General features: G+C 39.9%; 452 protein-coding genes, 12 tRNA genes, 2 pseudogenes, 1 riboswitch and 1 other annotated feature (1 of these 468 only partly in view). Of the genes and pseudogenes, 206 read left to right on the forward strand and 260 right to left on the reverse strand.

What is annotated here, in order from left to right; translation table 11 throughout:
• Nucleotides 1–167: 167 nt before the first annotated feature.
• Nucleotides 168–1,373 carry a multidrug efflux MFS transporter MdtH gene (gene mdtH, locus PSE60_RS07270; RefSeq protein ID WP_272665001.1) on the forward strand — a complete coding sequence of 402 codons (1,206 nt, stop codon included), beginning with the start codon at nt 168–170 and terminating at the stop codon, nt 1,371–1,373.
• A 38-nt stretch (nt 1,374–1,411) separates the two neighbouring features.
• Nucleotides 1,412–1,972 carry a lipoprotein gene (locus PSE60_RS07275; protein WP_115167312.1) on the forward strand — a complete coding sequence of 187 codons (561 nt, stop codon included), beginning with the start codon at nt 1,412–1,414 and terminating at the stop codon, nt 1,970–1,972.
• 143 nt (nt 1,973–2,115) lie between these two features.
• On the opposite strand, the gene PSE60_RS07280 is transcribed toward PSE60_RS07275, so the two are convergent.
• Together PSE60_RS07280 and ghrA are read right to left on the reverse strand one after the other, a co-directional pair.
• The gene (locus PSE60_RS07280) at nt 2,116–2,667 is read right to left on the reverse strand and encodes a TorD/DmsD family molecular chaperone (RefSeq protein ID WP_115167313.1); all 552 of its coding nucleotides are present in this window, start codon (nt 2,665–2,667) and stop codon (nt 2,116–2,118) included.
• A 138-nt stretch (nt 2,668–2,805) separates the two neighbouring features.
• Nucleotides 2,806–3,747, reverse strand: a complete 942-nt coding sequence (ghrA, locus tag PSE60_RS07285; RefSeq protein WP_210835583.1) for a glyoxylate/hydroxypyruvate reductase GhrA — start codon at nt 3,745–3,747, stop codon at nt 2,806–2,808.
• 337 nt (nt 3,748–4,084) lie between these two features.
• Here ghrA and PSE60_RS07290 point away from each other — a divergent pair.
• Nucleotides 4,085–4,172: transfer RNA gene (locus PSE60_RS07290), tRNA-Ser, on the forward strand.
• 8 nt (nt 4,173–4,180) lie between these two features.
• Here the strand turns inward: PSE60_RS07290 and PSE60_RS07295 are convergent.
• The 5 genes from PSE60_RS07295 to PSE60_RS07315 all read right to left on the reverse strand — a co-directional run bounded on the left by PSE60_RS07295 (nt 4,181) and on the right by PSE60_RS07315 (nt 10,372).
• Entirely contained in the window at nt 4,181–5,701 is a 1,521-nt protein-coding gene (locus PSE60_RS07295; RefSeq protein ID WP_272665002.1) for an alanine/glycine:cation symporter family protein, read from the reverse strand.
• An 86-nt stretch (nt 5,702–5,787) separates the two neighbouring features.
• On the reverse strand, nt 5,788–7,272 hold the full coding sequence (locus PSE60_RS07300; protein WP_272665003.1) for an aldehyde dehydrogenase: 1,485 nt from the start codon (nt 7,270–7,272) through the stop codon (nt 5,788–5,790).
• A gap of 8 nt (nt 7,273–7,280) precedes the next feature.
• Entirely contained in the window at nt 7,281–8,147 is an 867-nt protein-coding gene (gene dapA / locus PSE60_RS07305; protein WP_272665004.1) for a 4-hydroxy-tetrahydrodipicolinate synthase, read from the reverse strand.
• Nucleotides 8,148–8,164: 17 nt separating this feature from the next.
• Nucleotides 8,165–9,412, reverse strand: a complete 1,248-nt coding sequence (locus tag PSE60_RS07310; RefSeq protein WP_272665005.1) for an NAD(P)/FAD-dependent oxidoreductase — start codon at nt 9,410–9,412, stop codon at nt 8,165–8,167.
• Nucleotides 9,413–9,421: 9 nt separating this feature from the next.
• On the reverse strand, nt 9,422–10,372 hold the full coding sequence (locus PSE60_RS07315) for a 4-hydroxyproline epimerase (RefSeq protein ID WP_272665006.1): 951 nt from the start codon (nt 10,370–10,372) through the stop codon (nt 9,422–9,424).
• 153 nt (nt 10,373–10,525) lie between these two features.
• Here PSE60_RS07315 and PSE60_RS07320 point away from each other — a divergent pair, with 153 nt between their 5' ends.
• From PSE60_RS07320 to dauA, 5 genes are all read left to right on the forward strand, one after another.
• The gene (locus PSE60_RS07320) at nt 10,526–11,329 is read left to right on the forward strand and encodes a helix-turn-helix domain-containing protein (RefSeq protein ID WP_272665007.1); all 804 of its coding nucleotides are present in this window, start codon (nt 10,526–10,528) and stop codon (nt 11,327–11,329) included.
• Nucleotides 11,330–11,572: 243 nt separating this feature from the next.
• Nucleotides 11,573–12,196 carry a CDP-alcohol phosphatidyltransferase family protein gene (locus tag PSE60_RS07325; protein ID WP_272665008.1) on the forward strand — a complete coding sequence of 208 codons (624 nt, stop codon included), beginning with the start codon at nt 11,573–11,575 and terminating at the stop codon, nt 12,194–12,196.
• Nucleotides 12,197–12,205: 9 nt separating this feature from the next.
• Nucleotides 12,206–13,972: a bifunctional alpha/beta hydrolase/class I SAM-dependent methyltransferase gene (locus PSE60_RS07330; RefSeq protein ID WP_272665009.1), complete on the forward strand. Its 1,767-nt coding sequence runs from the start codon at nt 12,206–12,208 to the stop codon at nt 13,970–13,972.
• Between the two features lie 181 nt (nt 13,973–14,153).
• Nucleotides 14,154–15,512: a phosphatase PAP2/dual specificity phosphatase family protein gene (locus PSE60_RS07335; RefSeq protein ID WP_272665010.1), complete on the forward strand. Its 1,359-nt coding sequence runs from the start codon at nt 14,154–14,156 to the stop codon at nt 15,510–15,512.
• 655 nt (nt 15,513–16,167) lie between these two features.
• Nucleotides 16,168–17,901: a C4-dicarboxylic acid transporter DauA gene (gene dauA, locus PSE60_RS07340; RefSeq protein ID WP_115167319.1), complete on the forward strand. Its 1,734-nt coding sequence runs from the start codon at nt 16,168–16,170 to the stop codon at nt 17,899–17,901.
• Between the two features lie 50 nt (nt 17,902–17,951).
• Here the strand turns inward: dauA and PSE60_RS07345 are convergent, their stop codons facing one another.
• Genes PSE60_RS07345 through hemA form a run of 7 tightly spaced genes read right to left on the reverse strand, consistent with a single transcriptional unit; the run spans nt 17,952 to nt 24,564 of the window.
• Nucleotides 17,952–18,686 (reverse strand): tetratricopeptide repeat protein, encoded by a 735-nt coding sequence (locus PSE60_RS07345; RefSeq protein WP_217007728.1) that lies wholly within the window; start codon nt 18,684–18,686, stop codon nt 17,952–17,954.
• 20 nt (nt 18,687–18,706) lie between these two features.
• Nucleotides 18,707–19,609, reverse strand: a complete 903-nt coding sequence (locus PSE60_RS07350; protein ID WP_272665011.1) for a TIGR01212 family radical SAM protein — start codon at nt 19,607–19,609, stop codon at nt 18,707–18,709.
• A 12-nt stretch (nt 19,610–19,621) separates the two neighbouring features.
• Nucleotides 19,622–20,476 (reverse strand): 3-deoxy-8-phosphooctulonate synthase, encoded by an 855-nt coding sequence (gene kdsA, locus PSE60_RS07355; RefSeq protein ID WP_004255137.1) that lies wholly within the window; start codon nt 20,474–20,476, stop codon nt 19,622–19,624.
• Nucleotides 20,477–20,522: 46 nt separating this feature from the next.
• Nucleotides 20,523–21,332: an invasion regulator SirB1 gene (gene sirB1, locus PSE60_RS07360; protein WP_272665012.1), complete on the reverse strand. Its 810-nt coding sequence runs from the start codon at nt 21,330–21,332 to the stop codon at nt 20,523–20,525.
• 22 nt (nt 21,333–21,354) lie between these two features.
• Nucleotides 21,355–22,188, reverse strand: coding sequence for a peptide chain release factor N(5)-glutamine methyltransferase (prmC, locus tag PSE60_RS07365; RefSeq protein ID WP_272665013.1), 834 nt, complete (start codon nt 22,186–22,188; stop codon nt 21,355–21,357).
• Nucleotides 22,188–23,270: a peptide chain release factor 1 gene (gene prfA / locus PSE60_RS07370; RefSeq protein WP_004264135.1), complete on the reverse strand. Its 1,083-nt coding sequence runs from the start codon at nt 23,268–23,270 to the stop codon at nt 22,188–22,190. Before prfA ends, prmC begins: the two co-directional genes overlap by 1 nt.
• Nucleotides 23,271–23,301: 31 nt before the next feature.
• Nucleotides 23,302–24,564, reverse strand: a complete 1,263-nt coding sequence (gene hemA / locus PSE60_RS07375) for a glutamyl-tRNA reductase (protein ID WP_272665014.1) — start codon at nt 24,562–24,564, stop codon at nt 23,302–23,304.
• Between the two features lie 581 nt (nt 24,565–25,145).
• Here hemA and lolB point away from each other — a divergent pair.
• Genes lolB through prs form a run of 3 tightly spaced genes read left to right on the forward strand, consistent with a single transcriptional unit; the run spans nt 25,146 to nt 27,678 of the window.
• Nucleotides 25,146–25,802, forward strand: a complete 657-nt coding sequence (lolB, locus tag PSE60_RS07380; RefSeq protein ID WP_004910605.1) for a lipoprotein insertase outer membrane protein LolB — start codon at nt 25,146–25,148, stop codon at nt 25,800–25,802.
• Entirely contained in the window at nt 25,799–26,674 is an 876-nt protein-coding gene (ispE, locus tag PSE60_RS07385; protein WP_210835556.1) for a 4-(cytidine 5'-diphospho)-2-C-methyl-D-erythritol kinase, read from the forward strand. Before lolB ends, ispE begins: the two co-directional genes overlap by 4 nt.
• A gap of 56 nt (nt 26,675–26,730) precedes the next feature.
• Entirely contained in the window at nt 26,731–27,678 is a 948-nt protein-coding gene (gene prs, locus PSE60_RS07390; protein ID WP_004910604.1) for a ribose-phosphate diphosphokinase, read from the forward strand.
• A gap of 303 nt (nt 27,679–27,981) precedes the next feature.
• Here prs and ychH read toward each other — a convergent pair whose 3' ends face one another.
• On the reverse strand, nt 27,982–28,254 hold the full coding sequence (ychH, locus tag PSE60_RS07395; protein WP_115167325.1) for a stress-induced protein YchH: 273 nt from the start codon (nt 28,252–28,254) through the stop codon (nt 27,982–27,984).
• Between the two features lie 300 nt (nt 28,255–28,554).
• On the opposite strand from ychH, the gene pth reads away from it, so the two are divergent.
• Together pth and ychF are read left to right on the forward strand one after the other, a co-directional pair.
• On the forward strand, nt 28,555–29,145 hold the full coding sequence (pth, locus tag PSE60_RS07400) for an aminoacyl-tRNA hydrolase (protein WP_272665015.1): 591 nt from the start codon (nt 28,555–28,557) through the stop codon (nt 29,143–29,145).
• Between the two features lie 102 nt (nt 29,146–29,247).
• Nucleotides 29,248–30,339 carry a redox-regulated ATPase YchF gene (gene ychF / locus PSE60_RS07405; protein WP_004910600.1) on the forward strand — a complete coding sequence of 364 codons (1,092 nt, stop codon included), beginning with the start codon at nt 29,248–29,250 and terminating at the stop codon, nt 30,337–30,339.
• A gap of 109 nt (nt 30,340–30,448) precedes the next feature.
• Here the strand turns inward: ychF and PSE60_RS07410 are convergent, their stop codons facing one another.
• The gene (locus PSE60_RS07410) at nt 30,449–32,062 is read right to left on the reverse strand and encodes a GMC family oxidoreductase (RefSeq protein ID WP_272665017.1); all 1,614 of its coding nucleotides are present in this window, start codon (nt 32,060–32,062) and stop codon (nt 30,449–30,451) included.
• A 454-nt stretch (nt 32,063–32,516) separates the two neighbouring features.
• Here PSE60_RS07410 and PSE60_RS07415 point away from each other — a divergent pair, with 454 nt between their 5' ends.
• Nucleotides 32,517–33,695, forward strand: coding sequence for a calcium:proton antiporter (locus PSE60_RS07415; protein ID WP_272665018.1), 1,179 nt, complete (start codon nt 32,517–32,519; stop codon nt 33,693–33,695).
• A gap of 69 nt (nt 33,696–33,764) precedes the next feature.
• Here the strand turns inward: PSE60_RS07415 and PSE60_RS07420 are convergent, their stop codons facing one another.
• Nucleotides 33,765–34,658 carry a LysR family transcriptional regulator gene (locus tag PSE60_RS07420; RefSeq protein ID WP_272665019.1) on the reverse strand — a complete coding sequence of 298 codons (894 nt, stop codon included), beginning with the start codon at nt 34,656–34,658 and terminating at the stop codon, nt 33,765–33,767.
• A gap of 124 nt (nt 34,659–34,782) precedes the next feature.
• Here PSE60_RS07420 and PSE60_RS07425 point away from each other — a divergent pair, with 124 nt between their 5' ends.
• Nucleotides 34,783–36,432, forward strand: a complete 1,650-nt coding sequence (locus tag PSE60_RS07425) for an alpha-keto acid decarboxylase family protein (RefSeq protein WP_272665331.1) — start codon at nt 34,783–34,785, stop codon at nt 36,430–36,432.
• 38 nt (nt 36,433–36,470) lie between these two features.
• Here PSE60_RS07425 and PSE60_RS07430 read toward each other — a convergent pair whose 3' ends face one another.
• Nucleotides 36,471–37,451: a Gfo/Idh/MocA family protein gene (locus PSE60_RS07430; RefSeq protein ID WP_272665020.1), complete on the reverse strand. Its 981-nt coding sequence runs from the start codon at nt 37,449–37,451 to the stop codon at nt 36,471–36,473.
• A 467-nt stretch (nt 37,452–37,918) separates the two neighbouring features.
• Here PSE60_RS07430 and PSE60_RS07435 point away from each other — a divergent pair, with 467 nt between their 5' ends.
• Genes PSE60_RS07435 through PSE60_RS07445 form a run of 3 tightly spaced genes read left to right on the forward strand, consistent with a single transcriptional unit; the run spans nt 37,919 to nt 41,907 of the window.
• Complete coding sequence (locus tag PSE60_RS07435; RefSeq protein ID WP_272665021.1) at nt 37,919–38,641, forward strand: IclR family transcriptional regulator; 723 nt, start codon at nt 37,919–37,921, stop codon at nt 38,639–38,641.
• 25 nt (nt 38,642–38,666) lie between these two features.
• Complete coding sequence (locus tag PSE60_RS07440; protein WP_272665022.1) at nt 38,667–40,082, forward strand: YfcC family protein; 1,416 nt, start codon at nt 38,667–38,669, stop codon at nt 40,080–40,082.
• A gap of 4 nt (nt 40,083–40,086) precedes the next feature.
• Complete coding sequence (locus PSE60_RS07445; RefSeq protein ID WP_272665023.1) at nt 40,087–41,907, forward strand: CocE/NonD family hydrolase; 1,821 nt, start codon at nt 40,087–40,089, stop codon at nt 41,905–41,907.
• A gap of 74 nt (nt 41,908–41,981) precedes the next feature.
• On the opposite strand, the gene PSE60_RS07450 is transcribed toward PSE60_RS07445, so the two are convergent.
• From PSE60_RS07450 to PSE60_RS07485, 8 genes are all read right to left on the reverse strand, one after another.
• A complete protein-coding gene (locus PSE60_RS07450; protein WP_272665024.1) occupies nt 41,982–43,127 on the reverse strand; it encodes an ABC transporter substrate-binding protein in 1,146 nt (381 codons plus the stop codon).
• 18 nt (nt 43,128–43,145) lie between these two features.
• Complete coding sequence (locus tag PSE60_RS07455) at nt 43,146–45,269, reverse strand: TonB-dependent receptor family protein (RefSeq protein WP_272665025.1); 2,124 nt, start codon at nt 45,267–45,269, stop codon at nt 43,146–43,148.
• 257 nt (nt 45,270–45,526) lie between these two features.
• Nucleotides 45,527–46,381 carry a dimethyl sulfoxide reductase anchor subunit family protein gene (locus tag PSE60_RS07460; RefSeq protein WP_272665026.1) on the reverse strand — a complete coding sequence of 285 codons (855 nt, stop codon included), beginning with the start codon at nt 46,379–46,381 and terminating at the stop codon, nt 45,527–45,529.
• Between the two features lie 11 nt (nt 46,382–46,392).
• The gene (locus PSE60_RS07465; RefSeq protein WP_210835542.1) at nt 46,393–46,935 is read right to left on the reverse strand and encodes a DMSO/selenate family reductase complex B subunit; all 543 of its coding nucleotides are present in this window, start codon (nt 46,933–46,935) and stop codon (nt 46,393–46,395) included.
• 13 nt (nt 46,936–46,948) lie between these two features.
• Nucleotides 46,949–49,531 carry a molybdopterin-dependent oxidoreductase gene (locus PSE60_RS07470; protein ID WP_272665027.1) on the reverse strand — a complete coding sequence of 861 codons (2,583 nt, stop codon included), beginning with the start codon at nt 49,529–49,531 and terminating at the stop codon, nt 46,949–46,951.
• Between the two features lie 28 nt (nt 49,532–49,559).
• Complete coding sequence (locus PSE60_RS07475; RefSeq protein ID WP_272665028.1) at nt 49,560–50,249, reverse strand: TorD/DmsD family molecular chaperone; 690 nt, start codon at nt 50,247–50,249, stop codon at nt 49,560–49,562.
• Nucleotides 50,250–50,259: 10 nt separating this feature from the next.
• Nucleotides 50,260–51,603, reverse strand: a complete 1,344-nt coding sequence (locus PSE60_RS07480; RefSeq protein ID WP_272665029.1) for a radical SAM protein — start codon at nt 51,601–51,603, stop codon at nt 50,260–50,262.
• Between the two features lie 641 nt (nt 51,604–52,244).
• Nucleotides 52,245–52,718 carry an Lrp/AsnC family transcriptional regulator gene (locus tag PSE60_RS07485; RefSeq protein ID WP_210838918.1) on the reverse strand — a complete coding sequence of 158 codons (474 nt, stop codon included), beginning with the start codon at nt 52,716–52,718 and terminating at the stop codon, nt 52,245–52,247.
• A 160-nt stretch (nt 52,719–52,878) separates the two neighbouring features.
• Between PSE60_RS07485 and PSE60_RS07490 the strand changes: the two genes are divergently transcribed.
• The gene (locus tag PSE60_RS07490; protein ID WP_272665030.1) at nt 52,879–53,490 is read left to right on the forward strand and encodes a LysE family translocator; all 612 of its coding nucleotides are present in this window, start codon (nt 52,879–52,881) and stop codon (nt 53,488–53,490) included.
• On the opposite strand, the gene PSE60_RS07495 is transcribed toward PSE60_RS07490, so the two are convergent.
• Complete coding sequence (locus PSE60_RS07495; protein WP_210838941.1) at nt 53,487–54,029, reverse strand: HutD family protein; 543 nt, start codon at nt 54,027–54,029, stop codon at nt 53,487–53,489. The genes PSE60_RS07490 and PSE60_RS07495 overlap by 4 nt on opposite strands.
• A gap of 119 nt (nt 54,030–54,148) precedes the next feature.
• A complete protein-coding gene (locus PSE60_RS07500) occupies nt 54,149–55,573 on the reverse strand; it encodes an aminotransferase-like domain-containing protein (RefSeq protein WP_004910542.1) in 1,425 nt (474 codons plus the stop codon).
• A gap of 247 nt (nt 55,574–55,820) precedes the next feature.
• Between PSE60_RS07500 and PSE60_RS07505 the strand changes: the two genes are divergently transcribed.
• The 5 genes from PSE60_RS07505 to zinT all read left to right on the forward strand — a co-directional run bounded on the left by PSE60_RS07505 (nt 55,821) and on the right by zinT (nt 60,208).
• Nucleotides 55,821–57,158, forward strand: coding sequence for a cytochrome ubiquinol oxidase subunit I (locus PSE60_RS07505; protein ID WP_004910539.1), 1,338 nt, complete (start codon nt 55,821–55,823; stop codon nt 57,156–57,158).
• Nucleotides 57,148–58,158 carry a cytochrome d ubiquinol oxidase subunit II gene (gene cydB / locus PSE60_RS07510; protein ID WP_272665031.1) on the forward strand — a complete coding sequence of 337 codons (1,011 nt, stop codon included), beginning with the start codon at nt 57,148–57,150 and terminating at the stop codon, nt 58,156–58,158. Before PSE60_RS07505 ends, cydB begins: the two co-directional genes overlap by 11 nt.
• Nucleotides 58,115–58,294, forward strand: a complete 180-nt coding sequence (locus tag PSE60_RS07515; RefSeq protein WP_051128883.1) for a DUF2474 domain-containing protein — start codon at nt 58,115–58,117, stop codon at nt 58,292–58,294. The genes cydB and PSE60_RS07515 overlap by 44 nt, the downstream gene beginning before the upstream one ends.
• A gap of 213 nt (nt 58,295–58,507) precedes the next feature.
• Complete coding sequence (locus PSE60_RS07520; protein ID WP_210838925.1) at nt 58,508–59,347, forward strand: siderophore-interacting protein; 840 nt, start codon at nt 58,508–58,510, stop codon at nt 59,345–59,347.
• 216 nt (nt 59,348–59,563) lie between these two features.
• Complete coding sequence (gene zinT / locus PSE60_RS07525; RefSeq protein WP_210838943.1) at nt 59,564–60,208, forward strand: metal-binding protein ZinT; 645 nt, start codon at nt 59,564–59,566, stop codon at nt 60,206–60,208.
• 74 nt (nt 60,209–60,282) lie between these two features.
• Here zinT and phoH read toward each other — a convergent pair whose 3' ends face one another.
• The 4 genes from phoH to PSE60_RS07545 form a co-directional block, all read right to left on the reverse strand.
• A complete protein-coding gene (gene phoH, locus PSE60_RS07530) occupies nt 60,283–61,068 on the reverse strand; it encodes a phosphate starvation-inducible protein PhoH (RefSeq protein ID WP_210838926.1) in 786 nt (261 codons plus the stop codon).
• A gap of 497 nt (nt 61,069–61,565) precedes the next feature.
• A complete protein-coding gene (locus tag PSE60_RS07535) occupies nt 61,566–62,540 on the reverse strand; it encodes an endonuclease (RefSeq protein WP_371031847.1) in 975 nt (324 codons plus the stop codon).
• Nucleotides 62,541–62,816: 276 nt separating this feature from the next.
• Nucleotides 62,817–63,287, reverse strand: a complete 471-nt coding sequence (locus PSE60_RS07540) for a threonine/serine exporter (protein ID WP_004910523.1) — start codon at nt 63,285–63,287, stop codon at nt 62,817–62,819.
• Nucleotides 63,278–64,090, reverse strand: coding sequence for a threonine/serine ThrE exporter family protein (locus PSE60_RS07545; RefSeq protein WP_004910522.1), 813 nt, complete (start codon nt 64,088–64,090; stop codon nt 63,278–63,280). The genes PSE60_RS07540 and PSE60_RS07545 overlap by 10 nt, the downstream gene beginning before the upstream one ends.
• Nucleotides 64,091–64,289: 199 nt before the next feature.
• On the opposite strand from PSE60_RS07545, the gene PSE60_RS07550 reads away from it, so the two are divergent.
• Entirely contained in the window at nt 64,290–64,931 is a 642-nt protein-coding gene (locus PSE60_RS07550) for a TetR/AcrR family transcriptional regulator (RefSeq protein WP_210838930.1), read from the forward strand.
• Here the strand turns inward: PSE60_RS07550 and PSE60_RS07555 are convergent.
• Nucleotides 64,928–65,326, reverse strand: coding sequence for a hypothetical protein (locus tag PSE60_RS07555; protein ID WP_336298608.1), 399 nt, complete (start codon nt 65,324–65,326; stop codon nt 64,928–64,930). The genes PSE60_RS07550 and PSE60_RS07555 overlap by 4 nt on opposite strands.
• A 246-nt stretch (nt 65,327–65,572) precedes the next feature.
• On the opposite strand from PSE60_RS07555, the gene PSE60_RS07560 reads away from it, so the two are divergent.
• Nucleotides 65,573–65,866, forward strand: a complete 294-nt coding sequence (locus PSE60_RS07560; RefSeq protein WP_210838948.1) for a DUF5339 family protein — start codon at nt 65,573–65,575, stop codon at nt 65,864–65,866.
• 53 nt (nt 65,867–65,919) lie between these two features.
• Here the strand turns inward: PSE60_RS07560 and PSE60_RS07565 are convergent, their stop codons facing one another.
• From PSE60_RS07565 to PSE60_RS07585, 5 genes are all read right to left on the reverse strand, one after another.
• Nucleotides 65,920–66,357 (reverse strand): universal stress protein, encoded by a 438-nt coding sequence (locus tag PSE60_RS07565; protein WP_004910514.1) that lies wholly within the window; start codon nt 66,355–66,357, stop codon nt 65,920–65,922.
• Nucleotides 66,358–66,527: 170 nt separating this feature from the next.
• The gene (locus PSE60_RS07570) at nt 66,528–66,863 is read right to left on the reverse strand and encodes a hypothetical protein (protein ID WP_004910512.1); all 336 of its coding nucleotides are present in this window, start codon (nt 66,861–66,863) and stop codon (nt 66,528–66,530) included.
• Between the two features lie 125 nt (nt 66,864–66,988).
• Nucleotides 66,989–67,417 (reverse strand): universal stress protein, encoded by a 429-nt coding sequence (locus tag PSE60_RS07575; RefSeq protein ID WP_004910510.1) that lies wholly within the window; start codon nt 67,415–67,417, stop codon nt 66,989–66,991.
• Between the two features lie 114 nt (nt 67,418–67,531).
• Nucleotides 67,532–67,969 (reverse strand): glyoxalase, encoded by a 438-nt coding sequence (locus PSE60_RS07580; RefSeq protein ID WP_210838932.1) that lies wholly within the window; start codon nt 67,967–67,969, stop codon nt 67,532–67,534.
• Nucleotides 67,970–68,049: 80 nt separating this feature from the next.
• Nucleotides 68,050–68,979, reverse strand: coding sequence for a Gfo/Idh/MocA family protein (locus PSE60_RS07585; protein ID WP_272665034.1), 930 nt, complete (start codon nt 68,977–68,979; stop codon nt 68,050–68,052).
• A gap of 157 nt (nt 68,980–69,136) precedes the next feature.
• Between PSE60_RS07585 and PSE60_RS07590 the strand changes: the two genes are divergently transcribed.
• Nucleotides 69,137–69,277 carry a hypothetical protein gene (locus tag PSE60_RS07590; RefSeq protein WP_210838936.1) on the forward strand — a complete coding sequence of 47 codons (141 nt, stop codon included), beginning with the start codon at nt 69,137–69,139 and terminating at the stop codon, nt 69,275–69,277.
• Nucleotides 69,278–69,309: 32 nt separating this feature from the next.
• Here the strand turns inward: PSE60_RS07590 and PSE60_RS07595 are convergent, their stop codons facing one another.
• The 3 genes from PSE60_RS07595 to PSE60_RS07605 all read right to left on the reverse strand — a co-directional run bounded on the left by PSE60_RS07595 (nt 69,310) and on the right by PSE60_RS07605 (nt 71,392).
• Nucleotides 69,310–70,089: a YaeF family permuted papain-like enzyme gene (locus PSE60_RS07595; protein ID WP_272665035.1), complete on the reverse strand. Its 780-nt coding sequence runs from the start codon at nt 70,087–70,089 to the stop codon at nt 69,310–69,312.
• Nucleotides 70,090–70,314: 225 nt separating this feature from the next.
• Nucleotides 70,315–70,503, reverse strand: a complete 189-nt coding sequence (sra, locus tag PSE60_RS07600) for a stationary-phase-induced ribosome-associated protein (RefSeq protein WP_210838940.1) — start codon at nt 70,501–70,503, stop codon at nt 70,315–70,317.
• Nucleotides 70,504–71,050: 547 nt separating this feature from the next.
• On the reverse strand, nt 71,051–71,392 hold the full coding sequence (locus tag PSE60_RS07605; RefSeq protein ID WP_181937006.1) for a hypothetical protein: 342 nt from the start codon (nt 71,390–71,392) through the stop codon (nt 71,051–71,053).
• A gap of 363 nt (nt 71,393–71,755) precedes the next feature.
• Between PSE60_RS07605 and PSE60_RS07610 the strand changes: the two genes are divergently transcribed.
• The 3 genes from PSE60_RS07610 (at nt 71,756) to catA (ending at nt 73,860) form a co-directional block, all read left to right on the forward strand.
• Nucleotides 71,756–72,451 (forward strand): aspartate/glutamate racemase family protein, encoded by a 696-nt coding sequence (locus PSE60_RS07610; RefSeq protein ID WP_210840511.1) that lies wholly within the window; start codon nt 71,756–71,758, stop codon nt 72,449–72,451.
• A gap of 333 nt (nt 72,452–72,784) precedes the next feature.
• Nucleotides 72,785–73,027: a helix-turn-helix domain-containing protein gene (locus PSE60_RS07615; RefSeq protein ID WP_210839464.1), complete on the forward strand. Its 243-nt coding sequence runs from the start codon at nt 72,785–72,787 to the stop codon at nt 73,025–73,027.
• A gap of 191 nt (nt 73,028–73,218) precedes the next feature.
• Nucleotides 73,219–73,860: a type A chloramphenicol O-acetyltransferase gene (gene catA, locus PSE60_RS07620; RefSeq protein ID WP_272665036.1), complete on the forward strand. Its 642-nt coding sequence runs from the start codon at nt 73,219–73,221 to the stop codon at nt 73,858–73,860.
• A 77-nt stretch (nt 73,861–73,937) separates the two neighbouring features.
• Here the strand turns inward: catA and PSE60_RS07625 are convergent, their stop codons facing one another.
• Nucleotides 73,938–74,078 (reverse strand): hypothetical protein, encoded by a 141-nt coding sequence (locus PSE60_RS07625; RefSeq protein WP_272665037.1) that lies wholly within the window; start codon nt 74,076–74,078, stop codon nt 73,938–73,940.
• 261 nt (nt 74,079–74,339) lie between these two features.
• Between PSE60_RS07625 and ttcA the strand changes: the two genes are divergently transcribed.
• Complete coding sequence (ttcA, locus tag PSE60_RS07630; RefSeq protein WP_272665038.1) at nt 74,340–75,254, forward strand: tRNA 2-thiocytidine(32) synthetase TtcA; 915 nt, start codon at nt 74,340–74,342, stop codon at nt 75,252–75,254.
• Between the two features lie 259 nt (nt 75,255–75,513).
• Here ttcA and zntB read toward each other — a convergent pair whose 3' ends face one another.
• The gene (zntB, locus tag PSE60_RS07635) at nt 75,514–76,497 is read right to left on the reverse strand and encodes a zinc transporter ZntB (protein ID WP_210839456.1); all 984 of its coding nucleotides are present in this window, start codon (nt 76,495–76,497) and stop codon (nt 75,514–75,516) included.
• A 351-nt stretch (nt 76,498–76,848) separates the two neighbouring features.
• Entirely contained in the window at nt 76,849–78,471 is a 1,623-nt protein-coding gene (locus PSE60_RS07640; RefSeq protein ID WP_272665039.1) for a peptide ABC transporter substrate-binding protein, read from the reverse strand.
• 703 nt (nt 78,472–79,174) lie between these two features.
• On the opposite strand from PSE60_RS07640, the gene tpx reads away from it, so the two are divergent.
• A complete protein-coding gene (gene tpx / locus PSE60_RS07645; RefSeq protein ID WP_004910486.1) occupies nt 79,175–79,678 on the forward strand; it encodes a thiol peroxidase in 504 nt (167 codons plus the stop codon).
• A 78-nt stretch (nt 79,679–79,756) separates the two neighbouring features.
• Here tpx and PSE60_RS07650 read toward each other — a convergent pair whose 3' ends face one another.
• From PSE60_RS07650 to pspA, 9 genes are all read right to left on the reverse strand, one after another.
• Entirely contained in the window at nt 79,757–80,131 is a 375-nt protein-coding gene (locus PSE60_RS07650) for an ATP-binding protein (protein WP_102139676.1), read from the reverse strand.
• Between the two features lie 226 nt (nt 80,132–80,357).
• Nucleotides 80,358–80,711 carry a hypothetical protein gene (locus tag PSE60_RS07655; protein ID WP_272665040.1) on the reverse strand — a complete coding sequence of 118 codons (354 nt, stop codon included), beginning with the start codon at nt 80,709–80,711 and terminating at the stop codon, nt 80,358–80,360.
• Nucleotides 80,712–80,788: 77 nt separating this feature from the next.
• On the reverse strand, nt 80,789–82,348 hold the full coding sequence (tyrR, locus tag PSE60_RS07660) for a transcriptional regulator TyrR (RefSeq protein WP_272665041.1): 1,560 nt from the start codon (nt 82,346–82,348) through the stop codon (nt 80,789–80,791).
• Nucleotides 82,349–82,586: 238 nt separating this feature from the next.
• Nucleotides 82,587–83,642 carry a YcjF family protein gene (locus PSE60_RS07665; RefSeq protein ID WP_272665042.1) on the reverse strand — a complete coding sequence of 352 codons (1,056 nt, stop codon included), beginning with the start codon at nt 83,640–83,642 and terminating at the stop codon, nt 82,587–82,589.
• Nucleotides 83,639–85,036 carry a YcjX family protein gene (locus tag PSE60_RS07670; RefSeq protein WP_004910478.1) on the reverse strand — a complete coding sequence of 466 codons (1,398 nt, stop codon included), beginning with the start codon at nt 85,034–85,036 and terminating at the stop codon, nt 83,639–83,641. Before PSE60_RS07670 ends, PSE60_RS07665 begins: the two co-directional genes overlap by 4 nt.
• A gap of 82 nt (nt 85,037–85,118) precedes the next feature.
• Complete coding sequence (locus PSE60_RS07675) at nt 85,119–85,298, reverse strand: hypothetical protein (protein ID WP_115167360.1); 180 nt, start codon at nt 85,296–85,298, stop codon at nt 85,119–85,121.
• A gap of 82 nt (nt 85,299–85,380) precedes the next feature.
• Nucleotides 85,381–85,737: an envelope stress response membrane protein PspC gene (pspC, locus tag PSE60_RS07680; RefSeq protein WP_210839442.1), complete on the reverse strand. Its 357-nt coding sequence runs from the start codon at nt 85,735–85,737 to the stop codon at nt 85,381–85,383.
• The gene (gene pspB, locus PSE60_RS07685) at nt 85,737–85,967 is read right to left on the reverse strand and encodes an envelope stress response membrane protein PspB (protein ID WP_004910474.1); all 231 of its coding nucleotides are present in this window, start codon (nt 85,965–85,967) and stop codon (nt 85,737–85,739) included. The genes pspC and pspB overlap by 1 nt, the downstream gene beginning before the upstream one ends.
• A gap of 80 nt (nt 85,968–86,047) precedes the next feature.
• A complete protein-coding gene (pspA, locus tag PSE60_RS07690; protein ID WP_272665043.1) occupies nt 86,048–86,713 on the reverse strand; it encodes a phage shock protein PspA in 666 nt (221 codons plus the stop codon).
• Between the two features lie 269 nt (nt 86,714–86,982).
• Here pspA and pspF point away from each other — a divergent pair, with 269 nt between their 5' ends.
• From pspF to sapF, 7 genes are all read left to right on the forward strand, one after another.
• Nucleotides 86,983–87,999: a phage shock protein operon transcriptional activator gene (gene pspF, locus PSE60_RS07695; RefSeq protein WP_272665044.1), complete on the forward strand. Its 1,017-nt coding sequence runs from the start codon at nt 86,983–86,985 to the stop codon at nt 87,997–87,999.
• 492 nt (nt 88,000–88,491) lie between these two features.
• Nucleotides 88,492–89,097, forward strand: coding sequence for a hypothetical protein (locus PSE60_RS07700; protein WP_272665045.1), 606 nt, complete (start codon nt 88,492–88,494; stop codon nt 89,095–89,097).
• A 359-nt stretch (nt 89,098–89,456) separates the two neighbouring features.
• Complete coding sequence (gene sapA / locus PSE60_RS07705; protein ID WP_210839672.1) at nt 89,457–91,142, forward strand: ABC transporter substrate-binding protein SapA; 1,686 nt, start codon at nt 89,457–89,459, stop codon at nt 91,140–91,142.
• On the forward strand, nt 91,139–92,104 hold the full coding sequence (sapB, locus tag PSE60_RS07710) for a putrescine export ABC transporter permease SapB (protein ID WP_210839670.1): 966 nt from the start codon (nt 91,139–91,141) through the stop codon (nt 92,102–92,104). The genes sapA and sapB overlap by 4 nt, the downstream gene beginning before the upstream one ends.
• The gene (gene sapC / locus PSE60_RS07715; protein WP_115167366.1) at nt 92,091–92,981 is read left to right on the forward strand and encodes a putrescine export ABC transporter permease SapC; all 891 of its coding nucleotides are present in this window, start codon (nt 92,091–92,093) and stop codon (nt 92,979–92,981) included. The genes sapB and sapC overlap by 14 nt, the downstream gene beginning before the upstream one ends.
• Nucleotides 92,981–93,976, forward strand: coding sequence for a putrescine export ABC transporter ATP-binding protein SapD (sapD, locus tag PSE60_RS07720; protein ID WP_004910464.1), 996 nt, complete (start codon nt 92,981–92,983; stop codon nt 93,974–93,976). Before sapC ends, sapD begins: the two co-directional genes overlap by 1 nt.
• Nucleotides 93,977–94,780 carry a putrescine export ABC transporter ATP-binding protein SapF gene (gene sapF / locus PSE60_RS07725; protein ID WP_004910462.1) on the forward strand — a complete coding sequence of 268 codons (804 nt, stop codon included), beginning with the start codon at nt 93,977–93,979 and terminating at the stop codon, nt 94,778–94,780.
• Between the two features lie 58 nt (nt 94,781–94,838).
• On the opposite strand, the gene PSE60_RS07730 is transcribed toward sapF, so the two are convergent.
• Complete coding sequence (locus PSE60_RS07730; protein WP_042851575.1) at nt 94,839–95,705, reverse strand: DUF817 domain-containing protein; 867 nt, start codon at nt 95,703–95,705, stop codon at nt 94,839–94,841.
• 306 nt (nt 95,706–96,011) lie between these two features.
• Here PSE60_RS07730 and gstA point away from each other — a divergent pair, with 306 nt between their 5' ends.
• A complete protein-coding gene (gene gstA / locus PSE60_RS07735; RefSeq protein ID WP_272665332.1) occupies nt 96,012–96,617 on the forward strand; it encodes a glutathione transferase GstA in 606 nt (201 codons plus the stop codon).
• A 54-nt stretch (nt 96,618–96,671) separates the two neighbouring features.
• On the opposite strand, the gene pdxY is transcribed toward gstA, so the two are convergent.
• From pdxY to anmK, 4 genes are all read right to left on the reverse strand, one after another.
• Entirely contained in the window at nt 96,672–97,535 is an 864-nt protein-coding gene (gene pdxY, locus PSE60_RS07740; protein ID WP_272665046.1) for a pyridoxal kinase PdxY, read from the reverse strand.
• A 233-nt stretch (nt 97,536–97,768) separates the two neighbouring features.
• Entirely contained in the window at nt 97,769–99,043 is a 1,275-nt protein-coding gene (gene tyrS / locus PSE60_RS07745; protein WP_210839665.1) for a tyrosine--tRNA ligase, read from the reverse strand.
• A gap of 160 nt (nt 99,044–99,203) precedes the next feature.
• Entirely contained in the window at nt 99,204–99,857 is a 654-nt protein-coding gene (gene pdxH / locus PSE60_RS07750; RefSeq protein ID WP_004910451.1) for a pyridoxamine 5'-phosphate oxidase, read from the reverse strand.
• A gap of 20 nt (nt 99,858–99,877) precedes the next feature.
• The gene (gene anmK / locus PSE60_RS07755; RefSeq protein WP_210839664.1) at nt 99,878–100,999 is read right to left on the reverse strand and encodes an anhydro-N-acetylmuramic acid kinase; all 1,122 of its coding nucleotides are present in this window, start codon (nt 100,997–100,999) and stop codon (nt 99,878–99,880) included.
• A 534-nt stretch (nt 101,000–101,533) separates the two neighbouring features.
• Between anmK and PSE60_RS07760 the strand changes: the two genes are divergently transcribed.
• Entirely contained in the window at nt 101,534–102,001 is a 468-nt protein-coding gene (locus tag PSE60_RS07760) for a glycine zipper 2TM domain-containing protein (RefSeq protein ID WP_004910448.1), read from the forward strand.
• A gap of 454 nt (nt 102,002–102,455) precedes the next feature.
• On the opposite strand, the gene slyA is transcribed toward PSE60_RS07760, so the two are convergent.
• Both slyA and PSE60_RS07770 read right to left on the reverse strand, forming a co-directional pair.
• Nucleotides 102,456–102,890 (reverse strand): transcriptional regulator SlyA, encoded by a 435-nt coding sequence (slyA, locus tag PSE60_RS07765; RefSeq protein WP_210840421.1) that lies wholly within the window; start codon nt 102,888–102,890, stop codon nt 102,456–102,458.
• 532 nt (nt 102,891–103,422) lie between these two features.
• Nucleotides 103,423–103,662 carry a DUF1289 domain-containing protein gene (locus tag PSE60_RS07770; RefSeq protein WP_210840422.1) on the reverse strand — a complete coding sequence of 80 codons (240 nt, stop codon included), beginning with the start codon at nt 103,660–103,662 and terminating at the stop codon, nt 103,423–103,425.
• A gap of 167 nt (nt 103,663–103,829) precedes the next feature.
• Here PSE60_RS07770 and gloA point away from each other — a divergent pair, with 167 nt between their 5' ends.
• Entirely contained in the window at nt 103,830–104,237 is a 408-nt protein-coding gene (gene gloA / locus PSE60_RS07775; protein WP_210840423.1) for a lactoylglutathione lyase, read from the forward strand.
• A gap of 127 nt (nt 104,238–104,364) precedes the next feature.
• Nucleotides 104,365–105,009: a ribonuclease T gene (gene rnt, locus PSE60_RS07780; RefSeq protein ID WP_004910441.1), complete on the forward strand. Its 645-nt coding sequence runs from the start codon at nt 104,365–104,367 to the stop codon at nt 105,007–105,009.
• 99 nt (nt 105,010–105,108) lie between these two features.
• Here the strand turns inward: rnt and PSE60_RS07785 are convergent, their stop codons facing one another.
• On the reverse strand, nt 105,109–105,456 hold the full coding sequence (locus PSE60_RS07785; protein WP_210840424.1) for a Grx4 family monothiol glutaredoxin: 348 nt from the start codon (nt 105,454–105,456) through the stop codon (nt 105,109–105,111).
• 479 nt (nt 105,457–105,935) lie between these two features.
• Here PSE60_RS07785 and sodB point away from each other — a divergent pair, with 479 nt between their 5' ends.
• Both sodB and purR read left to right on the forward strand, forming a co-directional pair.
• Nucleotides 105,936–106,514 carry a superoxide dismutase [Fe] gene (gene sodB, locus PSE60_RS07790; protein ID WP_272665048.1) on the forward strand — a complete coding sequence of 193 codons (579 nt, stop codon included), beginning with the start codon at nt 105,936–105,938 and terminating at the stop codon, nt 106,512–106,514.
• A gap of 440 nt (nt 106,515–106,954) precedes the next feature.
• Nucleotides 106,955–107,980: an HTH-type transcriptional repressor PurR gene (gene purR / locus PSE60_RS07795; protein ID WP_004910435.1), complete on the forward strand. Its 1,026-nt coding sequence runs from the start codon at nt 106,955–106,957 to the stop codon at nt 107,978–107,980.
• A 9-nt stretch (nt 107,981–107,989) separates the two neighbouring features.
• On the opposite strand, the gene punR is transcribed toward purR, so the two are convergent.
• Nucleotides 107,990–108,895, reverse strand: coding sequence for a DNA-binding transcriptional activator PunR (gene punR / locus PSE60_RS07800; protein ID WP_210838299.1), 906 nt, complete (start codon nt 108,893–108,895; stop codon nt 107,990–107,992).
• Nucleotides 108,896–109,017: 122 nt separating this feature from the next.
• Here punR and punC point away from each other — a divergent pair, with 122 nt between their 5' ends.
• The 3 genes from punC (at nt 109,018) to PSE60_RS07815 (ending at nt 111,610) form a co-directional block, all read left to right on the forward strand.
• Entirely contained in the window at nt 109,018–110,244 is a 1,227-nt protein-coding gene (gene punC, locus PSE60_RS07805) for a purine nucleoside transporter PunC (RefSeq protein ID WP_210838297.1), read from the forward strand.
• Nucleotides 110,245–110,554: 310 nt separating this feature from the next.
• Nucleotides 110,555–111,313, forward strand: coding sequence for a helix-turn-helix transcriptional regulator (locus PSE60_RS07810; RefSeq protein ID WP_247605386.1), 759 nt, complete (start codon nt 110,555–110,557; stop codon nt 111,311–111,313).
• Nucleotides 111,314–111,337: 24 nt separating this feature from the next.
• The gene (locus PSE60_RS07815; RefSeq protein ID WP_004263806.1) at nt 111,338–111,610 is read left to right on the forward strand and encodes a putative quinol monooxygenase; all 273 of its coding nucleotides are present in this window, start codon (nt 111,338–111,340) and stop codon (nt 111,608–111,610) included.
• A gap of 213 nt (nt 111,611–111,823) precedes the next feature.
• On the opposite strand, the gene PSE60_RS07820 is transcribed toward PSE60_RS07815, so the two are convergent.
• The gene (locus PSE60_RS07820; protein WP_272665049.1) at nt 111,824–112,489 is read right to left on the reverse strand and encodes a riboflavin synthase subunit alpha; all 666 of its coding nucleotides are present in this window, start codon (nt 112,487–112,489) and stop codon (nt 111,824–111,826) included.
• Between the two features lie 276 nt (nt 112,490–112,765).
• Here PSE60_RS07820 and PSE60_RS07825 point away from each other — a divergent pair, with 276 nt between their 5' ends.
• The 6 genes from PSE60_RS07825 to PSE60_RS07850 all read left to right on the forward strand — a co-directional run bounded on the left by PSE60_RS07825 (nt 112,766) and on the right by PSE60_RS07850 (nt 117,073).
• Complete coding sequence (locus PSE60_RS07825) at nt 112,766–114,139, forward strand: MATE family efflux transporter (protein WP_272665050.1); 1,374 nt, start codon at nt 112,766–112,768, stop codon at nt 114,137–114,139.
• 158 nt (nt 114,140–114,297) lie between these two features.
• A tRNA-Val gene (locus PSE60_RS07830) sits at nt 114,298–114,374 on the forward strand.
• Nucleotides 114,375–114,404: 30 nt separating this feature from the next.
• Nucleotides 114,405–114,481: transfer RNA gene (locus PSE60_RS07835), tRNA-Val, on the forward strand.
• A gap of 31 nt (nt 114,482–114,512) precedes the next feature.
• Nucleotides 114,513–114,589, forward strand: a tRNA-Val gene (locus PSE60_RS07840).
• Nucleotides 114,590–115,007: 418 nt separating this feature from the next.
• Nucleotides 115,008–116,420 (forward strand): pyruvate kinase PykF, encoded by a 1,413-nt coding sequence (pykF, locus tag PSE60_RS07845; protein ID WP_272665051.1) that lies wholly within the window; start codon nt 115,008–115,010, stop codon nt 116,418–116,420.
• Between the two features lie 416 nt (nt 116,421–116,836).
• Nucleotides 116,837–117,073, forward strand: a complete 237-nt coding sequence (locus PSE60_RS07850; RefSeq protein WP_004263789.1) for a major outer membrane lipoprotein — start codon at nt 116,837–116,839, stop codon at nt 117,071–117,073.
• Between the two features lie 97 nt (nt 117,074–117,170).
• On the opposite strand, the gene PSE60_RS07855 is transcribed toward PSE60_RS07850, so the two are convergent.
• The 9 genes from PSE60_RS07855 to ydiJ all read right to left on the reverse strand — a co-directional run bounded on the left by PSE60_RS07855 (nt 117,171) and on the right by ydiJ (nt 128,160).
• Nucleotides 117,171–118,235 carry a L,D-transpeptidase family protein gene (locus tag PSE60_RS07855; protein ID WP_272665052.1) on the reverse strand — a complete coding sequence of 355 codons (1,065 nt, stop codon included), beginning with the start codon at nt 118,233–118,235 and terminating at the stop codon, nt 117,171–117,173.
• A gap of 391 nt (nt 118,236–118,626) precedes the next feature.
• Nucleotides 118,627–119,043 (reverse strand): cysteine desulfuration protein SufE, encoded by a 417-nt coding sequence (gene sufE / locus PSE60_RS07860; protein ID WP_210838289.1) that lies wholly within the window; start codon nt 119,041–119,043, stop codon nt 118,627–118,629.
• A gap of 33 nt (nt 119,044–119,076) precedes the next feature.
• Nucleotides 119,077–120,315, reverse strand: a complete 1,239-nt coding sequence (gene sufS, locus PSE60_RS07865; protein WP_210838287.1) for a cysteine desulfurase SufS — start codon at nt 120,313–120,315, stop codon at nt 119,077–119,079.
• 5 nt (nt 120,316–120,320) lie between these two features.
• Nucleotides 120,321–121,628: a Fe-S cluster assembly protein SufD gene (gene sufD / locus PSE60_RS07870; RefSeq protein ID WP_272665053.1), complete on the reverse strand. Its 1,308-nt coding sequence runs from the start codon at nt 121,626–121,628 to the stop codon at nt 120,321–120,323.
• A complete protein-coding gene (gene sufC, locus PSE60_RS07875) occupies nt 121,603–122,349 on the reverse strand; it encodes a Fe-S cluster assembly ATPase SufC (RefSeq protein WP_004263776.1) in 747 nt (248 codons plus the stop codon). Before sufC ends, sufD begins: the two co-directional genes overlap by 26 nt.
• A 45-nt stretch (nt 122,350–122,394) precedes the next feature.
• Nucleotides 122,395–123,894: a Fe-S cluster assembly protein SufB gene (gene sufB / locus PSE60_RS07880; protein ID WP_004910407.1), complete on the reverse strand. Its 1,500-nt coding sequence runs from the start codon at nt 123,892–123,894 to the stop codon at nt 122,395–122,397.
• Between the two features lie 16 nt (nt 123,895–123,910).
• Nucleotides 123,911–124,279 carry a Fe-S cluster assembly scaffold SufA gene (gene sufA / locus PSE60_RS07885; RefSeq protein ID WP_004910405.1) on the reverse strand — a complete coding sequence of 123 codons (369 nt, stop codon included), beginning with the start codon at nt 124,277–124,279 and terminating at the stop codon, nt 123,911–123,913.
• A gap of 411 nt (nt 124,280–124,690) precedes the next feature.
• Nucleotides 124,691–125,107: a 1,4-dihydroxy-2-naphthoyl-CoA hydrolase gene (gene menI / locus PSE60_RS07890; RefSeq protein ID WP_210838283.1), complete on the reverse strand. Its 417-nt coding sequence runs from the start codon at nt 125,105–125,107 to the stop codon at nt 124,691–124,693.
• Nucleotides 125,107–128,160, reverse strand: coding sequence for a D-2-hydroxyglutarate dehydrogenase YdiJ (gene ydiJ / locus PSE60_RS07895; protein WP_272665054.1), 3,054 nt, complete (start codon nt 128,158–128,160; stop codon nt 125,107–125,109). The genes menI and ydiJ overlap by 1 nt, the downstream gene beginning before the upstream one ends.
• Nucleotides 128,161–128,416: 256 nt before the next feature.
• Here ydiJ and ydiK point away from each other — a divergent pair, with 256 nt between their 5' ends.
• On the forward strand, nt 128,417–129,532 hold the full coding sequence (ydiK, locus tag PSE60_RS07900) for an AI-2E family transporter YdiK (RefSeq protein ID WP_109911261.1): 1,116 nt from the start codon (nt 128,417–128,419) through the stop codon (nt 129,530–129,532).
• Between the two features lie 713 nt (nt 129,533–130,245).
• Here the strand turns inward: ydiK and ppsA are convergent.
• Nucleotides 130,246–132,624 carry a phosphoenolpyruvate synthase gene (ppsA, locus tag PSE60_RS07905; RefSeq protein ID WP_210840152.1) on the reverse strand — a complete coding sequence of 793 codons (2,379 nt, stop codon included), beginning with the start codon at nt 132,622–132,624 and terminating at the stop codon, nt 130,246–130,248.
• Between the two features lie 262 nt (nt 132,625–132,886).
• Between ppsA and ppsR the strand changes: the two genes are divergently transcribed.
• The 5 genes and pseudogenes from ppsR to PSE60_RS07935 all read left to right on the forward strand — a co-directional run bounded on the left by ppsR (nt 132,887) and on the right by PSE60_RS07935 (nt 139,601).
• Nucleotides 132,887–133,750 carry a posphoenolpyruvate synthetase regulatory kinase/phosphorylase PpsR gene (gene ppsR, locus PSE60_RS07910; protein WP_272665055.1) on the forward strand — a complete coding sequence of 288 codons (864 nt, stop codon included), beginning with the start codon at nt 132,887–132,889 and terminating at the stop codon, nt 133,748–133,750.
• A 123-nt stretch (nt 133,751–133,873) separates the two neighbouring features.
• Nucleotides 133,874–134,923 carry a 3-deoxy-7-phosphoheptulonate synthase gene (locus PSE60_RS07915; protein ID WP_110731879.1) on the forward strand — a complete coding sequence of 350 codons (1,050 nt, stop codon included), beginning with the start codon at nt 133,874–133,876 and terminating at the stop codon, nt 134,921–134,923.
• A gap of 369 nt (nt 134,924–135,292) precedes the next feature.
• Complete coding sequence (locus PSE60_RS07920; protein WP_272665056.1) at nt 135,293–137,467, forward strand: TonB-dependent receptor domain-containing protein; 2,175 nt, start codon at nt 135,293–135,295, stop codon at nt 137,465–137,467.
• A 105-nt stretch (nt 137,468–137,572) separates the two neighbouring features.
• A pseudogene (locus tag PSE60_RS20615) lies at nt 137,573–138,601 on the forward strand (hemin-degrading factor).
• Between the two features lie 628 nt (nt 138,602–139,229).
• The gene (locus PSE60_RS07935) at nt 139,230–139,601 is read left to right on the forward strand and encodes a helix-turn-helix domain-containing protein (protein ID WP_004910390.1); all 372 of its coding nucleotides are present in this window, start codon (nt 139,230–139,232) and stop codon (nt 139,599–139,601) included.
• Nucleotides 139,602–139,837: 236 nt separating this feature from the next.
• Here PSE60_RS07935 and PSE60_RS07940 read toward each other — a convergent pair whose 3' ends face one another.
• The 11 genes from PSE60_RS07940 to btuC all read right to left on the reverse strand — a co-directional run bounded on the left by PSE60_RS07940 (nt 139,838) and on the right by btuC (nt 150,818).
• Nucleotides 139,838–140,854 (reverse strand): lipoate--protein ligase A, encoded by a 1,017-nt coding sequence (locus PSE60_RS07940; RefSeq protein ID WP_272665057.1) that lies wholly within the window; start codon nt 140,852–140,854, stop codon nt 139,838–139,840.
• A 63-nt stretch (nt 140,855–140,917) separates the two neighbouring features.
• Nucleotides 140,918–141,406, reverse strand: coding sequence for a C40 family peptidase (locus PSE60_RS07945; protein ID WP_004910384.1), 489 nt, complete (start codon nt 141,404–141,406; stop codon nt 140,918–140,920).
• A gap of 82 nt (nt 141,407–141,488) precedes the next feature.
• Nucleotides 141,489–141,896, reverse strand: a complete 408-nt coding sequence (gene arnF / locus PSE60_RS07950) for a 4-amino-4-deoxy-L-arabinose-phosphoundecaprenol flippase subunit ArnF (RefSeq protein ID WP_272665058.1) — start codon at nt 141,894–141,896, stop codon at nt 141,489–141,491.
• A complete protein-coding gene (gene arnE / locus PSE60_RS07955) occupies nt 141,893–142,240 on the reverse strand; it encodes a 4-amino-4-deoxy-L-arabinose-phosphoundecaprenol flippase subunit ArnE (RefSeq protein WP_004910381.1) in 348 nt (115 codons plus the stop codon). The genes arnF and arnE overlap by 4 nt, the downstream gene beginning before the upstream one ends.
• Complete coding sequence (gene arnT, locus PSE60_RS07960; RefSeq protein ID WP_272665059.1) at nt 142,237–143,895, reverse strand: lipid IV(A) 4-amino-4-deoxy-L-arabinosyltransferase; 1,659 nt, start codon at nt 143,893–143,895, stop codon at nt 142,237–142,239. The genes arnE and arnT overlap by 4 nt, the downstream gene beginning before the upstream one ends.
• Before the next feature lie 7 nt (nt 143,896–143,902).
• Nucleotides 143,903–144,796 carry a 4-deoxy-4-formamido-L-arabinose-phosphoundecaprenol deformylase gene (gene arnD, locus PSE60_RS07965; protein WP_272665060.1) on the reverse strand — a complete coding sequence of 298 codons (894 nt, stop codon included), beginning with the start codon at nt 144,794–144,796 and terminating at the stop codon, nt 143,903–143,905.
• Nucleotides 144,796–146,781, reverse strand: coding sequence for a bifunctional UDP-4-amino-4-deoxy-L-arabinose formyltransferase/UDP-glucuronic acid oxidase ArnA (gene arnA, locus PSE60_RS07970; RefSeq protein WP_115167381.1), 1,986 nt, complete (start codon nt 146,779–146,781; stop codon nt 144,796–144,798). Before arnA ends, arnD begins: the two co-directional genes overlap by 1 nt.
• A complete protein-coding gene (gene arnC, locus PSE60_RS07975; protein WP_004910377.1) occupies nt 146,781–147,773 on the reverse strand; it encodes an undecaprenyl-phosphate 4-deoxy-4-formamido-L-arabinose transferase in 993 nt (330 codons plus the stop codon). Before arnC ends, arnA begins: the two co-directional genes overlap by 1 nt.
• Complete coding sequence (arnB, locus tag PSE60_RS07980) at nt 147,773–148,918, reverse strand: UDP-4-amino-4-deoxy-L-arabinose aminotransferase (RefSeq protein WP_272665061.1); 1,146 nt, start codon at nt 148,916–148,918, stop codon at nt 147,773–147,775. The genes arnC and arnB overlap by 1 nt, the downstream gene beginning before the upstream one ends.
• 119 nt (nt 148,919–149,037) lie before the next feature.
• Nucleotides 149,038–149,811: a vitamin B12 ABC transporter ATP-binding protein BtuD gene (locus tag PSE60_RS07985; RefSeq protein WP_272665062.1), complete on the reverse strand. Its 774-nt coding sequence runs from the start codon at nt 149,809–149,811 to the stop codon at nt 149,038–149,040.
• Between the two features lie 5 nt (nt 149,812–149,816).
• Nucleotides 149,817–150,818: a vitamin B12 ABC transporter permease BtuC gene (btuC, locus tag PSE60_RS07990; RefSeq protein WP_272665063.1), complete on the reverse strand. Its 1,002-nt coding sequence runs from the start codon at nt 150,816–150,818 to the stop codon at nt 149,817–149,819.
• Nucleotides 150,819–150,935: 117 nt separating this feature from the next.
• Here btuC and PSE60_RS07995 point away from each other — a divergent pair, with 117 nt between their 5' ends.
• From PSE60_RS07995 to PSE60_RS08010, 4 genes are all read left to right on the forward strand, one after another.
• Nucleotides 150,936–152,105 carry a RhoGAP domain-containing protein gene (locus tag PSE60_RS07995; protein ID WP_272665064.1) on the forward strand — a complete coding sequence of 390 codons (1,170 nt, stop codon included), beginning with the start codon at nt 150,936–150,938 and terminating at the stop codon, nt 152,103–152,105.
• A gap of 206 nt (nt 152,106–152,311) precedes the next feature.
• Nucleotides 152,312–152,947: a hypothetical protein gene (locus PSE60_RS08000; RefSeq protein ID WP_272665066.1), complete on the forward strand. Its 636-nt coding sequence runs from the start codon at nt 152,312–152,314 to the stop codon at nt 152,945–152,947.
• Nucleotides 152,948–153,293: 346 nt separating this feature from the next.
• A complete protein-coding gene (locus PSE60_RS08005; RefSeq protein ID WP_272665067.1) occupies nt 153,294–154,712 on the forward strand; it encodes an AAA family ATPase in 1,419 nt (472 codons plus the stop codon).
• Entirely contained in the window at nt 154,709–155,617 is a 909-nt protein-coding gene (locus PSE60_RS08010; protein ID WP_272665068.1) for a DUF4435 domain-containing protein, read from the forward strand. Before PSE60_RS08005 ends, PSE60_RS08010 begins: the two co-directional genes overlap by 4 nt.
• Nucleotides 155,618–155,740: 123 nt before the next feature.
• On the opposite strand, the gene PSE60_RS08015 is transcribed toward PSE60_RS08010, so the two are convergent.
• The 26 genes from PSE60_RS08015 to PSE60_RS08140 all read right to left on the reverse strand — a co-directional run bounded on the left by PSE60_RS08015 (nt 155,741) and on the right by PSE60_RS08140 (nt 173,802).
• Nucleotides 155,741–155,959, reverse strand: coding sequence for an ogr/Delta-like zinc finger family protein (locus tag PSE60_RS08015; RefSeq protein WP_272665069.1), 219 nt, complete (start codon nt 155,957–155,959; stop codon nt 155,741–155,743).
• A gap of 71 nt (nt 155,960–156,030) precedes the next feature.
• On the reverse strand, nt 156,031–157,128 hold the full coding sequence (locus PSE60_RS08020; RefSeq protein WP_272665070.1) for a phage late control D family protein: 1,098 nt from the start codon (nt 157,126–157,128) through the stop codon (nt 156,031–156,033).
• Entirely contained in the window at nt 157,125–157,571 is a 447-nt protein-coding gene (locus tag PSE60_RS08025; protein ID WP_272665071.1) for a phage tail protein, read from the reverse strand. Before PSE60_RS08025 ends, PSE60_RS08020 begins: the two co-directional genes overlap by 4 nt.
• A gap of 2 nt (nt 157,572–157,573) precedes the next feature.
• Nucleotides 157,574–160,273 (reverse strand): phage tail tape measure protein, encoded by a 2,700-nt coding sequence (locus PSE60_RS08030; RefSeq protein ID WP_272665072.1) that lies wholly within the window; start codon nt 160,271–160,273, stop codon nt 157,574–157,576.
• Nucleotides 160,266–160,385: a GpE family phage tail protein gene (locus PSE60_RS08035; RefSeq protein ID WP_036962273.1), complete on the reverse strand. Its 120-nt coding sequence runs from the start codon at nt 160,383–160,385 to the stop codon at nt 160,266–160,268. Before PSE60_RS08035 ends, PSE60_RS08030 begins: the two co-directional genes overlap by 8 nt.
• 14 nt (nt 160,386–160,399) lie before the next feature.
• Nucleotides 160,400–160,708: a phage tail assembly protein gene (locus tag PSE60_RS08040; RefSeq protein WP_272665073.1), complete on the reverse strand. Its 309-nt coding sequence runs from the start codon at nt 160,706–160,708 to the stop codon at nt 160,400–160,402.
• Nucleotides 160,709–160,717: 9 nt separating this feature from the next.
• On the reverse strand, nt 160,718–161,233 hold the full coding sequence (locus PSE60_RS08045; RefSeq protein ID WP_036962042.1) for a phage major tail tube protein: 516 nt from the start codon (nt 161,231–161,233) through the stop codon (nt 160,718–160,720).
• A 2-nt stretch (nt 161,234–161,235) separates the two neighbouring features.
• Nucleotides 161,236–162,408: a phage tail sheath protein gene (locus tag PSE60_RS08050; RefSeq protein WP_272665074.1), complete on the reverse strand. Its 1,173-nt coding sequence runs from the start codon at nt 162,406–162,408 to the stop codon at nt 161,236–161,238.
• Nucleotides 162,409–162,551: 143 nt separating this feature from the next.
• Nucleotides 162,552–163,055 (reverse strand): hypothetical protein, encoded by a 504-nt coding sequence (locus PSE60_RS08055; protein WP_272665075.1) that lies wholly within the window; start codon nt 163,053–163,055, stop codon nt 162,552–162,554.
• Between the two features lie 72 nt (nt 163,056–163,127).
• On the reverse strand, nt 163,128–163,556 hold the full coding sequence (locus PSE60_RS08060) for a tail fiber assembly protein (protein ID WP_272665076.1): 429 nt from the start codon (nt 163,554–163,556) through the stop codon (nt 163,128–163,130).
• Between the two features lies 1 nt (nt 163,557).
• A complete protein-coding gene (locus PSE60_RS08065; protein ID WP_272665077.1) occupies nt 163,558–165,126 on the reverse strand; it encodes a phage tail protein in 1,569 nt (522 codons plus the stop codon).
• Entirely contained in the window at nt 165,123–165,734 is a 612-nt protein-coding gene (locus PSE60_RS08070) for a phage tail protein I (RefSeq protein WP_272665078.1), read from the reverse strand. Before PSE60_RS08070 ends, PSE60_RS08065 begins: the two co-directional genes overlap by 4 nt.
• Nucleotides 165,727–166,638, reverse strand: a complete 912-nt coding sequence (locus PSE60_RS08075; RefSeq protein ID WP_272665079.1) for a baseplate assembly protein — start codon at nt 166,636–166,638, stop codon at nt 165,727–165,729. Before PSE60_RS08075 ends, PSE60_RS08070 begins: the two co-directional genes overlap by 8 nt.
• Before the next feature lie 2 nt (nt 166,639–166,640).
• Nucleotides 166,641–166,982 (reverse strand): GPW/gp25 family protein, encoded by a 342-nt coding sequence (locus PSE60_RS08080; RefSeq protein ID WP_272665080.1) that lies wholly within the window; start codon nt 166,980–166,982, stop codon nt 166,641–166,643.
• Nucleotides 166,979–167,602 (reverse strand): phage baseplate assembly protein V, encoded by a 624-nt coding sequence (locus PSE60_RS08085; protein ID WP_272665081.1) that lies wholly within the window; start codon nt 167,600–167,602, stop codon nt 166,979–166,981. The genes PSE60_RS08080 and PSE60_RS08085 overlap by 4 nt, the downstream gene beginning before the upstream one ends.
• 3 nt (nt 167,603–167,605) lie before the next feature.
• The gene (locus PSE60_RS08090; protein ID WP_180312220.1) at nt 167,606–167,989 is read right to left on the reverse strand and encodes a hypothetical protein; all 384 of its coding nucleotides are present in this window, start codon (nt 167,987–167,989) and stop codon (nt 167,606–167,608) included.
• Nucleotides 167,990–168,077: 88 nt separating this feature from the next.
• Nucleotides 168,078–168,695 carry a phage virion morphogenesis protein gene (locus PSE60_RS08095; protein WP_102140826.1) on the reverse strand — a complete coding sequence of 206 codons (618 nt, stop codon included), beginning with the start codon at nt 168,693–168,695 and terminating at the stop codon, nt 168,078–168,080.
• Nucleotides 168,692–169,120: a phage tail protein gene (locus tag PSE60_RS08100; RefSeq protein ID WP_102140827.1), complete on the reverse strand. Its 429-nt coding sequence runs from the start codon at nt 169,118–169,120 to the stop codon at nt 168,692–168,694. Before PSE60_RS08100 ends, PSE60_RS08095 begins: the two co-directional genes overlap by 4 nt.
• A complete protein-coding gene (locus PSE60_RS08105) occupies nt 169,104–169,664 on the reverse strand; it encodes a DUF2570 domain-containing protein (protein ID WP_272665082.1) in 561 nt (186 codons plus the stop codon). Before PSE60_RS08105 ends, PSE60_RS08100 begins: the two co-directional genes overlap by 17 nt.
• Before the next feature lie 33 nt (nt 169,665–169,697).
• A complete protein-coding gene (locus PSE60_RS08110) occupies nt 169,698–170,141 on the reverse strand; it encodes a structural protein (protein ID WP_116068821.1) in 444 nt (147 codons plus the stop codon).
• Entirely contained in the window at nt 170,134–170,439 is a 306-nt protein-coding gene (locus PSE60_RS08115) for a phage holin family protein (protein WP_036962068.1), read from the reverse strand. The genes PSE60_RS08110 and PSE60_RS08115 overlap by 8 nt, the downstream gene beginning before the upstream one ends.
• Nucleotides 170,440–170,442: 3 nt before the next feature.
• Nucleotides 170,443–170,646, reverse strand: a complete 204-nt coding sequence (locus tag PSE60_RS08120; RefSeq protein ID WP_129467193.1) for a tail protein X — start codon at nt 170,644–170,646, stop codon at nt 170,443–170,445.
• Nucleotides 170,643–171,119, reverse strand: coding sequence for a head completion/stabilization protein (locus PSE60_RS08125; protein ID WP_116068819.1), 477 nt, complete (start codon nt 171,117–171,119; stop codon nt 170,643–170,645). The genes PSE60_RS08120 and PSE60_RS08125 overlap by 4 nt, the downstream gene beginning before the upstream one ends.
• Before the next feature lie 88 nt (nt 171,120–171,207).
• Nucleotides 171,208–171,864: a phage terminase small subunit gene (gene gpM / locus PSE60_RS08130; protein ID WP_238706812.1), complete on the reverse strand. Its 657-nt coding sequence runs from the start codon at nt 171,862–171,864 to the stop codon at nt 171,208–171,210.
• 3 nt (nt 171,865–171,867) lie between these two features.
• A complete protein-coding gene (locus PSE60_RS08135; protein WP_272665083.1) occupies nt 171,868–172,962 on the reverse strand; it encodes a phage major capsid protein, P2 family in 1,095 nt (364 codons plus the stop codon).
• A gap of 12 nt (nt 172,963–172,974) precedes the next feature.
• Nucleotides 172,975–173,802, reverse strand: coding sequence for a GPO family capsid scaffolding protein (locus tag PSE60_RS08140; RefSeq protein ID WP_272665084.1), 828 nt, complete (start codon nt 173,800–173,802; stop codon nt 172,975–172,977).
• A 158-nt stretch (nt 173,803–173,960) separates the two neighbouring features.
• On the opposite strand from PSE60_RS08140, the gene PSE60_RS08145 reads away from it, so the two are divergent.
• Both PSE60_RS08145 and PSE60_RS08150 read left to right on the forward strand, forming a co-directional pair.
• Nucleotides 173,961–175,718, forward strand: a complete 1,758-nt coding sequence (locus PSE60_RS08145; protein WP_272665085.1) for a terminase ATPase subunit family protein — start codon at nt 173,961–173,963, stop codon at nt 175,716–175,718.
• Nucleotides 175,718–176,755: a phage portal protein gene (locus PSE60_RS08150; RefSeq protein WP_272665086.1), complete on the forward strand. Its 1,038-nt coding sequence runs from the start codon at nt 175,718–175,720 to the stop codon at nt 176,753–176,755. Before PSE60_RS08145 ends, PSE60_RS08150 begins: the two co-directional genes overlap by 1 nt.
• 103 nt (nt 176,756–176,858) lie before the next feature.
• Here the strand turns inward: PSE60_RS08150 and PSE60_RS08155 are convergent, their stop codons facing one another.
• On the reverse strand, nt 176,859–177,809 hold the full coding sequence (locus PSE60_RS08155; protein WP_272665087.1) for a hypothetical protein: 951 nt from the start codon (nt 177,807–177,809) through the stop codon (nt 176,859–176,861).
• Nucleotides 177,810–178,336: 527 nt separating this feature from the next.
• Here PSE60_RS08155 and PSE60_RS08160 point away from each other — a divergent pair.
• Together PSE60_RS08160 and PSE60_RS08165 are read left to right on the forward strand one after the other, a co-directional pair.
• Nucleotides 178,337–178,471: a hypothetical protein gene (locus tag PSE60_RS08160; protein WP_272665088.1), complete on the forward strand. Its 135-nt coding sequence runs from the start codon at nt 178,337–178,339 to the stop codon at nt 178,469–178,471.
• 40 nt (nt 178,472–178,511) lie between these two features.
• Nucleotides 178,512–180,272, forward strand: a complete 1,761-nt coding sequence (locus PSE60_RS08165) for a hypothetical protein (RefSeq protein ID WP_272665089.1) — start codon at nt 178,512–178,514, stop codon at nt 180,270–180,272.
• A 53-nt stretch (nt 180,273–180,325) separates the two neighbouring features.
• Here PSE60_RS08165 and PSE60_RS08170 read toward each other — a convergent pair whose 3' ends face one another.
• The 8 genes from PSE60_RS08170 to PSE60_RS08205 all read right to left on the reverse strand — a co-directional run bounded on the left by PSE60_RS08170 (nt 180,326) and on the right by PSE60_RS08205 (nt 185,326).
• The gene (locus PSE60_RS08170) at nt 180,326–182,518 is read right to left on the reverse strand and encodes a replication endonuclease (RefSeq protein ID WP_272665090.1); all 2,193 of its coding nucleotides are present in this window, start codon (nt 182,516–182,518) and stop codon (nt 180,326–180,328) included.
• Nucleotides 182,511–182,834: a hypothetical protein gene (locus PSE60_RS08175; RefSeq protein WP_272665091.1), complete on the reverse strand. Its 324-nt coding sequence runs from the start codon at nt 182,832–182,834 to the stop codon at nt 182,511–182,513. Before PSE60_RS08175 ends, PSE60_RS08170 begins: the two co-directional genes overlap by 8 nt.
• Nucleotides 182,834–183,634, reverse strand: a complete 801-nt coding sequence (locus PSE60_RS08180; RefSeq protein ID WP_272665092.1) for a DNA adenine methylase — start codon at nt 183,632–183,634, stop codon at nt 182,834–182,836. The genes PSE60_RS08175 and PSE60_RS08180 overlap by 1 nt, the downstream gene beginning before the upstream one ends.
• A 1-nt stretch (nt 183,635) precedes the next feature.
• A complete protein-coding gene (locus PSE60_RS08185) occupies nt 183,636–183,857 on the reverse strand; it encodes a TraR/DksA family transcriptional regulator (protein ID WP_071548753.1) in 222 nt (73 codons plus the stop codon).
• Nucleotides 183,850–184,110: a DUF2732 family protein gene (locus PSE60_RS08190; RefSeq protein ID WP_272665093.1), complete on the reverse strand. Its 261-nt coding sequence runs from the start codon at nt 184,108–184,110 to the stop codon at nt 183,850–183,852. Before PSE60_RS08190 ends, PSE60_RS08185 begins: the two co-directional genes overlap by 8 nt.
• Nucleotides 184,111–184,178: 68 nt before the next feature.
• On the reverse strand, nt 184,179–184,610 hold the full coding sequence (locus PSE60_RS08195) for a DUF5347 family protein (protein WP_272656290.1): 432 nt from the start codon (nt 184,608–184,610) through the stop codon (nt 184,179–184,181).
• 138 nt (nt 184,611–184,748) lie between these two features.
• The gene (locus PSE60_RS08200) at nt 184,749–184,967 is read right to left on the reverse strand and encodes a hypothetical protein (protein ID WP_272656289.1); all 219 of its coding nucleotides are present in this window, start codon (nt 184,965–184,967) and stop codon (nt 184,749–184,751) included.
• A gap of 8 nt (nt 184,968–184,975) precedes the next feature.
• Nucleotides 184,976–185,326, reverse strand: coding sequence for a hypothetical protein (locus PSE60_RS08205; protein ID WP_272665094.1), 351 nt, complete (start codon nt 185,324–185,326; stop codon nt 184,976–184,978).
• Nucleotides 185,327–185,420: 94 nt separating this feature from the next.
• On the opposite strand from PSE60_RS08205, the gene PSE60_RS08210 reads away from it, so the two are divergent.
• From PSE60_RS08210 to PSE60_RS08220, 3 genes are all read left to right on the forward strand, one after another.
• Nucleotides 185,421–185,711: a helix-turn-helix domain-containing protein gene (locus PSE60_RS08210; RefSeq protein ID WP_272665095.1), complete on the forward strand. Its 291-nt coding sequence runs from the start codon at nt 185,421–185,423 to the stop codon at nt 185,709–185,711.
• The gene (locus PSE60_RS08215) at nt 185,708–185,920 is read left to right on the forward strand and encodes a hypothetical protein (protein ID WP_272665096.1); all 213 of its coding nucleotides are present in this window, start codon (nt 185,708–185,710) and stop codon (nt 185,918–185,920) included. The genes PSE60_RS08210 and PSE60_RS08215 overlap by 4 nt, the downstream gene beginning before the upstream one ends.
• A gap of 93 nt (nt 185,921–186,013) precedes the next feature.
• Complete coding sequence (locus PSE60_RS08220; protein ID WP_272665097.1) at nt 186,014–187,027, forward strand: phage integrase; 1,014 nt, start codon at nt 186,014–186,016, stop codon at nt 187,025–187,027.
• A gap of 103 nt (nt 187,028–187,130) precedes the next feature.
• Here the strand turns inward: PSE60_RS08220 and ihfA are convergent, their stop codons facing one another.
• The 13 genes from ihfA to fos all read right to left on the reverse strand — a co-directional run bounded on the left by ihfA (nt 187,131) and on the right by fos (nt 197,676).
• Entirely contained in the window at nt 187,131–187,427 is a 297-nt protein-coding gene (ihfA, locus tag PSE60_RS08225; RefSeq protein WP_004263721.1) for an integration host factor subunit alpha, read from the reverse strand.
• Nucleotides 187,428–187,431: 4 nt separating this feature from the next.
• Nucleotides 187,432–189,819: a phenylalanine--tRNA ligase subunit beta gene (pheT, locus tag PSE60_RS08230; protein ID WP_272665098.1), complete on the reverse strand. Its 2,388-nt coding sequence runs from the start codon at nt 189,817–189,819 to the stop codon at nt 187,432–187,434.
• Between the two features lie 14 nt (nt 189,820–189,833).
• Nucleotides 189,834–190,817 carry a phenylalanine--tRNA ligase subunit alpha gene (pheS, locus tag PSE60_RS08235; RefSeq protein ID WP_210839245.1) on the reverse strand — a complete coding sequence of 328 codons (984 nt, stop codon included), beginning with the start codon at nt 190,815–190,817 and terminating at the stop codon, nt 189,834–189,836.
• Nucleotides 190,818–190,938: 121 nt separating this feature from the next.
• Nucleotides 190,939–191,068 (reverse strand) — a sequence feature (Phe leader region).
• Nucleotides 191,018–191,062, reverse strand: a complete 45-nt coding sequence (gene pheM / locus PSE60_RS20620) for a pheST operon leader peptide PheM (RefSeq protein ID WP_136134757.1) — start codon at nt 191,060–191,062, stop codon at nt 191,018–191,020. Its footprint overlaps the feature before it by 45 nt.
• Before the next feature lie 89 nt (nt 191,069–191,157).
• The gene (rplT, locus tag PSE60_RS08240) at nt 191,158–191,514 is read right to left on the reverse strand and encodes a 50S ribosomal protein L20 (protein WP_004263714.1); all 357 of its coding nucleotides are present in this window, start codon (nt 191,512–191,514) and stop codon (nt 191,158–191,160) included.
• 45 nt (nt 191,515–191,559) lie between these two features.
• Nucleotides 191,560–191,757 (reverse strand): 50S ribosomal protein L35, encoded by a 198-nt coding sequence (rpmI, locus tag PSE60_RS08245; RefSeq protein ID WP_004263702.1) that lies wholly within the window; start codon nt 191,755–191,757, stop codon nt 191,560–191,562.
• Nucleotides 191,758–191,852: 95 nt separating this feature from the next.
• The gene (gene infC / locus PSE60_RS08250) at nt 191,853–192,392 is read right to left on the reverse strand and encodes a translation initiation factor IF-3 (protein WP_071524539.1); all 540 of its coding nucleotides are present in this window, start codon (nt 192,390–192,392) and stop codon (nt 191,853–191,855) included.
• Between the two features lie 421 nt (nt 192,393–192,813).
• Nucleotides 192,814–193,353, reverse strand: a complete 540-nt coding sequence (gene infC, locus PSE60_RS08255; protein WP_071524538.1) for a translation initiation factor IF-3 — start codon at nt 193,351–193,353, stop codon at nt 192,814–192,816.
• Nucleotides 193,354–193,356: 3 nt separating this feature from the next.
• On the reverse strand, nt 193,357–195,285 hold the full coding sequence (gene thrS / locus PSE60_RS08260; protein WP_115167385.1) for a threonine--tRNA ligase: 1,929 nt from the start codon (nt 195,283–195,285) through the stop codon (nt 193,357–193,359).
• A 256-nt stretch (nt 195,286–195,541) separates the two neighbouring features.
• Nucleotides 195,542–196,030: a hypothetical protein gene (locus PSE60_RS08265; protein ID WP_272665099.1), complete on the reverse strand. Its 489-nt coding sequence runs from the start codon at nt 196,028–196,030 to the stop codon at nt 195,542–195,544.
• Nucleotides 196,031–196,207: 177 nt separating this feature from the next.
• Nucleotides 196,208–196,657 carry a methyltransferase family protein gene (locus PSE60_RS08270; protein WP_198641230.1) on the reverse strand — a complete coding sequence of 150 codons (450 nt, stop codon included), beginning with the start codon at nt 196,655–196,657 and terminating at the stop codon, nt 196,208–196,210.
• Nucleotides 196,658–196,760: 103 nt separating this feature from the next.
• A complete protein-coding gene (locus PSE60_RS08275) occupies nt 196,761–197,159 on the reverse strand; it encodes a hypothetical protein (RefSeq protein WP_210840155.1) in 399 nt (132 codons plus the stop codon).
• A gap of 103 nt (nt 197,160–197,262) precedes the next feature.
• Nucleotides 197,263–197,676 (reverse strand): fosfomycin resistance glutathione transferase, encoded by a 414-nt coding sequence (gene fos / locus PSE60_RS08280; protein ID WP_272665100.1) that lies wholly within the window; start codon nt 197,674–197,676, stop codon nt 197,263–197,265.
• A 467-nt stretch (nt 197,677–198,143) separates the two neighbouring features.
• On the opposite strand from fos, the gene PSE60_RS08285 reads away from it, so the two are divergent.
• Entirely contained in the window at nt 198,144–198,848 is a 705-nt protein-coding gene (locus PSE60_RS08285; RefSeq protein WP_115167387.1) for a MarC family NAAT transporter, read from the forward strand.
• On the opposite strand, the gene PSE60_RS08290 is transcribed toward PSE60_RS08285, so the two are convergent.
• Nucleotides 198,842–199,495, reverse strand: a complete 654-nt coding sequence (locus PSE60_RS08290) for a transglycosylase SLT domain-containing protein (RefSeq protein ID WP_272665101.1) — start codon at nt 199,493–199,495, stop codon at nt 198,842–198,844. The two genes, PSE60_RS08285 and PSE60_RS08290, sit on opposite strands and share 7 nt — an antisense overlap.
• Before the next feature lie 283 nt (nt 199,496–199,778).
• On the opposite strand from PSE60_RS08290, the gene PSE60_RS08295 reads away from it, so the two are divergent.
• The 4 genes from PSE60_RS08295 to PSE60_RS08310 are packed head-to-tail and all read left to right on the forward strand — an operon-like array spanning nt 199,779 to nt 203,328.
• Complete coding sequence (locus PSE60_RS08295) at nt 199,779–200,690, forward strand: metal ABC transporter substrate-binding protein (protein WP_210837712.1); 912 nt, start codon at nt 199,779–199,781, stop codon at nt 200,688–200,690.
• Nucleotide 200,691: 1 nt separating this feature from the next.
• Nucleotides 200,692–201,582, forward strand: a complete 891-nt coding sequence (locus PSE60_RS08300; RefSeq protein WP_109911242.1) for a manganese/iron ABC transporter ATP-binding protein — start codon at nt 200,692–200,694, stop codon at nt 201,580–201,582.
• Nucleotides 201,579–202,469 carry a metal ABC transporter permease gene (locus PSE60_RS08305; RefSeq protein WP_272665102.1) on the forward strand — a complete coding sequence of 297 codons (891 nt, stop codon included), beginning with the start codon at nt 201,579–201,581 and terminating at the stop codon, nt 202,467–202,469. The genes PSE60_RS08300 and PSE60_RS08305 overlap by 4 nt, the downstream gene beginning before the upstream one ends.
• Complete coding sequence (locus PSE60_RS08310; protein ID WP_272665103.1) at nt 202,462–203,328, forward strand: metal ABC transporter permease; 867 nt, start codon at nt 202,462–202,464, stop codon at nt 203,326–203,328. Before PSE60_RS08305 ends, PSE60_RS08310 begins: the two co-directional genes overlap by 8 nt.
• A gap of 84 nt (nt 203,329–203,412) precedes the next feature.
• Here the strand turns inward: PSE60_RS08310 and PSE60_RS08315 are convergent, their stop codons facing one another.
• The 4 genes from PSE60_RS08315 to PSE60_RS08330 are packed head-to-tail and all read right to left on the reverse strand — an operon-like array spanning nt 203,413 to nt 213,559.
• Nucleotides 203,413–204,765, reverse strand: a complete 1,353-nt coding sequence (locus PSE60_RS08315; protein ID WP_272665105.1) for a hypothetical protein — start codon at nt 204,763–204,765, stop codon at nt 203,413–203,415.
• Nucleotides 204,762–211,070, reverse strand: a complete 6,309-nt coding sequence (locus tag PSE60_RS08320) for an AAA domain-containing protein (protein ID WP_272665106.1) — start codon at nt 211,068–211,070, stop codon at nt 204,762–204,764. The genes PSE60_RS08315 and PSE60_RS08320 overlap by 4 nt, the downstream gene beginning before the upstream one ends.
• Before the next feature lie 16 nt (nt 211,071–211,086).
• Nucleotides 211,087–211,719 (reverse strand): 4Fe-4S single cluster domain-containing protein, encoded by a 633-nt coding sequence (locus tag PSE60_RS08325; RefSeq protein ID WP_272665107.1) that lies wholly within the window; start codon nt 211,717–211,719, stop codon nt 211,087–211,089.
• Nucleotide 211,720: 1 nt separating this feature from the next.
• Nucleotides 211,721–213,559: an AAA family ATPase gene (locus PSE60_RS08330; RefSeq protein WP_272665108.1), complete on the reverse strand. Its 1,839-nt coding sequence runs from the start codon at nt 213,557–213,559 to the stop codon at nt 211,721–211,723.
• 271 nt (nt 213,560–213,830) lie between these two features.
• Between PSE60_RS08330 and PSE60_RS08335 the strand changes: the two genes are divergently transcribed.
• Nucleotides 213,831–214,700 carry a fructosamine kinase family protein gene (locus tag PSE60_RS08335; RefSeq protein ID WP_272665109.1) on the forward strand — a complete coding sequence of 290 codons (870 nt, stop codon included), beginning with the start codon at nt 213,831–213,833 and terminating at the stop codon, nt 214,698–214,700.
• Nucleotides 214,701–214,989: 289 nt separating this feature from the next.
• Here the strand turns inward: PSE60_RS08335 and PSE60_RS08340 are convergent, their stop codons facing one another.
• Nucleotides 214,990–215,529, reverse strand: a complete 540-nt coding sequence (locus tag PSE60_RS08340; RefSeq protein WP_272665110.1) for a YniB family protein — start codon at nt 215,527–215,529, stop codon at nt 214,990–214,992.
• A 295-nt stretch (nt 215,530–215,824) separates the two neighbouring features.
• Between PSE60_RS08340 and hxpB the strand changes: the two genes are divergently transcribed.
• The 4 genes from hxpB to PSE60_RS08360 all read left to right on the forward strand — a co-directional run bounded on the left by hxpB (nt 215,825) and on the right by PSE60_RS08360 (nt 219,629).
• Nucleotides 215,825–216,490 (forward strand): hexitol phosphatase HxpB, encoded by a 666-nt coding sequence (gene hxpB, locus PSE60_RS08345; RefSeq protein WP_272665111.1) that lies wholly within the window; start codon nt 215,825–215,827, stop codon nt 216,488–216,490.
• A 192-nt stretch (nt 216,491–216,682) separates the two neighbouring features.
• The gene (locus PSE60_RS08350) at nt 216,683–217,258 is read left to right on the forward strand and encodes a metal-dependent hydrolase (protein ID WP_272665112.1); all 576 of its coding nucleotides are present in this window, start codon (nt 216,683–216,685) and stop codon (nt 217,256–217,258) included.
• 181 nt (nt 217,259–217,439) lie between these two features.
• Nucleotides 217,440–218,831, forward strand: coding sequence for an L-cystine transporter (locus PSE60_RS08355; protein ID WP_272665113.1), 1,392 nt, complete (start codon nt 217,440–217,442; stop codon nt 218,829–218,831).
• A 408-nt stretch (nt 218,832–219,239) separates the two neighbouring features.
• Nucleotides 219,240–219,629 carry a YkgJ family cysteine cluster protein gene (locus PSE60_RS08360; RefSeq protein ID WP_004910319.1) on the forward strand — a complete coding sequence of 130 codons (390 nt, stop codon included), beginning with the start codon at nt 219,240–219,242 and terminating at the stop codon, nt 219,627–219,629.
• A 95-nt stretch (nt 219,630–219,724) separates the two neighbouring features.
• Here the strand turns inward: PSE60_RS08360 and PSE60_RS08365 are convergent, their stop codons facing one another.
• Nucleotides 219,725–220,729, reverse strand: a complete 1,005-nt coding sequence (locus tag PSE60_RS08365) for a luciferase-like monooxygenase (protein ID WP_210837732.1) — start codon at nt 220,727–220,729, stop codon at nt 219,725–219,727.
• Between the two features lie 179 nt (nt 220,730–220,908).
• Here PSE60_RS08365 and PSE60_RS08370 point away from each other — a divergent pair, with 179 nt between their 5' ends.
• On the forward strand, nt 220,909–221,304 hold the full coding sequence (locus PSE60_RS08370) for a hypothetical protein (RefSeq protein ID WP_272665114.1): 396 nt from the start codon (nt 220,909–220,911) through the stop codon (nt 221,302–221,304).
• 302 nt (nt 221,305–221,606) lie between these two features.
• Entirely contained in the window at nt 221,607–221,795 is a 189-nt protein-coding gene (locus PSE60_RS08375; protein ID WP_004263611.1) for a YegP family protein, read from the forward strand.
• Between the two features lie 113 nt (nt 221,796–221,908).
• On the opposite strand, the gene PSE60_RS08380 is transcribed toward PSE60_RS08375, so the two are convergent.
• Together PSE60_RS08380 and PSE60_RS08385 are read right to left on the reverse strand one after the other, a co-directional pair.
• Nucleotides 221,909–222,226 carry an AzlD domain-containing protein gene (locus PSE60_RS08380; protein WP_210837736.1) on the reverse strand — a complete coding sequence of 106 codons (318 nt, stop codon included), beginning with the start codon at nt 222,224–222,226 and terminating at the stop codon, nt 221,909–221,911.
• 2 nt (nt 222,227–222,228) lie between these two features.
• The gene (locus tag PSE60_RS08385; protein ID WP_272665115.1) at nt 222,229–222,894 is read right to left on the reverse strand and encodes an AzlC family ABC transporter permease; all 666 of its coding nucleotides are present in this window, start codon (nt 222,892–222,894) and stop codon (nt 222,229–222,231) included.
• 82 nt (nt 222,895–222,976) lie between these two features.
• On the opposite strand from PSE60_RS08385, the gene PSE60_RS08390 reads away from it, so the two are divergent.
• Complete coding sequence (locus PSE60_RS08390) at nt 222,977–223,537, forward strand: helix-turn-helix domain-containing protein (protein WP_272665116.1); 561 nt, start codon at nt 222,977–222,979, stop codon at nt 223,535–223,537.
• Between the two features lie 67 nt (nt 223,538–223,604).
• Nucleotides 223,605–223,781 carry a DUF2526 family protein gene (locus tag PSE60_RS08395; RefSeq protein WP_210837742.1) on the forward strand — a complete coding sequence of 59 codons (177 nt, stop codon included), beginning with the start codon at nt 223,605–223,607 and terminating at the stop codon, nt 223,779–223,781.
• Between the two features lie 127 nt (nt 223,782–223,908).
• On the opposite strand, the gene PSE60_RS08400 is transcribed toward PSE60_RS08395, so the two are convergent.
• The 6 genes from PSE60_RS08400 to dalD all read right to left on the reverse strand — a co-directional run bounded on the left by PSE60_RS08400 (nt 223,909) and on the right by dalD (nt 232,504).
• Nucleotides 223,909–225,093, reverse strand: coding sequence for an amidohydrolase (locus PSE60_RS08400; RefSeq protein WP_272665117.1), 1,185 nt, complete (start codon nt 225,091–225,093; stop codon nt 223,909–223,911).
• 57 nt (nt 225,094–225,150) lie between these two features.
• On the reverse strand, nt 225,151–226,386 hold the full coding sequence (locus PSE60_RS08405; protein ID WP_272665118.1) for a Zn-dependent hydrolase: 1,236 nt from the start codon (nt 226,384–226,386) through the stop codon (nt 225,151–225,153).
• Nucleotides 226,387–226,391: 5 nt separating this feature from the next.
• A complete protein-coding gene (locus tag PSE60_RS08410; RefSeq protein WP_272665119.1) occupies nt 226,392–227,615 on the reverse strand; it encodes a hypothetical protein in 1,224 nt (407 codons plus the stop codon).
• A gap of 639 nt (nt 227,616–228,254) precedes the next feature.
• A complete protein-coding gene (locus PSE60_RS08415; protein WP_210839414.1) occupies nt 228,255–229,544 on the reverse strand; it encodes an MFS transporter in 1,290 nt (429 codons plus the stop codon).
• Between the two features lie 90 nt (nt 229,545–229,634).
• The gene (gene xylB / locus PSE60_RS08420) at nt 229,635–231,104 is read right to left on the reverse strand and encodes a xylulokinase (protein WP_210839416.1); all 1,470 of its coding nucleotides are present in this window, start codon (nt 231,102–231,104) and stop codon (nt 229,635–229,637) included.
• 11 nt (nt 231,105–231,115) lie between these two features.
• The gene (gene dalD, locus PSE60_RS08425; RefSeq protein WP_272665120.1) at nt 231,116–232,504 is read right to left on the reverse strand and encodes a D-arabinitol 4-dehydrogenase; all 1,389 of its coding nucleotides are present in this window, start codon (nt 232,502–232,504) and stop codon (nt 231,116–231,118) included.
• A 177-nt stretch (nt 232,505–232,681) separates the two neighbouring features.
• On the opposite strand from dalD, the gene PSE60_RS08430 reads away from it, so the two are divergent.
• A complete protein-coding gene (locus PSE60_RS08430; RefSeq protein ID WP_272665122.1) occupies nt 232,682–233,632 on the forward strand; it encodes a sugar-binding transcriptional regulator in 951 nt (316 codons plus the stop codon).
• A gap of 1 nt (nt 233,633) precedes the next feature.
• Here PSE60_RS08430 and crcB read toward each other — a convergent pair whose 3' ends face one another.
• From crcB to PSE60_RS08460, 6 genes are all read right to left on the reverse strand, one after another.
• Nucleotides 233,634–234,014 carry a fluoride efflux transporter CrcB gene (crcB, locus tag PSE60_RS08435; RefSeq protein WP_272665123.1) on the reverse strand — a complete coding sequence of 127 codons (381 nt, stop codon included), beginning with the start codon at nt 234,012–234,014 and terminating at the stop codon, nt 233,634–233,636.
• A gap of 111 nt (nt 234,015–234,125) precedes the next feature.
• A riboswitch (Fluoride riboswitch) is annotated at nt 234,126–234,196 on the reverse strand.
• A gap of 257 nt (nt 234,197–234,453) precedes the next feature.
• On the reverse strand, nt 234,454–235,416 hold the full coding sequence (locus PSE60_RS08440) for a sugar-binding transcriptional regulator (RefSeq protein ID WP_210839424.1): 963 nt from the start codon (nt 235,414–235,416) through the stop codon (nt 234,454–234,456).
• 159 nt (nt 235,417–235,575) lie between these two features.
• Entirely contained in the window at nt 235,576–236,229 is a 654-nt protein-coding gene (gene dhaL, locus PSE60_RS08445; RefSeq protein WP_210839427.1) for a dihydroxyacetone kinase subunit DhaL, read from the reverse strand.
• A 10-nt stretch (nt 236,230–236,239) separates the two neighbouring features.
• The gene (locus PSE60_RS08450) at nt 236,240–237,241 is read right to left on the reverse strand and encodes a dihydroxyacetone kinase subunit DhaK (protein WP_004910269.1); all 1,002 of its coding nucleotides are present in this window, start codon (nt 237,239–237,241) and stop codon (nt 236,240–236,242) included.
• 11 nt (nt 237,242–237,252) lie between these two features.
• On the reverse strand, nt 237,253–238,524 hold the full coding sequence (locus PSE60_RS08455) for an MFS transporter (RefSeq protein WP_210839428.1): 1,272 nt from the start codon (nt 238,522–238,524) through the stop codon (nt 237,253–237,255).
• 129 nt (nt 238,525–238,653) lie between these two features.
• Nucleotides 238,654–239,766, reverse strand: a complete 1,113-nt coding sequence (locus tag PSE60_RS08460) for an MDR/zinc-dependent alcohol dehydrogenase-like family protein (protein ID WP_004910265.1) — start codon at nt 239,764–239,766, stop codon at nt 238,654–238,656.
• A 323-nt stretch (nt 239,767–240,089) separates the two neighbouring features.
• On the opposite strand from PSE60_RS08460, the gene rpiB reads away from it, so the two are divergent.
• On the forward strand, nt 240,090–240,542 hold the full coding sequence (gene rpiB / locus PSE60_RS08465; RefSeq protein WP_109911228.1) for a ribose 5-phosphate isomerase B: 453 nt from the start codon (nt 240,090–240,092) through the stop codon (nt 240,540–240,542).
• Between the two features lie 36 nt (nt 240,543–240,578).
• Nucleotides 240,579–242,588: a transketolase gene (gene tkt, locus PSE60_RS08470; protein ID WP_272665124.1), complete on the forward strand. Its 2,010-nt coding sequence runs from the start codon at nt 240,579–240,581 to the stop codon at nt 242,586–242,588.
• 167 nt (nt 242,589–242,755) lie between these two features.
• Here tkt and PSE60_RS08475 read toward each other — a convergent pair whose 3' ends face one another.
• Nucleotides 242,756–243,517, reverse strand: coding sequence for an SDR family oxidoreductase (locus PSE60_RS08475; protein ID WP_272665125.1), 762 nt, complete (start codon nt 243,515–243,517; stop codon nt 242,756–242,758).
• 467 nt (nt 243,518–243,984) lie between these two features.
• Between PSE60_RS08475 and fetA the strand changes: the two genes are divergently transcribed.
• Entirely contained in the window at nt 243,985–244,638 is a 654-nt protein-coding gene (gene fetA, locus PSE60_RS08480) for an iron efflux ABC transporter ATP-binding subunit FetA (protein WP_272665126.1), read from the forward strand.
• 9 nt (nt 244,639–244,647) lie between these two features.
• Nucleotides 244,648–245,424: an iron efflux ABC transporter permease subunit FetB gene (gene fetB, locus PSE60_RS08485; RefSeq protein ID WP_004910254.1), complete on the forward strand. Its 777-nt coding sequence runs from the start codon at nt 244,648–244,650 to the stop codon at nt 245,422–245,424.
• 51 nt (nt 245,425–245,475) lie between these two features.
• Here the strand turns inward: fetB and PSE60_RS08490 are convergent, their stop codons facing one another.
• A complete protein-coding gene (locus PSE60_RS08490) occupies nt 245,476–246,510 on the reverse strand; it encodes a LacI family DNA-binding transcriptional regulator (RefSeq protein WP_210840296.1) in 1,035 nt (344 codons plus the stop codon).
• Nucleotides 246,511–246,744: 234 nt separating this feature from the next.
• Here PSE60_RS08490 and PSE60_RS08495 point away from each other — a divergent pair, with 234 nt between their 5' ends.
• Together PSE60_RS08495 and PSE60_RS08500 are read left to right on the forward strand one after the other, a co-directional pair.
• The gene (locus PSE60_RS08495; protein ID WP_004910250.1) at nt 246,745–247,473 is read left to right on the forward strand and encodes an SDR family oxidoreductase; all 729 of its coding nucleotides are present in this window, start codon (nt 246,745–246,747) and stop codon (nt 247,471–247,473) included.
• Between the two features lie 43 nt (nt 247,474–247,516).
• Nucleotides 247,517–249,145, forward strand: coding sequence for an FGGY-family carbohydrate kinase (locus PSE60_RS08500; protein ID WP_272665127.1), 1,629 nt, complete (start codon nt 247,517–247,519; stop codon nt 249,143–249,145).
• Nucleotides 249,146–249,259: 114 nt separating this feature from the next.
• Here PSE60_RS08500 and PSE60_RS08505 read toward each other — a convergent pair whose 3' ends face one another.
• Entirely contained in the window at nt 249,260–249,649 is a 390-nt protein-coding gene (locus tag PSE60_RS08505) for a hypothetical protein (RefSeq protein ID WP_210840294.1), read from the reverse strand.
• Nucleotides 249,650–250,705: 1,056 nt separating this feature from the next.
• Between PSE60_RS08505 and PSE60_RS08510 the strand changes: the two genes are divergently transcribed.
• The gene (locus PSE60_RS08510) at nt 250,706–250,993 is read left to right on the forward strand and encodes a hypothetical protein (RefSeq protein WP_272665128.1); all 288 of its coding nucleotides are present in this window, start codon (nt 250,706–250,708) and stop codon (nt 250,991–250,993) included.
• Between the two features lie 71 nt (nt 250,994–251,064).
• Here PSE60_RS08510 and PSE60_RS08515 read toward each other — a convergent pair whose 3' ends face one another.
• Together PSE60_RS08515 and PSE60_RS08520 are read right to left on the reverse strand one after the other, a co-directional pair.
• A complete protein-coding gene (locus PSE60_RS08515) occupies nt 251,065–251,958 on the reverse strand; it encodes an endonuclease/exonuclease/phosphatase family protein (RefSeq protein ID WP_272665129.1) in 894 nt (297 codons plus the stop codon).
• Nucleotides 251,959–252,215: 257 nt separating this feature from the next.
• Nucleotides 252,216–253,250, reverse strand: coding sequence for a LacI family DNA-binding transcriptional regulator (locus tag PSE60_RS08520; RefSeq protein ID WP_272665130.1), 1,035 nt, complete (start codon nt 253,248–253,250; stop codon nt 252,216–252,218).
• Nucleotides 253,251–253,620: 370 nt separating this feature from the next.
• Between PSE60_RS08520 and PSE60_RS08525 the strand changes: the two genes are divergently transcribed.
• The 3 genes from PSE60_RS08525 to PSE60_RS08535 are packed head-to-tail and all read left to right on the forward strand — an operon-like array spanning nt 253,621 to nt 255,644.
• Nucleotides 253,621–254,067 carry a PTS sugar transporter subunit IIA gene (locus PSE60_RS08525; RefSeq protein WP_210840031.1) on the forward strand — a complete coding sequence of 149 codons (447 nt, stop codon included), beginning with the start codon at nt 253,621–253,623 and terminating at the stop codon, nt 254,065–254,067.
• Between the two features lie 21 nt (nt 254,068–254,088).
• A complete protein-coding gene (locus tag PSE60_RS08530) occupies nt 254,089–254,376 on the forward strand; it encodes a PTS sugar transporter subunit IIB (protein WP_004910231.1) in 288 nt (95 codons plus the stop codon).
• An 11-nt stretch (nt 254,377–254,387) separates the two neighbouring features.
• Complete coding sequence (locus PSE60_RS08535) at nt 254,388–255,644, forward strand: PTS ascorbate transporter subunit IIC (protein ID WP_036958647.1); 1,257 nt, start codon at nt 254,388–254,390, stop codon at nt 255,642–255,644.
• A 52-nt stretch (nt 255,645–255,696) separates the two neighbouring features.
• On the opposite strand, the gene PSE60_RS08540 is transcribed toward PSE60_RS08535, so the two are convergent.
• Together PSE60_RS08540 and PSE60_RS08545 are read right to left on the reverse strand one after the other, a co-directional pair.
• Nucleotides 255,697–256,503 (reverse strand): bestrophin-like domain, encoded by an 807-nt coding sequence (locus tag PSE60_RS08540; protein ID WP_272665131.1) that lies wholly within the window; start codon nt 256,501–256,503, stop codon nt 255,697–255,699.
• Nucleotides 256,504–256,716: 213 nt separating this feature from the next.
• Nucleotides 256,717–257,199, reverse strand: a complete 483-nt coding sequence (locus PSE60_RS08545) for a DUF523 domain-containing protein (RefSeq protein ID WP_210840033.1) — start codon at nt 257,197–257,199, stop codon at nt 256,717–256,719.
• A 248-nt stretch (nt 257,200–257,447) separates the two neighbouring features.
• On the opposite strand from PSE60_RS08545, the gene PSE60_RS08550 reads away from it, so the two are divergent.
• The 3 genes from PSE60_RS08550 to PSE60_RS08560 all read left to right on the forward strand — a co-directional run bounded on the left by PSE60_RS08550 (nt 257,448) and on the right by PSE60_RS08560 (nt 260,213).
• Complete coding sequence (locus PSE60_RS08550) at nt 257,448–257,990, forward strand: RrF2 family transcriptional regulator (protein WP_004910219.1); 543 nt, start codon at nt 257,448–257,450, stop codon at nt 257,988–257,990.
• Nucleotides 257,991–258,122: 132 nt separating this feature from the next.
• Nucleotides 258,123–259,331, forward strand: coding sequence for an NAD(P)/FAD-dependent oxidoreductase (locus PSE60_RS08555; protein WP_272665132.1), 1,209 nt, complete (start codon nt 258,123–258,125; stop codon nt 259,329–259,331).
• Between the two features lie 261 nt (nt 259,332–259,592).
• Complete coding sequence (locus tag PSE60_RS08560) at nt 259,593–260,213, forward strand: ankyrin repeat domain-containing protein (RefSeq protein ID WP_272665133.1); 621 nt, start codon at nt 259,593–259,595, stop codon at nt 260,211–260,213.
• A gap of 229 nt (nt 260,214–260,442) precedes the next feature.
• Here PSE60_RS08560 and PSE60_RS08565 read toward each other — a convergent pair whose 3' ends face one another.
• Both PSE60_RS08565 and PSE60_RS08570 read right to left on the reverse strand, forming a co-directional pair.
• Nucleotides 260,443–261,387 carry an SPFH domain-containing protein gene (locus PSE60_RS08565; protein WP_004910213.1) on the reverse strand — a complete coding sequence of 315 codons (945 nt, stop codon included), beginning with the start codon at nt 261,385–261,387 and terminating at the stop codon, nt 260,443–260,445.
• A 254-nt stretch (nt 261,388–261,641) separates the two neighbouring features.
• Complete coding sequence (locus PSE60_RS08570) at nt 261,642–262,370, reverse strand: aspartate/glutamate racemase family protein (RefSeq protein WP_272665134.1); 729 nt, start codon at nt 262,368–262,370, stop codon at nt 261,642–261,644.
• A 120-nt stretch (nt 262,371–262,490) separates the two neighbouring features.
• On the opposite strand from PSE60_RS08570, the gene PSE60_RS08575 reads away from it, so the two are divergent.
• Complete coding sequence (locus PSE60_RS08575) at nt 262,491–263,375, forward strand: LysR substrate-binding domain-containing protein (protein WP_272665135.1); 885 nt, start codon at nt 262,491–262,493, stop codon at nt 263,373–263,375.
• A gap of 77 nt (nt 263,376–263,452) precedes the next feature.
• Here PSE60_RS08575 and PSE60_RS08580 read toward each other — a convergent pair whose 3' ends face one another.
• On the reverse strand, nt 263,453–264,739 hold the full coding sequence (locus PSE60_RS08580; RefSeq protein WP_272665136.1) for a dicarboxylate/amino acid:cation symporter: 1,287 nt from the start codon (nt 264,737–264,739) through the stop codon (nt 263,453–263,455).
• 324 nt (nt 264,740–265,063) lie between these two features.
• Nucleotides 265,064–266,551, reverse strand: coding sequence for a MocR-like pyridoxine biosynthesis transcription factor PdxR (gene pdxR / locus PSE60_RS08585; RefSeq protein WP_272665137.1), 1,488 nt, complete (start codon nt 266,549–266,551; stop codon nt 265,064–265,066).
• A 163-nt stretch (nt 266,552–266,714) separates the two neighbouring features.
• On the opposite strand from pdxR, the gene PSE60_RS08590 reads away from it, so the two are divergent.
• Complete coding sequence (locus tag PSE60_RS08590) at nt 266,715–267,146, forward strand: carboxymuconolactone decarboxylase family protein (RefSeq protein ID WP_272665138.1); 432 nt, start codon at nt 266,715–266,717, stop codon at nt 267,144–267,146.
• 66 nt (nt 267,147–267,212) lie between these two features.
• Here the strand turns inward: PSE60_RS08590 and map are convergent, their stop codons facing one another.
• Nucleotides 267,213–267,983: a type I methionyl aminopeptidase gene (map, locus tag PSE60_RS08595; RefSeq protein WP_004263445.1), complete on the reverse strand. Its 771-nt coding sequence runs from the start codon at nt 267,981–267,983 to the stop codon at nt 267,213–267,215.
• Complete coding sequence (locus PSE60_RS08600; protein WP_004910200.1) at nt 267,976–268,182, reverse strand: ParD-like family protein; 207 nt, start codon at nt 268,180–268,182, stop codon at nt 267,976–267,978. Before PSE60_RS08600 ends, map begins: the two co-directional genes overlap by 8 nt.
• A gap of 325 nt (nt 268,183–268,507) precedes the next feature.
• Between PSE60_RS08600 and PSE60_RS08605 the strand changes: the two genes are divergently transcribed.
• Complete coding sequence (locus PSE60_RS08605) at nt 268,508–268,933, forward strand: universal stress protein (RefSeq protein ID WP_272665139.1); 426 nt, start codon at nt 268,508–268,510, stop codon at nt 268,931–268,933.
• Nucleotides 268,934–269,065: 132 nt separating this feature from the next.
• Nucleotides 269,066–269,497, forward strand: coding sequence for a DUF5339 family protein (locus tag PSE60_RS08610; protein WP_210839602.1), 432 nt, complete (start codon nt 269,066–269,068; stop codon nt 269,495–269,497).
• 5 nt (nt 269,498–269,502) lie between these two features.
• Here PSE60_RS08610 and PSE60_RS08615 read toward each other — a convergent pair whose 3' ends face one another.
• Together PSE60_RS08615 and PSE60_RS08620 are read right to left on the reverse strand one after the other, a co-directional pair.
• On the reverse strand, nt 269,503–270,276 hold the full coding sequence (locus PSE60_RS08615) for a nucleotidyltransferase domain-containing protein (protein ID WP_210839609.1): 774 nt from the start codon (nt 270,274–270,276) through the stop codon (nt 269,503–269,505).
• Between the two features lie 6 nt (nt 270,277–270,282).
• On the reverse strand, nt 270,283–271,488 hold the full coding sequence (locus PSE60_RS08620; RefSeq protein ID WP_272665140.1) for a nicotinamide mononucleotide deamidase-related protein YfaY: 1,206 nt from the start codon (nt 271,486–271,488) through the stop codon (nt 270,283–270,285).
• Nucleotides 271,489–271,710: 222 nt separating this feature from the next.
• Between PSE60_RS08620 and PSE60_RS08625 the strand changes: the two genes are divergently transcribed.
• Nucleotides 271,711–272,268, forward strand: a complete 558-nt coding sequence (locus tag PSE60_RS08625) for a toxin-antitoxin system YwqK family antitoxin (protein WP_272665141.1) — start codon at nt 271,711–271,713, stop codon at nt 272,266–272,268.
• 106 nt (nt 272,269–272,374) lie between these two features.
• Here the strand turns inward: PSE60_RS08625 and fabV are convergent, their stop codons facing one another.
• The 18 genes from fabV to PSE60_RS08715 form a co-directional block, all read right to left on the reverse strand.
• Nucleotides 272,375–273,574 (reverse strand): enoyl-ACP reductase FabV, encoded by a 1,200-nt coding sequence (gene fabV / locus PSE60_RS08630; protein ID WP_109911334.1) that lies wholly within the window; start codon nt 273,572–273,574, stop codon nt 272,375–272,377.
• Between the two features lie 125 nt (nt 273,575–273,699).
• Nucleotides 273,700–274,014, reverse strand: a complete 315-nt coding sequence (locus tag PSE60_RS08635; RefSeq protein ID WP_272665142.1) for a DUF1090 family protein — start codon at nt 274,012–274,014, stop codon at nt 273,700–273,702.
• A gap of 349 nt (nt 274,015–274,363) precedes the next feature.
• Entirely contained in the window at nt 274,364–274,927 is a 564-nt protein-coding gene (locus PSE60_RS08640; RefSeq protein WP_272665143.1) for a hypothetical protein, read from the reverse strand.
• Between the two features lie 121 nt (nt 274,928–275,048).
• On the reverse strand, nt 275,049–275,201 hold the full coding sequence (locus tag PSE60_RS08645; RefSeq protein ID WP_210839618.1) for an MbeCy: 153 nt from the start codon (nt 275,199–275,201) through the stop codon (nt 275,049–275,051).
• 272 nt (nt 275,202–275,473) lie between these two features.
• Nucleotides 275,474–275,560 (reverse strand) — tRNA-Leu (locus tag PSE60_RS08650).
• A gap of 127 nt (nt 275,561–275,687) precedes the next feature.
• Nucleotides 275,688–275,774 (reverse strand) — tRNA-Leu (locus PSE60_RS08655).
• 7 nt (nt 275,775–275,781) lie between these two features.
• A tRNA-Cys gene (locus tag PSE60_RS08660) sits at nt 275,782–275,855 on the reverse strand.
• A 23-nt stretch (nt 275,856–275,878) separates the two neighbouring features.
• Nucleotides 275,879–275,954, reverse strand: a tRNA-Gly gene (locus PSE60_RS08665).
• Between the two features lie 166 nt (nt 275,955–276,120).
• The gene (pgsA, locus tag PSE60_RS08670; protein ID WP_004263394.1) at nt 276,121–276,669 is read right to left on the reverse strand and encodes a CDP-diacylglycerol--glycerol-3-phosphate 3-phosphatidyltransferase; all 549 of its coding nucleotides are present in this window, start codon (nt 276,667–276,669) and stop codon (nt 276,121–276,123) included.
• A gap of 57 nt (nt 276,670–276,726) precedes the next feature.
• A complete protein-coding gene (uvrC, locus tag PSE60_RS08675) occupies nt 276,727–278,559 on the reverse strand; it encodes an excinuclease ABC subunit UvrC (protein ID WP_272665144.1) in 1,833 nt (610 codons plus the stop codon).
• On the reverse strand, nt 278,526–279,212 hold the full coding sequence (locus PSE60_RS08680; protein ID WP_272665145.1) for a LuxR C-terminal-related transcriptional regulator: 687 nt from the start codon (nt 279,210–279,212) through the stop codon (nt 278,526–278,528). The genes uvrC and PSE60_RS08680 overlap by 34 nt, the downstream gene beginning before the upstream one ends.
• A gap of 196 nt (nt 279,213–279,408) precedes the next feature.
• A complete protein-coding gene (gene pepT, locus PSE60_RS08685; RefSeq protein ID WP_272665146.1) occupies nt 279,409–280,641 on the reverse strand; it encodes a peptidase T in 1,233 nt (410 codons plus the stop codon).
• Between the two features lie 67 nt (nt 280,642–280,708).
• Nucleotides 280,709–282,262, reverse strand: coding sequence for an AbgT family transporter (locus PSE60_RS08690; RefSeq protein ID WP_210840125.1), 1,554 nt, complete (start codon nt 282,260–282,262; stop codon nt 280,709–280,711).
• 294 nt (nt 282,263–282,556) lie between these two features.
• The gene (psiE, locus tag PSE60_RS08695) at nt 282,557–282,964 is read right to left on the reverse strand and encodes a phosphate-starvation-inducible protein PsiE (protein ID WP_371021253.1); all 408 of its coding nucleotides are present in this window, start codon (nt 282,962–282,964) and stop codon (nt 282,557–282,559) included.
• A gap of 183 nt (nt 282,965–283,147) precedes the next feature.
• Nucleotides 283,148–283,561: a GFA family protein gene (locus tag PSE60_RS08700; RefSeq protein WP_210840123.1), complete on the reverse strand. Its 414-nt coding sequence runs from the start codon at nt 283,559–283,561 to the stop codon at nt 283,148–283,150.
• Nucleotides 283,562–283,635: 74 nt separating this feature from the next.
• Nucleotides 283,636–283,905, reverse strand: a complete 270-nt coding sequence (locus PSE60_RS08705) for a hypothetical protein (protein WP_272665147.1) — start codon at nt 283,903–283,905, stop codon at nt 283,636–283,638.
• Nucleotides 283,906–284,070: 165 nt separating this feature from the next.
• Entirely contained in the window at nt 284,071–285,558 is a 1,488-nt protein-coding gene (locus tag PSE60_RS08710; RefSeq protein WP_272665148.1) for a DUF3999 family protein, read from the reverse strand.
• Nucleotides 285,555–288,419, reverse strand: coding sequence for a DUF2339 domain-containing protein (locus tag PSE60_RS08715; RefSeq protein WP_272665149.1), 2,865 nt, complete (start codon nt 288,417–288,419; stop codon nt 285,555–285,557). Before PSE60_RS08715 ends, PSE60_RS08710 begins: the two co-directional genes overlap by 4 nt.
• Before the next feature lie 588 nt (nt 288,420–289,007).
• On the opposite strand from PSE60_RS08715, the gene PSE60_RS08720 reads away from it, so the two are divergent.
• Nucleotides 289,008–289,931, forward strand: coding sequence for an AEC family transporter (locus PSE60_RS08720; protein ID WP_272665150.1), 924 nt, complete (start codon nt 289,008–289,010; stop codon nt 289,929–289,931).
• A gap of 162 nt (nt 289,932–290,093) precedes the next feature.
• A complete protein-coding gene (gene glpX, locus PSE60_RS08725) occupies nt 290,094–291,071 on the forward strand; it encodes a class II fructose-bisphosphatase (protein ID WP_210840409.1) in 978 nt (325 codons plus the stop codon).
• A gap of 74 nt (nt 291,072–291,145) precedes the next feature.
• Here glpX and dtpA read toward each other — a convergent pair whose 3' ends face one another.
• A complete protein-coding gene (gene dtpA, locus PSE60_RS08730; RefSeq protein WP_109911202.1) occupies nt 291,146–292,612 on the reverse strand; it encodes a dipeptide/tripeptide permease DtpA in 1,467 nt (488 codons plus the stop codon).
• A 947-nt stretch (nt 292,613–293,559) separates the two neighbouring features.
• On the opposite strand from dtpA, the gene PSE60_RS08735 reads away from it, so the two are divergent.
• The gene (locus tag PSE60_RS08735) at nt 293,560–294,588 is read left to right on the forward strand and encodes an SEL1-like repeat protein (protein ID WP_272665151.1); all 1,029 of its coding nucleotides are present in this window, start codon (nt 293,560–293,562) and stop codon (nt 294,586–294,588) included.
• A gap of 113 nt (nt 294,589–294,701) precedes the next feature.
• Here PSE60_RS08735 and dpiA read toward each other — a convergent pair whose 3' ends face one another.
• Both dpiA and dpiB read right to left on the reverse strand, forming a co-directional pair.
• Nucleotides 294,702–295,382 (reverse strand): two-component response regulator DpiA, encoded by a 681-nt coding sequence (gene dpiA / locus PSE60_RS08740; RefSeq protein ID WP_272665153.1) that lies wholly within the window; start codon nt 295,380–295,382, stop codon nt 294,702–294,704.
• Between the two features lies 1 nt (nt 295,383).
• Entirely contained in the window at nt 295,384–297,012 is a 1,629-nt protein-coding gene (gene dpiB, locus PSE60_RS08745) for a sensor histidine kinase DpiB (RefSeq protein ID WP_272665154.1), read from the reverse strand.
• A 367-nt stretch (nt 297,013–297,379) separates the two neighbouring features.
• On the opposite strand from dpiB, the gene citC reads away from it, so the two are divergent.
• The 8 genes from citC (at nt 297,380) to PSE60_RS08785 (ending at nt 305,649) form a co-directional block, all read left to right on the forward strand.
• Entirely contained in the window at nt 297,380–298,456 is a 1,077-nt protein-coding gene (gene citC / locus PSE60_RS08750; protein WP_247605424.1) for a [citrate (pro-3S)-lyase] ligase, read from the forward strand.
• The gene (gene citD, locus PSE60_RS08755) at nt 298,453–298,749 is read left to right on the forward strand and encodes a citrate lyase acyl carrier protein (protein ID WP_272665155.1); all 297 of its coding nucleotides are present in this window, start codon (nt 298,453–298,455) and stop codon (nt 298,747–298,749) included. Before citC ends, citD begins: the two co-directional genes overlap by 4 nt.
• On the forward strand, nt 298,749–299,645 hold the full coding sequence (gene citE, locus PSE60_RS08760) for a citrate (pro-3S)-lyase subunit beta (protein ID WP_004910068.1): 897 nt from the start codon (nt 298,749–298,751) through the stop codon (nt 299,643–299,645). Before citD ends, citE begins: the two co-directional genes overlap by 1 nt.
• A gap of 10 nt (nt 299,646–299,655) precedes the next feature.
• The gene (gene citF / locus PSE60_RS08765; RefSeq protein WP_198641247.1) at nt 299,656–301,182 is read left to right on the forward strand and encodes a citrate lyase subunit alpha; all 1,527 of its coding nucleotides are present in this window, start codon (nt 299,656–299,658) and stop codon (nt 301,180–301,182) included.
• A gap of 2 nt (nt 301,183–301,184) precedes the next feature.
• A complete protein-coding gene (gene citX, locus PSE60_RS08770) occupies nt 301,185–301,724 on the forward strand; it encodes a citrate lyase holo-[acyl-carrier protein] synthase (RefSeq protein WP_272665156.1) in 540 nt (179 codons plus the stop codon).
• Nucleotides 301,711–302,592 (forward strand): triphosphoribosyl-dephospho-CoA synthase CitG, encoded by an 882-nt coding sequence (gene citG / locus PSE60_RS08775; RefSeq protein WP_272665157.1) that lies wholly within the window; start codon nt 301,711–301,713, stop codon nt 302,590–302,592. Before citX ends, citG begins: the two co-directional genes overlap by 14 nt.
• 236 nt (nt 302,593–302,828) lie before the next feature.
• Nucleotides 302,829–304,262 (forward strand): anion permease, encoded by a 1,434-nt coding sequence (locus tag PSE60_RS08780; protein ID WP_272665158.1) that lies wholly within the window; start codon nt 302,829–302,831, stop codon nt 304,260–304,262.
• Between the two features lie 334 nt (nt 304,263–304,596).
• On the forward strand, nt 304,597–305,649 hold the full coding sequence (locus PSE60_RS08785; protein WP_272665159.1) for a 4-oxalomesaconate tautomerase: 1,053 nt from the start codon (nt 304,597–304,599) through the stop codon (nt 305,647–305,649).
• 46 nt (nt 305,650–305,695) lie between these two features.
• On the opposite strand, the gene PSE60_RS08790 is transcribed toward PSE60_RS08785, so the two are convergent.
• The 4 genes from PSE60_RS08790 to PSE60_RS08805 form a co-directional block, all read right to left on the reverse strand.
• Nucleotides 305,696–306,835, reverse strand: a complete 1,140-nt coding sequence (locus PSE60_RS08790; RefSeq protein WP_272665160.1) for an AAA family ATPase — start codon at nt 306,833–306,835, stop codon at nt 305,696–305,698.
• Entirely contained in the window at nt 306,832–307,542 is a 711-nt protein-coding gene (locus tag PSE60_RS08795; RefSeq protein ID WP_272665334.1) for an RNA ligase family protein, read from the reverse strand. The genes PSE60_RS08790 and PSE60_RS08795 overlap by 4 nt, the downstream gene beginning before the upstream one ends.
• A 227-nt stretch (nt 307,543–307,769) precedes the next feature.
• On the reverse strand, nt 307,770–308,588 hold the full coding sequence (locus tag PSE60_RS08800; RefSeq protein WP_272665161.1) for a VanW family protein: 819 nt from the start codon (nt 308,586–308,588) through the stop codon (nt 307,770–307,772).
• Between the two features lie 348 nt (nt 308,589–308,936).
• Entirely contained in the window at nt 308,937–310,253 is a 1,317-nt protein-coding gene (locus PSE60_RS08805) for a CitMHS family transporter (RefSeq protein ID WP_272665162.1), read from the reverse strand.
• 541 nt (nt 310,254–310,794) lie between these two features.
• On the opposite strand from PSE60_RS08805, the gene PSE60_RS08810 reads away from it, so the two are divergent.
• On the forward strand, nt 310,795–311,886 hold the full coding sequence (locus tag PSE60_RS08810) for an NADH:flavin oxidoreductase/NADH oxidase (RefSeq protein WP_210837385.1): 1,092 nt from the start codon (nt 310,795–310,797) through the stop codon (nt 311,884–311,886).
• A 58-nt stretch (nt 311,887–311,944) separates the two neighbouring features.
• Here the strand turns inward: PSE60_RS08810 and PSE60_RS08815 are convergent, their stop codons facing one another.
• Both PSE60_RS08815 and PSE60_RS08820 read right to left on the reverse strand, forming a co-directional pair.
• Complete coding sequence (locus PSE60_RS08815; RefSeq protein ID WP_004910043.1) at nt 311,945–312,265, reverse strand: hypothetical protein; 321 nt, start codon at nt 312,263–312,265, stop codon at nt 311,945–311,947.
• Nucleotides 312,266–312,496: 231 nt separating this feature from the next.
• Nucleotides 312,497–313,369, reverse strand: coding sequence for a DMT family transporter (locus PSE60_RS08820; protein WP_210837384.1), 873 nt, complete (start codon nt 313,367–313,369; stop codon nt 312,497–312,499).
• A 357-nt stretch (nt 313,370–313,726) separates the two neighbouring features.
• Here PSE60_RS08820 and PSE60_RS08825 point away from each other — a divergent pair, with 357 nt between their 5' ends.
• A complete protein-coding gene (locus PSE60_RS08825) occupies nt 313,727–313,933 on the forward strand; it encodes a 3-oxoacyl-ACP synthase (protein ID WP_272665163.1) in 207 nt (68 codons plus the stop codon).
• A gap of 76 nt (nt 313,934–314,009) precedes the next feature.
• Here PSE60_RS08825 and PSE60_RS08830 read toward each other — a convergent pair whose 3' ends face one another.
• Nucleotides 314,010–315,482 (reverse strand): anion permease, encoded by a 1,473-nt coding sequence (locus PSE60_RS08830; RefSeq protein ID WP_004910038.1) that lies wholly within the window; start codon nt 315,480–315,482, stop codon nt 314,010–314,012.
• A gap of 639 nt (nt 315,483–316,121) precedes the next feature.
• Here PSE60_RS08830 and cutA point away from each other — a divergent pair.
• Nucleotides 316,122–316,469 carry a divalent-cation tolerance protein CutA gene (gene cutA / locus PSE60_RS08835; RefSeq protein ID WP_272665165.1) on the forward strand — a complete coding sequence of 116 codons (348 nt, stop codon included), beginning with the start codon at nt 316,122–316,124 and terminating at the stop codon, nt 316,467–316,469.
• Nucleotides 316,470–316,821: 352 nt separating this feature from the next.
• Here the strand turns inward: cutA and PSE60_RS08840 are convergent, their stop codons facing one another.
• The 4 genes from PSE60_RS08840 to betI all read right to left on the reverse strand — a co-directional run bounded on the left by PSE60_RS08840 (nt 316,822) and on the right by betI (nt 323,269).
• Complete coding sequence (locus PSE60_RS08840; RefSeq protein WP_272665166.1) at nt 316,822–319,077, reverse strand: TonB-dependent receptor domain-containing protein; 2,256 nt, start codon at nt 319,075–319,077, stop codon at nt 316,822–316,824.
• A 369-nt stretch (nt 319,078–319,446) separates the two neighbouring features.
• Nucleotides 319,447–321,126, reverse strand: a complete 1,680-nt coding sequence (betA, locus tag PSE60_RS08845; RefSeq protein WP_272665167.1) for a choline dehydrogenase — start codon at nt 321,124–321,126, stop codon at nt 319,447–319,449.
• 39 nt (nt 321,127–321,165) lie between these two features.
• Nucleotides 321,166–322,644 (reverse strand): betaine-aldehyde dehydrogenase, encoded by a 1,479-nt coding sequence (gene betB / locus PSE60_RS08850; RefSeq protein WP_272665168.1) that lies wholly within the window; start codon nt 322,642–322,644, stop codon nt 321,166–321,168.
• A gap of 22 nt (nt 322,645–322,666) precedes the next feature.
• Complete coding sequence (gene betI, locus PSE60_RS08855; RefSeq protein WP_272665169.1) at nt 322,667–323,269, reverse strand: transcriptional regulator BetI; 603 nt, start codon at nt 323,267–323,269, stop codon at nt 322,667–322,669.
• A 209-nt stretch (nt 323,270–323,478) separates the two neighbouring features.
• On the opposite strand from betI, the gene PSE60_RS08860 reads away from it, so the two are divergent.
• The gene (locus tag PSE60_RS08860; protein ID WP_272665170.1) at nt 323,479–325,521 is read left to right on the forward strand and encodes a choline transporter; all 2,043 of its coding nucleotides are present in this window, start codon (nt 323,479–323,481) and stop codon (nt 325,519–325,521) included.
• Between the two features lie 50 nt (nt 325,522–325,571).
• Here the strand turns inward: PSE60_RS08860 and PSE60_RS08865 are convergent, their stop codons facing one another.
• The gene (locus tag PSE60_RS08865) at nt 325,572–325,931 is read right to left on the reverse strand and encodes a hypothetical protein (RefSeq protein WP_247605338.1); all 360 of its coding nucleotides are present in this window, start codon (nt 325,929–325,931) and stop codon (nt 325,572–325,574) included.
• A gap of 714 nt (nt 325,932–326,645) precedes the next feature.
• Here PSE60_RS08865 and PSE60_RS08870 point away from each other — a divergent pair.
• The gene (locus PSE60_RS08870; RefSeq protein ID WP_272665171.1) at nt 326,646–327,566 is read left to right on the forward strand and encodes a chitinase; all 921 of its coding nucleotides are present in this window, start codon (nt 326,646–326,648) and stop codon (nt 327,564–327,566) included.
• Nucleotides 327,567–327,585: 19 nt separating this feature from the next.
• On the opposite strand, the gene kdgR is transcribed toward PSE60_RS08870, so the two are convergent.
• Nucleotides 327,586–328,365: a DNA-binding transcriptional regulator KdgR gene (kdgR, locus tag PSE60_RS08875; RefSeq protein WP_210837367.1), complete on the reverse strand. Its 780-nt coding sequence runs from the start codon at nt 328,363–328,365 to the stop codon at nt 327,586–327,588.
• A gap of 237 nt (nt 328,366–328,602) precedes the next feature.
• Between kdgR and PSE60_RS08880 the strand changes: the two genes are divergently transcribed.
• Nucleotides 328,603–329,562, forward strand: a complete 960-nt coding sequence (locus PSE60_RS08880) for a sugar kinase (RefSeq protein WP_272665173.1) — start codon at nt 328,603–328,605, stop codon at nt 329,560–329,562.
• Nucleotides 329,563–329,574: 12 nt separating this feature from the next.
• The gene (locus PSE60_RS08885; RefSeq protein WP_210837363.1) at nt 329,575–330,192 is read left to right on the forward strand and encodes a bifunctional 4-hydroxy-2-oxoglutarate aldolase/2-dehydro-3-deoxy-phosphogluconate aldolase; all 618 of its coding nucleotides are present in this window, start codon (nt 329,575–329,577) and stop codon (nt 330,190–330,192) included.
• A gap of 68 nt (nt 330,193–330,260) precedes the next feature.
• On the opposite strand, the gene PSE60_RS08890 is transcribed toward PSE60_RS08885, so the two are convergent.
• The 3 genes from PSE60_RS08890 to cbpA all read right to left on the reverse strand — a co-directional run bounded on the left by PSE60_RS08890 (nt 330,261) and on the right by cbpA (nt 332,231).
• Complete coding sequence (locus PSE60_RS08890) at nt 330,261–330,854, reverse strand: hypothetical protein (protein WP_272665175.1); 594 nt, start codon at nt 330,852–330,854, stop codon at nt 330,261–330,263.
• A gap of 142 nt (nt 330,855–330,996) precedes the next feature.
• Entirely contained in the window at nt 330,997–331,290 is a 294-nt protein-coding gene (locus PSE60_RS08895) for a chaperone modulator CbpM (protein ID WP_272665176.1), read from the reverse strand.
• Nucleotides 331,290–332,231, reverse strand: a complete 942-nt coding sequence (gene cbpA, locus PSE60_RS08900) for a curved DNA-binding protein (protein ID WP_210837386.1) — start codon at nt 332,229–332,231, stop codon at nt 331,290–331,292. Before cbpA ends, PSE60_RS08895 begins: the two co-directional genes overlap by 1 nt.
• Before the next feature lie 209 nt (nt 332,232–332,440).
• On the opposite strand from cbpA, the gene PSE60_RS08905 reads away from it, so the two are divergent.
• Nucleotides 332,441–332,890, forward strand: coding sequence for a GNAT family N-acetyltransferase (locus PSE60_RS08905; RefSeq protein ID WP_272665177.1), 450 nt, complete (start codon nt 332,441–332,443; stop codon nt 332,888–332,890).
• A gap of 368 nt (nt 332,891–333,258) precedes the next feature.
• Here the strand turns inward: PSE60_RS08905 and PSE60_RS08910 are convergent, their stop codons facing one another.
• Nucleotides 333,259–333,972, reverse strand: coding sequence for an RNA polymerase sigma factor FliA (locus PSE60_RS08910; protein ID WP_272665178.1), 714 nt, complete (start codon nt 333,970–333,972; stop codon nt 333,259–333,261).
• A 449-nt stretch (nt 333,973–334,421) separates the two neighbouring features.
• Nucleotides 334,422–335,579 carry a FliC/FljB family flagellin gene (locus tag PSE60_RS08915; protein WP_272665179.1) on the reverse strand — a complete coding sequence of 386 codons (1,158 nt, stop codon included), beginning with the start codon at nt 335,577–335,579 and terminating at the stop codon, nt 334,422–334,424.
• Between the two features lie 492 nt (nt 335,580–336,071).
• Here PSE60_RS08915 and fliD point away from each other — a divergent pair, with 492 nt between their 5' ends.
• From fliD to fliT, 3 genes are read left to right on the forward strand one after another with little or no spacing between them, the layout of a single operon-like run.
• Complete coding sequence (fliD, locus tag PSE60_RS08920; RefSeq protein WP_272665180.1) at nt 336,072–337,508, forward strand: flagellar filament capping protein FliD; 1,437 nt, start codon at nt 336,072–336,074, stop codon at nt 337,506–337,508.
• An 18-nt stretch (nt 337,509–337,526) separates the two neighbouring features.
• Nucleotides 337,527–337,925, forward strand: a complete 399-nt coding sequence (gene fliS / locus PSE60_RS08925; RefSeq protein ID WP_004909969.1) for a flagellar export chaperone FliS — start codon at nt 337,527–337,529, stop codon at nt 337,923–337,925.
• Complete coding sequence (fliT, locus tag PSE60_RS08930; RefSeq protein WP_272665181.1) at nt 337,915–338,304, forward strand: flagellar protein FliT; 390 nt, start codon at nt 337,915–337,917, stop codon at nt 338,302–338,304. The genes fliS and fliT overlap by 11 nt, the downstream gene beginning before the upstream one ends.
• 52 nt (nt 338,305–338,356) lie before the next feature.
• Here fliT and def read toward each other — a convergent pair whose 3' ends face one another.
• Nucleotides 338,357–338,866: a peptide deformylase gene (gene def, locus PSE60_RS08935; RefSeq protein WP_004909962.1), complete on the reverse strand. Its 510-nt coding sequence runs from the start codon at nt 338,864–338,866 to the stop codon at nt 338,357–338,359.
• A gap of 706 nt (nt 338,867–339,572) precedes the next feature.
• Between def and PSE60_RS08940 the strand changes: the two genes are divergently transcribed.
• Entirely contained in the window at nt 339,573–340,475 is a 903-nt protein-coding gene (locus PSE60_RS08940) for a YadA-like family protein (protein ID WP_272665182.1), read from the forward strand.
• Between the two features lie 134 nt (nt 340,476–340,609).
• Here PSE60_RS08940 and PSE60_RS08945 read toward each other — a convergent pair whose 3' ends face one another.
• The gene (locus PSE60_RS08945) at nt 340,610–341,110 is read right to left on the reverse strand and encodes a hypothetical protein (protein WP_272665183.1); all 501 of its coding nucleotides are present in this window, start codon (nt 341,108–341,110) and stop codon (nt 340,610–340,612) included.
• Nucleotides 341,111–341,577: 467 nt separating this feature from the next.
• Here PSE60_RS08945 and PSE60_RS08950 point away from each other — a divergent pair, with 467 nt between their 5' ends.
• From PSE60_RS08950 to aes, 3 genes are all read left to right on the forward strand, one after another.
• Nucleotides 341,578–342,045, forward strand: a complete 468-nt coding sequence (locus PSE60_RS08950; RefSeq protein ID WP_272665184.1) for a DUF1097 domain-containing protein — start codon at nt 341,578–341,580, stop codon at nt 342,043–342,045.
• Nucleotides 342,046–342,598: 553 nt separating this feature from the next.
• Complete coding sequence (locus tag PSE60_RS08955; protein ID WP_210838231.1) at nt 342,599–342,730, forward strand: entericidin A/B family lipoprotein; 132 nt, start codon at nt 342,599–342,601, stop codon at nt 342,728–342,730.
• 219 nt (nt 342,731–342,949) lie between these two features.
• Nucleotides 342,950–343,915, forward strand: coding sequence for an acetyl esterase (aes, locus tag PSE60_RS08960; RefSeq protein WP_272665186.1), 966 nt, complete (start codon nt 342,950–342,952; stop codon nt 343,913–343,915).
• Between the two features lie 93 nt (nt 343,916–344,008).
• Here aes and cspE (PSE60_RS08965) read toward each other — a convergent pair whose 3' ends face one another.
• Together cspE (PSE60_RS08965) and PSE60_RS08970 are read right to left on the reverse strand one after the other, a co-directional pair.
• A complete protein-coding gene (gene cspE / locus PSE60_RS08965) occupies nt 344,009–344,221 on the reverse strand; it encodes a transcription antiterminator/RNA stability regulator CspE (protein ID WP_036957846.1) in 213 nt (70 codons plus the stop codon).
• Between the two features lie 340 nt (nt 344,222–344,561).
• Nucleotides 344,562–344,774 (reverse strand): AAA family ATPase, encoded by a 213-nt coding sequence (locus tag PSE60_RS08970; protein WP_210838235.1) that lies wholly within the window; start codon nt 344,772–344,774, stop codon nt 344,562–344,564.
• A 632-nt stretch (nt 344,775–345,406) separates the two neighbouring features.
• On the opposite strand from PSE60_RS08970, the gene PSE60_RS08975 reads away from it, so the two are divergent.
• Nucleotides 345,407–346,063, forward strand: a complete 657-nt coding sequence (locus PSE60_RS08975; RefSeq protein WP_272665187.1) for a CatA-like O-acetyltransferase, family 1 — start codon at nt 345,407–345,409, stop codon at nt 346,061–346,063.
• A 236-nt stretch (nt 346,064–346,299) separates the two neighbouring features.
• Here PSE60_RS08975 and fliE read toward each other — a convergent pair whose 3' ends face one another.
• On the reverse strand, nt 346,300–346,611 hold the full coding sequence (fliE, locus tag PSE60_RS08980; protein WP_004909916.1) for a flagellar hook-basal body complex protein FliE: 312 nt from the start codon (nt 346,609–346,611) through the stop codon (nt 346,300–346,302).
• Between the two features lie 246 nt (nt 346,612–346,857).
• Here fliE and fliF point away from each other — a divergent pair, with 246 nt between their 5' ends.
• From fliF to PSE60_RS09055, 15 genes are all read left to right on the forward strand, one after another.
• Nucleotides 346,858–348,543 carry a flagellar basal-body MS-ring/collar protein FliF gene (fliF, locus tag PSE60_RS08985; RefSeq protein ID WP_272665188.1) on the forward strand — a complete coding sequence of 562 codons (1,686 nt, stop codon included), beginning with the start codon at nt 346,858–346,860 and terminating at the stop codon, nt 348,541–348,543.
• The gene (fliG, locus tag PSE60_RS08990) at nt 348,540–349,532 is read left to right on the forward strand and encodes a flagellar motor switch protein FliG (protein WP_004909913.1); all 993 of its coding nucleotides are present in this window, start codon (nt 348,540–348,542) and stop codon (nt 349,530–349,532) included. The genes fliF and fliG overlap by 4 nt, the downstream gene beginning before the upstream one ends.
• Nucleotides 349,525–350,253, forward strand: a complete 729-nt coding sequence (gene fliH / locus PSE60_RS08995) for a flagellar assembly protein FliH (RefSeq protein ID WP_109911169.1) — start codon at nt 349,525–349,527, stop codon at nt 350,251–350,253. Before fliG ends, fliH begins: the two co-directional genes overlap by 8 nt.
• Nucleotides 350,250–351,614 (forward strand): flagellar protein export ATPase FliI, encoded by a 1,365-nt coding sequence (fliI, locus tag PSE60_RS09000; protein WP_272665189.1) that lies wholly within the window; start codon nt 350,250–350,252, stop codon nt 351,612–351,614. The genes fliH and fliI overlap by 4 nt, the downstream gene beginning before the upstream one ends.
• Before the next feature lie 11 nt (nt 351,615–351,625).
• Nucleotides 351,626–352,069 (forward strand): flagellar export protein FliJ, encoded by a 444-nt coding sequence (gene fliJ, locus PSE60_RS09005; RefSeq protein ID WP_210838241.1) that lies wholly within the window; start codon nt 351,626–351,628, stop codon nt 352,067–352,069.
• Nucleotides 352,070–353,437: a flagellar hook-length control protein FliK gene (locus tag PSE60_RS09010; protein WP_272665190.1), complete on the forward strand. Its 1,368-nt coding sequence runs from the start codon at nt 352,070–352,072 to the stop codon at nt 353,435–353,437. It abuts the gene before it with no gap.
• Nucleotides 353,438–353,599: 162 nt separating this feature from the next.
• Nucleotides 353,600–354,079, forward strand: a complete 480-nt coding sequence (gene fliL, locus PSE60_RS09015; protein WP_109911167.1) for a flagellar basal body-associated protein FliL — start codon at nt 353,600–353,602, stop codon at nt 354,077–354,079.
• Nucleotides 354,080–354,084: 5 nt separating this feature from the next.
• Nucleotides 354,085–355,092, forward strand: a complete 1,008-nt coding sequence (gene fliM, locus PSE60_RS09020) for a flagellar motor switch protein FliM (protein WP_210838245.1) — start codon at nt 354,085–354,087, stop codon at nt 355,090–355,092.
• Nucleotides 355,085–355,501, forward strand: coding sequence for a flagellar motor switch protein FliN (gene fliN, locus PSE60_RS09025; RefSeq protein ID WP_004255621.1), 417 nt, complete (start codon nt 355,085–355,087; stop codon nt 355,499–355,501). The genes fliM and fliN overlap by 8 nt, the downstream gene beginning before the upstream one ends.
• A 22-nt stretch (nt 355,502–355,523) precedes the next feature.
• Nucleotides 355,524–355,982, forward strand: a complete 459-nt coding sequence (gene fliO, locus PSE60_RS09030) for a flagellar biosynthetic protein FliO (RefSeq protein WP_272665191.1) — start codon at nt 355,524–355,526, stop codon at nt 355,980–355,982.
• A gap of 12 nt (nt 355,983–355,994) precedes the next feature.
• Complete coding sequence (gene fliP / locus PSE60_RS09035; protein WP_004909893.1) at nt 355,995–356,738, forward strand: flagellar type III secretion system pore protein FliP; 744 nt, start codon at nt 355,995–355,997, stop codon at nt 356,736–356,738.
• Nucleotides 356,739–356,760: 22 nt separating this feature from the next.
• Nucleotides 356,761–357,030, forward strand: coding sequence for a flagellar biosynthesis protein FliQ (gene fliQ / locus PSE60_RS09040; protein WP_004255630.1), 270 nt, complete (start codon nt 356,761–356,763; stop codon nt 357,028–357,030).
• 2 nt (nt 357,031–357,032) lie between these two features.
• The gene (gene fliR, locus PSE60_RS09045; RefSeq protein ID WP_272665192.1) at nt 357,033–357,812 is read left to right on the forward strand and encodes a flagellar biosynthetic protein FliR; all 780 of its coding nucleotides are present in this window, start codon (nt 357,033–357,035) and stop codon (nt 357,810–357,812) included.
• Between the two features lie 423 nt (nt 357,813–358,235).
• A complete protein-coding gene (locus PSE60_RS09050; RefSeq protein ID WP_272665193.1) occupies nt 358,236–359,003 on the forward strand; it encodes a hypothetical protein in 768 nt (255 codons plus the stop codon).
• Nucleotides 359,003–359,560 carry a colicin-like pore-forming protein gene (locus tag PSE60_RS09055; protein ID WP_272665194.1) on the forward strand — a complete coding sequence of 186 codons (558 nt, stop codon included), beginning with the start codon at nt 359,003–359,005 and terminating at the stop codon, nt 359,558–359,560. Before PSE60_RS09050 ends, PSE60_RS09055 begins: the two co-directional genes overlap by 1 nt.
• Before the next feature lie 26 nt (nt 359,561–359,586).
• On the opposite strand, the gene cui is transcribed toward PSE60_RS09055, so the two are convergent.
• From cui to flgB, 12 genes are all read right to left on the reverse strand, one after another.
• Entirely contained in the window at nt 359,587–360,120 is a 534-nt protein-coding gene (gene cui, locus PSE60_RS09060; RefSeq protein WP_004255638.1) for a colicin immunity protein Cui, read from the reverse strand.
• Between the two features lie 201 nt (nt 360,121–360,321).
• Entirely contained in the window at nt 360,322–361,257 is a 936-nt protein-coding gene (gene flgL, locus PSE60_RS09065; protein WP_272665195.1) for a flagellar hook-associated protein FlgL, read from the reverse strand.
• Nucleotides 361,258–361,285: 28 nt separating this feature from the next.
• Nucleotides 361,286–362,929 carry a flagellar hook-associated protein FlgK gene (gene flgK / locus PSE60_RS09070; protein ID WP_272665196.1) on the reverse strand — a complete coding sequence of 548 codons (1,644 nt, stop codon included), beginning with the start codon at nt 362,927–362,929 and terminating at the stop codon, nt 361,286–361,288.
• Nucleotides 362,930–363,070: 141 nt separating this feature from the next.
• On the reverse strand, nt 363,071–364,051 hold the full coding sequence (flgJ, locus tag PSE60_RS09075) for a flagellar assembly peptidoglycan hydrolase FlgJ (RefSeq protein WP_272665197.1): 981 nt from the start codon (nt 364,049–364,051) through the stop codon (nt 363,071–363,073).
• Entirely contained in the window at nt 364,051–365,154 is a 1,104-nt protein-coding gene (locus PSE60_RS09080; RefSeq protein ID WP_272665198.1) for a flagellar basal body P-ring protein FlgI, read from the reverse strand. Before PSE60_RS09080 ends, flgJ begins: the two co-directional genes overlap by 1 nt.
• A 35-nt stretch (nt 365,155–365,189) precedes the next feature.
• Nucleotides 365,190–365,972, reverse strand: a complete 783-nt coding sequence (locus tag PSE60_RS09085; RefSeq protein ID WP_371031807.1) for a flagellar basal body L-ring protein FlgH — start codon at nt 365,970–365,972, stop codon at nt 365,190–365,192.
• Nucleotides 365,973–366,042: 70 nt separating this feature from the next.
• Complete coding sequence (gene flgG / locus PSE60_RS09090; protein ID WP_004909875.1) at nt 366,043–366,825, reverse strand: flagellar basal-body rod protein FlgG; 783 nt, start codon at nt 366,823–366,825, stop codon at nt 366,043–366,045.
• An 18-nt stretch (nt 366,826–366,843) separates the two neighbouring features.
• Nucleotides 366,844–367,599, reverse strand: a complete 756-nt coding sequence (locus PSE60_RS09095; protein WP_109911160.1) for a flagellar basal body rod protein FlgF — start codon at nt 367,597–367,599, stop codon at nt 366,844–366,846.
• Nucleotides 367,600–367,614: 15 nt separating this feature from the next.
• Complete coding sequence (gene flgE, locus PSE60_RS09100) at nt 367,615–368,883, reverse strand: flagellar hook protein FlgE (RefSeq protein WP_004909872.1); 1,269 nt, start codon at nt 368,881–368,883, stop codon at nt 367,615–367,617.
• 27 nt (nt 368,884–368,910) lie between these two features.
• A complete protein-coding gene (locus PSE60_RS09105; RefSeq protein WP_272665199.1) occupies nt 368,911–369,768 on the reverse strand; it encodes a flagellar hook assembly protein FlgD in 858 nt (285 codons plus the stop codon).
• Between the two features lie 12 nt (nt 369,769–369,780).
• Nucleotides 369,781–370,185 carry a flagellar basal body rod protein FlgC gene (flgC, locus tag PSE60_RS09110; RefSeq protein WP_004909868.1) on the reverse strand — a complete coding sequence of 135 codons (405 nt, stop codon included), beginning with the start codon at nt 370,183–370,185 and terminating at the stop codon, nt 369,781–369,783.
• Between the two features lie 5 nt (nt 370,186–370,190).
• Nucleotides 370,191–370,604 carry a flagellar basal body rod protein FlgB gene (gene flgB, locus PSE60_RS09115; protein ID WP_004255669.1) on the reverse strand — a complete coding sequence of 138 codons (414 nt, stop codon included), beginning with the start codon at nt 370,602–370,604 and terminating at the stop codon, nt 370,191–370,193.
• Nucleotides 370,605–370,810: 206 nt separating this feature from the next.
• Between flgB and flgA the strand changes: the two genes are divergently transcribed.
• The 3 genes from flgA (at nt 370,811) to PSE60_RS09130 (ending at nt 372,603) form a co-directional block, all read left to right on the forward strand.
• Complete coding sequence (gene flgA / locus PSE60_RS09120; protein ID WP_272665200.1) at nt 370,811–371,479, forward strand: flagellar basal body P-ring formation chaperone FlgA; 669 nt, start codon at nt 370,811–370,813, stop codon at nt 371,477–371,479.
• A 369-nt stretch (nt 371,480–371,848) separates the two neighbouring features.
• On the forward strand, nt 371,849–372,151 hold the full coding sequence (flgM, locus tag PSE60_RS09125; protein ID WP_272665201.1) for a flagellar biosynthesis anti-sigma factor FlgM: 303 nt from the start codon (nt 371,849–371,851) through the stop codon (nt 372,149–372,151).
• An 11-nt stretch (nt 372,152–372,162) separates the two neighbouring features.
• The gene (locus PSE60_RS09130; protein WP_272665202.1) at nt 372,163–372,603 is read left to right on the forward strand and encodes a flagella synthesis protein FlgN; all 441 of its coding nucleotides are present in this window, start codon (nt 372,163–372,165) and stop codon (nt 372,601–372,603) included.
• Between the two features lie 46 nt (nt 372,604–372,649).
• Here PSE60_RS09130 and PSE60_RS09135 read toward each other — a convergent pair whose 3' ends face one another.
• The 3 genes from PSE60_RS09135 to flhB all read right to left on the reverse strand — a co-directional run bounded on the left by PSE60_RS09135 (nt 372,650) and on the right by flhB (nt 376,406).
• Complete coding sequence (locus PSE60_RS09135; RefSeq protein WP_272665203.1) at nt 372,650–372,970, reverse strand: helix-turn-helix domain-containing protein; 321 nt, start codon at nt 372,968–372,970, stop codon at nt 372,650–372,652.
• Between the two features lie 192 nt (nt 372,971–373,162).
• The gene (gene flhA, locus PSE60_RS09140; RefSeq protein WP_272665204.1) at nt 373,163–375,262 is read right to left on the reverse strand and encodes a flagellar biosynthesis protein FlhA; all 2,100 of its coding nucleotides are present in this window, start codon (nt 375,260–375,262) and stop codon (nt 373,163–373,165) included.
• The gene (gene flhB / locus PSE60_RS09145) at nt 375,255–376,406 is read right to left on the reverse strand and encodes a flagellar biosynthesis protein FlhB (RefSeq protein ID WP_272665205.1); all 1,152 of its coding nucleotides are present in this window, start codon (nt 376,404–376,406) and stop codon (nt 375,255–375,257) included. Before flhB ends, flhA begins: the two co-directional genes overlap by 8 nt.
• Before the next feature lie 263 nt (nt 376,407–376,669).
• Between flhB and PSE60_RS09150 the strand changes: the two genes are divergently transcribed.
• From PSE60_RS09150 to PSE60_RS09160, 3 genes are read left to right on the forward strand one after another with little or no spacing between them, the layout of a single operon-like run.
• Nucleotides 376,670–376,909: a type II toxin-antitoxin system CcdA family antitoxin gene (locus PSE60_RS09150; protein WP_272665206.1), complete on the forward strand. Its 240-nt coding sequence runs from the start codon at nt 376,670–376,672 to the stop codon at nt 376,907–376,909.
• Entirely contained in the window at nt 376,909–377,217 is a 309-nt protein-coding gene (locus PSE60_RS09155; RefSeq protein ID WP_272665207.1) for a CcdB family protein, read from the forward strand. Before PSE60_RS09150 ends, PSE60_RS09155 begins: the two co-directional genes overlap by 1 nt.
• A 15-nt stretch (nt 377,218–377,232) precedes the next feature.
• Nucleotides 377,233–377,790 carry a hypothetical protein gene (locus tag PSE60_RS09160; RefSeq protein ID WP_272665208.1) on the forward strand — a complete coding sequence of 186 codons (558 nt, stop codon included), beginning with the start codon at nt 377,233–377,235 and terminating at the stop codon, nt 377,788–377,790.
• Between the two features lie 51 nt (nt 377,791–377,841).
• On the opposite strand, the gene PSE60_RS09165 is transcribed toward PSE60_RS09160, so the two are convergent.
• The 13 genes from PSE60_RS09165 to flhD all read right to left on the reverse strand — a co-directional run bounded on the left by PSE60_RS09165 (nt 377,842) and on the right by flhD (nt 390,390).
• A complete protein-coding gene (locus PSE60_RS09165; RefSeq protein WP_272665209.1) occupies nt 377,842–378,159 on the reverse strand; it encodes a helix-turn-helix transcriptional regulator in 318 nt (105 codons plus the stop codon).
• Between the two features lie 87 nt (nt 378,160–378,246).
• Entirely contained in the window at nt 378,247–378,885 is a 639-nt protein-coding gene (locus PSE60_RS09170; protein WP_272665210.1) for a protein phosphatase CheZ, read from the reverse strand.
• Nucleotides 378,886–378,909: 24 nt separating this feature from the next.
• Nucleotides 378,910–379,302 carry a chemotaxis response regulator CheY gene (gene cheY, locus PSE60_RS09175; protein ID WP_004255705.1) on the reverse strand — a complete coding sequence of 131 codons (393 nt, stop codon included), beginning with the start codon at nt 379,300–379,302 and terminating at the stop codon, nt 378,910–378,912.
• A gap of 41 nt (nt 379,303–379,343) precedes the next feature.
• On the reverse strand, nt 379,344–380,411 hold the full coding sequence (locus PSE60_RS09180; RefSeq protein WP_272665211.1) for a protein-glutamate methylesterase/protein-glutamine glutaminase: 1,068 nt from the start codon (nt 380,409–380,411) through the stop codon (nt 379,344–379,346).
• The gene (locus tag PSE60_RS09185) at nt 380,411–381,247 is read right to left on the reverse strand and encodes a CheR family methyltransferase (RefSeq protein ID WP_210837457.1); all 837 of its coding nucleotides are present in this window, start codon (nt 381,245–381,247) and stop codon (nt 380,411–380,413) included. Before PSE60_RS09185 ends, PSE60_RS09180 begins: the two co-directional genes overlap by 1 nt.
• Before the next feature lie 133 nt (nt 381,248–381,380).
• Entirely contained in the window at nt 381,381–382,949 is a 1,569-nt protein-coding gene (locus tag PSE60_RS09190) for a methyl-accepting chemotaxis protein (protein ID WP_210837445.1), read from the reverse strand.
• 116 nt (nt 382,950–383,065) lie between these two features.
• Nucleotides 383,066–384,751, reverse strand: a complete 1,686-nt coding sequence (locus PSE60_RS09195) for a methyl-accepting chemotaxis protein (protein ID WP_210837447.1) — start codon at nt 384,749–384,751, stop codon at nt 383,066–383,068.
• A 104-nt stretch (nt 384,752–384,855) separates the two neighbouring features.
• Complete coding sequence (gene cheW, locus PSE60_RS09200) at nt 384,856–385,353, reverse strand: chemotaxis protein CheW (RefSeq protein ID WP_004909833.1); 498 nt, start codon at nt 385,351–385,353, stop codon at nt 384,856–384,858.
• A gap of 16 nt (nt 385,354–385,369) precedes the next feature.
• Nucleotides 385,370–387,439, reverse strand: coding sequence for a chemotaxis protein CheA (gene cheA / locus PSE60_RS09205; protein ID WP_272665212.1), 2,070 nt, complete (start codon nt 387,437–387,439; stop codon nt 385,370–385,372).
• A 103-nt stretch (nt 387,440–387,542) separates the two neighbouring features.
• A complete protein-coding gene (gene motB / locus PSE60_RS09210; RefSeq protein WP_210837451.1) occupies nt 387,543–388,460 on the reverse strand; it encodes a flagellar motor protein MotB in 918 nt (305 codons plus the stop codon).
• Between the two features lie 7 nt (nt 388,461–388,467).
• On the reverse strand, nt 388,468–389,355 hold the full coding sequence (gene motA / locus PSE60_RS09215; RefSeq protein WP_004909829.1) for a flagellar motor stator protein MotA: 888 nt from the start codon (nt 389,353–389,355) through the stop codon (nt 388,468–388,470).
• A 97-nt stretch (nt 389,356–389,452) separates the two neighbouring features.
• Entirely contained in the window at nt 389,453–390,043 is a 591-nt protein-coding gene (gene flhC, locus PSE60_RS09220) for a flagellar transcriptional regulator FlhC (RefSeq protein ID WP_004909826.1), read from the reverse strand.
• On the reverse strand, nt 390,040–390,390 hold the full coding sequence (gene flhD / locus PSE60_RS09225) for a flagellar transcriptional regulator FlhD (RefSeq protein ID WP_004909823.1): 351 nt from the start codon (nt 390,388–390,390) through the stop codon (nt 390,040–390,042). Before flhD ends, flhC begins: the two co-directional genes overlap by 4 nt.
• Nucleotides 390,391–392,038: 1,648 nt before the next feature.
• Between flhD and PSE60_RS09230 the strand changes: the two genes are divergently transcribed.
• From PSE60_RS09230 to PSE60_RS09240, 3 genes and pseudogenes are all read left to right on the forward strand, one after another.
• Nucleotides 392,039–392,491, forward strand: coding sequence for a hypothetical protein (locus tag PSE60_RS09230; RefSeq protein ID WP_272665214.1), 453 nt, complete (start codon nt 392,039–392,041; stop codon nt 392,489–392,491).
• A gap of 484 nt (nt 392,492–392,975) precedes the next feature.
• Nucleotides 392,976–393,971: an acetyltransferase gene (locus tag PSE60_RS09235; RefSeq protein WP_272665215.1), complete on the forward strand. Its 996-nt coding sequence runs from the start codon at nt 392,976–392,978 to the stop codon at nt 393,969–393,971.
• Between the two features lie 116 nt (nt 393,972–394,087).
• Nucleotides 394,088–394,282 (forward strand): annotated as a pseudogene (locus PSE60_RS09240) (integrase); the annotation flags it as partial.
• Between the two features lie 185 nt (nt 394,283–394,467).
• On the opposite strand, the gene PSE60_RS09245 reads toward PSE60_RS09240, so the two are convergent.
• The 3 genes from PSE60_RS09245 to PSE60_RS09255 are packed head-to-tail and all read right to left on the reverse strand — an operon-like array spanning nt 394,468 to nt 397,005.
• On the reverse strand, nt 394,468–395,490 hold the full coding sequence (locus PSE60_RS09245; RefSeq protein ID WP_272665216.1) for a phage integrase: 1,023 nt from the start codon (nt 395,488–395,490) through the stop codon (nt 394,468–394,470).
• Nucleotides 395,490–396,413, reverse strand: a complete 924-nt coding sequence (locus tag PSE60_RS09250) for a hypothetical protein (RefSeq protein WP_272665217.1) — start codon at nt 396,411–396,413, stop codon at nt 395,490–395,492. Before PSE60_RS09250 ends, PSE60_RS09245 begins: the two co-directional genes overlap by 1 nt.
• Before the next feature lies 1 nt (nt 396,414).
• Nucleotides 396,415–397,005: a phage repressor protein CI gene (locus tag PSE60_RS09255; RefSeq protein WP_272665218.1), complete on the reverse strand. Its 591-nt coding sequence runs from the start codon at nt 397,003–397,005 to the stop codon at nt 396,415–396,417.
• Between the two features lie 146 nt (nt 397,006–397,151).
• Here PSE60_RS09255 and PSE60_RS09260 point away from each other — a divergent pair, with 146 nt between their 5' ends.
• The 6 genes from PSE60_RS09260 to PSE60_RS09285 all read left to right on the forward strand — a co-directional run bounded on the left by PSE60_RS09260 (nt 397,152) and on the right by PSE60_RS09285 (nt 399,063).
• Nucleotides 397,152–397,376: a helix-turn-helix transcriptional regulator gene (locus tag PSE60_RS09260; protein ID WP_272661892.1), complete on the forward strand. Its 225-nt coding sequence runs from the start codon at nt 397,152–397,154 to the stop codon at nt 397,374–397,376.
• A gap of 29 nt (nt 397,377–397,405) precedes the next feature.
• Nucleotides 397,406–397,915 carry a phage regulatory CII family protein gene (locus tag PSE60_RS09265; protein WP_272665219.1) on the forward strand — a complete coding sequence of 170 codons (510 nt, stop codon included), beginning with the start codon at nt 397,406–397,408 and terminating at the stop codon, nt 397,913–397,915.
• A gap of 47 nt (nt 397,916–397,962) precedes the next feature.
• Nucleotides 397,963–398,184 carry a hypothetical protein gene (locus tag PSE60_RS09270; protein ID WP_272665220.1) on the forward strand — a complete coding sequence of 74 codons (222 nt, stop codon included), beginning with the start codon at nt 397,963–397,965 and terminating at the stop codon, nt 398,182–398,184.
• 10 nt (nt 398,185–398,194) lie between these two features.
• Nucleotides 398,195–398,350, forward strand: coding sequence for a hypothetical protein (locus PSE60_RS09275; RefSeq protein WP_272665221.1), 156 nt, complete (start codon nt 398,195–398,197; stop codon nt 398,348–398,350).
• Nucleotides 398,351–398,359: 9 nt separating this feature from the next.
• Nucleotides 398,360–398,710 carry a DUF5347 family protein gene (locus tag PSE60_RS09280; protein WP_272665222.1) on the forward strand — a complete coding sequence of 117 codons (351 nt, stop codon included), beginning with the start codon at nt 398,360–398,362 and terminating at the stop codon, nt 398,708–398,710.
• A gap of 71 nt (nt 398,711–398,781) precedes the next feature.
• Nucleotides 398,782–399,063: a hypothetical protein gene (locus PSE60_RS09285; RefSeq protein WP_096864695.1), complete on the forward strand. Its 282-nt coding sequence runs from the start codon at nt 398,782–398,784 to the stop codon at nt 399,061–399,063.
• Between the two features lie 15 nt (nt 399,064–399,078).
• Here the strand turns inward: PSE60_RS09285 and PSE60_RS09290 are convergent, their stop codons facing one another.
• Nucleotides 399,079–399,351 (reverse strand): hypothetical protein, encoded by a 273-nt coding sequence (locus PSE60_RS09290; protein WP_272665223.1) that lies wholly within the window; start codon nt 399,349–399,351, stop codon nt 399,079–399,081.
• Nucleotides 399,352–399,452: 101 nt separating this feature from the next.
• Here PSE60_RS09290 and PSE60_RS09295 point away from each other — a divergent pair, with 101 nt between their 5' ends.
• From PSE60_RS09295 to PSE60_RS09310, 4 genes are all read left to right on the forward strand, one after another.
• Complete coding sequence (locus PSE60_RS09295; RefSeq protein ID WP_272665224.1) at nt 399,453–401,582, forward strand: replication endonuclease; 2,130 nt, start codon at nt 399,453–399,455, stop codon at nt 401,580–401,582.
• Nucleotide 401,583: 1 nt separating this feature from the next.
• Nucleotides 401,584–402,282: a hypothetical protein gene (locus PSE60_RS09300; RefSeq protein ID WP_272665225.1), complete on the forward strand. Its 699-nt coding sequence runs from the start codon at nt 401,584–401,586 to the stop codon at nt 402,280–402,282.
• 13 nt (nt 402,283–402,295) lie between these two features.
• Complete coding sequence (locus PSE60_RS09305) at nt 402,296–402,667, forward strand: hypothetical protein (RefSeq protein WP_272665226.1); 372 nt, start codon at nt 402,296–402,298, stop codon at nt 402,665–402,667.
• 120 nt (nt 402,668–402,787) lie between these two features.
• A complete protein-coding gene (locus PSE60_RS09310) occupies nt 402,788–403,009 on the forward strand; it encodes a hypothetical protein (RefSeq protein ID WP_248467026.1) in 222 nt (73 codons plus the stop codon).
• Here PSE60_RS09310 and PSE60_RS09315 read toward each other — a convergent pair.
• From PSE60_RS09315 to PSE60_RS09325, 3 genes are read right to left on the reverse strand one after another with little or no spacing between them, the layout of a single operon-like run.
• Nucleotides 402,995–403,312, reverse strand: coding sequence for an ogr/Delta-like zinc finger family protein (locus PSE60_RS09315; protein ID WP_272665227.1), 318 nt, complete (start codon nt 403,310–403,312; stop codon nt 402,995–402,997). The two genes, PSE60_RS09310 and PSE60_RS09315, sit on opposite strands and share 15 nt — an antisense overlap.
• Nucleotides 403,312–404,343 (reverse strand): phage portal protein, encoded by a 1,032-nt coding sequence (locus PSE60_RS09320; protein WP_272665228.1) that lies wholly within the window; start codon nt 404,341–404,343, stop codon nt 403,312–403,314. Before PSE60_RS09320 ends, PSE60_RS09315 begins: the two co-directional genes overlap by 1 nt.
• Nucleotides 404,343–406,130, reverse strand: coding sequence for a terminase large subunit domain-containing protein (locus PSE60_RS09325; protein WP_272665229.1), 1,788 nt, complete (start codon nt 406,128–406,130; stop codon nt 404,343–404,345). The genes PSE60_RS09320 and PSE60_RS09325 overlap by 1 nt, the downstream gene beginning before the upstream one ends.
• A 163-nt stretch (nt 406,131–406,293) precedes the next feature.
• Here PSE60_RS09325 and PSE60_RS09330 point away from each other — a divergent pair, with 163 nt between their 5' ends.
• The 22 genes from PSE60_RS09330 (at nt 406,294) to PSE60_RS09435 (ending at nt 423,678) form a co-directional block, all read left to right on the forward strand.
• Nucleotides 406,294–407,139: a GPO family capsid scaffolding protein gene (locus PSE60_RS09330; protein WP_272665230.1), complete on the forward strand. Its 846-nt coding sequence runs from the start codon at nt 406,294–406,296 to the stop codon at nt 407,137–407,139.
• A gap of 56 nt (nt 407,140–407,195) precedes the next feature.
• Nucleotides 407,196–408,221 carry a phage major capsid protein, P2 family gene (locus tag PSE60_RS09335; RefSeq protein WP_272665232.1) on the forward strand — a complete coding sequence of 342 codons (1,026 nt, stop codon included), beginning with the start codon at nt 407,196–407,198 and terminating at the stop codon, nt 408,219–408,221.
• Nucleotides 408,221–408,928: a phage terminase small subunit gene (gpM, locus tag PSE60_RS09340; RefSeq protein ID WP_272665233.1), complete on the forward strand. Its 708-nt coding sequence runs from the start codon at nt 408,221–408,223 to the stop codon at nt 408,926–408,928. The genes PSE60_RS09335 and gpM (PSE60_RS09340) overlap by 1 nt, the downstream gene beginning before the upstream one ends.
• 336 nt (nt 408,929–409,264) lie before the next feature.
• Nucleotides 409,265–409,717 (forward strand): head completion/stabilization protein, encoded by a 453-nt coding sequence (locus PSE60_RS09345; protein ID WP_272665234.1) that lies wholly within the window; start codon nt 409,265–409,267, stop codon nt 409,715–409,717.
• Complete coding sequence (locus PSE60_RS09350; RefSeq protein WP_272665235.1) at nt 409,714–410,193, forward strand: phage tail protein; 480 nt, start codon at nt 409,714–409,716, stop codon at nt 410,191–410,193. The genes PSE60_RS09345 and PSE60_RS09350 overlap by 4 nt, the downstream gene beginning before the upstream one ends.
• Nucleotides 410,183–410,887 (forward strand): phage protein, encoded by a 705-nt coding sequence (locus PSE60_RS09355; RefSeq protein WP_048608864.1) that lies wholly within the window; start codon nt 410,183–410,185, stop codon nt 410,885–410,887. The genes PSE60_RS09350 and PSE60_RS09355 overlap by 11 nt, the downstream gene beginning before the upstream one ends.
• Before the next feature lie 12 nt (nt 410,888–410,899).
• Complete coding sequence (locus PSE60_RS09360) at nt 410,900–412,018, forward strand: DUF2586 domain-containing protein (RefSeq protein ID WP_272665236.1); 1,119 nt, start codon at nt 410,900–410,902, stop codon at nt 412,016–412,018.
• A complete protein-coding gene (locus PSE60_RS09365; protein ID WP_048608860.1) occupies nt 412,018–412,473 on the forward strand; it encodes a phage protein in 456 nt (151 codons plus the stop codon). Before PSE60_RS09360 ends, PSE60_RS09365 begins: the two co-directional genes overlap by 1 nt.
• A gap of 13 nt (nt 412,474–412,486) precedes the next feature.
• Nucleotides 412,487–412,780, forward strand: coding sequence for a phage holin family protein (locus PSE60_RS09370; protein WP_239354600.1), 294 nt, complete (start codon nt 412,487–412,489; stop codon nt 412,778–412,780).
• Complete coding sequence (locus tag PSE60_RS09375; protein WP_272665237.1) at nt 412,777–413,109, forward strand: M15 family metallopeptidase; 333 nt, start codon at nt 412,777–412,779, stop codon at nt 413,107–413,109. Before PSE60_RS09370 ends, PSE60_RS09375 begins: the two co-directional genes overlap by 4 nt.
• On the forward strand, nt 413,109–413,486 hold the full coding sequence (locus tag PSE60_RS09380) for a hypothetical protein (RefSeq protein WP_272665238.1): 378 nt from the start codon (nt 413,109–413,111) through the stop codon (nt 413,484–413,486). Before PSE60_RS09375 ends, PSE60_RS09380 begins: the two co-directional genes overlap by 1 nt.
• Nucleotides 413,487–413,587: 101 nt before the next feature.
• Nucleotides 413,588–413,851 carry a putative phage tail assembly chaperone gene (locus tag PSE60_RS09390; RefSeq protein ID WP_096864679.1) on the forward strand — a complete coding sequence of 88 codons (264 nt, stop codon included), beginning with the start codon at nt 413,588–413,590 and terminating at the stop codon, nt 413,849–413,851.
• A 44-nt stretch (nt 413,852–413,895) separates the two neighbouring features.
• Entirely contained in the window at nt 413,896–414,042 is a 147-nt protein-coding gene (locus PSE60_RS20625) for a DUF6890 family protein (protein WP_409373456.1), read from the forward strand.
• Entirely contained in the window at nt 414,039–416,138 is a 2,100-nt protein-coding gene (locus tag PSE60_RS09395; protein WP_272665239.1) for a phage tail tape measure protein, read from the forward strand. Before PSE60_RS20625 ends, PSE60_RS09395 begins: the two co-directional genes overlap by 4 nt.
• Nucleotides 416,131–416,466, forward strand: a complete 336-nt coding sequence (locus tag PSE60_RS09400) for a DUF2590 family protein (protein WP_048608849.1) — start codon at nt 416,131–416,133, stop codon at nt 416,464–416,466. The genes PSE60_RS09395 and PSE60_RS09400 overlap by 8 nt, the downstream gene beginning before the upstream one ends.
• Nucleotides 416,456–417,646, forward strand: a complete 1,191-nt coding sequence (locus PSE60_RS09405) for a baseplate J/gp47 family protein (protein WP_272665240.1) — start codon at nt 416,456–416,458, stop codon at nt 417,644–417,646. The genes PSE60_RS09400 and PSE60_RS09405 overlap by 11 nt, the downstream gene beginning before the upstream one ends.
• A complete protein-coding gene (locus PSE60_RS09410) occupies nt 417,633–418,250 on the forward strand; it encodes a phage tail protein (RefSeq protein ID WP_272665242.1) in 618 nt (205 codons plus the stop codon). The genes PSE60_RS09405 and PSE60_RS09410 overlap by 14 nt, the downstream gene beginning before the upstream one ends.
• Before the next feature lie 12 nt (nt 418,251–418,262).
• Nucleotides 418,263–420,116 (forward strand): phage tail-collar fiber domain-containing protein, encoded by a 1,854-nt coding sequence (locus PSE60_RS09415; protein WP_272665243.1) that lies wholly within the window; start codon nt 418,263–418,265, stop codon nt 420,114–420,116.
• Nucleotides 420,116–420,730 (forward strand): tail fiber assembly protein, encoded by a 615-nt coding sequence (locus tag PSE60_RS09420; protein WP_336298609.1) that lies wholly within the window; start codon nt 420,116–420,118, stop codon nt 420,728–420,730. The genes PSE60_RS09415 and PSE60_RS09420 overlap by 1 nt, the downstream gene beginning before the upstream one ends.
• A complete protein-coding gene (locus PSE60_RS09425; protein WP_272665244.1) occupies nt 420,712–421,488 on the forward strand; it encodes a hypothetical protein in 777 nt (258 codons plus the stop codon). The genes PSE60_RS09420 and PSE60_RS09425 overlap by 19 nt, the downstream gene beginning before the upstream one ends.
• The gene (locus PSE60_RS09430) at nt 421,433–421,999 is read left to right on the forward strand and encodes a baseplate complex protein (protein ID WP_272665245.1); all 567 of its coding nucleotides are present in this window, start codon (nt 421,433–421,435) and stop codon (nt 421,997–421,999) included. The genes PSE60_RS09425 and PSE60_RS09430 overlap by 56 nt, the downstream gene beginning before the upstream one ends.
• Nucleotides 422,000–422,001: 2 nt before the next feature.
• A complete protein-coding gene (locus PSE60_RS09435; protein WP_272665247.1) occupies nt 422,002–423,678 on the forward strand; it encodes a hypothetical protein in 1,677 nt (558 codons plus the stop codon).
• Nucleotides 423,679–424,359: 681 nt separating this feature from the next.
• On the opposite strand, the gene PSE60_RS09440 is transcribed toward PSE60_RS09435, so the two are convergent.
• Nucleotides 424,360–424,435, reverse strand: a tRNA-Lys gene (locus tag PSE60_RS09440).
• Nucleotides 424,436–424,690: 255 nt separating this feature from the next.
• Between PSE60_RS09440 and cycA the strand changes: the two genes are divergently transcribed.
• On the forward strand, nt 424,691–426,091 hold the full coding sequence (cycA, locus tag PSE60_RS09445) for a D-serine/D-alanine/glycine transporter (RefSeq protein WP_210838623.1): 1,401 nt from the start codon (nt 424,691–424,693) through the stop codon (nt 426,089–426,091).
• Between the two features lie 69 nt (nt 426,092–426,160).
• Here cycA and putP read toward each other — a convergent pair whose 3' ends face one another.
• Nucleotides 426,161–427,645, reverse strand: a complete 1,485-nt coding sequence (putP, locus tag PSE60_RS09450) for a sodium/proline symporter PutP (RefSeq protein ID WP_210838621.1) — start codon at nt 427,643–427,645, stop codon at nt 426,161–426,163.
• A 498-nt stretch (nt 427,646–428,143) separates the two neighbouring features.
• On the opposite strand from putP, the gene putA reads away from it, so the two are divergent.
• A complete protein-coding gene (gene putA / locus PSE60_RS09455; RefSeq protein WP_272665248.1) occupies nt 428,144–432,127 on the forward strand; it encodes a trifunctional transcriptional regulator/proline dehydrogenase/L-glutamate gamma-semialdehyde dehydrogenase in 3,984 nt (1,327 codons plus the stop codon).
• A gap of 219 nt (nt 432,128–432,346) precedes the next feature.
• Here putA and fliZ read toward each other — a convergent pair whose 3' ends face one another.
• On the reverse strand, nt 432,347–432,865 hold the full coding sequence (gene fliZ / locus PSE60_RS09460; RefSeq protein ID WP_004255757.1) for a flagella biosynthesis regulatory protein FliZ: 519 nt from the start codon (nt 432,863–432,865) through the stop codon (nt 432,347–432,349).
• Nucleotides 432,866–433,904: 1,039 nt separating this feature from the next.
• Here fliZ and PSE60_RS09465 point away from each other — a divergent pair.
• Nucleotides 433,905–434,216, forward strand: coding sequence for a DUF5339 domain-containing protein (locus tag PSE60_RS09465; RefSeq protein WP_004909809.1), 312 nt, complete (start codon nt 433,905–433,907; stop codon nt 434,214–434,216).
• Between the two features lie 114 nt (nt 434,217–434,330).
• Here the strand turns inward: PSE60_RS09465 and mgtA are convergent, their stop codons facing one another.
• The 4 genes from mgtA to cspE (PSE60_RS09485) all read right to left on the reverse strand — a co-directional run bounded on the left by mgtA (nt 434,331) and on the right by cspE (PSE60_RS09485) (nt 438,785).
• Nucleotides 434,331–437,033, reverse strand: a complete 2,703-nt coding sequence (gene mgtA, locus PSE60_RS09470; RefSeq protein ID WP_272665249.1) for a magnesium-translocating P-type ATPase — start codon at nt 437,031–437,033, stop codon at nt 434,331–434,333.
• Nucleotides 437,034–437,182: 149 nt separating this feature from the next.
• Entirely contained in the window at nt 437,183–437,881 is a 699-nt protein-coding gene (locus PSE60_RS09475) for an MgtC family protein (protein ID WP_004255789.1), read from the reverse strand.
• 397 nt (nt 437,882–438,278) lie between these two features.
• Nucleotides 438,279–438,470 (reverse strand): protein DsrB, encoded by a 192-nt coding sequence (gene dsrB / locus PSE60_RS09480; RefSeq protein WP_210840052.1) that lies wholly within the window; start codon nt 438,468–438,470, stop codon nt 438,279–438,281.
• Between the two features lie 102 nt (nt 438,471–438,572).
• Nucleotides 438,573–438,785: a transcription antiterminator/RNA stability regulator CspE gene (gene cspE, locus PSE60_RS09485; protein WP_004909801.1), complete on the reverse strand. Its 213-nt coding sequence runs from the start codon at nt 438,783–438,785 to the stop codon at nt 438,573–438,575.
• Between the two features lie 479 nt (nt 438,786–439,264).
• On the opposite strand from cspE (PSE60_RS09485), the gene PSE60_RS09490 reads away from it, so the two are divergent.
• From PSE60_RS09490 to PSE60_RS09500, 3 genes are all read left to right on the forward strand, one after another.
• Nucleotides 439,265–439,768, forward strand: a complete 504-nt coding sequence (locus PSE60_RS09490; protein ID WP_272665250.1) for a YlaC family protein — start codon at nt 439,265–439,267, stop codon at nt 439,766–439,768.
• A 135-nt stretch (nt 439,769–439,903) separates the two neighbouring features.
• Nucleotides 439,904–439,979, forward strand: a tRNA-Asn gene (locus PSE60_RS09495).
• 263 nt (nt 439,980–440,242) lie between these two features.
• A tRNA-Asn gene (locus tag PSE60_RS09500) sits at nt 440,243–440,318 on the forward strand.
• Between the two features lie 113 nt (nt 440,319–440,431).
• On the opposite strand, the gene PSE60_RS09505 is transcribed toward PSE60_RS09500, so the two are convergent.
• Complete coding sequence (locus PSE60_RS09505) at nt 440,432–441,334, reverse strand: LysR family transcriptional regulator (RefSeq protein WP_210840050.1); 903 nt, start codon at nt 441,332–441,334, stop codon at nt 440,432–440,434.
• A 153-nt stretch (nt 441,335–441,487) separates the two neighbouring features.
• Between PSE60_RS09505 and PSE60_RS09510 the strand changes: the two genes are divergently transcribed.
• From PSE60_RS09510 to PSE60_RS09550, 9 genes are all read left to right on the forward strand, one after another.
• The gene (locus PSE60_RS09510; protein ID WP_272665251.1) at nt 441,488–443,029 is read left to right on the forward strand and encodes an MFS transporter; all 1,542 of its coding nucleotides are present in this window, start codon (nt 441,488–441,490) and stop codon (nt 443,027–443,029) included.
• A gap of 23 nt (nt 443,030–443,052) precedes the next feature.
• Nucleotides 443,053–444,111, forward strand: a complete 1,059-nt coding sequence (locus PSE60_RS09515) for an HlyD family secretion protein (RefSeq protein ID WP_272665252.1) — start codon at nt 443,053–443,055, stop codon at nt 444,109–444,111.
• Nucleotides 444,111–445,535 carry an efflux transporter outer membrane subunit gene (locus PSE60_RS09520; protein WP_272665253.1) on the forward strand — a complete coding sequence of 475 codons (1,425 nt, stop codon included), beginning with the start codon at nt 444,111–444,113 and terminating at the stop codon, nt 445,533–445,535. The genes PSE60_RS09515 and PSE60_RS09520 overlap by 1 nt, the downstream gene beginning before the upstream one ends.
• Nucleotides 445,516–446,289, forward strand: coding sequence for a siderophore-interacting protein (locus PSE60_RS09525; RefSeq protein WP_272665254.1), 774 nt, complete (start codon nt 445,516–445,518; stop codon nt 446,287–446,289). The genes PSE60_RS09520 and PSE60_RS09525 overlap by 20 nt, the downstream gene beginning before the upstream one ends.
• A gap of 21 nt (nt 446,290–446,310) precedes the next feature.
• Nucleotides 446,311–446,754, forward strand: a complete 444-nt coding sequence (locus PSE60_RS09530; RefSeq protein ID WP_210840045.1) for a universal stress protein — start codon at nt 446,311–446,313, stop codon at nt 446,752–446,754.
• Between the two features lie 259 nt (nt 446,755–447,013).
• Nucleotides 447,014–447,089: transfer RNA gene (locus PSE60_RS09535), tRNA-Asn, on the forward strand.
• A gap of 212 nt (nt 447,090–447,301) precedes the next feature.
• Nucleotides 447,302–448,351 carry a dihydroorotase gene (pyrC, locus tag PSE60_RS09540; protein ID WP_272665255.1) on the forward strand — a complete coding sequence of 350 codons (1,050 nt, stop codon included), beginning with the start codon at nt 447,302–447,304 and terminating at the stop codon, nt 448,349–448,351.
• A gap of 219 nt (nt 448,352–448,570) precedes the next feature.
• On the forward strand, nt 448,571–448,825 hold the full coding sequence (gene bssS, locus PSE60_RS09545) for a biofilm formation regulator BssS (protein WP_004909784.1): 255 nt from the start codon (nt 448,571–448,573) through the stop codon (nt 448,823–448,825).
• Between the two features lie 209 nt (nt 448,826–449,034).
• Nucleotides 449,035–449,628 carry a LuxR C-terminal-related transcriptional regulator gene (locus PSE60_RS09550; protein WP_272665257.1) on the forward strand — a complete coding sequence of 198 codons (594 nt, stop codon included), beginning with the start codon at nt 449,035–449,037 and terminating at the stop codon, nt 449,626–449,628.
• 48 nt (nt 449,629–449,676) lie between these two features.
• Here PSE60_RS09550 and trhO read toward each other — a convergent pair whose 3' ends face one another.
• Together trhO and bla are read right to left on the reverse strand one after the other, a co-directional pair.
• The gene (gene trhO / locus PSE60_RS09555; RefSeq protein WP_272665258.1) at nt 449,677–450,723 is read right to left on the reverse strand and encodes an oxygen-dependent tRNA uridine(34) hydroxylase TrhO; all 1,047 of its coding nucleotides are present in this window, start codon (nt 450,721–450,723) and stop codon (nt 449,677–449,679) included.
• Nucleotides 450,724–450,939: 216 nt separating this feature from the next.
• Complete coding sequence (gene bla / locus PSE60_RS09560; protein WP_272665259.1) at nt 450,940–451,797, reverse strand: class A beta-lactamase; 858 nt, start codon at nt 451,795–451,797, stop codon at nt 450,940–450,942.
• A gap of 413 nt (nt 451,798–452,210) precedes the next feature.
• On the opposite strand from bla, the gene PSE60_RS09565 reads away from it, so the two are divergent.
• Nucleotides 452,211–452,762 (forward strand): DUF1007 family protein, encoded by a 552-nt coding sequence (locus PSE60_RS09565; RefSeq protein WP_272665260.1) that lies wholly within the window; start codon nt 452,211–452,213, stop codon nt 452,760–452,762.
• The gene (locus PSE60_RS09570) at nt 452,753–453,760 is read left to right on the forward strand and encodes a nickel/cobalt transporter (protein WP_272665261.1); all 1,008 of its coding nucleotides are present in this window, start codon (nt 452,753–452,755) and stop codon (nt 453,758–453,760) included. The genes PSE60_RS09565 and PSE60_RS09570 overlap by 10 nt, the downstream gene beginning before the upstream one ends.
• A 168-nt stretch (nt 453,761–453,928) precedes the next feature.
• Here PSE60_RS09570 and ttrA read toward each other — a convergent pair whose 3' ends face one another.
• From ttrA to ttrB, 3 genes are read right to left on the reverse strand one after another with little or no spacing between them, the layout of a single operon-like run.
• The gene (gene ttrA, locus PSE60_RS09575; RefSeq protein ID WP_272665262.1) at nt 453,929–457,003 is read right to left on the reverse strand and encodes a tetrathionate reductase subunit TtrA; all 3,075 of its coding nucleotides are present in this window, start codon (nt 457,001–457,003) and stop codon (nt 453,929–453,931) included.
• Complete coding sequence (gene ttrC / locus PSE60_RS09580; protein ID WP_442959769.1) at nt 456,996–458,042, reverse strand: tetrathionate reductase subunit TtrC; 1,047 nt, start codon at nt 458,040–458,042, stop codon at nt 456,996–456,998. Before ttrC ends, ttrA begins: the two co-directional genes overlap by 8 nt.
• Nucleotides 458,024–458,761, reverse strand: a complete 738-nt coding sequence (ttrB, locus tag PSE60_RS09585; RefSeq protein WP_272665264.1) for a tetrathionate reductase subunit TtrB — start codon at nt 458,759–458,761, stop codon at nt 458,024–458,026. Before ttrB ends, ttrC begins: the two co-directional genes overlap by 19 nt.
• A gap of 254 nt (nt 458,762–459,015) precedes the next feature.
• Between ttrB and ttrS the strand changes: the two genes are divergently transcribed.
• Nucleotides 459,016–460,773 carry a tetrathionate respiration histidine kinase TtrS gene (ttrS, locus tag PSE60_RS09590; RefSeq protein WP_272665265.1) on the forward strand — a complete coding sequence of 586 codons (1,758 nt, stop codon included), beginning with the start codon at nt 459,016–459,018 and terminating at the stop codon, nt 460,771–460,773.
• Nucleotides 460,774–460,899: 126 nt separating this feature from the next.
• Nucleotides 460,900–461,373: the 5' portion of a tetrathionate respiration response regulator TtrR gene (gene ttrR, locus PSE60_RS09595; protein ID WP_109911086.1), read on the forward strand. Its footprint extends 123 nt past the window's final position; 474 of the gene's 597 nt are visible here — the first part of the coding sequence; it begins with the start codon at nt 460,900–460,902; its stop codon lies beyond the right edge, outside the window.

A 461,373-nucleotide genomic window follows, 5' to 3' on the forward strand; every position in this document is an offset into this window, starting at 1 on the left:
CGCCACAGAGCGAAGTATGACGAATATTTATTGATAAAAATAAATCATCGATACCCCACGTTACTATGATAAAAAAATATCATCTATTGAACCCTATTATACTGATATTATTACTATCTGATTTTAAGAAACATTTCCCCTTTGCTATTTTTCTAATGGTGTCTCTCATGGCGCAAGTGTCACGGGCAAGAAGCCTTGGCAAGTATTTTCTTTTGCTTGACAACATGTTGGTTGTTCTAGGCTTTTTTGTCGTTTTTCCGCTTATTTCTATTCGTTTTGTTGATCAACTGGGTTGGGCCGCTGTGGTGGTTGGTTTTGCCTTAGGACTTCGTCAATTTGTTCAACAGGGTTTAGGTATCTTTGGCGGTGCTATCGCTGACCGATTTGGTGCGAAGCCCATGATTGTCATTGGAATGCTATTACGTGCCAGTGGTTTTGCGGTGATGGCGGTGGCCCATGACCCTTGGGTTTTATGGCTATCTTGCGTACTTTCGGCACTGGGTGGAACCTTGTTTGATCCTCCACGAACCGCATTAGTTATTAAATTAACTCGCCCGTATGAACGTGGTCGTTTTTATTCTTTGCTGTTAATGCAGGACAGTGCTGGTGCAGTTATCGGTGCTTTGATTGGTAGTTGGCTACTACAATATGACTTCCATTATGTCTGCTGGGTTGGCGCTGCGGTGTTTATTATTGCTGCTATCTGCAATGCTTGGTTATTACCTGCTTATCGAATCTCAACCGTCAGAACCCCCATTAAAGAAGGCATGGGACGCGTACTGAAAGACAAACGTTTTGTAACTTATGTGGTCACATTGGCAGGCTATTTTATGTTGTCAGTACAAGTGATGCTTATGTTTCCTATTGTTGTCAATGAATTAGCAGGCACACCCACTGCCGTCAAATGGATGTATGCGATTGAAGCAGCGATATCTTTAACATTGCTTTATCCCATTGCGCGTTGGAGCGAAAAACACTTTCGCCTTGAACAACGGCTTATGGCCGGGCTATTTTTAATGAGTCTCAGCATGTTTCCGATTGGCATGACAACCTCTCTCAATACGCTATTCGCCCTTATGTGCCTATTTTATTTAGGTACGGTAACTGCAGACCCAGCGAGAGAAACATTGAGTGCCTCTCTTGCTGACCCTCGAGCCCGAGGCAGCTATATGGGTTTTAGCCGCTTAGGCCTTGCTTTAGGTGGAGCTGTCGGTTATACCGGCGGCGGCTGGATGTACGATATTGGTCACCAATGGAACTTACCTCAACTTCCATGGTTCTTATTAGGAATCATCGGTTTTATTACTTTATGGGCGCTACATAAGCAATTTAACCGCAAAAAAATTGAAACAGTCATGTTGAGTGGGCAGTAATGCGCTAAACTAGCGGTATTACTGTAAAAGGAGTCTCTATGAAGAAGTTTTTAATCGCCGCTATGGTAGGCTTTCTCACTCTCTTATCGGGTTGTAGTCAATTATCTGAGTTTAGTATTAGTGAGTCACAAATTAATAATTACCTTGCTAATAAAGTAAAATATGACCATAAGGTCGGTATTACGGGCTTTGCTGATGCGGATATTCAACTCGCTAATTTAAAATCAGAAATTGGCCGCAGTGAACCAGGAAAAGTTGCTTTAACGGGGGATGCAACCGTTAAATTAGACTCGCTGATTGGTAAAGCAGAAGCACAAATTAACCTGACACTCACTGCTCGCCCTTATTTTGACGCCAAAACAGGTTCAATTTACTTAAAAGAGTTGAATATTAGCAGTTACAAAGTGATGCCAGAAAATATGGATACAGCGATGTCAGCGGTTATTCCTTACTTGAATAGTTCCCTTGAAACTTTCTTTGAAACTCAACCTGTTTATGTGTTAAATCCTGATAATGGCGCGGCTGAAGCAACCGCGAAAAAACTCGCTAAAGGGCTTGAAATCAAACCAGGTAAACTGGTCATTCCATTAGTTGATTAATTTTAACCATAAATAATTTCGATTGATAAAAGCATTAAAGGCAACAGGAAAATCTGTTGCCTTTTATATTCAATCAAAATTATTAATCAATAGCGCTAACTAAAACATCAGTAACATCACCATAAAAAGTGACAGTGTCACGATTATTCAGTTTCTGAGTCAAGCTCATCACGCAGAGCAATGACTGCATCACGCGTAATTTGAGCTAAAGTACGGTAAAAGGTAGTAGTTGCATGCGCTTCAACTTTACCTAAAAAGCTGCCATACCAACTAAGAATATAGCTATCAAATAATTCTTCTTGAGCGGCGGTTTCATCTTCTGCCGCTTGGTCTTCTAACCAAGAAGCCGCGAGTAGCAACGCACCAAAAGCGTCAGCAGGCGCATTCGTCAGGGACATTCCTCTAACGGTTAAAAATTCGCGAACTTCTGCTTCTGTAATTTCAGAATCGTAATCATTCGCTAACATTGAAACTGCAGGAGATTCCCCCGCAAATAGGGCTTGGTAATCCGCATTAACTGCATTGACATCGAGGTCTTTTGCCATGCGTGACCACAACTCATCTTGTTCCAATGGCCATGATGCTTTTAATTTATCTTGAGCAATCATATCAATAAGCGGTTTTACGAGGCTATCAGAGGGACTACGTTGAAATAGTGTCCCCAAAATACGGCAGACGATTGAAAATTCGTTCATATATTATCCTATTTTACAGATTCAGTAGTCACACCTCGTGACCAAAGCAGTTACTTTCAGTATATCGAAAAAATAGGAAAGATATTAGGGGGAGGTAATTGCAAGTGGTCATAAAGACCACTTGCAGCAAAGAAGTGACTAATAACCGCGTTGCATATCAACGACACCAACAGGCGCTTGCCCTGCTTCGATACGTTGGATGTTGCTGACAATCATATCCATAGCTTCTTTCGGTTTTGTAAAAGCAGCAACATGAGGGGTGATAGCGATGCGGGGATGTGTCCAGAACGGGTGCATTTGCGACAACGGCTCACTGGCAAAAACATCAAGTGCAGCACCTGCAATTTGTCCTGATTCGAGGGCTAAAAGCAAATCCTGTTCAATCAGATGGGCGCCTCGTGCAAGGTTGATAACATATGCCCCTTGCTCTAACTGGCTAAATAGTTGCTGGTTTAAAATTCCCACCGTTTCTGGAGTACTTGGTAACAGATTAATAATTACACGGGTACCAGAAAGGAAATTAGCTAGCTGGTCATGACCAAAATAACTTTTTACGTTATCAAGTTGTTTTTCAGAGCGGCTCCATGTTCTTACATGAAAACCAAAGCTGACTAAGCGCTTTGCAACTGCTTGCCCTAATGCCCCTGCGCCCATCACTCCAATAACAAAATCTTCATGTTGGTAGGCTGGTAACTGCTTCCATTGGCGCTGTGATTGTAATTGGCGATATTCATCCATACGACGAAAGTAACTTAACACTTTTGCACAAGCGTATTCTTCCATTTGAATCGCCATACCCGTGTCTTCCAGACGCATTACGGGAACCCCAGCTGGCAGGGTCCCTGGTTTATCTTGTTCTTGTTTTAAGATAGCATCCACACCCGCGCCTAAAGCGAAAATTCCTTTTAAATCACTGCGACCAGCGAGACATTCATAAGGCGGTAACCAAACCATGGCGTAATCCGCACTTTGGTTATCCCCTTTTTCCCATTGGCGAATATTCACTTGTGGTAAGCGTGCTTTCATGCCGTCAATCCACTGTTTTGAATCAAAAAATGGATGGTAAAATAAAATATTCATGGCAACTCCTCTTTGGTTTCTAACAGAGTGTGCCGAATGGGATTTCTTTTCAAGTTAATCAAGCCGATACACTGTACACAATCAGAATTTTGTTAACTAGCTAACGGTTTTTACTTCTGTGACTTGCCGTTTTAAATTAACATTAAAAGTATTATTAACCTTAGCCGATAACATTTGAGATTAGATAATAATCAAATTGTTTTTTATTTAGCTAAACAGCAACAAAAGTCGGAAAAAGGATAAATAGGGAGTTGACGTAAGACGCTATTTTCCCTATAGTAGCGCCCCGTTGCAGAGCAGGTTTTTATTCCCTACTCCACAACAGATTTAGAAAAACGGTGAGGTGTCCGAGAGGCTGAAGGAGCACGCCTGGAAAGTGTGTATACGGCAACGTATCGAGGGTTCGAATCCCTCCCTCACCGCCATTTTTCTTCTAGTTTTTACCCTCTTCTTCTTGATATGCCATCCCTTTATTTTGTTTCTCTTTCGGTTCTATACCTATTCCTTGCGCATGGTATTCACGGCTAATATCTTCCCAGAGTTCTGCATTTTCTATTCCGGCCACTTTCGGGTCAAACACTGGATCAACACCTAATTTTTCCTGCCGTTCAAAGTCACGCAGTGCCCGTAGCGCCGGTTTTGACAAGAAGACAATGGCGATAAGATTAAGATAACTCATACTACCGAACCCAATATCGCCAAGGCTCCACATTAAACTGACTGACTGAACACTTCCCATAAAAACAATAATCAAAAATACAAACTTCAGTATCAGTTTTAGAATGGGGTAACGTAATTTTCTATCAAGGTAAACAATTGTGGTTTCTGCAATATAGTAATAGGCCATCAATGTTGTGAATGCGAATAAAAATACGGCGATTGAGACGAATCCCGACCCTGCGGAAGTAAAGACTGTTGATACCGCCATTTGTGTCCATGCGGTTCCCGCAGCAACCCCAGGAACGTATTCGACTAAGGCCGTTGCCGAACCGTCTGGAAAAACGTTATACATATTCGTGACAAGGATCATTAGACCCGATGCTGTACACACAACAACAGTATCAATGTAAATTGAAAATGCTTGAATTAACCCTTGTTTTACAGGATGGCTTACTTCGGCTGCCGCAGAACTAAATGTAGCTTCACCCGCACCTGCTACGTTGGAAAAAACCGCGCGGCGCACCCCCCATGAAACAGCCGTACCAATAATACCGCCGAATACGGCATCCATTCCCATCGCGCTACGGAAGATTAAACTGAACATTCCTGGCACTTGTTCGTAATGGCTACCCAAGATGATCACCATCATGACGATATAAGCTAACGCCATAATTGGTACGATTTTATCCGCAGCACTCGCAATACGTTTTACACCGCCAAAGATTAGCCATGCCATCAGCACTGTCACAATGCCGCCTGTCGCAATTGGAGGTAAGTTGAATGAAGTTTGAAAGGAGTCAGCTATAGTATTGGCTTGAATACCCGGAACTAGTACGCCATAAGATAGGCAAATAACAGCAGCTACCATAATGGCAAATGGCTTCAATTTTAACCCTTTCTCGATATAGTAAGGCGAACCGCCACGGTATTGACCATCAGAGCGCTGCTTGTATATTTGAGCGAGTGTTGATTCGATAAACGCACTTGCTCCACCTAATAACCCCATGACAACCATCCAGAAAATCGCGCCAGGACCACCCGCAGCAATAGCTGTCGCTACACCGGCGATATTCCCCACCCCAACTCGTCCTGATAATGCTAAACAGAATGCTTGGAAGGAGGAAATTCCTTCTTTTGACGCTTTATTTTCCTTTAACAAACAGACCATTTTAATGAGATAGCGAAACTGTACACCGCGAGTTGCTAATGTAAAATAGAGCCCAACACCTAGCGATAATACCACTAATGCATTACCCCAGATGTAACCAACGATTGTATTAACGATGGCTTCCATTTTGTACTCCTTCGTTATTGTAATTGTTTATTTGTATTTGCAGGGTAAAAAAAACCGGAGTCCACTAGGGGACTCCGGCCAACGTTTTACTGATGGATAAACCAGATAACCTTCGTTTGAGTATATTGTTCAAATGCCTCTAAGCCGTTGTCTTTACCGCCAAAACCTGATTGACGAAAACCACCAAACGGCGTTGTAATATTGCCCTCACTAAAGCCATTGACTGAAACGGTACCCGCGTTAATACGCTGTGCATTTTGCATGGCTCGGTGAATATTTTGGCTATAAAATGAGGCGGCTAAGCCATATTGAGTATCATTGGCTAAAGCGACCGCTTCATCATCAGTTTTAAACGATGTGACGGCTAAAATAGGGCCAAAAACTTCATACTTAAATAGCGACATTTCAGGCGTGACTTCATCAAAAATTGTCGGTTCGATATACCATCCAGCCCCCAATTCATGATGAATTTTTCCACCCGCAACTAATTTTCCTCCCTCTTTTAACGTGATATCTAAAAAGGATTTTACTTTCTCAAAATGAGCCTGTTCGACCATTGGCCCAATTGAAATATCTGCTTGCCTTGGGTCTCCGACTTTCCATTCTTTAATGGCGACGGCAAGCTTCTCTAATAGTATTTTTTTGATGCTTTCGTGCACAATTAAGCGAGAACCACAGCTACAATTTTCACTCATATTCCAGAAAGCCGCCGCCATAATATGTGGAATTGCCGCCTCAATATTCGCATCTTCAAACACTACTTGAGGACTTTTACCGCCACATTCGAGTACAATTTCTTTTAAGTTACTTTCGGCGGAATATTTTAAAAATAAGCGTCCCACATCTGTTGAACCAGTAAATGACACCATATCAACATCATGATGGCGGCCAAGCGCTTCCCCGACTTTTTCACCTAATCCACAAACGAGACTTAAAGCGCCTTTAGGAATACCGGCCTCATAGGCCAGCTCTACCATGCGATGCGCACTTAATGAGGTCAATTCGGCCGGTTTCACTATCACCGAGTTGCCTACAGCAAGAGCCGGAGCCACTTTCCACGCAAACATTTGAGCAGGGAAATTCCACGGTAATACCGCGCCCACCACACCAATAGGCTCATGCACTATTAACCCCAATTCTTGATGACTTGTTGGTGCAATTTTGCCAAACAGTTTATCAATCGCTTCGGCATACCAATAAAAGGTGTCAATCGTTGCAGGTAAATCAGTATTTAAGCATTCAGTGATAGGCTTACCTGCATCAATACAGTCTAGCGCTGCAAGTTCTTCACTGTGTTTTTCAATCAGATTAGCCCATTTAAGCATGATAGCTTTACGTTCTTGCGGCGATAACCCGCGCCATTCACCTTGATTAAACGTGCTACGCGCCACCTGTACCGCGACATTAATATCGTTAGCATCGCCATCTGCAATAAAACCAATAATGCTGTTGTCGATTGGGGTACGGTTTTCTAATCTATTTTGCTGTTCTGGGTGCCCTGCAATTAAATTGCCTGCCCACAGTTTTCCTTGTTTTGCACGTTCAAATACCTGCTGCTGGGTAAGAGTCATATTTCCCCCTAGCGCTTAATTAATTTAATAAAGTCATCGCGTTCTTTAGACGCTATATTTGACAGAGGCAAACGAACCGGACCTACATTGAATGTGCCATTCAAGCAACCCGCCTTGGCTTTTTGGTTATAATCCCCTGATTCCATTGAGTAAATTGCAGGGTAAATTTCATTCATAATCTGCTTGGCTTGTTGCCAGTCACCCGCTTGTGCAGCATTAAAAATAGCAACTTGCTCTGCTGGAAATACATTACCCGCTCCCGCAATCCAACTTTTGGAACCCCAAAAGAAGAAATCCACTGGTTGATCATCGCAACCACAAATGACCTCAAAATTTTTGAATGGTGTTTGTAATAAATGCAGTGCTCGACTAAAGTTCCCACTGCTTTCTTTGATAGCGACAATATTGTCAATTTCGGCTAGCTTAATGACCGTTTCAATGTCAATTTCAATACCAATCCGAGCTGGGAAATTGTACATAATAATGGGTAATGGTGTTGATTTTGCGACTTTTTCATAGTGGGCATATACCCCTTGCTGGTCCGGCAAACTATATGGCGGTGGCGACAGCATTAACCCTTCATAACCGAGTTCTTGAGCTTGTTTCGCACGTGCAATTGCCCCCTCGGTTGATAAATCATTAATACCCGCAATTAATGTCACTCGTCCTTTGGCAATTTTGCAAACGGTTGACAGCACGGTCTTACGTTCATCTTCGTTTAATGCGTAATACTCCCCTGTTGTCCCACAAACCACTAACCCCGTCACACCCCGCTCAATAAGTTTTTCAGTTAATTCAGCAAGTGCACTGATATTTAATGTTAAATCATCATGAAATGGAGTCACTAACGGAACAAGAATGCCATGGAAATTCATTTGAATTCTCCTCAAAATTAAAGAAATCGTTCAATGGAAAAAGCAGTACAGTCGATACTTGTCGGCTGATGATGGATAAAACTATTCACAATATCTGCGGTGATCGCCGCTTGGGTTAATCCCAAGTGTTGGTGACCAAATGCAAAAATATAAGGACCTTTATGGTCTAAAACAGGCAATGAATCAGACGTAGATGGGCGAAATCCCATCCATGATGTAGATTGTTGGCTATTTAATGTTTTCTTTAGCATGGGTTGCGCTAATGGGAGAAAATGTTGAGCTCGCTGCATATTTGCAGGACGTTTTAACCCTGCGTATTCTACGGTTCCTGCGAGGCGTAACCCTTGAGACATTGGCGTCATAATAAAACGCCTATCCATACTTGATACTGGTATCGATAATCGACCTAACTCATGGGGCAACATCAAATGATAACCACGCTCAGTTTCAAGTGGCACTTTGATACGACTCACCATTTTGACTAGCGATTTAGAGAATGCGCCCCCTGCAATCACTATTTTTTGTCCTGTAAACAGCCCTTGAGTGGTTGTCAATATCGCTTGTTGATTCGACGTTGATGTAATTTCTGTTACTTCACAGTGGGTTAATACTTGCCCACCCGCATCGATAAAAGCTTCTGTCAGTTTTTTGTGTAACACACATAAATCCACAACATGGCCTGTATCGGGGTAAAAAATGCCACCAATTTGGCTTTCAGATAAAGCAGGTTCGCGCGTTAATAGCGCATCTTGATCAATCAATTGATTAGTCACACCAATACTTTGTAGATACTCACTGTGCTGGCTTAGCTTATCGAGCGTCTCTTTTTTCTCTGCCACCAATAGTGACCCCTTCATTTTGACAAGGTCATTTAATTGCCATTTCTGAATAAATGCTTGCCATGAATCGAAAGCGGCACTATTTAGTGTCATCAATGTGTGATGAATATGGGTAAAAGGCTTATGGCGCATGTTACCCAACAATTTTATTAACCAAGGTGTTAGCGGTAATAAATAACGCCAATCCAGGCGCAGAGGGCCCAGTGGGTCAAGTAACATTTTCGGAATTGATTTTAAAACGCTCGGATCCGCAATCGGAAAAACCTGTTCTGTCGCAATATGCCCTGCATTGCCAAATGAGGCTCCTTGGCCAATTTCATGTTTATCAAGCAACAGCACTTGTGAGCCATTAGCTTGCACTGTCAGTGCAATACTCAAGCCAATAATGCCGCCACCCACTACAATCACTGGATATTTGCGTTCCATTTCATTCCCCTATGCCACTGAAATTCCAAAACGAAATGGATCTTGTTCATCTATCAATAAGGTATTTTTCCCACTGATATAGGCATGACCACGAATAGTTGGAATAATGCCGTTTTCATCAGCCTGTTGATAACTGGCCTGAAATTGGCTGCCAATCACACTGGCTTGATGCCAGATGTCACCAGCCGCCAGCTTTTTATCCGCGGCTAAACAGGCAAGTTTGGCACTTGTTCCTGTTCCACAAGGGGAGCGGTCATAGGCGCCTCCGGGGCATAACACAAAACTTTGGCTATTGGCTTCGGGGTGTGTACCGAATAATTCGATATGGTCAATTTCTTGGCCATCTTTACCGCAAATACCTTGATCAGATAAGGCTTGCTTAATCTTTAAACTGACTTCTGTCAGTAATTTAATATTTTGGTAATCAATAGCGACTGGTGACTGTTCAACAAGAAAGAACCAATTTCCGCCCCAAGCAATATCCCCGGTAATGGTGCCGAGTTCTGGAACATTAACTTGTACCGCTTTGCGATAACGATATGAATAAACATTCTGAATACTCACACTGCCATCTTGATGCAAATGAGCCGTGACATCCCCTACCGGGGTTTCGATAAGATGTTTACCGAAAGTGATATGGCCGAGAAAATGCAATGAAGCCACTAAACCGATAGTGCCGTGGCCACACATTCCCAAGTAACCTTGATTGTTAAAAAAAATCACACCGGCTGTTGCTGCTGGGTTTTGTGGTTTACACAATAGAGCACCCACTAAAATGTCATTACCTCGTGGCTCTAAAATGGTGGTTTTACGCCATACATCATGTTGATGGCGTAATATCTCCAGTCTTGATGCGATGCTTTGCTGCCCTAAATCAGGGAATCCGTCGATAACGAGCCGAGTTGGCTCGCCTGCAGTATGGGAATCGATAACTTCAATTTTGTTATATTGATATTGCATTGGTTAGCATCCTATCCATTATTATTGTTAATAGAATGCTTGATTTTTGTTAACAACTCTTGATATCTTTCCAACAAACTTATGCGCTTTTCTGCACAATCTAAAAATATTTAACAGAATTAGTAAAATTAATTTAATATTTCGGAGCGCAGCATGATCAATCTAAATAAATTGTTATTGATTAGTCAGGAAAATATGCTGTTTCCTGTTGATAATATTGATGTTCTATTAAATCATTTAGGCTTAGTGATGCCCCTCATTAATACCTTGCCGAATGTGACTTTCTTTGTGAAAGACCATAATGCAAAGTATGTGTTGGCCAATGATAATTTAGCCACCCGTTGTAAAATCGATAGCGTTAATCATCTAGTTGGTAAATGTGCTGAGGATATATTTCATTCAGAACTAGGCCAAAGCTATAGTTCTCAAGATTATTTAGTGATGGAGAAGAAAATTAGCGTCATTAATAAACTTGAACTTCACCTGTATAAAGCGGGTTTGTTGGGATGGTGTTTAACGACTAAGGTTCCTATTTTTAATACACGTAACCAAGTTATTGGAGTTGCAGGTATTTCAGTGGATTTACAAGATGTGAAATCGGTCAGCCCTAAGCTAAACAACCAACTTAGCCGTGTTGAACGTTATATTAGTGAGCATTTCGATACCGCAATAAAAATGACAACTCTGGCTGACATATCTGGCCTCTCGCTTTCTCAATTGAATCGCCAGTTTAAAGCTATTTTTTTGATAACCCCTCAACAATATATTCAAAAAATGCGCCTTGAACATGCAATTGAACTACTCGACGATGATTTTTCAATTACTGAAATTTCCAGTAAGTGTGCTTATGCCGATCACAGCGCTTTCTGTCGAAAATTCAAAGAAATGACCACCATGACACCTAGCCAATTTAAACGAATGCGTTCAAAAATCGATAAACAGAGGATATTGGCCTGATCGAGTATCATATTGGTTAATCAGTTTTTCCTTAATACCAATAAATCCATTCTCTTTAGCTTTTATGACGTATTTTTTGCTTTTATATTCAAATAGTTACCGTGGCATCGTCGATGAAATTACTAGATAACGTCCCTTGGTTATTTCCTAACTTAAGATAGCTCTTATTGCAGACATCCATCAATCGGGTATTGATATATCCCAATGCTGCATCTAAGTGCAGTGATGAGAAAGGAATACTCAATGACCATTTACGATCTGAAACCTAAATTTCAAGATCTTCTTCGTCCAATTGTTCGTAAGCTATTTAGTGCGGGTGTTACGGCTAATCAAGTCACTTTGGCAGCTTTACTTTTGTCTGTGATCTGCGGAATGCTATTACTGTTCATTCCAAACCCACACCTGTTTATTTTATTACCTTTCGTACTGTTTATTCGTATGGCACTCAATGCGATAGATGGCATGTTAGCAAGGGAGCACAACCAAAAAAGCCACCTTGGTGCAATCTTGAATGAGCTTGGTGATGTTATTTCAGATATCGCACTATACCTACCATTTGCGGTTATTTTCCCTCAAGCATTTTGGCTTATTTTATTCATTCTATTTCTTACGCTACTAACTGAATTTATTGGTGTTATCACTCAAACAATTGGTGCGTCTCGTCGCTATGACGGCCCTATTGGTAAAAGTGATCGAGCCTTTATTTTCGGTGCGTTAGGGCTGCTTGTGAGTATTTTTCCACAAATCATATTTTCTAGTTGGGTAAGTTATCTGTTTATCCTTTTAACTTTGTTGCTGTTTTATACTTGCTATAACCGTATTCGTCGTGCACTTTGTGAATTATCTGCATCGGCGAATAATAATTAAGGAAGAATTATGAACGCTCAGACAGATTATCTGACGCAACGTCCCGTTATTGAGTCCCAATTTACCACCAGTGACCATACTTCTCTTTTTTATCGACATTGGCCAACAGAGACTTCGACCAACAAAGCGATTATTTTATTTCATCGTGGCCATGAACATTCTGGCCGTGTCGCCCATTTAGTCGATGAACTCAATTTACCTGACTATGCGATGTTTGCATGGGATGCCCGTGGCCATGGTAGAAATGATGGCCCTCGAGGTTATAGCCCTTCACTAAGCACGTCTGTCAATGATGTCGATGAATTCGTACATCACATTTCCTCCCAATATAATATTCCCTTAGAAAATATCGTTGTTATCGGGCAAAGTGTTGGGGCCGTCCTTGTCTCCGCTTGGGTTCATGATTACGCCCCCAAAATTCGTGGAATGGTACTCGCCTCTCCTGCATTTAAGGTTAAATTGTATGTTCCATTTGCCCGAGCAGGGCTTGCTTTAATGCAAAAAGCTCGCGGTTTGTTCTATGTGAATTCCTATGTCAAAGCTAAATTTCTGACTCATGATGAACAACGAATTGATTCGTTTAATCGCGACCCATTGATCACTCGCCCTATTGCCGTCAATATTTTACTTGAATTATATAAAACAGCTGAACGTATAGTGGCCGATGCAGGTGCAATTACCTTACCAACTCAATTATTTATTTCAGGTAGTGACCACGTTGTCCACCATCGACCTCAACATCAGTTTTTTGAAAAATTAAATACCCCAATAAAAGAAAAGCATATATTGCCCGGTTTTTATCACGACACGCTAGGTGAAAAAGAACGCCATATCCCAATTGAAAAAATCCGTGATTTTATTGGAAAATTATTCGCCTTACCGCGCTACCAACATAATTATCAATATGAGGATATCTGGAGTGTCAGTGCTGAAAAATATCGTTCGCTCATGACTCCTTTGCCTAAATGGTGCCCTAAAAATCTTGCTTATAAAATTATGGGCAAATCAATGAGCACACTAGGCAAAGCTTCTGAAGGTATTCGCATTGGTTATGATAAAGGGTTTGATTCAGGTTCAACTCTCGATTACGTATACCGCGACGAAGCCCAAGGTAAAGGCTTATTTGGCCGTGTGATTGATAGGCAATATCTCAACAGTATAGGCTGGCAAGGAATACGCCAACGCAAAGTGAATATTGAAAATATTATTCGGCAAGCGATTCGTGACCTCACGGAGACAGGTACCCCTGTTCGAATTATGGATATTGCCGCAGGCCAAGGTCGTTATATCTTTGATGCAATTAATGATTATAGCAAAGTTGAGTCTGTCCTATTAAGAGACTATAGCCCTATCAATGTTGAACAAGGACAGTTACATATTAAGGAACGTTACCTTGAAGATAAAATTCAATTTACTGAAGGTAATGCTTTTGACGCCGATGATTTAGCCGCGGTTTCACCATCTCCAACAATTGGCATTGTCAGTGGTTTGTATGAACTGTTCCCCAGTAATGAAATGATAAAAGCTTCATTAAATGGACTTTCTCGAGCTATCCCATCTGGCGGGCTATTAATTTATACTTGCCAGCCATGGCACCCTCAAGTTGAAATGATTGCTCGGGTACTACCAAGCCACCAAGGTGGCCAAGCATGGGTTATGCGTTGTCGTAGCCAAGGCGAAATGGATACTTTAGTTGAAGACGCGGGCTTTGAAAAACTAAACCAATCAATTGATAACTGGGGCATATTCAGCGTATCCATAGCTAGACGACGTTAGTCTATTTATCTCGCATTGTGATTGATGCCACATTGTTGACATCAATCACTAACTTCAACTTTAGGTGATAGCCATTGTTTATTGCCCGCAAAGCACCTATGCTGCTTAGCGTTATTTATTTCCCTAATCATTTACTGATATCACCGCCAGTTCGTTGCCATTTAAAGGAATAGGATAAAGGATGATAACTGCAACCCGCAAACCTCAACAGGCTGTATCTCGACGCCAAATAATACGCTCTGGTTTGCTATGGCTAGTTTTTCTAGCACCTTTTTTCTTCCTAACTTATGGCCAAGTCAATACGTATACCGCAACGTTAAATCAGGTTCCTTCTATCGTTTTTTCTTGGGAAACCCATATTCCATTTCTCCCTTGGTCTATCATTCCCTATTGGAGCATTGATCTTTTTTATGGGTTATCTTTATTTATTTGCACAACCCGTAAAGAACAAATGATCCATGGCTTACGGCTCATCACGGCTTCGATTGTCGCTTGTATTGGTTTTTTGCTATTTCCACTTAAGTTTAGTTTCCCTCGACCAAGTACTGATGGCCTATTTGGCTGGATGTTTGACAGCCTAGAGCTATTTGACCTCCCCTTTAACCAAGCTCCTTCATTACATATTATTTTATTGTGGATCTTATGGTTACGTTTTCGAGCACATACACCAACAAAATGGCGCTGGTTGCTTCATAGTTGGTCGATACTCATTCTCCTGTCCGTATTGACGACTTGGCAGCACCACTTTATTGATGTCGTCACCGGCTTTGCCGTTGGCTTATTAATTAGTTATTTACTTCCTATACAAACTCACTGGCAATGGCATTACACGGGGTCACCTCGCAGTTTTAAAATGAGCAAAAATTATGGCATAGGTTCTCTTGTTTGCTTTATTCTTGCGTTTATCTTCCAAGGATTCGCTTGGTTACTGTTATGGCCCGCTATCGCTCTCTTTTTTATTACCCTTGGTTATTTAGGCGCTGGTGCTAGCATTTTCCAAAAAACACCGGAAGGGAATATTTCCCCTTCTGCCGCTATTTTATTACTACCATACCGGCTGATTGCTTGGGGAACCTATCATTACTTTGCTAAGCACTGCGCACAACCCAGTATTGTGAATAAACACATTGTTTTGGGAGGGCGCCCACTTTACGCTTTGCAAACTCAAGCTGTGTTAGATATGACTTGCGAATGGCCTCGCAATTCTTACAGCAAAGGGCTTAAATATTGTAGCCAACCGCAAATTGATTTGTTACCACTAAGCGCGGAAGATATCGAAAAGTCAGTCCATACTATGGATGCACTGGTAAAACATGGGGCGGTATACATTCATTGCAAATTAGGTTATTCACGAAGTGCGACTGTTGCTGTTGCATGGTTGGTACATCATGGCGATGCTAAAAACACAGAAGAAGCCGTAGCATTAGTTGAACAAGCTCGCCCACAAGTGATTTTAAATGCAGCAACGATACAACAACTGAATAATTGGTATGCCGATTACCATCTAAGTCGAGTGAATAATGAATACATTGATGAATAAACAACAAGGTGAAGTTATCACTATTTTAACTCATAGTTGGCGTTATTTTGCGACTGGGTCTGTATTGGCATTATTTTGTCAATTCGCTTTGTATTTCCATTCTAATTACCCTAAATATATTTTATTCGCCAATATAATTATATTTATAACTTGCCAGTATTATATATATCGCCTATGGCTCGATAACCATTTTTTTAAAATTATCTACACACATAATGAAACAGAACATTTTGATAATGCATTAAATTTTTTATTTCCAAACAAAATCAAACATCACACAATGCAGCAAAGGTGGTCAGGGACTAAACGTCTTTTCACTCATGCTCTTGGGTTAATACTCGTGCAATGGATAGGGTTATTGGTAGCAATAATAGCAAGTTGATTGATTAAGTATTAGTCAATACTATTATTTATATTTACCGTTCAAAAAATAAAATTGCTATTACATATATGTAGCCTAAAACTAAAAAGCAGCTATATAAAATGTATTCTAATTGTTTTTCTTTATAATATAACGGTTTTTTACTTTTGTTACTGAAAACGTTATGATAATTGCAGATTCATTGATACATAACAGATTTTTTTCAGATTGCTAAGCGTATCCTTATAGGTACATCTTTCGTTTATTTTTCACCCTGTTATTTGGTAGGGTATAATGAGTACAAAAAAAATTAATAGGTTGCGCCCTTTTAGTGCGCTAATAGATTCTTGTTGGAAAGAAAAATATACAGCTACTCGCTTTATTAAAGATTTAATTGCGGGTATTACCGTGGGTATTATCGCTATTCCGCTCGCAATGGCTTTGGCTATTGCAAGTGGTGTTCCGCCGCAATATGGGCTATATACCGCGGCTATTGCAGGGATCGTCATTGCGATAACAGGTGGGTCTCGCTATAGCGTTTCTGGCCCCACAGCTGCATTTGTAGTGATCCTCTACCCTGTTTCACAGCAATTTGGGCTCAGCGGGTTGCTGGTTGCGACAATGATGTCAGGGGTTATCCTGCTTGCGATGGGCTTTGCTCGGTTCGGTAAATTCATCGAATATATCCCTGTATCTGTTACATTAGGCTTCACTTCCGGTATTGCCATCACCATTGCCACAATGCAAATTAAAGATTTCTTTGGTTTGCAAATGGTGCATGTCCCAGAAAACTATGTTGATAAGCTAATTGCTATTGGTAATACATTCCCCACGTTTCAATACAGCGACACACTAATTGGGCTTTCAACTCTTTTGGTGCTTATCTTCTGGCCTAAATTAAAATTAAGATTTCCCGGCCATTTACCTGCCCTGATTGTCGGGACTTTCGTCATGTGGGTGCTTTCATTATTTGGCATGGAAGTCGCGACTATTGGTTCTGAATTTAGCTATTTATTGCCTGATGGCTCTGAAGGTAATGGCATTCCCCCTATCCTACCGCAGTTTATTTTGCCATGGGAGCTCCCCGGAAGTGCGCCAATTAACTGGGCGATGATCACCGCATTAATGCCTGCTGCATTTTCTATGGCAGTGCTTGGTGCGATTGAATCACTACTATGTGCCGTAGTATTGGACAACATGACGGGAACCAAACACCATTCCAATAGCGAACTTATTGGCCAAGGAGTGGGGAACATTGCAGCACCTTTTTTTGGTGGTATCACCGCAACTGCCGCAATAGCTCGTTCTGCGGCTAACGTCCGCGCAGGCGCAACATCGCCCATTTCTGCCATTATTCACTCAATATTGGTGATACTCACATTATTGGTTCTGGCTCCAATGCTCTCTTATTTGCCATTAGCCGCCATGTCTGCATTATTATTGATTGTAGCTTGGAACATGAGTGCGGCGGGTAAAGTCGTTTATTTGATTAAACGCGCGCCAAAAGATGACATTATTGTATTAGTACTATGTATGTCTCTAACCGTTCTATTCGATATGGTTATTGCTATCACTGTCGGGATTGTTCTCGCGTCATTATTGTTTATGCGACGAATTGCCAATATGACCCGTTCAACACAACTAGCGGAAACAGATGAAGAGCGAAGCCGTTTAGTCGTAAGAATAAATGGCCCATTATTTTTCGCTGCTGCTGAGCGTATTTTTGATGAATTACGTGTCAAAAGCGCAGGTTATGAAACCATCATTATGCAATGGGACGCAGTACCGGTCTTAGATGCGGGTGGCTTAGAAGCTTTCGAAAAATTCATCGATGCCGTACGCAAAGATACCCATGTCTTAGTTTGTGACATTCCGTTCCAGCCATTAAAAACGTTGGCAAGAGCAAAAGTTACACCGATTGAAGGCGTGTTAAGTTTTTATAATTCAATGGATCATGCACTTGAAGCTGTTAAGGCTATCGAACAGGCGGGTTCTATCGACACAGAAAAGGCAACAACAGCGTCTTAATTAAGTCCCTTAACTAAACCGCCATGTTATTTTACATGGCGGTTTAACTGTTACTCATTGAAGCAAAACATCTCATTCCCCGCTTCTTTCCCTTTTTCGCAGGCTATTGCCCTTAATTTTTTTGCTTTTACTGGGTCGATAGCCACCGTTCCTGTGTTATCTTCAGAAAATCTAAATGCTGCCATCCATTCTGCATACCCTGGATAAGTCATCTCATTTGCCTTATCAAACCATTGTTGTGCTTGCTTTTCATCTTTTGCGACACCTTGGCCATCTAGGTAGATAACGCCAAGCAAAACTGGAGCAATAAAAAAGTCTGGGTTATTTAGCGCGTTAACTTCCTTTAGAAGTTCTATAGACTGTTGATAATCCGTTTTACCTGCAATTGGGTTTATCAATGACTCTGCTAAACTGATTTTTCCCCGTGTACTGCCCATTTCAACCGCTTTAATCGCGTATTTACGTGCATCAACCAATTCCTGTGAAAAGTAACTATCACTTAATAGATTGATATCCGCCAATAACGCATAACCATCTGCATTACCATTTTTTGCGGATTCGTTTGCCCATAAACGCGCACTATTAAGATTTTGTAGAACACCTAAACCGGAAAAATACATTTGGGCCAGCTGATACTGAGCAAGGGCATCTTTCTTCGTTGCTTTTTGGTGAGTTTGTACAAATTTTTGTTTATCTTCAGGGGTAATATCAAGTTGAGCAATAGCTTGAAAAGAAAACGTAATTAGGGATGAAACGATAATAGCTTTAAAAAAGTTTGGTTTCATAATTGTTCTCATTAAAGAAGTCAAAGCGCAGAGCCTTGGCCTCCCCATTTTAAGAAGTATTGATATAAGTTATTCATTCCTACCCAATGGTTTTCACACCAGCTCGGGGCGAGTAACGTCGGTTTTCTGGCACTGGCACTAATACGGTGGTAGACAATGTCAGTTGGAGTATGACGCACCATTTCACCGGCAATTTGGGTATATTCATCAAGAGAAAGTGTTGCCAAGCGCCCTGCTCGCCAACTTTTTGCCATTACACTACCTTCAACAATATGTAGCGGGTGAAGTTTGATGCCATCCGTTCCACACTCAAGTACTTTATCCAATGTTTGCATATTCATTTGGGCATTTTCACCGGGTAGCCCACAAATCAAATGCGTACAAACTTTTAATCCAAGGCTACGAGCTTTTTGCGTTGTTTGTTGGTATGCATCAAAACCATGGCCGCGATTAATACGATGTAGCGTTTTATCATGAGCACTTTGTAAACCTAGCTCAAGCCATATTTCATAACCTTGTTGTTGGTAACAACTCAATAAAGATAATACCGCATCAGGAACACAATCAGGGCGCGTTCCAACACACAAGCCAATAATATCAGCCTGTTGTAAAGCGTCTTCATAGAGCTGCTTTAGCAGACTCACTTCTGCGTAGGTACTGGTATAGGCTTGGAAATAAGCTAAATAACGTTTTGCGCGGGAAATTCGGGTAATCTGTTGGTGAATTTGTTCACTGATGGTTTGAGATGATTGTCTTTCATCGGCAAAAGAAGCCACATTACAGAAGGTGCAGCCGCCTCGCCCAAGGGTGCCATCACGGTTTGGGCAATTAAAACCACCATGTAAGGTAATTTTATAAATTTTTTCACCATATCGGCGCTGTAAATCAGCGCCGAACATAGAAACGACTTCAGTGAGTTGCATAAACCGCCTAACTTAGCGACTTGTATCTAACTCAGGGAAGCTTTTTACAACTTCGTCGATTGCTTTCATTTGTTTTAAGAATGGCTCTAGCTTATCTAATGGTAATGCTGATGGACCATCACAACGCGCGTTGTCTGGGTCTGGATGGGCTTCAAGAAATAACCCTGCGATCCCAACCGCCATTCCCGCTCTTGCCAGCTCAGCAACTTGACCACGACGGCCACCAGATGCTGCACCAAATGGGTCGCGGCATTGCAATGCGTGGGTTACGTCGAAAATGACAGGACAGCCTTTTGATGCTTGAACCATGACATTAAAGCCAAGCATATCAACAACTAGGTTGTCATAACCAAAGTTTGCACCGCGGTCGCAAAGAATAATTTTATCGTTACCACCTTCGATAAATTTCTCAACGATATTTCCCATTTGTCCTGGGCTGATAAACTGAGGTTTTTTGATATTAATTACCGCATCTGTTTTAGCCATTGCTGCAACTAAGTCCGTTTGACGGGCTAAGAACGCTGGTAATTGAATGACATCAACAACTTCGGCAACAGGGGCAGCTTGTGCTGGCTCATGAACATCCGTAATGATTTTTACGCCAAATGTTTGTTTCAGCTCTTGGAATATTTTCATTCCTTCTTCAAGACCTGGACCACGGTAAGAGTGAATTGATGAGCGGTTAGCTTTATCAAATGACGCTTTAAATACGTAAGGGATCCCCAACTTTTGTGTCACTGTGACATAATGCTCACACACTTTCATCGCCATATCGCGGGATTCTAATACATTCATCCCACCAAATAACACAAACGGCAAGTCGTTCGCGACATTGATATCACCAATATTGACTACTTTCTGTTGCATACTCTTACCTTTAATATTGAAACAGGAAAATTGGCCTGTATGTTAATTAATGTAATACGACTGGATGGTTATCCAGCGAATAAATTTGTATTTTAATCATTTCAGAGACTGGGTCTTCTGGGCAATGTTCAATAAAATAATTGAGATCGCTCAATGCCACATGATTACAATCTAAATGCGCAAGAATTAACCCTCTGTCACGAATTTCGTAAGGGTCTTCAGGATCAAGAGTCAAAAGCGTTTCACAAACCCGTAACGCTAACTCCATCTTTTTTTCTTCCATTAATGCAGCTTTGAGCGTGTCAAAAATTTTACGAATAACAATGCTGTTTTCTGCTGCCTCAAGTTGGTCGTAGTAAAACTCAGAAAAAGGATCAACGGTTCCTTTGAGCCACAAATTTAACGTGTGTAATGATAAAGACTCACCATTAACAGGGTTAATTACCCATTGGCTGCCATCATTTCTTTCACTAACAAATAATAATTGAGTAGGGAAAATAGCGGGATAAATCGCAATATCAAGGCGTTCGGCAATATATAAAAAAATAGCACCGAGTGTCACAGGCGTACCTTGTTTAGATGACAATACTTTGTCTAGCCACAGCATATCCGATAACAAATAGATCCCTTCAGCTGCGCCAAACGACCACTCTTGGTAAAAAAGTGAGGCCAATTGCTGAATTTTTGTTTCGTTATCAGCGGTTAAATCGATACGAGACTTGGCTGATGAGACTAAGCTATCTAACTGAGCTTGCACTTTCATCAGCGGGAAATCATGACGGATACATTGTGAAACAGTCATGATCCCTTCACTTAAAGGGAGTTGATTAAATTCTATATTCGCTATGGTTTTCATTACATTCCCACTGCTATGCCACTTAACCATTCCATTGACCGAGTGAAATTCGCTCTCTTCCACCATAATCAAGACAGGTCTCAATTTTGGTGTACCCATGTACTTCAAATAAATCACGCACCGCAAGACCTTGTGTCCAGCCATGCTCAAGAAGCAACCACCCTTGATTTTTAAGATATTTTTTAGATTCTTGAATGATATGCATTAAATCAGCTAAGCCTTCATCCTTAGCCACTAGAGCGGTTAACGGCTCAAATCGCACGTCACCTTCGCTGAGATGCGTATCATTTTCATCAATATAGGGTGGATTACTGATAATCATATCAAATTGTTGAATTGATAGTGAAGCAAACCAATTACTTTGTATAAAATTGACATTTGAAATATTCAAACGCTGCTGATTTCGTTGTGCTAAAGCAACTGCATCAGGGTTAAAATCAACACCGATAACCTGACTTTGCGGCATTTCAGATGCCAAGGCTAGTGCAATTGCTCCTGTCCCAGTACCTAAATCTAAAATTTGATTTTTTTGCTCTGTTAACCTAGATAAGGCTTGTTCAACAATGCATTCGGTATCAGGCCTAGGTATTAATGTCGCAGGAGAGACGTAAAGAGGAAGGGACCAGAACTCACGTTCACCGATAATATAGGCAATAGGCTCACCTTTCTCACGGCGTTGCAAAAGACATTCAGCTTGTTGGCATTCTTCGGCATTGAGTTCTGTCTCACCAAATGCAAAAAGATAGGTACGGCTGCGACCTGTGACATGTTCCAGTAAAATTTCAGCATCTCGCTTCGCGCTGTCACTTGCAGACAGTCTGTTGACTGCCTGCTTGACCCATTCGATATACTGCATTATTCCTGCTCAGACAACGCAGAAAGTTGGTCTGCCTGGTATTCATTGATGATAGGTTGGATAAGTGAATCCAATTTCCCTTCCATCACTTCATCCAAACGATATAACGTTAAGTTAATACGGTGGTCAGTCACTCGGCCTTGTGGAAAATTATAGGTACGAATACGGTCAGAACGGTCACCGGAACCTAGCAGATTACGACGCTCAGATGCTTCTGCGGCTTGGCGCTTATCCATTTCGGCTTGGCGAATACGCGCACCTAATACAGACATCGCTTTTGCTTTATTTTTATGCTGCGAACGTTCATCTTGGCACTCAACAACAATGCCCGTCGGAATATGGGTAATACGTATTGCTGAATCTGTGGTGTTAACGTGCTGCCCACCCGCACCCGATGAGCGGAAAGTATCAATACGTAAATCCGCAGGGCTGATCTCAGGTAATTCAGCTTCTGGCAGTTCAGGTAAAATCGCTACAGTACAAGCGGATGTATGAATACGGCCTTGAGATTCCGTTTCGGGAACACGTTGAACACGGTGACCACCTGACTCAAATTTTAAGCGACCATAAACGCTATCACCGGAAATTTTCGCGATGACTTCTTTAAAACCGCCATGTTCGCCATCGCTCGTGCTCATTAATTCAACGCGCCAGCGGTTGTTTTCTGCATAACGGCTATACATACGGAATAGATCACCCGCAAAAATTGCCGCTTCGTCTCCCCCGGCACCCGCACGGATTTCAACGAAACAGTTATATTCATCATCAGGATCTTTCGGAAGCAGCAACAATTGTAATTGCTGTTCGAGCTCTTCATTGCGCGCTTTGGCTTCTTTAAGCTCTTCTTGAGCCATTTCTTTCATTTCAGGATCGTCTAACAACATTTCAGCTGTTTCGATGTCATCCTGTACTGTGCGCCATGCGCTAAAGCATTTAGCGACATCAGACAATTGTGCATATTCTTTTGATAAAGCACGAAAACGGTCTTGATCGGCAATTACACCTGCATCAGCAAGGTGCGCTTCAATTTCTTCGTAGCGTTCTTGTAATGCTTCTAATTTTGCGACAATAGAAGGCTTCATTCGTTATATAAGACCTATGATTAAAATGTGGTTATTGATGGTCCAGCCCTAGGCTGTCCCTAAGTAGATTTAGACGCTCGACATCCCCATTACCTGCAGCTTGCTGCAAAGATTTGGTTGGAGCGTGAATAAGGCGGTTGGTTAATTGTTGCGATAATTGCATGATCACTTGCTCAGGGTCTGCGCCTTGACGGATAGCGGTCAACGCTTTTTCAGTCATGTTTGCCCGAATGGCCTCAGCTTGTTCTCTATAATCGCGAATTGTAGACACTGCCGCTTGTGAGCGCAACCAATCCATAAAGTGGCTACTTTCTTGCTCAACAATATATTCAGCTTCAACGGCTGCGGCTTTTCGCTGAGCAAGGTTCTGTGCAATGATAGATTGCAAATCATCCACAGTATAGAGATAAACATCTCTTAATTTTTCAACATCTTGTTCGATATCTCGAGGAACGGCAATATCAATTAATAACATCGGCTTACTACGACGTATTTTCATTGCACGTTCGACCATCCCTTTCCCTATGATGGGTAAAGGACTCGCCGTTGAGCTAATGACAATATCTGCTTCCGCTAAGCGGTTATCAATATCCGATAACGAAATGACTTGTGCATTGACCTCATTGGCCAATAATTCCGCCCGTTCACGTGTTCGGTTAGCTATCATCATTTTTTGTACGCCATGTTCACGTAAATGACGCGCCACAAGCTCAATTGTTTCCCCTGCACCCACTAACAAGATGTTTAAATGTTTGAGTGATTCAAATATTTGGCGAGCAAGTGTACAAGCTGCAAATGCGACAGAAACTGCATTCGCACCAATATCGGTTTCTGTGCGCACACGTTTTGCAACAGAAAACGATTTCTGGAAAAGACGCTCAAGTTCGCTCGATAACGAGTGGTTACCTTGTGAAAGCGCAAACGCCTTTTTGACTTGCCCTAATATTTGTGGTTCACCCAAAACAAGTGAATCCAAGCCACTAGCGACACGCATTAGGTGACTAACCGCGCGGTCGTCTTGGTGCCAATAGAGACTCGGCTGTAAATCTTTTTGGGTTATACCATGAAAATCACACAGCCATTTTACTAGCTGTTCTTGAGCTCGTTCTTGCGATTCAAGGCTCAAATAAAGCTCAGTTCTATTACAGGTAGACAGCACAACGCCACCATTCACTTGAGGCTGTTTGAGAAGTTCCTCAAGTGCATGGTCAATTTTTTCAGGACCAAAAGTCACCCGCTCACGCAGGGCTACTGGTGCTGTTTTATGGTTGATGCCTAAGGCTAATAAGGTCATTGTGCTTTACGACTTGCTCACATTGCTTACAGTGCTAATTATTTTCAGTTATGCTCGATGGGTATTTCCTACCAATTAGCATGACTGTTATTTATATTGTTCTATTGTAGATGATCCGCGTCTCTCTTTCTACGGTTTGCATAAGCCTATCCTTCAGAAAGATGACCCACGCCAAAAAATAAACCGAAATAACAGACGTAATGGCGATTTTATCAGTCAAAACTGATCGTAATTTTATCGTTTATTTATACTATATAAAACTGATTATCAGCCATATCATTATTAACAATGATAAATTAACTGCAATAAGATGCATAGAGGATGCAATTATTTCGCACAGAAAGCAAATGGTGACAAGCTTAGGTTGGTCTAATAATCACTTTAGAAAACCATTCCTGCTGTCAATGCACTATGTTATTTGTATACAAACAGTAAATCACTTACAGATTTTTATCGGTTAGGTATATCATCGAGTGCAATAGATGACTCAGATAGCCATATCGCGCTAAACTAAACCTCTTTAAATGCAAGTAACTCAATAGAGACTGCTATCAGCGCCCAATACAACTTTGAGATTTGATATGCAATTAACTCAAGCTTTACCGTTTATGCACATAAATAAGCACTTTTTTCGCCTATTGCCACTTTCATGCGTCTTGCTAACTGCTTGCGTGACAACGTCACAAACAACCACGAAAGGAACTAGTTCCGCATCGGATGCTAAGTGGAAAGCACATCAACAAGAATTAAGTCAGCTACGTGATTACCAAACACGAGGCTCCTTTGCCTATAACGGAGGAGAAACAAAAACGTACGCTAAGTTTTTCTGGCAACAATATACACCGGAAAAATACCGTTTATTGTTAACCAACCCATTAGGTAGCCGTGAGCTTGAACTTACCGTTGAACCTGATTTAGCTCGATTAACTACCAAAGATGGTCAAACCCATATGAGTGACGTACCGAGCGAGTTGATTTATCAGCTCACTGGTATGGAAATCCCAATTGATGACCTAACCGCTTGGTTAACAGGTTCGCCCGGACGTGCAACAGACTTCACCTTAGATGAAAACCACCTGCTAAAAAGTGTTACGTTTAAAAGTAATGGTGAAACATGGCAGCTCAACTATATTTCCTATGACAGCAAAACAACACCAATGCTGCCAAACTATCTCGAGTTACGCCAAGGGGATAGACTTATCAAATTGAAAATGGATAGTTGGACACTGAAGAAATGACGTTAACATGGCCTTCTCCGGCAAAATTAAATCTTTTTTTGTACATCACAGGCCAACGCCCTGATGGCTATCACGAGTTACAAACTCTATTTCAATTTGTCGATTATGGCGATGAAATCACTATCACAACACGTGATGACGATCAGTTGAATTTATTGACGGATATGCAAGGGGTTCCCCCCGAAAAAAACCTAATTTTACGGGCTGCTAGATTATTACAATCCTATTGCCGTGATACGTTGCAACACAGTGGCCCACTAGGTGCCGATGTCGGTATTCATAAAATATTACCGATGGGCGGAGGTATTGGTGGAGGCTCATCAAACGCAGCAACCACCTTAATTGCGCTTAACGAACACTGGAAAACACAGGTTTCTGATGAAGTCCTTGCGCAATTAGGCGCATCATTAGGAGCAGATGTTCCTGTGTTTGTTCGCGGGCATGCTGCTTTCGCCGAAGGGGTTGGTGACATTTTAACCAAAGCTTCCCCTAAAGAGAAATGGTATCTGGTGGCTCATCCCGGAATTGAAATATCAACCCCGATGATCTTCACAGATCCACAATTAAATCGAAATTCTCCAAAACGTTCCCTAGCCGCATTATTACTGGCTCCGTACGCAAATGACTGCGAACCAATCGCAAGAAAACGTTTTCGTGAGGTTGAACAGCTTGTTTCTTGGCTGTTAGAATATGCTCCGTCTCGCCTTACAGGAACAGGCGCATGTGTTTTTTCTGAATTTGAAACACAAGCGGATGCCCTGCAGGTGTTAAATAAAGCCCCATCGTGGGTGCAAGGGTTCGTCGCTCAAGGCGTTAACGTTTCCCCACTGCACAAGTTCCGCGCTGGGATAACCCGTGTATTGCACCAATAAGCCTTGTCGCTGTTGGTCAACAATATCTCTCTGGACGCAAGCCTGAGGTTTTTCTCGTGCCCGATATGAAGCTTTTTGCTGGTAACGCTACACCGGAACTAGCACAACGTGTTGCTAACCGCCTTTACACTAATCTTGGAGACGCGGCTGTTGGTCGTTTTAGCGACGGCGAAGTCAGTGTTCAAATTAATGAAAATGTTCGCGGTGGTGATATTTTTATCATCCAGTCAACTTGTGCACCAACCAACGATAACCTGATGGAACTGGTTGTTATGGTCGATGCCCTACGCCGTGCATCTGCTGGTCGTATTACCGCTGTTATCCCTTACTTCGGTTATGCAAGACAGGATCGTCGCGTACGTTCTGCCCGTGTACCAATCACCGCTAAAGTTGTTGCCGATTTTCTGTCAAGTGTAGGTGTAGACCGTGTGCTCACTGTCGATTTACACGCAGAGCAGATCCAGGGCTTCTTTGATGTTCCTGTGGATAATGTATTTGGTAGCCCTATTCTTCTGGAAGATATGTTACAGAAGAATTTGGAAAACCCAATCGTTGTATCTCCAGACATCGGCGGCGTGGTACGTGCTAGAGCTATCGCAAAACTCCTGAATGACACTGATATGGCCATTATTGACAAACGCCGCCCACGTGCGAACGTTTCTCAAGTCATGCATATCATTGGTGATGTTTCAGGTCGTGATTGCATCTTAGTGGACGATATGATTGATACCGGTGGTACTCTGTGTAAAGCAGCTGAAGCACTGAAAGAACGTGGTGCGAAACGTGTATTTGCATACGCAACACACCCGATTTTCTCAGGTAATGCTGTAGACAACATCAAAAATTCAGTCATTGATGAAGTCATTGTTTGTGACACTATTCCTCTTTCTCCTGAAATCAAAGCGCTGAGCAATGTTCGCACTTTAACGCTTTCAGGTATGTTAGCTGAAGCTATCCGTCGTATTAGCAACGAAGAGTCAATTTCAGCAATGTTTGAGCACTAATTCTCCAATATTGGGTTTTAGCGTTCAACCGTGATGAAAAAGTCACAATAAAAAATATAAGCCCCTGCAATATCATTTGCAGGGGCTTTATGATTTTGGCAGGGAAAAAACCACTGGTGCTTATTTTTTTATTTTATCGCCGATCATAGTGGTGACTTCACGTTATGAAACGACAAAAATAGCCATCTAAAATAACGAACAATATTCACGACAAAAGAGCAAAATTCTTTGGAATTTCACTCTTATTAATGCCTAATTATCAAACTAGTTCACCATTATCAGCAATTAATTGCTCTAGACTATTTATGGATAGCGGTGATTGTCTCTGCGTGAATGATATTGTTGTTTCAATTGCCAGTAACGGTCTGCAACTTTTTCACGGCCGCCGATCCTAGCACCGACTAACCATACCATCGCACCGATAAAAATGCCGAATAAGGAACCGTTCGTGATGAGTTCTGAAAGGCCTAAGTTAACGATATGAGAGAATAAGTTGACACCGATACTTCCGATCATCAACACCATTCCGATTCCCATGAAGATATTACCTAGAAGATGAGCGCTTTTCCGTTTCATATATACCTCCAGTACCAGTAAACTGATAAGCAAGCATGTGTAAATAAATTCGGTCATACTTTATATTTATGTAATGATTATAGTGCATTAAGTAAAATTTTTTGCGATAGACATCACAAGGAAGGAAGTTAGCAAGAATATCTGTACAAAAAATGCTTTTTATCAAGAAATCAGAAAATCCGAATAGTTTATTCAGCAATTATAAACATAGTTACTTTATCCATCACAATTTTGTACATCCTGCATTTCACAAGGTAAACTAGGGCATTATTTTTCATAACTGATAGTGAAATCACCACCGTGAGCAAAATTAAGTTAATTGTTGGACTTGCCAATCCGGGTGCTGAATATGCACAAACGCGCCATAATGCAGGTGCATGGTATGTTGATTTACTGGCTGAGCGCCATAATCAGCCATTGAAAGAAGAAGCGAAGTTTTTTGGTTATACCGCACGTATTAATATGGGTGGTAATGACATCCGCCTGCTGGTTCCAACCACATTTATGAACCTAAGTGGTAAATCAGTTGCCGCTATAGCCAATTTTTATCGCATCAATCTCGATGAAATTTTAGTCGCCCATGATGAACTCGATTTACCTCCCGGTGTAGCTAAAATGAAATTAGGGGGCAGTAATGGCGGTCACAATGGGTTGAAAGATATTCAAAGTAAATTCGCCAATAACCCGAATTTTTATCGTTTACGCATTGGTATTGGCCACCCAGGTGATAAAAACAAAGTCGTTGGCTTTGTTTTGGGTAAACCGCCGTTATCTGAGCAAAAACTCATTGATGATGCGATTGATGAAGCGGTCAGGTGTACTGACATTCTACTAGCTGATGGTATGGACAAAGCAATAAACCGCTTGCATGGCTTTAAAGCAACTGCATAAGAGTTCATTTCATCCAAATCGACTTTTTGTGTATAATCAGCGCCAATTTCTAAACATTGGGTGCAGCGCATGTCTGCCCCTCGCTATTAAGGTGAGAAACATATGGGTTTTAAATGCGGTATCGTTGGTCTGCCTAACGTGGGTAAATCCACTCTGTTTAATGCATTGACCAAAGCCGGCATCGAAGCAGCCAACTTCCCTTTCTGTACAATTGAACCAAACACGGGTGTTGTGCCAATGCCAGACCCACGTCTTGATCAATTAGCTGAAATTGTGAAGCCACAGCGTATTTTACCAACTACGATGGAGTTCGTGGATATCGCGGGCTTAGTAAAAGGTGCATCTAAAGGTGAAGGCCTAGGTAACCAATTTTTAACGAATATCCGTGAAACCGAAGCCATTGGTCACGTTGTTCGTTGTTTTGAAAATGACAATATCATTCACGTTGCAGGCCAAGTTGACCCTGCCGCAGATATTGAAGTCATTAATACTGAATTAGCACTTGCTGACCTTGATACCTGTGAGCGCGCTATCCATCGTGTCCAAAAACGCGCAAAAGGTGGCGATAAAGACGCAAAAGCAGAATTAGAAGCATTAGAAAAATGTTTGCCGCACCTAGAGCAAGCAGGTATGTTACGCACATTAGAGTTATCTAATGAAGATAAAGCCGCTATCCGCTACTTGAGCTTCTTAACATTAAAGCCAACGATGTACATTGCTAACGTTAATGAAGATGGTTTTGAAAATAACCCATTCTTAGATGTGGTGTATAAAATTGCAGAAGCCGAAGGCTCTGTAGTTGTTCCCGTCTGTGCAGCGATTGAGTCCGATATTGCAGAACTTGAAGACGAAGAGCGCGATGAGTTTATGGCTGATTTAGGTATTGAAGAACCGGGTCTTAACCGTGTTATTCGTGCTGGTTATCAGTTATTAAACCTGCAAACTTATTTTACTGCAGGGGTTAAAGAAGTGCGTGCATGGACTATCCCTGTCGGTGCAACGGCACCACAAGCCGCAGGTAAAATCCACACTGACTTCGAAAAAGGCTTTATTCGCGCACAAACCATCGCATTTGATGATTTTATCCAATACCGTGGCGAACAAGGCGCAAAAGAAGCCGGTAAAATGCGCGCAGAAGGTAAAGACTATATCGTTAAAGACGGCGATGTGCTGAACTTCTTGTTTAATGTGTAGTACTTAACATCAGCTTGGTCTATAACGTACCATAAGTGTATTGAAACAGCATAAAGCTCAGGTGTTACCTTGGTTTTATGCTGTTTTTTTATATTAGCCTATCACAAGGTTAATTTGTGTTTCTATCTTCCATAATCATCGCTGCGGCGCGTTCTGCAATCATTATCGTTGGTGCGTTGGTATTGCCACTTGGAATTTCAGGCATTACAGAACAGTCCACGACACGTAAGTTTTCAATACCATGTACACGTAACCGCAAATCAGTCACTGATGTTGTGGTATCCGTTCCCATACGGCAAGTTCCCACAGGATGGTAAACTGTTTTACAAAAATTTCGGACAAACTCTTCAAGTTGAGCGTCATCATGACGTACAGAAGCGGGTGGCATTAAAACTTCTTTGCTTAGCGCTTGTAATGAAGGGGAATCCAATACTTCTAAGCCAAACTTAACTGCGCGCTTGCAACCTTCCATATCTTCAGGTGAGGCAAGATAATTAGCGTGAATTTTTAGTGGGGCTTGTGGGTCTGTGCTGCGCAATAAAATTTCACCTCGAGACTTAGGTTGTAAGTAGCCGACCTTTAATGAAAAGCCGTGTGCGGCGGGCAGAGGCTCACCAGGAACGTCATCCCAACTATCTAAAATAGGTAAAAAGTGAATTTGTACATCAGGGCGACCTTGGTTGCAGCTGTCTTTAAATGCAGCGCCTTCTAAAACGTTAGAGGTGAGCAGTCCACTGCGAAATGCCATCCACTCAACCCCGTGTTTAATCGCATTTAAACCTTGGTCCGCGCCGAATAAACTTATTGGCTGCTTAGTTGTGACGTTAATTGACATATGTAGGTGGTCATGAAAATTTTTGCCAACAGGTAGATTCACATGCGTATGGATCCCCAACGAAGACAAATGCTCCTCTGGCCCGATCCCTGATAGCATCAATAATTTTGCAGAGCCCATCGCACCCGAGCAGACCAATACTTCGCAACTGGCAAATGCTTCAACTTCATGGCCATTTTTTCCTTGATAGGCAACACCAATCGCGTGGTTATCGCGGATGATAATACGGTTCACTTGAGTGCTAAGCTTTAATGTCAAATTATCACTCTTTTCCACTGATTTTAAATAGGTTCTTGATGTACTGGCTCTTTCTCCATTATGTGTTGTCGTCTGGTAAAAGCTTGTTCCTTGTTGGCTTTCTCCGTTAAGGTCATTGACATAAGGAAGACCATGCTCTTGCGCTGCACGAATAAATGCCATTGATAATGGGTGCCGGTATCTATTTTCACTGACAGGAAGTGGGCCTTCTGTTCCATGGTATTCTCCTGTCAGGCTTTCATTACTCTCAGCTTTTTTAAACCATGGCAATACATCTGAGTATCCCCAGCCTTCACATCCGTAATTTAGCGCCCAATTATCATAATCTTGTTTCTGGCCTCGGATATAAATCATTCCATTGACAGAACTACTTCCCCCCAACACTTTCCCTTGGGCAATTTGCATTTTACGGTTATTCGTGTGAGGCTCTGGCTCAGTTTCATAAGGCCAACTTTTTTGGGCAATAATTTTCGCCACGCCAGCTGGCATACGAATAAACAAGTGGTTATCGCTACCACCCGCTTCAATAAGTAATACTTTGGATTGCGTCTCTTGGATCAACCGAGCAGCAAGAACACAACCGGCAGAACCTGCACCTACAATAATATAATCATAATTTACTGCGCTCATTTGTCACCCCGCCAAATAAAATAAACAATTTGTTTTCATTTTTTTAACAATAGCGCTTTTGATTCATTAATGTATGAACAATATTCTGCATATGTGATTTAAATCAAAAATAATTTCTCATGTAATTATTATTAGTTCTTAATAAACATTGTTTATTCAAGAAAAATTTCAAGCCAAGTCAATACTCAAACCTCACTCAATCTTTATTAATAAATGAATGTTTATAGCTAGTTAATAAGTAATCTGTTATATAGAAATATCCTATTTTATTGTGTTTAAGCGAGTCAAAATCCCCTTCGATGTTATCAGCGACTATAACGCTTATTTCCAAGCAGGAGTTGCAAGATAATCGATGAATGCTATAGTAATGACCGATTAATATTCTTTCGGCTTGAGGACGACCTCAAGTGCGTATCAGCAACAGGGACGGCCCTTTCTTCTAAAGGAAAACAATATGGGGCGCTTCTGTTTCAATAGTTCACTCATCCCGTTAACAACTTGGTGTCGGTTAATTGGCTCTTGGTTAGTCGTCATTTTCTTTATCTTAAGTGGTGAAACATTACTTAATGACAGCCTTTCTGCATTTAGTGCAACTTGGATTTTTTTACTGCTATTCATTACGATTCTAACCGCTTCCTTCGGCGTCGTTAAAGAGGCTGACCATCTTGCTCAACAATTGGGTGAGCCATACGGAACGCTGATCCTGACTTTATCTATTGTCTTAATTGAAGTCATTCTTATTGCCTCGGTTCTACTAGGTCCCGGTGATTTTCCAACCATTGGCCGTGATTCAATATTCGCCGTGATGATGATTATCATGAACCTCGTCGTAGGTATCTGCTTACTCGCAGGTTCAGCTAGAAATGGTGAACAAGAATATAATACGCAAGGGGCAAACAGTTATCTTTCAATGATCGTATTACTGACTGGTTTAGCGTTAGTCCTACCAAATTATACCTCTAGCCAAGGGGAGTATTCCTATACGCAAGCCATTGGTATTTCGGGTATTACTATACTTATCTATGGTGCTTTCTTGTGGATGCAGATGCGAGGCCATCGTCGGTTTTTTATCCAACCGCCTAAAGGGCTGATGAGTGTCCCAGAACAATACATTTCAGCTAACAATGTTTTGACAGACAATAATATCGAAAAGAAAGATAACCACTCTGAGTCAAACAAAAAAGCCATTATCATTCGTTCTTGTGTGTTAATTGGGCTGATACTCCCTATTGTGTTACTTGCGCATTACTTAGCCATCGTGACTGATTACGGAATTGAAGCTTTAGGAGCACCAGTAGCAGTCGGTGGTGTCCTGATCGCCATTATCGTATTTACGCCTGAATCAATCACAGCGGTAAAAGCGGCAATGAATAATGAAATGCAACGAGCGATAAACCTTTGCCAAGGTGCATTTGTCTCAACCGTAGGTTTAACTGTGCCTGCAGTATTAATTATCGGCATTATTACCGGTAAACAAGTCATTATGGGGATTTCAAACGCGGAAATTGTTTTATTCGCAATCACCATGTTACTGACTATGCTTTCATTTAATGGCCAGAAAACATCCCCTATTCAAGGCTGGATGCACCTTGCCATCTTTGCTGTATTTGGGCTTATTCTATTTTATCCGTAATGACTGATAAAACGTGAAGGCTGCATAAGAAAATACCCGATTGGGTATCAAATTTTATGTAAGCCTCGCTTACTCTTTTCTTATTCTTAACATATCCAAAGCCAAATCATGCCATGCTTGTGCACGACGGCTTTGGTGGTGACTTTTTACTGTCGCTAAAGCAATGTCATAAGCCAATGTTGGCTCAATAACTGGAATAACGGATAATCCCACTGAACTGGTGTTCTGCCACATACTGTCCGGAAGTAGCGTTATCCCTACCCCGGCTCTTACCATAGCAGTCACCAAATCTAAATGACTACTGCGCCCAGAAATAGTGGGTTTTTTACCATAAACACCGCAAGCACTAACAACAAGTTCATTAATTAGAAAATCATCAGAAAAGAAAATAAAAGGCTCATCGGCTATTTCACTAAATTTAACAAATTCACGTATTGCGAGTGGATGCTGATTGCTGACCAATAGTATTAATCGGTCGGTTGAAAAAGGGTGTACTTCAAAGTGGTCATCTGCAAATGGTAACATCACAGCTGCAGTTTCAACTTCGCCATTTAACATTGCCTCACGCATTTTGCGCGTACCCAACTCAAGAATTTTCAGTTCCACCTGTGGATAACGTTGGCTAAAAGCCATAATAATATCAGCAAAATAGGTCGATGCTATCACGGGTGGTAGCCCCACGGGTAGTACTCCAGATATAGGGCCTGACCTTTCCAGTAACGCTTTTTTCATACTGCCAAACTGTGAAAGGATTTGCTTCGCATGAGCCAATAAAATATAGCCTTCCTCTGTTAATTTAACGCCATCGACTTCCCTAATCAGCAAAGTATAACCAAGTTCATCTTCTAATTTTTTAATACTGCGGCTAATCGCTGGTTGCGTGACAAATAAACTTTCTGCCGCGCGGCTAAAACCATTGAGCTGCACAACTTCAACAAAATAACGTAATGAACGAATGTCCATTTCGCCCCCTATGATTTTTAGTTATAGATAGAATGAGTTTAAGTGATTTCCTTTAAAGCATAATAAACGATAAAAATAATTCAACTTAGAATTATTAGCTAGGCAATTAATGGAGATCAGCATGATGAATAAGACGGTTATCGAGTACGTATTAGATCAACTTTACCAAATCGGTATTCACGATATTTTTGGTGTTGCTGGTGACTACGCATTTCCTATTGAAGATGCAGTATGTGAAAGTGAAAATATGCGCTGGATTGGTAACTGCAATGAACTCAATGCCTCATATGCTGCGGATGGTTATGCTCGTGTGAAAGGTGCTGCGGCGTTATCAACCACTTTTGGTGTCGGCGAACTCAGTGCTTTAAATGGTATTGCCGGCGCTTATGCTGAACATCTTCCCATTTTTCATCTTGTTGGTATGCCAGCAAGTGGGGTTCAGAAAAACCACCGTTTAGTTCACCACACCCTAGGAAATGGTGATTTCGATGTGTTTTATCAAATGAGCCAACATTTAAGCTGTGCTCACGCTATTTTAACGCCTGAAAACTGTATTGCCGAAACAGAACGTTTAATTACAACCGCTTTACAAGAATCTCGACCCGTTTATTTAGGTTTCCCTTCTGACTACGCTGTTATGCCAATTAAAGCAGATGAAACACCTGAAACTATCACTATAAATAAAAGTCATAGCAAGTCATTATCAGCTGCGGTTACCGCTATTGTCGAAAAGCTCACATCGAGTACAAAAGCCTGCATTATTCCTGGGATTTTAACGGCTCGTTTCGGCTTAACGACTGATGTTGAGGCTATTATCCAGAAAACTGGCCTGCCTTATGCCACCATGTTTATGGATAAAGGGGTATTAAGCGAATCTAATGCTCAATATATGGGGATTTATAATGGAAAACTAATGAACCCTGATGTGCGAGAATTTGTCGAGAGTTGTGACTGTATTATGGGGATCGGTGCAGTATTAACGGACTTCAACTCCGGTAGCTTCACCGCAACGATTGCCCCTGAAAGCTGTATTAACATCCTTTCTGACCATGTGAAAGTGGGTTCCGCTATCTACCCAAATGTATTGATGAAAGATGTGTTAGATAAATTAAAAGAACTTGCGCCCTCACTTAACCATGTTGGGCTCAAAGCTCAAGGATTAGGATCACCACAGCAAGGTGAAAATGGCCAAATTACCGCCTCATATTTGTACCCTCGCCTAGAAAAAATGTTCCGTAAGGACGACATTATTATTGCAGAAACGGGGACAGCATCTATGGGGTTAGGTTTTGCTTTATTACCTGAAAATGCACAATTTCACAATCAAACATTATGGGGATCTATCGGCTGGGCTACTCCTGCAGCCTTTGGTGCAGCAATTGCGGAGCCACAGAAGCGAGTTATTTTAGTGACTGGGGAAGGTTCTCACCAACTCACGGCCCAAGAAATTAGCCAGTTTGCCCGCTTTGGTTTAAAACCGATTGTTTTCGTCCTAAATAATGATGGCTATTTAATTGAACGACTTCTGTGTAAAAACCCTGAAGCCTATTACAACGACTTACCCCAATGGAATTATACACAGCTTCCCGCCGCATTAGGTTGTAATGATTGGTATTGTCAGCGTGTTACCAACTGCAATGAATTAGACAATGCGATTAAGCAGGCCGAACTATCGAACCATGCGGCCTATATTGAGGTAGTTATGGACAGATATGCAGCATCTGAGCTTGCTGAAAAACTGGGGAAATCAGTCGCGTCCTTATATTCATATTAGATTGACAAATTATGGCAGCCATTGCGCTGCCAATGTCTTTATGATTCAAATACCAGCCCTACATCGTCTCGTGACTGATGCAATATTTTTGAGACAATTAATGCTAATTCAAGCAATTCATCGCATTTAGCACGGTTTTTACTGGCGACTTGCTCACGAAAGAATGCAAACTCATAGACCATATGATTGATTGTTGCATTCCGAGATACGTTGGATATTTCCCCATCAATACAAACCTCAACTGACTGGCACAGGCTTGGGGCTCCCGTGATACAAATATGCCCTTTAGTACCTTGAATAATAAAGTAACCGGGGCTCGCCGAATCTTTCGCTCCCACACACGATGCAACTGAATGCTCAAAATGGGCCGTTAGTACCCCTGATGTATCAATTCCATTAAACCCTTTATTACAAATATAGTGGCTACTATCGGGTGCTCCCATCAAGGCCGATAACAAATAAATGTTATATAGATTAATATCATAGAGAGCGCCACCTGCTTGCTGTGGGTCAAAAGCGGCATGAATACGGCCTTGCAAATAGTCATTGTATCGACTTGAATATTGGGAATAATTACCGTGAATCACTTTGATTTCACCTATTTTATCAATATGTTGCTTGATAAAATGAAATTCAGGGGTATGAATAGACGTAATGGCTTCAAACAAAAAAAGCCCCCTAGTCTGTGAAATGGAAATTAACGCCTGCAACTGTTGCCAATTTGGTGTAAACGGTTTTTCGCATACCACATGTTTGTCAGCCATCAATGCATCAAAGGTATACTGATAATGCAAATGATTTGGCAAACCTATGTATATCACCTCAACATCCGGGTCTTGTAACAACTTTTGATAATCAGTATATAACTTTGCTATACCAAATTGTTGGCAAATATCCTGCCCCTTTTCAATACTTTCCGCCCGAACACACAGTGCGACTAGCTCTATCCCCTGCACCTGTATTAAAGCATCAAGGGCCGACATGATTATTTTTCCAGAACCGACCAGCGCTAGTTTCATCTCTGTTATCCATTAAGAAAAGTGAATTTCATTCTGCCATAAGGCTCATTATTTAAGAAATGCCTTCGATGCTTTTTTGATAACCTCTACCATTTCCGAATTTTTCCTCTTAAAAATTCAATAAAAACGACGTATTTTTTCGCTGGAGGTTCTTTTATTTATTACTGGTGTACGAATCAATTTCACTAGGTGAACCAAATAACCGCCATAAATGACGACTAGCTTTCCATTTACAATAATTTCTATTCATGTTGCCATCAAAACTTTCTCATTTTACGTTTTATATAACCAATTGTTTTATCTTATAAATATTTCATTTTTCTTTTTTTTCACTGGCAGAAACCTTTTTAAAACCCTAACTCACCTCACAATTTATTAACAACTCTCTTGAATCATTTTTTATTATTCTCCATGCTAATTTTATTAAATAAACCAATGGTTTACTGTATAAACCAGTCGAGGTTGAGATGAAAGAGAATATTGTCACTGCCGTTGATGATGCTTTATTGCTATTGATGCTATTAGGTGAAAAAAACAATCTTGGATTAAGTGAACTTGCACGCTTATCTGGCATGAATAAATCCAAGGTATACCGCTTATTATGCACATTAGAAAACCGTCATTTCGTGCAAAAAAATGAAAATCCAGTGACCTATAATTTAGGCCATCAATTATTAAGCTTGGGGAATTGCGCTCGCCAGCAAATAAACTATATCCAAGTCGCGGAAGTTGAAGCAGAGCAACTCCGTCAACGTTTTGATGAAAACATTCAAATGCGTATACGTGACAACGGTGAAATTTTACAAGTTCTTCATAAGCCATCAGGGCAATCACTTCAAGTACGCAGTGAAGCTGGCAATCGCCGACCGTTAGGATCTGGAGCGTCAGGCAGAGTACTATTGGCTTACTCACCTAAAGATGTTCAAGCACATTTTATTGAAAAGAACCCCTCAATTGAAAAATCAATTGCCACCATACGCTCACAAGGTTTTGCCATTACCCGAGGCGAATTAACCGCAGGTATCGGTGCTATTGCCGCACCTATCTTTTCACAACACGGGGAATGCATTGCTTCACTGAGCATTAGCTTACCACTAAGCCGTTTTTCTGATGAAAAAGAACAAGATATGACTGAACAACTGCTTCTGTCTGCTTTACGCATATCAAGGCAGCTCGGTTACGACTCATAATTAATACAATAAAAGAGACAACACCATGCAACCAACAAACAACACCATACAAACTCCATCGTCACCGCCAGGCTGGCAAATGAACCCAGTTTTAGTAATGTTAACTATTGTTATCATTGCCTTTTTAATGACTTATTTTGTTAATTCAGGCCAATATGAACGCGATGGCAAAAAAGTCATTCCTGACTCTTACCAAACTATTACTAAAGACATCACGTTAGAGCAATTATTAGGCACTGAAAAATCAGCAGAAGGTACTGCCGCGCCCGTCAGTTTACCTCAACTGTTTAAAGCGATCCCCGAAGGAATTGTTAAACAATCACCGCTTATTTATATGGTGCTATTCATCGGAGGAATGTTTGGAATTCTCAATAAAACAGGGGCAATAGAATCAGGGTTAGAACGATTGCTTCACGTCACCCGAGGCAATATCTATTTGTTGATCCCTTTCTTAATGATTGTATTTTCCATGGGAAGTACCTTTATGGGGTTAGCCAAAGAGTATCTTTTAGTTATTCCCATGGTTATTGCCTTAGTGAAACGCGTTGGCTTGAATGAACTTATTGGGCTTGCCATTGTAGCGATTGCAGTTAAGGTAGGATACCTCGCCTCCATCACCAACCCATATGCGCTTTCTATAGCACAACCGCTTGTTGGTTTACCCGTTTTTAGTGGTTTAAGTATGCGAATTGCGGCGTACCTTATTTTTATTACACTCGGAATTTTATTTGTTTTCTATAGCATTCGTAAAACGACACTCACAAGCTATGTGGCTGAAGAACATAATCAAGCCACACGATTAACCCATCGCCATAAACTTATGTTAATTGTCTTAGCTATCGGTGTTGCATTTTTAGTCTATGCCTCTAATCGCTGGCATTGGAAAAATAATGATTTATCTGCTTACTATTTATTCTTAAGTGTCATTTTAACTTTTTGTAGTGGTTTAACCGCAAGTGCCGCTGCTAACGCATTTGTCAGTGGAATGAAAAAAGTCCTTATCGCAGGGGTGTTAATTGGGTTAGCGACTGCGGTCGAAATTATTCTTTCTCAAGGTAAAATTCTCGATACCATTATTCATCAATTAGTTGGATTAGTCGGTAATCACGGTCCTTATGTTTCATCATATAGCATGTTTATTTCTCAACTATTATTAGACATTGCCATTCCATCTACTTCTGGGCAAGCCGCTGTCACAATGCCAATTTTAGGCCCCGTTGGTGAAATTTCTGGTGTCTCCCCTCAAACAACTGTTTTTGCATTTTTAATAGGTAATGGGCTGACTAACATGATCACACCAACATCCAGTGGGTTATTAATCTTCTTAGCTACGGCAGGCGTAAGTTGGACTACTTGGGCGAAGTATATTTTACCGCTATTTTTAATTTTTATGGCAATCAGTATCGGCTTACTGACCATCGCCGTGACCATAGGGTATTAATAAGATGGATATGAAGAATTACCGGATAAAAATGCGTGATGGAATAATGCTATCTACCGATGTTTACTTTCCACAAACTCAATCAACTGCATCTTTTCCCGTTATTATAGAGCGAACCCCCTATGATAAGAGCGCACCTTCTCGTTCGGAAAAAACAGTATCAGGCCAGCAAATAACACGCCAAGAAATGGCGAAATACTTCAATGAGTATGGTTTTATTGTTGTGTATCAAGATTGCCGTGGACGCTATGAGTCCGAAGGAAAGTTCACAAAATATATTAATGAAGCCGAAGATGGTTTTGATACATTACAATGGATTATGGAACAACCCTGGTGTAATGGCAAAATAGGTTCAATGGGCCTCTCTTATGCCGCGCATACACAATTAGCAATGGCGTGTCTAAACCCACCAGGCTTACACACGATGGTGCTGGATTCCGGTGGATTTGCCAACGCCTATCAATGTGGGATCCGTCAAGGAGGCGCTTTTGAACTCAAACAAGCTACTTGGGCATTTAAACAAGCTAAATTAAGCCCACTCGCCCAGCAATCTCCCGATATTTTAGCTGCACTCGAACAAGAAAATATCCATGAATGGTTCACAACAATGCCATGGTATCAAGGACAAACATTGCTTAAACACGTCCCTGAATATGAATCGTATTTATTTGAACAATGGGAAGAAGAGTGTTTTTCCGATTATTGGCAGAAAATAGGCATCTATGCTGAAGGCTACTATGACCAAATACCTGATATCCCAGTATTATTCATGTCCAGTTGGTATGATGCCTATGTCAGTTCAACATTAGATAACTATCATGCATTTGTTACTAAAAAACAATCACCTCAAAAATTAATCATGGGCCCTTGGCTCCATGGTGACCGCAATATCACTCATAGTGGTGACGCAGAGTTCGGTGATATCGCCGCATTTGATAATAATGTCAGTGAAAATTGGCTTTCTTGCCGGTTAAACTGGTTTGAAGCTCACTTAAAAGATGAAGACTCCAAAAACAATCATGAAGATGTAACGATATTTATGATGGGTGGTGGAAGCGGTAAACGTGACCGACAAGGGCGTATAGAGCATGGTGGAAAATGGCTTAACTGCCATCAATGGCCTTTAGCAAATACTGAAAAAACTGCATATTATCTGTGGCCAGATAACAAATTATATCTTCACCCCTACACTAAAACAGCCTCAATATCCTATTGTTATGACCCTAAGCACCCTGTCCCTACCATTGGCGGTGCCTTAACTTCAGGCCAACCGATATTTTGGGGAGGAGCTTTTAACCAACGTGAATTACCGCAATTTTTTGGTAGCAAACAAAATAACCTACCTCTTTCTGCACGTAGTGATGTCTTAGTTTTCGAAACCGAAGAATTGCAAACAGATGTCTGTTTAGCCGGTGAAATAGAGGTGTCGCTTTGGATCAGTAGTGATGCTTTAGATACGGATTTTACTGCAAAGCTTATTGATGTTTACCCACCTAGTGTCGATTACCCACAAGGATATGCCATGAATATTACAGATGGCATTATTCGCTGCCGTTTTCGGCATGGATATGAGAAAAAGGAATTATTAACACCGAATGAAATTGTCGAAGTGAGAATTAAGCCCTTTGCCTGTGCAAATCGTTTCGCAAAAGGACACCGTATCCGATTAGATATTTCCAGTAGCAACTTCCCTAAGTATGACTTCAATACAAATACGGGTAAAACTATCGCAGGTGACAGAACGTGGAAAATAGCCTGTAATAGCCTACATTTTTCTAGTGAGCACCCGTCAAAAATTATTTTGCCAGTGATCAACGAAGCTTAAACTCTTATTAGCTAATAAACTATTTGCCCGCTTTAGCTGCCAACAGCACTAAAGCGGGCTACATGAGAAGATAATTATTGCGCTTGAACCCAAAACACACCATCACCGTCTAAGGCAGTGAACGTTTTATGTAAGTAATCGCTATCCGCTTGCGGATCAAGGTCTGCAAACAGCTCCGGATGGATGAATTTTGCAATTGCTTCCACTGCAATAATATTGAATGGCGTATCATAATATTGCTGATAGAGCGCCAATACTTGCTTGTTTTTGAAAGCAGATAATGAACGAAATTTAGGGCGATCCATTAGCTTATTCAGTCTAGCCAAAGAAGTTTGTTTATTTCCGGTATAACCTAGTGGTACAGAAGCACTACCTTTACGAGTGTTATCCCAATCTGCTGCCGTCATTAAATAGTAGTCTGGGTTGCTGTGAATCAGTTGTTCTTCACTGATTTCCCCCCCCATTCCAATACTGAACCATTGGGAACCGAGGTTATTTCCACCAGCGGTTTCAACAAATTCACCAAAATTGCCATTACCAAACGTTTTACAGCAATAATCTTCCCCTTGGATACCAGCGGCTCGTTCAATAAATACGCTTGGGCGTTGCTCTTGACTAAGTTTAGCCACTCTTGAACGGATTAAGTCTAACTTTTGCTGGTAAAACTGATTAAATGCTTGCGCTTGTTGTTCCTCACCAAATACTTGGCCCAATAACGTCATACTCGGCAAAGTGTTTTTCAGTGGATATTGTCTAAAATCGATAAAAATGACAGGTAAGCCACTTTTTTCCAATAATGATAGAGTGCCACTTTCTGTGAGCTTACTCTTTAAGCCAATATCAAAAATGAGTAAATCTGGCTGTGCAACCAACGCTTTCTCAACGCTAAAGTCCGTTGTATACGGGTTTGGGAAAACAGGGATCTTGCTTAATTCTGGGAATTTTTTGCTATAAGCCACACTCAGGTCAGGCGCTTTTTTTATTAACGCATCATCCCAAGCAATAATCCCTTTTAGTGGTTCTTGTGGATGTAATATATTCAGCGCAACTAAGACACGGCTATCTGCCAGCATCACTCGAGATACTGGCGCATTGACGGTTACGTCCCTACCCGCAATATCCTTCACCGTGATAGGTGCAGATAAGCTACTAGCCGAAAATAGTAGGCTAACCGTACCAAGAACCAGCACGAATATATTGATAAGTTTTCTCATTATCATTGTTCTGCCTTGTATTTATTAAAATTTTACAGATGCTTGAACATAGTAAGTTCTTGGCTGCCCCACATAGATACCATAATTATTATCCGTAGAACGCGTAAAATAGGTTTGATCAAAAAGATTTTTAATACCCGCTGATAGCGTTAAATCAGACAAACTTTTACCAAAATGGTACTCACCTCGTGCATCCCATACCATATAACCGGGGATTGTTCCGTATCGACCATCCGCACTGGGCTTTGTTACATAATGGCTTGATGTCCCTGGCGATTCTTGAGTAGATTGCGCATAGGTATTTAAGTTCCATACCCAATCCCCCGTTTCATAACGGCTACCTGCGGTAAAGACCTGCCGTGAATAAAACGGTAAATCTTTATGGGCAAAGTCACCTTTTTTACTGACCGCTTTCGTGTAGGTATAGGTGCTGTATACGCTGATACCCTCCAATTTATCGCTCAGGTCAGACAGGTTATACCTTGCAGCCAATTCCACACCTTGGTGAGTCGTGGCGCCCAGATTTGTCCAACCCGTTGTATTTTCAACATAAAGTAGTTGGTCATCAAAGTCGATATAGAATAAGGTCGCCTCAAGGGATAGCGCTGTATTATCGTATTTAGTCCCCACTTCATAGTTATGTGCTTTTTCTGCACTTAACCCATTCGCAGGGGAATTCCCTACCCCTTTAGTATTCAACTGGAAATACTGTAAACTGCCGAATGACGTACTCGCATTAGCAAATAGTTTCCATTCATCATCAATATGATAGATCACGGCTAACGCAGGAAGTGGTTCGCTATATCGCTTACTTCTATTTTGGTTTTTAAAGCTATCATTTAAATGAATATTAATGTTTTCATAGCGAATACCCGGAATGATAGTCCAGTTACCGACATCAATCGTGTCATCAAGATAAATCGCATGGGCTTCTGTTCCACCCGATGTGTGTTGATAATAATCATTGGTACTCGGCCGCGAACTTTGAGTGCCCGCTTGGTACCAATTTGAACGGTAAGCTTTTTCGTCTGCGGTCTCATTTAAATAACGATACCCCACTGTCACTTCGTGTGAAATATCATTAAAACGGAATAATTGTGAGTAGCTAGGCTCAATGGCATAAGCGGTATAGTGGCGAGGGTAAGAAACTAAGCGTCTTTCATTGGCTTTATCTTTGTGGTCACTTTCTATGTAACTACCCCGATAACTTTTACTAAACCATGTCATTAACTCAAATTGCTTGTCATCTTCTTCATGTTTGTATTTCAATGACATATCTTGTCGATTGCCTTCAAAACGGTCATAAGGCCGTGTTGATTGGAAGGGGTCAGTATTATATTGCGCTTGAGTCAACCCTCCAGGCATACCTGACATCGCATGATAGTAATGAAAATTAGCCAGTAGCTCGTCGTTATCTGTTATGGCATAACGGGTTTTTAAAATCAGGTCATCAATATCAGTATTATCATTGCTTTTACGGTAGCCTTGCCCGTGTAACCCTGAATACAGCAATAGCGCTCCCGCTGAATCATCCGCTTTTGAACCCCCTACGGACGCATCCACCAATGTCTTTAACCCACCCGTTTTAGCTCCTTGAGTTTGTAACGAAACACCCCCAGAAAAGTTTTTCGGAATAGGCTTAGTCACAAAGTTAATTACACCACCCACATTTTGTGGTCCATAACGCACAGAAGCCCCTCCACGGATCACATCAATAGATTCAATACTACCTAGTGATAATGGTGACATCGACAATTGAGGTTGACCATAAGGCGCAGCGGCTAGTGGCATACCATCGAGTAAAATCGTTGAACGCGGTGAAAGACGTGAGGTTAACCCTCGTACCCCTACATTTAAGGAAACATCGCTTCCCCCTGTCCCATTACTTTCGCGTACCTGCACCCCTGGGATCCCTTTTAAAGCATCCCCAATGGTTTCACTGCCTAATTCTTTAATTTGCTGTTGAGATCTTACTGTCCGAGCACCTGGGTGATTAAATACCACCTCACCATCTTCAGTATTTTCAAGCCAATTACCTGTAACTGTAATCTGATCATTTTTTGAATTTTCAACAGCGAAAACATGATAAGGCGCTAATGCAGCTGAAATTGCTAATGGTATTAGTAACTTGCTAGTTTTTAAATTCATAAGGGATACGTAACAAAGGAGATTAAGAGCAATAATGATAATTAGAATCATTACAGATAATCAACTTAATTTACTATTTATTTTGAAATTACTCTAGCTTAATTCCTTATTATATAAAGGGTTATTGTTTTTGATTTAGAATGAAAAGCACTGAAGAAAACTAAAAAATCCGAGGGAAAATTTCCCCTCGGAGCATATTACTTAACGACATCATATGGTTAAAAGCAAAACAAATAATATTTTGCTTCTAATAAGAACTAACCGCCTAGTGAGAAAAACACTACCCGACCAACTCCCTCGCCAACAAAAATACAGAGTGTTGCCAGTGACATCACGAATGTTGCATTCACATTGTGCCCATTTTTTTGACACAGTAAACGACCAACAAACAATACCCCTAATGCAATAAGTATGATTCTAACAATACTTAAGTTCACTAAACCATCAGGGAGTTCACGTGGCGTCATTCCCATATAAATCGGCTCTCCCATATTCCCTAGTAGAGATAATGCGCCCAGTAACATGAGTAAAATTCCTATAACACCAATACCTAGCGCAATTTTGACCACACGTTTTAATTGCTCTTCTTTGCCATGGCGACGTAAAGAACCTACCAGTAATAATGCCGCAACTACACCACCAAGCAATAACACCGCGCCAAAGAAACTGGCGTAGGTAAATAAGCCATTCCAGAGGTTAAACAAGGTATTAGCGTATAACGCTGACATTGCATACATATAGATAATACCGGCTAACGCACTCAGCGACAGTAACAGCGCATTCGCATTTTGTTTAAGTAATAGCAGTGCAATACTGAAAAACAAGAGCGCCATATAAATTGCCGTCGCCCACACTTCACGGCTCATCCATGAGGTCGACACATGCAACATGGTGTAAAACATGTGTAGCGGGTTCCCCATATGAAATAGTGAGCCTAACAACCCAACACAGCCCAGAATAAAACTTGCTAAAATAGGCAGTTTAATAAACTGGACACTTTGTCGGTTATTTCCGCCTTCAAGTACACGAAAATAGCACACCAATGAAACTAGCAAACACCCTACAGAAGCTTGCATAAATAAGGTGAAAACCACCAATGGAAATTCATGCATGATAATTCTCCTTATCCTTTTGTACCGACAACCAGGTTCGGTTTGGTAATACTTGAGCTAGGTAACCCTGCAATATCTGCATTCGAGCCATATTTTTTACGTAACTCACTAATTAGACCGAATTCAATCGCACGCATAGGACAAGAATCAACACACATTGGATTCCCGCCTTTTTCACGGAGATCAAGACAAGTGTCGCACTTAGTCATCATTCCAATACTGGCATCGAATTGAGGTGCCTCGTATGGACAAGCCCATGTACAATAGCGGCACCCCACACATTTATCATGGTCGACTAATACAACCCCATCTTCTTCTCGTTTATGCATTGCGGTGGTAGGGCAATGGCTGACACATTGCGGATCGTCACAATGGTTACAGGCAATAGACAAATGCCAAGTCCGAGGACGTGGAAATTCACCAACTTCAATATCATACACACGACGAAAGTTGCGCCCGACCTCGAGATCATTTTTGTCTTTACATGCAACAACACAGGTTTTGCAACCAATGCAAGTGGCAACATTAATATAAAATCCAACTTGTTTATCCATTTCTTATTGCCCCCTAAAAAATAATACGCTGTGGAATTGCAGCATCTGGAACTAGCTGGTCACCATGCCATTTTTCAATATTACATAGCATCGTGTTCCACCCTGACGTCCCAAGCCCTGTAGGGACTTGAATGGTTAGCGTATTATCAGCTCCCGCCATATCTATTCCTGTTTTTTCATCAACATCTGTCCAACTTCCATGTGGTAATGCCACAACACCCGGTTTCATAGTTTGTGTGACTAAAGCAGGACGCACAATTTTCCCCTGTGGGCTCGTTATCAACACAGTTTCACCGTGTTTAATACCCAAGCGTTTCGCATCAGACGCATTGATATAAATTGGGCTTGGCCACTGCTCACGCAGCCAAGGCACGTTATCAAGCGTACTGTGAGATCGACGTAAATAGTGTGGGTTATAGATTTGGAATGGATAATCCCCTTTTTCCTTCTTCGAGAAGTCGCTAAAACTTGCCTCATAACCGCTTGCGGACGGGATATATTCAGGAATTGGCGGTAATTTCGTCCAGCCACATTCATCGGCTTTTTCGACTAATTTTTGGCAGTAAATTTCGAATTTACCACTCGGAGTTGGTCGTGGATTGGCTTGAGGGTCGCGAATAAAATCTTCATAGGCAATATAACCATAGTTATCACCAGCAGTACGCTTGACTTGGTATTTCCCAACAGTAAGAAATTCATTGAGGGTAATTCGGCCTTGCTGTGGCTTACCTGTTATTTGCCATTCATCAATATCTGCTTGGGTAATGGTGATTAATGGCTCTGTCGTCTTACCATCTTCACCAATAATTGTTGCGCCATTGAGTTTATTAAAAAATTGTTGTTTTTCCGAAACAGGGAAAACTTCATCGACATTAATACCCAAACGTTTACCTATTTCTTTGGCAATCCACTGGTCACTTCTCGCCTCATAAAGTGGCGGAGTTACATTCACCGCAGCTATAATAACTTCGCGGTTACTTGGATTTAATATGGTTCCTTCGCGTTCCCACTCTGTCGTAACGGGTAAGACGATATCCGAATATTTAGCACAAGTATGTGGAACATATGCTGCAGTTACAACCAACTCTACATCTTTACGATAAGCTTCAACACTTTGCGAAATATTAGCTCGCGTTTGCAGTGTCGCATTAAACGGGTGAATGATCATTTGGATATTTGCATCGACATTCCCAACACCACGTTGGCGGAATTTTTTCTCTAATAATGCACGGTTAAGCTCATTGTGATTAATTTTCAAGCTAACTGGATTTGGTATTGAAGGTAACCCACTGGCTCCTGCCATTACGAGCCGTGTGCCATTATTTCCAGCAGCGAAGTGGCAACTAACCCCAGTCATGCGACCAGGCCTTCCCATATGGCCAGTCATAAAGCCTAATGTTGAGAATGCTTGTACCCATCCTTCACCATTATGGATCCGAGCAGGCGCCCAACCGGTAAGCAATGCGACTCGGTTAGTACCGCCGATTTCACGCGCTAACTTGCGAATATCACTGGCTGACAGACCACAAATATGAGAGGCCCACTCTGGTGTTTTCGGCTCCCCCGTGTAGGTGCCTAACAGATAATCTTTGAAGTTACCTTTTGGATCAGCGCCAGCTGGCATATTATTTTCATCAAAACCAACCGTGCAACGACGTAAGAAATCCCAATCAATCAATGGGTTGTCAGGGCTATCCATTTCTAATAACGCAGACATGATACCCAGAGCTAAAGCATGGTCAGTACCGGGGTTGATAGGGTACCAGTCTGCATCCATTAACTCTGCCGTGGTCGTATAACTTGGGTCAATACTAATAAAGCGCGCTCCCGCTTTTTTCGCTTGATAGTAATTATAGGTTGGGCTACCAGGGCTGCTCCACGCTGGGTTTGCTCCCCACATTACAATTAACTGGGAGTTACGCATATCAAAGCGATCATTGGTACCAAACGTATAAAACCCTTCAAGCAATCCTAAATGAGCTGGTGTTTCAAACCATGCCCCCCATGAGGTTGTTCCCCAATCGCCAACAAATCCCCCAGCTTTCGCATAAACGTTTTGGATATCAACACCATTACCGCCAGTGATCCAAATCGATTCATTCCCATATTTTTCTTTAATACGTTTCGATTCTGATGCCACAATATCTAATGCTTCATCCCAACTGATGCGTACCCATTGGTCTCGGCCTCGCAAGCTTTTATCTCCACCACCGGGAGCCCAGCCTTTACGTTTCATTGGATATTTTAAGCGATCTGCGCCAAAGACTTGTTTACGTTGTGAACGGCCACGTAAACAACCTCGTTGTTGTGGGAAATCAGGTGAGTCCGCAACCACATCATCGGTTTTTTGCCTAACAACCACGCCATCAACCACCAGTGCTTTATTAACACAGCGGCCACCACAGTTATGCCAGCAGGCCACGGGCTTCCATTTCCCTTGAGTGACCGCATCTGTTGCTTGCTCAACCGCTTTTTCTTCCTCTGGTGTTGCCGCATATAATTGCTTACTCAGCGGTAACGTAGCCATCACTGATGCCGCTGATGTCCAAGCTATAAATGAACGGCGACTCAAGGCTATTTTCTGTCTTTCTGACATTGCTCTTACCTCTTCATTTTGTTTATTATTATAAATTAACTAACTCATTGATTTTTTTAATATCATTACGTAAGAAAAGCTCAACTAATGAACTTAATTGGCGATAGAATAATGTGTCTGCATGGTTATGCATTGAGCGGCAAAATGGCGTAATAAACGCCAATAAATGGGTATTTAAAAATGTGGCAGACCCGAGCAACAACGCGTTTACTTTAACCCAATCAACGGTTTCATTTTCGCTATCAATAAGTTCAGTAATACGCAGGCTTAAATGCCACATAAAATCTAACTCATAACCAATATGGTCAGCGGCTTCCCTATCCCCTTCCGGTAAATGAACGCCATACTGTTCATAAAAGGATTTCACTGCTGAGGTACTTTCTTGAAATAACAGTTTGTCACGGGAAACATAAGTTGACTCCCATGGCGCTGCTGGCGGGGCTTCTGGGCCAATAAATAAGCGAGTAAAATCCCAATGCAAGTTTTCAAAATCCTCAGTATTGGCTTTTAGCTGCCTATTGTTTAAGTCTTTATGCATGTCATTTATTGCATTACTCATCGCGGGTAATGCTTCATCACAGGGAAACAACAACAACCCTGAGTCTCTCAAATAACTTAATAACTCTGGCGTTGGTTCTTCCATAAACAAACGCCGCAATACGTCATAAGCAAATTGACGCGCATACAGAAAATCTAAAATTTGGTCGTCATTGGTCATAAATGTATCCCTACAGGTCAGTCAGTAAAAATTCAGCGGGTGTAGTGAGTTCAATTCGCACTTCTTTAATTAAAGGATTGCCCTGTTCATCGGGCTCAACAATGTGAGAGGTCAACGCAATAGGTAGTTTGGCTAGTGGGGTTAATAAGTAAATTGCTTCAGGGTTAAATTGCAAAAACCCATGTAACAAATCTTGATAATAAGAAACGCCTGTGTGTTTCAGTAAAGCCGCCACTTTTTCACAATCATCACCAAAAACCTTGGCGCTTTTAAAAAAATAATCTTGAGAAGAGAAGAAGTAATGTTTTCCTAATACTTTTTCATTGTGTTCGAAAAAAGCATTACTTTGGTACACTTGCCCCGTATGTTTATTTTCTAAAGAGCAATAATGCACCCCAAGCGATAATTTATTTTCTAGTGCAAAATTAAGCACTCGAAGGCAAGCTAATTCACTCTGTGCAACCGCCAATCCACCAGCATACCAATAGTTGTAATACACCTCATAAGGTGGATTTTTAAGTTCGAAGCCTCGGGCTTGATACGCTTCACTATTTGTTAGTGGGAAACAAAACTCTAATAAATTGATACCATCAATACCAATATCATCAAGCTGAGTTAATAACTGATACATTTGCTGTTCTGTACCGGGGATCACCGGCATTTCCACCATAACCGCTGGAAAAATTTCACGCGCTAATGCGATGCGGTGCAAAACTTTGGTGATGCGTTCTTTTGAATCATCAATTTTGATACTAAAACGGATTTCTTGTAGACCTGCCTTCGCTAAAGCTAATGCAGTGTTACGGTCTAATGGGTCACCAGCGGTATATAAACGGCTATGAACCTGAGGTAGTTTTTGTTGGACGGTTTGGAAAAATTCGATACTTTCTTGGCGAAAAAGTAGAGGCTCCCCGCCTGTTAGCGCAATATGAGTTAGTGGGTAACTTTGCTCGGCAATTGCATCAACTTCCCCAATCGCATCACGCATTTCCTGTTGATAACCCTGATAATTTTCTTGGTTTGGATTAAAACAAAAGTAACAATCGCGGTGACATTTTAATGACAAAAATGTTGTGTGGCTCCCTTCCCCTGTACGACATTGCACGCAAGCACTCGAGAGCCAATTACAATGTATACTCTTCCCATTATTGGCAAAAGTTGCGCCATGATTCTTTATACTTAGTTTGAGTTTCTCAATTTCATGTTGCTGTGCAAAAGGGGCTTCAAAATTAAGGCCATATTCTATGATTGCCTGCTGTGTTTGCTGTTCGATATCCAAATAGCGAATAGCGTAGCGCTTAAATTTTTGATTATTTACTGTCGATATTGTTCTATCAGTAATAGGATAGATCATAAATTTCCCTTCAATTTATGAGCAAACAGTTCCTATTATTCAGTGAGTCTTCAATTAGGTTTAGAACGTAAACAATCAATTAATAAACTGTCATTAAAATACTAATAACATTTTAAAATATGCTTATAAACACTCACATCATTACCGATTAAATTGAAAAATTTTAAATAAGAAATATTCGCATTATATTGTTTTGATTTTTAATTAATATCAGTATAGGTAAGTGACGTAATATGGTGTTGCGCAGGATCAAAAAAACTTTCCTTTCATTATTTATATATCAAATAATTAGCTATCGCTGTCGTTATGGCTAGGTTATTACTTAATCGTGTTCTCATTATATGAGAATTATCTCTTTAAAAATCGCCATATAAAATTCAAATACCTCATTTAATAGCATTCTAAAATAATATTAAACTAACCGTTCAACATTAAAAGAGAGGAAATAATATTTCAATTTGTAAAATTAAAATTCAAAAAATGTTCAGCTATTCATATTTATCATATTTAATTTCTTTTATAAACCTCTCTAATAAATACAGCATAGTTATTATTTATCTTTTTATCATAGTTAAAGATATAATTATAATTCATCGTTAGGCACTCCCAACTCGTCACTATCACTCGATTGGTCATTATCGTCAAAGTGGTAAAGCATAAGTCACCTTAACCGTTTCCATTGGCACCTCCGTCTTAATACTCTGAATGCTGCTAATTTGCGTTAAATGGTCTGCATGAAATCGACGATAAGAGGCTAAGTCTTGCGTTACAATACGGATCAAAGCATCACATTCACCTGCCATTAGATGACATTCAACGACTTCAGGCATTAGTTTAATGTCCTCAACAAATTGGTTGATGGTCTTGGCATCTTGTGTTTTAAACCAAATACGTGCAAATAAAGAAAGACCAGCTCCAATTTTACTGCCATCCAACACGGCCACATAACGTTTGATAACCCCTGCTTCTTCAAGCAATTTCACACGACGCAGGCAAGGTGACGGGGAAAGCCCCACTTCTTTAGCTAATTCAATATTCTGAATTTTTCCATCTCTTTGTAAAACCTGTAAGATGCGCCTATCAATAGCATCCAATTTTAGTCTATTTTCCTTCATTGAAACTGAACTCCAATCTAATATTAATTAATGATATTAAATACTAATTATTGTTTATTTTAAAGCAATAAAAAAATCCAATATCACTGGATTATCGCTATAATTTTATCGCTACTGGCCAGTTGCGTGAAATAACAATAAACAATAATGAGGAATTGAAATGGAGTTACAGACCTTACTCTTATTTAGCGCAACTGTAGTCCCTTTAGTCTGCACACCAGGCCCAGATATTCTTTTTATTTCCGCACAAGGATTATCAGGAGGCACCTCTGCTGCCTTAAAAGCTAATTTCGGTATTATACTGGGCTATGTGGCGCATGCGATTCTGGCTGCACTTGGTTTAGCTGCGATTGTTGCAGCTTCCCCCATGATTTTTCATACCATTAAATGGGTTGGCGTGGCTTATGTCACTTATCTTGCTATCCGCATGGTGTTATCTGCGATGAAAGCGGGAGACTTAAAGATTCAAACTGTATCAACAAAGGCAGTAATCGCTAAAGCATTTCTAACTAGCTTTCTTAACCCTAAAGGGTTACTTGTGTATTTCGCTATTTTACCGAATTTTATTAAACTGACAGAAAGTGTAGCCGTTCAGTCCTTGATACTCTCAGCCTCTTTTATACTTTCGTGTGTCGTGATTTACGGTGTAATAGGTGCATTATTTGCATCCATGCATAATAAGCGAGCTTATAATGATAAAAAACGCCGTATAACCGAGGGTGTTGCCGGCGGTATGCTAACACTGGCTGCTATTGGTTTAGCTACTAGTTAGCGAGGCAATAATTCAATCCAAATTAACTTGCTATCGGTGCTAAGTGGTTTTATCACCCCTTCACCGATATCAGGTAGCCACCAGCCTCCTTGTCCTTGCGCCATAAGATGGCAATTTGCGCCTGAAATTTCCCATTTGCCATTGAGCACATAGACTAACCCTGCTTGGTTAACTGGTAATTTACACTCTTCAGTGATGAAATAGTTTTTAGCCGCCCACCTGTCATCTCGAAAAATGAAATTCATTAACTTAACTGATGGCTTTGGGACTTTTACCGCACAAAATTGCTGAGCTGAAAATTGGACATGATCACCTGCGTGCTCTAGTCGACACTCAAATACTTTGGTATCGGTTAACAGAAGCGGCTGGTCATTCAACAATACTGCCAACCTTTCTCCTTCCGCATAGCGTTTTAAATAGCTCTCTTGTCCAATGGTCGCAATGCTTGCGCGTAGTGAATAGTCCGATGCAACAGGCCAGCAAAATACTTCTTGGCTGGCCCCCGCACCATCATGCCAATCCAGGATAGGTAACTCCATTATGTCAAAACATTTTATTTTCACATTACCTCCCATCTATTGCTGCTAACACATTTAGATTTATACTTAGATTGGCAAAGTTAATCTTTCAAGGCAATGAATTAACAATGATAATGTGACTAATCACGCCTCTCATTGATTAAAAAGTGACATAAACGGCCTAAAGTTTTCATTGCTTCTTCCACCCTCTCACTCCATGTAAACGATGCATTAAGACGAAATGCATGATTAAACTGATCACTGGTGGAAAACATACTTCCCGGTGCAATGCTGATCCCCTCTTTTAATGCGAGTTGATACAAACGAATAGCATTAAATGGCGGTTCAAATTCTAGCCATAAAAAATACCCACCTTTTGGTGTATTAACTTTTACTGACTGAGGCATGTATTTTGCTATTGCACTCAACATTTGGTGCTGACGTTGTTCCATCGTTAAACGCAGTTTACGAAGGTGGTTGTCATATCCCCCTAATGATAAGTATTCAGCAATAGCTAATTGTGTGGGAACGCTGGCAGAAACGGTGCTCATCATTTGTAAATGTTGAATTTTTGTCGCGTGTTGACCCGCGGCAACCCACCCCACACGATACCCCGGCGCTAAACATTTCGAAAACGAAGAACAATGAAAGAAATTTCCTTTAGTATCTAGTGCCTTTGCGGGTATTGGCTGTTTGTTACCAAAATAAAGTTCCCCATAGACATCATCCTCAATTAATGCAATTTGCTGCTTATTCAGGATATCGACCAGTCGTTTTTTGTTCGTTTGCGGCATCGTACCGCCTAATGGATTTTGATAATGTGTCATCAGCCAACAGGCTTTAATTGGATATTTGCTTGCAATATCCTCTAACGCGTCAAGATCAATACCAAATAGTGGGTCTGTTTTAATAGCAATTGCCTTGAGTTTTAACCGCTCAATTGCCTGAAGTGAACCATAGAATGCAGGTGATTCGATAACGACCCAGTCCCCAGGCTGAGTGACTGATTGTAAACTCAGAACTAAAGATTCCATTGCTCCGGCTGTAATCACGATTTCATCGGGAGCAACATGGATCCCTTGAGTTGCATAACGCTGAGCAATGTTTCGACGCAGCTGTTCATTACCAGGAGGCAAATTAGCTGGTGTATTAAATTTAGATAAGCGCCTAGCGACAGACGCGAGTGATTTCGCGAGTTTTGGGTCATCTAATAAAGCAGGCTCTGGAAATGCGGAGCCAAATGGGATAATATTCGGGTCCTTACAAGCTTGTAAGACCCCAAAAATAGAGGCGTTAATCTCTACATTTTCATTCAAATGTAGCCCTTTACCTCCTTTTGCGGCAGCAAATGCGTTATTGCGATTTGCCACGTAATATCCTGATTGCGGGCGAGCAACGACCCATCCTTGGCTTTCAAGCAACTGATATGCTTGCACAACAGTCATTAAACTTAAACCCGACTGTTTAACACTTTCCCTCAAAGAAGGTAATCTGTCACCCACTTGCCAGATATTGTCTTCAATTTGCTGACGAATTTGTGCTGCTAATTGTTCATATCTCGTCATAGCCGCCTCGACTGTTATAGTTAATATCTCAATAATTGTTACTATTATAGTTTATCGTCTCATGTTCTACTTATCCACACATTCACCTGACTTTTTTTTAACTATAAGCACAAAACATTTTTCGTTGGATGGCGATTATTTTGCACTCAGGTGTGAGCAACTCCTTTTGCTAGGGATTAGCGCCTCAATTGCTCTCATCAAAACGTTGAATGTTGCGTGTCATTAACATATCCACTCAGGGGTCAATATGTTTGGACTAACTGCGCTGGAACTTGCCCGTATACAATTTGCGTTTACGGTCTCGTTTCATATTATTTTTCCTGCCATTACTATTGGACTCGCAAGTTACCTTGCGGTGCTACAAGGTTTATGGCTTAAAACTCGTGATGAAGACTATATAAAACTGTTCCATTTTTGGTCGAAAGTTTTTGCGGTTAATTTCGGAATGGGTGTTGTTTCTGGCTTGGTTATGGCATACCAATTCGGCACTAACTGGAGCTTTTTCTCAGATTTTGCGGGGGGTATTACAGGGCCATTACTCACTTATGAGGTTCTTACAGCCTTCTTCTTAGAAGCTGGTTTCCTCGGTGTTATGTTGTTTGGGATGAACCGTGTAGGTGAAAAATTGCATTTCTTCGCCACTTGTATGGTTGCGCTAGGAACGATTATTTCCACATTCTGGATTTTGGCCTCCAACAGCTTTATGCAAACACCACAAGGCTTTGAAATTATTGATGGGCGCATTGTTCCCGTTGATTGGTTTGCCGTTATTTTCAATCCCTCTTTCCCTTATCGGTTACTGCATATGACTACAGCAGCTTTCCTTGCTGCAGCATTTTTTATTGGGGCTTCCGCCGCTTGGCACTTGCTCAAAGGCAACAAGTCCAGTGCCATGAAAAAAATGTTTTCCATGTCCCTGTGGTTGATTTTAGTCTTAGCCCCTGTTCAAGCTTTAATCGGGGATGCTCACGGCCTAAACACGCTTAAACATCAACCGGTTAAAGTGGCAGCAATGGAAGGTCACTGGGAAAACAAACCCGGAGAAGCCACCCCGCTAATCTTGTTTGGTATTCCAAACCAAGAAAAGGAAAAAACAGAATTCGCTATCGAAATTCCTTATTTAGCAAGCCTGATTTTAACACACAGTATTGATAAACAAGTCCCCGCGCTAAAAGAATATGCCCCAGAAGATAGGCCTAACGTGTTTATGGTGTTTTGGTCATTCCGCGTAATGGTCGGGCTCGGCTTATTAATGATAGCGGCTGGAGTCTGGGGTTTATGGCTTCGCTACCGTAAAAACCTTTATGAGTCGAAAACATTCTTACGTTTTATGTTTTTAATGGCACCTTCTGGGCTGATAGCCATCCTTGCTGGTTGGTTTACAACAGAAATTGGTCGCCAGCCATGGGTCGTTTATGGGCTACAACGAACCTCTGATGCGGTCAGTGCACATGGTGAAATGCACATGAGCATCAGTTTAATCGCCTTTTTTGTCGTTTATGGCGGTGTTTTCGGGATTGGCTATATGTACATGATGAAATTAATTCGTAAAGGTATCGCGGAGGACGCAGCTCATGGGCATTGATTTACCTCTCATTTGGTTTGTCATCATCGTATTTAGTATGTTGATGTATATCGTTATGGATGGGTTCGATTTAGGCATTGGGATCCTTTACCCTGCGCTAAAAGACAGCCAAGACCGTGATCTGATGATGAACAGCGTTGCCCCTGTCTGGGATGGCAATGAAACTTGGTTGGTTTTAGGTGGAGCCGCTCTATTCGGCGCATTTCCTCTCGCTTATGCAATTGTCCTTGATGCACTGTCAATTCCATTAACTTTCATGTTACTGGCCTTGATTTTCCGTGGTGTTGCCTTTGAGTTTCGTTTTAGAGCGGATGAATCACACCGCCGCCATTGGGATCACGCCTTTATTTGGGGTTCAATTTTTGCCACCTTTGTTCAAGGTGTGGTCGTTGGCGCCTTTATCCAAGGCTTCCACGTGGAAAACCGTGTTTACATGGGGGGTTATTTCGATTGGTTCGCGCCTTTCCCTCTATTTTGTGGATTTGGCCTCGTTGTTGCTTACGCGCTATTAGCTTGTGGGTGGTTGATCATGAAAACTGAGGGCCATTTACGTAGCACGATGTATCGTATTCTGCGGCCATTAACATTACTGATGTTAGCAGTAATTGCGGTGATCAGTCTCTGGACCCCAATGTTAAATGAGGCAGTCTTTGAGCGTTGGTTCTCCCTGCCAAACCTGTTTTTCTTTTTACCTGTTCCGTTACTGGTATTAGCCTGTACTTGGTTGATCCTAAAAAGTGCTAAGCGCCAACGATTCGATAGCGTGCCATTCTTAGCTGCTTTAATGTTGATTTTCCTTGGGTTTACTGGCCTAGGTATCAGTATCTGGCCAACGCTCATTCCACCCGCAGTCAGTTTCCGTGATGCCGCTGGCCCAGCCGAAAGTTTAGGCTTTATGTTAGTCGGTGCGTTATTCATTATTCCTGTTATTTTGGTTTATACCTATTGGAGTTACTATGTCTTCAGAGGAAAAATTACCCCAGAACAAGGTTACCACTGATAACGTGGCAGCCTCCCCTTGGTGGAAAAAACTCGGTTGGATGGCCATTATCTGGTTCGGAAGTGTATTGGCACTATTTGCCTTCTCTTCCGTGTTTAAATTGATGATGACCGCCGCCGGAATGAAAGTGAAGTAATTTACCTTTCGATATGCCGTATGCTAAAAATCATACGGCATTTTTATTAAAATCAACAATTCATCACTGTAAATTGCCTCCCTACTGTTGAAAACCTCGCTTTATAAATATCCTCTTCCAATCACTCACTAGCGGTTGCAACTTACAAAGTTATTCATGATAATGATAATAATTACCATATAATAAAATTATCATTAATAAAGGAGATCGTCCGTGGCCACAGAACAACCCGTTGAAAAAAACATCTACCGCCCGGCTCCACCACAGCTCATTCAAGTCAAATCTATTACCGATATCAGCCCATCTATTCGCAGCATTACTTTCACCGGTGAAAGACTCGATACATACCCAACAGATTGTGAAGGTGGGCACCTGAAAATATTTTTAGCCCCTGATTTAATCAGCCAGCCGGCACTCCCTATCCTAAGTAAAGAAGGCCGTAGCTGGCCAGAAAACAAACCTCGTCCATTTGTTCGTACCTATACCGTCAGAGCCATCCGCCCTGAAGTTAGCGAGATAGATATTGAATTTGCTATGCATGATGGCGCAACTGGCCCTGCATACCTATTTGCGCGTGATGCAAAACCGGGAAATTGGATGGGAATTACCAATCCTGGTGGCCCAGATCCATTATTGCCTGCCAGACAACATTACTTCATGGCCGGTGATTCAAGTTCTCTACCCGCTATTGCCGCATTATTGGAAAAAATGCCAGCAAATGCCCAAGGTAAAGTCGTACTACGGTTAGATAACCCAAAAGACGTGCGAGAGCTGAAAAAACCTGAACATGTTGACGTAATTTGGATCTGTGGTGATATCACCAAAACAGCTGAATTAATTAGCACGTTTAAGTCTTGGGACATTCCAAGCAATGATTGCGCTTTTTGGATTGCGGGTGAAGACCAAATTATTCGTGATTTGCGTCGCTATATTCGTCGTGAAAAAGGTTTTGGTCGTGATGATATCTATGCAATTCCTTACTGGCGATATGGCTATGATGAGGAAGGTTATCACCATGAACGCCATGCTGTGATGGACAACCCTGACGATTAATTTCAGTTCAAATAGTTAGCTCGCTTATTGGTTATAAACTCTACTAAGCGAGCTCATATCCTACTCCTATCTGCCTTCATCAAGTTTTTAGTCATTACGTTCCTCATCAATAAACTTGCTAAAATACTTTTCATGCTTACAAATGTTATGTTATAACATAATGGTTTTTATGGTCGTTATATTCACTTCAAAAATAGGAAAACCACTGTGTACAAAATGGCAATTTTAAAAACCAGTCTTTATGTCGCATTAGCTCTCACTAGCTATACAGCTGCTGCTCATGGCTCACATAGTCACTCTCATCCACAATCAGAGAAGGCACTCCAAGCTTCAAAAGGGATTTTTGAAGATACTGACGTCAAAGATAGGTCTCTTAGCGATTGGCAAGGCATCTGGGAATCTGTTAATCCATTACTATTAAATGGAAAGCTCGATGAAGTTTTAGAAAGTAAAGCGAAGAAAAATAAAGACAAAACAGTTGAAGAGTATCGTGAGTATTATAAAAAAGGCTATGCCACCGATGTTGACAGCATTGGAATTGAAAATGATGTCATTGAATTTACCCAAAACGGTGCCGTAAGCAGCTGTAAATATGACTACGCCGGTTACAAAATTCTTCATTACACTTCAGGGAAAAAAGGCGTCCGTTACTTGTTTGAATGCAAAGATGCTAATTCAAAAGCGCCCAAATTTATCCAATTTAGTGACCATATTATTGAGCCACAGGCCTCGGGGCACTTCCACCTATATATGGGAAACGAATCTCAGGAAAAATTATTAAGCCAACTAGAAAATTGGCCAACCTATTACCCATATACCCTCACAGATGAGCAAATCGTACATGAAATGCTCTACCACTAATCAATGGCCTCTATAAAGATTTAACCTATGCCCCGCGAACAAATCGTGGGGCATATCATTAATAACAAGACTAATTAACGGTTATAAGCCAATAAGGCTTTATGGCACAATTGTGATCTCACACAGTCCTCAATAGTAAAATTCACCATCGAAACCGTTTCATCAGTGCTAAAACGTTGTAATGCATCGGCTAACCCAGAGGACACACCTTCTGGCAAATCACATTGGGTCACATCACCATTGACAATCACCGTCACATTTTCGCCAAGCCGAGTTAAAAACATTTTCATTTGCGTGACAGTGACATTTTGAGCTTCATCTAATATCACAACAGCATTTTCAAATGTTCGACCTCGCATATAAGCAAATGGCGCTATTTCCACTTTAGCAATTTCGGGACGCAAACAATATTGTAAAAAGGATGCGCCGAGCCTTTTCACCAATACGTCATAAACAGGACGAAAGTAAGGCGCAAATTTTTCTGACATATCACCCGGTAAAAAACCGAGATCTTCCTCCGCTTGAAGAACGGGCCTTGTCACAATAATCTTATTGATATCTTTATGAATTAACGCATCAGCTGCAAGTGCAGTGCTGATATAGGTTTTACCACATCCCGCTTCGCCATTAGCAAAAATTAATTGCTTATGTTTAATGGAATTAATATAGAGTTTTTGAGCTTCATTTCTGGGCAATATAGGGGATTCATCACGACGTTCTTTTGCCATACCGATAGCTTCAATGCCAGTAAATTCAGCAAATGATGCGACGTTATTGATATCAAAACGACCTGAGCGATCTTTTCGTGATGAACGTTTCATTTCACGACGTGCCTTTGTTGCAGCTTTCTGTCTACTCATAGTATTAACCCTTCCAGGTATCAGTGATGTCAATTCAAATGACGGACTATTCAAAACAGAGGTGAGCTCCCTTCAAGCTCAAAGTTAATATCAAATATCTATTATGTGGCTGTAACTCCATGCAATAATAACTCAGCTAATAAAAAAACCGGTTACCAATCTCACCATGGAAATTTCATGATGGAGTGGTAACCGGCTTTGTACTCGCGTGTATAGACACTTATTTCCCATTAGTTTCTCCTGTAACAGCGATACTTTTAAACTAATGAATCTATATGACAGTAATATGACAAGCAGCAATATTTTTAGTGACTCAATGAGTCCATGTTTTTATTGCAGTTTTCATCTGCTTTAAATATAGCGTCATTTTTTTTGATAAAGCAACATTTTTCTAACAAAATTTTGGGCGTTTATTAAAATCTTTCGTTATCACACGTAAAAACAAAAAATAAAACCACAATAATCAGTTAGTTAACTATTGCGGTTTTAACGTATAATTAGCGTATTTTACAATTTCCAGCTAACTCAAAACCTGCGGCTTTAGCCGATTGTTCGTCAGTGAAGATGACGGCATTTTTATCCGCGATGGTATTGAAGCTAGCACAATATGAAAAGTGATATTTTTTAGAATTACGATTACCTTTAATTTCAACCGTATTTGGTACAATAGGTTTATTTTTTATTACTTGAGGCTGATTTAAAGGTGAGACTGGTGAAATATTAACACCCTCTGCGCTATTTTTATGATTTAAACTCCATTTTTTCTCCCCTGTCACAAATGGGTTATGATGGCCCATCACCTTAGCGACTCGATTATCACGCTGGATTTCCCAAGGGGTTGGAGGATATTTATTATCCCAAGCCATCAATAACTGTTGTTGTTGACGTGACATAGATAAGTTATAGCGGTCATGCATATAGAAATATACTCGGGCTACTTGCCCTTTAGCCTCATTTCTTGGTTCAAAGACTTTTTGTTTAAAATCTACTCGACTACGACACATTCCGTATGGATATGGCGTATTAGCGGGTAATTGCCCAAAACTAAAATTACTTCTATCACCATTCACCTCTCCAATAGAAGGCGCTAAATTATGCAGATCGGCTTCCATTTGACCAAAAATAGGGTCACTAGACACACAGTTTTTTCGCCCACCTTGTTGCCAACATTGTCTTTGATGACCAAATACCCACGCCGGAACAATATGCTCCCATTCAATACGTTCGGCCCGGTTTTGTTGTTTACGTACTTGATAGCCGCAAGAGGCTAAATCGACTTTTCCTCCGCTTTTTCCTACCCATTCCCACTGGCACCCACAGTATATTGTTCCCTCACCTTGGTGATTTTGATCTGCATAAACCTGAGTTTTACTCAGTGCTTTGGCTTCAGTAAATGAACTCGGTGCAGAAAATGAAAAAGCAGAAAAAACAAATAATAGAATCGAAAAAACGAATTGATAATATTTGGACAAGCTAAATTGTTTCAAAATAACACCACTAATAAGAATATATGCGAAGAATTGAAATGAATGCGTTAGTTTTTCCTCTAACACATTAATGCATAAGAAGAAATATCACATATTCTAATCAAATAGTAGCATTAATGATATCAGCGATGACTCAATTTCATGGTTAACACCCACATCAGAATTTATGCAGCTTTAATAGAATATCTAACTCTTATTAGTAAAAGAGCAAAGTATGGCTTGCAGATATAGCAAGAATACCAGTAAGCCATCCCTTAAAAATTACACACTTGGTCTTTTGCGATATAACCATAAACCAGGTAAAGAAATACCAATAGACAAGGCTCCAACAATGAAAGAGGCTTTTAAGAAATTAGTCACTAGGACCTCAACTAATTCAGGGTCATAGCCAAATTGCGATATTTTAACGACTGAAATCATTGCAATATAAGCACTAATACCTGGAAACATTGGGATCACGGCAGCAACAGTAAACACTTTAGGATGAGCTAACCACCAGCGCGACCACTGAATACCGATAATACCGATTAAAATTGCCGCGAGAAAACTTGCCCACTCAATTTGCAGCCCTAATGTCATCAATATCATTCTAAAACCATAGCCAATAGCACCTAATAAAGCACAATATTTCAATGCTCTAACAGGCACATTAAACACCATAGCAAACCCAACTGCTGGTATAGCTGCTAGTAGCATTTTCTCACATAAGGAGAACAGAAATTCTATGCCCATTCTTTTAAACCCCAGATTGTCATTGCTAATACAACCCCAATACAGGTAGCCAAAGTAAGGAGACTCGCCATTGTCCAACGCGCTAAACCTGTATTAACATGCCCTTTAAACATATCAGCGACTGCATTAATTAATGGGAAGCCCGGAACTAAAAGCAATACGCTGGCAGCCATAGAAATCGTTTCAGTGACGGCCAAATACGGTATTTTCAGTAATAATCCAGAGACCGTTGTCGCAACAAACGCAGTGATACAAAAATTAATCAATGGGTTCATTTGATGAGAAGTTAACACTTGTCGCACATACATTGCACAGCCACTGGCTAAAAATGTAATTAACGCACTTTCCCATCCCCCTCCATTCAACTTGCTGAAACAAGCACAAGATAAAGCCACCATCAAAACCATTAACCATCGAGGATATCGTAACGGTTTAATCGATGATAATTTCTTGTGTAATTGTTTTCGGTCTAGTAAATGATGTTCGACGAGAATGACCGCATGCTGAACTTCGGTGACAACATGCATATTAATACCACGGTCAATAATACGCCGTGTTGACGTTAGGCAGCGGCCATCAATTATGGTGGTTAAAACTAATGAGTTAGATGAAATTGCACTATCAACTTGATTTGCTCCAAGTGCAATGCCCAAACGAGTTGTCAATTGTTCAACGAGCATACTTTCAGCGCCATGTTGCAATAACAATAAGCCACACTCAATACATAGCCGAGTTACCTCACGTTGCTGATCAACAGGATCATTTTGGTCTATTTTTTGTTCATTCAATGCATGCTCTGCCATCTTGCCCCCAATATTGTGACAACCATTCAGATATCACCCTAAACATGTTAATCTTTATAAATATCATAAAGACAAATATCAGCTTAAATGATGATCTCTTTCAGGTAAATCTGTGATTGAGGTAACGTGATTTAAACTATTTGGTAAAATTTGTTATGTTATTTTCTTATTTGAAGACAAATAGTAGGATTAGCCATTCATGAATAGCACGCTTACAGCTAAAACCCCAAAAGGCCGACGTCGTCATCAGGCTTTGATCACTGCCGCAACTGAAATTTTTTTGCAATATGGGTTTGAAGGTGCAACTCTGGATATGATTATTGAACGTGCAGGAGGCTCTCGAACGACTTTATATAAAAATTTTGGTGATAAGGAAGGGTTATTTGCCGCTGTTATTGCATCTATGATTGATGATATTTTTCAAGAACCTGACGAAAAAACACCCCCACTAAATACGATTGAGTCCATACTTTCTTTTTATGGTTCTCGATTTTTATTGAATGTTCTTAAACCTGAATCCATCGGGTTATACCGGTTAATTTTAGGCGAATACAACCGTTTCCCTGAAATAACCCATGCATTTTTTGAGCAAGGCCCTGTAAAAAGCTATCGCTTGTTAACACAGAAGTTGGCTTTACTTCCTGATGTTAAAGTGAATGAAACAACATTATTAAGCATTTCTTCACGCTACCTAGAAATGCTAAAAGCGGATGTGTTTATCACCACTTTTTGTGTTGCCGATTTCAAGCCCAGCGATGAATTTATTCAACAGCAAATTGCTATGTCCGTCGATATCATCGCCAGTTATATCCGTAAAATCAGTAAAACCACAATCGACTAAGCTAAAACTGATTGGGCTTGTTCTTTTGCAGCCATTGCATCCGTTGCGATTAAAACTTGGGGACCATACAACGCAGACAACATGGGAGCCATGCGTTCCATCTCCTCTTTATCTCGGCCATCAGGTTGTAGCGTAACAACTAAAGCGCGACAATGCTGTTCCATTGCTTTTTTTGCATCTTTCAACCAACGACGCACATATTTCATACTTTGCATATCTTCTGATGATGGTTTTTCTTTTTTAACCACTGGAGGATATATCAATACAAATTCATTTCTTCTCGCCAATAACATATCCATTTCCTCTAACCATAAACGCGTTTCATCCATAGTTGATGGAAATGCATTCATCTCACAGATTGGCCAATTTTCTGTTTTTATCATATTTTTACTCATCACAGTCATCTCTGTTGTCATTATTAATTAAAGTGTACTTGAATGTACACTTTTATATCATTCATAGTCAAGAATGATTATCATTTGTATTTTGCAAATTATGCTATTTCTGACAGTGACTAACAGGAATATTCTCAATATGCAGAAAAAGTTTATCAGTTAAAAACATTCACGTGTTCGAGTGGTGCGTTTTTGAATATGGAATGTTATTCTGATGATATTATGAATTTTAAAAGCGAAAATACGATGAAAAAAACTATTCCAATTGCGTTTAGCCTTTTAATGGCTTTCACTGCATTTAATGCAAATGCAGGTGCAACCTGTGATACTTACTTCAAAGAAATGAATGATCTTGTTAAGCAAGCTGAAGAACAATATAAAGATGAAGCCAATGCAGGTGAACAAATTGCATTAATGAAGTCACAATTAGAGGAAGCGAAAAAAGCTCTTGCTAGCTACCCTGATGATGCACAAGAGCAAGCTTGTAGCCAAGCACTTAAAGCAATTGAGCAAGCCAAAGAAGCGGTAAAAACACCCTAGAATTGTTCGCTTTTAATAGACAAAAAAATAGCCTGCTGAGCAGGCTATTTTATTTACCGAACTACGAGAACCGAGATCTTCGCATAGGAAACAATCCCTGAAGCATTTGAACCTAATAAATGGGTTGAAATACTTGGATTGCGTGAGCCGATAACAATAAGGTCAGCATCAATAGCCTCAGCTTCTGATAAAACTTTATCTCTTGGTGAACCAAATTCCACCTTATAAGAGATTTTATCTGATGGATAATCAATCTTTTCAATAATTTCTTTTAGCTGCTCTTCAGAGCGCTCAAGTGCTTTTTTAGCAAATGAAGACAGTAAATCATAATGATAACTGTAACTCATTGAAAATCTTGAAACATCTGGAACTGAGTGAAATAAGTGAATTTTCGCATCTGAAATTTTTGCTAAATAAATAGCATGTTTTAATGCGTTATCTGTTAGTACATCTTCAGATATATCCACGGGAACCAAAATTGTTTGATACATATGATGCCCCTTATTAATTATGTTGACGTTTTTATTCAAGTTGTATTGTTGCGTATTTTTACAACTTGATTATTAGGCGTAGCGGGTGAATATTTTCCTTTTTAGTCTTTAGAAGTATAGTCTTACTACACTAAAAAAGCTGTGAAGCCCCTTACTATTACAACAAAAAATCATTCTTCTAAATGCCATTTATGCAAAATACGATGAATAAAAGGAGTTACAATTAATCCAATACTGATAATAAAAACACTTTGTAAAAATAAACCATAAATAGCAATAAAGAAACGGCCTCCCCTTGTAATAGGAGCTGGCTCAATAGCTTGCCCACTCAACATAGACAATGCATTAAGCATTGACTCAACAGCTGAATGGCCTTCAATAAAATAAAAACCGATTATACCGGGTAATAACCCAAGAAAAAAAATCAAAAGCCCGAGTAAATAAAAACGCAAAACTCTCAGAACAAAGTGTTCAACACGCAGTAATTCTTGTGAAAACTTTTCCATACTGACTCAAATTCACCTTGTTATAAGTAAGATCAATTAACTTGAGTGCTAAAACTGATTGAATTGGCAATACAAATAATGAAATAAAAAAGAACCTACCCAATGAGCAGGCTCTTCTCTAATTATTAACGTACAACCAGCACTGATGTTTCAGCGTAACGTACTATACCCGCCGCTGTTGACCCTAAAAGATGAGTTGTAATATTTGGGCGACGAGAGCCAATGACAATAATATCGGCATTAATGTCTTTTGCTGTATTAATCACTTCATCTCGTGGAGAACCAAACGTTATAGTATAACTAACGTCATCATGAGGTAAATCAATTGAATCCATTAACATTTTCATGTCTTCTTCCGCTTTCACCGTCGCACGGTCTTTTATTTCCATGTAACCTAAAGCATACGCATTAATAATTGCCGAAGAAATTGGCAAAACATGAATAAGATGAATTTTAGCACTAGATTGCTTTGCAAGATTAACAGCATGACGAACGGCTTTACTGGTTAATTCATCTTCTGTTAAATCAATAGGGACCAGAATCGTTTTATACATAACCCCTCCTAAAATAGTTAAAATGAAGTTCTACAACAAAATTATAAACAATTACTAATAAATGTCTCTTATCCACAAAGATAAATGAGATCTCTAACTACAAATAAAGGCAGGTTATTCTCTTAGCCATGGCGTCACAGTTAAACCAATTAACATGCCTTCTGGGCTTAATAACCTTGTTACGGTTTGCCCCCAAGGCTCCATGCGGTTATTAACTAATAAGACATAGCCTTCCTTCAGGCAAATATCCGTAATCTTTTCGATGTCTGAAACCTCAAACTCCATCCAACTTTGCGGAGTGAGTATATTTTCAGGCCACTCATTTTGACTAAAACATGATTGGGCTGCTTGCTCTATAGGCCAAAGTGCAAAATGTTTAACGCCTTCTAACCTTTCTTGCTCACAAGTTAAATATTGGCTTCCTTCTTCTATTGGTTTCAAAGGTAACTTTAACAACTCAAGATAAAAAGAATGACTTTTTTTGTAATCTGTCACTATCGGCCCAAACCCTGCAACAAATAATACATCAGAGCTATCTTGGAAAGGTATCATCCCGTGTTCCTATAAAGTAATGAGATACTAAAATTTTACCGTTTAATAAAATCGATAATTACTTTTACAAAATAAGATAATTAACCGCTGACTTTATCCACTGTAGAGATCATTTTTTCAACCATTCTTTGAGCCTTCAAGCCCTCTTCTCCACCGACCAAAGGTTGAGTTTGATTTGAAACAGAATCAATAAAATGTCGAATTGCACCATCAAAACCGCGTTGAACCAAAATGGAGTCCCAATTAGCCGGCTTTTTCTCGCTGATCCCAACAGCATTTTCACTCCACCAATGGTTCATATTGGTTATTTGATGAATACTGTCCTCAGCAATGACAATAAGTTGCTCTTGTTGGCTTCCGGCTTTGCGATGCATCGATGTTGTTAGCCAACATTGGCCCGCTTGCATATGGTGCTCGGCATAAAACAATTCATCAGTATTTGTTTTGTGAATGCTACCACTGATTAATTTTGTGTTACTTTGTGCAATCCACATTACAGTATCAATGACATGCAAATAATCATCTAATAACGTAAACCTGAAGTCATTCGGCCCTACGCTATCCATACGGTGTTTATCCATACGAATAGACGCTATATTTTTAATATTTTGTTTAATTGCCAAATAAAACGGCGAGAAACGGCGGTTAAATCCAACCATTAACATTTTTTGACGTCGCGCGGCTAACTGAATTAATTGCTCCGATTGTTCAATTAACTCAGTCAATGGCTTATCAACATAGATATGAACGTCAGCCTCTAATAGCAGCTTGATTACCTCAAAATGGCTTTTGGTCGCACTGTGAACAAAAATAGCATCACATTGCTGTGCTAGTGCGTTAATACTGCTAAACAGGGGTATTCGATAACTATCACACACCAATTTTGCCTTTGATTGATTCGGAGAAAAAGCACCAACCAGCTCCCAGTTTTCCTCTTTAGTTAAAATAGGTAAATACGCTTTTTGTGCAATAGAACCTAAACCAACTACACCCACCTTTAATTTTCGCATCGTAAACACGCCTGTTAATGGTTAATCTCAGCAAGAATAATCTCATTAATATCAATTAAAAAAATTTTTTTTTGTTAAAAACGCAATTTTGATTAGAAATAAATACACAATAGATTGTTTTATATAAACAAAAAATGAAAACAAACAGGGAAGGTGAATGAGTAACTGCATAAAAAAAGGGGTTGATTTCTTAAATGAGAATGGTTATCTTTTACCTCGTGAATACTTGAGTAAATCACTCAGGTTTATCACAAACGACATTGCTCACATTGCTTCCAGTTTAGCAGGCCAACTTTAAATGTTGGCCTTTTTTTTATTTAAAATTACCTATTATTTCCCGCGTATTGCACTACTAAAGCTCCATGATTTCAAATGGCCAACATACGCTAGACGTTGAGTTGGTACAAAAGTCGGTACATCACCTGTACGCATATGCAATATATCCGCAGGTGTTATCCATGATGAGTTACCTTCAAATAAGGGAATACCCGCATACTTATAAGCATCTAGGACAAACTGCGAACAAAAGAAGCCATTAGCTTGGTCTATATCATCGCCTAATTGAACTTTAGCTAAGGTTTTTAAGCAAAAATTACGTATCGTTTCACCAATTAACGGAAGTTCACATACTCTTTTTGTGATCATCCAGGGAGCAATCATCACAATACCTTTATAGTTATACTTATTTCCATTATTTTGAACTGAAAATTCGCGCAATTTTTCTGCATGTAATGATGTTAAACCTGCTTGTCTCAATACCACCATGTTATTAGAATCTCTCACTGCTTGGTCTAAGGTAATGATCCTAACGCCACTTCCAACAGATTCAGCAACTTCGCCCAAGCCTAGATAAATAGATGCATGGCTTACCCCGCTAATACTAAATAATCGAATTCCCCATGAATTTAACCCTGTAGCAGACGATAAAAGAATATCACCTGGTAACATATCGGAAACCGCCAACGGCTCAACGGAATCCTCAATAGGAACCGTATTTGCGTGTTGAATATTAAATTTTAAGCGATTAGTTTCTTCATCTGATTTAAATTGAGTAGAACACCCTGAAAGAGAAAAACAAAATAAAAATAGTAAGCAACAATAAAATTTCATTCTACAACACCCAATAGTGATCTTTCTTTTAGCTTTTAATTAATATAGATAATATCGCTTAATCTATTTTATGACTACCGTTTATTTTTATAATAAGAGGGGCTGAATGTTACTCGTAGGAATGGTGTATATTGAAATGAGTTAACGTAAGTTAATAAGAAAAGTCTAATTTTAATTAAATAGCATCAACCCCCTAGTGAAGACTAGAGGGTTACATTCATTCAATTAACTAATAACATATTCTGGGTAAAAAACAGTTACTGAATGATATGTTTTCTTTTCTGTCGCTTTATTCTTTTGCACCGCAACTGTAGCATTATCTTTAGAACTTAGCGAAACACGTATGTTTTTCTTAGAACGACTTAATTTATAAGGCATACCTAACAAACGACGCGCATTATTATTACTAACCATTATCGACTCCTTAAACTACTAAATTAAAAATTCATTAAAAAATGAACATCAAAAATATAGTCATCGTTGACCACAAAGGCTTTTTTGTTTCATAATAATAACAAAACAAAGTGTAACCTATTCAGTATAACACTAAGCCAGTAATATATAATCCAGTTTTGCTTATTAGTTTTAAATGGTTACTATATGCTTTACGCTAAAATTATATTAGGGTAAGACAGGATTCTTTTTTTCTACGACAACCTCAAAAAGTATCCATTTATGGAATGAAAAAATGTAAATAATTGAATCTGTGTTATCACAAAATAAGCCCAAAAAAAATCATCAGAACTATCTCTATGAAAACCATTTTCTCTAGCAAATATCGTTATCACATTATCAATCCAACGTTGGTTATTAACCCCGACAGAAAGTCCTAATACATCATTTTTACTTGACTATTATAAAAAATAATAACCGCCCTGCAGCATTAAAATGTATAAACCAACAGACTACATAACAAATAACCTAAAAGCGTGTGCTACAAAATTTTAGCACACGTAGTTCCTTACTCTAGCGGTGAAGCAGGACTTGAGCACTTATCTTTCCAAATTTGGTTAACCTGTTCAGGCAATAATATTTCATGTCCTCCGTCAATAAACGGAATAGAAATATCCATGCGGCCTTCATCATTGGTATAGGATTTAACAATAAAACGCTTAAATCCGTCAGGTTTATCATTTTTATATCGATACACCTCTCCACAAACATAACCAACCTTACCATTATCCGCAGTGTAGCGAGAAAAGTGATATTCAATATTTCTAAACTTTGCTGCTTGTGGGTACGCTAGAACATCATAAACATTCTTTTTCACTTGCTCAACTAAACTCAGTTGAGTTGGTTTCATATATAGTGCCCCTAACAGAAATGCAGCACCAAAAATAAGTATCGCAATGATTACTTTAAAAAAATTCATTTTTATTCTCGCCATATATGACCAAATTTATAGAAATAATGTTCATTATGATGATAACCAGATATCAATTAAAATCCATCTTTAAAACGTAAATATTCTTATATTTATCATTTTGTTATTTAAATAAGTCCAACATTAAAACCTTATTATTTGTAATGTTAAATTGAGTTTAATATTACAACTATTTTTTACTCTTAATCCCCTAGAAAATTTCTCATTTCTATTGTGATCCTCTGTAAACAATCAGTATAGTAAGAAAAATAATAACACTGCATGATAATAGGAACTTGAGAAATGAAAACAATAGGCCTCATTGGCGGTATGAGCTGGGAATCTACATTACTATACTACCAACAACTTAATGAAGGAGTGAAACAACAGTTAGGTGGCCTACATTCTGCTAAAATTGTTTTATATAGCGTCGATTTCGCTGAGATAGAACAGTATCAGTCCAATGGGCAATGGGATTTGGCAGCACAATGTTTAGCAGATGCAGGAGAGCGTTTAAAGCTTGCAGGCGCTGATTTTCTGGTTCTTTGCACCAATACTATGCATAAAGTAGCTCCACTCATTGAATCTCAAACCAGTCTTCCATTATTACATATAGCTGATGCAACAGGTGAACGCATTACACAGTCAAGTATAAAAACAATTGGGCTCTTAGGAACTTCGTTTACGATGGAGCAGCCCTTCTATAAGCAAAGGTTGATTGATAAGTTTAATTTGGATGTATTAGTACCTAGCGACCAAGATAGAAAAATAGTTCATGATATTATTTATAATGAATTATGCTTAGGGAAAATAAACAAAGAATCTAAAAAGGAATATCAACGTATAATGGCATCTCTGGTAGAAAAAGGTGCTGAAGGTATCATTTTAGGATGCACTGAAATAACATTACTTGTTAATCAATATGATACTACAGTAAACATATTTGATACCACCGCCATTCATGCTCAAAAAGCAATTGAAGTTGCGCTATCTGCTTAATCAATATTATCTATTAACAGACACTGTCTTCAATAGTTATTGTTAAGATAGTTTCTGTTAAATAATGGTAGCAAAATTGACATGTTATCTAGTTAAAAATCACATTTTGTGCAATTAAATAGAATTTAATATTAATCAACTCTCGACTTTTGATTATAAAATACAATAATGTTATTTATTATCGTTTATTACACTAACTCTAGTTTTATAATAATCACTTTAACTTCACTGCCTAAAATTTATTCTTTATTAAATTTACAGATTATTACCCATTGAACATTAACTCTCATCTAAGATAATAAAAAAACAAAAACAAATTTATAACAGGTTACTATGAATAAAAATAATGTTGGCAATGTTGTATTAGGTGAATTTATTAAACAAAAGCGTGTTGAACATCAAATTACGACAAAAAAAATGGCTGAATTAATATCTATTTCTGAAAAATCATATATAAAATATGAAGATGGAACTCTTTCCATATTTATTGACCACCTTGTAATACTCTCTAAAATACTCAACGTAGATGTCAAAACATTATTTGACACCTACGTCAACGCACAGTCATGCCCATAGGTATATTTTACTATCACGCAAATTGTGCCTTATATTAAAGAGATTAAACTATACATATCGACAAGCATAAGCCGTCTAGTTAAAATGTAGACATAACTTCAATATGATATAAAGAATCACTATGAGCCAATCAAAATCAGAGAAGTCTCCCTTCTAATAACAATAACATTAACTTATTAGAAGGAAAAATTATGAATTATACTAAATTTAATATAGATACATGGTTACGTAAAGAACATTACAATACCTACGAAAAAACCATGAATTGTGGGTTTAGTTTAACAACTAAAATAGATATCACCAATTTAAAAAAATACATAAATTCAAAAGGTTATAGCTTTTACCCTTCAGTGATTTATTTATTAGCGCGGGTAGCTAACACTTGCAAAGAATTTAGATTTGCAAAAAAAAATGATGAGCTTATTTTATGGGATAAAGTACACCCTAGTTTTACTATTTTCCATAAAGATACTGAAACCTTTTCTTCATTATGGTGCGAATACTCATCAGAAATGGCGATATTTATGGAGAATTATCACCACCAATTAATGTTGCATAAAGATAATCTCAATTTGCACCCTCAATCACAGCAAATTGAAAATGTATTCTATGTGTCATCTTTACCCTGGGTTTCATTTGATAGTTTTAATCTAAATATTGCAGATATTACTAATATCTTTACCCCTATATTCACTATGGGAAAATACTATGGTGACAATAATAAAATATGGCTTCCTCTAGCAGTACAAGTACATCATGCTGTTTGCGATGGCTTCCATGTAGGTAAATTTTTAACTGAGTTACAAAAATTATGTGATGAACTAGCTTATTAGTACCGCAGATACCCACCGTTATGAAGGAAGCCAGCCTTCCTTCATTTGTCTTGGGTTAATCTCGTTATGATAAATCTTTAACTCAAAAATAATACGCTTATATAAATGGCATCCCCAATAGTGCCACTTTGAAAAAAATATTCCATTGGCGTAATTACCATTTTAATGGTGCTGGCGAGTAAAGAAGAAACCAATTCAATTGGGTCAGTTGCAGGCATATTTCCTCCGTATTTTGTTATAGACTAAGTTCTCAGTAGTGCTTATACAATAAGATAAAGGCTATAAAGAAGACGCCATACCTCAACAGATTTTCACCTCTTTTAACTAACTGGTATCACTCTCCCCCCAGCTTCTGCTATTATGAGCCTCTTTTTATAGATCTCGCTGATTACGCTTTAAGCACAGAACAATAATAACTTAACGGCTGAAAGTACAATTAACCATCAGCAACATAAACCCCAGTAGCAGAACAATATAGAATGACGACCAATAAAGAACAGTACAACTTAAATAAGTTGCAAAAAAGAATTCGCCGTGATGTTGGCCAAGCAATCGCTGACTTTAACATGATAGAAGACGGTGACCGAATAATGGTTTGCTTGTCAGGAGGTAAAGATAGTTACACACTGCTTTCCATCCTGCAAAGTTTGCAAAAAAGTGCCCCTATCCAGTTTTCATTAGTTGCGGTTAATTTGGACCAAAAACAACCTGGCTTCCCTGAGCATATTTTACCTGCATACCTTGAAAATCTTGGTGTGGAGTACAAAATTGTTGAAGAAAATACCTATGGGATCGTAAAGGAAAAAATTCCTGAAGGGAAAACAACTTGTTCATTGTGCTCTCGTTTACGACGTGGAATTCTGTATCGTACAGCAACTGAATTAGGCGCAACTAAAATTGCACTTGGTCACCACCGTGATGATATTTTACAGACCATGTTCCTAAATATGTTTTATGGCGGTAAGTTAAAAGGCATGCCTCCTAAATTAATGAGCGATGACGGAAAACACATTGTTATCCGCCCACTAGCTTACTGCCGAGAAAAAGATATTGAGCGCTTTGCGCAGGCTAAAGAATTTCCAATTATTCCTTGTAATCTATGTGGTTCTCAACCAAACCTGCAACGTCAAGTTATTAAAGAGATGCTACGTGATTGGGATAAGCGTTATCCTGGCCGTATCGAAACAATGTTCCGCGCTACTCAAAACATTGTTCCATCTCATTTATGTGATACAGAATTATTTGATTTCAAGAATATTTCTCATGGAGATGAAGTTATCAATGGCGGTGATCTTGCCTTTGACAAAGAGGAGCTGCCTCTCCAGTCTTTTATAGATGAAGATGATAAGCCCGATTTTTCAGCTGAACGCCTTGATATTATTGAAGTTAAATAATATTAATTGATAACCTCCTATTGGGAGGTTATTTTTTACTCAGATTTAATGCAAAAAAAAGCCGATGTAAATTACATCGGCATTACAGTGGTCAATTATTCTGTATAAGAACTCAATATGAGAAAAACTACAATTATGGAGCACAACGTTCATCGCTCAACGTTGCATTCACCTGCAGGACTAATACTGCACTAAAACCTCAGTAGTTTTATTGATTTATCTCAAACTAGGTCCGGTTATAGGAAATAAGTCATCAATATTAGAGCCATCGGCTTTTTCTTAGCCACCACAAGACGGTTGCAATTAAAACGGCTAATAAAACGCAAAAGACACTAAAGGCAAAGCGGAATTCATTACCGGGGATCCCCCCTAAATTCACACCAAACAAACCCGTTAAAAACGTTGTTGGTAAGAATATCATGGCCATTAATGACATTGTATAAATACGCCGGTTCATCATTTCAGTCATCATGTTCGTTATCTCATCAGAAATAATCGCTGTGCGTGCTATAAATCCATCGAGATCTTCAATGCAACGCCCTAACCGGTCAGAAATTTCTTGAATTCGACGACGATTAGTTTCATCTAACCAAAGTAATTTTTCCGTTGTTAAGCGAGAAAACATATCTCGTTGTGGAGCCATATAACGACGGATTACAATAATTTGCTTACGGAGTAATGCAAATTCCCCTCTATCAGGAATTTGGCCATTTAATATGGCGTCTTCCATATCAATTAAACGCTCATGCAAAGAATCTGTAAAATCACTTATTTCATCTGTAATAGAATCAGCAACCTCAACTAACCAATCACCCGTGCTTTGCGCACCTACTCCCTGTTTTAAGTCATCAATAACAGAGTCTAAAGAGTTTACTTTTCGGTGACGGCTAGAAATAATTACCCGGTTATTAATAAATACTCGAAATGCAACTAATTGCTCAGGCCGCTGGCCAGTATTGGTATTTAAAGTTTGCAATGTTAATAAAATGCCATCACCAACACGTATCAAACGCCAACGCCCTGAATGCCCTGATAACGCAGACTTAACTTGTTCATTAAAGAGGTCTGATTGCTGAATCCAATTAAAACTTTGAGGATCTTTATAATCATAATGAAGCCAGAACGGAGACTGCTGGCTCGCACTCGCATTCACATCAATGGGAAGTAACCCACCGTCTCCATTTAACTGAAATGCATGTACAGGATTTGAATTTTGGAATAAAGAACCATAAATCAGCCCCATGCAATATCTCCCTTTTATAATCAATACGGTATTTGTAGTCGAATAAATAATTCTTTGCAATTATTTCAAGAATCGCTCCCACAATACATGAATAAAACAACAAAGAAAAAGATTGAGATTAACATCTTATAAAAACAGACAATTCCCCATAAATCACAAAATATCGCCATTTTTGCTAAATAAAACCACATAATTGACACAAATGAGCAATAAAATTTACGATGAGTTTTTTATTATAAAAAGGTAGTGTTTATTCCTTTTTTTGGTCCTCCTTCCCATTCTCCAGAGGAAGGAGCTTTTTTCTTTCCGTCAGAAAAAACAGCCCACAACATGTGCAGGCTGAGATCTTCGTTAATGTTTAATAATATAAAAACTATGGCTATAAGCGACATCTTCAGGGTTGTTAATCGGGTAACCCTTTAGCCAAGGCTTAATTAGGCGTGCATTGGTATATTGGTAAATAGGTGCGATTGGTGCTTCTTTTGCAATGATAGCCTCCGCATTATTATAATAACGGTTGCGTAATTGCGCATTTGTTTCAATACTCGCCGATGCAATAACCTCATCATATGCATGGTTATTGAATTTTGGTATATTGCCACTATGCTGAGAAGTGAGTAGAGACAAAAAGGTTGAAGGCTCATTAAAATCACCTATCCATGATGCGCGTATAACATCAAAATTTCCCGTATTACGGCTATCTATATAGGTTTTCCATTCTTGATTAACTAATTTGACCTCAGCGCCTAGCTTTTTCTTCCACATAGAAGCAATTGCTATCGCAATTTTCTGATGATTTTCTGAGCTATTGTATAATAACGTTAATTCTAATGGGAGATTTGGCCCAAAGCCTGCTTGTTGCAATAACACTTTTGCTTGCTGGTCTAACTCTTTTTGTGAATAGCTATTATAAAGCCCTTTTTCGGGCTTAAAGCCATCAGTGACATCAGGAGTAAAATAATTTGCGGGCTTCTCCCCTGTACCTAATACCTTATTCGCAATTAATTGGCGGTCAATCGCCATGGATAACGCTTTTCTAACACGAACGTCATCCGTTGGTGCACGTTGGGTATTAAAAGCATAGTAATAGGTCCCTAATTGATCCGGTGTAAAGACTTCATTAGGAATATCTTTTAATAATTTTTGATAGCGCTGTTTTGGAAATGATTCGGTAATATCTAGGTCACCCGCTAAATAACGATTCGTTGCATGGGACTCTTGGTTAATCGGGACAAAAGTGACTTTAGTGATGACTGTATTTTGATGATCCCAATAATTCTTATTTGGTACCAAAACAATTTTTTCATTAACCACTCTGTCAGATAAAATAAAAGCACCATTTCCAACTAAATTTCCGGCTTTTATCCAGTCATTACCAAACTTTTCAACAGTTTCTTGGTGAACAGGAAATAAGCTAAAGTTAGCCGTTAATGAAGGAAAATAAGGTACCGGCTTATTTAGAGTAATCTTTAGTGTGCGCGTATCAACCGCTTCAACACCTAGTTGCTCAACTGGCAATTTACCATCAATAATATCTTGCGCATTGTTAATGCCTGCTAGTGCGGCAAACCAAGCAAATGGCGATGTTGTTCCAGGTGAAACAAGTCGCTGCCAACTATAAACAAAATCTTGAGCCGTGACAGGGTCACCATTTGACCAATGTGCGTCAGGTCTCAGTGTAAATGTCCAAATACGATTATCAGCCGTATCCCAATGTTGAGCGACTCCAGGGATCGGCTTTCCATGATCATCTTGATTAACCAGCCCTTCAAATAAGTCACGCATGACTTGCGCCTCTGTTAACCCCACTGATTTTACTGGATCCAAAGATGCAGGCTCATCTTTTAAATGTCGTGTAACTTCTTGGTTTTCAGCTAAAACTGTGCCTGTAGGTATCACGGCACTAATAGCTGGTGTAGTAACAAAAACTGAAGAAATCAAAATCGCTAAAGATGTAAATGAATGTTTATGCATTATATTTTCTATCTTGTTAATATAAATAAAGTTAACTAAAAGCCTAGTTAAATGATTTCAAATGAAGATGCTATTATTAACAACGTTACTGCATTTACTGATTAAGTTTCATTTAGGTAATTTGAATGTTGGAAAAATCCACTATAACAATAAAAACATAAAGTTATGATGTAAAAACCATATCTAACATGCGTAATATCAAGTCGCAATTACTCTGTTGTTTATCTTAATTTATCATATGCCTTCATATTTTAAATATCCACATTTCCCGTGTAATCAATTGATTCCCTAACTCAAATATAGATAAATTAATACTCGTCTTATCGAACCATAACTCTATCTCTATCATTTCTCTGATAATTAAATAATGACTCAAGAAACCAATACAGACCGGTTTCCTTTTGTTACACTTCATAGGTCAGTATAAAAAGCACATAACAAAAAACGCAAGCATTGATAAAGCTTAGTAGTTATATAATGATGATGCACCATACTGTAATAAAAAGTAGGTAAAATTACCTTGTTTTACCCTATATTGGGCTCAAGGTAAGTGATAAGGTTTCCGTATAAAATTTGGTCATTAGTAAAATGTAAAACTCAGCACTGCGTAACTGCCCATTAAAAAACCTTTAATCGCAAAGATTTTTTATTAGAAGATAGATTAAGTTATCAGTGACTCACTTTATGAATGGGAGAAAAATTCATGTCGCAGACAGTTAAGTTAAAAGGTAATGACATCACGGTTAATGGTGTCTTTTTACAAGCGGGCTCAAAAGCTAAACCTTTTACCCTTGTCACCAAAGATCTCAGCGAAGCAACGCTGGAAACCTATGAAGGTAAACGAAAAGTTTTAAATATCTTCCCAAGTGTCGACACTGGCGTATGTGCAGCGTCAGTTCGCAAGTTTAATAAGCTCGCAAACGATTTGGATAACACTGTTGTATTATGTATTTCTGCTGATCTACCTTTCGCACAAGCGCGTTTTTGTGGCGCAGAAGGTTTAGATAATGTCGTTACGCTATCTTCTTTCCGTAGCGGCTCGTTTGCGAATGACTATGGTGTTGATATTGCTAGTGGTCCATTAAAAGGCCTGAACGCTCGTTCCGTTGTTGTCCTAGATGAAAACAATAACGTTATTTATAGCCAATTAGTTCCTGAAATAACTGAAGAACCTGATTACGACAGCGCATTAAATAGTTTGAAATAAGCTTTTGTCATATTTAGTTCACTGTAGTTAACAATAAAGCGGGAATTTCCCGCTTTATTGAATAATATAAACGCCACTCTAGTCTACGTGAGCCCAATACAACGGTTGGTGGTTCTTTGCATTAACAACATTCGCAAATAACTTGTTGTCACTCATTATAGAAATCAAAGTATGAGAGAGCGTACTCAATACTTTTAAGGCTTGGTCCTGGGTAACAGGGCAACAAGATGTCAAAATATCAATAATGAGGTCTCGAGGCTTATGGCCATTTTTCACCAGCGCCTCCCACGTAAAACGATTTTTCTTCGTTAAATATTTTACTGCAGCTTTATTCATCAGATAAAGTTCGGCGGCAGAGGCTGCAGACTCAAACATATCATTTTTATAATGGCTCTGGCTCATGTATTCGCGTAGCTTACGATTTACAACGAAATTAATAGTGAATTGATCCATGGCAACTCCTTGTAGGTTGAAACCCATCAGATGAGATTACGATACCCTAAAACAGCAGTTGTCTTTGTTATATAGCAGTAAAATTCACCAATTAGCAATAGTATTAGTAAGGTTTTGCCATATTAAGCGCGAGATAAAAAAGATAATTAATAAAAAATAGGCAACAATACCTTTGCTCAAAGCGTTTTTTCTCGTCTGTTGCCTACTCTATAGCCAGCACATAGTACTAATCAGGATATTGAATAATTTCGAGAGTTGTCCCTTTATTGTCTTGAACAAACTGTAGATGGGTTTCTCCTCCAGCAAATTCTTGTTCAATTTTTAAGTTTTTATCATCATTCCAATGATAACGAATAGCAATACAACCGTCCGATGGACAAGGCATTTCAATATTTTGTTTAATCTCTAGGTTTTCAGTAAGAAATTGCTTTCCATCCATTAATGCCGTTCTATATTGTATGTATGCTTCTAATAACGATAAGTCTTTAAAATAACACTGAGTCAATGCCCCATTTTCATAGACTTCATCCATTGTTCGCACTACATCTTGGCAATACTTATTCAAACCGTCTTCCGGCATTGTTGTTGCTGTACCAGAACCACTTAAAACCAGCCCTATTATTGCGAATACGTAAGTTATTCTTTTATACATTTAATTTAGTTTTGCTCTTTTTTCGTATTAAGGCCATATTCTCTCAATTTATTGGCGATTGCCGTATGAGAAATATCCAAACGTTTAGCTAATTTACGGGTACTCGGATAATCGCGATATAAACGAGCTAATACCGATGCTTCATAACGTTTAGTGATTTCATCTAGCGAGCCATTGAGTGAATCTAAAGCGAGTGCGGGGGTATTAACGACATCAGGTAATTGGATATTATCTGCATCTAATATATTGCCATTAAGTTGCGTTAACCCTTGATAAAGAACATTTCTCAGTTGCCTTACATTACCCGGCCAATAATAACTACTTAAATATTCTATCAACGAAGGTGCCAATTTAGGTTCAGCAATATGAAGCTCTTTGGAAAAACTGGCGACAAATGTTTTGGTTAACGGTTGAATATCTTCTTTACGTTCACGCAATGGAGGAATGGTTAATGTCAGTACATTCAAACGATAATAAAGGTCCTCTCTGAATTTCTTTTCGGCAACCAATTCAGGTAAATTTTTCTGTGTTGCACAAATCACACGAACGTTCACCTTAACTTCTCTTTCTTCCCCAACACGCCTAAATGTCCCATCATTTAAAAAACGTAATAACTTAATTTGCATTTGTGGCGACATTTCAGCAATTTCATCAAGCAACACCGTTCCGCCGTTGGCTTGTTCAAAAAAACCCTTTTTGCCTTCAACTGCATTTGGATAAGCTCCCGCTGCATAACCAAATAATTCACTTTCTACAACATCATCCGGCATCGAAGCACAATTTAAGCCTAAAAACGGTTCTTTTCCTCTCGCACTATGCAAATGACAAGCTTTCGCTAAGATATCTTTCCCAGTCCCCGTTTCACCAACAAGTAATAATGGCTCATCCAGCATAGCAATACGTTTGGCTCGTTCAACCACATTTGCCATGACAGGGCTAACAGCAATAATTTGTTCAAAACCGCTGCCATCCACCTCAATAACTTGTTGGCGTTGCTTATCTAAAATTGCAGCCGATTTCAACAGTAATACCGCACCAGTACAATGGGATTTACCATTTTCATCAGCCAAAATAATAGGTGTTACTTGCATCAAATAGTCTTGGCCTTTAATGACAACTTTCTCGGTGTACGCCTCTGGTGACTCCCGTTCAAACCAACGTACTAGCCCTTGACTACCAACTAATTGTGAAAAGGTTTTTTCTCGAATTTTAGCCTCATCATAACCAAATAACTGCAATGTCATTGGGTTAATCAATTCAATATTTAGCTTGTTGTCGATGGATAAAACAGGTTCTGGAAATGAGTTTAAGAGCGCCCAAACGGCTTTATGTTCTCTTTCTGAAGGCATAAAATAAATTCGGCGAACATCAATAACACCATTAATACGCCGTATTTCTGCCATCAATGTGCTGAATACCTGAAAATCTACAGGTGTAAAATTGAGGTAAATCCTACGTTGAGGAGAGATTTCAATACCTTTTAAATCAATATTTTGTAGAACTAAAAGATCAAGTAATTCACGCGTTAAACCGATACGGTCTTGGCAGGTCACTTCGAGGCGCATGGGTAAGAACCTTCATCAAAAAAGCCGAGAGAATAAAGGTATTTTAGCCTTAAACATTAAGGGAATACAGTGTTTGTGTCACAAATTGTTGACAGCTGTAAGCTTTATAGTCATCAACAAATAAAATCACGGTTTTCCTTTATTTTTTGAGGCTTGAAATAAGAATAAACACATTAATCAATAAATGATGCTGCAGAGTGAGCAAAAACTGTCAACTCACCCTGCCAATGATATTGTTTTACGCTTTTTCTTTTTTACTGGGGATGACATTTTTTAACTGGCCAATTAACTGATGGCGAAAATCAGCTAAACGTGGCTTGTTTTCTATCCAAGGTAGTGGTCGACATAATTCCATCGCCTTAATACCTAAACGCGCAGTTAACAAGCCTGCTCCAATACCTTGTGCTGCTCGTGTTGATAACCGTGCAGTAATGTCTTGAGATAGCCAATCCATCCCCACTTCACGAATTAATTCAGACGCTCCCGCAAAGGCAATATTAATGAGCACCATGCGAAATAGTCGAATTCGGCTGTAATAACCGAGTTCAATACCATAGATTGCCGCGATCCGATTAATTAAACGAATATTTCGCCAAGCAATAAATGCCATATCCACCAGTGCTAGCGGGCTCACCGCAATCATGATGGCCGATTCCGCAGAACAACGACTAATTTCTTTGCGAGCTTGTTCATCAAGGATAGGCTGAACCATTCGACTATACAATTCAACAACTTCCCTATCATTATGCGAGTCATGAAGAGTGGCTTGCCAATTAACAATCGCAGGATGTTGCATTGATAACGCAGATTGTTTAGCCAATTTTTCACAAAAAGCCTTTCCTTGCCCCATACCATGACTGTGCAATAATTCGCGTGCAAAGTCCCGTTCCTCCGCACGTTCTCTCAGGCGATACAACCGCCGCCATTCGCCAACAACCGACCCAACACCCGCCACAACGATTAAACCGCCCGCAGCAGCGACACCTAACGCAGTCCAATCTTGTGTTACCCATGATTGGTGAATCCAAACGCCGAGTTGAGCAACGACGCTGACTCCAAAAATTCCCGCCGCCGCGCCAACTAATTTTCGCCAAAAGCTCCGTTTTGGTTTTAACGCTTCGTTAATCAGGCTTTCAACTTCACCCTCTTGGCTATCTTGCTCAGTTTCCAAGGAAATTGGAGTGAATTTTTCGAGTTCTCGCTCATCAAAAACTTGCGCTTTTTTTAGTGATTCTTTCGTCTTATTTTCACTATTTTCAGCAAAATCTAAACGCTGTTTTAAGGGTTCATTCATTTCAGTTTATCTCCCAACAAAAATTCAAGCGCACTGTCCATACGAATGTGTGGCAATGGTTGATCCATTGGCGTTGGCCTTGGTCTGAAATCTTCAAATTGAAAACCTTGAGTTTGCCAGAATTGTTCATTCGGTAAGCGTTTTGGTACTTCTCCTGGATAAAACATTAACGGTTGACCATCACTTAGCCGATTCCCTTTTAACGCAGGTAATTTTTCACCTTTATAATCTACCAAACCACTTTCGGTGGCTTGTATTGATGCTAGCCCCACACAATCCATGCTGATCCCCTCAAACGCAGCATGCTGCCATGCCTCTTGCACTAACTGTTGCAATAAAGCCACTAAATTTGCATGTTGGTCTGGTGTTACGTGATCTGACTTGCTTGCGGCAAAGAGTAATTTATCAATACAAGGTGAAAATAAACGCCTCAGTAATGTGCGCTTTCCATAATGAAAACTACGCATTAATTGCGTTAATGCCATTCTCATATCATTAAAAGCATCAACACCACTATTTAGCGGTTGTAAGCAATCAACTAACACAATTTGTCGGTCGAAACGTTGGAAATAATCACGATAAAAGCCCTTTACAACATGCTCACAATAATATTGATAACGTTGCTGTAATGCGCCAATATTGGTGTTCTTACCTGCCTGTGCGAGCTTTTTGTCGCCATATTTGGCCACATTCGGCCATGGGAAAAATTGCAGAGCGGGCGCTCCTGCTAATTCAGCGGGTAAAACGAAACGTCCCGGTTGAATAAAGTGCTGCCCTTGGGCCTTGCATTCCACTAAATACTGAGTATAAGCAGCTGCAATTTCAGCAAGCAAATTTTCATCAACTGGCGCTAAAGGGTCACATTTTTCACACAATGCCAGCCACGGTTGGGCTAAATGTGCACGTTCCCCCTTGATTAAGGTGTTCATTTGTTCAGACCACGCTAAATAATTTAAATCTAGCATGGGTAAATCCAACAACCATTCGCCGGGGTAATCGACAATCTCTAAATATAATGATGAGTTATCAACAAAATGACGCAAAAAAGAGTCTTCTGAACGGTAATGTAATTTAAGGCGTATTTCACTGACTCCCCTTGTTGGGGTTGGCCATTGCGGGGGCTCCCCATAAAGAGAGGCTATACCTTCATCATACGCAAAACGCGGTACTGACAAATCACGGTGAGGTATCCGTTTAACACCTAATAATCGCTTATCTCGCGCAGCAGAAAATAAAGGCAGCCGCGCTCCGGCATTCACATTCAATAGTTGGTTCACCAGTGAAGTAATAAATGCGGTTTTTCCACTACGGCTAAGCCCTGTTACTGCGAGCCTAACATGACGATCAACACTTCTATTCATCAAATCCGTTAATTCACTGTGCAGTCGTTTCATGCTCCTCCCAAGACTTATCCTTTCAATTTAAACCCATTTTACGTTATATTGCGTACTATAATTTAGCATAAAACAAATTGTATTAGGTTAACCGTTTAATTAGTACATTGAGCAACCACTTACTCGTCAATAATTTAATGATTTTACCTACGACTCCCGCTGGACCATATGTCATAAGTAATACCGCAGCGATTCGAATACCTTTTTGTAGAATAAGTTTCTTTGCAAATTTTTTGATTCGATAACGAACGTTATTTGCCATATGTCACTCACTTATTGATAAAAAATAAAAGGGATTTGGTTTTGAAACCTAATCCCTTATCATGTGATGGCGATACGATTTGCTATAGATTTCGAAATTTACTGTTCACTGTATAAGTATCTGAAGTAACGTATCTTTCAATCTGGCGTAACTTCATTTCACCGGATTTTAATTGTGTATCAATTTGGTTAATAAGACTACTCACTTCTGGGCCAATATCTTGCTGTGAACGGTAGCCACTTGGTGCCGCTTCGACAACAAAGCACATCACGATGTACAAAATCAAAGTAATACCAAAGCTTACAAATAAGGCTAATACGGCTAATGCTCTGACCAAAGCAACCGGAAGTTCTAAGTACTCAGCAATACCCGAACACACACCACCGAACACACGTCTATCCGTTAAACGATAAAGTTTGCGGTTGCGAAATTGAGTCATTATTTTTGCCTCCAATTTGGGTGTTCTGCATCCAAAATATCTTCAAGCGTTTTAATGCGTTGCTGCATCTGTGATGCTTGTTCTGCTAATTGCATCAAACGTTGTACTTCATTTTCAGTTAGCTGACTCCCCTGCCCATTATTTTTTTTGCTGTAATGTAGCCACAGCCAAATAGGCAGAATAAAAATGAGAAAAATAATTAATACGAGAGACAGAAAAACGTAGCCCATCACATATCCTTATACATATGGTTAACCTATCTATGGCACTGATACGATATTGCTGACGTACCAGTGCATCAAAATAACTGTTACTGATCTTTATTGATTTTAGCTTTAAGCGCCGCTAATTGCGCGCTTATTTCATCGTCTGCTTTTAACTCTGCAAACTGTTGATCCAGTGATTTTTGTTTACCAATACCATAACTTTGAGCTTCACCTTCCATATGGTCTATACGGCGCTCAAACTGTTCAAAGCGAGCCATTGCTTCATCCAGTTTGCCACTATCCAGTTGGCGACGTACATTACGGCTAGATTGTGCTGCTTCCATACGAACAACCATTGATTGCTGTTTCGCACGCGTTTCTTGCAGTTTGTTTTCTAATTCAGAGATTTCACCTTTTAAACGAGTCAAGGTTTCATCAACAATAATCAGCTCGTGTTTTAAGGTGTCGACCATTGCACTCACTTTTTGCTTTTCAATCAGTGCTGCACGCGCTAAATCTTCTTTATCTTTCACCAGTGCTAATTCTGCTTTTTCTTGCCAATCAGCAACTTGTTTTTCGCCCATCTCAATACGGCGCTCTAAACCTTTCTTTTCAGCTAAGGTACGTGCTGATGTCGAACGAATTTCAACTAGCATGTCTTCCATTTCTTGAATCATCAGACGGATCATTTTTTGCGGATCTTCTGCTTTGTCTAACAAAGAAGCGATGTTTGCATTAATGATATCGGCAAAACGTGAAAAAATACCCATTATTTATATCCCCTTGATGGATTTAATCATTCTGTAGCGCCTCGACCTGATTTGGCTTCCAACCCATACCTGACGCTCCGTTAGTCAAACAACAAATAGCATGTTGTATTTAGCTATTGCAATTCACATATTGCAACTCGCGTGCCAATTTTAAAAAAAGATCGTATCACAATGATTTTAAATAAAATAATTATAAACTTTCTCTAAAAGTCATTTTAGTCTATAGTTAAAGAATCGGTATTTCCAACCAACTATTGGTAAAAAAAACCATGAAAGAAACCAACGAACCTATTCTTGGCGTTTCAAGTAATTTTCTCGATGTACTCGAACAAGCTTCTGAACTCGCTCAGCTCAATAAGCCTGTTTTGGTTATCGGCGAACGCGGTACGGGTAAAGAACTTATTGCAGATAGACTCCATTACCTCTCCCCGCGCTGGCAAGAAGCTTTTATCTCTCTCAATTGCAGCGGACTCAATGAGAATTTACTGGATTCTGAATTATTTGGACATGAAGCAGGTTCTTTTACAGGCGCCCAAAAACGCCATCAAGGGCGCTTTGAACGAGCAGACAAAGGTTCCCTTTTTCTTGATGAGCTCGCCACTGCACCAATGTCAGTTCAAGAAAAACTGCTGCGAGTCATTGAATATGGTGAACTTGAACGAGTCGGTGGAAGCCAAGCATTACACGTGGATGTGCGTTTAATCTGTGCTACAAATGCCAATTTACCTGAACTTGCCAAACAGGGCCGTTTTCGAGCTGACCTCTTAGATAGGCTGGCTTTTGATGTTATTCGCCTCCCCCCACTGCGTGAACGACAGCCGGATATCTTATTGTTAGCAGAACATTTTGCCATTTTAATGTGTGGCGAATTAAAACGTTCACACTTTACAGGTTTTACATTACATGCCCAACAGGCTCTGCAACACTACCCATGGCCAGGTAATGTACGCGAATTAAAAAATGTTATTGAGCGCTCGATATACCGCCATGGAAACTGTGCTGACCCCGTTGATAATATTATTTTTGACCCATTTGGCGAAAAACTTGCTGAGCTACATGAATCACTAAGTTCACTCCCCATGCCACATACCCAACAACAGAATACAATTTTGCCTTCATTACCATGTGATTTACGTCAGTGGCAACAACAATCCGAAAAAGCGCTATTGGAACAAGCACTAACGGATAGTCATTTTAATCAACGTAAAGCTGCACAACGGTTATCATTAAGTTATGACCAACTACGAGGCTTAATGAAAAAACATCAAATAAATATTGAGAGTTAATAACACGTAGTTCAAATAATCCGAATTTATTGTTTGAACTACTGCATTATACTTAAATATTAAAAATTCAGGTTTAAAAAATTCGGTTTGTATTTATTGCTAAATATTTCCAATCTTATATTTTGGTTTCAAAAATCATTTACTCCCTTCACTGTCAAAATATATTATCGACAGAGTAAAATTAAAATAAAATTATTTAACTCAAATAAATAACTAAATAAAAACAATTGGTAACGGAGATTTTACTTTCTAAATTCAAAATTTGAAAATAATAAAAAAATTATAGCTAGTTACTTGTACTAATTATCACACATAAATAATGATTTATTTTAGCACATTTAGTTAATTATATAATCATAACTACGTCTATTTTAATCATATTAATGTTAACTAATTAAATTATTTTTACACCTTGTCATATTTAACTACTGTGCGAAATATATTTATATGATATCTCTATTAATATGATATTTATTATATGAGGAGCCTATTATGAAGAATATAAATATACTTGCTATAACCTTTTTTCTTCTCGGTTTATCTCCTACAGTCAACGCGGAATCATTAATGAGAACATTCTCTTACTGTGATGCGACTTTTTTCGAGAAAATAAAAGAGTATCCCGTTTTAAATGATGCATCTAATGCATTGAAAAATATGAAATTAGGTGATGGTGAACAAGTTTCTGTTAATCTCAATTTTTCACCTACGGGAATTGTGACTTTTAATCGTTTTTTTGTTAGTCATAGTAATTTCGATAAATATGATGACTTCGCCTATTTAGGCTTACGTGGCCAATACTATTTTTGGGGATTTGAAACCACTCAAAGCTTTGAAGAGGTTATCCGTTATACTTCATCAAGAATTGCTATTCTAAAGGTGGGAAATACTTATATCTACTCCCCCATGATCCGCCACAATTTGCAGGGCCAATGGGTGTTTAACGAATACGCAACGCAAAACTATAACTTGGACCCAAATGCGGCTGAAAAAATGCTGATTATTGAAAAAGATGAACAAAGAGGAGTGGTTCGTTTCTTATGTACACTCCAAGGTAAAGTGACCGATGAAGACCTACACTATGTGGGTTTAGAGTAATAGCGAGAAATGAAGCTAAAAGAGTTTGATTATACAAAAAAAAGCCAGCACCCAAGCTGGCTATTAAATAAAACACTGGAAGCAATGTGAGCAATGTCATGCCTTGTCTACATAAGCACTTGGCTTAATTGACAAAACGAATGATAATCGTTATCAGTGCCATTTGTAAAGCTTTTTAATGAGATATTTTCTCATTAAGACATACTTCAATGATTAATTTAATAATTTAAGTTAAGCATTATATTAATAACTTCCTTTTTAGCTTAATTTTCATGCTTTTGTAGGCTAAATTTTGCTTATACCCTGTCCCCCCATTTTTAGGCTACAATAGGTCAATTCTAGTTAACGATGTCAGTGGTATGCGCCTATTAACTCTTTGGTTTTTATTTATCATTTCTGTGTCTGCACAAGCGCTTAATAACCAAGAGCGCTTTACCGATATTGTGGCTAACGAGGTTCCTGCAGATATACGCCAAAAAGGTTTTATTTACTGTGTAAATGGGATCGTTACGACATTTAATCCACAACTAGTCAGTAGCGGGCTAATTGTCGACCCTCTCGGTGCTCAAATTTATGATCGCCTATTAGATGTTGATCCATTTACCTATCGTTTGGTTCCAGAACTGGCTGCTAACTGGGAAGTCCTCGATAACGGCGCAACCTACCGCTTATACCTGCGCAAAGATGTAAAGTTTCAAAACACAGCTTGGTACACACCAACGCGCAATATGAATGCTGATGATGTTGTGTTCAGTTTTTCTCGCATGTTTGAAGTCAACCATCCTTATCATTATATCAATGGGGGACGTTACCCTTATTTCGATAGTTTACAATTTGCCAATAGTGTCCAAAGCATACGTAAAATTAATAACCATACGGTGGAGTTCCGTTTGAATTCACCTGATGCGTCTTTTTTATGGCACCTAGCAACACACTATGCTCCTGTCCTTTCATCCGAGTACGCTGATTACCTTTCAAGTATCAATCGCCAAGAGCTGATTGATTGGCGACCTGTGGGTACGGGACCATTTCATTTAGATGACTACCAAGCTGGGCAATTCGTTAGACTTCTCAGAAATGACAATTACTGGAAGGGTTTGCCGCGTATGGAAGAAGTGGTTGTTGATATGGGGGCCGGAGGAACTGGTCGCATTTCGAAATTACTCACAGGGGAATGTGATGTTTTAGCCTACCCTGCAGCAAGCCAATTAAAAGTATTACGAGATGACCCACGTTTGCGAATTTCTATGCGTTCTGGGATGAATATTGCCTACCTCGCATTTAATACCAGTAAACCACCATTAGATAAACTAAAAGTACGTCAAGCCATTGCTTATGCAATTAATAATGAACGTCTAATGCAATCAATTTATTACGGTACAGCAGAAACAGCTGCATCTATTTTACCAAGAGCTTCATGGGCTTATGATAATCAAGCAAAGATCACTGACTATAACCCCGAACTTTCCAAACAAATGCTCAAAGAGATGGGGTTAGAAAATCTAAAACTGGATTTATGGGTGCCTATCGCTTCGCAATCATATAACCCTAGTCCACTAAAAATGGCTGAGCTTATCCAAGCAGACTTGGCACAGGTTGGTATTGTTATGAATATCCGTTCTGTTGAGGGCCGCTTCCAAGAAAACCAATTAATGGATAGAACCCATGATATGACATTAGCAGGTTGGACAACTGACAGTAATGACCCAGATAGTTTTTTCCGCCCGCTACTAAGTTGTGCGGCAATTGGTTCCCAAACCAATTTAAGCCATTGGTGTAACCCCGCTTTTGATGAAATCTTACATAAGGCACTATTGACACAGCAATTAGCCGCACGTATAGATTATTACCATCAGGCACAGCAAATTTTAGGGGAAGATTTACCTGTCTTACCCCTCGCCTACTCTTTACGTTTACAGGCCTATCGCTATGATATAAAAGGGCTAATGATCAGTGCGTTTGGTAATACCTCATTTGCCGGTGTGTATCGGGAAATGGAACAGGCTGAAAAAGTTTCTCCGAAAAAACAGAGGCAGCAACCATGATAATTTATTCACTGCGTCGTTTTTTACTTTTATTAGTCACAGTATTCTTCTTATCACTAGTCAGCTTTAGCTTAAGCTATTTTACGCCTAATGCACCACTGGGTGGCGCATCACTTATCGATGCCTATATTTTTTATTTTGAAGGCTTACTCCATTTTGATTTTGGCGTTTCAAGTATCAACGGGGAACCCATCACTGAACAATTAAGAGACACATTCCCTGCCACCATGGAGTTATGCATTTTAGCGTTTATTTTTGCTTTAACGACAGGTATTCCACTCGGGATTATTGCTGCTTTTTGGCGTAATAAACCAGCGGATATTGCTATCAGTGTTTTTGCTTTATTAGGATTTTCTGTCCCTGTATTTGTACTCGCACTCGTTTTAACCCTCTTTTTCTCATTACATTTAGGGTGGCTGCCTGTATCGGGTCGAATTGACCTATTATACAATTTAAAAACAGTAACTGGCTTTGCCTTGGTAGATGCATGGCTTTCGGATTCACCCTATCGTAAAGATATGATTATTAATGTGCTTGAACACATGGTATTACCTGTTCTGACTTTGGCGCTCGCACCAACAACCGAGGTTATTCGGTTGGTACGTAATAGCACCGAAGAAGTCGCCAGTGAAAATTATATAAAAGCAGCCGCTATTCGAGGGTTGTCACGAATAAAAATCATCCGTCGTCATATTTTTCATAATGCTATTCCCCCCATTATTCCTAAGCTTGGGCTACAGTTTTCTACTATGCTGACACTGACCATGGTAACTGAACTCGTTTTTAACTGGCCAGGGCTTGGCCGTTGGTTAGTTACAGCTATCCGCCAAGAAGATTACTCCGCAATATCCGCTGGCGTGATGCTAATTGGCGCACTAGTGATTACTGTAAATGTGTTGTCTGATATTCTAGGCGCCATGATGGACCCACTAAAACATAAGGATTGGTATGTCCTCAGATAATTTTTATCGTGAACAAAAAATGCCATCCCCAACACGAGTGGTATGGAATATCTTCTCATCAGATGTGGTTTCTATGGTGGGTTTTTTTGGTGTATTAGTTTTATTAATTTTATGCTTTGTTGGCTCTTATTTAGCACCTTATGCACTAGATCAACAATTTTTAGGTTACCAACTAACACCACCGTCTTGGTCACATTATGGTGATGTTGCATTCTTCTTTGGGACTGACGACCTTGGCCGCGATATTCTGAGCCGGCTATTAATTGGCACTAAATCAACATTTGGTGCGGCTATTTTAGTCACACTGATTGCAACACTAATTGGATTAGTTCTCGGCTGCCTAGCAGGAATGACTCGCGGGTTAAAATCTGCAATTTTTAACCACATACTCGATACACTGCTTTCAATCCCATCCTTATTACTCGCTATTATTGTCGTCGCTTTTATGGGCGCTAGTTTAGAAAATGCGATGCTCGCTATTTGCCTTGCATTAATTCCGCGAATGGTTAGAACCATCTATGTTGCTGTACATGATGAGTTAGATAAAGAATACATCGTTGCCGCACGCCTAGATGGCGCTTCAAACATTTTTATTTTATGGTATACCGTACTGCCAAACATCACCCCTATTCTCGTCACTGAACTAACTCGGGCACTTTCAATTGCCATTTTAGATATTGCCGCTTTAGGTTTTCTTGATTTAGGTGCACAACTTCCATCTTCTGAATGGGGTGCCATGCTAGGAGATACTTTAGAGCTTATCTACGTTGCTCCCTGGACGGTTATCTTACCCGGTGTTGCTATCATGATAAGCGTGCTTTTCGTTAACCTTTTAGGTGATGGGCTACACCGTGCCATCAATGCGGGAGTTGAATAATGCCACTGCTAGACATCCGCAATTTAACTATCGAATTTATGACTGCCAATGGCCCAGTCAAAGCTGTTGATCGCGTATCAATGACATTATCTGAAGGGGAAATCCGAGGTTTAGTCGGCGAATCAGGTTCTGGAAAAAGCCTTATTGCAAAAGCTATCTGTGGCGTAACGAAAGACAACATTCGTGTGAAAGCCGACCGTTTTCGCTTTCAAGACATTGACTTACTAAAACTCAGCCCACGTAAACGTCGCAAGTTAATTGGCCATAACATCTCCATGATATTTCAAGAGCCACAATCTTGCCTCGACCCAGCCGCTGATATAGGCAAACAGCTTATCCAATCGATTCCTGGATGGACATATAAAGGCCGCTGGTGGCAACGTTTTAATTGGCGTAAACGCCGTGCAATAGAACTGTTACACCGTGTGGGGATAAAAGATCATAAAGATATCATGCGCAGTTACCCTTATGAACTCACCGATGGTGAATGTCAAAAAGTCATGATTGCAATTGCGATAGCTAACCAACCACGGTTATTAATCGCCGACGAACCCACCAATGCGATGGAGTCTACCACTCAAGCGCAAATTTTCCGTCTACTAGATAAATTAAACCAAAACAATAATATGGGAATTTTGCTCATTAGCCATGATATGGAAATGATGTCAAAACTTGTTGACCGCATCAACGTACTCTATTGTGGGCAAACGGTTGAGAGCGCAACACCAGAAGATATCCTACAGCGGCCACGCCACCCTTATACCCAAGCATTAATCCGTTCAATCCCAGATTTTGAAAGCCCTCTTCCCCACAAAGGGCGGTTAAATACGTTACCCGGTGCAATTCCGTCTCTTGAACATTTGCCTATTGGTTGCCGCCTTGGCCCCCGTTGCCCTTATGCACAACGTACTTGCATCAACGCGCCTCAACTACGTAATATTAAAGGCCACCTCGTTGCTTGCCATTACCCGCTAAACACCGAGGAACAATCTTAAATGGAAACTTTACTTGAAGTCCGTAATCTCACCAAAACTTTCCGTTTTCGTGAGGGTCTATTTCATCGGCACGAATTACAAGCTGTTAAGCCTGTTAGCTTTAACTTACAGGCAGGCCAAACATTAGCCATTATTGGTGCCAATGGCTCAGGAAAATCAACGCTTGCGCGAATGTTATCCGGCGTTGTAGAACCCACCAGCGGCGATATTTTTATACACGGACAACCCCTTAATTTTGGCGATTATAGCTACCGTTGCCAGCGTATTCGCATGATTTTCCAAGACCCAAGTACGTCCCTAAATCCAAGGCAGCGTATTGGTCAAACGCTTGAACTCCCTTTGAAATTAAACACTGACTTAACTGGCATAGAACGTGAAAGGCGCATTATTCAAACACTTCGCCAAGTCGGGTTACTTGCTGACCACGCTGAATATTACCCACATATGTTAGCATCGGGGCAAAAACAGCGTATTGCACTGGCAAGAGCGCTTATTCTACAACCCGAAATTATCATTGCGGATGAAGCGCTAGCTTCGTTAGACATGTCCATGCGGTCACAGATCATCAACTTAATGCTAGATTTGCAAGCAAAACAAGATATTGCATTTATCTATGTTACCCAGCACTTAGGGATGATGAAACACGTCAGTGATAAAATGCTTGTGATGGATAAAGGTGAAGTTGTCGAACGTGGTAATACAGCAGAAGTTTTAGCTGCCCCTCTTCATGACGTTACCCGACGACTAATTGAAAGCCACTTTGGTGAGCCCCTGTCGATTGATGCTTGGCGGCAAGACTTATAATGGCTTCTCCATTGTCTGTGGGTAAAATTCCTCACAGACAATGAATTAAACTCGTTATTTAACGTGATATCGTGACATTAGCCTTAATATGTTTAAGGTGAACGACTATCGTAAATGTAACAATCACCAACAGTGACCATGCCCCCCACTTACCTGCATGTACCATTGACCAAGCTCCAATCTGGTTTGGATATTGCCAAACACCAAAAAATGTCCCAAAATTCTCAGCCAACCAAATAAAAAAGCCAATTAGCATAAATGCGAGCAATAATGGCATTTTTCGCTCTTTATCTAGCGGAGTATAAAAAACCACACTACGGGCATACAACCCCATAATAAATGCAGCTAAATACCAGCGATAATCATCAATATAATGATGACTAAAAAAATTAATATAAATAGCTAATGCAACTAATGTTGCCATCCAATAGGGTGGATAGTGTTCAATTCTTACTTTAAAAAATCGCCAAGATTGAATGATATAGCTCCCTACAGCGGCATACATAAATCCAGTAAATAAAGGAACCCCCCAAAGCTTAGTGTAAGCTTCATCTGGATATTGCCATGATCCAATCGTTGCTGACGTTTTAAACAACTCCATCATAAAACCAACTAAATGGAAAACACAAATAGCCTTTAACTCATCCCAGGTTTCCAGTTTTGACCACACTAACAAGGCTTGAAAGGCAACTGCAAAAATCAATAACAAGTCATAGCGAGGGATACCAATTAGCCCTTTAGCTGGTACCAAAAATAGCGCTAGAAAGAAAAAACCTGCGAATAAACAAGAACGAGCATTAATTAAACCGAAAAACCAAAACTCTAATAGAAACCGTTTAATGCCATGGCTATTATTCGGCTGATGAGCCATTAAAATTTGGTCTAATTTCCCTAACACATTCAATTTTTGACACAAACTGGTCATTTATTCGCTCACCTAATTTTTTATTATTTGGTTTGTTTTCTTTCATAAGACAAGGCGATGAGTTTAACAAAATAGTTATCCCCTACATAAGGTAACTATCTTAGACTTATGCATTTTTATTTTTTATAGTTTTAAGCGCTGGGTTTACACTACCTATTAATATTAACGATATTTTCCATCCGATTTTAAGTTTTATTTTTTAACTCGCACCTGATGGCAATTCGTTAACAAAAAGTAATGATATACTTAAATGATATGTGTTTATTTGCTATATGAATGCCAATCCAACAATTTAGGAGTTTTATGATGAAATTATATTACGCTCCCGGTGCTTGCTCACTTTCTCCCCATATCATTCTGCGTGAAACTGGTTTAGATTTCAGTATTGAGCGAGTGAATATAAAAGAAAAAAAGACTGAGAAAGGTGAAGACTTTTTAGCAATAAACCCAAAAGGACAGGTACCAACCTTAGTGCTAGATAATGGCGAACAACTCACTGAAGGTGCTGTTATTGTTCAATATATTGCGGATCAAAAGCCGGATCGTAACCTGATAGCACTTCCAGGCTCAATGAAGCGTTATCACCAATTAGAAGCTTTAAATTTTATTTCAACAGAACTACATAAAACTTTCTCACCTTTATTCACTCCAGGAACACCAGAAGAGTATAAAGATACTGTCCGTAACGTATTGTTTAATAAGTTTAAGTATGTTGATAGCGTGCTCGCCAAACAAGCTTTCTTTGCTGGGGATACTTTTAGTGTCGCTGATGCCTATTTATTTACGGTTAGTAATTGGGCAAAACACGTTGGGCTTGATTTGACTAGCTTAACCCACCTGCAAGATTACAGTGCTAAAATCGCCAAACGCCCTAATGTTCAGGACGCATTAAAAGCGGAAGGCCTAATCTAATCTGTAAAATAGCGCTCTTTCAGTAGAGCGCTATCTTTGATAATACAAATCAATTTAATCTAATTGTGTTGCACAGAAATTATGTTCTGGATTAACCATTTTGTCTTGAGCAGCAACGAGTTGTAATTCGTATTCTCCCATTTCTTTGGTTTTTATCATCACTTCATATACTGCAGCTGCAACGTGTTCTAATCCCTTATCTAAAGGCTCACCTTTCAATAAGTTAACCAACATTAAACCACTGGTCAAATCACCAACACCAACAGGTTGTTTTTCACCAAAATCAACAAGTGGACGGCTAACATGCCAACTATGCTCTGTTGTTACAAGGATCATTTCAAAACGATCTGCGCGATACCCAGCCCGACTTAAATGTTTAACAAGAACTATTTTAGGCCCTTTGTGGCACAATTCACGTGCAGCTTGCGTAGCCTCTTCGACATTTTTAATGGTTCTACCCGTTAAGGTTTCTAGTTCTAATAAATTTGGTGCAATAACATCACTAGCAGCCAGTGCGCGCTCACAAAGGAATTCAGCAACTCCAGGAGCAACAATACAACCTTTTTCAGGATGTCCCATTACTGGGTCACAAAAATACAGGGCTTGAGGGTTTACTGCTTTTACTCTTTGCACGATAGCAAGAATATCATTTCCTTGCTCTGCAGACCCAATATAGCCACTTAATACAGCATCACAAATTTCTAATTTATAGATTTTAGCTAAACCATCAACGATGTCGGTTAAGTGCTGCGTTGGAAAGACACTTCCAGTCCATTGTGAGTATTGTGTATGATTCGAAAATTGTACGGTATTGAGTGGCCACACATCTACGCCCATTCGGCACATAGGAAATGCAGCAGCACTGTTTCCTGCATGGCCGAAAACAACATGGGATTGAATTGATAATACGCTTTTCATTGAGAACCCAAAAAATTGTTATGTCGAATGAAGAGAAATCAGTGATTACCCATTGCAAATATGAATACACTCCAAATAATTCAAGTCATATATAAGTGACATAGGAAAATGAATCGAGGGCATACACCCGCATGCAATTCGGAGAACCTAGCGCAGTCAACACCGATACAATTTGAATTATGGCGAGTATAGCCCGGAAGGTTCCGGGCTGGTATTACAAAGGTTAGTCAGAGCTATTTCCAATTAATTAAACAGTCGTTTTTCTTACCACGACGGATCAATGTATAACGCCCAAACAGGCGGTCTGCATCAGAGAAGACATACATTGGCTCTGTTTGTTTCTGGCCATTAATAGATACCGCGTTAGAACTAATTGCCGTTCTTGCTTGCCCACGAGAAGGCGTTAACTCTGAATCCACTAAAGCTTGTTGTAAATCAGCGCCTGCTTCTAAGGTAATACAAGGAATACCATCTTGAGCTAATTGTTCAAAATCAGCTTCAGTTAAATCAGATACGGCACCAGAGAATAAGCTTTCAGTAATACGTTTTGCAGCAGCTAGCCCTTCTTCGCCATGTACCAGTTTAGTGACTAATTCTGCCAATACATATTGAGCCCGAGGCGCTTTACCGCTGTTTTTATCTTCTTCTTCCAGTGCATTAATTTCATCAATTTCCATGAATGTGAAGAATTTTAAGAAGCGATAAACATCAGCATCTGCCGTGTTGATCCAGAACTGGTAGAATTTATATTGGCTAGTTTTCTTGGAGTCTAACCAAACTGCACCACCCTCAGTTTTACCGAATTTTGTGCCGTCAGCTTTAGTAATCAGAGGTACCGTCATGCCAAATACTTGGTTTTGGTGTAGGCGACGAGTTAAATCGATACCAGAAGTGATGTTACCCCATTGGTCAGAACCACCAATTTGCAGTTCCACGCCCATCTCTTTGTTCATATTTGCAAAGTCATAACCTTGTAAAAGATTATAAGCAAACTCAGTAAAAGAGATACCAACGTCATCACGATTTAAGCGTTGTTTAACTGACTCACGGTTAATCATTTGGTTAACAGAAAAATGTTTACCAATATCACGTAAGAAAGTCAGTACATCCATTTTGCCAAACCAATCATAGTTGTTAGCTAGGCGTGCACTGTTATCACCGCAATCAAAACTTAAAAATGGTGAAACTTGGTTACGAATTTTCTCTACCCACTCTTGAACGGTTTCTGTGGTGTTTAATTTACGCTCAGTAGCTTTAAAACTTGGGTCTCCAATAAGACCCGTTGCACCACCGACCAACGCCACAGGCTTGTGCCCGGCTAGTTGGAATCGTTTTAAACACAGCAAAGGAACCAGATGTCCCAAATGCAAGCTATCAGCGGTAGGATCGAAGCCACAATAGAGAGAGATAGGGCCCTGCGCCAGTCTCTCTGCTAACGCATCCTCATCCGTTACCTGGGCAACGAGGCCCCGCTCTTGCAATTGTTTAATCAGGTTATTGCTAGACATCAATGACTCCATCTGTTGTATTTTGTCTATCTATTTTGGTTTAAATGACCAGTAAGTTTGAGAGGTTTGTCAAAACTCACCAGTGTAATTTGTCAGTTTTCTTAAATGAGGCTATAGCATAAAGCGCATATCAATTAAGTGCCAGCTAAAAAACATGATCCTAAGGGGCTAATCTGTCAATTTTCCAGCCACTCTCTTCTCGCTGGTATAAAAAACGGTCATGCAAACGGTGTGCACCACCTTGCCAAAATTCAACACTATCAAATACCACTCGATATCCCCCCCAAAAACTAGGCAGTGGGACGTCACCATTCTTAAACTTTTGTTTTAGTTCTAAAAATTTCCCTTCTAAAATACCACGTGCAGAAATTTTAGAAGATTGCGCTGATGCCCATGCTGCAATTTGGCTATCTTTTGGCCGACTATGAAAATATTTAATTACTTCAATAGGGTTTAAACGTTCGGCAACGCCTATGAAATTGACTTGGCGCTCTAATGGATACCATGGAAAATGCAGGCTAATTTTATTATTTTTTTCTAAATGCTGCGCTTTTCGGCTACCTAAATTGGTATAAAATACAAGGCCTTTATCATCAAAATGCTTTAATAGTACGATACGCTGGTAGGGTTGCCCGGTTTCATCCACTGTAGCAACACACATGGCTGTTGGGTCACTCAAACGAGCTTCACATGCCTGCTTCATCCATAGTTCGAAAAGGGTTAATGGGTTTGGTGTTAAATCATGGCGCCTTAACCCACCTTTTGTGTATTCTCGACGTACTGCTGCGAGATCAATCTCACCTAGTTCGTTCATTTTTATATCCTTAACCACAATTATTTTTTATTGCTATTTTTAGGGTATATCGCCCCAAGCACAGTTTCTTGGCTTGCTCCAGTTACAGAAGCCAAATTTCCTGAAAGCCCAGAAATGGTTCGAGCAGCTAACCATGCAAATGCCAAGGCTTCCATGTCATCCCCACTTAGTCCAAATTTATCACTTGGCGCCACTTCAATCCCAGGCAGTAAGGCAGCCATCCGTTGCATTAGAAAGGTATTCTTTGCTCCACCACCGCAGACTATCAAACGCTCACAACCGCCACATAGTAACACTTGCTCCGCAATAGAGGCTGCTGTCAATTCGCACAGCGTTGCTTGCACATCATCAACTGAAATTGAAGGAAAGTCAGCCAAATGCTGTTCTAACCATTGTGTGTTGAAATACTCTCGCCCCGTACTTTTCGGTGATGAACGCCTAAAGTATGGGTCACTTAGCATCGCTTTTAGTAATGCATGGTCAACTTGACCACGACTGGCCCATTCACCATCTTTATCAAATGCCTTTTGCTTAATACGCCAGCTCCAGGTATCCATTAACATATTGCCAGGTCCAGTGTCATAACCTTTGACATAAGCACCAGGTAACAAAGCTGTCACATTAGCTATTCCACCAATATTCAGTACAATTCGTTTTTCTGTAGAATGCCCTAAAACAGCTAAGTGAAATGCAGGAACTAAAGGTGCTCCCTGCCCCCCATAAGCCATATCTCTTCGTCGAAAATCACCTACTGTCGTGATCCCCGTTAAAGCCGCAATACGGTTGTTATCACCTAATTGCATAGTAAAAGGCTGCTCACCATCAGGCTCATGCCAAACAGTTTGACCATGGCAACCAATGGCAATGATATCTTCGGATGTTAGCCCTGTTTGAATAAGAAGCTGGTTTATTGCATTTGCATATAAAGAGCCTAGCTCTCTATCAATTTTACCAACCTCTGATAACGTTGTTACTTGTCCTTGGCATATATCTAAAATTCTTTTTTTTAATTCAATAGGAAATGCAACACTCAAACTGGATTGCTCTGCGACAAATTTGTCACTAATTGCAGCAAGAACGACATCAACACCATCTAGGCTAGTTCCTGACATAACCCCTATGTAACGACCTGATTTCATCATTATTCTTGTTCCTTCAGAGTGCACATTAACTTTACAACGCTCGACTACAAAAGATTGTGCTTTGATGACAAATTTTGTCAACAATTCGATGCAATTTCTCGGCGCGCTTCGCAGGAATAATAAATAAATGCTTTAAAACTCAAAATTGCTAGACAACCCAAGTAAAAAAGACGTTTTGTAATACCTGAAATTTTCATTTCCAATATAATGGTACATAATACATTTATCAGCTCGGCATTACGGTTCTGTACCTCAGCTAAAGTTTTAACACCTTATTTCTGTTTGGCAACTGGTGCGAAAAGATGCTCATAAGCTGACTACCCTATATGAATATTTAACAAAGAGTGCCTTATTGAATGAAATAATCGCGAATTTGAGATATTTTACCTAGTGTTTACACTCTATTTAAATCAATATCGGTAATCTAACCATCGCTTTTTAATACCATTATTTTGATACTTGTTGTGTTTATGGTGAAAACAAATATACGATGCTATGTTAGTGCCACAGACAGCAAATCTCATAGGAGTTCTTATGCTTAAGAAAGTTTTTGTAGGTGTTGTAGCAGTTGCAGCTTTATCAGGCTGTGTCAATACCAGTACGCTTTCTGGTGATACTATTTCAGCCAAGGATGCGAAACAGGTACAGACTGTGACTTATGGTACTGTTCTGAATGCTCGCCCTGTGACTATTCAAGCTGGTGAAGACGGCAACGTAATTGGTGCCATTGGTGGTGCAGTACTTGGTGGGTTATTAGGTAACACTATCGGTGGTGGGACAGGTAACACATTAGCAACTGCTGCGGGTGCTATCGCTGGTGGCTTAGCAGGCCAAGAAGCCCAAGGCGCATTAAATAGAAGCCAAGGTGTTCAATTAGAAATCCGCCTCGATAGCGGCAAAAACATTGTTGTAGTTCAAAAACAAGACCCAAACACTTTCCGTAATGGTCAACGCGTTATGATTGCGAATAGCGGAAATACCGTTACTGTATCTCCTCGATAATCTTACGGTTACTAAATTAGGTATGCTCACCGGCTATTGCCGGTGAGCATTTCTTATAAAAATATTACTGAATAATATAATAACTTTATGTTTTATAATCATATTTTATATTTATCATGCATGGCTTTTAAATAATGTAATTCCTTGTTTACACATAAATGCCTTGCTTTCAAACCAATAAACTTATTTTAGCTTATCCCCTCTAATCAATTGTTTGTTATTAATTAATACACACCAATGAATTAGCTAACTAAAAATTAAAAAGACAAAAGCAACGTCGAGACATACAATTTACAAATTTAATTATATTTCACAGCAATCATTCAACAAGAACAATAACCGAGTATAATTATTCATTCTATTATCACCCTATAAAAATTGCATAATCCAATTATTTTAATTGCGAATTTAATAATTAGCATATCATTTATTAGCTAGTCATATTATTTTTACATCAAGAATCATTTTGTAGTCTTAAAATATTCTTTTCAAGCTTCAGAAGTAATTGTGACAACTGATAAAGCTCATCTTGGCTAATGTTGTTCAATATTTCTAGCCGCGTATTATTTATAACTTGATCTACAGTTTTAATAAAAGGTTCAGATTCTTCAGTTAATTTTATTCTTTTAGCTCTCCTATCATTTGTGCAAATATGCCTAGAAATAAGCTTTTTTTCCTCTAACTGATCAAGAGTTCTTACTAATGAAGGCTGTTCAATACCAATCGCTTTCGCTAACTGTATTTGAGATTGTTCAGGTGGTAGTTGACTTATATTATGCAATGTAACCCAATGTGTCTGTGTAAGTTTAAGAGGCTTCAAACGATAGTCGATTAATGCTCTCCACATGCGAACAACACGTGATAATTCTGTCCCAATTTGTGATTCCAATTTACCCTCCTTTATATAATTATAATGTCTAAAAAACATACCGTCTTCATATTATTTTTGAATTATATATTAATTTCCTTTTATATTTACAACTTTTTATTTATACATTAGCTATTAAATACCTATTTCTAGTTATAATGGCTGATTTATTATGCGGTATAACTCCCATTAATACTTCGTAAACTCATCCATTATCTCAATCTAGGATTAATAAGATAACCTATCAATTATCTTATTAATAAGAATAGCCGCACTCTCCTTTTTGATCTATCTATTTTACCTCTTATAGTAGTCATGAATAACAATAAAAAAACAATGACAAATAAATCTTTAAAAAACAAGTGAATATAGTTAATCTTAAAATCATGTTAATTACAGTCATTTTGATTTAACCTATACCAATTTTTAATAAATAAAATTTCATTGAAATATAAACCAAGAAATAAATAGCTTATCATTAATTTCAATTGAATTAATTCACATTAACATTAAAACATTTTTTTATTTCTAATGAAATTTAAGAAACTGAGGATTAAAAGAGTTGTTGTTGCGTATCGATGACTTTTTCTTGATCTGGTTTTTTATTTAATATTCTTAAATAGCGTTGGCGACATAAACGAAGTACATTTCGTTTTTCAGTATCAGAAAATTTTAGCCAATTAAAGCGTTCATCACGAGTGCGGTAACAACCTCGACAATAACCTTGTTCATTACTTTGACAAATACCACGGCAAGGGCTGGGGATCTCAAAAAATTCAAGTTGTTCGGCCATAAGTTTCCCCTTCAAAAGAAAAAATCACCATAAATCTGTGATATACTCCTAAAAATGAGTATTACCATTATTTGTTCAAAAAACAAACTGTAATCATTGTATTTATTAATTTAAGCACGTTATATTAATAGGTAAATCGATTCAGGCTGATTCTAAGAGGTTTAAAAATGCGCTTACTCCATACTATGTTACGTGTTACTGATATGCAGCGTTCTATTGATTTTTACACTAAAGTGTTAGGCATGCGCTTATTAAGAACGAGTGAAAACACAGAGTATAAATACTCTCTCGCATTTGTTGGTTACAGCGATGAAAGTGAAGGCGCCGTAATAGAGTTGACCTATAACTGGGGTGTTGACCAATACGATATGGGCAATGCATATGGTCATATCGCCTTAGGCGTCGATGATGTTGCAAAAACGTGCGATGATATCCGTAACGCTGGTGGAAACGTCACACGTGAAGCGGGCCCTGTTAAGGGTGGAAGCACTGTGATTGCATTTGTGGAAGATCCAGATGGCTATAAAATTGAACTTATCGAAAACAAAAGCGCAAGTAAAGGCTTAGGCCATTAATTCGCGATATAATTTAGAGGTTTAGGTGCCTAACTTAGCATCTAAACTTTTATCACCGTTTACCTGCAAATTTTTACTGGTTTTGGCATAATGTAACCCAACCAGAAAACTAAAATCGAAAGTCCTAATGTCTGAAAAAAACAATCCAAATGCCCTAGTGAACCGCTTCAGGGGATACTATCCTGTCGTTATTGATGTTGAAACAGGTGGGTTTAATGCAAAAACTGACGGCCTGTTAGAAATTGCTGCCATCACCTTAAAAATGGATAAAGACGGCTGGCTCTCCATGGATGAAACATTACATTTTCATGTAGAACCTTTTGAAGGGGCGAACCTTGAACCGTCCGCTCTTGCCTTCACAGGAATTGATCCAACAAACCCTCTACGCGGTGCTGTTAGCGAATATGACGCCCTTCATGCGATATTTAAAGTCATTCGCAAAGGCATGAAAAACACAGATTGTAATCGCGCAATTATTGTCGCCCATAATGCTAATTTTGATCACAGCTTTGTGATGAATGCGGCCGAACGAGCAGGTTTAAAACGTAATCCTTTCCATCCATTTGCAACCTTCGATACTGCGGCACTCAGTGGCCTTGTATTTGGTCAAACAATTCTGGCAAAAGCTTGTGTTTCTGCGGGTATCCCATTCGATGGCAAACAAGCTCATGGTGCACTGTATGATACGAATCGCACGGCTTTGCTATTTTGTGAAATCGTTAATAAGTGGAAAAAATTGGGTGGGTGGCCAATTATTGAAGACAGTCAATAATTTTTTAGTCAATCACCATGACAGAAAAAACCGTATTTGATGTAAAGCAAAAATGCTTTCGTCAAATACGGTTTTTATATCTTTAATTTATGGCTTAATTTAGTCTGTGCTAGCTTCATCTGCAGAACGATATTTATCCGCAGTTTCTTTGATTAGAGACTGGAGCTCACCACGCTGGAACATTTCCATGATGATATCACAGCCACCAACTAGCTCACCATCCACCCATAATTGTGGAAAAGTCGGCCAGTTTGCGTATTTTGGCAATTCAGCGCGAATATCTGGGTTTTGTAAGATATCAACATAGGCAAAACGCTCACCACAAGAAGACAGAGCTTGTACTGCTTGAGCAGAAAAACCACAGCTCGGAAGTTTAGGAGAGCCTTTCATATATAATAAAATTGGGTTTTCTTTAATTTGGCGCTCAATTCTTTCAATAGTTGTCATTTTTAACTTCCTTAAAACAAAGATGCAGGTTTGCAGTCAGCCAGTAACTGAGAGTCTACCGCAACTTAACAGAATACATTGACTGGTATAATAAGAAACTGAATTGTTTCATACAATATGCCAGTTTTATAGGGGCATTACTATAGCATTCCAAAAAGCAAAAAGGCATCTTTTCTATCTTCTCTTTACCTAAGTCAAACAAGCAGCTATTTCTAGTTAAAAATGAATATTTTATAAATTTTGGTTATCCATTCGCAATATCCACATGATTTATATGTGTAATTCCCCAATTTATTTGTTAACATCTGTGTAACGCTATTACCTTTACCTTTGTAAGGTTTAACGTGTTATCATTAATATATTAAATATCATATCGCCAATAGGCGAAACTCTAATGATAAGCAGTAACCGACTATTTCGCTCATTTTAAGAGCAAACACCCTAAGTATTTTGATATAAAAGCAATCAAGGAGTACGAAATGTCATTTGAACTACCCGCTTTACCGTATGCAAAAGATGCTTTAGAACCTTATATCTCTACTGAAACCTTAGAATATCACTATGGTAAGCACCATAACACGTACGTTGTTAACTTAAATAACCTAATCAAAGGCACTGACTTTGAAGGAAAATCTTTAGAAGAAATTATCAAAACTTCTGAAGCCGGAGTTTTTAACAACGCAGCACAAGTTTGGAACCACACTTTCTATTGGAATTGCTTAGCGCCAAATGCAGGTGGTGAACCAACAGGTAAAGTTGCTGATGCAATCAATAAATCATTCGGTTCTTTCGCTGAATTTAAAGCTCAATTTACTGATGCAGCAACCAAAAACTTTGGTGCAGGTTGGACCTGGCTGGTGAAAAAAGCGGATGGTAGCCTTGCTATAGTAAATACATCTAACGCAGCAACACCTATTTCTGGTAATGATAAGCCCGTGTTAACTGTTGATATTTGGGAGCACGCTTACTATATCGATTACCGTAACGCTCGCCCTAAATATTTAGAAAACTTCTGGGCACTGGTTAACTGGAAATTTGTGGAAGAAAATTTAGCATAACAATTTCTGCATGTTGCTAAGTTCAGATACAGCAAGGGCGAGATATACTCGCCCTTTTAAATTCACCCTACTCAAGGCTGAAATAAAATCAGAAAATATGCGCAGCGAGAAATATAATTAATGCTAATGAGCCCAGCGCAGCAAGCAATCCATATTTAACATCTGTATCCATGAGTTCCTCTCATTCTAATGTAATTGAATTAATAAATAACCATGAAATAATAAAGGTTATTAAGTATACATATCCAAAAAAGTAAAACTAGTGTCTATATCACATGTTATAACATCAATTATTTCTTTCGTTTTTGCGCTAGATCAGACAAAATCGACAACAAATCGCTAAATTATTGCCAGCAAAGGCTCAATGCATCAATATGCAGGTAATTTTTTAACAAGAATTCTTATAGAGACCGGTTATTGGTCAGGAGTTTTTTTTCCCCATGGCAACGATTAAAGATGTGGCGAAGCGCGCTGGCGTATCCACCACAACCGTATCCCATGTAATTAATAAAACGCGCTTTGTAGCTGATGACACTAAGGCTGCGGTTTGGGCTGCAATTAAAGAGCTCAATTATTCGCCAAGTGCGGTTGCCCGTAGTTTAAAAGTTAACCATACAAAGTCGATTGGGTTGTTAGCAACTTCCAGTGAAGCGCCTTACTTCGCTGAGGTGATCGAATCTGTTGAAAATAGCTGTTATGAAAAAGGCTATACGCTGATTCTATGTAATTCTCATAACAATTTGGGAAAACAAAAAGCGTATTTACAGATGCTAGCACAAAAGCGTGTTGATGGCTTACTTGTGATGTGTTCCGAGTACCCTGACACCTTAATTGGTATGCTAGAAGATTACCGCAATATCCCAATGGTAGTGATGGACTGGGGAACTTCCCGTGGCGATTTTACCGATAGTATTATTGATAACTCGTTCCATGGTGGATACCTAGCAGGCCGCTATTTAATTGACCGTGGGCACCGCGATATTGGTGTGATCCCCGGTTCACTTGAAAGAAATACAGGTATTGGGCGTTTAACTGGCTTCAAAAAAGCAATGGAAGAGGCCAAGATTACACTAAAAGAAGAATGGATAGTTCAGGGGGATTTCGAACCTGAGTCTGGCTATAAAGCAATGACGCAAATTTTAAGCCATAAGCAGCGCCCTACCGCTGTATTTTGTGGTGGTGATATCATGGCAATGGGAGCAATTTGTGCCGCTGATGAAATGGGATTACGTGTTCCACAAGACATTTCAATCATTGGCTATGATAATGTGCGAAATGCACGCTATTTTACACCGGCATTGACCACAATCCACCAACCCAAAGAGCGTTTAGGCCAAATGGCCTTCACAATGCTGCTCGATCGTATCGTCAATAAGCGCGAAGATGCTCAAACAATCGAAGTCCACCCTCGCCTTGTAGAACGTCGTTCTGTTGCGGATGGTCCATTTATCGATTACCGTCGGTAGTACGAATAACTAGGTTGAAAGCCACTCTGCGTTAAGCGTTTCGTTATCGCCAAGGTAATCTAACAACCAGCTGAGCGCTGGTGATGTATTATTTTCCACCCAAGTTAAACAGCAAGGACTGGGTGGAAAAGGCTGCGCTAATGATAGTTCAACTAATTGGCCTTTTTCGCAAAGCGGAGCCGCTCGATGCTCAGGTACCATCCCAACACATAACCCGTTAACTAAACAAGCTAAGCCATTTTCCCAGTACGGTACAACAAGCCGGCGCTGGTTATCAAGAGCCCAAGTATCACGTTTGGGTAGGTTACGTGAGGTATCTTCAAGGCACAAACTAGGGTACTCTCTCATTTGATCATCGGTCAGTTTTTCACCTATTCTGGTTAATGGGTGCTCCGGGCTTGCAACACACATCCACGACATAAAACCCATATCACGGAAACTATACCTTTCTCCAATTGGAGATGCTCGAGTCGCACCAATCGCAACATCTACGCGCCCATCAGCAAGTGCATCCCACACCCCATTAAACACTTCTGGATGAATAAAGAGTTCGATATCAGGAAAATGACGATAAAAATCAAGAATTAGCTGTTCTGTTCGTTGTGGTTTGACAATACAATCAACAGCAATACTAAATTGACCACGCCAGCCATTCGCAACCTGCTGACACTGGTGACGAGTATCTGTCATTTTTTTGATAACAGAACGGCTCTCCTTAATAAATATTGCCCCAGCTTCTGTTAGCACAACATCACGATGTCGGCGCTCAAATAGAGGAACCGCAAGCCATTCTTCAACTTGCTTAACGGTATAGCTGATTGCAGAAGGTACACGGTGCAATTCTTCAGCAGCACCACTAAAACTTCCAGTTCGAGCAACTGCATCAATCACTTCGAGTGCATGCGCAGACCACATAACCTCTCCTTTCAAAAATTTTGATAGCAAGATCCAAATATTACCGTTTCACAACCTAAAAAAATAGCCTATACAATGGCGTTATCATTAACATTTTTTTAAATATCAGATAAGTAATAATTATGTCGAATACTGTGAAAAAAAATTCCCCTGGATTTATGGTGTACCTTGCAGGACTTAGCATGCTGGGGTTTTTAGCCATTGATATGTATTTACCTGCATTTGGTGCTATGCAAGACACCCTGCATACATCCGAAGGCGCGATCAGTGCTTCTCTCAGTATCTTTTTAGCTGGTTTTGCCTTTGCTCAGCTATTATGGGGGCCATTATCAGACAAACTTGGCCGTAAGCCTGTTCTCATTGTGGGCTTAACTATTTTCATTTTAAGTAGCTTAGCTATTTATTGGGTAGAAACCGCAACACAGCTATTAACACTTCGTTTTTTACAGGCGGTTGGAGTCTGCTCTGCGGCTGTTTTATGGCAAGCACTAGTTATCGACCGCTATGATGAAGCAAATACTCAAAAAGTTTTTGCTTCTATTATGCCGCTAGTCGCGCTATCCCCTGCTTTAGCACCATTATTAGGTGCATGGGTTCTTGAGCACCAAACATGGGAAGCAATTTTCCTGATCCTAATGGCGGTGGGCATATTACTTTTATTGCCAACGCTCTTTTTGAAAAATGTTTCAGTTAAAACAATAACTGATGACAGCCAACCACAAGCTAAGATTTCTTTCTCAAACTTACTCAGTTCCCCTGTTTTCAGCGGCAACGTACTAGTTTATGCATCCTGTAGTGCGGGCTTCTTCGCTTGGCTAACAGGTTCTCCCTTTATTTTACGCAATATGGGCTTCAATCCTGCTGATATTGGCTTGAGTTATATTCCACAAACGTTAGCCTTCATTATTGGTGGATATGGCTGCCGTATTTTATTAGCAAAAATCCGAGCAGAAACAATATTTCCATTGTTACTTCTTGGTTACGCGGTAAGCATGTCCATTTTATTCATCATGGCTATCTATACCACACCATCATTAACCATGATCTTGATCCCATTCTGCTTTATGGCAGCAATGAATGGAGCCTCTTACCCAATTGCAGTATCTAAAGCACTAAATACATTTCCTAGTGCGAGCGGTAAAGCAGCTGCCTTACAAAATGCCTTACAATTAGGGTTATGTTTTTTAGCAAGCCTACTTGTTTCTACCTTGACCTTCGACCCATTGTTGGCAACAACCGGAGTTATGGCAGTCACAATTATCCCAATGGCCATTGGCTATTTTATGCAACGTTGTGCCAGCAAAAATAATCAAGCTGTTAAGCAAGTCGATTGCCAAGCGAATTCATAAAGTGTAGTTTACTGAATCAATCATGCCGAGTCTTATCGGCATGGTTTTTATTCTAGTGAATTCAAGAAAACCTTTCTTCAGTGTATAGCACTTGTGAGGATACGGTAATACTTATTAAGTATTTTGCTATATAACCCATTATTCTTAACGCGCAAACCCTAATATTTCTCATCAATTTTCTTTATTCAAAGCGGATTTCACTAAAAAATAAGGCTTTTATTTTGTCATCTACTAAGATATAGATATTTCTTGGTTATTTTTCTTGTTAAAAAACGTTATCATTGTGACATTAAATAATGAGTGCTCAAGAATGATGTTAAAACAGTATTATCCACCAGATGAATTAAAATCCTTTGTTAGTTCTATTTTGATAATCAAAGAGTTTACAGAGGCAATCAAAATTTTCCCTGGAACTGGTGCTGAAATCTGGGTTTCATCAGATGCTTTTTGCATGACAACTGAGAGCGACTCAGTCGCAGACTCATACCAACTTATTATTCCTAGGGTCAATACATTTACGGCTAGCCCCAATCATTCTAAAGTCATGGTATTACGTATTCGTCATGATGCCTTACGTTTTTTACTACCTGAAAGTACACTCAATTATACGGATAAACCCATCGCACTAAGTGGCATATGGGAAGACCGCTGGTTTGAAGCTTTAGCTAATTCTTCATTTAGAGAGCTGTTAGAGTGTTTTAATAAGACAAAAGCCAAGAAAAAACCTCATTTCATAGATGAAATCTTAGAGTTGCTATATCGTAACCCAACTAAAAAAATTACAGAAATTGCCGAAGAGACAGGTTTACATGTCCGTGTCATTCAAAAAGAGTTTCTAAAAGAATACGGTATTACGCCAAAAAGGTACCAGATCAATTGTCGCTTAGAACATGTTTTAAAAAGTATGGTCGTAGAACAAGATACCTACCGTTGGTTTGAAACAGGCTATTATGATCAATCCCACTTTTACCGTGATTTTAAAAGATACTTTACTATGACGCCGTCGGCATTTTTAAAATCGAGTTATTCGCTTTTTTACAATACAAAAACTAAGTACCCATTAAGATAGTTCTTAATACATAAGGAGAACGGAATGAGTATTGTTGTGTATGCCCAAATTACTACAGAAAGGACGGATGGGTATTTAACGAAAGAAATCGTTCGTGACTTAGCAAAACTAAGCCGCCGAGAGAAAGGATGCATTCAATATGATCTTATGGCTAAAGAGAATGGTTACATTGTTTTCGAGGAATGGGAAGACACTCAGGCATTAGAGATGCATAAAAATAGCCCTCATTTCAGGCGATTAGTTGAAGCAATTGAACGTGATAACGCCAGCTTTTCTGTCAATTTCAGTGAAAAATGATCTATTAATAATGAAAGCTAGAGCGAGTTGTCATTTTTGAGAATTTTAATCATCTTTATTTAATAGAACTCCATAACCTACATTCAATAAACAAAGTCTAAGCATGTTTCATTCAGGCTATAGCATAAACCACTATTGCTATAGCCTACCTGACTATCTATGCCGCTATTGATCTTTAAAGCACATAACACCGTTATTACTTCGGATGCCTATTTACTCTGTTTTCGCTACATCAGCCAACTCTTCTGCTTGTTGTAATAATTTTTCTTGTTCTTTTTGATTTAAAACACGCTCGACAGTATCAACAATTGCCTGAGTTTGTGGGTCTATCTCAATATTTATTTTATCACCCAAACGTTTTTTACCTAATGTCGTTCTCTCTAATGTTTCAGGAATGAGATGTACACAAAACCGATTATTGATCACGTCACCGACCGTTAAGCTAATACCATCAATCGCTACAAAGCCTTTATGCAAAATATATTTCATTAATGGTTTATTATGAATTGACAACCAAATTTGGTGGTTATCTTCAGATGTGAAAATTTTGCTAATTTCAGCGGTTGTCATAATATGACCAGAAACAACATGCCCACCAATTTCGTCACCGTATTTTGCGGCACGTTCGATATTAACAACATCACCTTCTTGCAATTCCCCCAAATTAGTTAATCTCAGGGTTTCTTTAATTAGATCAAAACTGACTCTTTCGCCATCAATTTTTGTTACCGTCAAACAACAACCATTATGCGCAACGGAAGCCCCTGTTTCTAAGCCTTTCAGCAATTCTGGGGTAAACTTCATTACATGAGTTCGAAAGTTGGCTCTTTCTGTAATTTCAATGATAGGAGCGGTCGCTTGAACAATGCCTGTAAACATAATGATTCTCAGTGTAGTGGATTAATAGACTCAGTTTACATCAGAATTTTTAGAGATCTATCCTATTCGAGTGGTAAACAACACGATAATAAACCTTATATTCAGTAATATATTAGGTTTGAAAATGCTCTTTTATAGTTTGTTACCATATCATTATTGGAATCTATTTAGAAACGGGATAGAATGAGCGGTTTTTAGTAATCAAGGGGTTTTTAGTAACCCATTTATTTTTCTAATTTTTTTCCTCTTACTTGCTTTTATTACAAAGGTGTATGCGTGCAGAAATATTTTACAGAAGCGCGTAGCTTGTTGGCACTTGGTATTCCTATCGTTTTAGCTCAATTTTCACAAACTGCGATGGGGTTTGTGGATACGGTTATGGCTGGAAGCGTTAGTGAAATTGAGATGTCCGCAGTTGCAGTTGGTTTTTCCATCTGGCTGCCAGCTATTCTTTTTGGCCAAGGAATTTTAATGGCATTAACCCCAATCGTTGCACAAATGAATGGGTCAGGTCGTCGTAACTTAATTGGTGACCAAATTCAACAAGGCCTGTGGTTAGCACTACTTTTAGCCTTAGCTATTATGTGCCTTCTTTATAATAGTCAGCTGATTATTAGCAATATGCCCCATATTGATAAAGAATTGGCGGATAAATCTGTCCGTTTTTTACATGCTATTATGTGGGGTGCGCCAGGCTATTTATTTTATCAAGTATATCGTAGCCAATGTGAAGGTCTTTCAAAAACCAAACCGGGGATGGTGATTGGTTTTCTTGGCTTAATGATCAATATTCCTATTAACTATATCTTTATTTATGGTCACTTTGGTGCCCCTGCTTTAGGTGGTGTTGGTTGCGGTGTCGCCACTGCATCAGTGTATTGGGCTATGTGTCTGATGATGAGATGGTATGTGAAACGCGCTACTGCGCAGCGTGATATTCGCCCTACACTCTCTTTCACATCGCCAAATCCATTAATCTTAAAGCGAATTATTGTGTTAGGTACGCCAATTGGTCTGGCACTTTTCTTTGAAGTCACTTTATTTGCTGTCGTTGCACTGCTAGTTGCTCCATTAGGTGTTGTCGCAGTAGCAGGTCACCAAGTTGCGTTGAATTTCAGCTCCGTCATGTTTATGTTCCCATTATCATTAGGAATAGCTGCAACCATTCGTGTTGGTTACAACTTAGGACTGAAATCAACTGAGGCTGCTAAAGTTTCATCTTATACTGGCATTGCTGTTGGCTTAATGGTCGCTTGTTTTACGGCTATACTCACTGCCGCCTTCCGTGAGCCGATTGCGATGATGTATAACAAAAACCCTGAGGTGGTTGTTTTAGCCAGTAGTTTAATGTTGTATGCCGCTATTTATCAGCTATCAGACTCTGTGCAAGTTATTGGTGCGGGAATTTTACGTGGTTATAAAGATACACGTTCTATTTTCTTTATTACCTTCACTGCATATTGGCTACTTGGCTTACCTTCCGGTTATATCTTAGCGTTAACGGATATCATCGCACCGGCGATGGGGCCTAAAGGCTTCTGGATTGGCTTTATTATTGGGTTGAGTGCGGCTGCAATAGGAATGGCAACACGAATTATGTGGATCCATAAGCAAACAGAGGATGTTGTTTTACTTCGCTCAGCTCGCTAATCGACGGTTTTTTAAGCTTTTTATTATGGGAGAAGATGTATTTCGCACCAGATAGTTTTAAATACGACCAAACTATCACGAAAATACATTTTCCCCTTGCCAGATGAACTTCATAACGTTAATATTCATCCCCGTTGTCACCTAGATAACTTTTAGATGCGTCCGTAGCTCAGTTGGTTAGAGCACCACCTTGACATGGTGGGGGTCGGTAGTTCGAGTCTACTCGGACGCACCATTTCTAGTGAACACAATGTTAATTTTCAGCGCGTCCGTAGCTCAGTTGGTTAGAGCACCACCTTGACATGGTGGGGGTCGGTAGTTCGAGTCTACTCGGACGCACCATTTCAAATTAACACAAATCAAGTCTTTCAGTGCGTCCGTAGCTCAGTTGGTTAGAGCACCACCTTGACATGGTGGGGGTCGGTAGTTCGAGTCTACTCGGACGCACCATTTAATTTACCCACCTACTCGTTAAAATTTCTCTTGATTGTCTATTATTATTCCCTTATTTTGTTGCGCAACAAATTAAGAGACCTAATATCAACTGAATTTTTGATCTGAACGCTTTCTTCTTTTAATTTAGTAAAATTTGATTTGTCTCACAGTTTTTTGTTGTCTATAATACTCACACTGGCTGAAAGGTTTCAACAGTAGTAAATCAATACGTTAGCTTTAATTGAATTTGTCATCTACACTATAATAAGAATCAAAATGTGACAAATTTAAGTGTAAAAATGCATTAAACACCAGACTGTCGCCTATTCTTATAAATGAGTTGCGCAACAAAGTTCACCATGCGCACGACTTATTAAATGTACTAAGCATCGGCGGCAATACCGATTTCCTTTATAACATTAGATAGACTGCCATGAAAAAAACCAAAATTGTTTGTACTATCGGTCCAAAAACCGAATCAGAAGAAAAACTGACCCAACTCCTTGATGCTGGCATGAACGTCATGCGCCTCAATTTCTCTCACGGTGACTACGAAGAACACGGTCAACGTATCAAAAACCTTCGCGCTGTTTGTGCAAAAACAGGTAAGCAAGCCGCTATTTTGCTAGATACTAAAGGCCCTGAAATCCGCACCATGAAATTGGAAGGTGGTAACGACGTTTCTCTCGTTGCTGGCCAAACTTTTACATTTACTACTGATACCTCTGTGGTAGGTAATAAAGATAAAGTTGCGGTGACCTATGCAGGTTTAACTTCAGATTTAAAAGTTGGCAATACCGTATTAGTTGATGATGGCTTAATTGGCATGAAAGTGACTAATGTCACTGCAACTGAAGTTGTTTGTGAAGTTTTAAATAACGGTGACCTCGGTGAGAAAAAAGGGGTTAACCTGCCAGGCGTTTCAATTGGCCTTCCAGCATTAGCTGAAAAAGATAAAGAAGACTTAGTATTTGGTTGCCAACAACGTGTTGATTTTGTTGCTGCTTCATTCATTCGTAAGCGCTCAGATGTTGAAGAAATTCGAGCTCACCTGAAAAAACACGGTGGCGAAAACATCCAAATTATTTCTAAAATTGAAAACCAAGAAGGTTTAAATAACTTTGATGAGATTTTGGAAGCCTCTGACGGAATCATGGTCGCTCGTGGTGATTTAGGCGTTGAAATCCCAGTTGAAGAAGTTATTTTTGCACAAAAAATGATGATTGAAAAATGTGTTGCAGCACGTAAAGTCGTGATAACAGCAACCCAGATGCTTGATTCAATGATCAAAAACCCACGCCCTACTCGCGCAGAAGCGGGTGACGTTGCCAATGCTATTTTAGATGGCACTGATGCGGTTATGTTGTCTGGTGAAAGTGCTAAAGGTAAATACCCAGTAGAAGCTGTTACCATTATGGCAACTATCTGTGAGCGTACAGATCGTGTAATGCAAACTCGCATCGATAACCAAAAACCAAGCCAACGCTTACGTGTCACAGAGGCTGTATGTCGTGGTGCGGTGGAAATGTCTGAAAAATTAGATGTTCCATTAATCGTTGTTGCAACTTATGGCGGTAAATCGGCTAAGTCTGTACGTAAATATTTCCCTACTGCACCAATCTTAGCGTTAACTACCAATGAAGAGACTGCTCGTCAGTTACTGTTAGTTAAAGGTGTGATCCCAATGATAGTTGGTGGTTTTACATCTACAGATGACTTTTATCGTGAAGGTAAACGCGCAGCTCTAGAAAGTGGCTTAGCCGTTTCTGGTGATGCAGTTGTCATGGTTTCTGGCGCATTAGTACAAAGCGGAACAACCAATACATCTTCAGTTCACGTACTTTAATTAGTCTTTAATTGTCTTCTAAAAGGCCGATAGTGATTATTTTAGCTATCGGCCTTTTTATTTAGATTTAACATTTAGTGCTGCCTTGATGTAACTATCCCTTTATTTACTTTTCTCTAGTAAATATCTTATTGCATTTTAAGTGTAATATCATAAAACCCACTTAAATTGGTCAAATAACAACCTTCATTGATCTTAATTTAAATTTTTCTTCTTTTTCCTAGTACTAAATATAAAGTATTTCTAGCAAAACTTCATATTTAGTACTAGCATAAGACATAGTAAGTGCCATACCCTAATTTTCATTAGGTTGTTTTAAAGGGATATAGCAAGCTTTAAGATAACAAGCTTAGCTCTATTGTTTGGTGACTTGCTTTTTTATATTTTCAAGATAAATCAATCTAGAGGGTAAAATAATGATTCGTACTAAAATTGTACTGGGCTCTATCGTATTAGCTTCAGCATTACTAGCGGGTTGTTCTAACAGCACTGAAGTGCAAAAACTCTCTTCAGACGTGCAAACTCTGAATGGTAAAGTTGATCAACTGAGCAACGACGTTCAGTCTCTGCGTTCTGACGTACAGACAGCTCAAGAAGAAGCAGCACGCGCTAATCAACGTCTGGATAACCAAGTTCGTACTTACAAAAAATAAGTTCGATTTGGCGATAATCTAGTCTTAAAGATTCTTCTTTGAAGCTAGTAGCATTTATGAGGGCCTATGAAAATAGGCCCTTATTATTTTGTCAGGATTATTGAGTTACAACAGAAGAGCGGTATTTTGCAGGTAGCAAGGCCCCAACTTTACCGTCATAGATAGGTTCTGGCTGTGAAATCGAGAATGGTTCAATAGGTACTAAACCTTGGTGTTGTGTTTCATCTTCTGGGATACCATTGCTCTGATCATTATTTACACGCACAGGCATACCAGAACGTCTTGCTAGCTCTTTTTCCACTAAAGCCTTATCAATCCCTTCATTTTCTAGAAAACGCTTGAAATCGTCAGACAGTTTGATTGGCATGGTTTGTGGATCATCGTTACTTGTCCGTGACAATGGCTGATGTACCTCAATGTAATAGCTACCATCCGCTTCTTTAGAGTATTTCACTGGTTGTTCAATAACTTGGACACGAGTCCCCTTTGGTACTGTCTTAAATAATGCTTCAATATCATCAGGACGTAAACGAATACAACCGGAGCTCACTCGCATACCAATACCAAAATCTGCATTAGTACCATGAATGAGATATTCACCACGCCCATATGCGAGTCGCAATGCATACAAGCCCATTGGATTTTCAGGCCCTGCCGGGACTACCGCAGGAAGCGTTATACCTTCTTTCGCGTAATTTTTGCGGATATTCGCCGTTGGTGTCCATGTAGGATCTTTAATTGACTGACTTACTGAAGTCACCATTTCAGGTGTGTCGCGACCTAACTGGCCGATACCAATAGGATAAACAATCACTTCTTCACTGTTCGCAGGGTAATAATATAAACGCAACTCCGCCAGATTAATCACAATTCCCGTTCTTGGTGTTGATGGTAACAACATTTGCGCTGGAATGATGAGTTCTTTACCCGCTTCAGGAAGGTACGGGTCTGTTCCTGGGTTTGCTTCAAGCATACCGAGTAGGCCGATTTGGTGCTCACTTGCAATGGCCTCCAATGGTCTCCCATCATTGGGGACGATATACGTGTAATTTTCCCCGATAAGACGAGTGTTACTGTCAGGTAATGGATATTCTTTTGCTTGAGCTGGAGCCAATAAGGCGCTCATGACAAATAAACTTGCCACCGTCAAAACTCTTTTCATACCTACTCCAAGGAAAATAGTGTTCTTACAATAATTCAATGATTATTGTTCATAATAGCAACTATCCTTCATATCTTTAATACTAATTAAATATTTTTATTAAGTATTAATAAGGAGGTAGTCTTTTTATGATAGTCAAATGCAATGACCTGAATGGATTGGTCGGATAAAAAATAATAACCAAGAAGTAAAATATAAGTAAGGGAGTATAAAACTCCCTCCAGACTTGCTGCCAAACCTATTATGTTTGGCAGCAAGTCTGATAGGTTTTGAAAATAAATTAGGAAAATCAATTTATTGATTTTCGGCTGATAACACAAAGCGGGAAAAACCACGCTTTTATCCCGCTTTGTCAACAACCTCAAGGGAGCATAACGCTCCCTCGGTAGGATTATACTAATTGTGCCGCACGCGATAAAATTGTGCGGATCATCGCGTTTAAACCTTGAGTTCGCGAAGGTGTTAAATGTTGCTCCAATGCGAGTTGTTCAAAAAATGACTTCACATCGAGTGCGAGTATTTGTTGCGCCGTTTTGCCTTGAAAAAGGATAATCACAATAGCAACTAACCCTTTAACGATTGCTGCATCGCTGTCACCAGCAAACGTAATTGTACCGTCTGCTTGTTTTTGCATATCAATCCACACTTGGCTTTGGCACCCTGCGATTAAATTATTATCGCCTCGTTGTACCTCAGAGAGTTCAGGTAAACGTCCCCCTAGCTCTATCATATAGAGATAGCGTTCCTCCCAGTCTTGACAGCGGGAGAAATTACGTAATAACTTATTTTCATCGGGTAATGCGGGCATGCTCAGTTCCTTTACCATATATTTCTTATGTGCTTAGCCTAACAATTTTTTAATGCGCTGTAACGCATTGTATAAAGAATCGATTTCTTCTTTCGTGGTGTATATCCCCACAGAAGCACGGCACATAGCAGGAACGTGATAATGTTCCATTAATGGTAAAGCACAGTGATGACCAGTACGGATAGCAATACCATATCTATCGAGAAAAGAACCCACATCATAGGCGTGGTGCTGGCCTAGATTAAACGCCAAAACGCCTTCCCGTTGGTCATTGCCATATAAAATAACTGATGGTATCTCTTGCAATTTCTTAGAGGCATATGCCATTACTTCAGCTTCATGAGCAAATGCATCAGGTAAATTAAGTGCATTTAAATAATCGAATGCCGCCCCTAACCCAATAATTGCGCTAACGTTCGGTGTTCCCGCTTCAAAGCGCCATGGCGCATCGGCAAAAGTGATCCCTTTGGTCAGGCTGACTTGGCGGATCATTGCCCCACCGCCCTCCCATGGTGGCATCATATCCAAAATAGCTTTTTTGCCATAAAGGATACCAATACCTGTCGGGCCATATAGCTTATGCCCTGAAAACACATAGAAATCACAGTCTAAGGCTTGCACATCAACCTGCTGATGCATTGCACCTTGCGCACCATCGACCAATACTGCGATCTCTCCGCCTTTTGATGCCGCAATTGCTCGCGCTTGTTTAATGATATCTTGTACTGGATTAACTGTTCCCAATACATTAGAAATATGTGTAAAGCTCAATAATCGCGTACGTGAATCAATGACATCATTTAATACATCTAATTGCAGTCTACCATCGTCAGAAATTGGGATAACTCGAATTTCAAAACCAATTTCTTCCGCTAACATATACCAAGGTACAATATTCGCATGGTGCTCCATTTCAGTGATGACAATATTGTCCCCTTCATGGAAATACTTTCGACCAAAACTATTTGCAACAAGGTTAATACCTTCCGTTGTGCCTTTAACAAACACGATTTCTTCATTTGAAGCTGCGTGAATGAAAGCGGCGGCTTTTTGGCGAGCCTCCTCCATCATTGTCGTCGCATTTGCACTGAGAGTATGTATGCCGCGGTGAACTGCAGCATACTGATGTAACGTAAACTCACTTTCTTTTTCAATAACTTGCAAAGGCTTTTGTGCACTTGCGGCGCTATCTAAATAAACCAACGGATGATTATTGACTGACTGTGATAAGGCAGGAAAATCCTGCCTTACTGAAGCGACATTGAATAGCATGGATATTAAACCTCCGCTAAGCGCTGGCGGATGTTTGCCATCACAGCGTGTTTTAACTCTTCCGATTCAATAGATTCTGTAAGTTCCGCAGCAAATGCGATAATAATCATATGTTTTGCTGCTTTACCTTCAATTCCTCTTGAGCGTAGATAAAACAGTTGTTCGTCATCAATACGACCGACCGTTGCACCGTGACCACACTTTACGTCATCTGCATAAATTTCAAGCTGAGGTTTAGTATCAATTTCTGCTTTTTCACCTAACAACAACGTGTTGTTAGTCATTTGGCCATCTGTTTTTAATGCGTTAGGTGCGACTTTGATCATGCCATTAAAGACAGCTTTACTGCTATCCATCGCAATCACTTTGTGTAATTGACGACTATTGCAGTAGCCTTTATTGTGCTCTAAATACGTGCGAGTATCTGCAATTTCATTGCCTTTAGGGAGCAGTATACTGTTGAGTTCAAACTCAGTATTTTCACCGTCAAGGCGAGCACTGGTATGGTTTCGTGTTAATAATGCGCCAAGTAAAAAACTGGTACTTTTCACACGGCTATCGCGCCCAATAACAATATCATTGTGAGCAAAATGCTGAGCCTGGCCATTTTCAACATTTAACTTAAAGTGACTAAAGTCTGCGTTATCACCGACTTCAACTGTTAAACGGCTGCCAGTCATGTGTGTTTGCTCATTCAAACTGACATAATGCTCAATAACTTGGGCTTTACTATTTGCATCTAACGTTAAATGATACCGATACTGGCTAATATTAGTGGCCTGTTTATCGCCACCACCTGTTGAAATATTAAGCAAATACAGTGGCTTTTCTGCTATTTTATTTGCTGCAAGGTGGACGACTAACGGTTGTACCGCCAAGCTTTCTGTTAAATGCAAGAAAATCTCGCTATTTACAGGTGAAGGAAGCAAGTCTTGATTATCAAGCAAAGCCACTTGGAATGGCCCCATATCAATAGAGCTTAATGTGGAACTATAACGCCCATCGATTAAAACAAGGCGATATGCGTCAATCGACAAAGCCAAAGCTTCACATTCGTTTAGTGCAACATCATCATCACTAAAACGATACTGTGTCTCAAGTACGGTATTTAGTGGAGTATAGTGCCAATCTTCATGACGGAACACAGGTAAACCAACTTGTTTTGCTATTTCCCAATGGGTTTTAGCATGTTGAGAATTTGCACCATGTCGTTGTTCAAATAATTCAGAAAAACGTGACATTGCTTGCTCGTTAAGCTTCGCAACTTCCGCACGTTTTTGTGCTCTTTCACTGTTGGTCAATAAGCCAGCCATAACCCTGCTCCTCCAGTTTTTTCGCTAAACTGAAATCACCTGATTTGATGATTTTCCCTTGATATAACACATGGACAAAGTCAGGCTTCACATAATCTAAAATACGCTGATAGTGGGTTACGATGATAAAAGAACGCTCAGGCGAACGTAATGAATTCACACCATTTGCCACAATTTTCAGCGCGTCGATATCTAAACCAGAGTCAGTTTCATCGAGAATACACAATTGCGGTTCTAAAGCCGCCATTTGCAAGATATCATTACGTTTTTTCTCGCCACCGGAGAAACCTACGTTGACAGAACGCGCAAGTAAATCTTCTGGCATTTCTAATAATTTGATTTTGTCTTCAATAAAATCTTGGAAATCGAAACGATCTAATGCTTCTTGCTGGCGATATTCTCTAACTGCATTCACTGCCGTTTGTAAGAAAAATTGGTTGCTGACGCCTGGAATTTCAACAGGGTATTGGAATGCAAGGAAAACGCCTTCCCCTGCACGCTCTTCTGGATCTAGTTCAAATAGGTCTTTTCCTTTAAACGTCACTTCACCGCTATCAATTTCATACTCTTCGCGGCCAGCAAGTGTGGCGGATAATGTACTTTTACCAGAGCCATTTGGCCCCATGATAGCGTGAACTTCCCCTGGTTTTACCTCCAGAGATAACCCTTTTAAAATCTCATTACCTTCTACACTCACGTGTAAATCTTTAACACTTAACATATTTACATGCCTTTAGCGCTTTAGCGCAAATAAACTCGGTTAGGATCAGCCAACGCTGTGCTCTAAGCTGATCGCCAGTAATTTTTGTGCTTCTACAGCAAACTCCAATGGAAGCTCCGAGAACACATCTTTGCAGAAACCATTTACAATCATTGAAATTGCATCGTCTTCGCTGATACCACGTTGTAAACAGTAAAATAACTGGTCTTCCCCAATACGTGAGGTTGTCGCTTCATGTTCGAGTTGTGCCGTATTATTCTTAACTTCCACATATGGGAATGTATGTGCACCACATTGGGTACCAATTAACATAGAGTCACATTGGGTAAAGTTACGAGCGTTATGTGCACTCGGTAGAATTTTCACTAAACCGCGATAACTGTTTTGGCTTTTACCTGCAGAAATCCCCTTAGAAATGATCGTTGAACGAGTGTTTTTCCCGATATGGATCATTTTCGTTCCGGTATCCGCTTGTTGATTACCGTTCGTTAATGCAACGGAGTAAAATTCACCGACAGAGTTGTCCCCTTTAAGGATAACGCTTGGGTATTTCCATGTGATGGCAGAGCCAGTTTCTGACTGTGTCCATGACATTTTTGAATTTTCACCTTCACACAATGCGCGTTTAGTAACAAAGTTTAGGATCCCACCGGCTTCGCTATCTCCACCGGAGAACCAGTTTTGGACAGTCGAATATTTAACTTCGGCATCTTTATGAATAATAACTTCAACAACCGCTGCATGGAGCTGATAACTATCACGAACAGGTGCGGAACACCCTTCGATATAGCTCACATAACTACCTTCATCAGCAATTAAAATCGTGCGCTCAAACTGGCCGGTTTTGGCTGCGTTGATCCTAAAATACGTTGATAGCTCCATTGGGCAGTGTACGCCTTTTGGTACATACACAAAGGTACCATCTGAAGCCACTGCCGCATTTAATGCAGCAAAAAAGTTATCATGGCTCGAAACGACTGACCCGAGGTATTTCTGTACCAGTTCAGGGTACTCTTGAATAGCCTCACTGAACGAACAAAAAATAACACCATGTTTCGCTAAGTCATCACGGTAAGTTGTAGATACTGAGACCGAGTCAAAAATGGCGTCAACCGCAACGGCCTTCCCTTCACGTACAGGAACACCTAATTGGTTAAAGGCTTCTTCAACTTCAGCCGTTAAATAATTATTGGTTTCCGCCACACCAGTGCCTTGTGTAGCACCAGATTGCGAACCACAGGTATCATCACATGAGCCACAAGATGGCGCAGAATAATAGCTGTAGTCTTGGTAATCGAGATTTGGGTAATTTGCTTTAAGCCAATGAGGTTCTTCCATGCCTTTCCAGTGATTAAAGGCATCAAGACGGAATTGGAGCATCCACTCAGGCTCATTACGTTTAGCTGAAATTGCGCGAATAACATCTTCGTTGATGCCTTTCGCCATTTCATCCGTTGCGACTTCGGTAAAGAAGCCTTCTTTATAACGCTGGTCATCAAGCCAGCTTTGAACATCATCGCCAACTTCTACATTGCTCTGTGACATAATCTGACTTCACATGTTAAACGCCGAAGCTTTCACCACACCCACAGGCATGTTGGGCTTTCGGGTTATTAAATTTGAAAATTTGATTCAGCCCTTCTTGGACAAAATCAACGACTGTACCATCAATAAATGGCATTGCTTCTTTTGGCACATAAAGGTGTGCACCATCGAGTTCAAATAACAGGTGTTGGTCTGTTGGGTTTTCGATCATTTCAAACACATAACCGAAACCTGCGCAGCCAGACTGTTTTACGCCGAGTGAAAGCCCTTTTGTATTTGGGTTTTGCACCATCAATTTTTTGATTTGTTTTGCAGCGCTTTGTGTCAGGCTAACTCCCTGCCAATTGTTTTCATCAAATGAAAATGTCTCTACACCGTCAGTCATATTGACCCCACATTTCTTATGGCTTTTCAGCCTGTTATCAGGAGATTAACTCTGCCTACCCTATGGTAATGATTAGCTAATTGACTTCAACCATTTGTTTTAAGAGGTTATAGCTATTTTAGCACTTTTTTTGCTCGCACTCAGGTCAAAAAGCAAACAAAACGACAAGAAAACAAGCCTAACCAATTGATAAACAACAAATAAGTAGAGTTGTGTTTTTTATTTAAATTTGTACTAAATAATACACTTAAATGACACAAATTAATAAAGGTGCATTTATTATACAACTTAATTAACTTGATAAAAAATGAATTTATAGAAAGAATGGGCATAAAGCCATACAAAGTAAAGGGTTTTATCGGGTTTTCTGGCCTATCTCCAGCCAAAAAACCCATACAGTTAAAGTGGTTATCATTCAAATAATACAGCGGTTGTCAGGCGAGAAGTACAACACAATTTGCCTTGCTCATTGAAAATCTCAATATTCCATACTTGCTGACGACGCCCTAAGTGAATAGGTTTACATATGCCTTTAACAACCCCTGAGCGAGCCGCCCGAACATGATTGGCATTGATTTCCAACCCGACCACCTTTTGTTCTCCTTCCGAGCACATATAACCCGCAATTGAACCTAAGGATTCAGCTAATACAACAGAAGCACCGCCATGCAATAACCCAAAAGGCTGTTTGGTGCGATGATCAACAGGCATTATCCCTTCTAAATAATCATCGCCAATTACTGTAATTTCAATACCGAGATGCCCTAACATGCAGGTTTTTGACATTTCAGCGAGTTGCTGCAAATTAAATTGACGTTTCCAAATCATTAAACTATCTCCAGCAGCGCTTGAATCGGATGTTTTATCGATACATTTTCCATGCGTTTAACTTGGCTACGACAGGAATAACCTGAACTTAAACAACGTTCTTTTGGCAAAGAAGACATCGCCTCCTTCCACGATAAGTTATATATTCCTTTTGAATTTTCAAGATTGGCCACTTCGTGCCCATAAGTCCCAGCCATGCCACAACAGCCAACACTAACATTATTTAATGTTTGCCCAAAGCGTGCAAATAACACCGCCCATTGATTCGCACTATTAGGTAAAGCCGTAGATTCAGTACAATGACCGAAAAAATACCACGGCTGGGTCGATGTGGTTTGCACATTGTGTGGTTCAGGCAATGTCATTAACCATTCATGCGCTAACATCACCGTAAATTGGCAGTGATCTTTGCCTAAAATTTCATGATATTCATCGCGATAACAAAGTACTAGTGCGGGGTCAACACCGACCATTGGCAACTGCAATCTTGCCACTCGATTTAAAAAATCTGCCGTCTTACGAGCCGTTTTAGCAAACTTCGCTAAAAAGCCTTTGATGTGTTGTGCTTTTCCATTCGGCGAGAACGGTAGCAACACAGGCTTAAGACCTAATTTCTCAATTAAATGGACAAAATCTGCCACCACTTTGGCATCGTAATAACTAGTGAAAGGGTCTTGAACCACCAGCACATAGTTTTCACGCTGTGAAGCAGTCATACTTTCAAGTTGTTCAAGCGTGAGAGAAACCGCAGCATGGCCTGAAAGTTCTTGTTTTAACGTTGGTTGAGAAAATAACGGTAAATCGACCATACCAATGGTGTGCTGGCTCAATTTTTGCACCACTGGTTGACGCAAGAAGAAATTAAATACGCCAGGTAGTTTGGAAAATAATGGCGCACTTGCTTCAACGTTTGCAACAATATGGTCCCGAATAGGACGCAAATAACGCCCATGATACAACGCTAAAAATTTTGCTCTAAATGATGGGACATCAATTTTAATTGGGCATTGCGTTGAGCAAGCTTTACAGGCAAGACAACCAGCCATTGAGGCCTTCACTTCATGAGAAAAGTCATAATCACCTTGTTTAGCACGCCAAGTGTTACGTGTTTTTTCTATCAGCCCACGCAATGACGGTTGGTCTTGCGTAATGCCTTTTTCAAGGTGTTCTGGTGTAACGCCTTGTTCAGCTAATAGCCTTAGCCACTCACGGACAAGTGTCGCCCGGCCTTTTGGAGAATGAATTCGTTGGCCACTCACCTTCATCGACGGGCACATCGGGCTCTTCACATCAAAATTGAAACACAGCCCATTACCATTACATTCCATTGCACCACGGAATTCTTGGCGCATTTGGACGGGTATTTGTCGGTCATACGTTCCTCGTTTGATGCCATCAACCTGCTTCATCGGTGCATCCAGCCCCGCAGGTGGGCAAATTTTGCCCGGATTCAAGCGGTTATCAGGGTCAAATGCCGCTTTGATATTACGCAACTCACCGTATAGCACATCACCAAAAAATTCAGGGCTATATTGCGCACGGAAACCTTTCCCGTGCTCTCCCCACAACAACCCACCGTACTTAGCAGTTAACGCAACAATTTCATCAGAAATTTGTTTCATCAATACTTCTTGCTGTGGATCGCACATATCAAGCGCTGGACGAACATGTAATACCCCGGCATCCACATGACCAAACATACCATAATTCAATTTATGACTGTCTAATAACGCACGGAATTCCACTATATAATCAGCAAGATGCTCAGGAGGAACGCAGGTATCCTCAACAAATGGAATTGGCTTCGCCGCACCTTTACTGTTGCCCAACAGCCCCACGGCTTTTTTACGCATGTTATAAATACGCGTAATATCTTCAAGATCATGGCAAGTTTGATAGCCAATCACCCCAGCTTGATTATCCGCCATTAATTCATCTAAGCGTTGGCACAAGCTTTCAGTCAATTGATTGATTTCATTTTCATCATCGCCACTAAATTCAACGATGTTTAACCCTAACATCTCTTTGTTTGGCACATCCGTAATTAAGGCTTTGACGGAATGCCAAACGATGTCTTCTTTTGCCAGGTTAAGCACTTTTGAATCCACAGTTTCAACTGATAGCGCTTTAGCTTGCACCATAAAGGGAGCATTACGCAGTGCAGACTCAAATGAGTCATATTTCACATTCACTAAACGACGGACTTTAGGGAGTGGTGTAATATCCAATGTTGCTTCAGTGATAAAGGCAAGGGAGCCCTCTGAACCAGTGAGAATACGAGTAAGGTCAAATTCTGTTAACTCATCATTAAACACATGACGTAAATCATAGCCTGTCAGAAAACGATTTAATTTGGGAAATTTTTCTTCAATTAAAGAGCGTTGCTTTAAACAGCGTTCTAGCACCGTTTTATAAATGCGCCCTACTGTAGAATCTTCTGACGCAATCGTTTGGGCGAGTTCAATAGGCATAGCACGCGTATCTAAGCATTCTCCCCCTAAGACCATAGCTTTGACGCCTAACACGTGATCAGAGGTTTTACCATATACTAATGAGCCTTGGCCTGATGCGTCAGTGTTGATCATTCCACCTAGCGTTGCTCGGTTACTGGTAGATAGCTCTGGTGAAAAGAAATAGCCATAAGGTTTGAGGTATTGATTTAATTGGTCTTTGATGACCCCCGCCTCAACCTTAACCCAACCTTGCTCTGGGTTTATTTCTAAAATTCGATTCATATAACGGGACATATCCACAACAATCCCTTCGGTTAAGGATTGCCCATTAGTTCCCGTTCCCCCTCCCCGTGGGGTAAAGCTAAGCTCACGAAATTTCGCTTGCCCCGCAAGCCGAGTGATTATTTGTACATCTGCACTCGAACGCGGAAACACAACCGCTTGGGGTAATAGTTGGTAAATACTATTGTCTGTCGCCATGGATAAACGCTCAGCATAGCTGGTGCCGTTATCCCCAGTAAAACCGTGTTCTTGTAGCTCATGCAAGAACTCAATAACTAAATGACTAAGATGAGGAGCTTCTGATATACGCGGGATCATTATTAACGATGACTCTTGTTGTTTAGTGTTCGCATTACTCGTTATGTACTATCTTTATTTTAAGTTGCACAATAGTGTTTGAGGTCTATGATGAGTTACCTTCACAGCCTGTAAAGACAGCACAGCCGCTGATGACATTGTCATCATGAACCATATCACAATATTGTTTTTTTTAACCGTGAAAAATAATTACGTTATTTTCACCTAAAAATTTGCTACACACGCAGAATTTTCATTTGTAAAGGATCAATCATTAATGGAAAAATCGCAAAAGCGCTTGGATCTTCCCAAACTTATTTTCGGCCTATTATCCATCGTTTTAATGATAGCAGCCTGTTTTTGGGTACTTAATCCATTTATTCTTGGCTTTGTATGGGCGGGAATGATGGTAATTGCAACTTGGCCACTATTATTAAGACTAGAAGCTCGCTTATGGCGCAAGCGCTGGTTAGCTGCATTAGTGATGGTTCTTCTTATATTACTATTATTCGTTATCCCATTAGGTATCCTAATTGGCAGTATTATTGAAAACAGTACTCCACTTATTGATTTAGCTAAATCACCATCAAGCCTAACACTGCCTGATTTAGAATGGCTAAATACTATCCCGATGGTAGGTGAAAAAATTTACTACGCATGGCATAGCTTAGTTGCCAGTGGGGGTAATGCTTTACTGGCCAAAATTCAACCCTACTTTGGCCAAGCCGCAGGGTGGTTTGCCACTCAAGCCATTAGCGCAGGAAGATTTGTTTTTCACTTAATGTTAATGCTGCTGTTTAGTGGTTTACTCTATCTTAAAGGCGAATCAGTCATGGTTGGTATCCGCCATTTTGCTGTGCGTCTGGCAGGGATCCGTGGAGATGCAGCTGTCGTATTAGCAGCGCAATCTATTCGAGCCGTTGCGTTAGGTGTTGTCGTGACTGCACTAATTCAAGCCATCGTCGGTGGTATTGGCCTCGCCCTTTCTGGCATCGGTTATGCAGCAATCTTGACTGTTCTATTGTTTATTTGTTGTGTGGCTCAATTAGGGCCTTTGTTAATCATGATCCCTTCCGTGTTATGGCTGTTTTGGACAGGAGATACGACCTGGGGGATCATCTTGGCCATTTGGGCTGCAGTTGTCGCTACTATGGATGGCGTTCTTCGCCCATGGCTAATTAAAATGGGCGCAGACTTACCCATGGTTCTAATCCTTGTTGGTGTTATTGGGGGAATTTTATCATTTGGTATGATTGGTTTGTTTATCGGCCCGGTTGTATTAGCCGTTTCTTACAGCTTATTAAAAGCTTGGATGAACGAAGTCGCTGTTCCGAATGAAGACTTAACAGAAACTGAAAAGTTTCTAGAGGAAGAGTTTTCGATTAAAAAGTAGTATACCGCCAATTAGTCGCAGGTATGTTTAAGCTATACATGCCTGCGAACTTAATAAATCCAGCTCCATTAATATTTAGAAACAATATTTAACATTCTAACGTTAGTATTTAGTCTAATTTATGTTAACATAAATCTATTGAATTAATTCTCTTTAAGTAACAATGAGTAATATTAATATTGAGAGTGTTCTTAATGATTGTATAATATGAATAGTTTAATATTCAATTATTGAATCATATGAATCTAAGAAGCCGCGCCCTTCCCCCTTTAGGCGTTGCTTTATTAAAACTGAATTGCTGTGTGTAGTCTTTGCCTGTCAGCCCATGATAGGCTTTTTTTTTATCTTTATTTAATATGAATACTATTCATGTCATAATCAGAACATCACTTTATAATTATTGATTAACATCAATTTTTGTCATTATTATTCGTTATGATACTCCTTTAGCGTTATATAATTAATTAACTTGCGTTACTCTTATTTAGCATATATTTGCCTATTAAATTTAATACACATAATAAGGGTAATTATATAAGACTTATTGGTTGTTTATGCCTAAAAAGCATTACACAACCACTTATTCAAAACTATTTAATATCAAACTACCTATTATAGAATTTATCAATTTCTATAATAGGTAGTTTTGATTAAGTAAACACAAAGGCTGAATGTTATTCACATTCAGCCTTGATAATTAAAAAACTAAATAGTTATTGATTTTCAGCTATCGTTAGCCATGTTTGCACGACGGTGTCAGGGTTTAAAGATAAACTATCAATACCTTCATCAACCAACCATTGAGCAAAATCTTGATGATCGGATGGCCCTTGCCCACAAATGCCTACATATTTATTTTGGCGTTTCGCAGCCTGTATTGCCATGGATAGCATCGCTTTCACGGCATCGTTTCGTTCATCGAATAATTCAGAAACAACCCCCGAGTCCCTATCAAGACCTAACGTTAACTGAGTCATATCATTCGAACCGATAGAGAAACCGTCAAAATGTTCGAGGAATTGATCAGCCAGTAAAGCATTTGATGGGATTTCGCACATCATAATAACTTTTAAGCCATTTTCACCACGTTTCAAATCATGTTTAGCCAATTCTGCAACTACGGCTTCCGCCTGTGCAACCGTTCGAACGAATGGGATCATGATTTCAACATTTGTTAGGCCCATGGTATTACGAACACGTTTAACCGCTTCACATTCCAATGCAAAACAGGCACGGAAGCTATCAGACACATAGCGCCCTGCACCACGGAAACCTAACATTGGGTTTTCTTCTTCAGGTTCATAAATATCCCCACCGACTAAGTTGGCATATTCGTTTGACTTGAAGTCAGATAAACGGACAATAACGCGTTTTGGCCAGAAGGCTGCTGCTAACGTCGAAATTCCTTCGGTTAATTTACCGACATAAAATTCAATCGGGTCATCATAACCTGCCATCATTTGGCGAATTTCTGCTTGTAGCTCAGGAGATTGCTTATCAAATTCCAGCAACGCTCTTGGGTGAACACCAATCATACGATTGATGATAAATTCAAGCCTAGCTAAGCCCACGCCTTCATTAGGTAAACAAGCAAAATCAAATGCACGGTCAGGGTTACCCACGTTCATCATAATTTTGACATCTAGGCTTGGCATATCACTCACTTCAGAGCTATGAATCTCAAACGCTAGTTTACCTTCATATACAAAGCCTGTATCACCTTCAGAACAAGAAATAGTCACCTCTTGGCCTTCTTGCAAGCGGTCAGTCGCATCACCGCAACCGACAACGGCTGGAATCCCTAACTCACGAGCGATAATCGCAGCATGGCAGGTGCGCCCACCACGATTGGTAACAATCGCAGCCGCTTTTTTCATTATAGGCTCCCAATCAGGGTCGGTCATATCGGTAACAAGTACATCTCCCACCTGAATTCTATCCATTTCACTCAAGTTATGAATAACTTTAACAGCCCCTGAGCCAATTCGATGACCAATTGCACGTCCTTCAACTAAAACTTGTCCTTGTTGTTTTAATTGATAACGCTCCATCACTTGTTGATTAGAACGAACAGTTTCTGGTCTGGCTTGAACTATATACAAACGTCCATTATGACCGTCTTTTGCCCATTCAATATCCATTGGGCGACCGTAGTGTTTTTCAATCTGTAAAGCTTGGCGTGCAAGCTCTTCAACTTCGTGATCAGCCAAAGAGAAACGATTGCGTAGAGCCTCTGGCACATCTTCGATTTGTACTTGTTTTCCGTGCTCTTTACTGTTGGCATACACCATTTGTAATTTTTTTGAGCCCAGTGTACGACGTACAATCGCAGGACGGTTATTGGTTAACGTTGGTTTATGGACATAAAACTCGTCAGGGTTCACAGCGCCTTGTACCACCATTTCACCTAAACCATACGCAGAAGTGATAAATACAACTTGGTCGAAACCTGATTCAGTATCAATCGTAAACATGACACCCGACGAGGCTAAATCTGAACGTACCATGCGTTGAACACCCGCAGAAAGTGCTACGCCGCGGTGATCATAGCCTTGGTGAACGCGATATGAAATCGCACGGTCATTAAATAATGAAGCAAAAACGTGTTTAATCGCAACTAAGACTGCGTCTATCCCTTGAACGTTAAGGAATGTTTCCTGTTGCCCTGCAAACGAAGCGTCAGGCATATCCTCAGCAGTTGCCGATGAACGGACAGCAAATGAAGCTTCCGCTTCACCTTCTGACAGTTGCGCGAATGCATCACGAATATCTTGTTCCAACTCCTTCGTCAGTGGTGTATCAATCACCCATTGACGGATCTGAGCACCTGCTACAGCCAGTTGGTTCACATCATCAATATCCGTTTCATCTAGCAGGTTATAAATGCGCTGATTTACACCGCTCTGCTCCAGAAAATCATTAAACGCCTGTGCGGTTGTCGCGAAACCGTTAGGTACGGATACTCCCAGATCAGATAAGTTAGTGATCATTTCACCGAGAGAAGCATTTTTGCCCCCAACACGGTCAACATCATTCATCCCTAATTGGTTATACCAAAGTACATTACACGGAGTGAGGCCATTTGTGGACATTGAAAGCGATCCTTTTATAGCAATTTAGTGACAGAGTACAAATCGTAAAAAATCTCGTTGGCGAAAATTCGCCTCGTGAAATAGACTAGCACAGACGCTAAGAGAAGATGGACAGGTGAATCGTTCCATCACTGAAGAAAACTTTTTTGTTCTATAAATCGTTCAAAAAATGGCTATAGTTCCCCCTATAAACTAATTTTTAAACTTTAAACAAAGATAATATCTCCCAATATCCAGTGATAAATACAATAAGAGACAAATAATGATGACCGAATTAGGAGCAATGAATAATATGGCAAGCCAAGTTCAACGCACTGTTTTTTTTATTTCTGATGGAACAGCGATCACCGCTGAAACTTTAGGACACGCCGTACTTTCTCAATTTCCTCTGTCATTTATTTCTTATACTCTGCCGTTTGTCACAAGCGAAGCTCGCGCGCAGGAAATTAAACAAAAAATTGATATTATCTTCCATGAAACGCAGTTGCGCCCTTTGGTTTTCTATTCGATTATCTCCCCCGAAGTAAAGCAAATCATTACTCAAAGTGCCGGGTTCTGCCAAGATATCGTCCAGAGCTTAGTCGCCCCGATTCAAAAAGAAGTCGGCCTAGAACCTGAGCCCAAACTTAACCGAACCCATGGTTTATCTATGCAGAATATGAATCAATATGATGCACGTATCGCTGCCATTGAATACACACTGGCTCACGACGATGGGATTTCGTTACGAAACCTAGACCAAGCCCAAGTGATACTGATAGGGGTTTCACGTTGTGGTAAAACACCAACAAGCCTCTATTTAGCGATGCAATTTGGTATCCAAGCAGCAAACTACCCATTTACGGCTGACGATATGGATAACTTACAGTTACCTGCAGCATTACGCCCATATACGCATAAATTGTTCGGTTTAACCATTAGCCCTGAACGGTTAGCAGCCATCCGTGAAGAGCGCCGTGAAAATAGCCGCTATGCCTCCATAAGGCAATGCCGTATTGAGATAGCTGAAGTTGAAGCTTTATTTAGACAAAATAAAATCAACTACTTAAATACAACTAACTACTCTGTTGAAGAAATTTCCGCAAAAGTGATTGATACCATGGGCTTACAAAGACGAATCTTTTGATGAATACAAATAAAAAAAATATTCATTCCTGCTAAGTTGAAGGTTGAAATTACGCCACATTCGTTTATTGTGATCTTAATCACTTATAGGGCATACGCCTATTAAAGTTCTTTGAGAAAGAAAATGCACAAAACTGATGAATTACGTACTGCGAGAGTGGATAGCTTAATTACCCCGCAAACTCTCGCTGATGAGTTTCCTATTTCCCAAAAAGTCGCCGAAAACGTGACAGCGTCACGTAAACGCATAGAGCAAATTTTATCCGGTCAAGATCCGCGTTTACTGGTTATTGTTGGCCCTTGTTCGATTCATGACATCGATGCTGCTATTGAATACGCTAAAAAATTAAACGCATTAAGAGAGCATCATCAAGACCGTTTAGAAATCGTCATGCGAACTTACTTTGAGAAACCACGTACTGTCGTGGGTTGGAAAGGGTTAATTTCTGACCCAAACCTTGATAATTCTTGCCAAGTTAATACCGGTATCCGGTTAGCTCGTAAATTATTAATTGAAGTTAACCAATTAGGGTTAGCCACGGCAACCGAATTTCTTGATATGGTCACCGGGCAATATATTGCAGATCTGATTAGTTGGGGTGCAATAGGCGCTCGCACAACAGAAAGCCAAATTCACCGTGAAATGGCATCTGCATTGTCTTGCCCTGTTGGCTTCAAAAATGGTACAGATGGTAATATTAATATTGCCATTGATGCAATAAGAGCTGCAAAGGCACAGCACATGTTTTTATCACCAGATAAAAACGGGCAAATGACCATTTACCAAACTAGTGGTAACCCACATGGTCATATCATTATGCGTGGGGGTAAACAACCTAATTACACTGCCGGTGACTTAGCCGCAGCTTGTGACAAACTACGTAAATTTGAATTACCAGAGCATTTAGTCGTCGATTTCAGCCATGGTAATTGCCAAAAAATTCACCGTCGTCAACTCGAAGTTGCTCGAGATATCGCTGAACAAATAAAAGATGGTTCTACTGCTATCAGTGGTGTAATGGCAGAAAGCTTCTTGGTTGAAGGCACGCAAAAAGTGGTTTCTGACCAACCTTTGGTTTATGGCCAATCAATTACCGACCCATGCCTTGGCTGGGAAGATACCGAGCAACTTATTGAAATTCTTGCTCAAGCTGTTGAATCACGCTTTAAATAAACCCAATAACTCCAAAATTCTTCTATTACAAGCCCTTTAGTTTCGTTCACTAAAGGGCTTTTTTATATTTATAGCAGAAATAATTATTATTTAAATATAATTAAATCGATATAATAATCTAATTAATCAAAATAAAATAGAATTTTAATCCAAAAAAATCTTGACCCACCCCACACTAACGATAATAATTCTCACTACGAACTAATTTATGCGTTAGGTTTCCTGTAGCCCAGCCCGACTATCCACTACAACATTACAGTGATAAATAGTTCTAACAAATAAATACACTACGCGAACACTCATTGCATGCCACCCAGAGATTTTATCCAGGCAGCCAGCAAATTTTGAAAACAAAGGAAAGGATTTCCTATGCTGTTTAAATCAATGCCTACATCACCTCATCAAGAACATAAAATATCACTCTCCGCGATTGCAGCCACCGTTGTAATGACAGGGTTTAGCAACACAGCCTTAGCTGAAAATTTATCACCCGCAAAAGCAGTGTCAAAAACGGATTCTCGGGACATTATTCATGTTTCTACCACGCCTTATGACTTAGAAAAAATTGCTGTTGCAGAGAATGTTGAGGTTATTGATGCACAATCACCCGAGCAGCAAGCTGCCACATCCGCCCTTGACTTACTAAAAGGACAATCTGGGGTGTTTGTCTCTGGTTCCAATAGTACTTATGGGCGGGGTATTCAAATGCGGGGCTATGATTCCCGAGGTGTAAAAGTCACCGTTGATAATATCACTCAGGACTTTAATTCCGGCCTATATGATGCAACATTTATTGACCCAACTTTAGTAAAAAAGGTGTACATCCATAAAGGATCCTCTTCGATACACCATGGCGGTGGCGCTTTGGCAGGGGTAATCTCTTTCAAAACATTAAATGCTACTGATATTTTGAAGCCCAACCAAAATCTAGGTGGGCGTGTTTTTAGCGGTATTGATCACAATGACCATAGCTACTATATGGGAAGTACGCTATTCAGTCGTCTTAACTCCATTGATACCCTAATCAGTTACAGCCAGCGCAAGAAAAATTTGATTAGCTCACCTGATTTTACACATATTGATAATCATGAAAATATTCAGAATTGGATACTAAAAACCACATGGGCAGCGACGCCTTCTTACCTTTTTGCAATTCAGTTAAAAGATTATCGCAATGAAAGTTTAGGAGTAAAACAACCCGCTAAACCGACAATCAAAGAGCGTTACCCAAATACACCACATGAAAGAAACAGCCACCAATTTGATGTCGCGATAAACCAATACTTTACCCCTAAAAATAGCGTTAACTGGCAGGCTGAGTGGGATATTTACTATACTGATTTATATCTAGACCAAACTGACAAGGTCAAGGTCACCACAAAACCAAAAGAGTACGGCACAGAAAAGCGAAATCAATACACCTATGGAACTAAATTCTCCAATAGCTTCACCATTCCAATGTATCGCTGGGCAAATCATCATATCCAAAGTGGGGTTGAGTATTACGCACAACAACAAAAATCAAACCAATATGCGATTAGCTACCCGACAGCGTCATTGACTAATACCTCAGGTTGGCTAGTCAATGACATGACATTACAACACTTACCTATTACTTTCTCAGCAGGTACTCGTTTTACACAATATCAAACAGATAGCGCGCACATTGCTAAAAATGCTCATACTAATTGGTCGTCACGTTTTGCTGTCAGTGCTACTCCCCAACACTGGGTAAATATTTTTTCTTCTTATTCGGAAAGTTACCGCACCCCACGCATGAGCGAGCTGTATAACAATTCAAATCATTTCACGATCCCCTTCATCGGGATGAAATCAGACTTCCGCCCTTCCCCGGAATTACTACCGGAAGTCAATAACACTGTAGAGGTTGGGTTAAAACTTAGTTTCGATGATCTGCTAATAGCGAGGGACTCTCTACATTTTGGTTCAACTTATTTCTATACAAAAGCCAAAAACCACATTGCTCTTGAAGGAGAATACCCAAAAGAATTTAACATAAGAAAATTTAGAACCGAGCATTTTCCGAAAGAACTTTATTTTGTAAATATACCTTCTGCCACTATTCGCGGATTTGATAGCTTTATCCATTACAAAACACAATGGTTTGAGCTTAACCTCAGTCACAACCTAACCCAAGGTAACGAAGATGGCTCACATTACTCTCTTTCATCAATACGTCCTGAAACCCTAGTTGCTCGCTTCAATGCTCCCGTACTTGAAACAGGAGTCAATATCGGCTGGATCGGTGAATTTACGGGAAAAACTGCATTTGAAGGTAATGTAAAATACCAATTATCACACCATAAATCGGATAAAGGCTTAGACCGCTACCACAAAGAGGTTATTCAACACGCGGGTTATAGCCTGCATGATTTTTACCTCAACTATCAAGCCGACCAATTTATTAAAGGCCTCAGCTCAACACTAACAATGAAGAACGCATTCGATAAACAATATGTTTCTTCAATGGGTGTTCCTCAGGAAGGTCGAAATTTCCACCTTAACGTAAATTACTCATGGTAACGCATTAAAAATCGCATGTTATCAACTGGTTTGACTAGCATTTAAAATAAAACAAATCAGTTGATGACTTTCCCCCGTCAATCTTAATTTTTCAAGGAAAAATTTGTGAACTCAAACCTCTACAATGATTACCAACAAATTCAAAAATCACATTCTAACTTATGCCCTCACAAAATCGCTGCCTTACTTCAGGTTTCAGAAGCACAACTAGTTCATTGCCGTGTAGGAAATGAGAAAGTTCTTCGATTATCAGGAAAAGCAGCAGATATCTTGCAAAATTTAGTCTCTATCGGCCAAGCGAAGGGAATAACACGTAATAACTATGCCACCAGTATTCAAACCGGTGAGTATAGTAACCCGCGGTTTAGTCACCATGGCGGGCTATTTTTAAATCCTAACGCACTCGATTTACGCATGTTTTTTGCATAATGGGATTCCACTTTTGCCCTGGTTGAAGAAACCTCAACAGGGCTACGCCATAGTATGCAATTTTTTGATAAGCATGGGGACGCATTGCATCAGGTTTATGCTACAAATAAAACCGATATGGCTGAGTGGCAGGCTATTGTTGAACGCTATGCTACGCTTGATAACATGACCATTGTACCAAAAGAAACTCTCCCATTCTCAACACTAGAAATTAGTCGAGAATTAGCCACTGAGCTAGAACAACAATGGCGAGATATGACTAATGTGCACCAGTTTTTTGGAATTTTACAAAAACATAATTTAAGTCGCCAGCAAGTTTTTCGCGCAGTTAGCCAAGAATTAGCATGGCAAGTTCCTACCACCGCCTTATCTGATCTGCTTTCTCTTGCATACCAAGCACAAAATGAGGTGATGCTTTTTGTCGGAAATCGTGGCTGTGTTCAGATTTTTACTGGCAAAATAAAAGAGTTAACAAAAAATAATTCGCTCAATATTTCTGGTCATAACTTTCAATTGCATTTCATTGAAAATGGTATATCCGAATGCTGGGTGACTCGAAAACCGACTAAGGATGGGTTTGTAACTAGTTTAGAGGTCTTTGATAATCAAGGTAATCAACTTATTCAAATGTATGGGCAACGTATAGAAGGTACACCAGAACAAATAGAATGGAGTAAACAAATTCTTTCTATGTCTCGCTTATAATAAAAAGTATTAAAAAATTGTTGGGCTTCTAATGGTAAATTTCCGAATACTTTTTAAGCAAATATTGTGATTAAGTTAGAGATGAAATTTACCATAGAACCCTTGCTTCATTAATTCACGACAGCGACATAAGCCACTTTTTGATATGGAAAGAGAATAATCCTCCATTATCCGCATAAAGCGTTTTACTTGTAGTTTATATTAGTTATTAACCCTGCAAATATTGTCATTACAGACATTTCCCACCATGACAATTACCTCGGAATTTCCTGTTTATTGTTATATAAAAACGATTACAAATGGAACAATAATTTTTCAATTATTTACTTGGTTAATAATTTCGAATAGATTGAACAATTTTTTTGAATATAACAAAAAAATGCCTTCAACTCACCTAACAAAACAACACAAATGACATAACCACTTGAATTAAAACATTTTTAAACATACAATAATGAATGTTTAAAATGTTAATTTTATCAACATCTATTGTATTAATAGCTATTCTCATTTAAAAACCGCACGTTTGGCCTATCGATATATCGGAAAAACAGGAAGAATAGACCCTAATTTCGTGAGTTATTATTAGTTATTAATGAACAATAGCCTACTTGAGTAGGAGGTAAATATGTCAGAAAGTGTAGTCAACGATATTGTTAAATGGCTTGAAAGTCAGTTGCAACGCAATGAAGGCATCAAAATCGACACAATTGCCGATAAAAGCGGTTATTCAAAATGGCATTTACAGCGTGTTTTCAAAGAAATGAAAGGTTGCACGCTTGGCGAATACGTCCGTAAACGTCGTTTATTAGAAGCAGCTAAATCATTACGTGAAGGTAACTTACCTATTCTTGACATTGCATTGCAATATGGTTTTAGTTCACAGGCGACATTTACCCGTATCTTTAAAAAGCACTTTGATACCACGCCTGCAAAATTTCGCCAATCAGGTGAATTACCTGAATGCAAAAATTTTATGACCTGTAGTTGTCATAACTAATTATTTTAGAACATCCCTTCCTATTAGTTATTTGTAATTTTGAAGTCTATGTCTGAGCCGACTATGTCGGCTCAAGGTTGTTGGCAAAGCAAGATAAAAGTGTGATTTTTCTCGCTTTGTGTTATCAGTCGAAAATCAAAAATTTGATTTTCCTCTTTTATTTTCAATAACCTATTAGACCGCAGCTAAACATAAATGTTTATCCGCAGTCTGAGCCGACTATGTCGGCTCTTTTTTTAACTTAATTCATGGACTAACCAGTTTTCCAAATCAGCCAACTGTTCCTGCAGCTGCGGCCATTTCACAACCATCTCTTTGCTCAATGCACGTACTGTTTCTACCTGATACGCTTTACCTGTCAATTGCTCACTCAACCACTCTAAAGGGGATGGGTCTAGACTATCCGTAAAAAACTGACAGCGGTTTATCACACCCTTTTCGATATCAAAATGAAACTCAATTCCTCCCCAAGGAAAGCGGATATCTGAATAGTGAGAAAAAGCTGGGGCTTGCCCAAAATTCCATTCCCAACTACTTTGTTTTGCAAAGGTTTCTGCGAAATTTGGCAAATCAGGTAGTTTTTCAGGGGAAATATATTCGGCAGCGACCGTTTCACCGAAGTAATTAAAAAAGCTTTTAATTATTCCTTCGCAAACAATTTCATGAGAAATATTGGGAACAAGCTCAGATAAATTAGCCACACGAGAACGCACTGACGTAATCCCTTTTGCCTGTAATTTTTTCGGATCTGGATTCAGATAATTTGCTAAGCGACTTAAATCTGCATTAATTAGCAAAGTTCCGTGGTGAAAACCTCTATCCTTCGTTTCTCGATATGCAGAACCCGATATTTTTCGCGGACCACTTTCAGTCTCTAAGACTAAATCATTACGACCAGAGATTTGTGCGTTAATACCGACAAGTGCCAATCCATCGACAATAATATGTGTTGAAACTGTTTTGTCATATTCCGGCTTTCCTGCCATAAACGTAAAACAGGTGTTACCTAAATCATGAAAAACAGCCCCACCACCACTACTACGCCGTGCTAAACGAACATTATCTTCTTCCATTCTCCGAGTATTACATTCTTTCCACGGGTTTTGTGCACGCCCTATAACCACCGTATCAGCATTTCGCCAGAGAAACATAACACGTTGGTCAGTTGGCATTTGTCGGAAAATAGTTTCTTCAACCGCAAGGTTAAACCAAGGGTCGTAGGATTCAGAGATGAGTAAACGTACTGTTGACATTAGGCTATCCTTAAAACAAAACTTGCCCTTAAGATAGCATAATCACTGAGGAAAATAGCGAATTTAGATGCGTCTTGCCTGCCAAAACACTTTTCGCCAATAGACGTTATCCATTGATGAACGGATCACCCCTTTACTCGTTGATGCATGAATGAATGTATTATCGGTATCGTAAATACCCACATGCAACCCATTCTCTCCAGAACCTGTTTTAAAGAACACCAAATCCCCTGGCATCAAATCTGATTTATCAATCCGTGTGCCTAATTGAGTTTGATCCACCGTTGTACGAGGCAACTGAATGGCAAAGCGATCATTAAATGTGCGATAGACAAAACCGGAACAATCGACACCATTTTGATTCATGCCGCCATAATGATAAGGCGTACCATACCACTGCTCGAGTTGATCTTTTAATTGCGCTATCGTCATAATTGGATCAGATAACTGTGTTTTTAGCGGCGGTGGTGGCGTTCTTTTAACGGATGTCGATGAACAACCAATTAAAACTAAACACAGTAATAGTGGTAGGTGTTGTATTTTGATAACCATAAAGCACCTTATTTATCTATCCCATTACGATAACTTGCTTATATCATAGTGCGTGAAGACTATAATATAAGCAACTAAGAAATTATTCTGTTCTATCACTTGATGATTTATTAGGTCGGCTAATTAGCCATACACCTAATAAAATAAAACCGATACCAATGGCCTTTAACCCTGTAGCAGGCTCATTAAACCAAGGTAAGAAAATTGCTAATAAATAAACAAAAACATAGCTTAAGCTAATAAGCGGATAAGCTTTATTCAATGCTATGTATTTTAATGCTAATAGCCAACATAACATCGATAACGCATAACAAACTAACCCTAAAAAAATAATTCCTAAACTAGTAATATTAGCGAGTAACCAATCAAATTGCAGCCAATGCCAGCCAAGCGTGAATGAGGGTAGCTCAACCACCCCAGCTTTTAAGCTCAGTTGAGCGACTGTGACTAATAACGCACTGCCAATCACCCATAAATAACCCTTGTTCATACGCTGATACTCATTAGCAAAATACCAAACATAATGGCAGCAACCCCTAACCAGTGGTTGAGCCCAGTTTGTTCTTTATAAACAAACTGGCCAATTAGCGTAATTAACACAAAATTAATGCTTAGCATTGGATACGCAATACTCAGCGGCATGGTTTCCAATAATTTCAACCAAAACAACATGCCAAGCCCGAGCATGAAAACCGCCAGCACCAGCCATCGAAGGGCTGATGCTGTTTTATTGGTTTTATTACTCTGCCAATTGACGACGGCTTGCTTTTGAGCCACTTGCCCAATACAGGTTAAAACGCTAACCAGCAATAATAGTAATAGTTGTGCAATCATTGTTGATGATAAACCACAATCGCCATACGTGAATTTTTAATAACTTCATCCGGCTTAGGAATATCTGGTAAACCTTCTTTACGGCCTAATAAAAAGACAACTGTTACCTGCCCTTCTTTACGTGCTTTTGTCAGCCATTGTGCAAACTGGTCAGGTTTTATTAAGCGATGTTGGCTATCTGGGTATTCCAACCCATAACTTAACTCTCCACTACTATTGTATAAATAGATATTGGAATTTTTAGTTTCCCAAGCAAGGCCAGCTGCGACCCCAACATTACTTGCCATCAAATATTTGCTATTCATCAGTAAATCATGATTTTGATGAATAAAATTTTGAGGCAATTTAGAATCGATGGTGTTATTCGGCAGAGCACTACCAATACACAAACTCACCGCTAAAGAACATGATGCTGCCCATAACCAGTACTTTGCATTTAATACCGTGCATAGATAACCGATAATCGCCCAAATAGAAAAGGCAACGACACCTAACACCATTTTTGACCATTCATCAGGTTCGTATAATGGCTTTTTGATCACCGTGCTAACAACAATTACCGCTATAACCGCTGCGATCCCTAATACAACATTAATAATCCCATTGGCTTTCAATGCCTTCATTTTACCACTACGAACGCAATCAACCCCATACTTCGCCATAAGCAATGCCAGTGGTGCCATAAATGGCAACATATACGTTGGTAGCTTACCGCGAGAAATACTGAAAAAGATGACGGGAACAACAAACCAGCACAGTAAGAAAAACATATCAGGACTAGATTTACGCTCTTTCCAGCCTTTCATGATAGCACCGGGTAACAGCCCTGCCCATGGAATAGCGCCAAGAATGATAATCGGAATATAATACCAAAACGGTGCGATATGCTGAGCATCATCTGCCGTGAAGCGCTTAATGTGTTCAATCCAAAAGAAATAATGCCAATAATCAGGCTCTTGTTTTGCAACTGCCAAAGCCCATGGCAAACTAATAATAACCGCAGAAATTATTGCAAGCGGCCCATACTTGAGTAACTCAAGAAACCGCTTTTGGTAGATTGTGATAGGCAGCATGACAATCACTGGAATAGCAAGGGCTAAAAAGCCTTTGGTCATAAATGCCATGCCACAAGCTAGCCCAAGACAAAGCCACGCCGCTAATTTGGACTTTACTTCCCTCGATTTCATTGCCCACAAGCAACAAAACATACTTGCCGCTATCCATAAAGACAACATTGGGTCGAGTACACTGTAGGTCCCGATAGAAAACACTAAGAACATCGAGATATAAATGAGGCTTGCAACATAGGCAACGTGGTTATTACGCCACATCATCTTTGCCATACGATAGACAAGTAGTGCACTGAGAAGAATACAAAAAACCGAACCAAAACGAACAGCAAAATTCGTTTCACCAAAGATCATTTGGCTAATATTATTTATCCAGTAACCTGCCACTGGTTTTTCAAAATAGCGTACATCCAGCATGTAAGGAACAATCCAATCTCCACGCTGTAACATCTCACGGCTAATTTCCGCGTATCGCGTTTCATCTGGTTGCCAAAGTAAACGACTATTCAACGGCAACAAATAGGTTAGGATAAAAAAAAGAGCCAGCAGAGAGGCTCCTACTTTGCTCGCTCGGTTATTCAACATAGGTTGCTTATTCCTCTTCTTGGCAGCCTAGCCAGCCTTCACGTCCGGGGAATGGTGCCCTCACCACACGCCCTTTTGGCAATGAATTCAAATCGTCTGGCAGTAATTCACTCAATGTACAGAATTGGATTTCTTCTTGTGTAATTCGTTCCAATAATTGTGAAAATTGTTCCGATTTGGACATTCCTTCCACTTCTGTATGGATAGTATAAACTGGAACGCCTTGATCTTCTTTAATTGCTTGAAGAATAAAATCATTAAATGCATCATCACTCACGACTGTCCCTACGACTTCATCGTAAGTCGGCAATGTGACAGGGATTTGAACCGTCCCGAGTGAGCCATCGGCTAAAATTGGCCTAAATGGGTATTTACCACGACAATCGCTGTTGTAGTCAAAGTTAAACATTTGTTTAACTTCCAACACACGCTCATCGCCTCGCCAACCAGCAACGGCAGAACACGTCACTCGATGCCCAATGGCTTGCTCCAGCGCATCCACCCCTAACTTAACTTGTTCGGTCAATTGTGGTTTGCTCCATTTAGCAACTTTAGCCTGCCAACCTTGATGATCCCATGCATGCAAACCTACTTCATGACCAGCATCCAAAGTTTGTTTCATCAAATAACCTAAATCTTTAGCAATTTTTTTACCCGGCCATGCTGTGCCCGCTAATAAGATGTCTAACCCATAAAGGGATGCTGCGTTCGACCTAAGCATTTTCCACAGAAATTTAGGACGCAAAAGGCGCCATAAATGGCGCCCCATGTTATCGGGTCCTACACTGAAGAAAAAGCTGGCCTGAATATTATGCTCTTTGAGCACTTTGAGTAGCTGTGGAACCCCTTTCAAGGTACCTTGGTAGGTGTCCACATCAATTCTCAAGCCAACTTTTTTCATTAGTCTTTATTACCTAACTCTTCAACTGCACCTTGTAAGAAGAAATCTAATGTTTCTTCGATGGTATCTTTCATATCGATAGTTGGAACCCAATCCAGTAAACGACGTGCATTTTCAACACTTGGTTTACGGTGTTCAACATCTTGATACCCTTGGCCATAATAGCTGCTGCTTTCGATTTCACGGAAGCCTGCAAATGGAGGGAATTTCCCACGTTGAGGGTGTTTTTCGAAGCTTTCCAACAACATTTCTGCTAATTCACGAATACTCGCTTCGTTAGTTGGGTTACCGATATTGATGATCTGACCATCACATTTGCCATCTTTGTTTTCGATAATACGGAATAACGCTTCGATACCGTCTTTAATATCTGTAAAGCAACGTTTTTGTGCACCACCGTCAACCAGTTTAATTGGCGAACCTTCAACTAAGTTTAGAATTAACTGAGTAATCGCACGCGAACTACCAATACGTGCAGAATTCAAGCTATCTAAGCGAGGTCCCATCCAGTTGAATGGACGGAATAAGGTGAATTTTAAACCTTCTTTCGCACCGTATGCCCAAATCACTCGGTCAAGTAATTGTTTAGAAACTGAGTAAATCCAACGTTGTTTATTGATTGGGCCGACGATTAAGCGTGACTCGTCTTCATCAAACTCTTTATCATCACACATACCATAAACTTCAGACGTCGATGGGAAGATGATACGTTTGTTATATTTCACGCAGTAACGTACAACTTTCAAGTTTTCTTCAAAGTCTAATTCGAAAACGCGTAATGGATTACGGGTATATTCGATTGGCGTTGCAATCGCAACCAGAGGCAGAATAACGTCACATTTTTTGATGTGGTATTCAATCCATTCTGTATGGATGCTAACGTCACCTTCAATGAAGTGGAAGCGTGGGTTACCAATAAAACGCTCAATCGCAGAAGAACCGATATCCATGCCATAAATATCGTAGTTACCGTCTTTTAATAGGCGCTCTGTTAAATGGTTACCAATAAACCCATTCACACCTAAAATAAGAACACGTGTGCGACGCTTAACTTGTGCTGTTGGTTTTGCCCCAACACGGACATCAGTTACGATACCCATTTCGTTAGCAAGGCGGCTACCTTGCATATATAAACCAGTCTCGCTTTGGCCGCTAATCACTTCGATAGCCCCTTGGCCGCAAGCAATACGCAGTGGATCACTCGAAAGTACCGTACCAGCTGCTTTACCTTGGTTATCATCTAAAACGCGTGCGCGCCAGATAACCATTTTACGTGCGCCTAAATAAGTGAACGCACCTGGATAAGGTTCAGTTACTGCACGAATTAAGCAGTTAACTTCTTTTGCGCTATTATTCCAATTAATCAAACCATCTTCAGCGGTACGACGACCAAAGTACGTTGCTTGGCTTTCATCTTGTGCAACAGATTTGTAGCTACCAGCTTCAATTAATGGCAGTGTTTTATTCAATAAAACTTCCGCCGCTTCACGTACTTTCGCATGCAGAGTCAAGCTAGTGTCTGTATCGGTAATCGCCACTTTTTCTTGAGCAATGATATCGCCAGCGTCAGCCTTAGCTACCATTTTATGCAAGGTCACACCTGTTTCGCTTTCTCCTTTTAATAATGCCCAATTAATAGGAGCACGACCGCGATATTTTGGTAGCAATGAGCCGTGTAGATTAAACGCACCTTTAGGCGCGATAGCTAACAGCTCTTCACTTAACATATCGCGATAGTAGAAAGAGAAAATCACATCAGGTTTCATTTCGCGAATACGTTCAATCCATAATGGATGATTAACGTTTTCAGGCGCAAAAACAGGAAGTTCCATGTCAGCACTTAAACGCGCAACTGAGGAGTAAAAGTGGTTTTCATTTGGGTCATCAGTGTGTGTAAACACTGCTTGGATATCAAAACCTGCTTTTTCAAGCGCTTTTAGCCCTACGCAGCCAATATCATGATAGGCAAAAACAATAGCTTTCATTAGTCTTCTTCCTGATTTTTGTCGGATTTCGCATCTGCTCCAACGACTTTTTGAATAAAATAACGAGGTCTTGCGCGCACATCATTGTAGATCCTACCGATGTATTCGCCCAGTAGCCCCATGGCAACAAATTGTGCACCAATAAACATAAAGAGTACTGCAAACAGAGTGAATACGCCATCTGCTGCCCACTCTGCGCCAAAAATTAAACGCAATGCAATTAACAATACCGCTAATAAAAAACCGCCAGCAGCTATAATACTTCCTACAACACTCAATAAACGTAGTGGCGCTGTAGTCAGGCATGTTAATAAGTCATACATTAAATTAATCAGCTTCATAAAGCTGTATTTAGAATCACCAAACTCGCGTTCTGCATGCGCTACATCAATTTCAATGGTTCTACGTGCAAATGTATTTGCCAAAATAGGAATAAATGTACTTCTTTCATGACATTGCAACATAGCTTGAATGATATGACGGCGGTATGCACGTAACATACAGCCGTAATCTCCCATTGAACGCCCTGTCGCTTTGGTGATCATCGCATTGATCATTTTAGAGGCTGTTTTGCGAAACCAAGAGTCTTGGCGATTCGCACGGCGCGTACCAACTACATCATAACCTTGCATAGCTGTTTGCACTAAACGTGGGATTTCCTCTGGTGGATTTTGTAAATCCGCATCCAAAGTAATCACTAAGTCGCCATCAGCTTGGTTAAAACCCGCCATAATAGCAGAATGCTGCCCATAGTTACGGTTTAAAATAATTGCAATAACGTGGTTATCTGGATTTTCTGCGGCTTCTGTAAGCATTTGTGCAGAACGATCGCTACTACCATCATCAACTAGAATTAATTCATAGGATTGAGTTAATTGTTTACATGACTTGATAGTACGTTCTAGCAATTGCGGTAAACTCTGCTCTTCATTATAGACAGGGATAACCACTGAGACTTTTTTAATCTCATCAAATTCATCTGCGTGTGACACTATTTTGACTCCAAAAGAACTGCTTCTACAGCTTTAACGACCCGTTCAACATCTGCATCAGTCATATCGGGAAATAAAGGTAACGAACACAATGTGGCGCTATTCCATGTTGATTCAGGTAAAACTAACTCAGGATATTTTTCGCGATAATATTTTTGTGTATGCGCGGCACGAAAGTGCAACCCTGTTCCAATATCATGCTCTTTCAATTTTTCCATGAAAGTATCGCGATCAATGCCGCATGCTGCTTTATCGACACGTACCATAAATAAATGATTTGCATGTAAATGTGAGTAACTAGGGACACTCAACATTTGTAAAGGAGAATTTTTCAGCAACTCACGATAACGAGCTGTAAGTTCCGCACGACGCTGATTTAATTGCTCAACTCGTGATAACTGCACCACAGCAATCGCGGCGTGAATGTCCGATAAATTATATTTAAAACCGGGCTCAACAACCTCGGCTTGCGGCTTACGGCCTTGCATTTGTCTATCAAACGCGTCAACCCCTAGACCGTGAAACTTGAGTGTACGTACACGCTGAGCAAGTTCATCGTCATCGGTTGCGACTAATCCCCCTTCCGCACAGGTGACATTTTTGATGGCATGAAAAGAAAAAATAGACGTTCCCTTTTCGCCAATCCACTCATCTTTATAACGAGTACCCACGGCATGTGCCGCATCTTCGATTAATGCTACACCGGCTTTTTGAGCAATCAAACGCAATGCGTCAAGATCACAAGGAGCTCCCGCATAGTGTACTGGGATAATGGCCTTTGTTTTTTCTGTTAACGCTTTTTCTACGGCATCATGTTGGATCATTAATGTGTCACGATCAACATCAATCATGACCGGTGTTGCCCCGAGCAACTCAATCATATTGATTGTTGATACCCATGTTTGAGAAGGCGTGATGACTTCATCACCAGGACCAATACCCAATGCCATTAATACAACATGCATGCCTGCAGTAGCTGATGACAATGCAATTGCATGTTTACAGCCATAGCGCTTACAAAAATCGTCTTCTAGCTGATGATTCTGTGGGCCTGTTGTTATCCAGCCTGAACGCAGAACGTTTTCTACTGCCTTGACCTCTTCATCACCAATTGCTGGTTTTGAAAATGGTAAGAAATTGCTCATATTGTTAATAGCCTAGTTTTCATTGTGAATAGAATATTCTAGTTAATTATACTTTAACCGAACCTCAACACCTGCAAACATTGCGGGATTATCATGTAAAAATGTGTGATAAAAACAACTTATTGCTTACCCGCTAAATTTATAACCTGCCACACTTGATGAGATGTACTGTGACTTAACTTAATTTCAGACATAAATATGTCAGATAAATTATTTTCTGTCATTATGCACTCTGGTTTCCCTATTGCGACTAACTGTCCTTGTTTCATCATCCAAATACAAGATGCATTTTTATATGAATGACTAAGGTCATGACCACTCATTATAACGGTTCCTAAGCAATCACAAAAATATTTAATCCATTTATCAAGCATCGCTTGCTGAATAATATCTAAATTATTGGTCGGCTCATCCAATAATATGAATTTTCCCTTACATTGCTGTTTATCCCAAACCTGCAAAAATGCGGCTGTAATTCGAACCCTCTGCCATTCTCCACCCGAGAGTTGGCTAATAGGCTTACTTAATAATGACGTCAGTTGAAAATCTGAACATAAGCAATCAAAAATATCATTGGAAAACAAGGTATCAGGCGAAAAAAGACCAAAATATTGAAAAACTTTGAGTATAGGAACATCACTAACTAATTGTGAAAGATAAGCACGCTGTTGGCTCAATTGTGCGATACGATATTGCTGTATACTTCGGCTATCAATTAAAATATCGCCACCTACAGGTAAATAACCGCTTATCGCAGCTAATAATGTACTTTTTCCCGCCCCATTCGCACCCAATAGATGAATTTGTTCTCCAGCCCGCACTTGAGCTGAAACATTAATCAATCGTGTATCGATAGTTATATTTTTAATATCAATAATTAATTTGTCATCCATCACTTCTACCGCCATTGTTGGTGACGAATTAACAAGAAAATAAATATCGGTGCCCCTAAGGTGGCAGTAATAACGCCAATAGGGACTTCAGCATTGGCGATTAATAACCGAGACAGTATATCTGCAATTAATAACCCTAATGCTCCTGCTACAGCAGAACCAACTAATAATACTCGGTTATCTGTTAAACCACTTAACCGCAATATATGAGGAATAACCAAACCAATAAAGCTAATCGCCCCCGCAATAGCGACGCTGAGGCCAATTAATACACCACTAATAATAATTAATATAACGCGCCATTTATGGACTGAGATTCCTAATTGATAAGCTTGTACTGTTCCCAATGAAAGATAATTCAGTATATTACCTTGGAAGAGCACCCAGACTAAAAAAGGTAAACAACCAATAACAAGGCCAATTTGACGCCAATCAACCCCACTAAAACTCCCCATCATCCAATACAGTAACTGCCGCAAATCAAGGTTACTGCTCATATACACCATCCATGTCATACAGGCCCCACTAATCACACCAAGTGCAACCCCAACAAGCAATAAACTGGAATTATTCAGATTCTTACGACGAGCAAAATAAAGCAATATGGTGGTAAACAATAAAGCCCCCATAATCGCGCTAACACTTAATAGCCAATAATGTGTCACGCCTGACGATAATAATACAGTCAGCACCACAGCAACACCCGCACCATTACTTACCCCTAATAAACCTGGTTCTGCTAAAGGGTTTTCAAATAAGGCTTGCATTATAGCCCCTGTGACTGCAAGAGCTGCGCCAATAATAATGACCGCTAGTGTGCGAGGAAAGCGAATTTGCCAGACAAACAACTGCGCGGAATCATCCATCCATTGGCTAGGCCAATACCAAATCTCCCCTGCACTGAGCGACAATATTGCAATGATAAAAAGGGCGAAAAACAAAAATACGATTAAACGTATGTCTGATTTATTTTGTTGTTTTTGTAGCTGTTTCAATGAAAAATTCATTCTATTTATTTAATTTATCTGTCAGTTAAAAAAACAATCTCGTTTTATATAAGAGAGATCATAAGGAAAAAATTAAACTACTGCCAATTTTAATTCTAACCACACGAAGGTTTTGACATGGCACAAAGTACAGTTAAGAATCGACCCAAACCACAACTCTCCGCATACAGCCCAAATGAAACTAACCTCGCAGGGAATAAAGCTAATAGCAATTTTAAATCATTTCTAAAAAGAGTAACTCCATCATTTATTAGTTTTTTTTCTCTACTATTTAATTGCCATAATAAGTCTATGGCAAGCCCCAAAAAAGTATATTCCGATGAAAATTTTGTTATTATTTCTCCAATATGCAAGAAAATACCCGTAGGCAAGATTTCCTCTGCAGATGATGGTTCTACCAAAGTCCCATCAACTCAAAATGAAATCATCCCGAAAGAGGGCTTGACAGGAAACCCTCGAGTTGATGCAGCCCGAAAGGTAGCATTACAAGTAATAGCCCGACATAAAGCTCAACGTGCAGAAAAAACAAGAAAAAATGAAGTGAATATACTGCAAGACAATAATAAATTACTTATTGATAATTATGATGGACTTTCTGATATTGACCGAGAAAAAAAACATATGATTAATCAATTAGGCCATATAATTTTAAGTCATAAAGAATACTCCAATAGTCAAGGTATACTTCGCGTTGAAGGCGCTAAGAGTGATGTCGATAATATCATCAAAAAAATTAATGGTCCTGACTATGACCGCTATTATTTATCCCAACTGCATGACTACTCACTACCGGCTCTAGCAAGTGTCTTTAAAAGAATGGCTGGCGAACTACTGAAAAAAAACAGCAATATTGACTTTAGCTCGCCCATTTCATTTAAAGATTTGCAAGCCTGTGATGATGCAATAAAAAATAAAGAAAATATTACTCAACAAATTAAAAGTAGCGAGCAATTAAAAAATAAAGCCCCTACTATTTTAAAAAATACCGACTTTAGGATCTGTAAAACGTTAGATAGGCTGGCCCCACCGCCGTTAACCTTACAACTCGTTACCCGTTTTTGTGCTCTTATTGCCAATAATGAAAATTCTCACAAAATGTCAGTCAAAAGTTTAGCCACAATTTTTGCAGCACATTTAACAGATATCCCATCACTTGATCTTTCAACAATAAAAGACGCTAAAAAAATTCAGTTAGAAATCATGAAAGCGAAAGAAGCAAACCAACTAGCTGAAAGTTATATTGCTGCATTAATCCATCGAGAAAGAAGCTTATTTCACCACACTTAAAAAATTTTTCGCCCCAAAAACAAAAGACCGCCTAGGCGGTCTTTTGTTTATCTATAATTGCATGTTTTATAAAAGGATTTATAAAATATCATCCACATTACATCCACATGTAACCCACCTTTAGCATTAGCCCCTTGAGATGAGGGGCTTTACTTATTGGTTAAAGCTGACTTTAATTTATTCTCAATTCAATAAGGGGAAATATAATGCTTAGAACATTTTTTAGTGATGTAAAACACATTACGAGCACCAATTTTTTGACCCAAGTAAAAAAACTTTTTATTTGCTCTGCGTTTTCCGTATTTGCCTTGGTTGTTGGTATCAGTTCGGCTTCTGCTACACCGTACCTCAAATCAAGTGAAGATTGCACAAAGCAAAATGAAGTTTACGCAACAATGAATGATGCAATGGAATATTTCAGTGATTATTACCCTGAAAATAATTCACTCGAAATTATTAGCGAATCACCATTAAAAGTTAGGCTTTCAGCAGTAGCTTTTGAGCAAGACGGGCAAGATGTAAAGGAGCTTTTAACAAAACGAGCCATTGTCTATGGTGTTTATCGCTCATTAATTAATACGCCCAATGATAAAGTTACTGTCACTTCTTATTTAGTTGACACGAATGGAAAAAAACTGAAAGGCTCACCTGAATACACAGCAACAATCACTAAGCTGCAGGCATTAGAGGTCACTAAAAAATATGTTCCGATTAATAATTTGAGTGAGCTAACCGACGATAGCTGCTCTTTCACTGTGCAGTTCAACGAATTGCGATTTGATGATAGTGGCAAAAAAGGCTTTGATAAGTTCTTTGATGAATTAATTAGTGTATCTAAATAGCAAAAGGATTTATTTCAGTCTATGCCCACATATCGACTTTATGTATTACTATCTCTAGCCTTGAATGCGATATAACTAACTGTTTTTATTTAAATAAATTAGATGGTGTTATGTTATGTTTACGATGAGACCTACCTAAGTATCAAATTTCTTATCATTAATGGGCCTTTATATAGGGTAGTTAAAAGATACAGACTAGGCAGTACTTGAGGTTATATACATTTGATTTGATTGCTTAAGATGGAAATTTAGAGGTTAACTTGAATAGCTATGTTTACTATCAGTAGTGTAAGTGAAATAATGGAACAATAACTGTATTGGCTTGCTTTTTAAAACAAGGGCTTATATGACAAATAACGTGATTATAAAAAGTTTTAGTATAAAAAAACTTCATGGCTATAAAGATATAAGTATAGAAATGAATAGCCGAACTGGAATATTTGTATCGGAAAATGGTGTTGGCAAAACAATTATATTAAATAATTTATACAATATATTGAAATTAAATTTTTTCCATATACACGAACTTGACTTTGAGTTCATGGAGCTGGAGATTAATAATGACAAATTTAAATTCACAAAAAACGATTTTGAAAAGTTCATTAGCTTTCGACCAGATACAACTCTATCGGTATTAAGGTACTATAGTTATTATGAGAATCCTCAGCTTTTATTTGATGTTTTAAACTATAAGAAAGGTAATATGTTAGAAGATAAAACATTTAATATGATTTATGCTAACAGTGATGAGTATCGTAAGAAATTTATTGATTTTGAATACGCTTATTTAGACACAATAAAAAAAATAAAGGAATCGTTAAATTTTGACTTAGCTAGGTATGCTGTAAAGTACAAAGATTATCTTGATTCTTTTGATATTCTATACTTGCCTACATATAGAAGGATTGAGAAATTACCAAGCAGAATATCTGAAAAAGTTAATTTGGCGCTTTTAGATCAAGGTAGTAATACTAATCAGTATGAGCATTTTGCCTATGGTTTGAAAGATGTTGAGGAGTCACTAAAAAATATAACTATTGAGATAGAAAGAGAATCTAGCTCAGCATATAGGGCACTAAGCGCTGATATGTTAACAGATCTTTTAAATACTAGGTTGATAATTGCTAAGGATATAAGAATACCTAAAATAGAAGATTTGACTATATTTTTAAATCGAGTAAATAAAAATGATAGAAATAAAAATAAGTTAATTAGAGATTTAGGCCGATTCTATACAGCATATTATAATAAAAAAATTGATGATCGCTATGCCTCAGAAAGCACGCTTGACAAAGATGATACATATTTACTTTATTTCCTATCTAAACTGAATGAAATAATTAACAAGACGAAGGTGCGAGAGTCAAAAGTAGATAAATTTGTAAGTATCTGTAACAAGTACTTAGAAAGCGCAGGTGATTCTAAAGTGCTTAAAATAGATGAAGTTAATTATGGCGTCTGTGTTTATGATAATTTTTTAGAGAAGGAAATTTCTTTTGATTGTTTATCATCAGGTGAAAAGCAAATAATTGCATTAATATCTATGGTATATTTAAACGATAAAAAAAGAAAAATAATTTTGATAGATGAACCAGAATTATCATTATCAATAAAATGGCAACGAATGATTTTAATTGATATAAGCTCTGAGCTAACAACAGAACAACTTATAGCGATTACTCATTCACCATTTGTTTTTGATAATGAATTAGAAAGTCACGCTAATTCTGTTAATGTCAAAAGAGTTAGGAAAGAAAAAAAATGATGGATGGAAATGCCTTACTCACAGATATGAAGGTCTCTAGAGATAAGACATCGAGTTTACGTTATGATATCTTAGCTGCTAAATCATTTTGTGATGTTGTTATAGTAATAGAAGGCGTAGAGGATTTTTCTGTTTATGGTGTATGGCTTGAAAGACTAAGTTATACAAAAAATTATGGACACATTACTGCTAAAGGAAAAAAGAATATAATAGATTTATATAACAAATGCTTAGCAGATGGCGATGAAATTATTTTATCTCATGTTAAATTTATTGTTGATAAAGATTATGATTTGGCTTCAATTAATAATGATGTTTTTCTTACATTAAATAGTTATTCGATAGAAAACACTATAGTAGATGAATTGTCAGTTAAGAGCTTTTTAAAACGAGAGTTTAATATTACTGCTGGCCATTTTCCTTTGCTCGAAAAAATAATGAATGACTTTATTGTTGATTTTTCTCTATATAACAAATTCGCTCGAATTATATCTAAAAAATATTTTTTGAAGCATAATTTGGAAGGGAAAGGAACATATAAATTTGAAGTAATTAAAAAAACAATAAGTATTAAATATCAAAGTATTGAATTCACAGGGGAGTGTAATGATTTTAATTTCTCTCTTTTTGATAAGAAAAAACTTGATTATCTATCGGAGTGCTTTGATAGATTGACTGATAAAGAAGCGATTAGAGGAAAGTATTGCTTTGAGTTTATAAAAGAATGGCTAAACTCACTAAGAAATTATTTAAAAACTATTGATACTAGCAGCCAATTTAGATTGAACTTTGACCCTAGAAGTAGTTTAAGTAATGATATGAGTAAATTTGCAATTGCATGTGAAATACCTAGAGAGTTCATCGCCTTTTTTGAAGGGAATAATACAACAGCAAATTCTTATTAGCTGGTTTTATATTTTTTTATGTTTAAAAAAATACCACCATGTAAATATATTCATATGGTGGTATTTAAGTATATTGCTAATATAATGGTAAATATCATTATCTGTAGTTTGTTCTCACTTCCATCATAACCCCAATGAAGACTGCTGAAACTTATTCGGATGCGGCTCAACAACATTAATATGTGCGGGTTTAACAACAATTTTGGTCACTGATTCGTGACTGACAAATGTGCAACCACAATTAATATTTTGGCACTGGTTATAGCGTTCTTTGGTTTCGGATGAGACTTGATAAGAACTACGTGTATGTGCAGCATGACCGCATTCAGGACAATTCATCATGATTATGTATCCTTTGTCATGATGTTGATGTTATGTAAATTATATCATGTATATCCATACAGTCTAAAAAATTATTCATCAGCGATATCCAAATCTGAGATTTTCACCTCTAACTCCAAAGCTGAAGTAAAGCCACTATCATTCAATGAATGCACCACGCGGGTTAACGTCCAATCTGCATTATCAATTTCGGGCTTGAATCCGCTGACAGTGACAGGCATTTCAGGGTAGAGATCTGCACGGCCAACGGCGAGTTGAATCGAAAATGACGCAACACCACGTTGGATTTTTTCCCAGTTGGCTTTTGCGGCTCGAGCGGCATTTTCTTTCGTGGCGTAGGTATGAGAAAGCGTGAGAACGTTCCCTTGTTCGCCGGCTAAATATTCCCCTTGTTTTTCTTTCGGTTCAGCGGGTTTTGTAGGTTGTTTGCTTTTTCGCTTACGCTTTACCGTCACTACTTTTTTCTTTTTCGGCTCACGTGTATCAAGCCAGTTAGCAATAACACCGGTGTATGCACCACGATCGGCCAGTGAAAAACGGTGTCCATCACCCACTGAGCGGGTGATATGCATCGTTTGAATCGGTTGTCCAGTTGCGGTGAGTCCTTGGCCTTGTTTCATAAACAGTAAGTTTCCGTTTTTAACCGCGACGATTGCCCCCTCGGATTTCGCCACTCGTGTGAGAAATGAGCCGTCCGATTCGTTGGTTTGGTCGATATGAGCGAGTTTAATTTTATCTAATTTTTCATCAATAACCGCCTTTAACTTATTGCGTTCCGCCAAGGTGCGTACAATATCGCCCAACGATTTTTGATGGTAAGACTGCTCACGCTTGACGTTTAAAGTGTCGCGAAAGTCCGCACTACGACCACGGATCGTGAGCTTATCTGGCACGCCGCTATGTTCAACCTCATCAACCGTAAACGTCCCCTTGTAGATCAGCGGTTCGTTTTTCCAACCAAGATGCAATGACAGGGTTTCACCTCGCTTTGGTAAGGCGAGTTGTCCGTCGCTATCATCCAACTCAATATCTAATTGGTCAGCTTCAAAGCCGCGATTGTCCGTCATGGTTAATGACATTAAACGCCCCTGAATCAGGCTATTAATATTTTCACCGCCGGCCGCAAGCACAAAAGCAGGAGTTAACTCATCTTTGGTTAAAAAACTCATAGCGGTAAGGCTCCGCGAATATCATTGAGCTGCTGACCTAGGTCGCCAAACATTTGAGACAGTGATTCATCAGTGCGTTTTAATTTCAGCGTAAAATCAATTTTTCTGGCCGAGCCATCATCAAAAAAAATACTTTTCGATTGGGTGATTTCTTCAATCACAAACATACCGTAAATGGTGCCTGAGCCATTAATCAACGACCATGCTTTTCCCGTTTCTGCCATTTGCTCCAATACCAGCAATGACAGTCTGCCGCCAGTCAGTGACGGGAATAATGAGCCACTTAATGTGATATCGTCATTATCAAGGCCGATAAATTGAACTGAGGGGCGCTTGCCGACACGATTATTCACCCCATAACGGTATTTTTGGTTAATTTGCATCATCTGGTAAGGCGTTGTATTTAATTGAAAGACAAACAAGCCTAGTGCTGCCATTGCCATAATTAATCGTCCTCGCTGTCTTGATACCGACTCAGTCGTCTTGCCTGTTCACGCCGTTGGTTTTGCTCTAATTGTCTAGCAACTTCTCTTGCAATATCGTTTGCTGACTGATTCGGTAATGGGTAAACATTGATAGTGACCGGTGCAGTATTTGCCGCATGATTGCTTTGGTTTATGGTTGTTGGCGCGGACTGATAGCTATTTGCGGGTAAAGCATAAGGATGGATGGGTTTTGCTGTCGCGGTCATAGAGCCGATGGTTAATGCCGCCGCAGCCAGTGCAGCAGTTTTTCTCCGGCTAGTGATATGAGCTGGCCCATCAACAAGCTCGGGTCCATATTCCCCCACAATGCCAAATTGTCCACGGGGGATAAATCCGCCATTGTCGAACATGCCCGCACTCTTCATGCCAGCTTGAATAACGGTCACTTGTGACATGGCGCGCACAGCTTTGGTTTCATCCGAAAGCATCCAATCGGGCAATATGTTTGTAGCCATTTGCTTAAGTTCGGCAAATTGGGCTTTCAGTGATTCCCACTTTTCCAGAATGCCGTTTTTCAGGCTATCAATGATCTCACCGCCAATTTGTTTAAAGCGTTCCGGTAAACCTTTAACATCCGCGACAATCTGCTCCCACTTATCAGAAATGGTTTTCTTCACCAATGCCCACATACGAGAAGTGATAGCGACAATCTCATCCCAGTGCTGATAAACCAGCCCGACAAGCCCCCAATTCAGCACATAGGATTTAACCCTCTCCCAGAATTGGGAAAATATCTCTGTGACTCTGTTCCATAATTTTTTAGCGTACGGAACGATATCATCCCAATATTTATAAATCAGGTAAGCTGCGCCAGCGATAGCCGTGATAATTAAGATAATCGGGTTAGCTAATAGCGCACGGCCTAGCATCATAAATGCCGTTCCAATTAACTTAATAGGCTTAATCAGTAATGATAGAAAGCCGCTGCCTTTGATGCCTAAAACAGATAGGCTTAATTTCGCCATGGCGAGTGGTCCAATTAATGCAGCAATCATCAATGTGATACTGCCACCAACGGCCAGCACAGCACCTAATCCCAACGTGATCATGGTGATTTGTTTGACCAGTTCAGGGTTTTTCTTTGCCCATTGGCCAAACTTCGAAATGAGGTCTGTGACTCGTTTAGTGATATCCCGCAAAGGGCTATCCGCACCGCCAAAAATTTGTATTCCTACATCTTCATAAGCCGAGGTTAAGTTTTTTAAGTCGCCATCAAGGTTATCTGTCATGGTTTTGGCGACTTTTTCCGCTTCCCCTTTAGCGGCTTTGATTTCAGCAATCATGGCTTGCAATTGACCGGAGCCAGCTTGGTCAACCAATACTGAGAGGGCAGAAAATGCCTCTTCACCGGCAATGTGTTTAAACAGTCCGGCACGCTCTGCCGTACCCATTTTTTTTGTTTTTTTGTCTAGCTCGGCGAGTATGTCGGTAAATTGGCGCAAATTACCTTTGGCATCACGGGTTTTAATTTTCAATTTATCAAGAGCTTCACCGGCCATTTTCGGTGGCTCTGCCAAGCGCCCTAAAATAGAGCGTAACCCTGTACCGGCCATACTGCCTTGAATACCCGCATCACCGAGTTTACCGGCGGCAACGGCGGCGGTTTCTAAATCGACACCGAGCCCCGAAGCAACCGGCGCAACATATTTCATCGTATCACCAAGCATAGTGAGATTGGTGTTAGACCGCGTAAACGTGGCGACAAGGGCATCACTGACACGGTTCATTTCATTAGAATTCAGCTTAAAGCCCGTCAAAATATTTGAGCCGATATCTGCAGTGGTTGCCAAGTCGATATCACCGGCCAATGACATGGATAAAGTACCGGACATGGCATTTTTAATTTGTTCTGGCTTAAAACCAGCCATGGCATAAAACGCTTGACCTTGTGCAACTTCATTAGCGGTGAATGCGGTTGTTGCCCCAAGGTCTCGCGCTTGCTCCCTTAACATCTTGTAGTCGTCGGAATTTTTATCAAGGCGGGTTAAGGCTTGCACTTTCGACATGCCGATTTCAAAATCATAGCCTGGTACTAAGACTTTTTTAGCCGCATAACCTAACCCCACACCGGATGCAAGCATACCCGCGCCGCTACCGGCCATTTTATTACGCACGCCCATGGCATTTTGATAGCTATTTTTTGCCGCTGACATGCGTTTTTCTTGATTAGCAACCCGTTTTAGTTGCTGCTCTTGTTGCTGTAATCGCCGGCTCGTGCTGGCAATGTCGCTATTTAATTTGACTTGGGCTTGGCTCAATTGGTGCGTTGAAATCCCACTCCCTTTTAACGCTTCCCGTTGGCGTTGTAATGAGGCACTCAGTGTGCCCGTTTCGGCTTTGAGTTTAGCCGCGGCGGCTTTGGCGCGGTCAAGCTCTCGTGATTGGGCTTTTGTTGGGTTTTGAATGGTGGATAATTCACGCGCAAGCCGGCTTACCTTTGCAGTCGCTTGCTGGTACGCACTACTGGCGGCATCAAGGGATTGTTTTGTTTTCTTAAACCCGTCAATTTGTTTGGCTTGGTTATTCAGCTCTTTGAGTTGCTGGCGAGACTGACGGAGGGTTTCCGCCAGTTTTTTATTCGAGGCTTGGGCGCTCTTAAACGGTTTCGTAAACTTATCAACGGCGCTTAAAATTACCTGTAAGCGTAAATCTTTACTCATCTTCTACACCGCTACGTTTAAGGGCGTGATAACGCCATTCTAATAATTCAGTCAGGGAAAATTCATCAGTGACAGCCGGTGACCAGTGAAAAATAGTGGCAATATCTGCCACTAAGTCATTCACGGTTAATCGTTCTGGAAATCCATAGTCACCGACTTCGGCAACAAAAAAAGCACTAACTCTTTGGTTAAGTTGACCATATCAGCGGGTGCCATCATCAGTAGCTCAGCTTTGGTAAGCGCTGGCGCTGTGACGCGTGGTAACACTAAGATTGCAGAGTCAACATCCATTTCCATCAGTGCGGCTAAGCGAACACCACGCAATGCGCCAGAATTGGGTTTACGTACCACAATCTCTGTTACTGTGGTTGTTCCACGCGTGATGGGTTCATCTAGCGTGACGGTGATTTGATTTTTTTCTACTGGTTCAGTCATTTACTTTTCCTATAAACCTAATGCGGCGCGTTGTTCTTCTAAACGGTCAACACCATCAACTTTTTCAATCATATTGAGTAAATCAATCTCAATGAGTGTTTCACCATCCCAAATGAGTTTGTAATACGTGGCATTAAAAGGTGCTTTGACTTGGGTATTTTCACCGGCCTTGCCATTACCGGAGTCAATTTCACTGAATCGACCCCGTAACACGACCTCAACGGCGGTGTATTCTTTGGTATCTTGGCGTTGATAAGCACAATTGAGGCGCAACATCACGCCATCAATTTGAGTGATCCCCCATTGCTTATAAAGCTGGGCTTCTAAGCCTCCAAATGTTAATTCGGCAGAGAGTGCATCATCTTCTAACCCCATATCAATTTTGACGCCGCCATTCATGCCGCCGCCACGATAGGTTTCAAATTTACGGGTGATTTTTGGTAGCGTGATTTCTTCAATACGCCCCATATAGCTTTCACCCTCATTGAATAAATTTAAATCTTTAAGTTTGCGTGGTAAGGCCATGATTACCCCTTAATTTTTGAGCCAAAATCTAATAAATAGCGGTCAGTGATACGCTGACGTAACAGTAAGTTTTCCAGTGGGGGTACTGCTGTATAGTCATAATCAATGTATAACTTGCCGCTTTTCAGCTCTTCTTTGGTGTTAACGTCTGGATCGAACCAACATTCACCGCCTAACAAATAGCCTTGTGTTGTCATGCTGCGCAGTTTTGCATTGATACTTTCGATAATATCGCGAGCCAGTGAGGGATTGAGCGTGCCGTCAATTGACCAGTCCAGCCCCTCGGCGATGGTGTCGGATAACACCTGCGCGGTGCGGGTGTAGGATTCAAAGGCAAATAACGGATCATCAGAACAAGTCCGTGAGCCCCAAAACTTGAAGCCGTTATTGCGAATTAGCGTGGTGATATCGTTTTCGTTAAGTAAGCCGGCATCGGTGGCAGGGTCTTGTAAATCCCATGACACATCGGCAGAAATGCCCGTTACACCATTAACGCCAACGTTAGACAAGGTTTTATGCCAGCCGATTTCATTATCAATTTTGGCACGTAAACCCAAGGCACACGCGGTGGCGTAGATATTACTCTCTGCATTCGCGACGGTATCCCAACTTTGGAATTCAGGCCAAATCAACATTAATTCACGTTGATTAAAGTTTTTACGGTAATCAATGGCATCTGAAATAGTTTTACTGCCATAGGCGCTAATATAAGCCATGGCTCGCATTTTTTGCGCGATACCGGCGAGCGTTGATGAAACCGCCTGTGTATCATGAGCCGGTACGGCTAGAATGCGAGGTTTAACACCTAAGCGGCCTTGCGCCACGGTTAATGCCTGCAAGCCGGTTTTGCGTCCATCAGGTGTGGTGCCACCGATGATATTCGACGTGGTTTCTGCTTCGCTTTCCCCTTGTTCAACACGCACAACCACGGTAACCGGTTTTGATTGGTTGCCGATAGCGTCCAATGAGCGTGCAAGCGTGCCAGTTTCGCCGGCTTTACCTGCCGCATATTTCACATCTGTAATTAAAACAGGGGTATTGAGTGGAAAGGCTTTTGTGTCTGCATCATCGGCAGTACACACCATTCCGACAATGGCGGTGTTGATGGTGCGAATAGGTCGCGTGCCTTCGTTGAGTTCAATCACTCGCACGCCGTGGTGATAATCTTGAGCCATTACTAGCGTCCTCTATTTTGCAATAGCTCAATTTTGGGTTGGGGTTAAGGCAAATGCACGAAATGGGCGTTGTGTGGGGGATGAAACAAAGCCCCGTGAGAGAAGGGGCTTACATTGAGCAATGTCGAAATGAATGTAATAAATTATTTTTTAGCGTTTATTTTTAAAAATGAATTGTAGAGCTCAAGTATTTTTTTAAAAATATCTTCAGCGGACTCTTCCCACTTAGATTCCATTTTTTCTTCAGGCTCTACATATTTTATAAAAGGAGCTATAACATATTGCGGTTTACATGCTTCAACGTATTTAGTCGTTTGCCCACTGGTTCTTGATGTACAAATAATGATATGACATTTTTCGTCAACAAAAAATGGAAGGCTGTCTCGAAGACGGTGATGCTTTTTGGTTGGTGCAACAGGGTCACCTTGACTTTCGAAAGCTATTTTAAAATCACCTATTTCAATCAAAAGTTTTATATCGGAGGTCGCTTTTTTGCTTAAATAATTGGTGACTTTAATTTCGCCTTTAAAATCGGATAATAGTTTATGATAAACATTTGTTACTATTTTATGGTAAACCAATTTTATAGTTGTGGTTTTACCTGAGTTACTCGGGCCTTTTAAAACTAAAACATGTGGTTGAAACATTGGGCTTCCTAAAATTAAAATATAACAGCTTAATACTACTACAGTTAATTAACAATTAAGCTATCTCATATCTCATTCTGGCTTTTCAGGCCAATTAATATTTGGTGCTATCGAAGTATCAACACGATTTATCAAAACACGGTAATTTTTCCATTTTTTTAACTGCTCCCGCTCTTCATCTGTCGCAATACCAAGATCAACGGCATCTTGCAAAGGTGCTATTGCTGCGGTAGCCTCAGTTAATAGCGCCTGTTTTTGATATTCGGCTTCGGCGATTAATTCCGTTTGCGTGGGTTCAGGTGCTTCAATCCAAACAGGCAAACCTTTCTCATTTGTTGCTCTTACTTTGCCTGAATTGACTCTGGTAAACTCTTCAAAAACAGCATTCTCAACAAGCATAGCATCGGATGGAAATGTACTGGCATCAATATAATCTTGCTCCAGCGAAACGGGATAAAATGCGTTTGTTGATGCACTGTAGTAATAATTTTTTTCTGTCATTTTAATACCCCACAGCAAAGTAAAAACCAGTGTTATTTCCGTATTCAAAAGTAGCTTCAAACCTCGTTTTGTCCCAAAATCCGATTCTTTGTGATGACAACGTGCCTGATGTTGGTGACATAACTAGCGAAGTAATTGCATTTGGAAATGCAATTGGAAATGTATTTTTAACTGCAGTGATCCGTCCCCATTGAAAAATAAGCCCCGTATCTGCACACTTCCACCATCCGTTAGCAGCTTTACTGGCTGTATCTTTCCCGCCTTTAGCATTCACTTTTGCGTCAGTTTCCGCTTTGGTATACGCCCCCACATCCCCTGCATTCAGCGAGATATCTGCACTTAATGGTTTATTGTTTACCTTGCGCCCGCTTGGTACTCGGCCATTGGCATTGTTATTCGCATTGGTTGCTGCAGTATTCGCTGCGTTAGCGGTAGCTTGTGCATCTGTACCCGCTTTTTTCGCATCGGCGATTTTAGTGTCGGTTTCTGCTTTAGTATAAGCGCCAACATCACCAGCACTTAAAGTGATATCAGTGCTCAACGGCTTATTGTTTACTTTACGCGTGCTAGGTACTCGCCCATTGGCATTCATATTTGCATCCGTACCGGCTTTTTTCGCATCCGCGACTTTAATGTCCGTTTCTGCTTTGGTATACGCCCCCACATCACCAGCACTTAAAGTGATATCAGCGCTCAACGGCTTATTATTTACTTTTCGAGTGTTAGGCACACGCCCATTGGCATTCGTATTTGCATCGGTACCGGCCTTTTTAGCGTCGGCGACTTTGGTGTCTGTTTCGGTTTTAGTGTATGCATTAACTTCACCCGCACTTAGCGTAATATCGGTACTCAACGGCTTATTATTGACCTTGCGAGTGCTTGGTACTCGACCATTAGCATTGTTATTTGCATTAGTTGCTGCTGTATTGGCCGCATTCGCTGAATTTTGTGCATTAACAGCCCGTTGGTTAATTTCTGTGGCCAACTTGGGTGTGACCGCTTTAGTATTATCCTCGCTGAGTGTATCAGCCAGTAGCACAAAACCTTTGGCGCTCGTCGTCGCATCGGGGTGATTACGGCTTTTAACGTGAGCCTCAATCGCTGTTTTTACTGAGTCATCCACATAGCCGCGCGTGGCAAGCACAATTGCGGGGTCAACTTTCAAAGTAACCGCTTCGGTATGGCTAACAATCAAAATCATTCTAATGGTTTGTGTGCGACCTGAGCCCTCGGCTAGCAGGGGCTTATAGGTTTCAGGGCAATTCGCCACGGCCACCAATAACCCCGATTTATCAAACAAACCGATTTCCCGTATCCACCAACCGCCCTCATTTTCGGGGATCACCTGTTCCGCAATAACTTGATTGGTATTCACTGAGTCAATAAATAACGTATTAATTGCTGCTCGGCGCTTTTCATTGACTAATTTAGTCTGTTTGGTATCGGGTGCGGGCAAGGTGCCGCCGCCGTCACCAACCGCCATGTGTGTTAATTCAATTTTCGTGCCGAGGGCAGTCGCCTCTGCGAGCACTTTCTCACCGTAAGTGGTAAGCAATGCAAAATATTTCATTGGAGAGTCACCCTCATTTCATCAATAACGTGTACCGCTGCCCCTGTGGAAAGCGTGCCGCCTGAGCTGATCACATCTGGCGTGTATGGGTAAACAGTTAATTCATCACCGCTATAACTGGTTGCAGCGCAATAGATTTGGCCTTTGGTTTCTAGTTGAATTGTGAGCCCAACTAAATGACGGCTTGCCGGCTTCGCATCAAAAATCAATGCTTCTAACTCTTGATACATTTCCTCGGTTATACCGGTTTCAAGCACACCAATATCAAGGCGAAACGTGCCGGCGGTTTCGTTGGTTTTCCACCACTCAATCACGCGAATTAAATAGCCCAATGGCTCAACTACGCGGCGCAAGGCACCTATCGTGCCCTTGTGCTTATGAATAAACATCGCGGCTTTCACGGCATCCCGTTTGGCTTTTTCCGTCCAGTTTTTATCCCATCGGTCAACACTGAACGCCCACGCCAAATACGGCAGCAAATGCAGGGGGCATTTATCAGGGTTCCAAAGTTCACGAATAGGAATAGGTACGCGCTCAATCTGGGCTAATGATTCAGCCGCTGCGAGCTCTAACGGTGATGAGCCGACAGGCAATAACCGGCTATTCATCCGAGCCCCCTAGTGCCACGTTAATTTGTGTGCAGAAGCTGGCCTGTGTTTTATCCAATTTGATATCTGCAACCGGCTTTTTCAGCTCCACACGTTGCACGCCTTGCACATGCAACGCGGCATAAATAGCACTGAGCACAATGTCACGTCCTAAGCGATGTTGCTGTGTCGCATAACGTTTCACTTGTTCTTCTGCCGCCGCCATAATCGGTTCGTATTCAGGTGATGGATAACAGTAAATCACCGCGTCGATTTCATAGTTAACGATGGTTGCCGATTGCACTGTCACACGATCAGCAACCGGCCTAACATCTTCATCGTTTAACGCCATATCGACTTTCTCAATTAAATCAGCCGGTGCGCTCCCGTTCCCCTCACGAGATAAAACAGTGACCGTGACATGAGCCGGTAGCGGACTAATTACCGAGGCATCAGAAACCCGACCATCGGCAGAGCGTGCATGATATTCATAACTGCCAATAGGGCCAGCTACGCTTAACGCTTCGAAAGCAGCCGGTATACGCATACGTAAATTGGAATCCGACTCATACACCGGCGCAATGGGTGGAATGGCGCTTTCATCACCCTCCGAAAGTATCAAGCGTTTCACGTTGTTATTGGCCGCGAGTTGGTCAAGGTCGGCACCAGTGGCAAAGGCCACCATACTTGCGCGAGCCGCTTCATTGATGCGCTGACGTAAAATTAATTCTCTATAGCAGCTTTCTTGCAATAATTTGGTGAGCGGTTCGGATTCTAATTCCAAAGTACGGGCGATAGCTTCCCGCTGTTCCGATGGCATAGCATTAATTAGCGTGGTTTTTCGCTCAGCAAATAGCACCTCAACATCTAATAGCTCGACCACATCCGGTGCTGGCAATAAACTTAAATCAATACTGGCTGCCATGGTTACCTCACATTAACCGAAAAATTAAGGGGCTGGTTGGTGTCTTGGTTTGTGGCTTCAATATCAATCACCATCTGCGCGGTCTCGGTGCTGCTTAAATTAATACGCGTTAACAAAATGCGCGGCTCCCACTTTATGAGCGCGGTATAACAGGCTGACATCAGTTGTAATTTCAGGGCTGGATTTTGGGGTTGGTCAATAAGTTCTGATAATAGCGAGCCATAATTTCGCCGTGCGATGCGCGAGCCGATAGGGGTGATCAGAATATCGCGTACGGATTGGCGTATATGCTCAATATCGGAAATGATTTTTCCATCCATTCGATTCATGCCGCAATATCTCATTGAGGACCATCCGTGCGACTTCCGCCACGCTCAACACCACCATGATCGTGATCATCCAGAACAACCCCATTTGATGAAAACGTCCCATTTTTATGAACAATATCTCCCGTCATTTCGCCGCCCTTGGTGACATTGAGTGTGGCGCAGGTCAGGTTTTGTGAGCAAATCACCGTTGGAGTGGTGAGGTTAATTTGCTTGCTCGCATTGACGATAACCACTTTTGTGGTGGCGTTGATTTGCTCACTGGCCTCAATCGTAGCCGTTTTAATCCCTGTTGCGATTAATGCACCAGTGGCGGGTTCATATTCAATGATTGCCCCATCTGAATAGGTTCGGTGGTCTGCTGTGAGTGAACTGGTCGGCTCGGCATGTTCATTGGAAAAGATACCGGTTAGCACAAATGCCGTGGTAAGTTCGCCGCCTAAAGCAAGGATAAGAACTTGCTCACCCACGCTAGGTGCATTCATGGTGCGAGTATTACCAGCACGCAAGGTGATCCAATTTAGCCAGTCGGTTTCTAGCTCACCAGTTTTAACACGACATCCTTTTTGTGCATCAACATTAGTCACAGTGCCTGTGCGGATCAGGTTTTTGATTAGGCGACGAATCTCGGCAGACATAGTTTATTTACTCGCTGCCTTGACTGCCGACAAAAGCACACCGCGAGCCAACCCCTGCCAAAAACACCAAAATACAAAGAATGGCACGACAACCCACTGACTTGTTATGAATAGGATAATCACACCGATCGCTGTCAATAAAATCACCGTTCGATAAATCCATTCATCAAGCGGTATGAGAAGCTTTTCGAAGCCCTCAAAGGTATATTCATAATCTTTATTGGATAAAAAAGGCGTGAGAGTAAAAAATAATTTAAAGCCGTGAAGTGAAATGTACGTATTGATGATCACCACAGAAATATAGTTACCTACGCCCGTATCAAAAAAGATAACCAGTGAGTAAATAATGATAAATAGAGTAGGAATTAGCGGAATGTATTTGCGCATGGCAACCTCAAAAAAATGATTTTCTTAAGCGTGCCATTGATAGTGTATTGATTGCAGCTACTGCCTTTTGTGCAGTCGGTGATACACATTATCGAGAGAGGAAATCAATAATCTGACTTTCAATATGCCTGATTTCTTGCGGAGTGAGCCCTAACAACTGGCGTGATGGATAGGTTATTTTTGCATTACCAATACGCTCTGTTAAACCGAATTGGTGTACACCGGCGATGTTTGCTGCTGAAGGCAAAAAGTAAATGACGGCTTCTTTATCGCCACTGTATGCACGTAAAAAACGGGCAGTGGCGAGCTTTTTAAACATGCGGGTTTGCTTGGTTTTACGCGCTGTACTGATTTTATCTTTCTTGATGCTGATATAGCGCTGAATATCTGATTTACGAAATGAGCGCTGCGCTTTTTTATTCGCGTCTTGGCCAGTGATTGTTTTGCTATTACCACGCCAATTCCGTAAGGTACGTTTTTGGCCATGCCACATAAATTGGATTTCACGTTGTACCGTGATGAAATTCGCTTTACGTTTGGTATATGGGCTGCCATCCGGATTTTTTTGTTGTGAAATGCGCTTAATTTGAGAACGGCGTAAATCGCGAGTGATTTCTTTGGCGAGCTGCCGGCGCTGGCCTTGCGACATGCGATTTAATAAATGCGTTAATTCACTGTCAAGTTGACGCAAAGTATCATCATTCATTGTGTGGTGCGCCATTCATCAAAAGGGTTTGCAGGCTCAGGGGTGGCCTCAATCACATATTTTCCGTCTTTATCAATCGCTAATACGCGCTCAGTGAGATTTAAATCAATACTAATGTGGGCGGTTTTATTATCTAAAATCACCGCTTCAAATCTAAAATCTTGTTGCCGCTTAGCAGGGTTCGCCGAAATATCAGACTGATTTTTTCTTAGCCAGTCATTGACTACGGCAATTAAGACATTCTGATCACCTGAATAACGTTCAATAATGATATTGGCGGTGTATTCATATTCAAAACTGGGCGTTTCTTCCAAGGTGGAAATAATCCGCCCATTTTCAACAAATAAATACAGGTTTTCAGGGTTATCTTTGAGAAACGGAATTTTACTGTCTAAGTACGCCCGTAAGCTAGTGAGTTTTTTCACCGTTCCGCTCCTCATCAAATAATTCGATCGCACCCAATTGAATATTGGTGGTTTCTAAGGCCGCGAGTAAAGGGTCAACCATCAAAGCCAAATCGCAATAAGTTAGAACCCGTCCGGTAGCGGTGGGGGTACTTGCTGGGTTAGTGTTTTCGGAATGGGAACGCATTGCGTTTGCACGGATACGGTAGGCGTTGTCGAGCACCCGATCAGCAAGATACTTAGGCACAGGTAAATCACACGTTGGCTCGTTTTTAAGAAGGGTTTTATATTCAATTTTTCTTTCCTCGGCGGCGGCACGTTGAATAATACCGCGACGATAGGCATCACCCGCGATTTGATTTGCACGGTGAAAACTTAATGATTGCTCAGAGATCAGCGCGGATTTTTTATCAACGTCTAACGAAAGTTGTTGGTTTTCTGCCGTGAGTATGCCGACTCGTTCATTAAGCCGATCTATTTTTTTGAGACCTTGCCAGCCGGCGAATATGACACCGGCGACAAGGAATAATGCGAAAGCGATTACCCACTTTTTCATATTAAACATAAGCTTTTCGTCTCGCATTATTGGGTTCAAACATCACAACATCGCCCACCCTTTTTCAAACTGCTCATCACTGTATGGCTGCTGACCGTTTTCAACATGAACTATCGCTTTAGCGATTTTGAATGCCGTTTCTTTGTCATAAACATCAAGGCAATCATGACGACCAAAGCCCGTTTCTTTACAGACACGATTAATATAACCCTCTGTATTATTACGGTCTTTTGCCGGCGCCCAACGTTCAATAATTTCTTCCACCGTATCAATTTTGCCGCAACCAACCCCTTGTTTTCCTGCATAGGTTGAATAGGTTCGCAAAAGCTTGAATAATGCGCGAATACCGTATTCAGGTTTCTCAAAACGGCTATGACGGGGCTCAATGCTAGGGTCAAAGGCCAGCTCCCCTCGCCATGGGTTTCTCGGGTTATAATCAATATTGCCCGGATTATTGTTGCGTATGCCGCGTGGTACGTTAGACATGTTTTCCTCCAGTAAAGCGTGACCATAAATAGGAAAGTCCGATACTTCCCATCGCACCAAATACACCGGTGGTGAATAGGGTGATATAAATGCTCTGATTTCCCTCAATACAGAGCAATCCGCCTAACAACCCGACAAAGCCGGAAACGACCATTTGCATAAAAGCCGCAAACCAGCTCCACGGGGCATTATTCGTTTTAACGTCAATGATGTATCTCACAACACCTCCCCACATTGAAATGAAGAGCATTAATAACCACTGTGCGATACCGAAACTGTTCGGATCTTTATCAAACATGTATCAATCCCATAGCTGTATAAGTGGCTGTACCGGCTCTTCGGTAATTTCAGGTAAATCAATCAATAGCCCCGCAGGTAGCACGGCACCATGTTCGGCAAGATTGGGATTCGCTAACAAAACAGCCTCGGTCATGCCTGTCGTTCTGCCGTAAAATCGCCAACATATCCCGTCTATGGTGTCACCTTTTATCGTTCTGATTTTCATATCAATTCAACAATATTGTGTGTCGTTCCCTTGATGCGCTGAATTGCCCAGATAGCATCACGCTGTAAATCATCAATATTCGGCTCTAAGGCATCGGCTTTTTTGCTGCCGTTTGGTGTGGTATCTATATCGCGGTAACGCTCGATTAAGTTTGCTTTTGCCGCGCTGAATACGGCACGGCGATAAAGGACCACTAATTCCGATACGTCAATCTCCCCATGCGTAATTTTGCTGGCCGGAACTGCGCCTAACGTTGTATAGCCCAAGTGGATTTCTTGCTGTTGAAAGCGGGATAATTCACGGTTGGTTTCGATGATGGCGTTTTTTAAGGCTTCAATTAATCGACTTTGGGTGACCGTACCGTCAACTCGCATTGATTCCCGAAATGCACGGGTATTAATCGCAGGCCAAAAATCACCACTGGTGATCGTTTCGTCTTTTTCGTTAGCGGGTTCGGGTGAAACAAAATCCATAAGGTCACCTTAAAAATAGGTAGGCGGTGGGCGAGAGTCCGAAAAATAGATTTCTTATCTCGCGCCGCCTTGCGCGTTGGCACGTTCTTTATTCATCAGCCCTGTTTTTTGCTGACAAAAACTTTTCAATATTCTTAATGTCTTGCTTAACCCCACTGCGCTCATTGAGCTCAAGGGCACGCATTAATTCACATAAGGCTGGCTGTGGAAAATCGTTGTCTCGCAAGCTGTAACCGAGCCATTTATGCAGTTCACCACGCACTTTATCGGGCATATCTTCATGCTCAATCAATGACATGGTGCGCTGCAATATATCCAATGGAATGGGATTTTTTGCGGTATAGGCTTCTTTGGCTCTATCTCCCATTTCTTCGGCAATAGCACAACCGGTTGTGCGGGATTGGCCTGATGGCATGGCGAGCTTGTGTTTTAATGCATACTCTGCAATATCGAGCCCTTGCACATAGACACCCGCGTCAAAACTCCACAACATGAGGTACATCAACACATCATCTTGAACGCCTGAATTGCCTTTTAATGTTTCAGTGATCCACGTTTCGTATAGCGGTAAGGCTTTACGTTTGTACGCAGCTTTGCGTTCAAATGATTGGGTTTTACCTAGATCCCGCATATGTTGGCGCAACATCAATTTGACTTGTGTTGCTGCCGAGGGGTCAGCAAGAACGCCATAGGCGCTGACGTTCTTGGCTTCAACCTGCATGCGTTTTCGTTCCCACGGATTCACAGCTTATTCTCCGGTTGGCGCGTCTTTTACTTCGTCCGGCTCAGTAGGCTCCGCCGGTTTTCCAGACGTCAGCTCAATGTTTTCAATCAACGCCACACAGTCGTAATCTTCAACAATGTAATCTTCATTCACTGATTCGTAGTTTTCGATACGGTCACGTTTGGCATTGTCCACCACTTGACGGCGGCGTGATTCGATTTGCCAGTAGATAGATAAATTATCTAATCGTGTGATAAGCATTCCATTTTTCGGGAAATAGGGAACACGTACCGCCGGCAACCCACCGAGGCGTTTTTGGCTGATAATCACATCCGCAGCTAACGCCTCGGTATTGGCTTGATCACGATTGACGATTGGGAAATATTTATCGGCTAAAAGTGAGCGGCCACAGATAACGACTAAATCGGTATCGTCGGCGTACACTTCTGAAATCGCGTGGTCAACGGCTTGCATAACCAGTGCATCAAGGTTTTCATACTCTTCACCTTTACCCACTTTGATAGGCTCAGGGGTGATTTGGTTGGTGTCTTTATCGGTTGAAGAACCTAAAACATGTTCAGGGGCTTCAAGGCGAATTTTATGTAACCAACCGATGTTGACGTCCTGTAGCATTTTGTTGACTGTACGGTTTGAAGTTGCCGCGCGGCTCGTACCATTAAAACCAATCATGATGCGATCAAGGGCTTGGCGCTGAATAATGGCATCGCGGATACGGCGCTGGAAATCTTCAAACATCGCCCACATGTCCAGTTTTTCGTAACGGATAGCGGTATCGAAATTCGTTTGGCGGCAGTGATACCCTTGTTTGGCCAATTGAGTTGGGTCAGTCGGTTCGCGGTCTTGTTTGGTGGTGTCCGTCGTGCCGGCAACCGTTGAGCCAATGCCGAGGCCGATTTTTTCGCCCACTTGATCTTTGACAGGCACAATATTAATTTTGGTCAGAAAGACGGCACTTAACTGAATTTTGCTTTCCAGTTTTTGGGCTGCCGAAGGCTCAATTTCCACTTTTGAATCTGTGAATTCGTGTGGCCGAACACCGTAAATTTCACCTAGACGAGTCATGTAACCGTTAAATTTAACTTTTGTTTCTTTTCTCATTGTTTTTCCCGTTTAGCAATCAGTCAGGTTTTCAGTGTTGGTTGTATTGCCGCCAAAAGACGTGGGGCGGTGTTGCTGATTATCTTGCTGGCTCAAATCTTTTTTGAGTTGGTCCAGCTCACTGCGCAGGGTTTCATTTTCTTGCTTGATACCCGATAACGCTTTAACTTGTGTTTCAAGCTGAGTCAGCTTTTGTGCAGTTTCGGTTTGCTCTTCCGCGCAAAGCTCTACTGCTTGGTGAATGTCATTCAGTTCGGAGTTGTTGCGCTGACGTTCACGACTGAATTTCGCCATGATGCGATCTTTCAAGCTGGGTTTTTCTGGTTTGTTTTCTTCTTCGGTAAATTCAATTACCGTTTCTTCCGCCGCCGTAAAGACGTTATCTTTATCTTGCTTGCGTTCTGAGAAAGTGGCGGTTTTATCTGCACCCGCGCTAAATTCCAACATGCTCGTGCCAAGGCTGGCAGGGTTATCCGTGACGGCTACGCCCACCAAGTAAGCACCGTTCATATCAGAGAAATTTGGATTGATTTCAACAGACGTGTAAACTTTCTGACGTTTTTTATTCATTTCGACCAACTCAGGTGTTGGTGTTAACACGCCATATAGTGCTAGCTTTCCTGCTAATGCTCCCTCGCTGATTTCCTCGGTATAGACCGACTCAACATCACCGAAGCGCGGCATAAAAGAATAATTCCAATGCTCCATATTGATGCGGGCACCATAAACATTTTTATCGTAATTTTTGGCGATTTCCGTCAACCATTGGCGTTGTACTTTGCGCCCGTCGGTTGTGGCTCCCTCAACACAAAGGCGCACCGGTTTAGATTTTTTTGTCATTGCTCAGGCTCCGGCAATTAAATTTAATGCGTAGATAAAAAATTAATGAGCCTATGTTTTCAGGGATGGGGGCTAAGAAACAATGCTTTGCCATTGTGTGGGAAATGGCACAACGGCAGCTCGGGGCGATTGGTCGTCTGAGCCAGTAATCTGGCGACATGAAAACATTACAAGATTTTGACCCAAGAAAACGCGCCATGCACATGTACTTTAGTGGGTATCGCATTGCGCGTATTGCCGAGGCTCTCAAGGAAAAGGCCGCGACAATTCACAGTTGGAAACGCCGCGATAAGTGGGATGAAATCACCCCCATTGATCGCGTGGAAATGACGCTGGAGATGCGACTTTGTACGCTATTGAGTAAAGAAAATAAAGAGGGTAAAGATTTTAAAGAAATTGACTTGCTTTACCGGCAGGTCGAACGACACGCCAAAATTCACAAGTATCAAAACGGTGGTAATGAGGTTGATTTGAACCCGAAACTGGCCAATCGCAATAAAGGTGAACGCCGCGCCCCTGAGAAGAATTTATTTAGCGAAGAGCAGATTGAAAAGCTGGAAGAAATCTTTCGTGAAAATATGTTTGAGTACCAGAAAGCATGGTACGGCGCTGGCCATAAGCACCGAATTCGCAACATCTTAAAATCACGCCAAATTGGGGCAACTTACTTTTTCGCTCGTGAAGCCTTTATGGATGCACTCATTACCGGTCGAAACCAAATATTTTTATCGGCGAGTAAAGCCCAAGCGCACGTATTCAAAGGCTACATTATTGATATGGCGCGAGAGGTTGATGTTGACTTAAAAGGTGATCCGATAGTTTTGCCTAATGGCGCAACACTGTATTTTCTTGGCACCAATGCCCGCACCGCACAGAGCTACCACGGTAATTTGTATCTTGATGAATATTTCTGGATACCCAAATTCCAAGAGTTACGGAAAGTGGCATCCGGTATGGCCATGCACAAAAAATGGCGTCAAACCTACTTTTCAACCCCATCGGCCTTGACCCACAGCGCGTATCCTTTCTGGTCAGGCAAATTATTTAATCGTGGTCGCCGTAAAGGGGATTACGTTGAGGTGGATATCAGCCACCAAGCGTTAGTAAATGGCATGATGTGCGGTGATGGTCAGTGGCGGCAAATTATCACCATCGAAGATGCCATGCGGGGCGGGTGTAATTTATTTGATATCGACCAGCTCTATTTGGAATATAGCCCTGATGAATTTGAAAACTTGTTGATGTGTGAGTTTGTCGATGATATTGCGTCCATCTTCAACTTGCAGTTAATGCAAAAATGCATGGTGGACAGTTGGGAAATATGGGACGACGTTCAACCGTTAATGATACGCCCCTATGCTTTCCATCCTGTTTGGATTGGTTACGACCCCGCGAAAGGCACGCAAAATGGCGACAGCGCAGGCTGTGTGGTTATCGCGCCACCGCTACATAAAGGCGGTAAGTTTCGCATACTTGAACATCACCAATGGCGCGGTATGGATTTTCGCGCACAATCGGATGCGATAAAAGAACTCACCGAGCGTTACAACGTGCAATACATCGGGATTGATTCCACAGGTATTGGCCATGGTGTCCTACAAAACGTGCGGGAATTTTTCCCTGCTGCAAAAGAATTTGTCTATAACCCTGCCTTAAAAAATGCATTGGTGCTTAAAGCTTATGACGTGATTAGCCATGACCGGTTGGAATATGACGCGGGTAGTAATGATATCACGCAATCTTTTATGGCCATTCGCCGTGCCACTACCGCCAGTGGTAACCGCCCAACTTATGAAGCTGACCGCAGCGAAGAAGCCAGCCACGCAGATTTAGCATGGGCAACCATGCATGCCCTTTATAACGAACCGATCACCGGTGAAAATCACAATCAGCACAATATTGTCGAGGTATTTTAATGAGCCGTAGAAATAAAAAACGCCAATCACAAACATTGGCACAAGCCGCAGACCATGCACCCGCAGAGGCGTTTACTTTTGGCAGCCCAATACCGGTGTTAGACAAGCGTGAAATTTTTGATTACCTCGAATGCGTGCAAATTGACAATTATTATGAGCCACCTATCAGTTTTAATGGCCTTGCACGTACATTCCGTGCAGCACCACACCATAGCAGCGCGATTTATGTAAAGCGCAATATTCTTACCAGCACATTTATTCCCAATAAATACTTAAGCCGTCAGGCGTTTGATAGTTGGGCGTTAGACTTTTTGCTGTTTGGTAATGGTTATTTAGAACTGCGCGATAACCGACTGGGGCAAGCATTGAACTTTAAACACACACCGGCTAAATTCACGCGACGTGGTGTTGATTTAGAAACTTACTGGTTTGTGCAATATGGGTACGATATTAAACCGTACGAATTCCAAACCGGTAAAGTATTTCATTTAATTGAGCCGGATATTAACCAAGAGTTATATGGCCTGCCTGAATATATCGCCGCTATTCCGTCGGTGCTTTTGAATGAGGCCGCAACACTATTTCGCCGCAAGTATTATCTGAATGGTTCGCACGCGGGTTATATCCTGTATATCAGTGATGCGGCACAGAAAACGGATGATGTGGATAAAATCCGCGAAGCCCTGAAAAGCAGCAAAGGGCTGGGAAATTTCCGTAATTTATTTTTGTATGCACCAGGGGGAAAGAAAGACGGCATCCAAACAATCCCACTTTCTGAAGCGGCAGCAAAAGATGAATTTCTCAATATCAAGAATGTGAGCCGCGACGATATGTTAGCGGCACACCGTGTGCCACCACAAATTATGGGTATTATTCCTGAAAATGTGGGCGGTTTTGGTGATGTTGAGAAAGCGGCAAAAGTATTTGTGCGTAATGAGTTGATGCCGTTACAAAGTAAGATGATGCAATTGAATGATTGGTTTGGCGGGGAGATTATAAAGTTTGATAAGTACTCACTAGATTTAGACGATGAATAATATCACTCGTTAATTCAATGATACCGCCCACTGAGGCGGTATTTTTTGCCTGTAGGTAGGTGATTTGGATGCCCAAATGATGAAATTGCTACAGTTAAGATGGTTATTTATTAATATCATCGGTATAGCTGATGTTGCCTCCAAATTCTGGATAAAGCCAAGTAAAGAATAGAACTAACCCAATGGCGATAACAATAGTTGAAATTATTAACAAAACTAAAGCCCATGAAGGAGGTAAAATTGTGGCCCAAAATGGCCATAGCATAAATAAAATTCCTAAAACGATGATTGTTAAAATAGTGTTATATGTATTTTCTGACCTTCTCTTTGATGGTGCAAATTCAAATGTTTTTGGATCTATATCGAGTTTAGTAAATACACATTGATTGATTTTTATATCAGGAATTCTCGCAAGTCCTTTAAGAATTGCTTTGAGCATTAATTTTCTTTTTTCTACAGGAGAGAATGGAGAATAGTTAAGCCAGTTCTCGATGGGTAATTTATACTCTTCACTTTCATTTAAGGCGTTTTTATATTGAAAAACAAGATAGTCTGGCCTATATCTACCGCCTGTTTCGATATGAACAACATACCCAGAACAAATATTTTCCCAGCATATTTCAATGTTCATTTTTAGACATGTGGCACAAGAAAAGCGAAATCCGTCATTATCGACAGATAAATAACCAACAGTTTTATTAAATCGTTTTAGTAGAGTAAAAAATGAAACTAATAGTATGATCTCAATAGTGACAAAAAGAAACTTTCCAGAGATAACATTCCATAGAACAAGAGAAGTAAATGCACATATCAAAGTACAAAATAACCATATAAAATAGGTAGGTGTTTGATTACCATGTCCAATGATTGATTCTATAGGAAGTTTTAATTCATCAGGTAATGGATAAGTAATTGTTTCGAAATGGATATAAGGACGGCTATTGTTGCTAATACTATTGTCATTTAGGCTATCAGTACTAAAAATAGTCTTATCGTAGTTATAGTGGTTTCTATTTCTAGGTTTGTTTTTGTTTTTGTTTTTGTTTTTTTTCATTTTCTAAATGGTAAGTTGTTGTAATTAATTCTTTTCAGTGCTTTTAAACGTTAACATAAGTTAAATTTTTTGTCTATAAAGACTAAAGGTGCTCAGGGTTTTGGCTTGATATCTGCAAAAATCGAAAGACATAAATCGTTTAATTAAAATCATTTTTATCGACAAAAATTTATACAACTCCTGCAATTCTTCAGGTGAAATTTCGCCCATTGTTTAAAACAATAAAAGAAGTGAGTAATGTCGCAAAATACTAATCCGGTGCCCAAAATTGGCTTCGTTTTACTCGACTGCCCTAACTTGTATTAGTTCGCCAAGACGAATCCGCAATAAATTATCCTCATCAAATACCGATTTAAACAGCACCACGCGCCACCTCAACGCACGCAAAAATAATTACTATCTACTTATAGAAAATTGAATTTAACGCCGTGACGGCTCGGAAATTTTGCGGACGGATATTTAACAATAAACACCTCGCCGCGCAATCGTAGCCCCGCCACGCCTGCCCACTAAATAGGTCGGTTTTCATGCACCTGCAAGAGATCGTCAGAACCGCGCCAGTGGCATGGCTTAGTACGGGTAACGATCCTTTTTTGATTTTGCGGATTTCGGCAGAAAATTGCGAATGCATTCGTGATGACTATGAAATATTATTAAGTTAAGATATTAAAGTTAAATTTAATAACATAGGGAATGGTAATTATGTATTTGTTGTCTTGGCAAAATAAATCAAAAGGATTTTTAAATGATTTTTTTATAATTATATTGTTTTCAGTAATTTTATCTGCAGTGTTGAACACTGGAGATCAGCTTCAATATAGTATTTTTTATTTTTTGGGTGATACTGAATACAATGAATACAACTATTCTTATAATGATTTCCCTAACTTTTTTGAGTTTGTTAATTCAACATTTACTGCTAACTTAATATTATGCTTTTTTATAATTATTCCATGCTTTTTGGTTAGGAAAATAAAAAATATTTTCTTGATTTCTGCAATGGCCTCATTTGTTTTTACTACACTTAAAGATGTTTTTATTATTATTTTTTTTACGGAAGGGGGAGGGAAAGAAATACTAGAGTGTGTTTTTTCAAACGCAATAGGATCCCCCATAATAGGCCTTTTGGTCATTCTTCTATTTTATATCCATAAGGTTTTTTCTGAAATTAATTTAAATTTCATTCTTAATAGATTTGTTTTTTTTCTCTTTTCTGTTTTTATTTATTTTTTATTGATGTTTTTTTGTTATCTTTTCATTTTGTTCTTTTATAAACCTATACCAGTCAATTTTAGTTTTGAATCTAAAAATAGCTACAAAAGTGTTTTTTATGACATAACTAACGGTGAAAATAAAATATCAGTTGATATTGATTCTGATAAAGGAAAACAAATTGGTTTTATTGGAAAGTTTAATAAATTAAACTTAACTAAAGATGACAATGAAAATTTAACTGTTCAGGTGGCATTTTTTGCTAATTGCATTAGAAATGAACCTCACAGTTTTCCTAAAGAAAATGCTTATAAATTCGAAAAGGTTAATAGTTTTAGTTATAGTAATGAAGATAAAGAAGCTATTTCATTTGTTTATATTTCAAATGAAACTTCACCCAATAAAATCAATATAAGAGATGCTAGTGAATTAGTTGTTTTTTCTGATAAAGAAGGTATATCTATGATTACTAAAGGGGATGAATCTAAAATTAATCATCCCATTAGTGGCTTGGGTACTAAGTTAGCCATAGTATCACCTTCATTTATTAGTGACAAAGAAAATAAAAGTAATTTTATAAATAAAAAATTCATTATTAATATCAATGGTATTTTATATGAATATGCATTTAATTTGACAAGAATGAAGTTAGCGGATGCAAAAAAACAAGTGGAATGTACATGGATAGAAAAAGAAGATATAGAAAAAGGGGTTGTAGATTTAAATCCTAATATATCATTAGGAATGGCTATAAATATAGGAAAAGATAGTAATGATTATTACTATTACCTTTCCGAGGAAAAATCATATATTGAAATACATGGAGCAAATGGTGAATTAAGCGAGTATGAAATTAATGACAGCAATGACAGCAATGACAGCAATGACAGCAATGACAGCAATGGTGGAACAATAAAATATAAGCCTATAAATAATAAAATTGACACCATTGATATTTTCGGTATAAGTAATTTAATGGTTGATGGTGGTGTTTTAGATTTAAATGGTGACTCGTATATTCGAGTTTTTGGGCGTGACATTAATTGGCATGTTAAAGAAAATAATATTATAGCTGTATATGGCAAAACTAGTAATATATATTTAAATAATAAGAGGGTTACTAAAACACTATGGGAAAAATTAGATATTTTATCTATAACTATAATATCAGCTATTAGTATGTTGTTCCCTTTATTCATATATATGGCAAAGTATGCGTATTCACTAATTAGGAAAAATGAAGAGTTATAATCATAAGGAAGCGGCATAAGTGTCGCTTTTTTGTGGGATTTAAGAGACTAATGTTAATCTTTTAGATTAACATTAGTCTCATTGGCAAAAGTAACTATTTCCGACTGAATTTCTTTATCACTCTCGTTTAATTCAATTTTTGATATCTGTCTTTGCTGCTTCTCTTGCAAAATTTCTCTGCCAAGCACATTCTCAGCCTCTTTTTCCACAAACGCAAAACCATATTCCTTAATGTTGCATACTTCACCTGAGCCGTGCTCAGGCTCGTAAAATTGCACATCTGATAGATTGGATGTGATCCGCGATCTACAGTTATTGACAGGACTCCGAGTCGCTCCTCTGTCGCTCTTTAAAAGATTAAAATCAACGTCAACGGCACTTTTCTTGACGATTTGATATTTTCTTTCACGAGTTTTAAGTACTGGGGCATCGGCTTTGAGTTGATGGTAAACACCCACAACCTTTTGAACTTCCTCGCCGTAAACATTGACGTCACCGATTTCACGGGCAACACGTATTGTCTCTTCACTTCTGCGTATACATGGGCCACCTTGTGACATGACGTAATTAAAAAAATCCCCCTCATCGGCGGCAGCTCTAACACGCTCGGCAATATCACCAAGTTTATCAGCAATTGAAATACCACGAGGTAAACGGCGACATTCACGGTAAGCGCCTTTAGAGGGAAGCTTATAGAATTGAAATTGTGGAATTCGCCACGTTGACGCCCATGCGGTAACCGCTGCCGCCATGCTTTTTAAATCTTTGCCGGTTTCGTGGTCTATCTCACCATCAAGAGCATACCCATCGATATTTTTGGCAATATACTTGGCGATGTAACCCACGGCACCACCGCGATTCATATGTTTACACTCAAATCGGTATTTTTGTGCACCAGCTTCGTTACCATCCTCTTTCAGGGCACGTTTACGCATAATATCAATGGCTTTTGCACGGCTGGCTTTATCAACAAAAAGCAGCATATGCCAGTGGGGAGTGCCGTCATGGTGCGGCTCAACAACGCGAACACCGTAAATATTGATATTGTTATCATTGAAAGCGGTTCGAATGCGTGACCACACTTTGACTAAATAACGCTGCCCGTCTTTTGGTGTGTAAGCCTCATCTTTCCACTTATGGTTGAGTACCGCGTGTAAATCGCCGTTATTTTTACCTTTTCTTTGCTTTGTCGGATGATACTTTGACGGGCACGTCAGCGTGATAAACATCCCGATATCACCGCGTTCTTTTGCCACGCGCTCAATCCCTGCCATTTGCGCCATTAATTCCATGCGGCGAATTTCAGGGTTTGACACACTGGCCATCACTTTATCGAACAGATCAAAACGCTCACCTGTTTCAACATCTTGAATGTCCATACCCTGTAAATATTGCATGTTGGATAAACGCTGTGCTTGAACGGCGCGGATCGCTTGCTTGCTGGCGTATGGGTGGCGATTAATGCACACGTCCATATTGGCAATCATGATTGCTTCAATCCATTGTGTTCTATGAGCTTTTAGCTTGCGGTGCCAAAAGTCAGCATCTACTAAGCGTTGTACAGCTGCAATTACTTGGCGCGTGGTTAAGTTTTGTTTCCCTTTGCGCCGCTTTCGATTCTTTATGACTTTACGATAACTTTGATAATGAAGCGGGATAACATGTAAGCCACAAGACAACTCAGACAGCGCGCCAAAAATTTGAGTCTGTATTGAATCTTCATAGATAACTTCGCGGTCACCGCCGTTTTGCTTTGTTAACTGGTCGCAATAGGTTTCATACAATGTGAAAAAGCCACTAGAAATGTGTTCAGCAAGCTTTTTGATTGGTTTGTCATAAAGATCAAACAGGCGGTTAAATTGGCTGATTTCAGGGGAAAAACGAGTTGAAAGCGTCAATAGTACTTTTGTATCTAATTCATATCGTGCATTAACTGCTGTAATTCGCGGAAATATTCGTTTATAAAAATCAGAGCGCAAAAATTCATAGGCTTTATATTCGCCAGACTCTTGAATGATGTACTCATAATGTTTTTGAATACGATAACGTAAAATGCGGGGTAAAGATTCAACCTCACCTAAAATCGCTTGCGCATGAATTTGTTGTTCATGGGTAAGGGATTTTTCAAGCGCATCAATATCGGCTTTGTAATAGTTATTTTCTTTGGGTTTATTCCACGGATACGGGAAAGTCATATCCGCGGTATAAGTCATCGGAAAAATAGAAAAATTCATCGCCTTAGACATTAAGAGCACCGCCTAATGTTTCTGGCCTTAATAAATTAATTGCCGTTTCACAACGGCGTGAAATGATATCGACTGTTTCGCGATAGACATCAAGTGTCTTGATGCCTTTACCTCTAACACGATTAACGTGATAAGAGGTTAATTCAATTGCGAGTAGCCACGGGTCAGAATGGCAACAAACCAATTCATAACAACGAGCGAGTTTATTGATTTGCAATAGTCGCCACTGAACCGCTTTTGAATCTTCATCAACATGGCGCTGAATAGCAAAGGCCGTCCCGCTGATGTATGCGCCGTCTTTAGGGTCGAGAATCATTAATTAACCCCCGCTAAAACAGCAATAATTTCTTTAGCTGGTGTACGCTTTCCTTTTCCTGCGATGCTGCGTGGGGCTTCGATTTCATGGATAGTAAAACCGAGGTCAGCGTAAAGCTCTTTTGCTTCTGGTGAGTTGGAAACAGTTATCGCGTTCCCTTGAATATCATTAATATCTTTTAGCGCAATCGCTAATGCTTCATGGTCTGCATCAGTAAAGCCGGCGGTATGATATTGAGTAAAGTTATTACCCATGTATGGCGGGTCGCAATACACGCCGTCATTATCTTCAACTAATGAAAGTGTGTCTTGCCACTCAAGGCAAACAATATCGGCATTTTGGGCTTTTTCAGAAAATGAAATAATTTCATTTATTGGGTAGTATGTTTTTTTATATCTACCATAAGGAACATTAAATTCGCCTTTAGAGTTATAGCGACATAACCCATTGAAATAATGACGATTTAGATATAAAAAACGAAATGTATGATTAAAACTATCAGGCGGCAGAATATTAAATAAAATACGTTGGGCTTTATAATTAAATTCAGTATTTAAGTTTAGCCATTCAAGCTCTTTTTTTAAAAAGTACTCAATGTCATCTTGTACCATTAAATACAAGTCAATTAGATGACTATTAACGTCAGCAATTAAATACCTTTCATAGTCAGTATTCATCATTACAGCACATGAGCCAGCAAATGGCTCAACTAACCGTTTTGCTTTAGGTAAATGAGGGCGTAATTGGTCCATAATTCGAACTTTAGAACCGGCCCATTTAAGTATGGTTTTATTCGCCACTTCACACGCTCCGATAATGTTTACTTTTAAGCTCAAAAATCGTTTGGCAGTCAATACAACGAATACAGCCCTGTGATGCGATGCGGCGTTCTTCTGGAATCGGTTTGCCACAATCTTCACATTCGAAAGCTGAAACACTGACTAGGCGATTAGTAATGGTTTTTATTTGCTGTTCACGCATAAGCATTTCGTTCTCGCTAGCGCGGTCAATTTCTTTAGACATGATCTAACTCCGCGGCCATATTTGAGTAATGTTCAGATTCGCCAACTAATAACTGGTGAATTTGTTCATCGTTCAATTTTTCGTTGATAATCTTGCAGGCAATGGCTCCAAGGCTGGATGAAAACTTATCCAGCATCGTTTTACGTTCATCTTCGCGAATCGCTTTAATACTGATAGCGACAGCGGAATAATCAGGTTCACCAGTTGCAGCATCAACACCGATTAATATTGGTTTTATTTCTTTATTTTTCATTATCCAATCCTCAAATTTAGAATGTAGGAATCCCTGACGCGCTAACGTCATTTATTTGTTTCTTTACCTTAAATAGGCATGGCGATATGTTTAGGTAATAGCGCCGCGAGTGCTTTAATTTGGTTTATTGCTGAAATAATTGCTTGTTGTTCCTCTTTATTAAATTCATCGAAACCTAAATGATGTTGATTGCTTTTTATTTCCGCTAAATAAAAAATCATATTTAGCATCCGTACATCACTTAATCTCAAGTACTCAATAAATCCGGCTAGCTCTCTATTATCTGGATTTTGTTTATCACAATGAAATACAGATGTTCTTAACTTCGCGGCTTGGTTTAACCCATTTACTCTATTTTCAAAGGTTGCCCCTTGATTCTGATAAAGCTTGATATTTGCTTGGTGCGCGATGATATCGGCCGGCCTTGCATCTTGCTTTACGTTACCTAGTAACTGGATTAACTGTTTAGTTTTCACTAATACAGCCGCTGAATTACTCATTGTTTTTATCTAATAGCAACTGAGAACAAGTACAAGAAAAATAAAATACCACCGACTAATAATATTTTGTCCATCAAAGATAATTGACGTTTTTTATTGCTTTTAAATTTATTAACGGATGAACCGGTTAATTTATGTTTATGCTGTTGCAAATGTAATTGGGGCATTTTTTTCACCATATAAACAATCAATATATTTAGTTGCTTGAGTCATAGAATCAAATAACCCGTAAGAATCATCATTTCGTTGAACATGATAGCGGGTTACGGGATTCATCGTTTTAGCCGGTAGCTTAACGATTAGAAAGTTACGATATTTAAAGCTATGGGTTGATATTTGCTCTATACAAGCACTCATGTTTTCACCTAGCCCTTTAAAGCATTCTCTACAGATTTTAAATTGTCTGGAACGACATCTAAATCTTCCATAAGCTTTTTAGCTCGCTTAAACCAACTATCTTTCCAGCCCATTCGCTCTGCTGCTGGAAGCTTACGAGCAACTTCCCAGCACATTTCTAAATACTCGTTATACATAATCATTAAACGCATATCACTGAAACCCTCTCCGTGAATTTGGCGCTCTGTACGGATAGGTAAACGACGGCGATCCATTAACTTTCTAACACTACTTTCTGACTTGCCAGTTCGGCGGCAAAATTCATCAGCGGTGATCGGGTCTGGGATATTGAACAACAGTTCTAACAATTTCTCGTTCATGTGATAATCTCTCCTATTGGGGTATTTCATTAACAAAATACCCCTTATGGCATTTAATAAGACAACATTAATACATATGTCGGAGAATTACAACATGCGTCTAAGTGTATCTGAGAAATTAAAACTCATGAGAGAAAGTGAACGGCTTACAAGTTTACCCGAAACCGCGCATATGCTCGGTTTAAGTAGGGATGCTTTATGGCGTTATGAAAACGGGAAAACAGTGCCTAATGCTGATGTAATTACTTCAATTATTAGCAATCCAAGATTTGAAAAATATGCACTTTGGTTTGTCACCGGAAAAATTGCACCAGAAGTAGGACAAATAGCACCTGCACTTTATGACCCGAAAAATTATGAAACAGACGAGGAAAAACAAGCATGACTTTAAATGAGAAGCTTAACGAAATGCTACATGTAGAAAAGATTAAAATGGCGGTACCGCAAAGTATCAACTGGCTTTCTGTTGAACGTATTTTGAAGCACCGAAAACTAGAGAAATATAGCTTATGGATTACGACCGGAAAGATACTTCCTGAAGCTGGTCAAATTTCACCGGCTATCGCGCACAGTGGGCATACTCTAATAATTTAGTTGTTTATACGTACAAAAATTGGTTGGAAATATACCAACACTATGTTTTTAATGAAAATCTAGAATTACCTCGTTTAACCGGAGGGCGCAACAATGACTATTAAGGCGCTTGAAGGTGGACGTTACAAAGTGGATATCAGACCGCAGGGCAGATCAGGAAAGAGAGTTCAGCGGATATTTAAAAAGAAAGCCGATGCAATAGCTTATGAAAGAAGCGTCATGCTAACGGCAAATAATGACGAGTGGAACAGCGAATCAAGAGACTACAGATCATTACATGATATATGTGATATTTGGTGGAATTTTATTGGTCGCAACCTAAAGTATTCAAAAAAATACAAGGCTATTTTAACAAGAATAACTAAGGACATGGGTAACCCCTCTGTATACCAGATTACACCTAAGTTATTAGCTAGATACTGCTCTGATAGATTACAAAGTGGCGTGAAAGCATCAACCATCAATAGAGAGTTTAATTTGCTAATGGGCATTTTTACTTCATTAGCAGAAATTGGTGAATGTTCTAAAAATAATCCAATTAAATCTCTTGGTAAGTTGAAAGAAGAAAAGCCAGAAATGGCTTATCTGACAACAAGTGATATTGAAAATTTACTTAGTGCCATGACCGATGATTACTTACGCATAACTATTTTATGCCTAAGTACGGGGGCAAGATGGGGAGAGGCCATGAGTTTAAAGGCTGAAAACTTATTACATGGGCGAGTTACATTTATGAAAACAAAAAATGGTAGACACAGAACTGTTCCCATTTCTGATGATGTTATGAGAACTGTAAAAGTAAAAGACTCTGGATTACTTTTCGATGTTGATTACGTCACGTACAGATCAATACTGAAAGAAGTCAAACCAGATTTGCCGCATGGTCAAGCCGTGCATGTTTTACGACATTCTTTTGCAGCTCACTTTATGATGAACGGTGGCAATATTCTCACGCTTCAAAAAATCATGGGTCATGCGAGTATTCAGCAAACTATGACATACGCACACTTTGCCCCTGACTATTTAAATGAGGCCATTTCATGCAACCCTTTAAGGGGAGGCATCCACATTCCATCCACCAATATGGGATGTAATGATGCGAATTAGCTTATTGCAATATTCGTAAGCTATTGAAAAATATTGCTAGCCCCGATGTTCTGGGGCTGGCAATGACCGCCTAGGCGGTCTTTTTCTATATCAAACGATATAATTACTCTTTCGGTGTTGCTTTTTCTACACGGCTTTTTAATTTTTGGCCTGGGCGGAAAGTAACAACACGGCGGGCAGTAATTGGAATATCTTCCCCAGTTTTTGGGTTACGTCCGGGACGTTGATTTTTATCACGTAAATCAAAGTTACCGAATCCAGATAATTTTACTTGCTCACCATTTTCTAAGGAAAGGCGAACCTCTTCAAAGAAAGTTTCGACAAGGTCTTTAGCATCACGTTTGCTAACACCCAGTTTTTCAAACAAATTTTCTGACATTTCAGCTTTAGTAAGCGCCATAGGTTTAGTCCCTCAAGGAGGCTTGGAATCGCTGTTTTAACGCAGCAATACACAGATCAACGGTAGCAGTGATCTCTTCTTCTTCCATGGTACGTTGGGTATCTTGGAAGACAAGACTGATAGCAAGGCTCTTGTAGCCATCTGCTATTCCTTCACCACAGTACACATCAAATAAGTTTATGCCAACTATATGATTTATGCCAACTTTTTTACACTCTGCTAAAACTTCAGCAGCAGCCACATCTTCTGGCACGACTACAGCGATGTCACGGCGGTTCGATGGATAGCGCGAAATCGCCTTAGCTTCAGGGATGACACGTTGTGCTATCGCATCACTACGAACCTCAAACACCACCGTACGACCATTTAAATCGAGTTTGCGTTCTAATTCTGGGTGGACCACACCAATAAAGCCAATGTGTTCATTTTCCAGATAAATCCCAGCACTTTGACCTGGATGCAATGCAGGATGTGCCTCAGATTTAAATGTAATTTGATTTAGTTTCCCAGTCAATTCAAAAACAGCTTCAAGATCACCTTTTAAGTCAAAGAAGTCAACAACTTGTTTATCTAATGACCAATGTTCTTCAAATCGATTACCTGCAATCACCCCGGCAAGCATTGGTTCCTGACGGATTCCATATTCTGCTTGATTATCAGGAATAAAGCGCAGACCTGTCTCAAATAAACGAATTCTATTTTGTTGACGATTCTGATTATAGACAACCGTTCCTAATAAACCAGTCAACAGCGATAAACGCATCGCTGACATATCGACAGAAATCGGGTTAGGTAAAATCAATGCGTCTTGTTGTGGGTGCAGTAAAGCTTGAACTTTAGGATCAACAAAACTATACGTAATTGCTTCTTGATAACCACGGTCAACTAACATCGCTTTAATACGTTTTAAAGGTAAGTTAGCTTCTTTATGGTTAGTCATGATCAGGTCGGCACGCAGTGGCACATCTGGAATGCTGTTATAACCATAAACCCGGGCAACTTCTTCTACTAAATCTTCTTCGATTTGCATATCGAAGCGCCAGCTCGGTGCGACCACGTCCCATGTGTTGGCAGAAACAGTGACTTTGCAACCTAAGCGCGTCAAAATATCAGTAACTAACTCATCTTCAATAAAGTGGCCGATCAAACGGTCTAATTTATTGCGCGTCAGCTTAATATTGGCTGCTTTCGGTAAATGCTGTTCACTGGTGACATCAATGATTTCACCCACTTCACCACCGCAGATATCCACGATCAGTGAGGTTGCACGTTCAATGGCTTTAAACTGTAATTGTGGGTCAACACCGCGTTCAAAACGGTGAGAGGCATCGGTATGTAAACCGTAATTACGCGCACGGCCTGTAATTGATAACGGGTCAAAAAATGCACACTCTAATAAAATATTTTTGGTTTCGTTGTTAACGCCTGAGTGCTCACCGCCAAAAATACCCGCGATCCCGAGTGCTTTAGATTCATCAGCAATCACTAAAGTGTCTGATTTTAATGTTGCTTCACTACCGTCAAGAAGAACCAGTTTCTCCCCTTCTTTAGCCATACGAGCAACAATTGCACCGTCCAAACGGTCTAGATCGTAGGCATGCTGAGGTTGACCCAATTCTAATAAAACGTAGTTGGTGATATCCACAACCGCGTCAATAGAACGGACTCCACCACGACGTAGCTTTTCTTTCATCCACATTGGTGTCGGAGCTGAAACATCAATATTCTTGATCACTCGCCCTAAAAAGCGTGGGCACGCATTTGGCGCTTCGACTCGAATTGGGAATGTGTCTTTCGTCGTCACAGACACTGCGTTAATAACTGGTTCATTTAACGCTAATTTATTAATAACTGCGACATCACGTGCAACCCCAAGAATACTTAAACAATCTGCACGGTTAGGTGTAATGCTGATTTCAATCGCATTATCATCAAGTTTTAGATATTCACGAATATCGGTACCGATAGTGGCATCCTGCGGCAATTCAATAATTCCGCTATGATCATCGGAAATACCCAGCTCAGAATAAGAACACAGCATACCTTCAGAAGGCTCACCACGTAATTTTGCTGCTTTAATTTTAAAATCACCAGGTAATAGAGCACCCACAGTTGCAACGGCAACTTTCAGGCCTTGACGGCAGTTTGGTGCACCACAAACGATATCTAGTAAACGCTCACCACCCACGTTAACTTTTGTGACACGCAGTTTGTCGGCATTTGGGTGTTGACCACACTCAACCACTTCACCGACAACAACACCGTGAAATTGGCCAGCAACCACATCTACACCGTCAACTTCCAAACCTGCCATCGTGATTTGTTCTGATAATGCTTCACTACTGATCGCCGGGTTTACCCATTCGCGTAACCATAGTTCACTGAATTTCATGAGATAGACCCGCCTTATTTAAACTGTTTGAGGAAACGAAGATCATTTTCGAAGAATGCACGCAGGTCAGAAACACCGTAACGCAACATTGTTAAGCGCTCCATTCCCATACCAAATGCAAAGCCTGAATAGACTTCTGGGTCAATACCTACATTACGTAATACATTTGGATGCACCATTCCGCAACCTAATACTTCTAACCACTTACCATTTTTACCCATAACGTCAACTTCTGCTGAAGGTTCGGTGAATGGGAAATAAGATGGGCGAAAACGTACTTGGACTTCTTCTTCAAAGAAGTTATTCAAGAAATCATGTAATGTGCCTTTTAGATTGGTAAAGCTGATATCTTTATCAACAATCAAGCCTTCTGTTTGATGGAACATAGGTGTATGCGTTTGGTCGTAGTCATTACGATATACACGACCTGGGGCAATGATACGAATCGGTGGTTGTTGGCCATTCATTGTACGGATTTGTACACCCGATGTTTGCGTACGCAGTAAGCGTTTTGCATCGAACCAAAAAGTATCGTGGTCCGCACGCGCGGGGTGGTGAGCAGGTATATTTAGCGCATCAAAGTTATGATAGTCATCTTCGATTTCTGGACCTGTTTCAACAGAGAAACCCAATTCGCCAAAAAATTCTTCAATTCGCTGAATTGTACGGGTTACTGGGTGTAACCCACCATTTTCCATACGACGCCCTGGTAATGACACATCAATTTTTTCTGACACTAGACGTGCATTAAGAATTTCAGCTTGCATCCCGTCCTTACGGGCGTTCAGTGCATCTTGAACCTGTACTTTAGCTTCATTTATCACAGCCCCTGCTGCTGGACGTTCTTCAGCAGGCAGATCACGCAACGTTTTCATCTGTAGTGTGAAATGGCCGCTCTTGCCTAAATATTCAACACGCACTGACTCCAACGTAGCAACATCTTGGGCTTGTTCAATGGCTGCTTTTGCCTGTGCAACCAACTCAGCGAGATGTGGCATTGTTTCCCCTTTATGACCACTTGGTCTTTTTGCTAGTTATTCACTATATATTAAGCTTCACATTCTATTTGGTAATGAATGAATACTTAACTGATTTTACTGTACTTAATTTAAAACTAGAAACAAAAAAGCCTCCCTAAGGAGGCTTTAGCGTAACTTTTCATTTCTTCTTTCTATTTACGCGCAAAAGCCCCCGATATTCAGGTGCTAAAGTAAAAAAAGAAACGAAAAATTACAGAATGCATATAACAAATTCCCAATAACTGACTGTATCTAAAGTACTAACACAAATAGCTATAAATGAAAAGAGGAAGTTACCCTCCTCTTTTCAAGCAAACAATTAAGCTAAAGCGCCTTTCGCTTTTTCAACTAAAGCAGTGAATGCTGCTTTATCGAAAACTGCGATGTCTGCTAAAATCTTACGGTCGATTTCAATTGAAGCTTTTTTCAAGCCATTGATGAAACGGCTGTAAGACAGGCCATTCTGACGAGCCGCAGCGTTGATACGTGCGATCCACAGTTGACGGAACTGACGTTTACGTTGACGGCGGTCACGGTAAGCGTATTGACCAGCTTTGATTACCGCCTGAAACGCTACGCGGTAAACACGTGAACGTGCACCATAGTAACCTTTCGCCTGCTTCAGAATTTTTTTGTGACGTGCACGTGCGATTACACCACGTTTTGCGCGAGCCATAGCTATCTCCTATCGTCTTTTATCTTAATTAACTAAATTGTTTACTTATGCGTAAGGCAGGCAGGCTACTACCAGACCCAGATCGCCCTTAGATACCATTCCTTTCGGACGTAAATGGCGTTTACGCTTAGTTGACTTTTTAGTCAGGATATGACGAAGGTTTGCATGCTTACGCTTAAAGCCACCGCCTGCAGTTTTTTTAAAGCGCTTTGCTGCGCCACGTACAGTTTTAATCTTTGGCATTTCTTTTATTTCCAACTTCGCATTGTGATTAACTACGAATTAACTAGGCGAATAACATCTATATTGCTATAAATGAATATTACTTGCAGGCCTAATTATTTCTTCTTCGGTGCCAGCACCATGATCATCTGGCGCCCTTCAATTCTTGAAGGGAAAGACTCCACGGATGCCAGCTCTTCCAGATCAGCTTTGATGCGATTAAGCATTTCCAGACCAATCTGCTGGTGAGCCATTTCACGACCACGGAAACGCAGTGTAACTTTAGCTTTATCACCATCTTCCAGAAAGCGAGTCAGGTTGCGTAGTTTGACCTGATAATCACCTTCATCTGTACCAGGGCGGAATTTAATTTCCTTCACCTGAACAACTTTTTGTTTCTTTTTTTGCTCTTTTTGAGATTTGCTCTTCTCATAAAGGAATTTGCCGTAATCCATAATACGACAAACTGGCGGTTCAGCATTTGGGCTGATTTCAACTAGGTCTACACCTGCTTCTTCAGCTTTTTCAAGCGCTTCGCGTGCGCTCATAATGCCTAACTGTTCACCGTCTAAACCTGTTAAACGGACCTCTGGAACACGAATTTCATCATTAATACGATTTGGACGTGTTGTTGGGATTCTTTTTCCGCCTTTAATACTTCATTCCTCCAATTGGATAAAGAGATTTGCTTCTCTCAAGCAAATACACTCGTCGCTCAATAGTTAATACCTGACGTGTGTACGGTATTCTGTGTTTGTCTTCAATGCGCGATGCGCTGACAAAGTGATTCGACCGCGGATTCTAATGCTTCTTGCCGGATTACTCAAGTAAATCTTGCAATAAATCACACTGAACTGTTTGAAAACTTGGCTATTGAGGCCAATTATTGCTTTAACATAATTATTTTTATCCATTAATGAAGCAAATAACAAGACGTAAAATACATCCGTATCTTAACTGCTATGAGGTTACTTTAATCATTAATAAAAAGAAAACTCGGATAAAACAGAGAAGCAGCGCCCAAAATGAGCGCTGCTAGACTCTAGCAATTACTTGCTATAACCCATACTGGCTTAATTATTTTTTCTTTGGTGCCAATACCATGATCATCTGGCGTCCTTCAATCCTTGATGGGAATGATTCAACAGATGCCAGTTCATCCAGATCGGTTTTGATGCGGTTAAGCACTTCCAAGCCAATCTGTTGGTGAGCCATTTCGCGACCACGAAAACGCAGGGTCACTTTAGCTTTGTCACCATCTTCCAAAAAGCGAATTAGGCTACGCAATTTAACTTGGTAGTCGCCTTCGTCTGTTCCCGGACGGAATTTAATTTCCTTCACTTGAACAACTTTTTGTTTTTTCTTTTGTTCTTTTTGAGATTTGCTTTTCTCATAAAGATATTTACCGTAGTCCATGATACGACAAACTGGTGGCTCAGCATTTGGGCTGATTTCGACTAAGTCAACACCAGCTTCTTCTGCTTTAAAGAGGGCTTCACGCACACTCATAACACCAAGTTGCTCACCGTCTAAACCAGTGACACGGATTTCTGTTGCGCGAATTTCATCGTTAATACGATTTGGACGCGCTGTTGGGAGTTTTTTTCCGCCTTTAATACCTTATTCCTCCATCTGATTGAGTTGACGACTGCGGATCTCTTCAAGCAGTTTTGTCATGAATTCGTTGACATCAAGGCTGCCTAAGTCTTTACCACGACGGGTACGAACAGCGACTTTACCTGATTCAACTTCTTTATCACCACATACTAACATGTAAGGGACGCGACGCAGTGTGTGCTCACGGATCTTAAAGCCGATTTTCTCGTTACGTAAGTCCGCTTTCGCACGAATGCCAACACTTTGCAGCTTGCTTACTAATTCTTGAACATAGTCTGCTTGGCTATCAGTAATGTTCATTACAACCACTTGTTGTGGTGCTAACCATGTTGGGAAAAAGCCTGCATACTCTTCTGTTAAGATACCAATGAAGCGTTCTAGTGAACCTAACACTGCTCGGTGGATCATAACAGGAACGATACGTTCGTTGTTTTCACCTACATAGGAAGCTGTCAAACGACCCGGTAAGAAGAAGTCTAACTGGACAGTACCACATTGCCATGCACGGTCAAGGCAGTCATACAGTGTAAACTCGATTTTCGGGCCATAAAATGCGCCTTCACCTGGTTGGTATTCAAACTCAATACCTTTTGATTTCAGGGCATTAGCTAAGTCTTCTTCCGCTCTGTCCCACATCTCGTCAGTACCGATACGTTTTTCAGGACGGGTTGATAGTTTTACAACAATTTTTTCGAATCCGAAAGTTGCGTAAACATCATAAATCATTTCAATACAGCTAGTGACTTCACTTAAGATTTGCTCTTCAGTACAGAAGATATGCGCATCATCCTGAGTAAAGCCACGCACACGCATTAAGCCGTGCAATGCACCTGATGGCTCATTACGGTGACAGCTGCCAAATTCTGCCATACGCAATGGTAAGTCACGGTATGATTTCAAACCTTGGTTAAAAATCTGTACGTGACCAGGGCAGTTCATTGGTTTTACACAATATTCACGGTTTTCAGATGACGTCGTGAACATGGCATCTTTATAGTTATCCCAGTGGCCTGTTTTTTCCCATAATACGCGGTCCATCATAAATGGCCCTTTCACTTCTTGATAATTATAAGCTTTCAGTTTAGTGCGTACGAAGGTTTCCAGTTCACGGAAAATTGTCCAACCGTCATTATGCCAGAATGCCATTCCCGGCGCTTCTTCTTGCATATGGTATAAATCTAACTGTTTACCAATTTTACGGTGGTCACGTTTAGCTGCTTCTTCTAAACGTAATAAATAGGCTGCCAATTGTTTTTTATCAGCCCATGCAGTGCCGTAAATACGTTGCAGCATTTTGTTATCGCTGTTACCACGCCAGTATGCGCCAGCCACTTTCTGTAGTTTAAAATGGTGGCAAAAACGCATATTCGGTACGTGTGGACCGCGACACATATCAACATATTCTTCGTGATGATATAAACCAGGGTGGTCATCTTGACTAATATTTTGATCTAATATTTCAACTTTATAGTCTTCGCCTCTAGCCACAAATGTTTCACGAGCTTCGCTCCAAGAAACACGTTTTTTCACCACATCATAATCTGTTTTGGCAAGCTCAAGCATGCGCTTTTCAAGCTTTTCCAAGTCTTCCTGGGTCAGCATGTGGTCTAAATCGACATCATAGTAAAAACCATTATCGATAGTCGGCCCAATCGCCATTTTAGTGTTTGGCCATAATTGTTTGATTGCATGGCCTAACAGGTGAGCACAAGAGTGACGAATAATTTCGAGTCCGTCTTCATCTTTGCTCGTAATAATGGATACGTTTGCATCATGTTCAATTATTTCACATGCATCAACGCGTTCGCCATTAATTCGACCCGCGATACAGGCTTTAGCTAAACCCGCTCCGATGTCTCGAGCAACATCCATCACAGAAACGGGATGGTCAAACTGACGCTGACTTCCATCAGGAAGAGTAATAACAGGCATTAAAAAATCCTTATCAGCAGTGGTGACCCACACGAAAGATCACTTGCTTGATTATTCCAAAGTTATAAATCAACACGTTACTAACGATTTCTCACTTCACTATGCAAGATATGTACACAAATACAGGCAACTTAAACGCCCTATTTCGTTACATCGTGAGTAACTCAACTACTAATGATAACACAGACCTATTTTAGGGTGATAGCGTAATACCGCTAATTGTTCTTCTTCATATGAAAAATCAACACCTTCCCGATTAAATGATGAATAAGTTATCCAATGCAGGAAATAGTTTCTCTTTTTGCTTGAAAAACACACGATACCAACGGGATCCACTAGGTGCGATTAATTCTTCACTGATTATCTTATTTTGTTGAAGAATGATAACCGATTGAATTGATTGCCATAATGAATAAATGATGTAGGACGTGGCAATTAACCCGAATAATAGTACAAAAATGTTATCTAATTTCTCTATTTGCCAAAATAAATAGACACAAAAGATAATTTGAATTAATGCCCGAATAATAAAGGCAATACTAAAGAATGACTTCGCATGCTGTATCGTTGCAAAACAGGGATTAGACAGAGTTTGTCTTGTTTCTTGGACTGGAATACCATTCACATATACCATCCAATCAGAAGTATCGCTATTTTTTAAGATTATTCCTTTTTCTTTCATTCCATGAATTTTAAATGAGACTACGACAGCCCAAACAATCCCAACGGTAAATAAATAAAGCATAAAACCACTTACCGAAAAAAAGCAAAAAATACGCTAATCACTATAAAACACGCGAGTTTACCCGAATATATCCAAAATGGCGCAACCTGATAGTTCATTATTATCCTTAACATATTTTGCATAAATTTTTCAGTATACAAAACAGATTAAATGATAAAGCGTCTCATTTCCACTAATCTATAACCAACGTCGCGTTTGCTTACTATAATCTTCCCACTCATTTTTAAATGATGCAGATAAAAAACGTTCTTCTTGTGGGATCGTATATAAATCAGTAATCAGCCAAAATACTAGCCCTGCGACCAAAAAATAAGAAGAGTGCGAGAAAAAAGCTAAAGCCAAGCTCATTGATGTAAAAGCTAAATACATCGGATTACGTGAAAATCGATAAGGCCCATTAGTGACTAAATGCGTTGCCTTAACTGTAGGATTTGGTGATGTTTTATGTTTATAAAAATAATAAAGACTCGTCGCGACCCAACTCACACTCTCCAGCGCAACTAATATACCTAAAATTCCCATCCAACCGGAAAACGTCCAGTCTAAAAGACCTTGTCTGGAAAGAAAATAAACCGCGATTCCATTAGCAACTAACCAATTCAATAATGGCAATTTAAATATATTCATTACATTACCCGTAAGCCAACATGGTGTTATTAGCATAACATAAATGAATATATAAATTTGAGTGGAAGAGTATATAGAGGTGTAATATTAACGGCAAAAATGATTAGTTACTGGAACCTAATGAAAACACACTTTTTAAACCTTCTAATTTACTGTACTCCTGCTGGCAAACTAAATTTCGTACATCACTTGGCATAGAGTCAATTCTGGTTTGAATATTAGCCAGTTGTTCATCTAAACTATTCATTCCTTTTACATCAACGACATCCTGATTCACTTTAAGATAGTTAGCAAAACTTTGCAGGTTATCCTCTAAGCTATTACAAATATCATTACTGGCTAAACTCTGCGGCAAAATAGCACTGAGTGATGTCGGTAAGACTTGAGATATATTCGGATAAATACTTTGCTTCCACTGCTGAGGAAAAACGATTAGTAACATGGCGGCTGCCAAAACTAATAGCATAGACGCTCCAGCTAATGTCGCTATAAGTTTTTTCATTCTTTTTCCTATTACTCAAAATTAACTGAAAATAGGATATACAACTCTGCGTAAAGCTATTTTTAAAACTAAAAATCCTTTGTAAAGAAATCCATAACTCTTTTTAATAAAATTTCATTTCTTCATACGGTTTTTCTTGGCAGCTCTTTAAGCGTTGTAATAAACCGCCTACATGTAATTCTAATTTGTGGCCGTCAGGATCAAGAAAATAAAAAGAATCTCCTTCACTTTTATTTTCTTTCCAGACAATGACATTCGCTTGCATTAGCCTATCAACAACGATAAGAAAGTCTTTCGTATCAACGTTAAAGGCATAGTGTGTGTAATCCGTTTTTTCTGGGGACGAAAATTGGCGAGTTGTATCTAATGATAAACATAACCATAAATCGCCACAGGAAATATAGGCGCCATTTTTCCAACTCGCATGTAACTTCATACCCAGTAGTGCTTGATAAAAACCAATACTTTTATCTAAATCAGTTACAGCTAAAGTTAAATGGTTGATTCCGTTTAACATATTTTTTTACTCTTTGGTTGTCTGTTACATTGAATTCTTTTAATGAATTTACATAAATTATCAGTAAATAACATTGCAGCAGATATACTACATTCCATATCAACTTAAAGACAACCTGTTACGAAATGCCCTTAACCTTTTTATACCCCTATAAAAAGGTTTTTTTTTGCCTATAAAAATTGAATACTTTTACCACAACAACTCATCCACTTGTTAATTAACAAAAAAAGCAAGTTACTCACAGAACAAGGCCATTGTTATCCACAGTTAATGTGAACAACTCCAATTATCTACAAACTAATAGATGATAGTTAATATTAACTCTTATTCCTCCGTATTATAGCCGGCTCCTACTATAAAATACCTCACTCGTTATAAATGCTAACCTACAGATCTATAAGAAATTTTGCTATCATTTGGGATAAGGTATTTTATTCACATTAATCAGGAGCTTGAATCTAACTTCCATGACAAATTTTTTTGAGCTATTTCAAGCCGTTGGTATTGGCCTGGTACTATTACTTCCTCTTGCCAACCCTTTAACTGCAATTGCGGTCATGCTAAGCATTTCTGCTAATATGACTAAAGAGCAGCGTGACCATCAATCGCTGTTGGCCTCTATTTATGTATTTGCAATCATGACAATCGCTTTTTATGCTGGCCAATTAGTCATGAACACATTTGGAATATCAATCCCAGGGCTTCGAATTGCAGGTGGATTAATTGTGGCATTTATTGGCTTTGGCATGCTATTCCCTAGTAGTGATGTAGGGGAAGACCAGACTACCAATGCGCTTGATGACCCAAATGTTCCCAAAAAACGCCAAGAATCACCGAGTATTGCCTTTGTTCCCCTTGCAATGCCAAGTACTGCAGGCCCGGGTACTATTGCGATGATCATCAGCTCCACTGCATCATTACAAGGTAATGTGAGTTTCGCTCCATGGGTTTTAAAAGTTGCCCCCGTGATTACTTTTTTTATTGCCAGTCTTATCGTTTGGATTGGCTTAAGAGGCGCAACTTCTATCATGAGGTGGCTTGGAAACAGCGGTATTGATGCAATCGCGCGGGTGATGGGGTTCTTATTAATCTGTATGGGAGTGCAATTTGTTATCAACGGCATTGTTGAAATTGTCGCGCAGCTCCCACATTTAATGAAGGAATATCAATAAGACATCGCTAGTGCATTGTAAGCATTTTTAACTTTCCACAAATAGCGTGGGGCTTGTGGTGCTGGGTGTTTTGTTTGTACATGTTGATAAAACTCTTCCGGTGATAAGCGATTAATCATCGCTATCGCCCGACCTTTATCATTATCAAACGTTCTTAATAACGCTCCTGCCCCATTCACATAAGCAACAACCGTTGCATAATATAATGTCTGAGGATGGCTTATTCCAGCAAGGTGCTGTTCCCTTAAAATACGAATATAAGCTGTACCAATATCGATATTTTTTTGTGGATCTTTTAGGTCACGAGAACTCGGCTCCCCCGATTTCCCTTGGTAACGATAGGCGTCACGTCCTGCTGTCGACGCTTTAATTTGCATCAAACCTATTGCATTGGATTTACTGACAACTTCAGGCCTAAAGTTGGATTCGACCTCAATAATCGCTCTAATTAAAGTTTCATCTACACTGTAACGAGCCGCAGAGTCACGAATAAATTCGTCAAAGGGCGTTCTTGGAAATGCCATATTTTGTGCTGTTATTGGCCCTGTCGGCTCTAACATTCGCTGTTTCGTTACAGGCCTATCTGGTTCGCTTGAACAACCTGCAAGTAGCAGTAACACAAAAGTACCGCCAATTATTTTTTTCACTGTCGAATCCTCTGCGGTGAAAGCCGATGGCAGAATAACTAATCCTAAGAAAAATAAAATAATTTTTACTTAACTTTTACTTCAGGACGTGTTTTAGTCATACAAATAACCATGGGACTTAGAAGCCTATAATGACAAATAATGCTATTCCACACTTTTTATATTTATTTTTCTCAACTGATATTGATAATCATTATCAGTTGGGATATAAAATATAATTGTTATAAACCTTAACAACTGTATGTTAAAAAACGCTAAACCAATAATGTCAGGGTCAACTTTTATGAAGAAGAACGTATCTCGATTATCTGCACCTTTACTAACCAGTATGTTTGCTTTGGTAGCAATCATTTTTTTTAGTCAGCCTGCTTTTGCTAAAAAGTTTAAAGTCGTAACCACTTTTACTATTATTCAAGATATCGCTCAAAATGTAGCTGGAGATGCGGCAATTGTCGAGTCTATAACAAAGCCTGGAGCGGAAATTCACGGTTATCAACCGACACCTAAAGATATTATGAAAGCCTATGATGCAGATTTAATCTTATGGAACGGGATGAATTTGGAAGTGTGGTTCCAACGTTTCTTTGAAAATTTTAAAAATGTCCCTGCTGTCGTAGTCACTGAAGGAATTGAGCCAATGCCAATCCGTGAAGGTGAATATAAAGACAACCCGAACCCACATGCATGGATGTCTCCTGCCAATGCTAAAATTTATATTGAAAATATTCGTCAAGCTCTGGTCAAATATGATCCTGAAAATGCTGAAACATATAATGCCAATGCAAAAAAATATGCGCAGCAAATTGCTGAGCTTGATGCCCCTTTACGTGAACGCTTAAATCGTATCCCTGAAAATGAACGTTGGTTAGTCTCAAGTGAAGGCGCATTTAGCTATTTAACTAATGATTACGGCTTTAAAGAAGTCTACTTATGGCCAATCAATGCGGAAGAGCAAGGTTCTCCTCAACAAGTGAAAAAGGTGATTGATACTGTCCGTAAATACAACATCCCTGTAGTATTCAGTGAAAGTACAATTTCTGACAAACCGGCTCGCCAAGTCAGTAAAGAAACAGGGGCAAAATACGGTGGCGTATTATATGTAGACTCACTTTCAACTGCTGACGGCCCAGTACCAACATATATTGACCTTTTAAATACGACTGTAGACACGATAGCGAAAGGATTTTCACAGTAATATGAATCACTCAAGTCAATTCGAACACCCGAATCTTATCGTCGATGATGCGACGGTGACATATAATAATGGTCACACCGCTATCTATGACGCAAGCTTTACTATCTCTGGTGGCTCTATTTGTGCCTTAGTTGGCGTAAATGGTAGTGGCAAGTCAACGCTATTTAAAACTATTATGGGGCTTGTCACCCCATCTTCTGGCAGTGTGACATTAAATGATCAACCGATAAAAACCGCACTTAAAGAAAACGTGATTGCGTACGTCCCACAAACAGAAGAGGTAGACTGGAATTTTCCCGTTCTCGTTTCTGATGTCGTGATGATGGGCCGTTATGGCAAAATGGGTTTTTTTCGCATCCCTAAACAAGCCGATAAAGATGCTGTCAAAATGGCATTAGAACGGGTTGACCTTGCAGGGCTTGAGCATCGCCAAATAGGCGAGCTCTCCGGTGGTCAGAAAAAACGGGTTTTTTTAGCTCGAGCGCTCGCACAAGAAGGTAAAGTTTTACTCCTTGACGAACCTTTCACTGGGGTTGATGTTAAGACCGAAAATGCCATTATTGACCTGCTACGTAGTTTGCGTGACGAAGGCCATCTCATTCTCGTTTCAACTCATAACTTGGGCAGTGTGCCTGAGTTCTGCGACCATGTTATCTTAATCAATCGTACTGTTTTAGCGAGTGGGCCTACTGAAACGACATTTACGCAACGAAACCTGCAACAAGCCTTCGGTGGCGTATTGCGTCATATTAACCTGTCTGGTCAAGAGCTTCATGACGATGATGACCCACGCTCTGTCACCGTCATTACCGATGATGAAAGAGCGGCTGTATTCTATGGTCATGACCATGATGCCCCCGTTCGAAAAAACCAAGCTAAGGGTTCCGAATGATTGAGATGTTATTACAGCCCTTTGAATATGATTTTATGATAAAAGCCATTTGGGTCAGCGCCATTGTTGGTGCTGTCTGTGCGTTCTTATCAGCGTATTTAATGTTGAAAGGCTGGTCATTAATGGGAGATGCCCTCTCCCACTCCGTTGTTCCTGGGGTGGCGGGTGCTTATGCTTTAGGTTTACCCTATGCGGCAGGCGCCTTTTTTACCGGGATCCTTGCGGCACTTGCCATGACATTAGTAAAGCATCTAACTCGTTTACGTGAAGATGCTGTTATTGGCTTTATCTTTTCTACTTTTTTCGCGGCAGGTTTGTTGATTGTTTCATTGAATCCAACATCTGTTAATGTACAAAGTATTATTTTTGGTAATATTTTAGGTATTGCAGATTCTGACGTATTACAAGTAGAAATTATTATCGGCGTTTCATTTATTGTCCTATTGTGCTTATGGAAAGATTTATTAGCCGTTTTTTTCGATGAAAGCCACGCTCGCTCAATAGGTTTGAATCCTCTACGCCTAAAAATTATTTTCTTCACATTATTAAGTGCTTGTACTGTTGCTGCCTTACAAACAGTTGGCGCAATCCTTGTGATTGCGATGGTCGTCACACCAGGTGCAACGGCCTATTTATTAACTGACCAATTTAAACGCTTACTCATTATTTCAGTCACCATTGGTACTGTAACCAGTGCTGTTGGCGCTTATATCAGTTATTTCCTTAATGGTGCTACAGGCGGGTTAATTGTCACCTTACAGACCATTATTTTCCTGCTGGCATTTTTCTTTGCGCCTAAGCACGGTATTTTTGCCTCAAAACGTAAAGCTAAAAAGGAAGTTGCTCGACTGCACCAATCGCACCAACAAGGAGCATCTCATGAGTGATTTCATTGACTTACTGATGGCTCCGTTTGCATTTCCCTTTATGCAAAAAGCATTGATTACGGCAATTGTTAGTGGAACGGTATGCGCTATCCTCTCTTGCTTTTTAGTATTGAAAGGCTGGTCATTGATGGGCGATGCAATTTCCCATGCCGTTTTACCAGGGATCATTTTAGCCTCCCTACTCGGTATTCCATTAGCGATAGGGGCATTTGCATCTGGCTTGTTTTGTGCTGTGGCAACAGGTTATTTAAAGGAAAATAGTCGGATAAAAGAAGATGCGGTAATGGGTATCGTCTTCTCAGGCATGTTTGCTATCGGCTTGGTTATGTTTGCTAAAATAGATACTGAACAGCACCTTACACATATTCTATTTGGTGACATTTTAGGGATCACAGATAGCGAATTTAAACAGATTTTACTGTTTGCAGGTATCACCATCGCAATTATTTTACTGAAGCGTAAAGACTTTATGCTGTATTGCTTTGACCCTAACCAAGCACGAGTCATTGGCTTACCTGTGAAATTAATCCACTATGGTTTGCTATCACTACTCGCTCTCACCATCGTTGCTTCATTACAAGCTGTTGGTATTATTTTGGTGATTGCAATGCTAATTTCCCCAGGCATTATTGCTTTTGTGTTATGCCGTAGTTTTGGGAAAATGTTGGTTGTCGCCATCATTGCTTCGGTAACATCGAGTGTTATTGGGACTATCCTGAGTTTCCACATCAACGCAACAACTGGGCCAACTATCGTTGTTACTCAGGCGGTGTATTTTGTGATAGCCCTGCTTTATAGCAAATTAGTGCTTGCACGTAAAAGAAGCCGAACTAACCCACAAAGTATGCATACCGCATAATTACTAGAAGATATAACAAAAAAGCTGAATTCACACATAACGAATTCAGCTTTTTTAATGACTTTAGCTAGCTGCATTAATGTGCTATTTGCTACGGGTTTTTAACTGGTTCACCACCATATTGCGACGTTGCGCTTCAGATTGGTTTTCATGCACTTTCATTTCCCCACTTCCCGCCGGTAATGCCTGCTCAACAACAAGTTCCGCATCTGTCTGAGCAATAATATCTTGCAATTGTTGGTGCTGATTGCACCAAATGGCATCAACATCCTGGTCACGTGAATTATCTCGCTCTGCAGAAAAAGCCACTGTCCGTGCTTGAAAACGCGTTTGTTTTCCACCTAATTCTAACCCATACCCCGGTGTTGCTGGATGTGTGACGACCACTTTGCCATCATCCAACCATGCTTTAACGTCAGTGTCTTGCACTTGATAACCGAGTTTCCCTAATCCATCGAGTACCGTTTTCCTTTGCGCAGTGGCAACAACCTGTTGCTCAGCTAAACTCACGGCACGGCCTAGTTTATCGACCCATGTGGCTAACGCTTCTATCGAACTTGATTGCATACTGGCTAATGCATTCGAAATTATAGATTCATTTTCTTTACTCGGAAAAATGGCCAATTCATCACAACGTTGTTCAATTTTATCGATAAGTTCGATACGTTGTTGGCTTAACTTCAATTGCTCTGCCAATGTCATGATCAATGAGTCGGCTCGTAAATGGCGTTGGGTACCTTCCTTAAGATCCCGAAGTTCAGCCAGTTGTTGCTCAGTATCTTGAGCATCATCAAATGAGCCTCCTAATTTCAGCTTTTCAATCATCAATAGGATCTGTTCACATTGTTTGGCAAATGGCGTTTGCGGTAAGCCTGATTGCCAAAATTGCTTCACACCTTCAGATTGGGCTTTTAGTTGGCTCAATAATGCCGCTGCCGATGGCGTGAGTGATGTTGATTGTGGACTTAATAAAGCTAGTGCTTTAAAAATCAGTTTATTAGATTGACTTTCATCTAGTTCACTTGCCGAGATTAATTGTGCATAAAGGTCAGCTTCATTTGGCAATTTTTCACGTACCAATGCAATTAATTCAGCCAAATTATGCTCTCTGTGTTTTTTTGTTCGGGCTAATAACGCTTGTTTTTCGAGTTGTTGTTCACGAACTTCCTTTACCTCGTTATTCAGTGTCCCAATAAACTCAACCAATTGGCTATTCAACAAGCTTAAATTGCGTGATGACAATGTGGCAAGCTGAGCCGAATTTTGCATTAGTTGCTCATAAGCTTGCGTGATTTGTGCAATACGCGGCTGATGATATTGGCTACTATTTGCCAGTGCTTGCCACTGTTCAAATCGACGTTTAACTACCGCAAGCTGACGCTGGCATTGAATTTCATTCATTTCCCTAACAGTTATACGATGAACTGATGAACTCATAATGCACCTTCTTGCGATTCTGGGCTCTCAATTTGAGAGGAGGATGAGGTTAATAACGCTTGAGAAATAGCGTCATGCAGTTGTTGCTGTGCCAAATCTCGATTTTGAACCCATTCGATAATAGACACTCGATAGTGTGCAGGTACCACACGCGTCAGAACAGCGCTACGCCACAGTTCCCTAGAACGCGCAGTTTTCAATAATGGGTGTGATGGTATGTCGCATTCTATACCGATGAGTAAACGGCCATTGCTTTGATCTTCAACAATGCCATCAAAATGGAATACCCCATTTTGGCTTGTGGTGGTCACTTGCCAGCCACTTTGTCGAATAAAATCCATAACTGAATCGACAAACGCATTTTGCGGGAGCGTTTCACTACCAACCGCTGACTGCGTATGACACATGCGCTGGAGCAATTTTTCATTTTCTTTTTGCATTAATGGGTTACATGCATTTAGCGCATAGGCCAGATAGCCTTGTAAATAATCTCGTGGAATTTCAGGCTTACGGTAAGTTGTTAACAAATCAGAAATTTCATCTATTGGCATCGATGACATAATCACGACTTGCTGGCGAGCACGAGTGATAGCGACATTTAAACGCCGTTCTCCACCGGTTTGGCCAAGTACACCAAAGTTACGCCTGAATGTTCCCTGTGCATTGCGACCGAATGTGGTAGAAAACAAAATCACATCGCGCTCATCACCTTGCACATTTTCCACATTTTTCACAAAAAATGACATATCTTCATCATCGTGAGTGCGTTGGTTTTCTTGCGTATATGCCTGAAGAAAGTCTTCATCCTGTGCTGCACGCAATTGAATTATTTGATTAATTAATGTGGCTTGCTTTTGGTTAAACGTGACTACACCCACAGAAGGCCGTTGTTCGAAAGGCCGCTGCCACATTGAGGCTAAATGTTGTACGATGGCGATAGCTTCAGCTTCATTACTTTGGTTAACATAAACACCATTCACTTGAATAAGCTGTAATGGCTTAATTTCGTTGACCATTTTGGCTGAAAATTGTGCTGGGATATTTAGCCTATTTTCATAAAAAGCAAAATTGGAGAAATTGATTAGTTCTCGGTAGGCAGAACGGTAATGAATATCCAGTGTATGGATAGGTAATACCGTTCGAGCTAAATGTAACAAATCAGGGCAATCACTGATTTGCCGGTAATCCCATTGCTCTCCAGCTAACTCTTGTTGGTCATCATCTTCTTCATCAATATCATCTTCAACTAACTTACCGGTAAAGAATTTTGACGGCGGCATTTGTTTTTCATCACCACTGATAATGGCCTGTTTAGCTCTAAATAACGTCGATAATGCGTATTCAATTGGCATCTGTGAGGCTTCATCATAGATTACGCTATCAAACATAGCGCCTTCAAGTGGAAGGACTTGGCTCGCCACATCCGGCGTCATCAACCAAACGGGGCGTAGTTGCATTAACCCAATATCACGGGCTTCGCGAATAAATTCCCTCAAGCGTCGAGCTCTTGGCCCTGCTAAGCGAGTGATTTCTTCCCATTCACGACGGTTTCCTAACATTTTGCTATCAATATTGGCCGTCAGTGCCAATTTATTGAATTGCTGTAACCGACTTTGGGCATTTTCTAGTTCGGCAAGGTCTGACATCAGCTGGTCTTGATGGGTACTGAGTGCAGGTAATGTTGCCGTCAACTGCATTTTAGTGAACAGACAGAAATAGTAGTGAACGGTTTGGACTAATTGATCTCGCCATTGTGTTGTGAAACCGTCAGTGGCAATAAGCTGCTTAATTGCTGGTTTTAATAGCGCAAGGAGCCCCCAATGCTGCGGCGAAAAGTGTTGAGTGTCCGATCTAAATAATTGGTAACGCAATACATTTTCTTTTTGCTGCTCTATTTGCACTAGTTCCGCGGTATATGACTCGCCGTTTATCACGGCCAGTTTAAACCGCTCAACGGTTTCTGACGAAAAGACACTGTCTAGCTTACTTAATTGGCTTAAGCTTTCCGTTCTTGCGTGTAACTTAGCGATTGCCGCCCTGATTTCATGGCATTGATGAGTAAACCCTGTTTTTTGTTGCTGAATAATTGCGTCTATAAAATGCACAGGCTCAGGGTACTGAATGAGAAGCTCAGCCATATCCGCCACGCGTTTTAGCTGCATGATCAGCACTTGTAATGTATTACGCCATTGGTTATCCGACTGGAGTTCAAGAGCAAGCTGTTGATATAAAGGCTGTAATTCCTGTGCAAGTAAACGCCATTGCTGCTCAACGGCAATGGTTTTAATCACTGAAGTGTATTTCTCAGTCGTTGGCGCTAAGCCGCTGCTTGCCATAAATGACTGTAATTGATTTTGCCGGCGGTAGTAATACGGATTCAAGAAACGTACCCATGAACCTTGTATTGTCTCCATCAATGCTCGTGATAATTGGGCAAGATGGTGATTATCAATCCCCCTAAATACAGGGAATAATAACGGGTCCGTATTTTCTTCACTAATTGATAATAAGCGCTCATACAACTGCTCGAGTTGGCGAATAATGGAATTTCCCGTTTCACCGCTAAATAGGGGTAACCAACGGGAAAGCTCCTGCCATTGTTCGGTCGTTAACTGATTAAATTGTGCTTCATGTTGTGTTAACCATTGCTCATGAGTCGATAATTGAGTCAACGTAATTTGCTGATATTGTGTTTGGTAAGCTTCATCACGTTGGTTTTCAGTTTCAACCAATGCCGTAATAGATTGATTAAACAATGAATATTGAGGGTCATCTGCCGTAAAGTGCGCTAAGGCGTTTAGTGCATTATTGTCATAATCCAACTGCCACCATGTATGTGCATGTAACTTCAAGTCATCCGTTAATTGCTCAATCGTATGACCATCAAGTGGCGCTAATAATGGCTTAATTTGCTGCTCATCAATATCAAAATGAGGCAGTTTTTCAAGTTCAATCAATTGACTTAATACTTGTTTATAAGAAACTTGAAACTTTTCATCGATATTATTGAGAGAGTGAAAGTACCTGTCTAATTTTTGTTCAAATAACTGAACGCGACTAACAAGATGAATTCTCTCTCCTGCCCAATCCCGCTCAACGATCTGGCTTTTTTCTTGTTCCCAAAGCTGCTCAATTTGCTCCCTCACCGCCAAAATGATGTCACGCCCTCTTTGACTTTGGCTGATATATAGTGCTCTATCTCCTAAACCATTCGCTTTCAATCGCTTATAAACTACCTCAAGCGCAGCCGGTTTTTGGCACACAACTAAAACGGTTTGCTGACGCCCTATCGCATCTGCAATTAAGCTCACGATTGTTTGGCTTTTACCTGTCCCTGGTGGCCCCTCAATCAACAGTCCCGTGTTGCCTTGAGCAGCTTGAACAACATGTTCCTGTGAAGGATCAGCCAATGACAACGCATATTGGTTAAGTAAATTATCTGACTGTGTTTCATTCTTGCTGTCGAGCGGCACGACTTTTAGCATTGTTGCTAACGCGGTTTGAGAAATCGGTAGCCCAGCAATTTGCTGTAAATCGCCACTCATCGCCTGACCAATAAACGAGGTATGGAAAAGTACGGCTGAACAGCAAATTTGTGCGCTATTTTCTGCAATCTGCACGGTGATAGAAGGAAGTGGCGTCAGTTCCGTACCTTGTATCGGTAATAAAGACGAAAGTGTCTCCATCATATCTTCAATGGTTAAACCCGTTTTAGATAATAAATTATCTAATACTGTTTGCCATTCATTCACTGAAGGTATACCTGCAAAGCTTGCGAGCGCAGGATTCAGACGTATAGCCCCCCGTTCATGGTCGAAATTGAGCTGAATGGGACTATTTTGAGCCAAAGAAGTACGCAATGAAACTGGCCATAAAAACAAGGGCGCTATTCGCGGTTTTATTTGATTCGGCTGTGTGTGCAACAATAAGAATGGAAACCCAAGATACATGCCATCTATACCTGTATCCCGTTGATATAATTGTGTATCTGATTGCAGGATCCGTAATCGGCCATTAACACCTGGGTGTTGTAATAGCAAATCACTATCAATGGTAACCGTGCTTTTTTTGCGGTTCAATAAATGTTCAAGTAATGCACTTGCGCGGCGTACGGGGCTATCGCATTCCATTAAATCAACTCGCCCAGTATTTTGCGTTAGACGCATGCGCACTAAATTTCCACGTTGTGTCACTGACGTGAGCTTTTGTGTAAAAAATCTTAGAACTTCAAGAACATATTTTTGTGATTCTGGCACTTGCCAATGTTCGAATGGAATAGCCAGCAACACCAGTATTTTTTCTAATGATAAACGACGCGTTAATAAAAAGTCATCCACCCAACCATCGAGTTCAGGAAGTCCGATACGTTTAAAATCACTGACTCGGTGGTTAATTAGCTGGTATAGCTCCCCTCGTGGCAATAAAAGCTGACTTTTAGCTATTTCGTTATCAAAATTGTGGATATCGTTTTGTTTCGCTAATTCAAAGGCTTGCTCGACTAACACATCCAATGCAATAAACTGCCCAAGGTCGGCACTTAACAATAAAATATAATCAATTTCTTGTCGATTTTGTCTATCTAGTAAGCCTTGTAGGCTTTCGTTATGTGAGTCAGGAAATTGGCTATGCAGCAATTCCCAACGTGCAGCTAGCTGGCTTGTTGATGTGATCAATAAATACAGTTTCAAGCTTTCTTCATTGAGTAATATATTCAATTGTTCAGCGCGTTGACGTACTAAACATTGGCGATGGTAGAGCTGTACGAGCCAATGTTGTGGGTCAATATACTGAATGTGTTGATTTAATGGCTCACTGATGAGTGCATAGGCCAGTGCAGGTTGTTCTAATAACCATGCAGGTGTAATAATTTCACCGCGATAGATAAATGGCATATTCGGGTTTAGGATTTTCAAGGCTAGAGTGAGCTTAATATCTTGATTAATTTCACTCTGCTCAGATCCATCTAACGATTTTTCGCTGTCTAAAAAACCCTGAAGTTGCTTTAGCTGCTCCTGGCTATTGTCAAATTTTGCGAGCCATGACGTTAACTCCCCACGCAACAAGAATTGGACTGCATCATCCCAATTTGCTTGTTCTCCAGCGGCCATGGCAAAAGCATCGGGTTGAGAAAATTGTTGTCCCGCAAACTGGGCTTGATGATACTGAGTCTGAGAATCTACTGCGGCAGTTTGTGGGGCTTGGACGGCTTCCCCCTCTAACCATGCGGACACTTGCGGCCATTGCCAACGTAGAAAACGATCCCGACACAGTAATCCACGTAGCAATAATTGTAAGTTAGGAGCTAAATCATCCGGCAAATCAACACCATTGGTCATGACTTGGATTAAGAATGCATTATCATGAACTTGAGCGAAACACTCCCCTCGGGTTAGTTGTTCTAATAGAATAACCCCGAGACTCCACCAATCTGATGCGGCACTCACACCACCTGCTAAGGTTTCTGGTGCGCTATATCGGGAAATATCCAAGGGAGTCACGATATCAAGGTCAAACTCTGACAAACTCGCAGAGCCATATTCAATCACCACGATATCTAAAGGGTCACGGCTGCGGATCAATAAATTCGCAGGACACAAATTGCGATGGCGTAAACCATGCTCAGTAAATGCCGCTATCGCTTGCCCCATTTCCTCAACTAATTTAGGAATTTCATGGAGTTGCCAAAAGTCTCCTTGCTGAATAAATTGGCTGAGTGAGCCACCCTCCAGTAATTCAGTTACATGCCAAGCACGGTTTTCCCAACGGCCTGTTTCATAAAATTCAGGCACGTGGTCTGTTGGGATCAGCTGAAGCACTTGATAAATTGTCGGATCGGGTTCTTCACCTTTTTGATATAAGGTAAGTACGCCAGTTTTTTTACTTTCTATATGTGTGGCTAAGTAACGTTCCCGTGGGCTATCGGCTTGGTTAATGCGACGATCAAGCCGCCAATTTCCTATAAATGGTTGAGAGTGTTCCTCAGTATTGCTTGACTTAACAGCGGCATCTTCTCCACATTCGAGGCAGATAAAATCCCCCTCGTCCATTGGATGCCCGTTCACACAAACCCTTTGCTCAATAGTTTGGTTATTTTGATTATTATCATCAATATTGAGTGGTAGACTATCAATCGAGGTCTTGTGTTCATCAGTGGGACGCCAGCCGGCTTCATGGATACCCTCAAGGGTTAAATCCCAGCCACAAAGTTGGTTACTTCCTTGTGGTGTTTTAATTTGCCCCGCGCAGAAAATTTCAGTTAATGGTCGTTCTGTTTGGCAATGTGGGCAAAAACGTATCATGGTCATCCATTCATCCAATTTGTTATTTTTTTAGTTGTTGCAAAGACTGGTCTTGCTGTTCAATTAGGGTACGCAGGCGCAACATATCGTCACGTTCTGGAACACCAGCCAAAAATAGTCGTCCCGTTTCGTCAAACGCTAAATCGAGCACTTTATCCTCGGGTGTCGTTGCACGCTGATATGCAATAAACCGAGCCTTTCCTAATGGCGTCAACATATGTAATTTCTGGTTATCACTGCCTTTGAGCATTTGGGTTTGCGAAAGCTCCACCTTGAATGGCTCACTGATCAAGGCATCGATATATGGAGCCATTTGTGAAACATGCACTTCTATATCATCCCATTGATAACCGCTATAGACCAAAATATCCGCATTCGTTCGCTGTTTAATTCCACTGACTAATGCAGATAAGGCTTCTGGTTGCTCAAACGGTTCTCCCCCTGAAATCGTGATGCCATCCGCCAACGGTAGCCACTCAGTGATCTGCTCCAGTAATTGTTCCACCGTAATGTCATTGTCTTTCACTTGCCATGTGTCAGGCGAAAGGCAGCCCTTACAACGTAATGAGCAGCCTTGAAACCAAATGCCAATGCGTTTTCCGGGGCCTAGAGCCATAATTGGAAAATGAATTCGTGAAATACTAATATTCACCACATCAATTACTCATCGCCGCTAAAGTGATTTGCGTGGTTTCATCTGTCGTAATTTCGACAATTTGATAGGCCGAATTAGGCTGTAAATCTTGGTCGAAAATTGCACGAGATAATGGGTTAATTAAGTAGCTTTCCAATTGGTTGCGTATTCCACGCCCCCCATTGGATAAATCGGCTAAGCAATACTGTTTTAGCGTTTCTTTGGCTTGAGAGGAAATGGTAATCGTCAGCGACTGTTTTTCTAAACCAGAAAGAATATTGTCCACCATTTGCTCAAAAATTTGCAGTGCCACATCAGGACGAATGAAGTCAAAAACGATAATGTTTTCCCCAATTCGATTGAGTAACTCAGGTCTATTTAGCACTAATTTAAAATGACGTTCAATTTCACTTTTCACGTTGCGTGTCACGGTTTCAAAAGGCTCACTGGGTTGCACGTTCGCCACTCGCTCACCATTTGCATCCAAGCGATAAATACCGAGATTTGACGTGAAAATGATCAAAGACTCCGAAAAATAAACGCGATCTCCACGACCAGAGGTCAATACTCCATCATCAATAATTTGTAGAAACTTATCCATTAAATGGGGGTGTGCTTTTTCTATTTCATCAAACAGCACTACACTAAACGGCTTTTCACGAATGGCATTCGTCAGCTCGCCTCCAGAGTCATACCCCACATAGCCAGGGGGAGCACCAATTAAGCGTTGGTCTGCATGTTCTGCACTAAATTCAGACATATCAAAGCGGATGTAAGCGCTTTCGTCACCAAATAGCAATTGAGTGACCGTTTTCGCCAGTTCTGTTTTCCCGACCCCCGTTGGCCCCGCTAGAAATAAAACGCCCCGTGGTCGGCCACCTTTATGCCCACCCACTCCCGTCATCGCACGTTTAATAATGTCCAATAAATGAGTCACTGCGTGTTGCTGGCCTTTAACTCGGCGTGAAATTATTTGTGGTGCATTATGTATTTTCTGTTTATCGATTTTTTTCCATGGATCTTCTGTTATACCCACTTTATAGCGTCGAACTGCATCACTGATCCGTTTCACCGGCACATTTTCAATCCGTGCAAGTTGTACTATTGCCGTTAAATCTAGCAGCAACAACCCTTCGGTTTCATCAATGAAATCATTAACTAAGCTATCTTTATCAGCCTGTTCAATACTATTAAAATCGACCAGTGAAGCCAGCAACATCGGTGTGAGCACACGACGGACTTGATTATCAGGCTTCGCCACAGGAATGGCTCTCACTCGAGGGTTATTGACTAAAAACCAATCGGGTAAATCGGTTTCTTTCTCCACAATCCAAAAAATAGAATTGTAGAACGGTTGGTTATTTTCCCCTGCAGGCCGCGCTTTAGCTTGATGAGAAACTACCAGAGCTCGAGTAAATAAACTGTGCTCAGCTGGGGTCAGGTTATCGCGATGAGAAATCAAGCAAGAGGCGAAATCAATACATAATGCAATCGGCTGCTGCTTATAGTTAATAAATTTCTCCAACAAATGATTCAGCATATCAATACCACCAGCGGCTTTATCATCAGCCATATGCAAACCTAAGTTTTGCATTAAAGCCGCGCTACCTTGCGGATTTTCTGTTGGATTAGCGACACACTGGAAACCAAGGAGTGGCGTATAGGTAATCACATAGGCATACCCTGCCTGAAATAAGTGATTAAAAAGTGCTTGGTTAAAGGGCAAGGGGGTCACTACAGTGGGGGCAATTTCACTGGCTTGTAGATCTCGCACATTACCAAATAGAACAAACTGGCTTTTCAGTGGGATAAATCGCAATAAATCTCTTAACCAGCGCGGTTTTTGAAAATCCGTGTTCATAGCACCCTTAAATATGAAAGTATTTTTTGCAGTTTACCTGAAATCGCTCGCAAATGGTGTCTAGATCTTGAATGCAGACTAATTTATCTGAACATTCTCATTTAGATAGAAATAGGTTAATTTTAAAACAGACGGTATTTATGTTTACTTGCCTGATAATTGTTCGACAATTTCGTGATAGCCTCTTCTTTTTAAACAATTATCACTGTTAATTCCTAAACTGTCGCTATAGTATTATGTTAATGAAGACCAAAGCAGAGCGAGGTGAGTCATGTGGCAAGCAATGTGTCGTTTATTAAGTGAACACTTAGGTGAAGCAGAGCTACGTAACAAAGTCATTCTCTCTGGTGGTGATATTCACCATACGTTAAGAATTGACTATGGCGAACATACCGTGTTCATTAAGCAAAATCGGCGTGAGTTTTTACCTTTGTTCAAACAAGAAGCTGAACAACTTGAAATGCTCGCCAAAAGCCAAACTATAACCGTTCCTAAGGTTTACGGGGTTGGCAGTAATAAGCACCATAGTTTCCTACTCCTCGAATATTTCCCTCTTAAACCCTTTGATAATACCAATGCTTGGCACTTTGGTCAGCAATTAGCGCGTTTACATCAATGGGAAGAACAACCCAGTTACGGGTTCGATTTTGATACCATGCTCAGCACGATTGTTCAGCCTAATGGTTGGGAAAAGCGCTGGAGCTCATTCTTTGCAGAAAAGCGTATTGGCTTGCAATTACAACTGGCCTCAGAAAAGGGGATGGTTTTTGCGGATATTCAGCAGATTGTTGATATTGTTAAAGACAAACTTGCTGGGCATCAACCACAACCTTCTTTATTACATGGTGATTTATGGCCAGCAAACTGTGCTATCACTCAAAATATTGAAGGGGTACTGTATGACCCTGCCTGTTATTGGGGCGATAGGGAATGCGATATCGCGATGTTGCCATTATATCAAGAACTTCCGATCCAAATTATTGATGGCTACCAAAGTGTTTGGCCACTGCCAAATGGATTTTTAGATAGGCAACCAATCTATCAGTTATATTATTTACTCAATCAAGCCCACATATTTGGTAACGAACAAAGTTATCACCAAGCGCAGACAATTATTGATAGCCTACTCAGCGAAAAATAAGCTCCTGTTTTTGAACATAAAGTATCAACACTATTTAATTTTCTAAATAATTCGAGCCGTGGCAAGGCGGCAAGTGCAGATATCTCGGGGAGCATACATAAGTATGTGACCCGAGTAGCTAAACACAGCCAACACCCTCATCACATCAAGTACGACGAAAATTTAATTTTCTAAATAATTCGCGTTATGAGTAGGCGGCAAGTGCAGATATCTCAAGAAGCATACACAAGTATGTGACCCGAGTAGCTAAACGCAGCCAACACCCTCATAACGTGAAGTATGACGAAAATTACCAGTTAAGGAAGCGTAGAAGAAAATACAGTGCCACCCCCAATACAATTGGCCAAAAATAAAGAAGAAAAAATTGAGTGAAAATAGTGTGACGTGGAATAGTCACTTTAGCTTCTAGTTCTTCTTTCGATATATCGATGCCTTTTGCTTTTTCTATGATCACGTGGTCTTCTAAACTTTCACGGATAAACTTAATTTGTCGGTACATGCGCAAACCTGATGCACTTAATGCGAGCCCAACAAAAATAAAAATAAAAATGATGATAAAGCTGATATTGCTGCCAGAAAACCCATTAGCAACTTGAGGTACTGGTGAGTTATTCCAAAAGAAATTTAGGAAAGGCGTAGTTTGGCGGGCCATTTCCGCCATTAATTTAATAAAATCATTAGCGACCGCATTGATCCCCTCACCTGCAAGCCCCTTCATGCCAGCCAGTTTAATTAAAGACGCCAATGTCGAAATTAATGCTAACAGAAAAACAACCCAACCCAGAATACGTTTGCCGATTGCGACATAATTGGCATTATGGTAATTCATTACTGCTTTTCCTCAGCGTTATTATTTTTGATAAATTTTTACAATGATTTTTCAACGCTAATCATAGCTGAAAAAATTCATCGTCTCCAAATTTCAATTCATAATTGATAATTATATTTAGACTTTCAGACTAATCAAAAAAGTGTAGTCGTTAATTACCATTACGCTTTTACTTCATACTGTCCGATAATTTCTCAATATTAGCTTAATGCTGACTTCAAGTAATACGCTTGACACCAGTTTACTGGTATCATTGCTCCTTCGTTAATAGATACGACATGAATGGAGTTTTGACATGTACCATAATCTTCCCATCCAATCGGTCATTTTTGATATGGATGGTTTATTGATCGACTCGGAACCTTTTTGGGCACAGGCTGAACTTGAGATTTTTTCACAATTGGGTGTCGACGTTTCAATTGCTGATACCCTGCCTGATACCTTAGGTTTACGTATTGACCATGTGGTGGAGCTTTGGTACCACGCCTCCCCTTGGCAAGGATGCAGCCAAGAAGAAGCCACACAACGCATCATTGACCGTGTTGTTGGCTTAGTTGAAGAAACACGCCCTATTCTACCGGGAGTGCAACATGCCATGGAGCTTTGCCGTTCAATGGATTTAAAAATTGCACTGGCTTCCGCTTCCCCTTTGTACATGTTAGAAAAAGTATTAAACCTTCTGGATATCCGTGATTATTTCTCTGCGGTTATTTCTGCGGCTGATTTACCCTTGAGTAAACCGCACCCTGAAGTTTATCTTAAAGCAGCAGCTGAGTTATCGACTAAACCGGTCAATTGTGCTTCATTAGAAGATTCATTTAACGGTATGATTTCTGCAAAAGCGGCCAGAATGCGTTCAATTGTCGTACCTGACAGCAAACATTTTAATGATCCGCGCTTTGGTTTAGCCGATATCAAGCTAGCCTCACTGAATGACTTGAAATATGAACATTTACGTTAAAAATACTTTGTGTGTCTAATAAGTGTTCACCCCTATCTAACCTAGGTAGGGGAATTGTTTAAAATTATAAAGTTCTTTCCTTATCTGCTAATAAATAAGAGTTTTTTTACCTTTCTACTACTATCATATTCTTTTCAAACACTTTATACTGCCAATCAACTGTATAGATAAACAGATGGTATTTTATCCACCATGACAGCTGAAGGGCATCTGCTTTTTTCCGTCGCCTCTTTAATAATGGCTCATAAACTTCAAATCACCCCAGAGATTGCTCATGGTGATTGGCTGCACATGGTTCCAGGAGCCTTATTAGGCGCATTATTGCCCGATATTGACCACCCTTCCTCAATTCCTGGTCGATTACTGCGGATTTTTTCATTACCCATTTCCAAGCTTTGCGGGCACCGTGGGTTTACTCATAGCCTAGTTGCATGGTTTCTATTGATGATTTCTTGTTATCAATGGGTACCTACTGAATGGGCAATCCCAAATGATATTATCCAAGCCTTTTTATTAGGTTATATCAGCCATCTAGTCGCCGATATGCTCACTCCTTCGGGAGTACCGTTACTATGGCCACTCCCCCAGCGTTTTTGTTTTCCCATGATCCGCGGTAAAAATAGCCAACGTGGAGAGCGCTTTGTTGCCATTATTTTGACCGTTTGTGCCTGCTTATTACCTGCAGGTTACCAATTCGATTTTTATCATCACGTTGATGTAATTATAAAATATATTCATAATCAAATAGATATATACTTCCCTACATAAATTATAGTTTTGTCATATAATGTAAGTATGAATAGCACTATCTTATTACTTTTGGGTATAAGAAATGTGTTTTATCAGCTGATAACATATAACCAGTTGTTTGAAGCAACTAAATCCTTATAACCAATAAGGATTAAAGGGCAAGTAACACACCTTATAAAAATATGATTTGGAGTTCGGAATGAATATTCCTCTAATTATTAATGTGCTCGGCTTTGTAGCACTACTAATACTGTTGGCAAAACTAGGGGCTAAAGGCTGGAGCCTATCTAAAAAAGTTTTAGTCGGTCTGGTTTTCGGTGTTGCTTACGGGGTAGTACTGCACCTCGTGTACGGTAGTGGCCATCAAACGGTAAAAGACTCCATTCTGTGGTTTAATATTGTCGGAAATGGGTATGTGCAGCTATTACAAATGGTGATTATGCCATTGGTATTTGCTTCAATTCTAAGTGCGGTGGCGAGATTACATAAAGCCTCTTCACTGGGTAAAATTAGCTTTTTAACAATTGGCACTTTGTTATTTACTACAGCTATTGCTGCGTTAGTTGGTATTTTAATTGCCAATGTATTCGGCCTGACTGCAGAAGGTTTAGTTCAAGGTCAATCTGAAACAGCTCGTTTATCTGCGATAGAAAGCAATTATATTGGAAAAGTCTCTGACTTAACCGTACCTCAGCTAATTTTATCATTTATTCCCAAAAACCCATTTGCGGATTTAACTGGAGCAAGCCCAACATCGATTATTAGTGTCGTTATTTTTGCTGCCTTCCTTGGCGTTGCCGCACTGCAATTGTTTAAAGATGATAAAGAGCGCGGTGAGAAAGCCTTAGCAGCGATTGATGTTATGCAAGCTTGGGCAATGAAGCTAGTTCGCTTAGTAATGCGTTTAACGCCGTATGGTGTGATGGCGCTGATGATTAAAGTTGTAGCAAGTTCAAACTTGCATGACATCATCAACTTAGGAACTTTTGTTATTGCGTCCTATGTTGCGTTAGGCATTATGTTTGTCATACACGGTATTTTAGTTGCGACAACAGGCTTAAACCCGATTAAGTTCTTTAAAAAAGCTGGGCCAGTGTTGACCTTTGCATTCACTAGTCGTTCAAGTGCAGCAAGTATTCCACTGAATATTGAAACGCAAACACGTCGTTTCGGTATCCCGGAGTCCATTGCTAGCTTCTCTGCATCTTTTGGTGCAACGATTGGGCAAAATGGTTGTGCCGGTATCTATCCTGCAATGTTAGCAGTAATGGTGGCACCAACAATGGGTATCAACCCATTCGATCCTCTGTGGATTGCGACATTAGTCGGTATTGTTACTATCAGTTCAGCTGGGGTTGCTGGTGTTGGTGGCGGTGCAACTTTCGCAGCGTTAATTGTACTACCCGCAATGGGCTTACCTGTCACATTAGTTGCTCTGTTAATCTCAGTTGAGCCATTAATTGATATGGGCCGTACTGCGTTGAATGTCAGTGGTTCAATGACAGCAGGTACTGTGACTAGCCAATTGATGGGTGAAACCGATAAAGCGATATTCAACCAAAATGATGACGCAGATTTAAAACACGTTTAATTTATCATCATAGTTCAAACAAAAACCTGCCTTCTGGCAGGTTGAGGTTGTTGACAAAGCGGGATAAAAGCGTGGTTTTTCCCGCTTTGTGTTATCAGCCGAAAATCAATAAATTGATTTTCCTCATTTATTTTCAAAACCTATCAGACTTGCCGCCAAACATAATAGGTTTGTCAGCAGTCTGAACCTGCCTACTGGCAGGTTTTTTTATGGTTATCACAAATACGTCAATTTTATTAACCTTGGTGAACATTAAAAAAATCAGTTTTTTGTGCTGAATAATATTGCAATAAACTGGAATTACGTAAGATAATAAAGTCTGAGCAACGTTTTCTTGAGCTTCCTGCTTGTGTTGCGTCAACCCATTTCCTATGGGTATTTTATCAACATCATTTATGGTTTTTTAATATGACTAATAATGTCCATATCCTAAAAACTGCTTCTTCAGAAAACCCTTGTGTAAGCTGCGGTGCATGTTGTGCCTATTTTCGTGTCTCTTTTTATTGGGCTGAGGCAGAAAGTGGCGGTGGTGTTGTACCACAACATTTAACTGAGCAAATTACCCCATTTATGAGTTGTATGCATGGCACCAATCAAAAACAAAATACCCGCTGTACGGCTTTAGAGGGCACTATTGGTGAGTGTGTGTCTTGTTCGATTTATGCACAAAGACCCACACCGTGTCGTGAGTTCGAACAATCTTGGCAGGATGGTGTTTACAACGAAGCCTGCGATAGAGCGCGTGCTGCTCACGGTTTACCCCCCTTAGAGCCTCATCAACCACAAATAGCTTGCTAGCCGTCAATGACCCAGATTTTTCTGGGTTATCTCTTTTTTGCATCAAGTCTGAAAAATGCGTCCTTGCACTGGTGTTAACCGCTCAGCTATATACATTACATAATTTCATTCATTACCTGCATCGCTAACTCAAAAGAGTGCAAACGAGCTTGATGATCAAAAATTTGGCCATTAACCATAATTTCGTCCGCTTGAGTTTGCCTCAATATCGTTTCCAACCCATGACGTACCTTGGTTTTATCCCCTACCAGTGACATTCCTAATGCTTGTTGAACACCAAATTCCTCGGCAGGTGACCAGATATTTTCCATGCTTTCGACTGGTGCAGGAAGTTGAGAGGGTTGGCCACGACGTAGCATGACAAAGGCTTGCTGCATCGATGTAAATAAAAATTCCGCTTCACGTTGAGTCTCTGCGGCAATGATATTAATGCAAACCATTGCATACGGCTTAGAGAGTCTCTGCGATGGCTGGAAATTAGCACGATAAACTTCCAACGCTTGTAATAGCAAATCAGGAGCAAAATGAGAGGCAAAAGCAAAAGGAAGCCCCATCTGCGCAGCTAACCTTGCACTGTATAAACTCGACCCTAGCAACCAAACCGGAATTTTTTCACCAAAGCCGGGCACTGGACGCACGGCTGGATCTGGGTTTATGGCATCAAACCAATTAATAATTTGCGCTACATCTTGCGGGAAATTATCGATATCCGTATTCATATGGCGACGTAAAGCTTGCATCGTCCGTTGGTCACTTCCTGGTGCACGCCCTATACCTAAATCGATACGTTCAGGGTAAAGTGTATTTAGCGTGCCAAATTGCTCTGCAATCACCAACGGTGAATGATTCGGTAACATGACGCCACCAGAGCCTAAACGCAAAGTGCGCGTATTTGCAGCAAGATAACCTATTAGCACCGAGGTGGCCGCACTTGCAATCCCTGTCATATTATGGTGTTCCGCAAGCCAATAACGATGATAACCAAGTTTTTCGGCTAGTTGGGCAATATCAAGAGAATGAGCAAAGGCCTCTTTAGCTGTCGACCCCTGAATGATTGGCGCAAGGTCGAGCAACGAAAGAGGAATTTTTTTATCTGACATACACACTCACTTTGTTAGAGTTTTGTTGAACCTAACTTACCATCCTAGACTATCCCCTTTGATGTCTCCAGCACTGAAATTTGCATTAGCACAAGTGGTCTAAAAATGTAAATTATCGTCTACTAACCCACTGTTTTATAAAAATTATGGAACAAGCTTGAATAAAAAGTGCAGTAATTATGGAGCTTCCGTCAGGGGAGGTAAAAGCGATTGCGAGACGAAATGAATTGGTGAATGATTCGCTCATCACCAATACAGAGGAAACTGAAATGAAAAAATTAAATACAGGTTTATTAGCTTTAGCATTATTAACCGTCGGTTTTACCGCAGCAGCAAATGGTGTAAACCAAAAAATGCCTCGTCAGCACATGGGTAACCATCACAATATGGTATATAGCGTTGCAGAACAAACGACAACACCAAATGAAACTGTAAAAAAACTGGCCAATAGTGCCCCTAAAATCGAAGATGGCAAACGCTATATTGTCAAAGTTACAGTGATGGAAGTTCCTGAATTTAAACCAATGAATACCATGCCGATACCAGAACCAATTAGTGCTCCAGCGGCAAAATAATAGTTAGCATCAATGAGGATTAGTGAAGTTATCGGCAAAACCTTTTATATCGATAAGTACAACCAGATAGCTGTTACAAGAAAAAGCCGATATTTTATTCAGATAATAAAGAGTTCTATATATCCTACGATTGCCTCTGCTTCCCAGAGGCTTTTTTTTAAAAAAAAGTTTATCCGAATTGAATCCTTCTCCCTAGTAATAACACCTAATAGCGACTAACCTTAATTCAAGCAGATTGTTAATATCAGTTACCTATTAACACTTTGTTTGTCATCCTTTCAATAGAAAATCAGGAGCTTAACATGGGGTATTTTGAATTAAAAAAATCCACTAAAGACGTTGCTCAGCCTTACTATTTCGTTTTAAAAGCAGCAAATCATGAAGTGATTGCTAAAAGTGAAATGTATGCTTCCAAGCAATCTGCGCTAAAAGGGATTGCCTCTGTCCAAAAAAATGGCTCTTCTGAAACAATAAAAGATCTCACTGAGTAAATTTCAGTGACCCCAACTCTCTTCAAGTCGGGGTCACTTTTTTATCTGCTCTGGCTTATATAAGATATATAAATAAGCGCTATTCAGATTAACTCTAATTAGAATAACCTTATTTAGAATAACCTAAGTAACGCAGTCACAATCGCAGCTGACAACACAATGATAATAAAAGGCTTTTTAAACCACGTTAGTACCCCTGCCACCAGCACGCCTACAATCTTAGGCCAATCAGAAATCTCATCACCGGAAAATAATGTCGATGTCACTGCCACTGAGAATAAAATAACAATGGCTGCTGCTGAAAATAACATTTTATTATTTTCAGAAAGTACCACTCGGCCGCGCAGCAAAGCGCCTGAGGCTCGCATTAAATAAGTGCCAACTGCCAACAACAAAATACCGCTAATAATTAACCATGGGTTATTTGTCATTATTATTTCCTTATATAAATAACCAAACTCAATAGTGCCAGTAATACAGGGATCCCTGCGGGTAAGACTGGTGTGGTTGCAACCGCAATGACTGCACCAATAATGGCAGTTAACCTCAGGCGTTTATCCGATAACGCAGGCAATGAAAGTGCTAAAATGATCGCAGGAAACATCGCATCCATCCCATATATATGCGTATCACTAATAAAGCTGCCCAATACCTCACCTATCACGACACCGACAGGCCAACACAATAAAATACCTATCCCACACAACCAAAAAGCTGCGCGTTTTTCTGATTCAGTTTCTTGAGCTAAACCAAATACAACACTCTCATCGTTCATAATATGGTAGCCCAGTAATGACTTCACTCCTTTGCCCGTTAATTCGCTAGTCGCAAAACTAAAAGGGATATGTCGTGAATTGACTAGCAACCCCGCAAGTGCAGCAGAAAGTGGGCTCCCCCCTGCAAAAATAACACCAATAAACAAAAATTCAGACGCCCCTGCGAGCACTAAAATAGATAAAGTAAGTGGCACCCACCAATCAAACCCTTGCGAAAGCGCCAATGCTCCATAAGAAATGCCGACAATTAAGTCAGCAAAACAGACAAGAGCTATATTTTTCACTGTGCTATGATTTAATGTTGAGCTTATTGAAGTTAGCATCCCTAGACCGTTCGATATATAATACATTCGTTCATTATGTCGATAGATAGTATAAAGTGCAATCTAAATAGGAAAATTAACATTGAATCTACCTTCCCCACCCATTGAGTTGATTTCGAAAGCCCTTAGTCGTGAAAGACAAAAAAGCGGGCTATCCCTATCAGAGCTATCTCGCAAAGCGGGCATCGCTAAATCTACACTTTCTCAATTGGAATCTGGTAGTGGTAACCCTAGCATTGAAACCTTATGGGCACTTTGTGTGGCTTTAGACATTCCTTTTGCGCGATTAATTGAAGAAAAACAAGAGGCTGTCACGGTGATCCGTCATGGAGAGGCGATACCAGTCAGTGCTGAACACGCGAATTATTTGGCCTTTTTGCTCTCATCAGCCCCTGCAGATTCGCGACGTGATATTTATACTGTGGTTACCCAGCCCGGTCGTGATCGTATTTCAGAACCGCATATGCATGGTGTCAGCGAGCACATCATTATTATGTCCGGCAGAGCGTTAGTCGGCCCATTGGATAATCCTGTTGAGTTACAGGTTGGGGACTATATTCACTACCCCGGAGATGAGCCGCATATAATGCGAGCCTTAGAACCCAATACGATGGCAGTTATGGTGATCGATAAACAGAATTAATAACCTATCTGACCCATTAGATTTAGCGTTATGATAACTTTAGTGAATATTAATTGGAGCCTGCTTTATGTCCTACTATGATGAAATTGTTGAAAAAATAAATCAACTGATTGATGAAAGCTCAGTTCATAATATGAATGAAATGCTAATGCAGCTATCTCATGATCAGCAAATCAACCAAGAACAACGTTTTGAACAACAACAGCGTTTAAGAGAAGCTATTTTTATTCATCACGACAAATAGCAGCCATACAATAGGCCGCTATTCGCAGTTTTAACCAATCTTAATAGGCAAAATAAATAGGCAGTAGGGCTAGTGGTAACCCCGGTATTGGCAAAATAACTAGCCCTAATAGCATTAACATACTCAATTAAAATTCCTGTTGCTGTAAATAACTCCACGCATATTGCGCATGAAGTTCAGCTCCTGTGGCCATCGTGTCTTCATCAATATTAAAACAGCCATGATGATGTGCCCACTGAGTATCCTTTTCAGCATTTCCTGTGCCTAATAAAGCAAAGCACCCTGGGATATTTTCAATGTAGAAGCTGAAGTCTTCACCGCCCGGTGTTGGTCTTTCATTAATCAGGGTTTGCTCACCAAAAGCTTGAGAAATCACTGACTGAGCCAATAACGCACTGCGCTCCTCATTAATAACAGGTAGTGTCCCATAGATATAATCAACATGTGCAGTCGCACCATATATAGCCGCTGTATGCTCTGCATAACGACGGATCGCAGCTTCGATACGGTTACGAGTTTCGATATCAAAACAACGTACCGTGCCGTCCAATACTGCATTTTCAGCGATAACATTGAAACGTGTCCCGACATCCATCTTACCTATCGTGACCACAGCTGAGTCTAAAGACGACGTTTCACGGGAGACAATCGCTTGTAAATTCATGACAAATGCAGAAGCAACAACCGCAGCGTCAATAGTGGCCTCTGGCATAGAACCATGACCACCACGGCCTTTAAAGGTGACTTTCAGTAAATCAGCGGAAGCAAAAGAACCTCCCACATTACAAGACACTTTTCCTGATGGTGTGGTTGTCCAAATATGCATACCAAAAACGTTATCCACATTTTCGATTGCGCCTTGTTTGATCATGGCTAATGCGCCTTGAGCAATTTCTTCCGCTGGTTGGAAAATTAAACGCACATTACCGGCTAATTCTTCACGTACCTCATACAACGCTTTGGCTGCGGTTAATAGCATTGCCGTATGCGCATCATGGCCACAAGCATGCATTTTACCTTCAATAGTCGATTTATATTCTAATGAATCATTCAATTCCAAAACGGGTAATGCGTCTATATCTGCACGCAGAGCAACCGTTTTACCTGGCTTACCACCTTTAATTTCAGCAATAACACCTGTAGGTTCGGTTAATCGATACGCTATTCCAATTTTGTCTAATTCTTCGGCAATACGTTTTGTTGTACGAATTTCTTCAAACGGTAGTTCAGGGTGAGCGTGTAGATCACGACGAAAAGCAATCATTTCAGGTGTGTGTTTTTTGATTGCGGCTGTAATTGTTTTGTTGATCATTTTTCTACCTTTTTACCCTATTACACAACCAGATAATTTACCTGGTTTATTTATTAATTAGCATTCTATTAATGACTTAACAGTAGCAAACATCACATCTGCACCTCTTGCAATTTGTGCATAATCCGTCCATTCATCTGGATGATGGCTTAATCCATTACGACTTGGCACAAATATCAGTCCTGTTTGAGTAATACCTGCAAAAATCATAGTGTCATGCCCTGCACCACTAACCATTGAACGAAAACGTAAGTTTTGATCACTAGCATGTTGTTGCATCAGTTGATGAATATCACTATTGAGCTCCGTTGGCTGAACATATAACGGCTGAACAATATCGCTTGAAATAGCTAATGAATTGCTAACTTGCTCCGTTAACTCAATAACTTGCTCAATCACCTTACGTAACGCAATATCATTTTTGGAACGAATATCAACGCTAAAAGTGACTTCGCTTGGGATGACATTAGCCCCATTCGGCAATACCGCTAACCGCCCTACGGTCGCCACCGTATTACCCCCCGCGGCCGTTGCTAGTGCAGGGATTTGGCTAATAATTTGGCTAGCACACACTAATGCATCGGCTCGCATATTCATCGGCGTGGTACCTGCATGGCCTGCTTTACCTGTCAATTTAATTTCTAACTGACTGATGCCTACGATAGTTTCTACGATCCCTACATCTTCATTGGCCTGTTCTAACACTGGGCCTTGTTCGATATGTAGCTCTAAGAACGCTTTGACATTTTTAGGATTAAGAACCGCTTGCGCTGCGTTGTCTGCATTGAACCCAGCCGCGGCCATGCGTGCAGCAGCACTCACGCCTTGCCTATCCTTTAACTGATATAATTCTTTGGTGCCAATTAGCCCTGCTATTACACTCGAAGCCATCAAACCACGACCAAAACTGGTACCTTCTTCTTCAACCAACGCTATCACTTCTAAGGGATATTTTGGTGTTAAATTTTGTTCGCGAATACGCGCCACAACATCCAAACCGGTGACAATACCAGCTGGACCATCAAATGCCCCACCGTGAGGAACCGAATCAAAATGTGAACCGACAATGACCGTAGGCAAATCCGGTTGCTGGCCTTCTAAGCGCCCATAAATATTGCCAATAGCATCCTCACGAACCTGTAATCCTAAGGTACGCATTTCTTGTTTTAGGTAATCGCGCGCTTGTTTATCTTGTTCGCTGTAACTCATCCGCGTAGTACCCTGACCCGGCGTTGCGGTATATTCTGCCAACTGTTCTAAATGGCGCTGAATTCTTGAAGTACTTGTTTCCATTATTTTTACCCTGCAATCGGAACAATATAAGCCACCATAATACCTGCTAATACGACAGAAACCATGGTCACAGAAATAAAGCCACCCACTAACATTGGTCCTAACATATGGCTAGTTAATACTTGGCGTTCTTTTTCGTCTTTCGTTAACGCGTTGATTGCTTCATTAGTAATAATGTAGTCAGCAGGAAAGCCATATAACGCTGTTAGCGCAACAGCAAATGCCATTTCTTTGGTAACGCCTAATATTTTACCAACCACCCAAGATGCAAGGTACATCCCAATAACCGCTGCACTAATTAACACCACCATCGGATAAACTAGGCGTAATAACATATCGGGGGTCGCGTGGTTTAATGTATCGAAAATAAACAACATTAAAGCCATAATTGCGAACCCAAAGCCGTTAGCTTTTTGTAACGGCTGTCTTTCTAAGAAACCCAATGAAGAAGCAATAACACCAAATAATAAGCACAATACAAATGGGCTAATGCTGACATAAGGGGCTGCATAAGATGAGGCCAAATAAGCCAAATAGCCTACCGCAGCTAAGCGTAAGAATTTAAAATAGCTCGTGTTATAGTGATTAGGAATTTTTTTAAACATACGTGGCATTTCATCTTCAGACACCACCGTTTTAACTTCGACCTCTTTCGCCCCGTCTACCGGTAAGGTTTCTTGCCATTGGCCATTGCGATATTTTTCTAAAACTCGGCGCCCTTCTTTTTTTAGCATCACCGCAGTTAATGGATAACCTGCAAACCCCTGCATGACGTAAATTAAAATTGCGAAAACCGAAAGATCAACAAGACCTGCCTCCGCAGCACCTTTTGACATAATTAACGAAGAAACAATACCACCAACCAACGGAGGAACTGCAACTAATACCGTATTTAAATCAAATAAGGTTATACCAACAATAAAGGTTAAGAAAATGATGCCTAAAATCCCAGCTAAGGAGATAAGAATGGTTTTCCATTGGCGTAATAATTCTTTTAGCGATAATAAGGTCCCCATATTTGTAATTAACAAATACATCAAGGTAACCGCAACCACTTGAGGAATACCGGCAATACTCACAATATCTTTCGGGAAAATAGTCCAATAACCTAAAAGGAAGAGCACTGCGCATACAAATACAGATGGGATCCAAGCCTTAGTTCTAACGGCTATAGCATCCCCTATATATAATATCCCTACTATCAGAAACAGAGCTAACATCTGTGACATAACTTTTTCCCCGCAATTATCTTTTTTTATTAGATTATTTTTTAGTATTACAAACTATTAATTTTAATTAAGATTGGATTATAAATTTTATTTGGCGCAATAAAACACCAATATAGAGAGTATTTCGCTACAAATATACGAATTTGCAACAAAATTCATCATAACACCGAAAATTCAGATGTATAGAGAGTAAAACCGGATTTAAACAGCTTGGAATAAAGGTAAGCTGTGAGTTAAATAGTCAGATATAACATTGAAAGGGGGCAAGCACCTTAATATTCTCTAAATGCAGGTTTAGAAGTTAATATTTTATGTCATTTATGTAATTATTTATAAACAAATCGACTGTAGCTGATTTTTTAATCTATGAAATTATATTCTATTGTCCAGTGCTGTATTTTCAATAATTATCGCAATAAGATGAAAAATCACCTTATAAATATGACTCATATTTCTATTTATAGGAAATATTCTACTTTATTTTATTTTTAAACCGTTTCTCTTTATATTGCCGTTGTAAAGGACGATATCCCTTCATCTTCAATTTAGTTTGTCTCAATAACAGAGTTTGGTTAAATAAAGAAAAACCCCATAGATAATTCACTATCTACAGGGTTTAATGATATTAGATAAAGTAAATTAATGACTGGTTTGTTGTTCAGTCACCACCTTCGCTGGTTTTATTTTGCGATTATTTTCAAAACCGGGTTGTGGCACTTTAATAAAGAATGTCAGTATTCCTGCAAAGATATACAAACCTGTATAGGCCCACACAACGCCCACAATATCAAAGAAAGGCAATACTAAACTGGCAATTGCAGGTGCGGCAAAATTACTTAACCCCGCTGAAAGGTTATAAATTGAGACTGCTGCTCCTTTATGGTGCGGCTCAATACTCGGGAATACCGCGGTCATTGGAACAAAAGCAGCCACAAAGATACCCAATAAAATGGCAGGTATTAATGCTATGGCAAAATTATGACCGAAATAAACGGGTAAGTAGTAAAACATTAAGCTGGATATTGCCATACCTAAACAGCCAAACCATCTAACTTGGCGAACCCAACCAATATGCTCGCCAACAATTCCCCAAAAAATATTGGTGAAGATAGTCACAAAGAAGAATACCGCCCAAATTTGTAGCCATTCAGAAATAGTAAAGCCTAAGCGATCAACAAATAATAATGGCATGATAATCGCAAAACCAAATAACGAAATGGTATTGATAATGCGGATTAAACTCGCCATAAAGATATCTTTGTTGGTGAATAAAATAGTCGCAGCTCGGGATAACTCGGCCATTTTATCTTTCATCGGTAAATTGACTTTAGAGCGATCAACTGGAACATTACGTAGGCTAAAGTATGCAATCGCACCACCAAGTGCAACCCAACCAATTGCCATCCATAATGTGCCCGTCTCCCCCATCATTGGGATTGAAAAGCTAGGTAAATAGCTACCAATGACACCAATTCCGACTGAATACATCGCCCAAAACCAACCGGTAGCGGCGGCAAGGTGCGCTCGAGGAATGACTTGTACCAACATCATCATAAATGAATAAATAAACAATGGATAAGCTAATCCACGAATGCCGTAAAATAGTAGCATCAAGGTATAGCTTTTCATGCCCAGACCGAACGCCATGAACAATGCATGCATGACAATCCAGAGAATGAACCCGATCATCATGGCTTTTAGGGGGGTGATAATTTCAGCCACAACACCAGATGCCCACGCCGCAACAGCTGCCATTAAGCCATAGACAGTAAATACCATCGCTGATTGTGCCGGTGTAAACCCTAAATCAGTAATATGTTTTGATAAAAAAGCCATTTCAAAGCCATCACCACTCATAAAAATAGCAATAGCAATAAAACCCCAGAACAAATGCTTAGGTAGACCAAGCCAATACTGCTTCTGTTCCATTGCAGTTTCCTCATTTTAATTTTGTTATTTTAATCAATCGCGAAGAGATAGCTGTGGCGGTGATGTGTAGGGAAACACCGCCACACTCGCCTATTGTGGCAATAATTCCCTTGCTTGTTTTTGCTGTTGGTATAATAAACGGAAAACATCAAGCCGTTGATTTAACCAAGTTTGGTACTGTTTCTGCGGTAAATAGGTACTTAACACTTCTGGTTTTTGGCACACGGTTTCTGTATTACCACCGTCCGCCAGCCATGCTAAACGGGCCGCACCTAAAGCCCCCGATGAACTCGCTGGGTGGGTCACAATCGGTATATCGATAACATCAGCAATCAGTTGTGCCCAAACAGGACTACGTGCTCCTCCCCCCGTTAAGCTACACCGACTAATTTGCGTTCCCGTTTGCGTTAAAACCTGCATGCCATCCGCCAGAGCGAAGGTCACCCCTTCAATCACCGCATAACCAAGCTGAGCACGCGTTGTTTCATTTTTTAACGCAAAAAATGAACCCATTGCGTAAGGGTCATTATGAGGCGTTCTTTCCCCTGAAAGGTAAGGCAAAAATACTGGCGCTAACTTTTTCTGGTCATCGGTCAATTGCCCCACTTCATCCATTAGCTGGTTTTCAGTTGTGGAAAGAAGTTGGCAAAGCCAACGCAAACAATTGGCAGCACTTAACATCACACTCATTTGGTGCCAGCGGTTTGGTAATGCATGGGCAAAAGCATGGACCCCCTGATGTGGTGCTGCTTGTAGTTGATTATTAACCACAAAAATAACGCCAGATGTCCCCAAAGAAATCAGAGCATCGCCATCATTAATTGCGCCAACGCCTACCGCAGAGGCCGCATTGTCACCCCCTCCACCAGCAATAATCACATCGGCACTTAACCCCCACTGCGAAGCTAAATCGGCCCGTAACACACCACTTTTTTCAGCACCTTCAACTAAAGCTGGCATCTGTTCACGAGTTAGATTGGTTGCCGCTAATAATTCATCTGACCAATCACGCTTAGCCACATCCAACCACAATGTACCTGAAGCGTCAGACATATCACTGGTAAATTGGCCAGTCATTTTCCAACGTAAATAATCTTTAGGAAGCAACACCTTGGCAACTTGTTTGAATATTTCAGGCTCATGGCGTGCAACCCACAATAATTTGGGTGCTGTGAAACCTGGCATCACTAAATTAGCGCCAATAGTTAGAAACTCAGGGTGATTTTCCATTAACCATTCACATTCCTTCGCACTGCGGGTGTCATTCCATAAAATACAGTCGCGAAGTACTTGGTGCTGGCTGTCTAATAATACCGCACCGTGCATTTGGCCCGATAAGCCAATCGCTTTTACCGCCGCCCATGCTTCTGGGGATTTTTGGCGCAAGGTAGCGGCAACCGCATTGGTGGCTTCCCACCAACTATCTGGCGATTGCTCAGCCCACTGAGAATGTGGCCTTTGTACTGTTAATGCCATATGGCTTGAGGCAACAATTTCACCCTGAGCATTAATTAATACAGCCTTAAGTTCTGAAGTGCCTAAGTCAATTCCGAGGTACATCGCCTTTCTCCTTACAGAGGTTGTTGAGGTGACTTGAGCCAATTTTCAACTTTTTCAACGGTGTTGCTCATCAATTCATGGAATTCGGTAGCATGAGCAAGTGAACCGAATAGCATTTCACTGGAGACAAATTGCGACAATGCGTCACTGCTATTCATCATTTTTTGATATAGCGCGACATCCAGCACTCCATCCTGATACTCATAAGGTAATTCACCACGAGCCCAGCGCTGTAGAAATACGAAAAATAAAGCGGGCAGCACAGCTGTCGCTGCCGGAGTCTGCTGACGCTGATAGCATTCTTGTAGTGTTGGTGTAATAAAACCAGGAATTTTTGATAAACCATCAGCAGCAACACGTTGATTAGTATCCTGAATATACGGATTACTAAAGCGCGCGAGTACTACATCACGGTATTGTTCTAAATCAAGGGGGCTTGGTGACAATGACGGGATAACATCCTGTGTCACATAATTCCATGCCATTTGTTTGATAGCAGGTTGGCGGGTGCTTTCATCAATAAAGTTCAAACCGATTAAGGTTCCTGCCCAAGCAATGCAACTGTGGCTGGCATTCAGAATACGAATTTTCGCTTCTTCCCACGGTAAAACGGACTCAACCATTTCTACATCGACATTTTCTAATGCAGGACGTCCATTAATAAAGTCATCTTCAATCACCCACTGAATGAATGCCTCTCCCATGATAGGTGCTTTATCATCCCAACCCGTTTGCTGTTTAACACGTTCAGCAACATCTGGCGTTGGGCGAGGCGTGATCCTATCAACCATGGTGTTCGGCGAACGCGTATTTTCTTTCACCCATTGGTATAGCTCAGTTTCACCTTTTAATTGCAGAAACGATAAAAAGCCGTGTCTAAACCGTTCGCCATTGTGGCGCAAATTATCACAGTTTAACAAAGTGACAGGTTCACCATGAGCCGCTAAACGTGCGCGTAAAATTTGAGTTAACGCACCGTAGATCGTGCTCATTTTGCCCGTTAAATCGGCTTTAATGTCTGGCTGTTCTGCATCTAATTCATGCTGCGGGGTTAAATAATAGCCTGCTTCTGTGACCGTGAAAGCAATAACACGAGTTGCTTTATCACAGCCTTGTTCCACTAATTGGCTTAAATTATCATCCCAATGCAATACTTTGCGCACTGAAGTAATTTTTTCATAATGACGCTCACCTTCAGGTGAGACTGTTTCAAGGGTATATTCCCCATTTTGCTTGGTTAAGTTATCAAGCAATGCATTCGCATCATTGCGAATATTCCCTAAGGCAATTGACCAACTATCATCCCCTTGTTGAATCAAGCGGTGCAAATACCACGCTTGGTGAGCACGATGAAATGACCCAGCACCGATGTGCATCCACACTGATTTCTGCTTTAGCATTGTGACTCCTTAACCTAAAATTAAATAATTGCTATTTTTTTGGGCATATGCCCGTTTGTTATATTTTAGTTTCAATCTGATCACAATTACTGCGATAATGCTCACAGTATTGACTTTTGCCCTTTTAATAAACAATTGCCCAGAATTACAATAAGCGAAACCAGCAGGAGAATGTCCATGCAGAAAGAATTAAAAAAAATGGAACAAGCTGCACGTGCGGCATGGCTATATTTTGTGGCAGGCAAAACACAACAGGAAATTGCGCATGAACTTGGGCTATCGAGACAAGTCGCTCAACGCCTTATTTCTCTAGCAAAAGAACAAGGTATGGTTCAGGTGCAAATCACGCACCCGATTACTGAATGTTTAAAGCTCGCTAATGAAATTCAGCAAAAGTATCACCTAACACATTGCTTTGTTGTCCCGTCAGGGCAACTGGATACAGAAGCTACACTCGATATGATTTCAGTGGCCGGTGCTGAGCTCATGGAACAATTAATCGAACCCGATAAGCCTCAAATTATTGGTATTGGTTCAGGTAGAACATTACGCTGTATTATTGATGCCCTTCCTTATCTAGAAACCTCCCAGCACCAATGTGTTTCACTAATAGGCGCTATTGCCCGCGATAGCTCAGCAACACGCTATGATATTCCATTACGTTTTGCAGAAAAATTACAATGCCGACACTATATTCTACCTGCGCCACTGTACGCCGACAGCCCAGAAGATAAAGCAATGTGGTGCCAACATCGCGTGTATAAGGAAGTCACGGAAAAGGCTCTGAATGCAGATATTACCTTTATTGGTATTGGTGAAGTCGGCAAAGGCTGCCCACTCAATTCGGAAGGTTTCGTCACCGATGAACAAATGGAAATGTTATTAGAAAAAGGTGTAACCGCAGAGCTATTGGGGCATTTTATCCAAGCTAACGGCGAGCGACTTTCTACAGCTTTGGATGACACACACACCAGTGTTCCGCTGTTCCCTTCCCCAAATAGGCCTGTAATCGCATTTGCGGGCGGAGCACACAAAACACAAGCAATTCAAGCAGTTATGAATGGCGGTTGGGTAACAGGCTTAGTGACCGATGAAGCCACTGCACATCATTTGTTAGCTAATAAATAAATTATGCCTGTGTTAACCAATGATGGCATAACATTCCAAGCAAGGTAAATATTAAGGCCCCAATTACGTGGATGGCAATGGTACTAATGGCGAAGCCCAATTTACCTTCTTGGATTAGCAACAACACTTCGAGTGAAAAGGTCGAAAAGGTGGTAAATGCACCACAGAAACCCGTCACAATGAATAATTTATAGGCAGGGCTAATATTTGCATTGGCAAAATACGAAATGGCAAAACCAATAACAAAGCCGCCAATTAAGTTGACCGCAACCGTACCAAGGGGAATGTTTGGGTAAAGGTGATTGAGTCTTAGGCTAACAAACCATCTTAGCCATCCGCCAAGCACTGAACCAATCGCAATTGCAAATAATGAGGCATACATAGAAACTTCCTTTGATGTTTGGCGGGATAAATGAAAGGAAAGTTTCCTATTGCCGCATTTATGCCCAAAATCCAGGGCACATAATACCTACGTACCCTATTCAATGAAAAGGTTAACGTAGGCATCATCAGCCCTCTGCGGGCGGTTTTATAAAAAGGAGGAATGCCATCTCCCAAATACATTCTAAAATAATAAGGCAACTAATTAGGCTATGTAAACCCATTTTATAATAGATGGCATGAATGATTCTAATTACAGCTAGGTAACAAACAAATGAATCTAGTCAACAACACTACAGCTTGAAGTATGGCAAATAATAGCTCTAAATAATTCAAGTTGTCGCTAGGCGACAAGTGAATGAGTCGTTAGAAGCATACACAAGTATGTGACTAATGCGAATGAACGTCGTCAACAACGCGACAGCTTGAAGTATGACGAGCTATTGGGACATCTTTAAAATCGTCCTTACATTACTCGCACTCGTTGCGATAATATCAATCGCTCCCGTCCGCAGTGCCCCCATAATGGCCATAGCCTTAGAGGATTCAGAAGCAATGGCTATTACGCAAGGGATTTTCTTGAGTTCGTCTATGCTTAGGCCTATCACTCTGTCATTCATCACTGTATCAACATGTTGCCCTTGCGCATTAAAAAAATCATAACCTGCGATATCACCAATTACCCCTTGATTTAAACTCGCATCAACAATTTCACGCGGTGTAAACCAACCTAGTTTGACCATATAGCTGTCTTCATTCATATCGCCAATACCAATTAGGGCAATATCCGCTTTGCGGGCGCGATCGAGCGTTTCCTTGATGGTACCGTTTTTCATAAAGGATTGCTTTAATTCGTTATTTTCAACATAGGCAGGCGCGTATAGCGTTTCACTGGTTCCACCAAATTTCTTCGCTAAGCGGCGGCTGATATGGTCCGCATTGATGGAATCTCCTGGCCGGTGCGTTCCACCAATTCCGCAAATAAAACGGCAATCTTTTTCAGGGACGGCCCCACCGCTATCTGCCACTACCGCAACATTACGCCCTTGGCCGACGGTGACAATCATGTTGTCTCGTAACGTTGTCGATAAATAATTAGCGACTAGTGTGCCAACTTGGTAGCGTTGTTCTTCTTCATCAGGATGGTCGAGGGCAATCAACGCACGGGAAATAGGAAAGCGAGAAAGTAGCTGTTGCTCTAGCTGAGTGCTAAAAATAGGATGATAGCGAACATTGATCTCAACAATACCTTCCTCTTTTGCTCGCTTAAGTAAGCGCCCTACCTTAATTCGCGATATACCAAACTTATTGGCGATCTCTTCCTGGGTAATTTCATCACGATAATAAGCTATCGCAATTTCAGTCAGTAGCTCGATGTCGGAAGATGTTTGTGATCTATCCATAAGATAGTGGTTTCCTCTTTATTGGTGTTAATCGCAACAAGGATGATAAGGTTTTAGTATAGCGTTTCTAGTGGCAATTAATAAGTGAGTTATAAAAGAGAGTGGATATATAGCAATGGTTTTTGTCTATATATCCACGATAAGAGTTATATAAAACAATTATGCATTGGTTAATGCACTCTGTTTTTCAATGCTTTGTGCTAATTGGCACAATAATAAACAGCAAGAAGTCGCACCTGCATCTAACACGCCCCTTGAGCGTTCACCAAGGCGACTTGCACGGCCAATCTTCGCCACTAAATCTACCGTGGAATCACGGCCTGCAACGGCGGCGGCCTGCATCGCATCAAGCGCTTGTTTAAAGTTTTTTCCTGATTTTGTTACCTCTTCAAAGGCATTAACTGCGGGGATCAATGTATCCATTAAGCACTTGTCCCCCACTGTCGCGCTACTGATGTCTTGCAGTTCAGATAACCCATTTTTTAGCATAGCGAGGAAATCTTGTTGCGATAACGCATTTTTCCCTGAAATGCTGTCTGACATCCCCATAAAGAAGCTGCCGTAAAGTGGCCCCATTGAACCACCAATGCCTTCCATCAATGCGTCAGAAATTTCTTCAAACCCTTCACTGAGTGATAATTCACGGTCTGCAATTGCTTTAGCGCATAAATTGAAACCTTTCGCCATATTGATGCCATGGTCTCCATCCCCTATTGCACCATCAATTTCGCTGAGGTATTCACGGTTAGAAACAATAATGTTCACTAAATCAAGGGTAATTTCCTTGCCGTTGCCCGTTGAAATAACTTGCATAGTTGTCTCCTTATTTGACCTGTGTTAAACCCAATGAATACGCAGGAACATCCATCAACGTTTTCAATTCATCATCCACTTTCATTAATGTCAGTGTTACCCCCATCATTTCTAATGAAGTAAAATAGTTACCAACATAGTTACGAACAATACGCACACCTTTCTCACTGAGTTGTTTTTCAACCTCTGCATAGTAGATGTACAGCTCCATCACGGGAGTCGCGCCTAAACCTGAAACTAATACGACAACTTCATCGCCTTGTTTTGCCTGCATATCATCTAAAATTGGCGTTAACATGGTTTTTGCCATTTGCGCTGCGGATTGAATTGGCATAATTTCAATGCCTGGCTCACCATGATGACCAATACCTAGCTCCATCATCCCGTCTTCAATATGAAAATTTGGATGACCTACCGCTGGAATGGTACAAGACGTTAGCCCAACACCAATAGAGTGGCAGTTATTAATCGCTTTTTGTGCCGCATTAATCACGCCGTCTAAATCATAGCCTTTACTTGCTGCGGCAGAACCCACTTTCCACATAAGGATTTCACCCGCAACGCCGCGACGCTTTTCTTTTTCACTGGCAGGTGCTGAGGCGACATCATCGGTAGCGACCACGGTTTTGACTTGCATACCCGCTTTTTCTGCCTTTTTCATCGCCATCTTGACGTTCATGTTATCGCCTGCGTAATTACCATATAAACAGGCAACCCCCGCACCACTATCGGCTGCTTTAAATGCATCTAAAAATGCCCCAGCCGTTGGTGAGGAGAAAATTTCACCAATCGCCACCGCATCTAACATGTTTTCGCCCACGTAGCCTAAAAACGCAGGTTCATGACCTGAACCACCACCAGTGACAATGCCCACTTTCCCTTGTATTGGTGCTTTTGGGTATTTTAGAACGCGCGCATTATCTGTTTGCGCAAAATATTCAGGGTGCGCTTTCAAATAACCTTGAATCGCATCTTCAACAACAAGATCAGGTTCATTAATGATTCTATTCATAATTCCCTCTTTTACTTATTTTCTGGTGTTAGCTGCATCTTTGCCGACTGTTCAAGTAATTCTTCCGGCACAGTAATAAATTTCATCAATATCGCACTAAATAAATAGAGCCCCGAGAAAATCCAAATCACGCCAAACGCACCTACGCTACTAATAAAGAGCCCAACAAGTGCAGGTCCGACAAACGTACTTAAACCCGCGCCTAAATTAAGGACTGACATGGCAGCGCCTTTATTTTCAGGCGCTAAACTCGGCATGATGGCTGACAGTGGTACGTATCCTGCGAGGCACGCACCAAATAAGCCAGCGGCGATCATCATCAGGGTATAACTGTGCCCAAAATAATAAGGCACGTAGTAAAACATTAAGGTACAAACCATACAGCCGACACAACCAAACCAAATTACAATATTGCGCCAACCGATACGGTCACTGACAACACCAAAGATCAGATTAAAAGCGATGTTCACTGTCCAAAGTGCTGCGTAGATATGTAACCACTCTGTGCGGGAAAAACCAAAGTCAGCAAGAAACATTGGCATGAAGATCACAAAACCATATGCTGCCGAGGTATTAATGGTACGAACAATGCCACCCAAACCAATTTTTGGATTTTCAAACGCAATGGTGATCCCTTTAAACACATAGCTGAGCGATACTTTTTCTTTCGGTGCCTCTGGTGTATCTCCCGCTTTGTTGCGGTTAAGTGCAATAGCAATAAATGCACCGATAGTGACAAAAATCAGTCCACTCCATAACGTTGCCATTTCACCTAAAACTGGCAGCGCATAACTCGAATACATCACCCCTAAAACACCCAGCCCGCCGCTATAAACGAACCAGAAGATCCCGACAGCCGAGCCCAGTTTTTTAATTGGTGCCTCATAGGCCACCCAAACTAAGAAGCCGTAGGCAAACATGGGATAACCAAAACCACGCAGTGCATAGGTTGGGATCATGATAGACAGGCTGTTACTCGGTAAGCCAACAGATAAGAAAATAATCGAGCCAATCACAAACATCACAAAACCAAAAATCATCACACGACGAGCGGTATAAATTTCAGCTAATACGCCGGATAACCACGCGGCCACAGCAGCAAAAAAACCATACACACTAAATAGTAATGAAGATTCTTCAATACTCATTCCACGGCTAATTATAAAAGGTGACAGCCAGCCTTGTTCTAGGCCTTCCCCCATCATAAAGATCAGAACGCCAAAATAGCCAAGTAGTAACTTTGGTGAAAACCCCGTTACTTTAGACAGTTTATTGATTATCATATTATTGACCTCAGTGCTTGTTCGCTGGGTTAGGACCTGAATAACAAGCCTTGGTAGGGTGACATTTATTCAGGTCCAATTTTTATCGTTATATTTTTAATTTCGTCTTTTTTTCAACCCACGACAGCTCTACAGGTTCGGGTCGAGAACCACTTTAATGTGCGGGTCGCCTTTCGCCATCATTGAAAAACCTTCCGCAAACTTATCTAAAGGTAAAATATCCGTCACCACGCCTTTGGTTGGGAAATCACCGTTACCAATACCTTCTATCACGAGTGGATAGCAATATGGACCAAGGTGAGAACCTAATAAATCCAGTTCTTTACGGTCACTGATAATGCTCCAGTCCACTGTCACTGGGTCTTTAAATACAGAAAACTCCACAAATGTACCCAATTTACGGATCATCTTCAGGCCTTGCTCAACCGATTTGGGCGCCCCTGTTGCTTCAATGTAAATGTCACAGCCATAACCTTCAGTCATCTCTTTGACAATTTTGTCGACATCATCACGTTTCGGGTTTAATACGATATCAGCACCAAATTCTTTCGCTAATTCAAGGCGCTTATCAAATAAATCCAGAACGACCAACTTACCAGCACCGGATTTTTTAATTGCCCCAATCATGCCCAGGCCTAATGTTCCCGCGCCAGAAAGTACGACGACATCACCCAATTTGACATTGGCACGCTGTACGGCATGTAAAGAACAGGCGTAAGGTTCAATCAAAATAGCGTCTTCGATTGGCATCTCGACTGGCACATGGTAGTTAATGGCTTCTTTGGTGAACTTCATATATTGCGCCATACCGCCATTCACATTATTTTGGAAGCCATACAGGTCATGTTTTTCACACATCCAGTATTCGCCGCGTTTACAGAAACGGCATTCCCAACAAGGTACGATTTGTTCAGAAATAACACGATCACCTAATGCAAAACCTTCCACTTTTGACCCAAAGCCTACGACATGGCCAATAAATTCGTGCCCTGGGATCATTGGCGCTTTGATATAAGCGGGCTGTTCTGCATCTCCCCAAAAACTAGGGGCACCTTCAAAAGCCTTCACATCACCCGCGCAGATGCCACAAGCTTCTACGCGAACCAAAATTTCTTCTTCACTAATTTTAGGGACATCGACAGTTTCTAAACGGTAGTCTTTTGGAGCATAAGCAACCACGGCTTTCATTTTTTCTGGAATGCCTGCGCTCATCGTTGCTTTTGAATCACAGTGTTCACACATAGTTCTATCCTCGGCGGTTTGTAAAATGAACATAAGTTCAATGAAGATACAAATTAACCATACCTCCTTTTCTTCATCCTTGCCCATAGTGAGAGTGTCAAAGTGTGATTCAGTGCAAAAATTCTCATAAAATCGCCTTAAAACGACTATTTTCCACCTTTTTTGCAAAAATAATTAAATTTAAAGCTGTAGATCACAGAATTCATCATCATAAAAATAAAAACATATGTTCAGCTATTGATTATTTGTTCATAAGATCCTATTTTCTAAATAGTACATTTGATTGGTTTATGAACTTTTGTTCAACAATAAGGATCTCTATCATGCTATCTATTGCTATTGGCGCGGATGACGCTGCATTTGAAATGAAAGATTTGATTAAAGCTCACTTAGCAGAACTAAACATTGAAGTGACTGATTACTGCTTAAACACTGGGGTTGCAGACGAAATGTACCCTGATGTTGCCCATGCGGTTGCAACTGCGATCGTACAAGGCAAACACCAGCGCGGTATTTTAATTTGTGGTACCGGAATTGGTATGTCGATTGTTGCCAATAAGGTCACGGGAATTCGTGCAGCACTGTGCCATGACACATACTCCGCTGAGCGAGCTCAAAAAAGCAATGACGCACAAATTATTACCTTCGGCGCACGAGTGATTGGCCCTGAATTAGCAAAAAGCATTATCGATACATGGTTGGCTTCCCATTATGAAGGAGGACGTTCGGCGCCAAAAGTGGCTCGAATCAGTGAGTATGAAAATGGGGAACGTTAGTTTTACTTTAGGCGCTTTTACTTTGGGAGCTTTGTAATGTCCACTCAACCACAAAATAAACTAGCCAATGCCATTCGATTTCTTTCAATAGATGCCGTACAACAAGCCAATTCAGGCCACCCCGGAGCTCCAATGGGAATGGCTGATATTGCTGAAGTTCTTTGGCGAGATTATTTACAGCACAACCCCGCAGACCCGCATTGGCCCAACCGTGACCGCTTTGTATTGTCAAACGGCCATGCCTCAATGCTGCTCTATAGCTTGCTTCATTTAACAGGCTATGAGTTATCGATTGATGATTTAAAACAGTTCCGACAGCTCCATTCCAAAACACCAGGCCATCCCGAATTAGGCTATACCCCCGGCGTTGAAACCACGACTGGCCCGCTGGGGCAAGGCATCGCCAATGCGGTTGGCATGGCAATCGCAGAAAAAACCCTAGCTGCTACATTTAATCGCTCTGGTTTCCCTGTTGTCGACCACTATACCTACACATTTTTAGGCGATGGCTGCTTAATGGAAGGGATTTCTCATGAAGTGTGCTCATTAGCGGGAACGTTAAAACTCAATAAGCTCATTGCATTTTATGATGATAACCGCATTTCTATTGATGGTAACACGCAAGGTTGGTTTACTGATAATACAGCCAAGCGTTTTGAAGCCTATGGCTGGCATGTTATTCGCCAAGTCGATGGCCATTCTAGGCCCGCAATCAAAGCGGCCATTGAACAAGCTCACCAACAAACGACGAAACCAACACTCATTATCTGTAGAACCACAATTGGTTATGGCTCTCCTAATAAAGCAGGTACAGCGGATTCTCATGGTGCGCCACTCGGACAAGATGAAATAGCTCTGACTCGCCAACAACTGGGTTGGGAGTACCCTCCTTTTGTGATCCCTGATGACATATATGAACCTTGGAATGCCCTAGAACGTGGTGCTGAGCAACAATTACGTTGGGAACAAGCATTACGAGAATACACAAAACAATACCCAGAACTCGCTGAGCAGCTAACTCAGCGATTATCTAATCAACTCCCTGATAAATTTACGGATATCATTGATAACTTTATTCAAAAATTAAATAATAACCCTGCAACGATAGCTACACGTAAAGCATCACAAAATACGTTAAATATAATTGGCCCTGCTTTACCTGAGTTAATCGGGGGTTCCGCAGACTTAGCCCCAAGCAACCTTACCTATTGGTCTGGTTCACTGCCGATTAATGAACAACCTGCTGGCAACTACATTCATTATGGTGTCAGAGAGTTCGGTATGACCGCCATTGCAAATGGAATTGCATTACATGGCGGTTTCCGCCCTTACACAGCAACCTTTTTGATGTTCTCGGAATATGCACAAAATGCCGTGAGAATGGCCGCATTAATGAAATTACCGCAAGTGCTTATCTATACCCATGATTCAATTGGCTTAGGTGAAGATGGCCCAACGCACCAACCTGTTGAGCAACTTGTTTCACTACGTGCAACACCTAATTTGTCGGTATGGCGCCCTTGCTGCCAAGTAGAAACCGCTGTAGCTTGGCAACAGGCTATCATTCATCAACAAAACCCAACCGCACTTGTGTTATCCCGTCAAAACTTAGTACAGTATTCGCGCACCCCCGAACAGCTCACCAATATTGCTCGAGGAGGATATATTTTACGCGGTAATAGTGAAGCCCCTGAATTACTATTAATTGCGACAGGCTCTGAAGTCACGTTAGCGGTTGAAGCATGGAAACAACTGACTGAACAAGGTTTTAATGTGAATGCCATTTCGATGCCGTCAACAGATACCTTTGACCAACAACCCTTAGAATACCAGCAGCGTGTTTTACCCAATCACATTCGCCATCGCATTGCGATAGAAGCCAGTATTAGTGATTACTGGCGTAAATACGTAGGAATTGATGGATTAGTTATGGGCATGAATAGCTTTGGTGAGTCGGCTCCTGCGGACCAATTATTTAAACATTTCGGTTTCACCGTAGAAAAGCTTATTACTATGTCGCTTTCATTATTAAAACCTAATGATTAATTGATATAGCAATAATTAATATCTGTTATCCTACTTTGTAATTTCCTATTACAAGCCAAATAATACCTATGTTATTTGGCTTATTTTTTATTTAAATAATAATCATGAAACAATAAAAAAGCGAATATCTAATTATACTCGCTTTTTTTATTATTGATTTAATATCATTATTGGATGCTGTAGCCACCATCAATCACTAAATTATGACCTGTAATCATATCGGATGCATCGCTGGCCAAAAATAGTGCGCATGCCGCAATTTCAGAAGGTTCGGCGAAGCGCCTTGCAGGGATTTTTTCTTTCATTTCATCACCTTTTTCACCTTCCCACGCCTTTTTACCTAATTCTGTCATGACAATAGTTGGTGAAATGGCGTTAGTTTGTATGCCTTTCGGGCTCCACTCCAGTGCTAATACTTGGGTTAAACCAATAATTGCCGCTTTACTCGCACAATAGGCCGCATGCTGGTCTAAGGCAATCACCCCCGCTTGAGATGCCATATTAATAATTTTTCCTTTTCCATTATTAATCATTACATTACCCGCAGCTTGGCAAACTAAAAAAGTCCCTTTTAAATTCACATTCATGGTTAAGTCCCAATCGGATTCACGTAAATTTTCAGCGGGAGCAAGCGCTACAATTCCTGCACTATTAACGACAATATCTAGCCGACCATAATGTTCAATGACATGTTCTACCATCTGAGAAACCGCCGTAGAATTTGTGATATCGCATTGAATACCAATTGAATTTCCTAATTTCTCCGCAGTCGTTACCACGTTATCTGACTTATCGATTAGGGCAACTTTAGCCCCTTTTTCAACATACAGTTGAGCAATCGCCAACCCAATACCTGCTGCTCCCCCGGTAATTAAAGCGACCTTGTCATCAAGTGAAAAGTTGGTGTTATAGCCACTAAATTTTTTCATTTTAATTCCTTAACATCATGATGTGATATTGAATATATAGATGAAATAAATATAGTGCCGTCTTAGAGAGACAGCAAAATATTAAACGAAGATTAAATTACTTGGTATTATTAATATAATATTATTGCCAATTAAGTTCTATATTATTCATGTAAAAAAAAGAGATATCTCTCAAATTAAATACCTCACTAAATTCCGAATGGACATATGTTCAAAATAATAATCTAAATGAATATTTGTACTTTATCTTTAACTGTAAAAACCATCTAAAAACCCCTCTATGTTGTAACAGCTCCGTCAAAAATACATTTTTCATTTCCCTATAAATTTCCGGTTAACTGGCGCATAATATTAGTTATATCTAAATTGATATTAAACAATGCCAGCACTGGGTTATTTAGTAAGATATTGAAATGAATATCATTTACACTAAATACTGCATATAAAATTTATAGGTTATTGATAATATGGAAGAAAGTAACTTACTACTACAACTTAATAATATTGGGTATAGCATTGAGGAAAAAACAATTCTTGATAATGTGCAGATTAACTTACAGGCAGGTGACTTCAAACTGATTACAGGCCCTTCCGGCTGCGGTAAAAGTACTTTATTAAAAATAATCGCCTCGTTAATTTCACCAACCCAAGGAACGATTAAGTTTCAAGGGAAAGATATCAACACCATCTCACCAGAAACTTATCGCCAGCAAGTTTCATACTGCACTCAAACGCCCACCTTGTTTGGACAAACTGTGTATGACAACCTCGTTTTTCCCTATCAAATTCGAAAGTTGCCGCTTAATAAAGACAAAATCATCAGTGATTTACACCAGTTTTCTCTGCATGAATCTATTTTAGACAAAGGGATCAACGAACTCTCCGGTGGAGAAAAACAGCGTATTTCTCTTATTAGAAACTTACAATTTCTCCCACAAGTCTTACTGTTAGATGAAATCACCAGTGCCCTAGATGAAGAAAACAAAATTATAGTGAATGAATTTATCCATCACTTAACGAGTGACAAAAAAATAGGCGTGTTATGGGTAACCCATGATCAAGATGAAATCGCTCATACCAATGAAGTTATTACCCTTCCTGTTCATCACAACGAATCATAGGATATCACTGTGCACCAACCAACTATTTCCAATGAATCATTAACCTTTTCTATTCTGTTAGTCCTTGTGGCTATTTTTATTAGTCATAAAGAAAAACTATCCCTTGAAAAAGATATTATCTGGAGTACTTGCCGAGCGATTATTCAACTATTGATCGCTGGCTACATTCTAAAATATATTTTTAATGTTGATCACGAATTGCTCACGATTGCCTTGGTGATGTTTATTTGCGTCAATGCCGCGTGGAACGCTAAGAAAAGAAGCAAATATATTGATAAAATTTATGTTACTGCATTAATTGCCATTACCTCCGGTACATTTCTTACATTGTTAATCTTAATATTAACCAACGCCATCGCATTTACACCTATGCAGGTAATTCCTATCACTGGAATGATTGCAGGTAATGCCATGATTGCAGTAGGATTATGCTTTAATAACCTCGGCCAACGGTTTTCAAGCCAACAACAACAAATTCAAGAAATGTTAAGTTTAGGGGCAACCCCAAAAATTGCTTCTGCTGCTATTATTCGCGACAGTATCCGAGCATCATTGATCCCAACGGTGGATTCAGCCAAAACAGTAGGAATTGTCAGCTTACCGGGTATGATGTCTGGTCTGATTTTTGCTGGAGTTGACCCATTACAAGCGGTTAAATACCAGATTATGGTGACTTTTATGCTGTTAGGTACCGCAAGCCTTTCAACCATACTGGCTGGGTATATGACTTATACAAAATTCTATAACCAACGCCATCAATTATTGGTTACCACACTGAATAAATAATAACCTTCTGCCGCTTATTTATCATCAACGATAAGCGGCACTTACTTAGCATCACTCTTTAACCACGCCCACAGGTAATACTTCAATTAACTGTGCTTTGCTATTTTCATTATCTATCAACTTAAAAATATGATTTAGCATCGTTGGCACGTCCTGTTTAACCATTTCGATGTCATTACCTAATAGTGCAACAAAAGGGTCCCAGTCAAAACAGCCTAAATGGGGTTGACGCGAACCGATATAGCCTTTTTTACCTAACCAATCAATAACCCCTTCTAATGAAATAGTTGAATTGATAAATAAACCACATTTCACTATTTTCTGTGGTTCCTCATTATTCTGTTCAAAAAATCGTGAAAGTGCTTTTTCTGCTTTTTCCGGTGCATAACCACAGGCCAAAATATTTTCTTGTGGAACTGTGATACCTTTTTCATTATGTGCATCAATAAACCCACGAATACGTTCTCGTGTATTGTGGTCATGTTCACGACCACCAATAAAAATTAAAGCTTCATGTGTTGATGTCTGAGATTTATTTTTGCTTAAAATACGTTGTGTTAAATTTTTTGCACCAAGATAGTTGTCTGAAATAACAGAAGGCGCCAACAAGCCTGGTAAGTCTAAATTCAAGGTTGAGACACCAGAAGCTTGGCAAATTTCAGTGATTTTATCCGGATTGGTTGCCCCTGTTGAAACCAACCAATCAACCTGATAAGAAATCATTGCGCGTGCGGCTTCTATTTCTAATTCAGGGTCACGCCGCGTACAGGTAATAATAGGAAATAACCCTCTTTCACGCGCCATTTCCTCAAAATGTTCGACAATAGAACCAAAATAACGGTTGTCATATTTCGGAACTAACATACCGATTATTTTGGATTTATTACTGCGCAATAAGCTGGCTTGCTTATTGACTGCATAATTTTGTTCTTCGGCGATGCGGATCACTTTTTCAGCAAGTTGTGCGCTAATTCGCCTTTTTTGCCAATTACCATTGAGTATTGCACTCACTGCACTCGCTGAAACCCCTGCTAATTCGGCAAGGTCATAGATCGTTGTTTTCTTATTTTGTCTGATCTTTGTCACAGATTCTCATCTCCATTTTTTACTAGCTTGACACCAAAGTCGAAAAGTCGCAATACTGCTACATCGATTGAGCAATATTGAAATTGATGATGCATGATTTGATATACTGCAAAATAAATACTATCAATCCATCGCATGTAGCCACCTATCCATCCCCGTGACTCATTGCTGTTTCATTAATTTCAGGCGCTTTTCATTCTTACATTTCGCTAAAATATCCGATTGGAGTAAATTATGGCCATTTCTATTGAGAACAAAGTCGCGGCAATTACCGGAGCTGCTTCTGGTATTGGGCTTGAATGTGCACGCACACTGATCAAAGCAGGTGCAAAAGTCGTTCTAATTGACCGCGCAGAAGAGCGATTAAACCAACTTGTTGAAGAATTAGGTGAAAATGCAATTCCATTAGTTATCGATTTAATGAAACCGGAACAAGTTGATGGAATGTTAGATGCCATTTTACAAAAAGCAGGCGGTTTAGACATTTTCCATGCTAACGCTGGCGCCTATATTGGCGGCCCCGTTGCTGAAGGTGACCCTGATGTATGGGATAAAGTGTTAAATTTAAATATTAATGCAGCTTTCCGTTGTGTTCGCGCGGTATTACCTCATTTTATTGCTCAAAAATCAGGCGATGTGTTATTCACCAGTTCAATTGCAGGTGTTGTTCCTGTGATTTGGGAACCGATTTACACCGCATCAAAATTTGCTGTTCAAGCCTTCGTCCATTCAACGCGCCGTCAAGTCTCTGAGCATGGTGTGCGTGTTGGTGCGGTATTACCCGGCCCTGTGGTTACTGCTTTACTTGATGATTGGCCAAAAGAAAAAATGGAAGAAGCCTTAGCAAATGGTAGCTTAATGCAACCGATTGAAGTGGCTGAAGCGGTATTATTTATGTTAACTCGTCCACGTAATGTCACTATTCGTGACCTTGTTATTGTGCCTAACAGTGTTGATCTCTAACTTGTCATCCGCAATTCATTGCAGTTAGCACCTTGGAGGGAAAATGAATAATTCACATGCACCATTAAAAGATAACGATAAAGTCGTTATTGGTATCGATGTTGGCACAGGCAGTGCACGCGCAGGTGTCTTTGATATGTCTGGCAATATGTTAGCGTCTGCCAAACATGATATTACACTATTTCGTGACAACGCCAATTTCGCGGAGCAATCAAGTAACGAAATTTGGGAAGCGGTTTGTTATTGTGTCAAACACGCAATGGCATCATCAAAAGCAAAACCACAACAAGTGACTGGTATTGGCTTTGATGCAACCTGTTCACTGGTTGTCATCGGAACAGATACACAACCAATTACAGTTAGCCCATCGAATGACCCTGAACGTAATATTATTGTGTGGATGGATCACCGTGCAACAGAGCAAGCTGAACGTATTAATCAATTAAAACATCCAGTTTTAAACTATGTTGGTGGTAAAATTTCGCCTGAAATGGAAACACCTAAGATTTTATGGCTAAAAGAAAATTTACGTCAATCCTATGATAATGCATGGCAATTTTTTGATTTAGCCGATTTTTTAACTTGGAAATCGACTAATTCTTTAGCTCGTTCAACCTGTACGGTAACCTGTAAGTGGACATATCTAGCCCATGAAAAGCGCTGGGATGCAGATTACTTTCAACAAATTGGTTTATCTGAACTCGCAGATGAAAATTTCGCGCGTATTGGGCAACTTATTGTCGAACCAGGAACGCCTTGTGGTGACGGCTTGACGGAAACTGCAGCTCAGCAAATGGGCTTACTAGCAGGAACTCCTGTCGCCGCAGGTATGATAGATGCTCATGCTGGCGGCATTGGTACCGTTGGTGTTAATGGCGATGCAACCACTAATATGGCCTACGTATTTGGTACATCTTCATGTACGATGACGACCACCAAAGAACCCGTATTTATACCCGGTGTGTGGGGGCCTTATTTCAGTGCAATGGTGCCGGGTATGTGGCTAAATGAAGGTGGCCAAAGTGCGGCAGGTGCTGCAATTGACCAGTTACTTTCCTTGCACCCCGCTTCAGCACAAGCAAAACTCACTGCAAAAGAACAAGGTAAACCCTTGCCTGTTATGTTAGCGGATTTAGTATTAGAAAAAGCATCGTCACCATCGCAGTCTGTTGAGCTAGCTGAAAAAATACATGTTGTCCCTGAGTTTTTAGGAAATCGAGCACCTTTTGCTGATCCTCATGCTAGAGCCGTCATTGCAGGCCTAACCATGGATAACAGCATGGAAAATTTACTTTCTTTCTATGTTGCTGGTGTGTGTGGCATTGGCTATGGGTTACGACAAATTATTGAAGCACAAGCAAAATCCGGTGCTGCTATTGAAAATATTGTCGTCAGTGGAGGTGCTGGCCAACACCCGTTGATCCGTCAATTACTTGCGGATGCGTGCGGTGTCCCTGTGATTTCAACACAAGCCAGTGAGCCTGTCTTACTCGGTTCAGCTATCCTCGGCGCAGTTGCAGGAAAAGTCTGTGACGATGTTGCACAAGCCATGGACCAATTTAGTGCAATTGACCTCACCTATCAAGCCAATGAAGCTTATAAAACTCGGCACGATACAAGATTTACCTCTTTCTTGCATTTACAACAATGTGCTAGAGAATTAAAAGGTTAATATGACGCTGAGTCATATTTATACTAAAGAAAGCCGGCTTACGGCTTTCTTTATTTAGGATGCGTATTACCTATTGCGTTTGATTTAATAAAAGGCATACGTTATCACTCAGTTTTAAAAACAATATCTTGCCCATAACGAATCAACCATTTCTTTTGGCATTAAATCGTAATCTCCCTCAACCATTGGAATAGACATGGATACCTTCCCTTGTTTATCACTATAGGCTTTCACAATGAATTTTTTATACCCTTCTAATCTTGCATTCTTAACTCGAAACACTTCACCACAAACGTAGCCTAAATCACCCTTATCCGCAGTTTGGCGAATAAAATTATATTTCACATTTTTAAATGAAGCGGATTCAGGGAAAGATAAATAGTCTTCAACACTACTTTTTGCCATTTTCACAAGATCTGGTGTAGGGGAATAGTTCAATGTCACCCCTAAAATAAAAGAGCCCCCAGTTAACAATAAAATTGTGAGCAACTTTATAATATTCATATTCTTAAGCTCTCATTTATTCAATAACAAGCCAATTGACCAGGATGACCTAATAGCCCCGCCCAAAAATACACTTAAGTAGTTATCATTAGCCAATTGTAAGTAAATAATAATTATTTTAATAATATCCAGCCTTATCTATATAAGAATACCTTATTAGATAGCTTGTTTTTTCTAATTACTGTCTCCGATAACCACCACCAACAGAGCAAACAAACACAATTAAATTTATAAAGTCTGCTCGTATTTATACTTTATTTTACACATCATATGAGTAAGTATACCAGTATTAAACTAAGAATATAAATAGTACTTGAAACATTAACTGTTTCAATTTGTATTTTTTTAACTAGAGAAGTTTCATTTACCAAAACACAGAAACAATAATAAGCCTTAATTGTTCATCATAGCTTAACAAAAATAAACCCAAATATGTAATAAAACAATTCAATTTAATAATAGTCATGTCTAAATGTTAATTAACTCACTTGGTGAGTACTTAAACTCAATATAAGCGTAAATTAAAATTAAATTAGAATATATTCGTTATTTTCAAATAAGCCATCCTTGCTAGATCTCACCATTAAAAAATAAAAAATACTTAAAATTCAAATTGATATAAAAAACACATTAATTTATGCCATTTGCCATCTTAATTTTTAACCTATTGTTCATTAATCTCTCTTTTCAAACTAAATTAGCCGAGTTATCGCTTCCACCTTAAGCACAATACCACACAACCAATTGATTAATAAAACAAAAACAAACAAAAAGTTAATTAATAAAATGTTAAAATTATGATATTGAACAGTTAACATCAATAATCAATCTCAAAATGCATAAGAATATTTAACAATATCCATATAGTAATTTACCATTAAACTTCCCTATATATCTTCTTTTATCCAATTTTTGATATAACCCACCAATCTAAATTACAGAATATTCCTAGTAAAAATTACTTCTTTTAGCCAATACATAAAATTATCCGGCCAAATTTGACAAAATATTTTTTTTATCTCATGTAGCATTGTTTTCCAAAGAAAAGGGTAAACCATGACAAATATTCAATTACTATTACTTGCAACTAATAACATCAAAAACAACACAGAGCTAAGCCACTCTCAGGAGTCTTATGTATACCAATTTTACTATGCTAACGTCGCAGGTCATTTCGATAGCATTCAAGATTTACTTACCGTATTTAAGCAGCAAACAAGCGCAACATTGGATGCATCGCAGCAATTAGCCGAACAGAGTCAGCAAATATACTCAACAGTTGAGTCTTATTTGGAAGTAGCCGAAAAACGGTATGTTGAAAGGAAAAAATTGCTAACCAATTAAGTTAGCATTTACAGCTGAAAAGGCCTACAAACTAAATGAGGCCTTTTATCGATAATTTTTCTGTTAAGCTTCTATTGCTCTTGTAGCTCTAATTCAGCAATTATAGGTAGGTGGTCGCTAACACTTGACCATTGAAACTCTTTGCTATCTGTTGGGATTTCCATATTTTTCACATCCCAAACCTGGCCTTTAAATGTAAAAATATGGTCAATATCTATCGCTGGGTTTACCGCTGGCCAGCTACGGTAATCAATACCTTTAAATTCAACTGGGTTCCACATATAACGAATTTCTTGAATAGGCTGTTCATTCGCTGTCGAATTAAAATCCCCTGCTAATATTTTTATTGATGCCGCAATATTATCAAATCCCGTATCCGTATCCCCAATACTTGCATCTAAAATATGGCGAACCTGTCCAATGCGAATGGTTGGATCTTTCTGCCAATCAAGGTGCGTTCCCATCACTATAATTGGTGCATCAAAACCTGGTTTTGATATTTGGGATATTAATACAACACGTTGTTCAGCATCACCCGAAGGCAAATTAATTACTTTAGATTTATCAATTTTATATTTTGATAAAATTCCTACACCGTACTCTCCACCATCAAAATCCAGTGCCTTACCAAAAGCAAAATCCATCTTATTGGCTTTAGCGATTTCTTCTAGCTGGTGAACTTTTTTACTGCGGGCTGTTTTATTATCAATTTCTGTTAAAACAATCACATCCGCATCTATTTTCGCAATCGCCTTATTTAACTCATCAAGATTACTGACATCTGATGCCAATTCATTTTTACCAATGTTATACGTTGCAACTTTAATTGTCGGTTTGTTTGAAGTGTAAACTTTATTCGGCGTTCCTCCATCCTGTACTTTTAAAACTTCAGAGCCCGTCATCGATGCCATCGCACCGCAAGAAACTAAAATTGTGGTGGAAATAATTGTTTTTAGTAATTTCATTGTTTTCCCCTGTGAATATCTAATAGGACAAAATAGTGCAAGTTTTGAATAAAATTCTAGCTAAGCTGAATTCGTTAACTTGCAGTTTTCATACATTAACAGAGAATAAAAAAGATGTAGTGACCAAGTCGACAGTCTTATTTCGAGAGAAAAAAAAACTACCGTTATTTATACAAAATAGTGAGTTACCGCACTATTCTTTACTAAAAATAGGCAAGATATTCAATAAAATGTGATGAATAGTCATAAATTAAATTTTACGCACTTTGTCTTGCTTCAAATTTATAGGGGAAAACAACCCCTTCTTTACGTTCAACAAAATCACAATCGACATCTGCAAGCCATTTTTGTAGTCTTTTCGCTGTTTCTCGAGCCATTTTACTGTAATCAATCCGCACGGAAGTCAGTGATGGATGAATGTGATCACAATTTGAAGAACCTTCAACACAAGCAATCGCTAACATTTTAGGTATCTGAATTAAACGTCTCTGGCACTCAAAAATGACGCCAAGCGCAATCATTTCATGGCTGCAAATCACAGCTTCAAGCTCAGGTTGGCGGGTCAACATCTCACTAATTGCCTGACGACCAAAATCCATCGTTGCAACATACGGAGTTGTAATACTTTGATCTGCACTTTGGTTATACGTCAGCATCGCTCGGTTCCAGCCACTTAATTGTTGGCTTTGCATTTTGCTGTCCATTTGAGCGCCAATGTAACCTATTTTCTTATACCCTTTTTGTAACATATAGTTAGTTAAAAAATTAACCGCATCACCAACGTTACTCTTGATATTCAACGTGACTGGATGATTCGACTCCCCTGCAACACTGACAACTGGAATATCTAAATTCTTTAGATAATGAGACACACTTTCTGAATTTACTGTCCCAAAAATAATCAATGCCGCAGGGTTACTCTGTAATAGTGTCGATAAAACTTCAGACTCTTTTTTTTGCTGGTAATCATGGCTACCAATAACGACTTGATAACTATTTTTGTTCAGCGCTTCTTGTAAAGATTGCAGAAAAACTGAACTGGCATTATCACGCAGAGACGGAATTAAAACAGCAACAGTGCGGCTTTGACCAGAAGCCAAAATACCTGCCGCGGAATTAGGTATATAGCCAAGTTCTTCAACCGCAGCATTAATTTTTTCACGTAATTTGTCGGATACTAATTCAGGTGTACGCAAAGCTCGAGAGACCGTCATGGACCCAACGCCTGCAAATTTTGCGACATCCTGCAACGTGACTCGCCCTGTATTTTTTCTTTTTCGTATTTTTTGCATGTAATACTTTTACTTAGCCTAAACTCATTATTAACCCTAAGGTTGTTAATCTTCAATGGACAATTTTCATTCGAATCAAGCGTGCTTTTTGCTTTTTTCGTGCTCTAGATTAAATGCGCTAAAAGTAGCCAATATGGCTCTCTTAAATCTAAAGAAACACTAAAAATCACCAGACCAGATTAACTTACCACAGGTTGAATTTGTTAATCAGCCGACAAGTGTACTCATTTCGTTTTTGTTCGCTATATTTTCTTAAAATGATAGCGCTATCACGAAAATGAAAGATTCAACTAGATAGCGCTACCATAGAACACTACTATTCATTCAACCATTACAAAGATAATAATTTCACTCTACCAGGAGCAACCCGATGCTAACGACATTACTGACCCCTAACGTCATTCAGGTCGTCGACAAAGCCAGTAATTGGCGAGAAGCGATAAAAATCGCATGCAACCCATTAATTAATAATAATTTTATTGAATCGAGATATGTCGATGCAATAATTCAATCACATGAAAAAATCGGTCCTTATTATGTATTAGGGCCAGGAATTGCCATGCCTCACGCACGCCCTGAAGACGGCGTAAACCAATTATCTCTTGGTTTAACCGTTCTTAAACAAGGGGTTGAATTTGGTTCTGAAGGCAATGACCCAATCAAATTATTAATTGTACTCGCAGCAACCGATAGCAATAGCCATATCGGCGCCATCGCAAAATTAGCTGAACTTTTTGATAATCAAGAAGATATTGACAGCATCATGCAATCAGAAAACGTAGATGACATTCTTAAAATCATCGCTAAATATGAATAATTAGATATTAAGGTAAATATTATGAAAATCACTGTTGTTTGTGGAAATGGCTTGGGCACAAGCTTAATGATGGAAATGAGCATTAAGAATATTTTAAAAGATCTGCAAGTCAGTGCAGATGTTGACCATGTGGATTTAGGTTCCGCAAAAGGCACCGTAAGCGATATCTTTGTTGGTACAAGCGACATTGCAGAACAATTAGTTGCTCAACAAGTTGGTGGTGAAATCGTTGCTCTGGAAAATATGATTGATAAAGTTGCAATGAAAGAGCGCCTGACTGTTGCTTTACAAAAACTTGGTGCAATGTAAGCGGAGGCACTATGTCATTTTTTCGTTTTCTGATGCAGGATGTTTTATCTGAGCCAGCCATTCTTGTGGGTTTAATCGCACTTATTGGTTTGATCGCACAGAAAAAACCAGTAACTGAATGTATTAAAGGCACCATCAAAACCATCATGGGTTTTGTGATCTTAGGTGCTGGTGCAGGCTTAGTCGTCAGCTCGCTAGGCGATTTCTCAGCCATTTTCCAACATGCCTTTGGTATTAACGGCGTTGTTCCAAATAACGAAGCTATTGTGTCTATCGCACAAAAAAGCTTCGGCCGTGAAATGGCAATGATTATGTTCTTTGCGATGCTAATCAATATCTTGATTGCTCGCTTAACACCCTGGAAATTTATTTTCCTTACAGGGCACCATACTTTATTCATGTCCATGATGATTGCGGTTATCTTAGCTACCGCAGGAATGGAAGGAACCCTATTAGTGACTGTTGGTTCATTAATTGTTGGTTTTTGTATGGTATTTTTCCCTGCAATTGCCCACCCTTACATGAAAAAAGTAACGGGTTCAGATGACGTTGCGATTGGCCATTTCTCAACGATTTCTTATGTTCTAGCTGGGTTCATTGGTAGCAAGTTCGGTAACAAAGAACATTCAACAGAAGATATGAATGTCCCGAAAAGCTTGCTGTTTTTAAGAGATACTCCTGTAGCCATCTCTTTCACCATGTTCATTATTTTTATCATTACATGCTTATTTGCAGGCGGTGATTTCGTTCGTGAAGTCAGTGGTGGTAAGAATTGGTTCATGTTCTCATTGATGCAGTCCATTACATTTGCTGCCGGTGTCTATATTATTCTGCAAGGTGTGCGCATGGTTATTGCAGAAATCGTCCCTGCATTTAAAGGTATCTCTGACAAGTTAGTCCCTAACGCAAAACCTGCTCTAGACTGCCCAGTTGTCTTCCCATATGCACCAAACGCGGTGTTAGTCGGTTTTTTAAGTAGTTTCGCTGCTGGTGTTTTGGGAATGTTCGTTCTGTATGCATTAAATATGACGGTTATTATTCCAGGCGTTGTACCGCATTTCTTCGTGGGTGCTGCAGCAGGTGTTTTTGGTAATGCAACAGGGGGTCGTCGTGGGGCTATCTTGGGTGCATTTGCTCAAGGATTACTGATTACCTTCCTACCTGTATTCCTATTACCTGTCCTTGGGGATATTGGTATTGCTAATACTACATTCAGTGACGCTGACTTTGGCGCAATCGGAATTTTATTAGGTATTATAGTTCGCTAAGGCAAGACTCCCCATCGCAAATTTGCGATTGGGGAGTCTTTTTGCGGTTACCCTACTTCCCCAGCCAAGCCCCATCTCTGAATAAAAATTCCTGTAACATAATTAAATCATCCGGTGTTACGTGGATCATACCTTCTCCGGGAACATCAATTTCAGCAATCATAAATAGCGCTAACGTGGTTAATGATGGCAATATAAGTATCAACCAATTTTTCCCTTTTGTTCCGCGTATATTGTAGCCAATAAGAATATTTGAACAGATAGCAAAAAAGATCAGTAAAAACCATGTCGCATTAGGAATTTGGTGCCGCCAACTTGCCATCGTTTTTTGTTGAGAAAGGTAAAGGTCACTGAATGCACTTAGTACAGAAGCCACAATAGGGTTCGGTGTTTGACTTGCTTCTTTTACTGCGATTTCCCACAACTGGCTTTGCTTCTCCAAAGAAGTCATCCGCCATTGATTATTTTCGTCACTTATTCCTGACTTAAAAAACTCAATTCGAGCTTCCAAATATTGTTGAATAAGCTGAGAGGCTTTTCCTCTGTCATCAGTACTTAATAGTTGTGCTCGTTGATATGCCGTCCCAATAGCAATAGCTTCATTTTCTTCTGTTTGTTGGCGGTTGTTATAGCCATTAATCGAAATTGATAATACAAATCCTATTAACAATCCTAATAACGATAAAATCGCCCCTAAAATAATTTTAGCTTCATCATCCGTTGCTTCTTCGTGAGCAGATTTACGCTTAAAGATATATTTACCGACGTAGGCTGAAATAACTAACAAGATAAATGTGATAACAAACAAAAGAATGGAATCGATTGGAGAATCATTGATCAGCTCAGAAATATTAAACATCGTATCAACTCATGAAATTTATTTCCTGATGATATAACACAAGTGCAATACAATTATCTAGACAGTACTATTTTTTTACTAAATTTCAGATAATAACAGCAATCAGGCATCATAATACGACACCCGATTAGCTAACAATAAAGCACAAACTCACTAATGTAGTACTCCCCTCCACTAAATTTACCCTAAGTAAATTATCTATTTATCTTTCCATTACAATGCTTCGAAATAGCCGTTAATTTTCATGACTAAATCAGGTGAGGTTTCATCCAATATATCAATATTATGCCGTTTAAATAGTGCAGCACAAACCCCCATACCAACTTTTAAATTACCATCAAACTGGCCACTATAGATATGCTGGCTACCACACGAAGGGCTATTACTTTTAAGTACAACTAGTCGCACATTCATTAATTGGATTTTTTCCAATGCAATATACGCACCACGAATAAACTCTTGCGTGACATCGATATTATCGCTACCGACCACACTAGCTCGCCCAGCGAATACATCATCACCATTTCCCCCTATTATTTCTGCAGATGCTCTTGGTGTTGGTAGCCCACCAAAAACTTCAGGGCAAATACTGATGACTAGACCATCCTCATAGAGTTTTTTCAAAGGAGTATATAATTGATGTTTCCCATCATACCTTACACAATACCCTAATAAACAAGCGCTTACCGCAATCATAACTAATCCTATTAATAGATCTAACTCTTTAAGGTATTTTGCATGATTATATTAGACAACAAGTTCACGAAATACTTCGCGCTAATAGTGCTCGCAAAATAAATAAAAACTCGTCCAATCATCAAGATGAATCGCCTCAGACTAGGAAGTAACTAACGCGGACTAAATTTATCTTAGTTTTATTGACACTTAAAACGGAGACCTGTATTGTCCTTGTTTATAAATAGATGCTTAGGAAATTTAAATAAATGGCACACATCACTGTCAGTGTTGAATACGGTATCCATTGCCTACTTTGGTTTGTTGATAATCCCGAACGCTCTCTTAGCAGTAGAGAACTTGCAGAGTTACAAGGTATCTCTCCAAGTTTTCTAGCAAAAATTTTGCCTCGGTTAGAAAAAGCTGGGATCGTGAGTTCAAATGAGGGAATTAGAGGTGGATATCGGTTAGCATTACCTCCTGAAAAAATTACATTTCTATCTATAATTGATGCAATAGAAGGCTATAAACCTCTTTTCGAGTGCCAGGAAATACGCCGCCGCTGTGCTGTTTTCGAAGAAAATGGTTTACCGCAATGGGCCATTTCTGGCACCTGTTCCGTACATAAAGTCATTCTTCAAGCTGAAAATGCAATGAGAGATGTATTAGCTAACCAAACCCTCGCTGATGTGGCGCAGCGTCTATGTCAAATCGCGCCTAATAGCTTTTATAGAGATGTAAACTCCTGGATGGATCAAAAAATTGAGGCTAGAACAGTTCGTTCAAACAAAGGAGGTCGTGGGAAAACATAACATATAATCCTATAGCCTTACCTTAAATTCACATCGTTTGTATTTAATTAATAACATCTTCACTGGTGTGGGTTTTTATTATTTAAAATTTGCAAATGAGCACTTAAAGTTAATCTTCAAAGGAATTCAATAATGACAGCTAAAATTGTTATTGCAGGGTCTGGTTTTGCTGGTTTTTGGGCTGCTATTTCAGCAATGCGGGTAATTTCACAAGCTAATAAAGAAAATAGCATCAAAGTTATTTTAATTTCACCAAGGCCTAACCTCACTATACGGCCGCGTTTATATGAAGCAAAGCTGGATAATATGTCCCCAGATATTTCAAAGCAGTTAGCTGCCGTCGGCGTTGAATATATCGCAGGTGAAATCCAGAATATCGATACAGATGCAAAGTTATTAACCGTTAATCTAGCTAATGGCAACCAAACTACGTTAGTTTATGAGCGCTTTGTTCTTGCAACCGGTAGCCAATTAAATGTCCCTCCCGTTCTTGGATTTGATGAGTATGGCTTTGATGTTGATTCATTAGAAGCTGCACATCGTCTTGAAACACATTTACAAGCACTAAAGAACAAACCAGAAACTTTAGCGAGAAACACCGTTGTGGTAGTCGGTGGAGGGTTAACAGGCATAGAAAGCGCGGCGGAAATGCCAGCTCGCCTGAAAACAATCCTTGGTGATACAACAGAGAGTCGAGTATTCATAATTGATTCAGAAGTCACTGTGGGAGCTGGAATGGGAACCGACATTTCACCTGTAATTCAGCAAGCTTTAACTGAATGTGGCGTTGAATTACGTGCAGGGTTGCGAGTCGAAGCACTAAGCCCAGATGGTGTTACTCTGTCAAACGGTGAACACATAGATTCAAATACCGTCGTATTAGCGACAGGTGTAAAAGCCAGTTATCTAACAAAACAAATTCGTGGTGAATATGACGCTAGTGGTAGGATTATCTCGGACAATTATTTACACGCACAAGCTGTCTCAAATGTTTTCGTCGCAGGAGATACTGTCAAAGCACCCACAGATGAACAAGGAAATCATAATTTAATGACTTGCCAACATGCCCTAAGTTTAGGCCGTGTTGCAGGGCATAATGCAGCCGCTGAACTGTTAGGGCTTCCTCTTCATCCTTACAGTCAGCCTAAATATGTAACCTGCCTTGATTTAGGGGCTTGGGGGGCTCTTTATACCGAAGGTTGGCAGAGAGAAATACATTATATTAAAAAGGAAGGGAAAAAAATAAAACAAGAAATAAATACTAAGTGGATATACCCGCCTGAATTAGAAAAAAATGAGCTATTTGCTATCGCCGCTCCAAATTATGTCATCGTTCCTTGAGGTAAAATTTAGATTTAATATATTCAAGTAAAATAAATCGGAATAACCGCATAAAAATACAATAAGTATGATTTGTATTGCTTTGTGTCGTTTATTTTTCAATACTGATAAATAACTAAATATTAATAAGGTTTAAATATGTATATTAAAAAAATTATATTTGCTTTTTCATTACTTACTTTTGGGTCAGTATCACAAGCCCAAGTTGTTAATAATAATAACCCTTTAAAATATAGGCATTTTAAAACAGATTACGCTACGATGGTCGAACTCGCGAATAAAGAACGTTTACCTTGGAGAGTCTTCTATGAAAGTCCTAGTGAAGGCGCTAATGCCGAATGGTTTGATGCCGTAAAGCAGGGAGATTTAGACAAAGTAAAACAAATGGTTACTGAGGGGCAAGATATAGAAGCCAAAGACACTGGTAGCTTAGACCAAACGGCTCTGGGATGGGCTGCCTTTATTGGTGATGAAGCAATGGTTGATTATCTTATCTCGCAAAATGCTAATCTTTGGGCAACCGATACCGGTGACGTATATAACGTACTAAAATCAGCGGTACTTGGTAATAATGTTAATGTTGTAAAAAAAGTCCATCAGCTAATGAAAGACGAAGTAGACTTGAATAATCAGCAAATTGAAAGTGATGGAGAAACATTAGTCATGATAGCCGCGAGTAATAATAGAATGGAAACGGTTAAATACTTATTATCGCAAGGGGCAGATATTAACCGAAGTACAACGACTGATGATGTAACCATGTTTTCTTATGACCAAAGTGCATTAACTTATGCATGTAAAAATAATCTTCTAGAAATGCAAAAATTCCTTATTGATAATGGTGCACTAAATCATCGTACCGATAAACCATCTTGTAATTGATTTATAGGAATATTGGGTAATAACAGAATTATTTTCACCAATCATGCAAATAAGTTATTTTTAGCATAACAAAAGTATTGGACGTACCCTTCTATATATTAAATAGCCTGATTCCGATTAGATATCGAAATCAGGCTATACAATCAATTGACTAAAAGTGTCCAACTTTATGTGGTTACTTCAAGCTTAATAGAACAGCTTGTAAATGTAGTCATTCTTTTAATGAAAATTACTGGCTATTACGCATGTCCATAATCATTTTGCCATCATAGTCTGCACCAACAACAATATTAGGCACTTCACCTTTATATTTGTGAGCTTTAATTTGTTCAATCTCTAACTGTTTCCAATTGATCATTTCACGGGTAATAGTACGTTGTAATATCGCATTAGCTTCAGCTTCTTTCTGTGCAGCATACAATTTTGCATCCGCTTCTTGACGCATCGCAAATGAACTTGCTTGTGCATTACGTTCCCTAGCGATGGCTTGTTGTTCAGCAGACTCTCTCTCTGCTTCTGCAATAACAACCTTTTTCTGAGCTAATTCACGCTCTTTTTCTGCCTCTGCTTTTGCTTGGTTAATTTGCTCTTGGCGCATTTTCGTATTAACGACTTGCTCTTGTACAACTTCAGGCAAAGTAATATCTTGGATCATGATTTCTTTTATTGTGTAGCCATAAGGGGATGCATACCCTTGAATAGCATCACGAATAGATTCTTGTAATTTTCTTTGTGTATCTGCTGTATAAAGATCTTGCGCATTAGCAACATCTTTACCAAATTCCAAAATCGTTGAAATCAATTTTTGGCGTACATATTTATCTAAAGCTTCACTTTCTGTACCACCATTAATACGTAATACTGGTGCTTTAGAGCCATCAAACTGAAGCATTACCGTAATATCAACAATAGATTTTAATTTATCTTGTGAAGGTACTCTTAGCTCTTTTAGAGATACACGAATATCTTTTGTTGAGTACGTATCAAACGTTGTAAACGGGTTAATTGGAAAATGTAAACCTGCATCATAAGCCACTGGGTCGACTTTTCCTAAAAATGTTCCAACCTTAACCGAACCATCTTGTACAATGGTATATGAGTTAATACCTACGAGGCCGATAACTAGCAGTAATGCAGCGCCGACAACCAATTTAATCATTGATTTAAATTGCATGGTTAATCCCTATCAAATAATAATTATAATAAAGCGCCTATTGTCACTACTTGTTTTCTAACTACAAGTCTAATATTCCTAAATTTTAGCTATTCAATGGTAAAATCGTTCAAATTACCATCAATCTTAATTTATCTAATGCAAACGTAAAAGCACACATATGACTTTCATGTGTGCTTATATTTTCATTATATAATGACTCATCGCTATAAAATAATTAAATTCCCTAGTGCTGGTCTTATTGAGCTATCTAATTAAATTAACTGATTATTCCCTATTTCTTTAAAGCCATTACTATAACTATACCAATCAATTGCTTCATTTATTAACGCTTCCGTCGCATCAATAAATTGTTCTGGGCTATCCTTTGATATCTCCTCTAATATTAAAGGAATTTCCGTACATCCCATAACAAACTTATCGACCCCTATTGATTTTAATTTATTTATATAAGGATAAATAAGCTCTTTTGCTTTTCTAATATCCCCTGATTTATACGAAATAATACTCTGCATTATTTTATATTGATTCATCTCATCAGGTTCAATACATTCAACACCATGTAAACTTAATTTATTTTGATATAGTTTTGTTTGAATAGTCGCTGTTGTTGCTAACAAAGCGACTTTTTTTACACTATCTTTTAAAATTTTATTACATGCCGCATTTATAATACTAATAAAATGAACCCCTGTTTCTTTGATTAAATCCTCATACCAGAAATGAGCCGTATTACATGGCATTATAATACAAGATACACCTGCATTTTCTAGTATTTTTAGGTATTCAATCATTGCTGGTAATGGTGATGGGCCGCTATAAATAATATTTTCCGTTCTATCAGGGATATCAGGTATCGACACAATAATAACAGGAATATGTTCTTGGTCTTTTTTGGCACCTGTATTATTAATGAGTTTTGAAAAAGCATCTGCGGTTGCACCGGGACCCATTCCCCCTAACATACCTAATATTTTTTTCATAATACCTCCTTCAAATTGATGATATCATGACATAATGTTTTCCTTTCGTAATTGCAGAGTTTCTATAAGTTATGCTAAATTTGCATAGCAAAATTAATAATTATAATATTAGAGGACACAATGATCAGTAATCTTGAAATTAAATGGTTGCACGATATTGTTGTACTAGAAGAGTGTCGCAGTTTTACATTAGCGGCAGAAAAAAGAAATATCTCTCAATCATCGTTTAGTCGAAGAATTCAATCCATTGAATCTTCTGTTGGTTTTGAAATATTCGATAGAAACACTAACCCACTACAACTCACCCCTCAGGGAAAAAGCTTTATTGTTTATGCAAGAAACTTACTTGATGATATTTATTTTCAAATAAATAGAATTAAAGGGGTTGATAATGACAAGCAGCGAGTAAATATTTCTGCTGCTCATTCACTTTCTGTTTTTTTACTTCCTGATTTTATATCTCAATTTTCTAAAAATATTGATAAAATATTCTTTGTTGAATCAATAAATGTTGATGAAGCTGTTCATAAGCTAAAAGAAGGACAAAGTGATTTTATTTTATCATTTTATAATGAAGAATTGATGTCATCACCTTTCTTACATGCAAAAATATTAGACAGTCAATTACACTTAGTCTCTCTATGTGATAAAGAAAAAAAACCTATTTACACTCTTGATGGTTCAATACTTCCCTTAATGAAATATACTGATGAAAGTTATATGGGAAGACAGGTTAATCAATTAATGAATAAATCAGCCGATCTGCCCTTTGAACTCTCATTTGTTTCATCGATGAGTGATGTATTAAAACGTATGGTATTAAATGGTAGTGGTGTTGGCTGGTTACCTGATTACTCAATTAAAAATGAAATTAAGCAAAATGAACTGGCTATTCTCGATCCCAGCTTATCGATAAATATGGGAGTTTATATCTATCGTACTGAAGCTAGATTAAATATTTCATCGGAGCGTTTTTGGCAATTTATGCGTAATCAAACAACTTAGTATGTTTCATACTGTATAAAAACCCCTTCTATTGCTATAAGAAGGGGTATACTGAGCATTAATGACTATGGTGTGAATTATTCTAGTGTAGGTGTTACTTTATCATTCAGTGTAACTTCTGGCTCTGCATTAATACGCCCTTTTCTTTCTTCTAAACGTGATATTACGGCGGTAGAAATACTATTTCCAACGACATTTGTTGCCGTTCTTCCCATATCTAAGAATTGATCAATTGCCAGTAATAATAATATACCCGCTTCAGGTAAACTGAACATCGGTAGCGTTGCTGCAACAACAACAATCGAAGCACGAGCCACACCAGCCATCCCTTTACTCGTCACCATTAAGGTTAATAAAATAAGAATTTGTTCTGTAATACTAAGGTCAATTCCATAAGCATTCGCAATAAATAACACTGCAAAAGACTGATACATCATTGAGCCATCAAGGTTAAATGAATATCCCAGTGGTAGTACAAAACTGGTCACTTTTTTAGGTACACCATACTGATTCAACGCTTCCATTGTTTTTGGATACGCAGACTCACTACTTGCAGTCGCAAATGCAAGAGCAACAGGTTCTCGAATAAGCTTTCCTAAATTGAACACAGATTTTCCTAAGAAGATATAACCTGCGAAGAATAATACCGCCCATAATACTGCTAATGCGACATAGAAAAGCCCTATAAGTTTGCCATAATCATAAAGCAGCCCTAAACCTTCGACGGTCACTGCTGAAGCAATCGCGGCAAATACTGCAATTGGAGCAAAACTCATCACATAGTCAGTAATACGGAACATAATACGTGATAAATCTTCGATTAATGTAACGATTGGGCTTTTTTGATCTTTGCAAATATATGCGAGAGCTGAACCAAAGAAAATGGAGAAAACTAATATTTGTAGGATCTCATTATTTGCCATCGCTTCCGCAAAACTTTTCGGGAAAATATGGGTAATAAATGCCTTTAAGGTAAAACCAGAAGTATTTAAACCACTATCTACAGCAACTGCCGGGGCTGTTAAATTTAATCCAACACCTAGTTGGAATACATTAACAAAGATCATGCCTATTAATAATGAAATTACTGCTGCAGAAATAAACCAAACCATGGCTTTAATTGTAATACTACCCACAGATGAAGAACCACCCATAGAGACAATTCCAGAAACAATTGTCGCAAATACTAATGGTGCTATTATCATTTTAATTAGACGTAAAAAAACATCAGTAATAATATTTAGATAAGAAGCAATATCTTTCGCTTCTTCTACCGATGCAGCATAATTATGACACCCCCAACCTAATATGATACCTAAAACAATCGCTATCATTATTTGTTTCATAAGTTTATGTCTGTTCATTCGTACCCCTATTTTATTTATTTATCGTTATAGAAATAAACTATAACTCTTTATTGGATGCGACTCTTGAGCCTGAAGCCGATAGTTACATTTTTTTAACTTAAAGAGAAATGCAAATGGGCGAAAAGCCATGCAAAAAATGCATAGCTGTTAATTTTATTTAAAAACAATAATATATCATCATTTATCTTAAATACAGTTTATTTTAGTCCATCTGTATTTTTTATAAATTACAATATTTTTTAAGTTTCTAATTTATTTAATTACAAATCATTAATAATGATAAAACTCAACTGATAGAAAAAACTTAGCACTATAATTAAATTAGACAAGTTTACTATCAATTATCTTTAACTGCTCACAAAGGCTTACGGCCTCTAATTTACTTTTAATATTGGTGAATCCCAATAATAAAAATGGTGAAACCATATTCTTTATCGACCATTCATTCAAAGATTCTATTTTTAGCCCGTATTCGTTTGCCAACTTCACATAGTCTCCAATAGATTTACCATTGACCAACTTAACTAAAATATGCATTCCTCCACTTTGAGGTTGAATTTCAAATATATTAGGCAGTACCTCTGAAATAGCCTCTATTAGAAAGTGTTTTCTTTGACGATATAAGTTGCGCATCTTTCGTAAATGTCGCAAAAAATGTCCATCATTAATAAATTGACTAGTTACCTGTTGCTGCCATATTGGACACTGATTACCTAAGACCTCCGCAATGGAATGAAAATGCGCGATAACAGATGGTGGGACCACAATATAAGAGAGGCGTAAAGCAGGGAATAACGTTTTGCTAAATGTGCCACAATAAATAACCCGTTCTTGGCTATCTAAACTTTTTAATGCAGGTAAAGGCCTTCCTTGGTAATGAAATTCACCATCATAATCATCTTCAATAATCCAACTACCTTGTTTATTTGCCCATTCGAGTAATGCCAATCTTCTTTCTAATGATAAAACAACATTTGTTGGGCTTTGATGAGCCGGTGTAACCAGCACAAAATTTGCACTAGGTGCTAATAACTTACCTTCTTCAACATCGAGTCCATTATTATCAACAGAAACAGGAACTAACTTTAAACCAATTTGCTGTAAAAAATGGCGAGCAATATGATAACCGGGTTCTTCAAACCACCCTACGTCTCCATGATTAAATAGGCATTGAGTAATCAGGTGCAAACTCGCTCTATGACCAAAACTAATAAATATTTGTTCTGCAGAACAAGAAATCCCCCGTGACACCATCAAATAACGCGCAAGCCCTTGCCGTAATTCAATAACACCTTGTGAATCAGGGTAACTTAATAAGTCAAAACGACTTTCACGTAATATTTTCGCAGATATTCTTGCCCATAGCTTTGTTGGAAATGCATCAAGGGCTGGAGTGCCTAATTGGAATGGCTGCAATTCATGAAATTTATTTGTGATAACTTTGGCATTCTGTTCACTCTTTGTTTTATCCGTAGTTTGTTCATTCCCTATTAACTTTCGGTTCTCTACTTCAAAATCTAGATATTGACCTTTATTTTCCAATAATGAGTGTACTGTCCGTAATTTTTTTACTGTATCCGCAACAAATGTCCCTTTTGCTCCTTTTGACTCAATAATTCCTTCACTCAGTAACATTTGATAGGCTAATTCGATGGTTCCCCGAGCAACATTTAGCTCACTAGCCAATACCCGTATTGAAGGCAAGCGTTGTTGAGCTTGTAATTGACCGCTTTTAATACCTTCATGTATACGCTGATAAACTTGTAAATATAGCGGTGTACTTATTTGAGCATCAACTTTTATTAACATACTCCCTCCAACTAGAATACCATTCCAGCTATCTTGTCATAGCTAGTTTGATTAATCTTGTCTCTTTATCCTAGGTCAAGCTAGCCTTATATTACATCTATTACAAATAATCATTACAAAATATTGCATTTTATCTGACAACAAAATATGTAAGGAATCACTCATGAGTGAACTGAGATTAGCCTATAACAATTTATCACCTGAAGCTTATAAAGGGCTTATTGATTGCAAAAATGCATTGGATAAAAGCGGGCTAGCTAAAGAACTGATAGAACTCATCTATTTAAGAGTTTCACAAATCAATGGCTGTGCATTTTGCCTAGATATGCATGCAAGCTCATTGCGTTCAAATGGCGTTAGTAACAAAAAAATTGATACTCTCGCTGGCTGGCAAGTCAGTCATCATTTTAATTCATTAGAACGCGCTGCATTAGCTTGGACAGAAGCTGTTGTTAACATAGCTACCAGTGGTACATCAGATGTACTCTTTAATGAATTAAAACACCATTTTTCTGATGCTCAAATTTCTGACCTAACTATCGCTATTGGTTTAATGAGTGCATTTAATCGTATAGCAATAGCACTGAGACAATAATAAAAATTTGCATAAAAAAAGCTTGTTACCATAATGGTAACAAGCTTATAAAGTCTATTTTTGACGCTATTTTTCTTCATCACGTAGCGTTAAAACTTCATAGCCATCTTTAGTGACTAATACCGTATGTTCCGATTGTGCAGATAATTTTTTATCTCTCGTTACAACTGTCCAACCATCTTTTTTTGTTTTAATTTTCATTCCACCTTGGTTGATCATTGGCTCTATCGTAAATGTCATTCCTTCTTTTAATTCTACCCCTTTCCCTCGTACACCATAATGAAGAACTTGCGGGTCTTCATGCATTTCACGGCCAATACCATGCCCACAATATTCACGTACAACACTATAACCTTTAGATTCCGCATAATGTTGAATAGCGGAACCAATATCACCTAACGTTGCGCCTGGTTTAACTTGCTTTATGCCTTCCCACATAGCGGCATAAGTATCTTTAACTAATTTACGTGCCAGTGGTGAAGCTTCCGGCATAACATACATTTTACTTGAATCGGCAATGAAACCGTTTTTCTCTAGCGTAATATCAACATTAATAATGTCTTTTGCTTTTAAAATTTCATCTGTTTTTGGAACGCCATGGCAAACGACTTCATTTAGAGACGTGTTCAAAACATATTGGTAGCCATATTGCCCTTTACTGGCAGGCCTTGCTTGTAACTCATTAACAATATAGCTTTCAACCTTATCATTAATTTCCATCGTAGAAATACCAGGTACGATAAATGAATCCAACATCTTAAAAACACTAGCCAAAAGTCGTCCAGACTCACGCATCAGTTCAATTTCTTCTGCTGTTTTAATTGTAATATTATTCATGAACCTTTCCTTTTAATTCAATTGACTCTTTCTCTAACATTTCATTGATTAACATAGTAAATGTCTTATTCGGGTTTAATTCAGCTTGCATTCCAATTTTAATCCAAAATTCTGCCTGTGAATTAATCGATCGGGACATAACTTGGCTCGCATGGCGTAGATAATCATGCAATTCATCTGAAATTTTTACGATACCCAAAATAACCTCAACAATATGATATGTATACAAACCATGTATAGATCATATAACAGGAAGGTGATGATTCAAAGTACTCACGTTTTGTATAGCACAAAGCGCATGAAAAACAGCCTGTAAATATCACTATTAAGTTTCTTAAGTTAAATGCGCTGTCAAAGTATTTATGGTGTTGATCCGCTATGATGGAGCCCGAGGTATGTAATTCCTATGTGTAAATTAACATTATTTTGATTGACTCGGCCATTTACTGTTTAACAGCTCTACTCTTTATAAACTAACGACCCGATTACTGCATGAACTCAATAAATAAAAGCTGGAGAAAAATATGTATAATAAAATTTTAGTTCCGATTGATATAACAGAAAAAAGCTTAGCACATTTAGTTATGGCACATATTCAATACCTTGCTGAATATGAAAAAGCACATATTCATTTTTTAGCGATTATTCCTACTGTCCCTTTCTATACCACGATGGGATTTGGTTTTGCTGAAAAAGCGGATAGTGAACAAGATAATGTTACAAGACAACTCGCTGAGATTATTAAAGAATTTAATCTTTCAAGTGATAAGTACAGCGCGCAAGTTTTAATGGGAACACCAAGAGATGAGATTTTACGCGTTGCTGAAGAAATTTCTGCTGATTTAATTGTAATTGGCTCAAAGCGTCCCGGCATGTCCACATATTTTTTAGGTTCGACAGCATCAATGGTTATTCAAAATTCAAAAATTTCTGTTTTAACGGTTCGATAACCACTATCAATTATAATAACCTAGGTAACCTATTATTGGGTTACCTTGTTTTTTCGTGTTAAGCTTACATATCGACATTATTCACTCTACTAGGCTATATATTACAGGTTTATTTTTCACTCAAGGAATGCAATGAAAAGATACTTTCTCTGGATCAGTATAAGCATCAATATTATTCTTGCCATCGCTTTAATTACAGCTATTACTTTGTTTTTTAACCTGAAAAATCAGGTGATGACTATCGTTGAGCAAGTAAAAACAGGAAAGTATATCGAGCAGGTACAACAGCAAACCAAGCAACTGATTCCAAATACGCTAAATGAATTAAAAACCTTAGAAATTGATGGTGACTCGTGTGGCCAATTTTATCAAAAAGTCGATGAAGTTATTGAATACTTAAATAATAATCCAGAGATTATTGGGGCACAAACCTACACTGATCAACTGTCTTCAGTAAAAATGGCTATTGATAAAACTCCGACTATATTAAAAGACAAGGCCTGCAAAAAGGGTGTTTCAAGTATTAATTATATCGTTAATGCACTACAGCCTGATGAACTATAACGGGTTTATTTATTAATACTATTAGAACGCTCATAATCCAACCAATTGATAAACTGGATTAATTTTCCCACGAATTGCTCATCAGCAAACGGAGCTGTACCTTGATATAAAAAATAATTTATCTCAAATTGCCGTTCAGGATAACGTTGGACAAATTTCTGTGTGTATTCTGATAATGTTTCAGGCCAGTCATTGTCATTTTTCCAACGTAAAATGCTGGTCGAACGAATAAGCTTTCTCGATGCCGCCCGATATAATAACTTTAGTTCAGCGTCATCATTACAATGATTAATTTGGTCAATATAATTATTGAGTACATTAACAAAATCACCATTAACTGCTTCTGCTATTTCACGCGAAGGGATAAATTGGCTAAAATGTGTAGCTAAATCATTCCCATAAATGCAACGGCAGTGATGCTTAATCCAATATCCCCAACTATATAAATTAGCCTCACTCATCACATCCGCAAGCATACCTACATCAAAATCAATTTTGCTGACTTCTGTATGATTAACCGTCAATTGAACTTGTATTTCATTAAGTCTGGTTGTTTCTAATTGGGTAAGATCGTCACATAATATGATGCACAGATCTAAATCTGATTGTTGAGGTTTTGCACAGCCCTTTGCAACACTGCCATAAACATATAGGCTATGGAGCTTTTCTTTTAATATGTGACTCAGCCAGTAAATAGATTCTGTTATTACTGACTGAAATTCCGATTGAAAAGGCCTTTCCTCAAGAACAGGGATACACGCATAATCTTTTAACTTCATAACCCGCTAACTCTCTAAGATAAGTGTTTCTGTTTGTACTAACCATTCATAATAGCCAATAACCTCACGACCATTTAACCAGCGAGACAACATATCTAATACTAACATTACACTGACTTCTTGCTTTTCTTTCTGCGAATGATTATTTGGCAAATAGTGAATTCTTTGCACATAACACTTACCTGGAGTTGATAATGCAACGTTTAGATACTGCTCATGATATTCACCAATCACTAAACCAATAGATAAAGGGTGGTTAATCGTTATATTTTGAGCTCTTTGTGCTAGAGTTTCTAATGTTTGCTCCACATCAAGTGGTAAAATTTGACTGTCAGAAATAACGATTCCTGCTGAATCCAATGTCCAATTTAATAACCCTGCACTAAATTGTTCACTAGCTATTACGTTTAATTTCTTTTCTTTTAATAAGTTACCAATTTTTTGTGCTAAACCTTCAGTACCTTCAAATATCAGATTATCCCCTACTCCTTGCTTCACGAGTTGCCAATCTCTCTCCATCAATTCTTTTTGTGATGCAGGCCCCGTCAGTTTTAATTCAATAATAGGCATTGAGGAGCGGTAGCCTAAAACACAATTTTCAGGTAAAGGTAAACTATCAAATTGCTTCGCAAGACTACTTTCACTACGACCGAAACTGGTTAGACGTAAACAAATTGGCGGCTCTGGCAATGTAAACCGTTCACGTAACCTCGGCAAAATTTGCTCATTCACCATAACTTTAAACTCTGAAGGAACCCCCGGTGTAAAAAAAATTAGACAATCATTCAAAACTAATGAAAACCCACAAGCTGTTCCTACTGGGTTATCAATTAATTCCGCATTGGCAGGAAGTAGCGCTTGCTTACGATTTGTCTCAGGCATAATTCGCCCTCTAGCAATAAAATAGCGCTCCATAACCTCAATCCACTGTGAATGCTCAACTAATGGAACTCCCGCAGCTTTAGCCGCTGCCAGAGCACTTAAGTCATCACTTGTTGGCCCAAGCCCGCCATTAACAATCAGAACATCTGCAGATAAACTACGTTCAAGGAAAGTAGCGACTAAACTATCTAAATCATCACCAACAGTTGTTCGGCTACTCAAAGGGAGACCTTGTTGAAAAAAACAGTCTGCCAACCAAGCTGCATTTGTATCAATTATTTGTCCGTGTAAAACCTCATCGCCAGTACTCAGCATTTCAACAACTAACATCCATGACTCCCTTATTATACAAATTACACTAACTTGCTAAATTACCTTATTATTAAGCTGACTAACATCAATATTTATTCAGCTTAATAATCCTGTAAAAATCCTCTACAACCCATTAAAAATAAATAGTTTAAGATAATTCTCAGAATATATAGTCATAAAAAGGCTATAGTTTTATATGCAATTGAATCCATTATTTTTTACCGTAATAATAGAGGATACATGTTCAAGCTAAAACCAATTAAATCTATCGCACTACTTTCTTTATTTTTATTTATTTCCGGATGTCAACTTGGGGGCTCTACAAATTCCAATTCAAACTCAGATTCAAAATTTGGGGAATTAAATGAGTTAAAAACGATAGAGTTTCCTTCCACAGAAGCACCTAAAGGTCTTGCTGAAGGCGCATTTGAAACTGAGTACGATAATGGCCAGCCAAAATTCAAAACTTGGGTATCTAAAGGATGTTTGGATAAGTACATCAAAACCTACTATGAAAATGGTAATCCTGAATCCCTAATTCAACTTAAAAACTGTAAGATAAATGGAACTGTCCGCAACTACCATGAAAATGGCCGTATCGATATCGAATTAACCGTGCTACAAGGCAAGTTATCAGGACCATTTAAAATCTACCATAACACTCCAAGTAATAAACCAAACATTACTGGTACTTTTAAAAATGGAGAACTTGTTGGCACAGTAACTGAATTTGATGAAAATGGAGTGATTATTTCTAAAGCACTGATCCGTGATGGTGAGGTCATCGTAGTAGAATAATTCAATGAACAAAATAAAGCAGAAGCATATGATTTACAAAGATAGCTAAAAAAGAAACCCGCAAATTAGCGGGTTTCTAAGATATTAACAATCATGACCAAAGCAACTAAATCAGCTCTTTCACTTCAAAATTCACTTCACCGCTAAGGTCAGCATCATAATCAACACCATTTAGGCCGAAACCAAATAAGCGGAGAAATTCAGCTTTATAGCCTTGGTAATCCGTTAGCTCATTGATGTTATTATCATTCAACTGCTGCCAAATTTCACGACATGTATTTTGAACATCATCACGCAATTCCCAATCATCTAAACGTAGACGATGTTTTTCATCAGTATCTGGCACTGCATCATTGAATAATTTAGTGGCAAATAAGCGTTGAATTTGTTCAATACAACCTTCATGGATCCCTTTCTCTTTCATGATTTTAAAGACAATAGAGATATATAAAGGCATTACAGGAATTGCAGAAGAGGCTTGTGTTACAACAGATTTTAATACAGCAACATACGCTGCCCCACCCTTAGCTTGCAATTTTTGGTTAATTGCATGAGCCGCACGGTCTAAATCTTCTTTTGCTTTACCTAATGTACCATGCCAATAAATTGGCCATGTTAAATCCGTACCAATATAAGAATAAGCCACAGATTGTGCATTATCAGCTAAAACACCTGCTTCATCTAATGCATTCATCCACAGTTCCCAATCTTGGCCGCCCATGACTTTTACTGTATCTGCGATTTCTTGTTCATTTGCGGGCTCAACAACGGCTTCAATTAGCACATCTTTGTTGGTATCCAGCGCAACAGATTTGTACGGTTCGCCAATAGGTTTCAAGGCCGAACGTACGATTTCACCTGTTTCAGGCATTTTACGCACAGGTGAGGCCAGTGAATAAACCACTAAATCAATTTGGCCTAAATCTTGTTTAATTAAATCAATAACGGTTTGACGGCATTCATCAGAAAAAGCATCACCATTAATGCTTTTCGCATACAAGCCTTCTTCTTTCGCTGCTTTGTCAAAACCTGCAGAATTGTACCAGCCCGCAGAGCCTGTTTTACCTTCACTGCCTGGCTTTTCAAAAAATACACCGATGGTAGCCGCACCGCTGCCAAATGCAGCATTGATACGAGAGGCCAAGCCGTAACCGGTAGATGCACCAATAACTAAAACTTTCTTAGGGCCGTTTTTCAGTTCACCACGTGATTTCACGTAGGCAATTTGCTCACGCACATTGGCTTCACAGCCTGCCGGATGAGCTGTAGTGCAGATAAAACCACGAATTTTAGGTTTGATAATCATAGTCATTTTTTCTTGGTAGCTAACAATCAGGGTCTAATATACCTGATATTATCCATTTACTTAAGACAGAGTGAAAATAAATAGGGAGAACAGACCAGTTTATGGCTTATTTTCTCATTAATTATCTATTTTAAATCGTTAAGCGCTTCAATAACACGACGTAATGAATCTAATTCCCGCTCAAGGCTAGTTTCTTTTCCTCTAGAATAATGGTCATATACTCTAGTCGCGCCAGAGTGGCTGTCATAACACTTATTACTAATTTTATGGATTTTCTTCCTGATTTTGGACACTTTGTTTTTATTACCATGGTATGAAGCGTGACGCAGTTGCTGCTCTAAACTCATGAGCGTTTTTCCGCAATCATAGTATTTTGAGCCTGCTTGCGAAGAAAATGGGATAAATAGCGCCAAGAGAGCGACTAATAACGTTTTTCTCATGATAATTTCCTGATATCACTCATAAAATAATTTCTACTAGTCCAACATTTATGAGTATTTTCATCTACGAGATTTATCTTAGTTAAATAATCATCGCACTTATGCATAAAATCTTGAAATGAACTTTATGAGCTAACCGATATTTTGCCACTATTAAAAATCATTGCTGACGGTAACCATTATTGAGGCGTAAAACAGGATGGGACTTTTGTTGAAGTTTTCGATGGTGAAGCCACAACTCTAGAATGCGACTTTATCGACACTTATGCGGCAGAAAGATATGTGCAAACTCATCGCTAAACGAAATAAAAACACAGCATTAGCGTGTATCAAATAACTTGATAGCTGCCTATTGCGGCTTAGTTGGTATTAAATTATGGATAACCATAACTGAGTAAACAATGTCTTTTTTATCGTGAATTTTGCGAAAATGGGCATTACTAACAATACCAACCATAATCTGCATGCCATTTTTTTCATAAACCCGCTTAAATGGCGTTGTTTCGTCATCAGATATTTTATCTAAGAAATAAATATCCCGTTTATAACGCTCGATTGTTTGCTTTGGCAAACCATATACTTCAAACATTTTCTGATTAATCGCATCGTACTCGGCCAAAATGCCTGATTGGTCGCGGCTATCTTTTCCTTGGGAAGAAACTAACATTAATGTATTTTTTTCCCGAGAAAACATCAATAAAAACAGCTTATTTGCTATTTGAGGAGAATTTTTTGATGAACATAACGCACCTCCCTCTTCAAATTCAGTGCATTGTAATCCTTTTAAATGCAATTTTTTTATATCAACGGGGGTTTGCCCCCATTTGAACCCATAGGGGGCATCCAATTTTTTCGTTGTACAACCAGAAGCAAATACCAGTATTAACGTTAACAAAATCCCTTTAATCATCACGTCTCAAATTCCAATTAAGTCATCTAATTTGATACTATCAAAAACGAATAATTAATCAAAAATTAACTTTTCTATCATCACATTAAATGACTCGATTGATTTCTGCATCGTTAAGGCCGCCTTATTCTTCTTTGCTCTCCTGTTGTTTAGCCTCTGCCATAGCAATTTCTTTCAACCAATCTGCCAACAAAGGCTTTGTTTTTACTGTATCTAGTAGTGCTCGTTCGTGTTTCGTTAATCGTACGACGACAACTTCAGTTTTCATGTTAGACATAGCTCGATCCTCTTCAAGAATCAAAATAGTGACACAAAACATCAACAGAACGGTCTGACTTACGGTTTTTTACACGAATTACGCGTTGATTGACACAATAAAGCAACTTTTGCGCTCTTATAAAAGTAATGCATTGAATATAAATAAGAAATATCACTAATAAACCGATATTAGTTGAGTAGATACAACGAATTTAAAGAAGATTAGATACAAAAAAACCACCTATTGGTGGTTAATTGTTAACTTCAAATCATGACTGATTGAAATTGAGATGGTGCCCAGGGCGGGACTTGAACCCGCACAGCCTAAAGGCCGAGGGATTTTAAATCCCTTGTGTCTACCGATTTCACCACCTGGGCCAAATTGTATTTCTCACAAACTTGGATAAATCATTAATTTATCCCGACTAACCATATATTCAATAACGATGCATAGTGGTTAGCTAACTTAAAATAAAACACTTAATGGTGTTTAATTATTTTAAGATGGTGCCCAGGGCGGGACTTGAACCCGCACAGCCTAAAGGCCGAGGGATTTTAAATCCCTTGTGTCTACCGATTTCACCACCTGGGCTAAATTTTGGAGGCGCGTCCCGGAGTCGAACCGAGCTACACGGATTTGCAATCCGGTGCATAACCGCTTTGCTAACGCGCCTTATCCGAATTTCTTTCGAAATTTGGAGCGGGAAACGAGACTCGAACTCGCGACCCCGACCTTGGCAAGGTCGTGCTCTACCAACTGAGCTATTCCCGCGTAAAGCTTCACTTTTCAGCTTATGCTTTTCAAACTGGCTGATTTACTTATTTATTTTCGTAAACCATGTTGCCGTTCGATGCGTTGCATTCTACTGATTTCACCTATCGAGTCAATACAATTATTGAAATAATTGGATCGTTCGCTGTTTTTTCAATCATTTCGATCACGCTTCGCTCAAATCGCCCCATGCAGCCTTTAAATATTGGAACATTGACCAAAACGTTAAGATAGCCGCCACATACATAAGTGCAATTGAAAGGTTTTCAATTAATGGCGTTGGACGCCACAATAAACCGACTAATGACATCATCTGAGCTGTTGTTTTAAATTTCCCAATCCAAGAAACAGCCACACTACTACGTTTACCTATCTCTGCCATCCATTCACGTAAAGATGAAATAATGATTTCACGTGCAATCATAGTTGCCGCCGGCAAAGTCACATACCAAACATCATAACTTTCTGTGACTAACACTAACGCCGTTGCAACCATGACTTTATCAGCAACCGGATCTAAAAAAGCACCAAATTTTGTGGTTTGCTTCCACAACCTTGCTAAAAAACCATCAAACCAATCAGTTACCGCTGCGATAACAAAAATAAGCGCACATGCAAACGGCCCCCAAGTAACAGGGAGATAAAAGGCTAATACAAAAAACGGTATTAGGATGACGCGAAATAATGTCAACCACGTTGGTATGTTTAATTTCATCACGCTCACTAACTTTTTGACCAAGTTGGATATTATGAATATGTTGCCCTAAGACACTCACTGTTTCAATGCATTATAAATCTTTTCTGCAAGGGCGTATGAGATCGAGGGCACTTTTGCGATTTCTTCTATGCTTGCATTACGTAAAGGCTGTAACCCACCCATATATTTTAGCAGCATCTGCCGACGTTTTGGCCCAACCCCTTCAATAGATTCTAATGCGCTGGTACTTTTGACCTTTGCTCGTCGTTGTCGATGCCCTGTAATCGCATGATTATGCGACTCATCTCGGATATGCTGGATCACATGCAACGCCGGAGAATCTGGTGGTAATGAAAAACCTTCACCTTCAGGTTTTAAAAATAACGTTTCAAGCCCCGCTTTACGGTCGCTTCCCTTAGCCACACCAATTAGCAATGGGTGCTTTTTATCCCAATCGACCTCAAGTGAATTAAATACATCCCTTGCCTGCCCTAGTTGGCCTTTACCGCCATCAATAAAGATGATGTCAGGCACTTTGCTTTCATCAATATGTTTACCATAACGACGTGTTAAAACTTGATGCATCGCCGCATAATCATCTCCTGGAGTGATCCCTGTAATATTATAGCGCCGATACTCTGATTTAACTGGCCCTGATTTATCAAATACAACACAAGAAGCGACAGTTTGCTCCCCCATCGTATGTGAAATATCAAAGCACTCCATGCGGTTAATATTTTCTAAATTAACGACTTTTGCTAGTGCTACCATACGTTGTTGCACAGTCGAGTGTTGCGCTAATTTTGTAGAAAGCGCAATTGATGCATTTGTTCTCGCTAATTTTAAGTAACGAGCCCTCACACCACGCGGCTGGCTTTGAATATTAATTTTACGACCGGCTATCTCAGAAAGAGACTCCGCTAATAATTCTTTTTCTGTTAATGCAAAATCTAATAATATTTCACCCGGTAGCGTTCTATTTTCGCTGCCTTGTAAATAAAACTGACCTAAGAAGGTTTGAACCACTTCCTCAAGCTGAGTATCTGCGGGAATTTTAGGAAAATAGCTACGGCTTCCAAGGACTTTCCCTTGACGAATAAAAAGTACATGCACGCAAGCAAGGCCAGACTCAAAAGAAACACCAATAACGTCTAGGTCATCACTGTCCCCAGATACATACTGCTCTTCCGTAACAGCCCTTACCGCTTGAATTTGATCTCTAAAACGTGCGGCATCTTCAAAGCGTAGTTCTAAACTTGCCTTTTCCATTCGCTCAACGAGACCCGCCAAAACTTGTTTATCTTTTCCGGTTAAAAATAAACGAACATATTCTACTTGTTGATTATAGTCTTCATCGGAAACTAAGCCTTTAACACAAGGACCTAAGCAACGGCCAATTTGATATTGCAGACAAGGCCTTGAGCGATTTCGATACATGCTATCTTCACATTGACGTATCGGAAACAACTTCTGCATTAACGCCAATGTTTCTCTCACCGCATAAGAACTTGGGAAAGGGCCAAAGTACTCACCTTTCGCATGTTTCGCCCCTCGATGCATCGAAATTCGAGGGTGTGTTTCACTGCTCAAAAATAGATAAGGATAAGATTTATCATCACGCAACAATACGTTATAACGTGGTTGATACAACTTAATATAGTTGTGTTCAAGTAATAGTGCTTCTGTTTCGGTATGAGTCACCGTCACATCAATAGAGGCGATTTGCTTAACCAACTGCTCTGTTTTACGGCTACCCACATTTTCACGAAAGTAACTGGATAAGCGTTTTTTAAGATCCTTTGCTTTCCCTACATATATGACCGTTTCCCCAGCGTCATACATACGGTACACACCAGGTTGATTAGTGACTGTTTTTAAGAAAGCTTTCGGCTCGAACTGTTCTGACACTCGGATAAACCCTGTTTTGCTGTAATTAAACCATAACTGATGGCTATATGAGTTAATTCTACATCACTACAGATATTAAGTTTACTAAACATTCGATATCGATAGGTATTTACTGTTTTAGGGCTCAAGGAAAGCGACTCTGCCACCCGTTTAATCGGCATTCCCTGAGTAATCATTAACATGATTTCCAACTCACGTCCTGATAATAAATCATATATATCTTGTTGATTGCTATAAATTAACCGCTGGAGAGCAAGGTCTTGCGCAATATCCGGAGAGATAATTCGCCGTTTAACACTCACAATCTGGATAGCTTCAATGAGGTCTTCTTCTGTCACATTGATACTTAATAAACCAAAAATACCGATATCTAGCGCCTTTAAAAAAAATGACGGATTATTTCTGACATTGTAAATAATGATCCCAACGTCCGGCTGAGTTCGGCGCAGTGTCTGAATTGTTTTTAGTGAATCATAACGGAAGCGATCACTACTGATTAAAATCATATTTGCTTTTTGGCATCTATTCCATGTAATCGCATGTTCCACAGTTGGAAAAGAAGCAACAACCTTATAGCGTATATGACGTGAAAAAACCGCCTCAAAACCACGAATTGCAATATTATTATCGTCAATTATTATAATATTAATCAATTAATTCCCCTGTTGGATTTTAAAATTAATTGTAAAAATAATAAATGAATAAATAAAAAAGTCACATACACTTTTTTATTTATCTTTGTTTTATTAAAAATAATATTAAATTATAATTTAGGTGAATAACTCATGTGGATTAATAATTAAAGACCACCTTATCGAGTGGTCTTAATATTAAGAATTAACTGAAGTATTATTTTTTTCCAACTAAACGACAAATAGTTTCTGATACTAAGTAGCTTTTCTCAAAAGAGCTGATTGGTAGAAACTCAAAGCATGAATGGAAATTAAGTGCCCCAGTAAAATAATTTGGAGTTAAGACACCTCTAGCTGATAAAGCAGAACCATCCGTACCACCACGCATCGGGATCACTTTAGGTTCAACCTCTTGAATTTTCAATGCATCGAAAATTAAATCAATTGCGGTACGATCATCACCTAACGAGTCACTAATATTACTATACACATCTACAATATTGCATTCAATTTTTGCTCGTGGATGACGCGCTTTTATTAACTCAACCGCTTGTTCTATAAAATGTTTTCGAGCTGCGAAACTATGGCGGTCAAAATCACGGATCGCCATTTTAATTTTAGCATTATCAGGGTTTGCGATTAAATCTGTGACATAAAAATAGCCTTCGCGATGCTCTGTGTGCTCAGGGGTATCAAAACGGTCAAAACAGCCAATAAAATCATGCGCAACCCGAATAGGATTCAATAATACATTCTTAGCTGACATGGGATGTGCAGTAATACCTTTAATTGAAACTTCGATAGAAGCTGCATTAAACGTTTCATACACAACCTCACCAAGTGCACAGCAGTCAATAGTATAAGCAAAGTCAACATTAAAGCGGGTTAAATCCATAATTTTAGAACCGCGTAGACCAATTTCTTCATCAGGTACAAACGCAACGTAGATATCCCCACAATCGAAATCGGCATATTGCAGCTTATGCATTAATTCCATAACAACCGTTACAGCGGCTTTATTATCAGCGCCCAGTACACTGGTTCCATCGCTAAAAATAATATCTTCACCCATATAAGGCGCGGCTTCAGGGTGCTCGGCAGTCTTAAACCAAATGTTTTCTTTTTCATTTAAACATAAATCCTGCCCTTCGTACCTCAAAGTTTGAGGCTTAATGATGGGAGATAACCCAACATCGACAGTATCTAAATGAGTCACAAAACCTATTTTTGGTGCTGAAGGCTTATTTCCTGGGCGCATTGCATATAAGATGGCATGGTCATCAATATAAATATCTTTCAGACCATAGCTTTCAAGTTCTTGCGCTAATAATTTTGCCAGCTCACGTTGCCCTTCTGTGCTTGGAACAACTGTGCTTGCTGCGTCACTTTGGCTTTCAATAGCGAGATAGCGGTAAAAACGCTGCTCTAATTGTTTACCTAATTCGTTCATTTCATATTCCTTGCATTGACTATATTTACCCTATCTATTTACTTAATAGATAGGGTATTGGCCCTACTTACTGTGCAGGATGCCATGTGTAACCACTGTCGAAACCAATTGGGATATCAAAAGCCCAGAACAAATATAATGTTGAAGTCAAAATAATTAATAACCCAACAGTAAATGGGATCATCATTGAGCACAATGTTCCTATTCCTGCATTTTTATAGTATTTTTGACAATACATCAGGATTAACGGATAAAACGGAAACATCGGTGTGCTCACGTTCATTGCTGAGTCACTAACACGAAATGCAGCTTGTGTTAACTCAGGTGAAATTCCCACTGCCATTAGCATCGGTACCAATACTGGCGCCATAATTGCCCATTTTGATGTTGCTGAAGTAATCATGATATTTAAAATAGCGGTTAATAGAATGACGCCAAAGACAGTCATTCCAGATGGCATATCAAGTGTACGTAATAACTCAGCTCCTGAAAGTGCTAATAATGTGCCTAAATTAGAATGTTGAAATGAATATAAAAATTGGGCTGCAAAAAAAGCAAAAACAATAAATGGGATAAGTGACTTAGTAATATTTTCCATTGCCTTAACAACATCTTTTGTTGACGTAAAAGATTTCGTCATATAACCATAAACAATGCCTGGCAAAGCAAAGAAAATAAACAGTAAAGGCACAACGATTTGCATAATAGGTGCTTTTGGGCTAGTTAAGCTGCCATCAGGCCCACGTAATGGGGAGTTCTCTGGCCATAACAATGCAAATAATCCGATACCTAAAGCAATTAGCACTAAACCTGAAATACGAAAAGCACGATTCTCAACATTCGTAATTTTACCTAAATCTTTTTCAGAATCAGTATCCACTTCGTTTGTACTGATCGGACAATTTTTATTTAACCATGGTTCAACAATCTTTTCAGTGATAAACCAGCACGTGAAAATAACCCCAAATGTACCACCCAAACTAAAGAAATAGTTACATAAAACATTTACGCTATAACCTGGTGCTAGCATTTGCGCAGCATCTTGTGTAAAGCTCTGCATTATTGGGTCAATAATTGACGGTGTATAGCTTGCAGTAAATCCACCCGCTAAACCTGCAAATGCTGCAGCAATCCCAGCTAATGGATGACGGCCACTCGCATAAAACATCATTGCTGCAACTGGCATTAAAATAACATAGGCAGAGTCTGAAGCAATATGAGAAACGATCCCGACAAACACCACAGTAGGCGTTAACATTCGAGGTGAAATAAACGACAACATTTTTTTCAATGCAGTATTAATAAAACCGCTGCTTTCAGCGATACCAATACCTAACGTTGCCACTATCGTTATACCGAGAGGAGGAAAATTAATGAAATTTTTAACTGCCGCAGTAATAAATAATATTATTTCCTCATACTGGAACATATTAACTATAGCGATTTTTTCTTTTGAAAGAGGATGGTAATAACTAAAATCTACGAAAGAAAGCAGATAAGATAAAAACCAACATATAATCAGGGCATAAACAAACAGCATAGTCACATCAGGCATAACATTACCAATGCGCTCAACACGGTTTAAGAACCCTTTTTTCTTGGGAAGTGTTTTAGTTGTCATATTTACAAGCTACTTATGTTATTAGAATAGAAACTTTATAACAGTAAATAACCTATATATAAAAGTAAAATACTTTTGTGATTAGTTCTAACAGGATAAACCAGTTGCAAATTAAAACATTAGAATTATTTATATTAATTTTATATTTCAAATATACTATATCTTAAATTTTATTAACTTATAGATTTAGATGTAGAATATATTACTTAAGTGTTTGGCTTCGTGGTTACGCATACAAAAAAAGGAATAATAATTACACTTTTTTTGTATGCACGTAAATTAGACTAATGTATGTTATTCACGCTTTAATTTTTCAGTATTTGCAATATAAAGTGCTACAACAAGTACCAAAATCGCCCCTGCATGTAACAGCGTTGTCATTGGGTCACTATGGTCAACAATAATTAAGCGAATAATTGCCGTAATACCTATATAGATAAAATACCTTAGTGGGAAGTGATAGCCCGACATAAAATACTTTATTATCAAAGCAATAAATTCAAAATACAAAAAATAAATGACAATACCTTCTAGTAACTCATAGGCCGTTGCTCCTTTTGAGCTACCAAACATTAATGACGCCATTGTCACTGTTTCTTTAGCTAAGAAGAATACAAGTACAGCAGCGAGTGCTATCAAGCCTATATTTAATATCCATTGCAGTACCCACGCGATATTACTCGCATGACGCATTCCTTTCATACCGTTCATTTGTTATCCCTCAGAACAACTTCTAAGTCTAGTTATTACCTTAATTGTAAAACAAATTTAAGTCGTTCGCATGACAAATAAGAACTTAATTTAACCAATAAAATCAAAAAATACAGTCTGAATAGCTACTACCGAATTGCCTATTTCTTGCTATTAATACTATAACTAGAAACTTTAGTCAGATGATGGGGACATCATTTCCATAATATCTTTCTCTGTCAACATAGGTGTCCTTTCTACAAAGTTATAATACTTAGGCTTGCTATCGATGTAAATTTGCATACTCATTTGCGCATCTTGGCTCTCTTTAAATAAAGCTGCTGATGCATAATATGTTGAAGGCGAAAGTAAATGATAAAAAAGGTGTGAACCACAATTTTTACAAAATGCACGTTCTCCCCATTGAGATGACGCGAAAATTGTCACAGCTTCTTGCCCCTCAATGATTAAATCGTTACCACAATCAACACTAAAACCTGGACCACCATTCCACTTTTGGCACATTCCGCAATGGCATACACTGACATGACTAATATCTTTTGGCGTTGTGATTTTTACAGAACCGCACAAACATTGGCCTTGATGCATAGAATCCCCTTTATTTAGATCGTAGATTTGTAATCTTAATATGAGCGTGTCCGCAGTAAAATTTAAGTGATGATTTACCTTTTATCTATTCTGAATTGTCGCCCACTAAAACGTTTATCGTTAACAATACTGCGCAGTTGTGAACTATCAAGTTCTTTCGTTTCCCGTTCAAACTCAATATCTGCGTCATTTCCGTCTGTATTTTGTAGCACATATTCATACGTCACTTTGTTATGTACAGCAATCTCTGTTAATACCGTATTACTCGTAGCTTGGGCAGCTATTGAAAAACCAGTCAAAATAACAACCATAATAAATATACGAGCCAGTAATATTTTTTTCATCATTATCTCCTATTCCACTAGAACTGTTTTAGCGCAAATCTCTGTCAGAAAAAACAGGCTACAAGTAAGAGTTATCATGATTAAGTAAAGAGATGTCAAAACCGTCAACGACGTAAATTAAGACCAAATAGGGTGCGATCCCCTATTTGGTTAATAAAAATCTAGTTATAGCTCTTCATTGTTCGTTTTATCTGAAGAATTAACTTCTCTTAATAAATACCAGCAAAAATACCCTAATACTAATATTCCAATAAATAATAATACCCATAAGGTAATTATCAGCCAGCTAAAATTATCATCAACTTCTTCTGTTGCAGTTAACCTATCTACACCCCCCAATTCAATGACTGTATTATCAAGAAAGAGCTGAGGGTAATTCATCATTAGTTCATCAATGCTATCTGGTTTCCCTATCAGCTGGCTTGTGGTCAATTTATCGAAGCTTGCTTGTTTATTTCCCCAAACAAGCAAATACGGAGCGGGACCTTGTAAATTAAAAATAAGGTTATAAGCATCTCGTTTCCCCGTTAGCCTTGGTGGTTGGTCCTCCCAACTGCCTTTGAGTGCAGAAATTCTTACTTTACCTACCATTTCGCCATAAAGTGTAGTGCTCGGATTACTAACTAATTCACCCTCTATTATTTGATTATATGCAACAATATTAGTGAGTAATTTCCAACTTTCACCTCTATCAGATGAATACTCAATTTTTAGTGGGATCACGCGATTTGATTGCTGCAATTGTATTTGTAACTCACTTAATGGCTGAGCTCTTGGCAATTGATATATAACATGGTCTTTTGAAACTCCATCATTGGTCATTTCAAAATGGAATAATTCCTGACGATAAGTTGAATTAAGTATACTAGAAGTAGCATTTACTTTTAATAAGTCAGGGATAACAATATCAGGGCCACTTACAATCACAGCCATAAGATAAGGTGCATTCAATGCCTCTGAATTACCATTTAATAATTCAATATTATTACTTGCAATAGTTTCAGAATTTAACTTCAAATTCATAATTGGCTGGTTTGTTGCGATATTTAGCCAGTTTTCTTTGTCATCACTGGAAAAAACAAATACCTTTGCCTGCCATTCATTCTCACTTTTGGCCCAGTCTAATGTCAGGTTTTTAATTGGCGTATCTTTAGTTTGACTTTGATTTCTCGTTAATAAATAAGCCTGATAAGCAACATTGTCTTTTACCTGCATACTAGGCAACTCAATTCTATTTACCTTGCCTGGAATAGATTCAACTAATAGATGTTGCCTTTCTCTGCGCACATCATCATGAGAATTAACACTATCAACCTGCGTCACTAAACGTTGTGGCGTAAAAATCACTTTCTCATTAGAAATGGACTTTTCCGTATCAGAAAATAAGACTGAAGGAATTTCATTACCCGTACCGTTAAAGACGCGAACATCTTGCAAGGTCTTGGGATACGCTGAATTAATGTATGCATTTACAGGGAGCTCTAACCAATAAAAAGGGGTCGATGTATCGAGTACATTTATTTCTGAGCCTTGATAAAAACTATAAGGTGTAGCCTCTTCTACTGTCTGAGCATTTAAGTAACTTGAAAACAATAATGACAAAGAGAAGACTGCAAAAAACCTTCCTAGCCCGGTATTTTTTATTAAACTCATGATTGTATCTCCTGTTCGACTTTCCCTTTTGTTTCTTTTGGTGGTAATGGTGAAAAATACCCAACAATTAAAATTAATAATGCAACGCCAATAAAGGAAATTGCGCGAGAAATACCACCCTGTCCATAAATATCAATTAAGAATAACTTGGCAATAACACAAGCAAAAATACCGGCTCCCATAAACCACCAAATACGATTTTTCTTAATAGCGGCAATAGTGATACAGGCTAGTGCAGCCAATGCCCAACTGATAGAAAGCACAGTTTGCACTAAGCGTGAATCATAAAGAGTATAATAGTTCCAATTTAGCTCAGCGAAATCTGCTATTGCACGAATTAAAATACCGTTAAACCAATAAGCAGAAAGTGCAATTATAGCCACTAATAAACTACGTAGAACCCAAAAATTAGCCGCTGTCACGTTACGTATTTTTTGAGTGAAGCCTTTACGTATTAAAATTAGAGTCGCAATACTAAATAACCCAGCTTCATCTAATGGGTTGATTAACGGCACATAACTCCAAAAGGTCAATTTGCCATCTTCTAAATTCGCATAGCAAGATAATACAATTAACCCCACTGTCACAGGGAGCATTGCATACCAATAAATTAACCCATTACGTTTCATTGGTGGCGTTCTATTTTGTTGCAGCCAATAAAGAACAATCACGGTTAGTGTTATCGCCATGACATAAATAAAATACCCCACTTCATGCATTCCCCACGGTAAAATGGAGACGAACCAATTCACTTGAGTAGCAATAAATGCAAGAATTAGCCATAAATTAGCGCTATGAAGTACTCTTTGCATCCAGCGATCACGAAGTTTATACGCATGAATAACAAATAAAACAGAGCTACCCAATACAACTGGCCATATAAGAGAACCCTCGCCACGCCCCATCGGGTTTTGGTCATTTAAGAAATCTAAACCAAGATAATAATAACCCGCAATCCATAGGATGGATTGGCAAAGTAGTAATGGCACCCAATTTATATGGATAGCATATAAACGCCAAAACCAAACAGAAATAACGACCAATACTAAAATAATAAAGCCTTCAGATTCACGACTCCATGATAAGATATCGGTAAATAAGGGGAGCCAGCAAAACCAAGTCACCAAGCCAATAATTAAGAAACCGTAGCTAAATAAAGTAAAGTTGCTGTCTTCATGACGACGAGTATGGAAAAGCCCACCAGCCATAAAACATGCGATTAATAGCACTGGCACCATATAAGTACTACTGCGACTCCAATATAAATAAGGATAATCACTTAATAAGGTTATTGCGCTAATAACAATCAATAAAGAACCAATAGCCGCCATTTTTTTCTGGTTTTGCTGTAAGCCAAACCAAAGAATTAGCAACCCTTCTAATGACCAAATAATGGAGGTCCACTCAAATGTTAACGCTAGTGGAATAGCTAAAGTAATAAAACCAGCGCCAATAATAATATTCGCTAATGCCATATTTTTGCCAGCAGATTTATAGCGCTTATGTACTTGTAATCCAGTTATCAGATATAACAAACCTACCACCAGTGAAATAAAGGCTGGCAGTAAACCTTCCCCTTGTGAAATAAAGAATTGAAGGGCAATACTAATAAAAGGTGGAACAAACAGCAGTGTATTATCAACAATCAGTTGCTTGCTATGTTCAAAACGCAGTGAAAACAGTTGAGTTAAGGCATTAAATACAACTAAATTAGCGATGATAAAGAGTTGGCAGGATAAATAATAGCCTGGCTGGTAATTTTCTAATCCCCATAAAATGGCAACACCATAAGTCATCACCATACCAACTAAATTTAAAGGACGCCAAGCTTGCCACACACTAATAACCAAAATACCAATAGACAGCATCAGGTAATAAGAAAACAAGACAACATGGCTTCCACCGCCAGTAGAAAGCAATACAGGTGCTAAATACCCACCTATTGATGCTAAAACGGCTAAACTAATAGTTCGCTGCAATAATGCCAAAGCAATACTTGCGGCACAAATAAGTAACATAAACGCAAATGCCATTCCATATGGCACCATCGTATATAATTTAAAGGCAGCAAAAATAGTGATATACAAGCAGCCTATCGCCCCTCCTTGTAAAATCAACCCAAATAATGCCTTTTTGTTTCGTAACCACCAACCAACCCCTAGTAAGGCTAAGCACCCTACCGCACTGAAAATTAACCGCATTTGTGGTGAAATAATTTCATTTTGCACGCTGTAATTCAGTAAATATGCCACCCCTAGGAATAACAGCAGGATACCTATTTTCGCAACTGGGTTTCCTTTAAATAACCAACTAAAGAAATGGCTGAATATTGATTTATCATGACTGGTCGTATGCTGATTATTTTGATTTGTATTAGGTTTACTATGATTAAATCGATTTGGGTCTACTTGCTGTGCTACCGTGTTATCAAGCCTATTTAGGTTGATATTTTCATGAGTTGGTTGTTCCCTCATAGGAACCGAATTCAAATTATCAGATAAACCATGCTCTTTTTCAGCTTGCTGGTAAGCAACATGGCTGATTGAGGCAAGCTCTTGAGGTGCTCCCAGTTCGTTGTCTAATTTAACGTCCGCACTAGAGGAAAATTCATTTTCCCCTTGCTCTACATAAGCTTCCTGTATTTCATCTAAGACTGGTTGAGGAGATGTCACACCATCAATGGATACACTTTGCGTGTATTTTGCTTTTGAAAGTAAAGTTTCTAACGAGGAAACCTTCTGATTTAACAGCGAAATTTGGTACTGCAACCGACCTGTTCGATTGATGGCAATGATAGCAAGAATCGGAGCTAGCACTAGCAGAAAAACTAATACGAGTCCTACTAGTATCCAAGTATCCACAAATAGGTTTCCTCATAATAAAATTCACAATTTAGAATCTGGAAAATAATGACCACGATTACTGCTAGTGTAGATAGCATTGATCCCCTTGCCAACCAAATGTAATAAACTGTTACAAAATAATTCGTTACATTCTGCTTTTAGGTATACCTTAAACAAAAAAGAAGCGATATGGCGCTCTTCTTTTATGACTTATTCATACTCTCATTAGTTATTTTAGTAACTAAGAAAACCCTTAATCATCATTTAATGATAATTTTATTCATAATGAATAGGCAATTTATTAAGCATCTATTTTTAGTATTCCTTTTTAGATATTCAAAAAAATAGCAATGCAAATTTTATTAGTACAATTATTTTTATTATGATATCTATATAATATCTTTATCTTCAACGTATTACTCTAATATTTACTATCTTTAAATGACTAAAGTCATTTAAAACTATATTAATTATTTTTTTATAACACATTGATAAAAGCATAAATGTTTTAATTTAAATAAAGTTAATACAAAGAAAAATGTTAGCTGTCATTTCACAGACTTTTTATACAACAAGGCCTATCGCATAATATCGGGAGAATTTTTAATGCTAACTCACATTATACTTGCTGCTTTAGGACCCATTGTTCTTGGATTAGCCGTCGGTTGGCTATCGGGTAAATATGGGTTTATCAAAAGAGAGTATTCCCAAGCCTTTGCTGACTTTGTAGTTAAAATAGCATTACCATTTGCATTATTTCTAGCTGCTGCACAGGCTCCCCCCTCGGTATTGCTCAATATTGACTACTTATTAGCATTAGCCGTAGGACTAATTGCAACATACGTGATTGGTTTTATTTTTGGTAAGTTTATTTTTCTCCACAACAAAAAAGATGCTGCAATGCAAGCATTGTCGGTGTCTTTTCCTGATATGGCCTACTGTGGGCCACCTGTATTGCTCGCAACTGTCGGGTCATCAGGCTTAATCGCTATGGTATTAGGCAACCTTATTTATACGGTCATTATTATCCCATTTACTCTCTTAATGATCAGTGGCTCGCAACAAGGACATAGCGTTTTTAAGTCTATTGGGAAAGCCATTGCCCAACCCTTAGTTTTTCTTCCTATTCTAGGGGCATTATTGGCTATTTTTGGTGTTAAATTACCTGAAATATTACAAAACTCAGTTAATGAATTAGGTAAAACAGCCGGCGGAGTCGCTTTATTCTTCCTTGGATTACTTCTTTCAGGGATCAAACTGACAATAAGTAAGGAAATTATATTTAATGTCTTTATAAAAAACTTTGTTCAAGCTGCTCTTATTTTAGGGACTGGGCTCGCTTTAGGATTACAAGATGATTTACTTAAAGCCGCGTTTATCATTGGTGTATTACCCACTGCGACCGCCGTTCCTGCATTAGCAATTAGCAATCAGGCCTATACGGAAACCTCTGCTGGAACCGTGTTATTAAGTACACTTGCTGCCTTAATTTCAATTATTGGCGGTATCACTATCGTCGAAATGCTTTAGCTTTTAAATTAATGGTAGCCTAAACATAGGCTGCCATTTCATTGCGGCACTAAATTCTCTGTTGCTTTTATCAGCTATAATTTGCCAGACAGATCACAAAAAACGTATCATAGAGATAAGTACTTTTCTTTTATACACCTGGGATACGAACAAAAAATGAAAATTAGTGATGAGTTAGCTTCCGCTATCGCTTCCGTTACCGAAGTCGCTGCTGTAGCTGCCTTCGATTGGGTAGGTAAACAAGATAAAAATGCCGCAGATAAAGCCGCTGTTGAAGCAATGAGAAATCGCCTAAATGAAATTGATTTTCATGGCAAAATTGTTATTGGTGAAGGTGAAATCGACGATGCTCCGATGCTATATATTGGCGAACAAGTTGGCAAACAATCAAGTTCTGTAGGGTTAGATATTGCAGTAGATCCTATCGATGGAACTCGTATGGTAGCTTGCAATGAAAAAAATGCCATTGCCGTACTTGCTGCTGCACCGACGGGAACACTGCTTCAAGCACCTGATATGTACATGGAAAAACTTGTTGTTGGTGCCGCAGCGAAAGGTGCTGTTCACCTGGCAAATCCCCTAGAAAAAAATTTAGAATTTCTCTCCTCCGCACTGAATAAACCGATTTCAAACCTTTCAATCGCAGTGCTTGATAAACCTCGCCATCAACACATTATTAACACTATCCGTAATTTTGGTGCGAATGTGATTACCATCCCTGATGGCGATGTGCTCGCCTCATTACTTACCATCCTTCCAGAGCATCCCATTGATATGATGTATGGGACTGGTGGTGCTCCTGAAGGCATTATCAGTGCAGCCATCGCTCGCGCTTTAGGCGGTGATATGCAAGCAAGGCTAATTTCTCGAGATAAAGCCAAAGGGGATAGCGAAGAAAACAAACAGCTCGCGGCACAAGAAATTTTGCGCTGTCAGCAAATGGGGTTAGAAATTGGTGAAGTGTTATCTCTAGACCAGATGGTGAGTACTTCTGATGTCATATTTGCCGCCACAGCTATCACACCAACAATCTTGATGGATGGTGTATCAATAGATGCTTACAGCCGTATTTCAAATACCATTTTGGTTAATGGCCGTGACCGTTCGCTAAAACTGATTAATAATCGCTATTTTAATTAATGCAATAATACAGTATGTCGTATATATCAAAAGGGCTTTTCAGCCCTTTTGATTACAACTATTTAAGATGAAAATTAACGCTCAAGAGTCATACGATTTAACATCGGAGCAGTTAAAACCATCAAAATTGCCATCACACCCGTCACTAAACCAATCTTCAGGAATACGTCGCTATACACGGCTAAAGATTCAACTTTACTAGTAAGTTCACCTTCTGGTGCCGCTGCCATTGAGGCAACATACCCTGCGATAAATGCAGCTGCTGAGTTAGTCAGGAACCACGCGCCCATAATAAAGCCCATTAAACGCTGTGGAACTAACTGAGCTACCATCGCAAGGCCAAGACCTGAGATCATCAGCTCACCAATACTTTGGAAGCCATAGCAGATAACTAGCCATTGAACAGAAACAATCCCTGCTTCATTTGCAAATTTCGCACCTAATGGCAAAACTAAGAATGCCGCGGAACATAGCAACATACCAATGGCAAATTTATGTGGCATCGGTAAGTTGTCGCCCATTTTATTATAAATTGCAGCTAAAATTGGGCTTCCAATCATGATCCATAATGGGTTCAGAGCTTGGTATTGTGCAGGTTCAATAGAAAAACCAAAAACTTCATGCTCTACGTTATGTAATGCAAAGAAGTTTAGCGATGTAGGCATTTGGCTATAAAGAACAAAGAATACGATCGCTTCAAGCATTAGAATCAATGCAACAATCATGCGGCGACGCGCCGTACCTTTCAGTGCTAATGTTTCTTTGATAAAGATAACTAAAATACCCAAAGAAATAATCGCTAGTGCTGTACGAGCAATACCGAGGTTATGCAATAACCATGTTGAAATCGCAATGAGTGCCACAACACCAGCAACAGTTGCGACCAATCTAGAGATAACGACAGGAGCGAAGTCAGGCTTTGAGCCATGTTGAGAAACCCATTTTTTACACATATAGAAGTTAATCAATGTGATAATCAGGCCTACAACACTAAGAGAGAACGCAACATCCCAGCCATAATGTTTTGCTAACCATGGTGTTGCAATCATTGAGAAGAATGAACCGATATTCACGGACATATAGTACATGGTGAATGCACCGTCCAAACGAGGATCGTCTTTTTCATAGCAGGTTGATAAGAGTGATGATGGGTTTGCTTTAAACAAACCATTACCAACTGCAATAGTTGCTAAGCCAACATACACCATCGACACATCATGCCCTGAGAAAGCAACAAATGCGTACCCCGCAATCAGTGTTATCGTTCCAAGAACAATAACACGTTTTGTTCCGAGAACTTTATCCCCTAACCAACCACCTACCGCAACAAAACCATAAACTAATGCTGCAAACGCCGAGAAAAGTGTAATTGATTCTGTTTCTGACATACCCAGCACTTGACTTAGGTATATTGGAAGGATCCCTTGAAGACCGTAGTAACCAAAACGTTCCCAGAGTTCGATAGAAAAAATAAGATAGAATGAGCGAGGTTGCTTAAACGCGTTAAGACTTACTTCCTCTTTGTTATTTGTTGTGGACACAAGTTACCTCTAGTACAACCTGTACATATGCAAAAAAACCACGGAACGCTCTATGCGCTCTCGCATTGTTATGATCTCAAGAATTCAAAGTTGAAAAGATTCACTTTTGGTAGGAGGAGTATCATTCCCTGACCTCAAAACAAACAAAACTGTGTGTAGACTTGTTTATGGATCTCAAACATAAATTCAATGAGTTAAAGCACATTTGATTATTTATTCAACATTAATTGGCAGATAACCCGCCCAGAACCCAATAACCAATTAAGCCATATACGTTATTTATGCACCAAAATTAAAGAATTAGCTAGTATTAATTACTACATGAATTGAATTTAATCGTGATTTACTTCAATTTTTTACAAAATTGCCAAATTATTATCGATTACTAATTAGTCACTTGTTTATTAAATGTTAAGAATATTATTCTATAGTTAAACTATAACACCCTATTTATAACCCTATGATTTATTGCTGTAAACGTTATGGGGAAACTAAAAATATCCATAACAAATGAACACTTTTTTCTTTTATGATAAGAAAGGATTTAGGGAATTGCAGCTGAAGAGACATTCAAACTGGAATTTTGGATAAAAAAAAGCCCAGTTATAAACTGGGCATAATGCATTCTACTCAAGGATCTTTTTGCTAAATTCAAACTATCACTACGTAGGTGCATTATTACATTACTTCGTGTAAAGAAATGAATGATGAGGGTAAATATATGAATGTTTACGCAAGCAAACAGTATATAGATACTACTAAGACTAGTTAAAGAGGAAAAAAGTTCATCTTTTTTTAAATTATTTATGTATTTTTTACTCAATGCGCTAATAGCAACAATTAACCATTTGATTTAGTAGTATTAATATACAATACCTGTCAGTCATTGCAGGAACCTACCTAACAAGATAACTTAGTCATTGAGCGCTTAGTACAAAGGATGTCATGTGAAAAAAATATTTTTACTGTTTTTTATCTTTATTAACGTATTTTTCTCTCCTGCTTTTGCAGAAGAAACGACACCACTCATTAATGAAAAAACGCTAATTGCACTTGCGGAACAGGGTCAAGCCGAAGCTCAGTTTAACTTAGGTATGTTTTATCAGTCCCATCATCAATTTGACCAAGCCTTACATTGGTATCTTCTCTCAGCTAATCAGGGTTTTACAAAAGCACAAATTAACCTTGGTTTAATGTACCAACAAGGCACTGGGGTTAAATTAGATGAGAAACAAATGTTGCACTGGATGAACATAGCAGCCGAAAATGGTGATCCTATTGGCCAAATGAATATGGCCGAATATACCTTATACGGCCTTGATAATTTATTAGAGAAAAACCCAGAAAAAGCAGAGCAGTGGCTAAAAAAAGCGGCAGAACAACATTTCCAACCTGCTATGCTCACCCTCGCCTATTGGTATGAAGAGGGAAAAGCCGTTACAAAAGACCCACAAAAGGCCCAAAAAATATATCTTGCCCTTGCTGAAAAAAACCATCCTCAAGCACTCTATTTATTGGGTTATCAGGCTGCTGTAGGCATGTATGATAAGGTGAACTACCCTCTCGCCTTTCAGTATTTTACCCGTGCCGCAGAACTGGGCTTTTCCCCCGCCCAAAATAGCTTAGGTATGCTGTACTTAACAGGGCAAGGTACCAAAAAAGATATCCAATCCGCCATAAAGTGGCTAACCCAAGCCGCTGAGCAAGGTGAAGTTTCGGCTCAATTTAACGTCGCACTTATCTATGCGCGCGGTGATGGTATCAAGGCTGACCAAGCAAAGGCGTGTCACTGGTTTATAAAAGCCGCTCAGCAAAATAGTGTCGATGCGCAATATGCAGCAGGTGCTTGCTACCAATATGGTATGGGTGTTGAAGCCGATGACAAAAAAGCTCTACGCTGGTATCAACTCGCAGCCGCTAAAGGCCATGAGCGGGCTGAAAAGAAAGTGTTAATTTTAGAAAACCAGCAACAATAAACTCTATTTTTCCAACTTACTGTTGCACTACTAATATAAGTAAGATATAGAAGCTCTGCATTGCTTATAGCCAATGCAGAACTTCTATAAACATATACTCTTAATTCAGATACTCACAATTTGGTGCGGTAAATCCGCTGCGGTCGGCCAACTTTGCCATACTCAATTTCGGCTTCAATTTTATCCTTCGCTAAACAATACTCCAAATAACGCCTTGCAGTGGTACGACTGAGTTTGATGGTTTCAGCAATACTTTCTGCCGTATATTGCACATCAGGTTCAGTGAACAAAGCGAGTATTTTTTCAAGTGTAATGATATCAATGCCTGTTGGAAGTTCTTCCTTTGATTCACCTCGCGCATAGGTATTGAACATATCATCAATTTTACTTTGGTTGGTTTTACTATTGTCCTGTACAACAGATTTACGTTGAATATACCTATCCAATGTTTGACCTAAACGCTCATAGGCAATTGGCTTTACTAAGTAGTCAAAAACGCCTAAACGAATAGCTTCAGAAACCGTATCCATATCGCTTGCAGCCGTAGTGAATACAATATCTGCATTATTTCTTTCTTGTATTAACTCATGGACCAGATCAATCCCTTTACCATCAGGTAAATAGTTGTCTAATAAAATCAGGTCTGGTTTCATGTATTCAATCATTTTTCTCGCTTCAGCGAGATTACCTGCAAGCCACACTTTCTCACATGCAGGATAGGCTTTTATATACTCACTGTGCATTTCAGCAAGTAGTAACTCATCTTCCACAATGAGGATTTTTATCTTAATCATTTTATATCTTCACTTTCGGAATAAAAATTGAAAATACTGTACCATGCGGTTGATTTTGTTCAATAATAACCGCACCATTACAGCGTTTAACATAAGACGCAACAAGATATAACCCGATACCATGGCCATCTGTCACATCGGTTTTCGTTGTCACACCGCGCTCGAACCATTTATCTTGCATTTCTGATGGGAAACCACACCCCTGATCCGCGACTTCAATGACAATCTCCTTCCCTTCATCAGAAAGGTATAATTCCACTTGTTTATTACCCTGATTATTTTTCAAACTCGCTTCAAACGCATTATCAAGTAAATTTCCCAATATGGCACAAAATTCCGTACTATTTAACGAATCAGGTAATTCATGCAACTGACTACCGGCAGTAAATTTTAATTGTAACCCTAACTCTTTAGCTCGATGGTGCTTACCAAATAATAAACCTGCAACCTGCTTATCAAAAAACTGCCCACGGAGTGTATCAATTAATTGCTGCTGAGATTCTGATTCCCCTTTAATCAAAGCCAACGCTTGGTCGTATTCTTTCATTTGCAATAACCCACTTAATGTTGACATCCAATTAAGGTGTTCGTGCCGTAAAGTGCGTAAATTTTCAATATATTGACGAACTTGGGTCAACTGAGAGTTTAACGATTCAATATCGTTTTGACTACGAAAGCTAATAACCGCCCCCACCAGATGCTCACCATCACGAATCGCAACCCGATTTGCAATCACATTTAAACCATTAAACTCGCCAATCACATCATGCTTAGTTGTTTCAAGATCGGTAATAAAAAAATCAGCTGGCGATATATGTTCTGATACAAATGTTCCTGTTAACTGGCCCAATGGCTTACTCAGAGATAACATTTTTCTCGCATTTGAGTTGATATTGATTATTTGTCCTTGTGTATTTACCGCAATTACACCTTCAAAAACGGCTTCAAATATTCCTTTTTGTACTAACACCAGTTGAGTAATCTCTTCAGGTTCCATTCCCAACATTTGTTTTTGAATTAAACGTGAAAAACCCCAAGATAAAAACAGCAAAATAATCAATATTCCTAAAAAGGTAGCACCTGTTTGTACAAACAATTCACTGCGTGACGTATCAATTTTGTTGGACAAATAACCAATAGAAACTACGCCAATCACTTTACCTTGTTCATCAAAAATAGGGGTCTTGGCTCTAACAGCATTTCCCATCGAACCTTCACCATTAATGAAATAGCTTTCTCCTTTCTCTAAGGCACCTGGTTTGTTCCACTGCATTTCAAAACCAATTTTTTGGCTATTTGGGTGATATAACCGAATTGATTTTTCATCACCGATAACCACATAATCATAGTTGGAATCTTGGTTTAGTTTGTCAGCAATAACCTTCAGTCTCGGAATATCTCTATTCTTTACTGATTGCACCACACCATCAATAGAAGCAATCAGCTTTGCTTGGCTCATCGCTAATGATTGAATGTTTGCAATCAATCGATTTTCAGCCGTATCCGTGAAATATTTGCCCAACCCGAACGTCAAAAAAACAGAAACAATCAATAACAGAAAAAAAACTCGTACTGAAAATGAAACTGAATTTACTTTTTTCAATGAAGAGAATGCATATTCTTTTTTCATGTTATATCTCGTTACTGGCTGAAAAGTAAAAATTTTGTTAATTCAAAAATGGTAGGATAACCGATAAATCGGATTCAAGCCAAAAGTATAATACACATATTAATAATTAAACACATTAAAACCAAGTAATAAAAAACATATCCAATAATTAAAAACTTTAAAACCATTAAACAAATACAATCTCATTTAAGAAACATGAAATAGGTCAAATATATTAAATACAGTACCTTTAATATAAATATCAGAAAGGATAATTAAATAAGAATTTATATTTATTTTTATAAAAACAACCAAAAATATTTATTTAATTAACTTTAACATTAGCAACATTTTAAAAACATCTCTAAATGAGATGCAGGATACTATTATGTTCGAAAACATAACGTTTAACCAAGTAAAACGTCATGAGAACAGGAAACTTGCTGAAATAACTCAGTTTTTAAAGGAAAACGATTTAGAGCTTGATTCAAGCATTGACGTTTTTATTACAATCTCACGCAATGAAAAATTAATTGCGTGCGGAGGCTTAGCAAAAAATGTTATTAAATGTGTTGCTATTAGTGATGATGCTAGAGGTGAAGGCCTTGCATTAAAATTAGCAACAGAACTGGTTAATCTTGCTTACGAAAATAATACAACTCATTTGTTTATTTATACCAAATTTCAAAATGAAAGCTTATTCCAACAATGTGGATTCCATACTATTGCCACCGTACCTAATATTATGGTGTTGATGGAAAACAGTTGCTGTTATCTAAAACGTTATATCGAAAGTTTAAAAGCACAGCGTAAGGAAGGGAAAAAAATTGGCGCAATCGTCATGAATGCCAATCCCTTCACCCTTGGCCATCGCTATTTAATAGAACAAGCCGCGAAGGCCTGTGACTGGCTACACCTATTTGTTGTCAAAGAAGATACATCGCGGTTTCCTTATAAAGTTAGATTAAATTTAATAGAAGCTGGGACTAAAGGAATAGAAAATCTCACTATTCACAAAGGCTCCGAGTATATTATTTCTCGAGCGACATTTCCTTGCTACTTTATTAAAGACAAAACGGTTGCCAATAACTGTTATACCGAAATAGACATTAAGATATTTCGTCAATATATCGCCCCTGCTTTGGGGATAACCCATCGATTCGTAGGCTCGGAACCATTTTGCCAAGTCACCAACCAATATAACCAAGACATGCGCTTTTGGTTAAAAACCGATGCTATGAATTTTCCACCTATAGAACTCGTTGAATTTCCGCGAACAATCATCAATGGAACGGCAGTTTCTGCCTCACAAGTTAGACGATTGCTCGCTAAAAAAGATCTTGCGGCGATTAAGCCGATTGTACCTGAGGCAACCTATCAATATTTACAAGAGATGGTCGCCAATCAAGTCGCATCCGCTCAAAGCCACACCGAAAGTTCTGAATTAGCCATAGGTGAAATATGAAGATAAAACACGCAGCAGTAGCTGGCACACTTGAATCAAGTGATGTCATGGTTCGTATCGAACCGCTAGAAGACACTCAAGAGGTCTCAATACAAATTACCAGTAGTGTTGAAAAGCAGTTTGGGGATGCTATCGCAAAAATCGTACAAGAAATGATTCAGCAGAATGATATTCAAGGAGCACAAATCATTGTAGATGATAAAGGTGCACTGGAATGTGTACTTAAAGCGCGTTTAGAAGCCTTATTGGCTCGCGCCTGTGATATCGACTATCTGCCTTGGGAGGATAAATAATGACTCCAGAACAAAAATCACGTACACGCAGAAGTATGTTATTTGTGCCCGGTTCCAATGCAGCCATGTTAAGCAATTCCTTTATTTATAAAGCGGATGCTTTAATGTTCGACCTTGAGGACTCTGTGACTTTACGCGAAAAAGATACGGCTCGTCGCTTGGTTTACCATGCATTGCAGCACCCGCTTTATCAAGATATTGAAACCATTGTACGGGTCAATGCGTTAGATTCCGCCTTTGGTGTTGCTGACCTTGAAGCCGTTGTTCGTGGTGGTGCGAATATTGTCCGCCTTCCTAAAACTGATACTGCGCAAGATGTTATTGATATTGAAAGTGAAATCTTACGTATAGAAAAAAGTTGTGGCCGCGAAGAAGGTAGCACGGGCTTGCTCGCCGCTATCGAATCGCCAATGGGCATCACTCAAGCAGTCAATATTGCTCATTCATCACCAAGACTTATAGGCATCGCATTAGGTGCCGAGGACTATGTCCGCAATTTGCGCACCGAGCGGTCTCCAGACGGCGTAGAACTCCTCTATGCTCGGTGCGCCATTTTACAAGCCGCTCGTTCAGCCGGTATTCAAGCGTTTGATACCGTATATTCTGATGCAAATAATGAAGAAGGTTTCCTACGCGAAGCCGCTCACATTAAACAGCTCGGCTTTGATGGCAAATCACTAATTAACCCAAGACAAATTGAGTTACTTCATAATTTATATGCACCAACTCAAAAAGAAGTCGACCATGCACAGCGTGTTGTTGAAGCCGCTGATGCCGCAGCCCTTGAAGGTAAAGGTGTGGTTTCATTGAACGGAAAAATGGTCGATGGCCCAGTTATTGACAGAGCTCGCCTCGTGTTATCACGAGCAGCATTATCAGGAATTCGGGAAGAGTGAGGCAATAAAAATGACAAATAATACTCAGCGCCAGGCTCGCGTATCAGCCTACTTACAACCAAATACTGACGATGTACTACGTGAATTTAAAGATATCGGCAAAGTACAACAACAGGTACAAAAGCCGAGAAATCGCAAATTATGTGATGACTTACAAGTCGCGATCCGCCGTTCTGGCCTTAAAGACGGTATGACTATTTCTTTCCATCACGCCTTCCGCGGTGGAGATCTTACGGTCAATATGGTGATGCAAGTCATTGCTGAAATGGGTTTTCGCAACTTAACACTTGCATCTAGTTCATTAAGTGCTTGCCATTCACCACTTGTTGAACATATTCGTCATGGCGTTATCCGTAAAATTTATACCTCTGGTATCCGAGGCCCACTCGCTGAAGCTATTTCACGCGGTGAATTAGAAGAACCTGTACAAATTCATTCGCATGGTGGAAGAGCTAATTTAATTCATAGTGGTGAGCTAGTTATTGATGTGGCGTTCATTGGAGTTCCTTCTTGTGATGAATACGGCAATGCCAATGGCTACACCGGAAGCGCAAGTTGTGGTTCTTTAGGTTACGCCAAAATTGATGCTGAAACCGCGAAAAAAGTGGTGATGCTCACTGAAGAGATATTAGATTACCCCCATAACCCATCCAGTATTAAGCAAGATGAAGTCGATTACATCGTCAAAGTTAAACGCGTGGGTGATGCCGATAAAATTGGGGCTGATGCGACACGTATGACATCGAACCCTCGTGAACTGCTGATTGCTCGTACTGCGGCTGATGTTATTGAAAAATCAGGTTACTTCAAAGATGGTTTTTCATTACAAACGGGTACGGGCGGTGCTTCTCTTGCCGTCACTCGCTTTCTTGAAGACAAAATGAGACGCCATAATATTCAGGCAGGCTTCGCACTTGGCGGCATTACCTCAACTATCGTTGACCTGCATGAAAAAGGGTTAATTCGTAAATTATTGGATGTCCAAAGTTTTGATAAAGCGGCAGCTGAATCACTCGCTCGCAATCCGAATCATATTGAAATCAGTGCTAACCAATATGCGTGTTTTGATTCAAAAGGTGCTTCCGTTGATATGCTTGATGTCGTTGTGCTCAGCGCATTAGAAATCGATACTCGCTTTAATGTCAATGTGTTAACGGGTTCTGATGGCATTATTCGTGGTGCATCTGGTGGCCATAGTGACACAGCCGTTGCATCAAAATTATCTATCATTGTTGCACCACTGGTACGTGGCCGTATTCCAACACTCGTGGATGAAGTTCTCACGTGTGTTACACCTGGTTCCAGTGTCGATATTCTTGTCACTGACCATGGTATTACCGTTAACCCTGCTCGTCCTGAATTAAAACAGCAACTTGAAAGCCAAGGTATTAAAACCGTTTCAATGAGCTGGTTACGAGAACGAGCACAATTATTAACTGGTACTCCTAATCCAATTGAATTTACCGATAAAGCTGTTGCGGTTGTTCGTTATCGTGATGGCTCAGTCATTGATGTTGTTCATCAAGTGAAGGAGTAAATATGTTTTACCCACTGCCTGATACTCAAGAGCAATTTGAAATTTCTTTACCTGAACTGTTGGATAGCCGAGATGCCCGTCAGGCTCGCCAACAAGCGTGGATTGGTCTCCATCAGGTAACCTTGATTTCATTTACTGTCGTTTTTCCTGGAGCTGTCAAAGACAACTCTCTTGTTAGACATGTGTTTAATCAGGGCCTAAATGCGCTTAAACAGATTGCTTCATGCGGGCAGTGGGTGTTTTTATCACAACAATCTTGGGCATTAAAAACGGGGCCGGAATGCTTGGCTGCCGTTGACGGAGATGCTATCGAGATTAAAAAAGCGTTAATTCGCATGGAAGAATCGTCTGCTGTTGGTCGATTATGGGATTTTGATGTGTTTGATGCGAATGGACAACAATATTCACGCTCACAATTAAATCTGCCACCAAGACAATGCTTAATTTGTGAAAATGAAGCGAAAATTTGTGCTCGTCAGCGGACACATTCATTGGTTGAGATACTTAATCGTATCGAGGAGTTAGCGCATGCAACCTATTAAACAACTCAGCCATATAAATGATAAATTAACCCACTATTACAGCCAATTAGCATGGAAAGCGATGTTAGCTGAGGTGAATTTAACCCCTAAACCTGGGTTAGTGGATAAACACAACACCGGTGCCCATAAAGATATGGCACTGACTGACTTTCATTTAAGTGCCAATGCCATCGCGACACATTTTCCTCAATTTTTGCAAGCAGGCGCTCAATACAAAAATTGTCCTATAGAGCAACTATTACCCCATATTCGCCCTATCGGAATGGATTGTGAAAAGTCGATGTTCCGTGCAACAAAAGGGGTTAATACCCATAAAGGCAGTATTTTTTCCTTGGGTTTAATCTTAACCGCAATAGGCCGTTTGATTGCACAGCAACAATGTGTCTCACCTGAAAATGTCAGCTTATTGGTTGCTAGTATGTGTAAGGGAATTACCAATGAACTTAAACAAAAAACTGAAAACCCCACTGCAGGCCATCGCTTATATCAGAGACATGGGCTAACAGGTGCAAGAGGTGAAGCTGAAGGCGGTTATTCGTTAGTAATCAAACATTCACTTCCTTATTATTTGCAGCAACTTGCTAAAGGCAAACTCGCCGATCTCGCTCTACTTGATACCTTAATTTTACTCATGAGCCTGAATGATGATACGAATATTGTCAATCGTGGTGGTATCAAGAGCTTAACGTGGATAAAGCAGCGTGCAGAACAGCTATTAACTGCAGGTATAAATACCCATGATGACTTAGTTAAAGTTAAACATTTCGATAATGAATGTATTCAACTAAATGTGAGCCCAGGGGGAAGTGCGGATTTATTAATTCTAACTTGGTTTTTTGCTCGATTACCCAACCAATCCTTTATTTAACATTAATAGAACAGGAATAATTTAAAAATAAAACAATTTAACTAAATAAAAACCAATTAATTATTTAACTAAATTATATACCTTAGAGTGAATTATTAATGAAAATTAAAATCATTATATTTCATTCAAGATACAGCCATATTAAAAATTATCATTTTAACAAATTCCTAATATTAAAGTTCATTCAATTTAATATTAAATAAATTTAATATTGATTTAATCAAGGAAATTGGCTTATGCAAAAAGAAAAAATATGGAAGCTATTCGTGTTAATAGCCATTCCAATTATTATTGCTTTAATACCTACACCAGCGGGGCTACCACATATTGCGTGGTTGTTATTCGGTCTTTATCTTGCCGCTATTGTTGGTTTGGTACTTAAACCATATTCAGAGCCTGTTATTTTATTAGCCACTATTGCTGCAAGTGCGGTAATTATTGGAGTAACGGGTACTAAAGATGTCAAAGCAAGTGAAGTTTTAAGCGGATATGCATCCGGTACGACATGGCTTGTATTTGCTGCATTTACTCTGAGTGCCGCCTTTGTTATTACTGGTTTAGGTAAACGTCTTTCTTATATCTTGATTGGTAAGTTAGGTGGTACAACATTAGGGCTCGGTTATGTGACCGCAATCCTTGATTTAATTATCGCGCCAGCGACGCCTTCTAATACCGCACGTGCAGGAGGGATTGTTTTCCCAATCATCAATAGTGTCGCCGTTGCTTTAGGGTCTGATCCAGAAAAAAGTCCACGTAAAGCAGGCCACTATCTCCTCGTCAACGTTTATATGGTGACTAAAACCACCAGCTATATGTTCTTGACCGCAATGGCACCAAACGCACTCGCCCTTGCCATGATGAGTGACATTATGGGCATCCATTTAAGTTGGGGTGGATGGGCACTTGCAGCCTCTGTACCAGGTTTAATCATGCTGATTTTGACGCCGTTAATGATCTACAAATTGTATCCGCCTGAGTTGAAAAAGGTGAATAACAAAGAGATCGCGGCCAAAGGCCTGGAAGATTTAGGCCCAATGACTATGCGTGAAAAATTGCTGGGTATTGTCTTTATTATCGCGCTGTGTGGCTGGATTTTCTCTGACCTTATCGGCGTCAGCGCTTCTAGCGTCGCGATTGCGGTCATGGCATTAACCCTGATCCTCGGTGTTGTAACTTGGGATGACGTACTGAAGAATAAAGGCGGCTGGAATACCCTGATTTGGTACGGTGGTATCATCAGTATGTCTGGTGTTCTCACAAAAGCAGGCTTCTTCAAGTGGCTCGCGGATACCATGAGCCAATATCTCTCCTTCGGTGACCAAGCGATGCTAGCTTTCTTTGTCATCATGTTCATCAGTGTTGCCATTCGCTACTTATTTGCATCTGGTGGTGCATACGTTGCAGCCATGGTTCCGGTATTTGCCACTGTCGGTATGGTTGCAGGGGCTCCTCCGATGCTACTCGCTCTAGGTTTGCTGTTCTCGAATGCTTACGGCGGAAGCGTGACTCACTATGGCGGCGCCGCAGCACCTATCGTATTCGGTGCAGGTTATAACGATATCCGTTCTTGGTGGATCATCGGCGGGTTAGTGGCCTTCATTAGCTTATTCGTTCACATGACTATCGGCTTAGGTTGGTGGGAAATTTTAATCAGTACTGGATTAATTTAAACACTATTCAGGGCACAACTTAGTTTGTGCCCTCTTTATTTATGGCTTCGTTGATTTCCTCAGGCTACCTACCTATTTGCAATCTGACCTCTGAATAATTTTGTTAAGAGAAAATTGCTGATACACATCCCAAGGAGCATATACAAGTATGTGGCTTAGGTACCTGAAAGAAGCCAACACCGCCACAGCGTAATACTTAACGGGTTTACCCTAAATAGTTCACGTTGTGGCAAGGCGGCAAGTGAAGGCATCCCAAGGAGCATACAAAAGTATGTGACTTGGGTGACTGAGCGTAGCCAACACAGGCACAGCGTGAAATATAACGGGTAAACAGATGAAAAAAATTCCTTGTACCTTAATGCGTGGCGGCACCTCGAAAGGCGTATTCCTTTTAGCGGACTCCCTTCCTAAAGACATACAACAACGGGATGAGCTGATTCTAGCGATTATGGGTTCTGGCCATGCTTTGCAAATTGATGGCATTGGTGGTGGCAGCCCACAAACCAGTAAAGTCGCAATTATTAGCCCTTCAACCCACCGTGATGCTGATGTTGATTATTTATTCGCTCAGGTTTCTATTACTGAGCGCATTGTTGATACCGCACCAAATTGTGGCAATATTCTTTGTGCCGTGGGGTCTTTTGCTATCGAAAAAGGCTTGGTCCCTATCACAGGTGAAACAACGACTGTGAGGATCCGTAATGTCAATACAAACACCTTCGTCAACTCTACTATACAAACGCCTGATGGCCATGTCGATTATGATGGTGACACTGAAATTGCGAGTGTACCCGGTCATGCCGCTCCTGTTGCACTGACATTTTTAAATGCTTGTGGAACTAAAACAGGAAAATTGCTCCCGACTGGCCACGCTATTGACACCATTGAAGGTATTGATGTTAGTTGTATTGATATGGCGATGCCTGTGGTGTTGATTGATGCGCCTCAGCTTAATAAAACCGGTTATGAAACCGCAGAACAGCTCGAAACTGATGCCGAATTTATGCAAAAGCTCGAAGCTATTCGTATACAAGCAGGCGCTGTGATGGGGCTTGGTGATGTGAGCAAAAAAGTTATCCCTAAGCCTATATTGATTTCACCTGCCATTCACGGTGGAACAATTAATGTCCGTTATTTTATGCCACATAAATGCCATGGCGCACTTGCCGTGACTGGTGCTATCGCCATTGCGACAAGTACTATTGTTCCTAATAGTATTACTCAGCAATATATTCACTCTGTTGATATGAATAACATTTCCATTGAACATTTAAGTGGAAAATTTGACGTGTCGTTAAACCAACAAGGCAATTCACCGGAAGGGATTCAGGCGTCAATTATTCGTACAGCAAGAAAACTCTTCGAGGGCGATGTGTACGTTCCTTAAAACTAATATCACGTCCTGCCTCTAACTAAGAGGCAGGCGATTAATTTTATTTTTCTGCAAGTAACGATTCAAAATTACCATCAATATAATAGGATACTTGATGGGCTTCATCTGGAGTTGGCAATTCTAACTTCCCTGCCATTTTTTCCATAACCTGCTCTGGAACCGCATATTTACGCTGTTGATTTTGTTGTCGCCACTGTTTAAATGGCACTTCCAAATAAACTAAATGAACTTTTGCTTGGTAGCGTTCAAATAAGCTGATCATTGTTCCTCGCAAAGAGGCACTTAATGACGTCGCATTCCAAATAAAGTGTGTTTTAGTGCGTAATAAGCGTTTAGCTTGCTCTTTGGCTTGCTGAGCCACCCAACCTTGGGCATTTTTGTCTGCTGGGTTGATTTTATGTTCTCGGCGAATATCATCTAAACATACCACCGCAGTTTGTGGGTAAAACTGTTTGATAAAATGGTCTTTTCCCATCCCCGGCAAACCACATAGCATAACCACTTCGCTACCAGTTTCTTCGAAAGGTTGATAATCCGTAGTGCCCTTTTGATGATGAAAATAATGGAAACGCCCAGCCTGCGAAGCAAATGATTTAGGTTGATCCCAACAACCCTGCTCACGGCAGAACAACTCAAATAGCTCGATTCTGGCCAACAATTCCGCTTTATCTTCACACGTACGCCCTATCGCATCGACTTTCGCAAGCATGCACAATAAAGACATTTCAACACGCAACGAAGCAGCAAATAACGTGCGTTCAGGATCTGGCTTTTCCATTAACCAAAGCGGTAAACCATGAAATCGAACTAAAGCTGCAATTTGTTCACGAATAGCAAAAGGAGTTTCTATTTGCCGAAATAATATATTGCGTACAGATAACTCACCTTTTTTGGCATGTCCAGGCGAATGAATTCGCCCTTCTTCATCTTCTTTTGTTGTACTGCGTTTTTCGACGTCATGTAGCAACGCTGCCGCCCAAACGATTTGTTGTTTAAGTTCTGGAAGCTGTTGATATTCAGGTAAACCCTCCAAAGCCACTAACACCATTTGAGTGTGAATAGCCACATTGCCTTCCGCATGGTGCAAACGGTCTTGCGGCACATATTGCATATCACGCACAAAATCGAACTGTTTTTCAAGCTGTGCCCAATCACGGTATTGGGTTAATTGCCAACTCATGGCTGTTCTCCTTGCAATTCAAAGGCCAGCTTGGCTCGCTGCCAATGCCGCTTCCAGTGGATATCAGTTTTGACATGGTTTTTACGCACATATTTAAAAACATGTGCCATAAAATCATCCACATGAAACCCTTGACTATCACGGCTCACAATCCCTTCCATGCTACAGGCTTTCCCTGTGTGGGTATCACGCGCAATAAATTGGCTATCTAATGATGCCGCAGTAATTAATGAACTTGCATATTCTTGCTTGTCCATATGTTTACTGAGTGATAAATCTAATTGGGGGACAGTTGGAAAATCAAATAAAGCCGCATAAAATTGCACCTCTTCCCAACTAAGCCAATACTCCCCTTGCCTAACAGCAAACACATAGAAATAATCTTCAATATGTTGATATTCAATGGAATGTATTGCGTAAAGGTTTTCACCGAATAGTTCAATATCCCCTAAATCATCTTTAATCAACTGCCAACGTTGGCGAATTTGCTGGCTCCATACCGATTGAGTTGGAGCCCCATGAGAGCGCGCAAAAACCCCATAACGGTTTAAGCAATTATTTTCACCATCCAATTTTTCTGTGTGAACCAGTTTGTCTATATTTTGGATGTGCGACCACCAATCGCTATTAATGCGATCATCACTAGTCGTACCAGGGGAGAACGGATAGTGATACGTTCTACCATACTTTCTTGATTGCATATTCATCATGCTTTCTCTAAAGAAATAGAAATAACCACAAATCTTTTTGCTAGATTTGCGTCTTTAATGGTTGAGAAATCAAGTGTAGGTATTACATATTTATTCCGAGTAACGGCCTCATTTTTACTTAGCTAAGGGTCAAAATTAGCGAAATTGAAGGAAAACAGTTGAATTTTAGTCTAATTGTCAAGAAAAAGGCTATCAATTTATTCCTAATCTCATTGCTAGCGATATTATTCAACCGCTATCTGGCTTTCATCTAAGGAATATTTCACTATCACTTTATTACGATACAAACAATTATCCTGCAAAGTACTAGGTTCTTGTCCTTTAGTTGTCACTTTTTGCCAAATTTCGTTATGGCGGTATATAACTCCATTTTCTCGGGTAAATTTATGGTTTTTCTCATAAATATGGTATTTATGCTCACGGGATGTGCAACTCAATAACTCCCCTTCAAGTTGATGTTCAGCGATATTAAATACCAATTGAAAAGTACTTTGTGTCGGATTATAGAAAACCAAATCGATATAATTATAAAAAATTGCCGCCCCTGAACCAAAGGGTAATACACGCCCTTCATCTGGAAATGGGTCAAAACTATGATTAGCACGCTCAACCACTTGCAATGGAGAATGCAATACCATCCAATGAATTAAATTACTTAGTTGGCAAATTCCCCCGCCGATCCCTGAACGAGCTTCACCAAACGAAAGTTCCATACCTTCAAGAAAACCTCTGCGCGAAGTCGGTTTTCCTACGAGCCGACAAAATGAAAAATATTCGCCCGGGTAGATAATAACTCCATTCATCGCTTCAGCAGCAATACGTAAATTCGTTACTTTGTTGTATTGCAAGCGTAGGTCTGATTCACCTAATTTACGGATCAGCTTAGATGTATGCTTGTTGTAGCGATATTCAAGGCGTTCACTGGATTTTGACTTCGCATAATGCTTGGCAGAACATACCCAATGCAATCTTCGAGCTAAGCGCTTTTGAGTTACCCGCAGCCAATAGAGAATAGGATGATAGGAAGAAAGTGGCCTACGCATAACAAACCTTATTGATATAATTAACCAATAAATCATGTCATAGCCATTTGTTTTTCGACATAGTAACTATCTGATAGTTAACATGCGATAGTTGAATAACTGAAAAATAATCAAACCCTAGTTACCTATCACTAGAATTTACTTTTGAAGCCAACAACGCGGTGACGGGCAAGATGAAGATGGTTTGATATAAGGATTTAAGAAGAGATAATTTGCTCTAAGAATTTCATGTCACAGCTAGGCGGCAAAAAAGTAAATCCCTAGGAGCATAGACAAGTATGCACCTAGGGTTTACTTTTGAAGCTAACAACACTGTGGCGTTAAAGCCGACGAGCAAAGATGTGCAGATCAATAAAGGCCGATTAACGCCCCTACCGCTAATAAAAAGAAACTAAACAACCAAATCCAACCGAACGAATAACGTAAGTGACGGCCCATATCAATTCCAGCCAAGCCCATTGCTAGCCATGCAGCTGGAGAAAACGGGCTCACGAAGGTTCCTGCGTTGTTGCCTATCGCCATGGCGTAAACAACGGAAGATGGGTCAACACCAACGGTGGCTGCAATTTGTTGAATTATAGGTAATAAAGCAAAATAATAAGCATCTGTGCTAGTAAAAATATCCATCGGCACACCTAAAATACCGACAAAAATATGGACTTTAGAAACCCATTCTGTTGGTAAAATAGCCGTTAAGTCTGTTGCAATTGATTCAAGCATGCCACCTTCAGATAAAATACCTAAGAATGCTCCCGCGGCTAATATTATGGCCACCATTCCCAACGCTTGCGGTGCATGGGCTGCCAAAATTTTCATTTGGTCTCTAGGGTTAGGGAAGTTAACCATTAAAGCAATGGAAAGTGCGATCATAAAAACATAAGGGGCAGATAATAAACCAAATGCTAAACAGATAACGGATGCGATGATTAGCCCACCATTGATAAGTGGCTTTTTGGGTTTCTGAACCGTTTCGCTTATATCTGCAGAGTCGTCACTGACAGGTAGTAAAGAATCCATTTCATATGGCGTAGTGCCTTTCAAACTTGCCGCTGCAATACGTCTTTTTTCACGTAATCCCATCAGAATAGCAAATACCACTGCGCCAGCCATGCCAATTAATTGTACTGGGATCAAATGTTGCCATAGGGTCGAGGCATCAATTCCAGTGACAGCTGAGGCTCGGCCTAATGGCCCACCCCAAGGTACCATATTCATGACCCCCATACTGGCACACATCAACAGCAACATTAAATAAGGACTCATCCCTAGTTGACGGTATAAAGGTAATAAGGCAGGAATAATAATTAAGAATGTCGCAGCACCTGACCCATCTAAATGGACAACCCCCGCAATTAACGTTGTCATAATACAAACAACAATAATATTTCCACGTGTCATTTTAACCATAAAACGAATCAACGGATCAAAAATGTGCAGGTCTTTCATTAAGCTAAAGAATAAAATCGCAAATAAAAACATCGCTGCGACTTTTGACACTTTATTAATACCACTTTCAAAGAATACTGAAATTTCGGCAACAGAGTAACCAGCAAATAAAGCACCAATAAAGGGGATACAAGACATTGCGATAATTGGGCTAACTTTCCCCATCATCAATAATGTTACTATCGATAAAATTATTAAAATACCAATAATTGTCAGCACATCTACTTCCTTCTTAGAATTATATTTTTCAGGTAAACACAACATTTAGCTTGGTTTGCATTAACTTAACAAGCTTGTTTCTTATATAAACCATTGAATATAACCGCAAGAAATATTTTATATTTTTGCTTCACAAACAATGCATTAATTCTTATTTAAATTATCATTTAAAATAAAAAAATAGCTTTATTCTCTATTAGAACCATTAAAACCATAAGCAGATATTAACGCCATTCTAAGTTGGTGGTAATTAATTTTATTTATAAGTTACAGAATTATAACAATCAAAAAATAATAGTTATTATTATATTTTATTTTTTACCTCGTTTTTTTATATTCTCCCCCTCTTTTTGCATTATGTTGCTAGAGAAATATACTTTTTATTGTTTTGATCAAATATGTAAAATTTCACTTGATTTTCTATCAACGATCCGCTTAAAAACAAAATTTACCCCGTAATACCACACCATCTCACAAAAAAAATTTGGCTAACGGAGTATAATATTAAAATAATTTAAGCTTGCTAATAAGGAATGTTCCAATGAGCCGCCTTTTTTCACCTGCATCAATAGGCCAAGTTTCTCTGAAAAATCGAATAATTGTTCCTCCTATGTGCCAATACTCTGCAGAAAATGGCATGCCAACAGCATGGCATAAAGCCCACTATATGAACCTTGCATTATCTGGTGCCTCTTTAGTTATTGTAGAAGCTAGCGCTATTGTTCCTGAAGGGCGTATTACCTACAAAGATCTTGGTTTATGGAATGATGAACAAATGGCTGAAATGCAACAAATGCTCAGCGATATCAGGCAGTTTTCAGATGCTCGAATAGGGGTGCAAATCGCTCACGCAGGCAGGAAAGCATCAACTGATTTACCTTGGTTGGGAGGGAAAAGTATCCAACCCACACAACCTAATGGTTGGCAAACTGTTGCACCATCCGCGCTTGCTTTTGGTGATAATACGGTACCACATGCATTAACTGTTGAAGAAATTTTACAGCTAAAGCAGCAATTTATTGATGCAGCAATTCGTGCTGAAAAAGCAGGTTTTGACGTTATTGAGATCCATGCTGCTCATGGATATTTACTGCATGAGTTCTTATCACCAGTATCCAACTTACGACAAGATGAATATGGTGGATGCTTTAAGGGGCGTACTCGATTACTTATTAACATTTTCCATGAAATGAGAGAAACAATTAACCCTAATATTGCAATTGGCGTGCGGATCTCTGCAACAGATTGGCTTGAATCTGGTTGGAATACACCTGAATCTATTGAACTTACTGAATTACTAGAGGATTTGGGTTGCGATTACATTCACGTTTCGTCAGGTGGGTTATCACCAGCGCAGCAAATACCATTGAGCCCAAATTACCAAGTCCCTTTAGCCCAAGCTATTCATGAAAATACCATGATGCCAGTTATTGCTGTAGGTCTCATCACTGAACCTTTACAAGCTGAAGCCATTATTGCAACCCATCAAGCAGATTTGGTGGCTATTGGCAGAGGGATCCTATTTGAGCCACGTTGGCCTTGGCGAGCAGCGAGCGAATTGAATGAACAGATAGATGTTGCGCCACAATACTTGCGCAGTGCTCCACATCAATTTAAACATTTATTTAAATAAAAATAATAAACTCGCAGCTATTGTTGATTGATAATAAATAGCTGCGAGTAATAAACAATTAACGCGCGTTAGTCGAACACTGTTGAACAAATTCAATCATGGTTTTTTGGAATTCAGGTTCTGCAGTACCTGATTTTTCTAATTCCGCATCCATACGTTTAAACTCAGCTAAACCATACTTTTCAATTGTTTTATCGTAGGCACAACCACAAATTGCACTGACCGCATTTGCCGTTTCACCTTGCGGGTTTCCTGATGCAACAACACAGGTATTCACAAAATTCTCTTTGTACTCCGCAATTTCTGATTTTTCATCAGAACATGCAGACAACACAACCATCGCTCCCGCCATACCTAATATTAATGCTAATTTTTTCATTTTATGCCCATTTCCTATTCAGCTTTAACTAAGGTGATAATAATAAACCGCTATTATTCCTAGTTCACGCTATTTTGGATATATCGTTTATATTTTCAATACCATTAATCTTAATACACAAAATAAGACGTTCTTATTAAGATTAATATCCCTATCACTGACTATTCATAACAATCATAGCTGTTTTCTGGTAAAAAAGCTGTATTAACCCATTTTTTTATTATGTGTATTTTACCTTGGTAATGAATTAGAACAGCGCCATCGATAGTAGAATAATGACGATAAAATTAGCACACACCCCACAATTTGGATAAAAGGCATTCTTTCATGGTACCAAATAGCCGCGACAAAAACGGTCATCACGGGTTCAAGGATCATAATAATTGCCGCATTTCCTGCTGTGGTATTTTTTTGGCCAATAAGCTGTAACACAAAGCGCAAACTCGTTGCTATCACCACACTAGCAATAAACCACATCATGGTAGGCATTGTCATGCTGCTCGGCCACTCTTCTAAAAAGAATGACAAGACAAGCCCTGTCATTCCTGTACAAGCAAGTTGAATGGCCGTTAACGGTAAAAGAGGAATTGTTCGAGTATATAAACTGGTATAACAAAAATAGATAGCTTGGACAATTGCCGCGCCAAGAAACCACAGTTGACTTGCTTTAAATTCAAGTTGAGCCTTAAATAAGGTTAAGCATGCCAGTCCTAATACCGCAACAGGGAGTGCTTCCCAGAAATAACGGACAGGTTTATTTTTTAAAATGGCCCATGCGACTAATGGAACAAATAACATAGCGAGGCTCATGATAAAAGCCCCTTCGCCAATTGAGTCTGTTATTGCCACCGCGTGGATCCAGAGCGCCATATTTAGTGACATCCAACCGCCTGTCATTAATATTTTTGGTAATTGCTTCACCGTTATTCTATTTTTTTTCCCTCGGCAAAAAGGGGCTAAAATGATAGCAGCGAGTAAAAAACGGCTACCAAGAAAGGCAAATATTGGCATTCCCTGCACAGCTTCTCGAGAAAACACCCATCCCCAAGCTGCAATTATCGTGGTAAGCACCAAGAAAAATTCTGCCTTTCTTTGTGAATACATGTGTTCCTCTGAATAAATTAACTGACTCGCAGCTACATCATACTGGCTTTTGCATGTAAACCAATCACATTTATGACCTTTATCTCCGACTTCTCTAAATAAAAAATATCTCGCCAAAAAATAATAAATGTAACCTTAAATCAAGAGCCATTTCCTCTTAATAAAGAGGATTTTTCTCCTAAGCTACCTTTTTCCTTATTAAATAGATTAAGTCTCATTTCAAATAGGATAAAAGAGGAAGTTTGCATAAAAGCTCATCAATTTTTCTTCTTGTATGACCTGAGATAATTAATACAGGCGAACAGTGTCAATCTTACCGATTGAAGTTTCATCTTCAACTTAATGGAAGGTCATAGCATGGTTATTCAAAAAACATTACCAATAGATAACGATACAATCAAAAAAATAAAGATGGCGATCAATAAAAGAAAGTATGCACATGCCGATGAAATAAGCCTGTTATGGCAACACGCATTAAAAACATCGTCAGTCTTTAGTTGGGAGAAAGTGATGTTGATTTCTATAATAAGTGGCCTTGTTGTCACAATAGCCACTTCTTTGTAGCAAGGGATATTAAAAAGAAGAAATCGAGCCGATAGCCCGATTTCTATTGGTTGTTTTTAATAACTAATTCAGCTAATTACCAATAACCTAAGAATTTCCACCAAACGCTACCAATGAAGAACCAAATGGCTAAGTTAACCACACTCATGACAAAACCGGTTTTCCACCATTCAGCAAGAGTGGCATAACCTGACCCAAAGATAATCGGGGCTGTTCCTGTACCATAATGTGTTAATGACATCATTAGTGATGATGAGAATGCTAACGTTAAGGCCAATAACATTGGTGGAGCGCCAAGTGCTAAACCCGCGGAGAAAAATGCCGCATACATTGCCGTAATATGCGCCGTTGTACTCGCGAAGAAATAATGGGAATACACATAAATTAAAACAAGAATTAACATTCCCCATACCCAGCTAATGCCCATTCCATCAATGGTTGCACCAACTGTTAATGACATCCATTTAATGAGACCGAGTTTTCCTAAGAAACTCGCCATCATCACTAAAGCGGAGAACCAGACAACCGTATCCCAAGCCCCTTTGTTTTTTAGCACGTCATCCCAATTAATGACCCCTGTCGCTAATAGAATACTCAACCCAATAAAGGCGGCTGTGGTAGCATTAACACTATATGCAGGCCCAAAAATCATCGCAGGTACACCAGCCCACATCAAAAGCAATAACCCAAAAACACCGAGCGTTATTTTTTCAGGCAATGAAACTGGGCCTAACTGCTGCAAACGTTCTTTGGCAAAATTTGGTGCATCCGGTGTTGAGGTAATTTCCGGTTTATACATAAAATAGATAACCAAAGGCATTAATATTAATGACACGATGGCTGGAACAAATGCTGCAATAGCCCACATTCCCCAAGTTAATTCATTTTCTTGGCTAGTTTCGCTAATTATCAAGCTAACAATTAATGGATTGGGAGCTGTCGCCGTAATAAACATTGCAGAAGTGATTGGGTTAATATTGTAGTTAACGAGTGATAAGTAGCGCCCTATTTTACCTGCAGTTCCATCTTCGGCCTTTGACCCAAAACTATCTGAAATCGAGCGCATGATTGGGTGAATAATTCCCCCACCTCGTGCAGTATTACTTGGTGTCACAGGAGCCAAAATTGTTTCTGCTATTGCCAATGAATAAGCAATACCCAATGTTTTTTTACCAAATAAAGAAATGACATAATAACCTATCCTTGCCCCTAAGCCTGTTTTATTCAAGCTCATGGAAACCATAATAGAAATACCAATTAACCAGATTAGGTCATTAGAAAAACCACTTAAAGCATCCGCAATTGCCCCTTTGGTTGATTCAGGATTAGTGACTCCTGTAGCTGCAACTAATGAAATTGCGACAATAGAAACACCCCCTATCGGTAAAGCTTTACCAATAATGGCAGCGATTGTGCCGACAAATAATGCCAAAAGATGCCACGCATTTGGATTAACGCCTTCAGGAACAGGAATTAAAAACCAAATAATTAATGTTATAGCAACTGCGATTAGAGTTGGAACAGGTTTTAAAGGTGTCAGTTTATTCATAAGGTTATCCATACACGTTTAAAGATGGAAATACAGAGTAATTTCAGTTATATATTCTAATTTTATCTTTAGGTTAACAATATATAGCTCAAAAACCTTGATATTTATCAGTACGTAGATTCTTTTATGATAAAAACTCAAACTAATTTGTAACAATACGTAATATATTATTTCAGCAATTAATCTTCTGATATATCTTGCACACAAAAATAAGCTTATTCTTACATTAATAAGAGTAAGAATAAAACTGGGCTTATTATTTGCTTTGTTACTAGGCTAGCAACACATACACTCGCATTTTTCGTATAATCAAATTTGTTTCTTAATATACTAAAATTTCAATTATTTTTATAGCGAACCCTCAATTTATGATTGCTGAATCGAATTAATAAAATAAAATCAAGAAATATTCTAAATTATGTTGAATATATAAAAAATCATAATAATGATAATGATTGATTAAAAAATGCACGCTTTACTATTGAACCAATACTCTCTGCTTAATTAATATTAGTTATTATCTAATCTGATAATGCTAAAAAACACTTATAGTGATTATCCTTTGTTCTCATACACTTTTTATCTCTAATCTAATATGAGTAACAAAACACATCCAAATATGACTAATAAGGAAATAAAATGTCCACTGATAACATTTACACCACAAATGCTCAACGTCCATGTATTGTGTTATGTACGACCAATAGCCATGAAAGTGCAATTAAAATAACCCAACATTTGTTAGCTAATCGTTTAGCTGCATGTGTTTCTCTACTCCCAGAAATAACATCCGTTTATCTATGGCATGGCAATATCACACAAGATAAGGAGATCTTACTATTGATCAAAACGACTCAAGGAAATCAACTCAATTTGTTTAATGAGATAAAAAAAATACACCCATATGATACCCCAGAGCTCATTCGCTTAGACCCAAGCCAAATTGAAGATAATTATCTACAATGGCTGATTAACTCTGTTAAATAATAGATGTTCATCTAAATTGAATAACTAAAACGCTATAAATTGTGAGTTAATGTCGTTTTTGTATAAATTAATTCAACTGGTCGGCTATGGTTTATCGTAAATTAATGCTATATAAATAGGCTCGCTTTATATTTATTTTCCCTCCTTAAATATTTGGAGGTTTTTTTTATCTAAAATTGACTAGTGTATATTCCTTAACCCCGAAAAAAAAAATCATAAGAAGCGCAACTAATAAACAACACCGCACTCTATTTTATTTAAATTACCATAAAAATTAATCTATTAAAGCCATATAAAGAATTCTATATTACCTTAGGCTAATATAAACCTAAGGTAATAATCACGAAATTAACTAAAACGTTGCTTCCAAACCAAGCCTAAACGTTCTCCCAGGGATAGGCATATAAATCACAGTTCCTGGGTCAAATGCATAGCGATTAGTTAGGTTATCAATATTAAAATTCACATGAATATTTTTCGAAACATGATATTTGCCTAACAAATCAAATGTCGTGGTTGAGTACAGCTTAGTTACTGGGGCCGCAGCGGTTCCCACTAACCACTCATGAGGGTAGTCTTTGCCTGAGTTATAACGAACTCGCAAACCTGTTTGTAGTTTTTGATCAAACATTTTCACCCCAACAACTCCGGTCACAACCTTTTTCGGTGGAATACGTGAAGGTGATAACCCCCAAGCAAATCCAACTGAATTACATGCAGTAGGAAGGCGACCTAACTCCATTTCGTCTCGTGAACATAACTCAGAATTGTTATAAAAAGTTGCATCGAAGGAACCAAATGCATAATTAGAATCGTATTTCAGTTCAATTTCATAACCTGAGAGCTTGAAACTATCGTAGTTTTTCATCACGATATAAGGGTGATATACACCCGTTGGGTTCACTCCTTGAGAGAGATAACCCTTTATATCATTATTAAAATAAGCCACACGTAATTTAGTATTATCTTCATCAAATATAAGATTTTCTTTTTCTACATTCATTCCAACTTCAAATGATTTAGCATGTTCTGGTTTTAATGGAACGTCTGGAGAATAAGAGTAGGTTTGCCCTGATGCTGTGGTCTCGAATAAACTCGGTTCTCTATAGCTATCAGAATATTTGGTATAAATATCAAATTCGTCAGTCACATGAAAACGTAGCTCACCCATTAAATCATTTTTCGGACCGTAGCTAATACTTTTACCTAAAACATAGTCATCAACATCGAAAGCGTGAATACGCCACCCAACTAAAGTACTCACCCATTCCCCTTTGTATGCCATATTGGTAAAGGCCGATTTATTCGTTCCTTTAGCATTACGCGTTACAGGATCTAACTCCTCACCGGGTATGGTTCCTTCTGGCGTCCAAATCGGTTGATAGGTTTTAGTCAATGGCTTTGATTTTTGTTGCATATATTCCACACCATAAGTGATATCGATAGGATAATCTGCAAACTCAGAGGTATTTTCTAAGTTAAAGCCCATTCGTTCATCGGTATAGCGATGCTGATATTGATTACCGTAGTGCGCGGTAACATCATCCGTTGTGCCATTACGTTGTTTAAATTTACCTTTTGTCCACCAAAGACCTAAATTCATGTCTACCCATAATGAATCGGGTTTATAAGAATAGTTTAAAGAGGCAGTATCAATATCTGCACTACCTAATGACCACTGCGGCATTTTTCCATCGAATTGGTACCAATACGCCGCTAAAACCTCGCCTGCTTTTTGTTCATGATGGCGGTAATTTAATTCAATACTTGAGTATGGGTTAAGATAAATATTAGTTTTTAATAATGTTGACTGACTTTCATAGCTGGTATTAACCACTTCTTGCCCAGGTTTAATCGGAGCATCTGTATTTGCGTATTTATGATAGCCATTTTTACCGGCGAAGAAGTTTCCTTGTTTTCTATCACTATGAGCCAACAAGATATCAAATTTATCATTTCGATATGCAACTCCTGCCGTCACAGAGCCATTATTAAAATGTGAATTCTTAACACCGTTTGAAACACGATACCCAGACTCACCTTTTTCATCTGAAGCAATGGTCGGGCGTCGGTTATTATTGTAAATATTCCCCTTAAATAAGAAACCAAATTGGTCACCTTGAGGAATAATACTATTTGCTGATAATGTTTTTAATTTAACCGTACCTCCGATGGCTCCTCCTGAGAATTTACTCATCGAAGCCCCTTTTTCGATCTCAATTGTATCGATTAAATCCATATCCACATAAGTTCTATCTGTACTTCCTTGGTAACCACGCCAAGTGTTGGTTGATTGCAAACTGCCATCAATGATAATAGGGACTCGCCCGTTTCCTTGTAATCCTCGAATACCGATATCCAGTGCACCGGCTTCATTTCGTGCATTATTAACTTGCAATGAAGTTTCATTGGCAAATATATCTGAATTGGTCGTTCCTCTTACTGTAGAAATATCATTGGCGTCTATTTGCTTGCTATTTGACTTTATTTTGCTGGCTGTGACGAGAAGTTTATCTTTTTGAGTTGTGGTATTGGTTTGATTCGCTAATGCTGTGCTTGAAGAACATATAATAATTAAGCTAATTATGTTTTTATTTTGAAATATCATTTAAGTAATGCCTTCATTAATTAATGATGATTAGATAGACGTGAAGAAATAGCGTATAAAAGATGTGAGGATACATTTTTTATACTTTTCCATTTATGCATTTAAAGTAAATTTAAGTGCTATGCCATAGATGTAACTAGTCCGAAAAACCTTATTTATTGAATGGTTACGTACTCATTTCCCTTGTGAATATTAATAAGCCTTGGAATATACACCAATGATAATAATGATCAAGATCATAATGAATATCATTTGCATTATCATTAAGATTATTAGTGTTAATTGACTTACCTTTATTCTTTAATCGCATAAAAAAAAGCGACTGATATAAATATCAATCGCTTTATACATAAAAATTGCGTGAATAGGCTAATCGTGTAATGGCGGGGTTCTCACCGACCTATCACCTGCGACATAATAGTCTGCATCACTAGTCGGTAATGGAGGACGGTTTCGAATTTTATCGGCTATTTTCTCCGCGATCATGATGGTCGTTGCATTTAAATTTCCGGTAATAATCAACGGCATAATAGATGCATCGATAACACGTAAATTTTCAATACCGTGAACTCGTCCTGCACCATCAACTACCGCCATATCATCATGACCCATTTTACAGGTTCCGCATGGGTGAAAAGCGGTTTCTGCTCTTTCGCGGACAAATGCGTCTAGCTCTTCATCTGTACTAACCTGTTTTCCAGGGCTTATTTCCTCTCCGCGATATGGGTCAAGTGCAGGCTGAGCCATAATTTCACGGGTAATACGAATAGCAGCACGGAACTCTTCCCAATCCTGTTCCGATGACATGTAATTAAACAAAATACTCGGATGTTGCCTTGGGTCTAAAGATTTTAAGCGAACACGACCTCGACTAGGGGAGCGCATTGAGCCCACATGAGCTTGAAAACCATGCTGATTGACTGCATTACTGCCATTGTAGTTAATCGCCACAGGCAAAAAGTGGAATTGAATATTTGGCCATGCAAATTTTTCACTGGTACGAATAAACCCACCCGCTTCAAATTGGTTACTTGCCCCAACTCCAGTACCTTTAAATAGCCATTCCGCACCGATTTTGGGCTGATTAATCCATTTTAATGCAGGATATAATGAAACAGGCTGTTTGCATTCATACTGCAAATACATTTCAAGGTGATCTTGCAGGTTTTGCCCAACACCGGGTAAAACATGGACAGGCGAAATATTAAATTCAGCTAAAACATCTTCAGGCCCCACGCCAGAGCGCTGCAAGATTTGCGGTGACGCTATCGCCCCCGCGCACAATAAAACTTCTTTACGTGCTTTCACCACTGTAGCTGCCGTGCTCTGACCTTGGTAATACATCACACCAACCGCTTTTTTACCTTCAAATTCAATGGTATCTGTTGTCGCATGCGTCACAATGGTAATATTTTTGCGCCCTTTCGCTTGGTCTAAATACCCACGACCAGTACTTGCTCGACGACCTTGTGGCGTAACAGTGCGATCCATTGGACCAAAGCCTTCCTGCTGAAACCCATTTAAATCATCTGTTTGCGGGTACCCTGCTTGTACACCTGCTTCCACCATCGCATGAAACAATACATTATTCCCCGTTTTCGGCGTCGTTACACTTACGGGGCCTTCACTACCATGGTAATCATTCGGCCCAATGTCTCGGCTTTCTGCTTTACGAAAATAAGGTAGACAATCAAGATAACGCCAATCTTCTAAGCCAGGCGCCTTTGCCCATCCATCAAAATCCATGGCATTACCACGGATATAACACATCCCATTAATCAATGATGAGCCACCAAGCCCCTTTCCACGGCCACACTCCATACGGCGGTGATCCATATGTGGTTCAGGGTCAGTTTCATAAGCCCAATTATAACGTCGCCCTTGTAATGGGTACGCTAATGCCGCTGGCATTTGTGTGCGAAAATCGAACCGATAATCCGGTCCACCTGCTTCAAGGAGCAGCACAGTAACATCAGGATCTTCTGTCAGGCGGGTAGCAAGAACGTTACCGGCTGAACCAGCACCGATAATAATATAGTCATAGACCATTGTTATCTCCTCTGTTTCAGTCAAATTAAAATGATGTGATTAAAAAACGGATGTAAATTCCCCCAACTCCACTTGAATGGATTTCACTTGTGTATAATTTTGCAGTGTCATTACGCCATTTTCACGACCAACGCCAGAATGCTTATATCCGCCCACAGGCATTTGAGCAGGTGATTCACCCCATGTATTAATCCAACAAATTCCAGCCTCTAATTGATGGATAACCCGATGCGCGCGTGTTAAATCTTGTGTCACGACCCCAGCTGCAAGCCCATAGACGCTATTGTTTGCACGAGCAATCACTTCATCTTCTGATTGATAACTCAAAATACTCATTACAGGACCAAAAATTTCTTCCTGCGTGATCTGCATTTCATCGTGGCAATCAGTGAATACCGTTGGTACAACATACGCACCTTGTGCAAAATCACCATCCATTAAGCGTTCACCACCACACAATAATTTCGCGCCTTGCTGTTTACCTAACGCAATATAACGCAGCACATTTTCCATGTGAGCAAAACTGACTAATGGCCCAAAGTTAGTATTTTCGTCAGTGGGTGAACCTATATTAATCCGAGCTACACGCTCAATGACCTTGTCTTCAAACTGCGATTTAAGCAATTCAGGGACAAAAACCCGTGTTCCATTGGTACACACTTGGCCTGAACTATAAAAATTCGCCATCATGGCAATATCCGCGGCTTTATCTAAGTTTGCATCATCAAAAATAATCAGGGGTGATTTACCGCCTAGTTCCATCGTCACCTCTTTTAATGAAGAGGCTGACGCATTCGCCATCACTTTTTTACCCGTTGCGATCCCCCCTGTGAATGAAACTTTGGCAATATCAGGGTGCTCTGTTAACCATTGGCCCACTTCACCGCCTTGCCCGGTCACCACGTTAAATACCCCTGCTGGCACGCCCGCTTCCGTATAGATTTCAGCCAACTTTAAGGCCGTTAACGAAGTGACTTCACTGGGTTTGAACACCATGGCATTACCTGCTGCCAGTGCTGGAGCAGACTTCCATAATGCGATTTGAATAGGGTAATTCCATGCGCCAATCCCTGCCACCACCCCCAGCGGTTCACGGCGGGTATAAGCAAATGCGCTATCACGCAGAGGGATCTGCTGCCCTTCAAGCATAGGGATTAACCCTGCATAGTATTCAAGGACATCCGCCCCTGTAACGATATCCACATAACGAGTTTCAGAAAGTGGTTTCCCCGTATCAAGCGTTTCGAGGTAAGCCAGCTCGTCGTTACGTTCCCGTAAGATATCCACCGCACGGCGTAAAATACGTGAGCGTTCCATTGCGGTCATTGCCGCCCATACTTTCTGGCCTTGTTTGGCGCTTTCTACCGCCCATTGGATATCTTCAAGCGTCGCAGACTGCAAATGCGCGATAGTTTCGCCATTTGCAGGGTTGATTGCAGGAAATTGCCCGCATTCAGGTTGTGAACTGTCGACATAACCACCATGAATATAAAGCTTATGTATCGGTGGATGTTGCATATTATCTCCTCTGAGTGGGTGATTAGGTTCCGATAACCTCTACACGTTTCAGTTGCATATCGATATACTCGTTGGTGATTTTGAGTGCATCCTCGACAGGAAATTGTTCATTACTCAAAGCACTCCGTAACCATAGGCCATCAATTAAAGCAGCTAGCCCCTTCGCGGCCATCCGTGCATCCGCTTTGCTTAACACTCGCCCAAATTCATAACTTAAATTTGAATACAAACGCCGGTCATTGACCTGTTGTAAACGATTTAAATTTGGTTGATGCATACTGCTAGCCCAGAAGGCTAGCCATGTTTTCATCGCCGCCTCACTGGTTTGCGTTGGGTCAAAGTTGCCTTCAACAATTGCTTGAATGCGCAATTTTGGCTCCGCCCCAGCTAACATGCGTAAGCGTATTGCTACCGCAAACCCCAATTGATATTGAATATGCCGCATAGTAGCTTCAAGTAAGCCATTTTTATCACGAAAATAATGGCTAATAATTCCTGTAGAAACCCCGGCTTTACGGGCAATTAACACAAAACTGGCTTCCTGCATTCCAACTTCATTAATCACTGCCAATGTGGCTTGAATTAACTGTTGTTTACGTATCGACTGCATTCCTATCTTCGGCATGGTATTTGAACCTAAAAAATACATTGATCCCTTGTATTAAACGTTTTTTTAATTGAATGTTCAATCAATATTAACTATTGTTTACAACAATTCATTCACAATTAACATAAAGGAGAGGATAACGAAAATCAAATCTTTGCTAATAAATCAATTAATTAGCTAAGAAAGTAATTTTAACCTGTTAAATAAATAAAAATGTGGAACTACCAATGACATCTCAAAATAGTCCGAAAAATAAGCAGAAGGATAAATTGAATTCTGTGGTTTTTTTTACTTCCGCCGGTCTTATTCTGGCGTTTTCTTTTTTCACCATCTTAATGACCGAAACAGCAAATCAGTGGATCGTTGCCGCCCTTGGGTGGGTATCCAAAACCTTTGGTTGGTATTACCTGTTAGCAGCGACGCTTTATATTGTTTTCGTGATTTTCGTTGCCACTTCGCGCTTTGGTAATATCAAGCTCGGCCCCGAGCAATCTAAACCTGAATTTAGCGTACTCAGTTGGTCTGCGATGCTATTCGCCGCAGGAATCGGTATCGACTTAATGTTTTTCTCTGTCGCTGAACCGGTTACCCAATATATGCTGCCACCAACGGGTGAAGGCGAAACCTTAGAAGCAGCTCGTCAGGCGATGGTGTGGACCCTGTTCCACTATGGCCTAACGGGCTGGTCTATGTATGCCTTAATGGGAATTGCACTGGGTTATTTCAGTTATCGTTATAACTTGCCGTTAACCATTCGCTCCGCACTTTATCCTATTTTTGGCAAACGGATTGACGGCCCGATTGGCCACACCGTGGATATTGCTGCAGTACTAGGGACGATTTTCGGTATCGCAACAACTCTGGGGATCGGTGTTGTTCAGCTAAATTATGGCCTCAAAGTATTATTCGATTTACCTCAAGGGCTTCCCGTGCAAAGTGGATTGATTCTGCTATCGGTGATTATGGCAGTGATCTCCGCCACATCAGGGGTAAATAAAGGCATTCGCGTATTATCAGAGCTCAATGTGCTTTTAGCATTTGGTTTGATTTTGTTTATTTTATTTGTCGGCGATACCGAGTTCTTACTTAATGCCTTAGTGCTGAATGTGGGGGACTATATCAATCGCTTTATGGGTATGACTCTCAACAGCTTTGCCTTTGATCGCCCAACCGATTGGATGAATAGCTGGACGCTGTTTTTCTGGGCATGGTGGGTCGCATGGTCGCCGTTTGTTGGCTTATTCCTCGCGCGTATATCTCGCGGTAGAACCATTCGACAATTTGTGATTGGTACTTTAATCATTCCATTTGTTTTCACACTATTGTGGTTATCTATTTTTGGTAATAGTGCATTGTATGAAATCATTCACGGTAATAGCGAACTTGCCAAAACCGTGCTCGACGCCCCCGAAAAAGGCTTCTATTCACTACTTGAGCTATATCCCGGCTTTGGCCTAACCGCCTCCGTTGCCACAATTACTGGGCTGTTATTCTATGTTACCTCAGCGGACTCCGGTTCTTTGGTATTAGGCAATTTCACCTCAAAACTCAGCGATATTAACAACGATGCGCCCAATTGGTTGCGGGTTTTTTGGTCTGTCGCGATTGGTTTACTCACCTTAGGGATGTTAATGACAGATGGCGTCGCTGCGTTACAAAATACGACAGTGATCATGGGCTTACCATTTAGTTTTGTTATCTTCTTTATTATGGCTGGGCTATATAAGTCATTAAAAGTTGAGGACTTTAGACGGGTCAGTTCATTAAATACCAATGCGCCAGCACCACTGTATGGCAATGGAACACTCAATTGGAAACAACGTTTAGGACGAGTGATGAATTTCCCCGGAACAACGTATACCCAGAGAATGCTTGATTTAGTCTGTATTCCAGCCATGCAAGAAGTGGCAAAAGAGCTCAGTTTAAGGGGGGCAAAAGTGGAATTTAACACCTTACCACCGATTGCTGATGAGCGATTAGACCATTTAGAGTTAACGGTCGACCTTGGCGAAGAACAAAGCTTTATTTACCAAGTATGGCCTCAGCGCTATTCGGTTCCTGGTTTTACCTATCGCGCACGTTCAGGAAAATCCCATTATTACCGCTTAGAAACTTTCTTATGGGAAGGCTCGCAAGGGAATGATTTAATGGATTACACCAAAGAACAGGTGATCAGTGATATTCTCGACCAATATGAAAAACATATGAATTTCATTCATTTAAGCCGTGAAGCTCCCGGTGCAACCTTAACATTCCCTGAATCTGTATAATGTGAACTCTAAGGGGGCTATGCTCCCTTAGAGTCAACACAAACCAATAGTTAATAGGGACGACCCGCTTGCTCTAGCATTTTTTTCATTTGCTCGCGGTCATTCATCCAAGCCATTGAATTAGGGCACCCTGCTCCCGTCGGGTTAACATCACACACATTAAAGCGCTGTGGAAACGCGTTTTCATCTGTATTTCGCTGCTCTAACAACGCTTGATAACTTTGCTCTTCTTGAGAAAGTTTCTTTTTGGGATCAAAGACAAACTTTTGTTGTGCCTGTAATTCTTTAATTCCTTGGTAGTCTTTATCAAACTCACGATCAGCGGGTGACTTCTCTTTAAATGTAAAGTCGCTGGCAAAGCCATAAGAAGTGAAACAAAGAAAAATAATAACAATAACCTTTTTAAACATATCAATTTCCTGCTGTGTCCATAAGCGAATATTATATGTCAGCAGCAACACTGAATGTTGTATAATAATAAGTGAAATTTATAAAAACCTTAATATTCAAATAAGTAATTTATATGAGTTATTAAATCAATTGATTGATACATCGTTGTTAATGGCTTATCAGAATAATAAGGGTGTTTTTCCACCAACCATCACCCCACAACATCCATTAATTTTTGTTATTTTTTAACCTTGTTATCCCCTTCAATTTTGTCCACGTATATAAGCTCAACTTCAAAACAAATCAGAATAATTAATTAGTTCCATAATGGGTTTATTTTAAATCTATTGGTTGTTTTTATGACAATGTGAAAATGAAATATTAATCTCAAAAAGGGTGTTTACGCAGCATATGATGATGCAAATGACAATCTAAGTGTCCCTGCTGCGTGGGGTAATACAAATTTGAAAGAAGGCAAAGCGCCAGCTCCTAGATAAAAAGTAGAGGTAGGCGAATAAGCAAATATAAGTTTATGATCCGGCTTTCTGAACGCAGTCGACAGCGAATCACGTCCATTTCCATGATCAAAACCGACCTATAACCTATTAGGTTACTAATAATTTTTGTTCTTGTTCCAGAGTCTATTTTCTATAAAAGTGACCTTGTCCTATCAATTACGCCGCAGAGCATAGGCTGAAATTTCCTTTTATAAATTAATAAACTAAGGATATACAATGCATAAAACTTATTTTGGTCCTTATATGGATGTCAGTGTTGATGCAACTTGGAATGATTGGCAAAATTACCCAAATGGCAGACCTAATGCCAAATATAGCCAAGCCGCTATTAAGTATGGGGTAGATATACTGTCTCTTGGTTTTTTAACCGCCACATTGGATAAAAAAGCAGCATGGTCAGCCCAGCCATCCATGCCCATTAGTTGGGCTAAACCTTTGTGTGATGAACTGATCGCAGGCGGTGTTAAAGTTGCTGTTTCATTTGGGGGAGCCGCTAACCAAGATGTTTCATTGGTACAAACACAAGAACAGCTCATCAACACCTACCAAGAAGCCATTGATACACTCAGCGCCTCACATATTGATTTAGATTTCGAGAATGGTCTGTACGATGCTGATAATGCATTTTCTGCCTTAAAAGTCATTGTAGATAATAATCCACAAATCACCCTCAGCTTAACCTTGCCGACTATGCCAACAGGGCTAACCAGCACAGGCTTAGCACTCGTGAAAAAATCGGTCGATGCGGGTTTAATGATGAAGGTTAATGGGATGGCAATGGACTACTACGACCCGAATATCACGAGCCTTGGGGATGCAGCGGTAAAAGCCGCCAATAGCATCAAAAACCAACTAAAACCGCTATACCCGGGGATAGACGATAACGAACTCTATAATTATGTACAAATTACACCCATGATTGGTCTCAATGATGACCTCACCATGTTTAACTTTAATGATGTCAATATTCTCGCTGAATTTGCTAAAAATAATGGCCTTAACTTGGTGTCAATGTGGAGTTTAACCCGTGACCGCCCGGGAAATAAACCTTTCCCAGAGGCCATCAGCTCTGGCAACCCAGAACAAACCTATGAATTTGAATATACTGATTTATTTACTCAACAACTTAATTCATAAATAGCCCATATCACCAATATTATGGATATTGGTGATACCCCATTTTCTGTGAAATATTACGCCCGGCTGTTTTCAGTAATTCGACATAATCGCCAATGCGTTGTTCATCAAAACGAATAGTTGGGAACGAAATCGATAGCCCTGCAATCACATGACCTAACCGGTCGTACACCGGTACTGCAATACAACGTAGACCTAACTCTTGCTCTTCTCGGTCCTGCGCATAATGGCACTCACGCACTACGGCTAATTCCGCCAGCAAGTCCTCTAGAGTTAAAATCGTCGTGGCTGTTTTTTGGCTGAAAGTTTCATCTTTCAATGCTAGACGAATCGCTTGTTCATCTTGCCAAGCGAGTAAAATCTTACCGATTGCAGTGCAATATAATGGGTTACGACGCCCAACTCGTGAATACATACGCAAATTATAACTCGAGTCTATTTTATGGATATAAATAATGGCATCTTCATCTAATGCACCCAAATGCACCGCTTCATGAGTCAGTTGGCCAATGCGGCGCATTTCTTTATCCGCAATTTCGATTAAGTCAACATACTCGAGGGACTTCGCACCTAATTCGAAGAGCTTCAAGGTCAGTGAATACTTATCTGCTTCACCTTCTTGTTCGACATAACCCAACTGCTTCATCGTTTGCAAAAAACGAAATGTGGTGGCTTTTGACATCAACAAACGTTGGGACAATTCAGATACACCAATCTCCTTTTGCTCTCCAAGGGCACTAAGAATACTAAATACCTTTACTACCGCTGATACGGCATCCGTTTGTGTTGTCTTATCCATTACCTTTCCATCATCCTATAAATTGCAGCCTATAAATTGATAGCAATATTATACCCCAAATTAACGAAACTAACTGATATCACCTAAGTTTGAGTAGCATAATTGTCTCTTCATACAAAAACAAGAACGATGATTCGATATTTTTAAAACGGCGTTTCATTTTTATTGAAATTGGCAATGAAATGCGCTTTAATAGCACTATCAAGTCAGCAACAGTTTACTAATTCGGTGGTGAAAATGAGTGCATATCCGCAAGTTGCCGTTATTGGCGAATGCATGGTTGAGTTGCAAAAATCGGGTGAGCTTTATAAACAAACGTTTGGTGGGGATACACTAAATACCGCACTATACCTGTCTCGTTTAACCAAAGATCACGGTGTGACAACCCGTTATATCACCGGTTTAGGCAAAGACCCATTCAGCCAACAAATGCTAAACAGTTGGCAACAAGAAGGCATCAATACTGAAGAAGTGTTTATTTCAGACAAACATTTGCCCGGAATGTATTTGATCGAAACCGCTGCCGATGGCGAACGTCGTTTTTTCTATTGGCGAGATAATGCCGCAGCAAAATTTTGGCTTGATGCAGTGTGCCTTGATCAAAACAGCAAAGCCCACACACAGCAAATTCTAAATTCACAACAATTTATCTATTTAAGTGGCATCAGCCTAGCCATTTTGCCTGACGCTTCACGTCAGTTACTATTTGAAATGTTACAACAAGCTAAGCAGCATGGTGCCAAAATTGTGTTTGATAATAACTATCGCCCAGCACTTTGGCCTTCGAAACAAGCCGCCCAACAAGCATACCAGCAAATTCTCACGTTAACCGAGATCGCTTTTCTGACCTTTGATGACGAACAACTGCTTTACGGTGATATTGATGAAACCGATGCAATTGCACGTACCCAACAATATGGTGTGAACGAGATTGTGATCAAGCGCGGTGCTGATGCCTGTTTTGTGGTTATTGATAACGAACGCATTGAAGTTCCTGCCAATAAAATAAGCCATGTGGTTGATACCACTGCTGCAGGGGATTCTTTCAGTGCCGGCTACCTTGCTTGCCGTATTTTAGGTGGCAACCCATGCGAAGCGGCAAAAACAGGTCATTTACTGGCTGGAACCGTCATCCAACACCGGGGAGCGATTATTCCATCCGAGGCCATGCCAATCACTGCTTTAGTAAAATGTTAAGAGGCTTTAACCATGAATCAATTACTTGAAAAAATTAAGAAACTCAATGTTGTTCCTGTTATCACCATCAATAATGCAGAGCATGGCGCGCCATTAGCAAAAGCCTTAGTGGAAAATGGTCTGCCATGTGCTGAAGTCACCTTCCGTACCCCTGCCGCGGTACAAGCGATTAAAAATATGCGTGCTGCCTACCCTGAATTACTGATTGCCGCAGGTACCGTATTAACCACAGAGCAAGTTGACCAAGCCATTGAAGCGGGTGTAGATTTTATCGTCAGCCCGGGCTTTAACCCGAAAATTGTGGCTTATTGCCAACAAAAGAACGTGATTATTATTCCTGGGGTGAATAACCCAAGCCTAGTGGAACAAGCCCTTGAATTTAATCTCACCACCTTGAAATTCTTCCCAGCCGAAGCCTCTGGTGGGGTTGCCATGCTCAAAGCACTCAGCGCCGTTTACCCGGTTAAGTTTATGCCAACTGGCGGTATTGGTGTGAAAAATATAAAAGAATACACAGCACTACCTGCTGTATTAGTGTGCGGCGGTTCATGGATGGTACCCAATGACCTTATTGATAGTGAGAACTGGCAAGAGCTTGGTAAGTTAATTGCTGAAGCTGCAACCATTTAATTAACAATAAAAAATCTCGTTGTCGTTATTACGCCCTTACTGGATGGTAAGGGCTTTTTGCTAATGGCTTAGATAGAATACATTCGAGTAAAATATTCGCTGATTTTATCATTATCTAACAATCTATCTTTGGTAAAATCTAAAGTATCAGAAACGACAATGTATTGCCTTAGAGGGATAGGTATATCTGATATTGTCGCATAAATCGTTGGCACTAAATGGCGAAAATAATCTCCCATTTTTGTTTCACCCTCATAGCCCACAGGAAAGTCTTCCCCTTGGTTATAGCCTTCAATGCCTTCAAATACAAATATTCCCTTTTGTGTTGCAAGATAAGCATCTGTCAGTTTATTACCTTCATCTAAGCGATTTTTATAACTGGTAAAAACAGTTTCTTGGGAATAATGCTTGTATCTCCAATAGGAAAATAGATCAACTGAAAAATCACCATTTTTCTGTATGCTATTTTCATATTTAGCCGATTCACAATATATAAACTCACTTAAATCAACATATAACTCACTAATATTAGGTATGTTGATATACACTTTGGGTAACCATCCCCAGCAATTATTCAGCATAAATGCTAAATAACCGTTTTTATCCATTGCAACCCATGAATAAATATTCCCCCATTCAGGTCGCCAATCAGTAGTTAACATAAAAGCCTCTTATATCGTTCACAATACAATTAAATTTTTATAGATATTGAATGAATTGGCCCTATACTTTAATTCAATGCATAAGGCCAAAATGAAACAGACTCTATATAGAAAGCTCAATAGTCATTAAATTATCAGAAACCTAACCAATAAAACGTTTTAGTTGTAGCCGCAGCATCTCATTTTCGCGCTGAAGCCGCTTATTTTGCTCCATCAAGCTCATGGCCATTGCAATTCCCGGCCAGTCAATTTCGAGCTCATGGTAAAGTCGCACAGCCCTTCTCACGATGATCACAGCGTGGTCGTCAAATAACCATTCATTAGCAGTTTCAATGGGTTGAATTATTCCAAGGCCGACAATTTCCTGTAATTCCTCTTCCGCAATACCTGTGTGAATACAGAAATCAATAACGGTTAATGATGTAAACTGTTCCATTATTTGCCTCCCCAATTTTTACGTGGGTCAAAACTCTGTTGAGTCTCCGCCAATTTCTGCCACAGCGCATCCGCTTCTGCATTACTGCTATTCGGCATCACGATTTTTATAATCGCATACAGATCCCCTGCTGCACCTTTATGTTTCAGTCCTTTACCTTTAATACGTAATTTTTGTCCGGCTTGGCTATTAGCAGGAACGGTGATCACAATTGGGTCTTTTAATGTTGGAATGGTGACTTTAGTTCCGAGGGCTGCCTCCCATGGAGCAAGCGGCACGACCACTTCTAAATCATGGCCTTTGATATCAAATAATGGGTGTGGTGCAATGCGGATGGTTATCCATAAATCGCCATTTTCACCGCCATTTTCCCCCGCAGTGCCTTGCCCTTTTAAACGGATGCGCTGCCCATCAATCACACCCGCAGGAATGGTCACATTGAGTGTTTTGGGGACTTCGTTTTCGATAAAACCAAAAGCGTTATAGACCGGTAGGTTATAGCTGATGGTACGCTTATGCGATTCTTGGCTTTCTTCAAGGAAAATAGCCAATTCAACTTCTAAATCCTGCCCACGATGGCTGCGTGCCTGCCTTGTACTACCACCCCGAGCTCGTTGAGAAAACATCGATGAAAAGATGTCATCAAAGCCACCTGCATCAAACCCTTGCTGGGAATAAGTGTGGCTTTGTTGGCCTTGGTTAGCTTGGTTAAAATAAGGGTCATTCCTGTGTTCCCACATTTCATCGTATTCTGCGCGTTTTTCTTTGTCACCAAGTACCGCCCAAGCCTCTGCAATTTCTTTAAAGCGCGCTTCGGCATCCGGTTCTTTACTAACGTCAGGGTGGTATTTTCGCGCTAAACGGCGATACGCGGTCTTAATGGTTTTTAAATCATCAGTGCGTTTAACACCCATGATGCTGTAATAATCCTTTAGTTCCATAGTCATATCTCGTTCACTTGTCTGTTGAATAGAATTCTTATGGTATTTGCCCTATCGGGCTAAACATCACGACTACCTTGAATTTAACTTAGGACATTTACGCAGTAATTGGAATAGCTAGGCTATGATAAAATTCCACAAAAAACAGGAAATTTACGTTATTTCAGGCTAAACCTATAAGAGTGTCGTTTGATTACAAGGGGAACTCTATGGATGCTATTGCCAGTCGCCTGAACTATAAAGTCAATTTTGCCATCTCTATTGAGGATTTTATTCGGTTAATTCGCCAGTCTCCATTTAAAGAAACAGTGCCAACCGATAATCTTACTCAATTAGATGCGATGCTGAATAATGCGGATTTATTAGTTAGTGCATGGGATGGTGAACAAGTCGTCGGCTTTGTCCGCACAGTAACGGATTTTAGTTCTTGTTGTTATATCTGCGAACTGGCCGTTGATGCGCATTATCAAAAACACGGCATCGACCGCCAATTAATGCGCCTCGCCGCTGAAGAACTCTCTGCCGACTGCCAGATTTTATTTTTTTCCACCGACAGTAACCTCACCGAATATTTAAAACTGGGCTTCACCCAATCCCCAAGAGCGTGGCATACCACGGCAGAGAACTATTTGGCTAGATCGACAGAACTGGATGAATAATAGAAAGTAACATCGTTAAAAGCGTAGAAATATAGTAGAAAAAACAAATTTAAATGAGCTTTAAAATACCCCTATGCGTATGCTCTAAATAATTCGTATTGTGGGTAGGAAGCCGGAGCAGACATAAGTCTAGAAATCAGCGATGTGCTTGAAGTATAAAAAACTTAAATATCAACACCCTAACCAATTCATCCTATAATAGAAAAAACAAATTTAAATAAGTTTTAAAAGTACTCAATACTGATGCTCTAAATAATTCGTGCTACAGCTAGGCGGCAAGCTAGTTTAGCCCTAGGAGCATACACAAGTATGTGACTAGGGTGAACTAGTGAAGCCAACAACGCTGTGGTGCGAAGTATGACGAGCATCTATCTGAGGCGGCCGCGGAGACGCTTGATAGCCTGACTATGCAACTGACTCACCCTGGACTCTCCGACATCCAACACCGCTCCAATCTCTTTGAGATTCAGCTCTTCTTGGTAATACAGTGTCAGCACCATTTTTTCGCGTTCTGGTAATTGATTAATCGCTGCCGCGATTTGGTCACGCAGGCTAGAATCCAGCAACAAACTCAGCGGGTTGCCGCCTTCGTCTTCATCCATTTGCGGCTCACAGCTTTCCCCGTGAATTTCATGCCACTCATCGTAGGAAAACAGTTGGCTATTATTGGTGTCTAGTAGCGCTTGGCGATACTCCGCAAGGTCGATATCCAGCGCTTTGGCGATTTCCGGCTCAGTCGCACTTCGCCCTAACGATTGTTCCAGCGCACCAATGGCTTTGGTCATTTCACGCGCTTGGCGGCGCACACTGCGCGGCACCCAGTCACGGCTACGCAATTCATCTAACATCGAACCACGAATTCGCTGCACTGCATACGTGGCGAACGATGCCCCTTGGGTGACATCGAAACGTTCCAATGCATGCAGTAGACCGATGCCCCCTGCTTGGATTAAGTCGTCGATATCAACACTGGCGGGTAGTCTGACTTGCAGTTTCAGGGCTTCATGGCGTATTAGAGGGTAATAACGCTCCCATAGGCTATTTTTATTAATCACTCCTTCGGCAGTATACAAATCACTCACAACCTGAATCACCCTTCAAGCTTTATAAAAGGTATTCATTATCTGTGTTGGTTTTGAATTCAATCCGTAGAGTAAGGCACTAAATGTGGCTTTATTTGCCTTATCCTAAATAGGCGAAATTTGAATGATTACCAGGTTAATGATTGTTTTAACACAACTTTCAGGGGATTTCACGGGTAATACAAGTGGGTGAGGTGGTTTTGTTAAAACCATTTTTTGAATCATTTTTAGCTTTTGGTGTTTTGGCTTTAAAAATATGTTTATTTAGCCTATATAGTTCGTGCTATAGCTAGGCGGCAAATAAGTTTATACCGGTGAGCGTACATAAGTACGTGATTCGGATGAGCTTATGAAGCCAACAACGCTATGGTGCGAAATATGACGGCTAATATGACGGGCAAAGAAAAGGCCAGCAATGCTGGCCTTCAATATAATCAACCAATTACGAATTAACGTAACAGGCTCAGAACACCTTGTGGAACTTGGTTAGCTTGTGCTAACACAGCAGTACCTGCTTGTTGCAGGATTTGACCACGGCTCATGTTAGAAACTTCAGTTGCGAAGTCAGCATCTTGAATACGGCTACGTGCTGCGCTTAAGTTATTAACAGAGTTGTTCAGGTTGTTGATGGTAGACTGCATACGGTTTTGAATCGCACCTAAGTCTGAACGGAAGCTATCTACTTGCGCTAATGCTTTGTCTAAAGTCTCTAATGGTTTCATTGCAGATTGTTCTTCATCTGTCAATGCAACTGCACCAGTAAACTCTACTGTTGCTGCTGTTGGAGGAGTAATAGTACCCGCGCCATCATCTATCTCATCAGCACCTGGAGTAATGGTTTGTGTCGCTTTTAAAGTGACATCTTTACCTGTGCTGTCTTTACCCGTGATATAAACTTCGCCTGATGCTTTTCCATCAGCGTCTAGTTTTTCGAAAACCTTCGCACCTGTAATTGGTTGCCCACCAACTTGTAATGCATTTGCAGCAGCAGTCGCTTGAGTTTTATCAACTGGTAAACCTGTCGCTTGCTTGTAAGCATCAGATGAGTAATCAATTTCTTTACCCATATCACCTTTGCTTGCTGCATCAAAACCAGTTAAGCCTAAAGTAGAACTGTCGATTTTTTTCAGGCCGATAGAGATAGTTTCATTATCGTTAGTACCGACTTGAATACTCATTTTAGTGTCTTGAGTTAATACTTTTACACCGTTGAATTGAGTTTGCTCAGAAATACGGTCGATTTCTTCCATACGAGCTTTAACTTCTTTATTGATTGACTCTAAATCGCTCTTAGAGTTAGTACCATTTTGTGCTTGAGCAGTCAGTTCACGAACGCGTTGTAAGTTATCGTTGATTTCGTTAACCGCACCTTCTGCAGTTTGTGCGATAGAGATACCGTCGTTAGCGTTACGTGCTGCTTGGGTTAAACCTTTAACGTTAGCAGTAAAACGGTTAGCAATTGCTTGGCCTGCCGCATCGTCTTTTGCGCTGTTGATACGTGAACCGGAAGATAAACGCTCAATCGCAGTACCCAGTACGCCTTGTGAACGGTTTAAGTTGTTCTGAGTGGTCAGAGACAGAATGTTAGTATTGATAACTTGTGCCATGATGTGATCCTTATTATTCAAATTAATGCGTTAAGCCAAAATGCTTAACTTGATGAATTTCGTCAGCAACTAGGTTATCGGCTACAAAAAAGTCCCCTTTAGGCTTTTTCGTGAAAATTTTTATCTGTCAGGTTGGAAATGGCTTTACAGCACGCTTTTAATGCCATTAATTTTTAACACTTTCATTTATTTTTATTAATTTTCTTATTATTTAATTTCAATAAGGATAATTACCTATTTTTCTCTTGTTAGCTCTCACCATTACTCTTTTTCAGAATAGTCTAAAATTTTGCTCCGTTTTGCCGATAAGACTCTAAATAGATTTTATTTCAGAGTTAATGACACAGGCATAGACTCTAAATCATTCGGGTTGCAGGTAGGCGACAAGTGAAGATAGACCGATGAGCATACACAAGTATTTGATTCGGCTAGCTGAACGAAGTCAACACCCCCTGCAGCTTGAAGGATGACGAGAATAGCGTAGGAGAAAACATGGCAGGAATATCCACACTCGGTATCGGGTCAAACTTAGATTTAAACGTGCAAATGGACCAATTAGAAGCAATGGAGCGCCGTCGCTTAGAGCCATTAACCACCCAAAAAGCTAGTTATGACGCACAAATTAGCGCCTTTGGCAAAATGCAGTCATCCTTAGAAAAACTGAAAAAAGCCGCTGAAGACTTAAAAAAATATGGTGATATCAGTACCACTAAAGTCAATGGTGAATATAAAGCCTTTGATGTGAAAACGGACGGTAAAGCGGTCGCGGGGGTGCATGATGTATTAGTGACACAACTGGCAAAAGCGCAAACTATTGCCACCCAAGGACAATCAGACAACAAAAAGTTATTGGGTAGTGATGCGGATGAACGCACCATTACCATCACTCAACCGTCACAAAAAGAAGATAAAGATAAAATCGTTATCAAGCTCGATAAAGAAAGTACTTCTTTAATCGAGATAGCTGATGCTATCAATAAAGCTGATAAAGGTGTTTCCGCCTCTGTTATTAAAGATAAAAACAATGAATACCATTTGGTGGTGACTTCCAAAAAAGAAGGAACTGACAACCGTATTAGCATTAATGTTGATGGCGATGATGAGCTTGCTAAAATACTCAATGTTGAATCGGTTATTGATGACAAAGGTATCGTTACTTTAAATACCGATAAAGATAATGGCATGGTACAAAAAGTTGTACCACAAACGGCTTTACTTGAAATCGATGGTTTTGAATTAGAGTCGCAAACTAATGAAGCTAAAGACCTGTTCCCAGGTTTAACCTTAACGCTGAAAAAAGAGAGTGAAAACGGCAAAGCTGACCACTTAATTGTCTCGGAAGATATCGAGCCCGCTAAAGTCAAAATTAAAGCATGGGTCGAGGCCTATAATGAATTTCAAACTCTTGCTAGTGAACTCACCAAATACACGCCAACAGAAAAAGGCACTGCCCCAGACAAAACCAATGGCCCACTGATTGGGGATTCAACCCTACGAGGTATTCAAAGCACACTGCGCACTCAAGTACGCACCGCGCAAGATAGTGGCGAAATGAATTTACTCAACAAAATGGGCATCAAACAAAAGTTGGATGGTACTTTAGAAATTGATAATAAAAAGTTAGATGCTGCTTTAAAAGAAAACCCAACCAGTATCAAAGTATTTTTTGCCGGTGATGGTGAAAAAACCGGCTTTGGTACGCAAAATTTTAACTTCTTAAAAGATACCTTAGACAGCAAAGAAGGCACTCTGCATAACGCTACCGATGGCATCCAAAAGAAAAAGAAAAACTTAGACAAACGCATTGAGCAGACCAATAAACAAATTGAAAGCACCATGGACATGTACCGTCGTCAATTCCAAAACCTCGATAAAATGATGACGTCACTTAACAGCACCAGTAATTCATTAGGCCGATTATTAGGCTAATACTTTTAGGTTAAAAACATGTATCAACGACACGCACAGCAAGCTTACCAACAGGTTGATTTAGAGAGTGAAATCACCAACGCAACCCCATACCAACTGATCCAAATCCTGTTTAAAGGGGCCCTTAGTGCCCTGAAACGCGGAGAGATTTTTATGCAGCAAGGTAAGGTGGCGGAAAAAGGTAAAGAAATCTCAAAAGCTATCGACATCATTGACACTGGGTTAAAGCAGTCGTTAAATTATGAAGCTGGCGGCGAACTTGCAGAAAATTTAGCAAGTTTGTATGAGTACATGACAATGCAGTTACTTCGCGCCAACCTCGAAAACAACGTGGCTTATGTCCAAGAAGTTTACCAGTTACTCTCCGATATCGCCTCTGCGTGGCAACAAATCGGTGCAAATGTGGATGAAAGATAATCAGGTGGACAATAAAAATCCTATCGATTTACATGAAATATACCGTAATGTCTTAGTATTAAGTGAAAATTTAGTTGCCTTAGCGCAATCCGGGGAATGGGAGACGTTGGTCTCCCGAGAGACAGAATATGTCCTTGCGGTGGAAAACCTCACCAAGTTAACGCAAGCGTTCGAAGAACAGCAGCCAATCACTGAGGAATATATTCAGTTATTGCATAAAATTATTGAAAATGAACGCATTACTAAAGAATATTTACAACAGCATTTAAACTTTTTAAGCAAAGAAATTAAGCAATTAGACCAAAAACGGGTATTAAATAACAGCTATGGCCAATTTGATGAGCCGGATACCCCGTTAGTCGTTCGCCCGATGGAATAATTTGAGTGTCAGGCCGACAGACCTGACACGCCTTTTATCTTCAACTCTCAGCCTATTGCTGCTGTTTTAAACGTTGCTGCTTTTTCAGCTTTTTCAACAGCATATTGCGTTTTAGCGGCGATAAGTGGTCAAGAAACACTTTACCGTGTAAATGGTCGATTTCATGTTGCATGACAATCGCTAAGAACTCGTCGCTATCCACTTCAAACGCTTTACCGTGCCTATCGAACGCTTTCACTTTAACGCGCAGGAAACGGTCTACATCGGCGTAGATTTCGGGTACTGACAAACACCCTTCTTGATAACTGGTTTCCCCTTCACTTTCGACGATTTCAGGGTTAACAAATACCATCGGCTCATCACGGTTTTCTGAAATATCAATCACCATAATGGATTTAGTTTCCGCAATTTGCGTGGCAGCGAGACCAATACCGTTATCGGTGCTGTACATGGTATCTAACAGATCGTCGATCAAGGTTTGTACCGCAGCGAAATCCGTCACTGGGCTGCATTTAATACGCAGTCGTTCATCTGGAATTTCAATAATTTCTCTTACTGCCATAATTTAAACCCTATAAATTCGATTACTTTCATTCAAATATCAATCATTCAAACTATTTTAAGCAACAGTGACGCATACAATAGCCGCTAACTGCCGCCACAACTCTGCCTGTGAAGTATGAAGAACAGATAAAATATTATCGTCTTTCTTTTTCACCAACAACATGCAAAAAATGGCATTGTTAATCAGAAAACAAAATTTATTTTAAACATCAATAAATTAACGCCTGTCTGTTTAGACTGCCCCTTCATGGAACATAAGCCACATAAAATTTTACAGAAAAATAACACGTTATTTGGAAAAAAACATCTAAAACAGGAAAAATGGTGACCCTTTGTAGGCTCTTTACTGTTTTTGCTTTTACCCACTGATGGCATCTATTCGCTTGTGGCTATTTTTTCGCTTTTAGTTTTTATTAATATTGAGAATATATTTAGGTCACATTGAAGTTACTCTCGATTTAAATTAAATTTTTAAAATAAGCACTACCAACTATAATTCTATTAAATAAAGGTATCTAGTTAATATAAAAAATATATATCACTGTATTTATTGCACTCAAACACGGATATCCCGAATAAACATCATTTTAAAAATCGATTTTACCCATCAAATAAATAGCCCTACTATAAATGAATAAAGGAAAATAAATTTATCTTTCATTCTTCTTTTAGATAATACGTTTAAATAATACGGAAATTAACAAATGAAACAGAAAATATTAGCACGTCATTTTGCAGCCTTAGTACTTAGCAGCTTATCTTATCATGCAGCAGCCAACACCACATTTTCAAGTCCTCCTCCATCCTTAAGTAGTATCAACGCGCAAGGTATCAGCACTAATGTTAAAAAAATTAGTGATATCAGCGGAAAAATCAACCATATCAACACTACAATTAACCAAATGGATTCACGCTTTAATAGCGATATTGACACATTAAAACAAAATAATAGTAAACTTAAATCAGAAACTATAGATATACGAAATGATTTAGAAATATTGAATGATGAAATCATTAATTTTGAGAATATAAATGCAAATAAAATACAGAGCAACACTGATTTAATTAATAGTAAAATCACATCAATACAACAAGACAGAGAAAAAAAACACCATGTATTTGACTCAAAATTAAAAGAAGTCGAATTACATTTGCAGGGTGCACTAATTGGTGTCAATGCAGCCGACCAAGTCACCGACCAATTAAATACCAATATTCAAAATCTAGATAACAAAGTAATTGGAAACACCTCATCAATTAATACCCTAAAAAGTGACACCTCGAAAATGCAAAAAGCTAATGAACTCAAATTCACCAACTTAGAAAATAAATTTGATCATGGGATCCACCAGCTTGATAGCAAAATAGATAAACGTGCCCAAGAAGCGAATTCCGGTATTGCATCTGTCGCAGCAATGAGCAATATTCCTTACGCAACAAATACCCGCTTTAGCGCAGGGATTGGTGCAGGTAATTACAAAAATGGCTCAGCAATCGCTGCCGGTGCTCAATATCAATTAAAAGAAAACATCAACTTACGCAGTTCTGTATCTTGGAATAATTCAGATGCTGCCGTTATCGGGGCGGGTGTCGCCTTCGGTTGGTAATTCTCCAACCCATATTGTTCATATCACTTTTATAAATCCGTTATAAGCCTTAACCAATAGTACCAATGATATATTGGTACTATTTTTATTCGCCACACTAATCAATATCAACATTAACTGGCTTTAAATTAAGTTTAATCTTGGCTGTAAGTGATAATGGCAATTGGTGTAGGGTTAATGGTAACCCAAAGATTAGACGTGCCTATACGAGTTGGCGATGACTCACTTACTTTGTTACAGCTAGCCTCTGATTGGCATTTAGTGAGAATGTCACTAGCGACTTGTGAGTTAAACCCTTGCTTTGTCAAATAGCCCATTTCATTTTCTAGCTTCTGTTGGAAGTCCGTAAAATCCGGTTTTGGCGAGGCATAATCCTCGACTCCAACAAGAGTGGTAGCCACTTGAATGAGCGTACCACCATCAAAAGTGAGTTGGTTTTCATAGCTCCAATCATTAAATGGCTTTTGCTGCCCAAAAGTACAAACTGTTTTACTACCGCTTGCTTGGCATTTCCCCGCCTTAATAAAACTGATGCTATCAATGCTTTGCCCCCAGTTTAAGCCAAATGGTGCAGTCGATGTGCTATCACACCCTACCAATAACAGTGCAGTAGCACCAGCTATCATCCATTTCATACCCTTACCTCACAAGTCGATTTTCTTCATGCTACAGCGAGGAGTCGCTAAATTAAAGTAAAAAAGCCATCAACTATTCACACACTCAAAATTAATCTTTAAATTATACATTATTTATTTAACGTTAAATTTACAGATAATTATTTATTATCAATAAGATAAAATTAAAACATATAAATCATCGGATACTCATTGCCAGATTTACCTTAGCTCTATACAATGCTTTTCTTTACACGGCCCCAAAGTCACTGCAATTACAAATAACTATCTTATTATTAGTCAGTTACCCCTCTAGCCATACCTAAAACTCCCTAGATGGTGTTCGAATAACAAGATAGCTGAATCGTTAAAGCTTAACTCTAGAATTAATTGGCTTTGCAGCTAATGGGCTTAGTAACCGATCGGTGGGCTGATAAGCATTCATCATCCGTATTATTAACAAACAACCATAACGTAAAGTGCATATTGTGAAATTACTATTTTGTCTTTCTTTAACAACCGCCATTCTTTCTGGTATATGGGCTTGGGTTGCTGATAGTTTAGGGCTAATCGGCTGGGCAGGCTTTTTAGGATGTACAGCCTATTTTGCTTATCCTAAAGATGGACTAAAAGGGCTGGGTATTACCGCATTAACCGTCTGTAGCGGTGTGGTTTGGGGCTTGGTGATCCTACACAGCGGTGACTACCTGAAGCAATTACCTCACTTTGTAGGGTACTTCGTTACTGGTATTGTTGCCTTTTTGATGTGTATACAAGCCAAAAAACAGTGGCTTTCTTATATACCCGGCACGTTTGTCGGTACCTGTACTATTTTTGCGACAGAAGGTGTTTGGTTGGTCACTATTCAATCACTATTAATTGGCGTGTTATTTGGTTTCGCAATGAAAAAAAGCGGGCTTTGGTTATTTGAAAAATTCTCACTGGGTAAAAACTAAAAAAAACCGCCTATATGGCGGTTTAAATAAATCAATGAAACCAAGGGAATTTCAAACAGATTCGATATTACATTAAAATTCTCTTACGACAATATATAACATTTTGATTTAACTTGTGATTAATTAAAAAATCGACTAGGTATTATTACATAAGCTCACAAATATAATAACGATGAATTTGTTAATAAAATGATAAAATTCCAGTATGGAATATCCATTTAGATTAATAAAGTTTATGTAACTGGTCTAATATCAGTCGCATTCATGTTTACTAACATAAAGATATAGTGGAATTCGGATTTTTCTGTATCTTTCTTTTCTCAAAAAGAGTTAAAAACTATTTATCATTTATCACTATAATTCTCTTTTTTTTCATTCGATCATAGCCTTATGCTTCATTAAAATAAAAAACTAAAGCATAATGAACTGATAATTTTTATATTATCAAGTCGCAATATACGTCAGCTCAAAAAAACACTCATTTATCCTTCTGCTATACTTATACGTGAAATATCTTATGACCCGTAAGTGAATTTAACCAAAGGAAGAAGATATGATTAAAAAAATTTGTTTTTTGGCTTGTTCATTAGCTGTCGTATTCTCTTTAAGCGCATGCAACACCACTAAGGGTGTTGGTGAAGATATAGAAGCTGGTGGGGAAGCCATACAAAGAGTCGCTAAATAAATGCTAACAGGCATCATCGGTAATTATTAACTTTCCCACCTAAAACTTACCTATATACCAAACGGTGATAATTTCGCCGTTTGGTATATAAATTGAAATGCTTATAAATTCTCAAACCTTACTATTTTAAGATACAGGACCTTTTAATATTGGCTAGCAGGGTCACAACTTCATTCTGCCTCTCTTTTACAATGGAAACCACCTAGCTAGGAGAGCATAATGAACCCGAAAAATAAAATTAATGTGTTAGACCTTATTTCACCTGAGATGCAATCTGTAATGCAATTTTATGCAGAAAACCCATCCCCTTCCCCTATTGACACCAGCTACTACGGAATGCGACAAGCGTATATTGAAGATAGAAAATATTGGAATTCAGAAGCGCCAACGATGCACTCCATTCACGATATTCAAGTTCCAACTAAATATGGCAATATTTTGACGCGTATATTTCAGCCGATTAAATCCCCATCAGCCACCTTGTTTTATCTCCATGGCGGTGGGTTTATTTTAGGTAATTTACAGACTCACGAACGTATTATGCGCTTACTGGCACTACATTCGGGCTGTACAGTTATTGGAGTTGATTATTCGTTATCCCCTGAAGCACGCTACCCTCAAGCAATTGAGGAAATATCCATCGTTTATCAGTACTATCAGCAAAATGCTGAACAATATAATATCAATATGCAACAAACTGGCTTTGCCGGTGACTCCGCTGGCGCGATGTTATCTCTTGCTTCTGTACTTTGGTTACGTGATAACACCAGCGAGTGCACCGGCATCAGAGCCCTTTTATTGTGGTATGGACTGTATGGTTTGCAGGATTCAGTAAGCCGACGACTATATGGTGGAGAATGGGATGGGTTACAAAAACAAGATTTAGAAGATTATGATAATGCCTATCTTGGTGAGGCAGGTGATAGAGAAGCGCCTTATTATTGCTTATTCAATAATGACTTAACCTACGGTATTCCACCTTGTTATATTGCCAGTGCTGAGTTTGACCCGCTATTAGATGATAGTTTGGCGTTATTCCGAACACTAGATGCCAATGATATACCTTGTGAATATAAAATGTACCCAGGAACTTTGCACGCCTTCTTACATTATTCACGCATGATGCAAATATCAGACGAGGCGATTCGTGATGGTGCTAATTATTTTATCAAACAACTTTTATAATATTAGCTCAGTATTTATTGAAAATAGCACAAAATAAAACGAAAAAACCTCGCATTTAGCGAGGTTTTTGAATGCTTAGCGATTCGTTTATCGTTATTTAGCGATAACGTTAGCTGCTGCAGGGCCTTTAGCACCATTTTCAATGGTGAATGAAACTTGTTGGCCTTCTGCTAATGATTTGAAGTTATCACTTTGAATTGCAGAAAAGTGAACAAATACATCTTTGCTGCCGTCTGCAGGAGTGATAAAACCAAAACCTTTATCATCGTTAAACCATTTTACTGTACCAGTCATTGTATTAGACATAGAATTTCCTTTAATTTTTTAAAATTGCCATAAGGCATGTTGCGGTTTGTTCTTGTGGTACTTATGGGAATTAATTAGAAGGAATTCGCAATGAAGTGGTATCTGAGATAGCGCTTAATGGTGAACATCTTAAAACTGACTAACATAAATAGGCCTGTACTTCCAAACCAGTGAGCATATTAAGCCACACTTATAATTAAATGGCAAATTTTATTTTCGCAATCCATTTGCCACACCAATACTTCACGCATTAATTGTAAATAATATAGATATCATTTAATCCACTAATATTATAAATATTAGGCAGTTAGTCATCTCATTATAATATGCGTCGTCATACCTAGTATCTATCAAAAACACCGTAATCCGGCCTTTCACCTCTCATCACAGCTCGCTGTTGCTCATGCACGGCTTCTCTATCAATTTTTTTTTGTTCCGATGAACGGGCGTCTTTATTTGGCTTCGGCCATGTTGACTTATTGGGCTCAAAAGAAGGCGTAAATGTACAGCCTGTCACTAAAAAGAGGCAAAAAAGCGAAGAGATTAATTTCATAATGATTTACTTGGGTAATTATTGATAATAGAAAAACCTAACAAAATTAAATATCGATAACAACCTTAAATATCCTATGTGAATGTTGAAAACATTAAGGATTGGCGGCTTAATCCTATTTAAATGAATAATAGGTAATAGAAACTACTATAAAAAAACATCAATCAACTGACTGATTTATTCCATAATATAAAAAGAATAGCTATTTATCGCGGCCTGTTTTAATGCATTTTCAATTTATCAATAAGTATTGCAATATCCAAACTTCCTTCTATGAGAACCTTTTTATAATCCAAATGTCTATTGACTTATAATCACAACTTTTTGGAGATATTTGGGGTACATGAAAAGCCTAATCTCGTTGATATCTATCGCAGCAATGTGTATTGCAGGGTATTTGGTTTACATAGCGGTGCTGTACATCAAAGTACGCTTTTAGTCACTACAATCTGCCTATGCATACTGTTAACTATCTCTCTAAAAAACCAACAAAAAATTTATTGTTCTTCCTAATTTGTATTCTATTTTCAGCGTTGAGTTGCATTTTTGTGCTCTCATTTAGATTGAGCATTTAAACCAACTTGAATCTGTTGCTAATATCAAGATCTTCATCAAATGACATTAGGCGTGTTATGGAAAATTATAAAGTAATTGAAAAAAAAGGTTGGCATAGAAAAGAGCATTTTGAATTTTATAGCAAATTTGATAACTCTTGCTTTAATTTATGTGTACCCGTGAGCGCTCAAAAATTATATGAATTCGCTAAAGACAAGAATAAATCATTTTTCCAGTTAGCCTTGTATGGAATACTCCATTCAGCCAATGCTATTCCTCAACTAAAACAGAGAGTAATCAATGGAAATATTATTGAGTATAGTAGCATTGATGTTATGACCCCTATATTAACTGAACAGAATGGTTTTCGTCAGATTCTATGTGAAAATGCCGCTGTATTTTCTGATTTTAGCAATCAAGTAAGTCAAAAAATAAAAGAAGTCAAAAATTCTAGTGCAGGCCCTTTATTAATTAAGGATGAGCGTTTTTTTTGTGCAAGCTGCCTACCTTGGGTACATTTTAGCTCAATAACCCATGCTGAGTTACATTTTGGCTCAGCAGTTCCAACCTTAACATGGGGTAAATTAAAGGATGGGGTAATTCCGGTTGCGTGTAAGTTTAGCCATGCCTTCGTTGATGGCTTCCACGCCGGTCAATTTTTTGCGCTCATAGAGGAAGCTTTTCAAAATCCCGATTCTTTATATTCTACCAATATCAGCAAACCTGCACTCTGATATGCAATGGCCAAAAGTGAACCAAAAATTTTAACAGGAAATGAATTTAATAAAGAATAAACTCATATTTTCCTTACAGTATATAAATACTATTTTAAATATTTAAAGGAGGGGCAATGAAGCTTATCGCAATAGACCATGTCCACGTGTATGTCGATGATCTTGATAGCCCCATCACAGCCCTAAGCAAGCAATGGCAAGGAAATTAATTTATAATATTCAACTAATTATATGCATCACACTGGCATTGACATAATTTCTTGATAGGCAGCTACCAGCTTATTACGCACTTGAATACCCATTTGTAAACTTAAACTGGCTTTTTGCATATCGACCATTACATCATTTAAGGAAATATCTTGCTTTCCTAACGTGAAATTTTCAATTTGCTTTGCTGAATCATTACGTGTTTTATTAATTTGATTTACAGAAGCAACCAGATGGTCAGCAAATCCAACTGGCTCTATTGCTGGTTTTATTGGGTTAGTGGCTTGGGTTGCCACGACATTTAATTGTGAAATAACCCCTTCAATGGCTTGAACTGTCATTCGATTCTCTTCTTATTCATTACTGTGAATTTTTCACTAACCTATATTGGCCAGCTTACCCTATCACACCCTTTTTAACTTGAAGCCGATAAATAACACCAATTTTATAGGCTGATTCCGTCATTAGATTCCCGCAAGACAAGAAATAATAGCAAAGTGAAAAAGTGACGTTACGAAGAAGGAAATAACATTGTTTCACCAAAAGTATTTTCATCCGTCTAGTAGTCTGCCAAGCAGGGAATATTTATGAGTGCCGCATCTAAAGACACGGGGGAGGCCAAAAAGGGTTTTGCCTCTATAGTTGAAAGGATTAAAGCTGATCCTAAAATACCGTTAATGATTGCGGCGGCTGCGGCTGTTTCAATTATTGTCGCCCTTCTCCTCTGGTTACGTAGCCCTGACTACCGTGTACTTCTTAGCAATTTAAGTGCTAAAGATGGTGGCGATATTGTTGGCCAGCTAACTCAGATGAATGTGCCATATCAAATTGCTGATAATGGTAGCGCTATTTTAGTTCCTGCAGATAAAGTGCACGAATTACGTTTAAAGCTCGCTCAATCAGGTTTACCTAAAGGTGGCAATACGGGTTTTGAATTATTAGATAAAGAACAATTTGGTATTAGCCAATTTAGTGAACAAATCAACTACCAACGTGCGCTAGAGGGTGAACTCTCTCGAACTATTGAATCATTAAGCCCAGTACAAAGTGCTCGGGTGCATTTAGCGATTCCTAAACCGACCTTATTTGTGCGTGAGCAAAAGCTACCAACAGCTTCGGTGACGGTCGGTTTATTGCCTGGAAGAATGCTCGATGAGGGACAAATTAGCGCCATTGTCCATATGGTATCCAGCAGTGTCACCGGATTAACTGCAAGCAATGTCATTATTGTTGACCAAGCGGGTCGTTTACTGACCAATAACGATAATAGCCAGCAGTCGGCTAATAGTGCACAAATAAAAATGACCAAAGAGATGGAGTCACATCTCAAGCAGCGTATTGAAGATATTTTGTCCCCTCTCGTCGGGCGCGCCAATATCCATGCACAGGTTACCGCACAAATGGATTTCTCTAAAGTGGAGCAAACTTCAGAGGAATATAAGCCAAACCAAACGCCAGATAGCGCTGCTATTCGTTCCCGCCAAAATAGCCAAAGTATGCAAAATAACAATGGTGGAACAGGCGGAGTACCAGGAGCGCTTTCAAATCAACCTGTTAGTGCACCAAATGCACCAATTGAAACCAATAAAGACAATAAAGATGGCACTCAAACAGCAAATAACCGTAATAGCGTCTCAAACTCACAAAGCGATGAAACCACAAATTACGAGGTAGATCGCAAAATTAGTCATACCCAACGGCAAATTGGTGTCGTCGATAGGCTCTCGGTCGCAGTTATTGTTAATTACCATTCACAAGAAGGCGAAAATGGCCCAGAAATGAAGCCATTGCCGCCAGAAATACTGCAACAAATTGAAGCATTAACACGCGAAGCAATGGGTTTTTCCACTGCACGAGGGGACTCTCTCAACATTACTAATTCATTGTTTACCAATGAGACGCCTGTTGAAGAAGTGCCATCGTTGCTTGAAAGCCCACAATTTATTGCTCAGCTTCTGGATTACGGAAAAATACTGCTTATTACTATTATTGCTTGGTTTATGTGGCGTTTTGGTATCAAACCTCAATGGGTTAAATACCGTAAAACACAGCAAGCTCAAGCCGATGCGGAAGTTTTCGTTGCAACACAAATGAAAACCCCGCTCGTGGTTGATGAAGTGATTGATGAAGATATGGATGAGCAAACGCGTCGTCGCCTGACTCGTCAACGTGTTAGCGCAGAAATCCAAAGCCAACGCATACGTGAAATGGCAGAAAAAGACCCACAAATCGTGGCAATGGTTATCCGTCAGTGGTTAGGAAAATCCCAATGAGTCTAAGTGGAACAGAAAAAAGTGCCGTCATGTTAATGACACTCGGTGAAGATCAGGCTGCTGAAGTGTTTAAGCACCTGAACCCTAAAGAAGTTCAGCAATTGAGTATGGCGGTGTCAAACATGCGCCAAATCTCAAATAATGAACTGGCGGAAGTGTTAACGGAATTTGAAGAGTCTGCAATTCAATTTGCGGCGCTTAATATTAACACCAACGATTACTTGCGTTCTGTATTGATAAAAGCTCTGGGCGAAGAACGTGCTGCGAGCCTGCTGGAAGATATCTTTGAAAAACAAGAAACAACCTCAGGGATCGAAAGCCTCAACTATATGGAACCACAAACCGTTGCCGATATTATTCGCGATGAACATCCACAAATTATCGCCACCATTTTGGTTCATTTAAAACGCAACCTTGCAGCAGATGTACTTGAATTATTCGAAGAGCGCCAACGCAACGATATTATGTTACGTATCGCCACCTTTGGTGGTGTACAACCTGCGGCATTAGCGGAATTGACTGAGGTATTGAACAATTTACTGGATGGTCAAAACCTCAAACGCAGCAAAATGGGTGGCGTAAGAACCGCGGCAGAAATCATCAACTTAATGAAAAGCCAGCAAGAAGAAAGCGTTATCGATGCAATGCGTGATTACGATGGTGAACTGGCTCAACGTATTATTGACGAAATGTTCCTATTCGAAAACCTTATCGAGGTGGACAACCGCAGCATTCAACGTATTTTGCAAGATGTTTCGACCGACTCGCTGGTTATTGCCCTCAAAGGCAGCAACCAAGCTCTGCGCGACCATTTCCTCAACAATATGGCCGCTCGTGCAGCAGAAATCGTGCGCGACGATTTGGAATCTCGTTCTCCTGTGCGTATGTCTCAAGTGGAAAACGAACAAAAAGCCATTTTGCTTATCGTTCGTCGTTTAGTCGAAAAAGGCGAAATCGCTATAGGTGGTGGAGACGACGTGTATGTCTAAGTCAACAATTCCAAATGACCAATGGCAACCTTGGCAACTCCGTGAGCTTAATCAATGGGATCTCAACTCAGGCATTCCTGCATTGAGTGATGTTCCTGAGCCTGACGCGCCAAAAGTCCCATGCCTTGAGCCGAAAGAAGTGTTAGAGCAAATTAACTTGCTCGATAACATAAAAGAAGATGCACAGCGTACTGGCTACCAACAAGGGCATGAAAAAGGCCAGCAAGAAGGTTATCAAGCTGGCTTTGAGCAAGGCTTGCGAGCTGGAGAAGAACAAGGGCGTGAGCAAGCGCTCGCTATGCAACAACCCGTGATTGAAACATGGCAAAAATTGCTGTCTGAATTCAATTATTCACTCGATACCTTTGATACGGTCGTAACCACTAAGCTGTTACAGATAGCGTTGACCGCCGCTAAGCAAGTCTTAGGTCAATCAACCGTCTGTGATGGTACAGCATTACTGGAAGAGATCAGTCATTTACTCCAGCAAAAACCGATTTTTGCTGGGCAACCTGAGCTGCACGTCAACCCAAATCATTTTGAATTAATCGAGCAACATCTCGGTTCCCTACTCAACTTGAATGGCTGGCGCTTAGTGGCTGACCCTAAACTGCATATCGGTGGTTGTCGAGTCGTCGCAGAAGACGGTGAAATCGATATGACTGTGGCAACACGTTGGCAAGAACTGTGCCGTTTATATGCACCGGAGAGCTTTTCATGACGGCACGATTGGGACGCTGGATTGCCTCGTTGGACGATTTAGAATCGCGGATGAAAGGGATCCCGATGGTGCGTCGTTATGGCCGCCTCACAAAAATCACTGGCTTAGTGATGGAAGCCGAAGGCATTAAAATGCCTTTAGGGGCAACCTGCTTTATTGAGCGCTCTATTAATGGCGGTTCAGACGAAGTGGTATGTGAAGTTGTCGGTTTTAATGGCCCAAGAATGTTATTGATGCCATTGGCCGATCTTGAAGGGATCTCTCCTGGCGCTCGAGTCTATGCACAATCGACAGGGGAAGACGGGCAAACTAGCCGTTTATTGCCTATTGGTAATGAATTATTAGGCAGAGTACTTGATGCGCAAGGTAATCCATTAGACGGAAAAGGTCCATTGGAGGTAAAAACACGTGCTCCGTTAATCACTCCACCAATTAACCCATTGGAACGAACGCCCATTAGCAATGTATTGGATGTCGGCGTTCGTGCAATCAATGCGTTATTAACAGTTGGTCGAGGCCAGCGCATGGGGTTATTTGCAGGCTCTGGTGTGGGAAAAAGCGTGTTACTTGGCATGATGGCTCGCTTTACACAAGCCGATATTATCGTCGTCGGGTTGATTGGTGAACGAGGTCGTGAAGTCAAAGATTTCATTGAAAATATCTTAGGGGCTGATGGCTTAAAACGTGCCGTTGTCGTTGCAGCGCCAGCCGATGTGTCCCCTTTATTGCGCATGCAAGGCGCCTCTTATGCCACTCGTATCGCTGAATATTTTCGCGATAAAGGTTTAAGTGTGCTGTTGATTATGGATTCACTCACTCGCTACAGCATGGCACAACGGGAAATTGCGTTAGCCGTCGGTGAACCCCCAGCAACGAAAGGCTATCCACCTTCTGTATTTGCCAAATTACCGGCATTAGTTGAGCGTGCAGGGAATGGGAAAAATGGTGGGTCAATTACCGCTTTCTATACCGTTTTAACGGAAGGGGATGACCAACAAGACCCAATTGCTGACTCGGCTCGCGCCATTTTGGATGGCCATATTGTTCTTTCACGTTCACTGGCAGAGTCAGGGCATTACCCTGCGATTGATATCGAGGCATCCATCAGCCGAGCAATGACGGAGCTAATTCCTAAAGAGCATTACCGAAAAATTCAACGTTTCAAGCAGTTAACGTCTAGTTATCAACGCAACCGAGATTTAATTAACGTCGGTGCGTACGCCATGGGGAGTGACCCCATGTTGGATACAGCAATTCAATATTACCCACGGATGTCGAAGTTCTTGCAGCAAGATATTGATGAGCGGTGTGATTATCAAACCGCATGCGAACAGCTGACTCAAGTGGTTCCCAACGAATAGCGAGGGGATAAATGGCCAAAAATAATGCCTTAACAACATTACTCACCTTAGCTGTCGAAGCCTCGGAAGAAGCGGCGAAAGTGTTAGCTCAAGTACGCCAAACGCATACACAAATGGCGCAACAGCTGAGTATGTTGGAAAACTATCAATCCGAATATCGTCAAAAACTCAACCAAACCTTGCATACAGGTATGGAATCGGATAAGTGGCAGAATTATCAGCAATTTTTGGTCACATTGGAACTGACCATTGAGCAACAGCAACAGCAACTGAATTTATGGGAACAACGCGTTAACGACGCTAACCGTCATTGGCAAGAAAAACAACAACGAGTCAATGCGTTCGATACGTTAATTCAACGCGCTGAACATACTGAATACCAACGTCAAAACCGCTTAGAACAAAAGCAAATGGATGAGTTTGCTCAACGAGCGACTTTACGGAGACCTCAATAAATGGACATCAACGCTCTGAATGTGCCAGCTTCATCATCGACGAAAAATGGCAATCTACCACAAAATGAATCGCGCGCTGATGAAAATCAAGCCCCTGCTCTTCCCTTTCAAGCCATGCTTGATAGCCAGCACCCGATTGAAAAACAAAACGTTACTAATCAACCTGTTAATGAGGAAGCTCTTAATAAAGACATTGTCGACAACAAATTGGCAATAGCGGGTAAAGAAATGATAGAGCAAACCCAAGCTGGACAAAAAACGGCTGAAAGTGCCATAGAACAGCTCAATTTCAGCCGTAACTTACGGGCTGATAGTGTACAAACTGCCCTTAATACTGACTTATTGACAGGTAAAGATGCCAACGAGCAAGCATGGTTAAATAGCTTGAAACAGTCATTAGCAGGCCAAGTACAAACAGGAGCGAATACCACAATCCGAACTGAAGCTCATCCAGCTTTAGGGGCATTTAGTCAAAAAATGCAACATCTAACAGATAATACAAATGGCATCATTAATCAAGATGATAGCAAACACCTTGAAGGTTCACAGTTACAGTTAGCAGGCGAAGAAGACAGCCCAGAGCTTGGGGTATTTATTAAGAATGAAAAAGAAGAACGTCGTGACCAGTCTCTTTTTTCCCTTGATAACCCAAAAGAGATACGCGGAAAAAATTTAACTACCGATTTTATGCCATTGAATAAAAAAGTGAGCGATAAAGAACCGGCATTAAACCTACAAAATGTTTCAAGTGATGCCCTGAACCAAACCACAAAAGGTGCCTTTACCTTACAAACTGAAACTGGTGCTTTTACCACCACATCGTCACAACATACAACAACTGCGCCGATTAGCATGATGCCAACGACATCAACAGCCCAAGCGGCAACGATGAATGCGCCAACGGCTACACCAACCCTGCATTTAGCCAGCCAATTAGGTAGCGAAGCATGGCAGCAGCAATTAAGCCAACATATGCTGTTTTTCTCTCGCCAAGGGGTTTCTCAAGCGCAAATTCGTTTGCACCCTGAAGAGTTAGGTTCGCTAAATGTGCATTTACGTATCGAAGATAACCAAGCGGTAATGCACTTTGTGTCCCCGCATAGCAATGTACGTGCTGCTATGGAGTCGATGATGCCAGTGCTCCGCAGTGCATTACAAGAAAGTGGTATTCATCTCGCTCAGGGCTCTGTTGGCCAAGATAACTTGAACCATCAATCTGATAGCTCACAGCAAAATACCCACCAACACGATGGACAAATTCAAGCAACACATCCATCCGTGGGAGCTGTTGGTATCAGCGAAGCGAATGCCACTGTTGCACCAATAGCTACGGCATCACGACAAGGTGGCATTAACACTTTTGCCTAAAAAATAAACAAATTGCGGTAATTTCCTAGCTAAAGCGCCGAGTTACCGCCTTTTTGTTTCGTTTTTCACTCCTTTAACTCTTGGCAACCAAGCCATAATGCTAGAGATCATAACGTAAAAACCCATTTGGGTTTAGCATCCAAGAAACAGGAATTCAGCTAAATGTCGTCGAGCAAAAAATCAAAAAGTTCCAATAAAGGGTTGCTTATTTTACTTACCCTTATCGCCCTTGCTGGTGCAGGGTTTGGAGGGTATACCTGGTGGACGACACAACAAGGCACACAAACGGCGAATGAGGAAGAAAAGCGTCCGAACATGCCGCAACCTATTTTTATGGAATTAGAGCCATTTACCGTCAATTTAACCGGTGCTGCCGATGCGCCTGATCGTGTGCTTTATATCCATGTGACCTTGCGACTGGCGAATGAAAAATCGCGTAAACAACTTCATGAATACCTCCCTGAAGTACGTAGCCGTATGTTACTGCTGCTTTCAGAGCAAAAAGCAAAAAATATCGAGACGCATGAAGGTAAGTTGCAGTTAATGAAAGATATCAAGCAAACACTTACCCCTACCCTGATCCCGGGGGATACCGATCAGGATATTTCTGATGTGTTATTTACTACTTTTATTCTGCGGTAATATTCATGAGCGATAATATTTTATCTCAGGCCGAAATTGATGCGCTGCTTAATGATGATACGCCATCAAGCAGTACGCCTGCGCCAGAGACTCAAGGGAAAGATAATGTTCGCCCTTACGACCCGAATACTCAACGTCGGGTTATTCGTGAGCGAATGCAGTCTCTCGAAATCATCAATGAACGTTTTGCTCGCCAGTTCCGTATGGGTTTGTTCAATATGTTACGCCGCAGTCCAGACATTACGGTGGGTGGCATTAAAATTGAACCTTACCATGAGTTTGCGCGTAATTTACCGGTACCAACCAACCTCAACTTAATTCATATGCCTCCGTTACGCGGTACGGCATTGTTTACCTTTGAACCCGCACTAGTTTATATCGCTGTCGACAACCTATTTGGTGGAGATGGTCGCTTCCCTGTACGGCAAGAAGGTAAAGAGTTTACCAATACTGAACAACGCATTATCAATCGCATGCTCAAATTAGCTTTAGGGGCTTATCGCGATGCTTGGAAACCAATTGCTGATATTGAAGTGGAATATGTACGTTCTGAAATCCAAGTCAAATTCACCAATATCACTACCTCTCCTAATGACATTGTGGTTACCACTCCATTTTTAGTAGAGATAGGCAATACCGTTGGTGAATTCAGTATTTGTATTCCAATTGCCATGATCGAGCCATTGCGTGAGCGCTTGATTAACCCACCAATGGAGCAAGGTCACCAAGAAAATGAAACGTGGGTAACCAATCTTGTTACCCAAGTAAAACGCTCTGAACTTGAATTGGTTGCCAACTTTGTTGACATTCCAATGCGAATTTCTCGCTTACTGCAACTGCAAAAAGGGGATGTGATCCCAATTGAGAAACCTGACCGCCTCATCGTTAATGTTGATGGTGTTCCCGTATTAACCAGTCAATACGGTACTCAAAATGGCCAGTATGCATTGCGTGTAGAACATTTGATTAACCCTGTATTAAACACTCTAGATGAGGAAAGTACCAATGAGTGAGGCGAAGAACTCTCCTGATGCATCAACCAATCACGATAGTGAAGACCTATGGGCTGAAGCGCTGGAACAGCAAAAAAAAGCGGAATCCGCCTCAGCTGGTGCACAGGCTTTCGACAATTTTGATGGACAAAACCCGCTAAATCAGCTGTCCGATATCGATATGATCATGGACATCCCAGTGCGTCTTTCTGTTGAATTGGGCCGCACTAAAATGACCATTAAAAAGTTACTGAGCTTATCCCAAGGTTCAGTGGTTTCTCTGGATGGCTTAGCGGGTGAGCCGCTGGATATTTTAATCAATGGCTATTTAATTGCGCAAGGTGAAGTGGTCGTGGTTTCAGACAATTACGGTATTCGTATCACTGACATCATCACGCCTTCTGAACGTATGCGCCGTTTAAGTCGTTAATTAACAACGTGAGTCGCTAATAATGGCAATATCCAATCAAACTGAGCAGGCACCGACATCTGTGCCTTTTTTATCAACAACCGTTTCCTCGAGTGAACCGAATGCGCCTGCTATTGACCATAATGATAGCTTAACGCAGATATCCGGTACTTTAGGGGGGATTATTTTATTGATATTAGCAGGTGCTTGGTTGGTGAAAAAATTAGGATTTGCGCCAAAAAAAATGGGCAATGAGCAAATCATAAAAGTCAAAAGCCGCTGCTCATTAGGAAATAAAGAACGCGTTGTGGTGGTTGAGGTGAATAATGAGTGCTTAGTATTAGGTGTTACCGCACAAAATATCAGCCTGTTACACCAATATTCATCAGAACCTGAAAGCACAACGGTATTGCCAGTTGAACCGCTCACATTTCAGTCTTTATTAAAGAAAAAACAAGAGGCTGCAAAATTTGCAGCTTCAGTGACATCTATGCATAAGTAATCGGAAGCACTCATGTTACCTCTAAAATCTCTTTTCACGATTACTGCTCTCTTGTTTTTACTGCCGAATTCAGCTTCTGCGGCACTACCTGCCGTTATTAGCCATTCTTTAGCAGATGGGGGACAAACTTGGTCTTTACCCGTTCAAACCCTATTATTTTTGACCTTATTAGGCTTTATTCCGGCTTTATTGTTAATGATGACCAGTTTTACTCGCATCATTATTGTTTTAGGTTTATTGCGTAACGCACTCGGAACACCCTCCGCGCCTCCGAATCAAGTCTTACTCGGCTTGGCGCTATTTTTGACCTTTTTTGTGATGTCACCCGTTGCTGACCAAGTTTACCGCGAAGCCTACCAGCCGTTTAGCGAAGACAAAATTAGCCTTGAAACCGCTTTAGAGAAAGGCACTGCACCATTAAGAACCTTCATGTTAGGGCAAACGCGTGAATCCGACTTAGCCCTGTTTGCAAGGATAGCTAAAGTCGGTGAAATTCAAGAAGCGAAAGATGTTCCGTTACGTATTTTAGTGCCCGCTTTTATTACCAGTGAATTAAAAACCGCATTCCAAATTGGTTTTACCATTTTTATTCCATTTTTAATCATCGACTTAGTGGTTGCCAGTGTTTTAATGGCATTAGGAATGATGATGGTTCCACCTGCAACAGTTTCTTTGCCATTTAAATTAATGTTGTTTGTTTTAGTTGATGGCTGGCAATTATTACTTGGCTCATTATCGCAAAGCTTTTTTAATTAGGATTATTTTACTCGGAGTAGTTATGACACCTGAATCAGTGATGGCGATGGGAACTGAGGCGATGAAAATTGCACTGATGCTAGCGGCTCCCTTGTTATTAGCCGCTTTAGCTGCAGGTTTAATTATCAGCTTACTGCAAGCCGCCACACAAGTGAATGAAATGACGCTATCTTTTATCCCTAAAATTTTATCGGTCATTTCCGTGATTATTATTGCAGGGCCCTGGATGCTGAATTTGCTTACCGATTATATGCGATCATTATTGAGCAATTTACCGTTTATTATTGGCTAACAATGCTAACCATTACCAGCGAAACTCTCACATTATGGCTAAGCCAAGGTTTTTACCCTTTCATACGCCTTTTGGCGCTGCTTGGTACAGCGCCCTTTTTTAATGAAAAACAGGCAATTACCAAAGTTCGTGTCGCATTGGCTTTTTTTGTCGTCTTGATTGTTTCCCCACAACTTCCTGTCGTAAATATTCCCCTATTTTCTGCCATGGGGCTATGGGTTATCGTACAGCAAATGGTGATTGGTATTGCGATGGGACTCACAATGCAAATGGCATTTGCTGCCGTGCGCCATGCGGGAGAAGTGATTGGTTTGCAAATGGGGTTATCGTTCGCCACCTTTTTTGACCCGACCGGTGGACCTAATATGCCGATTTTAGGGCGCATATTTAACGTCATCACCATTTTATTGTTTCTCGCTTTCGATGGGCACCTGTGGCTTATTTATATTCTGGTCAATTCATTTGAACTTATCCCAATTCAAACCGCACCATTAAATCGCGATGGTTTTTGGGTGTTTGTTCAATTTGCTAACACTATATTTATTAATGGGTTAATGCTAGCACTGCCGTTCATTACACTATTTCTCATTCTTAACCTTGCTCTCGGTATTCTAAACCGAATGACCCCACAGCTATCCGTGTTTGTGGTAGGTTTCCCCCTTACATTAACCATCGGTATCAGTATGTTAGGGTTGATTATTTCCATACTTCCCCGCTACACGGAACGGCTTATCCACCAAGCATTTGAGCAGTTATCATTGATGTTTAATTTGTTTGTTTGAGAATAGATAATTAATCAATTAATTAATGATTAATTTATTATCAAAGTAATTTTTCGAATTTGATAATTAAAGTAGCCCAAGAAAAACTGATTTAATTTCCTATTTGTAGTCTATATTAAAAGCAACTAGTATAGTTGTAAATATCACCTATTATTTGATACATTTCTAAACTATCTAATGACAGTCTCAGTAAATACCCAATACTAAACCTAACTAAAATTTAGGTATAAAATTAATTTATTTTCGCAAGTAAATTTATATGCCAGTGTCGCTCTGAACATGTCACAATAGCCATTCTCTCACATCATTGACTTCTCATTAATATTTTAATAAGTGTCATTATATTTTGTGTATTGTTTCATTTCTTTAATGAATGTATTTAAATATTGTAATTTATTTATATTTTCATAAAGAGGAAATCAGATGAATGATGTAATGGTAGTTACCCCACATAGTAGTTTCCGTGATAATTTGATATACGATGGAATCGCTCCCACAGCACATGGTAATATTTCGTTAAGTGATGCTGCTAATGTATATTGCATGAAACCTGACATGATCTGCCCTGTATGTGGTGAGCCGAAATGTATTTATTTCAGAAAACTATGCGAGGAATTATTAAAAAGCCCCAATGAGCAAGATGTAAAGAAGGCAATGGTAAAAAGTATGGGTGTTGGTGTTCCATTCGTTAGAGTTTATGATGAATACCGTAATAAAGTAGAAAACCAACTCGCTAATACCCTTCATAAGAATGGTATTATTCCTACTAAAAAAATCAGAAATGAAATGTTCTCAAAGTATATGAACCTATTTGATCTATTACATAGAAGAGTGGCGAATGGGAGGGTTCAATACATTGACAGGGATATTAAAAGTACAATATTTAGTAAAATAAACCCTAAAACGGCTACGGTTTTAACGTACTTAAATACTTTAGGTGGCACTAAAAACATTAAAAACTACCCAAAAATGATAGAGGCAATTAAAAAAGGCAACTTCAATGATGCTTCTAAAAAGTTTTACAAGAAGATGCCTCAAGATCTTGAAAGTTATTCAGCATTAGATACCCTTATTAATGAAGCTATAGCTAGAAGTCAAGCTGATAATGACTTAAAAAAATTCAGAGTAAAGTTAAAAATGAGATTAAAAAATTACAAACAAATTAGGCAATTAAGTCTGCATCAGAAATAATGACAGATGTAGGTGAAAAAGCATCTAAGTTTTTTGGTGATAAATATAAGTCTACATCTAATAAAATCATTAATGAATTAAATACATTTAAAGGTAAAAAAATAAAAAACACAAATGATGCATTAAGAATTCTAGGAAAATCACTCAGCAATCCTTATCTTAACATCCATAAAAAAGATCTCCCCGCCATAACTCAAGCGATTAAGGCAGTTGACGGAAAAAAATTATCTGAAAATTTATATAAATTAGGAACTACCTTTAAAATTGCTGATAAATTTTTAAAATTTGATAAAATAAAAAACAAAGTTGAAGAAGGTTTTGAAACTGGTGACTGGAAACCTTTACTTTTAGAAGTTAAAGCTATGGCTTTAGCTGGAGTAGCAACACCAATTGTATTAGCATTTACCGCTGGAAGTTTAAGCTTATTATTACCATTTACCCTTTCAGCAACAGCCATTTCTGTAGCTACTATTGTACTAACAAGTGTGGTTACATCTTTTATTGATGCTAACTTTGCTGATGCGGTCAACAAAGAGCTTATTCCCTTGGCTAACTAAATTCTAGAAGAAAGAAAGGGGAAATTTTATCCCCATCTTTTTAATTTATATTTTACAGGTAAAAATATAAATGCATTTATGGCCAAACAAGTAACAATGAATATAGAAATAAAAATCGCATAATAATAAATGAAAGAAGTAAATTCGAATGCAGAGATTGAACTTAATTTTCTATTTCCAGATGATATATTATAATCTAAGAAATAATTTATATATGTCATTATACCGATAATAAAAATAGAACTTAAATAACCAAAAATTAGCGTGAGAATTCCATCATTGTATAACTTAAAGTGTTCTTTTTTTATTTCTATAGAGTTCCACATAAGTATGTAATATAACACAGAAATTAAAGGAGTTATTTTACAATATAATGCTGACATGTAGCTTTCATTTGGAAATTTATCTGAGTAAATTACAGGTAACTCACCCAACCAGTTATTAATATTAGTTACAGTAGAATTTGAGAACACATTTAGCCATATTGCAGCTAAAGGAATAGCTCCTAATAAAACAATAATAGTGAAAACCCATTTAGTATTTACCTTAAAAACTCGCATAAATCTCCTATATCACAAAACACTCAAATGAGAATAATACATATTATCATTTAATTATTAAAGTTTATTGCGTAATAAAACATTAATTCAAATTTTTTACATCAAACCTATAACATATTGTCTAACATAGCATTTTTAAAGCTCAAAAAAACCGCGCTTGGATCACTCCAAAGCGCGGTGAGTAAAAATAATATTAAATAATTAACGGCTGCCGAAAAGTGACATGCTGTTTAAGTCTTTAAAAATACTTTGTGAAGCTTCAAACATCGCTTTTTCTTTATAATAATCTGTGGTGGTGCCAGTCCAGTTGGTTTCTAACAACTCACTTTTACGGGCCGCATTTTGAATAGAGCGCGTGTCAGCTAAAAAGTCTAATTTATCAATTTCCTGTAGCTGCAAACCTTGCTTAGCTTCAATATTGGAAATTTGATCTAATGCGGATTTGATGGCACTGTTCGCTTCACCCAACTCTGCTTGCGCTTGGTCTATATCTGCTTGAGATGCACCTTGTAATGGTTTTTTCAGTGATTCGATACCTGTGTTCAATGCTTTAAAAATATTGACCACACCATTACTGTCTGTATCAAACACTTGTGCACCGGTGAAATAGGTTGTCATCTCACGGTCACTCGCCACATTCTGCATAATGGCTTTATCACCGCCGTGATAGAGCACTTCACCACTAGCATCAATTTCAAATGGCGGTTTATCTGATTTAAAACCCGCAAAAATATACCGACCATTTCCATCTGTCGAGTTACCTAACGCCACTAATTGCTCTTTTAAACCCGTTAGCTGCTCAGCCAAAGTATTGCGGTCTTTATCGCTTAAAGTGCCTTGGTTTGATGCCTGAATAATCGTGGTATCGATTTGCGTCGTCACATCTGTCATCTGAGTCAAAATACTCATCTGCAACGTCATTCCCGTTTTAGCAAATCCACGACTGGCTACATATTGTTGGTTACGGTTTTCTGACTGATTAATCCGCACCGCTTGCGAAGATGCTTGCGGGTCATCAGAGGGTTTGCTTACACGCTTACCAGAAGCTAATTGGCTCCCTGCATCCATCCAACGCGCTTGCGCACTGTTCATGTCTTGCAAGCGTTGGTGATAAATCATATTGGTACTTAAACGCATCGCTAAATCCTTATTCTATCGCTAATATTTAGAATGCACGCATCAATGCGTTAAATAAATCATCCACCGTTTTTAGCACTTGCGCATTGGCATTGAAAAACTGTTGGATTTTCTGCATCTGAATACTTTCTTCATTCATATTCACACCCGAGATAGCTTGTTCTTGCTCATAGAAGCTCTCGGTCATCTTATTCTGTGTTTCTGAATCAATTTGCGCTTGCTTGGTTTTACTACCCACATCATTAACTAGCGTTGCATAGAAGTCGGAAAACGTAGAACTACCATCAATCAGTTTTTCGTCTTGTAATTTAACCAGCTCTTTAATGTTTTCATTGTCACCAGGGCCACTGTCTTTGCTTCCCGCTGCCGCAAAATCGGATTCATTGCTGACCAAGGTCTGCATACCGTTGATCACACCACTCACTGGCTTCACCAGAAATGAGTCACCTTTTGACATACCCGTGCTATTACTGATTTTGATTTCTAAACCATCAAATTTCAGTGTACCTGCCGTATTTGAATCCACAGGTACTTTGATACCTTCTGGTAAACGAGTGACATTCCACTCACTGCCGTCAAAACGCATTTCGTAGTTATTGCCTGTGACTTTAGACACATCGCTATAACTGAGATCAAAGTCCGCTTTGCCACTATTATGGGTGTTACTAACAACAGTACCTTTACCAATTTCAAAGAAGTCTTTGCCCGTGTTGCCGTTGGCATCATAACCTTTGCTATGTACTTCATTGAATTTAGTCGCGAAAACTAATGCTAACTTATTGAGTTTTTGATAAGCCGGGTCCATGACTTCTTGGCGAGAACGCAAAATACCACTGAGTTCCCCACCACGAAATGATTCGTCAGGAATTTCACGGACTTGCCCATTAGCACCAACAAAACCAATGCTAAAACGGCTATCATCTTTAGAAGACGGAACCGCTTCCAGACGATTAGCTTTCTCCCCCGTGACTAGCGGTAACCCATTGGCAAAAGTCACGTTATAGTTACCGTTTTGCTCAATAACCTTCACACCAATTAATGAGTTAACTTCATTAACTAAACGGTCACGCACATCTAATAAATCGTTTGGCTCTGAACCACTTACTGAACGGATCCGTGAAATTTGCTGGTTTAAGCCGGCAATTTTTTCAGCGTAGATATTGATGTCTTTTACTTTATTTTCTATCTGGTGATTGGTATCGCGTTCCATTTCCTGCAAACGACGATCCGCTTCTTTAAACTGGCTTAGTAATGCATTTGAATTGCCTAAAAAAACGTCAATCAACGTTTTGTCACTTGCATCACTGGTAGCGGCATCTAACGCGGTGAAAAAGCTACCAATATTGCTTGAGATATCTTCAATATCATTAGTAAGCAAATCATCAACTTTATTACAATTTTTAACGTACGCCTCATAGTCGCCACTACGTGCGCGGGATTGGCTGTACTGCGCATTGATAAATTCATCAAACTCACGGCGAACATGGCTGAAATAAGTGCCGTTACCAAAATAGCCATTAGGTGTCATCGTACCGGGATTCTCCCCGAAAACAGCACTTTGGCGGTGATAGTAACCCACACCGGCGTTGGCTAAGTTGTTAGAAATAACACTTAACCCGCCTTGTGCAGCGTTCACACCACTGAGCGCATTATTCATTACATTGTTCAGCATAAGCTTTTCCTGTTCTGGGTGCTTATCGCCACCATTGGCTGACACAATGAAAGCGATAGCAACTCAAATTATTTAGAGCATATTTGGTTATCGGAAATTCAGCGTAATTGTTTAGTCCAAACTCCCAATAATTCCGTATTTTTAGAAGATATCGTTCAAATCTATGGTATAAGCCTGTACAGCCCTTGAAGCAGAATGACTACCTATTGGTTGATGACCACGTATTTGATTAATCAAGGTGATCAATTTGTCCGAATAGCTCGGGTCTGTGGCATATCCTGCTTGATGTAAACGGCGCGCAGCAATCTCTGGTGTCGGCGCTTTTTTGACATCTTTATAACGCGGATTTTCTGTCAATAGATTGATATAATCCGCAATCGCCTCTTCATAAGAGCCATAAACGCGGAAATCATCACGCATTTTGATGGTTTTGCCGTTAATCACTTCTGTTGTCATAATATTCGTGACAGGCCCTTGCCAGTTTTTTCCCGCTTTGATCCCAAATAAGTTATGACTGGTTTTTCCATCTGACTTCAGAATTTCTCGCTGACCCCAACCACTTTCTAATGCTGCCTGTGCCAAGACCAGAAAATGTGAAATACCGCTGTCTTGACTCGCAGCTTTTGCGGGGCCAATTAAGCGACTAATAAAATTGCTGCTGTTAAGCGATAATACTTTGATTTTTTGGAATGGTGCCGATAGTGCATCGCCCATTGGTGCAAAGTGGCGCATCATTTGTTCCATATTAAATGGCGGTAATGATTGCGCTGTTTTTTCATCTAACGGTAGCAGGCTGTTGGATGTTGGCTCACTTGAAGTGTGTTGGTCTCGAGTAAGCTGCTGGTACATCATTTCCCCAAAACCTAAACCTTTTTGCGAAAGATCTTGGGCGATTTGCTGGTCATACATACTGGTCAGCATGCGTGTTTGGTCGCTGGAAAATAAGCCATCTTGTGGGAGTGCGTCACGCATACTTTTTAGCATCAATTGAACGAATGTTGCCTCAAGTTGCTGCGTGACATGGCGCAGCCCTTGCTCCGAATTTTTATTCAGTTCACCTTTTAACTGCCCCAGTGACTGTAAATCAAATGCGGCACCTTGCAATAGCTGCATATCACTCATTAGATGATCTCCAGTTTCGCGCGTAAACAACCTGCGCTTTCCATCGCTTGTAATATCGACATCAAGTCGTTTGGTGTTGCACCTAGTGTATTCAGCGCTTGAATAACTTGATTTAATTGCACACTTGCGTTGACTTTTTGCAGCGCCCCACCTTGATCACGCACCCCAACATTGGTATTACGAGTCACTACGGTTTGCCCACCCGCAAATGGGGTATCCGGTTGGCTAACTTGAGTTTGTCTTTCTACCGTAACCGCTAAACTGCCGTGTGCAACAGCACAGCTATCTAAAGTGACACTGCGGTTAATCACCACAGATCCCGTACGTGAATTGAGGATTACTTTCGCCTCAGCCACTGGCGCACGTACATTCAGTTCCTGTACCCGGGCTAAAAAACGCACCTGGTCACGGTTATTAGCTGGCACCAGTAGTTGTACCGTTCTTGAATCTAACGCCGATGCAGTTCCCATACCGCCCATACGGTTAATTGCATCAGCAATATCTTGTGCCAATGTGAAGCTATCTTCGTTTAATTGCAGGTTAATCGCACCGTTTTGCCCGAAACTGCTCGGTAATTCGCGCTCGATAGTTGCTCCACCTGTAATACGGCCACCATTGAGTTGATTGACCTTAATACTACTCCCACCGCCACTAGCGCCCGCACCACCCACTAAGATGTTACCCTGAGCCATTGCATAAATTTGCCCATCAACCCCTTTTAGGGGGGTCATCAGCAATGTACCACCACGTAAGCTTTTCGCGTTACCCATTGAGGAAACAACAATATCTACGGACTGCCCAGTACGTGCAAAAGGTGGCAATTTCGCGGTGACCATGACCGCAGCCACATTCTTTAATTGCATATTGGTACCCGGCGGAACCGTAATCCCCATTTGTGATAGCATGTTATTCAAGCTTTGTGTGGTAAACGGCGTTTGCATGGTTTGGTCACCTGTTCCATCCAGACCAACGACTAAACCATAACCAATCAACGCGTTATCTCGCACACCTTGAACGGTAGTTAAATCTTTAATACGCTCACTGTATCCTGAAAAAGCGAAGCAAAAAAATAGTGATAGCAAAATTAATACTTTGTTTTTCATTGAATTATCTCGGCTGTTTTCTCGCTAATGTTTAATTAATAAGGCGAAACATTTAAGAAAAAGCGTTGTAGCCATCCCATGTTTTGCGATTCGTTAATGTAGCCGTCGCCCACATATTCAATACGTGCATCAGCGACTTGTGTCGAACTCACATGATTGTCTGAACCGATAGTGCGTGGGTTAACCACTCCCGAGAAACGAATCGACTCAGTACCTTGGTTTATCGCAATACGTTTCTCACCAACCACATGTAAGTTACCGTTCGCCAATAATTGGTCTACTGTGACAGTGATGGTGCCTTTAAAGGTGTTGTTGGCATTGGCACCGCCTTTGCCGCTAAAGTCACTGTTGCCTTTAATATCTAATTCTGTGTTTTTACCGCCAATCCACCCTTGCATGAAACCCGGTAAGATCGCAGCTAAGAAACCTGTTTTCCCACTACGATTGGCATTCGCAGAGGAGTTTTTGCTCGCACTCACGTTTTCTTGCAAATTGATGGTTAAAATATCACCAACATTACGAGGGCGCCTGTCTTCAAACAACGGTTGATAACCATAATAAGCGGGTTGCGCGCTTTGAAATATCGAGCCATTGGGTGCAGGTGCTGTCGGTGCTGTTGGAATTGCAGTGGTTTGTGTGTCCACTAATGGACGCGATTTGATTTGTGCACAACCGCTGGTAACTAAGACCAAAACGGCAAGTAACCCTGCCTGTTTAGGCGCTATGAAACGCGTTAGCAACGCTGCTTTTTGCTGTTGAGAAATCGTGCCGCTTTCAATCATCATGTTACTCTTTTGCTGCTGTGTACGTTTTATCATCACGAAGAGATCCCTCTCATTGATAACTCATCACTATCGCAATGAGTTATTTTTACGTATTTTTTACCAATTACAATTGCGTTAAGCGCTGTAACATTTGGTCAGAAGCGGATACCGCCTTACTGTTGATTTCATAAGCACGTTGAGTTTGGATCATGTTAACCAACTCTTCTGCCACGTTAACGTTAGAGGTTTCTAACATATGTTGATAAAGTAAACCGGCACCGTTAGTACCTGGTGCGCTCTCATTTGGTGCGCCCGAACTTGCGGTTTCCATATATAGGTTTTCACCCATACTTTCCAAACCGGCGTCATTAATGAAGGTGGTTAATGTTATTTGGCCAATTTGCTGTGGTTGGTTATCGCCATATACGGTGATAGTCACGGTACCATCACGCGCAATTGACAAGCTATTCGCGTTATCGGGGATCATAATCGCAGGAACGATTTGATAACCACTTGAAGTCACTAACTGGCCATCTTGGTTTGGCTGTAATGCCCCATCACGAGTATAAGCATCTGTACCATCCGGCATTTGCACATGTAAAAAACCTTGGCCTCTGATAGCGATATCGTTGGTATTTCCCGTTTTATTTAATGCGCCTTGCGCATGAATACGCATTGTGGCAACAGGGCGTGAACCTGTACCCATTTGTAAACCAGATGGTAACGAAGTTTGTTCTGAACTCATGGCACCCGGTTGGCGAATATTTTGGTACATTAAATCTTCAAAAACAGCACGTTGGCGTTTAAAACCATTCGTACTAACGTTGGCTAAGTTATTGGAAATAACATCAAGGTTAGTTTGTTGAGCATCAAGCCCTGTTTTGGCAATCCATAATGAGCGGATCATAATAATTCCTTTGTGAAATTAGCTAACAGCGAGCAGTTGGTTCGCCCGTTGTGCATTTTCATCAGCACTGCGGACAACTTTCATTTGCATTTCAAAGTGCCTTGCATTGGCAATCATAGAAACCATCGCTTCCGCGGCATTGACATTACTGCCTTCAATGACTCCCGCGGTGACAATTCCTCGTTCACTTTGTGGTAAAGCATTGCCATTTGCCGCTTGCCCTTGTGGTGATAAATGGAACAAACCATCTTCACCGCGGATCAAGTCTTGAGGCTGCGCTTCAACCACTTTTAAACGCCCGATTTGCCCTAACATTGTTGGCGGGTCAGTGGCTAAAAGTGCGGTAACTGTCCCGTCTGCACCAATGGTTAATTCTGCATTTGGCGGAACGTTAATCGGCCCACCATCACCTTGTAAGCGGCGCTCGCCAATGACAAGTTCACCTTCGCTAGATACTTGAATGTTACCGTTACGGGTATAAGCCTCTGTGCCATCGGCTAACTCAACAGCCAAAAAATGCTTATCGTTTAACGCAACATCGGTTTGTTTACCCGTATAATTGAGTGGCCCTTGGCTCATATCAGCACCAGGAGTCGATGCCACCACCAGCGTTCTGGTTTGCTCGCTGTCACCATTTATCGGTACGGCACGCATTGCGGACAATTGCGCTTTAAAGCCTGCAGTTGACACATTGGCAATGTTATTTGAAACAATCGCTTGGTTTTCCAGCGCATGACGCGCTCCCCCCATAGCGGTATAAATGACGTGATCCATGGCCACCCTCTTGTTTTATCGTAAGTTAACCAGCGTCTGTAACATCTGATCTTGTGTTTTGATGGTTTGCGCGTTTGATTGGTAATTACGCTGCATCACAATCATGCTGATTAACTCTTGGCTCATATCCACGTTAGAGGATTCCAATGCACCACTGGTTAATTTACCAAACTGGCCGACACCCGGAACACCGTCCATTGGGTTACCAGAGGCGTTGGATGAGGCCCAAACGTTACCACCTTGGGATACCAGACCATTTGGGTTTGCGAAAGCGGATAACGCCACTTGGCCAACCACACGTTTTTGCTGGTTAGAATAGTTAGCAGTAATCAAACCATTATCTTCGATTTTAAAGGTGGTGTATTCACCAGCAGGATAACCATTCACATCAATCGCGCTGACGGAAGATTCACTGACTTTTTGTTGACGAGTTTTCCCTAAATCAACTTTTAAAGTGCCATCATTTGCACCATTTAGCCCTTTGTATGCAAAATCAAACGTTGTTTCTATTGGCGTTACAACAGGGTCATCACCTGGGTTCGGGCCTGGTGTTACCGTTTCTGTCACCAATTTTCCGTTACCATCAAATGACATATCCCCCAGCTTAGTTGCTGCAGTGTCATTCGCGTCTTTAGCGTAAGCCGTCCACTTGTTGTCCGCTGTTTTTACAAAATAAACAGAGATTTCATGCGTGTTACCTTGGCTATCATACGCCGTCATGGTTGTGCTGAAATTGTAAGTCGCGGAATCATCAGGATTATCAACATCGAAAGCTTTATCTTTGATTTTGTCTTCTGAATTCAAATTAATGGTTAATTTCGCTAACTCCGATGCTTTTGCATCCATCATATCCGTTGGGATATTCAAGCCTTCAGGTACACCACCACTTTGAATGGTAACATTGCCTTTTTCATCGACACTCGCTGGGTAACCTGTGACCACCATACCTTGGTTATTCACTAGATTACCGCTTTTATCACGTAAGAATTGGCCATCTCGGCTGTAATAAGTATCACCGTTTTGGTCTTGTACACGGAAAAAACCATTTCCGGAGATAGCAACATCTGTCGCTCTATCAGTACGCGTGATTGGGCCATCTTTAAAATTTTGTGTCACCGCGGCCACATTAACACCGAGGCCAACACCTGAACCTGCAAACATATCTGCAAATGAGGTTGTCGCCCCTTTAAAACCATTTGTTGCGGAGTTGGCAATATTATTACCAATTGAATCAAGCCCCGCTGAGGCTGCATTTAAGCCACTGACTGCTTGTGAAAAAGACATATTTTCTCCATGAGTATTGGGGGTAAATTAAGAAGATGGATAAACCTTGAAAATGCTGCTCAGCGGGACACTTTGCCCAATGCCAACATCAAGTAATGGTGCGTCAGCCCCTGGAGTCACACCGTTAACACGGGTATACCCCAGTTTGGTGACTTCGATTTCAGCCCCCGAACTGACGGCTTTCACATCAAAGTAATATTTTCCTGTTGTATCTGTGACTAAGTTTCCGTTGTTATCACGACCATCCCACGCCATATCATAGATATCGGGTTTAACTTCCGTATCATAGGTAATGGTTCGCACAACCATTCGGTTTTTATCACGAATAGTAATTTCAACTTTGTCTGCCAATTTCGGTAAAAAGAAACCAAACGGCGAAGAAATATATTCAGATTGCGGCTCTTCACCGCCATCTTCACCTTCAATAGCCTCTTTATTACTCAGTCCAAAAGTTGAAGGGCTATTTGGGCTGATGCCTTCATCTGGAAGCGGGTTTGATGGCTTAGTTACATTGCTGTCTTCACCAGTGCTCTCTTTTTTGAGCGGTGCTAAGATGATTTCATTGCGCGGAATAAGCACCCCCTTACCAACCAGCTGAGTGGCTTGTAATGACTGACCTGAACCAATTTGCTGGGAAATACCACTCACGCTATCACTGAGTTTATTCATGCTTTCAAGCGTGGCTATTTGCGCCAATTGGCTGGTTAAATCCGTGTTTTCCATTGGCTTGGTTGGGTCTTGGTTTTGCATTTGCGTGACAATCATTTTTAAAAAAGTGTCACGCATATCGTCACTTTGACTTTTCTTTGGCACATTACTCGCAGACGGCTCAGGGCCAGCGGTCGTATTATCCAAAGGGTCGTACATTGTGGCTGCAATTCCCATGAAAACGCTCCCTTACTGGCCTATTGTGAGTGTCTTTTGCAGCAAGGTTTTTGCTGTATTCATCACTTCTAAATTGGCTTGATAGCTACGGGAAGCTGAAATGGTGTTGATCATTTCACCGACCATGTCGACATTTGGCATTTGCACATAGCCTTTTTCATTCGCTGACGGGTGGCCGGGCTTATATTCCATACGAGGTGGCGTAGGGTCTTCTATCAACTCGCTCACACGCACACCACCTACTTCATGGCGCCCTTGTGGTGCCATTTGAAAAACCACTTGTTTTGCACGGTATGGTTGGCCATCAGGCCCTGCAATACTTTCTGCATTTGCCATATTGCTCGCACTGACATTCAAGCGTTGAGATTGCGCGGTCAATGCGGATGCAGAGATATCAAAAATACTCAGTAAAGCCATGAAGATTACCCTTGCTGTAAGACAGCCAACATACTTTTGACGCGGCTATTGATGAATGTAAGGTCGGCCTGATATTTCAGGGTGTTATCTGCGAATTGGCTACGTTCAATGTCCATATCTACCGTATTACCATCCATTGAGGTTTGGTAAGGAACTCGATATTTCAGGTCAATATTGGGGGCTTTGCCACCTCGCCCTTCGATATGCCCTTTTGAAGTGACAGCAAGAGTCACACCTTTTCCCCCTACCACACCTTTATCCATGGCTTGTTGAAGTTGACGATTAAAGTCAATATCACGTGCTTGGTAGCCGGGTGTGTCGGCATTAGCAATGTTTGAAGCTAATACGGTCTGCCTTGCTTCGCGTATTGACAAAGCCTGTTGCTGGAAAGCAAACGTGGCGTTTAATTTATCAATCATAGTGGCCCTCAATGGAGATAACGCGATCCCTGATTTGAACGTTCGCGAGTAAAAATTAAAATTCGACCTGCATATCTTAGCGGCCTACGAAAAATTCTAATGGCGAGATAAAGGCAAAATAATTGACCTATTTGGCTCATTCGTTATTACAGAGCTGCGTAAACTGCAATCGTGAAAAAGTTTGTTTGCTGGGGGAGATAAAAGGGATGAATTACGCTAAGAAATTGCCATTTTACTTGGTAATCAGCTTGTTAGGACTTACTCCAACGCTTTCTCAAGCGTCGTTACCTCAAAATATCAACCAATACTTTCGACAAATTCATGGTAAAGGCAAGCAAGTTTCAATTGAGATTAAAACGCCGATTGAGCGTTGGCCGACTTGTGAAAACCCCCAGCTCAACCCCCCAGTTGGTGGGCGCAATATGGGTAATGTTTCCCTACCGATACAGTGTGGTAAGAAAAAGCAGTTTATTCAGCTTACCGTGAATGTGACAGGCCAGTATTACGTGGCAACACGTAATATAAATAGAGGGGAATCAATACAATTTGTCGATATCGGCACCAAGAAGGGCTTATTACATAAACTCCCCGCAGGTGCAAGCACTGATAAAATCGCGCTACGTGGTGCGATAGCCCTGCGTAATATTCCTGCCGGGCAAACATTCACAAAATCAATGACAAGACAGCCTTGGGCAATAAAAGCGGGACAAACGGTATTTGTGTTCGCCAATGGTGATAATTTTTCAGTGAAATATGAAGGTCGCGCGATTAATAATGCCACTGCTGGCCAAAATACCCGAGTCCGCTTGTTAAATGGGCAAGTAGTGAATGGGGAAGCGCTAGAAAATGGCAGTGTTCAAGTGGTATTAAGATAAAGATAATCCCATTGATACTCTAAATAATTCGAGTTGCAACTAGGCGACAAGTGAAGATAGACCGATGAGCATACATGAGTCTATGATTCGGCTAGCTGAGCGCAGTCAACAACGCTGCAACTTGCAGTAATACGAGTATATACTCTAAATAATTCGAGTTGCAGCTAGGCGACAAGTGAAGATAGACCGATGAGCATACATGAGTATGTGATTCGGCTAGCTGAGCGCAGTCAACAACGCTGCAACTTGAAGTATGACGAGTATAGCTGGTGAATGATGCAATATTTTGTAACACTATAGACACTAAAGATTCATAAATATAAGCCGATAACTCACATATGACAAAAATCGGGAATAGGAAAACATATTATGGCTATTGAGCAAACATCTGCAATTTCTGCGCTAACTCAGGTGACAAACCGCGACCCACAAAATGCGGCTGCCCCGATGCGCGACAGAAAAGTATCTACAAATGAAATCGTTAAAGAGAGTTCATTTGTCCCTAGTGAGCTGCAAAAGAAGTTATTACAGCCACAAGCAAGCGACATTAATAGTGCTAAAGTTGAACAAATTAAACAAGCTATTAAAGATGGCACCTTAAAAATGGACGCTGGAAAAATTGCTGATGGCATTTTACGTGATGCCCATGAATGCATGTTATCAATGAAATAAAAATAAACATCATGACTGACGAATTACTAATATTACTTGAGCAACAACTCTCTCATTTGCAATCATTGCAGATAGTAATGAAAAATGAAGAGTTATTATTAGGTTATCACCGTGTGCCACCTTCGCCTTTTCAGGAAACTACTGAGCAAAAACGTTTTCTGGTTGCTGCGATTGGCCACGGTGAAACAAATCGCTTGGCATTAGAAACACAGGCAGAAGTCAGTGCACCTTATGAGAGTCATGGCGCACTAGCTGGGGTATGGGAAGCTATTAAGACCTTAACTAGTGAACTAAAAGAGCTGAATTATCGTAATCACCAGATGCTGCAATTGCACATTGAGTTGAATGCTCAGCGCCTAAATTTCGTGAAAAAGCATAATAACCAATCTACTTATGGTGCTGATGGTTTAGAGTCAAAGCGCCCTGCATTAGGTAAGAAAATTTCGATTTAAGGTGTGTTTTGTATTTTTAAACTACAAAGGATTACCCTTTCATGTTTTAGATAATAAACACCTTTTCATCAATCAATGTAAGTAGCCTTAATGCTGCCCCATTTGGTTTAATCTCCCCTCTTTCCCATTTGGAAACACTTTCTTTGGTCATATTTAATATCAAAGCGAGAGAAGATTGAGAAATATTATTTTGCTCACGAATACGTTTAATGTCCTCTCCTGTCATAGGCTTAGGATTGGTGAATTTTTTCTTAAGCTCTTGTGCTTTTATCCGCGCCTCAATACGGCGAGCCGCGGTGCCATCAGCACCACCAATTGCTTCCATTTCTTGAGAAAATTTCAGTAACTCATTTATTTTATTACTCATAATGAATCCCCAGCAACAGGTTAGCATCAGTCCACCATAATTTTTACTATGGTAAAAATTACCATAGTAAAGGGAAAAGAATATCCTAATTAAGCAAAGTCTTAGAATAAAAAAAGAGAAAAGTTGTCACTTAATAGCAAGAACTTTCCTCTTCTAAAAATTATATTTAGTCACTCACGATAAGTATAAAAATTAGCTTCCGCTTATCATCGAAGTCATTCTTATCTTACGATGGTCCGTCATTTCTAAATTCGACATGACCACTAGCTGCGGCAGGCTGCGCCGCAAGAAGCGTGATAAAATTAGGCGTAAGCCATGGTTAACTAATAATACCGTTGGGGCCCCCATTGCCTCTTGGTGTGCCACGGCCTGCTCCGCTTGAGTTTGAATAAACTGCGCCAAATTCGGCTCTAAACCACCGCCATTTTTAGCGGCTTGCAGTAAAATCTGTTCAAGACTCGCTTCTAAACCGATAACTTGAATTTCTTCTGAGTTACCAAACCACTGTTGAGTAATTGCACGACCTAGTGCAATACGCACTTGCGATGTTAAATAATCGGTATCTTTATTTTCCCCGTTTTCCCCTGCCATTTCAGCCAAGGTTTCAATGATGGTACGCATATCGCGGATCACCACATCTTCCATCAATAAATTTTGTAAAACTCGGTGCAAAATAGTTAATGAGATAGTATCCGGGATCAGGTCGTCCGCTAACTTCGGCATCTCTTTTTTCACTCGGTCATACAACATTTGTGCTTCTTGACGACCAAATAAGGTGCTGGAATTTTGCAGTAAAATTTGATTGAAGTGAGTGGCAACAGCGGTACTCGCAGAGACCACGGTATACCCTTGGATTTGGGCTTGCTCACGTAAATCATCATCAATCCAAATAGCCGGTAAACCAAAGGCCGGCTCTTTCGTCGTATCACCGGGTAATGAACCTGCCGCATTTCCTGGGTCAATGGCTAGGCTGCGTCCGGGTTGAGCCTCTCCACGTCCGACTTCAGCCCCCTTAATTAAAATGCGGTACTCGCAAGGGGAAAGCGCAAGGTTATCGCAAATATGTACGACAGGTGGCAAGTAACCGACTTCCTGAGCAAACTTCTTGCGCAAACCTCGTAAACGGCCCAATAATTCCCCTTGTTGTTCATTGTCCACTAAGGGGATCAACCGGTAACCGACTTCCATTGCTAATAAGTCTTCCAGTTGCACGTCATCCCAAGTGGCCTCAACCACTTTGTTCGCTTCTTGGAAATGTTGTGCTTGGCTACCATCACCTGTCGCGCTTTCAGGCTGCTGGGATTTACGCACTAAATACCAACCAAGGGCGGCTAATGCTGCGGTAAATAGTAAGAAAACAAAGTTTGGCATTCCGGGGATCAGGCCGATTAAACCAAGAACCCCGGCACTCAACCACATAACACGTGGGTTATTGAAAAGTTGAGTGACCATCTGTTCACCCACATCTTCATCTGTTGCCACTCGCGTTACAATAACACCAGCCGCCGTTGAGATAATCAGTGCTGGGATTTGCGCCACCAGCCCATCACCAATCGTCAACAAGGTGTACGCGCTTGTCGCATCCCCCAAAGACATGTTGTGCTGGCCAACACCGACAATTAACCCGCCAACCACGTTGATCACCATAATCATGATCCCCGCAACCGCATCCCCTCGGACGAATTTACTCGCACCGTCCATTGAGCCGTAAAAATCCGCTTCTTGAGTCACTTCTGCACGGCGTTTTTTCGCCTCATCATCCGTAATGATACCTGCGTTCAAGTCGGCATCGATGGCCATCTGCTTACCCGGCATACCATCTAACACAAAGCGAGCACCCACTTCCGCAATACGCCCCGCTCCCTTAGTGATAACCATAAAGTTAATCAGTACAAGAATAATGAACACCACAATACCGATGGCAAAGTTACCGCCCACTAAAAAATGACCAAAGGCTTCGACAACTCGTCCAGCTGCATCTGGCCCTGTATGGCCATCTAACAAAATAATTCGCGTCGAGGCGATATTCAAAGAAAGGCGCAATAAGGTTGCAAATAGCAAAATAGTTGGAAATGCAGCAAAGTCTAATGTGCGCTTAGTGAACATCGCCACTAATAGCACCATAATAGAAAGTGCAATATTGAAGGTAAACAGTAAATCCAATAAAAATGCCGGCAATGGCAAAACCATCATCGACAAAATCAATAAGATAAGAACCGGTCCAGCGAGTATTTGCCACTGCGTTCCCTGTAAATTTTTCGGCAATTTTAATAATGAAGCCAAATTAGCCATCGCGATTGTTATCTCCAGCAAAGTCCAGCGTCGGTGGCACTGGTAAATTTTTCGGTTTTTTTGGTCTGAGCCCACCTTCACGGCGCCAGCGGCGCAATTGGTAAACCCATGCTAAAACTTCTGCAACCGCAGCATATAATGCAACAGGAATGCTTTGGCCTATCTCCGCATGGCGATATAGCGCACGAGCAAGCGGCGGTGCTTCTAACTGTAATATTCGGTGCTCTTCACCAATTTCTTTGATGCGCTGAGCCAATACGCCCGCACCTTTTGCTAATACTTTTGGCGCCCCCATTTTTTTGTCGTCATATTTAAGGGCAACCGCATAGTGTGTCGGGTTAGTGACGATCACATCCGCACTTGGGACATCCGCCATCATTCGGTTACGTGCAATCGCACGCTGTTGTTGGCGAATTTTGGCTTTAATCTGCGGGTCACCTTCTTGCTGCTTGAATTCATCTTTAATTTCCTGACGACTCATGCGCAATTTCTTTAAATGGGAGCGAAACTGATAGAAAACATCAAAAGCCACCATTGGAATAAGCAAAAACACAATTAAATATCCGGCAAAAATGACTTTCTGTAGTGCATTACTTAGCGCCGTAACCGGTGATTCCATCACTAAATGCAGTAATGATGGCCAACTTTGCCAAAGAAAAATAAACGCCCCCAACCCCACAAATAACGATTTTAAAATTGCTTTAAATAGCTCAGATAACGCATTCATCGAAAAAATACGTTTAAGCCCTTTGATTGGATTTAACTTTTTCAAATCAAATTTAATCAACTTGCTATTAAAAACGAGCCCACCCACTAACGATGACGCAGAAATGCCAACCAAAGCTAACCCGCCAATCACGGGGAATAAGGCAAATAAAGCCTCGCTGACAACACGTCCTAAGTAGCTGATCATCAAACCTGTGTTTTGTAAGTAATGACCATCAAAAATAAAGCCCTGACGAGCTATTTGCCGAAGCTGTGCTGCCAGATGTCCACCACTTAGCCATAGCAAGCTCACGCCTGCTAACATCATCATTAGCGAGCTAAGTTCTTTTGAACGAACGATTTGCCCATCATCTTTGGCTTTTTGCTTTTTATGGGGGGTGGGCTCTTCTGTTTTTTCTACATCACTCTCGTCGGACACCGTGATTCCAAAATTTAATGAAAATACGAGTTATCGCTATAGCATGACAGAGTGTAAAAAAATCAATGGTGGAAAATAGACGTAGTTCAAGGGGGTTATTTGGCTATTGAGCAATACGACGACAATTTTGCGAAAGGTTTCGCAGATATGAGCTCCCACTGAAGATAATCCTATATTTAGCATTAATAAAGAATAAAATCCCTATATGAGCAATAAGCATGCTAAATTACACATGCCTGAACACGTGTAATTAAGGGGGTACCATGAGTACAACGGCTCAAAGAATAAAAAAAACCGTCAGTGTCACTATCGCGCCTGAACTTTATGAGCAAGCAAGGCAAGCCAAACTCAACTTATCTGCAATACTCGCTTGTGCCTTACAAGCTGAATTAAAACGTCTCGAAGCGCAAAAATGGAAAAATGAAAATATTGACGGGTTTAATGAGTTAAATAGGATCAATGAAGAATATGGATTACTCTCAGATAAATACAAGGATTTTTAATGCAATATTGCCTCTATCAAAATCGAGAAGATACGGTCAAATACCCATATTTACTGGATATTCAAAGTAATATTATTGATATATTGAATACTCGCTTAGTCATCCCGTTATTCGATAGCAGGCTAGTTAAAAAGTCATTACCTGTACGCTTAAATCCACAATTATCAATCAACGGGCAGTTTTTCATTTTAATGACTCATCAAATGGCTTGCGTCCCTCATTCATTATTAGGGAAAAAAATTGTTGACTTAAGTTGCCAACGAGACACCATTAAACACGCAATCGACTTACTTATTAATGGCTTTTAACAATAAAGGGTTATTATGGATACTTGCCACCTTGTTGCTCCAGATATTTCCTTAGAAGATGCCCCCAAACATGCCCAGCGCATGCTTGACTGGCTAAAAGAACAAAGCATCATTGACCCACATTTCCAAGGCGTTGAATATGGTGAAGTCATTTATCGCCCTACACCCGCTCACAAAGAACCCATTTTATACGTCATTAATGATGAAATCGTCCCGACCCAACTCCCGGAAGATATGCTAAAAAATTACCTGTCTATCGTAACTGAACATACGGTTTTTCACGCAGGTGGCAATGGCCTCGGTATTTACTGCCCACAATGTGCCAGTGAACAAAGCGAACAGAGTCATGCATGGAGCGATACGGTATCCGATTGGTATGAGGGAAAACCAGAAAACCTCGCTTGTTTTTGTTGCGATTTTCATGGTCCACTTAATGCGTGGCAATTTGATCCGCAATGGGCATTCGGTAATTTAGGTTTTAGTTTTCATAATTGGGATGTCCGCGATGATTTTATTGAGCTATTTGCACAAATACTTGGCAGTAAGATCATCACAGTCTATCAACATGATTAGCGATTAAATGCTCACCTGAATATGTATAGGTTTACCTATACACTATATAATTCAAGGTTTAGAAGGTAAATCCAAAGTAAGGCGCAAGCCAACTGCTTCTGCATATTTTAATAATGTTCCTAATTTCGGGTCGAATTGCGCTTTTTCCAAACGCGACACGTTTTGCTTTTGAGTTTGCATTTTTTCTGCAATTTGCATTTGGGTTAAGTTATTGGCTAAACGCGCTTTTTTAAGTTGGTTGATTAACGCCTGCCTCATTTGTAATTCTGAAGAGCACTCATCAACATCCCCGTTATTTTCTTGAACGATGTCAGCTTGTTCTTTTTGTTCTTTAATCACGAAAGTAGAAATTAAATCGTTATTTATCATTGCAATCCCTTCCTTGTAACGCAAGTACAATAAAACTACCCTAACCCTATATAATTAGAGTAGTTTCATTAAAAAATTTGTCGGTAATTAGAAACCTAGCTCATCAAGTAAATCATCAACTTGAGACTGTGATGCCATTACATTAACGCCTTCTTTATTAATTTGCGGGCCATTGAGCAAACTTTCGTTTTGCGTTTTCGCACGCATTTCAGGTGGCGTATTTTCCATTAATAATGCGAGCAGTTGTTTTTCAGCTTCTTCAACTACTTCCATCATTTTTTTGATGACTTGTCCTGTTAAATCTTGAAAATCTTGCGCCATCATAATTTCCAACAACTCTGCTTTAGTAACTTCGCTGTCTTGGATAACTTGTCCTAAAAAGGCTTGCGTTGACTCACGCAATTGTGCAGGAACCGTATCTTCGGCAGTTTCTTGCCACTGCTGTTGCAGCACCTGCGCATTTTTATTCATTTCCACTTGCAGTGGTTTGATGACATCAATGCCATTTAAGGTTTTTTCTGCCGCTTGCGCCGTCATTTGTGCAATATAGCGCAGCCTGTCTTTTCCATCTGGAATACTCGCCACGGCTTGTTGAACGCTTTTTTCTAAGCCCAATTCGCGCATACTTTCACGCAGGGTTCTCATTAGCGTACCAATGCGTGTAATGACTTGTTTTAAATCATCATTACCGTTGCGAATACCTTCCATACCCACTTGTTCAGTCATGAAAATCTCCTTTGGCACGCACTGTTATTGCAGACCCATTTTTTCAAAAACTTTATTCAGTTTTTCTTCCAAGATAGCCGCTGTAAATGGCTTAACGACATAACCACTCGCGCCAGCTTGCGCCGCTGCGATAATATTTTCTTTTTTCGCTTCTGCTGTCACCATGAGTACTGGGATATGTTTCAATGCATCATCACCACGAATGGTTTTAAGCAACTCAAGGCCATCCATGTTTGGCATATTCCAGTCAGCAACGACAAAGTCGATGCTACCTGTACGGATTTTTTCTAATGCATCAACACCATCTTCCGCTTCTTCTATTTTGTTAAATCCGAGCTCTTTTAATAAGTTACGGACGATACGTCGCATTGTAGAAAAATCATCAACAACCAAAAAACTGAGATCTTTAGCGGCCATAACCACTCCTTCAAAATACAATTGTGAATTCCTGCCTCGGTTTAAACCGTGACAGAAGAAAGTCTTGCTAAAACACTTGGGGCAATCTTGAGAATATCTTGCACTTCATCCGCCGCCCCCATTTCAATAGCAGCACGCGGCATACCAAATACCACACAACTACTTTCGTTTTGTGCGTAAGTGATTGCCCCCTGCTTACGTAAATTTAATAGTCCTTTCGCTCCATCCATCCCCATTCCCGTCAATAAAATACCAATGCATTTTCGCCCAACACATTGAGCTACTGAATCGAACAACACATCGACAGAAGGACGGTGCCGGTTAACAGGTTCGCTTTGCTGTAAAATAACTTGAAATCCCTTGCCTTTATCGGCAATCAACATATGCGAATCGCCTGGTGCAATATATGCATGGCCTTTTTGTAATAGTTCGTTGTGTTCGGCTTCTTTTACAGTTAATACACAGAGCTTATTTAAGCGATCAGCAAAAGAACGCGTAAAACCCGCAGGCATATGCTGAGTAATCACGACGGGTGGGCATTCATGAGGCAACATTTCCAGAAATTGACGTATCGCCTCTGTTCCTCCTGTCGATGCACCAACCGCAATCACACGGCTATTACAAACGTAGGGAGAGAGCGCTTTGGCTTGAGAAACTGGCTCACTGACCTTTTTGTCTGAACGAGCAAAACGGCTACGCTGAGTAATTTTTGACATGGCTGCTGCGCGAATTTTTTCGCCAATAATATCGCGATAACTCATCATGGTTTCACGAATGCCAATTTGCGGTTTCGTGACAAAATCCACAGCACCTAATTCCAGCGCTTTTAACGTCACTTCAGAACCTTTCGAGGTTAATGTTGAAACCATTACCACAGGCATTGGGTGTAAGCGCATTAATTTCTCTAAGAAATCAATACCATCCATTCGTGGCATTTCCACATCTAATGTGATTACATCTGGCTCATATTGCTTAATTAAATCACGAGCAACATAAGGGTCTGGTGCGGTATCAACCACGACCATATCATCATGACTATTAATAATTTCGCGCATTAATTGGCGCATCAGTGCTGAGTCATCCACACATAGCACTTTAATTTTTTTCATTACCCCCTCCTCGCAGCCTGTAAGCTGTAGACGGTTTGCCCTTTAATAACGAAACTTTGCGATAACTGCGATAAATTTTCAGAATGCCCAATAAATAACAAGCCATCTGGCTTAAGCAATGGAGCAAAACGCTCTAGCATTTTTATCTGCATCTCTTTATCAAAATAAATCATGACATTACGACAAAAAATCGCATCAAACCGATGTTGCATTTGCCAATCATGATCACTCAAATTTAAATAACGAAATTCAATCATTTGGCGTAATGCTGGCTTGACTCGAGCATAGCCATCAAACTCGCCAACGCCTTTCATAAAATAGCGTTGTCTCTGTAATGCCGTTAAAGACTTCAGCTCTTCTATGCGATACACGCCTTGTTTCGCTTTTTCGAGCACTTCCGTGTCAATATCACTGGCAATGACTTTGGCATTAATTGCGTTTGGCCCAAGCACATCACTCAATGTCATGGCTATCGAATACGGCTCCTCTCCTGTTGAAGATGCAGCGCACCAAATATTAATCGTGCTATTTTTACGTGTGCGAACAAAGTCCGCTAGCGTCACAAAGTGGTGCGGTTCACGAAAAAACGCGGTTAAATTTGTCGTCAGAGCATTCACGAAAGCTTGCCATTCTGCATGGTGAGGCTCTCGCTCCAACATCCGTAAATAATCGGAGAAATTGTCGATATTACAATCACGTAACCGCTTTAACAGCCGGTTATAGACCATATTTTTTTTATTCATGGTGAGGACAATGCCTGATTTTTTATGAATAAATCGACAAACCCGACCAAACTCATCATCAGTCAGTGGTTCTACCTGTGGTACAAAAAGCATCGTACTTGTCGTCCTATTCAATAAAAACCCAGAGGCAGCCAGTTATTTGGCTGCCTTTTAGGATGGATAACCTAAGAAAAAATAACCAATTACGATTATCCACCGAAAACTCAAAAACGAGTTTTCACAACACTTAGCGCCGATTACGATTTAATTGGCTTTCAGGTAATTCAAAGAATGCAACCGTATCAACTAAGTTGTTCGCTTGATCTTCTAGCGCTGCCGTCGCGCTGGTCGATTGTTCAACTAACGCCGCATTTTGTTGTGTGACTAAATCCATTTGGCTTACTGCTGTTGCGACTTGCTCAATACCACGGCTTTGCTCATTGGAGGCAGAGGCAATATTACCCATTAATTCAGTAACTTGGTTAACTGCTGCGACAAGCTCACTCATGGTTGCACCCGCTTCATTAACCAGTTGAGAGCCTTGGCTAACTCTACCTACAGATTCATCAATCAAGGTTTTAATTTCTTTTGCCGCTTCCGCACTACGCTGAGCTAACGCTCGAACCTCACCAGCAACCACAGAGAAACCACGCCCCTGTTCACCCGCTCGAGCGGCTTCAACAGCAGCATTCAATGCTAAAATATTGGTTTGGAAAGCGATGCCATCAATCACACTAATAATGGCGCTAATTTTTTGTGAGCTATTGGAAATGGAGGTCATGGTGTCAATCACGTCTTCGGTGATCTCTCCACCTTTCGTTGCCGTTTTCGATGCGCTAACTGCAAGTTCACTGGCTTGGCGTGCGTTATCCGCATTCTGCTTAACGGTGGCTGTTAATTCTTCCATACTGGCCGCAGTTTCTTCAAGTGATGCCGCTTGCTGTTCAGTACGTGAAGATAAGTTATTATTTCCTAATGCGATTTCACGGATACCCGTGTACATTTGGTCCGTATTTGAACGCAGCGCTGTTACTGAAGTCGCTAAAGACTCCTGCATGTCTTTTAGCTTACCAAACACTTCACCAATTTCATCACGAGTAGTAACTTCAATTTTCTGATTGAGTTTGCCATCAGCCACTAATGCAAAGTGCTCCCCCATACTTTTCAGTGGGTTAATCACTTTACGTTTCATCCAGTAGTGGACAAAAGCAATAACGGCAAGAATAATGACAATCACTGAAGCGAATGAACTCCACGCAAACGTGTTATACATTCTTGCTGCAGCAAGAGATTCATCGTTTTCAGCATTCAGTAATTCAAGGTATTCCTCAACAACTTGCTCCAACTGATCCTGGTTTTCTTGGGCAGGAAGTTCAATATAGGCCGCAATATCTTTATTATCTAAATGTGTTTTTAATGCTTTGAGTGTCAATACAAAGGCTTGATACCGAGCCTCAAGAGCGGCGAGATTTTCTTTCTCACTCAAAAGAGGCTGGTTTTTAAACGTGGTGTAATCCTTCTCAGCTTCTTCGAGTAATTTATCAAAAGTTACTCTCGTTTCTTCAATCAACGGTTCGTTACCACCCACTTTATGCAGCAAAGCAATTTGCGTTAGGCTGTTGCGTGCTTGCATTAGGTGTTTACTGGTTTCCTCAAGCATCGCTCGCTTATCAGACCCCAAATCAATACGCTCTAAAGATTTTAATTCACTTACAACAATCCCAACAGAAACCCCGCTAGACACAATCTGCATCCCACAAAATAGAATGAGAAGTAGATACAAACTCACCGAAATCCGGATATTTTTACCAAACATAGAAATCCCCACTTGTGCCAGCTAAGAGAACTGAACCTCTGAAACATTGCCTTGTTTTCTAATGCACAGAAACGCTGCAAAACCAAAGCCTTGCAGCGAAAAACTGAGCTTAACCCTTAGAAAGTTTCCCAATTGTCATCATCTTTATGTTCTTTCGATGACAGTTTTGTCAGATCCGGCGTTTTAACGATATTTGAAACCGTTCTTGCTGCCGGCTGAATATTGCGTATTTCGCTTTGTTTTAATGGTGGTAAACGGAAGATTGAAATCAATTGTGACAGTTTTGCCACTTGTTCTTCCAATACATTGGCTGCAACCGCAGATTGCTCAACCAGCGACGCATTTTGCTGTGTAACCTTATCCATTTCTGCAACAGCGATGCTGACCTGTGCAATTCCTTTACTTTGCTCATCTGATGCGGTTGCAATGTGCGTCATAATGTCAGTGACACGTGTGACAGACTCAACAATTTTCGTCATTGTTTCGCCCGCATCTTCTGCTTGGCGAGCACCTGTCCCAGTTCTTGACACTGAATCTTCAATTAACGTTTTAATCTCTTTAGCCGCATCAGCACTGCGTTGTGCCAAATTACGCACTTCATCAGCCACCACAGCAAAACCACGACCATGCTCGCCTGCTCGCGCAGCTTCAACCGCTGCGTTCAGCGCTAAGATGTTAGTTTGGAAAGCAATACTATCGATAACTGCAGTAATATCAGAGATTTTCTGTGAGCTATCGGCAATGTTCAGCATGGTACTGACCACATTCGATACCACTTTGCCACCCTCTTTTGCTATCACTGAAGCTTGGTTTGCAAATTCACTCGCTTGGTGGGCGTATTCGGTATTTTGTTTTACGGTTGCAGTTAGTTCACTCATACTGGCTGAGGTTTCTTCTAAGCAAGCGACTTGCTGCTCAGTTCGTGCAGATAAGTCATTGTTACCTGCTGCAATTTCGGTTGTACCTTGGTAAATAGTTTCGCTACCATCTAGTACACCACGAACGGTATTAATCAATTCCTGCTGCATATGTTGAACACCATTGGCCAACTCGCCAATTTCATTCTTGGCAATTGTTGTCACATTCGGTGTTAAATCGCCTGAAGCAAAGACTTTAATACGCTCGATTAAGATGCCGAGTGGTTCAATAATACCTTTACGAACATAGCGATAACTAAAGAAGCCAATTAAGGCGAGTAAGATAGATAACGTCACCAACATATATAACGATTGGCGATAGTTATTATCTGCGTTAACGACTTCGGCTTGAAAATCTGCAGAGATATCCGCAAAATAAGCATTAAATTGTTCTTCAAATTTTATTTGGTGCCCTGAGGTTCTGTGTGCATAAAAACCTTCAAGGTCACCTTTTTCAGCAAATTCGCCTAGCTTGATTAACGCATCGCGATAGGTTTCATAGGTGCTAAATAGTTTTTCAAATTTGGCCTTATCATAATCCGAACTTTGCATTAGCGTGTTATAACGCGCATAGGCATCATCCGCTGATTTAAAGTTACGTTTAGCGGCTTTAATCAAATCTTCTGTCGTTGCATCGTCTTGAATTTTACGGCCTTCAAGTAAATAGGCATTGATAGAGCGGTTTAAGTTAGCTCGAGCTTGTAACAAATTGACCCAGCTTTCCGTTAAGACTTGTCTTTGGCGTTGTAATGAATTCAAATAACTGATGCTGTCGCTGTTATCGCCCAGTTTGGTAAACATCAACCCACTGGATACCAGTTGCAGCAAAATAAAGATAAAAATGACGGACAAAAGTCCCGATACGATTTTAATTCGACTGTACATGACGTTTTACTAACATAATTTTGTTGTATTTTGGATATCGGTCATCCAACCAAAAACTTTAGTTAATGACTTATTATTATTTGAACAATTATTGGGGCTGAGAATTACTCAGCCATGCTGTCAATCAGCGCCATTTCATCGCTTGTTAATAATTTTTCGATATCGACTAAAATCAACATACGGTCGTTTAATGTTCCGAGCCCTGTCAGATATTGAGTTGATAATGTCACGGCAAAATCAGGTGGTGGTGCAATTTGTTCTTCATTCAAGACCAGCACATCCGAAACGCCATCGACGACAATACCGACGACGCGATCTTTTAAATTCACGACAATAACGACCGTGTTATCGTTATACACCACGTTTTCATGGGAGAATTTCACCCGTAAATCAATAATCGGAATGATGACCCCACGTAAGTTAGTCACTCCTTTGATAAAATCAGGGGTATTTGCGATACGAGTCACTTGTTCGTAGCCACGAATTTCCTGCACTTTTAAGATCTCAATGCCATACTCTTCTTCACCCAAGGTAAAAATGAGGTAGCCTTCGCCGTTTTTTTCTTCTTCGTGTTTATTTAAATCATCATCTAACATAGACATGGTGTATGGCCTCTATTTAGTGCACGACAGGTTGAAAAACCTGCTGTTTCTTTTTAATCAAAATGCTGTTATTCATTTTTTGTAGTTCAGCCACATCTAAAATCAATGCAACAGAACCATCACCCATAATCGTTGCTGCGGAAATGCCGGGGATCTTGCGATAATTACTTTCAATGTTTTTCACCACCACTTGCTGTTGCCCGACTAATTTGTCGACCAACAAAGCAAAACGATGACCTGCATTCTGAATAATCAACACAATGCTGTTATCTAAATTTCGTTCGGCTTCTTCGATGGAAAATACGTGGTGTAATTCAACAAGCGGTAGATATTCACCTCGCACAAGCAGCATTTTTTCCTCTCCAGCCAAGCGATAAATATCTTCTTGCCGAGGCTGCAAAGTGCTGATAATTGCACTCAATGGCACGATGAAGACATCTTCCGCTACTTTCACAGACATACCATCCAAAATGGCTAAAGTGAGCGGTAATAAGATGCGGATAATGGTGCCTTTGCCTTCGGTAAAACCAATTTGGATACGGCCGCCCATGTCTTGGATATTTCGTTTCACCACATCCATTCCAACACCGCGTCCCGAAACGTCTGTCACTACCTCTGCGGTTGAAAATCCTGGAGCCATAATCAGCATCGCAACTTCATCATTGCTCATACCATCATGCACGTTCATCCCTTGTGACTTCGCTTTTGCCAAAATACGTTCACGGTTTAGCCCTGCGCCGTCATCACGAACTTCAATACAAATATTGCCGCTTTGATGTGCTGCCGCTAAGGTCAATGTGCCAGCTTCTGGCTTACCATTTGCCACGCGAACTTCTGGCTTTTCAATTCCATGGTCGAGGCTATTACGAACAAGATGATTCAGGGGATCGACGATGCGCTCAATCAAGCTTTTATCGAGTTCAGTTGAACTTCCTTCCACTTTCAGCTCGATTTTTTTACCTAATTTCGATGCAATATCGCGTACCATCCGTGGGAAACGACTGAATACGTAATCCATTGGCATCATGCGAATTGACATAACGGATTCTTGCAAGGCGCGAGAATTACGCTCCAATTGTACGATTGAGCTTAATAAATCACTGTATTCATTTTGATCGACATGCTGACTATGCTGAGTCAACATTGATTGAATAATGACCAACTCCCCAACTAAGTTGATCAACTGGTCAACTTTCTCTACAGCCACACGGATACTGCTCGAATCCCCTTTCGGTTTAGCGATTGCAGGTTTTTTCGATGTATTTGTAGGCGCAGCTACCGCTGGTGAAACAGCTACAGGTTTTGCTTCTTTCTCCGACTCAGGAGCCTCAATTTCGATTGGATCTTCGGAGTCATCCGTGATGACTTTTTCAGGAGATAAAGCGAGGCAATCCGCAAATGATATGACTTGATGAGCAATCTGTGATTCATCCACGACAAAACATAATACGCCACTAATATCATCAATATCGGTGTTTGTACCAAGCCATGCTTGCAAACTATTTGCTGTTTTTTCAGTGTGATACAAGTGCCCAAATAAACTGAGCTCATCTGCCAGTAAATCAACTTCATTTTCTTTGAGCTGATTTAACGAGATCATAAAGTAGTGTGAATATTCACCTTGCTCCGCGAGCGCTTCTTCAAAAACCGCAACTTCAACTTTAGTCTCAGGTAACGCAACAGTTTTCTCAGTGATCTCTTCTGCTCTATTTTCAACCCGGCTAAGCACCTCACAAATGCGCTTAAAGGTCTCTTCATCCGGCAAAGAATCATTTTTATAGGCATCTAACTGTGATGCCATGACATCCTTAGCATCAAGAAAAATATCAATAATGTCAGGTGTGAGTGTTAACTCATCATGACGCGCCTTATCTAAAAGGTTTTCCAATGTATGAGTCGTATTCTGCAACTGAGTGAAACCAAAGGTTGCAGCCCCTCCTTTTATTGAATGGGCACTGCGGAAGATGGCATTTAGCTGCTCGCTATCCGGGTCAAAAGGATCAAGCTCAAGTAAATGTTGTTCCATATCCCTGAGCAACTCATCAGCTTCATCGAAAAATGTTTGATAAAACTCGGTAATATCCATGGTTTTTATCCAATTTCGCTTAAGTTTCACTTAACGCTGACTGCCGGACACTCCGGCAGACAACTAAACATGTTATGTAATAAATTCAAATAACAGCAATTCATCACGGTATTTTCACCGCAGCGACAACACCCACGGCCGTTTCTGGTGTGGGTTTTTGCGGTTTATTCAGCACATCATTGATCGGCTTCGCGCCATCATATTCGCGGAGGATCTGCTTTGTTTCTTCATCATTTAATACAATGATACTTATCCGGCGGTTGATCGGAGCAAAGCCATCATCTTTGTCTAAGTGAATAGCTGATGCCATTCCAACCACACGTAAGACTTTGTTTTCATCCATTCCACCGCGAATCAATTCACGGCGTGAAGCATTCGCGCGATCAGATGAAAGCTCCCAGTTGCTGTAATTGGCTCCGTTGGCATAAGCAAGATCATCAGTATGACCGGAGATACTAATTCGATTGGGAACATCATTAAGAAGTGGTGCTATTGCTCGCAAAATATCACGCATATACGGTTCAACCATTGCCGAACCAACTTTAAACATTGGGCGATTTTCACTGTCTACAATTTGAATTCGCAGCCCATCGTTGATCATATCAATCAGTAAATGTGGTTTTAATTCATTCAAACGTGGGTCTTTTAAAATGGCCTGCTCAAGTGACTCTTTTAATTTTTCAAAACGATAGTTTGCATTTCCATCAATAATATTATTAGGTTCTGGCATCACATCCCCATCACGGAAAATAGGGTCTTTACCACCACCTGGAATAGGGTTTGTGGCATCTCCACTTTTACTTCCTGGATTGATAGCTGTACTTAAGGGAGTACGAAAATATTCAGCAATTTGTGTTAATTCTTGAGGACTTGAAATTGAGATTAGCCACATCACTAAAAAAAATGCCATCATCGCCGTCATAAAATCGGCATAAGCAATTTTCCATGAACCGCCATGCCCGTTTTGCTGATGCGAACTGCGTTTTTTAACCCGAATAACATGCGGTGTATTGGCTGCCATCGGATAGTTACTCCTCAGTTGTTTCTTGTGAGCGAGCACCAACTTTCACTTCTCGAACTTTATCTTCAAGTTCAACAAATGAAGGCCTATCAGCACTGAATAACACCTTGCGGCCAAATTCAACCGCAATTTGAGGGGCATAGCCTTGCAATGCTGAAAGGAAAGTGACTTTAATACATTCCATCATTTTCAATTGCTCACTACTGCGTAGTCTTATTAGTGCAGCCAAAGGTAAAATGAAGCCATAAGCCACTAAAATACCTAGAAATGTTCCCACCATGGCATGAGCAATTAAAGCACCCAGTTCACCAGCAGGACGGTCAGCTGAACCCAAGGCATTTACGACCCCAAGAACGGCCGCAACGATCCCAAAAGCAGGCATAGAGTCACCGACCATATTTAATCCCGAAGCTGGGACTTCATTTTCTTGACGAAAAGTTTCTAACTCTTCGTCCATTAATGCTTCAATTTCATGGCTTTGTAAGTTACTACTTACCATTAAACGTAAGTAGTCCACGATGAACATCATGGTGGATTCGTCTTTTAAAATACGGGGATATTGGGAAAAAATTTCACTTTCACTTGGGTTATCAATATCTTTTTCAAGTGCAAGTAACCCTTGCTGGCGTGATTTATTAAGTAATTGAAATAACAACGCCATTAAGTCCATTGACATTGTTTTATTGTAAGAGGAACGACGGAAGAGTTTTGGTAATACTTTACACAAGGCGACGATGGATTTGCCACTGTTACCAACAACAAAGGCACCTAAACCTGCACCTAAAATAATGACAAATTCAGCAGGCTGATAAAGCGCACCTAAATGGCCACCGACCATTAAGTATCCGCCTATAACCGCAACTGTAACAATGATATACCCGATGAGTATTAACACAATATTCCCTTTCACTCCGTTGGTTAACAGATGGCAGTCAAAGGGAATATTAGGAGTGACAGGCAAAAACCTTTGCCTGTTAACCAAATCAATCCAATTACATTACCGCTTTAGTAATGCCATCCTGTCGATATACCGTAATATCGGCTAGATGCTCGGAAAGTTTACGTTTTTTTATTGCACGTGATGGCGGTTGGCATAAACTGCAAGTGAAGCTATTTTCAGGAATATGTGCGTAAGTAATAAAAGAACCATGGCAACAGCTACATTGTGAACTTTGCAACATGCCACTTTCCACAAAGCGGACTAATGTCCAAGCACGTGTTAAAGCTAACAAAGGCTCCTCACCAGGTTCAGGAATACACTGTTCAAGGTATAACCTGTAGGCTTTTAATATGGCATCCACACCACGACATTGACCACTTTTAAGTAAAAATTGATAAGCATTATAGAACATGGATGAATGAATATTCTGTTCCCACGTCATAAACCAATCTGTAGAAAAAGGTAGCATGCCTTTTGGTGGTGGGCAGCCTCTTAGCTCTTTATATAAACGAACTAAACGGCCGCGACTGATTTGAGTTTCACTTTCTAACATTTGAAGGCGAGCGCCTAAAGAGATTAATTCCATGGCTAATCGAATATCATTCGCTTCTTGGACTATACTTTTTTCAGCTGCGGTACTCATCTTTTTCTCGCTATTTCTGTGTCGCCCTCATTATGCGTTTGCAATAATCGGGTCGAAAGTAAGATACCTGTATGAATTTGTTGCAATTCATCAACTCTTGAATCACGGGTTAGCTTTTCAATTGTGTCACTATTATCAAATCTAAACTGGCAGATTAGCTGGTTTGTTTCTGCTAATTTGACTAATTGAGGGAGTGTGAGGTCTGCTAAAGTAGTTGCCATTGCATCAGAGATGCCTAAACGAAACATCGCAGAGGCTTTCTCTTGGGAGATGAGTTTTTGGGCTAATAGCAAATATGAGAGGTTAATATCGTATATATGCTTCAGAAAATCTGTCGTCGAGCTCATTTTTTTTCCTTTCCGAAAATTATCAACATCTGTGCGATCTGTGTGCAAAAAGAACAAATATAAATTTGAAAGTATTGTGTAATCAAATTATTAAATTTAAAAAGTAATTAAATTGGGTAAATACAATTCCATTAATTTTCCCATGTCATCCATTCAAAAGTACCCAATTTGGAGTATAAACACACAAATTTCCAAACTTAAATTAAAGATATTTCCTGAATACCTACAACAATAAAGAATGACTAAAAAATTAGCGATTTCCATAAAAATCAGAAATAGCTGATGTCATTATTAGTCGCCAATTATTATGCACCACTAAATTAACTATTCAAGGTACTTATGTTTCTTTTTATACCAATGGGATGATTACCCCTTAATTCATTAAATAATCTTCATTATCTCTTTATCTTCTATTACTTTATCCTAAATATCCACAACATTTTGAGTCACCTTAAGCAAAATGGCAGGATTTTAATCAAAGCATTCACTCTTTACATGTGATTACTAAGCAAAAAAAACCAAGCACAACATCAAAAACAATATATTGATCCAAATCAATTTATAGTATTAAGAAACTGAGTTACATATGTCTGTAATAAAGCTTTATCGGCACTATTGGAATAAAACTTAATCATTAATTTTCAATAAGTTTAATCCACATTCCAATCATCATTCAAAATTATTCAATCGTGGTTATCATACAAATTCTCACTATATTGTCATACATATTAAGTATCTGGTCTCAATTTTCATTAGATTAATTAAACAATGATTATAATATCATCATCTCGTAATATTAATAAAATTAATAAAATTTAAATAAATTACCAATAATAAAAATTTATTTAGCTTAAATAATTCTGTTGGCTATTTTTGTTTGTTTAATATTTTAAGTAATCATTTTGTTATTAATTTATTAAAGTAATTTTTTTGATTAATTAATATTTGTTTTTTTATATAAAATAGCTGAGATTTCATTTTTTTTAATAAAAAGATCAACCTACGCTAACCTATCACTTTTGTGTTAAGGGTGAAAAATGAAGGTTTCAATTAAGAACATTCCATTTTCTATATATTTTTCATATCACTTTTAAAACATTCCATTGGCACTTAAAATAAAAACAACTAAGCGTATTATTACATGTCTTCATGCTTATCCGTTTTAGCTGTTTGCACGCAACGATAACAATTTTAATTAACTAAAGTTATAATAACCATTGATTACTATATACTTTTATTTTAACAAAATACCCTAATCATCATCCTAACTTAAGTAAAATTGCTTAATCTAATAATGAAGGATTAGAAAAAAAATCACTTTTAGTTAAAATAATTCAGTGAGACGTTTGCTTATAAAACAAGCAAATTTGTTGTGCTTTTTATTGGCAAAAATATTCTCCAATTTGCGACAGTCTTCACACTTGTTTTCTTTGTTTCTCAATAGTTTCCGAATAAAACGATACTCTCATTGATATATTTATGTTAAGGAGATCACATTAATATTCCTTACAATGCTCTCTAAGTAGTATGTAGGATCAATATAGACAAAATGAGGGGAAAAATAACAAGGCCGGTGAAGTGATAAACTTGTTTTCCTCATGCACCAATGCAACACTGGGCGCACTAAAATATAATTCTAAGGAAAAGCATGTTCAATTATCAAGCAACTGTAGACTTCATTGAAGAAGAAAACGTATATGAAATCAACTTTAGTGATTTTTCTGAGCTACAGGGTGTTAGCTATTGTAAAGAAGATGTTGAGTTAGAAGCCCAAGAAATTTTGCTCGCTTCTTTTGCTGAACTAATTGAACTCAGAAAACCTATTCCATTAGCAACACAAACAAAAAGTGAAGCAACCTTTACTGTTTATTTACCCATAATCTGCTGCTTAAAAATTGCCTTGCATAACGCGATTCTCAATTCTGCAACACAACGCATCGACCTCGCTCGCAGGTTGAACATCAATGCGCAACAGATAGAACGCTTACTGGATATTCATTACGCATCTAAAATTGAACTTTTAGAGCAGGCTTTATATATATTAGGCATTGAAGCTTCAATTACAGTCACCCAAAAATTGGTTGTTAACAGCATGAACTGATCATCATTGATGAGAAATAGCGCCGAAATAGCTTAAAACACCTTTATTTACCTATACTGATTGTTAGGCGCTGATGTAATGGCGGAGACTTGAGTTAATTTTATTTTTCTCATGTCTCAACCCCTGTAATTACAATCACTTTTTAGGTACATTCCATACTAAAAAGATAGCCTCTTTAAATTGTTCATAATTCAACCAAGTTATACTTTTCCAACCAAATACAGATTCCTTGGGATGTCTCTCACTTTTCGTGTCTTAACTATCTGTGATTTTTATCGTACTCTTAAATGATGAATAAAGGATATCGTAGCCTTATATCCAGTTACTAAATTATGAGTTAGCTCGTATTAAGAGTAGCACTTGACTTAATAAGACTCATCAATATTTGACGTATTACCTTCCCTTTCATAATCCTTAAAATAATTTATTTTAAATAAAAATCTCAATGAGGTACAATAAGTGAGTTTTTATATAGGGTATATGTATGAAAAATGAAAATCACTTAATCTCGAATATAAAAGATAATAACCAACCATACTGGCCTACACTAAAGCTTATATTGAGTTCATTAATTGTTTTTAATTTTTATTTAAATTTAGTTGATAAAAACAAATATTCGTTGCTTATTAATGTTTTTGAATTAACATTAATCCCTATGTTTGTATTTATAGTCGCATTTATAACAAAAAATACAACATGGAAAGGGTTACAATCTCATCTTATTCCTGCTGTTATCATTTATTTTACGTTCCAAACAATCGATATGTTTCCACTTTATTTCACCGGTGAATTAACTTTAAGAACCTATTTATTTTCGCCTCAGTACGGAGTTTGGTTTTTCTTAGCAACGCCTATCTGGCAAACTATTTTTTTATTATTACCGAAAAGCTTTAAGTCAAACAAATTTTACCTCTCTATATTTTTGGCTGCATCCCTGGTAATATCATATATAACAATGAGTTACTTAATGCCAGTTTCCAGTTTCTTCTCAATTACTCTCTATTTACCATTTTTTGTCATCGCTTATTTTATTAATAATAAAAATATATCTTCATTAAGAAAAAAACCTGCCATGGTAATTTTTTGCATAACAGTTTTAGCTATTTTACTCCTTCATTATCGAGATGTTTTTTTAGGGGGAATACTCAGCGGTATCAATTCCTATTTACTCTTCAAAGAATTTATTATTCATATTTTAAATTTTTCTATAAGTCTAATTTTAGGGTCAAGCATTATTTACATTGCTTTATCAACTGATAAATATGCGAAAATATCAAACAATGCTTTAGGTGTTTATTTAATCCATCCAATTATTTGTTTTATTATATTACAAACATTAGTTTTTTTAGGTATAGAACTTAATTTATTATTAATAATAACGTTTACTCTACTAACCATTTGTATAGCACTTTTATTAGCCTCAATTCCAATTATTCATTGGTTTATAGATCCTATTTTTTACTCTAATAAATTGAAATAACGAGATAAAAGCCTAACTCATAAACAATCAACGCTATTTGAATACTAATTAAAAAAGATAAAAAATCACCTCAGCAGGTTAGTTTGAAACGCTGTTTAAATTCCTTACAATCCTAGTTAGTTCAATCCGGCGTCCCGCTGTCTGATCTTCAAGAAATGGGCGCCTAGGAAAGTATTGAGATGGTTCTGCGATATGCTCACTGAGCACCAGATCACTTAGCCAAACATGCTAAGCAAATTGATGCAATATTTAATGCTTGCGTCCCAAATACGTCCCATACAGTCAGTATAGGTTCCGCAGCATGCTCATAACTCATTGAAAATATTGGTGGGTTGTGGGGGGCTCGAACCCCCGACCTAATGATTAAGAGTAATGTACCTTACATTTATAAAACAATAACTTACTGAAATATAAATAATTTCAGTATCAAATAGAAATAAATAGCATCAATGATTGATTACCTAGAGGGACACAAAAGGGGCAATAATTTTACTAGCTAGGGCATTGTAACAAGTGGATTTAATCGCAAAGCTTCATCTAAATGGTCAGGGGCAAAGTGTGCATAACGCATTGTCATTTTGATATCAGTATGACCAAGTATGCGCTGTAAGACTAAAATATTGCCACCGTTCATCATAAAATGGCTGGCAAATGTATGTCTCAATACGTGGGTTGATTGTCCATCAGGTAATTCAATGCCAGTGCGTTTTAAAGCACTACCAAAAGCAGAATAGCAAGAAGTAAACAAAGCCCCTCTTTTGTTTCCTGCTGTCAGTAGTTCGTATAACTCTTCACTGATTGGAACCGTTCTATTGCGCTTGCCTTTAGTTTTGTTATACGTAATTCGGTAAGGTGTAACATTGGACGCTTTCAAGCTTTCAGCTTCTGACCACCTAGACCCTGTTGATAAGCAAATTTTAACGACTGTTAGTAAATGCTTATTTGAACTGTTCGCGCACTCTTCAAGTAATAACTTAATTTCATCATGAGTCAGAAAAGCCATTTCTGATTCGTCAGTTCTAAACGGCCTAATGCTTTGTAAAGGGTTCCCGTGTTTCCAAGTTCCCATTCTTGATAGTTCATTGAACATGGCGCGAAACCATGCAAGCTCAATATTCATGGTTCGAGTTGAAACTTGCTTATATTTTTCAGTACGGTAAATTTTGCCAGACATGCGCTTTTCACGATATGAAGAAAACATTTGCGCATTAAATTCAGTGGCTAATGGGTCACCCATTGCTTCACAGGCAAAAGTCATCCCGGTTAAACGCTGCTCACCATCATTCAAAGTTATCCCGTGCGCTTCATACCACGAAATAACAAGCTCAATAAGTTTGCGTCGGTCTTCTTTATTATTCAACCAAGGTTGGTTGTCGGTGTTGTCTAAAATATAACGTTCATAGGCTATCGCTTCACCTTTGGTGGTGAATGTTTTTCGAATGCGCTTACCCTTCCCGTTTTTCTTCCCTTCAGGATAAAAATCTAAACGCCAGCGACCATCGAGTTGTTTTTTTAACATTAAACATCCAGTTCAGTAGCTATAATTCTTCTTAATTTATCCTCAGTATTTCTAACTCTAATCATTCGACCAGCTCTTGGGGTGAAATAGATAAAATCATCATCAATCTTTTTCACTGTACCCAATCTTCTTACTGAATTTGAGTATTCATAGTTATAAATATCTAACCCATGATTTATTATTGCATATAATGATAAGTTAAGTTTATTATTATCCCCTTCAGAATAATTGATGGTGAATTTGTTTAATTCCGAATCCAAACGGGTTGGGCTAGCCTTTCTATAAACATCATTTGATAATGACTCTAACTTATCATTCATTCCCATTAACATTTTAAAAAACATAGATTCTTCTGAGTTTAATGCTTTATAATCTATTTTAGCTGGCTCTATTTCCAATAGTTTCACTATTGAATTAACATCACTTTCCGGTGCATTTTCTGTTTCAATTAACATGCTAGTAATATTAGCTATATCTACGGTTGTTTCATCTATTCTTAACGTTGGAGAATATGTAATATAACGAAATGCTGATATATCAAATGGAGCTCTTTCTTTTCCATCAGTGATTAAAATAGTTTTTTTATTGAATGCTTGTCTTAATCCTAACTCGTAAAAAACATTTGCATTCTTGGTAGTTAAATCACATATCGCCATATCACATTTAACAATATTCTGTAAAATATCAAACATTATTAAATGTGACGCTTTACTATCATCAGCCCTAATTGCTTTATACCCAGCATTTTTACACGCTGGTTTTATTAAATACTCATAAACACGATTGAAATGACCTTTTGGATAATCAGGGTGATCCGCAATAGGCATTATAACAAAACAGGTTTTTTCATCTGTTACTACTTTTTCTACAGACTCATTTGCTTTAGGTTTTTTTTCTTTATTTTCTTTTTTAGATTCGCTCATATCAATAATCCTTAATTTCTTTTATAACCCTGCCAAGTATTGTTAGGTCTTTTAAATCACAATCAAAAGCCATGCCAACGCCAGAAACTCGAACGCGTTGGATTGGAATGCGAGTTAACTCACGAACACTGATTTTTCCTTCAATATCTACGAGCCATTTGCCATCAAAAATATCACCAAAGGATTTATCAATTAAATAGTAATCCCTGTCAATTTGTACACAAATTGGCTCTATTGGCATTGGCTTATTAGCTGAAAACATAACTTTATCAAACATTACAGTGCTTGCTCTTTGTAGCTCACCGTTTAGTTCTTTGAAGTTAGTTAGCTTCAATATATCAACTCGTTCGTTATCAAATGGATTGCCAGTTCCCCAAACTAACCATTCAAGATTAGCTCCTGTTTCATGCATACACCTGACAACCATATCAGCAGGAAAAATATTTCTTTTATACCGTCCTGAAATTGCACTAGCTCCCATGTTGAAATGTTCAGCTAATGTCATTTTTGAAGTAAAACCATAGGCTTCCATGATTCTATCTAAGACAACTCCGCTGTTTTCACATGATACAAAATCAAATGAGTCATTCATTTTCTTTCCCGTAAACTTTACACAATGCAAAATAAAGCCAGCTTAATGTTGACACTTCACATAAAGTGAAGTAAATTTCCCATTAAGCAAAGCACCAAATAACACTAAGCAATACCAAATAGCACACTAATAGGAGATTTTGCCTTATGCGCCCAAACATTACAATAACCATTCCAGACCCATACGTCACAGTTAGTGAGTATTCTAAGCGTACTGGTTTATCTAAAAGCTCTGTACGCAATATGATTGCTGATGGACGCCTACCTATTCGCAAAAAGGATAAAGGTTTAAAGCAAGGTACAGTTTTTATTAATCTTGCTGCAATCACTGTTGAATCACTGTCAGAATGTAATGTTTCGCTTCAAGCGTAAGTATTATTCGCTTTAGGAGAAAAAATACTATGTTTGATTATCAGGCTTCCAAACAATCACACTTTGATAATGCGTGTCGTGCTTTTGCGATTACTCACAAAGGTGACCTTGTTCAGATAGCGGAAGCAATCGGCATGAATGCACAAATGTTGCGTAACAAGTTAAACCCTGAACAGCCGCACCAATTAACATCAAGTGATTTAGTTAAAATTACGGATGCGACAGAAGATGCCACGTTGTTAGATGGTTTATTAGAGCAGCTTCAATGCCAGCCGTCTGTACCTTTGAATAATGCAAGTGAAGGAAATTTCCCTGCACATATTCTAAATGCAACGGCAGAGGTCGGAAAGTTAGCAAGCCAAGTGGTTTTAGGTGGTCATATTAATAATGCCCGTTCCGCTGAAATTAAACAGAGCGTAAATAATGCGATCCGTTGTTTAGCATTAGTTGGTGTGACAATTTCAGCCCGTTTACATTCATCCCCTGCGTTTGTATCAGCGATTGATACCATTGTGGGATTCAGTCAAGCAATGGTGTGAGGTAATTATGTGCAATAAAAAAAAGTGATTTAGAAAAGTTAGCTGAAATGACAGGAAAAAACATTTTAATAACACCATCACAAGAAAAGCTTAAGGGTGATGTTTTTAAAAGAGTATCAGAAAAAGCAACATTGAAAAAAGAACTTTTAAATCAAATTTTTTATTCAATGAATATATGTTCATTAGATATTGGTGCAGTTTATGAAGTACTTAATGATGTTCGTAACGAGTTTGATTACGGACTAGGTAATGATGAAGTTCCATTCTGAGGAATAAGAAATGACTCAAGCACATAAACAGCAGTACAAATATAAAGTCACTGGTGACTCATTTAAACGTATAGAAGAAATCAGCTCAAACAAAAAAGATGGTTCATTGAAATATATTGTTCCTGTTATTTTGTTTGCAACCGTTTATTTAATTTCTAGAATATAGGTAATTACCATGCAACAGAACCCTGCAATACTTGAGCAACGTTACATGCCAATGTCTATAGGTCAGCGTGTACACGGTATCAATAAAGTATGTGAAGTTAAATCTAAAACGTCGGGATTAGAGAATAAAGAATTAAAATCATTTATAAAAGAAATGCGTGACCGTTTTAATGACGACCATGCAAATAATAAAAAGCTTTTGGCTATTATATTTTTTATGGCTGAAATTGATAAGTCTAGACATGGTTGTCAATTTGAAGATTTCACTTCAAAAGAAATATTTAATATTGTTAAAGCCATTAATTATATTAAAGGCTCAAGCGCCTTATTACCTAAAAATTTAACCTTGCCACTTAATTAAATAATACCCAATTAAATAAATGACGTTAGCGCGTCAGGGAATCTTACACTCTAAATTTAGGAATTAAATAAATGAATATACCAGAACCTGTATTTACACCTGTATTAGATGCCACATCAAATGATGCGATTTTAATTGATGGTTGCATTAACTGGAATCGTAACGATGAACGCAAGGTTTGTAATGACCGTTACGCTTCTCGCCTGCGTAAGCTTCAAATGTATGTGCTGCAAGAAAAGCCAGATTATGCAGCAATCAGCCAGTTATTAGAAAGTGAAATTAGTCATATTGAAAATCAGGAAACATCCAATCGATACGTTGAAAAGTATATGGTCAAAAATGAGCAGTTCTAAAACTGCTCTTAATAATCATTTAAATGTGAATTGGCTGTCGTACTTACCCGGACTTAAATTATCGGCAAACAAATCCGTTAAGCCTAATGCAGCCAATTTATCAACTAAGCTAAGGTATGAGGACATTCCATATGTTGTTATCACTCTATAGATTTCTCCATTTTCATTTTCAATTGCAACCACCATCGGCCCTCCTCCTAATTCATTTTTTGATACCTTTTTAGCTATTTTGGTGATTTTTTCCTCAAGTTGACTTCGCTTGATGTTATCAATGTATGAATCGTCCATGGTAACTCCTCTATGAGTTTTAGAAAAATACTGAATATGCTGAATCATTATCACAGATATACCAACAAAAAAGAATTAACTAAACATCACGGACTAACAAAATGAGCTCGAACCAAGAACACAATAGCGACGTATATATTTCAATACGTCGCCAACAAGAAGAAAACAAGCCAGAGTTGCCGCAATCAGCGACTCTGGCTGAACGCATTATGTGGGATGCTAATAAAGATGATGCTGAGTGGCGTCATGAAATTATTTCTCATGTCCCCGATTTCCTATCAATTTATTTTGCCACTAAATACGCACGCCTTTTTAATCAAAAGGGTCGTCGTCGTGCCAATGAATTTTTGCGCAAAACCGCTAAAAATGTATTGCCACGATTCGAACGTGTCATGAAACAGTATGAGTTTAAACATCGTGTTTCAGGTGATAGGCCATTCCCTTTTATTGAGCAACTAGAAAATGTTGCGCAGTTAGATAGAACGGTTATCAAAACTTTAGCAAATGAAATTGCCAGTTTTATGAGTGATAACTATGAAGCTGCAACAAAGCAATACGCCAACAGCGATCCAAAAGATGAGTATGAAGCCCGTCAGCGTCTTGATAAAACTTACGCTTTCATTGCTAAGTTAACATTACAGTCAGGTACCCAACCGCCATATTGGCAGCAATTCATTAAAGGCAGAATTAAACCAAATGAAGATAAACTTTGCGCGGCATTACTTCGCATGTTTGATGCTGCTTGGTGGTATCGTCGCTTAAAGCGTTTATGTGACCTTAAACGTGAGCACCTTGCTATCGCGATTGGTCAAGTTCAAAAATCCGCATCCCCTTATGTTTCAAAAACAACCTTACATCGCTGGGTAGAGCAAAAGCGGTCAAATTGGCAATTTCTTAAAGACTTTGAATTAGAAGACGAAGACGGCAACCGAACCGAACTTACAAAAATGGTTTTAGGTAGTATTGCAAACCCAGCCGTTCGTCGTTGCGAGCTAATGGCGCGTATGCGCGGGTTTGAAGACCTCGCCAAGGAAATGGGCTGTGATGGTGAATTTTACACAATGACAGCTCCATCAAAATACCATTCAGCCTATCAAGCAGGCGGATTTGTTGATAATTGGAACGGATGTGATCCAAGAGCAACTCAAAAGTATCTATGTAAAACGTGGGCGAAAATACGCGCAGCTTATAGCCGTGCGGGTATCCGTGTTTTTGGTTTTCGTGTTACTGAGCCGCACCACGACGGTACACCGCACTGGCATATGTTACTGTTTGTTATGCCTGAACATAAAAAACAATTACGTTCTATTTTTAGTCACTATGCACGTTTAGAAGATAGAGACGAACTTACCACACCTAAAGCATTAAGAGCCCGTTTTCATGTGGAGCCTATCGACGAACGTAAAGGCAGTGCGACAGGCTATATCGCTAAGTACATTTCAAAAAATATCGACGGTTACGCAATGGACGATGAAGTCGATAAGGAATCAGGCCAGAAGTGCAAAGACATGGCGCGGGCGGTTTCCGCTTGGGCTTCACATTGGAAAATTCGCCAGTTTCAACAAATAGGCGGTGCGCCTGTGTCGGTATGGCGTGAACTGCGCCGCATGGGTGATGATACCGAAGCATCAACAGGTTTAGATGTTGAATTTGCCGAAATCCACAAAGCAGCCGATACCAGCAACTGGAGCGAATACACCAAATTGCAAGGTGGTGCATTTGTACGTCGTGCCGACCTTATCGCCCGTCTATGGTATGAGCGTGAAGAAAAGACCAACGTATATGGTGAGCCCGTCGATTGCATTAAAGGGGTTTACTGTACTTTAGTGGGTAACGACTCCCCAATTATCACACGTATTAAGAACTGGCAGATTGTGCCGAAGTTAGCCGAAGCGACAGCGGAGGCTGGTTTTGATGGCGCGATTAGCGCCCCTTGGAGTTCTGTCAATAACTGTACGCAGGCACGGAGGACGATTAAAGACAAAGAAACGGTTATTCCCGATATTGTCAGAAAAGCCAAAGAAATTGGCATTACTTTAGACCCCGAAAAAGACCCTTTCATGATCCATTCAATAGCAAGAGGGGCAATTTATACAGAAAACGGTCAAAGCGTGAAGTTTCACGCGAATGGCCATATTCAAAAAATCGTATTTAAGTCAGATAAAGTCAAAAAATCACTGGCTCGGTGTGAACAAGCCATGTCTAGAATTCAATCACTCATAGGAAATTAATATGATGCTAAAAATATTTAACTATAAAATTGATATTACAAATGAATTGCTATTCAGTTTACAAAAAGAACAATTGAATTTTTTGCCGTGGCAAAAGCGTTGGTATCAAAATAGATTTTTGAAAAATAGGTCATTAAAAAAAGCTCGTCAGGTTGGAGCAGATTATTACTTTTTATTTGAAGCTTTACAGGATGCCTGCTTAACAGGCAGAGATAAAATATTTATGGGTAATATTCCAGTAGAATATTTATTAAAACATGCAGGAATAAAAGAATTTAAAGCCGCCAGAAATTATATTTTTAATTTAAGTAATGGTGCACATATTTATGTGTTAAATCATGAGTATTTTAACGATATACCTTTAGGCGGGGTATCTGGTGATGTTTATATATCAGAGTGGTCATGGATTGAGAATTTACGCGATGTTGTATCGCTAGCTGGGGCATTTTCAGCGCATGATAAATGGCGAGTTACTCTCTACTCCTATAGGTCAAAATGTGATGTTTCTTCTAATAGCGGTAATTCAATATTGTGTGATTCATTATTAGGCCGTGATTATCATTATGATTTGGTTCAAAACTCAGAATATGAATTAGGTAGTCTGTTTAAAATTAATACTAAAAAGTTAAACGATTGGGAATTGATATTCACTAATGAAATAGCTCAAGAAATGATTTTTTGTTGTTTTAACGATAACTAAGGGAGTAGAACTAATGGCAAAAACAGCAGCAGAGCGCAAAGCGGAACAGCGTAAACGACAAAAAGACAGTGGCGAAACGAAATTTGAGCTGATTGTCGATAGTCAAGAATTGGAAATGTTGAAAAATAATTGTGCTATTCGTCGACCAGGGCGGGAGCCTTACGAAATGAATGAGTACATTCAACTATTAATTCGCCAAGATACTGCTCGACTAAGTGACAAAATTCACGAGTTATCAAAATCAACCTGTAAAAGATGCGGTGAGCAATTGCCTGTTAGTCAGTGTTGCTTATCAGGTGCGTCTGATTGTTGGAATACAAACGGCTGGCATGATTTGAAGTTGGATAATATTGCCGTGACATGTCACAAAGCGGATAGTTTATAAATGAATCACATAACCCTGTAATTCAAAAGAAATTTTAATTATTTCTGATTTACAGGGTTTCCCAATGACTTTATTTATGTATACTGTACAAATATCCAGTATACAAATGGGAATTTGAATATGAGCGATTTATTACAGGAATCGGTAGCGTTTGAGCGCATTAGTGTTATTGCAAAGCTGGGGAGTTTAGAGGGTTGCAACCATTATGAGCGTCAAGTTGTACTCACACTGATTACTGAACTTGCAGACGGTGCAAGGGAAGAAATAGCAAAAAAGAGCAACCAAAAAATTAGGCTGCTAAATAGCAGCCCTGATGTAAGTCAGAAATCATGCACCCTTTGAGGTTAATAACCCTAGCGCCAATTGGCGCTGTTCAGGGTTAAATTTTTCAATCATGGATTGAATTAAGTCATCTGAGTGGGCGCTAGGGCTGATAGTGTGACTAAACGTTAGATTTAAAACATAGGTGTGACCGCATTCAACATCATTACAGGCGCAATAAAGGTCTGAAATTTCACGATGTTTACGATTCGATTTGCGAATTGTCGCGCGTTGGCCGCAAATGGGGCAGAATATTTTTAATACTCGCACGTTCCAGACCTCCGGTTGTTGATAACGTCTTAATTTTACCCTATTTTTAGACATTATTCATTTTCCTTAATGATATTTTGACGGAAATTCAATTTCAAAGACTCATTTCTACCGATTTCACTATTGACCGCATTCATAAATAAATTTTGTACGGGGATAACTTCATCTTGTCGGTACGCTTCCCTTGCTTTCAATGGGTCACCTAAGCCGCCAGAGCCTAAGCCGGGAATGATTCCAGCAAGGCCAGCAGGGAAACGGTGAGCATTTAGAATGTCTTGCGCACTAATACTTTTCACATTGCTAAACTCATCGTTTGCAGAGATATCCCCAACGGGAATAAATTTGATGCCGTCAGGGTCACCATTCGGCACACTCACAAACATAGTTTCAAAATTACCAATCCCTTTGCTTTGGCTAAGTTTTTGGATAATTTGTTCTTCCACTTCATCGGTCATATTCGGGTCATTACAGTAAATCATCCCGCCCGTGTGTGCCCCGTTATGGTAATAACGACGACGAAATATAGTTGCTTCACTGTTCAGTAAAGCTGCGTGGATACCGCCAATATAGTCCGGTAAACCGTAGACTTGCTGTTGTGGGTCATACATCTTGATATAAATGATTTCATCAGGGGTATAAACTAGCGGCTCACCTTCTTGTAAAATGACAAAATCACCGTCTTTACGCCTACGCAAGTAAAGTGAGGGTAAAACCTCCAATCCGATGATTTCCCCCCAACCGTTACGCACTTTTAAAATGGCCACATCACCAAACAAAAAATAATTAAAGACAGCCGCTTTTAATTGCTCATGAGTTAGACCACCGCCGATATAATCACTCGTCACCATATTATGACGAGCATAAAGAACGCCCCCATGTTGGCCATTTAAATTCACTAACTGCGCCAGTGCTTCACGGTCTATTGGTGGTGTCCAATGGTCAAAATCATTGTCATACCAGATATTTTTATAATCAGTATGCGTCGTTAAAATAGGCGTTGGCTTGCCCAGTGTGATACTAAACCCTTTCGAGGGGGCTTTAGTGGATTGCACCATTTGTTTGCGTGAATTCCGTTTCTTTTTCATTATGCAGCCTTTGGTAATATATATTTAGATTTGCGCTTTTTATCCGTGTTAAGCGGCTCTTTAATTACTGCGTGAGACGTTGCCCAGAAAACATCCGCGTGGCCTGTTTCTTGTGTTCTATCTGCGACGAATGTCATTGCGCCACCTTTACCTGTAGTTGTGTGACGGATGCATAAAAATGACGCGGGGATTTCTTTCTGATCCATATCCCATTCAATGCGTTCTTCGTCGACAATATCTATCATTTTCATCACAAGTTGCGTTTTCATTTGCAGACTATAAAGAATGGGCTGTGTGATACGTGGCGCAAAATCTTGCACCATTTCATATACGGATTGACCTATCCCTGTGGTATCAATGCCAATGTGTGTGAAACGATATTTCTTGGTTAAGTCTTCAATCAATTTTGCTTGATGTCGCCAGCTAAACCCTTGCCAATAAAATGTTGCCAATACCCGAAATACTTCGGGTGCCATCATGGGTGGTGCAACGATAACAAATGTTGACGTGTCGCCAGAGCGTGCAGGGTCATACCCGCCCCACACTTCGCGATTGCCAAATGGGCGCGGGTCGTCGGGTTTATGGTCTTCCCATAAATTCACATCAACACCGCATTTCATTAAGGTGTCATATTTAAAGACAGACTTACCACTATCAATAAATACGCACATATACAACATGTTGAATGTGTCAGGGTTATATCGTTGTCGTAATTTATCGATAGACGCTAAGTTAAAGCCGCCTTTTATCGCATCTTCAAGGGTAATGATATAGCGCCATTGCCCATCGGGGCACTCACGCCCCCCGTCACGCATTTCTTTCTCACTTGGAAACTCGACGTTCTTACGTTTAGGGTCATTACCGCGCCATTCATCCCCCATCCAAAATGGATAAGCTGGATGTGTTTTAGAGCTAGGCGTGGAAAAATAGGTGATACGCCAGCGGTCATGTGTTGCCATTGCTGATGCAACATCATTTAAGCGTTTAAAATCAGGAACCCAAAAATATTCGTCACAATATAAATGACCACTATAAGATTGAGCCGTGTTTTTATTGGTGGATAAGAAGCGCAGCTCTGCGCCATTGCTTAAACGGATGGGATTACCCGTTAGCGATACACCAAAGAATTGCTCCGCAATATTCACAATATATGACCGGAATACTTCCGCTTGGGGTTTTGACGCAGATAAAAATATCTGCGGGTCACCCGTCAAGCAGGCATTCTCAAAGGCTTCAAAGGAGAAGTACCACGTTGCCCCGATTTGACGGCTTTTTAATATATTGCGCACTGCCTGCGTGATATTAATGCGCAAATGCTTTTGATAACCAAACAGCATTTCATCAGCAAAGCGTTGGAAATCTTCTGGCGTCAGGCTAGAAATGTCATTTTTACGATAGCGTTTCTTTTTCTTCGGTTCGCCATCTTCATTCATTGCATAATCAGCACCGCCTTGCATATCCGCTGATTGCGATTTTAACGCTGCCATTTTTTCAGTGTGTTTATTCGCTTGCGCCATTAATTTAACGTGGCTAGCAATCAAGCGGTCTAACTCATCTAATTCAAGCTCCGTTTTTTTAGGTCGCTCGCTCAATAAAACAATGCGACGGTTAATTGCTTCAATCACACTCTCATGACTGAGCATATCTGCCCAATTCCATTTTTCTGCCCAATAGTAAACAATCCGACGATTAGGCAGGCTCAATTCCTCCGCGATTTCCGCTGGAGTATAGCGTCGCAAATATAACGATTTTGCGACCTGTATTTTTGCATCCGTGTATTTAGCCATAGTAGATGCATTGTGCCCCGACCTTTAAACGCTGGCATTAAGCGGCTTTCGGCAAAGCATTTATAACCGAATCGAACTTGTCGCCAGTGAAAAAAATGTGGGCAATACTGAGCACCTAACGAAATGGAAGCAATAAACCCAAGGATGGGAGCAACATGTAAATATGTCTCAATTAATGACGAATTGGCTTTGTATTGCGACTGAGGGTGACACGGTTGATGGTCGTAAAATTGAAGCCGCATGGATAGAGGAAGCGGCAGAGCTTTACGATGTGAATTTATATACCGCCTGTATTTGGCCTGAACATGAGCGCTATTTTGGCTCAATGGGTGAAGTGTTAGCGGTTAAAGCTGAGAGAGATGATGAGGGGGTATTAAGGTTATATGCACAATTGTGCCCAAATCATCATTTGTTACAAGCCAATCGCGATGGGCAACTTTTATTTACCTCCGCTGAATTTACACCGGATGGAAATTTTAGAGGCACAGGCAAAACGTATTTAGAGGGGCTCGGAGTTACTTGTTCCCCTGCAAGTGTTGGAACAACACGATTACGCTTTAAATCAGGAAAAAACCAATATCGATACGGTTCACTGAAACCGCTTGTTATCGATGAAGTTAAACAGTTTAAGGACAAACCAAAAATGGCTAAAGAGAAAAAAAGCGGTTGGAAAAGTTTTTTCAATATCGACGATTCAAATGATAGCGGTCCATCTTCTACTGATGAGGTTACATTGGAAAACATCAAAGAAGCGCTTCAAGAATTCAATACACGTTTGACTAGTCTTGAATCTCGTCTTGATTCAACTGAAACCGATGTTGAAGAGGTTCAAGAAGACATTGAAGTCGTCAAAGATGTTGTTGATACCGCTGAATTCAAACAACTAAAAGATAATATTTCAAATATTGTCAAAAATTTCAGTAAATTAGATTCAAAAGTTACTAATTTACCTAACAAGAACCCGCGCGGCGATAAGAGTAAAGAAAAGCGTTTCAATCACTTAGTTTAATGATGCTTTGATTAAACTAAAAAATTGAAATTGGAAAAATTAGGAGAGGGATTTCCATGTTATTAAATCAAAAAGCGCGTGAGTTTCTACGTAATTATGCAATTGCGTTAGCAACCGAATCAGGTGTTGATGATGTATCGCGTTATTTCGCGATTACTGACCCAAAAGAAATTCAGTTGCGTGATGCACTGTTAGAGGAAGTTGACTTTCTCAGCATGATTAATGTGCAGTACGTTGACCAACTTCAAGGTCAAGTGGTCAGTACAGGCAATCCGGGGATTTTTACAGGTCGCGTTAAGGATGGTCGTTTTTCTCGTAAGTTAGGCGTTGATGGAAATACCTATCAACTTTATGAGACTGATTCATGTGCGGCATTAGAGTGGCACTTATTATCCGTCTGGGCGAATTCAGGTAGTGAAGACGAGTTTTTCCAGAAAATGCAAGGGTTTACTTTGAAATCATTTGCATTAGACCAATTACGTATTGGATTTAATGGAACACATGTTGCTGAAAATACGGATCCGCATAAGTACCCAAATGGCGAAGACGTTAATATCGGTTGGCACGCACTGGCTAAGCAGTGGCAAGGTGGTAAACAAGTTATCACTACGCCTGTAGTTCTTGATGAAAAAGGTGATTTTAAATCATTGGATGCAATGGCATCAGATATTGTTAATACCTGTATTCCTGCTGAATTCCGTAATGACCCGCGTTTAGTGGTGCTTGTTGGTGCTGATTTAGTGGCTGCTGAACAATATCGCTTATATCAAGCGGCAGACCGTCCAACGGAGAAAATCGCGGCTCAAATGTTGGGAACCACAATTGCGGGTCGACCTGCGATTATCCCACCATTTATGCCGGGTAAACGTATGGTTGTAACGCCATTATCTAACCTGCATCTGTACACTCAGCGTGGCACAGGCCAGCGTAAAGCTGAGTTTGTTGAAGACCGTAAGCAATTTGAAAACAAATACTTGCGTAATGAAGGCTATGCGCTTGAGTACTACGAATTATACGGTGCTTATGATGAAAGTGCTGTCACCATTGGTGAAGTGTTAGAGCCTAAGGAAACCGTAGAGTAATGCTATCACCTGCACAGCGCCATCGCCAAGCTGTAGAACTACGCCAAAAGCTAGAACGGCAAGAAGCCGTCACTATCGCTGATGGTGCCAGTATGCACTTACAAGCGAGGGCGATTGAGCGGGATGTCAAAAGACTGCGTGAGCAACCGACAACAGCTGACCGCGTGGAAATGAAAAAGCGGGAGTTACTCCCCGCTTATCTTCCCACCGCTGAACGCTACTTGTCCGAGGGGGAAGTCTACCGAAACCCGATTTTTGCTTACTGCACCGTTTGGCTATTTGATGTTGGGGATTTCGACAAGGGATTGGATTGGGCAGATATTGCCATTGAGCAAGGACAGCTCACCCCAGACAATTTCCGCAGTAATTTTCCGGCTTTTGTTGCTGACACTATCTTAGCGTGGGCAACATTGGAGAATGAAGCGGGAAACAGTATTGAGCCTTATTTTTCAAGAACCTTTAAAAATGTCACTGAAAAATGGCGAGTTCACGAAAAAATCAGGGCGAAATACTACAAATTTGCTGCATTGAATTTGCTAAGAAGCAATATCAATCAGGATGCGAAAGCCAGCGCCATTGATTGTGTTGATACATTGGAGCAAGCCTCATCATACATGGAAAAAGCACGAAAGCTTAATCCGAAAGTGGGTGTTGATACGCATTTAAAACGGATCGCAATGCGCATTCGAGCGTTAACAGCTGAATAAAAACGACTACCGCAAGCCAATCGGGCGTGGTGGAGATGATGCAATTTATTGCTTTCAGTCTTGGAAGCCAGTCAGCCCGATTTTTATTATAAGGATAGAATTAAATGCTAGAACGGATGTTAGCTAGTTTATTAATTGTGCTCATTTTTGGTTTATGCATCTGTATTCCTTTGGGTTTTTCATGGATATTACTTAGCGCTTGGAATTGGTTTGTTATATCTGCTGAATTAAGTTTAACGGTTCCTGTTAATTGGGGAACAGTTATAGGTTTATTCATTATTATTTGTTTTGTTAGATATATTTTCCAACGAAATAATTCTGATTAGGTGAATATCTATGTTAAACGGCAATGAATTAAATTATCAGTCCGTTAAAATAACGAATGATGCTTTTTGGCCTGATATTAATTTAGCTGATTTTCAAAAACAGCGGAAAATACCGATTGATTTAGATAGTGAGTTATTAACCGATGCGCTCTTAGCCAGTATTGCTGAAATTAATTTATCGCTTGAATCGTTAAAAAGTCGATATATTTCGAAAGGCTATAGCACCGCAAATGATGTACCGGGAGCTAAGACCAAAGGGCAAAATTCATTATGTGCACAATATAAAAAAGCACTCTATGCAAGGGCAAAGGCTGACTTAATTGGCGAGTTTAATTCTGTATCAAGTCGCGCTCCGAATCCAAAGCAAGAAAACCCAGAAACTAAAAACAGTTTACTTGCAGAAGCTGCGTTTGTTATTCGAAACATGAAAGGCTTAAAGCGTGTCACGGTGGCAATGATATGAGCAAATTACAAAGTCTAACCCAGTTTTTAAAAGCGAATTTACCTGAGCGAGTTTGTCAGGTCGAATTCACTAGCGAAACGGACGAAATTCAATTTATCCGTGCGCATAAAGATTTAGGTTTAGACCAGTATCAAATGATGATACGCCAATGTGATGCGCTGATTTCTTGGGGGCGATTTCCTTATCGTGAAATTCACCCTGATTATATTCCCCTGCTTATTGATGCATGGGCAAGTGAACAAGATAACGATCTAGGTAATAGCAATATTGAGCAAGAGCTCCCGTCAATGACGGTTGATGTTGACGATGAAACCGCCGTTATTGTTGTCTCTATTTCATTATTTGAGCCCGTTGTCATGAAAGAAGATCCAAATGGTATCGTTCCATTTGATGGTAAACGTTGGTCGCTGGCAGATACCGAGTTTGGTTATGCCGAACACGCTGAAATTTATAGCGACGTGAAAAATGATAATTAATGGTCAACTTAATAAAAGCCAGTTTGCGGATATGCAAAAAGCCTTAAAAGGCTTGGAGTTGCCCCCTAAAAAACGACAACGGTTTTTATGGCGTATGGCGAAACATGGCGTAATTGCAGCCGCTAAACGAAATGTTAAGAATCAACAATCGCCAGACGGAAAAAACTGGCAGGCCAGAAAAAGCCCTTGGCGTAAAAAGATGCTGCGTAACATGCCTAAGTTACTGCACATCAAAGAAATGCCACAAGTTGAAGCAGTACGCATTTATTTACAAGGCGGCAAGTACCGTAATGGGGCTAAAAATGTGCCCGCAGGCGTTGTCGGATATGCCCAGCAACATGGGATGAATGTCACTATCAGCAGAAAGCAAGTGCAAAGCCAGCAAAATAGTGACCCGAACCGATTAGCGACCCGAAAACAGGCAAAGAAACTGCGCGACTTAGGGTACCAAGTTAAAACAGGAAAACGGCTTAAAAAGCCAACAGTAAAACAGATAACAGAAACCATGTCTTTTAATCAAGCGGGTTTACTTATCAAAAAGTTAAGTGGAAAAACAGCGAAAGCCAGTTGGACAATTGACGTTCCCGCACGTGTTTTCCTCGGCATGAGCGATAGCGATTTTAAAAAGGCACTCGCAAGGCAGTTACAAGGGATTGGATTTGGCGCTGATGTTAAAGCGCAGGATATTAAATAAAAGGACTTAACTATGTGGCCTAACATTCAGGTTAATCAAGTCAATCAGTTACAAGGCGAAACCAAAGAAATTGAGCGTGTTTTGCTGTTTGTGGGAAAAGGGAAAAGCCATATTGGTGAAACCTTACCTATTAATACTCAAACTGATTTAGATACATTATTGGGGGTAGAAAATAGCCCTTTAAAGTCGAATATCAAGGCAGCAATGGCGAATGCTGGGCAGAACTGGTTTGGTTATGTTCACGTCTTGCCGGAGAGCGCAGCCGAAACCGATTTTGTTGATGCGGTCATGAAAGCGCAATCTGTTGCCAGTGTTGAGGGCTATGTCTATATCGGTGATACCACCAAAGCCACCATTAAGGCCGCGCAAACACTCCGCGCAAATCTAATGGCGAAGTTTGGGCGCTGGACATGGGCAATTCTTTCTGTCGCAGGGTTACAAGCAAAAGAAACGTGGCAACTAGCATTAACGCGCCTTGGTGAACTTCAAAAAGGCGAAGCGGTTGAATCTATTCAATTAGTGCCCACATTTTGGGGAAATGAAGCGGGCGTATTGGCAGGTCGTTTATGTAACCGTGCGGTTACCATTGCTGATAGTCCGGCTCGGGTGAAAACAGGCGCTTTGCTTGATTTAGGTAGCGTTGATAAACCCAAAGATGATAGCGGTGTGGAAATTGATTTAGCCACCTTGCAAGCGTTGGAAAAACTCCGTTATAGCGTACCGATGTGGTACCCCGACTATGACGGCCTGTATTGGTCTGATGGTCGCACCTTAGATGTTGAGGGTGGCGATTTTCAAGCAATTGAAAATTTGCGTATTGTTGATAAGGTCGCGCGTCGCGTTCGCTTACAAGCTATTGCAAAAATTGCAGACCGTAGCTTAAACAGTACACCAAACAGCATTGAAACCCACAAATCCTATTTTGCTCGCACAATGCGTGAAATGTCACGCAGTGCAGAAATTAACGGTGTTACGTTCCCCGGTGAGTGCAAGCCACCGCAAGACAATGACGTCGTGATTGTGTGGAAAACCAAAAACACCGTTGAAATTTATATCACAGTAAGAACGTATGAATGTCCGAAAGGAATCACGGTCAGTATCTTACTGGATGCTAGCTTGGAGAGCGCATAATGAGCCAACGTTTATCTGGTCAATCCTTTGACTTTAATATTGATGGTGACTTAATTCACGTCGAAAAAGTGAGCCTATCCATTACTGATAATACTGCAGCCGCGCAAACCAAAGGTATGCCCGACGGTTTTGTCGCAGGTGATGTAAGCGCAGAGGGTGAAATCGAAATTAGTACAAAATATTTTGAGATTATCGTCGCAAAAGCACGGGCGGCAGGTTCATGGCGTGGGATTAAGCCAATGGATTTCTTATGGTATGCCAAGGCGGGCAATGAAGAAATGAAAGTCGAATCATTCGGTAATAAATTGATTTTGACTGATATTTTAGATACCGACCCCAAAGGTGGCGCACTCACTACTCACAAAATTAAATATCTGGTTACCAGTCCTGATTTTGTGCGTATTAAAGGTATTCCGTATTTAGAGTCGGAATTAACTCAAACCCTTATCGGATAAGGTAATTTTGTTCATGGAAGAACACGAAAAAACGTTTATAGCCCTATTTTTTATGGGGGTCTTGATTGCTATAGGAAAAATTCTAACTAGTGATGAGCAAATTACAGTTCGGTTGTTTTTTGGGCGTGTAATTTTAGGCGCGGCAATATCAGTTTTAGCAGGGGCTTTATTGATATGGTTTCCTGATATTTCACCCTTAGCACTCACAGGAATTGGCACAGCATTCGGGATAGCAGGATATCAATTGGTTGAAATGTGGCTGAAAAAGCGTGGAAGCGCATTATTACAAGGAAAGTTAAAAAAATGACACTCAGTGAAAAACAAGCATTGTTTACCGTGATGATTGCTAAATTAATTTTTTGGGCTGACGAGCACGGCTACTGCCTCACCTTTGGTGAAGCTTACCGCACGCCAGAACAGGCCGCAGCTAACGCAAAATCAGGCAAAGGCATTAAAAACAGTTTGCATACGCAACGTTTAGCCGTCGATTTTAATCTGTTTAAAAATGGTGTGTGGCTGACAAAATCCACTGACCATCAACCGCTTGGCGAATATTGGGAATCTATCGGAGGAACGTGGGGCGGTCGATTTAATGACGGTAATCACTACTCATTAGAGCATAACGGGGTTAAGTAATGACAAAGCAACTTGCGCTAATACTTGCGTTATTACTTTGTGCATTTGGCGCAGGTTGGCGAGTCAACGGGCTTTATCACGACAGCTTAGAGCTAACAGCTCAAAAAGTGGCAGATAAAACCCGTATTAATCTTGAAGAAATATCAAGCCAATCAGGCCAAGCGCTTGAGGAAAAATTGGAGGGGATTGCCAATGCTGCCCCCAGAGAAATACGCACTGAAATTATTAAGCCTGTGTTTACTAACGTTTGTGTTAGTGATGAGTTTGTCAGCATGTACAACCAAACCGCCGACAATATCGAGCGTGAACTATCAGGAAAACCTGTTAAAAAAATGCTCGACGGACATTCCGAGACTCGCGGGAACAACAGGCCGTGATATCTCAGAGCCATTAGAAAAAATGGCTATTTTATACGGTCAATGTGCCGCACGGCACAACCAATTAACGGACGAAATCAGAAAGAGAAAGGAACTATCTCATGACTAAAAAAATTATTACGTTAACTATCAATGAAAAAGACGTTAGCTTTGAGCCAAATATCACGGCTTATAACGGCATGATTAACGATATGTCGATGGACAATAAAGTTGCTCCGCTCACCACTTATTTAAAACGTATTGTCACCGCTGAAAGCAAAGAATATTTAGACGAATTACTCAGCTTTCCCGGGGCTGCCGCACAACTTGCCGAAGCAGTAAACAAAGAATACGCGCCAAAATTGGAAATTAGCGTAAAAAACTAAAAAACCGTGTTCGTGCAATTGAGCGTAATGAGTTAGAGCAATTCATTGCGCTCAGAAAACACTATTTACCTCATGAGCCGGACACGGAAGAAAATATCGCTACTGCAATCTGGTTAGATAACCGTCACTGGGAAAACACGCAAATTGCAGTCGCAAACGGAATTGTATTAGCGTTTAAAGGTGACTCATGAGCGAGTTAGATTTTACTCTCAGCCTTATCGACAATATCACAAAGCCTATTCGACAAGTGCAATCGGCTGTCTCTAATTTTGCTAGAGATAGCCAAGTCGCCTTTGGTAAAATTGCTGTAGGCGGTGCAGGTCTTGCCGGGGCGTTCTGGTCTATTAAAAGCATCCTTGACCCTGCCATTGAAATGAATGATGCCATGATGAGTGCATCATTACAGGGTATTGATGATGGCATCATGTCTAAAGTGTCTAAAGACGCCCTGAAATTCGCATCCCAATACGGAAAATCATCCATTGATTTTGTCAATTCCACTACGGCAATCAGCAAAGCCATTAACAATGTCACGCAGCAAGATTTGCCGCAATTAACCCGTATCACAAACACAACCGCAGCGGCATTAAAAACTACATCAACCGAAGCCACCGAATATATGGGGCAAATGTTTAACCAGTTTGAAAACCAAGCGAATGCCGTCGGTCATGTTAAATTTGCCGAAGATTTGGCAGGTAAAGCCGTGTATATGTCAAAAGCGTTTGGTGTATCGATGGCTGAAGTAACAGGTTTGATGGAGGGCGCAAAAAATGCAGGTACGCAATTTGGCGTCGGCATTGATGAGCAGCTTGCGGTGTTGGGTGAACTACAAAGAACGCTAGGCGGTGAGTCGTCGGGGGCGTATGAAGCATTTCTCAAAACAGCTACCGATAGCGGTAAAAAACTCGGCCTGTCATTCGTCAATGCGTCAGGTCAGATGTTATCCATGCCTGAAATGTTGGATAAATTACAGGCTAAATATGGCGCAAGCATTGAGGGCAATTTAAAAGCCCAGAAAGAAATTGAAGCCGCCTTTGGTGACTCTGCAGTGGTGGTCAAGCAGCTTTACGGCAATGTTGATATCTTACGAAAAAACATTGGTTTCTTGGGTGCCAGTGATGGAATGAAGCGCACCACGGAACAAGCCGCAAAATTAGCCAATCCGTGGGAACGGCTAATGTCAATATGGCAATCTATCCGTATTGCTATTGGTATGACGTTATTACCTGTCATTACCCCATTAATCGATAAACTCGCGGAAAGCGGTCAAACCCTTGTTCGATGGTTTACGTTATTCCCCAATATTGCGCGATGGGTCGGCTATATCACCATGGGCACACTCGGATTTGCTGCCGCAGGTGCTGCCGCCAATATCGTGATGGGTATTTCCAAATTTATCATGGCAGGGTTAAGTATCATCATGGGGGTATTTAGTGGCGTGCTAAAAATGGGCACTGCTGCTATTTGGCTATATCGCACAGCAATATTGGCATGGAATACCGCCCTTAAATTTATTCGCGGCACATTGTTAGCGGTGCGTATTGCTGCAATGGCGGCAGGTGTCAGCTTTTCATTTATGAGTTGGCCTATCTTATTAGTAATTGGCGCTATCGCCCTACTCGCTTATGGCATCTATAAACTTATTAAACATTGGGATGCAGTAAAAGCCGCAGTAATGAACACGACAGCGTTTAAAGTGGTGGCGATAGCTGTTCGTATGGTTGGATTAGTTGCCGCACAAGCGTGGGAATGGATGGCACAAAAATGGCAAGAATTTAAAGATTATTTCGGTGATACCTTAGTTTTCAAAACCATTATTGCCATGTCTGAATTAATTAGCCAAGCGTTTAATACCGCATGGAATGCCATTGCAGATGGTTGGGCGGCACTTTGGGGCGCATTTGAAAACTTCTCACTAATTGACACATTCGACAGCATGATTGAGGATGTCGTTAAGCTGTTCTTTGACGCATGGGAAACTATCGAATCATCCTTTGCTAAAACATTTAAAGGCATTATCGACCTGTTAAATTACCTGCCGGGTGTCAATATTGAAACCAAAACCACCGGAACTGTTGACGGCTCACCCGCCCCAGCAGGTGCGGCAGGTTTATTAGTTGGTGGGCAACTTAGCGGTGTAGAGAAAGGCGGCATTAGTCGGCAAATCAGCAATAACCGAACCCAATCGATTGATAACAGCAAGCGATACGATACAGTAAATATCAATGTGACAAACGGAATGTCACCAACGGATTTAGCGGAATGGACTGCGCTTGATAATGGATAATTTACTCTACATTGATTTATTAATTACAAACCGAGATTTGACATTAAACTCCGGCAATGAGCCGGAGTTATGCAATAACCGTCAATCAATCACCCAAGATGTGGCACACCGCATTATTGAAAGCGGACTCGCCACCCAATTAGTGGCGGAGCGTAGCCCAACATTACGCGCAGACATTCGCACGCAAATGGAAATCTTGGTTGAAAGTGATGAACGGTTAGTTCCGGGTACCGTTGTGATTGATGAAGAAAATACCAAACGACTTTGGGTAACGGCTGATACTTATGATTTTGGCCGTATCAATTTAGGGGTAAATTATGAACAGTAAAAAAATCCCTGAAATTGATTATGAACAGGTCTTACGTGATAGCGGGATGCCTGTCTCAGAGGAAGAAATTAGCGATAAATTTGCGGAAATTGTTCACGATGAGGGCTTTGTTACTAACACCTCGGACATGTCACCGTTTTGGCGCCTGATTAATACCATCGTAACAAAGCCTGTTCGCTGGCTTACGGAAGCATTAATTAATGTCACCTTGAAAAATATGTATTTAGCCACTGCATCAGGGCAATGGCTAGATATGTTTGCATGGGGCGTCAATTTAACGCGCAAGCCTGCCACCGAAGCAAAAGGCGTCATCCGTTTTTATCGTGCCGAAGGGGCGGGAACGGTCACCATTCCTGCCGGAACCATAGTGCAAACAGAGCGTATCAACGGAATTATTTACAGTATGAAAACCGTTGAAACGAAAGCGATAAATACCGATAGCGCATTAGTGCCGGTTATCGCTGAAAATGCCGGAGGGGCTTACAATCTTGCTCCTGGTTATTTTCGTATTTTACCCGTGGCGATTGCAGGGATTGAGCGTGTTCAAAGTGAAGAAAATTGGTTATTAGTTCCGGGTGCGAATGCAGAAAGTGACAATGATTTGCGTGACCGCTGCCGCAATCAATACAACTTAGTCGGTCAATATCATACCGATGCGGTTTATCGCGGCATGATAGCGAATGTTGTCGGCTTGAGTATTGACCGTATTTTCTTTTTACATGATGCGCCCCGTGGCGCAGGTACCGCCAATGCGTATTTGTTATTGGACAGTGGCGTCACCAGTCAGCCATTTATCGACAAAGTGAATGATTATATTAATGCACAAGGCCACCACGGACACGGTGATGATATGCGGTGCTTTCCCATGCCAGAAACACAGCACGTATTAAAAGTGACTTTATTTGTGCAAAGCGTGGAAAACTTCACGGCTGAGGAACTGCAAAAACTTAAACAAGATACGGGTGATTTGGTGCGTTGCGCCTTTCGTGAGAACACCAATTATGACGTTAAAAAAACATGGCCATATTCACGTTTTTCATTCTCAAATTTAGGCCGTGAGTTACATAAACAATTTTCCGTCTTGGATTCTATTGTGTTTAGCATTCCCGACATTGTCAGTGATTTAAGCGTTCCTCGCCTAAAATCGCTCACGATAGAGGTGCAAAATGCCCGAGTTTAAAGAGCGATTAAAACGACTGCAGCTGCCGTCATGGATGAACCAAGGCGAACTCGCCACTTTATTACGGTCAGCAAAGCGATTTTGGGAAATGGTTTATAGCTGGTTAACGTGGCCTTTGGCGCAATTAAACCCCGATACATGCACCGAGCCATTATTAAACTTGTTGGCCTATCAGCGCGATATCCACCGCTTTAATAATGAACCGTTGGATTTATACCGTAAGCGCGTGAAATATGCATTTATCAACGCTAAAGACTCCGGCAGTGTTGCAGGATTTATTGAGATATTTAAACGCCTTGGTGTGGGCTATGTCGAAATTAATGAGCGACAGCCGGATATTGACTGGGATGTCATTATTTTACGGGTCAGCGACGGGCAAATAGCGAATAACCCTGATTTGTTGCTGCAAATTATCCGTCAGTACGGGCGAACGTGCAGGCGCTATCGCTTTGAAGTCATGGTGGTGCATGAGTTAGGAATGCGAGTGGGCTTTGTTGAAGCCGATTATATTTGCTATTACGCCACGCTCCCAAATCAACCATTATTTATTCGAATTGGACAAATTACCGCGTCAAGTGAAACCTTTGGCGCATCATTAATGTAAAGGACTACATTCATGGCATCAGTTATTACAGTTGCTTTCGAAAATTGGAAAGCCCAAGAAGCAGCAAGCGGTAAGGCCGTATTGTTGGATGAATTCGTGTTTGCCAATGTGCCGAATTTAGACCCGTCACAGCCGATTGACCGCAATGAAAAATTACCCCCTGCAAATCAAATTGTTCACCGTCAAGCGGTCAATAAAGCAGGTTTAGCCAGCGAAAATGCAGTGGCCTATAGCGTCACATTGGGCGCAGAAGTCGGTAACTTTGATTTCAACTGGATAGGCTTACTAAATAAAGCATCCGGCACCGTAGCCATGATTACCCATGCCCCAACCCAAAAGAAACTTAAAACCCAAAATGGACAGCAAGGGAATGTATTAACTCGCTCATTTATCTTGGAATTCCAAGGCGCAGCCGAAGAAACCCAAATCAAGACCAGTGCGGAAACGTGGCAAATTGATTTCACGGCGCGTTTGTCGGGTATTGATGAAATGCAGCGCCTAATTAATGTTGATAGCTATGGCGCAGCTGCATTCTTTAATGATGGTTTTGAAGTCACCCGCAGTGGTGAACAATACACGGTCAAAAAAGGCTTGGGCTATGTGGGCGGTTTGCGCGGTGAACTGGCACAAAACCAGATTTTAAATGGCCTACGCAATACTAAGGTTTACGCTGATTTTTCTTATCAGGGCAACATTGTTAGCCAATGGAATACCGTTGTTAAAATCACATCAGCAGCAACATTAAATAATTATGTTGATGCCGCTGGATTTACTCACCAAGTGTTTGCGATTGCTAGCATTGATGCAAATGGCAATGTAAAAGATTTGCGCCCAATGGGGGCATTGAGCAGCCAAGAAATTAGCGCATTAGAAGCTCGCTTTAGACTTGATTTAAGTAAAAAAATTGATAAAGCCAATATTACCCATCAAATGGGAAATAGTACTGAGTTGGTGGTTAGCCAGCAGCTTCTGGCTACCGAATTAGGCAAGAAACAACCAGCCGGAAATTACGCCCCTGCGGGTGACTATGCAACCAACACAGCATTAAACGGCGGGCTAAATGAGAAATTTGATAAAAGATCAATAGTACAAAGTACGGGTTCATCAACTACAAATGCCATGAGCCAAGATGCCACAACAAAAGAATTAAATAAAAAATTAAATATTACAGGGGGGAATATAAAAGGAGGGATAGTTGTTGAGAGTACAAGTGTCTCAATATTAAGCCCTAATGATTACGGTGGATTTACTATCCATAGAAATTCTGGTGGGCATGTTCGAATTGAAACTTTACCAGCTGGCTCAACTTCAATGTTAACAATTGCAAATAGAAATTCCACTGGGGGAAATATTAATGTTGCATATGTTCCGAATAAGTCGGGTCATTTGGCAATGGCTGATGATGTTTCTTTGTCAGCAGTCCCAATCGGTGGCTCAATCATTTGGAACACATCAGCTCCTATCCCTGCTAATTATTGGGCAAATGAAGGCCGTTCATTCTCTGGTACAGAATACCCTGAAGCAGCAAAAGTATTTACTAACTTAAAGCTTCCTGACGACAGAGGATATGGAATTAGAGTTGCAGATAATGGGCGTGGAATTGATGCAGGGCGCACAGTTGGAACCTATCAAGATGATGCTGTGCAAAATATAACGGGAAATGTTGTCATTTCATCAGAAGTTACTCCGTCAGGAAGTGCCAATGGTGTTTTTAGTTTAACTAAAAAATCTGGATACGCTGTTACATCTGAATTTTTTACAAGACCCCTACATGAGATTAGTTTAGATATTTCTCGCCAAGTAAGGACATCGAGCGAAACCCGCATGAAAAACGTATCTAAAATTTTAATTACGAGAATGAAATAATGAAATATTCAACCGAAATAAAAAAAGCTGAATTTGATAATAATGGATTAGCTATTATTGCTGGATGGGCAGAAGTTTATCTATGTGATCCAATAACCCGCGAATATGTTCGTGCTTCATTAGATAATGTTCCATTTGGTGGCTCAGTTGTTGCTGATGCGTATTTGGATAAACCCGATTTACCAACAAAAGAGAATGTCGCTATTCTTCGCAGCGAAGATGAAAAATCATGGGTTCATGTTGCTGACTATCGCGGTAAAACTGCTTACAGCACGGAAACCCGCCAACCGATGGACGTTGATTTTATCGGTGAGTTGCCAAGTAACTTAACGTTATTAGAGCCAAAAACTGAGTTCGATAAATGGAATGGTAAAAAGTGGGTAACAGATACCGAAGCGCAAAAAGCGATGCTAATCGAACAAGCCGAACAGGAAAAAACGCAACATTTAGAAGAGGCAGAGCAAAATATCTTAATGCTTGAGCGCAAAGTGCGTTTAGGGATGGCAACCGCTGAAGAAATTGAACTTCTTAAGCAGTGGGAAATTTATAGTGTCAAAGTATCTGATATTGATACATCAACCGCACCGGATATCGAATGGCCAGTGAAACCATAGTTCACCCAAGATGGCGTAAATCATTGATGAAAATGTCCCCGACTATGTCGGGGTTAACTTGTTCGATGGTGCCTGCTCACCCATTTATTTACGGGCTTGGGCAAAAAACAGATACAGGCTGCTATTTAAGCCCAACCAACGCCATTAATCATATTGCAAAGAAACTGGCGGGTGCGGGTGAAACTGACATTGTTGTCATGATGGTCTGCGCTAAATCGCAGGTCGAATTTATGTCATTGTTACAAGTGTTTTCGTCTGTGTTTCCATTGCCAGTTTTCTCACAAGTGGAACGCATGGCAAAAACAGCGGCTAATCTGCAAGTCACCAAAATGCAATTGCCGAGCAAACAATTTGGCGGCTTACCTAAGCCGCAGGCACTATCAACATCAACAAGTCGAGCAACAATTAATGCTCAATTGATAGAACAGGCGAAAAATAGCGCAGGCAGCGCAAGCGGTATTGATGCCATGAAATCTGCTATGTCTGGCTTTAAATCAGCAAGAGAGAACGCACTTAAAGAGATTGGCAATAAACTCACTGATTTACTCGGAAAATCCGTGGTTATTTGGAGTTTTACGGGCAAAGGTACAGGCGATTATTTAGCGGAACGGCTACAAAAAGATATCCCTGAGCCAGATGCCATTTTTACATTGGCTACACTGTTCGCAGGAAGCGAACTGGCACCACTAAAAGGAATGCTTCATGATCCAACAAAATCAATCAACAGCACAGAACCCGACAATCACGCTCGCCCTTGATGGTGAAGCTATTCCGCTGAAAAACATCAAAGTTAATTCATCAATTCAATTTCAAGATAAAGACCAGTCCGGCCAAACGTCCAGCACATCCGTCGCAGAGCAAGGTATTAAGCCGCAAGAGTTGCGTATAACGGGCGTGATTAATTTTATTGATGAAAAAATCCTCACGCGCCTATTTACTTTGGCAAGAGCCACCGAAAACGGAAAGTTAAAACGTTATCGGGTGGCAAACCACACCGCAAAAGCGATTAATTTTCGCATTGGTACTTTTACCAACAATATTGATGCTAGCGAAATTGACGGGCAAATGGCGTGGCAAGTCACGTTCACATTAAGAGAGCATTTATCCGTATCGGAGAAAAAAGACGCCAGAGCCGCAGCCCAAGTCAAGGCGAAAAAACAAACGGGCAACCCGAAAGCACCGACGGCAGGCTCACAAGAAGAAAAAGACGAATTAACATGGTTTGAAAGTACAGTTTTGAAACCAATTGATGATTTTGGGAATAAATAATAATGAAACCCATTAGCCGCTGTTATTTATCTAATGATGAAGTCCATATTGTGGATGCTAAAATCATGCTTGAACTATCAGCCTGTGGTCGTGGTTTTTTGACGGTTGAGACAGAAAATGATTACACAGGTAAATTAGTTCGCTTTGATACGGGGTACACGGATTCATTGTATCGATATTTCACTGGATATGTTGAGCGGTCACAACCTGCCGATAATGGCTTTCAAAAATTATTTGTTCGTGAGCTCGTTGGCCTGTTTGATAAAATGTGGCCATGTTCATTCCAGCACCCAACATTAAAAACCATCACCGACTACTTACAGGAAAATAGCGGATTAACGTTTATTTTGCCCGATGCAAAATACATCAACACGCCTATTTCTCATTTCACCCACAACGGTACCGGATATCAGCTATTAACTAATTTAGGCGCAGTTTTTAGTATCACTGATTATGTGTGGTACCAAATGCCCGATGGTAAAGTTTTTGTCGGCAGTTGGGTTGATTCGATGTTTAAATCCGATAGTCACGAAATCCCCGCTGAATTTTCAAAGAAACAATCCGCAGGAAATAGCGCCACTTATCCATTAATCCCCGCCTTACGTGCTGGAACCGTGGTAAATAATCAGCGGGTTAATAAAATTCAGCTTGAAAATGACGATATTACGCTCTACTGGACAGCCGCAAATCCACTGACAGGGAAAGCCGAAAATAAGAGTCCAATTCAAAAACAAATTGATAAGGCTTACCCCGAATTATCCGCAGGTTTACATTTACCAAAATTCGCGCGAATTGAATCACCGAGCGAGTCAGTTAGTGCCGGTGATATTTCTGACCCATTCAGACCGAAATATGCCGTTGACGTACAATTGCTAGATAGTGACGGTAACGAATCAGCCGCACCAACTTACAAAGCCGTACCTTTACCACTACCAATGGCAGGCGGTGAAAGCGGTATGTTTCAATTTCCACCCGAGGGAACATTAGTCGAAATTGCTTTTGAAGGCGGCAGGCCAGATAAACCCTTTATCCGGCAAACGCTAAGTCAAAATAATACCCTACCGGACATACAACCAGGGGAGCAATTGCAGCAACAGCGCAAAGAAGTTTTTCAGCGTGTAACCCAAGATGGTAGTTGGAATCGTGAAACTGACCAAAGCATTAATGAAGCGTCAATGTTACGTATTATCAAAGCGGACAAAGAACAGCGCGAACTGGTCGCGAGGGAAACCACGGTACAGGCTAATGATACATTAACCATTTTAGGTACCAAGAAATTATTAGCAGGCGCGATACAGCAATTATCTGAGGGTGACTACTCAATCGCTACATCATCAAATTATGTCGCCAGTATTGAAAAAGACATGACCCTTGATGTTGGGAAAAACTCAAGTATCACCGTGGGACAAAAGCTGATAGAGAAAGTTGGACAAATAAAACAAAGTATTGCAGGCGCACAGCAACAAATTATAGCGCCTGTTATTTGGATAGGTAGCCAGCAAATCAACGTCGCACAATTGATGATAGACACATTAGATGTGGTCAAGGAATTAGCAGAACTCACAGCCGCACATACTCACAGCAATACAGGTGCGCCAATAAATGCAGCAGCTATCAAAGGCACAGGCACCAAGTCAGACACATTGAATAAAAAGTATTCTCCCGTCATTGGTAAGTAAAGTTATCGTCCACCATTTGCCCACCGAGTGTGGGCTTTTTTATGCATCCAATATAGCAGCCTGAGCGCAACTCAGAGCGCACCAATTACCCAACCACACCACGCAATAAATAAAATGGATCGCACTTACTGTATTGCGCTGGCGAGTCACAGTGCCCACGAAAGAAAAGATTACACCACGTAAAACGCACTACACCGCACCCGCCTGCACAATTTGGATCTAAAAATTATTTCAGTTTTAAAATTCTACAAAACATATCGCCAAGCCGCGCCAATACTAGATAGTTGCCAAAAATCTCAAACTGAAATGTGTGAGAAGAATTTCAATAGATTTCAGTTTTTAGATCACGTGATGGATCGCGCAAAAATCACAACACAATGAAATATATAAATATTTTCTATTTTACGTGAGTTTTATTGGATCGCGATATCAACCGTATAATTTCAAAAAGCCAGCAACCATGCGGCTTGAGAGGAATTGAAAAACTGAAATGAACTGGAAAATTATTTGGGGAAATTAGCGTGACATACTTTAGACAAAATAAAAATAGTTGTGACATGTCACGAAAATAATCAATGGTAGTGAAAAATCTCAGGGGACAAAAAAGGGACAATGACTACTAGACACAAAAAAGCCACCGTCTATAAAGTGGCTTATCATACTGATATTAAAGTTTAATTTTGGTGGGTTGTGGGGGGCTCGAACCCCCGACCTAATGATTAAGAGTCACCTACTCTGCCAACTGAGCTAACAACCCGATACAAATTATTTAACGCCTAACAATTGCTACAGTCAATATGATTCTGCTATTTTTATTATCTAAGTTAATTTAAAGTTACGAATGTAAAATTTAAGAGAACTATCGCTTGAATAAACATCACTTCGTTTCTAACAAGATAACTTTTCCTTATTCTAATTGAGATTTGTGTCACAATATTTCACGCAAACATAACCACAAAATTATAAAAAAGACTGTGGCTAATTATCACAAACCACTACGGACATCTTTAGTATGGAAGAAAATGCGAATTCACTATCAACACAACCCAATGCTGATCGTAATCAGCTAAAACGTAGTCTTAGTAACCGCCATATACAACTTATTGCTATTGGTGGCGCAATTGGTACAGGCTTATTTATGGGTTCCGGTAAAACCATTTCACTTGCAGGCCCATCAATTATCTTTGTGTATATGATAATTGGCTTTGTGCTATTTTTTGTGATGCGCGCAATGGGTGAACTGCTACTTTCTAATCTGGACTACAAATCATTCAGTGATTTTTCTGCTGACCTTATCGGCCCATGGGCAGGCTTTTTTGTCGGTTGGACATACTGGTTTTGCTGGGTTATCACAGGTATTGCCGATATCATTGCCATAACAGCCTATGTGAGCTTTTGGGTTCCTGATTTTCCTGAATGGGTAACCTCATTTATCTGCGTAGTCACCTTATTAACGCTCAACCTCGTTTCTGTCAGGCTTTTCGGTGAGCTCGAATTTTGGTTCGCCATGATAAAGATTGTTGCCATAGTGGCTCTCATTGCAGTAGGTGGCACATTAATTGCCATGAATTTCCAATCCCCTACGGGTCATACGGCATCTTTAAGCAACATCTGGAATGATGGTGGAATGTTCCCGATGGGGATCAGCGGCTTCTTTGCTGGCTTTCAAATTGCTATTTTTGCGTTTGTTGGGATTGAATTAGTCGGAACGGCAGCCGCTGAAACACGCGATCCAGAAAAATCTTTACCGAAAGCTATCAACGCAATTCCTATCCGGATCATTGCATTCTATGTGTTATCTTTAATTGTGATTATGGCAGTTACCCCATGGCGAACCATATTGGCCGATAAAAGCCCATTTGTAGAAATGTTTGTCCTGATAAGCTTACCTGCAGCAGCAAGTATTGTTAACTTTGTCGTTTTAACTTCTGCAGCTTCTTCTGCAAATAGTGGTGTATTTTCCACCAGCCGAATGCTTTTTGGGCTTTCAAAAGAGGGGGATGCACCAAAGCAGTTCAGCCAATTATCGAAAAAAGCCGTACCCGCTACTGGGTTAATTTTTACCTGTATCTGCCTCAGTTTTGGTATTGTTCTGATCTATTTTATTCCTGATATCATGCATGCATTCACACTAGTCACAACCGTGTCTGCGATTCTTTTCATGTTTATTTGGAGCATGATTTTATATAGCTATTTAAATTTCCGTAGAAAGCGCCCTGAGATGCATAAAGCATCCCATTATAAAATGCCTGCGGGTATTGTGATGTCATGGTTAAGCCTCGCCTTTTTTGCCTTTATGGTTGTTTTATTGGCATTTCAGCACGATACAAGACAAGCCTTACTAGCAACACCAGTTTGGTTTATTTTACTCTTCATTGGTTACCAATTCGCTAAGCGCAAAAAGAACCATTAATGAAAAATAAGTAAAAAGGCCGAATAACAGTATCGTTACTCGGCCTTTTTAGTTTATAAACTGGCTCAATTAGCTTGCTTTATATTCTGCCTCAGCTTCATCAAAACGAGCCTGCGCTGCTGCACTTGGCGCTTTAGTTATCAAGCTGACAACAACAATAGCGATTGTTGCGAATAAGAAACCTGGGATGATTTCGTACAAATCAAACCATTTGTATTTGATCCAAACGAGTACCGTCACTGCACCAACTAACATTCCTGCGAGTGCGCCCGTACGCGTCATTCGTTTCCACATTACAGAAATTAAAACAACAGGACCAAATGCAGCACCGAAACCAGCCCATGCATTACTCACTAATGCCAAAACTTTATTATTTGGATCACGAGCAATGTAAATGGCTATTGCAGCGACCAACAACACCATAAAACGCCCGACCCATACTAACTCTTTTTGGCTAGCACTCTTACGGATAAAAGGCTTATATAAATCTTCCGTTAGCGCACTCGCACAAACTAATAATTGGCAACTTAACGTACTCATTACCGCGGCTAATATGGCTGATAATAAAATACCAGCGATCCATGGATTAAACAAAAGCCCCGTTAACTCCATAAATATACGCTCATTATTTTGCATGACCGAATCCGCTAAAGCCGGATTATTTTCAAAATAAGCGATACCAAAGAAACCAACCGCAATCGTTCCACCTAGGCATAACACCATCCATGTCATACTAATACGTCGAGCAGAACGAATAGTACGAGCAGAGTCTGCTGCCATAAAACGTGCTAAAATGTGAGGTTGCCCAAAATAGCCTAATCCCCAACCTAATAATGACAGAATTGCGATAATATTCATGTCTTTAAACATATCAAGATATTCAGGGTTCTTAGCTTTAATCACTTCAATAGAGGTATCTATTCCCCCTAAAGAAAGGATCACAACAATAGGTGTAAGAATCAATGCGAAGATCATTAATGACGCTTGGACAGTATCGGTCCAACTCACGGCTAAAAAGCCACCTAAAAACGTGTAAGCAATCGTCGCGAGTGCACCTAACCACATCGCTTTCTCATAGCTCATATTAAATGTGCTTTCAAATAACAAGCCACCTGCGACCACACCTGACGCACAATAAATCGTAAAGAAAACTAAAATAACAACTGCAGAAATAATACGTAAAATCTTACTGTTATCTTCAAAACGGCTAGTAAAGTAGTCCGGCAATGTTAACGCATTATTATTTTTTTCTGTTTGGACACGTAAACGCCCAGCAACAAATAACCAGTTAAGATATGCACCGAGACTCAAACCGATAGCAATCCAACTTTCAGAAATCCCGGCCAAAAAAATCGCACCCGGTAACCCCATGAGTAACCAACCGCTCATATCTGAAGCACCCGCAGACAATGCGGTTACAACACTGCCTAAACTTCTCCCACCTAGAATATAATCGTCAAAGTTTTTCGTTGAGCGATAGGCCATATAGCCAATTAATAACATGCCAGTAATGTATACGACGAACATAATGATCATCGGAGTGCTTACAGTCATCCTGTTTTCTCCATTGAGTAGCTTTAATATTATTAGTTATCTTTATAAGTGACCGCTGATAACTTGTAACTTCATGGTGTTGCACTTTATTGCACATATTTAATTTATCTGCGCAAACACCAAATAGGTTGTGATTGTTTGTGTTGCACTAACTTAATATCTTAACTGCCACATCCTAGACAGAGTCGTATTAAATTAACAAGAAATTAACTATTTTTTATTGCATAAATAGAATCCATATCACAAATGTTAAAATTTAAACTTAAATTCACAATCAGATGTTTAACTGCCTTACCTAAAGAGGTTGAATATAACCATATGTAAAACATAGAAAATAAATGAATATCTATTTAATTGAAATTATTAGAACTCAAAAAATTCGATATGTTTCACATTTCTTTCAGAAATCACACGTAACAATGTTGCACAAAGTTGCAACATTAAGATAATGTGGTGTAACTTTTTGATTAAAATGACTCGTGACCTAGAGGAATTAAGATGAGTAGCACTACAACTATGGGTGTGAGACTTGATGAAGCAACTCGTGAACGCATTAAAAATGCCGCTCAGCGTCTTGACCGAACATCACATTGGCTTATCAAACAAGCTATTTATAATTACCTAGAACAACTCGATAATGGCCAAGCTTTTCCAGAGCTCGCACCGGGTATCGATGTAAAAGAAAATCAAACTTCTGATGAAGACACCACCGTTGAATCTAACTATCAACCATTCTTAGATTTCGCAGAGCACATTTTACCACAATCTGTAAAACGCTCTGCAATTACTTCTGCTTACCGAATCCCTGAAACACAAGCAGTGCCAATGTTGTTACAGCAAGCACAGCTCCCTACAGAACAAGCTGAAGCCGCTCATAAATTAGCTTATTCAATAGCTGAAAAACTACGCAATCAAAAAAATGGCATCGGCCGCTCAGGCTTAGTTCAAGGTCTACTTCAAGAATTTTCACTTTCATCTCAAGAAGGTGTCGCATTAATGTGTCTCGCCGAGGCCTTATTGCGCATTCCAGATAAAGCAACTCGAGATGCGCTCATCCGCGATAAGATTAGTAATGGGAATTGGCAATCACACCTTGGCCAAAGTAGCTCAATGTTTGTTAATGCCGCGACTTGGGGTCTGCTATTTACAGGTAAGTTAGTTTCTACGCATAATGAAGCTAAACTCTCAACCTCACTTAATCGCATCATTAGTAAAAGTGGTGAACCGCTGGTACGCAAAGGCGTTGATATGGCAATGCGCCTTATGGGAGAGCAATTTGTTACTGGCGAAACTATTTCCCAAGCGCTCGCTAACGCACGAAAACTCGAAGATAAAGGCTTCCGCTATTCCTACGACATGCTGGGGGAAGCCGCATTAACAGAAAAAGATGCACAAGATTACATGGTGTCTTACCAACAAGCTATCCACGCGATTGGTAAAGCATCAAATGGCCGCGGTATTTATGAAGGCCCCGGTATTTCAATTAAGCTATCTGCATTACATCCACGTTATAGCCGTGCACAATACTCCCGCGTAATGGAAGAGCTTTATCCACGTCTATTATCCCTTGTATTACAAGCGCATCAATACGATGTAGGGATTAATATTGACGCAGAAGAAGCCGATCGCTTAGAAATTTCTTTAGATTTACTAGAAAAACTCTGTTTTGAACCACAGCTCGCGGGTTGGAATGGAATTGGCTTTGTAATTCAGGCCTATCAAAAACGCTGCCCATTTGTGATTGACTCAATCATAAATTTAGCTGAACGCAGCCAACGTCGTTTAATGATCCGCCTGGTAAAAGGTGCCTATTGGGACAGTGAAATCAAGCGTGCTCAAATGGATGGGCTAGAAGGTTACCCAGTTTATACGCGTAAAGTGTATACTGACGTTTCTTATATTGCCTGTGCACGAAAACTGTTGTCGGTTCCCAATTTAATTTACCCGCAGTTTGCAACGCACAACGCACATACCCTCTCTGCTATCTACCAAATTGCAGGTAAAAACTACTACCCGGGCCAATATGAATTCCAATGTCTACATGGAATGGGTGAGCCACTTTATGAACAAGTGGTTGGTAAAGTCGCTGATGGCAAACTAAACCGCCCTTGTCGTATTTATGCACCTGTCGGTACTCACGAGACACTACTTGCCTATTTGGTACGTCGATTATTAGAAAATGGTGCAAATACTTCATTTGTAAACCGTATTGCTGATGCCACTATTCCGCTAGATGAATTAGTTGCTGACCCAGTTAAAGATGTCTTAGAACTGTCTAAAACTGAAGGTCAAATTGGCTTACCGCATCCAAAAATTCCGTTACCACGTGATTTATACGGTCAAGAACGTGTGAATTCGATGGGGCTTGACCTATCAAACGAACATCGACTGGCTTCCTTATCAAGTGCCCTACTGAGTGCAGGTATGCAGCAAAAAATGGCAGAACCACTGCTAGGGGGGAATTTCCAAGCTTCACAAACGTTACCTGAAGCAACACCGATTATAAACCCTGCCTGTAATAAAGATATTGTTGGCCATGTTCGTGAAACAACAGAACAAGAAGCTGAACATGCATTAAATACCGCTAACGATGCGGGTACTATCTGGTTCGCAACCCCGCCTTCTGAACGAGCAGCTATCTTATTACGAGCTGCTGATCTTATGGAACAACAGTTACAGCCGCTATTAGATATTTTAGTGCGTGAAGCTGGTAAGACCTACAACAATGCAATTGCGGAAGTTAGGGAAGCGGTAGATTTTCTTAATTACTATGCAACTCAAGTCAAGAATGATTTTGATAACAATACGCACCGCCCTTTAGGGCCTGTGGTCTGTATTAGTCCATGGAACTTCCCGTTAGCAATATTTTCAGGCCAAATTGCAGCTGCTCTCGCAGCAGGTAATACCGTACTCGCGAAGCCGGCGGAACAAACACCATTAATCGGTGCTATTGCGGTTTCCATTTTGCATCAAGCGGGTATTCCACGCGATGTACTGCAATTTTTACCAGGTAAAGGTGAAACGATTGGCGCCCAACTCGTTGGTGATAGCCGTGTTCGTGGAGTCATGTTTACGGGGTCAACTGAAGTTGCAGGATTACTTCAACGTAATATCGCTGGACGCTTAGATGCACAGGGCCGACCAACCCCGCTGATTGCAGAAACGGGCGGATTAAATGCAATGATCGTTGATTCTTCTGCATTAACAGAACAGGTTGTCACTGATGTTGTCGCATCTGCATTTGATAGCGCAGGTCAGCGTTGTTCAGCACTGCGCATTCTATGCATCCAAGAAGATGTCGCAGATAGAACGATTCGTATGTTAAAAGGCGCAATGGAAGAGTGCCGCATGGGGAATCCAGAACATTTATCAACCGATATTGGCCCGGTGATTGACAGTGAAGCAAAAGAAAATATCGATCAACATATTCAAAAAATGCGCAGTAAAGGGAAAGTCGTCTTCCAAGCTGCATTTGAAAATCATGATGATCAACAAGAACAAATGGAAGGAACCTATGTTAAGCCGACATTGATAGAACTTGATGATATTAGTGAGCTGAAAAAAGAGATCTTTGGCCCTGTTCTGCACGTTGTACGTTTTAAACGAGATGAGCTAGAAGCACTCGTTGAACAAATTAACGCTGCGGGTTATGGGCTGACACTTGGTGTTCACACTCGTATAGATGAAACTATCAACCAAGTTGTTTCAAAAGCTAAAGTAGGTAATCTGTACGTAAACCGAAATATGGTTGGTGCCGTTGTTGGCGTGCAACCTTTTGGTGGTGAAGGTTTATCTGGAACTGGGCCTAAAGCAGGCGGGCCACTATACCTCTATCGTTTATTAAGCGAACGCCCAGATAACGCGGTTTCAAACACGTTAGAGAGACAAGATAGCCATTTACCGATGGATGCCAGTGCCCGAACCGTATTACTCGAGCCATTTGAAGCACTTACTCAATGGTCTGAAAAACAAAATTCGGTTATTTCCCCCTCCGTTATTGAGCTATTTACACGCCATAGTCAGACAGGAACCTCTCGTGTATTACCTGGGCCAACGGGAGAAAGGAATACCTATACCTTGCGCCCACGTGGTTTGATTTTATGCCTTAGCGATAATGAACATGATTGTTTAACGCAGTTAACAGCGGTGCTTTCTGCGGGTTGTCAGGTGTTATGGCCAGATAGCGAACTTCATCAGAAGCTATTTAAGTCACTGCCTGAAAAAGTGCGAAAAACCATATCGCTAACTAAAAACTGGATAGAGTCTAAAGAGCCAATCGAAGGGGTTATTTACCATGGTGACAGCGATCAGTTAAAAGAGGTTTGTGCGGCGGTTGCACAACGTAAAGGGCCTATTATTTCAGTACAGGGCTTTGAACGTGGTGAAACTAATCTGCTGACTGAACGCTTACTTCATGAGCGCTCATTGAGTGTCAATACCGCGGCTGCAGGTGGTAATGCTAGCTTAATGACGATCGGGTAATAAACAAAAAGCCTGACCTCGCAGTTTATGAGGATCAGGCCATACATCACAATGTGTTTATTTAAAAATACACTTATCTCATAAGAATAACAGTCCCGGTTCCTATCAGATAAGTGCTATCTCATATATTTACTGCTAGAAACATAAAAGGTGCCCACGAGGACACCATTGTTTAAAAACAACAATGAAAATAACGATGCATATTTTCAGTATGTCGTTCTAATTATTGCACTTTTCTGATTCCCAGAATAAATATTGTTCATATTTACGTAATGCAATATTGTAATTACTAAATGCAGAGTCTGTCATTTTTTCACTTAATTCCTCTTGAACTTTACTTGCAGTAAATTCTTTCATAGAAAAATTAGAGGAAGATAACAGCTCATCTAAACGTCGTAAACGAACAACATATTCACGAACAGTACTATGGCTCATCTCAGTCTGTAAGAATAAATACTGTTTAAATGACATAATATCAAAATAATCAGTATTACTATTGCAATAAATTTCACTACAAAAACGACAAAGTGCAGTAAATTTATCTTGCAGCTCCCCCCAAGTACCTTCATCAACCAATTCAGTCATATCAGCGATAGCTTCTTTATTTAAGATGTCATCGTTGAAAACTAAAGAGATACGATCAAGGGTCTTGTGACAATGTGCACAATGAGTTTGGCTGTGTTTAAAATCTTTGATGTAACGACTCAGAGGCCGTTTCTTTACAATAGAAGCAGACATAATGGTAAAGCCCTGTGTGTAAGTCTAAATATAAAATTGTAACCAAATAAATCAGGTTACATACATTGTATGCCCATAGCATTAATATATTATTTGCTATGTTGCATTGCGATATGGTGAATCCATATCATATATTCTTACTTTACCTTTAGAGAACTAATCATTCTAAAAATGTACAGTAAGAAAAGGTATCGCCCTTTGTTAAAAACATTCTAACCCGTCTCTCGCTCTTTGGCGAATTTCTACGGTGAGTCAATTTTGGTATGAATTTGAGTTAGCGTCAACAAAATTAACTTAATTGTCGTTAACCCTGTACACCTATCATTAACCATAAGTTAAGCGATATTTACTCATTAGTTCGCTTAAAAACACAGACTCTACCTGATAATTTCATCTTCGTACAAAGAAAATTTAATTTAAAAATCAAACTTATACCGATACAAAGGTTTTCTTCTTAAATTTGTGAACTAGCTCACTTTTTACATCTATAATTGCATCTTAAATGAACAGGCATTAATTCTATAAATATTTCATAGTAAAATTTTATCATTCAGCCGTAAATATTTTGTTACAAATAAACGATTTTTTAATAATTTTAATTGTATATGAAAAAATGTTATAACAATATTTCAAAATCATATATAGGTAAATTCACGCATAACGCATTATTCTATTTTGCTAGTGGAAACATAATTATCGTCGAAAAATATGTTTATTAGATTAGATAACCATTTTTCCTTCTACTAATAAACCGTTAACTTCTTATCTCAAGCTTCAATCACTTCATCCATCTATCAATCATTCTAGATAAGCGAAAAATAGTCAAAGCTATTCCATAACAACATGATAAAAAACAATTTAGCTATAATTACGAAATTATGTAATGTAAACACCCTAAAATGAAATATGATAGCCTAATTAAATTAAAACTTAATTAATTGGCTAAGATATTATTTTAGGATTTGTCACGTTTGATATTAAAAACATCTCTTATATACTCAATTTGCTATATAAATAAATAATTTTAATAAGGTTGATTATGAAAAAGTTGATTTTAGCTTGTGGTATGGGTTTATTGGCACTGACAATCACTGCTTGTTCAGAAGAAGAGAAAAAAGGCGAAGTTGCTGGCGCAACTGAAACTTGTAACGCTTACTTCGCTGAAGTTGATAGCTTAATTGCTAAAGCTTCAGAAAACCCGCAAGCAAAAACTCAGTTAGATGCAATGAAAGGTCAGCTGGAAGAAGGTAAAAAACAAGTTGCTGCACTACCTAAGGATCAGCAAGATAAAGCTTGCCAACAAGGTATTGATGCAATGAAACAGATGAAAGCTGCTTTAGGCCTGCAATAAGCCCTATTCTTCTTTATTCTGTAGATCAACAAGAGCCACACTGGTGGCTCTTTTTATTGCGCACAGAAAAGAAGAACCATCCTTGGTTTTTCTTTTTCCTGACTTAACAATATATTATAGCCATGTACCAAAACGTTTAATATAAAACTGCTTCATCAGTTGAGCGACAACACAATAGCTCACTAATGTCAGAGCTAGCCATGGAAAATATTCTATTGGCAACGGTTGTAATCCTATCATTTCACCAAATGAAGAAAATGGAATATATAGCCCGAGAGCCATAATTAACCCTGTCGTTAACATAACAGGTAGTGCAGCTGTGCTTTGTATAAAGGGTATTTTTTGTGTTCTTAACATATGAACAACTAGCGTCTGAGAGAGTAATCCTTCCACAAACCAACCTGATTGGAACAATGCTTCGTGAGCAACACTATTTGCTTGGAATACGTACCACATTAACGCAAAAGTCGTAATATCAAAGATAGATGACGTTGGCCCAATCCAGAGCATAAAGCGGCCGATATTTTTTGCATCCCATTTACGAGGCCGTTTTAAAAACTCTTTATCCATTTTATCCCAGGGTAATGCAAGCTGGGAAATATCATACAGCAAGTTTTGAACGAGCAAATGAATGGCTAACATCGGTAGAAAGGGAATAAATGCACTGGCAATCAATACAGAAAATACGTTACCGAAGTTAGAGCTCGCTGTCATATTTAAGTATTTAATAATATTGCCGAAAGTTTCACGTCCTTTAATCACCCCCTGCTCTAATACCATTAAATCTTTTTCAAGTAAGATGATATCCGCAGATTCCTTAGCAATGTCCGTCCCTGTATCAACTGAAATTCCCACATCAGCATCACGTAACGCCGGTGCGTCGTTGATTCCATCACCAAGAAAGCCAACTGTATGCCCATTTGCTTGTAACCGCTTTAAAATACGGGATTTTTGCAAAGGTGTTAATTTACAAAAAACTGAAACCTGCTCAACTTTCTGACTGAGCTCTTCGTCCGTCAAAGCTTCAATTTCCAGACCAGTCATGATTTCACTGATATTTAGACCAACATCATGACAAATTTTTTCGGTAATAATCGCATTATCACCCGTCAACACCTTCACCGTAACACCATTTTCACGTAGCGCTGCAATGGCTGAAATTGCGCTTTCTTTTGCTGGGTCAAGAAAAGTTAAAATGCCTTGTAGTTCTAACTGATGCTCAGCTTGAGTTGAAAGCGGTAAGCTGGCTTCTGCATCATTCAAACGACGAGTTGCGAGTAACAATACACGAAATCCTTGTCTGTTATAGTCACTCACTAGCTCAGTAATTGTTGCTCTTGCTTGGTTATCAAGTAAATGAAGCTCACCATCTTGTTGATAGCTTTGGCAAACAGCTAACATTTCCTCAGCGGCGCCTTTACAAATAAGTAGAGCTTCGCCTTCTGGTGTTCGTACTGTCACTGACAATTTGCGCCGAATAAAATCAAAGGGTAATTCATCAATTTTTTGAAATCCTTTTAACTGCTCAACTTCACTGTTCCCTCTACCACGACGAATAATTGCCTGATCCATCATGTTTTTAGCGCCACTTTGATGGAAGCTATTTAGCCAAGCCAGTTGCAAGATTTTACTATTTTTCTGCCCATTACTATCTAAATAATGTTCTAAAATAATACGATCTTGCGTTAAAGTTCCCGTTTTATCCGTACACAGCACATCCATTGCACCAAAGTTTTGGATAGCATTTAATCTTTTGACAATTACCTTGTGTTTTGACATGGCAATTGCACCTTTGGCTAAATTGGAGCTAACAATCATCGGTAACATTTCGGGCGTTAACCCCACAGCAACCGCCAGTGAGAATAATGTTGCTTCGAACCAATCACCTTTTGTAAACCCATTGATAAGTAAGACAATTGGTACCATGACTAACATAAAGCGAATCAATAACCAACTTACGCTATTCACACCACGATCAAATGATGTTTGCGCACGGCTCCCCACAATGGATTTAGCCAACGAACCTAAATAGGTTTTTCCACCAGTTGCCACCACAATTCCACGTGCTGTACCGCTGGTAACATTGGTTCCCATTAAACAAATATTTGAAATCTCTAATAATTCATTTTCTGTTGGCGATACGGGATCTAAACTTTTGGCTGAAACGTCACCCAATGTGTCATATTTTTCAACGGGTATGGACTCCCCTGTTAGAATCGCTTGGCTGATAAACAAATCTCTTGATTCGACTAGCTTTAAATCCGCAGGAACCATATCCCCTGCGGATAACAACACAATATCCCCTGGTACTAAGCATTTAATCGGCACCTCTTTTCGAACTGAACGCCCCGTTTTATTGTCGCGGCGAAATACCGTAGCTGTCGTTCGAACTAAGGATTTCAATGCTTCCGCAGCCTTATTGGTACGATATTCTTGCCAAAAACGCAAAAATCCACTCAGTAAAACCATAGTGACAATGATAATCACCCCGGTTAAGTCTGTTTCTTCACCTTGACGTTCGGGAATAACATAATCCGTAAAAAAACTAACAACTGCTAATATAATCAGTACGAATATAAATGGATTTTTAAAGGAAGTGAGTAGTTGCTTCCATGCTGGAGGGGCTTTTTCATGAGCAACTTCATTCTCTCCTTCGGTCACTAGGCGATCCATCGCCTCATTCTCAGATAAGCCTAATAGATTTGTTTGATATTCATTGAGCACTTGCTCAATATTTTTACTCGCTTGTTCGCCAACAATATATTTTTGGCGTGCAGCCGCTTTGACGCTTTTACGCGGTTCTCTTATTTCAGTCATAACGTTGTCTCGAATACAACACTCGTGATTTTAACGCTATCCAACTGAAATAAAATTAGCTTATTATCAGTTAGATAGCTCCAGCTTACGACTCCATGACGGAGGGTGGTCGTCCATTTCGGCTCCTATAGTGAGTTAATTTAAAATCATCAGGCAGGTAGCTCTGATGCGACTTTCCAATTGATAGCACTAACACTTTGCTCAAGACTTATTCTGCATACCAATGCTTCAATTTCCTTTTGCTCCGCGGGGGTTGCAAGGAATTCAGCACACACTTCCAACTGTTCAGGCTTTAATGTGTCGGCACTACTTAACGATTGCAACCGAATATGCAACCCGTTAATTGCTTGTAAAATAAGTGTTCTTACTAAAATTTCATCCGTTTGATGGCACATTACACGGATTTTATAACGCTGTTCGACATCAAGCGCTTGCTGCTGTGGCTGTTTATTAATTCGTGAAGCTGCTTCTCTTAATAAGATGTTGGCGCATAAAATTAATAACGTCGCCATCAATGCTAAAGAATATTGCCCTAATCCACATAAAACACCGATCCCCGCAGAACACCAAAGCGTTGCCGCAGTATTGAGACCTCGAATGTTCATGCCTTCACGCATAATCACACCCGCCCCGAGAAAACCGATTCCAGACACCACTTGGGCAGCAATACGCCCAGGGCTATCAGGAGATGTTGTTACAGAACTTAAAATAAACACTGCAGCACCTGTTGCAACCAGTGCATTGGTTCTCAAGCCCGCCATTCGTTGACGCCACTGGCGCTCAGCACCGATTAATGCACCAAAACACATAGCAGACAGTAAATTTAAAATATCAGGGGAAAAAAGCATGATAATCCCTCCAAAAATAACTTGGATAATGATTTATATGCCTAATAAAAAGCATATAGCCATATATTTTGAGTAAAATAAATTACTCAAAAACCATTAGCTATTGCCTGGAGGAAATAGAGAATAAATATAGACCAACATGATACACACTCAATACAGCTATAATATGCTATCTAATTAAATACAATTATAAGGGAGTAGTATGATGAGGAAACATCAGACACCGCCCGCCATTGTGGCAAGCAGTTAAAAGAAAAGATGATTACTGGCTTGCCATTAAATTAAGTTTTTATTCCAACTCTGACTGTCCAAGTAATAATCTCCTAAGTAAAAGATGGAAGGAGTATAAGTGGGGAAAATTATTAAGTAAAGAACAAAGTGTTCATTAACTTGAAACTTATCTTTCAATTGGCGTAACAAAAATCCCTTCATCACCCTCTTTTTCATTAAAAAACCAAATACCTTCAGGGTAATCAGGTAATGCGATTAAATACATTACTCCTTCATTAAAGGGCTCGATAAGTAAAATAGTGCCTTCTCGACGCTCTTCCCCGTCTGTTTTTACATAAACACGGTCATTAATTTTCATAGCAATCTTTTCCAACAAAATATATTAACCATAAATGTAGCGCATACGAAAAAGCCCGTCATTAAAAATGACGGGCTTTAGAAAATCAGTTGAGCAATTAGCTTAGATAGCAGTTACGTTAGCAGCTGCTGGACCTTTTGCACCGTTTTCAATGGTGAATTCAACTTGCTGACCTTCAGCCAGAGTTTTGAAACCATTGCCCTGAATGGCAGAGAAGTGGACGAAAACGTCTTTGCTACCATCAGCTGGAGTGATGAAACCGAAGCCTTTAGACTCGTTGAACCACTTAACTTGACCTTTCATTTTGTCGGACATTTGACTTTTCCTATATAACATCAAAAAAACTTGCCTTTTGGCATATACGGGCCAGAGTCAACTATTTAATCAGGGAAACACCAAGATGCAGCGTCACGGTCAAAGGCTATCTGTGATAACTTTCTTCTTTAGAACACACTAACTCAGTAATCATACATCAAATAGGACTGCTAAACAGGCCGATACTCATTAACTCATGACTTAAAGATAATAGCAACTATTTTATACGGGCAAACTTCAAAAATATGTCGTTTTTTCGATTGCGTCACTTTTATCGACTATAACGTTAACAAAAATGCTGCATTTAGTTGATAGTTTAAAGAAAACTTTAATTTAAAAAGCCAACAACTCAATAAATGTCAGTAAGAATTATCTGATACAATGACAATCTGTGTAAATATTTTTTTTAACTGATATATAACAATCTCAACAGCTCGTGATACCCTCCTAGTATAGATATCTGACAGAGAGTTATACACATGGATATTATCAAACAAATACTCGTCGAAGACTTGGATACCATCAATAAACGTGAAAACCGAGATGGGAAACCTTACTTTAATAGCCAGTTTCTCGCCAACCACCCTTATTTATGTGTTGGCATGGTTGCAGCTTACGTCCCCCTAGCTATTATTCTTTGGTATGCCCCTTATTTTGGCCCTTATTGGGCACTGGGTATCACCATTCTCTTTATTGTACTAGCAAGTGTGCTACTTTTTGACATTAAGCCTGTCTATCATTTTGAAGATATTGGTGTATTAGATTTACGCGTTTGTTATAACGGAGAATGGTTTGTTACCGAACCCGTTTCTGATAATGCGATAAGTAAAATCATTGATTCACAAGATGTTAGCTCTGCAATAAAGCAAGAAATATCGCGTTTAATTGCATTAAAAGGAATGATATCATTTTATGATATCTATCATGTCGCTTATCCTGAAGTTTCTACGCAATTACCTGGTACACTTGCAGCTCAAAATTAATTCAATATCAATTAACTAGAGCAAAACTTCGTCATAATGTGCAGTGAATGAGCAGTTAGATATTTTTTCTGTTTTTATGATTGACAGCCTGAGATGATATCGTTAATATTCGCCTCGTTCTCAGGAACAAGCAATTCCTCCATAGTTCAGTCGGTAGAACGGCGGACTGTTAATCCGTATGTCGCTGGTTCAAGTCCAGCTGGAGGAGCCAAATTTAAAAAGCCCGCTTAATGCGGGCTTTTTGCTATCTGTTTGATATACCTCATTACTCACATATTACTCATCTCTATTATCAGTTTCCCTAGCTTCCCCTTCCCCTATAAGCCACATAATATAGACAACGACACCTCTTATTGGGGTAGATAATCATCAAATCGATTACTTAACACCCACTTGGCTATTTTTTTCGTTTTTATACTTTACAACAGTGAACAGGATGGGTAATATGCGCCTCGTTCTCAGGAACAAAGCAATTCCTCCATAGTTCAGTCGGTAGAACGGCGGACTGTTAATCCGTATGTCGCTGGTTCAAGTCCAGCTGGAGGAGCCAAATTTAAAAAGCCCGCTTAATGCGGGCTTTTTGCTATCTACCTGAAAATTACGCTTCTGAATATTCAGCTACTGACTAAGCAACCACAAAGACCCGCACCATAGAATGAATAGCTACTCTTTCTCTAGAAAAAATTGTTTAATTGTCTGGCGTAACCATTGATGTGCAGGATCTCTGTCCAACCTTGGATGCCATGCTTGCACGATAAATATAGATTCCAATTCCAAAGGAAGTTCAATTTCAATTAACGGCAAATTAACACTCTTTACCCCTTGCAGTACATGGCGAGGGAGCGGCAAAATATAATCAGAGTTCATCGTTAGCATCATTGCAGAATGAAAGCTCGGTAAAGTCAACACAACATTACGCTGCAATTGAAGGTCACGTAATGCGTCATCAATTGGCCCCAATGTACGCCCCCGTCGCGATACACTGATATGCGGGTAATGCGTTAAACTTTCAGGTGTCACTTGCCCAATTATCGGGTGCTCAGGGCGAACCAACGCCTGAAAGGTGCTGGTAAATAAGCTTTGAGCCTTAATTTCAGGATGCCAATCTCGAGAAGAACCAATAACCAAATCAACTTTACCGCTACGTAAGGAATCATCTTCAGTATCACTTTCCGCAATAAAAATTAAACTACTTCGAGGGGCTAATTCCCTGAGTTTTTCTAATAATCCGCCGCCTAAAGCACCAATAAAAATATCATTCGCGCGAATAACAAATGTTCTTTCTAATGTTTTTGGATTGAATAATTCATCAGGATTAATTAACGCTTCTGCTTGAGCAATAATATGGCTAAGTTGTTCTTTTAATTCTAATGCTCTGGGAGTTGGTACTAATTTACGCCCTGCCCTGACTAAAATCGGATCATTAAATTGCTCACGAATTCGCCCTAGAATTCGGCTCATGGCAGGAGCACTCAGGTTCATTTTTTCAGCTGCTCCTCCGACACTTCCTTCCTCCAATAATAAATTCAACGCATAAATCAAATTGAAATCGATTTTTTGTGGCATTTTTCCTCCTCGCCCCTTTGCAGTCCTCCTTATTAGTGGATTGCGTTTTATGCAATAATTTAATTACATCATTTCATTTTAAACAATTAAATAAAGTTTAGATACTACTGCTGAAAAATGACAGAACAAATTTTTAAATAGCAGGAGTTTGAAATGGTTGATGCGTCTATCACACAACCTAAAAAAAACAAATGGATAGCCAGTGCGAGTGAAATCAGTGGTCGCACATGGATGGGTCTATTTGGTGTTTTTTTAGCAGTAATGGCGAGTGGCGTGGGAGAAAACGCCAGTAAATTCGCCCTAGGCGATATTCAGGGCGCAATGGCATTAAATATCGATACTGGCAGTTGGTTAATTACTTGTTATGTAACCGGTTTTGTAATTGGTTCGGGGTTTACTCCTTGCTTTTGGCCGACATTCTCTTTACGCCGTGTTGCACTTGTTATGTGCTCTATATATCTGGTTGGAGGGTTAATTACACCATGGCTAGGAGATCATTATACCCTTCTATTGACAATACGTAGTTTACAGGGCTTTTCAGGCGGAGCTCTCCCACCGATGTTAATGACGGTAGTGCTACGTTTTATGCCTCCACTGATTAAAGTATTAGGTTTAGGAGCTTATGGCTGGGTTTCTGCATGGAGTGCTACTTTTGGTGCCACTGCAGCCGCTTTTGCCTTTCACTGGGGATGGAGTGGATATTTTTATTGGAACTTACCGCTAATGGCGATAGCTACCATCTGCATTGGCTTTGGTTTGCCACAAGACCCTTTACGCTTAGAACGACTCAAACAGTTTAACTGGCGAGGTTTACTTCTAGGGGGAAGTGCACTTGCCATGCTCACCGTGGGTATTTCTCAAGGAGAACGCCTTGATTGGCTAAATTCATCACTGATTTATGTTTTATTAATGGGTGGGCTTGGTTTATTAGCCCTGTTTTTAATAAACGAGTGGTATCACCCATTACCCTTTTTCAATTTACAGTTACTTGGCAAACGGAACCTGTCGTTTTCATTAATCACCCTTGGTGGTGTGCTGTTGATTATGGTTTCTTTGGTGAATATTACCTCTAGCTATTTATCGGCTATTCAAGGGTATCGCTTAGAACAAACCTCCGACATGATGTTATGGGTATCACTCCCACAACTCATCACGCTCCCTATCATAGCCATTATTTGTAATACCCCCAAAGTTGATTGCCGTTGGGTGCTCGCCATTAGTTTACTTTTGATGGCGACAGCTTGTGTTCTCGCATCACAACTGACCCCAGATTGGAATGGTGACAACTTTAGAATGATTTCTCTCTTACAAGCTGTTGCACAACCCATGGCCGTTATTCCGCTATTGATGATGGCAACGGGCGGATTATTGCCCACTGATGGTCCATTTGCTGCTGCTTGGTTTAATGCGGTTAAAGGATTTGCAGCAACCGCTGCAGGGGGAGCTATTGCCCTATTAAGCCGCCAGCGAGGTGATTTTCATTCCGGCGTAATTACTGACAGTTACGGCAGCACCTATCGCGATACTGCGACGAATTCTATCGGCGAGCTCACAAAACTCGCCTCAAGCCAAGGACATGTTTTAGCTAGCTCTGACCTATATCTGTTGGTTTCTGGTTTAGCACTGTTATTAACCGGGCTGATTTTAGTGATGCCAACTCGTATTTACCCACCGCGGTCTGTTGCCGCTGCTTAGTTATTGATTATCAGGAAATTAGAATGAGTAAGATCAAATTAAAAATTAATAAAAATGTCGCTCTAGCTATCATCGCTATTGTTGTTTTAATGGGAGGTTTATTAATTAATAAATTCGCCATTAAAAAAACTGCTCAAAATACCAATGATGCTTATATCCGAGCGGATATTTCACGTATATCACCACAAATTTCAGGTGTGGTGACCGAAGTCCTTGTGCAAGATAACCAATGGGTTAAAGAAGGTGAATTATTAGCAGTCATTGATCCCAGAGAATTTACAGTTGCACTTTCTCAGGCTGCTGCGCAAGAGCAATCTGCTCGCGCACGACAAGATGATGCAAAAGCCAATTTAACGCGTCAACAGGCCTTAATCGCTGCGGCAGAAGCCCAACTGCAATCTGCAAAAGCAGAACTCCAATTTGCGTACCAAGAAAAAACTCGCTACCACAAAATGGCAAATACTGGCGCAGGCTCACAACAAGCGGCACAACAAGCAACTACACGTGTACAAACAATGACAGCAAGTGTTGCACAAGCCGAAGCATCATTAAAAGCAGCCAAAAATATGTTGCAAGTTTTAGAAGCAAAACAGGCCGATAGCAATGCTGAATTGACATTAGCTCAAGCTAAAAAAGCGATGGCTGAGCTTAACCTTTCTTACACCCGTATTACTGCACCCATTGGTGGCGTAATTGGTAAAAAAAGTTTGCGCGTCGGTGAGTTTGTTAAGCCAGGCGATGCTTTAATGGCTATTGTTCCCCAAAACAAGCTCTACATCATCGCGAATTATCAAGAAACTCAACTGGAAAATATTACTCATGGCCAAGTCGTTGATATTAGTATCGACACTTTCCCAGGGCAAATATTAAAAGGCTATGTCGATAGTATTGCTCCCGCGTCTGGTGTGAGTTTCTCACCCATAGCCCCGGAAAATGCAACGGGTAATTTTACTAAAATTGTACAACGCATACCCGTGAAAATTATTTTTGATAGCAACGCCGACCATGCGGTGATGATGAATGCGCTACGTGTGGGTATGTCTGCAGATGTCACCATTAATACACATGATGGGAGCCGCTGATGAACAAAACTGTGATCGCATTGGTTTTGTTAGCACTCACAGGCTGCCATGCCGTTGGGCCAGATTTTGCTCCACCGCAAGCCTCACTTCCAGGCAACTGGGGAGCAACGCAAAACTCCGCAACGTTGCCCACCGAGTGGTGGGCTATCTTTGGTGATCCACAACTGACCCAGTTAGTACAACGTGCAACAACTAGTAACTTAAACCTTCAACTAGCAACTTCACGCATACAACAAAGTCGCGCTTTATTGGGTATCACAGACTCAGCATTAGCACCTGATTTAAACTTTGATAGCGCTTATCAACGTCAACGTGACCCCTCCGGTAAAAAAGGCGAAGCTGATTTCAATAACTGGCGAAGCGGGTTTAGTGCTATCTGGGAAATTGATCTGTGGGGGAAATTACGTCGCTCCTCTGAAAGTGCGCAAGCTAATTTTGCCGCTTCCGAGGAAAACCGTCGTGCTTTATTCACATCTATCGCCGCAGAAATTGCCACTAATTACCTGCGCTTACGAGCGACACAGCAACAAATCATTGTTGCAAAAGAGAACCATGCAACAGCCCTAAAAACGTTACAGTTAACTAAAGTGAGGTTGCAAAATGGTTCGGGTAATCAATTAGATGTAGAACAAGCTCAAGTTCAATTAGACCAAGTAAAAGCTTTGTTGCCTGTTTTAAATGATAGAGAAAACCGCTTGAATAATGCGCTGAGCCTATTACTTAGTGAACAGCCCGGAGCGCTTAAAGCTGAACTTGCAGCGACCAAATCGCTACCGCATTTAACAGGCTCAGTACCAATGGGGCTTCCTTCTGAATTAGCATTGCGTAGGCCTGATATTCGCGAAGCTGAACAGCGATTACACCAAGCAACCGCAGAAATTGGCGTTGCAAAAGCGGATTATTATCCACGAATTACACTTACCGGTAATGCTGGCTACCAAGTGCTTTCCCTGTCAGATATGGGCAACTGGTCAGCACGTTCCTTTTCGATTGGCCCTTCACTTTATTTACCCCTTTTTAATGGTGGAAAAATCACACAACAAGTCAAATTCAGTGAGTATCGTCAACAAGAAATGGCCATCACTTACCAACAAACTGTATTACGTGCTTGGCATGAAATTGATGATGCACTTTCGAATTACCAAACTCAACAAATTAGGCAATCCCACCTTGCCGCTGCTGTAAGCGCCAACCAACACGCATTCTCACTGGCACGAGATAGCTATCTCAATGGCGCTAGCGATTTTATACATGTACTGAGTACACAACGAGCCTTATTAGATTTGCAATCGGCTCAAATTGCTTCCCAAGAAGAAACTGCACTTGCCGTCGTGAATTTGTATCGAGCCCTTGGAGGCGGCTGGGAGCAAACTTATCCATCAAATATGCAGCAGGAGCATTCTTATGCACAACACAATGAATAAAATTGTTGGTGACATATTGGAAAAAGATACCAAGCGTAAACGTGAAGCTACGGTTAGTGCTGTACAGAAACCAACCAAATACCTGCGCCGCATTACATTATGCGGTGAAGATGTTGATAAATTTTTAGATGATTTACGTGCCTATGAGCCCGCTTGTTGGATAAAAGTGTTCTTTCCATGGAAAGATAACCTAGCAGGCCGCGCTTACACCATCAGTGAAATTAATAAAACCAACCGTACAATAGATATTGATATGGTTTTACATGGTGAAGGCCCTGCATCATGTTGGGCGGAAAAGGCATTGGTTGGCGATAAACTGGGCTTTGCAGGCCCCTGTTCTGGAGGATTTAAACCGCTAACGGACGCTAACTGGTTACTACTGCTTGGAGATGAAACTGCCATTCCTGCAATGCGCTCTATTTTAGCCTCTTTAACTCGGCCGATTCCTGTTTTTTGGTTTGCTGAAGTGGGTGATAAACAAGAAATTCAATGCCTTGATTATCCACATTTGATAGTCAATAGCTGGCAAGTACGTGAACGCCATTACGAAAATGTCATGAACAACCTACTTGTTAAAGCAGTCAGTCGCTACGCGCTTCCCGCTGAACCGGGTCAAATTTGGCTCGCTTGTGAACAACAAGCCGCTGCTTATCTTAAAAATCACTTTATCAATGAACGGATGATCCCCAAAACCTCGCTGTTTGCCAAAGGGTATTGGAAAAAAGGGGAATCTAACTTTAAAGGCGCTATTTAGCTCGCCCATCAGGAAATAATCATGATTAATAATGTGTTGTTAGCAGTCGACAGCTTTGAGAATAGCAGTAATGCGCTTAGTTTTATGCAACGAATGACTGGCTGTGTCAGCAATGTGATTGTATTAACTGTTGTTGATAATACCTTTGCACTAAGCCGCACTGGATTAACTAAAGAGAGTGATGAGTGGGATGAATACCCTGCCGCGCAAAATGAAGAAGCTTTGGCACAGAAACAATTAAAAGAGGTCACAAACGCCTTAAATAGCATGGGATTTAAAGCCCAAGGACTACTCGCTGCAGGTACTCCTATCGATACCATTCCCAAAAAAATGGAAAAATATAACTGTGAGTTATTAATTATCTCTCATCGTCATCTTTCTTCACTTGGACGCTGGCTTAGTACCTCAGTGACTCGCAGTTTACTCGATGACATCGCCCAACCGGTTCTCGTTATTCCGCTGTAGATATTTTCGGTAAGTTACATCCACCCATTACTCAGTGGTTAGCTACGGTTAACCACTAAATTTGAAATCATATACCTCCCATTGACTTAAATTTGTAACCGTCTTTTTGTTAGTGTATGGCCTTGATTAATCAACACTACCCTATTTTCGATCAAACTTCCCACAGTTCGCACAGATAACAGGCAAACAAACATTTTTTCGCTATTCTCCTTTGACAATACAGTAAGAGAAAGCTAATATCCTCTGCGTACCAAGGAGTTCCTCCATAGTTCAGTCGGTAGAACGGCGGACTGTTAATCCGTATGTCGCTGGTTCGAGTCCAGCTGGAGGAGCCAAAATTTAGAGAAGCCTGCTTAAGGAAACTTAAGCAGGCTTTTTGCTATTGTATAGCCTGAATACATTAGCTATTTACGTCATTTGCATAACCTACCTCTGAAATAAGCTATAATCGCGATTTCTCATAGCTATTTTTTCACTTTACCTTTATCATTCTATTCCGGCTTGAGCACTCGCTCATCATTCACTCTTCCCCTATGGAGCCGGTTTAATGACAACTGTAACTACCCTAACGATCCGCCGCCCTGATGATTGGCATGTTCATTTTCGCGATGATGATATGTTAAAAACGGTCGTTCCCTATACCAGTGAATTCTTTGGCCGCGCGATTGTCATGCCGAATTTAGTGCCACCAGTCACAACGATTGAAGCCGCAAAAGCTTACCGCGAGCGTATTCTAAAAGCGGTTCCACAAGGACATCAATTTACCCCTTTAATGACCTGCTACCTTACTGATAGCACAGATCCTGCTGAAGTCGTTCGTGGCTTTAACGAGGGGGTATTTACTGCCTGTAAACTCTACCCGGCCAATGCAACAACTAACTCTAGCCACGGCGTATCCGATATTAAAAAGATTTACCCCGTATTAGCTGCGATGGAACAAGCAGGAATGCCACTGCTTATCCATGGTGAAGTCACCGCAAGTCATATCGATATTTTTGACCGAGAAGCCTTATTTATTGAGCAAGTTATGTTGCCACTACGGGCACAGTTTCCAAAACTAAAAGTTGTTTTTGAACACATCACCACCAAAGAAGCGGCTCAATATGTCCAAGAAGCAAATGAATTTACAGCTGCAACGTTAACACCTCAACATTTGATGTTTAATCGTAACCATATGTTAGTTGGTGGCATAAGGCCGCATTTATTTTGCTTACCTATTTTGAAGCGTAATGTGCACCAAGAAGCATTGCGTGCAGCGGTTGCTTCAGGTTGTGACCGTTTTTTCCTTGGTACCGACACCGCACCACATATACAATCACGTAAAGAGTCTTCCTGTGGTTGTGCTGGGGTCTTTAATGCTCCCACCGCATTAGCGGCTTACGCGAGTGTTTTTGAAGAGCTTGGTGCTTTGGCGCATTTCGAAGCTTTTTGTTCCCTAAATGGTCCTAAATTCTATAACTTACCTGTGAATGAAGGGACAATTACGCTAACTAAAGAACAAAATATTATTTGTGAATCCATTGACTGCTGCAATGATAAATTAGTGCCTTTCTTAGCAGGGGAAGATGCACGCTGGACAGTCTCTCAGAGCCAGTAGTTTAACACCCATGGGAAGTTCAAAATACTTCCCATTCTATTTTTGCAATCTTTATTATCCGTTTTATGCATTTTCTGCCATTTAAACAAAAAAAATGTTTTATTTACTTTCTTATTAGCAAAATCTCCTTATACTAAAAGTGGACTCATCACGAGGTCATTGCTCTTAGTCAGTTATAGATATTTATTATTTATCACGATGTTTGATTAGGAGGTTTATATGAATAAAAAAAATGATGTCATTCAAACCCACCCAGTAGTTGGCTGGGACATCAGTACAGTCGATGATTACGACGCTATGATGTTGCGTTTGCACTACCTCCCCGAGCAAGATAAACACACAGGTGACGCTATTGTGGATAAAACAATGTGGCTAACAACTGATGTGGCTAAACAACTCATTCATATTCTTCAAGCAGGTGTAGACAAGATAGAATCAGGGGAATATGTTGAGCTTGGTTTTAAAACACACTAGGGAAATAAATGGATATTAGGATCACTAATATCCATTTAATTTATTCATCCATACAGGTAATTATATATATTTATATAATTACCTTATCAATTAATTACTAATTCGCAATTTAAAATAAGAACACTATTTATTGTTTTTATTAATCCTTGGTTGACTTCACTATCAATTCCAATTTATTGTAAGGCATCTTCTTGAACAAGGATGTTCCAATGCGAATATTAGTTATTGATGAATGTTATTATACACGTCTTGGTATTACAGAATATTTATCCAAAAATAAAAAACTCGAATTTATTAGTACAGGATGTATAAAAGAAGCCATTGGTTTTATAAATATAAACACACCAAGCATTATACTAGTGAATTTAACGTATTATTGTAATTATTCTAATTACTGCCCTACGCTACAGAAATTATTAAGCAATACCAATAATATACGATTTTATATTTATATTAATGCCCCGTATCCACAGACAAACAATCCATTGTTATTAAAGGATAATTATTTCATCCTATCAAAAGATATTATTATTCAAACACTTGATAAGGTTATTCGTGACTATGAACAAATAGAGAAAATCACCAAGCTTGCTAATAACATTGAGTCATCTATTTTCACAATTAAAGAACAAAATATTATTAACAACTGGATGAATGAAACACCTAATCATATTATTTCTCGAAAACTAGGAATTAGCAATAGCACTGTTTATTCACAAAAAAGGCATATTACCTCTAAAGTTTTCGTCAAAAACAGAATAGAGTTATTTTTTATATATAATGTATTTAAATATTTATATTAAAAAAAAGCCCTAATTTCAGGGCTTTCTTATTATAGGTCACATTAATGACTAGTTATCTTTATTTAATAACCCATCGGATAAACGGTGGCGTGATTTATTAAAGATTTTATTACTGACCTCACGGCCTGCACGTCGTGCACGTTGCTCTTGCTCAGGAAGTTTCATTTCTTGTGTACAAGACGAACTGCAGCAGCCTTCATATTTTTCTGCACAGCTAGGGCATTGGATAAACAGTAAGTGGCAACCATCATTAGCGCAATTGGTGTGTGCATCACAAGGTACGCCACATTGGTGGCATTGTGCTAATGTATCCTCTGTAATACGCTCACCCATACGGTTGTCAAAAACAAAGTTTTTCCCTTTAAACCGTAAAGGCAGGCCTTGCTCCTTCGCCTTACGTGCGTATTCAATAATCCCACCTTCAACATGGTAGACATTTTTAAAACCATTATGCAGCATATAAGCACTGGCTTTTTCACAACGGATCCCACCAGTACAATACATCACAACATTTTTGTCTTTTTGCTCTTGCAGCATTTCAACCGCCATTGGCAGTTGCTCTCTAAATGTATCTGATGGTATTTCAATCGCATTATCAAAACGCCCCACTTCATACTCATAATGATTTCGCATATCAACGAAAACAGTATTTGGGTCATCAATCATATCATTCACTTCATGCGCTTTTAGATATTGACCCGTATTTGCTGGGTTAAATGTTTCGTCATCAATACCATCAGCGACTACACGCTCACGCACTTTCATGCGTAGCACCCAGAATGATTTACCGTCATCATCAATCGCAATATTTAAACGTAGGTTTTCTAATGCGGGGTCTGTTGCATAAATGAGTTCGCGTAATGCGCTCACATTGGATTCAGGCACACTGATTTGTGCATTAATACCTTCTTTGGCAATATAAACGCGCCCAAAAACACTCAATGCTTTAAATTGTTGGTACCATTGATTACGAAATTCGTTTGGGTCTTGGATATTAAAATACTTGTAAAAAGAGATAGTGGTGCGCGGCTCGACCTCAGCCAACATGCGCTCTTTTAAGATTTTATTTGAGATTTGGTTATGTAACACTGGCATGGTGTTCTCTTTCCTTTATAACTAGTTAATATTTAAAGCTTAAAATCATGTAGTGTTCACGAAGTGTCCACTCTCGACCATTATCAATATTATCGCTGTTATTTTGTTAATAAAAAACCCCTAATGTTAAGGGGTTTTTATTGGCTATTATTTTCGATGTCTTACTGTATTGATTTATTTTAACAATGAATCATTTTAGTTGATCAAACATGGAGATTAATTATTGAGGTATTCATTGAATATATGCGAGCCTAGGATACGGATCACTTCCGAACGCTCATCCAAAGAAGAACCCTCTTTTCTGACATAAATGCTGATGAATACGGGTTCATGATTATTTGACCACACCATAGATGTTATCCCTCTGACACCATATTCACTTGCTCCCGATCTATCCGCAATTTTCCACCCCTTAGGAAGAGAAGCTCTTAGCATATTGTCAGCCACCTTATTATTGATCATCCATTCCTTTAATTGGTTTCTTGATGCTTGAGTTAGTACTTCTCCCGTCAAAATTTCTTTTAAACTACGACTCATCGCATCTGGCGTTGTCGTATCGCGCAGATCATTCTCAGGATTAATGGTGAGTTCTGGTTCATACCGATCAGAGCGAGTCGCCGTATCACCTATGGACCTCATAAATGCGGTCAGTCCCTCAGGGCCTCCTCCTGACAAAATAGCAAAGTTTGCAGCTGTATTATCGCTATATTCATTTGCAGCCTGACAAGCCTGCTCCAGTGTGAAGGATTTGTTTAAATAACCCTGAGCAACTGGGGAATAGGTCACCATATTTTCTTTAGTAACCAGCATCGAATGGTTTAATGAAATCTTTTTTGCATCCACTTTTGCTAGAACATTAGCACAGGCAATAGACTTAACAGTGCTATCTAAAGGGAAACGCTTATCTCCATTTATCGAAATAGTTCTGTTGTCTGAAAATAGAACTGATAAACCTACTTTCCAACCTTCTTTTTCGTACAATTTGACTTGTTCATCTAAATTCAAAGCAAAAGCAGAAGATACCAGCGGAATACTTAACACTAATGCAGTGAGCGTTTTAAATCGTAAATTCATAGAAAACCTTATTCATTAAGATATATAAAAGAAAATAATTAGCTCAGTTCTTTTACTAATATTGTTCCAGATTAATTTAAAGAATTGATTTATTTGTATTTATTCTAATTAGGATAATTATATTTTTTTTTACCAAGTTAACAAATGATTATATTTTCTAGTAGACCATAGAAAAACTTATGGCTGGGTCAGCCACAAAATCTGACCGACATTTATTGTTTTACAATGCTCCCTATTTCTTAATTTTAATCCTCTCAGAATATTTTTCTTTTTAGTTTGCAGTTCGTTATGTTATAACATTTGTTTTATAAGCCAATTTAACTGACTGAATGATGCGATTTTTTCCTTTCTATTTTTTATTTCTGTTTATAGTTGCTCCGCTGGTAGCGGCACACCCTCACAGTTTTATTGAGATGCAAATTTCCCTTGAAACTAAACAAGATAAATACACAGGGATTAGCTATGTTTGGAAAATGGACCCAATGACATCAGCGGATATCGCCTATGAATTAAAAGGCATTAAACCGGATGACCCTCGTTGGAAACAGCAAGAAGCTATTATTATGGCAAATGTGTTGGTGCAAGATTATTTCACTGATTTTTATTATCAGGGGAAGAAAGTGAGTTTTAAACGCATTCCAGATAGCTACCATTTAGAAAAAGATGGCTTTTCTTTAGTTTTCTTCTTTACCGCTTCATTTATGCAACCCCTGCCTATAGCAGGTTCCCATGTGGAAATTCAAACTTACGACCCAACTTTCTATGTCAGTATGACTTACCAAAATAAACAACAAGTTAACCTACCGTTGGATATTGCTGCTAATTGCCAGATGGAACTACAAGAAGCAAATGTGACCGATTCAATGCGCGCCTACGCTTTCTCTTTAGACAAAAGTGATGATCCAGAAGAGGATTTGGCACTTGGCAAACAGTTTGCACAACGGGTTGATATACAATGTCCATAATACCTTTACGTACGCAAAAATTAATAATTACTGCGCTGTTTGTGGGACTTATTACCTATGTCACTTGGCAGCTCTACATCCACTGGGGATCATGGTTACAACTTAGCCTAGCTTGGCAAAAACAGTTAAACCAAGGGTTATCTTACCTATTGCAAGAAACCACCTCTCGCCCATGGTATGCAGGTGGATTACTGGTGATTGCCAGTTTTGCTTATGGTTTTTTGCATGCCCTTGGACCAGGACATGGCAAATTAATTATCACTACATATATTGCCACCCAAGCGACTCATTTAAAACAGAGTGTTATCATTAGCTTACTAGCATCACTCTTACAAGGGCTTGTTGCGATTACTTTAGTTTCCTTAGTCTTGATCCTATTCCAACTCTCTACTAAGCATCTCAACCAAGCCAGTTTATATGCAGAGCAAATCAGTTATCTATTTGTTATTTTGCTGGGTGGCTATTTATGTCTCAGCGCATTACGTCGTGGCTGGTTAATCCGCAAATCAAAATACTTAGCCCCACTCACGATAAAAAGCATTCAGCCATTGAATTCTTCAACGAAAGCAATAATTAAAACAAAAGCCCATAGCCACTCGGATAACTGTGGTTGTAGCCACCAACACGTTATTCAGTCTCATCAATTGCAATCCAGTTTTAAAAGTAAACTATTGATTATCCTATCGATGGGGATTCGCCCTTGTTCTGGGGCAATTCTCGTATTGCTGTTTTCTTATGTAATAGAGGTATATACATGGGGGGTTATCGCTGCCTTAGCGATGGCAATGGGTACTGCATTAACCATTTGTTTAATTGCCATTTTTGTTCATTTAATGCGTGATAATGCGGTTCGCGTATCACAATTAAAAGGAAAATCATTTTCCCCTTATTGGGCAATCTCACTAAAAATTTTGGCGGGTATTTTATTTATTTTGATGGGCGTTTTGATGCTTCAAAGCATCGGTTTGGAACAATCGGTTTCCCCACTGTTGCGATAAACCATTAAAAAAGGGAGGGCTCCCCCTCCCAGGCATTTGCCGAAGTCACGGTGTGGTAGCACACCGTTTTATGCGCAATGTCAACTGCTTACTACTTATTGCCAACAACCAGATGGTTAATAATGAAGCTATGCAGGTCCCCATCACTAACCATCCTTATTACTTCGTTTAACCAATTAACTCAATGCGAGCAGGTAAGCCTTGGCGCACCGATGCCCCCGAAACCCAGTCTAACCACGTGTTGGCGACTTCACGTGTTGGGTCAGCAAACCCAAGGTCATTTAAGTTAATTCCTGAACCATTTGCCGCATTCATTGGCATTGGTTGGCCATCCAGATAATGCTGTTTTGCCCCCATTTCGGTGTGCCCATAACCATGCTCAATCGCGAGTACCCCTGGCATGACACCATCAAGAACACTCACTTGGGCTTCAGCATGGCCACCCGGTGTGGTGATCCGGATCCAATCGCCATGTTTGACCCCCATTTTCGCTGCGTCATCGGGATGCAGAGCAACAAGATTCGTTGGTTTCACATGGCGTAGACGTTCAATGACTGTCGTTGAACTACTCATGACATGGGATTTAAATGACATCAGTTTCAACGGCCACTCTTGTTCTGGGAATACCGTATTCACATCATCGCCATTTGCCATACGTGGTGGATAGTAGGTAGGGCAACCACTATAACGCTCACCCGTTATGGCGTGTCGATTAATTGCCACTGTTGGGTTCCAAATTTGTAAGCCTTTTTTCCATTGAGGGCCTGTTGCATCGCCATCCCATGCTTTTTCATACGGAGCAAAACGGCCTCCTCGTGTGAAAATATAGGCAACGCGACGAACTTCTTCTGGTTTTAACGTACGCGTAATCGCTGGTAAAATGCGCTCCACGCCACTGATTTGAATATCTTCTGTTGCGGCTTCAGGAACTGGTTTTTCCCCTAACCATGCCATATTTGCAGCAACTCTTAGGTAATAATCTTCCGCTGTATTAAGTGAATGCATGTTGCCATCCATATCTTCAATCACGTTATCACCAAAGCCCGGTAAATTAAGTTCTTTTGCTACAGCGATACAGAAACTTTCCATCGAAACTGGCTGGCCATCCGCTGTTTTAGCTGTGCGTGACTCAACAATCGGCCAACGTGCCGTACTGGCTTTGACCTGCACACCAGACCATGGTGCACTGAAACCCCAACTTTCGAAATTATGGGTATCCGGCACTATGTAATCTGCCAATGCCGTTGTTTCATTCATAAAGGCATCAATACCTATAATCAACGGTAAGTGTTTAGGGTCTTTCAGTTTTTCTTCCATCACCTGACGAATACCTGCAATACCATATACAGGGTTAGTCATATTGGTGATCCACGCTTTCAGTGCATAAGGATACCCCATCAAGGCGGATGCTAACTGTTCGGTTAGTTGGCCTTTGGCAAACGGGTACCAAGGGGCTTTTGCGGGATATGGGTTCTCACCTGCTGCCTGACGCGCTTTGAATTCATCTGATTTTTCATACACTTCATTGCTACGTGATAACACCACACCTTTAGGTTTCACTTTACCTTTATAGCTGGCAATTTTGTAACGCGGCCCATCGTTTTCCCCGTTGAATTTACCACCACCAACAGAAACACCGCCTTTCAAGTTTAAGTTACCAATCAATGCGTTAAGCATGATAACTGACCATGCAGTGTAGAAACCATTACCGCCCATCATACCGCCATGGGAAATAACTGCGGCTTTTCTATCATAAGAAGTCAATGCTTTACCCAGCGATTCAATAGTTTTTACTGGGACATGACAGCGCTGGCTGTATTCTTCCAAAGTCATGCGATTTGCGGCTTCTTTAAGGCACTGGAAGCTAGATTTAACCGTCACTTCACTGCCATCGTGCAAAGTCACTTGGCGTGTCACAAATAGCTCAGCCGTAAGGGCTTCATCAGCCAATTTTAATTCACCCGCAGCATCTTGCACTAAATAGGCTTTCTCATCGTCACCTTCTCCTGTGATATAAGAAGAAATTAACAATTTGCCTGCTAATGGGTGGTTATCATCCGTAATGACTAAATGTGTTGAGTTAGTCCAGCTTTTCTCCCCCATCGCTTCCATGGATTTTTCACTTGGCACACTGAGGTATTTGGCATTGTAACGCTCATTTGCAATGATCCAACGGATCATCCCCATCACTAACGCAGCGTCAGTACCCGGCTGTACTGGGACCCAGTGGCCGTGGTCATTTGCTAAAGTCGTTGTTAATGGTAATGCAGGTGAAACCACCACATAGTTAAATGAATCACGTAAACGCGCTGTCGCTAATTGACGACCTTGGCGCTTAAATGGGTTACCGGATTGCGCGGGAGACGTTCCCAAAAACAGCGCAAAGCGTACGTTATCCCAATCGGGTTTGACGTGGGCGTTTTTGTCCAAATCATCCATCAATGCACCGGAACCGGCACGATAAGCCAATCCACAATACGAACCGTGAGCACCAAAGTTTTTACTACCAAAGGCATTTTGTGCAAAGCGACGGATAAAACCATCACGGCCGTCGTCACCTGCGTTGGTCACTAATAACTGGTTGGCTTTTGGTCCCAGTTTTGGTTGTGATGGGTCTAAAGGCGTTTCTAAATCGCGAATAGCACGTAAACCATCGACATGGCCTTCACCAAATAAGTCCCCTCCCTCAACCACTTCTTTAATCAGTTGTTCAAAACTGATGCGCTCCCATTTACCTTCGCCGCGCTTACCAACACGTTTCATCGGTTCGAGAATACGCAATGGGCTTGTTAAGCCTTCCATTAACGTTGCACCACGAGCACAGGCAGTCGAACGGTGTTCAAGGCCTGATTCTCCACTCATTTTGTTAAATGCCGTTTTCAGCGGCATGCCATAAGGAAAATGCTCTTCATGGGACAGTGGATGATAAGGGTTCCCCGCGATACGCAATACTTCATTTTTCGCTGTATCAACGCGAGCACGAATACCACACTGAGTCCAACAACCAAAACATTGCGTCATCGCAACCACTTGTTCTGGGTTTTCTTGCCAACCTTTCAGTGCCTGTCCTTCAGGACGTAAAGAGTTACCATTGAGCCTATCAAGAGTGACTTTACCTGACGTACCATTAACCAGACCATCGACTGCACGTTTGGCAACATCACGGTAGCTTGCACCAAATAATGCGATACCACCGACAACCAAACCACCTTTAAGCCATTGACGTCTTGAGAATTTAGCCATGTTGCACTCTCCTCGCAAACCAGCGAACACCTTCACGAACAATAATTGTTAATGCAATCCATAAACCGAATGTGCCGACAATAGCCAGTAATCCGTCTGTTCCCAATGGGAAATGGTATGGGTTAGCGATAATGTTATATTTTGGTACCGCTTGAACTTCCATCAGAAAAATCCAACGTATCGTCCAAGCAAAAGCCATTGAAATTAAAGCTAAAATAGTGATATATGCAACCGAGCGAATCGCTTTTAAATTACTGACGGACATCGCAAAAGTGATTAACCACAATGCGCAAACCCCCATTAGCATCCACCATCCTGGGCTTGCTGTATCTAACTGTTGGCGTACTGCAATACCTGAGGTGGTATCACCTGAGAGCCATAGCGCAAAACAAACGGCGAACAGCAATAATGTCACAACTTGAAAGCGAGCTAAGCGATTTTGATATTGAGGTTCACGGCGTGCCCCTAAGCTAATCAATGCAGGTAATACTTGTAACGCACTGAGGAACATCAATACTGGTACCCACCAGCTATACCAAATTGGACGTGCATTTAATACTGAAGCTTCACGACCGGTATATAACAATAATCCTATCGCTGAAAGTGCAGCCAACAAAGCCACCCAACGCGTTGCTTTAAACTCTTTTTTCCAAATCAGTTTCACCACTAATGCGACAAAATATAAACCAATAAATGTAGTGAATAATGGCAGTAACACAGACCCCCACCACATCCAAGACCACATTGTTGGATGCGCGTAGAAATGCCATACCCTTGCGGTTTGGTGTAAATCCGCAGTTAATGCTAATGGAGCGGTAATGCCCATCGTGATAGCAATAAATACCGAAATCATCTCTAAGCGACTGTTTTCTGGTTTATTTCTCCAATGAAGATAACAAGCATACAGTACCGCGCAAGCAGCAATCCCTATGAAGAAGAAATATTGTACCGCCCAAGGAAGCCAAAAGAATTCTTGTGGCTGAGCCATGACTTCTGAAATATACGTTACTTGGTCATTCATCAGAACACCTCCTGCCATAATGCGGGCTGCCCTTTGCCTTGTAGCGGCTGCACGAATGCGTCATCTAAACCGATATAGAAAACTTGTGGTAATGTGCCACTTTCAGGTTTGAGGACTTTGATTTCAGCTTCGTGCTCTGTCAGTATTTTACGAATAGTACTGTTCGGGTCTTTTAAATCCCCAATAATACGCGCGCCACCCACACAAGATTCAACACAAGCTGGCAATAAACCCACTTCTAAGCGATGAGCGCAGAATGTGCATTTATCCGCAGTTTGCGTAGAGTGGTTGATAAAACGCGCATCGTATGGGCACGCTTGTACGCAGTAAGCACACCCAACACAGCGTTCGTTATCAACGACAACAATGCCGTCTTCACGTTGGAAAGTCGCTTGAACTGGGCATACGGGTACGCAAGGTGGGTTATCGCAGTGGTTACATAGACGAGGTAATAATACGTTGGTGAAACCTTCTTCGCCTTTCACTGCAACTTGATATTGATTCACTGTCGTTCTAAATTGACCTTGTGGGGTTTGGTTTTCAACCGAGCAACTTACTGTGCAAGATTGGCAACCAATACAACGGCGCAAATCAATCAACATTCCATAACGTTTTTCTGGGTTGCCTTCTCGGCGTGTCGGGGAAAAACTGAGCCCAGCTTCTGCGATAGGAATTAACGAAGCTCCCGCAGTCACTGCCCCAATTTGTTGTAGAAATTTTCGTTTACTCAGATCCATAATTGGCTCCAGTACTGACATTGCTAATGCGAAAATAAAAGTTATTAATCAATATGTTATTTGTATTACATGCGTTATTGACAATGGGTACAGTCTCGTTAAGATAACCCGTGGAATTGTTATTTCTCTTTAAACCAAATGAGTTATCTTGATAAAACGTGTAGTGCCATTGTAAGAAGTGTGGAGCCGTCGCCCTATTGTGGTTTACCACATACCCGTAGCTAAATTGATCTAACGCAACGAATAACTCAAATATGTTAAAAAAATCGCCTAGGCCGTTGTATCACATACTATTAATCATGCTACTGACGTGCTCTTTGCCTGCAATTTCGGCACAATGGACTATCGGGGTATTAGCCTTGCGCGGGCCGAGTTCCACCCAATCTCATTGGCAACCACTTATTGACACTCTCAATGAGTCTATTCCTGGGGAGCGTTTTACGTTACAACCACTCAATTTAGATGAAATGAAAGAAGCAATTTCCAACCGTAAGATTGATTTTTTGCTGACGAATCCGGCCCAATTTATTCAGTTAGATAACCGCTATCATTTACGTTGGTTGCTCTCCCTTCGTTCTGATGTGGAGCCTAACAGCACGACACGTAATGTTATTGGCAGCTTAATATTAGTTCGCAAAGACAGTGATATTTCAGAAGTTAAAAACTTGATTGGCAAAAAAGTCGGCGCTATCTCGCCGGATGCTTTTGGTGGCTATTTATTAGGTTACAAAGTATTAAGGGATATGGGCTACGATGCGGCTAAAGACTTTAAGATGCAATTTTTAGGCTTTCCTGCTGATGCATTATTATATGCACTGCGTGATGATTCATTATCTGCAGCAATTGTTCCTGTCTGTTTATTAGAAAATATGCATAGTGAAGGGCTGATTGATAAAACACAATTTCGTCCACTAATTCAACATCCAAGCTCTCTGTCTTGTTTAACTAGCACAGAACTGTATCCAAACTGGTCTTTTGCTGCCTTAAGTGAAGTGCCGGACAATTTAGTCGACAAAGTCACCAAAACATTATTATCAACCGATAAAGCCGCCATGCGTTGGGGAGCTCCGGCCTCGGTGACTCAAGTTGAAACTTTGCTCAGGGACGTTAATCAACACCCGCAACAGCGCCAAATCTGGCAAGATATCGTCAGTTGGACCATTCAAAACCAAATCACCCTTAGCCTTGTTGCGTTATTTTTTGTGTTACTTGGCGTTAATCATGTTTGGATTGCCTTTTTGGTTAGGCGCCGTAGCCGCCAATTAGAAGAAGCGCATAACCGCTTACGAGAACAAGAAGCCAATTTACAAAAGGCGCAGCGGTTAAATATTTTGGGGGAAATGGCTTCTGGATTTGCTCATGAATTGAATCAACCCCTGTCTGCAATCCGCCACTATGCCCAAGGGTGTATTCTACGCCTGACTAAAGAGTCTGAAAGCCACCCATTAATTAACGCATTAACGAAAATCGACGACCAAGCTCAACGTGGAGCCGATATCATTCGTAATTTACGCCTCTGGGCGGGTAAACCAAGTCTTGACCCGGCAGTCACCTTGAGCCAACAATCAGTTAAACAGGCCATTAATCATATTTGGCAATTATTGCGTGCAGATCAACACTACCCCGATTCAAGGTTAATTTTACCTGAAACGCCTGACATCTCCCTGATGTTGCCTGATACGTTACTTGAACAATTACTTTCCAATTTAATCAGCAACAGTTTACAAGCAGGGGCAACCCTACTGCATTTCGAGTTCCATTTTTCACAACAGCATTTTTTACTTGTCTTGCAAGACAATGCCGGAGGTATGCCTGCGGGTCAATTAGAGCAAGGGATCACCCCATTTGCTACGACTAAAAAAGAAGGTTTAGGGTTAGGCTTAGTGATTTGCCAGCGTTTGATCCAAAGCCAAGGTGGCGATATTCGTATCGAAAATAACCTGAGTGATGATGGGTTACATGGCCTAATGGTCACTCTCATTTTCAATTATCACAATAAAATCGTGGATTGAGCATGTTTTGCCACGTAATTGATAACATTCACATTAACTATATGTGACAATGGCTTTATTACGATAATCAATACTCATTACATAAAGCACTCTATTTTGTCACCCTCTACACGACGAGGTATATGTATGCCAGTGATCCATCTCGTGGATGATGACCCCGATGTGACGGATGCCTGCCAATTCTTACTCGAAACATTGGGCTATAGCGTTACCGTTTGGAATGACAGTGAAGCATTTATCCAAAATGCGGCATTACACCAAGAAGGCGTGGTGTTATTGGATATGCGCATGCCTAAATTAGATGGTCGGCAAGTTCACCAATACCTTAGAGAGCAACACAGCACATTAGCCGTGATCTTTTTGTCTGGCCATGGGGATATCCCGATGGCGGTAGAACAAGTGAAACTGGGTGCCGTTGATTTTCTACAAAAACCCATTGATAGCCAACAGCTTGCTAAGACCTTAGAGCAAGCTCGCTCACAAACCACTAAAGCCACTGAAGGGTATTTAATTAAGCAGCGCTATGAGACGCTCACCCCTCGTGAAAAAGATATCTGTGGCTATGTGTTGCAAGGCTTAATTAACCGCGAGATTGCGGAG

The sequence above is a fragment of the Providencia sp. PROV174 genome, from assembly GCF_028480685.1.
GTDB classification, from domain to species: domain Bacteria; phylum Pseudomonadota; class Gammaproteobacteria; order Enterobacterales; family Enterobacteriaceae; genus Providencia; species Providencia rettgeri.

Excerpts from the sequence above, each read along its gene's own strand:
- mdtH (WP_272665001.1), top strand. The coding sequence starts at position 168 with ATGGCGCAAGTGTCACGGGCAAGAAGCCTTGGCAAGTATTTTCTTTTG.
- PSE60_RS07275 (WP_115167312.1), top strand. The coding sequence starts at position 1,412 with ATGAAGAAGTTTTTAATCGCCGCTATGGTAGGCTTTCTCACTCTCTTA.
- PSE60_RS07280 (WP_115167313.1), bottom strand. The coding sequence starts at position 2,667 with ATGAACGAATTTTCAATCGTCTGCCGTATTTTGGGGACACTATTTCAA.
- ghrA (WP_210835583.1), bottom strand. The coding sequence starts at position 3,747 with ATGAATATTTTATTTTACCATCCATTTTTTGATTCAAAACAGTGGATT.
- PSE60_RS07295 (WP_272665002.1), bottom strand. The coding sequence starts at position 5,701 with ATGGAAGCCATCGTTAATACAATCGTTGGTTACATCTGGGGTAATGCA.
- PSE60_RS07300 (WP_272665003.1), bottom strand. The coding sequence starts at position 7,272 with ATGACTCTTACCCAGCAGCAGGTATTTGAACGTGCAAAACAAGGAAAA.
- dapA (WP_272665004.1), bottom strand. The coding sequence starts at position 8,147 with ATGAATTTCCATGGCATTCTTGTTCCGTTAGTGACTCCATTTCATGAT.
- PSE60_RS07310 (WP_272665005.1), bottom strand. The coding sequence starts at position 9,412 with ATGGAACGCAAATATCCAGTGATTGTAGTGGGTGGCGGCATTATTGGC.
- PSE60_RS07315 (WP_272665006.1), bottom strand. The coding sequence starts at position 10,372 with ATGCAATATCAATATAACAAAATTGAAGTTATCGATTCCCATACTGCA.
- PSE60_RS07320 (WP_272665007.1), top strand. The coding sequence starts at position 10,526 with ATGATCAATCTAAATAAATTGTTATTGATTAGTCAGGAAAATATGCTG.
- PSE60_RS07325 (WP_272665008.1), top strand. The coding sequence starts at position 11,573 with ATGACCATTTACGATCTGAAACCTAAATTTCAAGATCTTCTTCGTCCA.
- PSE60_RS07330 (WP_272665009.1), top strand. The coding sequence starts at position 12,206 with ATGAACGCTCAGACAGATTATCTGACGCAACGTCCCGTTATTGAGTCC.
- PSE60_RS07335 (WP_272665010.1), top strand. The coding sequence starts at position 14,154 with ATGATAACTGCAACCCGCAAACCTCAACAGGCTGTATCTCGACGCCAA.
- dauA (WP_115167319.1), top strand. The coding sequence starts at position 16,168 with ATGAGTACAAAAAAAATTAATAGGTTGCGCCCTTTTAGTGCGCTAATA.
- PSE60_RS07345 (WP_217007728.1), bottom strand. The coding sequence starts at position 18,686 with ATGAAACCAAACTTTTTTAAAGCTATTATCGTTTCATCCCTAATTACG.
- PSE60_RS07350 (WP_272665011.1), bottom strand. The coding sequence starts at position 19,609 with ATGCAACTCACTGAAGTCGTTTCTATGTTCGGCGCTGATTTACAGCGC.
- kdsA (WP_004255137.1), bottom strand. The coding sequence starts at position 20,476 with ATGCAACAGAAAGTAGTCAATATTGGTGATATCAATGTCGCGAACGAC.
- sirB1 (WP_272665012.1), bottom strand. The coding sequence starts at position 21,332 with ATGAAAACCATAGCGAATATAGAATTTAATCAACTCCCTTTAAGTGAA.
- prmC (WP_272665013.1), bottom strand. The coding sequence starts at position 22,188 with ATGCAGTATATCGAATGGGTCAAGCAGGCAGTCAACAGACTGTCTGCA.
- prfA (WP_004264135.1), bottom strand. The coding sequence starts at position 23,270 with ATGAAGCCTTCTATTGTCGCAAAATTAGAAGCATTACAAGAACGCTAC.
- hemA (WP_272665014.1), bottom strand. The coding sequence starts at position 24,564 with ATGACCTTATTAGCCTTAGGCATCAACCATAAAACAGCACCAGTAGCC.
- lolB (WP_004910605.1), top strand. The coding sequence starts at position 25,146 with ATGCAATTAACTCAAGCTTTACCGTTTATGCACATAAATAAGCACTTT.
- ispE (WP_210835556.1), top strand. The coding sequence starts at position 25,799 with ATGACGTTAACATGGCCTTCTCCGGCAAAATTAAATCTTTTTTTGTAC.
- ychH (WP_115167325.1), bottom strand. The coding sequence starts at position 28,254 with ATGAAACGGAAAAGCGCTCATCTTCTAGGTAATATCTTCATGGGAATC.
- ychF (WP_004910600.1), top strand. The coding sequence starts at position 29,248 with ATGGGTTTTAAATGCGGTATCGTTGGTCTGCCTAACGTGGGTAAATCC.
- PSE60_RS07410 (WP_272665017.1), bottom strand. The coding sequence starts at position 32,062 with ATGAGCGCAGTAAATTATGATTATATTATTGTAGGTGCAGGTTCTGCC.
- PSE60_RS07415 (WP_272665018.1), top strand. The coding sequence starts at position 32,517 with ATGGGGCGCTTCTGTTTCAATAGTTCACTCATCCCGTTAACAACTTGG.
- PSE60_RS07420 (WP_272665019.1), bottom strand. The coding sequence starts at position 34,658 with ATGGACATTCGTTCATTACGTTATTTTGTTGAAGTTGTGCAGCTCAAT.
- PSE60_RS07425 (WP_272665331.1), top strand. The coding sequence starts at position 34,783 with ATGAATAAGACGGTTATCGAGTACGTATTAGATCAACTTTACCAAATC.
- PSE60_RS07430 (WP_272665020.1), bottom strand. The coding sequence starts at position 37,451 with ATGAAACTAGCGCTGGTCGGTTCTGGAAAAATAATCATGTCGGCCCTT.
- PSE60_RS07435 (WP_272665021.1), top strand. The coding sequence starts at position 37,919 with ATGAAAGAGAATATTGTCACTGCCGTTGATGATGCTTTATTGCTATTG.
- PSE60_RS07440 (WP_272665022.1), top strand. The coding sequence starts at position 38,667 with ATGCAACCAACAAACAACACCATACAAACTCCATCGTCACCGCCAGGC.
- PSE60_RS07445 (WP_272665023.1), top strand. The coding sequence starts at position 40,087 with ATGGATATGAAGAATTACCGGATAAAAATGCGTGATGGAATAATGCTA.
- PSE60_RS07450 (WP_272665024.1), bottom strand. The coding sequence starts at position 43,127 with ATGATAATGAGAAAACTTATCAATATATTCGTGCTGGTTCTTGGTACG.
- PSE60_RS07455 (WP_272665025.1), bottom strand. The coding sequence starts at position 45,269 with ATGAATTTAAAAACTAGCAAGTTACTAATACCATTAGCAATTTCAGCT.
- PSE60_RS07460 (WP_272665026.1), bottom strand. The coding sequence starts at position 46,381 with ATGCATGAATTTCCATTGGTGGTTTTCACCTTATTTATGCAAGCTTCT.
- PSE60_RS07465 (WP_210835542.1), bottom strand. The coding sequence starts at position 46,935 with ATGGATAAACAAGTTGGATTTTATATTAATGTTGCCACTTGCATTGGT.
- PSE60_RS07470 (WP_272665027.1), bottom strand. The coding sequence starts at position 49,531 with ATGTCAGAAAGACAGAAAATAGCCTTGAGTCGCCGTTCATTTATAGCT.
- PSE60_RS07475 (WP_272665028.1), bottom strand. The coding sequence starts at position 50,249 with ATGACCAATGACGACCAAATTTTAGATTTTCTGTATGCGCGTCAATTT.
- PSE60_RS07480 (WP_272665029.1), bottom strand. The coding sequence starts at position 51,603 with ATGATCTATCCTATTACTGATAGAACAATATCGACAGTAAATAATCAA.
- PSE60_RS07485 (WP_210838918.1), bottom strand. The coding sequence starts at position 52,718 with ATGAAGGAAAATAGACTAAAATTGGATGCTATTGATAGGCGCATCTTA.
- PSE60_RS07490 (WP_272665030.1), top strand. The coding sequence starts at position 52,879 with ATGGAGTTACAGACCTTACTCTTATTTAGCGCAACTGTAGTCCCTTTA.
- PSE60_RS07495 (WP_210838941.1), bottom strand. The coding sequence starts at position 54,029 with ATGGAGTTACCTATCCTGGATTGGCATGATGGTGCGGGGGCCAGCCAA.
- PSE60_RS07500 (WP_004910542.1), bottom strand. The coding sequence starts at position 55,573 with ATGACGAGATATGAACAATTAGCAGCACAAATTCGTCAGCAAATTGAA.
- PSE60_RS07505 (WP_004910539.1), top strand. The coding sequence starts at position 55,821 with ATGTTTGGACTAACTGCGCTGGAACTTGCCCGTATACAATTTGCGTTT.
- cydB (WP_272665031.1), top strand. The coding sequence starts at position 57,148 with ATGGGCATTGATTTACCTCTCATTTGGTTTGTCATCATCGTATTTAGT.
- PSE60_RS07515 (WP_051128883.1), top strand. The coding sequence starts at position 58,115 with ATGTCTTCAGAGGAAAAATTACCCCAGAACAAGGTTACCACTGATAAC.
- zinT (WP_210838943.1), top strand. The coding sequence starts at position 59,564 with ATGGCAATTTTAAAAACCAGTCTTTATGTCGCATTAGCTCTCACTAGC.
- phoH (WP_210838926.1), bottom strand. The coding sequence starts at position 61,068 with ATGAGTAGACAGAAAGCTGCAACAAAGGCACGTCGTGAAATGAAACGT.
- PSE60_RS07540 (WP_004910523.1), bottom strand. The coding sequence starts at position 63,287 with ATGGGCATAGAATTTCTGTTCTCCTTATGTGAGAAAATGCTACTAGCA.
- PSE60_RS07545 (WP_004910522.1), bottom strand. The coding sequence starts at position 64,090 with ATGGCAGAGCATGCATTGAATGAACAAAAAATAGACCAAAATGATCCT.
- PSE60_RS07550 (WP_210838930.1), top strand. The coding sequence starts at position 64,290 with ATGAATAGCACGCTTACAGCTAAAACCCCAAAAGGCCGACGTCGTCAT.
- PSE60_RS07555 (WP_336298608.1), bottom strand. The coding sequence starts at position 65,326 with ATGAGTAAAAATATGATAAAAACAGAAAATTGGCCAATCTGTGAGATG.
- PSE60_RS07560 (WP_210838948.1), top strand. The coding sequence starts at position 65,573 with ATGAAAAAAACTATTCCAATTGCGTTTAGCCTTTTAATGGCTTTCACT.
- PSE60_RS07565 (WP_004910514.1), bottom strand. The coding sequence starts at position 66,357 with ATGTATCAAACAATTTTGGTTCCCGTGGATATATCTGAAGATGTACTA.
- PSE60_RS07570 (WP_004910512.1), bottom strand. The coding sequence starts at position 66,863 with ATGGAAAAGTTTTCACAAGAATTACTGCGTGTTGAACACTTTGTTCTG.
- PSE60_RS07575 (WP_004910510.1), bottom strand. The coding sequence starts at position 67,417 with ATGTATAAAACGATTCTGGTCCCTATTGATTTAACAGAAGATGAATTA.
- PSE60_RS07580 (WP_210838932.1), bottom strand. The coding sequence starts at position 67,969 with ATGATACCTTTCCAAGATAGCTCTGATGTATTATTTGTTGCAGGGTTT.
- PSE60_RS07585 (WP_272665034.1), bottom strand. The coding sequence starts at position 68,979 with ATGCGAAAATTAAAGGTGGGTGTAGTTGGTTTAGGTTCTATTGCACAA.
- PSE60_RS07590 (WP_210838936.1), top strand. The coding sequence starts at position 69,137 with ATGAGTAACTGCATAAAAAAAGGGGTTGATTTCTTAAATGAGAATGGT.
- PSE60_RS07595 (WP_272665035.1), bottom strand. The coding sequence starts at position 70,089 with ATGAAATTTTATTGTTGCTTACTATTTTTATTTTGTTTTTCTCTTTCA.
- sra (WP_210838940.1), bottom strand. The coding sequence starts at position 70,503 with ATGGTTAGTAATAATAATGCGCGTCGTTTGTTAGGTATGCCTTATAAA.
- PSE60_RS07605 (WP_181937006.1), bottom strand. The coding sequence starts at position 71,392 with ATGAAACCAACTCAACTGAGTTTAGTTGAGCAAGTGAAAAAGAATGTT.
- PSE60_RS07610 (WP_210840511.1), top strand. The coding sequence starts at position 71,756 with ATGAAAACAATAGGCCTCATTGGCGGTATGAGCTGGGAATCTACATTA.
- PSE60_RS07615 (WP_210839464.1), top strand. The coding sequence starts at position 72,785 with ATGAATAAAAATAATGTTGGCAATGTTGTATTAGGTGAATTTATTAAA.
- catA (WP_272665036.1), top strand. The coding sequence starts at position 73,219 with ATGAATTATACTAAATTTAATATAGATACATGGTTACGTAAAGAACAT.
- PSE60_RS07625 (WP_272665037.1), bottom strand. The coding sequence starts at position 74,078 with ATGCCTGCAACTGACCCAATTGAATTGGTTTCTTCTTTACTCGCCAGC.
- ttcA (WP_272665038.1), top strand. The coding sequence starts at position 74,340 with ATGACGACCAATAAAGAACAGTACAACTTAAATAAGTTGCAAAAAAGA.
- zntB (WP_210839456.1), bottom strand. The coding sequence starts at position 76,497 with ATGGGGCTGATTTATGGTTCTTTATTCCAAAATTCAAATCCTGTACAT.
- PSE60_RS07640 (WP_272665039.1), bottom strand. The coding sequence starts at position 78,471 with ATGCATAAACATTCATTTACATCTTTAGCGATTTTGATTTCTTCAGTT.
- tpx (WP_004910486.1), top strand. The coding sequence starts at position 79,175 with ATGTCGCAGACAGTTAAGTTAAAAGGTAATGACATCACGGTTAATGGT.
- PSE60_RS07650 (WP_102139676.1), bottom strand. The coding sequence starts at position 80,131 with ATGGATCAATTCACTATTAATTTCGTTGTAAATCGTAAGCTACGCGAA.
- PSE60_RS07655 (WP_272665040.1), bottom strand. The coding sequence starts at position 80,711 with ATGCCGGAAGACGGTTTGAATAAGTATTGCCAAGATGTAGTGCGAACA.
- tyrR (WP_272665041.1), bottom strand. The coding sequence starts at position 82,348 with ATGCGCCTCGAAGTGACCTGCCAAGACCGTATCGGTTTAACGCGTGAA.
- PSE60_RS07665 (WP_272665042.1), bottom strand. The coding sequence starts at position 83,642 with ATGAATGAACCCTTAAAACAGCGTTTAGATTTTGCTGAAAATAGTGAA.
- PSE60_RS07670 (WP_004910478.1), bottom strand. The coding sequence starts at position 85,036 with ATGAAACGACTGCACAGTGAATTAACGGATTTGATGAATAGAAGTGTT.
- PSE60_RS07675 (WP_115167360.1), bottom strand. The coding sequence starts at position 85,298 with ATGGCAAATAACGTTCGTTATCGAATCAAAAAATTTGCAAAGAAACTT.
- pspC (WP_210839442.1), bottom strand. The coding sequence starts at position 85,737 with ATGACTCAATTTCGCAACCGCAAACTTTATCGTTTAACGGATAGACGT.
- pspB (WP_004910474.1), bottom strand. The coding sequence starts at position 85,967 with ATGGGCTACGTTTTTCTGTCTCTCGTATTAATTATTTTTCTCATTTTT.
- pspA (WP_272665043.1), bottom strand. The coding sequence starts at position 86,713 with ATGGGTATTTTTTCACGTTTTGCCGATATCATTAATGCAAACATCGCT.
- pspF (WP_272665044.1), top strand. The coding sequence starts at position 86,983 with ATGAAAGAAACCAACGAACCTATTCTTGGCGTTTCAAGTAATTTTCTC.
- PSE60_RS07700 (WP_272665045.1), top strand. The coding sequence starts at position 88,492 with ATGAAGAATATAAATATACTTGCTATAACCTTTTTTCTTCTCGGTTTA.
- sapA (WP_210839672.1), top strand. The coding sequence starts at position 89,457 with ATGCGCCTATTAACTCTTTGGTTTTTATTTATCATTTCTGTGTCTGCA.
- sapB (WP_210839670.1), top strand. The coding sequence starts at position 91,139 with ATGATAATTTATTCACTGCGTCGTTTTTTACTTTTATTAGTCACAGTA.
- sapC (WP_115167366.1), top strand. The coding sequence starts at position 92,091 with ATGTCCTCAGATAATTTTTATCGTGAACAAAAAATGCCATCCCCAACA.
- sapD (WP_004910464.1), top strand. The coding sequence starts at position 92,981 with ATGCCACTGCTAGACATCCGCAATTTAACTATCGAATTTATGACTGCC.
- sapF (WP_004910462.1), top strand. The coding sequence starts at position 93,977 with ATGGAAACTTTACTTGAAGTCCGTAATCTCACCAAAACTTTCCGTTTT.
- PSE60_RS07730 (WP_042851575.1), bottom strand. The coding sequence starts at position 95,705 with ATGACCAGTTTGTGTCAAAAATTGAATGTGTTAGGGAAATTAGACCAA.
- gstA (WP_272665332.1), top strand. The coding sequence starts at position 96,012 with ATGAAATTATATTACGCTCCCGGTGCTTGCTCACTTTCTCCCCATATC.
- pdxY (WP_272665046.1), bottom strand. The coding sequence starts at position 97,535 with ATGAAAAGCGTATTATCAATTCAATCCCATGTTGTTTTCGGCCATGCA.
- tyrS (WP_210839665.1), bottom strand. The coding sequence starts at position 99,043 with ATGTCTAGCAATAACCTGATTAAACAATTGCAAGAGCGGGGCCTCGTT.
- pdxH (WP_004910451.1), bottom strand. The coding sequence starts at position 99,857 with ATGAACGAACTAGGTGAGATTGATCTCGCAGCAGTACGTCGAGAATAC.
- anmK (WP_210839664.1), bottom strand. The coding sequence starts at position 100,999 with ATGATGAAATCAGGTCGTTACATAGGGGTTATGTCAGGAACTAGCCTA.
- PSE60_RS07760 (WP_004910448.1), top strand. The coding sequence starts at position 101,534 with ATGCTTAAGAAAGTTTTTGTAGGTGTTGTAGCAGTTGCAGCTTTATCA.
- PSE60_RS07770 (WP_210840422.1), bottom strand. The coding sequence starts at position 103,662 with ATGGCCGAACAACTTGAATTTTTTGAGATCCCCAGCCCTTGCCGTGGT.
- gloA (WP_210840423.1), top strand. The coding sequence starts at position 103,830 with ATGCGCTTACTCCATACTATGTTACGTGTTACTGATATGCAGCGTTCT.
- rnt (WP_004910441.1), top strand. The coding sequence starts at position 104,365 with ATGTCTGAAAAAAACAATCCAAATGCCCTAGTGAACCGCTTCAGGGGA.
- PSE60_RS07785 (WP_210840424.1), bottom strand. The coding sequence starts at position 105,456 with ATGACAACTATTGAAAGAATTGAGCGCCAAATTAAAGAAAACCCAATT.
- sodB (WP_272665048.1), top strand. The coding sequence starts at position 105,936 with ATGTCATTTGAACTACCCGCTTTACCGTATGCAAAAGATGCTTTAGAA.
- purR (WP_004910435.1), top strand. The coding sequence starts at position 106,955 with ATGGCAACGATTAAAGATGTGGCGAAGCGCGCTGGCGTATCCACCACA.
- punR (WP_210838299.1), bottom strand. The coding sequence starts at position 108,895 with ATGTGGTCTGCGCATGCACTCGAAGTGATTGATGCAGTTGCTCGAACT.
- punC (WP_210838297.1), top strand. The coding sequence starts at position 109,018 with ATGTCGAATACTGTGAAAAAAAATTCCCCTGGATTTATGGTGTACCTT.
- PSE60_RS07810 (WP_247605386.1), top strand. The coding sequence starts at position 110,555 with ATGATGTTAAAACAGTATTATCCACCAGATGAATTAAAATCCTTTGTT.
- PSE60_RS07815 (WP_004263806.1), top strand. The coding sequence starts at position 111,338 with ATGAGTATTGTTGTGTATGCCCAAATTACTACAGAAAGGACGGATGGG.
- PSE60_RS07820 (WP_272665049.1), bottom strand. The coding sequence starts at position 112,489 with ATGTTTACAGGCATTGTTCAAGCGACCGCTCCTATCATTGAAATTACA.
- pykF (WP_272665051.1), top strand. The coding sequence starts at position 115,008 with ATGAAAAAAACCAAAATTGTTTGTACTATCGGTCCAAAAACCGAATCA.
- PSE60_RS07850 (WP_004263789.1), top strand. The coding sequence starts at position 116,837 with ATGATTCGTACTAAAATTGTACTGGGCTCTATCGTATTAGCTTCAGCA.
- PSE60_RS07855 (WP_272665052.1), bottom strand. The coding sequence starts at position 118,235 with ATGAAAAGAGTTTTGACGGTGGCAAGTTTATTTGTCATGAGCGCCTTA.
- sufE (WP_210838289.1), bottom strand. The coding sequence starts at position 119,043 with ATGCCCGCATTACCCGATGAAAATAAGTTATTACGTAATTTCTCCCGC.
- sufS (WP_210838287.1), bottom strand. The coding sequence starts at position 120,315 with ATGCTATTCAATGTCGCTTCAGTAAGGCAGGATTTTCCTGCCTTATCA.
- sufD (WP_272665053.1), bottom strand. The coding sequence starts at position 121,628 with ATGGCTGGCTTATTGACCAACAGTGAAAGAGCACAAAAACGTGCGGAA.
- sufC (WP_004263776.1), bottom strand. The coding sequence starts at position 122,349 with ATGTTAAGTGTTAAAGATTTACACGTGAGTGTAGAAGGTAATGAGATT.
- sufB (WP_004910407.1), bottom strand. The coding sequence starts at position 123,894 with ATGTCACAGAGCAATGTAGAAGTTGGCGATGATGTTCAAAGCTGGCTT.
- sufA (WP_004910405.1), bottom strand. The coding sequence starts at position 124,279 with ATGACTGACGGTGTAGAGACATTTTCATTTGATGAAAACAATTGGCAG.
- menI (WP_210838283.1), bottom strand. The coding sequence starts at position 125,107 with ATGATTTGGAAACGTCAATTTAATTTGCAGCAACTCGCTGAAATGTCA.
- ydiJ (WP_272665054.1), bottom strand. The coding sequence starts at position 128,160 with ATGATCCCGCGTATATCAGAAGCTCCTCATCTTAGTCATTTAGTTATT.
- ydiK (WP_109911261.1), top strand. The coding sequence starts at position 128,417 with ATGGAAAAATCGCAAAAGCGCTTGGATCTTCCCAAACTTATTTTCGGC.
- ppsA (WP_210840152.1), bottom strand. The coding sequence starts at position 132,624 with ATGTCCACAAATGGCCTCACTCCGTGTAATGTACTTTGGTATAACCAA.
- ppsR (WP_272665055.1), top strand. The coding sequence starts at position 132,887 with ATGATGACCGAATTAGGAGCAATGAATAATATGGCAAGCCAAGTTCAA.
- PSE60_RS07915 (WP_110731879.1), top strand. The coding sequence starts at position 133,874 with ATGCACAAAACTGATGAATTACGTACTGCGAGAGTGGATAGCTTAATT.
- PSE60_RS07920 (WP_272665056.1), top strand. The coding sequence starts at position 135,293 with ATGCTGTTTAAATCAATGCCTACATCACCTCATCAAGAACATAAAATA.
- PSE60_RS07935 (WP_004910390.1), top strand. The coding sequence starts at position 139,230 with ATGTCAGAAAGTGTAGTCAACGATATTGTTAAATGGCTTGAAAGTCAG.
- PSE60_RS07940 (WP_272665057.1), bottom strand. The coding sequence starts at position 140,854 with ATGTCAACAGTACGTTTACTCATCTCTGAATCCTACGACCCTTGGTTT.
- PSE60_RS07945 (WP_004910384.1), bottom strand. The coding sequence starts at position 141,406 with ATGGTTATCAAAATACAACACCTACCACTATTACTGTGTTTAGTTTTA.
- arnF (WP_272665058.1), bottom strand. The coding sequence starts at position 141,896 with ATGAACAAGGGTTATTTATGGGTGATTGGCAGTGCGTTATTAGTCACA.
- arnE (WP_004910381.1), bottom strand. The coding sequence starts at position 142,240 with ATGATTGCACAACTATTACTATTATTGCTGGTTAGCGTTTTAACCTGT.
- arnT (WP_272665059.1), bottom strand. The coding sequence starts at position 143,895 with ATGTTGAATAACCGAGCGAGCAAAGTAGGAGCCTCTCTGCTGGCTCTT.
- arnD (WP_272665060.1), bottom strand. The coding sequence starts at position 144,796 with ATGAAAAAAGTTGGCTTGAGAATTGATGTGGACACCTACCAAGGTACC.
- arnA (WP_115167381.1), bottom strand. The coding sequence starts at position 146,781 with ATGAAAGCTATTGTTTTTGCCTATCATGATATTGGCTGCGTAGGGCTA.
- arnB (WP_272665061.1), bottom strand. The coding sequence starts at position 148,918 with ATGAGCAATTTCTTACCATTTTCAAAACCAGCAATTGGTGATGAAGAG.
- PSE60_RS07985 (WP_272665062.1), bottom strand. The coding sequence starts at position 149,811 with ATGGATGACAAATTAATTATTGATATTAAAAATATAACTATCGATACA.
- btuC (WP_272665063.1), bottom strand. The coding sequence starts at position 150,818 with ATGAATTTTTCATTGAAACAGCTACAAAAACAACAAAATAAATCAGAC.
- PSE60_RS07995 (WP_272665064.1), top strand. The coding sequence starts at position 150,936 with ATGGCACAAAGTACAGTTAAGAATCGACCCAAACCACAACTCTCCGCA.
- PSE60_RS08000 (WP_272665066.1), top strand. The coding sequence starts at position 152,312 with ATGCTTAGAACATTTTTTAGTGATGTAAAACACATTACGAGCACCAAT.
- PSE60_RS08005 (WP_272665067.1), top strand. The coding sequence starts at position 153,294 with ATGACAAATAACGTGATTATAAAAAGTTTTAGTATAAAAAAACTTCAT.
- PSE60_RS08010 (WP_272665068.1), top strand. The coding sequence starts at position 154,709 with ATGATGGATGGAAATGCCTTACTCACAGATATGAAGGTCTCTAGAGAT.
- PSE60_RS08015 (WP_272665069.1), bottom strand. The coding sequence starts at position 155,959 with ATGATGAATTGTCCTGAATGCGGTCATGCTGCACATACACGTAGTTCT.
- PSE60_RS08020 (WP_272665070.1), bottom strand. The coding sequence starts at position 157,128 with ATGAGTTTTTTAACCAAAGATGAGTTAACTCCTGCTTTTGTGCTTGCG.
- PSE60_RS08025 (WP_272665071.1), bottom strand. The coding sequence starts at position 157,571 with ATGGCAATGGCAGCACTAGGCTTGTTTGTCTTTCAATTAAATACAACG.
- PSE60_RS08030 (WP_272665072.1), bottom strand. The coding sequence starts at position 160,273 with ATGAGTAAAGATTTACGCTTACAGGTAATTTTAAGCGCCGTTGATAAG.
- PSE60_RS08040 (WP_272665073.1), bottom strand. The coding sequence starts at position 160,708 with ATGACTGAACCAGTAGAAAAAAATCAAATCACCGTCACGCTAGATGAA.
- PSE60_RS08045 (WP_036962042.1), bottom strand. The coding sequence starts at position 161,233 with ATGGCCTTACCACGCAAACTTAAAGATTTAAATTTATTCAATGAGGGT.
- PSE60_RS08050 (WP_272665074.1), bottom strand. The coding sequence starts at position 162,408 with ATGGCTCAAGATTATCACCACGGCGTGCGAGTGATTGAACTCAACGAA.
- PSE60_RS08055 (WP_272665075.1), bottom strand. The coding sequence starts at position 163,055 with ATGTTTCAACCACATGTTTTAGTTTTAAAAGGCCCGAGTAACTCAGGT.
- PSE60_RS08060 (WP_272665076.1), bottom strand. The coding sequence starts at position 163,556 with ATGACAGAAAAAAATTATTACTACAGTGCATCAACAAACGCATTTTAT.
- PSE60_RS08065 (WP_272665077.1), bottom strand. The coding sequence starts at position 165,126 with ATGAAATATTTTGCATTGCTTACCACTTACGGTGAGAAAGTGCTCGCA.
- PSE60_RS08070 (WP_272665078.1), bottom strand. The coding sequence starts at position 165,734 with ATGAATAGCCGGTTATTGCCTGTCGGCTCATCACCGTTAGAGCTCGCA.
- PSE60_RS08075 (WP_272665079.1), bottom strand. The coding sequence starts at position 166,638 with ATGGCAGCCAGTATTGATTTAAGTTTATTGCCAGCACCGGATGTGGTC.
- PSE60_RS08080 (WP_272665080.1), bottom strand. The coding sequence starts at position 166,982 with ATGAGATATTGCGGCATGAATCGAATGGATGGAAAAATCATTTCCGAT.
- PSE60_RS08085 (WP_272665081.1), bottom strand. The coding sequence starts at position 167,602 with ATGTCTGCCGAGATTCGTCGCCTAATCAAAAACCTGATCCGCACAGGC.
- PSE60_RS08090 (WP_180312220.1), bottom strand. The coding sequence starts at position 167,989 with ATGCGCAAATACATTCCGCTAATTCCTACTCTATTTATCATTATTTAC.
- PSE60_RS08095 (WP_102140826.1), bottom strand. The coding sequence starts at position 168,695 with ATGAATGATGATACTTTGCGTCAACTTGACAGTGAATTAACGCATTTA.
- PSE60_RS08105 (WP_272665082.1), bottom strand. The coding sequence starts at position 169,664 with ATGTTTAATATGAAAAAGTGGGTAATCGCTTTCGCATTATTCCTTGTC.
- PSE60_RS08110 (WP_116068821.1), bottom strand. The coding sequence starts at position 170,141 with ATGTCTAACGTACCACGCGGCATACGCAACAATAATCCGGGCAATATT.
- PSE60_RS08115 (WP_036962068.1), bottom strand. The coding sequence starts at position 170,439 with ATGTTTGATAAAGATCCGAACAGTTTCGGTATCGCACAGTGGTTATTA.
- PSE60_RS08120 (WP_129467193.1), bottom strand. The coding sequence starts at position 170,646 with ATGAAAATCAGAACGATAAAAGGTGACACCATAGACGGGATATGTTGG.
- PSE60_RS08125 (WP_116068819.1), bottom strand. The coding sequence starts at position 171,119 with ATGGATTTTGTTTCACCCGAACCCGCTAACGAAAAAGACGAAACGATC.
- PSE60_RS08135 (WP_272665083.1), bottom strand. The coding sequence starts at position 172,962 with ATGAGAAAAGAAACAAAAGTTAAATTTAACGGTTACATGACTCGTCTA.
- PSE60_RS08140 (WP_272665084.1), bottom strand. The coding sequence starts at position 173,802 with ATGACAAAAAAATCTAAACCGGTGCGCCTTTGTGTTGAGGGAGCCACA.
- PSE60_RS08145 (WP_272665085.1), top strand. The coding sequence starts at position 173,961 with ATGAAAACATTACAAGATTTTGACCCAAGAAAACGCGCCATGCACATG.
- PSE60_RS08150 (WP_272665086.1), top strand. The coding sequence starts at position 175,718 with ATGAGCCGTAGAAATAAAAAACGCCAATCACAAACATTGGCACAAGCC.
- PSE60_RS08155 (WP_272665087.1), bottom strand. The coding sequence starts at position 177,809 with ATGAAAAAAAACAAAAACAAAAACAAAAACAAACCTAGAAATAGAAAC.
- PSE60_RS08160 (WP_272665088.1), top strand. The coding sequence starts at position 178,337 with ATGCACCTGCAAGAGATCGTCAGAACCGCGCCAGTGGCATGGCTTAGT.
- PSE60_RS08165 (WP_272665089.1), top strand. The coding sequence starts at position 178,512 with ATGTATTTGTTGTCTTGGCAAAATAAATCAAAAGGATTTTTAAATGAT.
- PSE60_RS08170 (WP_272665090.1), bottom strand. The coding sequence starts at position 182,518 with ATGTCTAAGGCGATGAATTTTTCTATTTTTCCGATGACTTATACCGCG.
- PSE60_RS08175 (WP_272665091.1), bottom strand. The coding sequence starts at position 182,834 with ATGATTCTCGACCCTAAAGACGGCGCATACATCAGCGGGACGGCCTTT.
- PSE60_RS08185 (WP_071548753.1), bottom strand. The coding sequence starts at position 183,857 with ATGTCTAAAGAAATTGACCGCGCTAGCGAGAACGAAATGCTTATGCGT.
- PSE60_RS08190 (WP_272665093.1), bottom strand. The coding sequence starts at position 184,110 with ATGAAAAATAAAGAAATAAAACCAATATTAATCGGTGTTGATGCTGCA.
- PSE60_RS08195 (WP_272656290.1), bottom strand. The coding sequence starts at position 184,610 with ATGAGTAATTCAGCGGCTGTATTAGTGAAAACTAAACAGTTAATCCAG.
- PSE60_RS08200 (WP_272656289.1), bottom strand. The coding sequence starts at position 184,967 with ATGAGTGCTTGTATAGAGCAAATATCAACCCATAGCTTTAAATATCGT.
- PSE60_RS08205 (WP_272665094.1), bottom strand. The coding sequence starts at position 185,326 with ATGAACGAGAAATTGTTAGAACTGTTGTTCAATATCCCAGACCCGATC.
- PSE60_RS08210 (WP_272665095.1), top strand. The coding sequence starts at position 185,421 with ATGCGTCTAAGTGTATCTGAGAAATTAAAACTCATGAGAGAAAGTGAA.
- PSE60_RS08215 (WP_272665096.1), top strand. The coding sequence starts at position 185,708 with ATGACTTTAAATGAGAAGCTTAACGAAATGCTACATGTAGAAAAGATT.
- PSE60_RS08220 (WP_272665097.1), top strand. The coding sequence starts at position 186,014 with ATGACTATTAAGGCGCTTGAAGGTGGACGTTACAAAGTGGATATCAGA.
- ihfA (WP_004263721.1), bottom strand. The coding sequence starts at position 187,427 with ATGGCGCTTACTAAAGCTGAAATGTCAGAAAATTTGTTTGAAAAACTG.
- pheT (WP_272665098.1), bottom strand. The coding sequence starts at position 189,819 with ATGAAATTCAGTGAACTATGGTTACGCGAATGGGTAAACCCGGCGATC.
- pheS (WP_210839245.1), bottom strand. The coding sequence starts at position 190,817 with ATGCCACATCTCGCTGAGTTGGTTGCACAGGCAAAAGCAGCCATTGAA.
- rplT (WP_004263714.1), bottom strand. The coding sequence starts at position 191,514 with ATGGCTCGCGCAAAACGTGGTGTAATCGCACGTGCACGTCACAAAAAA.
- rpmI (WP_004263702.1), bottom strand. The coding sequence starts at position 191,757 with ATGCCAAAGATTAAAACTGTACGTGGCGCAGCAAAGCGCTTTAAAAAA.
- thrS (WP_115167385.1), bottom strand. The coding sequence starts at position 195,285 with ATGCCTGTTATTACTCTTCCTGATGGAAGTCAGCGTCAGTTTGACCAT.
- PSE60_RS08265 (WP_272665099.1), bottom strand. The coding sequence starts at position 196,030 with ATGCTTTATTTATTTACCGTTGGGATTGTTTGGGCTGTCGTAGTCTCA.
- PSE60_RS08270 (WP_198641230.1), bottom strand. The coding sequence starts at position 196,657 with ATGAATATATTTAAATTGCCATTATTGAATTGGTTAGTTGCTAATGGA.
- PSE60_RS08275 (WP_210840155.1), bottom strand. The coding sequence starts at position 197,159 with ATGAAAAAACTTATAGCGACATTAGCTGGAGCGTCTATGCTATTAGTT.
- fos (WP_272665100.1), bottom strand. The coding sequence starts at position 197,676 with ATGTTAAACGGAATCAACCATTTAACTTTAGCTGTAACTGATTTAGAT.
- PSE60_RS08285 (WP_115167387.1), top strand. The coding sequence starts at position 198,144 with ATGACAAATTTTTTTGAGCTATTTCAAGCCGTTGGTATTGGCCTGGTA.
- PSE60_RS08295 (WP_210837712.1), top strand. The coding sequence starts at position 199,779 with ATGAAGAAGAACGTATCTCGATTATCTGCACCTTTACTAACCAGTATG.
- PSE60_RS08300 (WP_109911242.1), top strand. The coding sequence starts at position 200,692 with ATGAATCACTCAAGTCAATTCGAACACCCGAATCTTATCGTCGATGAT.
- PSE60_RS08305 (WP_272665102.1), top strand. The coding sequence starts at position 201,579 with ATGATTGAGATGTTATTACAGCCCTTTGAATATGATTTTATGATAAAA.
- PSE60_RS08310 (WP_272665103.1), top strand. The coding sequence starts at position 202,462 with ATGAGTGATTTCATTGACTTACTGATGGCTCCGTTTGCATTTCCCTTT.
- PSE60_RS08315 (WP_272665105.1), bottom strand. The coding sequence starts at position 204,765 with ATGAGTTCATCAGTTCATCGTATAACTGTTAGGGAAATGAATGAAATT.
- PSE60_RS08320 (WP_272665106.1), bottom strand. The coding sequence starts at position 211,070 with ATGACCATGATACGTTTTTGCCCACATTGCCAAACAGAACGACCATTA.
- PSE60_RS08330 (WP_272665108.1), bottom strand. The coding sequence starts at position 213,559 with ATGAACACGGATTTTCAAAAACCGCGCTGGTTAAGAGATTTATTGCGA.
- PSE60_RS08335 (WP_272665109.1), top strand. The coding sequence starts at position 213,831 with ATGTGGCAAGCAATGTGTCGTTTATTAAGTGAACACTTAGGTGAAGCA.
- PSE60_RS08340 (WP_272665110.1), bottom strand. The coding sequence starts at position 215,529 with ATGAATTACCATAATGCCAATTATGTCGCAATCGGCAAACGTATTCTG.
- hxpB (WP_272665111.1), top strand. The coding sequence starts at position 215,825 with ATGTACCATAATCTTCCCATCCAATCGGTCATTTTTGATATGGATGGT.
- PSE60_RS08350 (WP_272665112.1), top strand. The coding sequence starts at position 216,683 with ATGACAGCTGAAGGGCATCTGCTTTTTTCCGTCGCCTCTTTAATAATG.
- PSE60_RS08355 (WP_272665113.1), top strand. The coding sequence starts at position 217,440 with ATGAATATTCCTCTAATTATTAATGTGCTCGGCTTTGTAGCACTACTA.
- PSE60_RS08360 (WP_004910319.1), top strand. The coding sequence starts at position 219,240 with ATGACTAATAATGTCCATATCCTAAAAACTGCTTCTTCAGAAAACCCT.
- PSE60_RS08365 (WP_210837732.1), bottom strand. The coding sequence starts at position 220,729 with ATGTCAGATAAAAAAATTCCTCTTTCGTTGCTCGACCTTGCGCCAATC.
- PSE60_RS08370 (WP_272665114.1), top strand. The coding sequence starts at position 220,909 with ATGGAGCTTCCGTCAGGGGAGGTAAAAGCGATTGCGAGACGAAATGAA.
- PSE60_RS08375 (WP_004263611.1), top strand. The coding sequence starts at position 221,607 with ATGGGGTATTTTGAATTAAAAAAATCCACTAAAGACGTTGCTCAGCCT.
- PSE60_RS08380 (WP_210837736.1), bottom strand. The coding sequence starts at position 222,226 with ATGACAAATAACCCATGGTTAATTATTAGCGGTATTTTGTTGTTGGCA.
- PSE60_RS08385 (WP_272665115.1), bottom strand. The coding sequence starts at position 222,894 with ATGCTAACTTCAATAAGCTCAACATTAAATCATAGCACAGTGAAAAAT.
- PSE60_RS08395 (WP_210837742.1), top strand. The coding sequence starts at position 223,605 with ATGTCCTACTATGATGAAATTGTTGAAAAAATAAATCAACTGATTGAT.
- PSE60_RS08400 (WP_272665117.1), bottom strand. The coding sequence starts at position 225,093 with ATGATCAACAAAACAATTACAGCCGCAATCAAAAAACACACACCTGAA.
- PSE60_RS08405 (WP_272665118.1), bottom strand. The coding sequence starts at position 226,386 with ATGGAAACAAGTACTTCAAGAATTCAGCGCCATTTAGAACAGTTGGCA.
- PSE60_RS08410 (WP_272665119.1), bottom strand. The coding sequence starts at position 227,615 with ATGTCACAGATGTTAGCTCTGTTTCTGATAGTAGGGATATTATATATA.
- PSE60_RS08415 (WP_210839414.1), bottom strand. The coding sequence starts at position 229,544 with ATGGAACAGAAGCAGTATTGGCTTGGTCTACCTAAGCATTTGTTCTGG.
- xylB (WP_210839416.1), bottom strand. The coding sequence starts at position 231,104 with ATGTACCTCGGAATTGACTTAGGCACTTCAGAACTTAAGGCTGTATTA.
- dalD (WP_272665120.1), bottom strand. The coding sequence starts at position 232,504 with ATGCTAAAGCAGAAATCAGTGTGGATGCACATCGGTGCTGGGTCATTT.
- PSE60_RS08430 (WP_272665122.1), top strand. The coding sequence starts at position 232,682 with ATGCAGAAAGAATTAAAAAAAATGGAACAAGCTGCACGTGCGGCATGG.
- crcB (WP_272665123.1), bottom strand. The coding sequence starts at position 234,014 with ATGTATGCCTCATTATTTGCAATTGCGATTGGTTCAGTGCTTGGCGGA.
- PSE60_RS08440 (WP_210839424.1), bottom strand. The coding sequence starts at position 235,416 with ATGGATAGATCACAAACATCTTCCGACATCGAGCTACTGACTGAAATT.
- dhaL (WP_210839427.1), bottom strand. The coding sequence starts at position 236,229 with ATGCAAGTTATTTCAACGGGCAACGGCAAGGAAATTACCCTTGATTTA.
- PSE60_RS08450 (WP_004910269.1), bottom strand. The coding sequence starts at position 237,241 with ATGAATAGAATCATTAATGAACCTGATCTTGTTGTTGAAGATGCGATT.
- PSE60_RS08455 (WP_210839428.1), bottom strand. The coding sequence starts at position 238,524 with ATGATAATCAATAAACTGTCTAAAGTAACGGGGTTTTCACCAAAGTTA.
- PSE60_RS08460 (WP_004910265.1), bottom strand. The coding sequence starts at position 239,766 with ATGTGTGAACACTGTGATTCAAAAGCAACGATGAGCGCAGGCATTCCA.
- rpiB (WP_109911228.1), top strand. The coding sequence starts at position 240,090 with ATGCTATCTATTGCTATTGGCGCGGATGACGCTGCATTTGAAATGAAA.
- tkt (WP_272665124.1), top strand. The coding sequence starts at position 240,579 with ATGTCCACTCAACCACAAAATAAACTAGCCAATGCCATTCGATTTCTT.
- PSE60_RS08475 (WP_272665125.1), bottom strand. The coding sequence starts at position 243,517 with ATGAAAAAATTTAGTGGCTATAACACCAACTTTTCACTTGATGACAAG.
- fetA (WP_272665126.1), top strand. The coding sequence starts at position 243,985 with ATGGAAGAAAGTAACTTACTACTACAACTTAATAATATTGGGTATAGC.
- PSE60_RS08495 (WP_004910250.1), top strand. The coding sequence starts at position 246,745 with ATGGCCATTTCTATTGAGAACAAAGTCGCGGCAATTACCGGAGCTGCT.
- PSE60_RS08500 (WP_272665127.1), top strand. The coding sequence starts at position 247,517 with ATGAATAATTCACATGCACCATTAAAAGATAACGATAAAGTCGTTATT.
- PSE60_RS08505 (WP_210840294.1), bottom strand. The coding sequence starts at position 249,649 with ATGAATATTATAAAGTTGCTCACAATTTTATTGTTAACTGGGGGCTCT.
- PSE60_RS08510 (WP_272665128.1), top strand. The coding sequence starts at position 250,706 with ATGACAAATATTCAATTACTATTACTTGCAACTAATAACATCAAAAAC.
- PSE60_RS08515 (WP_272665129.1), bottom strand. The coding sequence starts at position 251,958 with ATGAAATTACTAAAAACAATTATTTCCACCACAATTTTAGTTTCTTGC.
- PSE60_RS08520 (WP_272665130.1), bottom strand. The coding sequence starts at position 253,250 with ATGCAAAAAATACGAAAAAGAAAAAATACAGGGCGAGTCACGTTGCAG.
- PSE60_RS08525 (WP_210840031.1), top strand. The coding sequence starts at position 253,621 with ATGCTAACGACATTACTGACCCCTAACGTCATTCAGGTCGTCGACAAA.
- PSE60_RS08530 (WP_004910231.1), top strand. The coding sequence starts at position 254,089 with ATGAAAATCACTGTTGTTTGTGGAAATGGCTTGGGCACAAGCTTAATG.
- PSE60_RS08535 (WP_036958647.1), top strand. The coding sequence starts at position 254,388 with ATGTCATTTTTTCGTTTTCTGATGCAGGATGTTTTATCTGAGCCAGCC.
- PSE60_RS08540 (WP_272665131.1), bottom strand. The coding sequence starts at position 256,503 with ATGTTTAATATTTCTGAGCTGATCAATGATTCTCCAATCGATTCCATT.
- PSE60_RS08545 (WP_210840033.1), bottom strand. The coding sequence starts at position 257,199 with ATGATTGCGGTAAGCGCTTGTTTATTAGGGTATTGTGTAAGGTATGAT.
- PSE60_RS08550 (WP_004910219.1), top strand. The coding sequence starts at position 257,448 with ATGGCACACATCACTGTCAGTGTTGAATACGGTATCCATTGCCTACTT.
- PSE60_RS08555 (WP_272665132.1), top strand. The coding sequence starts at position 258,123 with ATGACAGCTAAAATTGTTATTGCAGGGTCTGGTTTTGCTGGTTTTTGG.
- PSE60_RS08560 (WP_272665133.1), top strand. The coding sequence starts at position 259,593 with ATGGTCGAACTCGCGAATAAAGAACGTTTACCTTGGAGAGTCTTCTAT.
- PSE60_RS08565 (WP_004910213.1), bottom strand. The coding sequence starts at position 261,387 with ATGCAATTTAAATCAATGATTAAATTGGTTGTCGGCGCTGCATTACTG.
- PSE60_RS08570 (WP_272665134.1), bottom strand. The coding sequence starts at position 262,370 with ATGAAAAAAATATTAGGTATGTTAGGGGGAATGGGTCCCGGTGCAACC.
- PSE60_RS08575 (WP_272665135.1), top strand. The coding sequence starts at position 262,491 with ATGATCAGTAATCTTGAAATTAAATGGTTGCACGATATTGTTGTACTA.
- PSE60_RS08580 (WP_272665136.1), bottom strand. The coding sequence starts at position 264,739 with ATGAACAGACATAAACTTATGAAACAAATAATGATAGCGATTGTTTTA.
- pdxR (WP_272665137.1), bottom strand. The coding sequence starts at position 266,551 with ATGTTAATAAAAGTTGATGCTCAAATAAGTACACCGCTATATTTACAA.
- PSE60_RS08590 (WP_272665138.1), top strand. The coding sequence starts at position 266,715 with ATGAGTGAACTGAGATTAGCCTATAACAATTTATCACCTGAAGCTTAT.
- map (WP_004263445.1), bottom strand. The coding sequence starts at position 267,983 with ATGAATAATATTACAATTAAAACAGCAGAAGAAATTGAACTGATGCGT.
- PSE60_RS08605 (WP_272665139.1), top strand. The coding sequence starts at position 268,508 with ATGTATAATAAAATTTTAGTTCCGATTGATATAACAGAAAAAAGCTTA.
- PSE60_RS08610 (WP_210839602.1), top strand. The coding sequence starts at position 269,066 with ATGAAAAGATACTTTCTCTGGATCAGTATAAGCATCAATATTATTCTT.
- PSE60_RS08615 (WP_210839609.1), bottom strand. The coding sequence starts at position 270,276 with ATGAAGTTAAAAGATTATGCGTGTATCCCTGTTCTTGAGGAAAGGCCT.
- PSE60_RS08620 (WP_272665140.1), bottom strand. The coding sequence starts at position 271,488 with ATGTTAGTTGTTGAAATGCTGAGTACTGGCGATGAGGTTTTACACGGA.
- PSE60_RS08625 (WP_272665141.1), top strand. The coding sequence starts at position 271,711 with ATGTTCAAGCTAAAACCAATTAAATCTATCGCACTACTTTCTTTATTT.
- fabV (WP_109911334.1), bottom strand. The coding sequence starts at position 273,574 with ATGATTATCAAACCTAAAATTCGTGGTTTTATCTGCACTACAGCTCAT.
- PSE60_RS08635 (WP_272665142.1), bottom strand. The coding sequence starts at position 274,014 with ATGAGAAAAACGTTATTAGTCGCTCTCTTGGCGCTATTTATCCCATTT.
- PSE60_RS08645 (WP_210839618.1), bottom strand. The coding sequence starts at position 275,201 with ATGTCTAACATGAAAACTGAAGTTGTCGTCGTACGATTAACGAAACAC.
- pgsA (WP_004263394.1), bottom strand. The coding sequence starts at position 276,669 with ATGAAATTAAACATACCAACGTGGTTGACATTATTTCGCGTCATCCTA.
- pepT (WP_272665146.1), bottom strand. The coding sequence starts at position 280,641 with ATGAACGAATTAGGTAAACAATTAGAGCAGCGTTTTTACCGCTATCTC.
- PSE60_RS08690 (WP_210840125.1), bottom strand. The coding sequence starts at position 282,262 with ATGACAACTAAAACACTTCCCAAGAAAAAAGGGTTCTTAAACCGTGTT.
- psiE (WP_371021253.1), bottom strand. The coding sequence starts at position 282,964 with ATGAAAGGAATGCGTCATGCGAGTAATATCGCGTGGGTACTGCAATGG.
- PSE60_RS08700 (WP_210840123.1), bottom strand. The coding sequence starts at position 283,561 with ATGCATCAAGGCCAATGTTTGTGCGGTTCTGTAAAAATCACAACGCCA.
- PSE60_RS08705 (WP_272665147.1), bottom strand. The coding sequence starts at position 283,905 with ATGAAAAAAATATTACTGGCTCGTATATTTATTATGGTTGTTATTTTG.
- PSE60_RS08710 (WP_272665148.1), bottom strand. The coding sequence starts at position 285,558 with ATGAGTTTAATAAAAAATACCGGGCTAGGAAGGTTTTTTGCAGTCTTC.
- PSE60_RS08720 (WP_272665150.1), top strand. The coding sequence starts at position 289,008 with ATGCTAACTCACATTATACTTGCTGCTTTAGGACCCATTGTTCTTGGA.
- dpiA (WP_272665153.1), bottom strand. The coding sequence starts at position 295,382 with ATGATTAAGATAAAAATCCTCATTGTGGAAGATGAGTTACTACTTGCT.
- dpiB (WP_272665154.1), bottom strand. The coding sequence starts at position 297,012 with ATGAAAAAAGAATATGCATTCTCTTCATTGAAAAAAGTAAATTCAGTT.
- citC (WP_247605424.1), top strand. The coding sequence starts at position 297,380 with ATGTTCGAAAACATAACGTTTAACCAAGTAAAACGTCATGAGAACAGG.
- citD (WP_272665155.1), top strand. The coding sequence starts at position 298,453 with ATGAAGATAAAACACGCAGCAGTAGCTGGCACACTTGAATCAAGTGAT.
- citE (WP_004910068.1), top strand. The coding sequence starts at position 298,749 with ATGACTCCAGAACAAAAATCACGTACACGCAGAAGTATGTTATTTGTG.
- citF (WP_198641247.1), top strand. The coding sequence starts at position 299,656 with ATGACAAATAATACTCAGCGCCAGGCTCGCGTATCAGCCTACTTACAA.
- citX (WP_272665156.1), top strand. The coding sequence starts at position 301,185 with ATGTTTTACCCACTGCCTGATACTCAAGAGCAATTTGAAATTTCTTTA.
- citG (WP_272665157.1), top strand. The coding sequence starts at position 301,711 with ATGCAACCTATTAAACAACTCAGCCATATAAATGATAAATTAACCCAC.
- PSE60_RS08780 (WP_272665158.1), top strand. The coding sequence starts at position 302,829 with ATGCAAAAAGAAAAAATATGGAAGCTATTCGTGTTAATAGCCATTCCA.
- PSE60_RS08785 (WP_272665159.1), top strand. The coding sequence starts at position 304,597 with ATGAAAAAAATTCCTTGTACCTTAATGCGTGGCGGCACCTCGAAAGGC.
- PSE60_RS08790 (WP_272665160.1), bottom strand. The coding sequence starts at position 306,835 with ATGAGTTGGCAATTAACCCAATACCGTGATTGGGCACAGCTTGAAAAA.
- PSE60_RS08795 (WP_272665334.1), bottom strand. The coding sequence starts at position 307,542 with ATGAATATGCAATCAAGAAAGTATGGTAGAACGTATCACTATCCGTTC.
- PSE60_RS08800 (WP_272665161.1), bottom strand. The coding sequence starts at position 308,588 with ATGCGTAGGCCACTTTCTTCCTATCATCCTATTCTCTATTGGCTGCGG.
- PSE60_RS08810 (WP_210837385.1), top strand. The coding sequence starts at position 310,795 with ATGAGCCGCCTTTTTTCACCTGCATCAATAGGCCAAGTTTCTCTGAAA.
- PSE60_RS08815 (WP_004910043.1), bottom strand. The coding sequence starts at position 312,265 with ATGAAAAAATTAGCATTAATATTAGGTATGGCGGGAGCGATGGTTGTG.
- PSE60_RS08820 (WP_210837384.1), bottom strand. The coding sequence starts at position 313,369 with ATGTATTCACAAAGAAAGGCAGAATTTTTCTTGGTGCTTACCACGATA.
- PSE60_RS08825 (WP_272665163.1), top strand. The coding sequence starts at position 313,727 with ATGGTTATTCAAAAAACATTACCAATAGATAACGATACAATCAAAAAA.
- PSE60_RS08830 (WP_004910038.1), bottom strand. The coding sequence starts at position 315,482 with ATGAATAAACTGACACCTTTAAAACCTGTTCCAACTCTAATCGCAGTT.
- cutA (WP_272665165.1), top strand. The coding sequence starts at position 316,122 with ATGTCCACTGATAACATTTACACCACAAATGCTCAACGTCCATGTATT.
- PSE60_RS08840 (WP_272665166.1), bottom strand. The coding sequence starts at position 319,077 with ATGATATTTCAAAATAAAAACATAATTAGCTTAATTATTATATGTTCT.
- betA (WP_272665167.1), bottom strand. The coding sequence starts at position 321,126 with ATGGTCTATGACTATATTATTATCGGTGCTGGTTCAGCCGGTAACGTT.
- betB (WP_272665168.1), bottom strand. The coding sequence starts at position 322,644 with ATGCAACATCCACCGATACATAAGCTTTATATTCATGGTGGTTATGTC.
- betI (WP_272665169.1), bottom strand. The coding sequence starts at position 323,269 with ATGCCGAAGATAGGAATGCAGTCGATACGTAAACAACAGTTAATTCAA.
- PSE60_RS08860 (WP_272665170.1), top strand. The coding sequence starts at position 323,479 with ATGACATCTCAAAATAGTCCGAAAAATAAGCAGAAGGATAAATTGAAT.
- PSE60_RS08865 (WP_247605338.1), bottom strand. The coding sequence starts at position 325,931 with ATGTTTAAAAAGGTTATTGTTATTATTTTTCTTTGTTTCACTTCTTAT.
- PSE60_RS08870 (WP_272665171.1), top strand. The coding sequence starts at position 326,646 with ATGCATAAAACTTATTTTGGTCCTTATATGGATGTCAGTGTTGATGCA.
- kdgR (WP_210837367.1), bottom strand. The coding sequence starts at position 328,365 with ATGGATAAGACAACACAAACGGATGCCGTATCAGCGGTAGTAAAGGTA.
- PSE60_RS08880 (WP_272665173.1), top strand. The coding sequence starts at position 328,603 with ATGAGTGCATATCCGCAAGTTGCCGTTATTGGCGAATGCATGGTTGAG.
- PSE60_RS08885 (WP_210837363.1), top strand. The coding sequence starts at position 329,575 with ATGAATCAATTACTTGAAAAAATTAAGAAACTCAATGTTGTTCCTGTT.
- PSE60_RS08890 (WP_272665175.1), bottom strand. The coding sequence starts at position 330,854 with ATGTTAACTACTGATTGGCGACCTGAATGGGGGAATATTTATTCATGG.
- PSE60_RS08895 (WP_272665176.1), bottom strand. The coding sequence starts at position 331,290 with ATGGAACAGTTTACATCATTAACCGTTATTGATTTCTGTATTCACACA.
- cbpA (WP_210837386.1), bottom strand. The coding sequence starts at position 332,231 with ATGGAACTAAAGGATTATTACAGCATCATGGGTGTTAAACGCACTGAT.
- PSE60_RS08905 (WP_272665177.1), top strand. The coding sequence starts at position 332,441 with ATGGATGCTATTGCCAGTCGCCTGAACTATAAAGTCAATTTTGCCATC.
- PSE60_RS08915 (WP_272665179.1), bottom strand. The coding sequence starts at position 335,579 with ATGGCACAAGTTATCAATACTAACATTCTGTCTCTGACCACTCAGAAC.
- fliD (WP_272665180.1), top strand. The coding sequence starts at position 336,072 with ATGGCAGGAATATCCACACTCGGTATCGGGTCAAACTTAGATTTAAAC.
- fliS (WP_004909969.1), top strand. The coding sequence starts at position 337,527 with ATGTATCAACGACACGCACAGCAAGCTTACCAACAGGTTGATTTAGAG.
- fliT (WP_272665181.1), top strand. The coding sequence starts at position 337,915 with ATGAAAGATAATCAGGTGGACAATAAAAATCCTATCGATTTACATGAA.
- def (WP_004909962.1), bottom strand. The coding sequence starts at position 338,866 with ATGGCAGTAAGAGAAATTATTGAAATTCCAGATGAACGACTGCGTATT.
- PSE60_RS08940 (WP_272665182.1), top strand. The coding sequence starts at position 339,573 with ATGAAACAGAAAATATTAGCACGTCATTTTGCAGCCTTAGTACTTAGC.
- PSE60_RS08945 (WP_272665183.1), bottom strand. The coding sequence starts at position 341,110 with ATGAAATGGATGATAGCTGGTGCTACTGCACTGTTATTGGTAGGGTGT.
- PSE60_RS08955 (WP_210838231.1), top strand. The coding sequence starts at position 342,599 with ATGATTAAAAAAATTTGTTTTTTGGCTTGTTCATTAGCTGTCGTATTC.
- aes (WP_272665186.1), top strand. The coding sequence starts at position 342,950 with ATGAACCCGAAAAATAAAATTAATGTGTTAGACCTTATTTCACCTGAG.
- cspE (WP_036957846.1), bottom strand. The coding sequence starts at position 344,221 with ATGTCTAATACAATGACTGGTACAGTAAAATGGTTTAACGATGATAAA.
- PSE60_RS08970 (WP_210838235.1), bottom strand. The coding sequence starts at position 344,774 with ATGAAATTAATCTCTTCGCTTTTTTGCCTCTTTTTAGTGACAGGCTGT.
- PSE60_RS08975 (WP_272665187.1), top strand. The coding sequence starts at position 345,407 with ATGGAAAATTATAAAGTAATTGAAAAAAAAGGTTGGCATAGAAAAGAG.
- fliE (WP_004909916.1), bottom strand. The coding sequence starts at position 346,611 with ATGACAGTTCAAGCCATTGAAGGGGTTATTTCACAATTAAATGTCGTG.
- fliF (WP_272665188.1), top strand. The coding sequence starts at position 346,858 with ATGAGTGCCGCATCTAAAGACACGGGGGAGGCCAAAAAGGGTTTTGCC.
- fliG (WP_004909913.1), top strand. The coding sequence starts at position 348,540 with ATGAGTCTAAGTGGAACAGAAAAAAGTGCCGTCATGTTAATGACACTC.
- fliH (WP_109911169.1), top strand. The coding sequence starts at position 349,525 with ATGTCTAAGTCAACAATTCCAAATGACCAATGGCAACCTTGGCAACTC.
- fliI (WP_272665189.1), top strand. The coding sequence starts at position 350,250 with ATGACGGCACGATTGGGACGCTGGATTGCCTCGTTGGACGATTTAGAA.
- fliJ (WP_210838241.1), top strand. The coding sequence starts at position 351,626 with ATGGCCAAAAATAATGCCTTAACAACATTACTCACCTTAGCTGTCGAA.
- PSE60_RS09010 (WP_272665190.1), top strand. The coding sequence starts at position 352,070 with ATGGACATCAACGCTCTGAATGTGCCAGCTTCATCATCGACGAAAAAT.
- fliL (WP_109911167.1), top strand. The coding sequence starts at position 353,600 with ATGTCGTCGAGCAAAAAATCAAAAAGTTCCAATAAAGGGTTGCTTATT.
- fliM (WP_210838245.1), top strand. The coding sequence starts at position 354,085 with ATGAGCGATAATATTTTATCTCAGGCCGAAATTGATGCGCTGCTTAAT.
- fliN (WP_004255621.1), top strand. The coding sequence starts at position 355,085 with ATGAGTGAGGCGAAGAACTCTCCTGATGCATCAACCAATCACGATAGT.
- fliO (WP_272665191.1), top strand. The coding sequence starts at position 355,524 with ATGGCAATATCCAATCAAACTGAGCAGGCACCGACATCTGTGCCTTTT.
- fliP (WP_004909893.1), top strand. The coding sequence starts at position 355,995 with ATGTTACCTCTAAAATCTCTTTTCACGATTACTGCTCTCTTGTTTTTA.
- fliQ (WP_004255630.1), top strand. The coding sequence starts at position 356,761 with ATGACACCTGAATCAGTGATGGCGATGGGAACTGAGGCGATGAAAATT.
- fliR (WP_272665192.1), top strand. The coding sequence starts at position 357,033 with ATGCTAACCATTACCAGCGAAACTCTCACATTATGGCTAAGCCAAGGT.
- PSE60_RS09050 (WP_272665193.1), top strand. The coding sequence starts at position 358,236 with ATGAATGATGTAATGGTAGTTACCCCACATAGTAGTTTCCGTGATAAT.
- PSE60_RS09055 (WP_272665194.1), top strand. The coding sequence starts at position 359,003 with ATGACAGATGTAGGTGAAAAAGCATCTAAGTTTTTTGGTGATAAATAT.
- cui (WP_004255638.1), bottom strand. The coding sequence starts at position 360,120 with ATGCGAGTTTTTAAGGTAAATACTAAATGGGTTTTCACTATTATTGTT.
- flgL (WP_272665195.1), bottom strand. The coding sequence starts at position 361,257 with ATGCGTTTAAGTACCAATATGATTTATCACCAACGCTTGCAAGACATG.
- flgK (WP_272665196.1), bottom strand. The coding sequence starts at position 362,929 with ATGCTGAACAATGTAATGAATAATGCGCTCAGTGGTGTGAACGCTGCA.
- flgJ (WP_272665197.1), bottom strand. The coding sequence starts at position 364,051 with ATGAGTGATATGCAGCTATTGCAAGGTGCCGCATTTGATTTACAGTCA.
- PSE60_RS09080 (WP_272665198.1), bottom strand. The coding sequence starts at position 365,154 with ATGAAAAACAAAGTATTAATTTTGCTATCACTATTTTTTTGCTTCGCT.
- PSE60_RS09085 (WP_371031807.1), bottom strand. The coding sequence starts at position 365,972 with ATGATAAAACGTACACAGCAGCAAAAGAGTAACATGATGATTGAAAGC.
- flgG (WP_004909875.1), bottom strand. The coding sequence starts at position 366,825 with ATGATCCGCTCATTATGGATTGCCAAAACAGGGCTTGATGCTCAACAA.
- PSE60_RS09095 (WP_109911160.1), bottom strand. The coding sequence starts at position 367,599 with ATGGATCACGTCATTTATACCGCTATGGGGGGAGCGCGTCATGCGCTG.
- flgE (WP_004909872.1), bottom strand. The coding sequence starts at position 368,883 with ATGTCTTTTTCACAAGCAGTCAGTGGCTTAAATGCAGCCTCAGCGGGG.
- PSE60_RS09105 (WP_272665199.1), bottom strand. The coding sequence starts at position 369,768 with ATGGGAATTGCAGCCACAATGTACGACCCTTTGGATAATACGACCGCT.
- flgC (WP_004909868.1), bottom strand. The coding sequence starts at position 370,185 with ATGGCTTTACTGAGTATTTTTGATATCTCTGCATCCGCATTGACCGCG.
- flgB (WP_004255669.1), bottom strand. The coding sequence starts at position 370,604 with ATGATTGATAAATTAAACGCCACGTTTGCTTTCCAGCAACAGGCTTTG.
- flgA (WP_272665200.1), top strand. The coding sequence starts at position 370,811 with ATGAATTACGCTAAGAAATTGCCATTTTACTTGGTAATCAGCTTGTTA.
- flgM (WP_272665201.1), top strand. The coding sequence starts at position 371,849 with ATGGCTATTGAGCAAACATCTGCAATTTCTGCGCTAACTCAGGTGACA.
- PSE60_RS09130 (WP_272665202.1), top strand. The coding sequence starts at position 372,163 with ATGACTGACGAATTACTAATATTACTTGAGCAACAACTCTCTCATTTG.
- PSE60_RS09135 (WP_272665203.1), bottom strand. The coding sequence starts at position 372,970 with ATGAGTAATAAAATAAATGAGTTACTGAAATTTTCTCAAGAAATGGAA.
- flhA (WP_272665204.1), bottom strand. The coding sequence starts at position 375,262 with ATGGCTAATTTGGCTTCATTATTAAAATTGCCGAAAAATTTACAGGGA.
- PSE60_RS09150 (WP_272665206.1), top strand. The coding sequence starts at position 376,670 with ATGAGTACAACGGCTCAAAGAATAAAAAAAACCGTCAGTGTCACTATC.
- PSE60_RS09155 (WP_272665207.1), top strand. The coding sequence starts at position 376,909 with ATGCAATATTGCCTCTATCAAAATCGAGAAGATACGGTCAAATACCCA.
- PSE60_RS09160 (WP_272665208.1), top strand. The coding sequence starts at position 377,233 with ATGGATACTTGCCACCTTGTTGCTCCAGATATTTCCTTAGAAGATGCC.
- PSE60_RS09165 (WP_272665209.1), bottom strand. The coding sequence starts at position 378,159 with ATGATAAATAACGATTTAATTTCTACTTTCGTGATTAAAGAACAAAAA.
- PSE60_RS09170 (WP_272665210.1), bottom strand. The coding sequence starts at position 378,885 with ATGACTGAACAAGTGGGTATGGAAGGTATTCGCAACGGTAATGATGAT.
- cheY (WP_004255705.1), bottom strand. The coding sequence starts at position 379,302 with ATGGCCGCTAAAGATCTCAGTTTTTTGGTTGTTGATGATTTTTCTACA.
- PSE60_RS09180 (WP_272665211.1), bottom strand. The coding sequence starts at position 380,411 with ATGAAAAAAATTAAAGTGCTATGTGTGGATGACTCAGCACTGATGCGC.
- PSE60_RS09185 (WP_210837457.1), bottom strand. The coding sequence starts at position 381,247 with ATGCTTTTTGTACCACAGGTAGAACCACTGACTGATGATGAGTTTGGT.
- PSE60_RS09190 (WP_210837445.1), bottom strand. The coding sequence starts at position 382,949 with ATGTTTGGTAAAAATATCCGGATTTCGGTGAGTTTGTATCTACTTCTC.
- PSE60_RS09195 (WP_210837447.1), bottom strand. The coding sequence starts at position 384,751 with ATGTACAGTCGAATTAAAATCGTATCGGGACTTTTGTCCGTCATTTTT.
- cheW (WP_004909833.1), bottom strand. The coding sequence starts at position 385,353 with ATGTCTATGTTAGATGATGATTTAAATAAACACGAAGAAGAAAAAAAC.
- cheA (WP_272665212.1), bottom strand. The coding sequence starts at position 387,439 with ATGGATATTACCGAGTTTTATCAAACATTTTTCGATGAAGCTGATGAG.
- motB (WP_210837451.1), bottom strand. The coding sequence starts at position 388,460 with ATGGCAGCCAATACACCGCATGTTATTCGGGTTAAAAAACGCAGTTCG.
- flhC (WP_004909826.1), bottom strand. The coding sequence starts at position 390,043 with ATGAGTACCGCAGCTGAAAAAAGTATAGTCCAAGAAGCGAATGATATT.
- flhD (WP_004909823.1), bottom strand. The coding sequence starts at position 390,390 with ATGAGCTCGACGACAGATTTTCTGAAGCATATATACGATATTAACCTC.
- PSE60_RS09230 (WP_272665214.1), top strand. The coding sequence starts at position 392,039 with ATGTTCAATTATCAAGCAACTGTAGACTTCATTGAAGAAGAAAACGTA.
- PSE60_RS09235 (WP_272665215.1), top strand. The coding sequence starts at position 392,976 with ATGAAAAATGAAAATCACTTAATCTCGAATATAAAAGATAATAACCAA.
- PSE60_RS09245 (WP_272665216.1), bottom strand. The coding sequence starts at position 395,490 with ATGTTAAAAAAACAACTCGATGGTCGCTGGCGTTTAGATTTTTATCCT.
- PSE60_RS09250 (WP_272665217.1), bottom strand. The coding sequence starts at position 396,413 with ATGAGCGAATCTAAAAAAGAAAATAAAGAAAAAAAACCTAAAGCAAAT.
- PSE60_RS09255 (WP_272665218.1), bottom strand. The coding sequence starts at position 397,005 with ATGAATGACTCATTTGATTTTGTATCATGTGAAAACAGCGGAGTTGTC.
- PSE60_RS09260 (WP_272661892.1), top strand. The coding sequence starts at position 397,152 with ATGCGCCCAAACATTACAATAACCATTCCAGACCCATACGTCACAGTT.
- PSE60_RS09265 (WP_272665219.1), top strand. The coding sequence starts at position 397,406 with ATGTTTGATTATCAGGCTTCCAAACAATCACACTTTGATAATGCGTGT.
- PSE60_RS09270 (WP_272665220.1), top strand. The coding sequence starts at position 397,963 with ATGACAGGAAAAAACATTTTAATAACACCATCACAAGAAAAGCTTAAG.
- PSE60_RS09275 (WP_272665221.1), top strand. The coding sequence starts at position 398,195 with ATGACTCAAGCACATAAACAGCAGTACAAATATAAAGTCACTGGTGAC.
- PSE60_RS09280 (WP_272665222.1), top strand. The coding sequence starts at position 398,360 with ATGCAACAGAACCCTGCAATACTTGAGCAACGTTACATGCCAATGTCT.
- PSE60_RS09285 (WP_096864695.1), top strand. The coding sequence starts at position 398,782 with ATGAATATACCAGAACCTGTATTTACACCTGTATTAGATGCCACATCA.
- PSE60_RS09290 (WP_272665223.1), bottom strand. The coding sequence starts at position 399,351 with ATGGACGATTCATACATTGATAACATCAAGCGAAGTCAACTTGAGGAA.
- PSE60_RS09295 (WP_272665224.1), top strand. The coding sequence starts at position 399,453 with ATGAGCTCGAACCAAGAACACAATAGCGACGTATATATTTCAATACGT.
- PSE60_RS09300 (WP_272665225.1), top strand. The coding sequence starts at position 401,584 with ATGATGCTAAAAATATTTAACTATAAAATTGATATTACAAATGAATTG.
- PSE60_RS09305 (WP_272665226.1), top strand. The coding sequence starts at position 402,296 with ATGGCAAAAACAGCAGCAGAGCGCAAAGCGGAACAGCGTAAACGACAA.
- PSE60_RS09310 (WP_248467026.1), top strand. The coding sequence starts at position 402,788 with ATGAGCGATTTATTACAGGAATCGGTAGCGTTTGAGCGCATTAGTGTT.
- PSE60_RS09315 (WP_272665227.1), bottom strand. The coding sequence starts at position 403,312 with ATGTCTAAAAATAGGGTAAAATTAAGACGTTATCAACAACCGGAGGTC.
- PSE60_RS09320 (WP_272665228.1), bottom strand. The coding sequence starts at position 404,343 with ATGAAAAAGAAACGGAATTCACGCAAACAAATGGTGCAATCCACTAAA.
- PSE60_RS09325 (WP_272665229.1), bottom strand. The coding sequence starts at position 406,130 with ATGGCTAAATACACGGATGCAAAAATACAGGTCGCAAAATCGTTATAT.
- PSE60_RS09330 (WP_272665230.1), top strand. The coding sequence starts at position 406,294 with ATGTCTCAATTAATGACGAATTGGCTTTGTATTGCGACTGAGGGTGAC.
- PSE60_RS09335 (WP_272665232.1), top strand. The coding sequence starts at position 407,196 with ATGTTATTAAATCAAAAAGCGCGTGAGTTTCTACGTAATTATGCAATT.
- gpM (WP_272665233.1), top strand. The coding sequence starts at position 408,221 with ATGCTATCACCTGCACAGCGCCATCGCCAAGCTGTAGAACTACGCCAA.
- PSE60_RS09345 (WP_272665234.1), top strand. The coding sequence starts at position 409,265 with ATGTTAAACGGCAATGAATTAAATTATCAGTCCGTTAAAATAACGAAT.
- PSE60_RS09350 (WP_272665235.1), top strand. The coding sequence starts at position 409,714 with ATGAGCAAATTACAAAGTCTAACCCAGTTTTTAAAAGCGAATTTACCT.
- PSE60_RS09355 (WP_048608864.1), top strand. The coding sequence starts at position 410,183 with ATGATAATTAATGGTCAACTTAATAAAAGCCAGTTTGCGGATATGCAA.
- PSE60_RS09360 (WP_272665236.1), top strand. The coding sequence starts at position 410,900 with ATGTGGCCTAACATTCAGGTTAATCAAGTCAATCAGTTACAAGGCGAA.
- PSE60_RS09365 (WP_048608860.1), top strand. The coding sequence starts at position 412,018 with ATGAGCCAACGTTTATCTGGTCAATCCTTTGACTTTAATATTGATGGT.
- PSE60_RS09370 (WP_239354600.1), top strand. The coding sequence starts at position 412,487 with ATGGAAGAACACGAAAAAACGTTTATAGCCCTATTTTTTATGGGGGTC.
- PSE60_RS09375 (WP_272665237.1), top strand. The coding sequence starts at position 412,777 with ATGACACTCAGTGAAAAACAAGCATTGTTTACCGTGATGATTGCTAAA.
- PSE60_RS09380 (WP_272665238.1), top strand. The coding sequence starts at position 413,109 with ATGACAAAGCAACTTGCGCTAATACTTGCGTTATTACTTTGTGCATTT.
- PSE60_RS09390 (WP_096864679.1), top strand. The coding sequence starts at position 413,588 with ATGACTAAAAAAATTATTACGTTAACTATCAATGAAAAAGACGTTAGC.
- PSE60_RS09395 (WP_272665239.1), top strand. The coding sequence starts at position 414,039 with ATGAGCGAGTTAGATTTTACTCTCAGCCTTATCGACAATATCACAAAG.
- PSE60_RS09400 (WP_048608849.1), top strand. The coding sequence starts at position 416,131 with ATGGATAATTTACTCTACATTGATTTATTAATTACAAACCGAGATTTG.
- PSE60_RS09405 (WP_272665240.1), top strand. The coding sequence starts at position 416,456 with ATGAACAGTAAAAAAATCCCTGAAATTGATTATGAACAGGTCTTACGT.
- PSE60_RS09410 (WP_272665242.1), top strand. The coding sequence starts at position 417,633 with ATGCCCGAGTTTAAAGAGCGATTAAAACGACTGCAGCTGCCGTCATGG.
- PSE60_RS09415 (WP_272665243.1), top strand. The coding sequence starts at position 418,263 with ATGGCATCAGTTATTACAGTTGCTTTCGAAAATTGGAAAGCCCAAGAA.
- PSE60_RS09420 (WP_336298609.1), top strand. The coding sequence starts at position 420,116 with ATGAAATATTCAACCGAAATAAAAAAAGCTGAATTTGATAATAATGGA.
- PSE60_RS09425 (WP_272665244.1), top strand. The coding sequence starts at position 420,712 with ATGGCCAGTGAAACCATAGTTCACCCAAGATGGCGTAAATCATTGATG.
- PSE60_RS09430 (WP_272665245.1), top strand. The coding sequence starts at position 421,433 with ATGATCCAACAAAATCAATCAACAGCACAGAACCCGACAATCACGCTC.
- PSE60_RS09435 (WP_272665247.1), top strand. The coding sequence starts at position 422,002 with ATGAAACCCATTAGCCGCTGTTATTTATCTAATGATGAAGTCCATATT.
- cycA (WP_210838623.1), top strand. The coding sequence starts at position 424,691 with ATGGAAGAAAATGCGAATTCACTATCAACACAACCCAATGCTGATCGT.
- putP (WP_210838621.1), bottom strand. The coding sequence starts at position 427,645 with ATGACTGTAAGCACTCCGATGATCATTATGTTCGTCGTATACATTACT.
- putA (WP_272665248.1), top strand. The coding sequence starts at position 428,144 with ATGAGTAGCACTACAACTATGGGTGTGAGACTTGATGAAGCAACTCGT.
- fliZ (WP_004255757.1), bottom strand. The coding sequence starts at position 432,865 with ATGTCTGCTTCTATTGTAAAGAAACGGCCTCTGAGTCGTTACATCAAA.
- PSE60_RS09465 (WP_004909809.1), top strand. The coding sequence starts at position 433,905 with ATGAAAAAGTTGATTTTAGCTTGTGGTATGGGTTTATTGGCACTGACA.
- mgtA (WP_272665249.1), bottom strand. The coding sequence starts at position 437,033 with ATGACTGAAATAAGAGAACCGCGTAAAAGCGTCAAAGCGGCTGCACGC.
- PSE60_RS09475 (WP_004255789.1), bottom strand. The coding sequence starts at position 437,881 with ATGCTTTTTTCCCCTGATATTTTAAATTTACTGTCTGCTATGTGTTTT.
- dsrB (WP_210840052.1), bottom strand. The coding sequence starts at position 438,470 with ATGAAAATTAATGACCGTGTTTATGTAAAAACAGACGGGGAAGAGCGT.
- cspE (WP_004909801.1), bottom strand. The coding sequence starts at position 438,785 with ATGTCCGACAAAATGAAAGGTCAAGTTAAGTGGTTCAACGAGTCTAAA.
- PSE60_RS09490 (WP_272665250.1), top strand. The coding sequence starts at position 439,265 with ATGGATATTATCAAACAAATACTCGTCGAAGACTTGGATACCATCAAT.
- PSE60_RS09505 (WP_210840050.1), bottom strand. The coding sequence starts at position 441,334 with ATGCCACAAAAAATCGATTTCAATTTGATTTATGCGTTGAATTTATTA.
- PSE60_RS09510 (WP_272665251.1), top strand. The coding sequence starts at position 441,488 with ATGGTTGATGCGTCTATCACACAACCTAAAAAAAACAAATGGATAGCC.
- PSE60_RS09515 (WP_272665252.1), top strand. The coding sequence starts at position 443,053 with ATGAGTAAGATCAAATTAAAAATTAATAAAAATGTCGCTCTAGCTATC.
- PSE60_RS09520 (WP_272665253.1), top strand. The coding sequence starts at position 444,111 with ATGAACAAAACTGTGATCGCATTGGTTTTGTTAGCACTCACAGGCTGC.
- PSE60_RS09525 (WP_272665254.1), top strand. The coding sequence starts at position 445,516 with ATGCACAACACAATGAATAAAATTGTTGGTGACATATTGGAAAAAGAT.
- PSE60_RS09530 (WP_210840045.1), top strand. The coding sequence starts at position 446,311 with ATGATTAATAATGTGTTGTTAGCAGTCGACAGCTTTGAGAATAGCAGT.
- pyrC (WP_272665255.1), top strand. The coding sequence starts at position 447,302 with ATGACAACTGTAACTACCCTAACGATCCGCCGCCCTGATGATTGGCAT.
- bssS (WP_004909784.1), top strand. The coding sequence starts at position 448,571 with ATGAATAAAAAAAATGATGTCATTCAAACCCACCCAGTAGTTGGCTGG.
- PSE60_RS09550 (WP_272665257.1), top strand. The coding sequence starts at position 449,035 with ATGCGAATATTAGTTATTGATGAATGTTATTATACACGTCTTGGTATT.
- trhO (WP_272665258.1), bottom strand. The coding sequence starts at position 450,723 with ATGCCAGTGTTACATAACCAAATCTCAAATAAAATCTTAAAAGAGCGC.
- bla (WP_272665259.1), bottom strand. The coding sequence starts at position 451,797 with ATGAATTTACGATTTAAAACGCTCACTGCATTAGTGTTAAGTATTCCG.
- PSE60_RS09565 (WP_272665260.1), top strand. The coding sequence starts at position 452,211 with ATGCAAATTTCCCTTGAAACTAAACAAGATAAATACACAGGGATTAGC.
- PSE60_RS09570 (WP_272665261.1), top strand. The coding sequence starts at position 452,753 with ATGTCCATAATACCTTTACGTACGCAAAAATTAATAATTACTGCGCTG.
- ttrA (WP_272665262.1), bottom strand. The coding sequence starts at position 457,003 with ATGGCTAAATTCTCAAGACGTCAATGGCTTAAAGGTGGTTTGGTTGTC.
- ttrC (WP_442959769.1), bottom strand. The coding sequence starts at position 458,042 with ATGGCAGGAGGTGTTCTGATGAATGACCAAGTAACGTATATTTCAGAA.
- ttrB (WP_272665264.1), bottom strand. The coding sequence starts at position 458,761 with ATGGATCTGAGTAAACGAAAATTTCTACAACAAATTGGGGCAGTGACT.
- ttrS (WP_272665265.1), top strand. The coding sequence starts at position 459,016 with ATGTTAAAAAAATCGCCTAGGCCGTTGTATCACATACTATTAATCATG.